Here is a 409,559-nt window from a genome sequence, read left to right as displayed (position 1 = left end):
GTCCAAAAGCGAGGAGTGAAATCTTGTTAAGTTGGTCACGCTACAAAACAAGCATTTGCCCTCGCTTTTTCCTATTCTACCCCCTCAATGTCCAGCACTGAGCAATTTTGGGCCAGCATGGCTTAGCAACCTGTAACCCCGTTGTGTCAACCAAAAAATTCTGCCCCGGAGAGGATAGCCGTACGCTAAAGCCTCCGGGGCAGAATCTCAATAATAAGCAGCGATAAACGACCTGCGGTTACAAATTAGGTTGATACTGGTTTACTGCGGACGAGCGTAGCTAATCTGGTATAGCGTTCCGTTCAGGTCGTCGGTAACGTAGAGGGAGCCGTCCGGGCCTTGGGCGAGGCCGCAGGGGCGGTGCTGAATGGGGCCGGTGGGTTTGGCCAGGTCGGTGCCGGCGAAGTTATCGGCAAAGATTTCCCAGGGGCCAGAAGGCTTACCGTTTTTGAAGGGCACAAATGCCACCATATAGCCTTTTTTTAACTCCGGCGATTGGCCGTGAAACGCAATGAATGCGCCGTTGCGGTATCGCTCCGGGAACATGGTACCCGTATAAAACAACAAGCCGTTTGGTCCCATATGGGCCGGGAAAGCGGCCACCGGGTCGATGGTTTTGGCTCCGCCGGTCTTTTTGCCGTCACCGCCGTATTCCGGCGCTAGTATCTTCTTTTTCTGGATGTGGTCGTAGTAGATGTACGGCCAGCCGGCATCATCGCCTTTACGCACTTCGTACATGGTTTCAGCAGGCAACTGACCGCTCTGCTGCGGGGTGTAGTATTGCGGGTAAAAGTCGTGGAACTGTCCGCGGCCGTGCTGCATCACGAACAGCGTATTCGTTTTGGGGTTCCAGTCCAGCCCGACTACGTTTTTCAGACCGGTTGCGTACTTGATCCCATCGCCGTAGGTTTGGTTCTGCCTGTCGGCCCGGAACTGCCAGATACCGGCGGCCGAATCGAGCAGAGGGCAGGGCATCATGCCTTTGCCGGTACCCGGTTCGCGGCAGGCATCATTGTAGGAGGCTACGTTTACGTAAATATGCTGCTGGTTATCCACCACAATCGACTTCGACTCATCGCGCCCTTTCGCCACCAGGCCGGTCACCAGCGTTTCGGGCTGGTCAGGCTGCAGGACTTCTTCTTTGTCATTGAGTTTGTAGCGGAAGACGCTGGTGTTGGACGAGGTATACAAATACCCGTTTTTGATGTAAATACCGGTACCGGGATAGTCACCGAAGCCGGTTTTTTCGTCTATTGAGCCATCCTTATTTGTGTCGCGCAGGCGATAGATGCCTTTGCCGTCTTTTAGTTTAGAAAGCTTGACGTAGATATCGCCGGTCTTGCTGACGACGATATGCCGGGCCGGGCCCAGGTCTTCGGCAACGATGGCAGCCGAAAAACCGGCCGGCACTTTAATGTCGACAGCGGGTTTGGCTGCGTTCGGGGTGGTGTCGCCGGACGCAAGGGCGGCTGTGTGAGTGAATCCGGTTAGCGCAGTCACCAGGAGCGTTACGCGAAAAACAATTTTGTGCATAGGGTTGAATTCGACAGATCTATTTCCGAACTTTCTGTTAAATACGTTCTGGAAATGAGCGGGTTAGTTTAAAGTTTACGGGGCCGGTGTTGAACGAAGGCCCTTCAGGTACCAAAGCAGGGAATTATTGTTTTCTAATCTGCCTGATTGGGCATAAACCGCTAACGTGTATGATTGTCGTCCGTGATATTTTTCAGATTGAGCCAGACCAGATGAAACTGGCGAAGGAACTAGCCAAACAAAGCCGCCAGATTGAAGACCGGCTGGGGCATCGGACCGCACGTATTCTGACCGATTGCGTCGGCGAATACTACACGCTCATTACGGAAAGTGAATTCGACAGCCTGGCGGAGTACGAAACTGCCATCAAGGCGGTGATTGCCGACCCCGAGTGGCAGCAGTTTTATCCTCAGTTCCGGCGACTGATGCGCAGCGGCCGGCGCGAAATTTTTACCATTTTGGAGTGACGCTTACGCTACTCATCAATGCGCTTCAGGTCTTTTTTATTCAACCAGCCTCGTGTGACTTGTCCCTGTTCATTGGTGTATACGACGTAGATAAAGCCGCGTCGCTCGTCCAGGGGTTTCAGCCGGGCATTGTTCCACTTATTGATGTGAATATTTTCCTGCCGGGCACTTTCGTCTGGCTGGGTGTGGAAATGGGCGTAATCGGACTGAACGGTGTATAATTTCCCCCCGCTGTCATCGTCCGACTCTTCGTCGGAGGCCTCTGCTGTTTGTTCCGGTGTACTGTTGGTTTGAGCGGGTGGGGTAGCTGGCGTATTCGTTTGGGTATCCGTCGCTTCGTCGTCCGTTTGTCCGGCCTGATTACCGGCGTTCTGCGCACTTTCATTTTCTACGGTGTAATCACTGGCCGTCAGATCCGGCGTATCCGTTGTGCTGGTGGTATTGCCCGACGAGAGCGCCGACCGGGTGCCCTTCGTGGGTTTACTGGCAAACAGCTGATAGCCGGCAAACGCGCCGAGACCAATCAGGATAACGAGCGCGGCAAAGAAAGCAGCTTTGGGTATACGAATCACCGACGCATCTTCGTCGGCTACCGGGGCGTAGGCAGCCGTACCGTTTCTCAACCCGTTCAACTCGGCATCTTTCCGGACAATGGCTTCCCGGAGCGTAGCAATCTCCCGATCCTGAAACGCAACGGACTCCTTGAATTGCAAAACCTGGCTTTGCAGGCGCTCATTTTCGGTTTGCAGAACGGTGGCGCTGGCGGCACCGGCTTCGTTGCGCCGTACCGCCAGGGTGCTGCCGGAGACGATAGCCTCGTGCAACTCCATGCCGTTCTGATACCGGTTTTCCGGCCTTTTCTCCAGGCATTTGCTAATAACGGTAAGCAGCCATTCCGGCACCTGCATTTGCCTGGTCTTTCGGTCTTCTGTCCAACTGGCCGGCAGGTTTTGCCGGCGCTGGGCCAGCACATCCGGTACGGGCGTTTCCATATGGGCGACCATCACGTTGTTGCGGGCTGTTTCGCCTTTGTCCGTTAACGGAAACGGTACACGCCCCGCCAGGATCTCGTACAGCACCACGCCGAAGCTGTAGACATCCGTCTGAAACAGCATTTGTCCCTCGTTCTGCTCCGGAGCCATAAACTCAATGGCACCCGCATGACGCAGACTGGTCCGGCGCTGCTCGTCCGACATAATCGCCAGTCCGAAATCCAGCAGCACGTAATTTCCGGTATGGATGTTGAACTTGACATTATTGCTTTTGATATCACCGTGCCGCACACCCACCTTATGACAGTGTGCCAGGGCATTGCCCAGCTGGTCGGCTACTTTCATTACCTCCCGGATGCTGAACACCGGTTCATGCGGTGGTTTCAGCAGTTCTTCGAGGTCGGGGCCTTCGATAAACTCCATCTCGATAAACGGAAACGACCCGCTTTCGGTCAGCCCCGAATTCAGGATCTTGACCACGTTCGGGTTTGGCTGCTCGTTTACCTTTTTCAGCTTGTCGACTTCGTTCTGGAAGTCGCGGAAGTTCTTATCGTCAGCGCTTTCGGTATGAATGGGCGTTGGCAGCAGTTTCACGGCGGTAATGATCTCTCCGATACGCCGGCCTTTATAGACCGACCCCTGTCCCCCGGTGCGCAACGCACCCATGTTCTCCAGCCCTTCCGTTATCGTGAATACTTTAGCCATATTTTTGTTTCAGGTTTCAGGTTCCAGGTTTCATGTTTCAGCCGGAATAACCAGCAGTTACTGCGTCAGCAACCTGAAACCTGAAACCTGGAACATGAAACTCTATTCTTTCGTGTAACTAAACTCCAAAACAGCCGATTCGCCTAAAATGATTTGGTCCCCTTCCTGAAGGCGGTGGCCGACCTGGGTAGAATGGAGTTTGACGGGTTGCTCGTCGATGGCCGCCCGCACTTTAATTTTATTGCGGGGCGGCACGCCACCCTCGTCGGCAAAGAACATGAACGAGGCCGATTCGGGGTCCCACTCGATATGGGCGTGCTGCCGGCTGATGAATTTGTTGCTCTCGTGGGGGCTGTCGGCCGGAAAGGCGATGGTGTTCACCCGGAAAAAGCCGTCGGCCTGCTGCACCCGTTTCTCCCGGCCGATGTTAACCTTGCCACCGGTGGAGGTAAGTACGTATTCTTCTTTCTCTGCCTCCCCGTTCAAAATGCGGATGTAGGCAGTTGCCAGCTTCTGCATCGACGCGATGCGGGTATTGATGTACAGCGACGCGTCGAGGCCGGGGATCTTCCGGCCCTCCGCCGGTAAACTATCCACAAACGTCGTCTCAAAGGTCCAGCCTTCAGGCAGGTTAATGGCGAAATCATCGGCGATTTTCTGCACCTCTGCCTTAAAGCGTCCTTCATCGGCCTGGTAGACCGCAGCTTCGTACAAATGCTGCTCGTCGGCGGGCGGGGCGATGTACAGCTGTAAGCCTTTGATGGCGTGGCCTTCTCCGCCTTCGGCTTTCTGTAACTGTTCCTTGATAAAGCGCAGCAACGTATCCCGAACGGCTTTTACATCCTTCGGGCGGCTTTCCGCTTTCTTATTGAATAGATTAAACATACCTACTTGTTCTCAAAGCTCTTAATATAACCCTTTTGCAGCAAAAGCGGCACGACATGTTGTCCGGCCAGCCTCACCGCATTGCTGGAACCTCTGGTAGACTCCAGCCGGATGCAGGTGACAATATGACCCGATCCATTGGCTTTGGGCGCGAAGAACACGTACCAGCCGTCGTTGATGCGGCTGGTTTTCCAGATCCGTTCGGGGGTACCCGTCTTACCAGCTACGGCGATTTTTAACTGATACACTTTACCGGCACTCTGTTTGCGCATATAGTCCGTCATTATTTCCGCGTACTGCGGGTCATTGGCAATGGGCACCGGTTTCTTCACGGGCTGAGTCGAATTGCTAACTTTCAAGACAAACCGGTTAGGAATCAGCATACCACCGTTGGCGATACCGGCCGCCAGCCGGGCCACTGCCGCCGGCGTAGCGATCAGCTCGCCCTGCCCCCAGGACATACCGGAGATGCCTTTGGCACGGGTCCGCCGGATGTTGTTGGGGTTGTAACGGGGTTTGGTATTAAACTCGGTCCGTCTCCACAGATCCCACCAGCGTTCTTCCTGCGCTTTATCGACGGGTTGCTTTTCGTAGAGGTAGCCGCCGACTCCGCGTAAAAACATACCGGTTTTCAGGTACAGTTTAGCCATTTCCTCCTCCAGCCTTTCTTCATTGGCAATCTTGATGAAGTAGACGTTATTCGACTTAACCAGCGCCCGTTCCAGACTGATCAGACCGGTTTCGTCCGGTTCAATTCCTTTGGTACGAATACGCTCATAGGGATGGACCACGTAGTTCTTTTTGGTAGCGGCCAAACCCAGCTTGTTAAGAGCAGCCAGCGAGGTTATTACTTTGGCGGTAGATCCGGGCTGTGAGGCATAGGTAAATCCGAGGTCCGAGGTGGTCATCCAGCCGGCCAGCCGGTTCTGTTCGGCGGCCGTCATGGTAAGCTGGTCCCAGTTGGTAATCGGCGGCAGCGGGTACATCGCCGATGCCAGCACATCGCCGTTGCTGGCGTCCATAATTACCACCGACGCCCGGCTCTTTTTCACCGTATCATCCGTCGCCAGTGATTTTTGCAGGCTGGTTTGCAACTGCGCATCCATCGTGAGCTTTACATCCCGGTTTCGCTTTTTAAAGGAGGTAACCTCCTTGCTGTTGATACCCGCCAGCAGCAGCGGAGCCAGGGCGCTGTAGTCGCGCTGGGTAACGGTCATCTCCCGCACGCCACGCGGCAGAAAACGGTCTTCGCGGTAGCGGGTGGCTACCACCGGAAAACTCTTCGTGGGGGTTTCGAAGCCCCGGAGTTCGGCGGCATGTTCGTACTCGGCAAAATAGCCATTGGGGCTGCCGTTGAACACACTTGTGTTGGCATCCCCAATCCAGAAGAACATATGCTCGGCAAACGGATAGTACCGGTCGAGCCGCTTGTGCAGCGCCGAATCCAGGTTGTAATTGGCGGCCCCGGCGGTTGCCAGGGTATTGCGCTGCAGGCGGATCAGCTCCGGCCGGCTAGTGGCCAGAATGCGCCCTTCGCGGTCCAAGAGCGAGCCGGCCTGGAGCCGGTTCATCAGAATGTTGATACGGGGATTATAGCTGAACATCCGGCTGCCGCTGCGGTCGGCCACCAGCGCGGGCTGGACCACCCACTTTTTGTTGTTGAACAGGTAGCGGGAAACGTTGACCGTCAGCAGCAGAATACCGGCCAGGGCAGCCGCCAGCGCCGGCACCAGGTTGCGATCCTGCCGACCCGCGATATACGTCATCTGCACAGCTGTTCCCCGCAGCGACGAAGCTGATAGCAGAAATCCGGCCGCCAGCATATTGGCAATCAGCGACGAACCGCCGTAGCTGATAAAGGGGAGCGACACCCCCGACAGCGGTAACGCTCCGGTAGAACCACCCGCTATGAGCAGAAACTGCACGAACGTACTGACGCCGATACCCGCGCAGACGTAGAACAGAAACGGCGCTCCGGTTTGCCGGCCAATCAGGATGGATCGGTGGAGGTAAATCAGAAACAGAATGAAAATGGACACGATGCCCGCCCAGCCAAACTCCTCGCCAATGGCCGGCAGGATCATATCGGTATGGGCTTCCGGAATGGTCTTGGCAAAGCCTTCGCCGACGCCCTGGCCGGTTATGCCGCCACTGGCCATGGCCCAGATGCCGTTGGCGACCTGGTCACCGCCGTAGACTTCATTGTTCCAGGCGTCCAGCCAGATGGCTTTGCGGTCGGTCAGGCGCTGCACCGGTCCCGGAATCAGCTCATCCAGGTACGGAATCTGGTCGAGCAGCAGGAAGCTGGCCATCACCACCAGCGCCATCATCGCCGATTCGCTGAACTGTTTCCGGATGACGCGCATAGCCACCAGCACCCCGGCAGCGGTAATACCCGTGGCCAGCCAGACGTTATCGACCAGCCACGAGACCAGCACATAGGCCACCACCGAGCCGGCCATGAACAGAAAATCGCCCCGCGAAAACGAAAACAGGATGATGAACGTAAAACAGACAACAATGGCCGGCCCAAGGTCACCCAGGATCAGAAACAGCAGGATGGCGGAGATGATAGCAACCAGGACCACCAGCAGGAACGAGCTGCGTTTCTGCCAGCTGCGGTATTCGCTGATGAACGTTTCGTTGGCGGCAAAGAAACCGGCCAGAAACAGCACAATAGCGAATTTCACAAACTCACTGGGCTGAAACCCGAACAGGTTCACCTTCACCCCACTGCCTTGTGGCCCGGTACCAAATACAATGGTCAGGGCCAGCAGGCCCAGGGCTAGCCCCGCCCATTGCCAGCCATGAGCGGCTTTGGCAATACCCCGCAAGACAAACATTCGGTACACGCCCGAATCGGCGTTGAACCGGCGCAGGTTGAAAAACTGAAGGACCAGAATCGTCAGAAAACCCAGACCAAAATACGTCAGCGTACTCTGAGCCAGAAATCGGTCGCGGAGCGGGTCCTGCAAACTAAGCAAAGCCAGAAACGATATACCCGTCAGGGTCATCACCACGGGCAGAATCAGCTGGTCGGCATCCGGAAAGCGGAAACTCAGCAGCAGGTGCAGCAGCAGGAAACAGCCGAAGAAACTGCCGACAATGATCCAGTACCACTGGTTGAACTCACCGGGTGTGCGGACAATCAGCGATTTTTCTTTCTTGAGAATGTTAAAATCCCGGGTTGTCAGAAGCCGGATGGTGTGCGGTGCCTGCCGGAACGTGAAGGATTGGTCCCGGTTTAGCTCCTGCACGCCCTGCGTAGTGCCAAATTGATAGTTGGGTTGCAGCGGCAATACCTCAAAGGCTTTATCGTCGGGCAGGCGCTGAAACGCGAAGTTGCCGGATGCATCCGTACGGGCGTAGGCCGTCAGGCCGGTAAGTTGGCGGTGCCCCAGCGAATCCAGCACGTACGTTTTGGTAAAGCCGGTACCGGGTTCGGTTTTCAGGCGGTCTACTTCCGTCACCTGGTTGCTGTAGGCGCTGTCCTGGGGCAGAATCATCTCCAGCCGCACCAGCACGCCCGGTACCGGCTGGTCGGTTTCGTTGATAAGGTTACCGGTGATGCTGTGTTCCCCCAGACCTACATCGGTGGCGGCTGGTAACTGGGGGGGGCGGCTGCGCTCCTGGACAAACCGGACGGAGTCTTTGCCTGTATAGCCCAGCAGGGCACGGGATGCGGCTACCCGCCGGCGGAAGTAAGTCCCACCTCGGACTGCGGCATCTTCGGCCAGAACGTAGTATTTGCGCTTGTTGACTTCGCCGATGTTGTCGATAGGCTCTTCGGCCGGGTTGAGCCGGTCAGCAATGACAGACTGGATCAGGTTAATGTCTCGCCGGTCTTCAAAATAGAAGCCGCGCTCCAGCAGGGTCCGGATGCGCTGACCAATCTTGTCGCTGTTGAGGTTGACCATGGTGCCGTCGGCCAGCCGCTTGTCTACGTCCTGAAAGCCGCGTTGCAATTCGGAGTACAGGTTCAGGAACAGCCAGCCCAACACGAGGGTGATGAGTACGATAAATGTTCGCTCGATGCGTCGACTTTGTTGCTGGGTCTTGCGGGCGGGAGCTTGAATCATAATTTTATGGCAGGGTTATTACACAGAGAGGCACAGAGGAGCGCAGAGATTTACTAAAAACTCCGTGTATCTCTGCGCTCCCGCCCGGCGGCCCGGTCTGCGTATCTCCGTGTAATAACCCATCTCTTTTTCACTTTTTCTTTACCACTTTACTACTCACTACCGGTACCGAATCGGTTCGGAACAAAGTAACCGGTAATGGCCCATTTACGTACTGATTGTCGGAAAATAAAAATTGCGTTTGCACCGGCACCTGACAATTGCGGAACCTGACATTCTTCAGGTGCAAGGCGCTGTTCGGGGCCGAGATGCCCACCTGAAAGCCCTCCAGCGTAAGGTTATCCAGCACAATATACCGGCACTGTGCCGACAACCGGATGGCTGGCTCACTGTACGTGCTGTCACCGGTCAGGAGGATGTTGCCGGGTGCCTTAATGTACAGAGAGTCACGATCGATGCGCAACATAGAAGTAAGCCTGATGGGCTGAGCATAGGTAGTATCGGCCAGGTATAACGTATCTCCGGTGAAGGTATTAATGGCCTGCTGAAGTTTGATCTGCTGAGGGTCAGGTGCCGGCTGGTCTGACTTTTTTTGGGTCTGTTCGTTCTGCACATTTTGCCAGAGCAGGTATAACGTAGTACCCAAAAAGGCCAGGCATAGCAGCGAGAGAATAGTAATAATCCCCCGGCTGCTTTTGGGTTTCGGCTGGGACCTGGGCTTGGATTTTGGGGTCGTCCCCGTCTCCTTAACCGGTGGGATTATGGGTGCTGCCGCTGCGGGCGGTTCTTCGTTTTTTTTTACAACTTCCGCCGGGCGGGTAGCCTCCTGCAGCAGGGGTGCTTTGTCGTTGCAGACCAGCACTACCGTAATGTTGTCCTTACCGCCTTTCGCGTTAGCAGCTGCTACTAACTTAGTGCATTTCTCCGCCAGTGAACGGTTGGCCCGCAGGATGGCAGTCATCTCACTTTTGTTGACCAGATCGCTCAGGCCATCGCTGCACAGCAGCAGCATATCGCCTGGCAGAAACGGCGACTGACCAGTTTCGATATACTCTTCCTGCGTGTTGATCTCCCCGCCGAAGCCGATGGCTTTGTTAATCTCGTTCCGCTTGGGGTGGTTCATAGCCGCTTCTTCCGTCAGCCGGCCGGTATCCTCCAGAAACCCGACGAACGAATGATCTTTGGTCACCTTGACTAATGTGTCATCCCGCAGCAGGTACAACCGCGTATCGCCGACATGAGCGTAGTGGAACAGGTTGTTTTCCACATCAACTACCGCCATGGTCAGCACACAGGCCATACTGTCGTACTCCCGGACCTGCAGCTTTTCGGCGTAGACTTTCTGATTCGCCGTGATGAACGCCCGGCGCATCTGAGCCACCCAGTCGCCCGGCACAGTAGTGAAATCGTCGAGGATCGACTGCCGCGTGATAGCGGCCGCCACCTCACCACCGGCATACCCGCCTACGCCATCGATGACGCAGGCCAGAATATACCGGCCATTCCCGATAGGCTGGGCAATGAAGGCATCCTCATTGTTGTCCCGGACGCGACCGGTATCCGTTAACCCAAAGAAGTTGTCAGCCATTCCGCTCATGCGTATTTCGTATTTCCACAAAATGCACCACTAACAGCAGGGCGCAGATACCGAGTAGGGCCAGGGACATAGGCGTTTGAGTTGTTTCAGGTTTTAAGTTCCAGGTTTCAGCGAGGCCACCCGGCGATTGCTTTGTCCAAACATGAAACTTGGAGCATTGAACATTAAACCGGCTTAAAGATGTTAATTCCGACGATGCCGTTCAGCATAATGCGGGAGTTGATGGGAAGCTCTACCCACGAGGGGGCGTTTACGTCGCTCCGGGTGACCTCCTTCTCATTGACCAGGGTTTTCTCACCGAACGACGCGAGGTAAAACGTATTGTCTGCTTTGCTGTACCGGATGCGCAGGTGCGGGGTATTGACCCAGTCGGAGGGGATGCGGAAAATGTCGGGGCTGTCGCGGGTTTCTTCCTGCCCCGACACCACAATGTCTTCGCTGTTCATCAGAAACTCTATTTTTTTGCCCGAATAGGCTTTATCGGGCAGGATCGTTTCCAGCCGGGCCAGGCCAGCCTGCACGCTGTTGCTGAGTTGCTTTTCGTCGTAGTGCAGTTCCTCGGCGTAGGGCACCTCATAGTAGCCCTCGCTGTAAAAGTTGAAGCCCTGCAGGATATTCTGGTTGATGTCGAGCGTTTCGGCAATACCCGTCTGGCGCGGAATAAACGTTACCCGCAGGTTCTCTTCTTTCGGGGTGCTGCCGGGGAGTAATCGTCCGATGAAACCGATGTCTCCGCGTGCATAATCGGGATGCGACACAAACCGAAATACCCACTTGCGGCTCGACGGTTCGACGGTCTTGCCCTGCGTCCGGTGCTGCCTTAGCAATTGATAAAACTGCTTGACGGATTCATGGACAATCAGACCGAATATGCCTTTTTTGGCATCCATAAAGTCCTGGTAGTCATCCGGGTTGAAGCAGATGATGTATTCGTGGTAGAAGACAACCCGGTTGGCAAACGACAACTGGCCGATGGACTCGTTGAACTTGTCGAGGATATAATGGTATACGTTATCGGGCGTAATGGTCGGCTGCTGCGTGGCCGACACGGTCCGGTTCAGAAACCAGTCGTGCAGGCCGATCCGCTGCCAGAATGTTGGTTTTCCTTTCATGCAAGGGTATTCTTGGGTATCGGGGTCGCTGTAAAACAACCGAAGAACGGCTGTCGATGTTTAACGCTCTGTCCCGGCCTGCCAATATACGAATACCCTTATAACCACCCGAATTTCTGCACCAGCCGGTCTTTCTGATTCTTAGCGACCGGGATAGAAACGTCGCCCGTCATCACCAGATACGAGCCGTCGCCTTTGTGGTACATCTTGATGTGGTCGAGGTTGATCAGGTATTGGCGGTGTACCCGAAGGAAATTCCGTTCTTCGAGCACTTCCTGCACCTCGCGCAGCGTTTTCGAGAGCAGGTAATTTTTGCCGTTACTCAGAAAGAGTTTGGTATAGTTGCTGTCTGCTTCGCAGTAAACGAGTTCCTTCAATTCGACAAAGACAACACCGGTCTGAAACGGCACAGCAATCTTGGACGGATACTGTCCTTCTTTGAGCTGGAACCGCAACAGGTCAAGCTGCCGCTGGTCAATGCGGTGGCGTTTCTCGGCTTTGCGGACGGCTTCTGTCAGATGGGATACACTGAGCGGTTTGAGCAGGTAATCCAGCGCACTAAATCGGAAAGCCCGCAGGGCAAACTCGTTATAGGCCGTTACAAAAATCAGGCTGAAGGGAATGTCGTCCAGCTGCTCCAGCAACTGGAAGCCATTCATCCGGGGCATTTCCACATCCAGAAACACCACATCCGGCTCCAGGTTCCGAATCGCCCGTAGCCCCTCTTCCGGACTGGTCAATTGCGCCAGTACCTGCACCTGCGGGCAATGTTCGTTAAGTTGCAGCGCCAGCAACTGCACACAGTCAGGTTCATCGTCGATGATTATAGCCTTAAGCATAATGATTGAATGAGTGAAGGTTGAATGATAGAATGGCTCAATCATACTTGATTCAATCACTCTACCATTCAATCATTCTATGTATTATACCGGTATCTCCAGTACCACCTCCGTTCCAGCGGCTTGGCCGTACGCGTCGACCAGGTCGTGTACCTGTACCTGGGTTTGGGTCTGGTAAAGCCGGTTTATCAGGGAGATGCGTTCGCCGGTCATTTTCATGCCGAACGACTTGTGACGGGTGGCCGACTTGCTTTTCAGTTCGGCCGCTTTGGCCCGGCCAATGCCGTCGTCGGTGATAGTGATGCGCAGGCAATCGGTTTCGACCGGCTCAACGTTGACCTGGACATGACCGCCTTCGGGCTTGTGCATCAGGCCGTGCCAGATGGCATTTTCGACATACGGTTGGAGTAGCAGGGGAGGTATCTCGATGAGGTCTGAATCGAGTTCAGGATCTGTTTCTATGGTAAACCGGAGTTTGTCTTTAAAACGCATGGCCTCCATCTCCAGGTAGAGCCGCAGGGCTTCCAGTTCGTTGCTCAGCGTTACCCGCTCCGAGCGGGAGTTCTCCAGCACCAGGCGGATAAGCTGGCTAAAGCGGTTGAGGTAATCCGAGGCTTTGGCCGCGTTGTTATTCGTGGTGTACAGCTGAATGGAGTTGAGGCAGTTGAAGATAAAATGCGGATTCATCTGCGCCCGCAGCGCCGTCATCTGAATTTCGGCGAGCTGCTGGTCAAAGTCCAGTTTCAGCTGGCGGATGTGCTGTTGTTCCAGCAGTTGGCTTTGCTCTTCTACTTCGCGTGTACGGGCGTCTAGTTCAGTCTCTAACTTTCTGGCGAAGCTTTCCTGCAATTGATTTTTCTCCTCTTCCACCAGTTTACTGCGGTAGGCCAGGGCCAGCGCAAAGCAGAACAGTTCGACGCACAGCCCCAGCATCATGTAAAAAGGAGGGTAGTTGAGAAATACATTAGCTTCAGGGGAGACGTTTTCCAGGAAATAAGTGCCATGAACGGGTGAAATGGCAATAAAATACAGACTAATCTGACCGGTGAGCAGGTAAGGTTTAAGTTTAGTGTCGCTACGCACGGTCGCCAAAATCAGAATCAATCCCATCAACAGGGCCGGTACTGTATCGATTAGCAAAAACAAGGCATTGCTGGTAATCCACGTCCCCGTAAAGGCTTGAATGAACTCGGCAACTTGTAGCAGCGTAAGCACGATCATCATAAACTGAATAGCTCGCCAGAGTTTGGGTTGCTGGCGGGGCACTGCCAGTAAATTGGTCAGAAACAAGGCATACATCAGCCCCAGCAGATGCGTAAAGGTAAGCGTGACCGGATGGCCAAGAAACGGTAGGGCGGCTGGGGTTAGCCCGAGCTGAAAGCGGGGGTTTGCCAGGACAATAAGAAAACAGCCGGCTACTCCCGTGTAAAGCGAATAATACAGAAAAGCCTTGTCGCGGGTAAGCCGATACTGGAATAAAGCGTATCCCCCCATGAGCAGGAGGCCGCCCAACATCATGGCCATAGCACCAAACAGCCAGCGGCTCAGGAGCAGTTCCTGTGCAATGCCTGCCAGTAAGGTTTGCTGGTTATGCAACTGGCCGGCAATGTTGTCAAGCATAATCTGGTAATCGGCTACACGTACAAAATAATGATGCGTAGTCCGGGGAGGTATCAGGATTGGTATCGCTGCTACACCGTTAATGGTTGGCGATGTAGGAACGCATAAACCCCGGCTGCCTAAAAATTGAAAAGAGCCATTAGTCTTCCTGTACAGTGAGTATACGGCATGTATTCCACCCATGTACTCCAGGCGCAGTGTGTCAGTGAAATGGGTATTCGCCACCCGGAACTGGAGCCAGATTACCTGACTGGTCCGGGGCATTTTCCGGGCGTTACCATTATGTATCTGAGGCATTTGGGCGGCTGGAACAAACCGCTCGCGTTCTATAACCGATATAGGCGTCAGGGTATCGCCGGTCGGGTCCTCGTAGAATAATGAATTTGGCTCAACGGAAATCCCCTGCTCCAGCGTTGGCTGGCCGTGAAAGGTAAGCGCGGGAAGGCTCTGGGCCATTACCGCCCCAGCAGGGAGGATCAACAAAAAGAGAAGGACTACACCGCGCATAAGGATCAGATGCAGAAGAGGGCCTGGTTACTCATGTCAATATCGTAAAAGCACTCCGTTTTTACAGGCATTTACTGCAAATTAAAACCAGTCCCCGGAAGCCGGTGCCTTCCGGGGACTGGTATAATCAGCGGCTTGCCCGGATTGGGTTATGAGGAGCAGCCTGAGCATTAATTGGAGTTAACTGAACAGAGGCAATCTTCCAGTCATTGTTTTTCTTGGTAAGAATGACATTGAGCATGTCATAATCGGTAGTTCCCTTAGAAACTTTCTGTCCTCCCGGCAGGGTATGGTCTTTATCCGTCCGGTACATTGCTTTGATCGTTGCCATAGCTACTGTTGGTGCCAGAAACCGGACATCTACCTGCTCGCTCTTTGCCGATCCGTACTTAAACATGGTTTCCCCGTAAGCTTTGTGCGCTCTCTGGATTTCACCCCTGTTTTTCCAGTACATACCGACCGGGTTAATCATTACGGCATCCGGAGCGTAGATATCGTACTTGCCGGTATAGGTGTAATCGTGCGCATTCCAGGCATCATCCATTTTCTGAATGACTGCCCGTACGGCTTTTTCGTCGGCAGCAGATTGAGCAAACGTAAGGCTGGTAATAAACAGCAGGGAGAAGAATACGCTAATCGTTTTCATGATTACAGGTTTTGAGATTGAATAAACAGTTTGGTTGTCTTTAAGACTACCCGAAAGTACTGTCCCGAAAACCCTCAAAAACCAGTTATCGTGTGAAGCACCGGTCTGGCTGTGTGAACAGCCGGATTAATGAGTAGCGGAAATGCGCTGACGCGCTATTACCTTTCACGCAGGTGCTGTAAGATTTGCCCCTATCGTAAGAGTATTTGCCAAACAGGACTGGCTTTATACGTGAGAACCCTAGACCTTATAATTGACCAGCCGATGCATCGGCTAAAAAGACCCCTTACTATACATGGAATTATTCAACATAAACCGTCGTCGTTTCCTGCAGGGCGCGACTGCTTCACTCGCCCTGTCGGCCTTTGGTGCCCAGGGTATGGATATCATTAATCAGGCGAAGACCTACCGGGTTGGGCTGATCGGTACCGGGTGGTACGGGAAAAGCGATTTGTTCCGGCTCATTCAGGTGGCCCCGGTTGAGGTAGTGGCCCTCTGCGATGTCGACAAGAACCTGCTCAACGGCGCGGCCAAGCTGGTGAGCCAGCGGCAGAAGTCAGGTAAGACGCCCAAACTGTACGGCGACTACCGGAAGATGCTGGCCGAAAATGAAATGGACATTGTGCTGATTGGTACACCCGACCACTGGCACGCGCTGAACATGATTGATGCGGTAAAAGCGGGTGCGCACGTGTATGTGCAGAAGCCGATCAGCGTGGATGTCCTGGAAGGTGAAGCCATGGTGGCCGCTGCCCGTAAATACAATAAAGTGGTGCAGGTAGGTACCCAGCGCAAAAGCACCCCGCACCTGATCGACGTCAAAAAAAATGTTGTCGATGCGGGTCTGCTTGGCAAAGTTTCACACGTAGAGATGTGCTGTTATCTGCATATGCGGGCCAATGGGAATCCGGCGGTGCAGCCGGTACCTGAGTTCCTGGATTATGAGATGTGGACGGGCCCGGCCCCGATGCGGCCTTACGACGGGCTGCCGCACATCCGCTGGTGGCGGACCTTCAACGAGTATGGCAACGGTATCATGGGCGATATGTGCGTCCACATGCTCGATACAGTCCGGTGGATGCTGGGCCTCGGCTGGCCCAAACGCATTACCTCAACGGGGGGAATCTACGTGCAGAAGGAAGGCAAATCCAATATTCCGGATACCCAGACAGCCGTGTTCGAATACGATGGGCTCAACGCCGTCTGGCAGCAGCGTTCGTGGGGAACCGCACCAAATCCGGATTATCCGTGGTCGTTTACGCTATACGGCGACAAAGGTACCCTGATCGCCAGTACCATGCGGGCCGATTTTATTCCGGTCGGTAAAGACGGCCCAACTAAAGGCGAGAAGATCCACAAAGACGTAGTGTACGAAAAAGAAAAGTATCCCGAAGATATTACCGAAGAACGCATTGAGTTGAATGCCGCGCCAGCCACCCGCCTGCACATGCTCAACTTCATAGCGGCCATTGAAAACGGCGGCCGCCCTGTAGCGGATATTCAGGAAGGGCACATTTCAACGGCTAGCTGCATTCTGGCCAACATCGCCATGCAGACCGGCCGCCCGGTCGTGTACGATCCGCAGAAACATATTGTTGTCGGCGATAAGGAAGCTACCGCCCTGCTGCAGCGGCCTTACCGAAAGCCCTGGAAGCATCCTTTCCCAAATAACGTGTAACGTACAAGAGCGGTTCGCCGTTGCGACGTTGCGACGGCGAACCGTCGGCTTTGGACCATATCAGGTCTAGCCCAGCAGGGATGCTGGGCTTTTTTGTTGTGGCAGGTACCCTTTATATTTGTGTCCACATTTTGCCCCACGTAATGTAGCTTGCATGTACACCTTATACGCTATTCCCAACTGCGACACCGTCAAAAAGGCCCGCACCTGGCTGGCCGACCATGGCGTTGCCTATCAGTTTCACGATTACAAAAAGCAGGGCATCGACGGGCAGATCATTCGGCACTGGCTCACCCAGAAATCCTGGGAGGAACTGGTGAACCGGTCCGGCATCACCTGGAAGAAGCTGCCCGACGCAGAAAAACCCACCGACACCGAAGGGGCTACGGCGCTCATGCTGGCGAAACCTTCCGTAATCCGCCGGCCGCTGATCGAAGCCAACGGACAGATTGTGGCATTGGGGTTTAAAGCGGAGGAGTATGAAAAAACCTTTGCGCCGTTGCGGTAAAAACACAGTTTATGTCGGGAAGTGATCTGGACCTCTGGCTGAGCATGGGCTATTTCCGCATGCACCAGGACATATTTACCTGCCGTTACCTGGTTGTCAACGACACCATCTGCCCCGTACACTGGCTGCGGATGCTGCTGCCGGTCGTTGCCTTTAAAAGTGAGCAGCGCCGGTTGCTGCGCATCAACGCCGGCTTCTCCGTCGCAGTAAACCCCTTTGTGCTGACCGACGAAGCCGAAACCCTGTTTGCCCGGTACCGAAGCGCGGTCGATTTCGACGCACCCACATCGGTAGAGTTCTGGCTGATGAACGGATCGCGCTACAATGCCTTTGATACCTACGCCGTTGAAGTACGCGACGGTGACCGGCTCATTGCCGTTGGGATCTTCGACGACGGAAACGAAAGCATTGCCGGTATCATGAATTTCTATGATCCGGCCTACCGCCGGTATGGCCTGGGAAAGTATCTGATGCTGCAAAAGATTGAGTACGCCCGGAATCGGCAGAAGCAGTACTATTATCCGGGGTATCTCGTCAGTAACTACCCCAAGTTCGATTACAAGCTGTTCCCCTGCGTGGCCGCTACCGAGGTGTTCGATGACATGACCGGCCTGTGGCTGCCGTTCTCCTGGGAAACCGTAAACGCCCTGGCCGCTGATATGCTGGATGAAGAGCCGTAAGCGGTCGGAACCGGATACCGGTTCCGACCGCTGGTACTTAGTTCACTTTAGTCGATACCACTTCAAAACCTGAAGCCGCTACGGCTTTCTGGATTTCGGGTAGCGATGTTTTCTTCGGGTCGTACTTAACCACGGCCGTGCCCTGCTCGTGCGATACCTTTACGTCGGAGACGCCCTTCACTTTCGAGACACCATCTTTTACCTTGTTCTCGCACACATTGCAGGTCATGCCTTTGATGCTGACATTGGCTACCTTTTCGCCTTTTGCCTGCTCCTGCTGCGTTGGCTGGTTATTCGCAGCCGTGTAAGCAAAGCCGGGAAGGGCCATTAAGGACAATGAAGCTGCGGTCATGGTGCCCAACACGGCGCGTTTGATTGGGTTAGCATGCATATTCATGATGGATTGGGGTTTAGCAGCCGGCACGTGCCGGCTGTTGTTACTATACACTAAGTTAGAAAAGCTTACTGAATAATGTTGATGTGGCAGTGACTGATTCTTGACTTTTAATGATAGTAGGATACAAATCAGGTAGTATATTAAATTGGTATCATCTGATCGAGGTAGGAGCCAATCAAGAGTAAATTGAAGATTTTTCAGAGTAACATATAGGGTGTTCAGAAATATTCATGTCTTACAAAGTGTAGAGTCACTTCCAAGCACTTCTTACCCTTTCATGTTCATCCTATGCTTTACTCTCTATTAACCCGCACGGCCTGGTTGCTGTTGTGGCTAGTGGTTGTCCAACTTCCGGCATTCGCTCAGCAACACAACTACGCCGAACTTCTTCAAAAATCCATTTACTTCTACGACGCTCAGCGCTCCGGTACCATGCCGGCCTACGGCTACGCGCCCGGCCAGAACCGCGTCCGCTGGATGGCCGACCAGCACACCTACGACGGCTATGACCTGGTCATCCCCTCCGGCGGATACATCAACGGCCACGGCCAGACCATTACCGATGCCAACAAGATAGGCGCTTTGCAGGGCGGCTTCCGCGATGCCGGTGACCACCCAAAATGGAGCCAGTCCATCACCTTCGCCGTCAACGGCCTGGCGTGGTCGGGCATCGAGTACCGGAACGCGATGCTGAGCTCCGGCCAGATGCCGTACCTGCTGGCCAACGTCAAATGGGGCACCGATTACCTGCTGCGCTGCTTTCTGGCTACCAATCCCGATGATCCGGCTACCTACAAGATTGTCCTGATGGTTAGCGATTACCGGGGGGAGCAGACCGTGGCCACCTCCTCGGAGTTGCAGGTTCACCGGAACCCGCAGCGGCCGCACTTCTACGCCGACAAGGATGCGCCGATGACCCCAACCGTGGCCAATGTAGCGTCGTCGCTGGCGCTGGCCTCGGTGCTGTTCCGGCAGAACGGCGATGCGGCCTACGCCGATAAGCTCGTTGCCGCAGCCCAGCGACTGCATAATTTTACTAAAACCTATTGGGGCTATAGCCACTACAAACGGGCCAACGGAACGGTAGTGCGTAAAACCAGTGCGCTGGCCGATAGTTACTTCGCCAGTGTCGCGCCCGGTTTTTCGGCTAATAACCTGCCCAAGACCATTACCTTGGCCAACGCCAAACAGGCGGCTGGGGCCGATTTTCTGGCCGACCCGACCTGGACCAGCAGCCGAATCTTTCAGCACAGCCCCCAATCGCCCAACGGCGACCCTGGCAATTACGATTACGAAAGCTCTCGCTCCATTGCCGGGCTCATCCGCAACTTCTCGGATAACCTGTGTTACACAGCCATCTGGCTTCACAAGGCCGAGGCCGAACGCAACGGGAACACGGCGCTGGCAACTGATTACCTGAACGAAGCGAAACAATACGGTGATGTAATGGCGACCGACCTCAGCTCCACCGGTTCCTACTGGCATCCGACCCGCACCGATGGTTCAGGCGCAACGGGAGGAGCTGCTCTGCCGTTTGGATTCCACCAGGTGTTTGACTACCGCATTCCGGTCGCCTTGTGGCTGACCCGATTGGTGCCCACGGAACCCAAATATCGCCAGTGGCTGGAGCAGAGCCTAGATAACCAGGTCAATGCTGAACGCACACCGGGCGGAATGTCCCTGCTGGCCGGCGATAAGAACTGGGGACCTATTGAACAGCTCAGCCCGGCCATGTTCATTCATTTTGCCTATGGCGATGAGGTAAAAGACCCGGTTAAAAAGAACCGGTATATCGGGTATGCGCTGAGCCAGGTGCAGTACTTTCTGGGGGCAAATCCCGAAAACCGCTGTTACGTCATCGGATACCGTCCGCCGGGGGTGATTTCTACCAACATCGGCCTGCACGCCAACGCCCTGAGCGGGGTGAATGGCTTTGACGATTATACGTCCGGACGCTTTGGTCACCCGACCGGGCAGCCAAACAATACCTGTAGCGGAGTGACCGACCCGCGCAACGGGGCCGGCGAAAACCGCAATATGCTGTACGGTGGCGTTATCGGCGGTCCATCGACCGGGCGGGGAGCCGACGCACCGGCCGACCGCTACGCCAATACAGATGGGTCGCCCATCACGACAGTATCGACCCGTGCCCCACGCTCCGAAGTGGCCACGTTCTACCAGCCGTACTGGACGGGTGCTATGGCCCGCATGAAGCAGGCGCTGGGCGGTTCGGGTGGTGAGGTACTCCCTGCCGACTTTGCCAAAGAAGCCTTGCCCGACGGCGAAGACATCCCACACCCGGTGCCCAGTAACTCCAAGTGGATGCGCGAAGAGTTTTTCAGCGAAGCCCGGGTCGATGCGGCTCCGACGGCTACGACTACCACCGTTCGGGTGCGGGTCAATAACCGCAGCCGCTGGCCGCAGCGGATTATTGCCGGCGCGTCGTTCCGGTATTATTTTACGCTGGAGCCGGGCGTTAATGTGACGAAAATCGACCTGCTGAACCCCTACAGCAACATAACAGGTACCTGCCCGGCCGATGCCGACGGAGCCACGCTGAACCCAAATACCGAGGGGATGATTACCAAAGATGCGCCTTCGCAGGGCGGGACCGGCAGCGACATTGTGGTAGTCTCGACTGACGGTGCCGGCAACCGGCTGTGTTACGTGGAGGTGTATTTCCGCAAACCCAGTCTGACTACCTACAACTACCTGTTCGACAACCCGCTGAATACGTCGGTTACCAACGAGCCATTTGCCTGGCGGGTAACCAAAAATCCGCTGGCGGCTGCGCAGGCTATGCTCAACGGCCCGCTGTACAATCCGACGCCGGGCACGACTATTCCGGCGGAGGGCCGCACCGATTTTGAGGTAATTGCCCCCTGGGGAGTGTACCGCTCCAAGAACATTGGCTTTGCGGGTACGTATACCATGCGGCAGGCAGTACTGCGGCTCACCTACTCGGGCACCAACAATACAGCCAACGACTTCTCGTATGCGAACCTGCCCGGTACCTCGGCTACCCCGTCCTGCGCCATGAACATCCCGATGTACAATGAGGGACAACTCTTGTCGGGCGATGAGCCTACCGCACCGGGTCAGATGCCGGGCGCTCCGCCGACCCTGGCAACTCCCGCACACGATTACAAAAAAGCCGTGCAGCGGGCGTTGTATTACTTCGAGACGCAGCGCTCCGGACAGGTAGCGGCCGGTATAACCCTGCCGAACGGCACCACGCTGCCGAACCGGGTCGGCTGGCGCGGTAATGCCCACCACGTGGCCAGCAGCCAGGGGGGAGACATTTTTCCGTCCATCAATTTGGTTGGGGGACTGTACAATGCCGGGGATGATTACCTGAAGTCGTCGCATACCATGGCCGCTGCCGCATCGGTGCTGGCCTGGAGCGCGGTGGAGTTCCCGCAGGCGTACAACCAGGGCCAGAAAACGCACCTGCTGGGTACGCTCAAATACATCAGCGACTACTTCCTGCAGAGTCTGACGTTTGGCGATGCCGCTGATGTAAATACGTATAAGATTTACCTGATGGTAACCGACCGCAAAGCCGCCACCACGCTGCCCAACAATTATCTGGCCCGCCATCAGAAGTGGGCGGCCGCCGAAGTGATGCACGAATTCCCCGGCAATGACCCGGAGAAGCCCGTCCGGCGGTATTTCTACGCCGATAAGGATGCCCCATCGGTCAGCACCGTGTCGGCGATGGCGGCAGCGCTGGCGGCCGGCTCAAAAGTGTTCCGGGACAACGGCGACGCAGCCTACGCCGACCAGTTGCTGACGGCCGCCCGCCGGATGTACAACTTCGTGTTCCATTTCACCCATGGCGGGGGCAAACTGCTGAATTACACGGGTCAGAACTTTTCGACCCGCACCATTGGTTCGCTGGCGGGTTATACCACGAATGGCTTTAACCTGAACGGGGTGATGAAAGATGAGTCCGGCACCCTGGTCCGGCATGACCCATACCTGTACCCGGCCAGCACGACTATTTTTACGCAAGTGGGTGCCCGGCCGGCGGGAATTACTGGTGCCAACGGTATTCTGGCTACTGGTAGTAGCCCCAGTGTCTCGCGTATGAACTTCAACGGTACGCAGCCCGTCGGAACTGGTGCCGACTACGACGCGCCCGTGCCGGATTACCACGAGATGCCGGATAATTACCTTACAGACGTTAGCCTGGTCAGCCGCAACCTGCACGATGATTTATGCTGGGCCGCCCTGTGGCTGCACCAGGCAGAGACCGACCCCACAGCCGCTGCCGGCCGGCTTAACGAAGCTATTACCTACTATGCCGTGTTTAGGAACGATATTGCGGCACGGGGTAACGATCAGGGCAACTCGTTTGGCTTTCACTGGTACCGGGTGCCATCGGCTATTCTGCTGCACAAGCTGAATGCCCCACTGCCGGCTAATATATCCGAAGCGTACCGTAGCCGGATTGAAATGTATACGGGTGCCGACGCGGTTAGTCCGGCTGCAAGTTCGCTGCTGGCCAACGCAGCCGCCAACGGTGGATTTATTAACACCACCAACAACCGGATGCAGCGTCCCGGTGGCTCGTCGGCCCCGAATATGTTTGCCAGCCTGAGCCTCTTTGCCTACGCCCACGCCATGAGCAGCGAAAACCCGGCCCCGACCGGTGCGCGGCAGGCGTTGCAGAGCAAGTTTATCGAAGTGGCCACGACCAACATGAATGCCATGCTGGGTACCAACGCCAACCGCCGGAGCTACATGATTGGCTACGACAGCGGTACCATTCCGGGGCTGGTCGGCGTAAGCGGTTTGCAAAACAATCACCACCGCACCGCCTTAGGGTACTTTGCCGGCATTGGTCACCGGACGACAGGCACCAACTCCCTGTACCGCACCACGGCCCGGCACACGCAGTACGGTGGTATCGTGAGCGGTCCGCAGGCCACTTACAACGGCAACTACTCGCGGGAAACGGTACTGTCGACGCCCTCGACCTCCTGGGCGTTCGAGAGCAACGAGACCTCGCCGGTGACCAACGCCTTTGCGCTGTTCGGCCTCGGCTACCTGACCCGCGACGGCTCCGGAACCGTGTCGGCCGACTTCCCAACTCCGGCGGAGAAGGACGATGAGGTGTTTGTAGAAGCGGGCATTGTCAGCCAGTCGGCGAGCAGCGTGCGCATCCGGGCTACGCTCAATAACCGCTCGCTGTGGCCGGCCCGTGCGTACGACAACCTGCGCTTCCGCTACTATTTTACGCTGGAAGACGGGGCTTCGGTGACCGGGCAGCAAATTATGGCGCACGATGCTACCAACGCACCCACCATTTCGGCCCCGGTACAGGTATCCGGCAATCAGTATTACGTGGAAGTGGCCTTTACCGATAAGATTTATCCGGGTGGAGAGGATCTGGTCAGCGGCCGCCCGACTACATTTACCCCGGCCGGTACCCTGCCCAACAACCCTATGCACTACCGACGGACGGTGGAGTTCCAACTGAATGTCAACAGCGCCTTTGCCAGCGCCGACGACTGGTCGTTTGCCGGTTTGCGGACGGTACCGTCGCTGATCAAGACTAAGCAGATTCCTGTATACGATGGCGGCACTAAGCTGTTCGGGAATGAGCCCGGCAGCTTCGACCTGGAGCTTTGGGCGGATACCGACAACAACGGTACCATTGGCGGAAGCGATGTGCGGCTGAACGGCGGCAATACCCTGGACTTCGGCACGACGGTACTGAACAGTCCGGTTACCCGCCAGCTTATTGCCCGCAATATGACGTTAACCGCCATTACGATTAATCCGGCCTGGTTACTCCCGTATGGCATTAGCCGGAACGGTACATCGGCGCTCACGGTCCCCGCCAGTAACGGCACGGTAACGTTGCAACTTCAGCTGGATGCCGACCGGCCGGGTGGGTTTGGCGGAAACGCCACCTTTACCAGCAATGCGGCCAATCCGCTGGAGAATCCCTTCCGGTTCTCGGTAACGGGTACCGTCAACTGCCCCACCGAGCTGAATGTCTCCCTTACGGCGGAACCCGCTCAGGTGTATTTTGGCCAATCGGCCACGCTGACGGCGGCTATGTCGGGTGGACAGGCTCCGTACACCTTCGAGTGGAACACGGGCGCGACCGGAGCAACACTGACGACGGCTGCGCTGACACAAACCCGTTCGTTTACCGTAACGGGGTATGATGCCGTCGGCTGTTCGTCGTCGGCTGAGGTCAATGTGACGGTGGTTCCGCCGGGCATTACCTTCGAGCCCATTGCGGACCGGACATACGGCGATGCTCCCGTCAGCCTGTCGGCCACGGCTACGTCGGGACTGCCGGTGAGTTTCTCGGTGGTATCCGGACCGGCTACGATAGCGGGTAATACGCTTACTATCACAGGAGCAGGCGAGGTAGTAGTAGAGGCTAATCAGGCTGGTGACAGCTATTACCCGCCCGCGACGCCGGCTACGCGGCAGTTTACGGTAGCGAAAGCCGGCCAGACGATTACGTTCACGCAACTGGCCGATGTGGTATACCAGAGCAGTCCATTGCTAACCTTCGCGCTGACCGCTACGGCGACATCGGGCCTGCCCATCAGTTACCAGGTGGTATCCGGGCCGGCCACGGTGTTGAGTGATTTGCTGACCATTACCGGTATTGGGCCTGTCACGCTGCAGGCCTCACAGGTGGGTAATCAGAACTACCTGGCAGCCGCTGATGTGACGCAAACGTTTGCGGTTACAACGGCTGAAAAGGACAAAGGGGTGAAGCCGGTTCTGGAGTGCGTGGTCAACAACGGCAATGGTCAGTGGACGGCCCGCTTCGGCTACAAAAACGACATGGATATGCCGGTGTATATTCCCGTTGGCACCACCAACTATATGACACCCGCAACCGCCATCGGGCAGCCGGTGAGTTTCCAGCCCGGCCGAATCCAGAACGTCTTTACCGTCAGCTTCCCGGCCAATGGTCAGGTGAGCTGGTCGCTGGCCGGCCCGGATGGTAAGCTGCGTACGGCGACGGCTACCAACAAGTCGGAAGGCTGCAGCAGTGGCACCCGGGTAGCGGCCGGCACGCAGCCGTCGGTAGAAGGCCGAACCCTTGGTATGCAGGTATCGCCCAACCCCACCAGCGACGTGCTGCACGTAACGGTAAGGGGCTTCGGCAATGCACAGTCGGTCACGCTGAAGCTCAATGACCCGACCGGACGGGTACAGGGCGAATGGCCGCTGACGCTCACCAACGGCCAAGGCAAAACCACGCTGGATATTCGCCATATGAGCGCCGGTCTGTATATCCTCTCCGCTGAAAGTGGCAACGAGCGGGTGACCGAGCGGGTGATTCGGATTGACAATTAAGGGTGGTTGGCGGAGTTAGGTAATATCCGGCTGTCTGGAGGAACCTCCCTGGACAGCCGGATATTTAACTTTTAAATTGAGAGGGTTCAATCATGAAAAGCTTTTATTTAACGCTATTCCTGTTTCTGCAGGCGTATAGGCTTTTGGGGCAGAAGGCGGATTGCCAGTTCGTTCATTTGTTTGCTCACGGGCCACAAAAAGCAGCTATTGACGAGTATGTAGATTACGCCAAACGGACAACAAATTTTCCGGTCTGGGGAGAGAACGGACCCATGGGTGTCTATCTGATAAGGCAATTCACTAATAAGGAGAAAAAACCTGGCTTATTGAAACATCCCTGGATGTGGGTATACGTCCGAAAAAGGTACCATGGATTGGTTCGAATTTAAAGTAACCATAACGGGAAATCCATATTGTCGGACCCTAATAACATTCAAAAAAGACGGTACTTATACGTTCAGACCAGATGCTTAGCTTGGCGTTAGCCATTGCGAAGAAGCGCAGCTCGTCTGGCGGCCCGGCGGGGCGGATTGGACCGTGAGACGGGCGAGGTCTGCCGGTCCGTCACTATGGCCTGTTATCCGTACTTTCTTTAGGAGACGCTGATTAATAGGGCTATTCAGGCAATGTGGTGGGGAATAGTACTCGCGTCACAGACCGCACCGGCGGACCGGCGATGCTCGCCCGTCTCTCGATTCAATCGCGGACGAACAGGGTCAGAAAATAGTTCGGCCAAAAATGGGTGTAGGTGTTTGCGCACGTTCGAAAGTTTGGTCAATATTGGGGTAAGATCCGTTCAACATACCCTGTTTATTCATGAAGTTCATAAAAGCGCTACCCGCCTTACTTCTGATAGCCGCTACGCTACCGGCCTTTCTGATCCTTAAGCGCCCGGAAAGTAAAACGCGGGTAACGGCGCCCGGCAAACCAAACGTGATTTTGTTTCTGGTGGATGATCTGGGGTGGACAGACCTGGGTGCCTACGGCAGTGATTTATATCAAACCCCCAATGTGGATGCGTTGGCCAAAGACGGCATTCGGTTTACGGATGCTTATTCGGCCTGTACCGTGTGTTCGCCTACGCGGGCCAGCCTGATGACGGGCAAATATCCGGCCCGGCTTCACTGTACCGACTGGATTGCCGGACACAAAAAGCCCTACGCCAAACTACAGGTTCCCGACTGGACGATGTACCTGGCCGACGGTGAATACACCCTGGCCGAAGCCCTGAAAGATAACGGTTATGCGACCGCCCATATCGGCAAATGGCATCTTGGGGAAGCGGAAAAGAACTGGCCCGAACGGCACGGGTTCGACCTCAACATAGCGGGCTGGGGAGCGGGTTCCCCCGTAGCGAGCGGGGGAACGGGATACTTCAGCCCATACGCTAATCCGCGGCTTACCGATGGACCTCCCGGTGAATACCTGACCGAACGCCTGGCCGACGAAGTGGCTCAGTTCATCAGGACGAACAAAGACAAACCGTTTTTTCTGAACTACTGGCTCTATCAGGTCCATACACCCCTGCAGGCACAAAAGGAGAAAGTCGAGAAATACAAGGCGTTGGTGAAAGCCGGCAACCATCATATCAACCCGACCTATGCTGCCATGGTTGAGCATATGGACGAAGCGTTGGGCAAGGTGGTTCGTACGTTGCGCGAAACCGGACAGTACGAGAATACAATTCTCATTTTTTACTCCGACAACGGCGGGTTGCGGGGTAATTACGAAAATGGGCGAAGAACTGTTACCGACAACTTTCCACTGAGGTCAGGGAAGGGCGACGTGTTTGAGGGTGGCGTTCGGGTGCCGCTCATTATCAGCTGGCCCGCCAAAATAAAGGCGGGGGGCGAGAGCAACGTACCGGCTATATCACCCGATATATACCCGACGATTCTGAGCCTGACAGGCGGAAATATCAAGTCGGCCCGACAACCGGAACTTGACGGAATTGACCTCAGCGGTCTGTTACTGTCGAACCGGACGCCTAACCGGAAGGCCATTTTCTGGCATTACCCGCACTACCATCTGGAAGGAGCCAAACCCTACAGTGCGGTGCGGGTGGGTGACTGGAAGCTGGTCGAGGTGTTTGAGCAGGACTCGCTTCAGCTCTTCAATCTGAAACAGGACATTGGCGAAAAGCGGAATCTGGCAGCCACAAATCCGGCCAAAACAAAGGAGTTGCACAACGCCCTGATCGCCTGGCGTAAACAGGTTAGCGCCCAGATGCCGGTCAGGAACCCAAATTATGATCCGGCCAGAGAAGAGACCTGGGGCGTTGCTAAAAAGGCCGTTGGCGTCGAGTCGGACAAAAACGAATGAGTCTGCCGCAGCCTCTATGCATCTTAGATAATCTACTAATTTCCGAACCAATTGCCTGTGTAGCCCCGTAAGCTGCACGATTTGCCCCCCTGTTCCAGGAATCAGTCAGGTACTTTTGGCATGTTATCTATGTCAAAAGCAATACCTAACTATTCCTGGAACTATGAGAAAGCTGTACCTGGGTCTGTTTGTTTTGTGGGCAGGCACCACCCCTTATTCCCTTTCTGCAACGGTAACACCTGCCTCTACTCCCTGTATGGACAATGGGAAGTATCTGTACTGGACCGGAGAGGTAAACAGCGATTTTTTTAATGAAAACAACTGGCGGGAGGCTACCCAGATGCCCTCGTCACCGACACCATCCGGTGCTGCAACAACCGGAAAGCCGGAACAGAAAGCCAAGCCGTATTGCCTGCCCGGCGCGAACAAACTGTCTTACCAGATTTGCCTCGGCCAGCCCAATCCAGCGCAGGATGTCCACCCCCAGTCCGGCACGCTTGATCCGGGTATGCCCATCCCATACAATCTGTACATTGAGGGGGCCACGGTCGAAATCAATGGCGATGTCTTGTTTGGATGCGCACAGATTGGCATTACCGCCGAGGGGAGTACCCTCCGTTTTCAAAACCACCTGACCAACGGAGTTCTTTCGCTCGACGACGAAACCGATGCCTACTTTTCGATAAACGATGGCCTGGGGGCCGAAGCAGTGGTTAATCTGCTCGACGCCAAATCATGGGTCCGCTTTCAGGCTACCACACCTGATCAGTTGGTAGTGCAGCGCTTGGGGGTCATCTGGGTTAACGACACCGCTAGTGTACACAAGCAGAACATTCGCATTAATCAGTACTACCAGCAGGGGGCCATCGTTCGCGCCATTTCTCCCGATTATCACCCCCTGGCGATATTCAGTGGTGCCAACCTGACGGGCCGAAGTGCCGGATTGACCGAGCGTACAATCTATGCGGGTACTACCATCCCCAATGCGCTGGATAACGCTACCCGGTCGTTTCGGCTGAAACGGGGCTATATGGTTACGCTGGCGGTCGAAGAAAACGGGACCAGCAAGAGTAAGGTATACATTGCCTCCGAGAAAGACCTTGTTGTAAACCTCCTGCCTGCTGCCCTACAGGGCAATGTAAGTTTTATCCGCGTGCTGCCCTGGAACTGGGTTACCAAAAAAGGTACCGGCGGCTATATCGAAGGGCTGGATGCGGGCTGGTTTTACAGTTGGTCGGCGACCAATACATCGAAAGAAAACAACGAGTACGCACCCATGACCTGGGGTGCTGGTGCTACCTCGGATGCCAGCCTGAACGATATTATTGCCAAATACCAGGTAAACCACCTGCTGGGTTTCAATGAGTCGGACAACTGCAGCGACCAGTCGGGGCAATTCAACAATCTGTGTGATCCGGCCGTGGCGGTGGCTTATTATGAAAATATCATGCGCACCGGCATGCGGTTGGGAACACCCGCACCCCGTGAGAATGGCCCTTCTACCTGGCTCAGAGAATTTAACAAGATTGCCAAAGCGAAAGACGTACGTTTCGACTTTGTTGCCGTGCACTGGTACGACTGGGGCAGCTCCCCGCAAAACTCGCCCTTTGCGAATCCTCAGGATGTGTTTAACCGCTTCAAGGCGTACCTCCAGCGCGTACACGACGAGTATCAGCTACCCATCTGGATTACTGAGTTCAATGCTAATCCTAATCGGGATAACTCCGTACAGGCGGCTTTTCTGGAGTTGGCGCTTCCCTACCTCGAACAACTCGATTATGTGGAGCGCTACGCCTATTTCCAGCCCAATCCGCAGTACGGGAGTACCAACGTAGCCCCTGCATACTACTTCGATGATAATGGAAACCTGACCAATATTGGCTCCATTTACCTCGGTCATGCCTCAACCCCTTCTATCCCCGAGCCTACCTACATTAACTCCAGTAACCTGACGGGTATGGATGCCCCCTGGGTAGAACAACCCGCCCGCTTACGCTCCTTTGAAGCGGAATGTGCGCAGTATCCGGGCAGTCAGTGGGACATAAAGTCCAATACCGAAGCGTCCAATCAACTGGTTATTCAGGGTAATTCCGGCAAGGCCGGCGTGTCGGCCATCGCAAAGCAGGTGCATTTTGAGTTTGATCTGGCTGGTCCGGAGTCGTACCGTCTGTGGATACGGGCCCGTGCAGCCGCCAACGGTAGCATAAAAGTTAAAATGGACGGTGGCGAGTTTGCCACCATTGGCGGCCTGTCGGGGGCCGGTTTCTTCTGGTACAAAATTCCCCGTTTCTACGACCTGAAAGCCGGCAAACACCGCCTGACACTGGAATTCCCGAACGCCAATCTGGAACTGGATCAGGTCGTGTTCACCACGAGCAGCGCAGCGGTCAAACTGACACCTCAGCCCGCTTTGTCGTGCATACCCGGTGAGCAGCCCTGGGGACCGGTCCAGACGAACGTCACTTATTTTAAAGAAGCCGAAGCCGGCAGTCCATTAGGCGCAAACTGGGCCATAAAATCAGCGCCAAAGGCTATAAACGGGCAGTTTATTCAGTCGGTCGATGGCCTATCGGCCCTCGCTGCGGCCCCTGATGCTGCCGGTCAGGCTGTTTACGAAATTACTGTAGCCGAAACCGATCATTACGACATCTGGGGGAAAATCCAGTCGAAGGGTGGTGCCGGCGACACCTACTGGATCAGGGTGGATAACGAGCCGTTCCGGCCCTGGGCCAACCTGGGTAATGATCTGTTTGACTGGTACTGGAAAAAATTCCATTACAGCCAGGGTGGCGAAGATCGCAGCTTTACCTATTTCCTCACGGCGGGTACGCACTACATTACGGTAGCGTATGCCAATCCCGGCGCCAAACTGGACCGACTGGCCGTGAGCAGCGTGGGGCGCAACCCCGCCGACGAAGATCCGAATGTGATCAAATCGGTGTTTGTCTCTGATTATGAAGCCGAAAACGCCGAGTTGCTGGGCACGGTTGCGGTGGTAGATTGTGATAAATCGTCGAACCAAAAGCAGGTTAACCTGGGTAGGGCGTTTGCCAATGGGGTGCGGTTCAATGAAGTGGTGACCGACGCCACCGGCACCTACGAGCTGTCGATTCATTACATGAGCAAAGTGAGCCGGAGTTTCCGGTTGCTGGTCAACGGCGTGAGTCAGGGGCAGAAGACCGTAAATCCTTCTGGTAACTGGTGTTTTGAAGGTGGGGCACCAGCCATTTATAAGGTGAATATTCAACTCAATGATGGAGTAAATACCATCGAGCTGCGCACGGTGGGCAGTGGAATACTACCCGAAGCGCCTTTTATGGATAAAATCAACCTGGCTAAAATTCCTTCGGGCGCACGGGCCATGGTGCCCGGTATGGCTGAGGGGAATAGCGAGGCCAATGCGCTGGAGGTGTATCCCAACCCGGCAGCGACCCATGAATCCATTATGATCAAAATCCCAGCATCGGACCGCATCATGCGGTTGAACATCCTGGATCTGACCGGTAAAATCCACTACTCTGAGACACAGGAGCCTACGGCGGGGAAAACGATCAGCCTTAGCCCGGCCTTACCCTCCGGACTCTATCTGATTCAACTCCAGAACGGCACCCGGCAACAGACCCGCAAGCTGCTGGTACGGTAGGAAATAAGTTAGCAGTAAAATTGAGGAGCAACAACCAAAGAAAACAGAACAAAGATTTGCGGGTTACCTTTTCAGTTAAGCACGCTTTCTCATCCATTCACGGGCAGCTTTATGGCTTCAGGTACGTATCAACCCATTGCCAACTACGGCATTATCGGCAACTTACACACGGTCGCTCTGGTATCCATGACCGGTTCCGTCGACTTTATGTGCTTTACCCGGTTCGACTCGCCGAGTCTTTTTGCGTCCCTGCTGGATGCCCAAAAAGGCGGTACGTTTGCCATTAGCCCCCAGTTGGACGATGTGGATACGAAACAGTTGTATCTACCGGATACGACCGTGCTGCTAACCCGGTTTCTGTCGGAGGACGGAGTCGCCGAACTGACCGATTTCATGCCCATCAAAACTGTGGAGCAGAATTGCGTGCTCGTGCGGGATGTAGTGGTTACGCGGGGTAGTGTTCCGTTTCGGATGCGCTGTCAGCCCCGGTTTGATTACGCCAGGGCTGACCATCGGGTAGAAGGCACCGAGTACGAGGTTACCTTCACCAGTCTGGCGAACCCGTTATCATCTTTCCGGCTGATCAGCAACGTGCCGCTGGTGATCGGCGGACAGGATGTGTATGCTGAGTTTACCTTGTCCGAAAAAGAACACGCGCAATTCATCATTGAATCCTCATCGGTAGACGAGAAGCGGCTGGCCGCGGATGCTCTGATCCATTACACAACAACGGGCTTTGATGATACGGTAAATTACTGGAAAGATTGGGTGGGTAAGTCGCAGTATAAGGGCCGGTGGCGCGAAATGGTGAATCGGTCGGCCATGACCCTTAAGCTCCTGACTTCTTACCAGTTCGGTTCTATGGTGGCTGCGCCAACGTTCGGGTTGCCGTCGGTGATTGGGGGCAGTCGGAACTGGGATTACCGCTACACCTGGATACGCGACGCGGCCTTTGTGATGTACGCCTTCATGCGGCTGGGCTATCAGGATGAAGCCTCCGCCTTCATGCACTGGATTGAGCGGGAACTCGATACGATTGAGCAGGCAGGGGAAACGTTACAGTTGATGTACACCCTGGACGGCCACCGCGAACTCCCCGAGCAGGAACTGGACTACCTGGAGGGCTATCGACAATCGGCACCCGTCCGCATTGGTAACGCGGCCTACGCGCAGTTCCAGCTAGATATCTACGGCGAGCTGATGGATTCTATTTACCTGCACGATAAGTACCACGGAGCCATCACGTATGCGTTCTGGCAGAAGATGGAGCCACAGATTGAATACGTATGCGCCAATTGGCAGCGGGCTGATCACGGCATCTGGGAGGTTCGGGGTGAAGAAAATGAATTTCTGCAGTCGCGTCTGATGTGCTGGGTAGCCCTGGACCGGGCCATCAAAGTGGTGGAGCACCGGTCCTTTCCGTCACCCGTTGAGCGCTGGCGTGAGGTACGGGACGAGATTTTCAGGGACATCTACAACAACTTCTGGAACGAAGAAAAGCAGGCGTTTGTGCAGGTTAAAGGCTCGAACACTCTGGATGCGGCCGTGCTGCTGATGCCGCTCATCCGGTTCATCCACCCCCATGAGCTGCGCTGGCTGTCCACGTTGGAAGCCATCGAGCGGGAGCTCGTTTCCGACTCCCTGGTGTACCGGTACCGGCTCGATGCGGGTGCCGAGGACGGCCTGGAGGGGGAGGAGGGGACCTTTACGATGTGCAGCTTCTGGTATGTTGAATGCCTGTCCCGCGCAGGCCAGCTTGAAAAAGCCCGGCTCCTGTTCGAGAAAATGCTCGGTTACGCCAATCACCTCGGTTTGTTTGCCGAACAACTGGGCCGTCGGGGTGAGCAGTTGGGTAATTTTCCGCAGGCCTTTACCCACTTGGGCCTGATCAGTGCCGCGTATGACCTGAACCGCCGGTTGGACAACTTTCAAACCTATTGACGTTAAATGAACAGGCCTGAACGGGGTAATAGTGGCAGGCTGGTCCAACCGATGCGTACCCGCCCCATCAACCCAGCCGCTGTCACGCGCTTAGCTTGACAGACGTCATGGTCAGCGAACCGGCTACCGTCTTGTCGTTAAAGAAGGAAGCCGTATCCTGGCTGCCCTGTACCCCCAGGGTATAGTAGTTGTACTTCATGGTAAGCTGAATCAGCAGAAACTGCATGGTTTCCAGCGTTCGGCTCACCGACAGATCACCGGCCACAATCGGATTAAAACCGGCCGTTTTCACTAGTTCCGATACGGTCTGCAGGGCCTCTTCATCATTACCCGCCACAAACGCATCCACCTGCTTGCCGTCAATCACCGGCGTGGCAAAATCAGCCGCAAACGTGGTGTTAAAGGCTTTGATAACTTTTGAGTGGGGCAGCCGCTTTTGCAGTTCTTCGGCGGCACTGGTGTCGGGTGCGGTGACTAAACCACTGTAGCTTTCGTTGACCGGATTAGCGATGCTGACGACAATCTTTTGGCTGGCTATCTCCTGAATGGTTTCGGCAATCTCTTGCTCAGCCTGGTAGGGCGTGGCTAGAATGATGATGTCGGCCTCCCAACTGGCATTGCGCGAACAGACAATGGCTTCGACATCGGCCGAGGGTGTATCTGTTTTGATGGTCTGTGCCAGTTCCTGCACGGTAGGAAAGTCGTTGGCACAAAGCAGCAGGCGATATGAGCCGTTGGCCAAACTTTTGGCGATGGCGGAGCCCATGTTGCCGGTGGCTCCTATAATGGCGATGGTCGATTTCATGTGCATTATCGTTTGATTTTGATAATGCAAAGTTACCCCTCGGCCAGCCCCTGCGCCTTGATAAATGATAGAAAATGCCCTTGACAAATGTCAAGAGAACTTGTGCTCCATTGGCCTGGAGACTTATTTTGAGCAGATTTGAGGGTAATCTTGAACGATCCAACGCTACCTGTCATTACCCCATATCCAGGCACCAATAACGCCAAAAGCCAGAGCAGGCTCTGGCTTTTGGCGTTATGCTGGATCGATTACTTGGTTGCTTCAGGGGCCGTTGCGGCTTCGATGGCTGCGGCTTCAATGGCCGCTGCATTTTTCTCCCCGTATTCGTCCCGTTGCCGCTCGAAGTGAGCAAAAATCTCTGTCACCGCGTCTACATTCTCGGCTATTTTGCTGTGCATATCACCCAGGTTGGTCTCCAGGTACTTATCGTTCAGCCCATTCATATTATCGACCTCGATCTGGCCTATTTTTGCCATCAGGGCCGTTTGACTATTCTGAAGGTCCTCCAGTTCACGAACAATCTTGTTCATTAACTCAAATTTCTTTGCCTTATCCATATCTGTTTTCTCATTGTTGAGTCCGAAGGAATAACACGCTGGCAGTCGAATGGTTTTTTGCCCATAAATAACCAACTTACCTGGCAACTCCGACCAGCACTATGAACGCAGAGAAAGTACGCCTGCAACAAATCAAAAAAGGCCTGCTCCATTGGCGCAAATTCGGACCGTACCTCACCGACCGGCAATGGGGAACGGTCCGGGAAGATTACAGTCCTGATGGAAATGCCTGGGAGTATCTATCGCACGACATGGCCCGCAGCAAAGCCTACCGATGGGGAGAAGAAGGCATTGCCGGCATCAGCGATGACAGACAGTTACTCTGTTTTGCCCTCGGGCTATGGAACGGCAACGATCCCATTCTCAAGGAGCGCTATTTTGGCTTGACCGGTCCGGAGGGCAATCACGGCGAGGACGTGAAGGAGTACTACTACTACCTGGACAGTACGCCTACGCACTCCTACATGAAAATGCTCTATAAATACCCGCAGGCGGCCTATCCGTATGGCTGGCTGGTGGAAGAGAACCGCCGTCGGGGGAAAGACCAACCCGAATTTGAGCTAATTGACACGGGTATTCTGGATGAAGATCGCTATTTTGATGTGTTCACCGAGTACGCCAAAGCGAGCGAAGAAGATATTTTAATCAGGATTACCGTGCATAACCGTGGGCCCGAGCCCGCTCTGCTGCACGTGTTGCCTCAGCTCTGGTTTCGCAATACCTGGTCATGGGGCTACGATGCCTACCGGCCGGAACTCTCCGCGGATGCTTCGGAGACCATTATAAACATCAATCATCGGGATCTGGGCAATTTTACGCTTTACGCCGACGGGCATCCTGATTTTCTCTTCTGCGAAAATGAGACGAATGCTGCCCGCTTATACGGAACTGGCGGTCCGCAGGCCTACTACAAAGATGGCATAAATGAGTATCTCGTAAACGGAAACAGGCAAGCCGTAAATCCCCTGCAGCAAGGTACCAAAGCCACCGTCCACTATAACTTTAGGGTAGCTGCCGGCGCATCCATTACCCTTCGACTCCGTTTAGGGAAAGGACAAATCGAGCAGCCGTTTGCCGATTTTGACAGCCTGCTGGCTAAGCGCAAAGCCGAAGCTGATACGTTTTACGCCGATTTGCAGGCAAGCCTGGCCGGGGAAGATGCCCGCCGGGTACAGCGACAAGCGTTGGCGGGTATGCTCTGGAGTAAACAATACTATTATTTTGATGTACGCCAGTGGCTGGACGGTGATCCGGGGCAACCACCTCCCCCCGAAAGCCGCAAAGCGGGCCGCAATAATGCCTGGTTCCACCTCAACAATTCCGAAGTTATTTCCATGCCCGACAAGTGGGAGTACCCTTGGTATGCGGCCTGGGATCTGGCGTTTCACTGCGTGCCGCTGGCTCTGGTGGACCCCGAATTTGCCAAATACCAATTGCTCCTGCTCACCCAGGAATGGTACATGCACCCCAACGGCCAACTCCCGGCCTACGAATGGCACTTTAGCGACGTAAACCCTCCGGTACACGCCTGGGCCACCTGGCGGGTGTACCGAATAGACCAGAAACAGCATGATGGTGTAGGCGACCGGGACTTCCTGGAAAGTGTGTTTCATAAACTGTTGCTTAATTTCAACTGGTGGGTAAATCGTAAAGACAAAGAGGGGCTAAACGTATTTCAGGGCGGTTTCCTGGGGCTGGATAACATCGGCGTATTTGACCGCAGCGCTCCTTTGCCGACCGGTGGTCACATTGAACAGGCCGATGGTACCAGCTGGATGGCCATGTACGCCCTGAACCTGATGCGAATGGCGCTGGAACTGGCCAAAGAAAACCACGTCTACCAGGGGCTTGCCACCAAGTTCTTTGAGCATTTCCTCTACATCGCCGGCGCTATGGCCAATGTAGGCAACCAGGGAATCAATCTTTGGGATGGGGAAGATGAGTTCTTCTACGATGTGCTCCGAACACCGGACAACGACCGGACTCAACTGAAAGTCCGGTCAATGGTAGGCTTAATTCCCCTGTTTGCCGTAGAGGTGCTGGACGATGAAGTATTCAAAGCGATGCCTCATTTTACGGCCCGCCTGCAATGGTTTCTGAACAACCGGCCTGATCTGGCTAGCCTGGTGTCGCGCTGGAAAGAATCCAGTACGGGAGAGCGACATTTGCTTTCGCTCCTGCGCGGACACCGCATGAAATCGCTGCTCAAACGGATGCTGGACGAAACCGAGTTTCTGTCCGACTACGGCATCCGCGCCTTGTCGAGGGTCCACAAAGACCAGCCGTACGTATTTCACGCCAATGGCAACAGTTTCCGGGTGACATACCAGCCGGGTGAGTCCGATTCCTATATGTTCGGCGGGAATTCCAACTGGCGGGGACCCATCTGGTTTCCGGTCAATTACCTGTTGGTCGAATCCCTGCAACGGTTCCACCAATACTACGGCGATGATTTCAAGGTAGAATGCCCAACCGGTTCGGGACAGTTTTTAACCCTTGGAGAAATAGCCCGGGAGATGGCCCGTCGCCTGTCGGGCATCTTCCTGCGGGATGCTGCGGGCAAAAGACCTGTGTTCGGCGAACAGGAGACGTTTCAGCATGATCCACATTTTCGGGATTATATTCCCTTCTACGAATATTTTCACGGGGATTCGGGACGTGGTGTGGGCGCATCCCACCAAACCGGCTGGACGGGTTTGATTGCTAATCTCTTACAAATCGCAGCTACACCCTAAGACACACCCGTCAGGAGTAAACGAAAAAAGCGCCCGTCAAAGCGTTTGTAGAAGGCCTGCCTCAGCCGCCACTTCGATATCGGCAATAATGACGTAAAGAGAGTGTTCAATACGCTATCTGATTCAACTCCAGCACGGTGTCCGGCAGCAGACACGTAAGCTGATGGTGCGGTGGGAAACCGGACGTATGTTAATCATCAACATCAATCACCCGGAATGCCTTGATGGTTAACTTAACCATCAAGGCATTCCGGGTGATTGATCTGAATCATTTTGGTTAACTAGACAGAGGCTTACTTCACCACCAGCAGTTTGATGGCCTTGCTGCCCTGCTGGGTGATTAGCCGGCCGATGTACACCCCCGCCGGGCTGGCGCCGGCCTCCCAACTCACCTGATTGACGGCACCGGCCTCGGCCCGGCCACTGGCCAACTGCTTCACCACAGAGCCCCGCAGGTCCTGCACCTCCAGGGTGTAGTCGCCCCCCTGGGGTAGCATAAACTCCAGCGTGGTGCGGGCCGCTACCGGGTTGGGGTAGTTGCGCAGCAGCATCCCCTCCGCACTCAGCACGGGCTCCAGCCCTAAACGGTTGTTCTTACCGCCGGTATGTATCACAATGGAGCCACCACCCAAGGCGGTAGTTGGATTGGCATCGTCGGCCGTGTTCAGGTTGTTGTCGTACACGGTAGCCCCACCGGCTTTATTCCAGATTTTGATGCGAAACTTGTCGATGCCGTCGCCGTTCTTCATGTCGCCGTCTATGGCCGTCAGCATAAAGCCATACGTACCGACACCATTTATGGTACCTTCTCCCTTGAACTGCGCTTTGGAACCGGAGACTACCAGCCACTCGTAGGCCGTGCTTTCAAATTTGAAGCTGGTGGCTTTGAACTCGAACTGCGTATCACCACTGGGCACGGTAGCTCCTTTCTTGTATTTGGAAACAAAGCCGAAGTTGGCCTTGCCCGTGGCACTGGGCTGGGCGATGTAGGCCCCCACCGGTGAGGTAATCCAGCCCCCGCCGGTCACGAAATCGCCGTTGGGGTCATAAACAACCAAATACTGGTAGGTCTGGGTAAGTACCTGCCCACAGCTACAGTTGACCGTTAGCGTGAGGGTATAAACGCCGGTGGTGGTGTAAGTATGGGCACCCCGAATGGTGCCGCCTGCCAGGGTAGCCGGGCTGGTGCTGCCGTCGTCCCACTGCCAGGTAGCGCTGGTGACGGTGCCGCCGGTGAAGGTGGCGCTGGCGGAAATGGGCGTGCCGACCGGAACCGGAGTGACCGGGGCGCTAATCAGGCTGAGCGCAGGCGGATTCAGGTTGTACTGCACCGTCACCGTAGCGGTGGTGCTGGCGGTGTTGCCGCTGGGGTCGCGGTATGTGATGGTGATGGAATTATCGCCCAGATTAGCCGTGGTAAAGCTGGTCTGACTCAGGGTAACGCTGACCGGGCCACCGCAGTTGTCGGCTTTACTGGCTACCACATCCGTTTCGGTGATGGTGGCCTGCCCTTGCGCGTCCAGGTAGACGGTGGCATTCTTCGCCGTCAGGCTGGGCGGAGTGTTGTCCACTTCCGTCGACAGGCTGGTGGTCACGGTTTGGGCGCAATTGGCAACGTTGTCATGGACTACGAACGAGAGCGGGTATGTGTTTCCCGGCAGCAGCGTATTTTGGCGCGTAAAGGTATTGGTGGCCTGGTTATAGCTACCGGCCGTCACCGCGGCATCGGTATACCAGGTGGCTGCCGCTGAGAAGTTGTTGCTGCCGCCAATGCGTAGCGCCGGCGTTGTCATCAGGCTGCAGCTACTCACGAGGGGTTCGACAATGAGGTCGTTGTTGGTGACGTTGGGAATGGGGTTACCCAGCGGGTAGCTGATAATACCGTTGTTGGTCAAGACATCGGTGTTGGTATGCGGCAGAGCCGTATTGACCGTAAAAAGACCCTCATTGACAAAGCTATAACTGTTTTTGAGGGGCGCAAACAGCGTCAGGGTGGCGCAGGCATTATTGTTAAAATCGGTATCGCTCCGGAGGGCCGCTTCGCCAACCGGATAAGCAGCTCCGATGGTGATGGTGCCCGCGTTGGTAAAGGACCCGAGCTGGTTGTGCATACCGTTGGTAGTTGTCTGGTCAATGTAGATGTGCCCCCCCGCGTTGTTGACAAAATCGGCTTCGTTCTCAAGACCAATGAGTCCCGCACTGGCTTCGGTCCCAATGGTAATGGTGGCCGAATTGGTAAACGTGCCATCATCATTGAACAGCCCCTTGCCGGTTGAGCGGTCAATCTGGATAGTACTGCCCGCATTGTTGCTAAATACGGCCTCATTTTCAAGGCCAAAAATCCCGGCCGGTGCCAGGTGCCCAATGGTAATCGTGCCCGCGTTGATGAACGTTCCTCCGGTTGTCCGGTTAAACAAACCAGAAAAAGTGCTTCGGTCTATCTGGATACTGCCGCCTGCCTTGTTGTTAAAACTGGCGTTGTTCCAAAGTCCATAGTTTCCCACATTGGCCGTAGGGCTATTGCCAATTACCAGTTGGCCGCTGTTCTGTACCGTACCCTCGTTATAAAAAGCGGTGTACAAGGTTCCGGTAAGTGCAGTGGCCGAGCCGTTGATGGTAAGTACCGCCGTGGTCGCAATGGTCAGGGAAGCCCCGCTCCGCACCTGTACCGACTTAGCCACGGCCGATGTACCAGCGCCAATAAGGGGCTGATTGGCCGGTCCCGACGGAATCACTACCTCATCGGTAGCTACCGGCACGGTGCATCCGCTCCAGTTGGCCGCCGTGTTCCAGTCGGTGCTGCTGCAACCGGTCCAGACGCTGGTGCCCGCGATGCTTGTCTGGGCGGTGCTGATGGTAATACTGGTTACGCTGGTGCAGCCCGTGGCCGTGGCCACTGTCACCGAATACGTACCGCTGGCGTTGACCACCGCTGTACCCGCGTTTATATCCTGGCTAACTACACCCGGCCCGGCAAAGGTATATTGGGTACCGCCTGTCGCCGTGAGCGTCAGGGTAGTTGGCGCACAAACAGGAAGTGTACCTGGATTGGCCGTGATGCCGGCCGTGGGCAGAGCGTTGACCACCACCGTCTGGCTAACGCTGGTCTGACAGCTCCCCTGGGTAACGGTCAGCGTAGCGGTATAGGTGCCGGGGGCGGTATAGGTGTGGCTTACATCGGCGGTACTGTAGTCTGCCGTCCCATCGTTATTTACATCCCAGGAATAGGAGGGCTGAGGGCCTGACTGGGGGGTAGTATTGGTAAACAGGGTAGGTGAGCCCAGGCAAACCGGGGCCGCTGTAAACGAAGGCAGCAGCGCGGAACAATCGGTGTTGAGCTTTACCACCCAGTAATCCCGATCACCCTTACTGTTTTCGGTTTTGTCGCCACTGGCATTAGCATCCGTATAGCCGCCCAGGATATAGCCCCCATCGGTGGTCTGCTGAAGGGAATAAAAAATATCTTCGCCAGCGCTTCCGATGGTTTTGTCCCAGACTTTAGTACCGTTGGCCGCCAGCTTTACCACCCAGTAATCACTACTGTTATTGCTGTTTTCGGTTTTGTCGCCCCCGGCACCAGAATGCGAATACCCGCCCAGGATATAGCCCCCGTCTGTAGTCTGCTGAAGGGAAGCTAAAATATCTTCGTTATCTCCCCCGATGGTTTTGTCCCAGACTTTGGTACCGCTGGCATCCAGCTTTACTACCCAGTAATCATACTCGCCTTTGCCGTTTTCGGTTTTGTCGCCACTGGCCTTAGAAGGCGAAGACCCACCTAGCAAATAGCCCCCATCGGTGGTCTGCTGAAGGGAAGTTAAATAATCATCGCCACCGCTCCCGAAGGTTTTATCCCAGACTTTGGCCCCGTTGGCATCCAGCTTCACCACCCAGTAGTCATTGAGTCCCCTGCTGTCATTGGTTTTGTCTCCACCAGCGTTAGAAATTGAAGACCCGCCCAGGATATAGCCCCCGTCGGTAGTCTGCTGAAGGGAACTGAATCTTTCACGCCCACTGCCTCCGATGGTTTTATCCCAGACTTTGGCCCCGTTGGCATCCAGCTTCACTACCCAGTAATCCTCCAACCCCCTGCTGTCATTGGTTTTGTGGTCACCGGCATTAGACCCTGAATGCCCACCCAGGATGTAACCCCCATCGGTAGTCTGCCGAACGGTATAAAGTAGATCGTCGCCACTGCCTCCGATGGTTTTATCCCAGACTTTGTTGCCGCTGGCATCCAGCTTTATCACCCAGTAGTCATTGAGTCCCCTGCTGTCATTGGTTTTGTCACCACCGGCATTAGAAGGTGAAGACCCGCCCAGGATATAGCCCCCGTCGGTAGTCTGCTGAAGGGACCTAAGCAGGTCATTGTCACTGCCTCCGAAGGTTTTATCCCAGAGTTTGTTACCGTTGGCATCCAGTTTTACTACCCAGTAATCACTACTCCCCTTGCGGTTATCACTTTTGTCGTCACCAGCATTAGAAGACGACCACCCTCCCACGATATAACCCCCGTCGGTAGTTTGCTGAAGGGAACTAAGCTGATCATAGTCACTGCCTCCGATGGTTTTGTTCCATTGTATAGTCGGCGCGGTTTGGGCCATCAGCGCCGTCGGCAGCAAACTACCCCACAGCAGGGCGACAAGGACGCTCAGCCAGCGCCGTGTGCGGCCAGATGCCTGGTCATGGCCTTGGGCTACCAGTACGGTAGACGTTTTCATAAATAGTCGTTGAAACATAATGATTGAGTTGTTTTTGACGGGGCTAAGTACACCCATTCGGCTTTTAGCTGCTAACGCTCTCGTCACATCCAGTATCGCTAGTGTAACATGGACCCAAAAAAGCCCCCGAAATCGGGGGCTTTTTTGGACAAAAACAGGGGACGCCCCCACATTACATAGCGGGGGCGTCGGGCTTGCGGTACTGGGAGGGGAGTTTGCCGTAGCGCTCCTGAAAAACTTTGGCAAAGTACGACAGGCTATCGAAGCCCACCGCGTAGGCAATCTGCGTGACACTCTGGTCGCCCTCCCGCAGCAGCTCGGCGGCACGCGCCAGCCGGATGTTGCGGATGAAGTCGGTGGCCGGGGTATTCGTCAGCGCTTTGAGTTTGCGGTGAAGCTGCATCCGGCTCAGGTTAGCGGCCTCGGCCAGGGCTTCTACCGAAAAGGCGGGTTCATCCAGATGGACCTCCACTAGGGCCGTCAGTCGGTCGATAAACTGCTGCTCGGCCGTCAGCGGAGCCGGTGGTATCACCGGTACGGCCGTTCGGGGTAGCCGGGTCGTGAACCACTCGTATAGGCGCTGCCTCTGTTGCAGCAGGTTGCGCACGCGGGCCTGTATTTCCCGGCGGTTAAAGGGCTTGGTCAGGTAATCATCGGCCCCCAGGTCAAAACCCTCAATGCGGTTTTCTTCATTAGCTCTGGCCGTCAGCATCACCACCGGAATATGGCTGGTGGCTTCCTGGGTTTTCAGCGACCGGCAAAAACCAAAGCCGTCGAGCCGGGGCATCATCAGGTCGCAAATCACCAGGTCGGGCAGCAGAGCACTGGCTTTTTCCAGACCATCCAGGCCATCTTCGGCTTCCATAATGCGGTATTCCGGCGCAAAGATGCTCCGCAGGTACGCCCGGATGTCGGCATTGTCGTCGATAATCAGCAGGAGCTTATCCTCAGTCCCATCGGGGGTTAAGGATGCCGCAGGCAAGGGTTGACCGGCAGGGGTTGCCTCCTCGTGTTCTATTCCATCCAGCAACGAAAAGGGCCGCCGGGCCGGCTCATCGTCCATTGGTGCCGGGGCCGCCGTTCGGTAGAGCGGGAGGCTGACGGTGAAGGTAGTACCGGCCCCTTCGGTACTGGCAACCTGAATAGTGCCGCCCAGCACACCGACCAGTTCATTTACCAGCGCCAGCCCAATGCCCGTGCCTTCGTAGGGGCGCTGCATATTGCCGCTTACCTGGTAAAAGCGGTCGAAGATATAAGGCAGTTTATCAGCCCGGATACCAATACCGGTATCCTGAACAATCACGGTCATGGCACCGGTTTCGGCCGGGGGCGCATACTGCACGCTGAGGTGGACCTCACCCCCGGCGGGCGTAAACTTGAAAGCGTTACCCAGCAGGTTGGTCACAATCTTCTCCAGCTTATCGCGGTCGAACGTGGCCCAGCGTTCCGGTTCCGGCTGGGTGAACACAAACGTAATCTGGCGGCTCTCGGCCAGCGACTGGAACGAACCGGCCAGCGCGCGAAAAAAAGCGGTGATATCGCCCTGGTCAAACGCTGGCTTCAACTGCCCGGCTTCCAGCTTGCTCAGGTCTAGCAACTGATTAATCAGGGCCAGCAACCGGCGGGCGTTCCGTTCCATCAGGGTTAGCAGGGGCTCAGCAGGGGCGCGTTGCCGGAGGTCGGCCAGCGGTCCCAGAATCAGCGTCAGGGGCGTTCGGAACTCATGCGAGATACTGGTAAAAAACTGGGTTTTCAGCGCGTCCAGTTCGGCCAGCCTACCCGCTTCTTTCTGCTCATACAGCACTTTCTGCTGCAGCATCAGCCGCTGCATCTGAAAGCGGTAGGCCTGCCACACAAGCAGGACCAGCACCCCCGCATAAAACAGGTACGCCCACCAAGTGAGGTAAAACGGGGGATGAATCCGGAACTGTACCGCCACAGGGTCGCTCCAGGTCTCCCCGTCGGCCGAGCCCATTACCTGGAGCGTATAGTTACCGGGTACTAACTGGGTATAGTTGGCAAAGCGGTTGGTGCCGGCCTCAATCCAGTCAGGGTCAATACCGGCCAGCCGGTAACGAAAGCGATTCTGGGCGGGATGGGTATAATCCATCACGGCAAACTCGAACGTGAGCAGATTCTGCTGGTGGTCTAGGCCCAGGGCACGGCTGTAGACAATATCTTCGGTCAGCAGTTTATCGGGTGCCCCGGGCACCACGGGTTTGTTATTTACTTTCAGGCTGACGATATGAACTAAAGGTTTAGCCGCGTCCGGCCCGGCAACGTCACGGGCCCGGAAGGCCGTCAGGCCGTTTACCCCTCCGAACAGCAGTTCCCCTGAAGCCGATCTGAAATACGAATTGGTATTGAACTCATCGTCCTGCAGGCCATCGGCTTTGGTGTAGTTCCGAAACGTGAACGTTCTGGGGTTAAACCGCGCCAGACCCCGGTTGGTACTCAGCCAGAGATTCCGGTATTCGTCGGCCAGGATGCCGTACACAACTTTGTTCGGTAATCCCTGGGCTTCGGTGAAGTGGTCAAACTGACCGCTGGGTTTATGGAGCCGCTCCAGCCCTCCGCCTTTGGTGCCTACCCAGAGATACGTATCAGGCTGATAAGGGTCGTTGATAACGCTCAGCACCCCATTATTGCTTAAGCTCCGTTGGTCCGTGACCGAGTTTTTGTATATTGTAAAGACCGGCCGGGTGCGGGTATTTTCGACTTTAATCAATCCTTTTTGCGTGCCCAGCCACAATATTCCCAGCCGGTCCGGATACAGGGTACTTGTTTCAATATTGGTTTCATTACCGGGGAGCAGTCCCTGGTAGCTAAATACCGTGAACGTTTCGGTTTGTGGATTGAACTGGAGCAGGTACCCGTTTGCCGCCCCAATCCACAGATTACCGTCCTGATCCTCTACCGTCGCATTGGTGTAGAAACCAAAACTGATTTTGGGCGGTAGCGGGTATTTTTTGAGCAACTGCCAGGTATCAGAAAACTTGAACAGGTGTTGTTCATGCGTTTTGAAGTGAACATTCGACACCCAGAAATTGCCCTGCCGGTCCTGCATCAGGTGGCGTTGCCGCCGGTCGGCCTCCGGCAGCTTTTCGCTCAGGAAAGGAACCATGCGGTTAGCGGCCCGTTCCAGCAGCGCATACGCAAACTGATAACGCACATAAGTACGTTTCTGCCGGTCTACGTACAGGGTAGTAAGCGACATACCCGGCAGATAGGCCCGAAACTGCTTTACATCCGGGTTGAACCGGAGCAGTCCGTAGCCGCTCGTACCCAGCCAGATGTTGCCCGAACGGTCCCTAAGCATACTGGTTATGGTATTGACGTTCGTGGGAATCGCTTCGTAGGCGTTTCGGGTGGTCAGGCTATCCTGCCGGTAAAGTTCGGCGGGCGACATCAGCCACAGATAATCCGGCGTTGCCACCGCCACGGTATGGGCGTCAAGGGATTTTAGCTGTACGCCAAAATTGTCTGGTCGCGGCAGTGCAATGCGTTTCTGTTTGCCTCCATACCAGCCTATAATGGCGTCGCTGACCGAAACAAACCGGTAGCCCTGCCTGGTGTCCTCATAGGTTGCGTAAAAATCGGATAGTCCGCTGGCGGCTTCGGTTACCACGCTGGCTTTGCCGGGTTGCCGCCAGTTTACAGAAAAGAGCCCGCCGGTAAATCCCACCAGCGCCGAGCCGTTGGGGTAAAAGTTCAGGTAATGGGTAGACCGATTCAGGTTATCATCCGTTTCCATCAGCGAAACCGACTGCAGCCGGACCTGGCTGGTGATATTGGCTTCGCTGGGGAAGCGCCCATGCAGGTAGCTGGGCAACGTAACCTTAAACAGTTTTCCGGCGCCGGTACCCACCCAGATATTGCCGTCCGGGTCTTCGTTCAGCACGGTAATTTCATAGCTACCCTTATCCGAAGTAGACTGGTCTCCGATGTCGATATGGTAAAAGCGCTGGGTCCGGTCGTCAAACAGGTTAAGTCCTTTATGAACGGTACCTACCCACAGGCGCTGCCGCCGGTCGATCAACAGGGCCGAACAGCCATTGTCGGACAGACTGAAGGGATTGTACGGGTCATTGGTGAATACCTTGACGTTGTAGCCGTCGTAGCGGTTCAGGCCGTCTTTGGTTGCGATCCAGATAAACCCGTTTTGGTCCTGCTTCAGGTCGTAAATCATGCCCTGCGACAGCCCATCGGATATGGTAATTGGCTGCCAGCCTTTGGGTTGAGCAAACAGGAGAGTGGGTAATAACAGCAGCAGGGAGAAAACGCGCATTAGGCCCTATTGTTGAACAGGTAAATTACGCAAAAACCGATGCAAACGTATAGCCGGCTACCGTCAATCTCATCAATTACTTTAATAAATGGGGTCTGGTCCTGTTTCCATGTAAACCGAACAGGTCAGTCAACATGAGTTGCCTGGGTAACCATGTGTTTCGTCCTGAAAAGAGTTGACTAAAAGCTGGTGAACCTTGTTATTGGTAAGCGCTACGCGCTGATAAGCCGGTTACCCAAGCTGTATTTCTGGGTTCAATTAGGAGACTTCACCTCCCCGGCCGGTAGGGTTACCATGGATAGCATGAGTTGGAGATATACTATTATGTGTCCCATCGAAGCGTTTTTGTGAGACAGCAGTCTGTAAAAGTAGCTTTTACGTTTCGTTAACATTCTTTTACAGGTCATTAACCGGCGACAGGATAGAAACTTTTAGCTTTGTTGATATCCTTAAACGAGTATTTATTTTAATTAAATCTCTAAAAAATATGAAAAAAAATATTTATGCGCTCGTCTTACCGCTGGTTGTGATAAGCGGACTAGTATTTGCAAATCGTGATATAAAAGATGAAGCTTCTAAAAAGTCAACCTCAAAGCCACTCTCTGCTGCTGAAGGGAAATCTGCATTGAAAAAATGGGAGGCTACCCCTGATGGTATAAAGTTCAAAAAATGGGAAGCGTCTCCCGAAGGTAAAAAAGTGTATGCCGGTGAAGCTAAAATAAGGAAGCATATAAGTGCTTTTACCAATATGGAGGCTGTTGTAACCTCTCTTTCCCTTCCGCCAGGCTCACGATTAGGTTTCGGAGTGATGGTCAGGATTAATGGTGACGATTATATTCTTAGTTTTGGGCCGGAAAAGTCTAATGAATTTCAGCAATTGCATAGCCTGAACGTTAACGACAAAATTATCATAAGAAGCCATACTGTATCGCACGCGCCCAAGTATTCATATCCAATAGTAACGGGCGACTATGTAGAACGGGATAGTAAACTGATTTATAAACGTGCCCCTCGCCAAGGCGGTTGCTAAAGAAATGTTGTTGCAAATCCATTTCATGAGTTTAATGTTTCGTATGGTGGCAAAATCCTCTAAAAGAACGAATAATGAAACCCGCACTCGTATATGCGTTGTTGTTGGTTGCTCTTTACACTTCCTGTAAAGGGCAAAATAAGGCTAACCTGCCAACAGACACGATCAAGTCCGAAACTAAAGAAGTCATTACTGCCTATGGACCTAACCTGATCACTCGTACGATCAGGCAAGATAGAAAGGGTAATATTTGGATAGCTGCCTTTGATGGTGTTTTTCGCTACAATGGCACATCGTTTACCAATGTCACCAATAAGGTCAGTGTGGCTCGTTTTTTTTCGGTGTTAGAAGATAGAAACGGCAACTTATGGTTTGGCTCGATTGGCTCAGGGGTTTATTATTACGATGGGAAATCCTTTCGAAACTTCACCACCAGGGACGGACTTATTAATAATGAGATTGTCTGTATTTATGAGGATAGACTTGGCACTGTCTGGTTCGGCGCTAATGGAGGTGTAAGCCATTACGATGGAAAATCCTTTCGAAATTACAGGCTGAATGGAGGTTCTATACTTGAAGATAGAACCGGAGTACCTTTTCCGGATTTTACCCGGCCCCCGCATGAAATCAATGCTATCATTGAAGACAAAACAGGCAGGTTTTGGTTTGGCACTAGGGACAATACCTTCGTGTATGACGGTAAAACATTTACCAATACAACGTATATGGGCCAGACTTTTACCAATGTTCGTTCGATCATCGAGGATAAAACGGGTACTATCTGGCTGGGTGGCACTAATGGCCTATGGCGCTATGATGGTCGCACCTTCACCAACATCACCCGGAATTTTGTTGGGTATATCTACGAAGATAAAAAAGGCAACATCTGGACTAGTTCAGAAACAGCCCAGGGGTGGGTCCTTTCCCGGTATGAGGCAGCAACTTTGTCCACTAAAACACCGACGGTAACTGAGCTAAATCCCCATGAAGGCCGGATGCTTTTTGGGATTTTAGAAGCGAATGATGGGAGTATATGGTTCGGGGCTGATGGGGTGTATCGGTATGATGGGAGTAAGGTTACAGATTTCAAAAAAAAGTAAAGAACGTATGTATAGCTGCATTAAAAACGTTCCTTTTCCGGTCTCTGGATTTTACCGCAGCCAGGTTGAAAAAGCCAGGGGAAGCGATGGCCATTTTACAAGCCTACAACGCCAAAACACCTAATGATCCGATGATTCTGTTTGAAATAGGTCGAATGCATGTGTTGAGTGGTAAATCCCAACTAGGCCTCAGCTACTTGCAAAAAGCCAAACAACATTTGAACCATATCGTAACGAAAGAAGGGTTTGTAGCGGAGTTGCAGGGTCCTGACTTTAATCAAGTGCGACATAGCCAGGCCTATAAAACCCTGCTTGACTAAACCAGGAAGAAATAACCGCTTACACTTTTTGATGCGCTCCTTTACCCAGGTATGCGCACCACAAATTCAGTAAACTCCCCTGGTTTAGACGCTACCCGGATTTCCCCTCCATGCCCCTTGGTGACAATTTCGTAGCTAAGACTCAACCCTAGGCCCGTTCCTTGACCAGCCGGTTTGGTTGTAAAGAAGGGTTGATAAATCTTGCCCACAATCTCGGATGGAATACCCGTGCCGTTATCTTTTACACGCAGTTCCACGTGGCCATTTTCCCGAAGCGTGCTCACTTCGACCTGGGGTTGATAAGGTTCCCCTTCTCCTGGCGCTAGATTCCTGGTTCTTTGCTGCACGGCGTAAAACGCATTGTTGTAGAGGTTCAGCAGCACCCGCCCTATCTCTTGAGGCACTACGTTTACCCGGCCCAAAGTTGGGTCAAGATTGAGCCGAAAGGCAATGGTTAAGCTCTGGTCTTTGGCGCGTAATCCCTGGTAAGCCAGCCGCAGGTATTCATCCGCCAGGGCATTGAGGTCTGTGGGTTGCTTTTCTCCGCCGGTAGTGCGGCTGTGTTGTAGCATCCCTTTAACGATATTGTCGGCCCGCTTACCGTGGTGGTTGACCTTTTGCAAACTCTCCTCCAGGTCACCCAGTAATTCTTTCCGCAGGGCGGGGTCCGGATTGGGTTTGGTTTCCTCTTCTTTTAATTCCCCTACTATTTCCTGGCTCACTTCGGTGAGGTTGTTGACGAAATTCAGCGGGTTCTGAATTTCGTGGGCTATGCCTGCCGTCAGTTCACCCAGCGAAGCCATTTTTTCTTTTTGAATGAGCTGAGTCTGGGTGGCCTTTAACTGCTCCAGGGAGGCCTGTAATTCGGCCGTTCGCTCAGTTACCCGGTTTTCCAATTCATCGTAGGAGACCTTCAGCGAAGCGGCCATTCGCTGAAGACTTCGGGCAAAATACCCCAGTTCGTCCTGACTCAGTACCAGCACTTGGGTGTCAAACTCGCCAGCTTCAATCCGGCGGACCGCCGACAGTAACCTACCCAATGGTCTGAGCAGACCAATCCAATAAAACAGGACGAACGCGACCAGAACAAAGATTGTTGCCCCCGGAATCAACCAGGCAAAAACACTAAGCTGGTCTTGAAGTGTTGCATTATTGACGCCCTCTTTGTTTTCGGGTGCCAAATCGCCATACAGCAGAAACGGGAGAATACCCAGCAGCGCCAGCGTGGTAGCCACGGGCAGGGAGACCAGCTTTACCTGAAAAGTAGTTACTTCTTCGGCATAGTTTAAATGCAGGATCAGGATTCCTAAAAGCAGCACCATCTGACCCAAGTGGTAGATAAGCGGAGAAACGGATATGATCGACCCTAAAACAAAGGAGAGCCAGCAGGCAAATAGCAAAGCCAGTATTTGCAGCGACCGGGCCGACCTCGCCTGATTAATCGGTGTATTTTCCCTAATACGCTCCTGCTCCCTGAACCTTTTAGCAGACCTTCTCAACAGCACCACGACAGTCCAGGCATGGATGCCAATAACCAGAATAAAAGGATAAAAGACAGCGCTGTTAAACGAAGGATTTGTGATATTCCGGCTCTGATAGATGATTAACCATCCCAGCCCTACCGTCTCCAGTATAATTATACTAATTGCTTCCCGATACATTGGTTTTCCCCGGTAGGCGTAAGCACACCAGGTCCAGAAAACGGTTAGTGCTGATAATAAAATCGTGTGGGCCACCCGGAAGTACATATAGACGGCAGGCTTACTGGAAGTGACGCCAATATCGACCAGATACACCAGCAGGTTGAGTCCCATGTACCCTACCATCAGCCAAGTGTCCCGCGTCTTGCCCTTCAGGCTTAAAAAATAACCCAGGATCAGGAGTGAAAGCGTAAACTCAGCCATGGTGGCAATCGAAGCCGCATAGAAGCGGTAGTTTTCCCGCTCCAGCAGCAGTTGCATTACTGACCGCTCCATAACCGTAGTTTTACAGACACAAGCAACGAAGCAGGACTAAGATCGAACCGCGAAAGTAGTCGACAGGCAATCTTCATAGGGGTTTAGGGCTGGTAATGTCTTTGTAATTTAGCCAAATACCCGGATTTGCACCGACTACTGCAAAAATTTTTGACGGAAGTGACCAACGGTTTCGCGCACGGTAAGGGGATTGGTACGTATGGGTAAACGCTCACCACGGCCCACACCGTTTAGTGTAACGATTACCCTAGGAACCTCACTAATGTCCACTTGAATCAGCTAATGGCGCAATCTGACATCTCACGAATCTATATCACGTTCTCAGTGATTATTGTGAGTTTGTCAGAGTGGCTTATCACTGATTTCGCACTAGCTTTAGACGGGGCAGGATTTGGGCGTTCCATTATTAATGTCCGCGCCCAGGGTCGGGTGAATGTAATAGTCGGTGGCAGGACGCTTCGCTTGCCGCTAATGAGAAGGGCCAGAAAATCAGGCAGGCGAGATACGGAGTCTTCTATTCCTAAAAATCCTCGACAATCTTAAAGCGCTCGGGATGAGACTGGTTGTATTCTTTTTCCTGCATCAGGCCCAGAAAAGCGGGGGGCGGCAGTTGCCGGTTCCAGTCGTTCGCGCTGGTTTTCAGCCTCTCCAGTGTTTTTAGGTCCTGTCTGGCCAGGTTAGTCGTCTCCCCAATAGCGTCTTTGAGCCTATACAGGAACTCTGCATCGGGCTGGGCAATCAGTTTTTCGTTTCGGGTACGTACCGCCAGACTTTTCTGATCAACATTGCGCCAGAACAGGTAGTCGTGGGGAATGCCTTTGTTTTGCCCGGTCAGAAAGGGAATCAGGTTCACCCCATCCAGCCTGTTTTTTGGCTTTACCTTGGCTACCGCTGCCGCCGTGGCGAAAATATCCAGCGAAATAACCGGGTTGCTGTAGCGACTGCCCGCCGGAATTTTACCGGGCCATTGCACCGCAAACGGTACCCGTATACCGCCTTCAAAGAAATCCCCTTTTTTACCCCGCAGCGGTGTATTGTCCGAGGCATTGTCGGGCGTGGGGCCGCCGTTGTCCGACAGAAAAAAGACAATGGTGTTTCTGTCCAGTTTCAACTCGTCCAGCAAGTCCAGGATGTTGCCGACCCCATCGTCCACGGCACTGACCATAGCCGCGTAAGTCCGCCGACGTGGGTCCGTAATGTCCGGAAACCGGCTCAGGTACTTCTCCGAAGCCTGTAGGGGGGCGTGGGGGGCATTGTAAGCCAGGTACAGGCAGAACGGTTTGTTTTGCTTTTCCCGGATAAACCGCAGGGCCTCCCGCGAGAGAGCATCCGTCAGGTACTCGTTCTCGTCCACCCGTTTGGTGTTGTGCATCAGTTTGGTCCGGTACGAGTCATACTCGGATTTTATTTCCGAAAGATCCTTCAGCTTCAAGTTCTCGGGAAAGTACTGGTGACCACCACCCAGAAAGCCGTAGAATTCATCGAAACCGCGCCGGTTGGGGTGCTGCGAGGGGTGAGCACCCAGGTGCCACTTACCCATTACGGCCGTCGAATAGTCTGCTTTTTTGAGCAGATCGGCCAGGGTTTGCTCGGAAGTAGGCAAGCCCTGGCCGGGGTCATTTGGGGCTACCAGCGGATTCCGCGAGAACCCAAAGCGATCCTGATAGCGTCCGGTGAGCAGCCCCGCCCGGCTGGGGCCGCATACGGCAAAGGATACGTAGCCCTCGGTGCATACCACACCGTTGCGGGCTATTCGGTCAATGTTGGGGGTACGGATGTCTGTGCTACCGTGAAACCCCACATCGGCATAACCCTGGTCGTCCGTCAAAATCACGATGATGTTGGGCGGTGGTACGAGGGGAGCCCGCGAATGGTGGGCGAAGTCATGATTCCAGCCAAAATACAGGCAACCGGCCAGCACAGCAGAGAGGATTTTTATCATCGGGATAATGAGTAATCCCCCTTTATGATTAGCTCCGCTGTTGACACAGACTAAGCGAACCATAAAGGGGAGCGTTTTAAAGATTCTTAAACGATTGGTCGACGCCGGCTACTTCCAGTCCGGGTGCTGCGCCAGACTTTTGTTGGCGTCGATTTCGGACTGCGGAATCGGAAATACCTCCGACATGCGTCCCCGGTAAACGGGTCTGTAGGCTGCCACCCGATCATCGGTGGCCCGCTTATAGGCGGCCTCCACTTCACCCCAGCGCTTTACGTCGAAGAAGCGCAAGCCTTCAAAAGCCAGTTCAACGCGACGTTCGTGCCGGACAATATCCCTGAGGGCCGCCTGCGAGAGGCCCGACCCTTCCACGTCTTCTACCTTTGGCATTTTCACCCGTGCCCGCACCTGGTTGACCAGGGAATAAACGTCGGGAAGCTGGTTGGTTTCTATCAGTGCTTCGGCCCGCATCAGCAGCACATCGGCGTAGCGAATTACGTAAAAGTCCTGTCCGCCCGGCGAGCCTACCCCGACACCACTGGTCGAGGGGCTATTGCGGATATATTTTTTCAGCCCGAACGTAGTGGCCGTATTGCCGGTAAAGGGTCGATTCAGGTCGGTCAGGAAGATGTCGTCCTTAAAGTAAACCGAAGCCGCCAGGCGCGGGTCCCGGTTCAGTTTTGGGGTAGCCGCTTTATACAGGGGGGACCTGGTGATGGGTAGCCCGTCGGTGGCGTAGTAATCATTGACCAGGTTACGTAAGGGCTGCACATTCACTTTCGGTATTCCCGTAAAGGTAGCCGAGAACGTCTCCCCGTTATCGGACTGATCCTGCAAAAAACGCACGGCGAATACAACCTCCTTAGACTTTTCCCCGGCTTCGGTAAACAGCTGCTCGTAGCTGCTGTTCAGGCTGTAGCCGAGGGTAAGTACCTGGCTCGTCAGGGCTACCACTTCCTGGTAGTTTTTCAGGTACAACTGAAAACGGGCCAGCAATGACAGGGCCGCTCCTTTGGTAGCGTAGCCATACTGGGCAGCCGGGTACGTAGTGGGCAGTGATTCGCCGGCAAATTTCAGGTCGGCGATGATTTGGTCCGACACCTCCTTGTTGGTATTCTTGGGTACGTAGGCTTCCTGCAACGACTGAACCTGTAAAATAAGGGGTACTTCCTCGAAATGAACCGCCAGATTCATGTAGAACAAAGCCCGCAGAAAACGCGCCTGTCCCAGTAACTGGGCTTTAACGTCAGCGCTGATAGCCTCTTTGGGAATACGCTCAATATTGGTGATGGCATTGTTGGCGCGGGCAATACCCCGGTAGTTGGCGGTCCAGAACTCATTGAAGAAGCTGGTCGACGGATCAACCCGGGCCTCCACGAAATTACCCGGCCCTTCAAACTTATAGTTGTTGAACGTATTATCCGCAAAGCTGTCGTGCTGCGGTATCCCCGCAGAACCGTTCAGGTTACCGCTGTACAGTACCCTGGATTGGAGTACATCATAGATCCCGTTGATGCCCAGTTGAGCATCTTTTTCGTTTTGCCAGAAGTTACCCTCGGCGAGTTGGGTCAGGGAGCCCCGGTCAAGAAAATCCTCTTTGCAACTGAACAACAGCAGCAGAGGTAGTAGGTATAAAATCTTTTTCATGGATTTAAAATTTGAGGTTTAAGCCAAGGCTGTAAATCTTGTACAGGGGCGTCAGGCGATCGGTATTGCCGCCGGTAGTCCGCTCGGGATCAAAGTTCTTGAGTTTGGTGATCGTGGCCAGGTTCTGTCCACTAACATAGACGCGCAACTTGCGGATGCCCGCCTTACCGCTCAGTTGACCGGGTAGCGTATAGCCCAATTCCAGGTTTTTCAGCCGCAGAAAGGAGGCATCCTGCACGTAGAAAGACGAAAAGACCGTATTATTGACACCACCCAGGCGGGGTAGTACCGTCGAAGGCTTCTCGGGCGTCCAGCGGTCGATCCAGTACGATAGCGCGTTGTTCCGGTCGTCAGCCATGGGGAGTTGTCCGTTACCGTTCAGCACCCGGTCCACCCGGTCGAGCCCCTGAAACAGGACCGTAAAATCAAGCCCCTGGTAGGTGAGATTGGCATTAAAATTATAGATCATTTTAGGGAACGGATTTCCGATCACCACCCGGTCGAAGGCGTCAATCTTGCCGTCTGGCGTACCGTTCGCGCCCGACACATCCGCATAGCGCAGGTCACCCGGAGCCGTAAGCGGGCTGCCGAATTGAACGGGTGCTCCGTCAACTTCTTCTTTGGTCTGGAAAACACCCAGCACCCGGTAGCCGTAATAGGCATTAAAAGGTTGCCCGATGCGGATAATGCTGTTGCCGCTGATGGTTTCTTCTCCGCCCGGCCCAAGGCTCGTGACCCGATTATCGGCCATCCGGGTGACGTTGGCACCCAGATTCAGTTTCAACCCACCGAAGTTATTGGCATAATTAGCGGTTAGTTCGAGGCCCCGATTGAGCATACCGGCTGCGTTTTGGGCGGCCAGACTGGTTACCCCCAGGGAGTTGGGGACCGGAAAATTGGTGTACAGAATATCCGTACTGTTCCGGCGGAAATAGTCGGCCGAGAAATACAGGCGGTTCTGAAAGAGTTCAAGGTCCAGGCCCAGGTTAAACTGCCGGATGGTTTCCCAGGTAATATTGGGGTTGGCCAGGCTCGTCAGGGCAACAGCGCCCACCACCGCGTCGCCGAGCACATAGTCTAGGCCCGTGTTGTAGGTTTGCTCATAGATGTAGTTGCCGATCCGGTCATTTCCGCTGACACCCCAGCTCGACCTGATTTTGAAGTTCGATACCCAGTCTATATGCTGCATAAACGGTTCGCGGGCGAGGTTCCAGCCGGCCGACACCGACGGGAACGTACCATAGCGCTTATTAGGGCCGAATTTGGACGAGCCGTCGCGACGCAGGTTCAACTCCAGCAGGTACTTTTCCCGGTAGTTGTAGTTGACCCGACCAAAAAACGACTGCCAGGACACTTCTGACGCGGCACCGCTCACGGACGGATTGGTAACCCCTCCGCCGTTGAACTCCTGAATATTGTTGGAGGGGAAGCCTTGTAATGAACCGGCAAACCCGTCGTCCTTGTCGTAGATTACCGAGTGACCCGCCATCAGTTGCAGGTTATGGGCCTGGTTCCAACTGGTCGAGTAACGCAGGATGTTTTCGTTCAGCAGGCGATACGTAAAGCCAAACGTATTGGTCAGGGAGTTGAGCAGGCTCTGGTTCACAACCTGACCGGCCCAGTCGCGGGTGGTGAGCGTCGGGTTAAAGTTGGAGATGTTCTGAACATTCATCACCAGACTCCCACTTGTTTCTAAAGTTAACCCCCGCAGAATAGTGGCCGAAAGCCCTACGCGCTCGCTGATATTGATATTGTCCTGTTTGTTATCGCCCTGCAAGCCAGTCATCAGGGCATTGGTGGCCGGGAAAGAGAAATTAACGTTCTGGTACGAGCCGTCGACGATGCCAAACGCACCGTTGGAATAATAGGCCGGAATGGTAGGCGACGAACGCTGAAACTGATTGATGATGCCCGTTTCGCCGGTGATGGCGTCGGCACCGCCCGCAGGCCCGCGGAATTTAGACCAGTAGGCGTTGGTCACGTTGGTAAGGGTGAGCCATTCATTAGCCTTTGCGGTGAGGTTTAGCCCTAGCGTGTACCGATCCGACTTGAATTTACCGCGCACTATGGCCTGCTGATTCAGGTAGCCCAGCGATACCCGGTACGTCAGGTTGTCGGACCCACCCGAAAACGACAGGTAATGGTTCTGGATGGGCGCGTCGCGCAGGGTTTCGCGGGCCCAGTTGGTATTGGCGAATTGGTCGGGTTTAGAACCGGTTCGGATGGCCTCCAGGTCGGCGGCCGTATACCGCAGCGGGGCGTTGGCACCGTTGGTATTGCGGTCACGTTCGTTACGCAGCAGGGCGTAGTTATTGGCATCGAGGTACTCCGGCACGACCGTTACCCGCTGGATACCGGTGTAGGCGTTGTAGTCGACAGTTAATTTGCCTTTCTTTCCCTTTTTGGTCGTCACTACAATGACGCCGTTTGCGCCCCGCGCCCCGTAGATAGCCGAAGCGGAGGCATCTTTCAGCACCGAAATGCTCTCGATGTCGGAAGGGGCCAGGTTGTTGAATTCAGTCAGGCCATTGTATTGTATGTTGTCGATAACGACCAACGGATTACTGTTGCCAAACGTACCGATACCCCGAATGTTGATGGAGGAACCGTCGGCACCGGGCAAGCCGCTGGATTGGGTAAGCTGCACCCCCGAGAAACGGCCGTACATCATCTGGGACGTATTGGTAACCGGAAGGTTGACCGCCCCATCGAAGCGAATCGTCTCTACGGCCCCGGTCAGGTTGATTTTCTTTTGTTCCCCGTACCCGACGACCACGACTTCACTAAGCAGGGCTACATCTTCCTGTAAGGTTACCTTTAGTTCTGTCTGATTGCCCAGAGGGACTTCGAGGGCGGTGTAGCCGATGTTGCTAAACAGAAGTACTGACTGGCGGGAAGGAACGGTAAGGGAAAATCCTCCGTCGGCACCGGTGACGGTTCCTAAGGTGGTACCCTTTACGGTGACCGACGCACCGGGAATAGATTGGCCATCGGCAGCGGATACCACCGAGCCGGTTATTCTCAGGTTAGACTGGGCGTAGGCTGCGGGGGGAGCCAGTAGGGCTATACCGGTCAGCAGAAGCAGGGCTCTTGCTGACCGTCTTCCCAGGTTCCACCCGCTTTGAAAGAAGGTACAATTAGATTTCATAGTGCATGGTTTGATTGTTTCCAGACCTGTCTTAGTGATAAATTTTAGTCAAATGTCACAAATCTGAATAAGTCGAGGGGGGGCATTCCATGCAATCAGAAGGTGAAATCATTCAACATCAAAAAAACCGCTCTAGTGAGCGGTTTTGAGCCTGATTTGAAGGAGACTTTCGGAAAGGGAATATCAGCTATTCACGCCTTCCAGAATTTTAGCCCGGTAGTCGGAGGGTAAACAGCCGAACTGCTGCTGAAACGACTTCCGGAAATGCTTGTAATCATTGAAGCCCACTTCGTAAGCGACCTGACTCAATTTTATATTGTCCTGCAAAATAATCTGGGCGGCATTTTTGAGTTTGACCGAACGAATAAACCCGGTCAGGGAAAGGCCCGTCAGCGATTTGATTTTACGGTACAGGGTCGATTGGCTCATAAACAGATGCTCCACCATGTCCTCTATCCCGAAATCTTCATTTTGCATGTTGTCGTTCACGAGCTTAATCGCTTTGTCGATAAATACGGCGTCCAGGTCAACCTCGTTCACCTGCTGCGTGTCCGGCTCAAACCGTACCTTGTTCAGGTAGTGCTCTTGTATTTTTTTACGGTTTTCCAGAATCGTATGAATTCTGGTTTTGACGATGATGGGGTTGAACGGCTTCGTGATGTAGTCGTCGGCCCCCGTCTGTAATCCGGTAACTTCGTAGACCACCGACGAGCGGGCCGTCAGCAGAATCACCGGAATATGGGAGGTGGCAATCTGCTGCTTGATTTCCTGACAAAACGAAATTCCGTCCATTAACGGCATCATCACATCACAGATAATCAGATCGGGCAGTTCGCGGTTGGTGATGGTGAGCGCTTCCAAGCCGTTTTCTGCTTCAAGAATAGTAAAGTCATCGTTCAACAGCGATTGAAGGTAGGCCCGGATGTCTTCGTTGTCGTCTACTACCAGTAAGGTGTTCTTTTTATGCTGCTTGCTGATGTCCAGTGAATTGCTTTCCTGCCAGAGCGAACCGGCGGTGTCGGCTTCGGCTAATTCGGGTAGTGGCTCACCGGCGGCTGCTACAGCGGTGTTTTCGGCATGTAACAGCACAGTAAAGCAGGTGCCTTTTTCCAGTTCGCTCCGGACGGTAATCGCTCCCTCGTGCAGATCGACAATGTTTTTAGAGAATGCCAGCCCCAGGCCGCTGCCCACCATTTTGGCCGTTTGGGCATTTTGTACCTGATAAAATCGGTTGAAAAGATTCCGCATACTCTCTTCCGAGAGCCCAATGCCGTTATCCTCGACATCAATTGCCAGAAAATCATCTTTCCGGTACACCCTGAATTGGATAGTGCCGTGGTCAGGGGTGTATTTGAAGGCATTAGACAGCAGATTGCACAGGACAATCTCCATCTGATCGCGGTCAAAGTCTATGGGGGCTTCTTCGAGTTCGGTTTGAAAGAGATAGCTGATGTTTTTATTCCGGGCGATGGGCTGAAAGCTGAGAAAAACTTCTTTGGAGAAAGCGACAAAATCACTGTGCACCCGCTTCAGCTTCAGCAGCCCGTGCTCCGACTTGCGGAAGTCGAGCAACTGATTGATGAGGTTGAGCATCCGCTTGGCGTTCGACTCAACCAGCACCATTTTTTCGCGCAGTTTGCCGTTGAGCGTCAGATCGTCGAGTATCTCGGCTACCGGACTCATGATCAGCGTCAGGGGGGTGCGGAACTCGTGCGAAATATTGGTAAAGAAATTAATCTTCGCTTCGTTCAGGGCGTGTTCTTTTTCCTTTTCGATCTGAACGATGCGCAGATCGGCTTTCAGTCGGGCCTGCCGCACCGATATGTGCCGGACCAGCAGCAGTACGCCCAGCAGCAGACAGAAATAAAACACGAAGGCATACCAGGTCAGCCAGGGCGGTACACCCACCACAATCTTCAGTTTTTTTACCGGACTCCAGTTCTGATTGTTGCGGCTGGCCTTCACCAACAGCTCGTAGGTGCCTGCTCCCAGGCCGGTGAAGTTGATTTCATTTTTTCCACCCATATTCACCCACTGATCCTGAAACCCGCGCAACTGATAGGCATAGGTGATATTATCGGCTCCAAAGAAATCGTTGGCGGCAAAACTCAGGGAAAGATGGTTCTGCCGGTGGTTCAGGGCAATCTCATCGGTGTACTGGATAGTACGGCTCAGAATCACTTCATCGTTTACTTCTTCACCGGCTTCAATGGCCTGGTTATTGACCATCAGCTTGGTCCAGACCACCTGCGGTACGGTGAAGGCCTGACTGATTTCGTCGGGTCGGAACCGGATGATTCCGTTCGCTCCCCCAAAATACAGGTCTCCGCCGGCCCCCTTAAACGAAGACCCTATATGAAAGGAGTTGATCATCACCCCGTCTTCGCGGTCGTAGTTGACAAAGCGCCGGCTTTTGGGGTCAAAACGGGTGATCGACGTGGTGGTACTCAGCCAGAACTGCCCGGTTTTATCCTCTTCGATGGAGCAGATGAAATCGTTAGTAAGGCCGTTCCGCGCCGTATAGAGGGTATTTAACGTCAGTTTTTTATCTGTCAGCGACAGGTCGGCGAACCCAAGTGGCGTAGCCAGATAAAGGGTATTGTCTTTGATATATAAGGCGTTGATGATTACGCTGGGCAATTTGCTGGATAGCAGTTGATGGTGCGGGATAAAAGCGCCAGTAGCCCTGTCGAGCCGGTTTAAACCGGAATAGGTAGCCAGCCAGATATTCCCATGATTGTCTTCTTTGATTTGGTTGATCCGGTTATTTTCGATGAAAAAACGTCCTTTCTGCTCTTCGGAGAAAACCTGACACTTCTCCAGTTTCGGATCGTCGGCGTAGCGGGTCATTTTCAGGCCCCTCTGCTGCGAACCGATCCAGAGAATCCCCTGACTATCTAGATGAACAGCCGTGATTTTATCATTTTTAAAGGTTTGCCAGGCATTGGCAAAATTTCCGTCCTTAACAAGGTATAGACCCTGGTTGGTGCCAATAAAGAGCGTGTTCTCCTTCTCATAGATCGTATTGATACGGGTATCGGCAATTTGATTGATTTTCTCCAGTTGACCACCGGCGGTCTTGCGGTACAAACCCTCGGTGAGGCTGCCGATCAGTAATTCGCCCCGGCGGGTTTGGGAAATAGCGATTGTATTATGATCGATGGGGGAAGCCTGCCGGGAGTCGGCCATGAAGTTGAAACCCTTATTGGGGTACAGAATCAATACGCCACCGTGGGCGGTACTTAGCCAGGCAATGCCGTTTTTATCGATGTCAATATCCAGAATCATGGAATAGTTGACGTTGTTGAAGAGGCTACCCTGCGGATTGGTGTTGATTTTCTGAAAGTGCGACACCGACGAATCGCTGATAAACAGACCGTCGCCCCAACTGCCCAGCCAAACCCGGTTTTTCTGATCGATAGCGATGCTTTTGACAAACGTTGCTTCCAGATCAAGGGGCTCCTCCTGTACCTGTTGGGTGTCGAATCGAAAGCTTTGCAGGTAGACTTTTCGTCCGGTGCTGCCCACCATCCATATCTTATTCCGGATTTTGTCCTGCACCAGATCATACATGGTTTGGTTGGTGGGGAAGTCGAACAAGCGGTTTTCCGACGGGTCGTACTTGTACAGAGTATTACCGCTGATATACCAGATATTATCGTGTTCGTCGCGGATGATTTTGTAAACCGGCTCAGTTGCCGGGTGATGGGTCAGGAGTTTCCGGGCGTTTACATCCAGCACGAATACGCCTTTGTTCCACGTCCCCACCCAGATATTCCCTTTTGCGTCCTGATGTAGGGAGATAATCCGCAGGTGCCGCTGATCGCGGGTTTTCAGGACATCGTTGTAATTCCTGATCTGATTGATCTTTACGTCGAGCACCGACAGCCCTCCGCTCTTGGTGCCAATCCAGATATTGTTATCCCTGTCTTTAAAGAGCGTTTCAATATTTTCGTTGACCAACTCCGTATATTCCTGGCCGGGCCGGTAGCTTTTGAATCCGTAGCCATCGTACCGCGACACGCCCCCCTCGGTGGCAAAGTATTTGAGATTGTTGTCGTCACTGATCGTCCGGGTTACAAAATTGCTGAGCAGTCCTTTGCGAACGTCCAGGTAATCGATGACAAACTCCTCAGACCTACGGGTGTCGTTATCCTGACTCCAGGCCGGTGGAGAGAAGCAGACGCTAAGGATAAATAGCAGACGGAAGAAGGGTACGTACCTCATTGAGATAAATTGACTAAAAAATAAGACAGAACAAAGCGTAATCGGCCATTTATTGCAAAGGGCTTCTTTTCGTCTTTTTCCGAATCTTCTCTATTTCCAACTGCATACTGGTAACCAGCGCCGGGTTGTCCCCGCTCAGATTATGCTTCTCACCTATGTCGGACGACAGATTAAAAAGTTGCGGGTTGTGCTGAAATCCCCCTTCTACGCCTTTGTTTTTCATAAAATCAGGCAGACGTTTCTCCTTAGGCAACGGCTCAATATACTTCCAGTCGCCTTTGCGAAGCGAGGTCGTATAGGATTCCTCCAGCAGCCAGGTACGTCCGGGTTGGGTATGATCCAGGAGGCTCGTTAGCAGATTCTGACTGTCGATAGCCTCTTTTTCGGCCAGGGGTTGGCCGACCAAGGCGGCAAAGGACGCATACAGATCGACCTGACTAATGAGGGCGCTACTGGTGCCGGCTTTAATTTTGCCGGGCCACCAGAGGATAGTAGGCACGCGTGTACCGGCTTCGTACGCACTGTATTTACCTCCCCGGAGCGGTCCGCCGGGTTTATGGGCGCCCAGCAGTTCCATTGCCTGATCGTCATACCCGTCACTGACCACGGGCCCGTTGTCACTCGTAAATAGGACAAGGGTATTATCGGCCAGGCCCAGCTTCTTCAATTCATTCATTACCTCACCCGCCATCCAGTCCATCTGGGCAATGGCGTCGCCCCGTGGCCCCATCGTGCTTTTGCCTTTAAATCGCGGATGCGGTAAACGCGGCACGTGAATGTCGTGGTACGAGAATAACAGAAAGAAAGGCTTATCTTTTTCGGCCCGGAGAAAATCTTTTGCCTTGCTGGTCAGCACATTGGGAAACTCCTCATCTACCCATAGAGCCTTTTCGCCACCTTTCATGTAGCCAATGCGGCTTATGCCGTTAATGATGGTATTACTGTGCTGTTTGTCGGCAGCTTGCCGGAGCAAATTGGGGTTGTCGAGGCCATTGGGGTAGCCGTCAAGTTTCAGCTCATAATTGACCACAATGGGGTCATTCTTATCGGCATTCACCACCCGGTGATTTTCGACGTACACCGTCGGAACCCGGTCGCCGGTAGCGGGCAGCAGAAAACTGTAGTCAAATCCGATTTCCAGGGGACCCGGCTTTATGTCGCTATTCCAGTCAATGGACCCATTCCCCAAACCCAGGTGCCATTTACCGATTACGCCCGTCCGATAGCCGGCTTTTTGCAGCATGCCGGGCAGGGTATGGCTACCGGGCTGGATCAACAGAGGGGCATCGCCCTGTAAAATAGCCGCGTTGTTGCGGAAGGCGTGCTGGCCGGTCAGCATGGAATACCGCGATGGCGTACAGGTAGCGGAGGTAGTGTGAGCGTCGGTAAAGACGATCCCTTCTTTGGCCAGCCGGTCTACCTCCGGAGTTTTTACCCCTACTGCCCCATTGTAGCCAACGTCGCCATAGCCCAAATCATCGACATAAAAAATAACAATGTTCGGGTTGCGCCCTGTTTTTCCCCCATCCGGTTGTCTGGTATTTCCGGTAGACATGAGGCAGGCATTAACGGATAGCAGGACAACAAGCCACACCAGCACCCGGCGAAGCGACAGTAACCTTAGCGAAGACAAACACATGGATCAATCGATTAAGATCAGACGAAATACGAAAGGCAAGGTATGCGTTACAAAGTATTTTACAGGGGTGTTTTCGGTCAATAGGGGGTATGGCACGTTCAATTCAGCGCTTAAAGTTCTATCACGTATAGTCTTTACGTTAAGCAGGTGCCCCTGTTTTGTCCCCGATACCATCAGGAACAAAACAGGGGCACCTCGCTATGTAACAGGGTTTATCTTAGCGCTCCCACGGGTCAAGGCCGAGTAGTTTCCGGCCTAAGTCGTTCAGTTGAGCGGTTGGGTATCGAGTCTGCTCCCAGTTGCGGGGGTCGCCGGGGAAGGCGTAGCCCTCCGGGGCTTTCCGCTCGCGCCAGGAGGTGATGCGCCACTCCCGCAGGGCCTCGTTGTCTTCCTGGGCCGGCATCATAGAAATGTACTGGGCAATACGAACTTTGTCTTTGCTGAGGTTCGGCCGGATGCCGTGGGGCTGGGTGCTGTTGAAGATCAGCAAATCACCGGCTTCCAGTTTAACCTTCACCAGTTCGAAGCCGGTGGTATCGGGCTTGAAGTGATCGCGGTCGGCGGGCTGGGTGAGTTTCCAGGTGTCGTAGGTGCGGTATAGTTCCGGAATGCACTGGAAGCCGCCCATGTTCTCGTCGGTCTGGTCGGCCAGCGCCAGCACGCCCTGTACGTTCTGCGGCCGGGTTTCGGGATCGTAATCCCAATGGATAAAGCCCTTGAACTCGTGGCCGGGGCGCATGGGGACGTTCAGGTTGCACCGGTCGATGGTCACCCACAGCTTCTCGGTTCCCCAGATGTCGACGAAGGCGTCGTACACGCGTTGCGTCTGCCGGTTATCCCACAGGTACTGGTGGTTGTAGACTTCGACCATGCCGCTGCCGGTCAGTTCTTTCATTTTCATCTCGGCACGGGGAGGAGCATACCAGGTTTCGGGGTTGTTAGGGTCTTTTTCTTCAAACTCCCACAGGAATTTAGCGAGTCGCTCAGCCTGCTCTTTAGGCACGGCGTTTTTGATGACCACGTAGCCATTGTGGATCCAGAACTGCCAGTCTTCTTCTGACAATACCCGCAGGGGTTTACCCGCTTCGGCGGACCGATTTGATCGGTCGTTTAGTTTGATATGGCTGGAGGTTGCGGTGGAAGGGTTGCCCGGAATGTCTTTGTGAACGTTATCTGGGGTCATGGTAATGGCTTTAGCAACAGGCGCTTGCGTTTCCATAGTGTTTTGAGCTTTTGTGATTCTGAATAAGACAAAGGTAGAGGCTGGCTGGCTGCCGTTCTCACCCTATAGTGGCCATTATTTGAACAATATTGATATTTTATACAGGAATACCGAGAGAAAAAGGCTAATTTAGGGTGAACTACCAAAGGATCTCAACTTCCGAAACCGATATCCCGATCTGTTATGAAAGTCCAGCTCGAAGAAATCCGCCCCGATGCCGACAGCTCCTTCCGCCTGCTGGTGACGCCGAAGCTGCACGATTTTTTCTTCTGGCATTTTCACCCGGAGTACGAACTGGTGTATATAGAAGCCGGTGAAGGCACGCGCCACGTAGGCGAGCATATGTCCCGGTTCCAGGAAAGTGATCTGGTGCTGATCGGCCCGTACATCCCGCATCTTAACTTCGATTACGGCATCAAAACCGACTACGAGCAGTTTGTCCTCCAGATGCGCGAAGATTTCCTGAGTGGAGCCTTCAACAATATTCCCGAGTTAGCCAGCATTCACAAGCTGTTCGAGAAGGCACGGCACGGGGTGTATTTCTCTGGTGATACCAGACAGGCAATTGGTCCGCGCCTTAAACGCCTGCACATGCTGCAGCCCTATGAGCAGTTTATCGAGATTCTGAACATCTTTCAGGAGCTGGCTACATCGCCCGGTCAGGGTCTGCTGCATTCCCGGCCGGTAGAACAGTTATATAGTCAGAAAGAGCAGCAGCGGCTTAAACGGGTGTATGCGTTTATCGAAGCGCATTACCAGGACGCTATCAGTGTCGACCAGATGGCTGAGCTGACGCACCTAACCAAGGCTGCTTTCTGCCGGTATTTTAAAAAGATGACCCTGATGACCTTTACGGAGTTCCTAAACCAGTACCGCATCAGCCAGGCCAAGCGGCTGCTGTTGCTTGATAAAACGGTGACGGAAGTCTGTTTTGACTGTGGTTTTGAAAGTTTGTCGTATTTTAACCGGACGTTCAAAAAGGTGGCGGGCGAGAACCCGCTGCATTTTAAGAAGCGGCACAGACTGGTGCTGGCCGACTTTACAAGCGATAAATCCTAACCCTTACTGATATGGCAAAACAGTATTCCCGGCGGGAGTTTATCCGCCGTAATTCCCTGACCGGCCTGGGTGTTTCCTTGACGCCTTCGCTGCTGGCTAATGGCCTGACTACCATCCCGGCAAAAGAGACTAATCCCGTACCGGCACCTGCTATATTTTCTGCCTCCGATACGCCCGCCATCCTGGGGGGTAAGCCGTTACGGACTAACGAGTGGCCCACCTGGCCGATGTGGAACCCCGAAACGGATGAGAAACGGGTGCTGGAAGTGCTGCGCAGCGGCATCTGGTCGCGGGCGGGGGTAACCACGGAGTTTGAGAAAAAATGGGCGGAGACCGTGGGTGCCAAACGTTGTCTGGCCGTGGTCAATGGCACCAACGCCCTGATTGCGGCCCTGGTGCAACTGGACATTGGCGGGGGCGATGAGGTGCTGGTGCCGCCGTACACGTTTATCGCTACCGTGGCCGCCGTGCTGGCTACCGGCGCTATGCCCGTGTTTGTGGACGTTGACCCGGAAACCTTTCAGATGGACCCGGCGAAAATTGAGGCTAAGATTACCCCGCGTACCCGCGCTATTATGCCCGTGCACATCCTGGGTCTGCCGGCCGATATGACGCGCATCATGCCCATTGCCAAAAAGCATAACCTGCTGGTGGTCGAGGATGCCTGTCAGGCCTGGCTGGCGGAGATTGACCACAAAAAAGTGGGTACCTTCGGCCATGCCGGCTGCTTCAGTTTCCAGAACTCCAAAAACATACCGATGGGGGAGGGCGGGGCCATCGTCAGCGACGATGATGCCTTTATGGACCGCTGCTACTCCTATCACAACTTCGGCAATCCGTACGGCAGTGTAGTAGGCGACGTAGGGGCCGGCACGCTTATGATGGGCACCAAGCTGCGGCTGGCCGAGTACCAGGCCGCCATTGGCCTGGCGCAACTGCCGCGTTTGCAGGAACAGACCGTCCTTCGAAATAAAAATGCCAAATTCCTGAAAGCGCAGATCAGCCAGATACCCGGCATTGTGCCGTATAAGCTTTACCCCAACGTAACCCAGGCGGCCTTTCACCTGTTTCCGTTCCGGTACCAGAAAGAGGCTTTCAAAGGATTGCCCCGCGCCGACTTTCTGAAAGCGCTCAACGCCGAGGGAATCCCCTGCGCCAGCGGCTACGCACCCCTGAATAAGATGCCCTACCTGGCTCATGCCTTTCAGACCAAAAACTTCCGGCGCATGTATGCTAAGGAGCAACTGGATATTAAGAAATACAATGCGCAGAACGAGTGTCCCCAGAATGACAAATTGTGTAATGAAGAGGCTGTCTGGTTTCAGCAGAACATGCTGCTGGGTAGTCAGTCAGATATGAGCGAGATCGCTGCTGCTATCAACAAAATTTACCAGAACGCGGACAAGATCAAAAGCCTGGCGACCAAATGAGAACGATTGACCGGCTATTGCTCCTGATTTTTCTAAGTCTTACCCTGGTAGCCGGCGGCTATCCGGTTCTGGCGGGTACTGCCACCGGCTGGAGAGCGGGGGTAGCCCGCGTGGTCATCACCCCGGAGCAGCCCATGTGGTTGGCCGGGTATGCCGCCCGCACGCACCCGTCGGAGGGGAAACTGCATGACTTGTGGGCGAAGGCGCTGGTGCTGGAAGACGCCGACGGTAAGAAAGCGGTGCTGATTACGACCGATCTGGTAGGGGTTCCGCTTACGGTGTCCAACTATATCCGGGATCGATTGCAGGCCAGGTATGGCCTGACGCGCGCGCAGATCCTGCTCAATAGTTCGCATACGCATTCCGGACCGGTGCTGCAAAATGCCCTGTCGGACATCTACCCGCTGGATCAGGAGCAGTTGATGCGGATTAAGGCTTATACCGAAAAATTTCAGCAGGAGGTAGTGGCGCTGGTCGGGCGGGCGTTGCAGCATTTGGAGCCGGTGGAATTGTATTCACAGAACGGCGTGACCCGCTTTCAGGTAAATCGACGCAACAATGCCGAAGGCACCCTCGCCCGGCTGATTGAACTGAAAGGGCCCAACGACTATGCCGTGCCGGTGCTTAAGGTGGTGAACGGGAAAGGGGAATTAAAAGCCATTGCCTTTGGGTATGCCTGCCACCCGACCGTGCTGGATCTGTACCAGTGGTCCGGCGATTATCCGGGATACGCCCAGTTAGAGTTAGAGAAAGCCCATCCGGGTGTAACAGCCTTATTTTTCCAGGGTGCCGGGGCCGACCAGAATCCGCTACCCCGCCGGACCATTCCGCTGGCGCACCAGTACGGGCGAGAACTGGCGGCTGCGGTCGAGCGGGTGCTGGCGGAAGAGATGCGCAAGCTTTCCCCCCGGCTTACTACGGCTTACCAGGAAGTGAATCTTCCTCTGACCGGTCCACCGACGCGGGAGGAACTCGTCAGGCTGACGCAGGAGGCTCCGTATGACTACATGAAGCGTTGGGCGGGCCGGATGCTGCAAAACCTGGACAAAGGCGAAAAAGCCCCGGCCTCTTATCCGTATCCTTTGCAGGTCTGGCAACTGGGTGAGCAGACCGTGATGAGCCTGGGTGGCGAACTGGTCGTGCATTACGCCAATGAGTTGAAGCGGCTGTTCGGACCAGAGTTATTCGTGCTGGGGTATTCCAACAACGTGATGGCCTATATTCCGTCGGCGACCATTCTGAAAGAGGGCGGTTACGAGGGTGCTACCTCGCAGATGGTGTATGGGCTACCCGGACCCTGGGGACCCGCTGTCGAAAGCCTGATTCTGGGCGAAATGGTCAAACTGGCGGGTCAGGTGGGCGTTTCTCAACTCAAAGCTGAAAAGTAACCCCCGAACTGCATGCCTGCCTTAACCGCTTACCCGTATTACTCCGGCTTTACCTTTGCCCACGATACCTATAATGCCATTACCTGCGCCAGCGATGGCAGAATCTACTACGTCTTGTCATCAGACAGATATGATGTCGCCGGGCAAATGCATGTCTATGATCCGGCAACCGACCAGACCCGATTTCTAGCTGACCTGAGTGCGATCTGCGGGGAGGCCGGGCAGAAAGTGATTGCGCAGGGGAAAAGCCATGTCCGCTTCTACGAGCGGGCCGGCCGGCTCTATTTCGCCACGCACGTAGGTTTTTACGAACTCATTAACGGCATGGAGCGGCTGCCGCAGCAACCACCCGATGGGTATGGCCGGTACCCCGGCGGCCACTTCCTGTCGTACGATCTGGCTACGGGGGCTTTTGCCGATCTGGCCGTAGCCCCCGACGGCGAAGGTATTTTGTCTATGACCATCGACCGGGAGCGTGGCTACTTGTATGGCATCACCTGGCCTATTGGAAACCTCCTCCGGTATAATATCGAAAGCAAGGCACTACAAAACCTTGGGCCAGTTTCCGCCAGTGGTGAGGCCGGTACGCCGGGTGCCGATTACCGTACCCTGTGCCGGTCGATGTTTGTGGACCCGGCCGATGGTGCTCTCTATTTATCTACATCCGAGGGCGATATTCTGACGTATCATCCAGCGTCTTCAGGGATTCAAAAACTGGACGATGTTGACCTGCGGCTCGATTACTTCGGCCGTTACGACCCGACCCATCCCGGCAGCATGGGGTACAACTGGCGGAAGATCGTCTGGTACGCGCCGGAAGAAGTGGCCTACGGGGTTCACGGCAATTCCGGTTACCTGTTCCGATTTGATCCTCGTCGGCCGGAGCTGGAACTCGTGGAGCGGATTACCTCGGAACCCTCCCGGCGCAGTGGTATGTTCGACCAGTTCAGCTACGGGTACCTGGGTTTTCAACTGGGGCCCGACGGAGAAACGATCTACTACTTGACCGGCGGACCAATCTACGTGGATGGCCGGCGGGTGAAAGGCGAAGAGCAGATTGCCCGTGGAGCCGCCAAAGGGCTGGAGAACCTGCACCTGGTTACGTATAACATTCCAAACCGGAAGTACACCGACCACGGGGCCATTTTCTACCCGGACGGCAACCGACCTACTTATGTTAATTCGCTGGCGCTCGGCCCCGATGGTACGGTGTATACCCTGGCGCGGTTCATGCACAACGGCCGGGAAATTCAGGACCTGGTGAGAATTCCGGTTGACTACGCTTTTTAACGCAGGTGCTTAAATCCATCTTTTCATGAATTATGAAACCAGCCGCCGGGATTTTCTCCGGGCTACCAGTCTGAGCCTGGCCGGCCTGAGCGGTCTGCAATCGTCCGGTGACCTCTTTGCCAATCCAGCCGGTGCCGGTAAACCTAAACAGGTAGAACTCGCCATTGCCACCATCACCATCGATGGCTTTGGCGATATGAATTTTGAGCCATTCTTTGCACTGGCCCCCAAACTCCCTTTCAAAAATGTAGAGTTCAACTGCTGGTACGCCCGCAATCTGACGCCCGCCGGTATCCGCAGCATCAAAGAGCGCTGCCGGCAGCATAAGCTGACCCCGGTTTGCATGCAGGGCAGTTCGTTTGGTGCGTCGGGTAACATCATCAAGGATGTGACGCACAAACTCTGGAATATGGAAGCCGCCCGGCAGTTAGGCTGCAAACGGGTGAAATTCACCGGGGCCGGACGCGGATCGGAGGGTGGGCTGGATGCCGTGATCAATGTGCTTAAAGAGTTGGCACCGGCCGCCGAAGAGATGGGTATGCTGATTCTGGTGGAGAACCACGCCAATAATAACCTGGAAACCATCGAAGATTACGACCGTATCTTCAGCGCTGTTTCCTCGCCCAACGTGGGTATGTGCATGGACAACGCGCACTTCGACGGAGCTAATGTAGACCTGATGCAGGTGGTCGACCGGTTCCATTCGCGCATCCTGCACATCGACCTGAAAGATACCGAACGCAAAGGCATTCACAAGGTGGTGCGGTACGGACAGGGCGTAACTGACAATGCCGGCGTGGTGGAGCGGATGCTGGGCCACGGCTACAAAGGGTATCTGCTCATTGAGATGGCTCCTCCGCAGCATAAGGAAACGCTGGAAGAAGACCTGAAGCGGGCCTATCAGTTGTTTCAGAAATACGAACGGTAGTACCTCATCCGTAGCTTACCATCACCAGGCATAGTATGGTCAGGTATTTAACAAATTCCTTCGGCGGGTTTGCCGGTACTGTACTGGTACTGGTTACGGTCACGCTATCGTTTCGCTTCACACTCGACCCGGCCGATATGCCGCGTGTACTGGACGAGCGGCTGGAACTGTCCCTGTTTGCCGAAAACCCCGGGATTGTCACCCCCATCGGCATTGCCATCGACAGCCTGAACCGAATCTTCGTACTGGAGTCGCATACCCACCTGCCACCCAAAGATTACAAAGGGCCGACTGGAGATATTATTAAAGTGTTTGTCGATTCGAATGCCGATGGCCGGCCTGACAAAACCACTGTTTTTGCCGACGGCTTGAAAGAAGGACTGAACCTGGCCTTTTCGCCGGAAGGGCATTTGTACGCCGTGACCTCCCGCGCCGTATGGGTGCTGTACGACCGCAACGGCGACCGTGTCTGCGAGGAGAAAAAAAAGGTGCTGGAATTGGTCGAACCGGCTTCGGTGTATGCCCATGCCGCTCTGCTGGGGATTACCTTCTCACCCGATGGCTGGATGTATGTTTCGCGGGGGAATACCGGCGGACAGGCCTGGAAACTGGTCGGCACCGATGGTTCATCGGTGAGCGGCTACGGCGATGGCGGCAACATCGTTCGGTCGCGGCCCGACGGGGCCCGGCTGGAGGAAGTCGCCACCGGCTTCTGGAACCCGATGGACCTGAAATTCGACGGCAAAGGCCACCTGCTGGCGGCCGACAACGATCCGGACAGCCGCGGCCCAAACCGGCTGGTGCATGTCGTACCGGGTGGAGACTATGGCTACAAATCCCTTTACGGCGGCAGCGGCATTCATCCGTACCTGGCCTGGAACGGCGAACGACCCGGCACATTACCCTACGGGGTCGGGCTCGGGGAAGCCCCATCCGGATTGCTGGCTGCCGGTCTGGCGGCTCTGCCACCCGACTATCGGGGGCAGATGCTGGCTACCATTTGGGAGGAAAGCCGTATCGTCCGGATCAATCTGACGGCCAAAGGCGCATCATTAACTGGCTATACTCAAGTCATTGTTGAGGGCGGGCAGACGTTCCGGCCGGTTGCCTTTGCCACAGATCGGAACGGGGCCATCTACTTTACGGACTGGGTACTGCGCAACTACCCTAACCACGGCAAAGGCCGGATATGGAGACTGACCACCCGCAAAGGCATTGCGGTAGAGAAACCGCAGCCCATGTATGCGCCCGTAGGGCCGGATGCCGCCGTTGAGGTCCTGAACAGGCTGTACAACCAAAGTTCACCTGCCGAGATTAGTCAGCTTCATACGGCCTTACAGGCGAAAGACCCGTTTCTGCGTCATGCGGCTACAGTAGCGCTGGCCCGTCCGGCTTTCCGGCAACAGGCTATTGACGCGACCAGAGATGCCAGTCCCCTGGTTCGGCTGGGGGCAATGGTAGCGTTGCAGCGCTCGGGCTACCAACCCGCGGAACCCCTTGTGCGCCGGTTGCTGACCGATCCCGATGCCCAGGTGCGGCAACGGGCGTTGCAGTGGGTCGGGGAAGCCGGCCTGCAAGAGGCCCGAGCGGATCTGGATAAAGCGCTTACCGCCGGACCGGCAAACCCGGCCTTATTTGAAACCTACCTGGAGACCGTTGCTCATCTTTCGTCGGCGTTTATTGATGCGTACCGGAACCGGTCTGAGGCTTATGCCAAGTCAATAAAACGCCCGCTGCCGCACCAGTTTGTCGAAAACTTTGTCGCCGATCCGTCGCGACCTGCCGTGTTGCGGGCAATGGCGATCCGGTACCTGCCCAGGCCAGCCGAACAGGTTTGGCTACTGACCCAGTTACTGACTAAAGAACAGCACCCACAGATCCGGCTGGAGGCAATCAGGGCCTTGGCTGGCGTACCCGATCAGGCTGCAGGGCGCTCGTTGCTGGCGACGGCCACCAACCCGAAGAACCCCGTTTCCCTCCGGGCAGAAGCATTACTAGCTTTAGCCCGTCAGCCGGCGGAGGTTTCAGCCAGCGTGCGGCCGCTACTCAATGATCCGAATCCGGAGATTCAGCTCGAAGCGGTGCGTTACCTGCGAACACGCCTGTCTGATTCCGAGGCTCAGAGGGTTCTCCGGCCACGGTATGCTTTGCAGAAAGGAGGAGGTGAGGAGCCGCTCCGCCAGCAACTGGCCCTTGCATTATCGCCGGCGGATGCCGGTCATAAACTGTCCCACCGTCCGGCCTCGCTGGCGGAGTGGCAGACTATACTGGCAACGGGGGGCGATGCCCAGCGGGGGCAGCGGGTATTTTATTCGGTACAGGCCGTGTGCTCGTCCTGCCATGCGGTGCAGGGCCGGGGTGGCGACCTGGGCCCGGACCTATCGAACGTAGGGCAGTCGAAATCCCGGACCCAACTGGTTCAGGCTATTCTGCGGCCGTCGAAGGAGATCAGCCCGGAGTGGCAAGGCTGGTATATTCGCCTGAAGAATGGCGTAGAACACCAGGGGCGGCAGATTGATGTGGGCGAAAAGCAAATAGAACTCTACACGCAGGCGGCCGGCTTTGTCACGTTCGCCAAAAACGACATCCAGGATTACGGCATGAGTAAGACCTCGCTCATGCCCGACGGCCTGGAACAGCAACTCACCATCAGCGATCTCCGCGACCTGCTGGCATTTTTACAGGCGAAAAAATAAAAGTCATATGAGTACGTAGAGTTTTTGTATATTTGTACGTACAAAATTGTTCATTATGGATACAAAGCTGACGTTGAAGCTGAATGATGAGGTTATCGAAAAGGCAAAGCGGTATGCCGCTTCCCGAAAGACAAGTCTGTCCCGCCTGGTTGAAAATTACCTGAAGTCGTTAACGGGCAGGGAGCTACCGGATGATATTGAGGAGATAGAAATTTCGGCTTTCGTGAAAAGTATGGCTACCGGTACATCCATTCCGGCGGATATTGATCTCCGGAAAGAATACGGAGCTTACCTGACGGAAAAATACTCGTGAACGATAAACTATTCCTGGACACCAACATCATTCTGGATCTGCTGGGGTGCCGGGTACCTTACTACCAGGCTATCGCTAAAATTGCCACACTGGCTGAGCGAGGAGATGTACAACTGACCGCTTCGGCGCTTTCGTTCGCTACGGTACACTATTTCCTGGCCACGTTTGACGGCAGTTCTGTTGCCAGGGAGAAACTCCGGAAATTCAAGATTATCTGCAGCGTTATTGCGGTGAATGATGCCATCGTGGAAAAAGGGTTAAGCTCTACCTTCACAGACTTTGAAGATTCACTACAGTACTACTGTGCTCTACAGGACAACGCCACCATTTTGCTCACCAGAAATGCCAAAGATTTCAAGGAATCAGTTCTGTCTGTTCTGACGGCCGAGGAATATCTGGTCAGTATCGGTAAGAAGTAACGGGCTCAGTTGCGCCGGGTCGTTCTCTGCATTACTTTAGGCGTTTGCATCTCCTAAACCTGATCCATTCATGCACCGAAGAACTTTTGTCGGAGTTGGCGCAGCCTCACTCGGTCTGCTGCCGCTGCTGCCAACATTTACCTTTGCCGATCCGCAGCCAGTTGCCAAAGAATCTAAACCTGCCTGGCTGCTGGAACTGATCAAACTCAACGACCAGCACCTGAGTCAGTCCCGAACCTATCGCATTACGGAACCCGGTAACCCGGCGTTTGGGGGATTCATTGACGGAGACGATATACCCAATCCGCATTCGACGACCGGATTTGTCCGACAGGCGGCCTGTTCAATAGCCTGCCCGGAATCCAGCTTCTACCGGTCCAAAGAACTGCTCGCCGAAGTGGGACCGGCGGTACAAGCCCTGCTGAAGATGCAACATGACGACGGGACCATCGACCTGCTATCGACCAACTTCCACTCAACTCCGGATACCGGCTTTCTGGTGAAACGACTGGTACCAGCCTATACCCTGCTGGAGCGCTCGGGCACACCCGGTCGGGAGCCGGTGCTGGCCGCGCTGAAAACGTTTCTGCTGCGGGGGGGCGAAGCCCTGTCGGCCGGCGGTATCCACACGCCCAATCACCGCTGGGTGGTGTGCGCAGCCCTGACCAAACTCCAGGAGCGCTGGCCCAACCCCCGGTACCTCAACCGGATTGAAGAGTGGCTGAGCGAACACATTGATATGGACGCCGACGGGCAATACAATGAGCGGAGTACGCTGATTTATTCTCCCCTGACGAACCGCCTGCTGATTACCATCGCCAAAGGGCTGAACAAACCGGAGCTGCTGGGCTATGTTCGCCGTAACCTGGCCATGACCCTCTATTACCTCCACCCGAACGGGGAGGTGGTGACCGAGGCCTCCGGTCGGCAGGACAAAGCCCTCGTCGGTACGCCAGAAGGGTATTATTACGCCTGCCGGTACATGGCTTTGTTGGACAAGGACGGGCAAATGGCGGCCATGTGCCGGCTGATTGAGCAGAACGGTTTGCCCAAACTGGTTGGTTTTCTGGATTACTTCCTGGAAGATCCTGCTTTCTGGAATGAGTTACCGGCAGCCAGCCCATTACCGACAAATTATGTCAAAGAGTTCAGCCGGTCAGGATTGGTACGGATTCGGCGCGGAAACTGGGACAGTACCATTCTGTCGGCCAATCCGGTCTGGCTGACGTTCTCCAGGGGCAAAGCCATGTTGCAGGGTATGCGGGTGGCCGCTTCGTTTTTCGGGAAAGGGCAGTTTCAAACCGAGAAGATTACCCGGGAGGGGAATAGCTGGGTGCTGACGCAGTCGCTGGACGGCCCTTATTTTCAACCCTTCTCCAAAGAGAACATAGCCGAAGATGGCGACTGGGAAAAGATGCCCCGCGATAAGCGCCGGCAGAGCGAAGTCCAGCGGCTCGACTCGAAGGTGACGCTTACCGAAACGGCCGATGGTATGGAGGTGCAGATTGCGCTGACCGGCACCGATGGCGTACCGGTCGCCCTGGAGCTGATCTTCCGGCCGGGCGGCTCGTTCACCGGCGTTTTGCCCCACCCGACGCGGGACAAAGCCTTTTTGCTTAAGGAATCGGCTGGTACCTACGCCTTTCAGGGCGATACCATTACGTTTGGGCCGGGTCTGGCACAGCACAAAAATGTACAACTGCGCGGAGCCTTACCGGCCATGGATGCGCCCACCGTTTACCTGACCGGGTTTACCCCCTTCCGGCACACCATCCGGTTGTCCTGAACGAGCAAAAAAGAACCTCGCCCGTTTCGCAGCTACAGGCGACGACGAGCGAGGTTCAGGGTTATATCGATCGGTTATCAGAAGTTGGCAGCGGTAGACCGGGGGTCTTTAACCCGGACCGGATGGTCCTCCAGTTGAGCGTAGCTCAGCTTCCAGGTGTTATCATCCGCTTTTTTCCAGATCAGGACAAAGTTACCTTCGCCCATACCGCGTGGCTGATCCTGCGTTTCCGGTAAAACGTCTACCGAAAAGGTACCAGCCTCGTAAGCGATCTTGCTGTCGGCGGCTGAGGTAACTACACTGGTCTTGAGGTTATTTATGGTCGGGAGCGTTTCTTCTACCCATTTGCGGGAAACCTCCGACTTACCGGTGTAGTGCGCTTCTCCCTGCAGGAAATGCACATCGTCGGCCAGAAAAGAATTTACCTTACTGGCATCTTTGCTATTCCAGGCGCTGATAAATTGCTGATTCAGCTCCTGAACATTGGCGGTATCGTTGCCCGGTTTGGCACAGGCGCTAAGCAGCCCGGCCACCGCTATTGCTTGAATGAATGCTTTCATAGGTGTAAAAGGTTGAATGGTTACCAGCTTTTCCGACGAACTTCCAGGGTGCTGTACGGTTTCGACGGGTCGCCGAGGTAGGGGTTCGGCAGGTAGCCCATACCGATGATGTAATCAGCCTGGCTTTCCGGTGCGTATACGCCTGTCCCTTGGCTGGCGGCAAATCCAGCTGCAGCGGCTCCGGCGGCCACGGCAATGCCACTGGCTCTACGCGTCGACGATGGTGCGGTACGGGTCGCGGTTGAAGCCCGGTTAGCCGTCCGGTATTCACGGTTCTGCGCTTTTTCCCAGTTGGCAGAGGCTACACGCTCCGCTTCACGGGCTTTGTTCTTCTTGTCAATTTTTTTACCGATGGCGTATCCGGCAGCCCCGCCGGCTATACCACCAACAACACCCCCCAAAGCCCTATTCTTCTTATACAAGACAGCACCCGCAGCGGCACCGGTACCGGCACCAATGGCTACGCCTTTCGCCTGCGGATTCCATTTCTTTTTCGGCTGCTTACCGACTGCATAGCCGGTAGCGCCACCCACCACCCCGCCGACGACCCCGCCGACAACCCGGTTCTTTTTGTTCAGGGCGGCTCCGGCCGCAGCGCCAATGCCTGTACCAATGATGGTACCTTTAGCCTGACGGCTCAGATTGTTCTCGGTCTGGGCCTTAACTGGGCTCCCGATCATCAGAGAGGCCAGCAAAACAGAAGTGAAAATATGCCCTATCGTTTTCATGGTATTTCACGTTTAATTAAAACTCTAAATCAACTTTCCTGCCAGAATCTGGAAAATGCCGCCTGAAAGCCGGTGACCGGATTCTTCTTTCGTTGTTTGTGGGTTAGATAGCAGACAATTCTATAGGTTTAATGGATTGTATAATTTTATGCGAATTTTTAAATAAGTGTGGCTTTTTTCTGTAATTCTGTGGAGTATACACCTCAGTGCAGGGCAGCGGCCAGGTCTTGATTAAGAAGCTCCCGGGATTTCTGTCCAGCGGCTCACTGACCGGAATAGGTATTCTGGGGAGGTAAGACACGGATGTCACGCTCTATTTCCCGGACCTCAACGTACACGGCATAGTCGGCGGGTCTGATCCGCAGCCCGTGGTGTTCGGCATATGCCCTGGTGAATTCGGCACCCAGGTAGAGCAGCACGGCCGAATAGTAGATCCACACCAGAATAATGACGATGGAGCCGGCCGCGCCAAAGGCGGAAGCCGTGCCGGTGGTCTCAATGTATAAGGCGATCAGGTAGCGGCCGCCCATGAACAACAGCGCCGTAAAAAAAGCCCCCCACTGTACATCCTTCCAGGCGATCTTAACGTCCGGCAGAAATTTGAAAATGATGCCGAACAAGAGCATGGTTACCCCGAAACTGATCACCAGGTTAAGAAGATTGACCACCCAGATGGTGACTTGTGGGAAATACTGGCTGAGCAGGCCGCTTAAGGCGGCAACGAGTCCGTTGATGATCAACGATACCAGCAGCAGAAAGCCCAGACTAATGATGAGCGAAAATGAGCGCAGCCGGTCTTTGAGCAATTTCAGCCATCCGCGCCGGGGTTTGGGCTTTACCCGCCAGATCAGGTTGATGGAATCCTGAATTTCGATAAAGACGGACGTAGCCCCCGCCAGCAGGGCAATACCGCCCGTAACGACTGCCGTGGTCGTTTGCCCCGACAGTTTAACGTTTTTAATCATCTCCTGGAGCTGCAGCGCGGCCTCGTCGCCCATAAACTCGTTGATCTGGTGAAATATCTTTCCCTCAATTGCCTGGTCACCGTAGAGCAGGCTAACCATGGAGATAACCAGCAGCAGCAACGGAGAGAGCGAAAAAACGGTGTAGTAAGCCAGCGCAGCGCTGAGTTTCATGACCCGGTCGTTGGAGAAACCGGAAAATGTGGCCTGTAAAATCGACCATAGCGTTTTAAACGCATCTGTCAGGGAGGGTTTGTTCATGGCCGTGCAGTGTTCTGGTAAGCGGATAAAGCAGGGCTGGTAAAGGTGACCCCGCCGGATTTATCGGACTTGCATTGATCCGGTTCTACAATAACAACTGATTTACGGCCTTTTGGGATTGAAGGTTCTATTGTGAGCCTATTGGTTATACCCATCAACAGTTCTCCTCTGCGTATTTCCGTCGGTAACCTTTTTTTATAAAAAAAGGCACAGATTGTGGCGAGTGTATTTTTTTGTAGGCTCTGGTTTTTATTTTTGTATAGCTAATCTATATAGTATTCATTTATATAGGATGACGTATTAATATAGAGGACGTTGATTACTGGAAACCGTAACTGAAAACTTGTACTTTACTGTATGTTTAAACTTCTTCAATCGCAGGAGGCTTATCTACTTCTCATGCTTATCTCAAAACCTGTCTGGTTCTATTTCTCCGGCAAGTACACCGCCACTTTTTTTACCGAATACACCCTGCTCCGCGTTTTTGGTGAGCGTATGGATTCCATCACGGCGCTGTTGTGGGCCATTATGTGGGCCTGCTTCTTTGTTGCCTGCTAATGGCGTGACGGTCTGGTACCACCTGGGTTTAGGCTATCATTTGCCTTCATTCCGTCAAATAGATAATGCGCCGAAAATGCAACGGGGTCACGGTGAATCGTTATTTTAGAGGCTGATTTAAGCGCTAAGTGGTACTATTCAGACGCTATTAATACTCTTTGCCTGACCCTATGGATCGTGTCTCGTCCCCGTCCGCTTCGCCGGAGGTTATGAACGTTCGCTTTTTTGAAGCTACTCCCGGCATCAGTGTCGTTTTACGGCCTGATGCACCGGTGTTTACGCTCGTAGCTGTAAGCAACGATTTTATCCGCGAATCGGGCATGAAGCGGGAAGACGTAATTGGGAAAGGGCATTTTGAGGTATTCCCCAAAAGTCCGGATGATCCTCATTTTACCGGCGAGCAGAATCTGAAGGCTTCCTTTGATTACATCATCCGGCACAGACAGTCTCACGATATACCCGCTCAGCGGTACGATGTACCAATGGGCGATGGAACCTTTAGTCAGCGGTACTGGAAAATTCGGAATGCCCCGGTCTTAAGTGAGGCAGGTGAGGTGCAGTATATTATCCATTCCGCCACAGACATTACCAGTCAGATCAAAGCGGAGCATAAGGCGGAAGCTGCCAGGGGGCTTGAGCAAACCTATAATTTTTTCATAAATGCCCCGGTCATCATCGGATTTGTCCGGGGAGATACCTATGTGGTGGAACTGGCCAATGAAAGCCTGTTGGAAGTGTGGGGCAGAACCAGCGACGTTATTGGTAAGCCGTTGCTGATAGCCATACCGGAACTGGAGGGCCAAGGCTTTATTGAACTGCTGGATCAGGTTCGCAAGACCGGCGAACCTTATTACGCCTACGAAGCACCGATTACCCTGTACCGCCGGGGAAAACCCGAGGTGTTTTACTTCGACTTTGTGTATCAACCTTATTACGAGAGCGAAACAGAAGAAGTGGCAAGTGGCGTCATTTCCGTAGGGCATGATGTGACCGAGCAGGTACTCGCCCGGAAAAAGATCCAGGAGAGTGAAGAGAAGTACCGCAGTCTGTTCGAGTCAATGGACCAGGGCTTTTGTGTGCTGGAAATGCTTTTTGACGATGAAAATAAGCCGCTGGACTATCGTTTTCTGGAAGTAAACCCCGTTTTTGAGAAGCAGACAGGCCTGCAGAACGCCGTCGGAAAAACCGCCCGTGAACTGGTGCCGGATCTGGAAGCCCACTGGTTCGAGCTGTACGGGAATGTGGCTTTGACCGGCAAGTCGGTCCGCTTTACGGAAGGATCCCAGGCTATGGGCCGGTGGTTCGATGTGGCTGCGTTCCGGATTGGCGACCACACAAGCCGGAAAGTAGCCCTGCTTTTCACGAATATTACAGAGCAAAAGCAGGTGGAAGAAGCCCTGAAGCAAAGCGAAGAGCAGTTCCGGACACTGGCCAATTCTATTTTTCAGCTGGCCTGGATGGCCGATCCCAGCGGCTGGATACACTGGTACAACGACCGCTGGTATAGTTATACCGGCACTACCCTGGACGAGATGAAAGGCTGGGGTTGGGAAAAGGTGCATCACCCGGACCATATCGAGCGGGTCGTAACGTTTGTGAAAGAAGCCTGGCGCAAAGGGGAACCCTGGGAGCTTACCTTTCCCTTGCGCGGCCATGATGGCACCTACCGCTGGTTTCTGACCCGGTCTTATCCGGTTAAGGATGAGCAGGGGAGGGTTACTCAATGGATTGGCACCAATACCGACATTGATGCGCAGAAACAGGCCGAAGGGCTGCTGGAGGAAAAAGTGAGGGAACGCACCCAGGCGCTGGAACAGAAGAACAGAGAACTGGAGCAGTTTGCCTACGTGTCGCACCATGACCTGAAGGAGCCGATCCGAAAAATCATGCTGTTTAGCGAAATGGTAAAGGCCGAAAGCTATGCTCAACTGTCGGAGGCTTCCCAGCACCGGCTGGACCGGGTAATCGACGCAGCCCAGCGGATGAGTACAGCCCTGAAAGACATCCTGGATTTTGCCAGCCTGACCAAAACGGAGCCCTTTTCCGCCGTGGATCTGACGGAGGTACTGGTATCCGTGAGAACCGATCTGGAGCTGGTGATCGCCGAAAAGCAGGCCCGGCTGGTGGTGACCGACCTGCCCGTGCTGAGAGCCGTGCCGGGACAAATGCACCAGTTGTTTTACAATCTGGTGAGCAATGCCCTGAAGTTCTCTAAACCCGACCTGCCCCCGACCATTACCGTTGAAAGCCGGCTCATTGATGCGTCGGAAGCTGGCCGGCCGCCGGGCCTGGAGACCGGCCGCACCTATTACCAGATCACCGTGCGGGACAACGGCATCGGCTTTACGCCCGATAATGCCGAAAAGATTTTTGTGATGTTTCAGCGCCTGCACAACCGGAAAGCCTACTCGGGCACCGGCATCGGACTGGCCCTGGCCAAAAAGGTAGTAACCAACCACGGCGGAACCATCTGGGCCGAAGGTCAGCTTGGCGAGGGAGCCACCTTCCAGATCCTGCTGCCGGCCAGTTGACCCCGGCACACATGGTGTTTTTCGCCAAATGCTTCAATCAGCGCACCATCAGGTGACCCGCGTCGGATTTAGTCGGCAGCTTTTTCGGGTTGGGCGAGATAAAGATCGTCAGCCACGTCCGGCGCGCCATACGGAAGAAGTATGGCGTCAGGAGTACCAGGGCGGGCAGCAACCCCATTAAATAGTAGTCCAGATACAGGTTGAACCCCTGAACGAGCACAAAAAAAGTCAGCAGGATAAACGCCGTGTAGAAGGCGTAACTGACAAACATTGATCCCCAGTAAAAGCCCGGCTCCGGCACGAAGTTCTCCTGGCAATGCGGACAGTGGTCGTGCATCTGGTCGAAGCGAAGAGAGAACGCACTGTTGGTGACGAAGAAATCGCCCTGATGACAACGGGGGCATTTATTGAATACGATGCTGTATAATCGGCTGTTGGTTACCATAGCTACGCAATTTTTATGATACAAATGTACCTGTTATTGGCATTGACTTCCAGAGACAGGCCAGGTATGGTACAAATCAACGATGGCCCCCTGACTGCTGCCGAAACTTAATGGGTGTAGTGCCGGTGTGCTTTCTAAAGAACCGGACAAAGTAGGAGGGGTCTTCAAAGCCTAAATGAAAGCCGATTTCCTTGATCGATTGGGTAGTATGGATCAGCAGCCGCTGCGCTTCAATGACCAGGCGCTCGTGCAGGAGCTGACTGGCCGTTTTATTCAGCACTTTTTTGCAGATATGATTAAGGTGGTTAGGCGTCAGGCCCATCTGAGCCGCATACGCATTTACTTCCCGGACGGTCAGAAACTGATCTTCCAGTAATTCTTCATACTGCCGGATGCGATCGTACGGGTAATGCTCTGTTCCCATCCGCTGTTGAGCGTATAACCGATCTGCCGACTCCAGCAGGATATGCACAAAAGACAGAAACACTTCGGCCCGATTTGCCTGAGGCTGCTGGTACTCATCGTAGGCATAGCTAAACAGATCACCGAATCGGTCCTGCTGCCCGGTTACCTGTAACAAGGGCTGGTGCTGGTGCGAGTGGAAAAACGGATACTGGTGCAGCCGGGCACCGTAGCGGCTCCGAAAGAAGTTAGCCTCGAAAAACAGGTTGAAGCCTTTGATATCCGGCGATAGTTCCCAGCTATGAACTTGGCCGGGGGTCAGAAAATACAACTGGTGCGGAGCTACCGGATAGGTTTTGAAGTCGATGGTGTGGATGCCGCTGCCCTGGCTGATCCACATTACCAGATAAAAGGTGTGTGAATGCGGTTTATCAATGCCCTTAAATTCCTGTACGAGTTTCTCCAGCGGAGTCATGTAAAAAAGCACATCCGGCTCATGACGCGGGAACGACTGCAGCTTGTAAACGGGTACTGATCTGGACATATACCCGCAGGGATTAGAACAACGAGTTGGTATTGGCTGATTTTTCCGGAATTACCTGCAACACATCCCAATGCTCAACTATTTTTCCGGTTTCATCAAACCGAAAGATATCAATACCGGCATAATCCTGATCAGCCGGCCAGTGCTGGTAGCAATGAAGCACCACGTAATTGTCTTCGGCAATAGCTCGTTTGAACTCCACCCGCTTGCCGGGATACTCTCGGGCCATTCGACGGAAATAGTCGATAAAGGCCTGTTTGCCATCGCCGACGTGCGGGTTATGCTGAATGTACTCATCGCCAACATATTGCGCAACGGCTTCTTCTGGCCGACACTGGTTAAACATCAGGTCGTAAAACGCCATGGCATTTTGTTTGTTCAGGCTGCTATTCATTGGAAAGTATTGACTTGGCAAAGTTAATATAGCTACAATCCTTCGTCAGATTGTAGCCGCAAGCTCTTCAATCTCTATCTCCTCGGTGAGGTTCAGTTTCCGGCGCAGGCGGCTGCGGTGCTGCCGGATGGCGTGGGTACTTACGCCCAGCATGGCGGCCATCTCTTTGTTGGAGTAGTTGAGTTTGCACAGTGCCATAAAGCGAACCTCAGCCGGACTCAGCCCCGGCAGCTTGTCGCGCAGCCGGACCAGGTAGCCCTGGTGTACCTTTTCAAACAACTGTCGGAACTCCTCCCAGCCTTCGTCGGTCAGCAGCACCGAGTTCTGTAATTGCTCCAGAAGTTGGTAGTGCGCGTCGGCCACCGGGTGGAGTTGTTGCTCCATCTGCCGGATCTGCTCCGAAAACTGGTCGATCAGCACGCTTTTTTCCTGAATATTGCGGGTAAACTGGTCGAGCTGCCCAATGGCGTTCTTCAGTTCGAATTCGGTGCGTTTATTTTCAGCCAGCAGTTGCTGCTGACGGTGACGGTATTGCAATAACCGACGGTTGTAAAGCAGCCAGGTGACAACCAGCGCCAGGGCAATCAGCAGGATAATGCTGTTTCGTAGCAGTACCTGCCGCTCCTTTTCTTTCTGCATGATTCGCTCCTGAAGCTGGTGGCGCTCACTCTCCACCGCCATTTCGGCCTTGTGTTTCAGCGTCACGTCGATGTCCCGTTTGTAGCCATCGCGGGCAAAGGCCGCCGAATCGGCGTAGCGGAACGCCAGTTCGGTTTGACCGGCCTTTCGGTAATAGTCCGCCAACACCTGGTACGTCACATGGCTGAATTTGACCATGTGCATTTTCAACGCTGCCTGGTGAGCCTGTCTCGCCAACTCACCCGCGCGGGTGAGTTGGTTTCGGTTCAGGTAAATAGTCGCCAGTTTACTGCCGAAAATAGCGGCATTATCCCAGACCTGCGTTTGGGTGGTGAGCCGGATTCCTTCTGACAGATAGGGCATGGCTGCATTTTCCTGCTGTTGCTCGGTCAGCAGCAGGCCGATGTTGCCATTCAGAATGCCCACCCAGGCCTCGTTGTTAAAATCACGGACGGGCAGGTGCTGTAGTCCCCATTCAAAATACCGGCGGGCGGCCGGGTAGTCTTTCAGTTTAACCGACGCCATACCCAGCATACAGGTGTTGTAAATATGGGTGTTGGCAATCCCGTCAGGTTTGGCATCCGTCAATACCTTACCAATACGGATGGCGTTCTCGTAGTCGAAGAATTCGTAATAGGCCCTGGCGATCAGGTAAATGGTATAGTCGCGCTCGGGGAAGTCGGCTTCGGTTAAGGTTTTGAGCAGGTCGAACGTACGCAGGTAGTGCTTAAAGGTCAGGTAGTAATTATGCGCAATATTGAACTGGTACAGGCCCATCTGTAAATTTATTCTGGCCATCAGCGATGCATTATTGATTCGCTCCGCTGTTTGCAATAAGGCCTGAGCCCGCGCTGGAAAGCGGTTGTTGTACCGCATATTGGCCCGGTCGGTACACAGGATAGCGGTTTGAAACGTCAGCTTGTCGTTCTCACTGCCGTTTTTCTCATAAAAGCCGGCTAACTCCTGCCTAAACCGGTTGGCAGCATTTGTGTCTTTTTTAGAAAGGTCATTGTACACCCTGATAACTGCTTTTAATTGCTGCGCGGACGATAGGGTAAGCAGCGAATCGGGGGAGGCAACCGAATAGGCAAACGAACTCAGCAGAAAAAAAACGGTCAGCTGCAAGTACTGACAGGCAGACATCCACTTCACGTTGTTTACCACAGGCCAAACCATAGGTAAATATACGTAGAATTCCGGTTGGGAAGCAAGTTAATTGGATAACTGGTTCCTTGGTTGATTGGGCTTTACCAGTCAACCAACGAACCAGTTATCCAATTAACCAACTCATCGTTGTTTCAGCACCCGCTGCCGGTGCAGCAGACCGTCTGCTGTTTCCACGTTCAGGATGTAAATGCCTTCGGGGAGATTACCCACTGAGGCTTTAAGCTGGCCTGTACCACCGACGGGCTCCATAGCCCATTGTCCCTGCGGCCGTCCCTGAATATCGTACAAGTGAATGGTGGCCGGGCTGCTGAGTCTGCTCACTTCAACGGTCAGAAATTCAACCACCGGATTAGGGTATACGCTGACCTGTACCTCTTCGGCTGAGACGATGCCTTTACGAGCGGCCGGGGTGCTGCCCAACGAACAACCGCCGTCGAACACAGTGCCGGCGCTGGCGGTCGTAGTCGTTCTGGTTTGCTTATCGGTGGCGGTTACCGTCAGGCGGAGCCGGTAATCCTGCAGGCCGTTAAGGTTACCCCCTTGTCCGGTAATGGTGAGTGTGTTGTTACTGGGAGTAAAACTGACTTTGCCGATGGTAACGCCTTTTGCTCCGATGGCTTTGTAATCGAGCGATTTGGGGGCGAGGTACTCCCATTTGTAGTTCAGGGTGCTGTTGGCTGGCACGTTGGAAATGGTCATGACTAATTGATAAGTATAGTCAACCTTCGAAGCCGGGGTGGTTTTGACGCACAGGTTGGTAATGCCGCTAACGCTCATACCTGCAGATGGAATGCCGGTGACGCTGGTTGTGGCCGTACCGGAACATCCGCCGGCGTCGGTGACGGTAACCGAGTAGGGGGTAGTGCCGCTCAGGGTCTCAACGGCGATGCGCTGTGTGGTCTGGCCAGTACTCCACTGGTAGGCGGTCCCCGCCGTTGCTGTCAGCGTGACGCTTTGGCCGATAGTCGATGTTGGTGAAGTAGGGCTGATGGTAACGGGCAGGGAGGTAAAGTTGCCCTGAAACTCAAAAGCACCCAGGTCAGCCGTGCCGTTATAGAATCGAAACTGCCCCCCAGCATCAACGGGTACGCCCTCTAATGAGGAGTAAGCTAGTTCCTCAACAGGTGTCAGTCCCGCATTAATTGCCGGGGAGCAGGCGGTGAGCGTCAGGTCCGCGTTCCAGAGTGGGTTTTGGTTTAGAACATTGTAAGGCGTGTAACCCGTTGCGCCGGGTTCAATCAGGCAGTTGGTGGCAGCTACCGCTGCGTTATACGATCTTTTGGCAATGGCCTTAGCCCCCTCGTTATTCCATAGAATACAGTTAATCAGCGTGAGAGTAGTTCCATAATGCCCTATGGCGGCTCCTTCAACGGTAGCCCGGTTGTTGGCAAACGTGCAGTTGATAAACCGGGGGTTCACCGATGCGCTGCTGGAAAGGGTGCTGTAAACAGCCCCGCCAATGCTGGAGGCCGAGTTGCCACTGAACACGCAGTTGATAATAATAGGTGCCATGCGAGTGCTACTTAACCCAAAAAGGGACATGGCCCCGCCCTGACCGGCTTCATTGCCGAAAAAGCGGCAGTTGCTGATGACAGGTGCCGTTTCGACATTGAACCCGCTTATCTGAACCGCGCCTATCTGTTGCGAACCCCGGGCGGCCGTGATGGTAAAACCGTCGAGCCGGGTTTTGTTATCCGTATTCAGGAACAGGACAAGACCCTGGCTGTTTTGCCCCTGAATTGCCTGGGGCGTTTCGGCAATGTTGTTATGGTCGTTATCAAGGTCATTGTTATCGATGTCTCCGCTGAGAATGCTGCTGCCCAGTATCCGGTTGCTGGTACCCGCGATGTAGCCGCCCAGCACGCTTACCCCGGTAGGAATATCAAACCGGGCATAGGAATCAGCTTGGTTAGTAGTTGGCTTGTACACACCCTGGGCCACGCGGATTTCGGTGCCGGAGCAGGCCCCTTGCAGGGCCGGTTGCAGGCTGGTATAGGCATCGGCCCAGGAGCTGCCGTTAGCGGCTCCGGTGGCGGCATGGTTTACAAAGATCAGCTTACTGGGCGTGTTGCTCTGGTATTCAATTGCACCTATATCAATCGTTCCAGCATTGTAGAACCGGTTATTGCCAAGTACATCCGTGGTGATCCCAGCCAGCTCAGGTACCGAATTTGTACCTGCATTGATGGCTGGTGAGCAGGCTGTCAGCGTTAGGTTCTGGTTCCATAAAGGATTACTGGTCAGCACATCGGTACCCATATAGTCCGTTTCCTGCGGCTCAATCAGGCTATTCGTGACTGTAATCAACGAGGTTGAGAAATAACCTGACCCCACAATGGTTTGTTGCCCACCGTTATTCCAAAGAATACAGTTGGTCAGCTGCACCTGATAGGCGGCTCTATCACTGTCCATTTTACTATTGATTGCATTCCCGCTTACAGAACTCAAATTATCTGTCAGGCTGCAGTTGACCATCTTGAAGCCATAGGTACCAGAGTCATCAGCGCTTGGTAGCACCACATTGTAAATAACCCCGCCGTAAAAACTTTGGTTGCCTCTAAACACACAGTTGATGAAGGCAGGCGTCTTGCTGTTAAATAAATTGAATTCATGCAGCAGGTAGAAGGCGGCTCCTGCATGGGCCCAGTTGCCTAAAAACTGACAATTAACAAGGACCGGTGCTCCATTCTGGCTGTAAATACCTCCTCCTTCATCATGGCTGCCCCCATTTGTGTCGGCTTTTCCGGCGGTTATGACAAAACCGTCGAGCCGAGTCTGGTCGTTTGTTGCGTTCATCACGACTACATGGTAGCTGTTGCCGCCTTCTATGTGATCAGCCCACTCAGCAATAGAGTTACCGTCGGCGTTATAATCATTCTCATCAATATCTCCACTGAGAATACTGGTGCCCGGCGTGCGGGTGTCTGTACCCGCTATGTAGCCACCCAGAATGTTTACACCCGAAGGAATCAGGAATGTAGCCGCCCGGTCATTGGGATTGGTAGTTGGTTTGTACACCCCCTGGGCGACCCGAATTTCGTCACCGGCCGTCACACCGGATGTAGCCGGGTTCAACGCTTCCTGAAGGGTTTGGTAGGCTGTAGCCCAGGAGGTGCCATTGCCACTGGTACTAAGGGCACCATCGACAAAGATCACTTTTGATTGCGCCAGGCTCGGGATAGTCATCAGCAGAAGAATGACCAGCCGGCAAAAGGTAGAGAGTAGTTTCATGGTTGATCGGTTAAATGGTTGATTGGTTGATAAGGCAGGTTTAGGGCATCACCTGGTGGTTGAGGGTTTCGATTTTCCACTCGAAGTACCACCAGACGCCCCAGGCCAGCAGCAGAAACAGCAGCACCATGCCCACCAGCAGCAGGGTAGGACGGGTGGGGCCGGGCGGTTGGTCAGGTATCAGATCAGCGGTAGAATCGTGCATGGAGTTGCCGGTATTTTTGTCCGGCTCAAATGTAGAGGTATTGGGAGGAGACGGTGAAATTTCGAGTGTGACAAAAATGTGACAATTCGTATAGCTTTGTAAATGAGAGATTTACAAGCTACGCTAAAGTTTTACTTTAACTGAAACAAAGAAAGCCTTGTTGGGGTGTAATGGGGAAGTCGGTGAACCAATTAACCAACGAGCCAGTCAGCCAATGAACCAGTCAAGCCTACAAGTGCCTGCGTTTTCCCTTATTCTGCTCATCGGCGTAAGTGGAGCGGGTAAGTCGACGTTTGCCCGTCGGCATTTTCTGCCGACGGAAGTCATCTCATCGGATCATTGCCGGGCGCTCATTACGGATAATGAAAACGATCAGAGCGCCACGGGTGATGCCTTCGAGCTGCTGCACTGGCTGGCGGCCAAACGGCTCCAGCGCCGGCGGCTTACAGTGATCGATGCCACCAACGTGCAGGCCGACGCCCGGCAGTCGCTGATCGACCTAGGCCAGCAATTTAACTGCCCGCTGGTGGCCATTGTGCTGGATATGCCTGAGCAGGTACTCAACGACCGGCGGAAAACACGCACCGACCGTTCCTTTGCCGACCCGGTGCTGCACCGCCAGCGGAGAGACCTGTGGCTGTGGACCCGTTACCTGGAATACGAAGGATTCAGTACCGTGTACCGGCTCAAATCAGCGGACGAAGTGGATCAGATTCAGGTAGTCCGTCAGTCCTGATGAAAAAAGGGGTACCACCTTAGTAAAATGGTACCAGCGTTTATAGGGCTAAATCTCTATTTTTTCGGCCAAAAATCCACTTTTCAGGCCTTTGCTTCTCTTCACTCACATATTCATAAAGTGGGACGACAAGCCTCTGTTGTTTATGGTACTTTTACGGCACCAATTTTTCTTATTTGTTGGTGAACCGCCAAATGCCACAATAATACCTATAACCTATGCACAACAGAGTATACGCGTTTTTTCTGCTTTTCTTTTTCTGGTCGCTTAGCCAGCTTACCTACGCGCAACAGGTCATGTTGCAGGGCTGGTACTGGGATTACCCCAAAACCGGTCAGGGCTACAACTGGTCGGACACCCTGCGCCTGAAAGCACCCTCTCTGGGTCAGGCCGGCTTTACGCACGTCTGGTATCCGCCCTTCGCCGGCAATGGCAACAAGAGTGGCGGCTATGATCCCAAAGATCTGTTTGTGGGTACAGAACAGACATCCCTGGGTACTCTGGGTGAGATCAAAACCATGGTGTCATCCTTAACGGCGGTGGGTATCACGCCGGTAGCTGATATGGTGTATAACCACCGCGATGCCGGCGCACCGGAAAGTAACCCTGCTGTAAAGGATTACATAACCAAGTTTGCGAGCGGAACAGGAAGTTATGGCTTCAAGCGACCATTTCCGTCAGATCGTTACCGAATGATTATTCCCATTGGGGGCAATAGGGCAGAGGGAACCGGCACATACTATATCAAAATGCGATCGCGGGGTAGTATTTTCAACGGGGCTAAATATGCTTTCCATGTCACAACCAACAAAATTGGGGGCTCTCGCTGGAGTCCTGTTATAACGCCTGATGTAGATCTAACAAATTTAGCTGATCAGGAGAAGTATGCCGGTATTCAACTCGGCCGTAATTACCTCAATAAAATTAATTCCAATGGAGATATTGATGAGTTTGCGGTAACAGTGACAGCCAGTGATTTTAATGCCTTAGGTGACTCGCTCATCATCCAGGCTATCAACTATGATAGTGAATACTCGGATCATCTTCCTATTGATATCTATTATGAAAAGGTGCCTGGAGCCGGTTCTTACAATATAGCTGATTACACCAACCCATTCTTAGATGGTTATAAACTGGTATTTCAGACCTACACCGACTTTACTAAAATGACCAGCAAACGGGGTGGGCTCAACTGGAATGCTTTTCGACCGCATTTTGATGGTAACAGCCCTGCCGGCTGGTCCCAGACAACCAGTTTGGGACCGGAGTGGAGTATGCAGAGTATGGACTACTTCTACGATTATGACCATAACGTTCCGGCTACGCGGGACACGTTGATTGCCTGGACCAAATGGGCGTACGATGAACTAGGGTCGAAGGGGTTGCGCATGGATGCCATCAAACATTTTGAGCCATCGTTTGTGTCCAAAATGCTGAACGAAATGGTAGCCAGTAACCGGACCCCTAATCTGGTGGTGGGCGAGTGGTATGGTGAAAACACGGATGAGTTAAAGGGATGGGTAGACGCGGTCAGTAGCGGACTGAACGAGCAAACCCGGCAGGCTGCGCCCGTAAAAGTATTTGACTTCTCGCTGCGTCGGGCGTTGAAGGAGGCCCTCGACAACGGAGCGAATGTCCGTCAGGTATATTTCAGCAGTTTGCGGGATGCCAAAAACATGAGCGGTTTCAACGTGGTAACGTTCCTGAACAACCACGACTTCCGGAGTGCCAACACCTCCCACGGTGATGCCCTGGTACACAACAACCCGATTTTGGGCTACGCTTATCTGCTCACCAACAACCAGTTGGGCGTACCAGCCGTATTTTATCCAGATTACTATGGCTATCCGGCCCGCAATTCTAAATTCGGTTCCGATACCTACGGATTTGATTACCATCCGGTTGGCCTCAAGCCCATGAAGGCGGAGATTGACCAGCTGATGAAGGTATTGAAGACGTACATCAACAACTCGCCGGGGGTACATTACCTGAATCATTACGGTGGAGTCAATAATTCACCACCAAGCCCGAACAACTATATAAAAGGGTCCCATAACCGTACGTTGATCTACCAGCTCGAAGCGCCCACCAGTACGGGTAAAGACGTTATTGTAGCCATTAACTTTGGGGAAGACACCCTGAAGGTCGATCACCTGATTGCTGTGCGGAACGGCATTACCCAGGGAACTCAGTTTGCCGATATCCTGGGCAAATCAAAATTCCCGTATGCCGTAGTCGACGGTCAGAACCGCATTTATGTCGAACTGCCGCCCAAGAGCTATTCGGTGTGGGTGCAGGACGTAGCTCCGCTCTCCGCAACCTTAGCAGTGGCTCCAGTCAGTGGTACTATTTGTCCAGGTCAGTCGGCTACACTGACGACCACTACTACGGGTGGTACGGCACCCTACACCTACGCTTTTTCGACGGGTGCTACCCCGACTCAGAGCAGTTCGGTAGCGACCGCCACAACCAGCGGACCTTACTCCGTTACCGTTACCGATGCGCTGGGGCTGACCGCCGTAGCCAGTGTGACCCTGACGGTTAAGGAGGCTACCACCATTACGCAGGAACCCGCTTCGGCCAGCGTAGTCTGCGCGGGTACACCCGTCAGCGTACCCGTAATGGCCACCGGGCCAGGTACGCTTGGCTATCAGTGGTACAGAACCGGCACCAACGCCCCAGTAGCCGGACAAAATACGTCGACATTGAGCATCGATGCGGCAAAAACGACGGATACCGACGGCTATTATTGTGTGGTCACGAGTTCCTGCACCAGTCTCACCTCGACGACGTTTAACCTGACAGTGAACAGCCTGCCGACAGTTGCGACAGCGGGGCCGCTGTCGCCCCAGTTGATTGGTACGCCGGTTTCCCTGACTGCTACGCTTTCGGGTGATCTGGCGGGAGCAACCTGGCAATGGCAGTGGGGAAATGGCGCAACTACGGGCGGTGTGCTCACGAACAATACGCTGGTAACCGAGTACACATATGCCGGACAAGGCGTGTTTTCGCCCACGCTGGTCATCACCAGTGCCTGTAGCCAAACCGTGGCCGCGACCCACCAGTATGTAGTTATCTATAACCCGGATGGCGGTTTTGTGACAGGTGGCGGCTGGATACAGTCATCGGCCGGCGCGTACAAAGAAGATCTGGCACTGGCCGGACGGGCAACGTTCGGGTTTGTGGCAAAATATAAGCGGGGTTCTACCGTGCCCGACGGCAATACCGAGTTCCAATTCAAGGCCGGTAACCTGAACTTCAAAAGTATAGCGTACGAGGATATGCGTCTTGTCATAGCCGGCTCCCGGGCCAACTACAAAGGGACCGGCACCATCAACGGCAAAGGTACTTACAGCTTCCTGGTGTCGGCTATCGACGGACAAGTGTCAGGAGGTGGTGGCACCGATAAGTTCCGGATAAAAATCTGGACCCTGAACTCCGATACCGGTCAGGAACAAATTGTGTACGATAATAACCTGAGCGAACTGAATCAAGCAGAGAATGCCGACCCGGAAACGGCAATTGGCGGAGGCTCCATCGTCATCCATTCAGAGAAGAGCAAACGCGAAGCCGCCGAGCCGGTGCTATCGGCCGATGCGCTGGTCCTGCGGAATTACCCCAACCCGGTCGAAGGCAGCACCACCATTGAGTTTATGCTGCCGCAGGGCGGAGACTATTCGCTGGACATCCAGGATCTGAAAGGCTCGGTGGTGCGGCATCTGCAGGCCGGCAAAGCGGAGGCTGGCCTGGTATATCAGGTAAGCTGGGAAGCCGGCAAAACGCCCGGTGGTTTGTACATCACGCGGCTTACGACCGGGCAGGGTGTGACGTTCCTGAAACTGCTGGTCAGGTAGCAGCCGTCAGCCTGATAAAGAACACCAAAGCGGGTCTCAACGTGAGACCCGCTTTGGTGTTTAGTGATAGAGATGACTGGCGGCCAGCAGGGGTAGTGTAACCCTGAAACAGTCTGGTTTTTCGTTGACCTGCATATCCCCCTGACCCAGCAACTGGTACTTGGACGTGATATTGGTTAAACCCACCCGGCTGGAGGAGACCTGCACCCGTTTACGCTGGAGATTATTCTGCACCACCAACCGGGCATCGGGTGTGGTTCGCAGTTCGATCACCAGCGGCTGCTCGGGCAGAATGATGTTGTGCTTCACGGCATTTTCCAGCAGGAGCTGCAGGGTGAGCGGAGGAATCAGGTGATCATAATAGAGTGGGTCGACGGCCTCAACGAGCTGAATCGCCTGCCCGTGCCGGATACCCAGCAGGTAAAAATACGAACGGGCAAAGTCTAGTTCGGTCTTTAGTGTAGTCAGGTGCTGCTCATTGGCGCGGAGCAGATACCGGTATACGCTGCTCATCTCGTCGAGGTAGGCCGTGGCCTGATTGGGGGATTCTTCAACCAGTTGCGACAGCGTGTTGAGGGAATTAAACAGAAAATGAGGGTTGATTTGCTGCTTCAGACTCTCGAACTGACTTTCCAGATTAGCTTTCCTGAACTGCTCGGTCTGGGTGAGGGTCCGCTGCCATTGCTCAAAGAGGTTCACTGACTCGTAAATAGCCGTAACCAGCAGCACCACAACTACCCCGAACAACAGGCCCCACCGCAAATCATCCGGCTGGGGCTGGTACCCGGCAAACGCCAGGTAACGATACAACAGGTAGATGATTCCGGTAATGCCACTGGTATGAACACTGATTACAACCACCGAGAGCACCACACGAAGTAAGGTGTGTTTGAAGCTTGGATACAGCCGGTGAAACCATTGGGCAATGTCATTGTTAACGAGCCAGTGGGCGTAGTAGAACAGAAACGCAAGCAGCGTGGCCGCAGAAAATACCTTTGCCGTTGCCCAGTAGGCGTTGCCGAGCAGCAGCCAGTTCAACACCAGTACATATACCGGCAGCACCGTCCACCGAATTAGAATATCCTGTTGGGTATAGGTCGGACGTTTCACGGCGTAGTCAGTTGAATTGTCTTTTCCTGGCTAACCCTCAACAGGGGCAGACGAACGCTGAACAGCTTTCCATCGTCTTCGATAACCGGGTCGGGCAGGTCCAGCAGGCGGTACCGGCTTACAATGGTCGCTAAGCCTGTCCGGTTGGCGATAACTTTGGTTGTTTTCCGGCAGATTGTATTGGTGACTTCCAGTTCTCCCTGGGGGGTACAGGCCACCCGGATGGTCAGCGGGCATTCCGGCAGCAGCATATTGTGCTTCAGGGCATTTTCGATCAGTAGTTGCAGTGACAGCGGGGGTAACTGGTTCTCCAATAAACTTTCCCGTACATCCTGAACAACGAAAACGCTATTGCCGTACCGGATTTTCAGCAAGTGGTAGTAGGAGTCCAGAAAGTTTAATTCCTGCCGAAGCGGAATCAGGTCACGCACACTCGTTTGCAGCAGGTAGCGGTATACCGTACTCATCTCATCGATAAACGCCGACGCCTGTCGGGGATTTTCGTCGATGAGCATGGAGAGCGACGTCAGCGAATTGAACAGGAAGTGAGGGTTCACCTGCGCTTTCAGGCTGTCATACTGGTGCTGTAAACTGATCTTTTTGGCTGTTTCTGCCTCAATCAGGGCTGTTTTTAATTTGGAGAGGTAATAAATGATTTCGTACAGAATACCGACGATCAGAATTACGACATAGCCGCCCAGCAACTGGTGCAGGTACACCTCCCACGTGATGGGAACGCCCGCAATGCCCAGCAGCCCAAACAACGAGACCACCGTAATCTGCGCTGCGGTGATAATGGCGAAATATCCAGCAAACGTCAGGAGGATTCGATGCCGGGTCTGTTCAATATTAGGGTACTTGGCCCGAACCCACCGGAGCCAGCGGGTAAAAGCCTCCCACAGCAGAAAGATGTAGAAAACCCCCCAGAAACTGGTGCGGAGGTACACCCACCAGTTGTACTGGTACTGTTCAAGGTACAATAGGTTGGTCAGCAACTCCACGGCGGGAATGCCAATCAACCGGAGCCATTTATCGTTTAATTTTTCCAAAGACTATCCGTGCGCACAAAATATCCCTCTAAAATAAGAAGGCAGGGCAGAGGAAGCAAGTTTGGGTTCGTGTGCGGTCACTGCGCTTACAGAAGCCTGCGCCCATGCTCGTCCCGCGTTACAAACGCGGGACGAACACGGAACCGGCTTACTCCCGCAAATTCTTCAGATAGGCAATGCTCTGCCGGACCTGCACGTCTTCCTTGTTGCTTTCGTCTTCAATGAAATAGTGCTTGATGCCGGCTTTCTTCGCTTCTTTCAGAATGGCGGGCATATCCAGTTGGCCATCGCCCAGCACCACGTCATTTTCGGGCGGAGTGCCGCCGGTCAGGTCGCCTTTTATCCCTTTTTTGAGATCTTTCAGGTGCATCAGCTTCCAGCGGTTGCCGTACTTCTTCAGGAGCTGAACGGGATCGGCCCCGCCATGCTGCGCCCATAGGATGTCCATTTCAAACGATACGTAGCGCGGGTCGGTGTTCTGCACCATATAATCGAACAGGGTACCGTTCTGGTAGGGCTGAAACTCAAAGCCGTGGTTGTGGTAGCAGAGCGTCAGCCCGTTATCGGCCAGCACCTTACCCACCCGGTTAAAGTCTTCAACGGCCTTTTTGGCATTTTCGAGCGTAAAATTGCCTTTCTGATGCGGGATCCAGGCGACCATTACGTACGAGGCTCCCAGGGCTTTGGCATTTTTGACGACAGCCTCGGGATCTTTTACAATTGACTCATAACCGGCCCCGGTGGCGACCAGTTTTATACCGCGCTGATCGAGCATCTTTTTGAATTCTTCGGGTGCAATACCGCGTGGAGCACCGCCTTCGTATTCGGTGAAGCCGAGCGCTTTGATGGTGTCCAGCGTGGCTTCTACATTTTTGGGAAACCAGTTCCGGTAGGTGTACGACTCGATGCCGAGCGGAAAAGTATACACCGGTTTGCCTTTCTTTTGCGCAAAACCGTCACTCAGGGTAAGCAGGGAAAGGGTGAGGGCACCCAATAGATAAGCACGTTTATTCATGATGTAACAGAGGTTAGGGATACGGATAATCGTTTACAGGTTCTTTTTCTTTAGCTCGCTTACGGCATAGTTTGCGGCTCTGGCCGTAAGCGCCATATACGTTAGTGATGGGTTCTGCGTAGCGGTTGAGGTCATGCAGGCTCCATCGGTGACAAACACGTTTTTACAGGCATGCAGTTGATTCCACTTGTTCAGCAGCGAGGTCTTTGGGTCTTTACCCATGCGTACCCCGCCCATTTCGTGGATGTCGGCACCGGGCTGTGAATGGGTATCAACGGCTTTGATGTTGGTAAAACCGGCCAGGGTAAACATCTCGGGGAGCTGCTCCATATAATCTTTTACCATTTTGTCGTCGTTCTCTGTCCAGTCGGCCGAGGTGACCAGCAGGGGTATGCCGTACTTATCTTTCTGGTTCGGGTCCAAGCGAACGTGGTTGTTTTCCAGCGGGATGGTCTCGCCCATCATCCAGCCGCTGATATGCCAGGGGCCGGGTTTGGGGTTCAGCAGATTCTCTTTTAGTTCGAGTCCCATACCCTGTCGGTTCTGCGTCAGTCCGCGACCGCCACCAACGCCCACCGCGTAGCCCCGCAGAAAGTCGGTCTCCTGTTTGTGCAGGTTACGGAACCGGGGAATGTAGCCGTTGCTGGGGTTTTTGCCGTCGGTCCTCTTATCAGTAAAACCGTCGTATTGCGCCGAGATCTTACCCCGGTAATTGTGCCACGCTATGTATTTGCCGAGCAGCCCGCTGTCATTGCCCAGCCCGTTCGGAAAACGGTCGGATTGGGAGTTCAGCAGAATGAGGTTGCTGTTCAGGGCCGAGCTGTTTACAAAGATGATCCGGGCGTAAAACTCCAGCATCTCCCTGGTGTTGGCATCCACCACCCGAACGCCGGTGGCCCGTCCTTTCTTTGCATCATAGATGACGGAATGGACCACTGAATGGGGCCGCAGTGTCATGTTTCCGGTTTTGGCCGCCCAGGGCAGGGTAGCCGCATTGCTGCTAAAGTACCCGCCCAGCGGACACCCGCGCACGCAGAGCGTCCGGTGCATGCACTGCGTGCGGCCCTGCTGCTGGTGAATGGGCTGAGGCTTTGTAATATGCGCACAACGCCCCTGGATGAGCTGGCGGTCTTTGTAGTTCTTCGCAATGACCCCCTGCAAATGCGACTCAACACAGCTTAGCTCAATAGGCGGCAGAAACTCGCCATCGGGCAGGTGGGGCAGGCCGTCTTTATTGCCGGAAATACCCGCAAATTTTTCGACATGACTGTACCACGGAGCCAGATCTTTGTAGCGGATAGGCCAGTCTACGGCAAAATCGTCGCGGGCCGGACCGTCGAAATCAAAGTCGCTCCAGCGCTGCGTCTGTCTGGCCCACAGCAGCGATTTACCGCCCACGTGGTAGCCCCGCGTCCACTGGAACGGCTTCTCCTGCACAAACGGCTGTTCGTCGGCCTTCATGGCCCAGTGCAGGGTTTCTTCCCGCAGAAAGGAGCGACCGTATTCAGGCCGTACCGCCAGCGGAACCTGTCCGCGGTGGGGAAAATCCCAGGGGTTCATGTTGGAGGTGGGGTAATCTACGCCATGCTTTACGTCGCGGCCCCGCTCCAGCACCAGCGTTTTCAGCCCTTTTTCGCTTAGTTCTTTGGCGGCCCAGCCACCGCTGATGCCCGAACCGATTACGATGGCGTCGTATGTCATTGCCTGAACGGCATCTATTGCGAAATTGGCCATGTTTACCGTTGGTTTTGGGCGATAGCGACGGGTACGCAGCCGTAATAGTGGCCCGGAGCCATCTCGTAATGGTAGTGTTTGGTCATGACGTACTCGGAGGTGGTATAGCCCTGGATGGTGAGGTTTTTGACGGCCGACAGAAAGTCCTTTTGGCCCGGCTCCCCCGCCGTTGCAATTGTTTTAAGCGCTTCCAGCCGTTGGGTAGCGTCGCAGGCCGTGAAGGGTTTACCGTAGCCGCTGTTGGTCATCGCCTGCACTGAGTTTAGGCCTGCTATAAAGCTTGTCTGGTCGTTTTTTTCAAAACAGTCTTCCAGCATGCGCTGGATAAAGGTATGCACCCCCAGCGATTTGGCTCCCGGTACCTCCGTACCGGGTACTTCCGATTCCGGTATCAGGGTCTCCACGATAGCCGCCAGTACTTCTGTCTGCCTGACGGTAAACAGGGTCTGAACCGGTTGGGCGGTAGCCTCGGTCCAGCCGTTGGTCCATGCCGGGAGGGTGACCAGACCGCCGACAGCGGCCGCCAGGCTTTTCAGGGCACTGCGTCTTTCCATAATAAGGTTAGGGTCTTTGGGTACAAAGGAAAAAACACCGAAGATTTACTTTATTTGTGGGGCGCAGGCAATACGGTCATTCGGTAACCACCGGGTCGCGAGACAGGTGATCAGCATCTGAGCGGCAGCGTGTTCCTGATCAAGCTTGGGCTGCTGTATGGATTTGTCCCTCCGCTCTTATTACCCGGCAACGTTTCCCACGGACTTGCACCGACATACCGCGGAGGTGGTATATAACTTCTTTGCCTTCGTTTCAGTAGTTGATACCTTCCTGGTTGTCAATTCCTGCGCACGCGGAAAAGCTACACCCGAAAGTGACCTGGACTTTGCCGTTCTGGCAAACCCCGATACCCCGCTAACAGAAATAAGTCGGCTTGAGCAAAAGTGGGCGGCTTTTTCGGGAGAGAACGCCGACATCGCCCGGTATAGAAACTCCCATCGCTTTGCCGCTGTTCATTTGGACATCATTGACGGAAGATATATACCTTCTGCATGGGATGATGGGGGCGGGCCGGATTTTTTTGAGGTTGAAATTGGCAACCGAATCGCCTACCCGGCACCACTTGGGGAAGCCGGTCTTTATTTTCAGCAGCTACGAACACAGTGGCTGCCTTACTACGACGAAGACCTGAGGCTAGCGCGATTGGCTATGGCCAGTGCCGCCTGCGAATACGACCTCGACCACATCCCTTTTTACGTTAAGCGAGGCTTACACTATCAGGCGTTCGATCGGTTGTATAAAGCCTTTCAGGAATTTTTGCAGGCCCTCTTCATCCGGCACAAAACCTACCCGATTGCCTATAACAAGTGGATAAAAGAACAGGTGGTATCCATGCTAAACCTGCCTGAACTGTATGTTCAACTGCCCCCGATTCTTTCTGTAACCGCTATGGAAAGCAATGAGCTGAACGAGAAAGCGAACGCGCTTCGGGCTTTGTTACACGCCTATTGCCAGTAAGGCTATTGAAGCTGCCGTTTAAAGAACCGCAACGCTTCCTGATGGACATCCACATCATTGGGGTAGTCGTGTTTGCCGCCGATGACTTTGAGCAGCACAACTTCAGGTTTGCCCTTTTGCTTATACGTATACCGTTCGATGGTTTTGCCGTCGTTGGGATCCACATCCGGCAGGCTCTCTTTTTGGGGTTGTCCCTGGTAACCGGCCAGACCGGCCCAGTACGCCAGCGTACGATCCGTGGAGCGTACCTCGCCCATGGTCACATTGCCGCCCAGATTAACGGCACCGCCGTTGTACGGATTAACGGAGTCGAGGGTACCGTTGATAATCATAACGGGCACGGGTTTTCCCGCTGGTGTACAGTCCAGATTGGTGATATCGGGCAGGTTGGCAATAATGGCGGTAATGGCCCGGAAGCGATCGGGCATGGTCAGGGCCAGTTTGTACGCCATATGCCCCCCGCCGGAGGTACCTACCGCAAAGACCTGCTTCGGATCAACCCGGTATTGTTTGGTGAAGTATTTAATCATACCGTCGAAAAAGGCCTGCTCGTTGACATTCTCTACATTGGCCAGGGCGGGAGAGGCCTTGCGGCACTCGTTCCAGTAGCGTTTATACCCATCCGGATAAACGACGATGGTATTCTCGGTTCGTGCCTGCTGGTCCATCCGGGTAGCCGCATTCATCATGCCCTTGCCGTTACCGCCGGAGCCGTGCATAACAAAGACCAGGCTGGGGCGCTTCAGGTTTTGGGCGGGCGTATTAAAGTGGAAGGTACGGTAGTTTCCTTCAATTTGTATGGAATCACTGATAAGCTGGGCTTGTAAAGAATTGGTAAAGGCTGCCAGTAGCAGCAACAGCCCGGTTCGTTTTGTGAAAAATAACATTGTTGGCTAAGGTTAGGCTGAGCAATTTCCGGCTGTTCTTCCAAAATGACAAATCAATCGGGCGGTACGCTGAAAAATAGCCGTAAAACGCCTACTTTTAGTCTGCACAGCCTTTTACCCCTTATTCCTAAACCCTACGGGAGTGTCACACTCACCCGCTTTATGGAACGCAGAGAATTTATTAAATCCACCAGCTTACTGGGCAGCACCCTCGCCCTGACAGGTTCGGCCAGTCTGGCCGGCGTCTCCCAATCATCCCCTTACCAGTCAACCAATGAACCAATATGGCTGGATGGCCCCATGCGGTGGGCGCAACTCGCCTTTGTGGAACGCGACCCCGGCCATTATGATCCGGATTTCTGGCTCAACTACTTCAAGAGAATTCATGCTCAGGGGGCACTGCTGAGTGCGGGCGGTATTGTGGCTTTTTACCCAACGCAGATACCGCTACACCACCGTAGCGACTTTATGGGTAATTCCGATACGCTGGGCTACCTGGTCGAAGGCTGCCGCAAACAGGGCATGACCATCATGCTCCGCACCGACCCCCATGCTGCCCGGCAGAACGTATACGACGCCCATCCCGATTGGATTGCCGTTACCGCCGACGGTCAGAAACGCCGGCACTGGGCCAATCCGGAGCTATGGGTCACCTGTGCGCTGGGCCCGTATAACTTCGAGTTTATGCCGCAGGTGAACCAGGAAATCATGCAGCGGTTTCAGCCGGAGGGGATTTTCTCCAACCGCTGGCACGGACACGGCATCTGCTATTGTGAGCATTGCCAGCGCAATTTCAAGGCGTATTCTGGTCTGGCGTTACCCCAGAAAGCCGACAAACTGGACCTGACGTACCGCAGATGGGCCGACTGGAACACCAAACGGCTACGCGAGGTGTGGGCCTTGTGGGATGCCGGTATCCGGAAAATTCGGCCCTCGTCGCGCTTTATTCCCAATGGTTTTCCCGATAAAATTGTCACGGGCCGGGAGGCCGACCTGTTCTTTGCCGATCAGCAGGCCCGGCGCGGACTCATTCCGCCCTGGTCCAATGGCAAAGGGGCCAAAGAACTCCGGTCGACGCTGGGACTGAAACCGCTGATCGGCATCTTCAGCGTGGGCGTAGAGGAGGAGTTCCGCTGGAAAGATTCGGTGCAGAGCGATGCCGAGATTCGAATCTGGGTGGCTGAGGGTACGGCCAACGGCATGCGGCCGTGCTTCGTTAAGTTCGGGGGCGACATTTACGACAAACGCTGGATGGAGTCCGTTGCGAATCTGTACGAGAAGTACTATAAAAACGAGAAATACCTGCGTAATACGGCCTCGCTGGCCCGCGTCGGGCTGGTATATTCGGAGCAGACCGACCGTAATTATGGGGGTAAACCCTGGCAGCAAAAAAGTGGGGATCACCTCGACGGTATGTACCATGCATTGGTCGAAAACCGCATTCCCTTCGATATGGTTAACGACCGCCTGCTGACCCCCGACGACCTGAAGCGGTTTAAACTGCTGATTCTCCCTAACATTGCCGCTCTGTCGGATACCCAATGCCAGCAGCTAAATGCTTTTGTCGCCAACGGCGGCAGTGTGGTAGCTACCTTTGAAACCTCATTGTACGACGAAGAAGGAAAACCCCGTTCCGACTTTGGCTTAGCCAACCTGTTAGGCATATCGTACAACCAGCAGGTCGAAGGCCCCATGCGGAATAGTTATTTACAGCTCCGCCATGCGGATAAAAGCAGCCAGACCCAGCAGATTCTGAAGGGACTCGAAGATACCCCCCGCATTATCAACGCCATTCATCGCGTTCAGGTAAGGCCCACGGCGTCTTTCCCCAGCCCCATTACACTGATTCCGACGTATCCCGACCTGCCGATGGAAGACGTTTATCCGCGGGTACCCCAGACCGATACGCGGGAGTTGTACCTGCGGCAGGTGGGCAGGGGGCGCGTTGCCTACATCCCCGGCGATCTGGACCGGTCGTTCTGGCAGTTATTGAGCAACGATCACGGCCGGCTGCTGGGTAATGTCGTCCGTTGGGCGCTGGATGAGGAGCCGGTGGTTACGGTAACGGGTCCGGGGGTAATCAACCTCAACGTCTGGCGGCAGGCCAATTCCATGACAGTTCATCTGGTCAACCTGACCAATCCCATGATGATGAAAGGGCCGTTTCGGGAGCTGATTCCGGTGGATGCGCAGGTGTCGGTGCAGGTACCCGCCGGTGCTAAAGTGACGGGGGTGAAGCTGCTCATGACTGGTCAGCAGCCAAAATTTGAGCTGAAAGGGGGTAGATTATCGGTAGTCGTCCCCCGGATTCTTGACCACGAGATTGTGGCGCTGGATCTGGCCTGATGGGTATGCCGCCGGATCGTGAGCTGTTTCATTTTTCCGAATAGTGCCAAGCCCAATTATTCTGACGCTTATCGATCCGTCCCAGGCCGGGAAAGTCAAAATGAAAGCCATTGACCAACATATTGTTTTTATAGGCTAAGTCAATCAGTTTGATACGGGATCGCTTTGCTTTATCGTGATCCATATCATAATTCGTTTGCCAGTCTAACCGCTCTATATGAAGAGGATGAAGAAAGGCATCCGACAGGTATAATAATTTTTCCTGACCCGAGTGAATGATCAACGCAATTTGGCCGGGCGTATGACCATCGACTTTTACGCAGGATGAGATTGACCAGTATACCAGGTGATAGTTCAATTTAGTCATTACACTACAGGCAGGTATATACTTTTGAGTAAGCGGTTATTCGGATGGGAAATCGCTTTAAAATCCATACTTACACTTCCTGATAAACAGCACAGCCCACGAACGACCTGATCGTTTTTTGCTGCTGTTTTTTTCAGATGCTTTGATGAGTTTGGGAAAGCCGCTTCCTTTACGGAGTAAACGCCACTATTTACATTGATGAAAAGACGCACATTCGTAAGAGCCTCTCTGCTTACCGGTTCAGGGGCCGGGCTGCTTCAGTCCTTTACCGCATCGGCCGGCAACGAGCCATCTCAGCAAAATCCAAAGCCTGAGTTTTATGAGCTTCGGACCTATACCTTAAAAAACGGCCGGCAACGGAGAGTCATCGAGAATTATTTTCAGCAGGCGGCTATTCCCGCCCTCAACCGGATGGGCAGCCGGGCCGTTGGGGTGTTTACCGAATACCTGCCCCAGGAATTTACCAAACTGTATGTACTGATACCCTTCCAGTCCGTAGACGACTACCTGAGTATGGGTGATAAACTGGCCGGCGATTCGGCTTACCAGCAGGCGGCTTCCGAATACCTCAACGCTCAGGCGACCACCCCGGCCTACGAACGCATCGAAAGTTCGCTGCTAAAGGCGTTTACGGGGCTGCCCAGACTGGAGATTCCCGAAAAGAAGCCCCGTATCTTTGAACTGCGTCGCTACGAAAGCCCAAGTGAAGCGACCGGCAAGAAGAAGATCGAAATGTTCAATGAAGCCGGCGAAATCGCCATTTTCAAGCGGGTGGGCCTGACACCGGTGTTTTTCGGCGAAACCATAATCGGCCCCCACCGCCCGAACCTGACTTATATGCTCACCTTCGACAACATGGAGGAGCACGATCAGAACTGGAAGGCGTTCGGGGGCGATCCGGAGTGGAAGAAGATCAGTGCCCTGCCCGAGTACGCCAACGACCGGATTCTGTCGAATATTCACCGGACCTTTTTGGTACCCACGGCGTTCTCGCAGGTCTGATGTATGAAATACCTCATCCTGATGCTGGCGCTGCTCCCGTGTCGCCTGCAGGCTCAATCGACGCTGGTGGGGCTGGGCGACTTTATCATCGGCGTTACCTCCCCTGATTCGCTGGGGAGGCTGCCGTTCACCGAGCAGGAACTGGTCGTGCTCAAGGGGACTGTCGCGTTCCCGTGCGAGCATATCCGCGTTTTCACCGCCGATTCGCTGGTGGTAGGGGGCCTGCCAATCACCAATCTGTCGCTGGTTTTTTACGAAGATCAGTTGTTCCGGATTACCTGTGATTACACCGACCGGCTGCAAAAAGCGTTTATCGCGGAGCACGGAAAAGGTACGCTACGGCCGGCCAGTATTCTGAGCTTGTGCACCGGGGAGGCAGGTAAACGGATGCGCATTGAGACTGAAAGCTGGCGGGATGGTGATATTGTGGCCCAGGCTACACACGCCAGCGGGCACAATGCCGACTGTGAAGAAGAGCAGTCGTTCAGCCTCACCATTGCCAGTGTACCGGTTATGGCGATCTCCTCGGAATGTAATCTGGAAGACCTCGATTTATACTTTGACCTAAGCTGGCATAACCCATAAGCCGTTCCTGTCGGTGTACGATTGTAAAGAGAACCCACGTTTCGCTATTACGATGGAAAACCTGTTCACTGTTCCTCAATTCCCCCGCTCGTCGGCTTACCATCCCGAATGGATTACGGCCAGTGTGAGCGGTGGGGCCAATCCGTTGTGGATGACCGAGTGGCTGACCCAGGCACTGGACCTGCGGCCGGGTATGCGGGTGCTCGACCTGGGCTGCGGGCGGGCCATGTCGTCTATTTTTCTCTACCGGGAATTTGGGGTGCAGGTCTGGGCTACCGATTTATGGTTCAACGTAACCGAGAACTTCCAGCGAATCCAGGATGCCGGCTGTGAGCAGTACGTTTTTCCGCTTCATGCCGAAGCCCGCTCGCTGCCGTTTGCAGCCGGGTTCTTCGATGCCATCGTAAGTATTGACTCCTTTCCGTATTACGGCACGGATGACCTGTACCTGAATTACCTGGCCCGACTGGTGAAACCCGGCGGGCAGATTGGTATTGCCGGGGCCGGTCTGATGCAGGAGTTTAACGGGGTAATTCCTGAGCATCTGCGTACCTGGTGGACACCAGACCTTTGGGGTTTACACTCTGCGGCCTGGTGGAGGCAGCACTGGGTCCGGACGGGGATCGTAGACGTTGAATTGGCCGACTCCATGGCCGATGGTTATCAGTTATGGCTGGCCTGGCACCGGGCCATTGCGCCCGATAACAATGTGGAGATTCAGGCTGTCGAAAAAGATCAGGGGCGTTATCTCGGCTATGTTCGCGTAGTAGCCCGCCGAACGGATGTTGAACTCGATGAACCACTTGTATCCCTGCCACCACAATACAGCAAAAAAACCTTGCTGCGGGATTGACAGTCGGAAAAATACCGTATGGCTAATGCTATGTTTGCATGAAACGTATTCACTTGTTTGAAATTGAGGATATGCCCTGGTTTCCTGATTCACTCAGGCAATGTATTACCCGGCTGATTGTAGTGATGCATCGACTACTAGGCTCACCTGGAGAATTAGCCACGTTGCTGAACAGAGCCCTCAAATATGCTTCGAAGCCTGTAATCATTGACTTATGCTCGGGTAGCGGAGGGCCTATGCCTGAGGTATTTGATACCTTAAAAGCAAAACACGGGATTGATGGACTAAAGCTGGTCCTGACTGATTTGTACCCGAATCGGGAAATGGCAAGCCGCATCAATCGCGAAAGTGATGGTAGCATAACCTATTTGACGGAGTCTGTTAATGCTGCAAACCTGGATTCTGGAAAACAAGGCGTCAGAACGATGGTTGGAAGTTTTCACCATATGAGACCGGAGGTTGCGCACAACATCCTGAAGAATGCCAAAGAAAGCAGACAGCCCATCTGCGTCTATGAGGTCAGCGACAATAGCATTCCGATCTGGCTGTGGTGGATTGCGTTACCCATGAATTTTCTGATGGTCTTTTTTATTACCCCGATGGTAAGGCCCCTCACCTGGCAGCAACTGGTATTTACGTATCTGATTCCGGTGATTCCGCTGTGTTTTGCGTGGGATGGTGCGGTCTCCAATGCCCGGACTTACACGCTAACGGATCTGGACGAGCTGCTCTTTGGCTTGAATACGGCCGAATACAGATGGGAAAAAGGACGCGTGGGCGGGAGGCTGAAAAAGCTTTATTTATTTGGCTTACCTATAGATAAAGCATACGGAAAGGAGTAAAACGCTATATGGAACCGAGACGCGAACCATTGCCTGAGAAAAAGCTACTGCTGCTTCTTTTCGTCTTTACCTTGTCCTGTACGCCACAAATGACACCGGTTAAAGCACCGGCCGTAGAGGCCGGGGTATCGCAGGAACTGGCAAAGTACCGAAAGCAAACGCTTAGTCGGCTGGGGTATACCCTGCAGTTTGCTATTCCGGCCCGGAAAGATCAACCGATTCCGGCTTCGGAAACCATCACGTTTCACTGGCAGCCCGGCAAAGCTCCCGTACAGCTCGACTTTAAAGAGCAGCGGGATCACCTGCAAAGCGTATCGGTTAACGGTCACCATGTACCGATTGCCTTCGAAAACGAGCATATCCTGATTGCGCCGAAATACCTGAAAGCAGGGCAGAATCAGGTCAGTATCCGCTTCACGGCGGGCGACCTCTCCCTTAACCGCAACGACGATTACCTGTACACCCTGCTGGTGCCCGACCGCGCCCGTACCCTGTTTCCCTGCTTCGACCAGCCCGATCTGAAGGCCTCCTTTACGGTAACGCTAGCCGTACCGAAGGACTGGCAGGCGATGAGCAACGGGCCGGTGCAGGACTCCAGCCGGCAGGGCGACCAGAAAACCATTCGTTTTGCCCCTTCGGATACCATCAGCACCTACCTGTTCTCGTTCGTAACCGGCCAGTTTGAGCCGGTTACCCGGACGATGAACGGTCGGGCGATGCACTTCTTTCACCGGGAAACTGATCCCGAGAAAATCCGGCTGAGTATAGAACCTATTTTCCAGATTCATGCCGATGCGCTTAAATTTCTGGAGGAGTACACCCAGATCAAGTACCCGTTCCGGAAGTTTGACTTTGCCGCCATTCCGGATTTTCAGTATGGTGGCATGGAGCATGTCGGTGCGATTCAGTATAAAGCGTCGAGCCTGTTTCTGGACAACGGCGCTACGCGGGACCAGAAGATCAGCCGGACTACGCTGCTGGCTCACGAAACCGCGCATATGTGGTTTGGCGACCTGGTGACCATGCGCTGGTTCGACGACGTGTGGACCAAAGAAGTCTTTGCCAACTTCATGGCCGACAAGATTTCGGAGGTGAGCCTGAAGGATGCTAATTACGATCTGGAGTTCCTGATTGCTCACTTTCCGGCCGCCTACGATGTCGACCGAACCGAAGGTGCCAACCCCATCGGGCAGCCGCTGGCGAACCTGCAGGAAGCCGGCACGCTGTACGGCGGTATCATCTACCACAAAGCACCCATTATGATGCGCCAGTTGGAGCGGCTGATGGGAAAGGAGGCACTCCGTAACGGCCTGCGCCAATACCTTCGGCAGTACGCCTACAGCAACGCGTCCTGGCCCGATCTGATTACTATTCTGGATACCTACACCCCAGCCGATCTGAAAGACTGGAATCATGTCTGGGTAAACGAAACCGGCCGGCCCCGCTTTGACTACCGGCTGGAACTGAGTAACAACAGGATCTCACAGTTCGTCATCTCCCAGAAAGGAGAAGACGGTACCGCCCGCGTCTGGCCCCAGTTGTTTGAGGTAGCGCTGGTCTACCCGGATCGGGTGGAGGAACTCACCGTGAACATGAACCAGGCGCAGGTAACGCTGAGCGATGCTGTCGGCAAGGAGAAACCGTTGTTTGTGCTGTTTAATTCCTCCGGACAGGGTTACGGACTTTTTCCGGTTGATCCGGCGATGGTACCAAAACTAGCGAGCCTGAAGAACCCGGTGATGCGGGCAGCTGCTTACATTTCGCTCTACGAGAACATGCTGGCCGGCCAGCAGCTTACACCAGATCAATTAATTGCTGTCTACCAGGGCCTGCTTCCAAATGAACCGGAAGAACTGAATCTGCGGCTGCTGACCAGCCAGCTTTCCAACCTGTTCTGGCGCTACACCCGCCCCGAAAACCGGGCCAGTCTGGCGTTGGAACTGGAGAACGTTTTTTGGCAGGCGCTGGAAAACGAACCGGCTCCCAACAAGAAAAAGTTGCTGTTTCAGGGCTATCAGAGCATTGCCCTTAGCCGGGATGCCCAGAACCGGCTTTACACCATCTGGCAGGATCAGAAAGCGCCGGAGGGCGTCCGGCTGACCGAAGATGATTACACCGCCCTTGCGCTTTCGCTGGCCGTACGTGATTACCCCGTAACGGGTCTTCTGCTGCAGCAAGCCGACCGGATCAAAAACCCGGATCGTAAAAAACGCCTGCTGTTCATGATTCCCGCCTTATCGCCCGATGTTCAGGTCCGCGATGCCTTCTTTACTTCCCTGAAAGACGAAAAGAACCGCGAGCGCGAGGCCTGGGTAACGGCGGCTCTGGGGTACCTGCACCATCCGTTGCGGGCTACCACCTCAGCCCGGTACCTGCCGGCAAGCCTGAGCCTGCTGGAAGAGATCCAGCGCACCGGCGACATCTTCTTTCCGGAGTCGTGGTTGCGGTCAACGCTGAGCGCTTATCAGTCGCCGGAGGTAGTCACGCTGGTGCGTACGTTTTTAAAAGAGCGACCGAATTACAATCCCCGCCTGAAAGCCAAACTACTGCAGGCCGCCGATAGCCCCTTCCGGGCAGCAAGGCTGGTATACAAAGCAGAGTAGCTGTTGGGCTGCCCGTCTCGCGTTACAAAAGCGGACGAGCAGCCCGCCGACGCGCAGACCTACTCACTTCGCAGACTAGTCGAGGGGTTGGCCAAGGCGGCTTTCAGTGATTCGCGGGAGACGGTCAGGAGCGTAATCAGAACCGTGGTGACTAGCGTAAGGGCAAATACCCACCAGCCGAATTCGATGCGATACACGTAGCTCTGCAGCCATCCGTTCATCAGAAACCAGCCCAGAGGAGCGGCTATTACAAACCCGATCACCATCAATCTGGCAAACTCCCGGCCAAACAGCCACAGCAACTGCCCGGCACTCGCGCCCAGCACCTTGCGCACGCCGATTTCTTTGGTCTTCGCTTCGGCCATAAACGCGACCAGTCCATACAGCCCCAGGCAGCCGATGAGGATGGCAACCAGCGAAAAGGTTTGAATCAGGCCCAGCAGAATTCGTTCGGTGAGGTAAAATCGGTTCAGAATATCGTCGACAAATTCTGCCTTGAAGACATGCTCGGGAAACTGCTCATTCCAGGCGGCTTCTACTGCTTTAACCGTAGCGGGCAAGTTGCGCGGACTTAGCTTCAGCGCGGCAATATGGTGTTCGCGGTAGTGGTTGACGATGGTCGTCGGCGGTACACCCATGCGGAGTTCATTCATCTGGAAATCGGCCACTACCCCGACAATCGTTTTATCGCTTTCCCAAACGGTAAGCCGCTTGCCCAATACCTCTTTGGGGCTACGCAGGCCTAATTGCTTCACCATGGTTTCATTGATTATCGCTTCGTTGTTGGTGGTGTCGTTGGTGCGGAAGTTGCGGCCGGCCAGCAGGGTAAGGTCAAACACCGGGAGGAAATTCATGTCGCCTACCCGGACGAGCGTCGGAAATTTCTCAGGCTCCGTATGCGTGTCGTACGTGAACGGCGTGGGTATGCGTCCGAACGAAGCTGGTGGGTCGGAACTCAGCGCGACCTGGTCAACGCCCGCTACCTGAGCCAGTCGGTTGCGGAGCGTTTCCTGTTTAACGGCACTGGTGGCAGGAACCGGTACCGTCAGAATGGCGTCTTTGCTGAAACCCAGATCGGCCTGCTGCATATGCCGCACCTGCGCCATCATGACAATGACGCCGATGATGAATAGCTGGGTAATGCAGAATTGCACCACAACCAGCCCCCGGCGTACCGAGACACCACCTACCTGCTGCGTGGTGAGCCGGCCGCGCAGCGCTGCCACGGGGTTAAATCCGGCCACGACCAGCGATGGATACAAGCCGGCCAGGACAATCACACCCGCAATCAGGCCGGTGAACCAGACCAGCGTTTTCGGCCGTAACAGGTCCAGGATAGAAAGATCAGCGTGGAGTATCGCCAGGGCCTGGTTTAGGGCCGGCAGACTGAGTTGGGTCAGCACCAGCGCCACCGCTACGGCCGCTACCGTGAGGATACCCGCTTCAACCATAAATTGCGCTATAAGTTGTAGTCGGCTGCTGCCCATTGCTTTCCGGACTCCCACTTCCTTTGAGCGTTTCAGGGCGTGGGCCGTAGCGAGGTTGATGAAGTTAATGCAGGCGGCAATCACCAGAAAAAGGCCCACGGCCATAAGAGCGTATAAAATTGGCCGGTGGGCGGGCCCCCCGTACTTGGGGTCGTGACTCAATTCGGTAAGCGGTAATACGTGGAAGTCGAAGGCTTTAGCCTCCTGCGGACTCATGTATTTCTGCCGAATCGCGGGCAGGGCATCCTGCAGCCGGCCAACCGGCGTACCCTCGCGCAGGGTGACGAAACACATGGCAGGAACATGCCCCCAGTCCTGCAGGGCTTGCGCCCCCCGCTCGCCCAGCAGCCCCGGTATGGTGCCGTAAGAGATGAGCATGTCGTAGCTGAGCTTCGTGTTGGCCGGTGGATTTTTGATGATACCGGCAACCGCAAGATCCGTCTGGTTATCAAAGCGGAGTACCCGGCCAATGGGGTTCTCGGTATCAAAATACTTTTGGGCGTACCGTTCCGACAACACCACCGTATTTGGGGCTGTCAGCGCTGTTTTACTATTCCCACTCACCCACTGCACATCAAAAACGGTAAAGAACTGCGGTTCGGTGAAACAGAGGTTCTGGCTTTCGTCAAATTTCCTGAGAAAACCACCGTTGCCATCCGGTACGCTGACAATGCGCCCATGTATATTCTCCAGCCGTACCGCGCTTTCCACAAACGGATACTCCCGGCGCAGCACCTCGCCTAAGGGTCGCGGTACCGCATCGGCCGGAACAATGTTTTCGTGCTTAATGTCCGTGACAAGCCAGTAGGTACGGTCCGCTTTCTGGTGGTAGCGGTCGAAGCTGAACAGGTAGCTGACCAGCAGGAAGATAACCAGACCGCAGGCCAGCCCAATGGATAGTCCGGCAATGCTGATGGCGTTGACGGTGCGGTGCCGCCATAGGTTGCGCTGGGCAATTTTAAGGTAATTCCGGAGCATATCAGGGGAGAGTGGTTTAGGATAGTTCTCGTGCTGGGGGCGGAGGTCAAATGGCGATGGGGTCCGGTGCAGACCGGTACTGTGCAGCGCATACCCAAAGACCTCCTGCAGGTAGCGCCAGCGGGCGCGACGTTCGCCGATATGCTCCACCTGATAGGCAAACTCCTCGTGGAGGTCGCCCAGCACATCTTCGACCCCCTGCGGGGGTAGCATCCATTCCAGAAACCGGTTGGCCCAGGCGGGCGGTTGGGGAGGGCGGGATGGCCTCATGCGTTAGTTACGTTATTGGGCGAATTCGGTACTTTGTCCCACAGGTTCGCCCGGATAGCCTGAATATCCTGTAAGGTTTGCCGGCCCGTGTCGGTGACGGCGAACAGCCGTTTGCGCCGGCCCCCACGCTCGCGGGTTGGTTCACCCATTTCGGAGCGGACCATGCCCTTCTCTTCCAGCCGCTGCAGGGCCGCGTGGATCTGATTCAGCCGAACGGAGCGGCCGGTTTGCTCCGCAATTTCGTGGGTAATGGCCACCGAATAAGCGTCGCCTTCCAGAATGGCCACAATCAGCAAAACTACCTCCTCAAACTCGCCCAGGTACGTCCGCTTCATACAGAATCTATTAGTTCTATTTTTGATGAACAAATGCTTTGCCACAATTTTTTACCGCCGATTCCAGCAAACCAAGGGCTTTTTAGGGGAAGTAGAGACGGGGCGGTGTCCGATTTCGGACATTCGGTCGTCCGGTAGGGGACAGGGGCCGGTGTTTATGCCTGGTTGTCGGGACGGATTTCCAGCCGGTACCCGACACCATGCACGGCCGCGATGCGAACCGCCGGGTCGGCCTGGAGGAGTTTGCGCAGGCGGGAGACAAAGACGTCGGCGCTGCGCCCTACAATAATACCTTCATCTTCCCAAACCGATTTGAGGATGTATTCCCGCTCCAGCACCTGGTTGGGGTGGCTGACAAACAGGTGCAGCAGCTTGGCTTCACGGTAGGTCAGCTCATGTTGAGTAGTGCCCGACATCAGCCGCTGGTTGGCCGGGTCGAAGCTGGAGTTGCCGAACCGCAGCGGCTGGGGGCTATCGGATGCCGCAACAACAGGAGCCGGGCCGGACGGCGCTGATGGCGCTACGTTCCGCCAAACGGTGTAGGCTACTCCGGCAAACAGCCCGGTGATGGCTAACACCCACCATAGCGACGTCTGTGGCGGCACGGCCTCCGGGGGCGTAAAGGTAACTTTCAGGGTATAACAGCCGGATTGCTGATCGCGGCCTCCGCAGGGAACGGGCTCCTGGCCGGTAAGATCCCGGATGGTATACCCCAACTGAAGCTCTCCTTTAGCGCAGTCCAGCACGGCTACGTCGTACGGGGTGCTGATGCCGTGCCGGTCAAGGGACGCCTGCAGCAGGGCAGGCAGCGGCTGGTAATCAAATGCACGCTCCAGCCGGATCATAAATGTGTGGTCATCGGCCTGCTGCACCGGCGGAATCCGGGAGGTAGTGTCCCCGGCTTTGACCAGCAGGTGATGGGCGGTCCGGCGCAGGGCCAGGTTCACTTTTTCGGCAAAGCGCGGGCTGTTGGCCGGCGGGGTAGTGGGAGTTAGCTGGATAAAAAGGACAAACAGCAGACTGATCAGCAGCACGCCAATGATCCCGATAACGGGGCGGGGGAATGACGTAGCTGCTTTTTGCATCGTATGGCCGGTTTTTGTGGCATCCTAAGCGGAGACTCGCTTAGGGTGGCGTAAGTTAACACCCATCTCCTTTTAGAACAAGCCAGTTTATGTGAACCCTGAGCACCCGTTTAGCCGCTTTGTCGGCGGGCCGCACCGGGTCTATGACCAGCTCATCACCGGGTACCGCCAGCGACAGCACCGGATAGAGATCAACTTCGTAGAGTGTCTGGTTGCTGTCAGACTGGCCGATCGGAACAACCCGGCCATTTCGCTGCAGATAAACCCGGAACGGCACGTCGACGGCCTCCGCAGCAACCGCGTTGCCGACGGCTAACCGCAGGATACCCCGGCTATACCGGGAAAATGTGGCAATCTCCAGGGGTTTTCCGTTCAGCAACAACGAGCTATAGACGATGCCGGGGGCCGGTTCGTCAGGGCGTATTGTTGCGGTAAAGGCACCGGCCAGGGACATAAACAGGGTGGCCACACCGGCCAGGATCAGTTGATTTTTCATGGGATGATTGGGGTTACATGCGCTTTCGTTACTGCACCAGAATTTCGTTATGGGGTAAGGCGTACCGGTTGTCCAGCGTCAGCAACACAATTGCGTCGCCTTTTCTGCATCGCGCCAGCACCCGCCGGATATCAACCTGCCGGAGGTTTTCCTTCGAGTACATGGTCAGGGTTTTGGTGTCTTTGTCGCGGATGGCAATCTGGAACGGAACCGGCTCCACCCGTTTGCTTTCGGTACGCGACAGATTCACCGTGTAGAGGGTCAGCTGCCCGGTGGCGGTGGCTGCCACCACGCATTTGCCTTTGGGGCTGTACTCGTCTACCACCATTTTGTCTCCCAAAAAAGCGGCAGTGCAGTTGGAGAACGAAGATTGGCCGGCGCAGAGGCTGGACAGCATACAGCCGCAGATGACGAGACTCCATCGAATTCTATTTTTCATAATTCTCCTTGTGTTTGATAGAACGAAACGAATGTAGGAGAAACGCGAACGGCCACGGGTAAAGGCTTGTAAAACATTGTAAAGGAACTGTAAAACCTTGTTTATCGGGGCCCAAGTCTCAATTCCCGTTTAATTATTGAATCAGGTATGCATGATCCTAGCAACAAACGGGCACAGGCGTTGAATTTTTCTTCTTTTTGGGACGAAAAAGGCAGAAATTAGTTGAATAGCCTGAACCCTTGCCCAGGAGTGGGCGAAGCTTACGGAGACCGCGATGAAAGAACCCAGACGATTGTTCGACTGCCTGCAATACCAGCAGGAACACCACCCGCTGACCGACGCCCTGGCGGCTAAAGAGAACGGCCAATGGAAGACCTACAGCACCCAGGAGGTTCGGAACCTCGTTAACCAGCTGAGCGCCGGTCTGCTCAACCTGGGGGTTTTGGCCAGTGATATGAGCGTGGAGAAACGCGACAAAGTAGCAGTGATCAGCAAAAACCGGCCGGAGTGGGTGATGCTTGACCTGGCCGTGCAGCAGATCGGGGCGGTGCTGACCCCGTTTTACCCGACCATAACCGCCGGCGAGATGCAGTTTGTGCTGCAGGATGCCGCCGTCAAATACGTCTTCGTCAACGATAAAGAACTGTACCAGAAGGTCGACAGCCTGCGGGCGTCGCTGCCCGCCCTGCAGGGTATTTACACGTTTGAGCAGGAGGATAACCTGCCGCACTGGACCTCCATGCTGGACGAGGTAACTCCTTCCCTGGCCGAGCATATCAAACGGGTCAGTGACACCATCCGCAGTGAAGACCTGGCGACCATTATTTATACTTCCGGTACTACCGGGGTGCCCAAGGGCGTGATGTTGTCGCACAAAAACATACTCAGCAACGTCTTCAGCAGCTTTCAGCTGTTCGATGAAATCGGCATTACCGGCCAGCGGGCGCTGAGTTTCCTGCCCCTGAACCATGCCTTTGAGCGGACTGCCACCTATTGTTACCTCTATATGGGCTGCTCCATCTACTACGCCGAGGGCATGGAAACCATCGGCGAAAACCTGCGGGAAGTAAACCCGACGGTGTTTACTACCGTACCCCGGCTGCTGGAGAAAGTTTACGAAGGCATTATGGCCAAAGGGGCCCAGCTGACCGGCATTAAACAGAAGCTGTTCCACTGGTCGGTCGATCTGGCAAAGCGGTACGAGATCAACGCGCCCTTGTCGCTGGGGTACCGGGCACAACTGGCGCTGGCCGACCGGCTCATCTTCAGCAAATGGCGTGAGGCACTGGGCGGTAACGTAAAAGCCATCATTACCGGTGCGGCCGCCTGTCAGGTGAAACTGCTCCGCATCTTTACGGCCGCCAAAATTGTGGTGATGGAAGGCTACGGCCTCACTGAGACGTCGCCGGTCATCAGTGGCAATCGGTTCAAAGAAGAAAACCGGATGTTTGGCACCGTAGGGCCGCTGCTGAAAGACGTACAGGTGAAGATTGCCGAAGACGGCGAAATCCTCGTGAAAGGGCCGAACGTGATGATGGGTTACTACAAACGCCCCGACCTGACGGCTGATGTCTTTGTGGGTGAGTGGTTCCGTACCGGCGACATCGGCGAGCTGGTCGACGGTAAATTCCTGAAGATCACCGACCGCAAAAAAGAGATATTCAAGACCAGTGGCGGCAAATACGTCGCCCCGCAGCCCATTGAGAACAAACTGGTGGAGAGCCCCTGGATTGAGCAGATCATGGTAGTGGGGGCCGACCAGAAATTCGTTTCGGCGCTCATTGTGCCGGCTTTCAACAAAATCAGGGAGTGGTTCAAGGAGACTGGCCGGACTTATCCGGGTAATGAGGTCGTCGTTAGCGATAAAAGCGTGGTGGGTCTGATTCGCGAAGCCATCAACCACTACAATCCTCAGCTCAATCAGGTAGAGCAGGTTAAAAAGTTTGAATTGTTACCTAGGGAGTGGACCGTAGATGGGGGCGAACTGACCCCTACGCTGAAGCTCAAACGAAAGGTTATTCTGGAGAAATATCAGGAAATAATCAACAAAATATATCCGCCGGCTTCTTTGGTTTGAGTCAAACAACTATTGGCTTGCATAACCCCGGGGCTGTTTCTTCATGTTCCGAAATATAGGATTACCGTTTACTAAATTATTGTTGTATCAAGAGGTTCTGATTTATTAATTAAGCAATAACACTTAATACATATAGCGGGCCCCGCGATCACTTCCATAACTGCCAGGCTGGTTTCCCGTCAAGGCGGTTATCAACCGGCATACCCCCTACCTCTATTCCAATCCGCAATACCACATCCGGCAGGTGCAGGAGCAGGTGGCCCAGAGCAGCTACAACTTTCCGGGACCGGATTACGATGCCGGTTTAAACCCAGCCGACCGCTATGATGAGGTTCACCTGACCGATACCGGAATGGCGAAAGCGGCCCAAATGTGGGCCGACGCCATAACCGAGTCATTTATCAAAGCTGCCAATCCCTATCAGCCGGGTTTTCCGGTTCCCAATCAGGCGCCGGTGGTAGCGCGCACCATCAGCGATCAGGCGGCTATAGCAGGTTATACTATTCCGTTTACTACGTTTTCGGACCCCAATCACGATGTTCTGTCCTTTCAGGTTACCGGTCTCCCGGCAGGCCTGTCGGTTAACGGGCTGACCATTTCCGGCACACCGACTACGGCGGGTACCGCTACAATAACGGTGAAGGCGACCGATCCGAATGGTTTATTCGTAGCGCCGGTAACAGGCACGTACAGCTTCCGCACCAACAACGATGATGGTACCCGCGTGTGGGTCACTAACCAGCTGCTGATCGATAACTGGGCCGATCAGGGGCCTACGCCAAAGGAGGGTAGCATCAGCCTGACGGCCGGCCAGAAGTACGACATCAAGGTGGAGTACTACGAAGCCTACGGTGGCGCTCAGGCGCTGCTGTACTGGGTGGTGCCCGGCAGCGGCTCGGCGGTGATCGTACCCAGAGAACGGCTCTACCCCGGCAGTGTACCACCGGCCAACCGCGCACCGGTGGTAGCCAGCCCCATCCCGAATCAGAACGCTACGGTGGGCACGGCTTTCAACTACAGCATCCCGGCCAGCACCTTCAGCGATCCGGACGCGATGCGCTGACTTACCAGATCAGCGGTTTACCGGATGGTCTCTCGGCGACGGGCCTTGTTATTGCCGGAACGCCCAGGAAGCCGGGAAATGCGAAAGTAACGGTGCGGGCCGTCGATCCGGGTGGACAGTTTGTCACAACCACGTTCGCCATTTCGGTTAATAACAGCCGGGGTCGGGTGGGTGTTGCGATGGAAACGTCTACTCCATGGCAGATCTATCCGAATCCGGCAGAGAATTACGTTAGCGTTACTCTCCCGTCAGATGTTGATGCTGCCACTATTTCCGTCACGTTTGTATCAGCTGGCGGCCGGCTGTATCGGGCTGAAAAAATGGAAGTCATCGCCGACGGTGTCAGGCTGCCGGTTTACACGCTGTCGTCCGGCCTTTACCTGTTGGTAATCAAACAGAACGACTGCGTACTGGCTTCGAAAAAATTCAGTAAGAACTAAAACGGTGCCGGGCCTCCCGGCACCTTCAGGGAAGGATTCATGCTGGTTTGATGTATGAAGCCGCATTTACGTGAAGTAGACTTTATGCGTTAATACGTTTCATTTTGCAAATCCAATTTCTTTGCCGTAGCTTTAAATGATAAATCCTTGATTAAATATGAAAAAACTAGTTTTAACCGTACTGTGCCTCCCTGCCCTCTGCCTGTCTGTTCTTGCGCAAAGCACCCCTTCGGCCGATGAGGTCATGGACAAATACCTGGTGGCCATTGGCGGCAAAGATTTGCTGGCTACTATCAATACCCTGACCGTTGATATGTCGACCGAAATGCAGGGGAACACCATGATTATGACCCGCAAACAGGTGGCTCCCAACAAGTTCTCGCAGGTGGGTTATGCCAATGGCATGGAACTCTTCAAGATGGTATCCGATGGCAGTAAAGTCGCCATGGTAAGCCCGCGCGGCAATCAGACCATGGAGGGCGCTCAGGCCCAGCAGGCTATTTTAATGAATATGCTCTTCCCGGAAATGCAGTTAGCCAAAATGGGGGTGAAGAGCACCGTAGCGGGTAGCGAGAAAGTTAATGGTAAAGACGCCTATAAAGTAACGCATACCACCGCCGACGGTGCCATAACCTGGTCAGATTTCTACGATGCAGCCTCCGGCCTGAAAGTACAGACGGTATCAATGATGCGTACCCCGCAGGGCGAACGCGAGCAAGCCATCCTGTATGCCGATTACAAAGATTTCAAAGGGTTGAAGTACCCCACCACCATTACCCAGGGTAGCGGGCAGTTTCAGCGGCAGTCAACAGTTGACAAGGTGAAGATCAACGATAAGGTAAAAGACTCTGATTTCGCCGTTGCCCAGTAGGTTGGTTGATTAGTTAACTGGTTAATTGGTTGATCGAACTATTTGACCATTGAACCCATTAACCAGTTAACCAATCAACTACTCAACCATGATTCGTTTAAGTGTGCTGGATCAGTCGCCGATCCGGAAGGGCAGCAACGCCCACGAAGCGCTGCAGGAAACCGTAGCGTTAGCCAAACTAACCGACCAACTGGGCTATACCCGTTTTTGGGTAGCCGAACACCACAATACCACCGCCCTGGCCGGCTCTACGCCGGAGATCCTGATGGCCCACTTGGGCGGGCAGACCATACACCTCCGCATTGGCTCCGGTGGGGTGATGCTGCCGCACTACAGCGCCCTGAAAGTGGCCGAAAACTTCCGGCTGCTGGAATCGCTCTTCCCCGGCCGGATCGACATGGGGGTGGGCCGGGCTCCCGGTGGCGACCGCAATACCGCCAGCGTGCTGAACCCCGGCAATACGTTCAGCGAGCAGGATTTTGCGCAGCAGCTTTTCGATTTACAGAATTACCTGAACGACCGCCCGGTGTACCAGAACGTGAGGGCCATGCCGATACCGCCTTCGGTGCCGGAGCAGTGGATTCTGAGTTCCAGCGGACAGAGCGCCTACTTTGCCGCGCACTTCGGCATGGGTTTTTCGTTTGCGCATTTTATCAATCCCAACGGCGGTCCGCAGGCGGTAGCCCTGTACCGGGAGCGGTTTCAGCCCTCCGAAAACCTCGACCAGCCGCAGGCTAATGTGGCCCTGTTTGTATTCTGCGCCCAAGACGAAGAAAAATTACGGCAGCAGCAGGCCATTGTCGATCACCGCTTTCTGCAACTGGAAACCAAAGGCCGGCTCGACCCCGTTGATTACGATGAGGTAAAGGATGTGGTGTACTCCCCGGCCGAGCAGCAGCGGATCGAATACAACCGGCAGCGCATGGTGCTGGGTACGCCCGGGCAGGTGAAGGCCAAACTGCTCCACTATGCCGACCAGTACCAGGTAGAAGAACTGATGCTGGCCAACATTGCCTCCGACTTTACCGACCGGCTGCGGTCGTACGAACTGCTGGCCGAAGCCTTTGCGTTGCCGAAGCCGCAACCCGTTCACGAGGAGGAAGGGGTACGGTGAAGGAGAGGAGGTGATTTTTTGCCTATATATGCTTAGATTGCCTTCTTCACATTAAACCTAACCTTATCTGATGAAACGCATTCTGTTTTGTCTTCTTTTTCTGACTTCCTGTTTACTAGATCAGGCCTTTGCGCAAGTTGGAAATACCGGCCGTACGCTCCGCATCATCGCTTTTGGTGCCCATCCCGACGACTGTGAACTAAAAGCCAGTGGCGTAGCGGCTCTGTGGGCTGCGCAGGGGCATAAAGTAAAGTTTGTCTCCCTGACCAACGGCGACATTGGGCATTTCAGTCAGGCGGGTGGGCCGCTGGCGCAGCGTCGCCGGGCCGAAGTGCAGGCCTGCGCCAAAGCCCTGGGCATTGAAACCGAAGTGCTCGATATCCACGACGGCGAACTGATGCCGACGCTGGAGAACCGGAAAGCCGTGGCCCGGCTGATTCGGGAGTGGCAGGCCGATATCGTACTCTGTCACCGCCCGAACGACTACCACCCCGACCACCGCTACACGGGTGTGCTGGTGGAAGATGCCGCTGTAGTGGTGGCTGCGCCGTTCTTTACGCCCGATACCCCGCCCACCAAAGGCAACCCGGTTTTCCTGTACTACTCCGATAATTTCCAGAAACCCAACGCCTTCGAACCGACCATTGTGGTGGGCATCGACGAAGCGGTGGAGAAGAAATGGGCGTGTCTGCGGGCCATTCCGTCGCAGTTTGCCGATAAGGATTCCTGGCAGGGCCGTTACCTGCCCAACGTGCCGGAGGGGGATGCCCAGCGGCAGACGTATATACTGGACGTGCTGAAGAAGCGCAACGAAGACGTAGCCAACAAATACCGGGACCGGCTGGTGCAGTTGTACGGGGCCGACAAAGGGCGTAAGTTTAAATACGCCGAAGCCTTTGAGCTTTGCCAGTACGGCAGTCAGCCCTCGCTGGAGGATCTGAAGAAACTGTTTCCGACGTTTTAAGCCTGACGTACCCGGATTGGAGGCCGTATCCGTAACGCCGGGCCGGACACCTATTTAATCCATATGCTGAGAAGTCGCTTTCTGCGGGTACAGCTTATCTGTCTTCTCTTACTGGCACGCGTCACTCCGCTGCCGGCGCAGCCGGACATCTTTACCACGGTACCGCTGCCGAATGGGATGGATCATAGCTGGATTACCGACCTGAAACAGGACCGCTATGGCTTTATGTGGGCGGCCACCTCCATGGGCCTGCTGCGGTACGACGGCTATACCTGGACGTCTTTCCTGCACAACCCCAACTCTGCTCAATCGCTGGTGAGCAATGCCCTGGAAGCGGTTTGCCCTACCCGCGACGGCCGGGTGTGGGTCGGCACCAAAGGATATGGCCTGGAGTGCCTAGACCCCGAAACCGGTCGCGTAGAACACCACAAACTGGCCGGACGGGCCGATTTCAATACAGCCGAAAACCTGATCACCACCCTGTACGAAGACCGGCAGGGGACGCTCTGGGTTGGTACGCGCAACGGACTCTACAGCCGCCGGGCCGGGCAGCGGGGTTTCACCCGCTATGCACCCGTGCCGAACGACCCCGGCAGTCTGAGCCACGGTCAGATCCGGGTAATCTACGAAGACCGGCAGGGAACCCTCTGGATTGGTACCGGTGAGCCCAACCTGACCAGTCCGCAGTCGGGAGGCTTGAACAAATTCGACCGCAAAACAGGCCGATTTACCCGCTACCGCCATGACCCGGCCGACCCGACCAGCCTGGCCGGCAACTGGGTACTGGCCCTGTACGAAGACAGCCGGGGTACCTTCTGGGTGGGTACCTGGGGCGACGGCCTGCATACCATGGACCGCCGGACCGGCAAATTCACCCGCTACCCGTACGATCCCGACCATCCCGACCAGCTCAGCCGGCCGTATTTGGAAAGCCATCGGAAGGACGTTGAATACCACATCCGCTTCATCCGGGAAGACGGGGCCGGTCAGGTCTGGATCGGCACCAACGGCGGTGGCATGAAATGCTACAACCCCGCTACCGGGAACGTAACCTATTTCCGGGCCCGAAACGACTCCACCGGTGGCCTGCCGGGCAATGCGTTCTGGTCGGCCTGCCGCTCCCGCGACGGGGTGCTCTGGCTGGGTGGCGTACATGGGCATTTGGTCCGGATTGCCCCGGTCAACCGGGCGATTTACCGCGTGGAGAGTCCTAACGGAACGGCGGTCAACGATTTTTACGAAGACCCTTCCGGCATGGTCTGGCTGGGCACCAACGGCGGTCTGATCGCCCGCGGTCCGCAGCGCGGAGCCCAACAGCCGTTTTACCAGCAGGCCGCCCGGCAGACCCGGCTCCTCAGCGATCATGTGTTTTCGTTTTTTGAAGACCGGCAGGGGGATCTCTGGATTAGCACCTGGACCAGCGGCCTTTACCGCTACCAGCGCTCAACCGGCCGGTTTACCAACTACCGCAATGACCCGGTCCGGCCGTCTAGTCTCGACAAGGGGTATGTCATCAACACCTACGAAGACCGGTCGGGTACCATCTGGGTCATGACCCCCGGCGGTCTCCACCGGATGGAGGGCCGGGCGGACCGCTTTACCCACTACCGCTATGATCCAAACGATTCCACCTCGATCGGGAACGGGGTCATTTGTGCGCTGGAAGACCGCACCGGAACGTTTTGGGTAGGCACCTGGTCGGGGGGCGGGGTTTGCCGGATGGACCGGCAAACGGGCCGGTTTACCCACTTCCTCAAAGGAAGCGACCTTGTCGGACAAATCCTGGAAGATGCCTCCGGAACGCTCTGGGTAACGGCCGGCACGGGAGGGTCCGGCGGCTTATACCGGTTCGACCGCCCACGCGACCAATTCCGGCCCTTTGTGAACCCGGCCACCGGCAAAACCATCGGCAATGTAAAAAGCCTGGTAACCGACCAGGCCGGAAATCTCTGGGTAGGCACCTTCGACGGGCTGGTCAGAATCAACCGGCAGCGGGATACGGTTACCCTCTTTGGTGAAGATTATGGCATCAAAGGCGGCCAGGAGTTTTATTACGGCTCCTGTTACCGCAGCCGCGACGGTACCCTGTTTTTCGGGGGCGAAGGCGGCTATTATTACTTTCGGCCCGAGCAACTGACCAAACCCCGCTCCGTACCGCCACAGGTACAGCTGACGGCCCTCCGGGTTGCCAACAAGCCGGTGTCTGTTGAATCGGCCGGACCGCTGACCAAACCGCTGGCCCAGGCCGAAGCGCTGCACCTCGATCACGACCAGAATGTGTTCTCGTTCGACTTCGTCGGTATCCATTACCGCCATCCCGAACGAAACCAATACACCTACACGCTTGAAAACTACGACGACTGGCGATCCGTTGGTTCGGAGCGTACGGCTACTTACTACAATGTGCCGCCGGGTGAGTACGTATTCCGGGTAAAAGCGGCTAACAGCGATGGCGTATGGGCCGAAAAAGCGATACCTGTCATCATCTCGCCCCCGTGGTGGCGCAGCGGGGTATTTCTGACGCTGGCTGTGATTAGCCTGGGCGGGCTGGTTTACGCCGGTTTTCGCTACCGGGTAGCGCAGATCCGCCGGGAGGAGGCCCGGAAAACAGCGCTTAACAAACACGTAGCTGAGCTGGAGATGCAGGCGTTGCGGGCGCAGATGAATCCACACTTTATCTTCAACAGCCTAAACTCGATCAACTACTACATCATCAAGAATGAACGGCAGACGGCCTCCGGCTACCTGTTGCGTTTCTCCCGGCTGATCCGGCTGATCCTTAAAAACTCAAACTCCCCGACGGTAACCGTCCAGAACGAACTGGACGCCCTGAAGCTCTACCTCGACCTGGAGCGACTCCGCTTCGACAAGAAGTTCGACTATACGATCCGCTGCGCCGACGAGGTAGATGTTCTGACGACGGAGATTCCCCCGCTGATGCTGCAACCGTACGTCGAAAATGCCATCTGGCACGGACTGATGCCCAAAGAAGGGCCCGGCCACATTCTGGTCGATATCCGGCGGGAGCAAAGTAAACTGGTATTTACGATTGAAGACAATGGAGTAGGGCGCAAAAAAGCCGCTCAGTTGAAAAGCCACTCGGCTACGAGTGAATCGATGGGCATGCAGATCACCTGGCATCGCATTGAACTGTTCAGTGAATTGGTAGGTCGTAAACCCCAGGTTTCTATTCAGGACCTGATGGACGCCGACGGCGAAGGCTGCGGTACTAAGGTGATTATTGAAATACCGGTGTGAATGCGTAGCCTGAGCCCAGGTATACCTACAAACGGGTTAATCAGAATTAAGCCGATGCCGCAGCCGAATAATAGACAGCTAACGCTTTATTTCACTGGAAATACGTATCTTGGGTAACGTGTTGTTCCAGACCCTGTTCCTTTTCTATGAAGTGGTTATGTACATGCCTTACCCTGGTGGCCATTACTTCCGCCCGAGTGTACGCCCAGCCGACGTTTCAATTTGAGCACATTTCTACTGAACAGGGGCTTTCTCAGCGTGCGGTGCTGAGCATATGTCAGGATCGGGAAGGGTTTATGTGGTTTGGTACGCTGGACGGACTTAACAAGTATGATGGCTATCAATTTACCGTATTTAAACCTGATCCGCTTAAGCCTACCCGTACACTCCGGCATAATATTGTAAGGGATATACATGAGGATCGCAAAGGTCGCCTGTGGGTAGCAACCTTTGGCGGGGGGCTACACCAGGTAAATAAGCGCACCGGTGAGGTGACTGCTTACCCGATTAAACCTACCTCAAAAACAGCCTGGAATGTGCTGAGTTCCATTTACGAGGACTCTCAGGGCATGTTATGGACGGCAGCCGAAGGCATCGCCCGGTTTAATCCGGATACAAGGCAGTATACACTATACCCCTCGTCTGATTTAATGAATATGGTACAGGGAGATCCCAACGGGCGAATCTGGGCGGTGGTTAGCTCCGGTAGTTGGGTGACCGGGAAAGTTAACCGGCTGGATCCGGCGACGGGACAATATCACTCCTTTGCGTTGCCTCCTAAAAGCCGGCTTGGTTTTATCGATACGCAGGGATTTCTCTGGATTGGTACGGATGGTGAGGGCCTGTTTAGAGCCGATACTAAAGATGACTCGCTACGGTTTACGTCGTATCAGTTGAAAGGTGTCACTGAGAAACCCGTTTTCCGTCGTATCTATGAAGATTCCGCCGGCTTTGTGTGTGTGATGACCAATGCTGGTCTGCTACGCATTAATTCTCGAAATTCTGAAGTTGTTAGCATCGATACCTCCTCCTGGATAGTCAACGGCCTGAGTAAGATGCCTATGAACGCAATGTTGTTTGATCGGGCAGGCCATGTTTGGATTGGCAACCACGATGGTATAGAAAAGGTAACAGCACATCCCAAAGCGTTTGAGACTTATCAGATCAAAGCCTCACCGGCTTCTGTTCGGTTACCAGACAATAGGGTGACCAGTTTACTGGCCGATCGTACCGGTGCCCTATGGCTGGCCAGTACGGGCGGTATGATGGTTGGCGCGGCCAAAGGTTTCTACCGCAGTGATGGAATTGGCAAGCCGCTGAAGAAGATTTGGATTCATCCGGCGGATACCAACAACCTCACGGCTAACCTGGTGAAAAGTCTCTATGAAGACCGGCACGGACGGATATGGGCCGGTACCGGCGAGGGACTCCGGTTATATAACCGGACCACCGGTCAGTTTACGCTATATCCCACTCAGCTACCGGTACTTTTCAACATGGCAGAGGATGCGAGTGGCAAATTATGGGTCAGTGTTGCCCGTCATGGAAACTTAGGAGGGGTGGCCTGCTTTAACTCGTCTGATCAGAAATTTACTTACTATATATATAAGCCGGGAGAAACTAAAGGGCTGAAAGATGGAAGTGTGTATCATCTTATGGTGAGCCGAACAAACGAAATCTGGTTCGCTACGTCAGGGGGTGGTGTGGCCCGGCTCAATCAGCGGACCGGGACCTTTACCTATTACGAAGCGAGCCCCACCTTTGAAGCCGGTCACCTTAATGACAAAGATACCAGGGCGCTCTACGAGGATGCCGACGGCCTGATCTGGGTAGGTACTAATCAGGGCGGCTTACATCGGCTGGATCCAAAAACAGGAACGTTCACCGTCTTTACCACCCTGGATGGTTTGCCCAGTAATCACATCGCCAGCATTCAGGGAGACACTCGGGGTAATCTGTGGATTGGGACGAACAATGGGCTGTGCCGCTTCAATCCCAAGACCCAAGCCTTCCACAATTTTGGGATACACGATGGATTGCCGGATAAGGAGTTTACCCATGCGGCTTCCCAGACGTTTAGGGGGAATCTGCTGTTTGGCACCCTGAACGGCTATGTTGTTTTTAATCCGGAAGCTATTCGGGAAAATACCATTGTCCCCCCGGTTTACATTACAGGATTAAAGGTGCTCGACAAGCCCAGAGCTATTCCATCAGATCATCTGGCACTCCCCTATACGGAGAATTACTTGTCCCTGGAATTTGTGGGCCTGAATTACAATGCACCAGAGAAGAACCAGTATGCTTACCAACTGGAGGGAGTCGATAAAGACTGGATCTACAGCGGTACCCGTCGGTTTACCAGCTACACTGAGCTCAGTCCGGGGGACTATGTATTTCGGGTAAAGGCTTCCAACAACGATGGGGTATGGAATGAAACAGGAACAACGCTGTATATCACTATCCATCCACCCTGGTGGCAGACCTGGTGGGCCTACAGCCTGTACGTCATTGGATTTGTTGCAGGGTTGTGGTCCTTCATTCGGTACCGCTCCCGTGCGTTGCGTCGGGAAAACCGGCTGCTGGAGCAGAAGGTAACGATACGCACCGAGCAGATTCAGCACCAGAAGGAGGAGATAGCCGCTCAGCGGGATAATCTGGAACAGACGCTCACCGAACTGAAAGCTACACAGCAGCAACTGATTCAGAAAGAGAAGATGGCATCCCTGGGTGAACTCACGGCGGGTATTGCGCACGAAATTCAGAACCCGCTCAATTTCGTCAACAACTTCGCCGAGGTGTCGGTTGCAATGACAGAAGAGTTAGAAGAGAGTGTACAGAACAGAGATCTGGCTGGTATTTCGGAGCTGTCGGCCGAGTTGCGGGAGAACATGAGCTACATTGTCGAGAATGGTAAACGGGCTGCTGCCATCGTGCGTTCCATGCTGGAGCACAGTCGCAGTAGTACCGGTGAGCGTAGACCCACTAATCTGAACGAATTAGCCAATGAGTATCTGAACCTGGCTTATCATGGCATGCAGGCGGCAGACCCTGACTTTCGGGTGCAGCTCTGTACCCGGTTTGATGAGGAGTTACAGCCAGTGACGGTTGCTCCGCAGGAAATTGGCCGGGTGCTGCTGAACCTGTATAACAATGCTTTCTACGCCGTGAAAGAGAAGCACAAACAAGCCGGAGCAGCAAGTTACCAGGCCCGGATTGAGGTTACCACTCATGTCGGAAACGGTAGGGTTGAACTGCGGGTGAAAGACAATGGTACGGGTATCTCACCAGAAATTGTCAGCCGCATCTATCAGCCATTCTTTACCACTAAGCCCACAGGCCAAGGTACGGGCTTAGGCTTGTCCTTAAGCTATGACATCGTAACCAAAGGACATGGCGGGGAGATAAGGGTGGCATCCCAACCGGGGGAGTTTACCGAATTTGTCGTTAGCGTACCGAAGGTTTGACAACGTTGAGTAAGTATAGTCGGTATTCGCTTCTAGTAGAAAAGCTATCTGCTCGTCCGCAACACCATTGTGTAAACCTAGTTTCAACCAAAAACAAAAAGCACTTAACATTGCTGCTAAGTGCTTGATTTTTAAGGCGGTCTGGACGGGACTCGAACCCGCGACCCCCTGCGTGACAGGCAGGTATTCTAACCAACTGAACTACCAGACCATTTATGTTGATTTCTTTGTGCGTTGCCGTCTTCCGAAATCGTGATGCAAAAGTAGACCGTTTTGTAACGTTACGCAAGTGTTGCCTGGAAAAAAGTTTGCCGGGGAACTGTCTTTGCGGGTTTCCGGGTTGAGTATCAACCTGCTTTGTCCAGAAAAATTTTTTACGGACCGTTGGCTCGTTAAACTGGGTACAACTTGCTGCTTTACCAGTTTGCAGGTTAATTTCCGGAATTATTACCTTTACACTCAACGATTATGAATCTATCAGACTCTTATATGGAACTCGTTAACCGGGGGTATAGCCGGGCCGGGAGCGAAGGCTGCCAGCCGTACCCGGCCTTATCCTATGAAATCTTTCTGCTGGATCAGGCCCGGCACAAAGCCCGGCAAAAAGAACTGGCTCAACTGGAAGCGTTTCAGATGACATTCGACTGGCAATTATCGCGCCGGCAGCGGCAAGGCTATCTAAAATCGCTTCGGCAGGGGGCCACGCTTGTGCTGACCGACCCGTCTAAGCATATCCTGTGGGCCAGCCAGAGCTTTTTGTCCATGACGGGCTATACGCCCACCGAAGTCCTGGGCCAGCGGCCGTGGATGTTGCAGGGGCGGGATACAGACCCGGTAACGGTAGACCGTATTCGGGAACACCTCAACCGCGCCGAATCGGTGAAAGCCGATCTGGTCAACTACCGTAAAAATGGGGATGCTTACCTGTGCCGGCTAACCATCGATCCGCTGCACAACAGCCTGGGCGATCTGACCCACTTCCTCGCGGTCGAATTTGCTATCGAAGGCTAAGGCTATAAACCGGCTTCGGTCTCCATATCCAGATCACCTTCCACATCTTCCGGATCGGTAGTATCGGGCCTATTGGAATACGGACCGGGACCCTCCGGACCGGGAGCGTTGTCGGGTGTCATCAGCTCGGCAGCGCCGGCCGGTTTTTCGGCTTCCGGGTCGGGGTTAAAGCCGGTAGCGGGGGGTGGAGTGTTTTCCATACTGAACAGCGTTGGTTTGTTTTCGTTCTAACCGTACCCTCTGATAATTGTTTTCCGCTTTCCTCTTGATAGCTTTCCAAACCCTTAGGCCCTAAATCCTGTTTCGAAAGAAAGGTTTATGTGAAATCAGGCCGGCAGCGGTATAATCTGCTCCCAAACAGACGTACCCGTGGCCGGCTGTCAGCTAAAGGTTTGGCTTCATGAAGAATTTTCTCCGCGCGTTGCGATGGGCCCTGTGGACCCTGTTGGCGTTGATTGTGGTGGGTCTCATCAGCATCTGGTTAATTGACTACCGGCAAAGTGATGACGAAATACTCAGCGAGTACCGCCACCAGCGGATCAAACCGACGGTTCACCGCTACCAGGTTGGGGACCGGACCATCCGGTTTATTGAAACCCCCGCCAGTGATTCGCTGCCCGTTGTGCTGTTTGTTCACGGTGCGCCCAGTTCCTTATCCTTCTTCGAAAAATTCTTTAAAGATTCGGTGCTGCTGAGTCAGGCGCAACTGGTGGCGGTAGATCGCCCAGGTTATGGCTACTCGGATTTCGGCCGGGTCGAAACGTCAATCGTCCGGCAGGCCGGGATGTTACAGCCGCTGATTAACCGCTACCGGAATGCGCCTTATCTGGTAGTTGTTGGGTCGTCGTACGGCGGATCGGTATCGGCGCGACTGGCGATGAACAACCCCGGCCTGGTCGATCATGTGCTGTTTGTGTCGTCGGCATTGGGGCCGGGTCTCGAACGGACCTACCCAATCAGCTATTTAATCGATAAGCGCCCGCTCCGCTGGCTGATGCCACCCCTGCTGATGCTGGCCAACGACGAAAAACTGGCGCACCGCCGGGCGCTCGAAGAAATTCTGCCCGACTGGCGGAAAATTACCGCCGGCATCACGATCCTGCACGGGCAGCAGGATGATCTCGTCTATCCGACCAATGTCTCCTTTGCCCGGCATCACCTGGTCAATGCCCGGGTGAAGCAGTTTATTCTACCCGAAAACCGGCACGACATCGTCTTCAATAAACGGGAGTACATGACGCAAATTCTGCTGGATATCCTTTCGTCGGGATACCTGAAAGACAAGATCAATAAAGATATGGTTCTGGCAAAGGACTAACGCTGGTTGTCGCTGGTACGGCTGCGAAACTGGGTGAACGAGGAGGTTGGCTCGGGCGTTGGTACGGCTGACGTGGAGGGGTTGTTCAGGCCGGGTTTGGTTTTCCGGGGCCCACCCCCGAACAGCCGGTTAAAGGTCCGGGTATAAAGCAGGCTGATTCCTCCGCTGGTCGTCAGTGAGGTATTACTAAGCGAATATTGACCCAGCACACTCTGCTGATTGCGGTTGTACATTTTGGCCCGCACCCGGCCGTCGGGCGTGATCCAGTATTCCAGCGTCCACTCACCCAGCAGACTGGCGGCATTGGTCTGGTTCTGACCGTAGGTGAAGCCACCGTCTCGGCTGACCCGGAATCGGTCGTTCAGGAACCGGTACGAGAACCGCAGCTGCAGGTTATTGAACAGGTTATCGTTCAGGTTGTTCAGCCCCAGACCACCCAGCGAAATCCCCACATCCAGCTTTTCGTCAAGCGACGAGGCCAATTGACTGAAACGATTCGACAACAGTTCGCTGACGCTGTTGGCCACTCCGGCGTTAACGTTATCCTGCTCGAACAGGCCGGAGCCGTCGGGCAGGAGCTGGTTAAAGATCAGGATGCTGCTGACCTGCCGGTTCAGTTCCTGCTCATTGCTAAGGAGACGGGCCTCAAACGCCGTTACCGCCTGCCGGAACTCCGCCGACGCCGGATATTCTTTCACATCCAGATCGAAGGTGATGCTTGGCGACAGCAGTTCGCCCGTGAGCGTAATCAGCAGGTCAACCGGGTAGCGACGGTTGCGGTCGGGGGTATTCTGGCTTGTCGACGGCGCCGAAATGCTCTGGACCAGCGGCAGCAGCGAGGTGTACTGGGTGTAGGCGGCCGTTACGTTGAGCAAGGCACCATACGGGTCGCCGGTCCAGGTAATACGGCTGTTGGGCCGGATCTGGAAGCGTTTATTAATGACGTTCTCAAAGGTAAAGGTGTAATCACCCTGCTGGATTTCGTAATTACCCGTCATCGAAAACTCTCCCTTGGTATCTACCTTCATGGCGATCCGGCCAGAGCCGTATGCTTTGATGATGTCACCTGTCTGGCGGTCCAGCTGGATTTCACAATACGCATCCGGGGTGATGTTGAAATTGAAATCCATCTTGATGCCTGACAGATCAACCGTCGGGATGTTCGAGAACACCGGCTTACCGTTTACCTTGGTCTGGTGGGTATCCACTTTGGCGACGCTGCTCCGGCTCACAAACCGAATAAAATCCTGGGCCGATACCGTTTCGGCTCCGTCGAGCGGGATGTAAATGCGGGTGCCCTTGTTGCTGGATACGTTGGCTTTAATGGTCAGGTTATCGGGCGTGCCGTAGAGTTCGGCCTTGCCGGTTACCACCGCCGAGCCGTAGAACAGTTCGTTGTCGCGGGCGGTGGTGTTCATGATCTTGAAGTTCTTCAGGTCGGCGTCGAAACCCAGCGTAAAGTATTTGAATCCGTCGTGGTAGACACCACCCCGCAGAATGGCCGTGTTGCCGTCTACGTCGCGCAGCAGCAGCCGCTTGGCCCGGATATCGGTTTCGGTGAAATAGATCTTGTCTTCAAAAAAGAAGTCGGCTTTCAGGTAGTCGAACGTCAGCCGGCCTTTCCGTACGTCGACCACCCCATCCAGCACCGGGTTATTCGGGGTGCCGGTAACATTGACCAGCCCCGTAGCCAGCCCGGTCAGGTTGGAAACCAGCCCCTGGGTGAACGGCTCCAGCATCCGCAGATCGGCGTTGTTGAAAAGCGCTTTCAGGTTGAAGGCGTTTTTGGTTTTCTGAGGGGCATAGGTGCCGCGCAGGGTTAAGACATCGTAATTGTCGCGGTTGATGCGGGCGTCTACGTTCAGCCGTTGCTCGCTGTTGTCCCAAACGCCTTCGCCCCGGACATTGCCCACCAGAAAATCGGCAAAGGCCAGTTCCTGAACGGTCAGCTTGCTCTCGATAATCGGTGTTTTGTACAGGTTACGGACGGCAATAACCCCGTTGGCGGTACCAGTGATCGGCGTATTTACAATCGGCGTCAGGCTTTCGAGCAGGAAGTTGCTGGCCTCCACGCGGAGCGCTTCGGTACTGTCTGACGAGATCTTGCCCGATGCGGTAATCAACTGGTTCTGGTTGTAGATAGACAGGTTGCGGACGGTATAGTCCTCGCCGACTTTCCGGATCAGACTCTCGGGGTTCAGGGTCCAGTTATTGTCGAGCACCCGGAACTCCGACCGCCGGAAGGTCAGGTCAATGGCGTCGCCCTTAAAGCGAACCTCACCGTTGACGTTGGCGCGGTTGGTGCTGTTGATCTGCTTGATGCTGCTGGTGAAGTCGATATGATCCTGCTCCCAGGAGGCTTCAATCTCCATAGTTTCGGTGGGCGCCAGGGTGCTTAACTTCTGCCGCTGAGAAGTAACAATAGCCGACGCCAGCACTTCTTCGCTGTTGGTAAATTTGGACGTGGTAATATCAACCTCGCTTGGCCCGAAGGTATACTCATTGTAGACGAGCGAATCCGACTTGACATTGGCGGTCAGGAACAGCGTATTGTCGACCGTAAAGCGGCCTTCCAGTGTGCTGTTGGGGGCTATATAGGCCGCAGGCTGCACAAAGTCCAGCACCGGCTTTATGTTCCGGAAGAAGAAGACATAGTCAATGTTGTAGTTAGCCGGTTGCATTTTGCTGGTTCGGGCCAGCTTCTGGCGGTAATAAGTGGCCCGACTGGCTACATCGCCGAAGAAATACAGTTCGTATTCGTATAGCAGCCGCTGCAGATCCTGAGCGGTTTGCGTCAGCTGAAAGTTACCCCGGAGGTGGGCGGTGATAAAATCGGAGGTAACATCAATGGACCGCCCGGCGTCGAGAATTGCCGAGGAGAGGTGCAGCGTATCAACGGCTAGGGTCCGGCCGTTAAGACTGACGAGGGCGTTTCGGAAGCGGGCTTCGCCGATAAGTTCTTCGATTGTATTGCCGTTCAGTTGAACGTCCAGATCCGTCCGTACTGTCAGGGAATCGTCAAGCAGTCGCAAGGCCCGAAAATCAGCGTGGGTAACCGTGCCCTGAACATCGAAGCGGTTGCGGGGATTGCGCAGGTCAAACTCACCATCCAGATGCGTGGTCAGGTTTTCGTCGCGTACACTGACTTCGCCGTTGAAAAAGGCCTTCTGGAGATTTCCCCGCACCACCAGATTGCGGTAGTCGTACCCGTTCAGGCCGAAGCGGCTGAACCGCCCGTCGAGGTCCACGCGGGCGTTGGCAAGCGAAAGGCCCTGACCGGTAATGCGCCCTTCGCCATCCAGCTTTTGCAGCACCTCAGGCTGATCGACCAGCGTACCAAGGGCCAGACTCTGCGCTTTCAGGTTTGCCGTATAGGTGGTGTTGGCGGAGTTGTCGGCCAGTTTAAGCTTGAGATCACCGGAAACGTTGCCCAGGGCAGTCTGGAAATTGCCGGCCGTGCGGAAATCGTCGAATGCGCCGGCAAACGTAGCTGCAAACTGCACCGTGCCGAGTTTCTGGATAGTATGGTTAAAGCCTTCGTCCGGATAATACTGCCGGATGTCGGCCATGGTAACGATCGAGGGCGTAAAGGCAAAATCAACGGTGGTACGGTCAATATTGGGTAGCCCTTTAAATGCAATGTCGCCGGCTAACCGGCTACGCGCATTGATGCCGAAGCGCAGATCGGTATCTGTGAGTTTAAAGTCGTGGACGATACCCCGGAAGTTAGCCGACAGCAGCCAGGTTTCGTTGAGGCCGCGCAGGTATTCGGAGAAGTACCCCAGGTCGGCGGACTGCACGCGGCTACTGCGCAGCCGGGCATCCATCATCACCCGGGCATTGAAGTTGCCAAACGCGGATGGTGAATCGTAGAGAAACGCCAGGTAGTTTCGTACGATGGAGTTGTTGATATGCGCGTACAGATTGCCCAGCTCCATTTTGGTGCGGCAATACAGAAAGCGCGTATCCAGGCGGTGGACGGTAAGACCCGAGCGCCGGTCTACAGCTTTCATGCCGGCCAGATCGAGCGCGATGGTATCACCCAGCACCAGGAAGTCGCGGACATTGCCGTTGATCTTCTCCAGCGTAAAATGGTTATAGTCAAAATCCTTCGGATTGTTGAAGGGCTTTTCGCGGGGATCATCCATCGTAAATACCCCATCGAGGACATTGACTTTGCCAATAGTGAAAGGAATATTCTGATCGGGTACACTCCTGGTGGTATCGGTCCGGAGCAGTTCGTCGATCCGGGCGATGAATTCGTCGATGTTGAGGTCGCCGGTTTTGGGGTTCTTTACCAGCCGGACATTAGGCTGGTAGAGGTAAACTTCGTTGAGGTGAATATTATGCGCCGAACTGTCGAGCAGGGTGCGCAGGTGGAAGGCGACTTCCAGACGGCCCACGTCGATCATCGGCTGGTGCCGGCGGTCCTTAATGCTGACACCCTGCAGCGTCAGGGAATTGAACCACTTGATGGAAACGCGCTGGATGGAGATGGGAAACTCCATTTTGGCCGAAACGCGCCGGGCCACTTCCTGCACAACCCGGGTCTGTATGGCCGGAATCTGCAAACTCACCATCACGGCTCCGAATACCAGCAATACCGCCAGAAGCGTATACAGCAGGGTCTTCAGAAAAATGGTGACAAATGAGCGCATCAGGTTCTGTTGAATCACTCCGGCAACCCGGAGTACGTAGTGAACAATGTATAATGATTAGACGCGGAAAGAGGCTTTTCGTTTAAGCTCCGGCCTTATTAATTGTACATTATTAATTATTCATCCTTTAAGTAACGTAAATTTGCCGGATTACCGATATTCTTTTAATGAACATTTTAGCGATTGAGTCATCCTGCGACGAAACATCGGCCGCCGTTTTATCGAACGGTACCATTTTGTCCAACGTTATTGCCGCTCAGTTGATTCACGAGCAGTACGGGGGCGTTGTTCCCGAACTGGCCTCCCGCGCCCACCAGCAGCATATTGTGCCGGTAGTTGAACGGGCGCTGACCGACGCAAAAGTATCGAAAAACAGCCTTAACGCCATAGCGTTTACCCGCGGTCCCGGATTACTAGGCTCGCTGCTCGTCGGGGCTTCCTTTGCCAAAGCCCTCGCGCTTGCCTTACAGATCCCCTTGATCGAGGTAAATCATATGCAGGCCCACGTACTGGCGCACTTCATTGAACCGCCCGTGCCGGCCTTTCCGTTCCTGTGCCTGACCGTCAGTGGCGGCCATACCCAGATCGTCCTCGTGCGCGATCACCTCGATATGGAAATCATCGGCCAGACCCACGACGATGCCGTCGGGGAGGCTTTCGACAAATCGGCCAAACTGCTCAACCTGCCGTATCCGGGCGGTCCGCTGATCGATAAGTACGCGCAGCAGGGTAATCCGCTGGCCTTCCGGTTTCCGCTGGCCGAAATGCCCGGTCTGGATTTTTCGTTCAGCGGCATCAAAACGGCTATTCTGTATTTTCTGCGGGATAATACCAAAGACAATCCAGCTTTTATAGAACAAAATCTGGCCGATATTTGTGCCAGTATTCAGTATACGCTGGTACAAATGCTCCTCGGCAAATTAAAACGGGCCGCCCGCGAAACGGGCATCCACGAAATTGCCATTGCCGGGGGCGTCTCCGCCAACAGCGGCCTGCGTTCGGCCCTGACGCAACTTGGCCGGGAGCAGGGCTGGACCGTCTACATCCCCCGCTTTGAATACTGCACCGACAATGCCGCCATGATTGCCATGGCGGCCCACTACAAATACCTCCGGAACGAGTTTACCTCCCAGGAAGTAAGCCCCATGCCGAGGCTTGAGTTTTAAAGTTCTACTATGCTCACCATTAACGAACTACGCATTTACCCGATTAAGTCGCTGGGCGGAATTTCGGTGACGGAAGCCGCCGTGGAAGGGAAAGGCTTCCGCTACGACCGTCGCTGGATGCTGGTGACGCCCGACGGGCAGTTTATTACCCAGCGTACCTACCACCAGATGGCGCTTATTGACGTGGCCCTGACCGGCCACTGCCTGCGGGTATGGCACCGCCACCGGCCCAACGATGTCCTGGAGATAGCTTTCGACGAATACACCGGCGAACACCTCCCCGTGACCGTCTGGGATAGCCACGGTATCGATTCGGTGGTAGTTAGCGAGGCTGCCGACCGCTGGTTTACGGCGGCTGTAGGCGTACCCTGCCGGCTGGTCTATATGCCCGAAGAGAGCCAGCGACAGGCGGATTTAACCTACGCCCGGAACGGTGAGATCGTCAGCTTTGCCGATGGGTTCCCGTACCTGCTCATCAGCCAGGCGTCGCTCGATGAACTGAACCGGCGGCTTGATGTGCCCGTGGTAATGCTGCGCTTCCGGCCAAATATTGTCGTTGCCGGTGGGGAGCCGCATCAGGAAGATGGCTGGGATCAGTTTCGGATTGGCGATCTGGACTTTTACGCGGCCAAACCCTGCGCCCGGTGTGTGCTGACTACCGTAGACCCGGCCACCGGCCAGAAGGGCAAAGAGCCGCTGCGAACACTGGGTACATACCGGCAAAAAAATAACAAGATCTATTTTGGTCAGAACGTGTTGAGCCAATCGGCGGGGGTGGTGCGGGTTGGCGACCAGCTGGAGATCATCAGTCACCGGACCCCGGTTTTATGAGATTTATTCGATACGCGTATTTTTTGAGTTTACCCGTGGTATTGGGCGCTGTTTTTTCCAATCGCATGGCCGTTCGTTTGTCGGACGCTGTGGTGCCGGTACATTGGGCCACTACCTGGGTGCTGGCGCTCGTGGTGTTTATCATCTACACCGTCGACCGGCTGCTGGACGTCCGCAAACCCGATATGCTGCCAACCGCCCGGCATACGTTTCACCGCAGGCACGCGCCGGTACTCTGGCGAGTAGTAGCCGGAGCGGCCGGGCTGGCCTTGCTGCTGGCCATTTGGCTGCCCGGCTCCGTCATCAAATTCGGCCTGGTGCTGGGGGTACTCTGTGCTGCTTACGTGGCGATGGTGTTCCGGCTGCCGGCCCGCCATCCGGCGCTGCTGGCTAAAGAACCGCTGGTAGCCCTGTTTTTCACGGCTGGGGTCTGGGGCAGCGTGTGGGTGCAGCGGCCGTCGGTGAGTGCGGTGGAGTGGGCGCAGGCGCTGATGTTTCTGGCCATTGCGTTCCAGAATCTGCTGCTGTTTTCGGTGCTGGAGTTGCAGGAGCAACTGACAGTGCCGCAGTTTTCCCTGGCAACCTACTGGGGGCCGCTGCTGTGCGACCAGCTTATGCGCTGGCTGACATTTCTGGTGGTAGGCTCCTCTTTTTTTGTTTGTTTTACCGTAACCGACCGGTTTGCCCAGCGCTCGGCGCTGATACAAGCTATCATGAGCCTGGTACTCTACGTCATCCAGCGACACCCGGCGTACTTCCTCAAAAACGAGCGGTACCGCTGGATCGGCGACGGCGTATTCTGGCTGCCTGCCCTGGTTTTATGAAGGAGCTGAAAAACAGTATTTTCCGTCTGCCCGGCACCCGCTCTTTCACTCTTTCGCCCTTTCACTCTTTATCTCCCCGTGCAGCGATAGAAAAGCCTGCCCAATGCCTTTAGAATATAGCTTTATACGTATGCGCCGATTATCCCTTCTCTCACTCTTTCTGTTTCTTCTGGTGCTGACCCCTGCCTGGGCGCAGCGCACGCTTACCAATCCCCTAAAAGCATCCGGGCCTGACCCCTGGGTAGTCTATAAAGACGGCTGGTACTACTACATGAACACCGTGGGTAACCGGCTCGATCTCTGGCGTACCCGCCACATGGCCGACCTGGGCACGGCCGACCGGAAAACCGTGTACACCCCACCCGCGTCGGGCCCGTACTCGAAGCAGCTATGGGCACCGGAGATCCATTTCCTGAACGGTAAATGGTATATCTACTTCGCAGCCGACGATGGCCGCAATGTCAATCACCGGATGTGGGTACTGGAAAATGCGTCGGCCGATCCGATGCAGGGCGAATGGGTCCTGAAGGGTAAACTTGCCGATCCCGGTGATCACTGGGCAATTGATCTGTCGGTTTTTGAGCATAAAGGCAAATTATTCGCGATCTGGTCGGGCTGGGAGGGAGCCATAAACGGACGGCAGGATATTTACATCGCCCGGCTGAAAAATCCCTGGACCATGAAAGGCGACCGCGTGCGGCTCAGCAAGCCTGACCTGCCCTGGGAAATGCATGGCGATGTGCCCGAAGAATGGCAGAAGAACGGTGAGGTACCCCAGGTGCTGGTGAACGAAGGCCCACAGTTTCTGCGGAAAGACAAAAACCTGTTTATCGTCTATTCTGCCAATGCCTGCTGGCGCGACTACTGCCTGGGACAGTTGCAGTACGACGGCAGCGGTAGCCTGCTGAAGGCCGTAAACTGGCGAAAAAGCCCGCAGCCGGTATTTGTACAGGCTCCGGAAAATGGCGTATTTGCCCCTGGACATAACTCGTTCTTCAAATCGCCCGATGGGCGGGAGGACTGGATTCTCTACCACGCCAACCCCAGCGAAACCGACGGCTGCGGCAACAAACGGGCTCCCCACGCCCAGCGCTTCAGCTGGAACCCCGACGGTACGCCAAATTTTGGAAAACCATTACCCAAAACGCCAATGCCGGCACCTTCGGGCGAATAATAAGCTAGAAGACAACTATCAAACTTATGATGATTTATATCCATTTTCCCCTGCCGGAGGCCGAACGCGATTTACTCACGCAAGCGCTGCAGACCGGCGTTTCGTCACCCGACAGTTCGTCGCCCGGCGTTTCGACTGATACCGATACCTGTGTGTGGGGACAGGATTTGCCCGCAGCGCAGCGCAAAGAAGCTTTTCTGCAAGCCGAAGTCGTATTTGGCAATCCACCAGCCGACTGGTGGGCCGAGAGCCGGAACCTTCGCTGGGTGCAGCTGTACTCGGCCGGCTTTGATCCGTATCTGGCGCTGGACTGGACCCGGCCTGAATTACAATCCGTCACGGTAACCAACCTGCGGGGCTTTTTCGGACAGCCCGTTGCCGAAACCGCGGTGGCCGGCGTGATGGCCCTGTACCGGAAAATTGATGAACTGGCCCGTTTGCAGGCCCAGAGCCGGTGGGTAGGTGGCGAATTGCGCCCGCAGATGAACCTGCTGTACCGGAAGCGGGTGCTGGTACTCGGTGCCGGGGCCATCGGCGAAACCATCATGAAGATCCTGCGCGGGTTCGATTGCCACGTTACCCTCGTCCGGCGCAGTCAGGCACCGACCGTCGAAGACCTCGACGAACTGCTGCCGGAAGCCGATATTATCATGGCCGCGCTGCCGGATACGGAGGAAACAAAAAATACACTGTCGGCCCAGCGGCTGGCACTGATGAAACCGTCGGCGGTGGTGGTTAATGTCGGTCGGGGCTCGGCCATTGATGAACCGGCGCTGACCGATGCGCTGCAGCATAACCGGCTGGCGGGGGCGGTATTGGACGTTACCTACCAGGAGCCCCTGCCGGGCGAGAGTCCGCTCTGGTCGATGACCAATGTCCTGCTGACCCAGCATACGGGTGGGGGGTATGCCGAAGAGAATGCGGATAAGGTACGCGTTTTTCTGCGTAATTTAGACCGGTACCGGGCGGGAGAGCCACTGGAGAATGTGGTAGATTTTAGCCGCGGTTACTAATGTTCAAACCGTAACTTTACTACGATGAAGCGACTTCTCCTGCTTGGTCTGTTGCTGATTACCTCCCTGGCGTGGGCGCAAAAAGATGCCCCCGGCCGCTGGAGTCGCAGCAAAGCCAATAGCTGGTATGGTGATCAGCCGTGGCTGTTTGGCCCCAACTACGTGCCAGCCAATGCCATTAACCAGCTTGAAATGTTTCAGCCCGAAACGTTCGATCCGGCTACGATCGATAAGGAACTGGGCTGGGCCGAGGCCATAGGGGTTAATACATTGCGGGTCTTTCTGCACGATCTGCTGTGGGAGCGCGACGAAAAATCGTTTAAAACGAACCTGGATACGTTTCTGTCTATCTGCGAGAAGCATAACATCCGGCCTATGCTGGTACTGTTTGACTCGTGCTGGGACCCGTTCCCCAAAATGGGGAAGCAGCTTGACCCGAAGCCGGGCGTGCATAACTCCGGCTGGCTGCAGAGTCCCGGGGCCGAGGCCCTGGCCGACGATGGAGAGCACCACCGGCTGGAGTCATACGTTAAAGGCGTGGTCGGGGCGTTCCGGAAAGATAAGCGCATTCTGGCGTGGGACGTTTGGAACGAACCCGATAATCCCAATACCAGCAGCTACGGCCAGCACGAGCCGGCCGGCAAGGCCGATCTGGTAGCCCGGCTGCTGCCGCAGGTATTTCAGTGGGCGCGGTTGGCCAGGCCCATACAGCCGCTGACGTCGGCCGTGTGGGTTGCCTGGGAGAACCGCGACTGGAGCAATCCGGCGGCCTGGAAACCAATTGAAACGATCCAGCTGGAAAACTCCGATTTTATCACGTTCCACCACTACGCGGATGTGGCGTCCTTTCAGAAGATGGCGACCGCGCTGCAACAGACAGGACGTCCGGTTGTCTGTACCGAGTTTCTGGCCCGCAGCGTGAAAAGCCAGTTTCAGACGCATTTGCCGGTGGCTAAAAAGCTGAATGTGGGTATGATGAACTGGGGTTTTGTAGCCGGTAAGACGCAGACGTTTCTGCCGTGGGATAGCTGGGAAAAGCCGTATGCCAGTGGTCGCCAGCCCTCGGTCTGGCACCATGAGATTCTGACGCCGGACGGCAAGCCGTACCTGGCCGATGAAGTGGAAGTTATCCGGAAAGTAACCGGCAAAAAGTAACGTTTCACACCGTTGCCGTTCGATAAATATTTTCTGATACGAAAGAAGCTTGGTTGATGTTCTATGGGACTACTGGTAATTTAGGTTCTTATCTCAGGACACCCTGACGTGTAGTAGCTCATGAATGTACCTGTACCTCTTCTTTCTAAAACCACCGTGTCTCCGTTATGGCAACTTGCTCTGGATCACTCCGCCAGTGGAATAATGGTCCTTCAGGCGCTCAGTTCAGCGAGTACCGACGCCATGGATTTCCGGCTGGCCCTGACCAACCGGCGCGCGAGTGAACTGACCGGCGTAAAGCTGAACCTGCTGCTTGGCCGGTCGGTCAGCACCCTGTTTCCCAATGATTGGTCGGCGCAGTTAGGGGAAGTGGCACTGCGGGTGTGGCAAACAGGAGAAGCGGAGCAGTTTGAGCAGTACTACACGATAGAACGGACGGGCAACACGGGTTGGCTCCTCATCACACTGACGCCCGCCGGCGATGGAGAACATGTTGTTGTTTCGATCAACGACATCACCGAGATGCGGAAGGCCAAACTGGCGCTGCAAAAGAAAGCGTACCTCTTCAACACCATGTCGCGCAATGTGCCCGATGTAGGGGCACTGGTGGTGGGCCCTGATCTGCGGGTGATCCTGGCCAATGGTGAACTGCCGGCTGATCTGTTTGCCACGCCCGAGCCGGAAGAGATTATTGGCTGGCGAATCGGGCAGGCTCTGAATCCCGTCCTTCAGGCGGAGATGACGCAATATTTTGAGGATGCCATGACCGGCCTGACCCGTACGCTGATTCAGCCCATCGGGGAGCGCGTGTATGAAGTATTTGTCGGTCCCGTTACGGATGAGCATGGCGAAACCCTGATGACCATGGCTATTTACCGGGACATAACCATGACCCGGCGGTATCACCGGCAGATGGAGCAGTACATCGTGGAACTGAAGCGCTCGAATGAAAGTCTGGAACAGTTTGCCTACGTAGCTTCCCACGACTTACAGGAGCCGCTTCGCAAAATTCAGTCTTTCGGCGATGTATTAGCCAATCAGTACGCATACAACCTGGGCGAGAACGGCGCTGATTTGGTCGGGCGGATGCAGTCGGCGGCATCCCGAATGTCAGGTTTGATCCGGGATTTGCTGACGTACTCCAAGCTGGCTACGGAGCACAACCCGCACCAGGGCGTTAATCTGAATATTGTCCTGGCCGAGGTGATCAACGATCTGGAGTTAACGCTTCGTGATAAACAGGCCTGCATCGACAGCGACGATTTGCCGGTTATCAAAGGCGATCCGTCTCAGTTGCGCCGGGTATTTCAGAATCTGCTTTCCAACGCGCTGAAGTTTGTCAGAAAGGGTGTTCAGCCCTACATCCACATTACGACCCAACGGGTAGACGGTACAGCCATACCAAATGTTGCGCTGTCTGACGAGCACCAGGCGTTTTATGAAATCTGCCTGACCGACAACGGTATTGGTTTTGATGAACGCTACCTCGACCGTATTTTCGTTATTTTCCAGCGGCTGCACGGCCGTAATCAATACGCCGGGACGGGTATTGGCTTAGCGATCTGCAAAAAGGTAATGGACAATCACCGGGGGTATATCCGGGCCAGCAGCCGGATGGGGGAGGGCGCTACGTTCCGGCTCTATCTGCCTGTGTAAGCCATCCGGTCAGGTATCAAAGTCTTCGCCTTTCTGGCTGACCTGCACTTTCACGGTATCGATTCGGGTACCGTCCATGGAGACTACTGTAAAGACAAACGGCGGCAGTTCGATTACCTCGTTTTCGTTGGGCAGGTCTTCATTAATCGCCAGAAGCAGACCGCCCAGGGTATCATAATCACCTTCCGGAATGCTCCAGTTGTATTTTTCGTTGAGGTATTCGATCTCATGACGGGCACTGAGCAGGTAGGTATTGTCGTCGATTTGCCGCTCGGTCCAGTCCTCATTGGTATCGTACTCATCCTGAATTTCCCCGAAGATCTGCTCAACAATATCCTCAACGCTGATGATGCCTGAGGTACCACCAAATTCATCAACGACCAGGGCCAGGCTCTTGCGTTCGCCGATAAACCGTAGCATCAGATCCTGGGCCGGCATCGTCTCCGGAACCGTCAGTATGGGTGTCAGGATGCTTTCAATGCTGGAGGGTCTCTGGAATAAAGCCACCGCGTGACAGTAGCCGATTATGTCATCGATGTTATCGCGGTAGACAATGATTTTAGAGTGCCCTGTCTCCTGAAATTCGTGACGGAGTTCGTCAATGCTGTCATCAACAGACACCGCGGCTATCTCCGTGCGGGGAATCATGCAGTCGCGCACCCGGACGTCCCGCAGCTCAATGGCATTGTTAAAAATACGGGTATCCACCTCAATCTCTTCCTCCGGGTCTACCTTCTGGTTGAGTTGCTGGAGGTAATTGTTTAGATCTGTCAACCCGAAAACCGGCCGTATTTCTGAATACTGGCGCCCCATAATGTAACGGATAAACAGCCGGGCTATGCCAACAAGAACCCGAACCAGCGGAGCAATGGCCTGGTAAATAATCCAGATGGGAACAGCCAGACGTTCCAGAAACGCATCGGGGTGAATTAACGCTAAGCTCTTGGGCAGGTAATCGGCAACAGGTAGAAACAGGAGCGTCAGAATAAACGTCTGGAGCAGAATCAGCGCGGCTGCATTGTCGTAATTATCCGGCAATATTGCCATCAGCAGCGGATTCAGGAACGTAACACCCAGCACCGCGTACAGCACCAGAAATAAGGTATTGCCGGTCAGGGTAGTTCCAATAAATAAAATCGGGTTCTTCAGAAACTTGCTGACCAGCTTTTCGCCCAGCGGTCCCTGCTTGCTGTGCAACTCAAAGTACAGCCGGTTCACTGAGACATACGCCATCTCTATCGCCGAAAAAAATCCGGCCATAACCAGAGCAAGCAGGGCACCGAAAAGCAGGCTGTAGGATTCCATTTTGGTTTGTGTGGAACTTTGCATCCCGACGCAGGAGGGATCTCAAACGTTGCTGAGCAAGCCAAATTAAAGACCCCTCCTGCGTCGGGATGACAAAAAACTACTTCTTTTTCTTCTTCTGGTTCTCGGCCATTTGCCGGATTGTGGGAGAAACCTCTTTATTCTCCTGCCGGCGCTTCTGGCGGATAAACTGAAAGCTGAACAGAAAAGCGAGGCAGACCAAGAGTAACCAATAGCTTTCTACAAAGCCCACCCGCATGTACTCCATAATCCAGAGAATCAGACTGCCAATGGCAGCTGCCAGCAGGAGCGTGTCAACTAACTTCATGGGATCAGACCATTTCCGCCTGACGGCCGGCTTTGGTTTTCATTTTGTGATATTCGCGGTACCGGCGAACCGTGGCCATGGTGAAGCCGATAACGAGAATGAGGGTACCAATCCACAACAGGTTAATCAGCGGCTTCTCCATCGCTTTCATCACTACATAGTCGCGCTGCGTCCGGTTGACGGCAAAGGTAAACTGGCCGGTTTGTGGGTTGATTTCGTTCAGCTGAATCCGGACGCCCAGTTCCTCGCTGGTGTCGGCTTTACGGCCAATCATCCGGTCTTTAATCACGAACACCGGTTCCAGCGTGTACTCCTGGTTCTTGTCCAGCACGCGGATCATCGCTTTTACGGCGGCATCATCTGCGCCCAGTTGCATACCTTCCACTTCATTGGTACGTGCTACATTGTCCAGAACTGCCACATAGTCATTCAGGAAGAACGTATCTTTCAGCGACACTTTATACTCTTCGGTCTTGCTCCACTGATTTTCCGACGAGGGATCTGGGATAGACGACACGAACGTGTACAAATCTTTACCGGGCTTCCGGCGAATGTCGGGCGATGAGAGCAGGCCCATCTGCTCGTTTACCTGTGCCCGGGGGTACAGGCTGAAAATCTTACCGTTGGCTTCGCGGTATTCTACTTCGTAGTAGATGTTCTCGGGGTACAGCGCCAGCGTATCGCCTTTTTTATGGTAAAGCTTACCGTTCTGCTCAATATCCCGCAGGGCAACACCGTGGAAGTCGCCTTCAATTACTTCGACCCAGTTACGGGGTACATACCCCGGCACATCGCGAATTTCGATGCGCTGACCACGATAAGTGAGCGTATACGGGCCCATTCGCTCCGCCTGATTGAGCCAGAGCAAGACGTTTTCCTTATTTTCTTTGTTGTCATTTTTGGTAAACTCTTCGCTCCGGGAGATCATCAGACCACTGTTGTTGATCGAGACAACCCGCGAGAAGCCCGAGGAAAACAGCACCCCAATGAGCATCAGCGCCATCCCCATATGGGTAACCGCACCGCCCGATAAGCGATAGTTGCCCCGGAAGATACCAAGCAATATCGTGCCGTTGGCCAGCAGGGCAAAAACGGCTGCTACCAGCAGCGCCATATACACCGGATTCCGGATTTCGCCGAAGGTTATGAGCGCGGCACTCACCAGCAGAGTCAGCAGGGCCGGAGCCATCAGGGCACGCCAGTTGCCCTTCTCTACTTTGCGCCACCACAGATACTGACCTATACCGGTTAATAACGCGATAACCACAAAGAACCAGACCTGGAATTTATTGTAGTGGGCGATCTGATCAGCGGGCAGCGCCAGGTTGGATACCACACCAAACAATTCGGCTACTTTGTTGTAAACCGGAATCGAGGTTGTGGCCAAGACCTGAAAACTAGCCAGACAGATCACCGTCGCTCCAATGAACAACCAGAACTCTTTACTGTAGACAGATGCCTCTTCTTCGTCGGATGGGATCAGTTTCCATTTACGAACCATCAGTACAACGGCCAGGCCAACAAACGCCAGCAGGTATACCAGCAACTGCCCCGACAAACCGAGGTCGGTGAACGAGTGCACCGAGGCATTACCCAGGATACCACTACGGGTCAGGAAGGTAGAATACAGAATCAGGAGAAACGAAGCGACCGACAGAATAATGGCCGATTTCAGGCCCGTCGAACTGCGTTTGGCAATGAGCATGGTGTGAATCGACGCGACTAGCACCAGCCACGGTACATACACTGAGTTCTCGACGGGGTCCCAGTTCCAGTAGCCGCCGAAGTTTAGCGTCTCATAAGCCCAGTAACCGCCCATCAGAATACCCACACCCAACACCATAGCCGCTAGCAGCGACCAAGGCAGCGCCGGCCGAATCCACTCCACCGGCTGGTTACGCCACAGACCCGCAATGCAGTAGACAAAGGGGACCATCGTCAGCGCAAAGCCGAGGAACAGGGTCGGCGGGTGAATCACCATCCAGTAGTTCTGCAACAGCGGATTCAGACCGTTCCCATCTTTGGGCACAAAGTTGGGGTCCGTCGCGAAGATGGGCGTATTGGGCATTGCTTCGCGCAGCAGCAGGAATGGCGAACTGCCGATCTTGAACGATTCACCAAAGACTACCCCCAGAATCATGGAGGCCAGAAACGCCTGCACCAGGGCAAAGACCGTCATCATCGGGGCCTCCCAGCGCTTGTCGGTGCGCGTCAGGATCACGCCCAGGATGGCGTTCCAGAACAGCCAAAGGAGAAAACTGCCCTCCTGACCCTCCCAGAAACACGAGATCATGTAGTGCGTGGGGAGCGCTAGGGAGGAGTGACTCCAGGCGTAATGGTATTCGAAATAGTGATTGTAGATAATCCAGAAGAGGCTGACCACGACCCCTGCCACGGCTGCACCGTGAACGTAGAAAGACACGCGGGCCAGTTTTCGCCACTGCGCCGTTTCAGCCAGATCCTTACTGCCTAAAGCCGTTTTCAGGTAGGCAACCGTAGCCACCAATGCCGTGACAAACGATAGTATCACAAACAAATGCCCCAGATTACCGACGGTTGTGTGTATCATTTTGTTGGGTTTGACGTCTGGTTTTTGTCATTCCGAGCGGGACGAGGAATGATAAAAACCAAACTATACTATAATTTAGCTGTTTTCGCTTCGTGTTCCGTAACCTCCAGCTTGTTATCCTGGTACTTTGATGGACACTTCAGCAGGATCTTGTTGGCTTGGAAGTGATCGCCCTGCATAGAGCCGATGACCACTACCTGTTCGGAGCGGTCGAAGTCCTGCGGTTTCGGACTGTTGTACACCACGCGCTGCACCCGGTTGGCATTGTCGACGAGGGTAAACTCGAAGTGGTTGGGGTCTACCTCGGGCTGGTAGTGCATACCTTCAATCTGGCCGCTGGACGTTTTCTTCAGCTTGCCTACCACGTGGATCATATCCTTTTCGCCGTTACGGGCCAGCTCTTCGGCCTGCGTAAAGTTTACGTACGAGCTGGCGTCGCCGGCCGTCGACACAATGATACCGATAGCCAGTGCAATGACAATAATGCCGATGATGTGCGAGATTTTCATATTAGTAGTACGAATAAGAAACGAGAGGAGGGTTTATGATCGGATGTCTGCCGTCTTTTTAAGTTTTACGTCTTTCTCCAGTTTGCCAATTTGGCGGTCGAGCCGGACCAGGTACGTGACGATGCCGGCGAAGACGACGGCAATTACCAGCACCACCACCCAGATTTTACCATCGGCCCGGAGCCGGTCGGCCATTTCAACCTGGTCGGAGGCCTGAGCAAACAGGGTCTGTGTCATAAGCAACAAGGCCGCCAAAGGGACTTTTTTCCAGAGCATTACGCGCATAAGTCAGTGAGTATTCTAAGTAGTAACATAAAAAGAGGAGGAATCATTCCTCCGTAATGGCCTGCAAACGACGCAGCCGTATCCGTAATTCTGTAATCCAGACGCCCATCAGTGTCCAGCCGATTACCGCCGGGTAAAAGACCATCCGCATCTGGCTGTTCATGTCGTACTGCCCGAATGCCGGGTTACCACCATTGCCGGGGTGAAGCGAGTCGGTCAGGCGAGGCAGCACAAAGATGAGCGGAATAAAGACAGCAAACGCAAAGATATTGTACACCGCCGAAATCCGGGCCCGGCGCTGCTCATCATCAAAGGAGCCGCGCAGAATCAGGTAAGCAAAGTAGAGCAGCATCCCCACGGCCACCGCGTTCAGCTTCGGATCGTTGGGCCAGGGTTCGCCCCAGGTATAGTTTGCCCAGATCGCACCCGTTGCGCAGCCCAGCAGACCGAATACAATCGCCGAGTTGGCAAATTCAACAGCAATAATGTCATCATCAGCACGGCCGTTCCGCAGGTAGCGCACCGAGTAGACCATCGACGTCAGCAGCAGGATCACCATCCCGAACCACAGCGGCACGTGAAAGTACACGTTCCGGATGCTCTCGTTCAGGATCGGTTGCCGGGGTACCGTGCCCAGCAGGCCCACCAGAATGACGTAGGTTAAGATGGCTACTCCCAGAATTTTCCACCAGTTCTGTTTCATATCGGTTGTGTCTCTTCAGTCAATAGAATTTAGTTAATTAACTCCGCCATAAAAACGGAAACAACATCCACGACAGTACCAGCACAATGGCGTCGATGGCCAGCACGGTCCCGATTTCGTCCAGGCTTACGCTGCGGTCCAGGCCGTCAATGGCGTTCTTAGACACCCGTAGCAGCATCAGCAGCAAGGGCAGAATGATGGGGAAACTCAGCACCGCCATCAGGGTTGCACTATTATCGGCCTTGGACGCGATACCCGCAATCAGCGTCAGCGAGGCTGCAAAGCCCACCGCACCCAGCACCAGACTGACCAGATACAGCGGTACATCGGCCACCGGATTGCCCAGGACAAAGGCATATACGCTGAACCCTAGTCCCGCCAGCGCCAGCATCAGCACGGTATTGTACAGGATCTTCGACAGAATGATCTGCTGCGGACTGGCCAGCGTGTAGTAATACAGCAGCCGGCCGGCCCGTTCCTGCACAAAGCTCTTGGCGATGGCGTTGATAGCCGTAAACAGGAGGATGATCCAGAAGAGCGTATTCCAGACAATAGGCGTCAGCTGGTTCCGCCGGGCGTTGAAGCTTAGGTAGCAGACGAATACCGCTCCGACAATGTACAGCAACATACCGTTCAACGCGTACCGCTGCCGCCACTCCAGGCGAAACTCCTTTTGCATCAAAGCACTGATCTGTTGCATCGACTCCGGCATAACCCTCCTAATTAGTATACAAAATTACGACAGAAAGCCGTTCCTTCGGAGGGCGTAGATGGGTAAATCTCCTGATTTTCGTCATGAGTCGGTAAACATCCGTTTTGAAGCGGCTTTTGTTTGCTTTTGCAAACTTTACGCAGTAATCTTGCGTTTGTTTATAATTAATCTAAATAATAGGATTGTCTGTCATGTCTCAGCCCATTGACGCCCAGCCGAACATAGCCCGGCCCACTATCGCTCAGCATAGTACCGCCCAGCGGAGCGTTGCCGATTTGCAGGTAGGGGAGAAGGCGGTCATCCGCTCGTTCAGCGATCAGTGGATGTCACTGAAACTGCTGGAGATGGGCTGCCTGCCGGGCGTCGAAGTATCGCTGCACTGCAAAGCGCCCCTGGGTGATCCTATTTGCCTCAATGTTGATGGCTATTGCCTGTCTATGCGGAAGGAAGAGGCTGCTACCATTTTGGTCGAATAGTTGAGGCTAGTCGCTCTTTATCTTATTCAACTCCTTGAAATCACATCCTGTAATAGCACTCATCGGTAATCCGAACGCCGGTAAATCGTCGTTGTTCAACCAGCTGACGGGCCTGCGGCAGAAAACCGGTAACTTTCCCGGCGTCACGGTCGACAAAAAATCCGGTGTCTCTTTCCTGCCCGGCCAGAATGGTCACGCTCCGGTTGACATTACCGTCGTAGACCTGCCGGGGGTATATTCCATTTACCCCAAGTCGCTCGACGAACAGATCGTTACCGATATTCTGGCCAACCCGCACCACCCAGACTACCCGGATGTGGCCGTGGTCGTAGCCGATGCCTCCAACCTGCGCCGGAACCTGCTGCTCTTTACCCAGATTGCTGATCTGAACCTGCCGGTGGTGCTGGCGCTGAACATGCTTGATGTTGCCAAACAACAGCAGCTGGAAGTGAATGCCGTAAAGCTGGCAATGACATTGGGTGTACCGGTGGTGCGTATCAACGCCCGGACCGGCGAGGGCGTCAGCAACCTGAAACAGGCCATTCTGGCGCAACTGAAGCAGCCCAGCCAGGTCCGGAAACTCTTTTTCGATCCGGCCGAAGCTGTCCCTGAACTAATTGAAGATACCAAAACCAATTACAAGCTCAGCAATAATTATCTCGCGTTGCAGTACGTCATGCAGCACGACGGCTTTTCGTTTCTCGACCCGCAACAGCGGGCCGGCCTCGATGGCCTTATCAACCAGTATCAGTTTAGTGAACCAGACTTTCAGGCGAAGGAAACCATTCAGCGCTACCAGCGCCTGGCCGGCGTTATTACCGAGGCCGTCACCGACCGGCGGCCAACGGACCAACCGACCTGGAGCCAGCGGGTCGACCGGATTTTGCTGCATCCAGTATGGGGGTATCTGATCTTTTTGTTGATTCTGCTGCTCATTTTCCAGGCTATTTTTGCCTGGGCCGAGCCGTTTATGAACGCGATCGATGAAGGCGTAGCCTGGCTCAACGGCACCCTAAAGGAGCGCTTACCGGATACTCCGCTGACCAGTCTGCTTACCGATGGCGTGTTAGCCGGCATCGGTGGAATTCTGGTATTCATCCCGCAAATTGCCTTTTTGTTCATGCTGGTATCGGTGCTGGAAGAATCGGGCTACATGTCGCGGGTAATGGTACTGATGGACCGGATCATGCGCAAATTTGGGCTGAACGGCCGCAGTGTGGTACCGCTGATTTCGGGGGTGGCCTGTGCCGTACCGGCTATTATGGCAACCCGCACCATCGGCACCCGGCGCGAACGACTGATTACCATTCTGGTAACACCTCTGATGAGCTGTTCGGCGCGTCTGCCGATCTATACCATCCTGATTGCGCTGGTGGTGCCTGAGCAGCCGGTGCTGGGCATCTTTAATCTGCAGGGTCTGGCGCTGATGGGCCTGTACCTGCTGGGCTTCGTGGCGGCTTTGGTGGCGGCTTATATCCTGAAGTTGCTGTTGAAGACCAAAGAACGCAGTCTGTTTGTCATGGAACTACCCACCTTTAAGCTGCCACGCTGGAACCACGTTGGTTTGACGGTCTGGGAAAGCGTACGCGCCTTTGTGTGGGAGGCCGGCCGGGTTATTTTGGCGATTTCGATTATCCTTTGGGTATTGGCCAGCTATGGCCCCGGCGATGCCATGGATCGGGCCGAGGCCCGCGTCCGGCAGGAAAAAGCAAATATGCCGGAGGCAGAGTTGGCGAATGAGGTGTCGGCTCAGCGGCTGGAGAACTCCTATGCCGGTCATTTTGGCCATTTTATCGAGCCCGCCATTAAACCGTTGGGTTACGACTGGAAAATAGGCATTGCCTTACTCAGTTCGTTTGCCGCCCGTGAGGTGTTTGTCGGTACCATGTCGACGATCTACAGCATCGGCGATGCGGGCGAAGACAGCCAGACTATCCGGGAGCGATTGCAGTCGGAACGTAATCCGGATACCGGCGGACCCATGTATACCCCGGCCCTGGCGTTTTCGCTGCTGGTGTTTTATGTTTTTGCCATGATGTGCATGAGTACCCTGGCGACGGTATACCGGGAGACCAGAAGCTGGAAATGGCCGGCGGTACAGTTAGCCTACATGAGCGGCCTGGCGTATCTGTCGGCTTTTCTGGTTTACCAGATCATGAAATAATCGACCTACCCCAACAAAAAAGGCGCTATCTTGAAAGATAGCGCCTTTTTTGTTGGGGTATACCCATTAGAAAATAAGGCCTTTTTCGATTAAGGGGTAGATAAAGTGATACAGAATGTAACCAAACAGAGCTAATGATAAGCCGCCTAAGGCAGTCGTCTGATCCATGTCAACGCTTGATTTTTTAGCGGACCGGCTCAGACGCCAGTCTTTCTGTGCAAAGTTTCTCATGAGGTACGTCGGTTTAAGTTGGTAAGGCTTTCTAATGCAAATTCCTTGCCCGAACCTGTGGAACAAATGCCCCTTATTTGTGGAGCGATTACCTCTATAACGAAAACTTCACCAGAACGTTTTATAGCTGAAATTAAAATTTACTCGAATATGCAAAATTTTTCATATGTAAAGTGTTGTAAATCTGTTGATTGTGGAATGTATTCCACAAAAAAGGACAAGATTTCTACACCTTATGAGTTATTAAACGGTTCTAAGACCACCTGAGCGTTTCGAGAATATCCGAGGCTGTCATGCCAATTTGCCCCCGCTGTTCTGCCGCTCTGTCGCCGGCCAGCCCATGCTGGTATACACCCAATACAGCGGCTTCAATAGCGTCATAACCCTGAGCCAGCAGCGCTGTTAAAACACCCGTCAGCACATCGCCGGTGCCACCGGTACTCAGGCCCGGATTACCCGATGAATTAAAGTGCACATCACCCTCTGGAGTGGCAATGGCGGTATGGGCCCCTTTCAGAACGACCACGATCCGGTACCGGCGGGCAAAGTCACCCAGGATTTCCAGCTTATCGTAGTCGTTTTCCCACTTCTGGGTCAGGCGCTCAAACTCTTTGGGGTGGGGAGTCAGGATACTATGTTCCGGTACCATCGACAGCAACTCCCGGTTTTCGGCGAGCAGGTTGAGGGCATCCGCATCGAGTACCAGTGGATTCCTGAATTCAGACAGAAGAGTCCGCAGCATATTGGCTGTTTCAGGCGCTTTGCCAATACCCGGTCCCACGCCGATGGCCGAGAACTCGGAATAGGGGAGACCCTCAATTTCACTTTGCCCCGACAGCACATACTGGTGCGTATCGGGGCGGCACATCGCTTCCGGAACGGCCGTTTGTAAGACGGTGTAGCCGCAACGGGGCGCCTGAACCGTGAGCAGACCCACGCCCGAGCGCAGACAGGCCTTGGCTGCCAGTACCCCCGCACCGATTTTGCCGTAGCTACCGACCAGCAGCAGCGCATGACCAAACGAGCCCTTGTGTGAGAATCGCTCCCGCTGGCGCAGCAGCAGCCGGGCTTCCTCAGGTGTTGTATAATAATAAGAGGTAATTGCCTGGTCAATAAACCGCTTGCTCAGCTTTATGTCGATGAGGTGCCACTGACCCACGTAGCGGCTGTTGCGGGGAAGCAGAAATCCAATCTTCGGCAACTGAAAGGCAACGGTATAGTCCGGCTCAATAATCACGTCTTCCAGACTGTTCGGCTTATCCGCGTACAGACCGCTGGCAATATCCACCGAAACGACTTTAGCCGGTGCCCGGTTGATGGTCTCAATCACGCTTTTGGCGATACCTTCGACCGGACGGTCAAGCCCGGAGCCGAAGATGGCGTCGATGACAATCTCATTGTGCCGGATGGCGGGTATATTGTTGGGCTGCTCAATATAGTTCAGCGTGGTCAGCAATTTGAGCCGCCGGTGGTTGTGCATAAAATCATCCGACTCACGCGGGGCGTAACGAACAATATTGACCTCAACGGTATAACCCTGCTGCATCAGAATGCGGGCAATCGCCAGTCCATCGCCCCCGTTGTTGCCTAATCCGCAAAAGATTTTAACGGGATATGAAGTGGTAAACCGGGCCGTAAACCAGTCGACGAAGGTCTGGGCGGCACGCTCCATGAGGTTTATCGGAGCAATGGGTTCGTGTTGAATGGTATATTGATCGAGTTGTCGAATTTGTTCGACGCTTAGAATCTTCATACGTTGATAAGAGCGAGCTGTAATTTTGCAAAACTATTTTCTGGTAACCAAATTATTCACTATATTTGCGGCTCATTTTGCAAATTCTTATCTGACGATACATAGGTCATGAGTGAGCTGATTAAACTGGTGGAAGCCGACAACGCACAGCGTCGGACTGACATCCCGGATTTCCGCGCCGGCGACACGGTCAACGTGCACGTAAAAATCCGTGAAGGAAATAAAGAGCGTGTTCAAGTCTATCAGGGGACGGTGATTCAGCGCCGGAACCCGAACACCAACGGTGAAACGTTCACCGTTCGTAAGGTATCTAACGGCATCGGCGTAGAGCGTATCTTCCCGATCCTGTCGCCGAATCTCGACAAAGTCGAAGTGGTTCGCCTGGGTAAAGTTCGCCGGGCGCGTCTGTTCTATCTGCGCGGCCGTCAGGGTAAAGCTGCCCGCGTAAAAGAGCGGAAGCCTAAAGCAACGGTAGCGGCATAAGCCTTTCCGGCACCAACATTTTCGAGGAAGCTGTCTGGAAGGGCAGCTTTTTTTGTGCTTATGACGATCGACTTCTCTAAATACCAGGGTACCGGCAATGACTTTGTCATGATTGATGACCGGGCCGGGACCTTTCCGGTGCAGGATCAGGCGCTGGTGGCGCACCTGTGCCACCGTCGCTTCGGCATTGGTGCCGACGGGTTGATTCTCCTCCGCAACGATCCGGACTACGATTTCCGGATGATCTACTTCAATGCCGACGGAGCCGAAGGCAGCATGTGCGGCAATGGCGGACGCTGTATTGTCCGCTTCGCCCATGATCTGGGCGTATTTGATGACAAGACGCGGTTCATTGCCGTAGACGGAGAACACGAGGCCGATGTTAGTAAAGAGGTCGTGTCGCTGAAGATGAATGAGGTCACCGGCATGGATGTGCACCCGGATTACGCATTCCTGAACACTGGCTCACCCCACGTTGTCAAATTCACCGAAGATCTGGAGACAATGGATGTAGTGGCCGAAGGTCGACCCATTCGGTACAGTGAGCCGTTTGCGCCGGGCGGAACCAATGTTAATTATGCGCAGGTAATTGACGAGCAAAGCCTGTTTGTCCGCACTTACGAGCGGGGCGTCGAAGACGAGACCTACTCCTGCGGTACCGGCGTAACGGCTGCTGCGCTGTCCGCCCACCGGCAGTATGGTATGAGCAGCCCGATTGCGATCCGTACCCTGGGCGGTATGCTGCGGGTGGCCTTTACCGCCCAGGACGATGGGAGTTTTACCGATATATACCTGATTGGTCCGGCTCAGCGGGTCTTTGGTGGGCAGGTTGAGAAATAGCTGGTTCGCCTTCCCATTAAGTAACAAGGTGTTGTCCTGATAAACTTTATGGGATTACTGGGGTTTTGATGAGAAATGTGTTTTACGTTAAACTCAGAACGCAGTGAACCATGAAAAAACTTAGTTTGTATTTACTACTGGTGTTTGCCGCCTGGAACTTTCAGGCTTGTGATACGAAGAAAAGCGAGGATAGCACCGAACAGGCCGAAGAAGCTAATGAGCAGAAAGCGGATGCGCTCGAAGATGCGAATCGGGATCAGGCTGCTGATGCCTTGGAAGATGACTCCGAGTTTGCCGTTAAGGCCGCCAGTGGTGGCATGATGGAAGTTGAGCTGGGTACCCTGGCGCAACAAAAAGCGCAGAATGCACGGGTAAAGGAGTTTGCCCGCATGATGGTGGACGACCATACGAAAGCCAACAATGAGTTGAAAGCGCTGGCTGCTCAGAAAAATATGACGCTGCCAACCACCATGGGCAATGACCACCAAAAGCATGTTGATGACTTGCGGAGTAAATCGGGTGCCGATTTCGACCGGGCTTACATGGACCTGATGGTGGAAGATCACGATGAGGATATCGAGCTGTTTGAAAAGATGTCAAACAACGCCAAAGATGCTGATGTGAAGGCCTTTGCCGCTAAGACACTGCCGACACTGCGCAAGCACCACGAATCTGCCAAGTCCATTAAAGATGGCATGAAGAATTCATAAATCTGGAAACAGAGGAATAAAAAAAGGAAACTGTTTGGTACAGTTTCCTTTTTTTATTCCTCTGTTTCCAGTATTCCCCCCTTCAGGTGATAAATGGTTTTATCCTGCAACTCCGGCTGGCGGAGCATATCCTTTGCGGCTACCCGGCTCCGAACCCCGTTGGTACAAATACAGATCAGGGTATTATAAGACGCCAGCTCTGCGTTTCGCGACCGGATGTCGGGCAGGGGGATGTTAAGCCCTCCGATATTGAACTCGTCAAACTCCCATTCATCGCGCACGTCAACAACGGCCGTATCCGGCATTTGCCGCAGACGTTCCAGCTCGGCCGTATCTATGTCGGTGTACGTTTTTGTCGTCATACAGGTAAAAACTCAGCTTTCGGGTGTCTAGTTTCAACGTGGTAAAGACCGGCCCGACTGGACAGGTGAAACGTTGACGTATTCTTTCCTGCCAATCTGTCAGCCTTGGCTGGTCTGGAACAAAGTTTGACCGCTGCCAGACCAGTATATATAAACTGCAAATTCACTCAATCACTGACATTTTCTTATGGAAGCTGTACAGAACGAGAAAGGCCAGATATCCATCCACACGGAGAATATTTTTCCGATTATCAAGAAATTCCTTTACTCCGACCACGAAATTTTCCTGCGCGAGCTGGTCTCAAACGCCGTCGATGCCTCCCAGAAGCTGAAGAAGCTGGCGTCCTTTGGCGACTTTAACGGCGAACTGGGCGACCTGAAGGTATCGGTATCGGTCGATAAAGAGGCTAAGACCATTACCGTTAGCGACCGGGGTATTGGTATGACCGCCGACGAGATCAAGAAGTACATCAACCAGATTGCTTTCTCGGGCGCAGCCGAGTTCCTGGACAAATACAAAGACAAAGCTGCCGACGATAAGGCTATCATCGGTCACTTCGGTCTGGGCTTCTACTCGGCTTTTATGGTGGCCGATCAGGTAGAGATTGTTACCCGGTCGTACCGGGAGGAGGGCACTGCGGCCGCCCGCTGGGTGTGCGACGGCTCCACCGAGTTTGAAATCACCCCGGCCGAGCGCAGTGAACGCGGTACCGACGTGATCCTGCACCTGGCCGCCGACTCAGAGGAGTTTTTGGAAACCGAGCGTCTCCGGGGTATTCTGGAGAAGTACGGCCGGTTCCTGCCCGTGGAGATTGAGTTTGACGGCAAGGTCATCAACAACACGACGCCGATCTGGACCAAGTCACCGTCGGAACTGACCGAAGAGGATTACAAGAAGTTCTACCAGGAGCTGTATCCCTTCTCCGAAGAACCGCTGTTCTGGATTCATCTGAACGTGGATTACCCCTTCAACCTGACGGGCGTTTTATACTTCCCGAAACTGAAGAACGACTTCCAGATCCGCCGGGAAAAGATCCAACTCTACAGCCGTCAGGTATTTATTACCGATGAGGTAAAAGACGTAGTGCCCGACTTCCTGATGCTGCTGCACGGGGTAATTGACTCGCCGGATATCCCGCTGAACGTGTCGCGGAGCTTCCTGCAGGCCGATGCCAACGTGAAGAAGATCAACGGCTACATTACCCGGAAGGTGGCCGACAAATTGAATGATCTATTTAAAGCCGACCGGAAAGCTTTTGAGGAGAAGTTTGAGGATATCGGGCTGTTCATCAAATACGGCATCCTGAGCGACGATAAATTCTGGGAGAAGGCAAAGGAGTTCTGCCTGCTGAAGAGCGTTGAGGAAGTGGACGGAGCTAACCGTTTTCATACTTTCAACGAATATCGCGAACACGTACAAGCCAACCAGACCGATAAGAACGAAAACGTAGTGGTGCTGTACGCGACCGACCGGAAGCAGCAGGATGCCTATGTGGAGTCGGCGCGCCGGCGCGGTTATGATGTGGTGCTGCTGGACAACGTCATTGACCCGCACTTCATTAATACGCTCGAATCAAAGCTCGAAAAAATCACCTTCAAACGGGTAGATGCCGATACCCTCGACAAACTGATCGACAAAGGGCTGAACAACGAAAGCGTATTGTCGGAGGCAGATCAGACCAAACTAAAGGAGGTGTTTGAGAAGGTGCTGGACAACAAGTCACTGACGGTAAGTATCGAGTCGATGCCGACCGATGAACTGCCGGTAACGATTACCCTACCGGAATTCCTGCGCCGGATGAAAGATATGTCGGCCTTGTCGGGCGAGCGGTCGTTCTACGGCAATATGCCAAACATGTACAATGTTGTGGTTAACGCCAACCACCCGCTTTCAGCGAAGGTATTGTCAGCCGAAGAAGGCGAGGCTCAGCAAAAACTGGCCAAGCAACTCTACGATCTGGCGCTGCTGTCGCAGAATATGCTGACCGGTGCCGACCTGACCGCGTTTGTGCGCCGGACGGTAGAGACGCTGGCGTAAGCGAACAGAAACGTTAATACATACCCCTCAAACTCATGTTGCCAATGGGTTTGAGGGGTATTTTTATTTCGTGGGGTGGCTATTGGGTGACTTTTGCCTTACTTTAAACGCCAATGCTGCGGAGCCTATCAGGCCAGGTGCCTGCCTGACGTTCTTGCCAAACCAACGGACAACATGGATGACCAACTGAAATTGCTGCTGGAGAAAGACCGGATTATTGACACCATCAACCTGCTGTTCATCGCCACCGATAGCCGCGACTGGGATGCGTTAAAACGATGCTTTACCGATCACGTACTCTTTGACATGAGTTCAATGACCGGTTCAGGACCGGCTTTAATGACGGCGCAGGAGATTGCCACCGGGTGGGAGCGGGGTCTGGCCCCGCTGAAAGCGGTGCATCATCAGGCCGGCAATTACCGGGTCCGGATTGACGGCGATCAGGCAGAAGCCTTCTGCTACGCCACGGCTACCCACTTTCTGCCAAACTCAACCGGTCGTAACATTCGCACCTATGCCGGTAGTTACGATTTCAGGTTAATCAGGGAAGAAAAAGGGTGGCGCATCAATCAGTTTACGTTCAACCTGACGTACCTCGACGGCAACGCCGACCTGGAAAAATCGGTGCAATCCGGCACTTAAACACTAACCGAACGGAAGGATTTCGCTCTTTCAGGCTACGCGCCCCGGACTACGCGCCCCGCTCTTTCGCTCTTTGCCCCATGTATAAGCTGGTTATATTCGACTTTGACGGAACTCTCGCGAACTCCTTGCCGGCTTTCGGGCAGGTGCTCAACGAGTTGGCTGAGCTGCATCACTTTCGCCGGGTTGACGAGAGCCTGGTGGATCGACTGCGGAGCATGGGAGCCCGGCAGATTATGCAGGAGCTTCGCATACCCTACTGGAAAATACCCTTTATTGGCCGTGATGCCAAGCGGCTAATGGCCCGGCATGTTAATGAGATTTTTTTGTTTGAGGGCATAGACAGGGTATTGCAACAGTTGTCGCAGGCAGGTGTTACCCTGGCTTTGGTTACCTCCAACTCGCACGAAAATGTAGTGCAGATAATGGGAGAGAAAAACGTGGGTTTACTGAAATACATCGAGTGCGGCTCGTCACTGTTCGGTAAGCGTTCCAAAATTCGGAAAGTGCTTAAAAAGAGCGGGTTTGCTGCCAGCGAAACGCTCTGCATCGGTGACGAAATTCGTGATATTGAAGCTGCCCATGAAGAAGGGACAGCCTTTGGTGCTGTTGGTTGGGGGTACACAACCATTGACGCGTTGCGGGCGTATCAGCCGAAAGTAGTGTTTACACATCCGGTTGATATTGTAGCCTTGCTGACAAACGATTAGTGGCTATATGGCCAGGACGTGTACGACTGATTGGCTGATCGGGGTGGAGAAGGGGCAGTATCAACGCTGCTACGCCCTGCCGTTGCTGCTCCGTGGTATCTGGTCAATGGGGTTGCCGGGCTGGGCCTTGGGGCGGGAAAACCAGAACCGCCGGCGGGTTAGCAGCCGGACGGCGATGTAGATCAGAAGACAGCCAATGACCACAAAAGCTATCAGCGGCAGCAATAAGGTGAAAATAGAAAAGCCAAAGGAGGCTACATTTTCGGTTGTGGCCACGACCGGATTTCCCAGACCGCCTGTGGTGGCTGTTGAGCCCAGCCGCAGCAGACTGGTGCCGGCTTGAACCAGGCCGGCGGCTCCTCCGCCCAGCATCAGCCCCAGGCCCCAATCGAGGATAGGACTGTCGATATGAAAGAACGAGGTACTGAGCAGGGTACCGGCAACTACGGCCGCTGGGGCGGCAAGGGTGTCCAGCAGGTTGTCGAGCCAGGGAATGTAGTATGCCCCTAACTCAAAAGCCGTGGCTACCGTGAGGCCCAGAATACCCGGCCAGGTACTGACCCACTCCATACCATTCAGCGGACTAATCACCCCAACTTTGGTAGCGAGCCCCGCCAGCAGCAGTGGCACAAACACCCGAAAACCGCAACAGGCTGCTAATCCGATGCCCATACAGGCGCTAAGTATCCAATCCCAACTCATTTTAGTCTCGAAGTTAGTGGTTTGAAGTCTGAAGTTGTCTAGAACTGACGAAGAACCCTACCCTCAAACTACAAACTTCAAACCCAAAACTGTAACTTTCGGTTAGAAATTTCTGTTACAAAACCAAACCTTCCATTTCTCACTCTCATTACCTCCGTGAACGAAGAAAAGAAAAGCGGCCAGATTTTCGACTGGGTTATCCTGAAGCGGCTGTATAGTTTTGTCCGACCTTACCAGGGACGTTTTTACCTGGTTGTCTTTCTGATTTTGCTGGCAGCTCTGCTGGCTCCGCTGAATCCGCTGCTGATCCGCTACACCATCGACAACCAGATTGCTAACGGCGACTACCCGGGATTGACCATGATGCTGCTGGTGATGATTGTAGTGCTGGTGGTGCAGGCTTTTCTGCAATTTTCCAATACCTACCTGTCGGGTTGGCTTGGACAGCACGTAATCCGCGACATCCGGGTTCAACTCTACAACAAAATTCTGCATCTGCGGCTGAAGTTTTTTGATAACACCCCCATCGGCCGGCTGGTGACCCGCACCATTTCGGATATAGAGACGCTCTCCAACGTATTTACCGAAGGCATGGCCGCTATTGCGGGCGATATTCTGCAACTCATCCTGATTGTGGCGGTTATGTTCTGGACCGACTGGCGCATGGCTGCCATCAGTCTGTCCATGATCCCGCTGATGCTGCTGAGTACGTATGTTTTCAAGGAGAAAATCAAAGACTCGTTCAACGAAGTGCGGGTGGCCGTCTCAAACCTGAACTCCTTTGTGCAGGAGCGGATTACGGGGATGAGTATCGTGCAGATATTTGGCAGTGAGAAGATAGAAAGCGAAAAATTCAGGGAGATCAATGACCAGCACCGTAAAGCCAATATCCGGTCTATCTGGTACTATTCTGTTTACTTCCCGGTAGCCGATGTGATTGCCGCAGCCGGTACGGGCCTGGTGGTCTGGTACGGTGCCCGCGAGATTCTGCAGCAGCAGGTGACCTTCGGGACGGTTACAGCCTTCATTATGTTTATAAACCTGTTTTTCCGGCCGATTCGGATGCTCGCCGACCGCTTCAACACCCTTCAGATGGGGATTGTAAGCACCGACCGCATCCTGAAACTGCTGGACAGCGACGAGTATACCGCTAACAATGGCAATCATAACCCGGACACACTGCGGGGGGAGGTTGAGTTTAAGGACGTCTGGTTTGCCTACAACAACGAAGATTACGTACTGAAAGACATTTCCTTTACCGTAAAGGAGGGTGAGACCGTCGCGTTTGTTGGAGCCACCGGAGCCGGTAAATCCTCTATTATCAATCTGCTGAGTCGCTTTTATGACATTAATAAAGGTCATATCTGCGTTGATGGGGTAGATCTGCACGAGTACGAACTGGGCGCGTTGCGCCGACACATCAGCGTAGTGCTGCAGGATGTTTTTCTCTTCTCCGATACCATCGAAAACAACATTACCCTGGGAGACCACACGATCAGCCGCGAGAAACTGGTTGAAGCCGCTAAACTGGTGGGGGTACACGACTTCATTGAGCGGCTGCCGGGCGATTACTCGTACAATGTCATGGAGCGCGGGGCTACCCTGTCGGTCGGGCAGCGGCAACTGATCTCGTTTGTGCGGGCCATGGTGCACGATCCCAAGATTATTGTGCTGGATGAAGCTACCTCCTCGGTAGATACCGAAACAGAGGAAATGATTCAGGAAGCCATCGGTAAACTGATGAAAGGACGGACGGCCATTGTGATTGCCCACCGGCTTTCCACAATTCAGAAAGCCAACAAGATCATTGTGGTCGATAAAGGCCGTATTGTGGAGCAGGGCACGCATGAAGAACTGCTCCAGCAGGAAGGCGCTTACGCCAATTTGTACCGGATGCAGTACAAAGAGATGGTTTAACAAAGAAGGGCCAGCATTTCTGCTGGCCCTTCTTTGTTAAACTTATCACTCCACCAGTGCCGAATCCCGCAAATTTTCTTCTTCCTCTTCGGGGCCGGCCCCGGTAACGCCCTCCGTTATCACTTTCCGTTCGGGAGCGGTTGGTTCATTGCCGGTCGGGCCGGGACCCGATCCGTCCAACGCATATGCAATGGCGTTCGATAAATCATTCTCCGGCGTAATGGCACCCGGCAGGGCTTCACTCGTTGTCTGGCTATCCGTATTCGGAAACGTCTGATTTGATCCATACACCGGCTGGTCGGCCGGGGCAGGATACTGGTTCTCAGATTCAGAGCCACCAGCCTGCTGATCAATCACCTCCTCATCCGCACGGGGGTCGAAATCCATACCCGATGGAACCGACCCCATATCCTCAGGCCTTGGGGCATTATGTCTCATATACGTTGCTGTTTGGTTATTTCAGTAACTAAACAGCAGGCTGAGGTGTTTCAGGCATAACCGGAGAAAATGCTGCCAGACCCGGTCTCCGGCATTTATTGTCCCTCATTACCCGTTGTATCCGGCACTGGCTCCGGTGCCGTCGGCACGGTTGGCTCAAAGGTTGGTTCATCAAACTCGTCCTCTACTTCCAGGGTATCCTCTTCGACAGGCTCCTCTTCGTAGCCACCCCCGCAGTCGAGGTATTCTTTAATAATTGGAATAGCAGGCTTCGGAAACGGCCCCTGTAACTCCTTGAATTTAGCGTCGGCGTACACCTTCTCCAGAAAACGCCCAACCAGCGGCATGGCAGTTTTGGCTCCTTCGCCCAGGTCTGTCGACCGGAAGTGTATACTGCGGTCGTCACCACCTACCCAGGCGCCTATAACCAGCTTGTTGGAGACACCAATAAACCAGCCGTCGGAGTTATTGGACGTAGTACCGGTTTTACCGCCCATTTGATGTCCGTTCCTGAAAATATTAAACGACCACAGGTTCTGCGACGTTCCACCGGATTCTTCCAGACCACCCCGTAGCATATGCACCATCAGGAAGGCCGTTTCAGGGTTGATCACCTGCTTGCTTTCCGACTGAAATACTTCAATTTCGTTGCCGTTGCGGTCTTCGATCCGCTGAATGATGAGCGGTTCGGTGTATTTTCCTTCGTTGACAAAGGTGCAGTAGGCGGCTACCATCTCGTAGAGCGATACATCCGACGAGCCGAGCCCAATAGACGGTACCGCGGCCAGCCGGCTCTTGATGCCCAGCCGGTGGGCATAGTCCGCCACCTTTGACGGCCCGACCCTGTCGGTCAGGCGCGCCGTAATCGAGTTGATCGACCGCGCCAGCGCCCGGCGGAGCGTCAGATTGGCATAACTGTAATAGCCGGTAGAGTTTTTGGGCTCCCAGTATTTTTTCTCCCCTTTTTCCTCTACTTCTACCCGAAAAGGCTCATCCCGTATCCGGTCGCAGGGGCTCAGGTTCAGGGTAGTGTCGTCGATGGCCGCCGTGTACACAAACGGTTTGAAGGTAGACCCCGGCTGGCGTTTAGCCTGTTTGACGTGGTCGTATTTAAAATACGTATGATCAATGCCACCAACCCAGGCGCGTATGTATCCCGTGCGCGGGTCCATAGCCACCATGCCCGCCTGCAGAAAACGTTTGTAATAGGCAATGGAGTCATAGGGGGTCATTTCAACTTCCCGCTCACCGTTATTCCAGTCAAAGACTTTAATCTTGTTCTTTTTGACTTTCATGTAGTACTGAACCGAATCGGGTTGGTCGGGAAAACGGCGGATGAGCCCCCGGTAGCGCTCGGTGCGTTTGGCTACGGTATCGATAAAGCCCGGAATCTCTTTCCCTTTCTCGTCGGTCCAGGGGTTGCGGCCGCTCCAGTGGTTGTTAAACGTTTGCTGGAGCTGCTTCATTTTCTCATTTACGGCATCATCGGCGTACTTCTGCATACGCGAGTCGATGGTCGTGTAGATTTTCAGACCACTGGTGTACAGGTCGTACCCTTTGCGTTCACCCCATTCCTGCATAAAGTCGGCCACGGCGTTCTTGAGGTAGCTGGCGGGACCAGACGAAGGGTTCTCGGGTGTGTAGTTCGTTACCAGCGGCAACCGGCTGATCGAATCTGCCTGGGATTTGGTCAGGTACCCATATTTCGCCATCTGACTCAGCACCACATTCCGGCGCTCTGTGGAGCGTTTCGGATGCCGGAGCGGGTTGTATGTCGTTGTCGCTTTCTGCAAACCTACCAGCACCGCCCCTTCCTGCACGTTCAGGCTGTCGGGGGTCTTGTTGAAGTACGTACGGGCGGCCGTTTTCAGGCCGAACGAGTTGCTGCCGAAATCAACCGTGTTGAAATAATAGGTCAAAATCTCTTCTTTGGTAAAATTGCTTTCCAGCTTTTTGGCCATCAGCCATTCTTTCGATTTCACAACAACCGTCCGGACAAAGGGGATCCGTCCCAGCAGCCCTTTTGAAGTCCGCCGGGTTTTAAACAGGTTTTTGGCCAATTGCTGCGTAATGGTGCTTCCTCCTCCGCGGTCCCCGCCGGTAATGACCGAAACGGCAACAGCACCCAACGCGCGGGTATCGATGCCAGAGTGATTGTAAAAGCGGATATCTTCGGTAGCAATCAGGGCATCCTTTACGTGTTTGGGAATATCTTTAAACGCAATAGGCGTACGGTTCTCGGTAAAGAACTTGCCGATTTCCACCCCATCCAGCGAATAAATTTCGGATGCCTGATTTAGCTTCGGGTTGCGAAGATCTTCTACACTGGGTATTTCGCCGGTCAGCCACAGAAAGTTGGTTTCCAGCATAAAGACATAGATAGCCAGGAGCAGCAGGCCGTTCAAAAAGACCTTGGCCGCCCCCCGCAGAAATGGATAAAATCGCGAATCAGGGTCGATGTATTGATGAACAAAGGAACGGAAGTTTTCTCTGGACCGGCGGTATGAGGAGATCCAGCCATCCACACGTTCTTCTCCGGCAATGGCCGCAAATAATCGATAGAGCAGATTACGGATTCCCTGGTTAATGCGACGGAAGAAGGCGCGTAGACGCTCCCAAAAATCACTCATATTAGGACTATTTGTGCTTACTTTATCGTGATAACAGGCCCGGTGAAGGCTTGTAAATATAACGCAAAATCTCTCGATAAAATGCCGGAAAGCCGGACTGCATAGCAGCCCGGCCCGGTATTAATTTGATTATCAGGATGGTTTCTTACTTCTTTTCGAACGAAAGGGCTACGCCGTTCATGCAGTAACGCAAGCCGGTCGGTTTAGGGCCATCGTCGAAGACATGGCCCAGGTGCGCGTCACAGACCGAGCAGAGGATCTCGACCCGATCCATACCGTAGCTGCGGTCATGCTCTTCATGCACGGCATTTTTGGCGATTGGCTCGTAAAAACTGGGCCAGCCGGTGCCGGATTCGAACTTGGCGGCCGAGCTGAACAGCGGGTTACGGCAGCCTGCACAGGCGTAAACTCCCTTTTCTTTGTTGCGGTTGAGCGGACTGGTACCGGCCCGCTCAGTGCCTTTCTCCCGCATAACGGCGTATTGGTCGGCCGTCAGGATCTTCTTCCATTCTGCGTTGGTTTTTACCACCCGGCGCCCCCCCGGCGAATCAGTTGCCTTTGGTTCCCGGCTGGCGGTGACCTGGCTGTTCTGCTGGGTTTGGCCTACACAGGCCAGGAGTCCGCCGGTAAGCAGAAAAACAGGAATAAGCAGCGCTATTATAGGTTTCATAAGTAACATGGTTGTATAGTATATACGCTGAATGCTCCCCGAAGGATTCCGGTACGGCGTTAAAAAACGTTAAAATGGTGTCAGGAGGTTACCGGCGTCATCATGACCAGCGACGATAGGGTAGGGGCCGGGCTACCGCCCCGTTTTTCGATGGTGACGGCGAACGCATCTGCCTGAGCAATTACCCGACCCATCTTCTGGGGAGCGTCTGTTACGTCGAATACGCCGGCATCGACTGGCTGCCCGTTGACCAGCGACCAGAGCTGATACTGCTGATTGGCCGGGAGGGGCGGCATATTCATAATCTCCACCATCACCTGCCGGCTGTGCGGATGCCAGTATACCATCATTTCTCCCGTGGGGGCTTTGTCGTTACCTTTCAGGCGAATGATCCGTACTTCAGGCTGTCGCAGCATAGCCAGCAGGTCTTCGCTCCGTTGCCGGATATCGCGCTGACGCTGGATTTCTGTCTGCAGCGTTTCGTTGCTATCCCGAAGAGTGGCCGATATCCGCTGCGCCTGACGGAGCTGACTCAGCAGAAAAAACGAAAAGATCAGCACCAGCAGGCCCAGCGATGCTGCTGCGATCCACGTAATTTTATAGGTAGGGCCCGAGTCAGCAGGTAAGGCCACCACGGGAGTTTCGGTTTCGACCGGCGGAGCTTCGGTACCAAAATCGAGCTTCGCCATGATCTGTTCTTTCAGGCCGATGGGAGGCAGCGCACTGTACGAAAGTGCATAGTCCTCCAGGGCGGCCGATAACCGGTCGAGCTCCTGCCGGATTTCGGGGTAGATAGAGGATAAGCACTCTACTTCCCGACGCTCTTCGTCGCTTACCGCGCCCAGCACATACGATTCAAGTATACCTGATGTCAGGTATTCCGGGATATTCATAGTTTAAAAAGCTGCTTCAGTTCCTGCAAAGCAGACCGAATACGTGTCTTTACGGTTCCTAATGGGATATTTAGTTGGTTGGCTACCTCTTCGTGGGTGTAGCCCTCAAAATAGACCATATCAATTAACTGCTTTCGCTCCGGCCTTAGTTTATTCACTTCCTCCCGAATGCCGATCCAGTCCGGATCAGGCTGGGTGGTATTGTGCTGCCGGTCTACTATATATACGTTTTCGGCATCAGGTTGGATTGATATCGAATTCGTCGCATTAGCACCTGACCGGCCAGACCGCAGGGCGTCAATGGCTGAATTGCGGGCTATATTGAGCAGCCAGGTAAACAACCGGCCTTTTTGTGGGTCGTAACCCTCCAGGTTTTTCCAGATTTTAATAAAAATATCCTGTAGTAAATCTTTGGCCTGCTCTTCATCCCGCACAATTTTCAACACCACACCATAAAGGGCACCTGAATACTGATCATACAGCCAGTGAAATGCCTGCTGATCGCGCCGGGCCAGTTTTTCTATCAGGACATCTTCCGGTACGAAAGACTGCGCTTTTTTCACATCGGGTTTTTTGTGTCAGCCAAATATATCGAAAAAGCAATGTAATGCACAACAGATATCCGATAACGCCAAAAAGCCACCCCGGACAGATTATCCGTCCGGGGTGGCTTTTGATATACTATTAAGCTTTATATACTCATCACGGGCTTAGCGGAAGCGGGCCGTAATGCCCTTGGGCAGCAGGACTTTATCGACGCCGTGAACAATCCCGTTCGACTGCACGTTGTCCGGCGTTTCTACGTAGGCTACTCCTCCCTGATCGTCGGTAACCTTTAGTCGTCCGTTGGTCCCCATCTCTACGGTCAGCGTACCGCCGGCCAGCGTTTGCAGGCGGGTCTTGCCGTTACCTTCGTTCATGCGACGGGCAATTTCCTTCGAATCCAGTACACCCTCAACTACATGATAGGCCATTAGCTGCTTCAGCGTTTCGCGGTTCTGCCCGTTCAGCAGGTTGCTGCGGGTTCGGCTGGGCAGTTTGTTGAAAGCACTGTTCGACGGGGCAAAGACCGTAAACTGGCCTGCACCCTTCAGCGACTCTGTCATCTCGGTGGTTTGCAGGGCATTCACCAATACCGTGTACTCCGGCGAAGCAGAGGTAAAATCCGCGATAGACATCGATCGCATGTCGGGAATATTACTGGCCACTCCGGCTGTAGTACGGGAGGTGTTCGCACCGGGAGTTGTACCGGTGTAGCCGCTGGTTGACGTGCCCTGCGCATTGATCCCCGTATTACCATTCTGGTTGCCGGCATTGGAACTGGTATTACCCATACCGGCTGCGGTGCCGGTCGTGGTAGTCCGGTTCATACTCGTTGTGTCGGTGTACCCGGCGGTGGCGGTTCCCATGGTGTTGATACCGGTGTTACCGTTCTGATTGCCGGCGTTTGAACTGCCGGTACTCATGGCGTCCGTCGATTTCATGGGAGTACCCGTGCCACTGGGCGTAGTGCTGGCGTTGCCCTCTATCGGATAGGTTGTGGTGTTGGCGTCATTTTGTCCTGTCCGGGTATTTTGGCTGGAGGTGCTGCGATTCGTACGCTCCATGCGATTGGTATCGCGGTTCCGGCGTAGTTGCCGGCGTTCCTTTCGGGTCATATTGGGCTTGTCGCCCCGGTTTGTGGTTGAGTTCGGATTATTCAGCGAGTCCGGGCGCAGGGCTGGTGCGCCTTGCGGATAGGTTTGCGTCGAGCCGTTGCCACCGTGGTCGGCGGGGGTGGCCGGGTTTTGGGCCTGAGCGGCCAGGCCCAACAGCACCGCTCCCAGTGCGGTCAGGCTTCTATTCAGTTTCAGTTTCATAACGTCGTTGAGTAGCAGGTCAAAACAAGAAAAATTAATGCGTGCCTGCTCTTTGTGTTCAACTGGTTTTCAGCCGAAAAGTTTGAGGAAAAGCCGGTTTTGGTAACACATGAAAGGGGTGGCGTTTCATCGCAGATCGGTCGCCCGGATGTCGCGGGTCCAGCGCTGGGTTCCGTTGGCATCGAAGATTTTAATGCTCAGTACCCGGTCTTTCAACGGCCCGGTTACGTCCAGGATGGCGAAGTTATGGTCCGTAACCAGCGTGCCGTTTACCACCGTCGGCTGGCGCAGGTCTTCGTCGCCGGGCCTGGCGGTGCCGGAGGTCAGGGGTGAAACCGTGAGGTCGTAAAGCGGGTAGGTACCGGAGCGGTCGAGCTGGTGCAGAATTGTGTGGTGGCGGTCACCGGTCAGGAACAGAACACCCGGAATTCTGGCCTGTGTAATGGCCTGAATAAGCTGTTCACGCTCTTTGGCGTAGTTGGCAAAGTTTTCTGCGACCCTGGCGGGGTTGATCACCTGCCCCCCAATGACCACAAACTTGAAGGTGGCCTGGCTGAATTTCAGGGCGTCCAGCAGCCACTGAAACTGCCGATTACCCAGTACCGTGCGGGCGGTGTCGGCCGGAGCGTTGTTGGGGGAGCGGAACGTCCGGTCATCGAGCAGAAAAAACTGGCAATCGTTTCAGTGGAAGGTGCCGGTACAGCCTTCGTCGAAAATATAATTTGGGTTGGCCCAGAACCGCTTGAAAGCCTCCAGCGTAACCGGTTTTAGCCAGAATCCCCGGTCGGCGTCGTTGGGTCCAAAATCGTGGTCGTCCCAGATGGCGTAATGGTGGGCCGATGCCAGCAGGGGTTGCAGTTCTTTGAGCGAGCGGGTGTGCGTGTAGCGGTGCAACACGCCGGTGCGCGTGTTCCAGTCGACCTCCCGCAGGTACGTGTTGTCGCCACCCCACAGCATAAAATCGGGTTTCTGGTTGGTGAGACTGGTCAGCAGGCCGTAGTTGGAGCCATAGGGTGTGCCCGGCCGGTCAACCTCCGGCTCGTTGACATACATACAGGTGCCGAACCCGAAGCGGAACGGGGGCGGATCGGTGCGCCATTGCCAGAGCGTTTGAGACTGAAAGCGGGTCGGGTACGAAAGGGCTACTTTTTTACCGTTAACCAGTACTTCGTATTCGTAGCGTTTACCCGGTTGCACCCGGTCGGCGAGCAGGTGAGCGGTATGGGCGGCACGGGTTTCGGTGACTACTTCGGCCGTCGACCATTTTGTCGCCGGTTTGCCCTGCTCCCAGTAGCGAATCTGTACGCGGGCCGGTTGCCGGGTCTGCGCCCAGAGCATCACCTCCTTCATTTCGGAGTAGCCCACCATCGGGCCAGATTGGAGTTGAGCCAGCGTGTGGGAGACATAGATCAGGCAAAGAAAAAATAGTGGAATGCGAATGACGTTCATGTGTAAAATTGGGGTGAAGCAACGAGGCAGAATTCGTATATTTGCGGTTCGTTTTAAGAAATATGCAGGTAACTAATCAGGTATATCAGATTCAGGGGGTTGACGTGCTCGATATAGCCGGGCAGTTCGGTTTGCCGCTCTACGTGTACGACGCGGACAAAATTATTGAAAAAGTAAACGAACTCCGGTCTTCCTTCACCGGGGTTAACCTAAAAATAAAATACGCGGCCAAAGCGCTGACCAATATTTCCATTCTCCGGCTGATGCGCCAGCAGGGTACCGAACTGGACGTGGTGTCGGTTAACGAAGCCCGGATGGGCCTGCTGGCGGGCTTTGAGCCGCAGCAGATCCTGTTTACACCTAGTGGGGTAGCGTTCGCCGAAATCGAAGAAGCGATTGAACTGGGCCTTCAATTGAACGTCGACAGCCTGCCGCTGCTGGAGTTTATCGGCCGGCAGTACGGCCGTGCGGTTCCGGTTAGCATCCGGATTAATCCGCATATTGCCGAAGGCGGTAATATCAAGATTCAAACCGGCCATGCCGACTCTAAATTCGGTATTTCCATTTTGCAGCGCCCGGAGATCAAAGCCGTTACCGAGACATACGGGATTCCCGTGGTAGGGCTGCACATTCATACCGGTTCCGATTTCAAGAACGCTGATGCCTTCCTGCGCGGGGCCGAGGTGCTGTTCGAACTGGCGGCTGATTACCCCGACCTGCGGTTTATGGACTTTGGTAGCGGTTTTAAAGTGGCCTACAAAGAAGGCGACCACGTGACCGATCTGGCCGATCTGGGCAGCAAGGTGTCCCGTGCATTCCAGGCATTCTGTGAGCGCTACGGTCGTGAGCTGGAACTGTGGTTTGAACCCGGTAAACTGCTGGTCAGTGAGTGCGGCTCGCTGCTGGTACAGACTAATGTGGTGAAGGAGAATCCCAGCCGGACGTTTGTGCATATCAATTCCGGCCTGAACCACCTGATCCGGCCGATGATGTATGACGCCTGGCATGATATAGTCAACGTATCAAATCCAACCGGCGACGAAAAAAACTATACCGTTGTCGGTTATATTTGCGAAACGGATACGTTTGCAACCGACCGGAACCTGCCGGAGGTGCGGCCCGGCGATATACTGGCCTTTAAAAACGCCGGTGCCTACGGGTACATGATGGCGTCGAATTACAACTCGCGGCCCCGCCCGGCCGAGGTGCTGGTGTATGAAGGTCAGCCTTACCTGATCCGTCGGCGTGAGACCTTCGACGATCTCATTCGCAACCAGGTCGATGTTCCCGTACTAAATGCTGTCACTGTCTAATTTATATTGTTCCAGGTTTCAGGTTCCATCGGGGCCGCCCGGCGGTTGCACGTTGTGGTTTGGAACGTGAACGCTGAAATCTGGAACGTGAAACCTGAAACATAGAAAATGGGAAGAGCTTTTGAATATCGCAAAGCCCGAAAATTTAAGCGGTGGGGTCAAATGTCGAAGACCTTCACCAAGATTGGCAAAGAAATAGCCATGGCCGTGAAGAGCGGTGGCCCCGATCCGCACGCCAATGGCCGCCTGCGTGCGGTTATCCAGAATGCCAAAGCCGCCAACATGCCCAAAGATAATGTGGAGCGGGCAATCAAGAAGGCATCATCCAAAGACCAGGAGGACTACAAAGAGATCACCTACGAAGGCTACGGTCCTCACGGCATCGCTATTGTTATCGAGACGGCGACTGACAACCACAACCGAACGGTGGCCAACATTCGCAGTTACTTCAATAAACTGGGCGGCAGCCTCGGCACGCAGGGGATGCTCGACTTTATGTTCGACCGCAAATGCGTCTTCCGCATCCCTGCCGAAGGTGTTGACATTGAAGAACTGGAGTTCGAACTGATCGACGTTGGGGGTGACGAAGTAGACCTGGATGAAGAAGCCAGTGAACTGGTGATCTACGGGGAGTTTACCGCCTTCGGAGCTATCCAGAAGTTCCTCGAAGAAAAAGGCTACGACATCAGGCAGGCCGAATTTGAGCGTATCCCCAACGATACTAAAGAACTCAGCGAAGAGGAAGCCGCCGAAGTTGATAAACTCATCGAGCGCATCGAAGAGGACGACGACGTACAAAGCGTCTACCACAACATGCGTTGATACTTTGCCTTCCGTACAAAAGGCGAACAGCCCGGTCAAATGCCGGGCTGTTCGCCTTTTGTACGGAAGGGGTCTGCCCTTCAGCATTTATTTTTACCGCATACTCACGCCATCCCGCAGCAGCTGTATCCAGCCCTTCTGCACCACCGGAGGGGCCGTGCGGTTCACACTGGCAAAACGCACCGTTACCTGGTAGTAGTATAAGCCTGAGGCCAGCTCCTGCCCTCCGCTGCTTCGCCCATTCCAGTTCAGGGTAGGGTCACTGGTCTGGAAGACCTTCGCTCCCCAGCGGTTGTAGACCACAAACTCCACCGTCTCCACAAACCGAGGACACGCCATAGGCTGGAACACATCGTTGCGCCCGTCGCCGTTGGGCGTAAACACGTTCGGCAGCCTGTAAGCCGGACAGTTATCGTTGCACACCCGGTTGCTGGGCGCACTCTCCAGGCCCCGACGGTTCACCGCCGTCACGTAGTAGCAGCCCGCCACCGAGGTCAGGTTATTGTGCTCAAAGGTGGTAGTCGGTGCCGGTACGCTGGTGAGCTTCTCCGACTGCTCATCCTGCTCATAGCGGCTGTAGTAGATGTTGTAGCTGGTGACGGTCTGGTCGCAGAGCTGGTTACCGGCATTCCGCTCTGGATATATCCAGCTCAGGTTGTTGCTGAAGGTAGTCTGGTTACAGAAGCTCTCATCTGTCAGGGCAGCACAGTCCAGAGGCTGCAGGCTGAGCTGGGGCGGGCAGGGACGGGTAGTGTCAATGGGACTGGCGCAGATGATCTGCGAGAAGTTGTACAAGAGCCCCACCGGAATGCGGGTATCGGTATAGCGGCCTACGGTCTCCACCCGGTAGCAGTAGCTGCTGTCGGCCGACAGGGGCAGACTGGTGTTGCCGTCGGCCAGGAAGGTGTCGGTGCCGGTGTCGGTATAGGTAAAGGTGGCTGGTCCCTGCACGGCTACTTCGGCCACCAGATTAAACGGTCCGTTAGGGCCGGTGCGGCTGCGGTAGAGCCGGTGGCGCTGGTTCTCGTTGCTCCAGGGGGTCTGGGCCTGCCAGCTAAGCTGGATCTGGCGGAAGGCAGGGGTGGTGCTCAGCCGCACGCTGCTGGCGGGCTCGGTGGCATCCAGGCGCGTGAGCTGGCCGTTGGAGCTGGTGAAGTAGAACTCCAGCTGGTAGGTGTAGGCGTTCTGGGTGGTATTTAGACCCCGGTCCACAAAGACGGTATCGGCTACACCAGGGGTGAGATTGGTGCTGATGGTAGCCACCTGCGTAAAGCTGGTAGTGCCCGAACCGGTAGAGCGCAGCAGGCGGTACTGGTAAGGCGAGCCCAGGTCACCGGGGTTGAGCCCGAGGGGGCGGGTCCAGCGCACGGTAATTACCCCACGGGTCTCGCTGGTGGAATCGACGGTGACGTTGGTGAGTACCGGAGCCAGCAGGGGCAGGTCAAAGCAGACGGGCTGGGAAGCAATGCTGACGCCCCCCTGGGGCAGTGGGTACTGCGCCACAATGACATAGCTGTACTGGATGCCGCGTTTGAGTTCACGGGTGTCGGTGAAGGAGGTAGCGGTAATGGGTACGCGCCCCACCTCGGTGTAGCCCGAGCCGGCCGGCAGTCCTGTCTGGCAGGGATCAAGGGTTAGTGGGGTGCAGCCCTCCTTGCGGTAAATAATCATCTGGGAGCCGGCCGGGGCACAGGTGTAGGCATTCCAGTTGAGCAGCACGGCGCGCTCACCGGTGGTGCCAGCGGTGGCTCGGGCGGTGAGATTCTGGGGGCGGGGGCCAATGATAGTGATCCGGAAGGACTGCAGCGTCGCCAGCTGGGTAGCGTTACGGCCGGGGAAGTCGATAGCGCGGAAGATGATGTCGTAGGGCTCCTGGCGAATGTGATTGCAGTTAGTCTGCCAGCGGAAGGTGCCGGTGGCCGGTGAGTTCTGGGGTTGGTTGGGGGTGGAGAAGGTAGCCGCCTGGGGCGCTACCAGCGCATCGGGGTAAGGCTGTCCGTCGGGACCCCGGTTGAAAGGACCTCCGAAAGCGGAGAGTTCGAGCCGATGGCCATCGGGATCGGTAGCGGTGACGGTCTGGTTGATGACTGTGCCGGCTTCCACGCAGAGGTCAGCGGGTGCCTGCAATTGCGGTCTTCGGTTGGGACTATCGGTCACAATAATCTGCATATCGCGGATAATCTCGCCGATGAGGACCCCGTTTCGCCACTCTTCAATGATGAAGGCGACGTTATACTGGCCGGCGGCACCGGGCGCATCCCAGCAGAGATCGCCGGTAATAGGATTGATGGTGAAGGTAGCCGGTGCGTTCTGCGTTTCGTTCTGGGCACTGGGGTTGATGCCCAACGCCGGGTCCCGATAGCCGTTGACCACGACACCCCGGCAGGGGTTACTGGGTACGCCCTGCTGGGGAATAGTCAGGCGGTAAGCCAGGCTGTCACCGTCCGCATCAAAGGCGGCCGGGTTGTGGCAGAAGCGCTGTCCCACGCGGGCTGAATCCAGGGGCGGGTTCAGCAACACAGGCGTACTATTGAGTCCCAGGGCGGCATTTACCGAAATGGTGGTTGAAATATAAAAGGAGGTGTTAACCGGGTCCATCATGTTGATGGTGCCGTTGTTCCGGTTTGTAATGGCTACAGAAATGCCAAATGTACCCGGTCCCGGATACGTATGGGTAGTCCGGTAGATGTTGATAGTGGTGTTAGGATTACCACGTAAGGGAATGGGGGCCAGTCGTCTGACTTCCTGGGTGGTACCGTCGCCAAAACAGAATGTTACTGTTTCCTGCTGGCGGGCGGCATCCGCTCCACGGGCAATGTCAAAGTATACAGTGAGGGTAACTTCATACGTGAGTGAGTTGCCAGGTAAACGCCGGGTGGTAATTTCGCCGGCCCGTACGTGGGTAGCATACGAGACAGCCGGCCACAACGACCCGATTAGCAGGACGGTAACCAGCCAGGCAGTATAGGTAAATTTCATGCGATAGTGTATTTTTTTTATCAACGGATAAGCCCGTAAAAAGTATATATTTTCTTACTGTTTATCCGAAAAAGGCGGGGTCAATACAACACCCAGGTGTCTTTGCCGCCCCCGCCCTGCGAGGAGTTTACCACCAGTGAGCCCTTGCGGAGGGCTACCCTGGTTAGTCCCCCCGGTATGACGTTGATGCCGTCGCCGTACAGGATATACGGGCGCAGATCAACGTGGCGTCCTTCGGCATGGTCGTCGACGATACACGGTACCCGCGACAGGGAGATCGTCGGCTGGGCAATGTAGTTCCGCGGGTTCGCCTTGATCTTCTCCCGGAACAGGTCGTGGTCGGCCTTCGTGGCCTTCGGACCAATCAGCATACCGTAACCGCCGGCTTCGTTGGCCTCTTTTACTACCAGTTGTTCAATGTTCTCCAGTACGTACCGGCAGTCCTCTTCTTCCCGGCAGATATAGGTTTTTACGTTCGGGATAATGGGATCTTCGTTCAGGTAGTATTTGATGATGCGTGGTACGTAGGCATAAATTACCTTGTCGTCGGCTACGCCGGTACCGGGTGCGTTGGCGAGCGCTACCCGGCCTTTCTTGTACACATCCATAAGGCCCGGCACCCCAATGAGCGAGTCGGGGTTGAATACCTTCGGATCGATAAAGGTATCGTCGATCCGGCGGTAGATCACATCCACAATTTCAAAGCCCTTCGTGGTGCGCATCTTCACGTACCCGCCCGATACGACCAGGTCCCTGGAATCGACCAGTTCGACGCCCATCTGCTGGGCCAGGTATGAATGCTCAAAATAAGCGGAATTATAAATGCCCGGCGTCAGCACCACCACGTTCGGATCGGGGCGGTCGGCGATGTGCTGCAGCATTTGCAGCAGGCGGGTAGGGTAATCGGATACCGGCCGGACCCCCGTGTGGGCCAGAACTTCCGGGAACGTCTGCTTGGTCAGTTCCCGGTTTTCGAGCATGTAGGAGACGCCCGACGGGCAGCGGAGGTTATCCTCCAGCACCATATACTGGGCGTCTTCGCCCCGGATCAGGTCGGTGCCGGTAATGTGGCACCAGATGCCTTTGGGGGGCTTTAGTCCCAGACAGGCCGGTAAATAACATTTGCTGGACTCGATCAGGTCGCGGGGGACAATTCCGTCGTTAAGGATATGCTGGTCATTATATACATCGTCGATAAACAGGTTGAGGGCTTTGATCCGTTGAATGAGTCCCTGCTCCAGTCGGTTCCATTCCTGGGCTTCAATAATGCGGGGAATAATATCAATGGGCATAATGCGCTCCGTGCCTTCGCCCTCCGCGTACACGTTGAAGGTAATTCCCATCGACATCAGCGCCCGCTCGGCGGCATGTTGCCGGCTGATCAGTTCGTTACGCGTAAGCTGCTCGACCCGTTGGAAAAAAGGAAGATAACCTGGCCTTACCTGATTGTCGGACAGAAACATTTCATCATAAAAGCCTTCTGTCTGATAATCGCCAAAGGAGAAGTTGCTCGATGGTTGCGTCTGAGATTGAGCGGTAGAACCGCTGGTTTGCAGTTGAAATGCCATACGCATTACGGTTAATTTGGAACAATATATGGTATTTGTACCTGGTGGGCAAATTTTATCAAACGACTAGTGCTTAATGCGGTATCTGGTTACCTTTACCTACCCTTACCTGACTATGCAGAAATTTACCTTTTTCGGCGTATGGTTATTGGCCCTGTTGGGCATCCGTCCGGCAAACGCTCAGCACTGGCTGGGGATAGCATCGAGCAATTATGCCGGTACCAATGCGCTCTACCAGCAGCCGGCGCAGGCCGCCGATTCCCGCTACCGGCTCTTCATCAATCTGGCGGGTTTCGACACCTACGTCCACACCAACTATATGCGGTACGCAGCCCCGTATTCGCTGGTGAGCCTGCTGACCAATACCGTACCCGCCCGGTACCGGAACGCCCGCGGCCAACTTGTTTTTCCGTATAACTACCTGCCTGAGACCCTGAATGGCCGTGATAAACGCTTGTTTATGGGCGGTGAGGTACGGGGACCGGGACTGTTGATCAACATGAAAGGCGGACGCATGGGCCTGGGGCTGACCTCCCGGGTTCGGGTTGGGATGAGTGCCCGAAAGATTGATGAACCGACGGCCCGCTTTATGCGCAATGGCGTGCCGCTGGAGGCAAACCTGCCGGGTACAATCTACGAAAATCAGTCGGGGGACGTAAACGCCAATGCGTACGGTGAGCTGGCCGCGACCTTTGGGTATGTGTTGCAGGAGGATGAGGAGCAGTTCTGGAAAGTGGGTATCACCGCCAAGCGGGTCGTGGGTATGTATAACACCCACCTGATTATCGATGATGCCTCTCACCAGCTCGTGCGGGATCGCCGGGTGTTCAACATGCTGGCGCTGAACATCCGCAGCGCCGAGGCTACCTATGGCTACACCACCGAGGGCGCATTTACCGGGGCCCGCCCTACGCCGGGATGGCTGCTCGGCCGGCAGTCGGCGGGCGGAGGCTGGGGCCTTGATCTGGGTGTGGTGTACGAGTACCGCCCCGAGGCCCGGCGCTACCGCTACACCGACCGGGGCGAACGGCGCTACGACGGCACGAAGAACAAATACCAGTACCGCGTGTCGGTGGCGCTGACCGACATCGGGGCCATCCGGTACCGGAATCCGGCCTACGTAACGCAACACGACGTGAACATAACCAACAAACGCCTGACCCGCACCATGTTTCTGGGTGTATCCGGGATGGATGATTACCTGGCTACCATCGACCGGACGCTGGAGCTACCCGCCGACAAACGCCAGACGTCGTTTTGGTCGGCCCTGCCCGCAGCGCTGAATGTAAACGTAGATTATAAAGTGCAGGAAAATGTCTACGTCAGCGCTACCTGGTACCAGGGGGTGATGCCGGTAAAATCCGTCGGTTTTTATACACCGGCGGTGCTGGCCGTAACCCCCCGCTACGAAACCCGCTGGGCCGAGGTAGCCCTGCCGGTTTCGCTACAGGGTAATTACACGAACCTTACCTTTGGCCTGGCGGCCCGGCTCGGCCCTGTTTATATGGGAACCGATCACCTGCCGGGCGTGCTCGGAATTGGCCGGCCCCGTGGAGCCAATTTTTACGCCGGTGCGTTTATTCCGCTCTTCCGCCCCGGCCCCAAAAACCCGAACCAGTGTTACGAACCGGGGGAGCGGAAGTGGAAGTTGTTTAGGAGGTAGTTTAGAGTTTCAGGTTTCACGTTTCAAGTTGCTGCCGCTAACTGGTGCGTTGTTGAAACGTGGAACTTGAAACCTGAAACTCTAAACATTACAACCGAATTCCAAACCGCTCTCCCAGGTCTTCCAGACTTTTAACCACAGGTTCCAGCACCGGAATACCCTCTGAGAGACGCCGGGCTTCCATCTCGCGCTCGGGGTCGCCAGGAATGAGCACCTGGTGGCCGTCCACGGCGCGGGCGTTGCGGAACCGCTGAATCCAGGTGTCCATATGCCATTTGAAGTCCTCGGCAGGCCGGAACGCATCAATCCGCATGGCACCGAAGAAATGGCCGGTACCTATACCCACACCTTCCTGGGCACTCATAAAACCGGCGGTGGCAAAGGGCGGTACCCACGGACCGTAGTTGGCACCCGATAACACACCCGAGAAAATATCGACAATAGCTCCCAGTCCATACCCTTTGTGGCTACCGTGTTCGCGGTCGGAGCCGAGCGGCAGCAACGCACCACCGTTGCGGACGGCGTTGGAGTCGCTCGTGGGCTGGCCATCGGCATCCTGCGCCCAGCCGAGCGGGACTGCCTGGCCTTTGCGTTGCAGGATTTCCAGCTTTCCATAGGCCACGGCGGTTGAGGCAAAGTCGGCCAGGAACGGCGGCTCCGACAGGGCCGGTACCGCTACCGCAATGGGATTAGTGCCCAGCAGCTTGTCGAGCGAGAACGTGGGTGCTACCAGCGGAGCGGCATGGGTCATGGCCTGGCCAATCATGTCGTGCTCCACCGCCAGCATGGCGTGGTATCCCGCAATACCGAAGTGATTGGAGTTGCGCACGGCTACCCAGCCGGTACCGGCCTGCCGGGCTTTTTCAATGGCTACCTGCATGGCCCAGGGACCTACTACCAGGCCCAGCCCCCGGTCCCCGTCAACCACAGCGGTGGAGGGGCTCTCGTGAACGATCTGAATGTTGGGCTGAGGATTTAGCCGGCCGAGGTCGTAGAGCCGGACGTAACCTGGCAACCGGGCAACACCGTGGGAGTCGACGCCCCGAAGGTCGGCGCTGACGAGCACATCGGCGGCTAAGGTAGCATCGGCCTCGGAGCAGCCGATGGCCAGAAATATCTGTTGGGTAAAGTGTCGGAGTTGGTCTGCAGCAATCATACCCGCAAAAATAGGAGGGGGCGGCAAACAAGTGGGGAGAAAGGTAAAAAAGGAGATGAAAAATGGTGACGAGGTGCTAAAGCCACCTGCCCAGCCTGCGCAACGAATCAACATTATGGACGGGAGCAAAGACATCGACAAAGGGCAGGGCCGTCTGCATACCTGCTACAGCCGGGCGGTAAGCCGTGTAGCCGGCCAGGGGATTCAGCCAGATTACCTTCTTTGACCTGGCGTGGATAACTTCCATACTCTGCCGGAGCAGGGTAATATCGCCGGTGTCCCAGCCGTCGCTCAGGATAATAACGATGGTCCGTTTGTCGAGCAGTCTGGCAGCGTATTCGGTCACAAACTGGTGCAGGCTTTCGCCGATACGGGTGCCGCCACTCCAGCTCCGGTTCTGGGCACTGATGGCCTTCAGGGAGCTGGTGAAATCATTTTGCTTCAACAGGCTGGTAATTGGTTGCAGCGAGGTGCTGAAGGCAAAAGTCTCAATCCGGCGAAAGACCTGCTGAAACGAGTACATAAATTGGAGCAGAAACGCCGAGTATAGGTCCATCGACTGGCTTACATCGCACAGTACCACCAGCTTGGTGCGGTTACGCTTGGGCTTTCGGAACATGATGTGCATCAGTTCTCCGCCATGCCGCATATTTTTCCGGAGCGTCTGCCGCAGGTCGGGCAGGTTTACTTTCGCCGATTTTTCGTAGCGCCGGTTACTTTGGGCCGCCAGTCGTCGCGATAGCGCTTTAATGCTTTTCATGATCTCATCCAGTTCGTCGGCCGGAACGGAAGAGAAATCCTGCTGCGCCAGATTCTGGTGGGTGCTGTAGGAAGCGGTCTGCTCAATCTCTTCGTTCTTATTGCCCGCCAGCCACGATTTTAAGGCTTTAAACGAGTCCTGGTTGACGCCGGGTTTCAGCGCCGGTTTCGTCTGCTGTTTTTCTTTGGCATCAATCGCTTTCTCCAGTTCCTTCCAATAGTCGAAAAACAGCGCATCGAACTGGTCAAGCTGGCTGCGGCTGCGGCACAGCACGGCCCTGAGCGCCAGGCGGAACACCTCATTGCTGCGGTAATCGATAAATTGCAGGGCGTTCAGCGCGGTGGTTTCGTCGTCTACGCTCAACGCAAATCCTTTGTGCCGCAGAAAGCGGCAGAACTGCACAATATTCCGGGAAAGGGACGTCTGGCGGCTAATCAAAGACTATCGAGTTTGGAGTGGATGCCGGTCTTTTCCATCAATTCGGTGAGGCTCAGCTGCACCTGCCGGGTATCGTGCCAGTCTTTCAGCACCACGCCCAGGGTTTGCTCCACAATGTTCTTATCAAGGTGGTCGATGTGCAGGGCCGACAGGGCCAGTGCCCAGTCCAGCGTCTCGGCAATACCAGGCGTTTTCTCCAGCTTCAGGGTGCGGAGCTGCTGCATAAACCGGCAGATCTGCTCGCCGAGCCGGGCGTCAATGCCGGGCACTTTGTTCCGCACGATCAAGTATTCTTTTTCAAAGTCGGGGTAGCCGATGTAGAGGTACAGGCAGCGCCGGCGGAGGGCTTCCGACAGCTCGCGGATGCGGTTGCTGGTCAGGATGACCTGCGGAATGTGGGTGGCTTTGATGGTACCGGTTTCGGGAATGGTGATCTGCCAGTCGCTGAGGACTTCCAGCAAAAAGCTTTCAAACTCTTCGTCGGAGCGGTCTACCTCGTCGATCAGCAGGACCGGCTTCCGGTGGTGGGTAATGGCTTGGAGTAGCGGCCGCTTCATCAGGAAGCTGTCGCTGAAGATGGTCTGCTCTTTTTCGTCCACCGACTGCGGCTGGTTCTCCACCATTTTCAGGTGCAGCAACTGCCGCTGGTAGTTCCACTCGTACAGGGCGTGGGTAGCGTCCAGACCCTCGTAGCATTGCAGGCGGATCAGGTCCGTCTGGAGAGCACGGGCCATCACTTTAGCAATTTCGGTTTTGCCCACGCCCGCCGGGCCTTCAATCAGCAGGGGCTTGTTGAGTTTAAGCGACAGGAACACAGACATAGACACTGACGCGTCGGTAATGTAGCCCTGCTCCTGCAACAGGTTGCTGATGTCTGCTAGGGTAGGTTGTTGATGGTTATTCAATGTGGTTGTTTGCTTAAAAAATTATTACACAGAGAGTCACAGAGGTGACACGGAGATACACAGAGTTTATTTTAATTCTCTGCGAATCTCTGTGTCTCCTCTGTGTGTCTCTGTGTAATAGCTAAAAGGTTAATAACTAAAAAACTAAACCACAGCTTCCAGCGCCCGCTTCAGATACACTTTCGCCAGGTGCTGCCGGTATTCGGCAGACGCATAATAATCGCCCATAAAGGAGACATCCTGACCCTGAAGGGCGGCATTCACGGCCGCTTCAATGGCTGCCCCATCCAGCGCTTTACCCGCCAGGGCCTGTTCGGCGGCCGTATCCCGGAAGGCGTACTCCGCAGCACCCGTGAAGGCAATGTTGGTCTTGCCGTCGGGGAAGCGCATAATCGCACAGCCCACAATGGCGAACCTTGACGCCGGGTGCTCGTACTTCATATACACGGTACGGGTACCCTCGGCCGGCACCGGAATGCGGATCGCGGTGATGAGTTCATTCTCTTCGAGCGCCGTGGAAAACAGCCCCGTGAAAAAGTCCGTTGCGTTGATGCTCCGGCTTCCATTGCGGCTGACCACATCAATGACGGCATCGGCGGCCAGCACGAGCGCCGGCCAGTCGGCGGCCGGGTCGGCATGGGCCAGGCTGCCGCCGATGGTGCCCCGGTTGCGGACCTGCACATCGCCGATTACGCTGGCCGCTTTGTGAAAAAAGGAGAGATTCTCCTGAATTAGCGCGTTGTCGTGGATCTCGGCATGGGTGGTGCCCGCCCGGATCACAATATAGCCGTTTTCCTCCTGAATCCCTTTCAGGGAAGAGATGCTCGAAATATCGATCAGAAATTCGGGCTGGCTCAGCCGCAGTTTCATGGACGGTATCAGGCTGTAGCCCCCCGCCAGAAGTTTGCCTTCACGGCTCGCCAAAGCCTCCAGGGCTTCTTCTACCGTACTGGCTTTTTTATAGTCAAAATCAACGGTAACCATAGTTGTGTGCTTGAAGGTTTACGGGTGTCTTACCGATTTGTCAATAACTGCTACTGCTGGTCTGCATGGCACGCCATACGCGCTCTGAGGTCATCGGCATCCGGACATCCTTCACTTTATGACCACCGCTCCAAAGCGCATCAATGACCGCGTTGACCACCGCCGGCGTCGACCCAATCGTACCAGCCTCACCGGCGCCCTTCACGCCCAGCGGGTTGTGCGGGCAGGGCGTTACCTGGTGGGCGGTTTCAAACATCGGCAGATCATCGGCGCGGGGCATGCAATAATCCATGTAGGAAGCATTGATCAACTGCCCGTCCTCGTCGTACTCGGCTCCTTCAAACATGGCCTGACCAACACCCTGGGCAATACCCCCGTGAATTTGCCCTTCCACAATCATCGGGTTGATGATATTACCCACGTCATCAACGGCAATGAACCGCTTCAGCGTCACCGCCCCGGTATCTTTATCCACCTCGACCACAGCAATATGGCAGCCGAACGGATAGGTAAAGTTGGTGGGATCGTAGAAACTGCTGAAGTCGAGACCGGGTTCCAGATCGGCCGGGTAAACGTGCGGTACATAGGCCGTCAGGGCAATGTCCCCGAAGCTCAGGGCTTTGTCGGTGCCCTTCACCGTAAATTTGCCGTGGTCAAACTCGATATCGTCGGCGCTGGCTTCCAGCTTGTGAGCGGCTATTTTCTTGCCCTTCTCCACGATCTTATCAATGCTCCGCATAATGGCTGAACCCCCGACCGCGAGGCTGCGTGAACCGTAAGTACCCATACCAAAGGCTACGGTGTCGCTGTCGCCGTGGATGATATCGACATCATCCATCGGGATGCCCAGTTTGTCGGCCACTACCTGCGCAAAGGTGGTTTCGTGGCCCTGCCCGTGCGAGTGCGAGCCGGTAAACACGCTAACCTTACCCGTTGGCTGTACTCTTACCTGGCCCACTTCAAACAAACCGGCGCGGGCACCCAGTGACCCCACAACCGCTGATGGCGCAATACCGCAGGCTTCGATGTAGGTGCTGAACCCGACGCCAAGCAGTTTGCCGTTATGGGCCGCTTCCTTCTGCTGTCTCCGGAAATCTTCGTAGCCCAGCATCTCCAGGCCCTTTTCCAGTACGCCATGATAGTTGCCGCTGTCGTACTGTAGCGCTACCTGGGTTTGATAACCCGGCTCGTTTACCCCATCGAACGGCGGAATGAAGTTTTTGAACCGAAGTTCGGCCGGGTCCACACCCATTTCCAGGGCGGCCAGGTCAAATATACGCTCCAGCAGGTAGGTCGCTTCGGGCCGTCCGGCTCCGCGATACGCATCGACGGGTGTTGTATTGGTGAATACCCCGGTCACATCTACGTTGATCTTAGGCGTTGTGTATAAGCCCTGCAGCAGCGTACCGTGCAGGTAGGTAGGCACACACGGTCCGAACGTAGATAGGTAAGCACCCAGATTGGCATAAGTCTTTACCCGCAGGGCCAGCACTTTACCGTCCTGGTCGAAGCCCATTTCTGCTTTGGAAATGTGATCCCGGCCGTGAGCATCGGTTAAAAAGCTTTCGGTCCGTTCCGAAGTCCATTTGATTGGCCGCTTTACCTGTTTGGAAAGGTACGTGAGCAGCGCTTCTTCCGTATAATGGAAAATTTTGCTGCCAAATCCTCCGCCTACATCTGGTCCCACTACCCGGACTTTATGTTCCGGAATGCCCAGCACAAAGGCACACATCAACAAGCGAATAACGTGCGGGTTCTGGGTGCTGGTGTAAAGTGTGTACTTTTCGCTGGTTTCATCATAAGAAGCGTTGTAGCAACGCGGCTCAATGGCGTTGGGCACCATGCGCTGGTTGATAAACTCCAGGGTCGTAACGTGGGCGGCAGCAGCCATCGCCTGGTCTACCTCTTCTTTCGGGTTACCCAACTCCCAGTCGAAACAGGTATTATTTGGGGCATCATCGTGTACCTGAGGAGCGTTGGGCTTTACGGCCTCGGCTGCGTTGACGATTGGTGGCAATTCTTCGTAATCGACCATCACCGCGAGGGCGGCCTCTTTAGCCTGGTTACGGGACTCGGCAATGACCACTGCCACCGCATCACCCACATGGCGGGCTTTGTCGGCCACCAGCAGGGGGTGCTTGGGCTCCTTCATGGTATCGCCATTCTTGAAGTTTACCTGCCAGCCGCAGGGTACCCCGTTGAGTGCCGCTACGTCGGCACCGGTATAGATAGCGATGACGCCGGGCATATTCCGGGCTTCACTGGTATCCACGTTCAGGATGCGGGCGTGGGCGTAGGGACTGCGTACAAAGTGGGCGTACGTTTGTCCGTGCAGAATAATGTCGTCGGTATATTTACCCTTGCCGGTAATAAACCGTTTGTCCTCGACCCGCTTGATGGACTTTCCGATCAGCCGGCCGTCTCCGTTGCTTCCGTTCGGCGCGCTCATACGGGTACCTCCTGTGTTTGGGTTGTGGATTGTTTCTTCTTATCGGCCGCGTACTGCACCGATTTGATGATGTTGTGATAGCCCGTGCAGCGGCACAGGTGTCCTTTCAGCGCGTGGCGGATTTCTTCTTCGGACGGATTCTCGTTATGATCCAGGAAATCGGCCATGGTCATGATGATGCCGGGCGTGCAGAAGCCGCATTGCAGCCCATGCTTTTCGTTGAAACCTTCCTGGAGCGGGTGAAGCTCTTCGCCGGCCAGGCCTTCAACCGTCGTGATTTCGCAGCCATCGGCCTGTACGGCAAATACGGTGCAGCTTTTGGTCGGCTGATTGTTGAGGTGGATGGTGCAGGCTCCGCAGATGCTGGTGTCGCAGCCAACGTGGGTGCCCGTCAGGCGGACCACATCACGCAGGTAATGCACCAGCAGCATCCGGGGTTCAACGTCGTGGGTGTAGTCCACACCGTTGACCTTTACGTGGATTTGCATAGTCGTGAAATTGGGGGTTTGTAAGTTGATTAAGAGCTATGAACAGAATGCTGTCGACACAAAGCCAGATCAGGAGCCGCTGTTGTCGAGTTCCCGTTCCAGGTTGGTAAAAAACTGTTTGGTGAGGGTGTTGGCTACCCCGCCAATGACCCGCTGGCCCATGCCGGCCAGGATGCCGGTCAGTTTGGCGTCGCCGTCGAAGGTCACCTCGGTCTGATTATCATCAACGGGGGTGAGGTCTACTTTAACGGCCGCGTTGGTATTCCCGATCTTGCTGTTCTGCTGTACTTTCAGCGTGAAGTTTTTGTGCTCCGTAATATCTTCCAACTGAAGATTACCCGAGAAAGAGCCATTCACCGGGCCGAGTTTGATCTGGAGCTTGGAGACAAAGGCGTTGTCGCCGACCCGCTCCAGGGAGGTAATGCCGGGAATCACTTTGGCCAATGTGTCGGTATCCATCAGCATATCCCAGACTTTGGTAGGAGGGGCATTCAAGACCTGTTTACCTGTAAGCTGCATAAATCAGTTAGTTATGGGCTTTGGATAATGCATACGGCAAGAAGCTGTTACCAGATTGCTTGCACAGGCTTGAAAGGTAGGAAAAAATCTAACTTTACAGTTGAATTATTATATCATAAAGATGAATTTTTAAATAATCCGGCCGTCAATTTATCTACCGTACCGGATTATCTGTTTACACGCTCGCTTATCGGGCGGTCCAGCCGCCGTCGACGGTCAGCATGGAGCCGACCAGGTAGCTGGCCGCATCGCTCGCCAGGAAGATGGCGGCTCCCTGTATTTCCCGCATATGCCCCCACCGGCCCAGCGCCGTAGCACCCACCACAAATTTTTTACCCTCTTCGGTGTCGGCAATGGGGAGGTTCATTTCGGTCAGGAACGGGCCGGGGCAAATGGCGTTGACGTTGATGTTGAACGGCGCAAGTTCCAGGGCCAGAGCGCGGGTCATCTGCACGACAGCGCCTTTGCTGGCGGTATAGGGCGTGCGGTTGGCCAGACCAACGAGCCCCAGGGTGCTGGCCAGGTTAATGATCCGGCCGCTGTTCTGCTGTTTCATAATTGGCGTTACGGCCCGGCAGCAGAGCCAGGTGCCGGTCACGTTTACGTCCATCACCTTGCCAAAATCCGCCGGCGTCAGTTCATCAATGGGGCCCCGGATGTTGATGCCTGCGCTGTTGATCAGAATATCGATTCGGCCGAAGGCATCCATAGCGGCCTGCGCCATAGCCTCGGTATGCGGCTGACTGGTAATATCGGCGGGGAACGAAAGGGCTTGTGTTCCGTAGTCCTCATTCAGCTGTCGGGCGGCCTGGGCACCCTCATCGGCGTTGCGGTTGACGAGCATCACATTAGCCCCGGCCGAAGCCAGGCCGGCGGCCATCGCCAGGCCGAGGCCTTTGGATCCGCCGGTAATAATGGCGACCCGGCCGGTGAGATCGAATTGTTTTACGCCGGGAAGAAGTTCTGTGGACATAGTTGGAAGGGTGGAGTTCGGTTATTTAAGCGCTAATTGATTCTTACTGTACGCCAGACAGGCCAGAATGTTCTGCTCTTCAGCCGCAAGCCGCCCCTCAGGGCTTAGCTGAGAGACTCTGGGGAGTGGCGTAGGAAATTTATGCTGCCGGACCAGACGGAGGGTTTTGGCTAATTCGGTACCGGGCAGGTTTTCAAAAGTAGCCCAGTATTCCGGTTTCAGGCAGGGTATCTCCAGCGGGTCGCGGGTGATCATTTCCAGGTTAAAGGTAACGGCCGGATTGTGCTGCTTACACAACGCTACGATCTTGGGCAGGTCGAGCATACCCTGTCCCAGGGGCACTTCAGACAGCAGGAACCCGTCGGGGTATTCTTCCAGGCCCATATCTTTCACGTGTGTACTGAATACATAAGGTACCAGCGTCTGCACCACGTCCATCGGATCTTCGAGCAGCGAAATGCTGTTGCCAAAATCCAGGGTAACGCCAATCCACTCGCTGTTGAGTTGTTTCAGCATGGCAGCCAGTTCGGGAGCCCGCCAGTCTTTATGGTTCTCAACCGCCAGCCTGACCTTGTGCTTCTTCAGAACCGGTTCCGCCAGTTGTAAGGAGGCCAGTGCGTTTTTCTTCAGCGTCTGAAAGGCTTCGGCAGAGTGGTAGGATTCATAGCGCCGGCCACTCGAACAAACCGTGCGCAGAATGGTAGCTCCGGCTTCTTTGGCATTTAAGACATCCTGCTCAAAGCGCGATACATCACCGGCATTTTTGGGTACACCAATGGAGCCTTCGAGGTAAAGCCCCAGTTTCTCCCGACGTTCCCGGACTTTCCTGGCGAAGTCGGCTGTCCAGTTGCCGACGACTACCTGCGCTCCACCGGCTCCAATCTGGTGGCAGTGCTCGATCAGGTCAATGGCGTTGGTGAAGGCGGGATAGTTGCTGCTGGGCGTTTTTGAGTTCCAGCGGCTGCCGTAGGAGTGAACCACAATCCCCATCGGTTTATCTTTGAGGAACTCGGGCATCGTCGGAAACGACAGCGCCATTGCGCCAAGTGACGCTTTTTGCAGGAAGCTTCGCCGGTCTAAGCGTGAGCCGGCAAGGCTTTTGTCGGGTTGATTCATGTTTTATCGGGTTAGGATGATAATGAAAAAAGCCTTCCTGAGAAGGCGCACCGGTCATTTTCCGGCACTGACTTTAGCCTCCGAAACGTATTTGTTCAGTTCCTCGGCCTTCCAGGGCATGACCCGGCCCTGTGAGCTATTTCGGGTAGCGCTGACCGTTCGCCGGCTGACCGGTCCGGCATTGTTGCCCCATTCGTTGCGGATGTACGTCAGGATGGTTGTAATGGCGGCATCGTCCATAGTCATGTGGGCCGGCATCACGGGTAGTATTTCGGGCGTATTGTACAGCTTACCGGCTACTTCAACGGGCCCCTCCATGCCGTGCAGTACAATTAGCGCGAGCCGCTTTTCGTCGCCCAAAACCCAGTCGGAGCCGATGAGCGGGGGCGCAAACCGGTTCAGGCCGGCTCCGTCGGTACCGTGGCAGCCGGCGCAGGTGGTGAGGTAATGCTTCCGGCCCAGGGCAAACTGCTTTTGTTCGTCTTCGTTCAGCAGGCTTTTCTTAGGCGCATTGCTTACCTCGGTGTTGTGTCCCGGCCATTCAAACAAAGAAGTCAGTGCGGCCAGCCGGCCCGGTTCGATCCTGCCGTTTGCCCGGCTCAGGATACCCGGTGCAGCAGCCAGCCGGATGGGCTTCTGCTTACCGCTGCTGCCCTGAATGGCCATGCCAGTCAGCAGCGTTTTTTCCTGCCAGCCAAGGGTTTCCTTATCTGAATCAATAAGGTTCAATAGCGCTGTCAACTCATTCGGGTCACGCTTCCGGACGATAGCCGTGGTCAGCATCTCTAGGAAAATCTCTTTACCCGGTTCATGTTTCTGCCATTGCGGAGATTTCCACAACCGCTGCAAAAAGGCAAATTCCTGGTTCTGCAGGCTGCTTAGCACCGCGTCGCGCAGTAACGGTAACTCGCCATACCGGTTGGCGATACCATCGAGCAAGGGATGCGATACCGCCGGGTCCAGCACATGGGCCGATAGTGCCATCTGGAGAATCTGCTCAGCGGGCGCTTTCTCCCAGGCTGTCAGCAGCGCTTCACCAAATCTGGCGTTAACCTGCTTATCTGCTTTCGCCATCGGCTCCAGCAGCCGTACTGCCGTTGCCCTGACGAGCGGGTCGCGGTCCTGAATCAGCGCCAGCAGGACATCGGGGCTGAGCAGCCCCAACCCATCCAGCGTCCAGAGACTATGGAATCGGCCTAACGCTTGCTGCCCATTGAGAGCCACAGTCGTCAGCGACTGCCGGATGCTTTTATCCTGCCGGTCGATGAGCAGGTGCTGGGCCATATCGCGGTACCAGCCGTCCGGGTGCGCGAGGTAGCCGACCAGCTCTTCGGAAGATGCGGTAGACAGCTTTTTCGGTTTTGATGGTTTCCATTTTTCCGGCACGATCCGCCAGATGCGACCGCGATGGACCGGCAGCACCAGTTTGCGCACCAGTGTCTGCTCCTTCAGGTAAGGGGTTATGTAGGCCCCGTGCTGCACCAGTCCGCGGTACATATCGGCCAGGTAGAGCGCTCCGTCTGGTCCGGTGGTCATGTGTACCGGCCGGAACCGTTCGTCGGTCGACGCCAGAAACTCCTTACCAGGATGCGGGTCATAGGCCGTTAGTAGCAGCCCGTCTTCCTTCACGACATTGCGTTTGACCAGGTTACCCGACGGCTCACAAACAAACGCATTGCCGTAGTAGTCCCCGGGCAGTGCTTTGCCCCGGTAAACCAGCGGGGAGCAGGCGGCCGTAAACTCCAGTAGCCGCCCCTGCTCGTCGAGCGTACCGGGTATGTACCCGCGATTCACCGCCGGGTTGGGCCGGATGGGGTAAATGCGCCGGTCGACGGTGAGGCCGTGGTCGATACCGGTAGTGGGCGTATGGTTTTTGTTACGCGAGAGGTAATTGGGCGGCACCAGATCGGCGTGGAGCTGCGACCAGTTGTAGTTGTAAAACAGCCGGCCCTTATCGTCGTAGCTGATACCCCACTGTCCGCGGAACTCGGTGCTGTCGCGCTGCCATTTCCCGTCCGCCAGCCGATACCGGAACCGGGACTTAACGTTGTAGTACCAGTTATCGACCCCGCGCCAGAGTCCGTTACCGGAGTGTTCGGGCAGGCCACTGCCGGCGTAATCCTTATCGATCAAAACTTTTGTGTCGGCTTTCAGATCACCGTTGAGGTCCTGCGTGAGCCAGAGCGCTTCATTTTCGGCTACCAGTACGCCACCGGGTACAAACGACATGGCGCGGGGCAGGATCAGGCTGTCGAGGTAGATGGTGCTCGCGTCCATTTTACCGTCGCCGTTACGGTCTTCCAGCACGGATATGCGGCCGATCCGGTCCTTTTCGTTGGCGCCGTCGATGGTGTTCATGAATCCCCGCATTTCCACCACCCAGAGCCGGCCATCGGCGTCGAAGGTAATTACCACCGGGTCCTGCACCATGGGTTCTGCCGCCACTAACTGTATCTTCAGGCCTGGTTCCAGTTGGAAGGTAGTTAATTCTTCGGCCGGGGTTTTGGCGGGAGAAGGGCCTTCGTCTCTTTTTGCCGTGTTGTTCTGATTGACAACACAGCTTAACAGGCTCCCAAGGCTAATACTGATCAGGCAAAAATATAAAGCAGGCTTACGCATGAAACACCGTTCTTTGCTACGATAAAGCGCCTGATAGCCTGCAAATACTGCTAAATGATCTCTAAAATTTACAATCGCCAATGAACCGAATTAATTCAGTTGGTTACCTGCTTTTGCGCTTTATCGTCTAAAGGCAACGTATAGTCAATCACAATCGCCGGTTATATGAAAAAACTTGTATTCCTTGTATCCCTTGTTTTTCCGACCTTTTTTACTGTGGCACAGGATACGCTCACCGTGACCAAAAATTTTGCGGACACCATCAACGTAAAAATAGATACCACCTACTGGCAGCGGTCGTTCAGCGGTGGCGTCAATGTCAACCAGGCTTCGTTTAGCAACTGGGCAGGTGGCGGAGTTAATTCACTGGCCCTGGGCTCGGTGATAGTTGCCCGGGCCCTGTACGAAAAAGGAACAATATCGTGGGACAACAGCGCCGATCTGCAACTGGGCTACGTCAGCCAGCGGGGTATTACCCGCAAAGCGGCCGATCTGCTCTTTCTGAATTCTGTACTGGGGCGTAAGCTTACGCCCCAGTGGGAGGCATTTGTGTCGGCGACATTGAGTTCGTTCTTCGCGCCCGGCTATCGTTACGAAAATCTGGCTGCCGACCGGAATCGCTTACTTGTTTCATCGTTTTTCTCGCCGGCGCAGCTGACGTTGGCCTGGGGGTTGGCCTACCGGCCTGCTGATTGGTTTTCGGTGCGTATCAGCCCCTTTGCGCCCCGGTTTACGTTTGTGACCGATGATGCGGTTCGCGTCCGGAAACTGGCCAATGGTACCTATGTGCCCGATCCCACCCAGGAAGCGTATGGGGTTAAAGCCGGCCGGCACGTCCGAACGGAGTGGCTGGCCCTGCAACTTCAGGCCATGCTGAACCGGAACCTGAGCGATAATTTTAACGTGAGTGCCCGCTACCTGCTGTACGCCAATTATCAGACGATGAACGCGATTGATCATCGCCTGGATTTAATGCTGACCGCCAAAATAAGCCGGTACCTCAGCACCACCTTTAGCCTGATCGGCTTGTACGATGAAGACTTCTCATCCGGCCTCCAGCTTCAGCAGACCTTAGCGATTGGGTTGCTGTACAACGTAACTACATTCCGGAAGAAGTAGCGCAGGCTCCCTACGGATGTAGTTGAGCATAGGCAGGAAAGAGGGCGTCCGGCGACGGTCTCTTTGGTAAGATGGCATTGCCGGTTACCAAACCGAGTTTGAGTAAGCGCGGCAATTAATCCTCTTATATGGATTATACGCACTGTTTTACGACAACATCATGTCAGACCGGTTTACAGATCAGGTAGCCATTGTTACGGGTGGAGCCGATGGCATTGGTAAAGCCATTGCCCGCCGATTGGCCTCCGAAGGCGCTACGCTTGCTTTATTTGACATCAATGAGCGTTCCCTCCAGCAGACGGTAGCTGAGTTTAATGAGCAAGGCTACCCCGCAACGGGTTATGCGGTAGACATTTCGCAGGAGCAGCCAGTGGCAGAAGCTATACGTGCCGTGGACGGAACTTTCGGCCGGCTCGATATTATGGTAAACTCGGCCGGCATTGTAGGGCCTACCAGTACCAAAATCACTGACTATGCCGTAGCGGATTTTGACAGGATCTACGGGATCAATCTGCGCGGAGCGTTTCTGATGACCAAATACGCTGTTAAAGCCATGGAGAAACGCAACTATGGGCGCATACTCCACCTGGCTTCCATTGCCGGCAAGGAAGGAAACCCGTTTATGGCCGGCTACTCGTCCACCAAAGCCGGCGTAATTGGCCTTGTTAAGGGAATTGGTAAAGAATACGCCGAAACGGGCATTACTGTCAACGGCATTGCGCCGGCGGTCATCCGGACGGCTATGAACGAAAATACGGCTCCGGAGCAACTGGCGTATATGACTGCCAAAATACCCATGAAGCGACTCGGAACCGTAGAGGAAGTAGCCGCTCTCGCTGCCTGGATCGTGTCGGCAGAGGCCAGTTTTAATACCGGGGTTATCTTTGACCTCTCGGGCGGGCGAGCTACCTACTAAGAATTATTGCTGTTACCATAGTAGACGAAAACCATTTATGCAGATCATAATAACCGGAGGGGGAGGATTCCTCGGGCAGCGGCTGGCCAGCACCCTGCTGAGCAGCTCCGTAGCGTTTGACGACTTACTGCTGGTCGATCTGGTCGAGCCGGCTAAGCCCGGCCCAGATGCGCGGGTGCGTTGCCAGCAGACCGATTTGACCGAGACCGGAGCGGCTACCGCCCTGGTAACTCCCCAGACCGGGTTGATTTTTCACCTGGCTGCAATCGTGAGCAGTCATGCCGAAGCCGATTTTGATCTGGGCTGGCGGGTGAACCTGGATGTTACCCGCCAATTGCTGGAGGCTTGCCGCCATACCCGCCCGGACATTCGATTTGTATTCTCCAGCTCCGTGGCCGTTTACGGCGGTGCGCTGCCGGCTCTGGTAACCGACACCACGGTCGTAACACCCCAATCGTCGTACGGTGCGCAGAAGGCAATGGGAGAACTATTGGTCAATGATTACGCCCGCAAAGGCTTTGTTGATGGCCGGGTAGTCCGGCTGCCTACCATTTGTGTGCGGCCAGGTCGTCCCAATCAGGCTGCTTCTTCGTTTGTCAGCAGCCTTATTCGGGAACCCCTGGCTGGTGAACCGGCCGTTTGTCCCGTATCGCCCGATCTGCCACTCTGGCTCTCAAGTCCGGATACGGTGGTGCAGAACCTGATCCATGCCGCTACGCTGCCAGCCGCCAGCCTGGGCAACTGGCGAACCGTAAACCTGCCGGGTATTCAGGTAACGGTACAACAGATGCTGGACGCGCTCGGGCGGGCGACCAATGCCGAAACCCTTGCCCGTGTCCGCTTTGAACCCAATGAAGCCATCAGCCGGATTGTCAGCAGCTGGCCGGGGGCCATCGACAACAGCCGGGCGTTAAGCCTGGGGTTTCAGGTGGACCATCACTTCGACGATTTCATCCGGCAACACCGGCGTGCCACGGGGTCAACACCCGCCTGACCCATGCCAGGCAGGAGCAGGAGGGGGCAGACGAACGGACCGGGGCTTTTGTTTGTTTATCCAATAAAAACAGGCTTATGCGAACGAAGGCTTTTATATGGATGGTGGTTGTGGCGAGTTTTCTGGCTGTCGGGCCGGTTTCTAAAGCCGGCAAGTTCGATGGCTGCGAGGCCAGCTTAAACCTGTTGTTGTATACGACGCAACAGTCAGCATCACTAAGCACAACCGACAAAACTACGTTGAGCCGGGCGTTACGAGGGGCCCTGGACGCGTATGGCCAGGGAAACACGTCGGATGCAGTACAGAAATTGAACGATTACCAGGGCTGGCTGAATCAGTTCTACTATACGCCCACGCCCAGAATCAACGCCATGGATTATTTGCGGCTGAACGCCACGCTGGGTACCACCCGGAACTGTCTGCAGCCGCAAACACCGCAGCAGCCTTCACAACAAGTGCCGCAGGATACCGTAAAACAGTAGATCATACTGACCGAAAACCAATAATACAGATGAGGCACTTTGAACAGAATTCAAAGTGCCTCATCTGTATTACTCCTTTTTGACTATCTTTTAAGAAGCTTGCTTGTACTTAGTATCCGGCCGTCGGAGCTGACGGTCAGGATATAGAGCCCAGGGACCAGATGATGAACCGGGAGCCGGATAGTTCCCATCTCTGCTTCGATCCGTTCAGCCGGAATCCGGCGACCGCTTGGGGTTATAAACTCCACAGAAAGGCGGGATAGGTCTGCCCCCGCCGGAACCGCTATGGTAACGACGTCTGTGGCTGGGTTTGGATACACGCTCCAGCTAATGGATTCCGCCGAGGAGACCCCGGCGCGGGTACTCGGGGTGGAGGGGTACAACCGCTCCCGGGGCACAATGACCGCTGAACTGCTGCCGGGAATAACCCAGAACAACTGCGCCTGAGCACCCCCGTAAGCTTCAAAGTACTCGACCCTGATATTGTACTTCTGGCCTGCCGTCAGGCTGATGGAGCCTTCTCTGGGAGTAGGTCCCTGCTGGGCCCAGTTATCGATAATGAGTTGATTGTTGACCCACACCCGAGTACCATCATCATTGTTGGTACGGAAGCTGTAGGTGCCTGTTACGGGCGCTTCGACCTGGCCGGTCCATCTTACGGAGAACTCATCGGCATTGACCACGCCAGGCTGGGGCGAGTCGTTCCCCCAGGGGAAGTTGATGGTAGCATCGACCCGGCTCAGCACCGCAGCACCTGACAGGTTCATGTTGTTAAAGTAGTTACCCTGCAAACCGGTACCGTTACCTCCACCGGCTACTGGTGGCTGATTGTTGCCGCCATCCGTAGCATTGGGGTAGAGCCGCTCTTTGGGCACAATGACGGCTGAGCCACCACTGGGTATGACCCAGAACAACTGCGCCTGGGCCCCTCCATAAGCTTCGAAGTATTCCACCTTGATGTCATATTTCTGGCCTGCCGTGAGGTTGATGCTACCCTCACGTGGGGTGGGTCCCTGTTGGGCCCAGTTGTCGATCAGCAGCTGGTTGTTGACCCACACCCGAGTGCCATCATCATTGTTGGTACGGAAGCTGTAGGTGCCTGTTACGGGCGCTTCGACCTGGCCGGTCCATCTTACGGAGAACTCATCGGCATTGACCACGCCAGGCTGGGGCGAATCCATGCCCCAGGGGAAGTTGATGGTGGCATCGACCCGGCTCAGTACCGCAGCACCTGACAGATCCATGTTGTTGAAGTAGTTACCCTGCAGGCCCGTGCCACTGCCACCACCGGCTACCGGAGCCGAGCTGACGGCCAGACTGAAGGTGGTGGTGGCAGCCTGCCCGGCTGGATCACTGGCCCGTACAGTCACCGTCGCAGTACCCTCTGCCGTAGGGGTGCCGGAAATACTTAACCCATTGGCCGAAAGGCCAGCCGGTAGTCCGGTGATCTGGTAAGAGAGCGCATCCCCATTAGGATCGCTGAAGGTGTTAGCCGGTATGCTGTAGCTGAAGGCGGTACCTACCGTGGCCTGCTGGTTGGGAATGCTGCTAGCCACCACCGGTGGTTGATTACCTCCTCCCGTTGAAGCACTGGGGTAAAGCCGCTCCCTTGGCACAATCACGGCTGAGCCGCTGCCGGGCATCACCCAGTAGAGCAGCGCCTGAGCCCCGCCATAGGCTTCGAAGTACTCCACCTTGATGTCGTACTTCTGGCCGGCTGTCAGGCTGATAGAGCCTTCTTTGGGGGTTGGGCCCTGTTGGGCCCAGTTATCGATCAGCAGCTGGTTGTTGACCCATACGCGGGTACCGTCATCATTGTTGGTACGGAAGCTGTAGGTGCCTGTTACGGGCGCTTCGACCTGGCCGGTCCATCTTACGGAGAACTCATCGGCATTGACCACGCCAGGCTGGGGCGAGTCGTTCCCCCAGGGGAAGTTGATAGTGGCATCGACCCGGCTCAGCACGGCAGTACCTGACAAATTCATGTTGTTGAAGTAGTTGCCCTGCAGGCCTGTGCCATTGCCGCCACCGGCCACCGGAGCGGCACTGACGGCCAGACTGAAGGTGGTGGTGGCAACCTGTCCGGCCGGATCACTGGCCCGTACAGTCACCGTTGCGGTACCCTCTGCCGTAGGGGTGCCGGAAATACTTAGCCCATTGGCCGAGAGACCAGCCGGTAGGCCGGTGATCTGGTAAGAGAGCGCATCTCCGTTTGGATCGCTGAAGGTATTAGCCGGTATGCTGTAGCTGAAGGCGGTGCCGACAGTGGCCTGCTGGTTGGGAATGCTGCTAGCCACCACCGGTGGTTGATTACCTCCTCCCGTTGAAGCACTGGGATACAGCCGCTCTCTGGGAACAATGGCCGCTGAACCGCTGCCGGGCACCACCCAGTACAAAAGCGCCTGTGCGCCACCATAAGCTTCAAAATACTCCACCTTGATGTCATATTTCTGGCCGGCTGTCAGATTGATACTACCCTCACGTGGGGTAGGCCCCTGGGGAGTCCAGTTGTCAATAATGAGCTGATTGTTGACCCACACGCGGGTACCATCGTCGTTGTTGGTACGGAAGCTATAGGTGCCGGTGGCAGGCGCTTCGACCTGCCCGGTCCAGCGGACCGAGAACTCATCGGCGTTGACCACACCGGGCTGGGGTGAATCGGTCCCCCAGAGGAAGTTGATGGTGGCGTCCACCCGGTTCAGCACCGTTGTGCCCGACAGGCTGGTGTTGTTGAAGTAGTTACCCTGCAAGCCTGTGCCAGTACCGCCACCAGCCACCGGGGCGGCACTGACGGCCAGACTGAAGGTGGTAGTGGCAGCCTGCCCGGCCGGATCGCTGGCCCGCACCGTGACCGTCGCGGTACCCTCCGCCGTAGGGGTGCCGGAGATATTCAGCCCGTTGGCCGATAAGCCAGCGGGTAGCCCCGTGATCTGATAGGTAAGCGCATCTCCGTTAGGATCACTGAAGGTGTTAGCCGGTATGCTGTAGCTGAAGGCGGTGCCTACCGAGGCCTGCTGGTTGGGAATGCCGTTGGCTACCGTTGGTGGCTGATTGCCTCCTTCGGTTGAAGCACTGGGGTAGAGCCGCTCTCTGGGTACAACGATGGCTGAACCGCTGCCGGGCACCACCCAGTAAAGCAGGGCCTGTGCCCCGCCATAAGCTTCGAAGTACTCAACTTTGATGTCATACTTCTGGCCGGCGGTCAGGTTGATGGAGCCTTCTCTGGGGGTAGGCCCCTGGGGAGTCCAGTTGTCGATCAGCAGCTGGTTGTTGACCCACACCCGAGTGCCATCATCGTTGTTAGTGCGGAAGCTGTAGGTGCCTGTTACGGGCGCTTCGACCTGACCGGTCCAGCGGACCGAGAACTCATCGGCATTGACCACGCCAGGCTGGGGCGAATCCATGCCCCAGATAAAGTTGATGGTGGCATCGATCCGGCTCAGCACCGCAGCGTCCGACAGGCTGGTGTTGTTGAAGTAGTTGCCCTGCAAACCCGTACCACTGCCACCGGCTACCGGTGGTTGATTGTCATCCACCGAAAAGGACGGTTGGTAGGGCGTAGCCGTTGCCCAAAAAGCGTCTGTCATGACATTAGCCCACAACTGGGCGGCCTTCTCCTGCCCGCTGCTATTGAGGTGAATTTCATCATACCGGTCAGAAGGTGTCAGGCCTGTGTCGTAATCTGGTCCCGGAAAATTATTGGCGGACTGAGCTACCTGCTCCTGCACCTGACGGATGTGGTGCTGCGGATTGGAGTACAGGAAAGGTGTGTGGCGGTTGATCACGGCTTTAAGCGGGAAGCCCAGATCCTGCCGGGCTTTCTCCAGAAAGCCATTGTACCAATTGACTAGTTCCTGCACATTTGTAAACGGATAGTCGTTCTGCCCGTGGTCCACCAGCACAGCTCTTACCCCGGTCTGGGGAATGTATTTGGTCAGCGTGTTTTTCAGGTTGGCGTAGGGCATGCCGATTGAGGCATCAACAAAATAATGCTCAAAGTAGATGCCCTGCGAGGATTTCCACCACATCTCCAGGGTTGTTCCCTGGTAAGCGGTTTGGAAAATCAGGATCGGAACGTTAAACCGCTGCGCCAGTACTTCGCCGAAGCGGGACCAGAAAAAAGGCTGTACGCCAAAAGGAGCAGGCCTGATGTTGCCGTATTGTCCGAAGGTATTGGGCAATTGGGCTGGGTCTGGTATTGGCTGATACGGCGGATTGTCGGAGGGCAGCGGCACGGCATTGACCCGGTCATCGTTGGAATACGGAATCGAATAGGTGTTGTCGGCCTGTGCCACGGAGTGACCCGCCACGATGAAAACTTCGCCAACGCCCACCCGCTCCACGCGGAAGGTACCGTTGCTGGTCTCCAGCAGGAGATCGTACCAGCCACCGGGTACATTGGTGAGCGCACCCGAGAATCGGCCATTACTCACCGTCAGGGAGGTACTGCTAACCTGATTGCCTCCCTGGCGGGAAACCAGTCGGGCGTTGATAACAGTGATGGATGGGTCGGCCTGACCGCTGACGGGAACCGTTGCGGTGTTGCTCGTATTTCGCTGGTAGACGATGCGGCTCACGGGACGCGAAACCGTAACCTGAGCCATTGCTGATGCAGCAAAAAGTAGCCCAAGTATTAAAAAATGTATATACTTAGTCATGAATAGATGAAAAGAAAAGCGTAAAATTTTAGAAATTTGTCAAATAGGGCGCAAAAAGAAACGATTCTTACATAGGATGCAAGACATCCTTTTACCGTTGGATAAGTGATTACGTTTTGTCGTATTATTTATCGCAGAAATCTAGTTTTTGGACAGCTAAAGCCCTTGTTTAACACGCACCATGAACCAGTACATACACGATCTGGCCGAAAAGCTCTGGCATTATCACCATCTGAATCATACCCTCGAAAAGGCCGACGCCATTCTGGTCCTCTGCAGCTACGACACGCGGGTGGCCGAACGTGGGGCCCGGTTGTTTCTGGAAGGCTGGGCCCCGTTGCTGATTTTTTCGGGGGGTCTGGGGGTGATTACCCGTTCTATGTGGACCGAACCCGAAGCCGACCAGTTTGCCCGCATTGCCATGGAATTGGGCGTGCCGGCCGAACATATTCTGATCGAAAACCAATCGACCAATACGGGGGAGAACGTTCAGTTTACCCGGCAGCTTCTGGCAGAGCGGAACCTGAGCCCGGAGACCTTCATTGTGGTGCAAAAGCCGTATATGGAGCGACGGAGCTATGTCACCTTCCGAAAAGTATGGCCTGAGAAGCACGTGATTGTTACGTCTCCCCAGGCCACGTTTGATGAGTATCTCAGTGAATATTCCAACCCGGATCTGCCGCCTGATGCCGTTATCAGCATCATGGTTGGCGATTTACAGCGCATCCGGCTGTATCCGACCAAAGGGTTTCAGATACCTCAGGAGATTCCCGATGATGTCTGGGCCGCTTACGAGACACTGGTAGAGGCCGGTTACGATAAGCATTTGGTCAGAGACTGACGCATCCGGCAGCGGGCGATTCGTCTAATCCGCCGGAATGGATAAAAAACTCGTCTGGTCAACAGGCACAGCGGGGCTGTTTTTTGTTATTTATCAGGACAATCAAACTGCTACTGCTATGACTCAGGACTTTCTGATGATTCCCGGCCTCCAGCCCGAAGAGATGATGATGCTTCAGGGTGCCACGAAAGACATGACCGAAAACCAGCAGCGGCAACTGGTCATGCTGTATCAGAGTAAGCGCCGGGACCCTACACTGACCCTGATTCTGGCTTTACTGGGTTTTGTAGGGGTGGCCGGTGTTCACCGCTTTGTGCTCGGTCATATCTGGATGGGACTCCTCTACTTCTTCACCGGTGGCCTTTTGCTGATCGGGACCATTGTAGACCTGATCAACCACAAACGAATCACCAACAAGTATAACCGGGAAAAACTCTTTGAATGTGTGCATATGGTAAGGATGGCACGGTAAGTAGACCAACGGTAGTTGAATAAACAGGGCGGCCGGTCTTCACCGCCTTTAAACCGCTGGTCATTATTCGTTTCTATGTTTGGCATTACTTCACCTTTTTTGCAGGGTTGTCAGCCTGGAGTGCTGGCAGAGGCTTTACTGGCAATATGAGGAAGCAATGACCATGAACATCATTTTTATAGTGATGGAGGCAGCTGTCATCCTGCTGATCCTGTACGAAGACAATCAAATCTCGAAGCTTGCCCAGCTCCGGCAGCAGCGTACGGCGCAGTTGGAACACCTGCGCCACCGGTACGCGGAGGCTCTGGTCAGTGGCAATAGGGGCGCTGCACTACGAGCCGGCCAGGCCTACTACCGTTTTTTGCGGAACGGTCAACTAACTACCTCCGACGAACAAGCTATTACCGATGATCTTATGCTAATTAATCCTTAACTCCTACCTGTCCTGTCGCCCAACGCCGTAACCGTTGTTCAGTAGAAAACCGAAGGAACCTCTTTAAAGATACACGGATTATTATGATCTACACGTATTTAGGTGATCGAATGACTGATCCGGATCTGAAGGGCGCAACCTGTTCAGCCGTTCGCCGGGCTGATGGCAAGACTATTCGCGGCAAAAACGGCTCAATGCTGGTTCAGTTTGAGAATGGGCGTACTGCTGTGGTTATTGGCCGACTGTTACGGAAACAAAGCAGCCCGACACCAGAAGCACAAGGCTGAATACAATGGTCATACAAATTCGTACCACCTTACGGTACCTCTTTCTGAAATGTGGGCTACTAATAACAGCTTTTCCTGACCTTGCCGCTTTGGAAAAGGATAACCCATTCCTGGCAGTGTGGAGGGAGTTAAAGCAGCGTGGGTATCTGGTCAGTTCCTCCACGTTCACTCGATAGTCAAACCAGTTGCCTTCACCGACAATGTCTGTGTTAGGCATCCAGACGGCAATAACCCGCGTCTGAGCGCTTACCCGGCTTACTGCTTTTTCCAGCGAGTGGCCAGGGCTTTCGCAAAAAAACCGGCCACACAGCAGCCGGTTTTTCGTAATCCATCTTTTTCCTTTACTCTAATGGGTCAAAGAGTGCCTGTCTGCCACAAACGTTGCATGAGCTGCCTTCTGGCCAGGGTACAAAAAAGCCAGCTACAGGGTGCAGCCGGCCTTAATGCCTTAGTTTATGTTTATTGCCTATCTAACCCCGATTGGCCAATAAATGTTGCCGGCCTGCCCTACGCAATCGCATCGTTGCCAAACACCGCCATTAGCCTCAGCTTGACATCGGCGTAAGATTCCTGCCTCAGGATCGGGCCGGGAATGCCGGCCACGTGGATAGCCGCCTGCCCGTCAACGTCTTCCACGGGGAGGATGTGATCCGCCTGGATCAACAGTTCGGCGGGGGGCCCTCGCGGTGGAGTTTGAGGAAATGTTTCATGGACTGGCTTACATCTCCAGGGTTTTGGCCAGTGCTTTACCGTTATCGTTTAAGGAATATATCCAGGTATCTGTGCCTCGGGCTAGTTCACGCTCTTCGTCAACGTATTGGCGGAAGGGATATTACTGGCATATTTCTTTGCACGCCTGTTTAGGCATGTCCGTTTTTTCGGCCAACGACTCAAGATACAACCGGGGCGAATCAGTGAGGGCTTTAAGGATTTTCTGGTGAAATGGCTGTAAGTTCATTGGTGTTTATGTGATTGGTTACTTGGCCAAGATAAGTCGAATGCATGCGGGATTGGTAGGGAGATTGAAAGCTTTTTTAATATGCGTGAGATTGTCCTACTTAATACAAAGCCCCAGCATCGCCGGGGCCTGTCTTATAATTCAAACAAAAGCAATTTACAAATTCAGTACAGCATCCGCAGCCAGCCGGGCGTTGGCATAGGTTTCGGTGGTGCCATGACCATCGTAAGAATAGAAATTTACCTCCATGGTCGAGCCCAGGCGCTGGCGCACAGCAATAACCAGATCCGGTTTGCTGGAATGAGAAAGCCGGACAATCAAGACTTCATTCAGTTCCACGGCTGTCGCCCGGTACCCGCTTTGCGTAAGACCCCTTTCCTCTATGAGAGCCTGATTCAGTAGTTTGTATGCCTCGATCATGGCCCTGCGGGTTTAGTGTCCAAGTCTGTCAGGTTAATGTCTTCAAGTAGTTCCATGCTCATGCCGCTTTTGCCGATTAACTTCTGAGCCATGACGAAAGTGACAAAAATGACGGTCAGAAAAAAGAAATTATTTCAGCAATCAATACCTTAACAAGTGGTAGCATCCGAAAAAGTGTAAACCAAAACAAAAAAGCACTTAACATTCCTGCTAAGTGCTTGATTTTTAAGAGCCCCCAGTCGGGATCGAACCAACGACCTACTGATTACAAGTCAGTTGCTCTACCAGCTGAGCTATGGAGGCTTATATTACTCCGGGCTGACCTACTGGTTATAAATCAGTTGCTCTATCGTGCGACGAACCGCAGCTGAGCTATGGAGGCTTATTCGTTTCCGAATTGTGGTGCAAATATAGACGGCTGGCCTGTATTGCGCAAGTATTCGGATAAATAAAATGGCCACTGGCGGCTAAAAATCACATTTTTGACGTCAGTGGCCACTAAAAGTATTGTTACTGAGCCTGTTGAATTACCTTGAGCTGGTGACGTAATTCGTCGACCTGCTTCTGGGCGGCATCGATCTTCCGATCGATGTCGGCGCGGAGTTTGTCGGCTCCTTTTGAGCGGGCAAAAAACTCGATGTTGTTGCGGTACGTGGCAATGTCGTTCTCCAGCGCCGTAATACGCCGGCGAATGTCACCCTCCCGCTTGTACAGCTCGCGGCCGCCACCTCCGCCCTCGCGGGCCAGTTCGGCTTCGTTTTCGAGCATCACGCGCTCCTTCTCCTTCGACGACAGCTTACCGGTCGAGCCCACCAGCGCGTTGATAGCGTTGATGTACCGCTTCTGGATCGTCTGCATATCTTTCTTCGGCACAAAGCCGATGCTGGCCCATTCGCGCTTGAACTCGTTCAGGTTCGACAGATCAGCACCTTCCTTCGCGGCTGCTTCAATGCGCTCGCAGAGGGCTACCTTCTTCGCCAGGTTTTCTTCAAACTCTTTCTCTACCGCCTGGTTCTTCGACCGCTTCCGATTAAAGAAGGCATCGCAGGCCGTTTTGAATCGCTCGAAAATACTGTTCTTTTGTTTCTCGGGTACCTGACCGATGGTTTTCCACTGACGCTGCAATTCAATGACCTTCTGGGTAGCTTCCGGCGATTCGTCGCCCGACTCCAGAATGCCCTCTACCTGCTCGCAGAGCGACACCTTCTGCTGGAGGTTCTGTTCCCGCTTGGATTCAAGCTGCTTGAAGAACTCTCCTTTGTTGTGGAAAAACGACTTCAGAGCCGCCCAGAACTTCTTGCTCAGCTCTTTGCCTTCTTCGCGGGGCATCGGGCCACGCAAGTTGTTCCAGCGCTCCTGAATGGACATGACCTCTTTGGTCTTGTCGTTCCAGTCGTTGATGCTGTTGGAGGTAAATGAGGTAAACGGCACCAGGTCTTCGTACAGCTTCGATTTCTCTTCGTACAACTGTGCCGATTCTTTCCGCTGCTCCTCTGACTGCTCCCGACGCTTGTCATACAGCGTGTCGAGGGCCAGCTTCATGCGCTGCCAGAGCGCTTCCTGATCGGCCTTCGGGGCCGGACCAATGTGCTTGTACTCTTCAAACAGGGCGTTGGCTTCGTCGATGGTCTGGCGGGTAACCGGCTTCTCCGAGGAGTCTTTGGCCATGGCCTCTACCTTCTCAATGACTTCGGTCTTCAGCGTCAGGTTTTTTTTCCGGTCAAGCTCCTTCAGTTCGAAGTAGATGTTGCGGTTGCTGTAATACCGGTCTACCAGCGCGTGGTAGGTAGCCCATAACGTAGCGTTGTGCGGGGAGTTGATATTGCCCGCCGATTTCCATTCTTCCTGGATCTGCTTGAACTCGTTCCAGCTCGATTTGGGATCACCGGCATTGTTTTCGTCGGCCTCCACCAGTTCGCGCAGGCGACGCAGTAACTCGGTCTTAGTGGCGAAGTTGGCGTCCTTAGCTTTGTCGAGCTGCTGGAAGTAGTTATTTTTCTGCGCTTTAATCTGCTTATACAGACTATCGAAGCGCTGGATGGTTTCATCGTATTTGAATTCGAATCCTTCTTCGGAGCCGTTCTCGTCTACATACTTCTGCTGCGCCGATTCCCGATCCGCCTGCTTGATCTGGTCAAACAGCGGCCGGACTTCTTTCAGCACCTCATCGGCTTTCTTGTAGTCGGATGGGGTTACCGATTCGCCTTTCAATGAGTCCAGCCGCTTTTCCAGCAGCGCCACAAAGTCTTCTTTCGAATAGTGGCTGTAATCTTCCGAAGGCGCAGCGGTGGTCTCTTCGGCAGTCTCCATGTCTGCCTGCGAATAATCGGCGGTAATTTCTTCGGCCACGGCCGGATCGAGAGCCTCCGTCCCTGGCTCTGCCGGTTCGTCCGTCGAGCCGGATGGTGCTTCGGCGGCTGCCGCTGGAACAGGAGTTTCACTATCGGCCGACGGAGCATCAGATTCGGATTCGGCTGTCGGCTCATCACCCACCTGCGCGGGTGCGGCAGCTTCCGGCGCTGTCTCTTCCTGGGCGGCACTCTCCGGTGCGGTGGCTTCCGGCGCTGTTTCTTCCTGAGCAGTAACGTCCTGTTCCTGGAGAGCACTTTCCAGTGTGGCACTATCCAGTGGGGCACTATCCTCGGAGGTACTGGTCACATCAGCCGCTTCGGGCACAGCTGCTTCCTCCGTTATTGGGGTAGTTTCGTCGGCTGTAACGGAGCTGTCTGTCTCCGCGTTGGGAGCAGTTGCCGGCGTTACATCCTCCGGTAAATTTGTATCGGTTTCGGGTTGGGTTGGTTGCATAGTGGTTTCCTCCGTTGCTTCCACGTCTGTCGAACCGGTGGGGTTTTCCCCAGCCTCGGCAGATGCGTTAGCAGCGTCCTCTGTTGCATTCGGATCCAGCATATCGGTTGGCGGTGGCGTCAAATCCTTTTGCTGGTTAATTTCCTGTTCTTCGTTTGCCATGTGGTAGCGTACCAATTACTTTTGCAAAAGTAAAAAAAAAGCCGGTTCTCTGGTAGGTTTATGCCTGAATGGCACTTAAATAGAATAATATGTCGACCGTACTTGCTGATTTACGGAGGGAATATACATTAAACGGATTCGATGTAGCAGATGTTTTACCCGATCCGGTGCCGCAATTTACCCGCTGGTTTGAGGCTGCGTTGCAGGCGGGCGTACCCGAGCCGAACGCCATGCACCTGAGTACGGTATCGGCCGATGGGCGTCCGGCGGGTCGTATTGTGCTGCTGAAAGAGCTCAGCGAAGGCGGCTTTGTCTTCTATACCAATTACACCAGCCGCAAGGGAAGTGAGCTGACCGGCCAACCGGTTGCGGCCCTGACGTTCTTCTGGCCGGAGCTGGAGCGGCAGGTGCGCATTGAGGGCCATGTTGGGAAGGTGAGCGACGAAGAATCCGATGCCTATTTCCGGGTGCGGCCACGGGGTAGCCAGATCGGTGCTTGGGTGTCGCACCAGAGCGAAGTGATCGCCGGCCGGCAGGTGCTGGAAGATAACTGGCGCGAATTGGAAGGACGATTTGCCGGGCAGGATGTGCCCCGTCCCCCTCACTGGGGCGGTTTCCGGCTCATGCCCGATACCGTTGAGTTCTGGCAGGGCCGTCCCAGCCGCCTGCATGACCGCATCCGCTACCGTCTCGACGGCGAAGCCAGGTGGGTGATTGAGCGGTTGGCACCCTAAGGGAGTGGGCAGTAAGCAGTTTGCAGTAGGCAGATATGCCGGGTCTCATTTTCTGCCTACTGCTCACTGCAAACTGCCTGATGAAAACCCCACGCTAATAAAGCTCAAACAAATTCTTCACCCCCAGCATCCGGTGGCTCACGTAGCCTTCGCCGAACTTGGCACCGATCTGATGCCCGAACTCGCGGGCGCGGGCTTCCAGGAAATCCCAGAAATCCCGGCTGGAAATATAGCTTTCCGGCTCATCGCTGTTGGGGTCGTAAAACTGGCTCCTGAACGCCCGAATGGATTCCAGTTTGCCTTCCCAATAGTCGGAAATATCCACCACAAAAGTGGGCTTCAGGGATCGGTCCTGGATGAAATGGTAGACGAATTTCGGTCGCCAGGCTTCCTGCGGCTGCCCATCGCGCCCGGTCGTTTCTATACGTCGTAATCCAGCGTAAAAACAGGCTTCGTAGACCAGTTCGGCGGCCCGGCCGTGGTCGGGATGACGGTCGTCGACGGTGTTGGTCAGCACAATATCGGGTCGGTAATGGCGGATGATCGGGATGAGGGCCATCTGGTGTTCTTCATCGTTGCGGAAAAAGCCGTCGCAAAATCCCATGTTTTCGCGGGCGGCCAGCTTCAGAATTTTACTGGCCTCGGCGGCTTCCTGCAATCGAATCTCGGGCGTACCCCTGGTACCGAGTTCGCCCTGGGTCAGGTCAACGGCCGCTACCGTTTTCCCCTGCGCAATGAGTGATAAGATTGTTCCGCCACAACTCATTTCCGTATCGTCGGGGTGGGCAGCAATCGCCAGTACGTCTACCTTCATTAAATCGGTCTGTTTTTTGTCTTTTACGGCTGTAAAGTTTCCTATTAAACCCGAAACAAGTATATAGCAGCCCCAAAAACTGCGTAATAAATTTTTACCGCTATGCTATTCACCGTTGACGAAAAATCGAGCGTGCCCAAATACCGGCAGATTGTGGAGGCAGTGGTGAAAGGTATTGAACAGGGTACCCTGAAGCGAAATGAGCAATTACCCTCGATTAACGAGTTCAGCGAAGAATATTACCTGGCCAGAGATACCGTTGAGAAGGCGTATAATGTGCTGAAGAAGGAGGGTATTATCCAGGCGGTTCGGGGTAAGGGCTTTTTTGTCCGGCTCGACAGTCCGGGCCAGATACGGGTGCTGTTGCTGATCAACAAACTGAGTGCGTATAAGAAAATGGTGTATTACGCGCTGCTGAATACCCTTGGCTCGAACGCCATCATTGATCTGCGGCTGCATCACCACAGTGCTCAGCGGTTCAAGACCTTGCTCGAAGAGAACCTGGGGCAGTACAGCTACTACGTGGTCATGCCGCATTTCTACGAGGATACCGAGCAGGTGAACGTGCTCCGGCTGCTGGAGCAGATTCCGGCCAATCAACTGGTGCTGCTGGATAAAGATCTGCCTGATCTGAAGACTTCTCATTCGGCTGTCTATCAGGAGTTTGACCGAGATGCGTACAAGGCGCTGGAGTCGGGCCGTGATCTGCTGGAGAAGTACCGGAACATGACACTGGTGTTTCCCAGAGATGTGTATTACCCCAAGGAAATCATTCGGGGGTTTCGCAACTTCTGCGTCCACAACAAAATGGAATTCCGGCAACTGGATACCTTAACCGGGACCCTGCTGGAAGCCGAAACTGTATACGCAGTCCTCGAAGATTCGGACCTGGCCGAACTGGTCCGCCAGGCCAAGCAGCGTAAGCTGCAACTGGGCCGGGATGTTGGTGTCTTAGCGTTCAACGATACCCCCTTAAAGGAAGTGCTGGCCGATGGCATTACCGTTATCTCCACCGATCACGAGCAGATGGGGATTACGGCCGCTCAACTGATGCAGCAGCACCGGCAGGAGAAGATTAAGAACCCCTTTCAATTGATCCGGCGGAATTCGCTGTAAAGAGTGAAAGAGTGAATGAGTGAATGAGCGTTACCCTGGCGAAGCCAATCACTCTATCACTCTTTCGCTCTCTCACTCTTTAAATATCCCTTCAACTCCGAAATAGTCCGGATGCCTAACACACCAGCCTGCTGATCCCGCATCACCAGCGCGTAGGTGTTGTTGAAGCCAAGGGGTGGTAGCCAGTTGAGGGCGTAGCGCTTACGAAATTCCCTGGCTACGTACTGGTACACGGCCTCTGGGTTGCCTTTCAGCGAATCAAGCGTAGCCTGATTAGGCTGTAGAATGACCAGCAGCCCGGTGCCAATATACTCCGGGTAGAGGTCGATGGCACCGGCGCGGAGGGCGTCGAAGCAGAGTTTGGTACCGCCCAAACCGGTTTTGGTGATGACCTGTAAACGCGTATGCCCCTCTACCAGATGGCGAATGATCTCGGCCAGGATGTACTGCTCCGAAAAGATCTTTGATCCGACCACAAGCTGGCCGGTGCGGGAGCCGGGTGCCTTTTCGCTCCATAATCTGGTTTGCTTCAGAAAATCGATGGCTACCTGCTCTGGCAATTGGTGGAGGTAGTCTACGCGGTAGTTTAGCCCGGTCATTACGGAGTCGGTCAGCTTTCCCGCGAGCAGGTCAAGCACCGACTGAAGCTCGGGATGGTTCTGTAGGGTGACCTGCCGCACGAGCGGAGCGGCATAGTAGGGCGGGAACGAGTTTTTGTCGTCGGTCAATACGCGCAGGTTATACGCTTTGAGCCGGCCGTCGGTGGAGTAGCCGCTGATGATGTCGACCTGCTTCCGGTGAATGGCCTCGTACATCAGGTTCTGGTCCAGCAGCCGCGTCGAAACGTTGAGACCATAGGTTTTAACAAGCCCCGGATACCCGTCGGCCCGTCCGATAAACTCATGCGCAAACCCCGCCAGCAGCTTTGTCTGACTGGCTTTTGGAATGAGGTAAAATGCCGAGAGCACCGGCAAAAGCAAGCCAAAAAGCAGCGCAGCCCGACGGAAACGAGCCAGCCGTAGCCGTTGCAGCCGCGCCAGTCCCGCATCCACCAGTACCGCCAGCAGCGCAGCCGGTATGGCCCCGGCCAGAATCATGTTGACGTTGTTGAGCGCAATGCCGCCGAAAATAAACTCTCCCAGGCCCCCGGCCGCAATGTAGGCCGCCAGCGTGGCGACACCCACGTTGATAACGGCCGCCGTGCGGACCCCCGCGAAAATGACCGGCAGGGCCAGCGGTAATTCTACCCTGGTCAGTACCTGCCAGTCGGTCATGCCCATACCCAGTGCCGCTTCTTTCAAGGTAGAACTGACCTCGCGTATACCGACGTAGGTATTGCGGATAATGGGCAGCAGCGCGTAAAGGAACAGGGCGACAATGGCGGGCCAGACGCCGATGCCCAGTACCGGAATCAGAAAGCCCAGCAGCGCAATGCTTGGCACCGTCTGGAGAACGCCGGCAATGCCCAGCACCAGCGTAGCGGCCCGGTTATAGCGGGTGATAAGAATACCCAGCGGAAGGCCGACAAGCAGGGCAATCAGCAGCGACAGGCCCGTCAGGCCCAGGTGGATCAGCGTCTGCTCGGCCAGCTTGCCCGCTTGTTCGGAGATGAAGGTCAGAAAGTCGTTCACGGTGGGAGGGATGAGAACAGGTCAGGAGGGAGGGGATTGCCGCCATTGCCCAAAGGCACTCAGCAGGTTCTGGCTGGTTAGCGGCCCAACGACATCGGCCAGTTGAACCGCAGCGGTCTGGCCTTCAGCCATCGCTTTAAGCGCATCCGATACGCTGGTGTCCGGCGGTAATAGTAGGGTATCGGACGGCATCGGCTGGTAAGTAGCGAGCAGGGGCAGCAGGTCCTGTAGCGTAACGGTCTGGAGTTGCAGCGTCAGGCGCTGGTCATCGAAGAAACGCCGGACAAAGTCATTGGCCGGACGGAGCAGCAGCTCTTTGGGCGTGCCGATTTGCTGGATACGGCCCTTATCCATCAGACAGACGCGGTCGCCGAGTTCAAACGCTTCCTGCACGTCGTGGGTAACCATCACAATGGTTTTTTGCCGGAGGGCGTCCAGGTGCCGGAACTCCCGCCGGATGCTGGCGCGGGTAACGGGGTCGAGCGCGCCCAGTGGTTCGTCCATCAGTACCACGGGTGGGTCGGCCGCCAGCGCCCTGGCCAGCCCGACCCGCTGCCGCTGACCACCGCTCAACTGGTCGGGGTACTGGTGCAGGCTGGCCTCCGGCAGGTGCAGCATGGCAAGCAACTCCGCTGTCCGCTGCCGAATGCGCTGGTCGGCCCAGCCGAGCAGTTGGGGGACTACGGCTATATTCTGGGCGATGGTGTAATGCGGGAACAGCCCGGTTTCTTGGATGACGTAGCCGATGGTACGCCGGAGGTCATGAACGTTCTGCCGGCGGATGTCGGTGCCGTTCAGGTCAACCCGGCCGGCGGTAGGCTCAATGAGCCGGTTAATCATCTTGAGGGTGGTTGTTTTGCCGCAGCCGCTGGTGCCCAGTAGAACCAGCGTTTCGCCCTCGCGGACCGAAAATGATACCTCATCGACGGCAGTATGGTTAGGATACCGCTTGGTCAGGTGCTGGACCGTGAGCATGGGCTACTCCTCGACGCGAACACCTTTCCAGAACGCCACCCGGTCTTTGACTTCCCTGGCCGCTTCTTTAGGCTCGGGATAGTACCAGGCCGCGTCGGGGTTGGTTTGGCCGTTCACCGCCAGCGTGTAGTACGACGCCACTCCTTTCCAGGGGCAGGTGGTATGCGTCTGACTGGCTTGAAAATACTCCGACTTAATGGCGTTTTTGGGGAAGTAGTGGTTGCGTTCGACCACGACGGTATCATCGCTCTCGGCGATAACCGTTCCGTTCCAGATGGCTTTCATAACAGGTTGTCAGTATTGTGTATTACCGGAACGGAAGGTAGCAAAAAAGGTTTCAATTCTGCTTACTGCGCCCGCGCCGACATGGCCGGTACCTGCTCGTTCAGCCGGGCTACGCGAATGCCCGAGAAGGATTTATTTGCCTGGACATAATCGGCCAGTGGTTGCTTCGTAATCATCACTTCGCCGTATTCGGAGGAGGCATGCAGGAGGTAGGGGCGACCGTTCTGCCACACCACAAAGCCAACGTGTTTCATGTCCAGACCTGTCCGGGCCGCGGTCAGCATCACAATATCGCCATCCTTCAGCCGGCTCTCAATGGCGCGAATCTGCTTCTTGGGGATAAACCAGAATGACTGCTGGCTAATGGCTGCTTCGCATTGGGCGATTTGCCGGTACACGGTCGAGTCGCTCAGTTTGGGATACTTCCAGGTGCAGGCGGTCATGTACGACACTGGTTTTGATACCTGGATGCCGCCAATTTCGCCGGTAATGTCGTGGATCAGGCCCTGCCGTTCGTTGTCCATCAGCCACTCCGAAAAGTAGTGTAGCCGGCTGGCATAGCCGTTAATAACGCCGTTGCGATACCGGATTCGGGTCAGGTTTTTCTGAAAAAGCTCGTCGTACTGGTTAAGGTTCTGCTTGTCGCTCAGTTCGTGCCAGCCAAGTGCCAGCGCAAGCGTCGTTTCAAGGAAGGTGGTGCAGTCAAACTCCCGGAAGTTAACGACCAGTTTCTCCTCTGGACTGCGGTCCAGGGTATGGGCTACGTAGGGCCGTCCGATCAATGTTTTGCCAATGGTAACGGCGGTTTCTGCCGGCGTTTTTCCGACAGTGACCGTTACCTGACGAATATCAGAAACGATGGGCTCCTGGCTAAAAGCAGTAAAATACAGGTGGAAAAGGAGGAAAAGCGTACCAAACGTTTTGGCCATTTTTCTTAGTCAGGTTAAGCATAGAAGCCCACGAAAATACAAAAGCGGACTGAAAAATTCGCCCGCTTCTGCGCATATGGTCGTATTTTAACCTGTTCTTAAGCAAAACTGTTCAGAAAGCTATTCTGGTTTCAAACGGACGCCTTAACCCGCACATCGTCGCGGTCGGTAACCCGCAGCGAGAGCAAACCGGCCAGGATCATGGAGATTCCGCCCAGCAATAGCGCGTAAATCGGCTGTCCGTTGAAAAAGGCGGTAACCAGAAAACCCAGCAGGGCCGCGGCTACGATCTGCGGGATAACAATGAAGAAGTTGAATACCCCCATAAAGTACCCCATTTTGTTGGCCGGCAGGGCTCCCGCCAGCATGGCGTACGGCATTGACAAAATACTGGCCCAGGCTATCCCCACACCTACCATCGACAGCAGCAGGTAATTAGGATTGCTGATAACAAAGAACGAGAGCAGCCCCAGGCCTCCACAGAACAGACAGATCATATGGGTAAACTTCCGGCTCGTGCGCCGGGCCATCACCGGAATGGCAAAAGCCACAAGCGCCGAAATAGCGCTGTAGGCGGCAAAGCAAACGCCTACCCAGTCGGCACCGTCGTTGTAGACTTTGGACGTAGTATCGGTAGTGCCGTAGATGTAACTGGTGACGGCCGCTGTGGTGTAAATCCACATGGCAAACAGGGCGAACCAGGAGAAAAACTGTACCACCGCCAGTTGCTTCATGGTCGCGGGCATATTGCCCAGATCGTTGATGATGGTAACGAAGCTGTTCTGGTGATTCCCGCTTCGCTGAAGCATACCGGCAATGGCAAACAGCAATCCGATAATGAGCATTCCGGAAGAAAAGATGTATAACTCCTTATTCAGCGTTTGGGTAGAGAGCCAGTAGGTTAACGCAAGACCGAGTACCACCGCAATGAGTCCGTAGCGAATCTGCCGGCCACCGGTAGCAACATACATGGCCGGATCGCCGTACGCGGCTACATCGGAGTGGTCTTCAGCATGCTCCCCGAAGGCTTGCAGCTCCTCCGGCGAATATTCGTGGGAGCGGAACACGGTCCAGAGTACTGCCAGCAGGAATACCACTCCACCAATGTAGAACGACCACTTCACCGAGTTGGGAATAATGCCGGCCGGGGCTTCATTGGAGACACCAAACCAGTTCGTCATCATGTAGGGGAGTGCCGAAGCCACCACAGCACCGGTACCAATAAAGAAGCTCTGCATGGCAAAACCAGCCGTACGCTGCTCCGACGGCAGATTATCGCCCACAAACGCCCGGAACGGCTCCATCGAAATGTTGATGGATGCATCCATAATCCAGAGCGTCAGGGCGGCTATCCACAGCACCGGCGAGTTGGGCATGAAAAACAGCGCGGCCGTTGACAAAATTGCCCCGGCCAGAAAATAGGGCCGCCTACGACCTAATCGTGTCCAGGTACGGTCGCTGAAATAACCGATGATGGGCTGCACAATCAGACCCGTGAGCGGAGCGGCTACCCAGAGGATGGGGATATCGTCAATGTTGGCACCGAGCGTTTCAAAGATCCGGCTGACGTTGGCGTTCTGAAGGGCAAAGCCGAACTGAATACCCAGAAAGCCAAAACTCATGTTCCAGATCTGCCAGAAGCTGAGCAGCGGCTTCCGGCGCGTCCCGGCGGGGGTTGAGGTTGAAGTAGGAGATGCCATATAGGTTTAGTTAATAGTTATTTTATCTCCAGCACCAGCACACCCAGCGGGGGCAACTCTACCGGAATGGGGCTATCGGCCTTCGCCTGTAACCTGGTTTTGGTCCGAAATATATCGTTGAACTGATATGTTTTGGAACCGTCCATTTTCATCGCCTGCCAGGCTTCGGCCGGAATTCGGATGCTGGTCTTTGCGGCTATATCCCGATCGAAGTTGCAGATGATGAGCAGCTTCTGGTTGCCTGAATGCCGCAGGTAGCTGTACAGTCGGCCTGCATTGTAGCCGGCGCTCTGGTTATTGTTGTTGGCGTATTGCAGGTCGTAAAAGCCGCCGGTCCGGATGGCGTCGCTGGTGTTGACCAGTTGCAGCAGTTGCTGGTAAAAGGCCCGCAGTTCTTTCTGGTCTTTGGTTAGCTTACCCCCGTCGAACTTACCGCCGTTGACCCAGGCCTGAAACTCCGGAATGCCCCAATAGTCAAAAATGGTCGTGCGGCCGTCGTCGCCCTGAAACCCTTCTGCCTTGGTAGGGGTCACGCCCACTTCCTGCCCAAAGTAGATCATAACCGGGCCGGTATGCATGGTGGCCGAGAGCGTCATGGCCGGTACTGCCACCCACGGGCTGCCGGCAAATTCTTTGGCTGTAATCCGCTGCTCGTCGTGGTTTTCCAGAAAGCGGAGCATATGCTGCGCGAAGTCGCCCGATTCATTTTGCCAGACCTTCGTTATTTCTTCGGCATTGCCCTTGCCTTCCATCAGCCGCCGGACGGAGTCATAGAGGCCAACTTTGTCATAGAGGTAATCGAATTTACCGTTGAAGATATAGTTGCGGTACTGCTGTGGGTTGTAGATTTCGGCGATGAAAACAATGCCCGGTTTGGCGGCCTTCACCTGCGGAATGGCCCAGCCCCAGAACTCGACCGGCACCATTTCGGCCATGTCGCAGCGGAAGCCGTCGACGCCCTTTTTCGCCCAGAATACCAGAATGTCCCGCATCTTAGTCCAGGTATCCGGTACCGGTCTGAAATGCAGTTGCCGGTTGTTCTGGTAGTCGACGCCGTAGTTCAGCTTGATGGTCTCGTACCAGTCGTTGATATTGGGCTGGGCCGAAAAAACATCGTTGCCGGTGGCTTTGGCGGGCTTTTCGACGTAAGGCTTCTCCGGGGTATCGGGCAGATTGACCCCCTCCGGCACCTGAAACGATTTATCGGGAATGTAGTAGAAGTTGTTGCTTGGGCTGAATGCCTTCGTTTTATTGTCTTTTGCGCCCAGGTCCACCACGCCTTTGGGTTTGGCGTCGGAGTAGTACTGGCGGGCCACGTGGTTGGGTACAAAGTCAATGAGCACCTTCAGCCCGTTGTCGTGCGACCGCTTCAGCAGGGCCTGGAATTCCTTCATGCGGTTTTTTACGTCGACCGCCAGATCCGGATTGACATCGTAGTAATCCTTGATGGCGTAGGGTGAACCGGCCCGGCCTTTGACCACCGCCGGGTGGTCTTTTCGAATACCGTAGGCGGAGTAGTCGGTCATCAGCGCGTGTTCGATCACGCCCGTGTACCACACATGCGAGGCCCCGAAGGTCTTCAGTTCCCTGAGGGCTTTATCCGTAATATCGTTGAATTTCCCTACCCCGTTTTCGTCGCGGGTGCCCCAGGGTTTGTTGGTTGTTTTCTGGTTGCCGAACAGGCGGGTGAAAATCTGGTAAACGACAATCTTGTCGGAAGGAGCGGCAAGCGTTGGATTCATAAGCGTTCGGGGCCTGGGCCCGGCATAGGCCGATAGGCCGGCCAGCAACAGGCTCGTGATACATAAACAGCGGAAAAGTGAGAACGCTCCGGGAGGCATACAGATCATAGGTTTTGGTACGAATTTACTTATTCAGCGAAAAAATAGAACTTGGTACGATAAAAAGCCAAACCTCTTCGTACTAAATAAGTTACAAACGAACCATGAAAGTCCTCTGGAGTGCGTCAAAACTACAATCCGTTTAGTTTATTTTGACAACTTTGCCTCAGTAAATCCTATGATGACCTATAATCTATGAAAAAACACCTTTTTCCTCCTTTTATCTTTCTGGCAGTGTTTCTGCCGCAACTTGTATTTGCCCAGGCACCGGCCATTCAGCGGGTGGAACCGACCAACTGGTGGGTCGGCATGAAAAATCCGAACCTGCAACTGCTGGTATACGGTAAAAACATCGGTTCCTCTACCGTCAGCCTCACCTATCCGGGTGTGCGGCTTAAAAAAGTGAATAAGGTTGAGAACCCCAACTACCTGTTTGTTGACCTGGACATTACCCCGGCGGCTAAGCCCGGCACGATGGTGTTAACGTTTGCCAACGGCAACAACCGGACGCCTTACCGTTACGAACTGCGCCGGAAATCGCACCAGCCGCTGGGTGTAACCCCCGCCGATCTGATCTACCTGATCATGCCTGACCGGTTTGCCAACGGCAGTGAAGCCAACGACAAATTTGCCGACATGCTCGACCCGAATGCCGATGCGAACAATCCGTATCTCCGGCATGGCGGGGACATTCAGGGCATTATCAATCACCTCGATTACCTGCAGGATCTGGGTGTAACGGCCCTTTGGATGACCCCGGTGATTCAGAATGATGAGTTACTCAAAAAAGAAGGCCCCGACCGGATGCAGGCGGGCTACCACGGCTACCATTTTACGGATCACTACAAAATTGATCGCCGGTTTGGCGGCAACGAAGCCTATTCGCAGCTTAGCAAGGCCCTGCACCAGCGGGGGATGAAACTGGTGCAGGATGCCGTGTACAACCACGTCAGCGACGACCACTGGTTTTACAAAGACCAGCCCACCAAAGACTGGTTCAATACTTGGTCGAGCTATACCAATACCTCCCACAAAGAGCAGTCGCTCTATGACCCGCACGCGGCCCCAGCCGATCTGAAGGTAATGCTCGATGGCTGGTTTACCCCGTTTCTGCCCGACCTGAACCAGCGGAATCCGTATCTGGCCAACTACCTGATTCAGCACGCCATCTGGTCGACGGAGCTGTTTAACCTGGATGCCTGGCGGATTGATACCTATAAATACAACGACATGGCGTTTATGAATCGCTGCAACCAGACGCTGCTGACCGAATACCCGAAACTTCTTCTGTTCGGGGAGTCGCTGGTCAGTACGCCGGCTGGACTATCGTACTTTGTCAAAAATAATCTCAACTATCCGTTCAAAAGCAATCTGCCGAGCACGCTGGATTTTCCGCTGTTCAACGCCATCAACGGCGGTCTGCAACAGAACTTCGGCTGGGATACGGGGGTCAGCCGGGTGCATCAGACGCTGGCGCAGGACGCCGTGTATGCCGACCCGATGAAACTGGTAACCTATCTGGATAACCACGACGAAAACCGCTACCTGTCGGTTATCGGCGATGATCTGGACAAGTATAAAATGGGCGTGACGTGGCTGCTGACCACGCGGGGTATTCCTTCTCTGTACTACGGCACCGAAATCCTGATGAAGAATTTCAAGGACCCTACCGATGCTGAAGTGCGCCGTAATTTTCCGGGGGGCTTCCCGGGTGACCGGGAGAACAAGTTTACGGCCGCCGGTCGCTCCAGGCGGGAAAATGAAGCCTTTGATTTTGTGCGGAAGCTGGCCAACTACCGCCGGGCGACCCCCGCGCTGCACTCGGGAAAGCTGATGCAGTATATTCCGCAGGATGGGCTCTATACCTATTTCCGGTACGACAACAACAAGACCGTGATGGTGGCGACCAATACAACCGATAAGGAAATCGGACTCGATACCGGCCGCTTTACTGACAGCATGAAAGGGTTCACCAAAGGCCGCAACGTGCTGACCGATGAAACGGTAAGTGACCTGAAGCTCATAAAGCTTCCTGCCAAAACCGCTGTGGTGCTGGAGTTGATGAAATAGAATATGAGAAGTATGAAAGCACTGCTGCTTCAACTGCTTTTCTGCCTGCCTGTACTGGCCCAGACCGGACCAAAAGTATTGATTGTTACGGCCCACCCCGACGACGAAACCGTGTTTCCGGTTACGGTCTTCAAGATTACCCGCGAGCTGAAAGGCTCGGCAGATCTGGCGCTGGTGACCGATGCGTCCGGTGGTTTCAACGGCATGTTAGCTTCCAAATACTATGGCATGAACATGCTGGATTCGGTGATTGGCCGGAAGCATCTGCCCCTCATTCGGAAGAAGGAGATGATGCGGGCGGGCGAGGTGATGGGCATTGGCAACTTCTTTTTTCTCGACCAGCGCGACGACTTCTACAACCGGGACCCGAAGCCTTACCTGAGCGGGCAGCGCTGGGATGCGGCCCTGGTGGCCAGACGGCTGGACGAGATTCTATCCAGAGGTAATTATGACTATGTCTTCTGTATGGTCCCGCACGATGGTCAGCATGCTCATCATAAAGCGGCTTCCATTTTGGCCCTGCGGGCGGTGCAGCAGATGACCGGCCGCAAACCAATAGTGCTGGGCGGGCAGGCCATGAACAAGGGATATACCTTCCGGTTTGCGGAGCTAGAAGGGTTTCCGGAAACGCGGATTCTGGCATCGGCTCCCGTTTTTGAATATGACCGCTCCCGCACCTTCGGCGAAGACAACAAGCATAGCTACATGATTGTGGCCGACTGGGTCAAAGCTGAACACAAATCGCAGAGTGGCGACATGAACTCGTCTATGCACCGGGGCGATTTAGAAACATTTTGGTATTTCGCGCTCAACGGTGAGGCTGGTATTACCCAGGTGCGGCAGCTATTTGACGCGCTGAAGACGAGTGGCTTTTGATTGCCGCAAAACAATTAAAGTTAAACCAGGGATGAAATACAACCCTTTACAAGATTAATGGCTCCTGAGCAGTAGAATCAGTTTATATTGGAGCTAAAACTATCCACACATGAAACATAGAAACGTTTGGTTATCATTTCTGATAATCTGTCTGATGCAGGTGTCCTGCGAAAAACCAGCCTGCGACTGTCTCTTTGAGCAGAACATTGTGTTCACTATCCTAAATGCGAAAGGTGAGGATATCACCGATCAGTTTGATGCTAAAAATGTTAAGCTAACGTATCTCAACTCGCCCGGAGATCCCGTACGGATGGAAAAAAGCTGCGCGGATAAAAGCTTTATGTTCGTCCTTTTTTACAAATCCGGACTTTATCGGTTAGATCTGGGTAACGGCATCAGTAAGGAGATCAATGTTACGTACAACCTTGCTACCAAAGGCTGTTGCAAAGGCTACGGGGGTATTGAACGTGTGCAGGTAGATGGTAAGGCCATTGAGGGACGTTACGAAATTTGCTCTAATACCAAATCATACCCGATTACAATCTGAATTAAACGCATAATGGTAATAAAAGCATTTCTGTTTGACCTCGATGGTGTCATTGTCGACACCGCTATTTTTCATTACCAGGCCTGGCGCCGGATGGCCAACGAACTGGGCTTCGATATTTCGGAAGAATTTAACGAACAGCTAAAAGGCGTAAGCCGGGTTGAGTCGCTGGAGATCATTCTGCAACATGGTGGCCTCACGCTCCCGGAGGAGCGCAAAGCTGAACTGGCGGCTCAGAAAAATCAGTGGTACCTGGATCTGGTCAGCCGCATGACGCCCAACGACATTCTGCCTGGTGTACCGGCTTTTTTCAGCCAGGTCCGGGACGCCGGCATCAAAACGGCACTGGGCTCCGTCAGCAAGAACGCCCGGCTAATTCTGGACCGCATCGGCATGAGCGATGCCTTTGGTACGGTAATTGACGGTAATAAAATTACGAGGGGCAAACCAGACCCGGAGGTGTTTCTGAAAGGAGCCGACGAACTGGGGGTTTCGCCGGCCGACTGTGTCGTTTTTGAAGATGCTGTTGCCGGTATCGACGCAGCCAAACGGGCGGATATGATCGCCGTGGGTATTGGTTCCCCGGATGTGTTAACGCAGGCGGACATAGTGGTGCCCTCACTGGAGCACCTGACTGTTCCGCAACTGCTCAAAAGCCTCGACCGAACGGCCGGGCTGGATGTGTACTGAATTGTTTAAGCCGGGCGTCTGGCTTGGGCATCAAACAATAAAAAAATGCAAAAGCTGGAAACCGCATATCAATTGCAGGATCGTCTGCGTGCCGTACTGATTACGGTAGAGACGGAATTCCGGCCGCTTAGTCCTGATCAGTTGAGCTGGAGACCGGCACCTGATCGCTGGAGCATTGGTCAATGCCTTCAGCATCTAAACCTGGCTGAGCGTTTCTATATCCGGAACCTGCAGAAAAAAATAGATGACCTCGGGCTGATTCAGGCTATGCCAACTGATCAGCTTATTGAATCGGACTGGGTGGGGCGGGCGTTGCGCTATTCGGTTGATCCGAATACCAACCTGAAACTCCCGGCTCCAAGTCTTATCCGGCCCCGGGCCGACCTGGATGAGCCAAGCGTACTGAGCCAGTTTGTTGAACTGCAACAATTGCTGCACGACTTGCTGGATAAGGCCATTTACCTCGACTGGAATAAGACCCGGATGATGTCTTTGTTTGGCAACTGGATAAAAATCCGGCTCGGCGATGCATTGATTATGTTAGTTTTACACACCGAACGCCACATCCGGCAGGCTCTTCGCGTAAAAGAAGAAATGAGTACCTTTGTCAAAACAGCCTAATCTGTTAACGTGTATCAATGAGCATGCGAGAACCGTGGGGTTCTCGTTATGTGTATATAATAACCTGTGATGAAATGAAGCAATACCTGAAGCATGACCCGTGGTGTATTGTCGAAGAAGGCTTTCACCGCGAGTACAATGAAATTACCGAAAGTGTAATGAGCCTCGGCAACGGGCGAATGGGCCAGCGGGGCAATTTTGAAGAAAAATTTACGGGCAAGTCCCTACAGGGTAACTACGTGGCCGGGGTGTATTATCCCGACAAAACGCGCGTCGGCTGGTGGAAAAACGGCTACCCTGAATACTTCGCCAAAGTCCTGAATGCTGCCAACTGGATTGGTATCGACATCGACATTGAGTACGAATCCCTCGACCTCAACACCTGCGAGGTACGCAGCTTCCGCCGGATGCTGAATATGAAAGAAGGATACCTGGAGCGGTCATTTGTGGCCGTGCTGAAGAGCGGTAAAGAGCTCCAGGTCAATGCCAGGCGCTTTTGCAGCATCGTTGATGATGAAGCCGGCGCGATCCGCTACAGCATCACCCCCCTGAACTTCGACGCCAAGATTACCATCACGCCGTACATTGACGGCGACATCCGTAACCGCGACGCCAACTACGACGAAAAATTCTGGGATGAGGTCCGGAAAGAAACCGGTTACGGCGAAGCTTTCATTGAAATGCGTACCCGCAAAACTGGCTTCCACGTGTGTACGGGCATGGCCGTCGAGATTGAGCAGGACGGCAAGCGGGTCGATTTCCAGTCGCAGCCCATCAAGTACGAAAAGTACGTAGCCAACCGCATGACCCTCGACTGCCAGCGGGGGCAGGAAACGGTTATCTTCAAGTATGCCGTCAATCTGTCGTCGCTCAACTACGACCCTGACCACTTGATGCGGGAGACCCGTCAGTATCTGAAGCAGGTGGTGCGTAAAGGCTTTGAAAAGATGGAATTTGAGCAGAAGCAGGCCTGGGCGGATAAATGGAAGATGAACGACATCACCATCGAAGGCGACATTGCCGCGCAGCAGGGCATCCGGTTCAATATCTTCCAAATGAACCAAACCTACACTGGCGAAGACGAGCGGCTGAACATCGGCCCCAAAGGCTTCACCGGCGAGAAATACGGCGGCAGTACCTACTGGGATACCGAAGCCTATTGTTTTCCGTTCTACCTCGCTACCGCCGACCAGAAAGTGGCCCGTAACCTGCTGGTGTACCGGTACCGGCATCTGGGCAAGGCCATTGAGAACGCGCAGAAACTGGGCTTCCGGGCCGGAGCCGCGCTGTACCCGATGGTCACCATGAACGGGGAAGAAAGTCACAACGAGTGGGAGATTACCTTCGAGGAGATCCACCGCAACGGAGCCATCGCCCACGCCATTTATGATTATGTGCGCTACACCGGCGACGAGCAGTACCTGGTCGATTATGGGCTGGAGGTACTGATTGCCATTAGCCGGTTCTGGAGCCAGCGGGTCAACTGGTCAGAAGCGAAGCAGCAGTACGTGATGCTGGGCGTTACCGGCCCGAACGAGTACGAAAACAACGTCAATAACAACTGGTACACCAACTACATTGCCGTTTGGACGCTGCGCTATACGCTGGAAGCCATTGAGATTGCGAAGCGCCTAGACGCCGAAAAGTTCAACGCCCTCTGTGATAGGATTCACTTCCGTGAGGATAAAGAAGTGGCGACGGCCCGGCAGATCATCGATAATATGCACTTCCCGTACGATGAAAACCGGCAGGTATTCCTGCAGCAGGAGGGTTTTCTGGATAAGGAACTGATGCCGGTGAGCGAAATACCCAAAGGCCAGCGCCCGCTGAACCAGAACTGGTCGTGGGACCGCATTCTGCGTTCGTGCATTATCAAGCAGGCCGATGTGTTGCAGGGCCTGTACTTCTTTGAAGACGAATTTGATGAGGAGACTATCCGGCGCAACTTCGAGTTCTACGAGCCGATGACCGTGCATGAATCATCGCTGTCGCCCTGCGTTCACGCCGTACTGGCGGCCAGACTGGGCCTGAAGGAGAAAGCGTACGAGATGTATCTCCGTACCGCCCGGCTTGACCTCGATGACTACAACAACGATACTGAAGACGGCTGCCACATTACCTCCATGGCCGGTACCTGGATGGCGGTTGTGCAGGGCTTTGGCGGCCTGCGCGTGGAAAACGATCAGTTGCGGCTGAATCCGTACTGTCCTGACAACTGGGATTCACTGGCCTTCAAGATTCGGTTCCGGGGAGCGTTACTCCAGATCAGCGTAACGCAATCGGGCGTATCCGTGCAGAACTTCTCCAGCCATCCCGTTACGATTACGTTGTATGATGAGCCGCTGACCATTGAAGCTGAAAGCCGTAAGAAAGCAGACCGGAAAGTATTGGCGTAACTTCAAAACAATATGTTGAACAGAGCCCGGCTGACTGGCCGGGCTCTGTTGTTTGATCTGGTTTTACGCAGTGCTTTCCGATAAATAAATTACCCCAAAAGTGGTATTGCTAAAGGAACTGAACGTCAGCACATTTGCCTGAATGTAAACCTCTATTCCTATGCAAACTCAAACGACCGAATCAATCAAAGACCAGATCCGCCGGGGCAATGATGCTTTTGAAGCCGCTTTTGCCCGGCAGGACAGCAAGGAACTGTCAAAATTGTATACGAACGATGCTGCCTTGCTGCCGCCTGGTGCCACCGAACAAAAAGGGCCACAAACGATTGGGCAGTTTTGGCAGGGAGCCATGGATATAGGCGTGGCTAAAGCCAAACTCACGACCGTGGAAGCCGAAGACTATGGCGATACCGCCGTTGAGATTGGTCATTACGAGCTAAGCAGCGCTACCGGTGACCAACTCGACCACGGCAAATATGTGGTAGTCTGGAAGCGCCAGGGTGACCGCTGGCTCCTCCACCGCGACATCTGGAACACCAGCCAGTCGCCGGGGTAAGTTCACGAAATAGTTTTTGCCAGACCGGGTATCGAGTTCGTAGAGAAAACCTACTGATCGATACCCTTGCTTTTTTGTTCTCTATTCATCCTGATCGTAAACTGCCAGGCAAAATGACATATACGCAATCTGCATCACCAGACGCCGGATTCGACCGGGTAGCCGGGGTATACGATACCCTGGCCCGGCTGGTATTTGGTGACAGATTGCATATGGCGCAAACCGTTTTCCTGCATCGCCTTCCGGTTCAGGCTACAGTGCTGATAATCGGTGGGGGTTCGGGCAGGTTACTCAGGGAGGTCCTGCACCGGTGCCAGCCTCAACAAGTCATCTATATCGACGCTTCAGCACGAATGCTGACCAAAGCCAGAGCGTTCGTTCGAGAAGATGCACGGGTAACATTTCGGTTGGGTAATGAAACGGCCATCCAGATGGAGCAGCCGGTTGATGTGGTCATCACTCCGTTCGTTCTCGACCTGTTTACGGAGGAACGACTGGCAGATGTGATTATCCCCCGGCTCTATCAGGCGCTGAAGCCGGGTGGACTCTGGCTGGTGAGTGATTTTGTCCAGACCCGTAACTGGTGGCAGCAATGGCTGCTCAATGCAATGTATCGGTTTTTTAGGCTGACAGCTGGCATTGAAGCCCGGCAATGGCCCGACTGGCCCCGTTTATTACAGCAGGCCGGTTTACGGCCAGGCGAACAGCAGACAATGGTGGGTGGACAGGTGACTACAGGTTGGTGGATAAACGGATAATCCGTATTATTCGGGCATAAATCCAAAACTCAGTCATGTTAACCGACTCACGTATTCAGGAGCATAACGAAAAACTAGCCGATGACCACGCCTTCCGCTGGGGGTATATGCAGGAGTGGCTGCATCGGAAAGGAATAGATGCCGAACATATTCTTCAGCAGTTGCAGGCTTATCAGGTAGCCATCCCGAGTTGGGCGCTGGGCACCGGTGGTACCCGCTTTGGGCGGTATCCGGGTGGAGGAGAACCCCGGTCGCTGGAAGAGAAGATTGAAGACGTAGGCTTGTTGCACGCCCTTAACCGCGCTTCCGGTTCTATCTCGCTGCATATTCCCTGGGATATCCCGCAGGATGTACAGGCGATCCAAAACCTGCTGGATGAACATCACCTGACCATTGACTCCGTCAATTCCAATACTTTTCAGGATCAGAAAGACGCCAACCATTCCTATAAATTTGGTTCACTTTGCCACACCCAGTCCGAGGTTCGGCAGCAGGCTATTGACCATAATATGGAGGTAGTCGAATATGGGAAGCAACTGGGCTGCCATACGCTGACGGTCTGGCTGGCCGATGGCTCCAACTTTCCCGGTCAGCACCACTTCCGGCGGGCCTACCAGCGTACCGCTGATTCGCTGAAGGCCATCTACAACGCCATGCCCGAAGACTGGACGATGCTGGTAGAGTACAAACCCTACGAGCCGCATTTCTATTCCATGATTATTCCCGATTGGGGCACTTCCCTGCGCCTGGCTGAATATTGCGGTCCGAATGCACAGGTGCTGGTTGATCTGGGGCATCATCTGCCGAATACGAACATCGAGCAGATTGTAGCCCGGCTGCTACATTTTGGTCGGCTGGGTGGGTTCCACTTCAACGGGTCTATGTACGGTGACGATGATCTGACGACGGGCAGCATCAAGCCGTTTCAGCTGTTCCTGATCTTCTGCGAACTGGTGCAGGCGGCTCAGGATTCGGCGGTGCAAAACCCAGCGGTTGCTTACATGATTGATGCCAGCCACAACACCAAAGACCCGCTGGAAGATTTGCTGCAATCGGTGCAGACCATCATGACGGCTTACGCCAAAGCCCTGCTGGTTAATACCAAAGGTTTGTTTGCCGCTCAGGAGGCTAACGACGTTGTGCGAGCCGAAGAGATGCTGAAAGATCCTTTTCTGGCCGATGTCCGGCCTTTGGTGGCCGAAGCCATCCGGCGTAATGGCGGAGCCCTGAACCCGCTTGGTCTTTACCGCCAGCTCGACATTCGTCGTCAACTCATTGATAAACGCGGCAAACTTGCCGTCGCAACCGGTCTTTAATAATAGGTTCCAGGTTTCATGTTTCAGGTTTAAACGGGACCGCCCGGCGGTTTAGCGTAAGCAACATGGAACCTGAAACTTGAAACCTGAAACAGTCTTTAAAGACTATGAACGTTACTGCTATTTTCGACATTGGCCGGACCAACAAGAAGCTGCTGCTGTTTGACGAACAGTACCGGGCCGTGGAAGAGATCAGCGAAACCCTGCCCGAAATCACCGATGAGGATGGGGTTCCCTGCGATGATCTGGCGCTACTGACCCGCTGGGTACAGGACCAGTGGGACGCGTTGTCCCGGCGGACTGACATTCAGATACAGGGGGTCAACGTAGCGGCTTACGGGGCTAGTCTGGTGCATCTGGATGCGCAGGGGAATCCGGTAGCTCCGCTCTATTCCTACCTGAAACCGTTTCCGCCCGCGTTGGCTGAACAGTTTTACGGGACTTACGGGGATGTGATGACCGTGGCCCGCCAGACGAACTCGCCCCCCCTGGGCATGCTCAATTCCGGCCTTCAAATTTATTGGTTGAAGTACACCCGGCCAGCCGTGTACCAGCGGGTTCGGTGGTCGCTGCACCTGCCGCAGTACATTGCTTACCTGCTCTGTGGAGAGATCACCAGTGACTTTACCTCTATTGGCTGTCATACCGCTCTGTGGGACTTCGAGCAGAACCGGTACCACGACTGGGTTATTGCCGAAGGCATCGATCAAAAGCTGGCACCCATTGTCGGGCAGCCCGTTGCCGGATATGCCGTAACCGCCGGTGGGGAGAAGGTACCGGTTGGCGGAGGGTTGCACGATAGCTCGTCGGTGATTATGGCATACCTGGCGCGGTGTCAGGGGCCGTTTATGGTACTCTCCACGGGAACATGGTGCATTACGCTTAATCCGTTTCAGACAGAGCCGCTAACGGAAGAACAGCTTCAGCGCGATTGCCTGTCCTTCCTGACGGTTGGCGGCATTACCATCCGATCGGCCCGGCTGCTGATGGGTAAGGAGCATGATCACCAGGTAGCGCGCATTGCCGAACACTTTCAGGTAAAACCCGACTTTTCGCGGCAGGTGAACTACCGGCCAGACCTGCTGCCGCCGGGCAAGAGTTCGTTTATGCCGGCTTGCATGACTGGTACGGGGCCATTTCCTGATCAGTCGGCTGGTAGTTGGGATTTGGCCGGCTACGCTTCTGCCGAGGAGGCCTACCATCACCTGCTGGCCGGTTTGGTCGATATGCTGACTGTATCGATCCAACTGATCGATAACGATGTGCCGGTCTTATATGTGGATGGTGGTTTTGCCCGGAATGCTATTTTTATGCAACTGCTGGCCGAGCGTTTTCGGCAGAAGCAGGTTTACCGGTCGCAGTTACCACAGGCTACGGCCATTGGTGCGGCCTTGTACATCCGGCAGGACGATGAACCCGTCAGCGGCTGGACATTTGAGCCTGTTGAGCGCCGGCAGCCATCTGTTATACCAGGCGACTAAACAATTGATGAAGTGCTGGCTGGTTGCTGATGTCATACCACTCGTCTCCGCCCAGGTTCAGGAACTGCCCGTTGCTGTCAGGCCGTTCGTAGAGCGCTTCTTCCGGTTCATACTCAACTTCGTAAATTGTTTCCATAAGGGATGGTAACTCGCTCCAGGGAATGGACCTGGAGCGGGTACGCCGATTCTGCGAGGACTCTGCTTTTATCGTGCGCTCAGCAAAGGAGGCCGTCAGCCGTAGTTCGGTCTCTTCATTTTTGTGCCGGTTGAGGTAGGTAAGTTCAAAAGCCCGCTCTTTACCACCGGCTTCGTAAATGGCCTGGATCAGTTCCTGGATCAGATAGGTCCAGGTATCGCGGTCGGTTGGGGTACCTTTACGGGTCTGCCCGTCGGCGGTTTCAATACTCACCTCGAAGAAATCTTCGTTGTCCGGAAGCGTATCCTCATCAAAGGCGTTCAGCATTGTCGGGCCAATCAGGTCTTCTATCGTTTTCAGCCATTCCTTCGATAATCGTCCGGACCAGCTAAAGTCATCGTTCAACGTAAAACCCTCGCCGGTGATGTCTTCTTCATCCAGGTCCTCGCGGTCAGGATAAGTGATGGAAAAATCGGTATGCAGAAACTTTTTAAAAGCCGGTCGGGCGCTCAGGGTATAGAAGTGGGCAAACGGAGCCGGCGTAATCAGGGCCGTCTGGTAGCGAATTTGCAGGTTTTTTAGTACAGACATTACGATTGGATGGACAGTTGACGAATGGTATTGAGCCGGTCAATCTTGCCGGTCGGCGTTTCTCTAAACGCCGGAACGGTAATAAATTGTTTCGGCACCGAATAAGGACTAAGCTGCCGGGCCAGGTTTTCTTTTAAGGCTTTTTGCTGCTCAGGGGTAAGTTCTTCTTTTTCGATGAAGGCGGTCAACCGCTGTCCCAGTCGTTCATCCGGCAATCCGGCTACAAACAACCGGGGCCTGAGTTCCCATTGGTTTAGTAATTCCTGCAACGCTCGCTCCACCGGCTCCGGCTGGATTTTAACACCACCGGTATTAATGATGTTATCGGCTCTCCCCAGCAGCCGGAATCGACGGCGGTCCAGCATCTCCACCACATCGTTGGTTTGTATACGCTGGTTGTTGCTGGCGGCCGCCGTAATATGTAAACAGTCCCGTTCGTCGGTTCCGATCAGTACCCCACTGAGGGCAGTAAAGTAGTCGGCTGACTCCGGGCCGTTCAGCCGCCGGAGAGCGATGTGCGATACGGTTTCGGTCATACCGTAGGTAGCATAAATGGGCGCTTCAATCTGCTGTAGCGCCTGCTCCAGCGCAGGACTGGTAGCAGCTCCGCCCACCAGTATAGCTTTCATCCGGTTCAGAATGGGCAGCTTACCCGGCGCTTGCTCCAGAATGGTTTGCAGTTGCAGAGGCACCAGCGCGGTGAACGCAAACCGGGCTTGCGCCGGATCAAAATCAGCTAACGGATTAGCTGAAGGCTCCACGATTGTCATCGGCAGGTCCAACTCCAGGCAGCGCACCAGCATCATCACCCCGGCAATATAACGTATATTGAGACACACCAAAGCCGCGTCGCCCGGCAGTAAACCAAGCGCCTGCCCCGTCAGCCGGGCGCTGGCGACCATCTGCGGCCGCGTCAACTGAACAGGCTTCGGCGTACCGGTTGAGCCGGAGGTCTGTAGCGTAAACAACGCCTGTCCACTCTGCCAGGCCCGGCAGAAGGCCAGTGCTTCGGCCTCGTTGCTGGTTAATTGGTTCATTGGTTGACTAGTTAATTGGTTAACTGGTTCATTGGTTAATCAGTTCAGATAGAGAATAGCTCGTCTGTTTAAACCTCCAATTAACCATTCAACCAATGAACCAAGTAACTAGTCAACCCATTACCTTTGCCGGGCAGACTGGTTAAACAAAGCGGTTTGACTGTCTGTTATCCGAACGTATGGAAGAAGCTGAATTTCATAATCCGATTGCCGCCGACAAAGTGACGGATGCCCCGGGTTTACTAGCCTATGCCCACTCGGTGGGCGGGGCCGTAATCAAACCGGAAGATAAGGGTAAAATCAAAGGCCGGGCGGTGATGGCCATGCGGGAGCAGACAGATCTGCAACTGGCTCAGCTTTACCGCCAGATGCAGTTGCTGGCCGAGCAGGCGACCGCCATCCGCAACCGCGTGGAAGTGTCGGAGCGTATCTACGGTGCTCAGATGAATTTTGAACCCATCGTCGGTCATACGTACTACCTCTACCAGCGCAAGAACGGTACCGATCTGCTCTCTATGATCGCACCGAACGAATGGGGCCGCGTCTTCCCTTTCGAGCGCTGCCTTGCCACCGTCCGGATGATGGCCGACCATACCTGGGATGTTACTTACCACGATATTGATTTTGACGAACAATAAAATTGAGTGATTGAATGACAGAATGATTGAATAAACGGCTGCGCATCCATGTGCCCTATTCAATCATTCTGTCATTCAATCATTCTATAACTTAGCTATGCAAACCAAATACCCCTGGGAGACCATCAAAGAATACCGCGAGATTCTGTTTCAGTACTACGACGGTATCGCTAAAATCAGTATTAACCGCCCCGAAAAGCATAATGCCTTTACACCGCTGACGGTGAAGGAGATGAGCGAGGCTATGGAACTGGCGCGTCAGGACCAGCGTGTTGGCGTCGTTATCCTCACCGGCGAAGGTGGCCGGGCGTTCTGCAGTGGGGGAGATCAGTCGGTGCGGGGCCATGGCGGCTACGTCGGTGAAGACCAGGTACCCCGTTTGAACGTGCTCGACCTGCAAATGCAGATTCGTCGGATTCCCAAACCGGTAGTAGCCATGGTGGCCGGCTGGGCCATTGGTGGGGGCCATGTCCTGCACGTGGTCTGTGACCTGACCATTGCCGCCGATAACGCCCGTTTCGGCCAGACCGGACCGAAAGTAGGCAGCTTCGACGGTGGTTTCGGGGCTTCGTACCTGGCGCGAATCGTGGGGCAGAAGAAAGCCCGCGAAATCTGGTTTCTCTGCGACCAGTACGATGCCAAAGAAGCGCTGGATATGGGGCTGGTCAACAAGGTAGTGCCCCTGGACCAGTTAGAGGAGACAACTATTGAATGGTGCCGGAAGATGCTGGAGAAAAGCCCCATCGCCCTCCGGATGCTCAAAGCCGCTTTCAACGCCGAACTCGACGGGCAGGCCGGTATCCAGCAACTCGCCGGTGACGCCACACTGCTGTATTACCTGTCAGAAGAAGCGAAGGAAGGGAAGAATGCATTCCTGGAAAAGCGCAAGCCGGATTTTCAGCAGTTTCCGAAGTTTCCGTAAGCAGAATCAGGATAAACAGAAAGAGGCCAGTGATCACTGGCCTCTTTCTGTTTATCCTGATTCTGGCTAATTTACCCTGAGCTTCTGCCCTGGCCGAATCTTGGAGCGGGTACTAATGTGATTTCGGCTGGCCAGTGATTTTACGGATATACCGTATCGACTGGCGATGCTTGACAAAGTTTCGCCGGAACGAACCTTGTGTAAAACTGTTCTTTTGAAACGGGGCTTGATACTGGCTACGTCCGACGGGCGACCATTACGCAGGTAGTCCCATACCTGAGCGGTCAGCAGAAAGTGGTCAGAATTAATGGTGTTCGCCGGAAAGGTATAAATGTTGAGCGGGCTGAACGGATTGCCTTCGTACCGAACTTCATAATGCAGGTGAGGACCCGTGCTGCGGCCGGTACTGCCGCCCAAACCGAGTTGGTCGCCGGCTTTCACTAACTGACCCGTTTCTACCAATTGCTTTGATAAGTGGGCGTACAACGTCTCCAGTCCATTGTAATGCCGGACCAGCACGTAGCGACCGTAGCCACCACCGTCGAAGCCCACCACCCGAACCAGTCCATCAAAGGCTGCATAAACAGGATCGCCGGTATCCAGGTCCAGGTCTGCACCGGTATGCCAGCGGCCCCAGCGAAAGCCGAAGCTGGAGGTAAGTTCACCCCGGTTGAGCGGGGCCGACCAGAACCGGTTGGCCGTCGGATCGTAAAGTTTTATGTCGATAACTTCGTTAAACTCGAGTGGATTAATGTTGTAGGGGTCAATGTGCCGGGAATCCCAGATCGCGTAGTAGTCGGCGATCTTCACCCATTCATTGCCGACCAGTACCGAGTCGATGACTTCGACAACACTGGTTTCACCCTGGTCGATCATGCTGGTGTCTTCGCTGACGACCGGGTTCAGCTCTTTTTTGGGCTCAAACTGGTTGTTGAAACGCAGATTGGTGGTTTCCGTCTCAAAGACATCCTCCTTCTGCGTAGCCGGACCGGAGGTGGCTGGCTTCGACGAATTTTTTGGGGTAATGCGCAGGTCTTTTTTAAATTTCCCACGCTCCTGAGCCTGTACAGTTACGGTAAAGCACAGACAGCAAATGGCCATTAGCCATTTTACAGCCGATTTTCTCATCTGACACTAAAAGCCGACGTTCAGCAAACAAGGAGCACCAGGCAGTTGGCTGAGACTATACGTCTGCCAGCTGCTTGCCGCTGGTTGCTCACTGAACCCGGGGTGGTTTGGTTAGTGAACGTACTGTTCCTGCAAGTGCCCAACTTCGAGCACAGCCAGATAACGTTCAGCGTCGAGTGCCGCCATACAGCCGGTGCCGGCTGCCGTAATGGCCTGACGATAGACATTATCCTGGGCGTCTCCGCAGGCAAAGACGCCGGGTATGTTGGTGCGGGTACTTCCTTTTTCGGTAAGGATATAGCCACTCTCGTCCATGTCGAGGTAGCCTTTAAATATATCGGTATTCGGCTTGTGACCAATGGCCACAAAAAAGCCGGTAACGTCCAGTATCTGTTCGGTACCGGTTTCCGTATTGCGAACCCGTACGCCGGTTACATCTTCTTCGCCCAATACCTCAACGGTTTCGGTATGCCAGAGAATTTCAACGTTGGGTAAGGTCTTTACGCGCTGCTGCATAATTTTAGAGGCCCGCATTTCGCCCCGCCGAACCAGCATATACACTTTACGGCAGAGGTTAGCCAGGTAACTTGCTTCTTCAGCGGCTGTATCACCAGCACCCACAATGGCCACATCCTGACCCCGGAAGAAGAAGCCGTCGCAAACGGCACAGGCCGATACGCCCCGGCCGTTGAGCCGCATTTCCGACGGCAGGCCGAGCCATTTGGCCGCAGCACCCGTTGAAATAATCACAGTGTCGGCGGTAATTTCGTGCTGCTCGTCAACAATGGCTTTGTGGGGACTATCAAGGCTGGAATTATTCGATAGCATAACGCCAGTTACTACACCGTAACGCACGTCAGTACCAAACCGGCGGGCCTGTGCTTCCAGATCCTGCATCATCTGCGGACCCTGCACCCCATCCGGATAACCGGGAAAATTATCAACTTCAGTTGTAATGGTCAACTGACCACCGGGTTGAGCACCCTGGTAAAGGACGGGCTTCAGGCCAGCCCGTGACGCATATATAGCTGCCGTGTAGCCGGCAGGACCAGAGCCGATAATCAGGCACTTAACGTGTTCGGATGTCATCGTTGTTCGGTGAGGTTGTCGACTGAAAAACTCCCACTTGGTTAAAGCAGTAACTGCTGATCCAAGTGAAAAGTTGGCCGTTTTGGCCTACATCAGGACAACAATTGCAAAGTTGAAAAAAATTCCCCAACGAACCAAGCCGTATTACCCCATTCAGCATAGAGATTTTGAGGAATTATGCCCGGTGTACTAAAGCACCCGCCATTCGATCCGGCGGTTCATCCGGCGGTTTTCGTCACTGCTGTTCGGTGCCAGCGGGCGCGTTTCGCCGTACCCGGTAGCCTGAATCCGCGTTGGTTCAATGCCGGCTTTGGTAAGGAAATTTACCACAGACTGAGCCCTTTTTTTAGAAAGTTCGAGGTTGGTGGCTGCGCTGCCCTCATCGTCGGTATGACCGGCAATTTCCACCTTTACAGCGGGATTTGATTTCAGGAAATCCGCCAGTCGGTCGAGCTCCGTTTTCGATTTGCTTTCCAGCTCGAAACGGCCCGATTCGAAGAAGATATTGTTGAGCGTTTCTTTGGCTGTTGAGCCCTTGCCGGACGCAATCGGCTCCAGCGGAACGCTCAGCGACATACCTTCACCCCTGGTCTTCTGGGTGTAATCAAACGACAGACTCTTGAACAGATATCCCGGAACGGTCACGTACAGGGCATATTCGCCCCCGCTTGGCAGCACGGCGGTGTATTGGCCGGTCTGTTCGTCGGACGTTACGCGCGTCACTACCTGATTGTTACTAAGGTCAATCAGCTCGACGGTCGCGACCAGGGGTTTTTTCGTGTGGGCATCGGCGATGACGCCCTTGAGGTAACTGACCGGTTTCACCCGATCCCGCAGCGATTCGGGCATATCAAAAACATACAGACGGGACTTCTGGGAGACACCTTCTTTCTGCTCTTCAAAGGAATAATACGCCCGTGTACCGTTAGCCGCTACAAAAAGCGCTGCCTGGTCATCGGCATTGTTAATGGGATAGCCCAGATTGGCCGGAGCCGACCAGCCTTTGGTGAGACTATCGGCCACAAACAAATCGTACCCACCGAGGCCAATATGTCCATCCGAGGCAAAAAACAGGGTACGGCCATTGGCGTGAATAAAAGGGGATGCTTCATTAAAAGGCGTATTGACCGGCACCCCCAGGTTGACTGGCTCCACCCACTCTCCGCTGGCGTTTAAATCGCTCCGCCAGATGTCGCGCCGACCCTGACCACCCGGCCGGTCGGAGACAAAATAGAGCCGTCGCCCGTCGGCCGACAGGGAGGGTTGCGACTCCCAGTAGCGGGTATTGATGGCGGGTCCCAGGTTCTGCGGGGCCGACCAGGTATCGCCGGTTTTCCGGCTGATGTATAGATCACAGCTCCCAAAACCCCGGCGCCCCTGGCAGGCCGTAAAGACCAGCGTCCGGCCATCAGCCGACAAACTGGGAGTACCTTCGTTCTCGGGCGTGTTAATGTTGTCGGACAACGAAATGGGGGGACTCCAGACTTCACCCTTCATGCTGGAGATCATCAGGTCCTCGTCGCCTTCCGGTTTCAAAACCGTGTAGACCAGTGTCTGTTCGTCGGCGGTCAGCACCGGAAAATACTGCGAAGGTGTCGTTTTCAGGGATTCCGACAGGGGTATGGGCGTTACGGGCTGGGGGTGTTGAATGGCTTCCTGTCCGAAGCGGGCACTCTCCAGCTGGCGCTGAATACGCTGGCCCTGCGCCGATTGTGGGGCGAAGAACGCAGCAAATCGTTCGAGGTACGGAATGGCTTCGGCGTAGCGGGCCTGACGGAGCAGGATCATACTGGCCGACTGGTAGGCGGATGCCGTGGCGGGTTTGTCCGGCTGTAGCCGGATAGCCTCCCGGTAGGCAGCTAAGGCCATCTCCTGCCGACGGGTAAACTCGTAAAGCTGTCCCAGTTTCAGGTGGGCGTCCGTAAACGTAGGGTCGGCCTTGATGGCCTCCTGCATGAATGGAATGGCTTCATTAGCCTTCCGTTCACCAAACAGCTTTATCGCCTGATTATATAACTCCTGCGCCTTTTTGGGTTGGGCGAAAGCGGGAGAAAGCGAGCAAAGAAAGAACCCCAGAAAGCAGACCAGAGCCAGTCGGCCCAGGTGCCAGCTTCTTTTCTTCTGCGCTACGGAATATTCATGTATTTGTGCGTCTGCAGCGAAATCTGCCATTGCGGATTACTTTTTACATACTCAACGATGAGCGGCAGCATTTCGTTTGAGCGGCTCCATTCCGGTTGCAGAAAAAGCCGGCAGTCGGGGCGCAGATGCGGGACAAAGGACTCGGCGAAGGCAAAATCACTCTTGTTGTAGATAATGGCCTTCAGTTCGTCGGCTTTGCCGAAAATGTCGGGGTGCGGTTGCTTGAATTTTTTGGGTGAAAAACAGATCCAGTCCCACGTCCCCGAAACCGGGTACACACCAGACGTTTCGATATTAGTGTGGAAGCCGGCTGCTTGCAGGGCAGCTGTCAGCCCGGTCAGGTCGTGCATAAGGGGCTCCCCACCGGTAATGACGGCCATACGGCCAGGGTACTGCAGCGCTCCCCCCACAATGGAATCGATAGCATATTTTGGGTGGCTATCGGCATCCCAGGATTCTTTGACGTCGCACCAGTGGCAGCCCACATCGCAGCCACCCAGGCGGATAAAATAGGCTGCTTTGCCGGTATGGGTACCTTCTCCCTGCAGGGTGTAAAAGGCTTCCATGACAGGGAGAGTTGTCAGGCGCTCAGTATGTTGTTGCTGTTCGGTAATCATCAGACAAAAATACGGAGATTTGGCCAAATGCTGTTTTCGGGCACACCTCTTTTTGCGACTAACCCTTAAAACCATACCCGCTCAAAACATCTGGTGCACCGTTGCCTAAAACGGTTTTGGTTTTACTACTTTTTTGTTTATAAATTCACTGATAAACAAACGCTTACTGTCACATGAGACCCGATATCGTTCATTCTCATCGGCATCGTGATCAGCTCTGTCAGCGGGGGCTGTATTTACTTTCGCTTACCGTCTGGCTGTTGTCCGGCTGCATGACTACCCGCATTGTCTCCACCGCCGATTGTGATACGCCCGTCAATGATCCCACTACCCAACGGGTCGTAACCTCGTACTTCTGGGGCCTGAAGCAACCGGTAAACCTGACGCCCGGCTGCGACCCGCGATCCAATCACCTGAACAGCGTTACGGTCAAATCCAACCTGGGCTACTTTCTGCTGTCGGCCGTAACGCTGGGCATGGTCAATAAACAACGGGTGGAGTGGTGCTGCACGCCTTTCACCCCCCGGCCAGATACGCTGGCTACCCGTTAACGCATTATCCGGTCTCTTACCTCTTTCCTCTCCCTGACTATGGCACTCCCCAACGGACTCGAACAAAAGCCTATGCCGAACTGGACGAACGGCCACGAAAACTTTACCCAGCCTTTGAAGCCGAATGCCTCATTTAAGCTTCGGATTCCCAACCTGTCAAGTCCGCAGGCCCAGTACCGGCAGACAACCGCCAATTTCCAATGGTTGATTCAGCACGCTATTGACAATAACCTGCGGATGCGAGCTTTGGGCAAGGGCTGGTCGTTCTCCGACGTGGCAGCTACCGATGGGGGGCTGGTGGACACCTTGGCACTGAGGCAGTCGTTTGCGCTGCGGGACTCGTTTGTTGATCCGGCATACCGGGCGGCCGGGAAGTCGACCGGCAATCTGTACTTTACCGAGTGCGGCATGAGCATCATCAAGCTGGAGCAGATCCTGGAGCCGGCCGGTAAATCCATCCGAGCGTCGGGGGCCAGCAACGCGCAGACCATCGCGGGGGCGCTGTCGACGGGTACCCACGGTGGCGCTTTCCGGTTTGGAGCGGTGCATGATTCCGTGGTGGGGCTGCATCTCGTTACGGCCCCCGACCGCCATGTATGGCTGGAGCGGGCCTCAAATCCGGTAGCTGCGCCCGAGTTCACCGACTGGCTGGGCGTGACGGAGGTGTACCGGGACGATGATTTGTTTAACTCGGCCGTGGTAAGTTTCGGCAGTTTCGGATTCATTCACGGCGTACTGCTCGAAATTGAGAACCTGTTTCTCCTGGAGGATTACAGCACGCAAAAAGTGCCTTATACCTCTGCCTTGAAGAAAGCCATGACGGACCAGGACCTGACGGGACTGCTGCCGTGGCTGCCGCTGCCAGTCAACGATCCCACCAAAGAGCCTTACCACCTGGGGGTCGTCGTGAATCCCCACCAGTTTGACCCGACCGGTGCTGATCTTAACCGGGGTGCTTACGTGCAGGTCCGGTACAAAACGCCGTACCGCCCCAATTACCCCCGGCCGCAGCCTAAACCCAGCGGCTTTACGTACGGCGACGATACCCTGGGTCTGATTCAGACGGTGCTCGACAAAATGGGCCGGTTGGCGCTGAAGCATATTCCCAAACTGGTCAATCAGCTTTACCCGCTGGCCTTTGAAGACACCAACGGCACCGCCGGAACCATCAGTGAGGTGTTTGGCAGCACCAATATTCGGGGCAAGGCCGTCAGTGCCGCTATTGGCGTAGACAGCCACGATACGCCCCGGGTGCTGGAGGAGATTGTAAAGCTGAACCAGCAGGTTGCTTTTCCGGGATTGCTCGGTATGCGATTCGTAAAGGGCACACCGGCTACGCTGGGGTTCACCCGCTTTCCCGTAACCTGTGTCATGGAACTGGACGGTGTGCAGGCCAAAGTAACCAATGAGTTTCTGCAGCGGCTCTGGAACCGGCTCGAAGCGCTCCGGATTCCGTACACGCTGCACTGGGGTAAGACCAACTTCAACCTGAGCGAATCGCTGGTGCTGCAAATGTACGGGCAGGCTAACGTTGAAACCTGGCTGCGCAGTCGGCAGAAACTGCTGGATGCCCCGGCGCGGGCGGTATTTACCAACGCTTTCATGGAGCGGTGCGGCCTCGGAAAAGAGCTGATGCCTGCCCAACCGGTACCTCCCGTTATTGTTTAAGAGGGGCGGGAACGTAAGGCCGTCATTTAAAAATATACCCATAAAATTTTGCCTTATTTAGGGTTTTGCTGCACTTTTGTCGGTAGACCTTTTCCCAAATGTTACCCCAGTCGCTTAGTGATCATACCTTGTTAAGCCTGCTCCGCGAAGGCGATGAGCAGGCGTTCAGGGCATTATACGACCGCTACTGGTATAAAATGTACGTAATCGCCCACCGCAAACTCCGGCGAAAGGAGGTGGCCGAAGAACTGGCGCAGGAACTCTTTGTCATGCTCTGGCAAAAGCGCGACTCGCTGCGGGTGATCAACCTGCCGGCTTTTCTGGGCGTGTCGCTCCGTAACCTGATGATCGATTACATCCGGCGGCATATGCAGGAAGAGCATTACCTCGACCAGCTCCGGCAATTCTTTCCGGATGAGGGGTTTGCTACCATCGAAGCCGTGCAGTTGAACGAGCTGACCGAGGCCCTCCAGCAGGCGCTGGCCCAGCTGCCCGACAAAACCCGCGAAGTCTTTATTCTGAATCGTTTCGAGCACCTGACCATCCGGGAAATTGCTCAGCGGCTGAATCTTTCCGAAAAAGCGATCGAATACCACCTCTCCCGGTCAACGGGGTTCCTGCGCCGGAACCTGCGCGACTTTGCCGCAGCCTGGGTCTTGTTTTACCTGCTCTAAACATATTTCTGAAAATTTTCACGTTGGCCTTAGGGAATTTTCCCGGTTATCCGTCTATGCCTTTTGTACGGATAACGTAACCCGATGGACAGCCGGAAATACGAGGAGCTTTTAGCCCGATACCTACGCGGAGAATGCACCGACGACGAGCGGGCCTTGCTCGACCAGTGGTTCGATTCGCTGGATGCCGATGTGCCTCTGCCCGCCAGCGAGGAGGAGAAAGAACGGCTATTGTCCAGCAACTGGGAGGCCCTCGCGGCCCGGACGACCCGGCCGGCTCCGGTTCATCATAGTCGCCGGAACTGGCTCCGACCCGTAGCTGCGGCTGCGCTGGTGGTGCTGGCCCTCAGCCTGAGCTGGTATTTTCTGCTGACACCCGCCCGGCCGTCGCTGTCTCATACGAAAAGCAGTCCGGCGGATCACCCGGCCGTTATCGAGCGGGTGAATACCGCAGCGGGGCCGCTACGGCTGGTGTTGCGTGATTCGAGTGTAGTAACCCTGCAGCCTGGAGGGGTACTTCGGTACGTGGCTGAATTTGCCCTCGACAAACGGGAGGTAACGCTGGTCGGTGAGGCCTTCTTTGAGGTTCAGAAAGATCCGAAACGCCCTTTTCTGGTGTATGCCAATGATCTGGTCACCAAAGTGCTGGGTACCAGTTTTTATGTACAGGCTTCACCGGCAGAAAAGAATGTTACCGTAACGGTCCGGACCGGTAAAGTATCTGTTTACTCGCCAAAGCTGGCTACGACGACCAAAACAGACTCCGACCCCGAAACAATCGGCGTGGTGCTTACCCCTAACCAGCAGGTTACCTACCTGGGCGAAGAACTACGGTTTGTAAAAACGCTCGTGCAGAAGCCGGCCCTTCTGGTTCCGTCCGGCGAACAATCTGTCTTTACGTTTCAGAATGCGCCCGTAGCCCGGATTTTTGCCGCTCTCGAAAAAATGTATGGCGTTGATATCGTCTACGATGAAGAGCTGATGAGCAACTGCTTCATTACCACGTCGCTCGAAAGTGAGGACCTGTACGATACGCTAACTATACTTTGCAGGCTTTTGGGGGCCGGTTACAAGGTAATTGACGCGCAGGTTGTCATTACCGGCACCGGCTGCCCGTAACGAATTTGTATCATCTTTTAACCCTGACCTTATGAAGAAATGCCGACCAGTCTCTACCCGGAACCGCCAATGATGACACTCCATTGCCGGCGTTAACCCTGGCAGCCGCCAGATGCGAAAAAGCTATACGTATTTTGCCTTAACCCTTTAAAACAAAACCAGTGAAATGTATGAACCTTACCCGATCCTGTAGCGCAGCCGTGCTGGTAATCATGCGTGTATCTCTAATTCAATTCCTTTGTGCGGTCCTGTTTACCGGTGTAACCTACGCCCGGACCGCCATTGCCCAGGCCATTCTGGAGCAGCCCGTCAGCCTGTCCGTTGAGGACAAGGAGATCAGCGCTGTACTAACGAAAATTGAAAAAGTGGCCAACGTGACCTTCTCCTATATACCCCGGCAGATTCAGGCCGACCGGCGGGTATCAATAACCGTCAGCAACCAGCCCTTATCGGCGGTGCTGGATCAGATCTTCCGGAATTCGCAGGTAGCGTATGAAGTAGTCGGGAAGAAGCAGATCCTGCTCAGCAAACAGCGGATGGCCCAGCCTTCCTTACCAGTGATGGCTCCCAAAACGACCCAGACCGAGACGATGGTCCCGGCCGATCAGAACGTCAGCGGTACGGTAACCGACGAAACCGGCGGAGGGCTCCCCGGCGTGAGTGTGGCTGTGAAAGGAACCATGCGGGGAACCGTTACCGATGCCAATGGTAGCTTTTCTATTTCTGTGCCGGACCGGAATGCCGTGCTGGTGTTCAGCTTTGTTGGTTACGAGCCGCAGGAGATAACCGTGGGTGACCGGTCGACCCTTAACGTCCGGATGAATACCGATGTGAAGTCCCTGAACGAAGTCGTCGTGGTTGGGTATGGTACCCAGAAAAAAGCAGACCTGACGGGCTCGGTAGCGTCTGTCGATGTGGAGCAGATGCTGACCAAACCCGCAGCCGATGTGAGCAATATGCTCCAGGGCCGGGTGGCGGGCGTGGTAGCTTCCGGTTCCAACCAGCCGGGTGGTGAAGGCTATATCCGAATCCGGGGCCTTAATTCCTTCGGCAGCAACAATCCCCTGATCATTATCGACGGCGTGCAGACGACCAGTACCAACTCACTGAACCCGAACGATATTGAGAGCATGAATATCCTGAAAGATGCGTCGTCGGCGGCTATTTACGGGGCGCGGGGTGCGGGTGGCGTTATCATCATTACCACCAAAAAAGGCAAAGCCAACAAAACCCGGATTGCCTACGATGGCTTCTATGGGGAATCAAAAGTGGGCCGGGTACCCGAGATGCTGAATACCGGCGAACTGGGTGAACTGCTCTGGAAGCAACAGCTTGGCGCCGGTATCACACCGAACCACTCGCAGTACGGAAAGGGGGCCAGCCCGGTTATTCCGGATTATGTGCTGGCCGGGTCAAGCGGTGGACTAATGGAAGGAAATGCCGCGGTCGATCCCAGCCGCTACAACTACGACCAAAGCGGGTTTTACCAGATCGTCAGGGCCAACAAGGAAGGTACCGACTGGTTCCGGGAGATGACGCAGGCGGCTCCGGTGCAAAGCCACAACATCAGTGCCTCCGGTGGCACCGACCGCTCTGTGTACAGCCTGAGCCTGGGCTACTACAACGAGGCCGGTCTGCAAAAATACACCTTCTACGACCGGTACAGTGCGCGGGTGAACTCGGAGTTTAAACTGACCAACCGCATCCGGTTCGGCGAAACGCTCTTTGGCTCATTCCGTAAGCGGAGGGGCTCCGGCGATAATGACGAGGGATCTCCCTGGTCGCAGGCATACCGGATGCCGTCCATTATTCCGGTGTACGACATCATGGGTAATTTTGCTGGTTCCAAAGCACCCGGTACCGGTAACGGGCAAAACCCGGTGGCGGTCTTATACCGGAACCGCAATAACGGGGAAACGGATGTTCGCCTGCTGGGAAGTGTCTATGCGGAAGTGGATATTCTGAAAGACCTGCGTTTCCGCAGCAATTTCGGTATTGACTATAACAACAACTACAGTATGGCGTTCCGGCACGTAAACCCCGAGCATTCGGAAGGGAACTTTCAAACCAACTACCAGGTGCGCAGTGGATACCAGTACCGCTGGACGTTTACCAATACCCTGAACTACGATAAAAGCTTTGGTGTCCACAACGTAAAACTGCTGGCCGGAACCGAGTCTGTCGAATTTAAGCGGGAACAGCTGGGTGGTGACCGCTCGGGCTACTATCCATTTACCGATGAGTCCTTCTGGGTGCTGGACCGGGGTAATCCAATCGGGCAGAATAACTTTTCGCAAATTGGCACCGAAGCGCTTTACTCCCTGTTCGGGCGGGTCGATTATTCGTATAATGGCAAGTACCTGCTGAATGCGACGCTCCGGCGCGATGGGTCCAGCAAGTTTGCCCGTGACGTGCGGTACGGTAACTTCCCGTCGCTGAGTGTGGGCTGGCGCATCTCGCAGGAGCCTTTCATGCAGGATGTCAAGTTTATTTCCGATCTGAAACTCCGGGCTGGCTACGGCGTTGTGGGTAACGACCAGATTGACGGAAACAACCAGTACAGCTTCTACCGCTCCGACCCGAGTCGCTCGTTCTACGACATTACCGGGGCCAATACGTCAACCGCCCCCGGCTACGACCTTGACCGCAAAGGTAACCCGGCGTCTAAATGGGAAGAAACCTCAACGCTTAACGGTGGACTCGACCTGTCGTTGTTGAACGGCGCGCTCGAAATGAACCTGGATGTGTACTCCAAGAAAACATCGGACCTGCTGGTGCAGCTGCCCCGGCCCGGTGCAGAAGGTGACTTCAGTGCACCGTTTGTCAATATCGGTAATACCCAGAACAAAGGTGTTGATCTGATGCTGACGTATAGAGGGAGAGCGTTAAGCAATGATCTCCAGTATTCGGTGTCGACCAACTTCTCCGCGTACCGCAATAAAGTGGTGAGTCAGGGTGTCGATTTTTTTACGAATAGCGTCCGGTACGGACAGGTATCCCGCACGCTGTCGGGTGAAGCCATCGGCCAGTTTTACGGGTACGTCATCGACGGCTTCTTTAACAGTACGGCCGAGGTGATGGCGGCTCCGACGCAGCCGGGTATCAACAAAACGACCGAGGCCAACGCGCAGCGGTCGGTGGGCCGCTGGCGGTACAAGGACCTGAACGGTGATGGCGTGATCAACGCCAATGACCGGACATTCATCGGCAGCCCGCATCCCAAGTTCCAGATGGGTTATACGCTGGATGCCGCTTACCGGAACTTCGACATCAACATGTTTTTCTTCTGGAACTACGGCAACCAGATCTACAACAACACCAAATGGTGGACGGATATGAACGGCTCGTTTGCGGGTAACCGGTCCAAAAAGATGCTGTACGATAGCTGGACACCCGAGAACATGAACGCCAGCCTGCCCAAACTGGATGCCAACGACAACGTGACCAGTACCGTGCCCAATTCGTACTATGTTGAGTCCGGATCGTATTTCCGGGCCAAGACGGTTCAGCTCGGTTACACCATTCCGGCTACGATGCTGAGCCGGCTGGGCGTGAGCCGGTGCCGGTTGTATGTCCAGGGGCAGAACCTGTTCACCATTACCAAATACACCGGTCCGGACCCGGATCTGCTGGACGTGGGCCGGGGTGACATTGGCCTGGGGGTGGATCATGGCCGGGTACCGAACCCCCGTCAGATTCTGGGTGGAATCAATCTTGTCTTTTAATCCGAAGCCTTAAACCACTATGAAAAATATCAGTAAATACAGTCTGCTCCTGACGCTGGGCCTCGTAGGGCTGTTCAGCAATGCCTGCAAGGAAGAGTTTCTGGACCGGCCGCCTATTGGGGTGTTCAGCGAGGAGGCCCTGCGGACGAAAGCCGGCGTTCAGGGTATGTTGATTGCGGCCTACACCGGCCTCAACGGGGCTATGTACGGAAGCGGTTCCAGTGCCGGAGCCGATGTCAGTACGTTCTCCAACTGGGTGTTTGGCAGCCTGACGTCCGATGATGCCCAGAAAGGGGCCGATGTGGGCGGTAGCCGAAGCAATATTGAACGGTATGAAATTGCAGCCGACAATACCAAACTCGACGACCGCTGGCGGTTTGTGTACGACGGTATCGCCCGCTGCAACGACGTTCTCCGGGTAGCGCCGACGGTGAAGGATTTTACGGAAACCGAGTTGAAAAACATCCTGGGCCAGGCGCGTACCTTACGGGCCATCTATTATTTCCACGGGACAATCGTCTTTGGTCGGATGCCATGGGTCGATGAGAAGACCACCGATTACCTGCAACCGAATGAGCGGGTCTTGTGGAAGGAAATGGAGGAAGATGCCAAATTCGGCTATGACAACCTGCCGGAAACGTTTCCGGAACTGGGCCGGGTAAACAAGTGGGTGGCCGGAGTCATGCTGGCGAAGCTGTATGTCTTCCAGAAAAAATGGGCGGATGCAAAATCCCTGCTGGATGTCATCATCGCCAGCGGAAAGACGACGCGCGGAGTCAAATACGCGCTGCTCCCCAAATACCACGACAATTTCCGGATTGCTACTCAGGGCACCAGTGCCGACTCGGAGAGTGTGCTGGATGCGCAGTATTCGGTCAACGACAACGGCCGGGGTTACAACGGTGGTTTGGGTGATAACCTGAACTTTCCGCATGGGGGACTTCCGACCCAGCCGGGCGGGTGTTGCGGCTACCACCAGCCTTCGCAGGACCTGGTCAACGCCTACCAGACGGATGCCAACGGATTGCCCCTGCTGGATAACCACAACAAAACCGAAGTAAAAAGTGATGAGGGTGTCGAAAGCAATCAGCCGTTCACCCCGCACCAGGGTCCTCTGGACCCCCGACTGGACTGGACGATAGGCCGGCGGGGTATTCCGTTTCTGGACTGGGGACCGCATCCGGGTAAAGCCTGGATTCGTGACCAGAACTATGCCGGGCCGTTCTCTCCGAAGAAAAACGTCTACTACAAAGCTGATGAGGGGGTGCTGACGGAAGGAACCAGCCGGCAGATCTCCGCCAATAACGTGCGGATCATCCGGTTCGCGGAAGTAATTCTGATGGCGGCCGAGACGGAAGCCGAGTTGGGTAATCTGGAGAAAGCCCGCGAATACGTCAATCAGATTCGGCGTCGGGCGGCTAACCCGGATGGGTTCGTGAAAATGCCGGACGGTAAGCCCGCTGCCAATTATGTGATTCAGGAGTATAAGGAACCGTGGACCGATAAGACCATGGCGCTGAAAGCCATTCGGTTTGAGCGTCGCTTGGAGTTAGGTATGGAGGGGCAGCGGTTTTTCGATCTGGTTCGCTGGGGTATTGCCAAGGAGGTACTGAACAACTACCTGGCCTACGAAGTCACCAAGCGGGCCAACCTGAAAGGTGCCGTGTTCAGAGACCACAATGTCCTGTTCCCCGTGCCGCAGCGGCAGATCGATGCCACCAAACGGCCCGATGGTACGCCCACGCTGACGCAGAACCCGGGGTATTAAGTCTGGAGGATTTGCGTGTAAAGCCTATCGCAGCGAATACAGGTTTCTGGCCTGCCGCTGCGATAGGCTTTTTGTTTGTATGGCTCCGCTGAATGGGGCCGGTAAGTTAGTCTGCTTTCGGCCGGATGGCGAGTTCCACACATACCACCGTAACTGGGTTTTTACCGGCATTTTCCACCAGGACTTCATTCCAGCCATCCCGCACCAGCGAAACGGGGAAGCGAAAATTATGACCCACGTGTTGACTGGTGAAATGGGTAAGGGGGCCGCAGGGAAACAGCAGGCTTTCCACGCACTCGCGTTTGGTTTCTGGCCAGGAGCCATTGAAGGAGACGGGCAGAAACGTTACATCATCATCGGCCTTTACGATGATCTGAATCACCAGTTCCATCCCGGCCTGGTCAGGCCGGGCCTGGCTAGGCTCCGCACACATCGCCAGTTTGAAGGCATGATGCGAGTTGTTAGGTAATATGGCCGGCAATTGGGCGGGCAGTTCATACGGCAGGTAGTTATTGAGTTGTCCGCCGATAGCGAATGAATAATGTTTTGGGTACCCCCGTAACGAATTTAGCTGATGAATGTCCTTTATCACGGAATAATCAGCTTTCTGACCGGGCACCCGGGGCTGATCCGTACAGAAAAAATTGAACCACTCGATTCCATCAGCGCCCATGGCCAGTTTGCCCGCTGCGTTGGCCCGCATGATCTCCGGGCTGGCGGACAGGTAGCGCATGGCCTGGGTATAGGAGCTCTCCTGATTGCTCGTCGCCAGGGTGTTGACTCCGTCCTCAATCACTCCGTAGATCGCCACCCGATCACCAACCTGTTTTCTCAGTGTATCGTAGGGCATATCCCAGGTAGTACACCAGAAACCTGACGGGGAGATAAAATCAAGTGTTCCTTCCTGACAAAGCGTCACCACATCCAGTCCGATGACTTTTAAGATGTCCAGTCGGCCGGGAATACGCATCCCCAACGGAAAAGGTCGTCCCGCTTTCCTGGCCTGTTTTTCGGTGAGCGCACGAATCTGGCGAAACCAGTCTGTCATCATCGCTACTGTCTGGGGCGACGCTGTGGGCTCGCAACAGAGCGGGAGCCGCCACCAGTCCAGTTCGAGGCCTTCAAAATCGTAGTCTTCTACCACTTCCCGAATCTGGGCGAACATAAAATTCCGCACTTCCTGTTTCTCATAATTGAGGCCCTGCCGCGTGGGCGAATTATGGTAGCCATACCAGTTGTTTTTCAGCCGCATCTCCTTCCGGGTAAGCATGGGGGCGTTGAAGAAACTCCCCTCGAAATTTCGCGCGCCATGCATATCGTTCATGCGAATACTGACCCAGGGAGAAAGCTGACGCCGTCGGCAGGCCCTGGTCGTTTCAGCCAGCCAGTCCACCCCGGCATCCAGCAAGTCCTGATACAGGTTCATAAACGGAACGTACCCGTCCAGAAACGTTTCCACGGCCTCAGGGTCCTTAAGACCCAGCGCGATGGCATGCCCCCGAAAAAAATCACGATCCCCCCGCTTGTAGCCGTCCAGAATGCTTGGTATCGTTTTACTGGGATACCAGGCCCTGGAGGCATTCGCGTTGATAATGAACGTATCGATGCCGTTGTCGGCCAGCACATCGACATACCGATGGATGCTCCTGGCAGAAAAGGGACCACCTTCCAGCGTGGGCTTTTCATTCAATTTACCCGTTCGGGGGTTTATCACCCTTTTTACGGTAAAATCCTCAGGTTGCCAATATTCGGGATTGTAGAAATAAACGCAGGTATCGCCATTGAACAGATTGCGGTGCTTCCTGGCAACCGGGTTGGGGACAAGCGAGGGTAGCTCACCGGTAATGGCACCCGCCGAACCTGCTGAGGCTGCTTGCCGCCAGGTCGGTAGAATCGGTGCACTGGTGAGCCCTAATAACGCATTACGTAAAAAATTCCGGCGAGTTTTCATCTGTTTTACTTACCTGCCAAATTAGCAACAGAGCCTGACTTATCCGGCCTGACCCCGTTCCAAGATATATATTTTCAGAATACTGATGTAGCCATCGTATCGTATTCATTTTTCTTTTCGCTTCTCCTGCCCTGAATACGAAGGGTCAACGATAGGCGTCTACTGAGTATTGCTCTGCCCGGGTAATGGGCTATAGTCTTCTTTGTAACAATAGTTTTGGCGCTGCTGCCTATCTTTGTGAGCCAAGATAACCCTCCATGCATCGCTTTTTACTCTGGTTCTCGTTCGTTTGTTCTCCTTATTGGCTGTCCGCCCAAACACCACGTCCTGCGCTGGAAGAAGATACCATCCGGCTCAATGAAGTGGTCGTTACCGGTTTTGCCTCCAACCGGCGACTGCTCGAAACGGCAGCGTCGGTGAATCTGCTCACCCGCCGGGACCTGCAGCAGCGCTTTGGGACGCCTACGCTGGTGCCGGCCCTGAATACGCTGCCGGGCGTGCGCATCGACGAGCGGTCGCCGGGAAGTTACCGGTTGTCTATTCGGGGAAGCCTGATCCGGTCGCCGTTTGGGGTGCGGAACGTAAAGGTGTATTATAACGAACTGCCGCTGACCGATGCGGCCGGCAATACCCCACTCAATGCCCTGGATGTCCGTTCGATTGGTCGGGTCGAGGTGATCAAAGGGCCGGCCGGAAGTCTTTACGGGGCTGGTACGGGCGGGACCATTCTGTTCAGTGGGCTGGCGGTACCGGCCGGGCAGTCGTCGGCCGAGGTATCGGCCCTGACGGGCTCCTACGGTCTGTTTGGCAACAGCGTAACGGTGCAGACCGGAAAAGATAACTCGGCTATCTCACTCAGTTACAATCACGTCAATGCCGACGGCTATCGGCAGCATAGCCAGATGGCCCGCGACAACCTGAATCTGGTCGGGTCCTTTACGGTCAGTCCCCGGCGGACCGTTTCGGTGGTGGGTTTTTACTCAGACCTGAATTACCAGACACCCGGCGGCCTGAATGCCGCGCAATACCGGGCTAATCCCCGGCAGTCGCGCCCGGCCACGCCGACCATCCCCGGCAGCGCCGAACAGCGGGCGGGGATCTACCAGAAAATCGGCTATCTGGGCTTTTCGCACGAGTACCGCTGGAGTGAGCGTGTGCAGAATACCACCGTGGTCTACGGCTCGCTTACCGACTTTGCCAATCCGTTTATCACCAATTACGAAAAACGGCCCGACCAGGGACTGGGCGGCCGGACCGTCACGCAGGTGCGGCTGCTGGAACAAGCGTTGCCGACAACCCTGACATTTGGTGCCGAGTGGCAGCGTAACTTTACCATCAGTCGCAACTACGGCAACCGAAGGGGGCAACCGGATACGCTCCAGAACGAAGATGAACTGCGGGCGTGGCAGTCTATTCTGTTCCTGCAGACAGAAACGGCGTTACCGGCCGCCTTCCGGCTGACGCTCGGCCTGAGTCGCAACGATGTGCGCTATGGCTTTACGCGCTTTTCGGTACGGCCCATTATACCGCAGGAGCGGACGTTTGCGCCGGTATGGCTGCCCCGAGTGGCGTTGCTGCGTACACTCGGTCCTAATGTATCGGTATTTGCCAGTGTGAGTACGGGTTATTCGGCACCGTCGGGGCAGGAGGTCCGGCCATCAGAAGCCACCTTTAATACTACCCTGGAGGCTGAGCGCGGCATTAATTACGAAGCCGGCTTACGCGGGCAGATCCTGAGCAGTCGGTTGCAGTTTGATGTAGCGCTCTATCAGTTTGAGTTGCGGCAAACAATCGTCCGCCGGTCTACGGTAGCCGGAGCGGAGTTTTTCGTCAACGCCGGCCGTACAGACCAGAAAGGACTCGAAGCCATGCTCTCTTATGATCTGATCGCTCCCCAAGGGGCTGGTCAGCCGGCCGGATTCTGGCGGCTGGCTCGGGTGTGGCATAGCCTGACCCTAGCCGACTACCGCTTTCGCGAGTCGCAGCGGGGAGGAGCCGATGTGTCGGGTAACCGCATCCCCGGTGTCCCCTCTACCGTGGCTGTAGCCGGCCTGGATGTCGAATCGCGGCTGGGTTTCTACGGCCACCTGACTTATCAGTTCCTCAACCAGTTCCCGCTCAACGATGCCAACACGGTCCAGTCTGATCCCGCCCGCATCCTGACCGCCACGGCGGGCTTCCGGCGGAATTTGGGCCAGCGCTGGACGGTAGATGCCTATGTAAGCGGAGACAACATGCTCGATCAGCAGTACAGCCTTGGTTACGATCTTAATGCCGTTGGCAACCGTTTCTTCAACGCATCGGCCAGAAGGAATTACGTGACCGGATTGAGAGTAGGGGTAAAGTGGTAAGAAGCCTGCCTTTTTGAGTGAAGTGTATTCGGATCAGCATATGCTTTCCGCTTTAATTCAACCCCCTATACTCATTGGGCGAAACGCCCACCTTTTGTTTGAAGAATCGGGTGAAATGCTGCGGGTACTTAAACCCCAATTCGTAGGAAATCTCGCTGAGCGATTTACTGGTGTCGAAAATACGTTCTTTGGCCAGGTCAATCAGGTGCATCTGAATATACTCCAGGGCGGATTTTCCCGTTTCTTTTTTCACCAGATCGCCGAAGTAGTTGGCCGATAAATGCAACTGGTCGGCAAAGTAGGCTACCGTTGGCACACCACTGGTTTTTAGCTGGTCTCCCACCAAATATTCGTTTAGTAGCTGCTCGAACTGCTCAATAACACCTTGGTTGACATGTTCACGGGTGATAAACTGACGGTCGTAGAACCGTAGACAATACTTTAGGAGCAACTCAAGGTTAGCCACAATCAGCTTTTTGCTGTGCCGGTCTATATTTTGCCCTATCTCGGTGGTAATATTTCCAAAGCAAGTATTCACAATTTCTCTTTCCCGGTCCGACAGGTGCAAAGCTTCATTGGATTGGTAGCTGAAAAATGAATAGTCGTGAATCTGCTTACCCAGGCTCGTGCCCTTAATGAGGTCGGGGTGAAATATGAGGGCCTTGCCGTAAGGTTGATGCAGTTCCCCTTCAGGTTCGTTCGTAATGACCTGCCCCGGTGCAAAAAAAACGACAGTACCCTTGGCATAATCATAGTACTTGTTACCGTACCGCAAATCACCACAGTGGGTTTCTTTGATGATAATGGCGTAAAAACCCAGCATGAACTTCGTTCTTTTTAACGGGGCGGATTTATTCAAATCAACCAGATTAATCAGCGGGTGGAGCGTCTTGTTATTGAACGTCTCACTGTATTTTTTAATGGTATCGTATATAATCATGGCCTACTTTTTAATCAAAACTACATACGAGAAGACTCCGTTACACCGCCATCGGTAAAAGTGGTAGGTATAACCGTAAAATGTATACAGGCAAGTATATAGGTTGCCGGTAATTTTGCAGTGTGTCCTTTTTTCGACAACATAACTAACTGTAAATGAAGACCGCTGTTCCATTCTTTTTTTCGCTAATGCTGCTATTCATCGGTAACATGGCCTGCAAAACGGATGAGGGCCTGGAGCCCGTGCAAGCCGGAGCGGCAACCAATAACAATGCAAATGCAAGTGACACCGTGAGCACTCGAATAAGAATCAAAATAGGTACCCGTGCGTTCACGGCGACACTCCTTAATAACGCTACCGCAGCCGCATTTAAAGCCAGGTTGCCCCTGACCATCGCCATGAAGGAATTGAACGGCAATGAGAAGTTTGCGGACCTGCCTAACGAGTTGCCCAGGAACGCTTCAAACCCCGGCACCATTCAGGCAGGCGATTTGATGCTGTACGGTTCCAATACGCTGGTGCTGTTCTACGAGACGTTTCGGACCTCCTATAGCTATACGAAGCTTGGCCGGATTGATAACCCCTCAGGCCTTGCTGCCGCCGTGGGCTCCGGAAGCGTTACGGTAACCTTTGAATTGGAGTAAACAAGGATATGGGCAAAAGCGCTCAACAATGGAGCCCGTTACCGGTTCATTACTAATGCCACTACGCTTTCGTAGTGAATAAAATCCTCTGAAAACGGTGTGGGAATTCATGCCAATTGAATTCCCGTACCCTCAGCGGTAAACAACCTGAAAACAACGATTATGGAAGCAGTAAGAACAGCAGCAGAAGGCACAACAGCCAGCAATACCAAAGAAGTGAAAGCGTTCGGCACAGAGGCAGCAGACGCACCTTTAAACCAAATGCATATCAACCGCCGGACACCCACACCACATGATGTGGAAATCGACATTCTGTTCTGCGGGGTTTGTCACTCCGACCTGCATACCGCACGAAGCGAATGGGGTCCTTCTTTATACCCGTGCGTTCCCGGTCACGAGATTGTGGGGAAAGTCGTCCGTGTAGGCGGTCATGTCAGCAAATTCAAGGTAGGCGACATGGTGGGCGTAGGCTGCATGGTCGACTCCTGCCGGGAGTGCCAGTATTGTCAGGAAGGACTGGAGCAGTATTGTGAACCCGGCATGACCGGCACGTATAATTCACCGGACAAGCACCTGCCGGGCAATCCAACCTTCGGGGGGTATTCAGAAAGCATCGTGGTGGATGAACACTTTGTGTTACGCATCCCCGATAACCTGGACCCGGCAGCAGCCGCCCCCCTGCTTTGCGCCGGTATCACTACGTATTCACCCCTGCGTCACTGGAACGTTGGTCCGGGTCAAAAAGTGGGTATCGTCGGTATTGGTGGTTTGGGGCATATGGGCATCAAAATCGCGAAAGCCATGGGTGCTCAGGTAGTAGCGTTTACCACCTCGGAATCTAAGTTTGACGAAGCCAAACGCTTAGGTGCTGATGAAGTGGTCTTATCGAAAGACGCTGAACAAATGGCTGCGTACCGAGGTACACTACACTTTGTGCTGGATTGTGTTTCGGCCGAGCATGACATCAACGCGTACCTGGCCCTGCTCCGGGTCGATGGATCGCTGGCCCTCGTAGGCGCCCCGGAACATCCGCTGCCCGTGGCTGCGTTCAGCCTTATTCCGGGCCGTAAGAGCTTTGCCGGTTCCATGATCGGCGGCATTGCCGAAACCCAGGAGATGCTGGATTTCTGCGCCGGGCATAACATCCCAGCCGATATCGAGATGATCGACATCCAGCAAATCAATGAAGCCTATGAGCGACTGCTGAAAGGCGATGTGAAGTATCGCTTCGTCATCGATATGGCTTCGCTGAAGCAATAAATAAGGTCAACCCTGTAAAACGTTGCCATATAGGTCAACATGATTGTTTCGGAACCAAACTGAATTAGCATGGAAATCACCAGAGCAGGTTCGCAACCTTCTGCCAAAGGCTCCGAAGACTGGTTCACGGGAGCCGTACGAATTGACCCCTTATTTGGGGCGAATGAGGCAAGACGTGGGGCAGCCGCCAGCGTCACGTTTGAGCCGGGAGCCAGAACCGCCTGGCACACGCATCCGCTGGGGCAAACCCTACTTGTTACGGCTGGCTGCGGTTGGGTGCAACGCGAAGGTGGGCCGAAGGAGAAAATTCATCCCGGTGATGTCGTTTGGTTTGCCCCTAACGAAAAGCACTGGCACGGCGCAACCGCAACCACCGGGATGACACACATTGCCATCCACGAAAACCTGGACGGTAAAATAGTGGACTGGCTAGAGAAAGTAAGTGAGGCTGACTATTTAGCGTACGAGCAGCGTAGAGGATTACAGAAGCTGAAATGACGACGAATCAACAAACCAAAGCAGGCATTTTTGAGCGGATGCGCGCTGGGGAGCCCCTGCGCAGGGATGATCCTGAATACGCCCGGTTTGCCGAAGTGGTTAACCAGACCATCCGGTTATGCGTCCAGATGAATGCCACCGCCACCGACGTAGACCAGGTACGCGCTAGGCTAAGCGAGATTACTGGGACGGAGGTGGACGCGTCAACGACAGTATTCCCGCCTTTCTATACCAATTTTGGCCGGTTTATTCGTCTGGGTAAAAACGTCTTTATCAACCACAACTGTTCCTTTCTGGACATTGGCGGCATCACCATTGAGGACGATGTGCAGATTGGCCCCTGCGTTAACCTGACATCCGAAAATCACCCGCTCGATCCCGGCGACCGCAAGACCGTTTTGCCTAAACACATTGTCATTAAACAGAATGCCTGGATTGGGGCAGGAGTCACCATTTTGCCGGGTGTTACGGTTGGAGAAAACGCTATTGTAGCAGCTGGTGCCGTAGTAAGCCGGGACGTACCGCCGAATACAGTGGTGGCCGGGGTTCCGGCAAAGATTGTTAAAAGTCTCTAAACAAATTGAACCATGAAAGTAAATAAAAGAAAAATGGCCAGCCTAATCGCTCTTGCGTTGGTGATGGTAGCGCTGGGCGCCAACGCTCAATCAAGATCTAATACCGCTACCAATCAAACCAACAGCATCTTTCCAAAGGGGACATTAGGCCCCGCGGAAAACTTTACCGGTAAGGCCTGGAATATCGGGTTAGTGGCATACGATACCACGTATAATACGGTTGTCGGCAATGTTTATTTCGAACCCGGTGCCCGAAGTAACTGGCATATCCATCCTGCCGGTCAAGTGCTCATTATTACCGATGGGGTAGGCTATCATCAGATAAAAGGGCAGCCCCGGCAAACCATCCGGAAGGGTGATGTGGTGAAGTGCCCGCCTAACGTAGAACACTGGCATGGGGCCAGTCCAGACACTGGTATGCAACAGCTATACATCCTTCCGAAAACAGAAAAGGGCATTGTGACCTGGTTAGGGCCGGTAACCGACCAGGAATACCGTCGTGAAAACTAATGGAGTGGCCAACTCCGTAAAATGCCGTTTGATTTAGGTAATTTAAGGGCGTAGTATGTATGGTGCGTCGGGGCAATTTGCCCGGACGCTATCAAACAAGTACCGATTTGAACCTTCAGCCCCTAATCGACCATTTTGAGAGCTATATGCCGTTCGAGGAGAGCGAGAAGCAGCTTCTTGCACCACGAATAACCCAACGCTCCATTCGGCGCCGGCAAACGCTCTTGCAGGAGGGCTTTCCCTGCAAACAGTATTCGTTTACCGTCGAAGGCTGCTTTCGCCTGTTTGCGGTGGACCAGAAAGGGACCGAACATAACCTGCAATTTGCGGCCGATAACGACCGTCCGGAAGCCCGGTGGATTGCCGACATTGGCAGCTTCCATTCCGGCCGCCCCAGCCGGTTATTTATCGAAGCGATTGAGCCGTCTGTGGTTCTGCAAATCGAAAAACAGGATTTGTATTTCCTTTACCTCAACATTCCCAAGCTCGACCGGATTTTCAAAGTCATTATGGAGAACAACTATGTTGAACTCCAGAACCGGGTGTTACAAACCATCAGCTCCACGGCTCAGGAACGCTACCTGACCTTTCTGGAACAATACCCTGGCTTAGCGGTACGCCTTCCCAATACCCAAATCGCTTCCTATTTAGGCATTACACCCGAATTTCTGAGCAAAATCCGGAAAGATCTCGCTTCCTCGTAGCCTTACCCTTAATCTGGTTTAAGCCTATTTCTTAAGATAGTTTATAGGTACCCACCAGTATTTCGCCGGACCTTTGTAGGGTCATTTAATACCTGAACGACTATGAAAAAGGCAAGTTATTGGCTCGTGTTGTTAACTTTTTGGGCTGGGGCTTCGTTCGGTCAAAAACTTACACTGGGCAAGCAGACGTTTGAATTAAAGAACGTTACGGGTTTGGTTATTGATTTTCAGGGCACCAAAGTCCTGAAAATCGAACGGGATTTGAAAGCTTTGCCATTCGATGTCAACCGCCTGGAAGCTACAGTCGACGAACCGACCTATGCCAAACTCACCGACCTTGATTTTGAGAACGGCACCATCGAGGTAAAGATGTACAGTCAGATTCAGAACCCATCGCCGTTTGCCAACGCGCAGGGATTTATTGGGGTAGCCTTCCGGATTAACGACAGCGACACGGCTTTTGAGTCGATTTACCTCCGGCCCCGCGTCGGACGGTCCGGCAATCAACTGTTCCGAAACCACACAGTGCAGTATTTTGCCTATCCAAACGCCAAGTTTGAAACGTTGCGAAAGAACTACCCCCCTGGTATGTACGAAGGCTCTGCCCCCGTCAATATTAACGAATGGATTACGATGCGGATTGAAGTCAATGGAGAAACCGCCGAGATGTTCATCAATGGGGCCAGATACTCAAGTTTCATTGTGGACAAAATGCTGGGTTCGACCCGAAAAGGAAGCATCGGCTTGTTTGTGGATATTGGCACAATTGGCTACTTCAAAGACTTGAAAGTGACGAAGAAGTCCTTAAAAGCAAAGCAGGTTGTAGCGGGTAAAAAGGAAGACGAGGTTTAAGTAAATTCCAGCGTCAATGAAAGCAGCGGTACTTTATGAACCTGGGAGTGCAGAAAACCTCGTCCTAGAAGACAGACCAATCCTCACACCGGCGGATGGATGGGTGTTGGTGCGGGTTCGCGCCTTTGGCCTGAATAGGTCCGAACTAATGACCCGCAAGGGCTTGTCGCCCAATGTCCGGTTCCCGCGTGTGCTGGGCATCGAGTGCGTGGGCGAGGTAGAATATGACCCCTCCGGTGAATACGCCAACGGTCAAAAGGTATTGGCGCTGATGGGCGGGATGGGCCGGAACTTCGATGGTAGCTACGCCGAGTATACCCTACTTCCTAAAAGGATGCTCCGTTCGTTCAGTAGCAAATTGCCCTGGGAGGTACTAGGAGCCATTCCCGAAATGTTTCAAACCGTGTATGGTTCGTTACATCCGGCCCTTGGTATTCAACCCGACGAAACGTTATTGATTCGCGGGGGTACCTCATCGGTGGGGATGCTGGCTACGCAACTGGCCAGTCAGGTCGGGCTGACGGTCATTGCAACTACCCGCAATCCGCAGAAAGTGCAGGCATTACAGAAACAGGGAGCCAGGCACGTCCTAATTGACAACGGGGCCTTGAATGAGCAGGTCCGGGCTATTTTTCCCGCCGGAGTGGACAAGGTACTGGAACTGGTCGGTACGTCAACGCTCAAAGACTCGCTAGCGTGCCTGAAACCCAGCGGCACCGGCTGCATGACGGGCATGTTGTCAGAAACCTGGTCGATTGCCGATTTTGCGCCGATGGAGTTTATTCCAGCTACGGTTCGGCTCACGGTTTATGACAGTGGCCAACTCACCAGCCCGACCGGGTTTTTTGAGGAGTTTATCCAGCGTGTAGAGGCTGGTCGGGTGAAGCTGGCCTTAAGCCAGGTGTTTACGTTAGACCAGATTGTGGTGGCTCACCAGTTTATGGAAAGCAACGCTGGAGCCGGTAAAATCGTGGTTGTTACGTAAGGTGAACTGTATAAGTTTAGGGAAATCTGATTGCTTCTTACCCAAAGACCGGCTAATTTCCACGCTATGTACGAGCAACTATTCACGTCTATTGCCGGAAAAGTAGGGGTAAGCCCGGAAGCGTTACAGCTATGCACGCGCTATTTTATGCCCAAAAAGCTCAGAAAACGGCAGTATCTGCTGCAGGAGGGTGATGTGTGCAACCGGCTGGCTTTTGTGGAGAAAGGTGCTCTGTACGCCTACTCACTGGATAGTAAGGGTTCCAGCCGGGTCATTCAGTTTGCGTTTGAAGGCTGGTGGATCGCCGATCTCTACAGCTTCTTTACCCAGGAACCCTCGTCCCTGCACATCGAAGCCCTGGAAGACAGCGAAGTCCTGCTGCTGGAGCGGGAGCAGCACCAGCGGCTGCTGGAGGAAGTACCGGCCTACGAAACCTACACTCGCATTCTCTACCAGAACGCCTACGTGGCCCTGCAACGGCGGGTGGAAGGGACACTGGGCCTAACGGCCGAAGAAAAATACGCCCGTCTGCTGGAACAGCATCCCGCTACCCTGCAACGGGTGCCCCTCCATCTGGTTGCTTCGTATTTGGGTGTTACGCCCGAAACCCTCAGCCGGATTCGCCGGCAACTGACGCCCTGAATGGCTTGCTATTTGTCAAGGGGCTTTTCTGTCATTTATCAAGGCGCAGGGGCTTGCCGCTGATGTACCCGTTAGGGTTGCAGAGTAGGCAGGACAACGTAGCCTTGATACTGGTTGCTCAGATTCCGATCCCTGCTGGTAAAACTCCCCCAAACGTGTAGATTGAGCGGCTTATTCACCAATTGCATACCTCATTTTACCTGTTCCTACTGCCTACTGGTTCTATAATCTCCCGATGGAACGCCACATTAACAGTTCTTCGCTGAAGCGGTTGGTGATGACCTCGCATTGTTCACTGATGCGCATGGTGGGCCGGGTTTTGAGGTTGTAGGCTGGCCAGGCGGGGGCATTCCTGGCGGCTGGTTTGCCGGTCTTCGCAAATGTTGTCCAGAGTTCGGCGAAGTTATGCGAGGCCGCAAACCGTTCGGGCCGATTGCCGCCAAAGAAGCTCTCTTTCGGCGCGGAGCCGTCGCGGGGCGGAATCTCATTGTTGAACTTGAACGAAATATCCATGGCGTGCGGAGTACCCATAGGGTAATCTGTGCCGGGAATCTTTTTTTCGGACTTGTAGCCGAAATTATAGAGATAAACCGGTGCCCCGTTCTGCTTTACCTTCTTTTCGGCAATGTCGACCGAACCCAGTCCCATCATGGTGATGGATGAAACGGCGACAAAAATTTCGGGGGCGGACGCGTTCGGGTTTGCGTTGCGGTAGGCCGCGATGATTTTGGGGGTGTCTTCCCCATATTGCGGGTCGAGTCTTTTCTGGAGGCCCTCAAAATCCAGTTTGGCAAATTCGGTGTCTTTGCGTTCCCAGGCGAAGAACGTGTATTCGTCTTCATTCCAGCCGACCAGCAGCGGTTTATTGCGCGATAGGGCCGGGGCCGCCGGATCAAACGGATGGTGAGGCAGCACAACCCCATCCACCACCGGGGCAAAACCGCCGGCTCTGCGGTCCATGAGTGGCTTTTTGTTGTTTTTCGCCACGAAGGGAGCGACCGACGGTAATTTGGCCTGGATAGTTAGCAGATCCGCAGCCGGTACCTCCAGCAGTTTTCGCCAGTCTTTGGGAGCAATGTTTAACTTGTTCAGCAGCATGGCCGTCGTTTCGGCGGCTACTTCTTTCGGTGTCATCCGGACGCCCGGCCCGCTTTCGATGGAGGCTTTGTTAAAATAAGGGGCCGCCGAAGGCATCGTGTACAGGCAGGAGGTCTTGGCACCCCCGCCCGACTCCCCGAAAATCATGACGTTGGCCGGGTCTCCGCCAAACCGGGCAATGTTGTCGTGTACCCATTTCAGGCCATCCACAATATCCAGCATCCCCATGTTGCCGGAACCGGCATAGTCTGAGCCGGCGAGTTCATCCAGATACAGGAAGCCTAGTAACCCTAACCGGTGGTTGGTCTGCACGACCACCACATCAAAATTGCGGGCTAAGTTGGACCCGTCCTGACTGGCGGATGCTCCTGACCCAATCACAAAGCCGCCCCCGTGGCTGTAGAACATGACCGGACGCTGCCGGTTGTCATTAGCCGGGGTCCAGACGTTCAGAAACAGGCAGTCTTCGGCGGGAGCCGGCTCATTGCGACGCGGAGCCTGAATCGCCGGCGGTCCCACCTGCAGGGTATCCCTTACCCCCGTCCAGGGTTCCAGGGGGGCAGGACGGCGAAATCGACGGTCGCCGGAGATTCTGCCGCCGTACGGAATACCTTTGAAGATATTCACCCCGTCCTGACGCGTCCCCCGGATACGGCCGTGGATAATCTCCGTTTCGGTAAACTCCGGCGGCCGGCCAGCCGACGAAAAACCAAACTGAGGTACGGAAAGCGCTGCAGTGGTCAGCGAAACTTGGGCTAAAAAAGCTCTTCGGTTTAGGGGAGTCATTGGCTAAAAGGGTGTAGGAACCAGGAAACGGTGCTCCTGCTGATGAAAAAAGTCTATCATTAATTTCCGTTCGATTTTTTAAAGATCAGGGGTACGGTTGCCCAATCGATCCCTTCCATGTCTACTAACTTTAATGACTTTACCATCTTGGCCGTAGTGGTTTTGTACTTTTGGAAGTGTGGTGTTTTTACGTGTTGCTCGTAAGCGGCTTTGCTAACGTATATCTCCAAAATCCTTACCTGTGTTTTATTCTCTTTTTGATACATCGGAAAGATGGCCATTACACCGGGCTCCAGTTTTACAGAGGCAGCCGCTTCTTCTGCCAGAATGGCTTTGTAGGCTTCCAGGTAATCCGGCTCTATGTCAATTTCCGCAATACGCACCATTGGGCGGGGTTGGACTAATTCGTTTTGCTGCGCCGAAGCGGTATGGTAACTCACTATTATAAAAACCAGGTTTAATAAAGAAATGAGCGATTTGCGTACTGCCATTTGCTTATTCAGGCTATGTTGGGGTAAATTCATGAGCTGCTATATGTTTGAAGTTATTTAATCAGCTTGATCTTTTCTAACCACTTCTTTATTTCTCTGCCCTGGCCTGCTTTTCTTTTTCGCCCTGCATCACAAAATAAATACCGTCTCGCTCCACTCCGCCTTTGATTGAAAAGCCTTCCAGTACTTTGCTGTTGGGGCAAAGCGCTTTTACGCTTTCAAAACTGCTTCCGATGCCGTAGCTCGCATTGGTATTAAAAGGTACAATGGTTTTCCGCTCAAATTATATTGCTTTAAAAAGCTTTTCATGGGTGGAGGCAGTTGCATGCTCCAGGTAGGGAATCCCACAAATATCACATCGTAGTTTTCAATGCTGTCAATCCTGGTTTTTAGCGGTGGCAGGACACCCGTTTCGTTTTCCCGCGCTACCTGGTCAACGGTGGCGCGGTAATTTTCCGGGTAGGGTGTTACCAGTTCAAGCGCTACCAGTTTACCCCCGACATGGGTAAGAATGATCTCCGCAATCGCCTTCGTATTGTTGGTGCGCGACAAATACACAATCAGAATTTTGCCGGGGTCTGCCGTAGAAGTCTCTATATCTCTTGTATCCTCTCTCTGGGATGAGGAGCAGGCTGAAACCAGAAGCAAAAAGGCCAAGAGGATGTGCATCATGATACCGGTTTGTGCTACTAATGCCTGATCGTATGGGTGTCCCGTACACTGCTAAAGGTCAGGGCTAACAATTTCCAGTCGTTCCCTTGTTTTTTATAGGTTTCGGTTACGGTAAATTCAGTCACTGCGTCAGCGCCCCGAACCACAGCTGTCAGCGTAATGCGGTTCCAAAGTACAGCAACGTCGTCAACGATTTCTACCGCTACATCGTGGACATCCGCTTTTTTGTACCAGATGCTTCCGGTTTTAATGATTTCAAGCTCCTCGGCCTTCTTCCAGGTACCACTCATATGGACAAATTTTGATTTATCGTGAAAGAGAGGAGCCAGCTTGTCCACATTCTTATCGGCCATCCACTGCCACTTTTGCCTGGATAGGTTCATGATTTCCTGCTCGGCTTGCGTGGGGTTGGCCTTAGCCGTACCTGCTTTGGGATCCTGAGCGAAGGCTGTATGCATACCTATCAGCAGGAAACACAGGATGAAAATAGATGCTTTCATAGAGCAGTTAATGTTAGGGGTTAAACGATTGGGAAAAGGTACGTTGATTCACACCTACAGCTATTGGCGTTAGTTCCTCGGCTGGTTAGTTGTCGGGTTATTTACTTTGACGGGCCTGGCCAGCCTTGAGAAAGAGAGTGAGCCCATCTTCCATTTGCCGTTTTGGTTGACATATACTTCCGTCACCATAAAGGGATTAACCACTTCATTGCCGCCCACTACGGCCACCAGGTCGATGTCATTTAACAGAATGGCGGTGTTACCAATCATATTCACCGTAACGGAATAAACCTCCGCTTTTTTGTAGTGTATCATTCCGGATTTGATGACCTCTAACTCCCGGCCCTTGCCCCAACTTCCTCCCATGTGAACAAACATGGATTTCTCATCGAATAAAGCGTCCAGCTTATCCACATTTTTGTCGGCCATCCACTGCCATTTTTCTTTGGAGAGATTGGTGACCTCCTGTTCCGCGTTGGTGGGGCTGTTCGTAGTAGCGCCTGCTTTTGGGGCCTGGGCAAAGGTTCCTTCTGTACCCATCAACAGCAAACACAAGCCCAATAGAGATACGTTTAACATTACTTTCATTTTTATTCTGAGTTAACGTTTGAGGTATTTGATTTTCCTTGCAGGGTGATGGCTAACGGTCAATTAATCGTTGATTCTGTTCAGAATACCGCCCACCCTGCACGTCAATCGTTGACAGGGCCTCGGTAATCTTGTTGAGGTCATCCGGGTTCAGTGTAATGGCCGCAGAACCGATGTTTTCTTCCAGCCGGTGCAATTTTGTAGTACCCGGAATGGGAATAATCCAGGGCTTTTGCGCCAGGAGCCAGGCCAGGGCTATTTGCGCAGCCGTGGCTGGCATTCCGGAGGCATTCCTCCCGTTTGCCATCCGGCCCAGCAGATCAACTAATGCCTGGTTGGCTTTCCGGTTCTCTTCCGAGAAGCGGGGAACCGTGTTTCGAAAATCACTCTTGTCAAAAGTGGTCGTCTCGTCAATTTTGCCGGTCAGGAACCCTTTGCCCAGCGGACTAAACGGCACAAAGCCAATGCCCAATTCCTCCAGGGTGGGCAGTATCTCTTCTTCAGGTTCGCGCCACCACAGCGAGTATTCACTTTGCAGGGCCGTAACCGGCAGCACCGCATGGGCCCGGCGAATGGTTTTTACGCCCGCTTCTGATAAACCAAAGTGTTTCACCTTACCTTCCTGAATTAACTCTTTCACGGCTCCCGCCACCTCTTCAATGGGTACATTCGGGTCGACGCGGTGTTGATAGAACAGGTCAATCACATCCGTTCTCAGCCGCTTGAGGGATGCTTCGGCAACGGCGCGGATGGTCGCAGGGCGACTGTCTACACCGGTTGTCACGCCGTTTTCGAGTTTGAAGCCAAACTTGGTGGCAATGACGACCTGATTACGGAACGGCTCTATGGCTTCGCCCAGTAGTTCTTCGTTGGTAAAGGGGCCGTAAACTTCGGCAGTATCAAAGAAGGTGACACCCTGTTCAAAGGCGGCCCGAATCAGTCTGATAGCATCTGCCTTGTCGGTGGCAGGGCCATACCCAATGCTCAGGCCCATACAACCCAGTCCCAGGGCTGATACCTCCAGGCCGCTTTTACCCAATGTTCTCTTTTCCATGATAAAATCTTAGGTTTTACTAGTCGTCTACGTTAAGAACACAAAGGTCCTGGTATGTTTTGATGTAGAGGGTATACAGATTACGGACATCTCTACCAATATTACAGGTTAGTGGATGATCACCCAGATTTAACTCTCCCCAATCAGTAATGGTGGTAGAACAATCCGTAATTCGTATACCACACGGACAACTAATTGGGTAGACCTTTGCATAGGAAAACAAATGCAGTCACCTTATCCATTGCCTTCAAGCTCATGCGTATCTCTTTCGTTAGTATGCTGGTTGGCTGGTTTTTAGGGTTTAACCAGCTTTACGCCCAAAAAAACCAGATGAATCAACCAACAACCCTGTCGCCCAGGCAGCAGGGTATTGTCGTCATTTCAGCCCTCACCGCCAAAGGAGACCTGCAAAAACTACAGCCGGCGCTGAACGCGGGACTGGAGGCTGATCTGACCGTCAACGAAATTAAGGAAGTGCTGGTCCACCTGTATGCGTACGCCGGCTTTCCCAGAAGTATCCGTGGGTTGCAGACGTTGATGACGGTGCTGGACGAGCGGAAGAAGAGGGGCATTACCGACAAAATGGGCCCGGAAGCCTCGCCGATCACCAGCAGCCAACCCAAGTACGAGCGCGGCAAAAAAGTCCTCGAACAACTGACCGGACAGCCGGAAACCGGCCCTAAGCGAGGCTATTCGGCGTTCAGTCCGGAGATTGACGTTTTCTTAAAAGAACACCTCTTTGCTGATATTTTCGAGCGTGACGTGCTCAGCTACGCCGACCGGGAACTGACCACCATTTCGGTGCTGACCAGCCTCGGGGGTGTCGAGCCGATGTTGCAAAGTCACCTGGGCATCGGTTTCCACGTGGGGCTGACCGAACCGCAACTCAGGCAGGCACTATCGCTGATTGAGACGGCCGTCGGCAAAGCAGAAGCTGACGCCGGGCGGGCAATTTTGGCGCAGGTTACCGCATCCAGGCGCTAAGTCGAAAAAGCATAAACAAGCAGTGTAACTAGCTGAACGATAGCTCCATGAAAAATAAAGCAATAGCGTGGGCATCTTCTGCCTTACTGGTCATGTTGATCTGTGTGGCCACTATCGCCCAAACTCCAGCTAAACCCATGGCAGAACCGGACCTTATTTTTCCGAAAGGACAGCGGGCACCGGCCACTAACTTTACCGGGACTGTCTGGGTGCAGCAATTGATTGAGCCCGACAGCGCCTTCAACATTCCGGTGGGTTATGTAACCTTCGAGCCGGGTGCCCGCTCGCACTGGCATAGCCATGCCGGTGGACAGGTATTGCTGGCGATGGGTGGCATTGGTTACTATCAGGAAAAGGGAAAGCCCATCCAGATCCTGCGGAAAGGCGATGCGGTGAAATGTCCCCCAAACGTACCGCATTGGCACGGCGCTTCCCCAACCGTCGAATTTAGGCAGGTAGCTATTATACCCAACACTGCAACAGGACGCGTGACCTGGTTGCAGCCGGTAACCGATACAGAATATAATACCTTATGATTTCAACACGTTTTACGGGGCTAATGCCTGCGCGAGAATAGCCGCAAACGTATCTTTCTGGGTTTTGTAATCCTTCTCGGTTACGCCTTCTACAAATTGCAGACGGGTAAACACGTGCCGGTCTGAGTCGATCAGCTGAACGTCAGGCGGACCACCGGTACTTAGTTTAACGCCTTTGTAAATCAGCACGGCACTGATGGGATCAGCCGCTGGGTCCTGTTTGGCCTTGTACACTGTCAGGCGGCTACCGGCGGGTAACGAAATGCCTTTTTCCAGGTCACGGCGCACCAGCGTCAGCAGTTTTTGTAACTGCTGAAGGGTTTCCTGGGGGCGAAAGTGATAGTATACCTTGTCTTCCTGAGCGGATTGCTTGGTATCAATATAACCCAGCATGGGCCCTAGCAGCGGCACTAAGGATAAGGTTTTGTCGGAAGGAATAACAATGGGGTCTACCAGAATAAAATTGCGGGGAGGAAGATGGCGTGTAAAATAGCCGGATGATACCAACTCCAGTAGTAAAGGACCGCTGGTGGAAGAGCCCAGTAAGCTGATATTTTTATAGCCGGCTTTTTCCAGCCGTTCGTATTCGGCGGTGATGGCTTCCTGCCAGTCGCGCCAGGTGGACTTCTTAAACTCTTCGTACGTGCGGCCGTGCCCGCCCAGGAGTACCTGGGAGAGATAGACGTCGGTTCGGTTACCCAGCCAGGTGCGAAACTCATCCCACTCGAACGTGGTAGCCGTATAACCGTGACAGGCAATAATAACGGGCGTATTAGCCTGAGCGGGAGTTGGCGTGGGTATGGCCCGCGAAACGAGGTATTTTTCCGGCTGATAGAGGGAGGGATCAAACAAGGTACCACCGTCGAGCATGTCCTCGGTAATGGCCGGTTCTTTGGAACAGGCCACGGTAAGGCACAGGATTAAGCATATAGCTGTAAAGACTTTCATCGTGTTATTTCTTTAAGATATTCCACAGGAGACTGGTTTGAACAAAGACCGGATAGAGGGTTCCGGGCCCCGACATACCATTTCCCGCCGTTAGGTTATAGCCCAGACTACCCGTTAACTTCAGGGGTGAACGAGGACTGTAGCATAAACCAAATTCAGGCGATGCCAGCAGGCCGCTGTGTGGCAGGCTATTAAAAAGATCGCTGCCCAGGTCGGCGCTGAAATACCCAACATTGAACCGGACCAGGGGCCGGATATGCCGCTGTGGCCTGAACATATAGGTACCGGATACCAGATAGTTGTCCTGCTTAATGGCATTGGAGCGAAACGCCGAACCCAAGCGGGACGTAACATAACTGACGCCAACGTAAAGCCGCTGCCCCGCTAATCTGGGATTAGTATATTGCAGAGTCAGGCCGTTCTCGTAGTAAAGACCAATTGACTTTTGCAGCCGGATACCAGCATCAAGTACGGCACCTTGGGCGGATTTTTCCTGAGCCCATGCGGTGCTGGTGAACAGACCGACGAGCACGGCCATGAATAAGCCGGTTCGTTGGTGGAGGGACTGGAGAATATAGGGCAAAGGGCCGGATAAAGAATTGGAGCGGAGGTGATGTATAAACAGGTGATCTATAAACATTCGTATGGTATCAGGATGAACAGGTATAATTCATTCATTGGCAGGCTGCTTTTTGGCGGCTCTAATGTAACACTTTCCCATGTTAGCACAATAGCCCGCTCATACCGCAAGGTTTTTAGTAAGCGGTCAACGGGAAGACATATTGCGTGTGGGTGCCTAATTAGGTTTGGTGAGACGCATACGATGATGCCGGACAATGCCGGCATGGTATACAGATTACGGATTGTCCTACCACTTTTACTGATTCGGGTTGGGTTGACCCTTGGGAAAGGAATGAAGTCGTAATTTTGAGATAGTTAAAACAGGAGTGATATGGATAGCCTGCGTCGGTTTGAGACCATAAGTGATTACAACGCATTTAACAATGCGGAGACCCGGCACCCGCTGGTGAGTGTCATTGATCTGTCGAAGGCAAACCCAAGGCAGGCTTCCAGCATGTACTTTGGTTTTTATACCGTCTTTCTAAAAGAGGTGAAATGCGGGGATTTGCGATATGGCCGCCATACTTACGACTACCAGGAAGGAACGCTGGTGTTCATTGGCCCCGGACAGGTAGTTACCGTTGACAGCCCTGGCGAAACGTATCAGCCCAAAGGCTACGCTTTGGTCTTTCATCCGGATCTGATCCATGGTACGGGCCTGGGCCGGCATATTCAGGATTACTCCTTCTTCGGCTACCAATCCAATGAAGCCCTTCACTTATCCGAACGGGAAAGAAAAATGGTCATGGATTGTTTTACGAAGATTGACTACGAACTGGAGCATGCCGTCGACAAGCATAGCAAACGATTAATCGTCTCCAACATCGAACTGCTGCTGAACTATTGCGTCCGCTTCTACGACCGCCAGTTTATTACCCGCGATACTGCCCACAAAGGCATTATCGAACGGTTTGAGGCCTTACTGAACGACTATTTTCAATCGGAGAAACCCCAAACGAATGGGTTGCCTTCGGTGGCCTGGTGTGCCGATCAGTTGAATTTATCGGCCAACTATTTCGGCGATCTGGTGAAAAAAGAAACCGGCCGGTCTGCCCAGGAGTACATCCAGTCCCGGCTGATTGAGGTAGCCAAAGAAAAGATCTTTGACCCCGGCAAAACGATCAACGAGGTTGCCTTTGAACTGGGCTTTAAATACCCGCAGCACTTTAGCCGCCTGTTTAAAGAACGGGTAGGCCAATCGCCTAATGAATACAGGACCCTCCATTACCATGACAATTAATGAAGCTTGTCTGTTCAGGGGCTTAAAGCGAATGAAAATTTTAAAACGATCGTTGTAACATACTGACCCTTCTAAAACCACTGTCTGATGGCAAAATACAATCTAAAGATTAACGGGAAAGTCCGGCCGGTAGAGGTGGACCCCGCCACACCTATGCTTTGGGTGCTGCGCGACCACCTGGATCTGGTGGGTACCAAATATGGCTGCGGCATGGCCCAGTGTGGAGCCTGTACCGTCCACCTGAATGGCAACGCTGTTCGCTCCTGCCAGTTACCTGTTTCGGCAGCCGCCGGTCAGGAAATCACCACCATTGAAGGCTTATCGGCAACGGGCGACCATCCCGTGCAGAAAGCCTGGCTCGAACACGATGTCGCCCAGTGCGGCTATTGCCAGGCCGGACAAATCATGAGTGCCGTGTCGTTGCTCAAGTCCAATCCGAACCCCAGCGACGAGGATATTCAGGCTTTCATGAGCGGCAATATCTGCCGGTGTGGTACCTACACGCGGGTTAGAGCAGCCATCAAAGCGGCAGCTCAGAAATAGCCCGTTCCATGCTCACTCACCTGCCCTTCCAATCATCAATAGACCCTGAACATGGCAAACGCTAAAAATACATATAACCGCCGTTCCTTCTTAAAGGCTTCTCTGCTGTCGGGCGGGGGCCTGATGCTCAGCGTTAGCTGGCTATCCAGCGCGAAGGCCGCCGATAAACTGGAAGCCTTGAACCTGCCTCCGCAATGGACCGAACTCAACGGCTACATTCAGATTACGCCCGATAACGTTATCAAACTCATCTGTCCGAACCCGGAGTTTGGTCAGAACGTAATGACCTCGCTACCCATGATGGTGGCCGAAGAACTGGATGCCGACTGGAGAAACGTGGTCGTTGAAATGGGCCCCCACGATAACACCAAATTAGGTCCGCAGTTTACGGGTGGGAGTAACTCCATTCGCATGTACTGGAAACCACTGCGGGAAGCCGGGGCAGCCGCCCGTCAGATGCTGCGCCAGGCAGCCGCCCAAAGCTGGAATGTACCAGTCGATGAGGTGACCACCAAAGCAGGTGTGTTGCAACATTCAAGCGGAAAATCGGCAAAATACGGTGAAATGGCCAGTAAAGCGGCTACCCTGCCTGTGCCGAAAGGCATGAAACTGAAAGCCCCGAAGGATTTTACGATTGTCCGCAACTCCAAAAAGAATGTCGAGGGGTTGAAGGTCGTAACCGGCAAGCCGTTGTTTGGACTGGATTATCGGGCCGACGGTATGTTGATTGCCATGATTCAGCATCCACCCGCCTTCGGCATGAAGCTGAAATCGTTCGATGCATCGCAAACCCTCAAAATGCCGGGCATCAAAGAGGTTTTCAGCCTGAAACTGTACGAAGACGGTTTCGAGCAGGCCGGTTTTGATACCCGTACGTTCAACGATCTGCTGGTCGTAGTAGGCAAAACGACCTGGGAGGTCATGAATGCCCGCAAAAAGCTGATTGCTCAGTGGGAGCCTGCCGGTGATACCAAAGATATTATGGCCGGTCGGGACGGTAAACGGGAGGTTGTGGTGCCGGGAGCGCTTGAAAGTACCAGCGCCCAACTCGAAAAAATGCAGGAGTGGGCCAAGAAGCCGGCGCAGCAATTACGGAAAGACGGCGACCCCGAAACGGCGTTCAAAAACGCAGCTCAGGTTATCGAGCGCACCTACACGGCCCCGTTTCTGGCCCATAACTGCATGGAGCCGATGAACTTCTTCGCCCATGTTACAGCGGAGAAAGCGCTGTTGGTCGGTCCGGTGCAGGCACCGGGCTGGGTAGAACCGACACTGTCCAGAATCTTAAACCTGCCGGCCGACAAGATAGACATTCAGATGACCCGCATGGGTGGCGGCTTTGGTCGCCGGGCGTACGGCCAATACCTCTACGAAGCGGCTCTGATTTCCCAGAAAGCCAAAGCGCCCATCAAGCTCATCTACACCCGCGAAGATGACATGACGTACGGCATCTATCGTCCCATGTACACGGCCACGTACCGGGCGGCTTTGGATGCTAATAAGAACCTGATTGCCTTCCACGTGAAAGGGGGCGGTATACCCGAGCATCCGATTCATGCCAACCGGTTCCCGGCCGGCGCCGTGGATAACTACCTGGCCGAAGGCTGGCAGATTCCGTCCAATATTACCATTGGTGCATTCCGGGCTCCGCGCTCCAACTTCAACGCAGCCGCCGAACAATCGTTTCTGGATGAAGTGGCCGAAGCGATGGGTAAAGACCCCATTGAACTGCGGCTGGACCTGCTGAAACGGGCCAAGGAAAATCCGGTGGGCAAAAACAACGAGTATGATCCCGACCGGTACGCGAGTGTCCTTACGCTGGTACGCGACAAGTCGAACTGGAACAAGCCTGGCGTGGCGACGCCCGGAAGTGAGAAATACAGCCGGGGGGTGGCCGCTTATTTCTGCCATAACTCCTATGCCGCCCACGTGGTGGATATGGTCACCCGCAACGGGCAGCCGTATGTGGAGCGGGTATTCAGTGCCATCGATTGCGGTATCGTGGTGAATCCCGATGCGGCAAAGAATATGGTCGAGGGCGCGGTGGTCGATGGTATCGGTAACGCGTTCTACGGGGCCCTGACGCACAAAAACGGGGCTGCCGAGCAAACCAACTTCCACAATTACCGCATGATCCGGAATAACGAAGCGCCCCAGAAAATTGAGGTTTACTTTGTAGAAAACGACATTGATCCAACCGGTCTGGGCGAACCGCCTTTTCCGCCGGTGTTTGGCGCGGTAGCCAATGCGCTCTATAAGTCAACCGGCAAACGCTTTTACAAGCAGCCGTTTGCGGACCAGTTGATTAAATCGTAAGGCAACGTTTAGGGTACCCTCAAGTGTTGGGTGTTCTCCGTATGTTAGTAACAGGCACGGCGGCTACTTGGTAGCCGCCGTGTTTTTTAGTGGAGATAACTATAGTGCGGCAGGAGCTATCAGTAAGGAGTTTGACCTGTCCAGACGTATCTGTTGTGTTGCGCAGGTTGTTAAATCAGGCGTTAAGCATCTGCGCTTCAAGGACCTGGTGTGGCTTTATGGGCTCGGGCGCTCCTTCAAAGTGTTTGTACTTGCCCAGCAGCCGTCCAAGCTGATACGTCAGGGGCATAATTACTTTACGCACAAAGCGGGGAATCTCCAGCATATCGTACTCACTGGCATACCGGGTGAGCAGGTAGGCCGCATCAAAGATCTCCGGCTGGGGCTTGCCCGACTTTTTCTGGGCCTCAAAGATGCTCGTCAGGAAAAAGACAATGGTGTTGGTCGGCTTAATCCAGGAACTGCAGTGGAGGGTTTCTGTGCCGGCATTCCAGAACCGGTGCGGTACGCCCCGTTTAAAGACGATGCTCTCGCCCGGTCCGGCAAACCGCTCGGGCTGTCCTAGAGTCTGGTAGCCAATCCGGCCGTTAAGTACGGTAAAGCCTTCGTCCTGAAGCCAATGCACGTGCATCGGTGGGCCGATGGTTGGTGCTACAAAATTTTCGCCAACAAGGCGGTCGCCGTCGGGTTCTTCAATAAGGCGTAGAAAGGTAAGCGTTTCCCCGTTGCCGTTTTCGATTGTGTGTGGAAGTGGATAGTTCATGTTGTTTATTGTTCTAAGTTTAAGACAAAACTAGCTGCATTTGGACAATGTCCAAACCAAAAGATGGGTACAAAGGAAAAAATCGTGGTTAAAGCGTTAGAAATGTTCAATGAACGGGGCATTGAGTATGTTGGACTGCGGGAACTGGCTGCCGTGTTGGGTATGCGGGTCAGTAACATCACCTACTATTTTCCCACCAAAGATGACCTGGTGTACGCGATAGCGCAGGAGCTCAGCCGCAGTAATGCCGCCGTCATAGTCGAGCGGGACAGGCTGACAATGAGGTCTTTTCTGGAGATGATGCACCAGGTGTTTCAGAATCATGTGACCTTTCGGTGTCTGCTGCTGAGTGTGGTTCACCTGATGGCGCAGAACAAATACATGGCAGCCGCCTATCAGCAAACGCAGAACGTTCGGAACGCCACCATGCGGGCCAATCTGGAGATACTCAGAGCGTCGGGCTATTTAACGATTCAGGAGGAAGGCGAACTCAGCTTTCTGGTATCCGCCCTTTCGCTGATCAGCCGGTTCTGGATATCGGAAGCTGCCGTATCATTTCGTGAGATGAGCACTGAAGAGCAGATAGATCACTACTTAACGCTGGTTACTAACCTGCTGCGGCCCTACTGCTCCTCAAAAGCCAAAAAAGAGATGCAGGAATTCCTTTCCGATTTGCAGTCGAAGGTTCTCTCACATCAGGAGGGTGCAGGTAAGCAGGGCTAGCTCAATCGGCTGCTGCGCAGACAGCAAACATGAGTCATCCCGAATTTTATGAGGCCCTAAACGGCCATTTCGATGCTGATGTTACCGAGCCTGAGAACAGCTCCGGAGGGGCAAAACATCGGTAGCTAACCATAGCCTAAAGCTAAAGCCCCAGCGGGGCGTAACCGGGTGTGTTACGCCCCGCTGGGGCTTTGATGTTGTCAGACGCATGTCATGTCCGTTCTACCGATATGGCACCCCTCCGGGGCTGTTTACCCAAAAATTCGGGATGACTCATGGTTGCATTGGTTCGTATGCTCTACGCGTTTTTCCATTTGATACCACAGCCGATGGCGCGGGCGGAAGGCGTGGTGACAGGCTTACCCGCCAGGAGTTCGTTCACGGCACTCTCCACGTATTTCTTCTCCGCTGCGGCTGCATCGTACTGATTGTTATCAATGGCCCCAATGTAGGCTACCCGGAACTGACTGCCTTCGCGCTTAACCACAAACACATGCGGAGTGTTGCTGGCCCCAAAGGCCTGCGTTACGCTTTGGCTTTCGTCGTACAGGTACGGAAACGAATACTTCCGGCTCTGGGAACGCTGCTTCATGGCCTCGAACGAATCGCCCGGTGAGCGTTGCACGTCATTGGGCTGAATAGCAACCACGGGATAGCCCTTGGCGGCAAACTGCTCATCCAGTTTCATGATCCGGCTTTCGTAGGCCTTGGCCACCGGGCAGGTATTGCAGGTAAACACAATGATGTATCCCTTCGCCTGCTGGTTATCGCTGAGCGAAACGGTTGTGCCGTCCACATTCTTCAGTTTAAAATCCTGCACCACATCGCCTACCTTGTACCCACCCGCGACCGCATAATCGCGGTCGGCCATCCTGGTATTCATGAGGGCTACCGAGAGCAGAACGGCAGACGCCAATAGGCTGCCCAACGCCAATAGTTTAAACTTTTTCATAAGCGATTACAGTTTGTATTGGTTGATTATGGATTGAAGTTCTCCGTCTTTCAGGGCCTTCCCGATAAACCGCCGGACTTTACGTTTGCGGTTCAGCACCAGGGTCATCGGCAACGCCCCCGACCATTCCGGTACCAACCTGTCCACCCAGGTGTTCAGGTCTGGTTCGTTCAGCAGCACAACCGGGGTCTGCAGTTTCCGGGCCCGAACAAACGGTACCACTTTTGATGTCAGGGTGGCTTTGTTGTCCATGCTTACCAGCAGCACCCGTACCGGTTTGGTGGCGTAGGTTTTATGCAGGGTTTCAAACTGCGGTAACTCCTGCACGCAGGGACCACACCAGGTCGCCCAGAAATTTACCACGTACAGCGTGTCGTTCGACCGGTTGATCTGCCGGCTTAGCTGCTCAAAACTGATGACGGGCACCGACTGCGCCTGCACGGGCAATGCACCGGCTAAACTAACTAAGAGTAAGCTTTGAAAGACCGTTTTGAATCGCATGGTGATGGTGTGTGGATAGTAAGGAATGACAGTGAGGTTGAGGCTGTTCAGGATATAAATTTCTGAACAGCCTCAGCCTATGTAACGGCTACGCCAGTGATTTACGTGCCTCGCGGTCCGGATCATTTACCAGTAACGGCGCATCGTCCAGGATCATGGTTTCTCCGTTTTGCTTGGTATACGGTTTCCAGGCAGGTAAACCGCCCCCGTTGGGGTTGCCGGTCCGGGCGAAATTAATAAACGACTTCGCCATCTTTTCCGACAGCGCCCGTGGCCGTTTGCCCCCGCCGGTATGGGTCAGCATCAGGTCGGTATTGTAGAACCAGAAGCAGATATCATCGCAGTGGAAGGCCCGCATCCGGCCGTCGAACAGGGGCGGCTGCCAGCCGAACCAGGCTACGTACACGGGAGCTTTCTGCTGCGAGGCTTTCGCGTCGGCGGCTGCCACGGCGTTCTTCCGGTTAGACATGACCAACGCCCAGATCTCGATCGGACGCGCTTTCGGGAAGTTCCTGGCGTACGCATCCACAATGTCGCCGGATTTTTCGCCGAAGCGGGGTTTGATCCGTTCTTTTACTTCGGCCAGCGAAATAGTCTCCAGCGCAGCATCGGTCCGGCTGGGGCTCTACTCATGGAATGTCGAACAGATCATCATCGGTATGTCGGCCGAGAAATGACTGGGATTACTGAAAAAGGCACCATCGTTCAGCGTTACGCCGTCGGCCACGGGTGAGTAGCCGCCACGCACGAGGTTGAGCCGTTTGGCTTCGTCGGCCATTTTCTCCACGGCCCGGTTGGCAATGTCGATATACTGCCGCCAGGGTATCTGCTGAAGCCTGTCGATGTCACCCGGCTTCAGGCCGGCCTCCTCCATCACCTTCAATCCTAATTTTTCGGAATACTCCTTGTTTACCCCGGCCAGTGAACTACCACTCAGCGCGACAGCTTTATGAAAGAGTCCTTTCGCGGAGGGCATATTCATCAGCGTGGTCACTTTAGCTCCGCCACCCGACTGGCCAATGATGGTCACGTTGTTCGGGTCTCCGCCGAAGCTGGCAATGTTGTTTTTGACCCATTCCAGGGCGGCCACCATATCCAGGTTACCCACGTTGCCCGACGCGGCATGTCCGCCGGCGGCTTTCAGGTTGGTATAGCCCAGCGCGCCGAGCCGGTGGTTAAGCGAACAGAACACAACATTGCCCAGACGGGCCAGGTTTTCGCCATGGTAGCCGTCCTGTTCAATACCATTGCCGTTAACGAAACCACCGCCGTGCAGCCAGACCACCACCGGACGTTTCTGGTTATCCAGGGCCGGGGTCCAGACGTTCAGCTTCAGACAGTCTTCCGATACATCGTCGTAGTTCCAGTGGTCGACAAACGAAGCGTACGGATTGGCGTACCGCTTTTCCATGATCTGCGGAGCTGAGTTACCCCACCAGAGGGCCGGACGCACATCGGTCCAGGGCGTGGGTTTCTGCGGGGGCATAAAGCGGTTCTTGCCGGAGGTATCGGCCCCGTAGGGAATACCCAGAAACTGATGGACACCCCGCAGGATAAACCCTCTGACCTTGCCGTATTCGGTATTGGCAATGGCAATGTTGTCGCCGACAAACAAAATCTGGTCGTCGGCCGATGGTTTGGCCGCCTTCGGCGGTTGCGCACCCGTGGCAATTGCTTGCTGAGAAATACCCAGACTGGCTGCGCCCACACCCAGTGATTGCAGAAAATTACGTCGCGATGGTTTCATGCATTGATTTTGTTAAAGGTAGAGAAACATACAGACCGTGCTCCCGGTACACGGTACATCTTTGGTAGAAAGCTGTTTCCCCCAGCAAACTAATTTCTTTGATGGGAAAACCTTATCCAAAACAATCTGGTCGAATGGCGAAAAACGAGGGGCAGGTGCCGGGTTTTGCCGGGTAAATGGTATCAACATCGTCGGGCGGGCCTTATTTGTCACTGAGCGATGGTTGCAATTGGCCGATGAGCGCCTGCCGATGCGCTCCGACATGTTAGTTGAGCGCGGCCAACGCTGCTTTTCCGTCGGCGCTGATGGCGACGATGTAGATGTGCTCATCCGGCGTTTTATGAATCCGGACAAACCCCATCTTTCGTAAGGCGTCACATCGTAACCGGCACAGCGGCAGGTGGATGCCAGTCTTTCGCACGATTTCATCTAATGAAAGAAACTCCTGCTCGCTGAAGCAATTTAGAATTAAAAAGTCAGTGCGTGACATAGTGCCTAAATGAGCGTTAAGAACCTTATTTGAGGGGGTGCCTTTATACCCGGTACCGTTTCAGGTTCAGCAGCAGAGCCGGTAACAGAATCAGGTTGGTCAGGCAGGCCATCAGGATGGTGCTTGCGACCAGCACACCCAAGGCGGCCGTACCGCCAAACGACGACAGCGCGAACACACTGAAACCACCCGCCAGAATCAGCGCGGTATAGATCAGACTGGGTCCGGTTTCGTAGATAGCCTTTGTCACAGCCTCCTGGGGTTCCAGACCAGCCTGGAGCCACCGCCGGTAACTGGTCAGGTAGTACACTGTGCCGTCGGAGGCTAAGCCAAAGGCGATACTGAAAATGAGGATGGTCGACGGTTTGAAAGCAATATCGGTATAGCCCATCAGGCCCGCCGTAACCACCAGCGGAATCAGGCAGGGCAGTTTGGACAGCAAAATGATGGGGATCGACCGGAACAGGATCATCCCCACCAGGGCGATCAGCAAAATGGCGATCAGCAGACTTTCGTACAGATTGCCCATCAGGTAATCGTTGCTCTTCAGAAATACCAGGCTGTGGCCCGTCAGGCTAACGCGCATATCGGTTCCGCTGAAGAGTGAGTCCAGCCGGGGCTGTACATGGGCTAACACCTGCCGGAGCCGGATGGAGCCCACATCGGCCATTTGATAACTCACCCTGGCGATCTGCCGGCTACTGTCCACCAACGACTGGGCCAGCGTTGACTGTCTGGTGTTCAACGGCGTAGTGCCGACCATCTTCTGCAATTCCAGCGCAGGTGGTAAAACATAGTACCGGGAATCGCCCCCGCGGTAGGTCTGGTAGGCAAACCGTACCGCATCGACCAGCGACCGGGGTTTCGAAAACTCCGGATAATCGTCCATGATCCGCTCCAGGGCCCTGATTTTGTAAAGGGACTGCGCGGTTCCGGCAAAGACGCCGTTGGGTTGCCCGGTGTCAATCGTCAATTCCAGTGGCAAGGCGCCCTTAAACTGCTGCTCAAAAAAGCGCAGGTCGGTATACACCGGGTCGTTTTTGGGCAGGTCATCCACAATGTAGCCTTCCACCCGGATTCGCAGCATACCCAGCGCACTCACCAGGGTAATGAGGGCGATGGAGCCGTAAATGAGTCCCCGCCGGCTGCTCACCCAGCCGGCAATTCGGGTTAGCAGTTGCTGCCAGGGCCCTTCCTGCACCGTTGCCAGCGAATGGGTCGCTGGCAACGGCAGATAACTCAGCAGAACAGGAACCATAACCAGGCAAATGGCATAAACAGCCATAACGCAGATAGCAGCTACTACGCCAAATTCCATCAGCAGCCGGCTGTTGGTGAAGTAAAACACCCCGAACCCGATAGCGGTGGTTACATTGGCCAGCAGCGATGACAGACCAATCTGCCGGACCATTACCTCCAGCGCCCGGCGCTGCTGCCCGTGCGAAGCCAGTTCTTCGTGGTACTTGTTAACCAGAAATACGCAGTTGGGGACTCCCACCACCAGCAGCAGGGGGGGCAGCAGACCGGTCAGCAGCGTTATCTCATAGCCGAGCAGGGCCAGTGTCCCCACGCTTACGCATACGCCCATGCCAACTACGGTCATCGACAGGGCCACCACCCGCATCGAGCGGAACAAGAGTCCCACTATCAGGCCGGTTACGGCGGCTGCCAGCCCAAGGAACCGCTTCATTTCGCCGGAAACTTTCTTCATCACCTCCGTGCGGATGGACGGCAGGCCTGAATAGTGGAGCGGTATACCCGTTGCCTGCGAAAAGGCTTGACCGTGCTGCCGGATGGTTTCTACCATGGCAATACGCTGCCGGGAATTGAGGCTCTTCTCGTCGAAGGAGATAGCCATCAGGGTCGCTTTCGTCTTGGGGTTATACAGTAGTCCCTGGTAAAAAGGCAGGGCCAGTGTCCGGTCACGAAGACTGTCGACTTCCGCCTGTGACCGGGGCCGGTGGTTCAGCAGGGGACATACCTGCCAGCCGGTATCGAGTCGCTCCAGGGTATAGATCCGCGTGCTGGACAGCACATCTTTCACCCCCGGCAATTGCCGGACCTGTTCGGTCATGTCGTACCAGTGCTGGTAAACGGGCAGATCGTACCAGCGGTTATCCTGCCAGCCGATGACCATCAGGGTGCCATCGGCCCCGAAGCGCTGCTTAAACTGTTCATACTGCTGCTGCGTGGTATCGGACATGGGTAAAACGCGGGCAATCTGGTAGGATAACTGAAGCCGGGTAGCCCCCATGTAGGCCATTACGGCGGTAAGCGTAAGAAGGATTGCCAGCAGTAAACGCCGGTAAGAAAGCAGGAATTGGGTAAGGGCAGACCACATACCGATCGGAAATAAAACGTAGGTGAGGACCGACACCACAGGTATCGGAAGCCAGTAAACAACAGCAGGTACCCGGCCGGAACTCAACCGAGGAAAATACAGAAGAAGCGAGCAGGACGTGAAGGAATCGCGTCAGGGCGCGTTGATGGCAATCTGATGCTCAAAGAGCAACCGCAGAAACGCCAGTGAACCGCAGGAACCTGGACGGAGAAAAACCGGCTGGCGCAAAAAAACCTGACAGATAGCAACCAGTAAAACGGGCAGATAAGCCGTAGAAGGAGTCAGGTTGGCACCGGCCTGAATACCCAGCAGCGCAGACGGCTGCTGAAGATGCGTCTGCGTCGCAGACCGGGTGTGGTGCAGGGACCTGGCCGACAGGTAGGATTGCCGCGACCGCTCCAAGTAACGTTGGGCCTGTGCAGCCTCCATTGGCCAAAGCACCAGCAGGAAAGCTACTAGCAGACCCCATGACCAGTTTACAGAGCGTTGTATGTGCAGCAGGCTACGGTTCATACGAATAAGCAAACTTCGGACATTTTCCGTAGAAGCGCAATGTTACCCCACCGGTTTGCCGATGAGACTACGCTCCGGTCAGGCATTCGGGCCTGACAGAGTAGTCATTTGGCAACAGGAACCGCTACGTCGCAAAAAATGCAAACAAATTCTCAATACAGACAAGGATATACGCTGTAAAGTGCAATATTTTTGTAAAATAGCTCAATGTGCCCAGTTGCGTTTTGCAGAATTTAGTAACGATTGAGGCAAGCAAAGGATGGCCTCACGCAGGCTTCGGCTTAACCTCGATGAAAAAGCTCCCTATGTGTATGAAACGATTAATACTTACCTGCCTGGCTGGTCTGCTGATTATTGGACACGTATTGGCTGGTGTTGCCCTGGAAAACCTGAAGGTAGACTACCAGAAAACGCCACTCGGTATGGATATTCCTACCCCGCATTTCTCCTGGCAGATGAAGGCGCTGGACAATCAGCGCGGATACGCCCAGCAGGCCTACCGGCTCGTGGTGACCGATCCAAAGAACCAGGTGGTCTGGGATACCCAAAAAATCAATTCCGGCGTTGCGCACGGTATCCAATATGCGGGCAGTGTCCTGCAGCCGACCACCCGCTATACGTGGAAACTGACGGTTTGGGATAATCAGGGGAAAGTAAACACCGCTTCCTCGTGGTTTGAAACCGGGTTGATGAATTCTTCTGTTTCGGCCTGGTCCGGCGCTACCTGGATTGGCGGCAGTGACGAGGATCTGGTACTGTATGCCCACTACCTTTCGGTATTTAAATTCCAGTACGGCATTCAGCTCGACAAAGGGACCAACAGCACCAAAGCGTCCTTTGTCTTCGGGGCTAATGACCGGCGGCTGATGAACAAAAACCTGAACCTGATGGGCCGGGAGAACGGCCCAAATCAGGGGTACATCGCGCTGGAGCTAGACATTGCCAACGTGAGCGAAGCACCCGAAGGCCTCGCCAAACTGACCATCTATCGGGTCGGCTACACCAAAGACGACAAGGCGGATGTTCCCTTAAAAAGCTTCGACATTCCCCAGACTCTGATCAACAGCGCGAATAAATACCAGAAGCATAATCTGTTTGTTGAGTGCAACTTCGGCCTTTTTGAGTTTTTTGTCGACGGCAACCAGGATAGCAACCGGCTGAAGGATAAAAATGCCCCGTCGGCCCAATCTCGGTTCGCTCCCCGTGGCTTTAATCTCAATCCGGTCGGCAGCGGCAATAACTACATCAGCTTTCCGATGCTGGCCGATATTGGCTTCAGCGTACCGCAAAACCAGGTAGCTTATTTCTCGGATGTCGTCGTCAAAAACTACCGGTTCCCGTCCAATCCGTTATTCACCGAAAATCTGGCCAGACCTGGTTATCAGAGTATCTTCAAGTCTCCTCATCTTACCGTTTCCAACGGACAGTACGTTGTGACAGGGGGAGCGCTGATTACCGCCGACCCGAGCCGGAATGCCGCCCCTATGCTCCGGTCGGTTTTTACGACGCAGGCTAAGCCCATCGCCAAAGCGCGGCTGTACGTTACTGCTCGCGGTATTTACGAAATGTACCTCAACGGCAGCCGTGTCAGCAATGACTACTTTAACCCCGGTCTGACCCAGTACAACAAAAACCATATGTACCAGACCTACGACGTAACGGGTGCCGTTAAACAAGGACAGCGCAACGCGATTGGGGCCTGGCTGAGTGAGGGCTGGTGGAGTGGTAATATTACGTATAGCGGAGAGAGTTGGAACTACTTCGGCGACCGGCAGTCGCTCCTGAGCAAGCTCGTTATTACCTACGCTGATGGAACGGAGCAGACGGTGGTCTCCAACCCTGCGGAGTGGAAGGTGTTCACCGATGGACCCATCCGCTACGGCTCGTTTTTCCAGGGCGAAGTGTATGACGCCACCAAAGAAGATAAGGTGAACGGCTGGTCGCTGGCCAGCTACAACGATAGCGGCTGGAAACCGGCGGTGGCCGTGCCGCTGGAGGGTACCGCCTACCTGGGCACGTTCACTGACCCTATGAGCCGCACCAGCACCTTTGACTATAAAGACTTTAAACTCGTTGGGCAGATGGGGGATAATCCCACCATTGTGAAGACCCTGACCGCCCGGGAGGTAGAAACCATACGTCCCGGTGTATTCGTGTACGATATGGGCCAGAATATGGTGGGCGTTCCGCAGATTCAGATCAAAAACGGCAAAAAAGGTCAGCTCATAACGATGCGCTATGCTGAGGTCAAATACCCGAACCTGCCCGACTACAAAGGCAATGAGGGTATGGTGATGATGGAAAACATCCGGGCCGCCCTCACGCAGGATCTGTATAGGCTGAAAGGGGGAGACGAGGTAATTCAGCCCCGCTTTACCTTTCACGGCTACCGGTATCTCGAAGTAACAGGCCTGGACCAGGCAATTCCGGCCGGCGATGTCAAAGGATTGGTGATCAGTTCTATATCGGATCTGGCGTCGGGCTACGAGACCTCAAATGAACTGGTTAATAAGCTGTGGCAGAATATTACCTGGTCGCTGCGGAGCAATTTCCTGTCGATCCCGACCGATACCCCCGCCCGCAACGAACGCATGGGCTGGAGTGGCGACATCTCGGTATTCTCGAAAAGTGCTACTTACCTCACCGATGCCGATCTGTTTTTACGGAGGCACCTCCTGGCCATGCGGGATGTACAGGCTGAGACCGGCCGGTTTACCGACGTAGCACCTATGGGGGGCGGCTTCGGCGGTACGCTGTGGGGCAGCGCCGGCATTGTGGTGGCCTGGGAAACCTACCGGCAATACGGCGATGTGCAGGTCCTAAGGGAACACTACGACGCCATGAAGCGGTACATCCAGTTTCTGGAGAGCAAAGTTGAGAAAGAGACCGGCATTCTGAACGAAGGGCCCCTGGGTGACTGGTTGAGCCCGGAAAACAACAAAAACGACAACACCCTTTTCTGGATGGCTTACTATTATTACGACTTAGGGATCATGAGCAAGGTTGCTGCCCTGCTGGGTAAAACTGATGATGCCAGCCAGTTCAGCAAGCGCCAGCAGGAAATCAAAACCGCCTTCAATACCATCTATGTGGACAAAAGCACATACCGGACGGTGAAGTCCGGCGTAAAAACAGGCTTTATGGGACCACCGAATGCGCAGCAGGGAGAGCAGAAATCCGATAAGGGGCAGCTGATTGACACGCAGGCTTCGTACGCGATTCCGCTGGCTTTGGGAGTCTTCAATGAAGACAACAAACCCTTTGCTGTGAAATACCTGAACGAAGCGATTCAGCGGAAGAACAAAGACGATGGCGGTGTGGAACGGCCTGAATATTCGCTGATGACAGGTTTCATCGGTACGGCGTCCATCAGCGATGCCCTTTCCGAGAATGGTAACCATGCCCTGGCATACCGGCTGTTGCAGCAGAAGGAGTATCCGTCCTGGTTGTATTCGGTCGTCAACGGCGCCACTTCCATCTGGGAGCGGCTCAATTCGTATACCGTCGAGAATGGTTTTGGCGGTAACAATAGCATGAACTCCTTCAACCACTATTCGTTCGGGGCTGTCGCTGCGTGGATGTATACTTACTCGCTGGGGATTCAGCGGCATCCGCAGGTAGCCGGGTTCAAAGAATTTGTTTTGAAACCCACCCCGGACCCCGACGGGAAAATTACCTTTGCCAAAGGACACTACGATTCGGTTTACGGCCGTATCAACAGCGAGTGGCGGAAAACGGGCAATACCTGGACCTACAAAACCACCGTTCCCGCCAACACCACCGCTACGCTCTACCTGCCGGCCAACAGCCTCGCTCAGGTGAAGGAAAGCGGCAAATCCATCGCGCAATGGAAAGGCGCAAAGCAGGAGAATGGCCAGGTAGTGCTGCCGCTCGGCTCGGGTACTTACGTGTTTGACATCAGAAATTAATAGCCTTGTTCCATCAATGATACACCCACGGGTAACTTCAAAACTTACAGGTCTGCTCCTTGCCTTATCTCTGCTTGGACAGGCGCAGCCTAACCCATCGCTCAGAGCGGGCTTTCAGCGCCCACCCAATGCGGCCAAACCACGCGTGTGGTGGCACTGGATGAACGGCAACATCACCAAAAACGGTATTCAGAAGGACCTCGAATGGATGAACCGCGTCGGCATCGGGGGTTTTCAGAACTTCGACGCCAGCCTGTTTACGCCCTTGGTCGTGCCGAAAAAGCTGGTGTTTATGACACCCGAGTGGAAAGACGCCTTTAAATTTACCACCGACCTGGCCCAGAAACTACAACTCGAAATGGCCATCGCCGGCTCCCCCGGCTGGAGCGTAACGGGTGGCCCCTGGGTGCAACCGCAGGACGGCATGAAAAAATACGTCTGGACCGAAACCCGCGTTACGGGTGGACAGGCTTTTACCGGTAAACTGCCGCAACCACCGGCTACGACGGGCGATTTCCAGCATGTCTCCCTACCAAAATCATCGATGCTGGGTGGGGCAACGGGGGAGTTGCCAACCTACTACCAGGATGCGCTGGTCATCGCTTATCGCCTGCCTGCCCAAGATAAATTCTTCACCGAATTTAAGCCTAAAGTCACGGCCAGTGGCGGTACGTTTAGCCTCGCTGAGTTAACTGACGGTGACCTGACCAACGCCAAATACCTGCCGCCCCAGCCGGTAGGTGAAGACATGTGGATTCAGTACGCGTTCGATACGCCACAGACCTTCAAAGCCTTTTCGATTGTGGGTGCGAACCATACCCCGTTGGAACAATTCAACGGTGGTCCGGAGAACCGGGCGCTTAAGGTCAGCGACGATGGTGTTACCTTCCGGGAAGTAGTTACCATTCCGGGTAGTATCGTGGCCCAGAATACGATGAGCATTCCGCCAACGACCGCCAAATTTTTCCGATTTACGTTCAAAACCTTACCGGGTCAAGCCAATATGTTTGCCGCTATGGCGGGGGGGAGGCCCGAACCGCCCAAACCGGAGGGCGTTAACGTGGCTGAACTGGTCCTGCACAATACCGACCGCATCAACCTCTTTGAGGACAAGGCCGGTTTTAATCCCTGGAAAGAGACAGGCGAATTACCGGTCGTAGCCAATGCCGATGTAATCCCTACCGAGGATGTGATTGATTTAACAGCAAAGATGAGTGCGGATGGTAGTCTGTCGTGGACTCCACCGGCCGGTAACTGGATTGTTGTGCGGATGGGCTATTCGCTGACGGGCCGCCAGAACCACCCGGCCTCTCCCGAAGCCACCGGCCTGGAGGTCGATAAACTCGACAAAGATGCCGTAAAGCGCTACATCAATACATACCTCGACATGTACAAAGATGCCACCGGCGGACAGATGGGAGCCAAAGGATTGCAGTACATGGTACTGGACAGCTACGAAGCCGGCCACATGACCTGGACCAAAGCCCTGCCTGAGGAGTTTGCCAAACGCCGTGGGTACGATCTGAAGCCATGGATTCCCGTACTGACTGGACGGGTGGTACGCAGTACCGAAGCCAGCGAGAAGTTTCTGTGGGATTTTCGCAAAACCATCGGTGAACTCATCGCCGAAAACCACTACGATGTTATTGGCGACGCCCTGCACCAGCGCGGCATGAAGCGTTATACCGAATCGCACGAAAATAAGCGCATTTACCTGGCCGACGGCATGGATGTAAAACGCCACGCCGATATTCCGATGTCGGCCATGTGGACGCCGGGCAGTCTGGCCGGTGGCGGTGACGAGGAAGTCAGAAGCAAAGCCGACATCCGGGAGTCGGCGTCGGTGGCGCATATATACGGGCAGAACCTGGTTGCGGCTGAGTCGATGACCGCCATCGGCAATGCCTTTAGCTGGCATCCCGAAAAGCTGAAGCGCACCGCCGATATGGAAATGGCGTCGGGTTTGAACCGTTTTGTGATTCACACCTCCGTACACCAGCCGCTGGATGATAAAAAGCCGGGCTTTTCGCTAGGCCCTTTCGGGCAATATTTCACCCGCCAGGAAACCTGGGCCGAACAGGCCAAACCCTGGATGGATTACCTGGGCCGCAGTTCCCACCTGTTACAGCAGGGCCGGTTCGTGGCCGATGTGCTGTATTACTACGGCGAGAATACCAATATTACCAGTGCCTTTGCTACCAGACTCCCAAGTATTCCGGGCTACGAGTACGATTTTGTCAACGCATCGGCGCTGCTGAATGTGGTGCAGGTAAAGAATGGTAAACTGGTAACGCCGAGCGGCATGTCGTACAGCGTGCTGGTGCTGGATGAAACGGCGAAGCTGATGACCTTGCCCGTGCTGAAGAAAATCCGGGATCTGGTTAAAGCTGGTGCCAGAGTAACCGGTACCAGGCCGGAGAAGTCACCGAGTCTGAGCGATAACCCGGCCGAGTTTACCGCGCTCGTGACCGAAATCTGGAGCAATCCGAACGTATCGGCTAACAAGTCGCCCGTTGAGGTGCTGAAGTCGGTCAACGTGCCGGAAGACGTGATTATCCGCAACAATAAGGCCGAGGTGCTGTATGTGCATCGCCAGACCGGCAACGAAGATATCTACTGGCTCAACAGCCGGAGCGAAAACCCTAATGATGCGGAAGTCAGCTTCCGGATGATGGGCAAAGTACCCGAACTGTGGAATCCCCAGACCGGTGCTGTTGAGAAGGTATCGTACCAGATTAAAGACGGCCGTACCACAGTGCCGCTCCATTTCGAATCCTGGGATGCGTATTTCATCGTCTTCCGCGACCAGGCAACCACAACCTCCTACACCAAGCCGGCAGTAGCGGTAACTCCTGTGGTAACCATTTCGTCGCCGTGGACGGTAAATTTTGGCCAGAAGGATGATGCTGCCCGCAGCGTAACCTTCAATAAACTGACGTCGTGGTCAGACCATACCGATGCCGACATTAAGTATTTCTCCGGCACGGCTGCGTACAACACGACGTTTACCCTCCCCACGGTGGTAAAAGGTGGTCGCTATGAACTGGATTTGGGCGACGTGAAAAATCTGGCCGAAGTACTGGTGAACGGTAAGAATGTGGGAATCGCCTGGAAAAAGCCGTTCCGGCTCGACATTACGGATGCCGTGAAAGCTGGTGCCAACTCGCTGGAGGTACGCGTAACCAACCTCTGGGTAAACCGGCTGATTGGCGATGCCCAACCCGATGTCAAACAAAAAACGACGTTCACCACCATGCCGTTCTACCAGGCCAATGCCCCCCTGTTGCCGTCGGGTCTGCTAAGCGAGGTAAGTATACTGCTGAAAAAGTAGTAGACATCTGTGTTTCGGGCGTTTCCCGGCTGGATGCGTGTTACCCGCAGGCGTTTATTGTCGAGCGGGTCGGCTTGCTGATTCGACCAGTTTTCGAACAGCGGCCGGTGAACCGGCATTAAACTTGAGTCCTGTTTTAAACGGATGATCCATGGTTGGTGTCTATAAGGGGTAGATAAACAAACCGTCATGAAACGCATCCTCTTTTTAACCCTCATCAGCCTGGGTAGTTGGCCGGCACTGGCTCAATCCGACCATGAGCAGCGCGTACAGGCTTCGCTGCAGCAGGCCACCGTTTTTCTGAACCGCGCTCAACTTACGGCTCAGGCACGGGCCACCCTGGAGGCCGGTACCACCCGTCTGATTATCGACAATGCGGCTGCCCAGACCGATCCGCAGAGCATTCAGGTCAGTGGCAAGGGCGATGCCGTGATTCAGGGCGTTCAGTTCCGGACCAACTTTCTGACGAAGGTATCTAAACCGGCTGCCTTACAGCGGCTGGAGGATTCACTGCGTACCGCCCGGCAGACGTTTGAAACTCTTACCCTGGAACTGGAGGTGCTGGAGAACGAAAAACGGCTGGTACTCGCCAACCAGAAGGTAGGCGGAGACAAGGGCGCTACCGTAAAGGAGGTGGTTGATATGGCCGATTTTTACCGGAAACGGCTGACCGAGATCGGCCAGAAAATGCTGGTGGTGCAGCGCCAGCTCCGGGAGCAGAAACAGCGCGTAGACCGGCTGGAAGGGCAAGTGAACGAGCAGAATGCCCGGCGTAACCGGCCGGTGGGGGAGATTGAAGTAACCCTGACGGCCCGCACCCGCACGGTCGTTGACCTAAACCTGAGCTATGTCGTCGCCGGAGCCGGGTGGTCGCCCGTCTACGACATCCGGGTAAAAAACACCAAAAGTCCGGCTTCCATTGCTTACCGAGCCTATGTTTATCAGAATACCGGCTTCGACTGGGAGAATGTGCGGCTGTCACTCTCCACTGCCAATCCGGCGCTATCCGGCACCCAACCGGATTTGGGTACGCAGTACGTGAGTTTTTACGAGCCCCGGCCCGTGCCCATGCAGCGCGCCTATTCAAAGGCCATGGCCGGTGGAGCCACCGATGCCAGTGAGACTGCGGTAGTGGCCCAAGCGGCTGCGGCTCCTACGGTCGATCTGGCCAATACGGCTCAGTTCACCCAGGTAGAGGACCAACCGCTCAATGTTAGTTTTAATATCTCCATTCCCTACTCCATTCTGACCAACAGCCGCCCGCAACTGGTGGATATTCAGACGAGTGAAATACCAGCCAGGTACCGCTACTCCGCCAGTCCGAAAGTCGATACCGACGCGTTTCTGGTGGCGGTGCTGTCGGGCTGGGAAAAACTGAATTTATTAAACGGTGTGGCGCGGGTATATTTTGAAGGAACCTACGTGGGCGAATCTCAGTTAAACCTTCGTCAGGCTAATGCGGCTACCAGTCAGGGCGATTCGCTGGTGCTGTCGCTGGGACGCGACAAGCGGATTCTGGTGCAGCGGGAAAAGATGACCGATTTCAGCAGCCGTAAGACCCTGGGTAGCAACGTCCGTGATACTTACGGCTACCGCATTACGGTACGCAACACCAAAAATGAACCGGTGCAGTTGACTCTGTACGACCAGATTCCGGTCTCGACCGACAGCCGCATTGAGGTATCGCTGGAGGATGCCGGTGGGGCGGTTCATCATGCGGAAACGGGGCGGCTGACGTGGAATCTGATGCTGCAACCCAACGAAAGCCGGACGCTGACGTTCCGCTACGAGGTGAAATACCCCAAAGGCAGAACGCTGACCAATGCCGAATAACCACCGTACCGAACTATACTCGTGCTCACTACCTTCGTTAACCGCGCCATCACCTATTTTGGGCGGGGTCTGCTTTTTGTGGCTCCAATCGGGCTGACCATCTACGTCTTCTACGGCATTTTCGAGTGGGCCGACAGCCTGAATCCGTCGGACATACCGGGCATTGGCCTGCTCATAATGCTGGGTATTATATTCGGCGTCGGGGTGCTGGTATCTACCATCATCCCGAACTCCTTTCTGACTCTGTTCGAAGGGTCCATCAAACACCTGCCGCTGGTTCGGCTGATTTATTTTTCGCTGAAAGACCTGATCTCGTCCTTTGTGGGCGACAAGAAGAAGTTTAATCAGCCCGTGCTGGTGCTGGTCAATCCGCAGGCGGAGCTGAGCAAACTCGGGTTTATTACCCAGACTGACCTGAGTCACCTGCACATTAAGGATGCGGTGGCAGTGTACATGCCGCATTCCTACGCTTTCTCGGGCGAGCTGTTTATAGTGCCGGTCGCCAATGTGAAGTTGCTGAATGCCTCCAGCACCGATGTCATGAAAATGATCGTTTCGGGTGGCGTTTCAACAAAAAGTTAACGAAAATGGTATTGTATTCAAGAGGAAGCTGTTGATTAACCGACGCGTTGGCGAGGTCACGGCATTCCTGGGCCCATAAACCATTCGTGACTATGAAACCATGGCTTTTCTTCCTGCTGTTTACCAGTCTGACCTGGTCTGTACAGGCCCAGACTATATCACCCGACCCGACCGGCTCACGGTCGCTGAGCCAGAATCCTAAGTATGCGGTTTTGATGCGGCCGGGCCGCTATCTGGCGCTCGATGCCAACAACATGGTCCGCTTTCGCCGGTACCGGTTTTTTGAGGGAGACGAAATTCGCTTCAAGTCCCGGGTTGATGGCACCAAGTACGAGGCTCCCCTGTACGTTGTAACAGACTCCACATTCAGTATTATCATACCGAACGAGATTATGAACCGGCAGGAGCCGCTCTCGTTCCGGCTCGGCGACGTACAGAAGGTGTATATCGACCGCCAGATTCCCTGGGTCACCGCGGGCTCGTTTATTCTCCCGTTGGCGGGGGTAGTCTTCGCCATTGCCGATTACGTCAATCCTAAATCGCTCGACGGGCGTTCGGGCCGGTTTATTTTCGACAGCCGGTCACTGGTTCCCGCCGGAGCCCTGATCGGAGCCGGAGCCATTTGCTACAAACTGAGCTTCCCCCGCTACCGTATCAACAAAAACAACCGCCTTCGCGTGCTACGTACACTTTAGCGTTAAAAGTTAAGAATTAAGAGTTGGGCTGGCGCACGCTTTTATAATTCTCAACTCTTAATTCTTAACTCTTAACTCCAACGTGTAGCTTTGCGGGATGAATGCAGTCTACCTCACCCCGCCAATTGGTCCCGTACGGGCCACTATTCCGTTAGCTTCCTCCAAAAGCGAAAGCAACCGGGCGCTGATTATTGATGCGCTGACGGATTTTCGCTGTGATCTTCATAATCTCTCGACCGCCCGCGACACGCAGACGATGATCCGCCTGCTGCGGTCGGAAGACGCCGTGGCTGATGTAATTGATGCCGGCACGACCATGCGGTTTCTGACGGCTTACTTCGCCGTAACCGGGAAGCACAAGACGCTGACCGGTACGCCCCGCATGTGTGAGCGGCCCATTGGTATTCTGGTTGACGCCCTGCACCTGCTGGGAGCCGATATTGAGTACCTGCAACATGAAGGATATCCGCCCCTCGTCACCAAAGGGTTCGGGTATAGCGGTACCAACCGGGTGTCTATCCAGGGGGGGGTGAGTAGCCAGTATATCTCGGCACTGCTGATGATTGCGCCTATGCTCCCCAACGGCATTGTACTGGAACTGACCGGCGACATTGGTTCGCGGCCGTACATTGAAATGACTCTTCAGCAGATGGCCTATTTTGGGGTGGAAGCCGAAACTGACTGGACCAATAAAACCATTACGGTGCCCGCTAAAGCCTATGAGCCGAAATCGTACCGTATCGAGTCCGACTGGTCGGGGGCCAGCTACTGGTACAGTGTGGTTGCGCTGGCCGATGAAGCTGAGGTAGAACTGCTGGGGCTGAAAGAAAAATCACTACAGGGCGATAGCGCTATTGCCCACATCATGCGGCCGCTGGGCGTCGAAAGCACCTTCACCGACACGGGGGTACGCCTGACCAAAATACCGGCTAAGGAATCGCTGGCGGTCGATTTTACCGATTGTCCGGACCTGGCGCAGACGGTAGCCGTTTGCTGCGCCGTGAAAGGTACTGCGCTGACGCTGACGGGGATCGAAAGCCTGAAGATCAAAGAAACTAACCGCGTGGCAGCCCTTCAGGCGGAGCTCCAGAAGATCGGTGCCGTACTGGTCGAAGCCGAAGCCAATCACCGTTACGAGGTCCGCCCGATGGATATTCCGGCTTCGGCGACGGGAAACGCCCGCATCCACACCTACGACGACCACCGCATGGCGATGGCGTTTGCCCCGGTGGCTATGCAACGGGGCCTGTTCATCGAAGAACCTAATGTCGTTGCCAAGTCCTACCCATCGTTCTGGGATGATTTTGCAAGGGTAGCGGGCGTTCGTTTGACAACGGATAGTTAAGATTGTTTCAGGTTCAAGGTTTCAGGTTTCAAGGTAGTGGCACAGCGGCCTGCTGGCTGGCTTTACTAAGAACATGAAACCTTGAACCTGAAACTATTTCGTAAACCGTCACTTCATTTTCACTTTCCGTCACCGGCTACCCGGCGATTTCGGCTGACCTTTGTTGTGTTCAACCCGCAAAACAACATCGGTCATGAAAACCATCCTGCAACTCGAAGAACTCGCCCAATTCCTTGTCTCCATTGTTCTGTTCAGTCAACTGCCATTTGCCTGGTGGTGGTTTCCTGCGCTGATCCTGCTGCCGGACATCGGTATGCTGGGGTATCTGGTTAATCCGCGTCTGGGCGCTTATCTATACAACCTCTTTCATCATAAGGGGATTGCCCTGCTGGTGGGCGTTATGGGTCTGCTGATGCAGCAGCCGGGGGTGATGCTGGCGGGTGTGATCTTGCTTGGCCACGCAGCTATGGACCGGACGATGGGCTATGGACTGAAATACACCACCAGCTTCAAACAGACCCACCTCGGCACATTGAATTAAGTCAGGCTAACCTTCACCGTAAACCAATTACCATGACTACGCAACCAAACATTCTTGTCCTGGGCGCTACCGGCAGCATCGGATACGCCGTTACCACCAATCTCCTGGCTCGTCAGTTGCCCGTCACCATACTGGTTCGCAATCGGTTGAAGGCAGAGGCACTTTTCCCCAATGCGCCCACGCTTACCATTGTTGAGGGCGATGTGCAGGATGCTAACACGCTGAGGCAGATAGCCGCCGGCAAGCAGTTTATTTTTCACGGCATCAATTACCCCTACGACCAGTGGTTTGCGCATATGGAACCCGCTACCCGCAACGTCATCGACGCTGCCCGACAGAACCGGGCCACTATCGTTTTTCCCGGTAACGTCTACAATTACGGTAATGCCAACGAGCCGATCCGCGAAGACAGCCGGCCCGTGCCGAACAGCCGGAAAGGCGCCTTGCGGGTGGCACTGGAGGATCTGCTGGCCAGGGCCGCTCAGGATGGTGCCTGTCGGGTGCTGACGGTCCGGCTGCCTGACTTCTGGGGGCCAAACGTGCTGAACGAAGGTGTAAAGCCCGTGTTTGAAGGGGCCTTGCAGGGAAAGGCGTTACCGTGGCTGCTCAACGCTGACATCCCGCATCAGTTTGTGTACACCCCCGACGCGGCCGAGATCATTGTGCGGCTGATGCTGCGTGGTAACCAGCAGCCTTATGAACGCTGGAACTACGGTGGCGAAGTAGTTCCCTCAGTGCGTTGGCTCTTTGGCCAGATTGCCGCGCTGACAGGCCAGCAGCTGAAGATTAAGGTATATCCAAAATGGCTGTTTTTCGTGCTGGGGCTCTTTGTGCCGATGATGCGCGAACTCAAGGAAATGTTTTACCTCTACGAGAACAGCGTGATCCTGGATGATAACAAGATTCGTCAGCTCTTTCCTGACTTCAGCGAGACGCCCCTTGACCAGGCGCTGACGGATACCTTAACCTGGTTCGCCAGACACCAGCTAAAGCAGGAATTTACCCCCGTCATCAGGCCGACTGAAGGAACGTCTGCTGCCGATAGGCACCGGGTGTCGAGCCCATCCATTTCTTGAACGACCGGAAGAAGACGCTCGGTTCGGAGTAGCCCAGCAGGTACGCAATGTCGGTGGTGCTGAGGTACGGTTCGCGCAAGTGCTTGACGGCAAGGTCACGACGTACCTCATCCAGTAGCTGCTGGTAAGTAACGCCTTCGTCTTTCAGGTGGAGTTGCAGCGTACGTACGCCCATGGCCAGGCGGTCGGCTACAATGGCCAGCGTTGGTTCTTCGCCTTTCAGTAAAGAGACAATTTCCTGCTTGACACGGGCTGCGAGCGTGGGGGTACGGAGTTTTTCCAGCAGTTCGTCGGCGTGCCGTTCGAAGAGCGGGAAGAGATTCGGATTGGCATTCAGTACGGGTGTGTTGAGCCAGTGGGCATCCAGCACCAGAACGGTTTCGGGCGCATCGAAAGAGAGCCTGGCCGGCGCTAATACCCGCTCATGTTCGCTTGTATCCAGCGGCCGGGGGTAAGCAAAGCGGATCTCTTTGGCTGTAACGGCTTGCCCCGTCAAGGCCCGCATCGCCGACAGGTAAATAGAAACCTCCGAATTCAGCGCGTGTTCGGGAAAAATAATGTCGTCGCTGATGATGCGCAACGTCAGGTGGTAATCATCGCCAACCCGCTGACCGGTCGTTACAATACCTTCGCAGACAATATCCTGATATTGGCACAACTTCTCAAACGCTTTCTCCAGGGTAGGGCAGTGCATCATCACATACGCCAGTATACCGACCGATACCGGATTGATGATGGTGCCCATGTGCAGCGACAGATACGGGTCACCGGTAGCGGCAATGGCTTCTTTCCAGAGCGCCTGAATCTGCCGGATCGGAATTCGTCCGTCGGGGTGCTTCAGCTGCGCCGGATCGACCCCCACGGCCTGAATCAGGGCTTCGGGATTGGCCCCGCGCTGCTGAGCCGTGTAGAGAAGCAGGTTAAACGAGCCTGCCGAGAGTGTGTCATTCGTTGCCATGCCTGATTCGTTAATGCAGTTCACGAAAATACGCAGCTGAACGCAATAACCGGCTGCCGTACCAACTGAAAAGCTCTCCATCCACCAGCATCACCCGTGCCGACGGACACCACTGCTGTAACTCAGCTATATGTTTTTTCCGGAACGGATACGGCTCCGACGACAGCAAGATTAGTTCCGGCTGGCTGGCTTGTAGGTCCTGTTCCGTGATTTCGGGGTAGCGGCTCCGGTGGGCAAACACATTTTGAAAGCCAGCTGCCAGGAGCATGGAGTGGATAAAGGTATCGGCGGCCGCCCCCATCCAGGGGTTGCGCCAGATGAAGTAGGCCGTGCGGAGCCGGGGCGCAAGGGGCAGTATCCCGGTGAATCTATGTTCTATTTCATCGGCTATCGTTTGGGCTTCCTGTTCTTTAGCCACCAGTTCACCAACTGTCCGGATCATGATTAAGGCATCGGTGAGGGTGACTACGTCGGTGATATGAACAGGGTAGTGGCGCTGTAGCTCTTCAATCTGGTCACGGGTATTTTCTTCCCTGTTGGCGATAATGAGGTCGGGCTGAAGGGCGTGGATACGATCCAGGTGCAGGGTTTTGGTGCCACCCACAATGGTTTTCAGGCTGACTTTAGCTTTTGGATGGATGCAGAACTTAGTCAGACCGACAATCTCCTCGTCCAGACCTAAATCAAAAAGCAGTTCTGTTTGGGAAGGAACCAGGGAGACAATGCGTTGTGGCGGCATAAATTAGGTATTATCTGGAATTAACATTATTTTACCTCTAACTGAGCAAATCCTGTTCCCGCTTTATGAAATTACTACCGCTGTCGTTTATATTACTTTTCCTGCCCCACCCAGGTCTATGGGCGCAGGACGCCAGGATAATCCGTGTAAAAGCCGGAGCCGACGCCAGAAAGGTTATTCCGGTTCCGGAACGCTACCGCTATGCCAACTTCCAGCCCGGTACGGTTGCCTTTTACAACGGTTCCACCGCGAAGGCAACGTTAAACTATAGCGTTCTGCTGGGCGAAATGCATTTTATTGACCCGACAGGAGATACCTTATCGCTGGCTAATGAGCAAACCATCAAACGAATTGACGTCGGTAGCGATGTATTCTATTATGATCCAAAGAGTGGCTTTCTGGAGGTAGTGGCCGATTATAGCCCGATGAAGCTGGCGATAAAACGGGAGATGAAAATTGTGGCCGGTGAACGCGAAGGAGGCTATAACCAATCGTCGGGCGCTTCGGCGATCCGAACGTACAAGTCACTGGCAACGGCCAACGGACAGGTGCAGCGGCTGGAAGTTAAAGGGGATATGCTACTGACCAAAGACGAAGCTTATTTTCTGATCGACGGTAATAATCAGGCGTTTAGGGCAGATAAGTCGGGTATCCAGAAAGCTTTTCCGAAGCACAGGAAAGAAATAGACGCATACCTGAAAGCGCATGATCTGAATCTTCGGCAGGAGCAGGACCTGAAGCAACTGCTGCAATTCTGCCGGGAACTGGCCTGAACAAAGAAGGGTCGGTGTGAACCGACCCTTCCGGAAAATTACAGAATATACGTCATCTGCGACAGCTCGTTGAGGTTGTTGAACCGTAACGTTCGGTGCTGCCGACCAGAACGGGATTTAGCGGTAACGGGCGCACTGGTAGCGACCTTGCTTTTGCCCCGGCAAAAGAATAATTTTTTGAGTGCTGCTTTCATAGTGTGGAGTGGTTGGCTTCTGTGAGTTCTAACCCAATATTGGGGCATAAGTTCCGCTGCTGAACCATTTTTGTTCATAAACGGACTTAAATTGTGTAAGCGGTCTGATTCTACCGGCTGATGCCTGGATTTTCTGGTGCAAATTGGCCCGGTGACCCCGGCCGGCTGTTGGATTACTGACAACGACCGCTTACCTTTTCAGCAAAATCAGACTCTTATGAAAATCCTTATTCCTTTACTACCCCTTTCGGTACTGGCATTCGGTGCGGTGGCCCAGTCCGCCGTTCCGTCGCCCGAAGCCCAGATCAAAGCGGCCGTGCTGGCTGCCCCCGCCGACAAACGCGATGGCGCTATGGTGTACGGCTACAATGCCGGCAAAGAATTTGTGGTCTTGCGAAAAGGCACCAACGAGATGGTTTGCCTCACCGACGACCCGGACAAGAAAGGCCTGAGCGTATCGTGCTACCACCGCGATCTGGATCCGTTTATGAAGCGAGGACGTGACCTCCAGAAACAGGGCAAAACGGCGCAGGAGATTATGGATATGCGTGAGAAAGAAGTAAAGGCCGGTACGCTGAAAATGCCTAAGCAGCCCTCAACCCTGTTCGCCTATTCGGCCAAAGACGGTGATTTCGATACGGCCACCGGCGAGGTGAAAGACGGCTATCTCCGCTACGTGGTGTATATTCCGTACGCTACCGCCGAAAGTACGGGTCTGCCCCTGAAGCCTGAATCGCCGGGTATGCCCTGGATTATGGACCCCGGTACGCACCGCGCCCACATCATGATTAATCCGCCCCCGCCCACCAAAAATTAAGCCCGAAAGAAAAGCCCCGGCAGTTGCTGCCGGGGCTTTTTAATTGTATTCAGAAGGTCGTTTTATCTTACGCAGCAGTCTTGCTAAGGACAGGCTCTGGCTGGCGAATCATATAGTCGCCGTCTTCGCACATAAACCATACCTTCGTCTGGATCAGGTAGGTTTCTACATCAATCTGCTTCAAACTACCTGAGCGGTCCAGCTCCGCGTAGTAGTCAAATTTGAAAGGAGTAGCATCCAGGCCAAAATACTTCTCCAGGTCGGCTATCGTCTCAATAAGCAACGAACTTTGCCGGGCTTTAAAAAATCTGATCTTCATGTTACGATAGGTAAAAGTATTAGCGCAAATATAGTAGTATGCAAACATACTTTTCACTTTTGTAACAAAAAATATAACTATTTTCGCAAAATGCTGATTGACTGATGTTTATACATGTATTGTCAGGCGATGAGTTTGTATCCCACGCCCCGAACGTTCAGAATCTGCACATTGGGGTCATCTCTGAGGTAGCGACGCAGCCGCGTAATGAATACATCCAGGCTGCGGCCGTTGAAAAAACTATCGTCACCCCATAGATCCAATAGGACTAAACTACGTTCCAGCACTTGGTTGCGGTGTTCATACAGCCGTTTCAGCAATTCGGCTTCACGGTGGGAGAGCAGCTCTTCGTGGCCGTTCAGGGCAAGTTTCTGCTTCGTATAATCAAAGTGGTACTTGCCAATGGTGAGTTTTTCCGGGTCTGCTGATCGGAGAGGATGGTTGCGGTTCAGCAGGGCTTTGATGCGGACGATAAGTTCGTCCATGCTGAAGGGCTTTTTCAGGTAATCGTTGCCGCCCAGTTCAAAGCCCTTTACGACATCAGCCGGCTGGGAGCGGGCCGTCAGGAAGATGATGGGCACATACGGATCGTCCTCGCGGATGCGCTCGGCCAGCGAAAAGCCGTCCAGTTTTGGCATCATCACGTCGGCGACCACGACATCCGGCTTATTTGCCCGGAACAGGGCCAGCCCTTCTTCGCCGTCAACGGCATAAGTTACCGTAAAGCCGCGCACCTCCAGACTGTCCCGGACAATCATGCCCAGGGCTACTTCATCCTCAATTAGTAATATAGTTGCCATTGCGTTATATAGAGGAAGAGTGAAGCGGATTAAGATTAACCCGAAATTTCTTAATACCGACTACGCCATCACCACCCAGTTCGGGAATCAACAGAATGAATTCACTGCCCATTCCCGGCTCGCTGACCACCTCAACCTGACCGCCATGTTTCTCCACGACCTGCCGGACATAAGAGAGCCCCAGGCCAAAGCCTTTTACCGGATGGAGATTGCCGGTAGGAACGCGGAAGAACCGATCGAAGATGGCCTCCTGGTACGCCCTGGGAATCCCGATGCCGTTGTCTTTGATCAACAGCCGCCAGATCTTATCCTGCTTTCCGCTGCTGATCCGAATCGTTACCGACTCTCCGGAATACTTGATGGCGTTGTCGATCAGGTTATTGATGGCGTTAGTGAGGTGGAAGCGGTCGAGTCGGACGGGTTCTTCATCCGGCTGCATATCAACCTCAAACTGAATGGCCTTAGTGGCTTTTAGCTGATAGTTACTGATAATTGGATTGATGAGCTCCGACGGTTTTATCCATTCCGGATTCAGCACCATGTCTTTTTTCTCCTCTACCGCCATGTTCAGGACTTTTTCGACGAGGTCCGACAGGCGTTGCAGTTCGTTGCGCGAAATGGTGAGGTATTTCTCAGTACGCTGCGGATCGTTGAGGGCCCCAAAATGCTGCATGGCTTCTACGGCCGCCGACACGGTGGCAATGGGTGTTTTCAGCTCATGCGTCATGTTGTTGATGAAGTCGTTCTTGATTTCCGACAGCTTTTTCTGCCTGATAATGGTCGACAACATGAACAGGAAACAGCCGGTGGTCAGCACCAGCAGCAGCACCGAGCTACCCAGCAGCCAGCCCATCTTTCGCAGGATATACGAGGTTGGCGTTTTGAACCACGCCTGCAAAAACTGGCCCTGCACCGGGTTCACCGGCACCGGGGGCGTATTGATCGCGAATCCTTCCCGTGCCTGACCGGTGAACCGAACGCGCTGAGCTGGTCCCGGCTGAGCCGCAATATGAAGGGTGTCCAGCAAAAAATCGGCGTCTACCTCCCGAAGCCGTAACTCCGCCCGGTACGTAGAATCCATTTTGGCCATATTAAACGGCCGGTTCTCCGCCCAGTTGTAGATCAGCATTTTCGATATTTTGCGGGCCAGCGTATCGGCCGGGAGCGTTTCTTCCGCTTTTTCGCCGGGTTTTCGTCGGAAGGAGTACACCATAACATTGGACCGGTCTTCTTCCAGGCGCATCCGCACGGTGTCGCGGCTTTCAGAAACCAGGATGCGGTCGGGATCGCCGGTTTCCGACTCGAAACGCCGGTATATGACACGCTGCGGGGCTTTTCCATTGGGAGCTTTGGTCCGGAAAAGCTGTTGGGCATCGGCCAGCTGGCGTTTCTGCAAGGCATCGAAGAGAGCGTCGCGAACCGTCCGGCTGAACTGCTGGATGTTAAGCTGGTACGTTGTGTAGAGCCAGTATCCCTGAAACAGATTGATACCCAGAATACAGAGGGTCATCAGCAGGAATATGGAGCGAATGCGCTTTTTCATTGGTCACGCCCTTCAGTAGCGGGCCTTTTTACAAAACTAACGACAGCGCTCTGGCTTTGTATCCGGCGTTAACACTGTTTAACACAAAATAACAGTGCTTTACACCGGGCTTGCCGTACTTTGGACCAACAAAATTAATCACGTTTTACGCTCATGAAACTACTCACAATGCTTGCGGCCGGCATCGCTACCCTGTCGGCTGGTCTGGTCAAGGCGCAACCGGCTTCCGGGAATATCACCTACGAAGCCATGCAAAAGATTGATATGTCACAGATGCGGATTGTCATTAACGGGCAGGAGGTAAAACCCGGCAGCCCCGACGCCCCGGCCGACATTCCGGACGTCCGCTCGTTTTCGATGAAACTGACATTTGCGGGTAATTACGGAAAAGAGGAACGCGAAGGCGCTAATATGGTAGTGCGCCGGTTTGTTGGGGGCGATGGTCCTGGCGCAGGAGCAGCCCCACAGGTAACCAACCTGGGCCGCCCGTTCGACGAGACAGTGTACGTCGATATGGCCGATAAGAAATACGTTACCGTGCTGGCGGTGAAGAAAGACAACGATACCAAAACGTATCGTGCTGAAAAAACCTACGTGAAAACACCGGGCTGGCAGGATTCCGACCAGACGAAGAAAATAGCCGGGTTTACCTGCCGGAAAGCGACAGTGCCGTTCCGCAATGAGACCTACACCGTCTGGTACACCACCGACCTGCCCTTTACGTATTCGCCCATCAATGGCCTGGCCCCGGAGAAGGGGGTGGTGCTGCAGATTGAAAGCAACCGCGAGTCGTTTAGAGCCACCAAAGTTGATCAAAAATCGGTCAGCGCGAAGGATGTGCAGCCGAACGAACAGGCACTGACCGTAACGCAGGAACAACTGGATGACCTCCGTCATAAAGCCCTGGCCGATTTCCGCCAGCGCATGATGGCCGACGAACCCCGTTAATTTTCTTTCCCTTCTATCCACACCACACGATTAAAAACACCCATGCGTATCCTGCTCTTTACCACTTGTGTCCTGCTGCTGACCCTTACCGGAGCCCTTGCCCAGCGATCCGGCAAGGGCTCCATCCGGGGAACGGTAGTCGACTCAACCACCGGCAAAGTGCTCCGCGAGGCTACCGTGTCGCTGCTGACCGCCCGCGACTCGTCCTACGTAACCTTTTTGATTACCGACGGCGATGGGGCCTTTACCCTGAAGAACATTCAGGAAGGCGAGTACCGGCTGCTGATTACCTACGTGGGCTATCAAAACGTTTCAAAACCCGTTACTGTAAAACCCGCTCAGCTTACTGTCGATATGGGGACGATACCAATGGTAGCCGGGGCCGTCACGCTCAGCGAGGTGACGGTGAAGCAGGAGCGGGCACCGATTGCGGTAAAGCAGGATACGCTGGAATTTAATGCTGGCTCGTTTAAGACGCAGCCGAATGCGCAGGTAGAAGAACTGCTCAAAAAATTACCGGGCGTGGAGGTAAGCCGCGACGGCACCATCAAGGCGCAGGGGCAGCAGGTGAACCGGGTGCTGGTCGACGGCAAACCGTTCTTCGGCGACGATCCTAAAATGGCCACTCGCAACCTGCCCGCCGACATCATCGACAAGGTGCAGCTCTACGATCAGCAATCGGACCAGGCCGCGTTTTCGGGTATCGACGACGGTAATCGGGAGAAAACCATTAACCTCACGACCAAACGCGACAAACGCAAAGGCTATTTCGGCCAGAACAGCGTAGGCGTTGGTACCGATGGGCGCTATCTGGGCCGGCTGAACGTGAACCGGTTTAATAACGGCCGGCAGGTTTCGCTCATCGGCTTGGGCAACAACCTGAACCAGCAGGGCTTTACCATGCAGGATATGTTCAACTTCGGCGGGGGCGGTATGGGTGGTCAGGGCGGTGGCATCGGTGGACCGGGTAACGGCAATGGTCCGGGAGGCCCCGGTGGGGGTGGTATGGTGATGGTGGGGCCGGGTGGCAGAGCTGGTGGTAACGGTGGTTTTGGTAATAATACGCCGAACAATATTGTGGAGTCGCTGGGCGGTGGACTCAACTATCGCGATGCCTGGGGCAAACGCACCGAGGTCGCCATGAGTTATTTTGCCAACCAGGCCATAACCACCACCGAGCAGCAAAGCCGGCGCGAGAACATTCTGCCGGACGCTTCGTTCGTCAACGATCAGCGTAACTACGCCCGCAACCGTAACCGGAATCACCGGTTCAATATGCGGCTGGATTACAAACTCGACTCGCTGACGACCCTGCGCTTTGTGCCGAATGTGTCGTGGCAGACATCCACCTATAATAGCCTGAGCAGCCAGCGGGCCATGACGATGGCTGGCCAGCCGCTCAACAGCAACGAGACCGATTACCGCTCCAACGGCGATGGCATGAGCGGCTTCAGCAACCTGCTGCTCATGCGGAAGTTTCGCCGGGAGGGTCGTACCTTTTCCGTCAACCTGAATACATTGCTCAGCGACCAGTCAGTTTTGGGGCTGAACCAGGCTACCAACCGATTCTTTGGGCCTGATTCGGTAAACGCCCGCATCAACCGCCTGAATCAGCAAAGCCGCCAGCAAACCGACCTGGTGAACAACACGCTGACGTTGTCATATACGGAGCCGCTGTCGCTCAGCCGCAAGCTGGAGTTTCGCTATACCTATGCATCCAACAGCAACCAGGCCGACCGGTCGGTGAGTGATTACAACGAGGTTACCCGCCAGTACGACCGGTTCAATCCGCTGCTGAGCAACCAGTTTGCCAGCGCCTTTGCCGCGCACCGGGGTGGTGTTATCTTCCAGAACCGCCGACTACGCTACTCGTACGGTATCGGCGTCGAAATGCAGCAGGCCGACCTGCGGGTCGACAACCGGAGCATCGACAGTCTGCTGAACCGGCAGTTTGTCAATGTACTGCCCAACGCCATGTTCACGTATAACTTCGGGCGTAACCGAAACCTGCGTATCAACTATCGCAGCCGGATCAACGCGCCATCGGTGAGTCAGTTACAGCCGGTGCCCGACAACACCAACCCGCTGAGTATCCGGCTTGGGAACCCCAACCTGAAACCGGAGTATATCAATACCGTAATGATGGTGTACAACAGCTTCAGCACCAGCGGTTCCCGCAGTCTGTTTGCCGCCCTGAACCTCAACCAGATCGACAACCGGATTGTCAATGCGACCACCTTTAACAACGTGGGAGCGCAGACCACTCGCCCGGTCAATGCCGATGGCTACTATACTCTAAACGGATTTATGGCCCTGGGCCGGCGGTTGAATGACTTGAAGTTGAATATCAACTGGAACACTAATGTGGGCCTGAACCGGGGTGTTAGTTTTATTAACACTCAGCCGAATTACTCCCGGAACTGGAGCCTGGGGCAGGGTCTGAGCGCCAACTCCAGCTTCAACGGCAAGTTTGAATTTAACGTGACCGGTAACGTCAATTACCAGACCGCCCGTTATTCGCTGCAAAGCAACCAGAATACCGAGTTCTTTACCAAAACCCTGGAGGCCGATATTTACTACCAGTTGCCGTTCCGCTTCGTGCTGACCACCGACATCACTTACCTGAACAATAGCGGCCGTTCGGCGGGCTTCAACCAGAACTTCGCGTTATGGAATGTGGCGCTGGCCCGGCAGTTCTTCAAAGGCAAACAGGGCGAACTCCGGCTCCAGGCGTATGACCTGCTGAACCAGAACCGGAGCATTGTCCGGAACGTAACCGAAACGTATATCGAAGACGTGCAGAGCCGGGTACTGAAGCGGTATTTTCTGCTGAGCTTTACCTACAACCTACGGAAGTTTGGGGTATAGGGTAGTAATAGCCGAAAGCCCGCTGGACGTTGTGAAACGTCCAGCGGGCTTTCGGCTTATCCTGCGGTTGTTATTTGATATACCGGAAATCTTCGTTGCCTTTCAGCGCCAGAAGCGTTTCGTACATAAGCTGGATGACGCCCGTTACATCGTCTATGTGGACGGTTTCAACGGTGGTGTGCATGTACTTCAGCGGCAGCGAGATCAGCGCGGAGGCTACGCCTTCGGATGCGTAGGCAAAAGAGTCGGTGTCGGTGCCGGTCGAGCGGCTGACGGCCTGCCGCTGGAAGGCGATCTCGCGCTGCTCGGCTACGTTGATGATAAAGTCCAGCACGTTGTTCTGCACCGCCGGGCCGTAGCACAGCACCGGACCCGCTCCGGCTTTCAGGTCGCCCTGCTCTTTTTTGTCGTACTTGGGCGATTGCGTATCGTGTGTAACGTCGGTGATGATGGCCAGGTCCGGGCGCAGCCGGCGGGCAATCATTTCGGCTCCGCGCAGCCCAATCTCTTCCTGCACCGAGTTTACAACATACAGCGTAAAGGGCAGCGTGATGTTGTTTTCTTTCAGCATCCGGGCGACTTCAGCAATCATGAAGCCACCCATCCGGTTATCCAGCGCCCGCCCGACGTAGTAGCGGCTGTTCATCTCAAACAACCCATCGGCGAAGGTGCAAACCGTGCCGACGTGAATGCCCATGTCCAGTACCTCCTGCTTGGTAGCGGCTCCCACGTCGATGAACAGATCAGTTACCTTGGGGGCGGTATCTTTGGTCAGGTCGCGGACGTGGATGGCCGGCCAGCCGAACACGCCCACTACCGGTCCTTTCTTCGTGTGCAGGTTTACCCGCATGGACGGTGCAATCAGGGAGTCGGAACCGCCGTTGCGCCGGACAAAGATGTAGCCGTCGTCGGAGATGTAATTGACGAACCACGAGATTTCGTCCGAGTGGGCTTCAATGACTACCTTGTAGTCCTTGCCGGGGTTGATGACGCCGACCGCGGTCCCATAGGTATCCACAATATGCTCGTCGATGTAGGGTTTCAGGTAGTTCAGCCAGATTTGCTGGCCCGACGACTCAAAGCCGGTGGGGGAGGCATTGTTAAGGTATTCGTACAGAAATGCTTTGCTGTGATCGTTCATGAACGTTAATGACAGGAAATTGTGGGTTAATGAAAGGCTTTGTTAGTCGGCAGTGGTCAGTTTGCAGTCGGCAACTGGCCTCCTGCTTTTCTCTGACGAATGCCTACTGAGTACTGCCTACTTATTTTGGTGGTATGAAATTATGGATTGTTTGATTTGCGCCAATTCCTCCCCTGAAAATTCCTGCCTGTAGAGTTCTTCGCATACGGCGGCAACTACCTGGCCCGTCGACCACTCCGGATGGTCGGCTCTGATCCGACCCTCCACCAGCTTCCGGCCATCATCGATCATCTGGAGGCAGACTTGTATGCGTTGCCCCGGCGTCATGCGCTGGAACAGCTCCAACTGCAGTTGCCGGACAGGGGCAGGGGTATCCTTCATAGCAGGTTATAGGTTTTCAGGTTAAGGCGGTGGCTCCAGAAGCGAATATATTCCCAATCAACAGGATTATCACGCAACAGGTTTTCGATATCTGTCTTCTGCAAACCGATTTCGCCGTCCTGAATCCAGATCAGTTTGGAGAGAACAAGATCCTCTGCCGATACTACCCAGGCGTCGAAGCCAAACACCGGCCGTCGCTGCCGCCGGTCGAACTCCGCCAGCCTGAATTCTGTGGGTTTTCGGATAATAAAATCAAGTTTAACGCCACTGGACAGGTCAATAACATGAAACAGCCCGTGCCGTTTGACCTCTTCTTCGACAGTGGGCCGATGAAAATAGAAGTTTCTGGAAAAAATAGCGGCAAAGGCATCCAGATAGTCGGGGGGCAGAACAATGATAATGTCAATATCCCGTGTAAAGCGGGGAATGGTATACATACTCATGGCTACACTCCCTGAGAGCATATAGGGAATATGCTTTTTCTCTAAACTCTGACAAACAAACTGGAGTAGTTCTTCCAACGGGAATGGGGTAAAATCAGGAGCCGCCGGAATACCTCCCGACGGCTCGTCAAAACAACAAAAAATTGGCAGATTACACAAGCGTTCGATCAGAACGAAACGCGGTAGCTCAGTACCGGAATCAGCGGAGTGGCGTAGCTGGTGCGGACCTGGCCAGAGCGCGGGTCGAAGTACTGGCCGAAGACATTCTGGCGGTTGGTAACGTTCTGAATATCCAGGGACAGCGTGCGGGTGTAGTTCAGCCGGTTTTTCTTCCAGCTCAGCCGGATATCGGTGCGGAAGTAATCGGGTAACTGCTGCGAATAGGCGGCATTATCGATGAACACCGCTTCGCCTTTCTGCTGTGAGGCCACCAGGTCGATAGGTGTGTAGCGGTAGCCGCCGTAGTAGCTAACTTTTACATTTAGGCCGATAACGCTCTTCCGGAACAGGCCGGTTTCGCCGGTGACGATCTCCTTGCCGGCCAGAAAACTACTGGCGTAGTTACCGTTGAACCGGGTGTCGCGCCATATGTTGTCTGAGCCTTTGTATTTCGATTCATACAGGGAAGATGACCACAGGAAATAAAAGTTGTTGTGCAGAAACTGCTCTACCGTCAGCTCCAGACCATAGTTTTGACCCACGCCTTTGTTTATCAGCCGGTCTGTCGTCAGCCCGTCGAAGCTGTTGACCAGCGCAAAAGCATCTTTCTTGGTACCGCTGATAGGTATGTTAAACAGCGACTGGTAGTAGGTTTCCGCTTTTACGCGCAGGTGGTCGTTGATAGACCAGTCATAGCCCAGCACCAGGTGGTGCGACCGGGTGAAACCCATATTTCGGTTGGGCTGGATGGCTTCACTACCGCTACCCGTCGTGACAAAATAAGAACCAATGTTTTGCATCTGGCTGTGCAGACCATAGCCGAAGCTAATGGCTTTATTTGGTGCGAAGGCCCACTTCAGCGAGCCCCGGGGTTCCAGCGCATCACTGTTGTTAAGCATCAGGCGCAGGTAATGCAGACCGGCGTTGAATGTCAGTTGCTCCGTCATGCGGTAGTTCCACTGGGCGTAGGTCTGCAGCGTCTGGGTAGCGTTGCGGGCCTGAATCTGCGTCTTCATCTGTTCGGTTTCCGTATCCCAGCGTTTCCGCGACAAGTCGTAAATCAGTTCCGCACCGATGATACCGGCCCGCACCGTATGCCGGGCGTTGAACTTGTAGGTGAGGGTAGATGATGCAATTCGCTTCTGAATGGTGTAGCCTTCACGCCAGCGGGCTGAGGCTGTATAGTCTTCGGTCAGCCACTCGTTCCGGTAGTCATTCTGAAAGCCTGAGGCCAGCAGTACCGTTTTCAGAAATGCCTTCCGGCCTAGGTTGATGGAGTGGGTTATGCCGGCCGCTCCGGTATTGGCCTGAAAGTTTTCGTTGTAGCGGTCATACTCCGACTGCCATTTGGTGGAGTCCTTAGGTGCGTTGATATAGCTGTTGCTCAGTCCCCCAAATCCGAACACGGTGAAGTTACCAAGCTTATTGGTGGGCAGGTACAGGTTGAAAGATAAATCCTGAAAAATGTTGACCGCCGGACCAATGGATACGCCCAGTTTCGACAGGATACCCAGGGTAGAGTAGCGGTAGTTGAACAGATAAGACCCCCGGTAATTTTTTGAAAAAGGCCCTTCGCTGGCAACGTCAATACCCAGCAGGCCAACCTGGACGGTATGCTCCCGTTTGGCATTGTTGCCCTTGCGCAGCCGCAGGTCAAATACCCCGGAGAGCGCATTGCCGTATTCGGCCGGAAACGCGCCCGTCATGAAATCGGAGTTGGTGAGCAATTGGGCACTCAGAATGGAAATACCGCCCCCGGCTGCCCCCAGACTGGAAAAATGGTTGGGGTTAGGAATCTCAACACCTTCCATCCGCCACAGCAGTCCGTTTGGTGAGTTGCCGCGGATGGTAATTTGATTACCGCCATCGTCGGCACCCACTACGCCGGCATAGGCAGTTGCCATCCGGGCGGGGTCGTTAATGGCAGCGGCAAACTTCTGGGTTTCTTCGACCGAAAAGGTGCGGGCGCTAACAGCCGCCATCTCATTCAGTGGCTTATCTTTTTCAATCTGCGGCCGGACCACGACCTCATCTACCTGCTGAACCGACTCTTCCAGATCCACCGTAACGACCAGTTCTTTGCCGGCGTCGACCACGATATTGGAGATAATTCGGTCTTTGTAGCCAACGTACGAGATCTTGAGACTTTGCCGGCCGACGGGCACCTGGCTAAGCCGAAAAGTGCCGTCGGGACCGGTCGTTGTACCTCGTAGTGGTGTGGAGTTAAGCAGGACAATGGTGGCACCCGGAATGGGTGTCTGAAGGCTCTGGTCAACCACCGTTCCCCGGATGGTCTGGGTGATGGATTGAGCGTTCAGGCTAAGCGTTAACAGGCTGAAGAACAGTGCAGGTATGTAATTTTTGAACGACATGATGGTGTGTGATAAGATACACCGCTATGACAGTTCAACAGTCGTTTACCCCTACTTGATAGAACGTTTTAATGGAACGCGGATGACGCAGATTGGGCGGATTCAAAAGGATTTATATTTTATCCGCGTAAATCAGCCCAATCCGCGTTCTATTCACCGACTACAGAAGCGAATGCCCGCGTGGAAACCGACCCAGGCCGAACTGGCAAAACCATCGGTATTGTACCGGTAGCTGACCAGGGGAATATTGGCTCTTGTCGCTGGGGTACGAGCCTCGTTGCCGCTCATAAACCAGTTCACTGAAGGCCCAATGGCCAATGCCAGATGAGGAGTCAGCTTCTTCTCGATGCCCATGTTTATCCGCAACAACGAACTGCCTTCGTCGAAGTAAGACCAGTTATCGGGCAGGAGGTAGTTGCCGACGGCATCAACGTTCATCATCCAGCCGCGTCGGAGGTTAACAGCCGTCCCCAGACCATACCCAAAACTCCAGGCCGGGCGGTCGATACGGTTTACCCCGACCCGGTTGAGGGGACTTCCCATAGTAAAAATGTTGTAGAACGCCCGGTGGCCGGTTTTGAAGGTGATGTTGGCCAGATTGACTTCGTCGGTGGTAAACTCCAGCCGCCGGTAGCCGTTCTGTTGCACCCAGCTGAAGAGACCGATAGGCATTTTTTCGGAATAGCCGGCAAAATTAAACAGACCAATCTGATGGCCACGGGTAATGCGTTTGGCGCTGTTGATAAACCCGCTGATCTGCCAGCCGTCCAGTTGCCGGGCCGCTACGTTGAGCGCACCGGAAACCTGCAGGCCCGTGGCATCCCGGCTGACGACATTGCCAACCCCAGCCACCTGAACACCCCTGAACTGTTGACCTGCAATGTTCAGGTAACCGGCAGCTTGTAAACCGGTCATGTCGCCGAGGGTCATGTTGAGCAGGCCAGCGGCCTGCAGGCTGCGGTCCATACTGCCCAGGGTAATATTGGTTAATCCGGCCAACTGTAAGCCATCCATATTGCCACGGACAAAGTTGGTGTTTCCGGCCAGCTGGATGCCTTTTACATCACCCAGGACGACGTTGGCGGCTCCGGCCAGTTGAAGGCCGGTTACTTCGTCGCCCACCACGTTGCCAAACCCGCTGATCTGTATCCCACTGACATTTCCCCGCACGCCGTTGAGCACACCGCCCAGTTCCAGCCCCGTTACGCCCAGGGAGTAGCCGGCCAGAATGTTAAACGAAAGTCGGTTGATCACCCTGGCGCTGAGTTTGCCGTTGGTGCCGATAAACGGCAGCAGCGATACCTGTACATCGCGGTGGAGCGTATCGCCGGCCAGGTTGGCGTCGTGGATCTCCTGTTTAGTGGTCAGCACCCATTCTTTGAATTCCTCTTTCTGGCGCTCCCAATTGATGCGGGTTGATGGTTTAGTCGTATCTGCCGATGCTACCAAAACAGGTTGTACGGGCTGAACGGTGATGGCGGGTTGGATGCGGCTGGTATCCGTTGATTTCCGGATGGGCAGCGGCCGTAACTCAGACCCCACCGGAGCCGGAGCCAGCCGGATGTTCAGCGAGTGCGACTGCCGGGACGAAATGGTCACCGTCTCTCCAAAGTAATTCTGCTTCCGAACCTCCAGGCGCAGAGCGGGGAGTGCGGTCGGTAATTTGATGCGGTAGTAGCCGTATGGGTTGCTGATGGCCGAGGCCAGTGTGGTTTTCTCGTAAATACTGGCCTGGGTTAATTTCTGACCCGTTTCGCTGTCGATGATGTAGCCATCGAGGTAAAAGTTCTTCGGAATGTCGGCTTCATCAGGCAGCTCGGCACGCAGCAGAATGACGTGGTTGCCCCGCGATTTGTAGGTGACCGTGCCCCGGAACAACTGGTTCAGGGCTTCGCGCACGGGTGCATTGGATACCCGCAGGGTGACGGTGCTGTTCTCATTGACGACCGTTGGACTGTACGAAAAGTTAAAGCGCCCTTCACGGCTGATGGCATTCAGGATATTGCCCAGGCGTTCACTGCGAATATCGACGGAAATTATGCGTTCGAGCGGAGGAACTGGTTGCGCTAACGCTGAAAGGAAGCTCAGCCAACTGATGAATAACAGAAAATAACGGTGTGGATACATGGTGGTAAGTATGACTTTGCGGATAGGACAATCCAGCAGGCGGCTCCCCCTACAGACCAGGAAAAATTATTGGGCGCAACCTTTACCTTCAAATATGGCGCGGCTCCCTTCCCGGCGGACCCGCAGGCCCAGCGTTTCGGCCGTTACGTTCAATACGTGGTCTAAGCTTTCATCGTCGAAGGTCACCGTCAGGAGGCAGTTTTGCAACCCTGGGTTTGCCAGCTGCACATCGGCCTGGTACACGTCATTCAGCGTCTGGACAACGTCGCTGAGCCGGTCATTCTTGAACTCCAGCCGGCCGGTCTTGTAGCTAAACAGGTTGACGTCGAGCTTCGGCAGTTTACGAATGGTGTCTTCGGCGGCATCAAACGCGGCCGTTTCGTTTTTGACGAGCGTTACGGCTTTCTTTTTCGCCGTAAACTCTACCTTGCCGGTACGCACCGCCACTTTCACGTTCTCGTCGTAAGCCCGTACGCTGAACGATGTACCCAGCACCTGTACAGTGGTGCCCTGGGCCTTGATCCGGAAGGGTCTGGCTGGGTCTGGTGTTACCTCAAAGAAGGCTTCACCGGAGAGGGTCACCTCCCGGCTGTCGCTGGCAAATGCCTGCGGGAAGCTCAGCCGGCTACCCCGGTTCAGCGTGACTTTGGTGCCATCGGGCAGCGTACGTTCCTGCTTCTGATTGGTTGTCTTAACCGACTGGATAGCGACTACCTCCGCTTCCGGCTTGTTCAGGTATTTTTGAAAAGCAAGCCACCCCAGCGTGCATACCAGCGCAATCATAGCGGCCGCCCGCCAATACGTTCGCCAGGGGGTTGCGCCCCGGCCCGACAACGGACGGACTATGGTTTCGTCGGTGGGCGGGGTTTCCACCGAGGGGAATGGTGGGGGAGGGGTTGCCGGGGCCGGTACGGTTGGTGCCTGCGCTGTGGAAGCCGGGGTGCTGGTAGCCGTCATCCGGCTTTTCATCTTCAGCCAGGCCGCATCCGTGTCAACCGGAGCTTCGCGGTTAACCTGGCCGGCCGTCTCCCAAATACGCTCAAACTTGTCAAATTCCTGCTGATAAACTTCGTCTTCACCCAGCCATTGACGTACCCGTTCCGACTCAGCCGCGTTGGCCTCTCCCGCCAGGTATTTACCCAGCAGGTCGTCGTTCATTGGCTGTTCGGGTTTGTCCATTGCCTGAATCGCAGGGGCGACCCCGCGTAGTTAAACGATTTACAGGATTAGAAATCTACCATCAAGATTTATCTACCTATTGTTTTCAATTATTCCAGCCACCGGATGCCGAGCCAGAGAAAGATGGCCAGGTACTCGGCTAGTTCGGTGCGCAGAATGCGGAGTGCTTTTCCGATCTGATTTTCCACCGTTTTGATGGATATACCCAACTGGTCGGCAATATCCTGGTACTTCAGTTCATCGAACCGGCTCATGGTAAACACCAGCCGGCACTGTTCCGGCAAGCGTTGGATAGCAGCCTGCAGGCGCTCCGACAATTCGCCGGCCAGCAACGATTGCATCGGTGCTTCAAAAGCCTGGCCCATTTCGGCACTGACGTGCTGCTGATGTTCCGCCTGCACGGCCAGGTGCTTGATCCGGTTCAGGCAGCGATTATGCACCGCCCGATACAGATACGACTTGAGCGACGAGGTAATTTCCAGGCCGTCGCGCTTTTCCCAGATGGTCAGAAAAACGGACTGCACTACCTCTTCGGTATCGTCCCAATCCTTCAGAAAATTATAGCCATACTGGCACAACGGTTTATAATGCTGCCGGAAGACAGTCTCATAAACCCGCTCGTTACCCTGTTGAATGGCGGTAAGTATTTCCTGGTCAGATAGTTGCACCGAAACGTATGAAAGTGTACGGTGCAAATCTACCATACTTTTTCTCAGGAAGCCACTAATCCACCCGTAAGACACCTGAAAGGCGGCCTCCCCCTATTGAGCGGCAAAAATATTTTGTGAACGGTTGTATTCCGGTCAGCACCGATACGTGGAACCACCCTGCTGGCTGCTGAGACATTACAGGTGCAGAAAAACAACTTATCGCTCAGGAAGCTAAGGTAAACAGGCAACGGGCACTACTGTCACAGGGTAGACGACAGCCAGCCTACAAGCAAGGCCAAAGCCATAATGATTAGCAAACCCACCAGAAACGTTTTCAGTATTCCGGTGGGCTTATTGGGTTGATTTGGATTCATATAGGCTATAACGGAATATTCCCGTGCTTTTTCTTCGGCAGCGTGGCGACTTTGTTCTCCAGCATCTGGAACGCCCGGATAAGCTTGTGGCGGGTCTGGTCCGGATGGATCACCTCGTCGATGTAGCCCCGGTGGGCGGCCCGGTAGGGGTTGGCAAACTTCTCAGTGTACTCCTGTACTTTCTCCTGGAGCTTGGCCTGCGGGTCGTCCGCTTCGGCGATCTCGCGCTTGAAGATGATCTCGGCGGCTCCGCTGGCACCCATTACGGCAATTTCGGCGGTGGGCCAGGCGTAGTTCAGATCGGCACCGATGTGCTTGGAATTCATTACGTCATAAGCCCCGCCGTAGGCTTTGCGGGTAATCACCGTTACGCGGGGCACGGTCGCTTCGCAGAAAGCGTAAAGCAATTTGGCCCCGTTGGTAATGATGGCGTTCCACTCCTGGTCGGTGCCGGGCAGAAAACCGGGGACGTCTTCCAGCACCAGCAATGGAATATTGAAACAGTCGCAGAAGCGCACAAACCGGGCGGCTTTGGTGCTGGCGTTGATGTCGAGTACCCCCGCCAGTATAGCCGGTTGGTTACCCACGACGCCGATGCTCCGGCCTGCCAGCCGGGCGAAGCCCACGACTATATTCTCGGCGAAGTTCTTATGCACTTCAAAGAAACTGCCGCCATCGACTACCTCCTCAATGATCTCCCGCATGTCGTACGGCTGGTTGGGGTTGTCGGGAATCAGCGTGTTCAGGCTGGGCCGGGTTTCGTCGGCAGGTTCATAGGGGAGCCGCAGCGGTTCCTCTTCGCAGTTTTGTGGGATGTAGCTGAGCAGGCGCTTGATGTACTGGATACACTCCAATTCATTGGCGCAGGCAAAGTGCGTCACGCCCGACTTGGTGCTGTGCGTAGAGGCCCCACCCAGTTCTTCGGAGGTTACTTCCTCATGCGTTACCGTTTTCACCACGTTCGGGCCGGTCACGAACATATAGGAGGTATTCTCCACCATCATCACAAAATCCGTAATGGCCGGCGAATACACAGCTCCCCCCGCGCAGGGACCCATCACGGCCGAGATCTGCGGGATAACGCCTGAGGCCAGGGTATTGCGGTAAAATATATCGGCATAGCCGGCCAGCGACAAAACGCCCTCCTGAATCCGGGCCCCGCCCGAGTCGTTCAGGCCGATCACGGGTGCGCCGTTCTGCATAGCCAGGTCCATGATCTTGCAGATCTTTTCGGCGTGGGTCTCCGACAGGGCTCCGCCAAAAACGGTGAAATCCTGCGCAAAGACGTACACCAGCCGCCCGTCGATAGTCCCGTAGCCAGTTACCACGCCATCGCCGAGGTAATATTCCTTGTCCAGCCCAAAATCTTTGGTGCGGTGCATCACAAACTTGCCGATTTCTTCAAACGAGCCTTCGTCCATCAGCAGGGCGACACGTTCGCGGGCGGTGAGTTTTCCTTTTTTATGTTGAGCGTCTATGCGCTTCTGGCCCCCGCCAAGGAGAGCTTCCGCGTTTTTACGGTCGAGAACTTCGGTTTTTGACGGTTTCGTAATGGATTCCATGCAGTGGTTTATAGAATGTCGTGCGATGACGGCAAAGTTATATTTTCTTTACAAATACCATCCTTCTGACAAGATAAACCCTCTGTACGGGTAAGAACTGGCCATTGTCCATTGCAGGACAACGCCTGTCCATTTGCGGACATTATCCGCTGCTATCTGTCTCGAAAATAGCTCGTTGTGCGTTGGTTTACTGGTTTGAAAATACTGGCAGCATATTTGTACGATAAAATATAAACTAATGATAAGCCGGTATGCGTCGCACGTATTTAGGTGAGTTTGAAGAGGTAGTGTTGCTTATGGTGGCTATTCTGGACGGCGAAGCCTATGGTGTTACTGTCAGCCAGGCTCTGGAGGAACATACAGGTCGGCTTGTCACCTTCGGCACCGTCCATAATACGCTCATCCGTTTGGAAGAAAAGGGCTTTGTCAGTTCTGAACTAGGCGGAGCCACCACCGAGCGGGGCGGACGACGCAAGCGGCTGTTTCGGATAACCGCGCTGGGCAGCCGGGCGTTGAAGGAAATTCAACAACTTCGGCAGGAGCTTTGGCAACTAATTCCACCCCAGGCGCTTCGACTCAGTGGCCTATGAAACCGACTGATTCGAAGCTCCGGCCCGTTGAACCACCGCGCTGGACTCACTGGCTGCTCACCACGCTGCACCCCTCGGAAACGCTGGAAGAAGTGGAGGGCGACCTAGTAGAGTTGTATACCTACTGGTACCACCGAGCCGGCCGCATACAGGCCACCCTGCGGTATGTGCTCAATGTGGTATCTGTACTGCCGCCCTTTGTGCGCCGACGCCAGCCTAAACAGAAAGACTACCTGAAACCAGAATACGGAACCATTTCAAGCCTGCACCCCGATATGATACGCAATTACCTCAAAATTGCTTTCCGGAATCTCCTGAAGCACAAAGGCTACTCCTTTATCAACATCTTAGGCCTGGCAATTGGTATGGCCGTCGCAACTCTTATCGGCCTTTGGTTGTACGATGAATTGTCGTTTGACAAGTACCACCCCAACTACGACCGCATTGCCCAGGTGATGCAGCATAATCTGTATAATGGCGAGAAAAAAACGCAGGTAGCCAACCCGGCCGCCATGGGTCCGGAAATCCGGGAAAAATACGGTAGTGATTTCGACTATGTGATTCAATCCTCTTGGACGGGAGGGCATGTGCTGGCGGTCGGTGAAAAGCGATTTACAAAAATTGGTAACTTCTTCGATCCCGAGGTTGCCGATATGCTTAGCCTGAATATGCTGAAAGGCACCCGTGCCGGTTTGAAAGATCCTTATTCTATTTTCCTGTCTGAATCTGTGGCTAAGGCGTTCTTCGGCGATGGCAACCCCCTGGGTAAAATCATGCGGGTAGACAACCAGTTCGATGTAAAGGTAACGGGCGTTTACGAGGACTTACCATACAACACTTCTTTTCGGGAGATTGCTATCATGATGCCCTGGTCGCTTTACCTCATTCAAAATACGTGGATCAAAGAAATGGATGATCCATGGGATAGTAATTTCTCCCAGACGTTTGCCCAGATCGCCGAAAACGCCGACATGGACAAGGTTTCGGCTAAAATCAAAGATGTCAAATTCAACCGGATCAGCAAAGAAGACAGACGGTACAAGCCGGAGGTATTTCTGCACCCGATGAGCAAATGGCACCTATATTCTGATTTCAAAAATGGCATCAATATCGGCGGGCGCATTGAGTTTGTGTGGCTTTTTGGTCTGATTGGAATTTTTGTGCTGCTGCTGGCCTGCATTAATTTTATGAACCTGGCCACCGCCCGGTCAGAGAAGCGGGCTAAAGAGGTGGGCATTCGGAAGGCCGTTGGTTCGGTACGGAGCCAGTTGATCAATCAATTCTTTCTGGAATCCATTCTGGTGGTTTTTCTGGCCTTTATCGTGTCGCTGGTATTGGTTTTGCTCGTTTTGCCCTACTTCAACGAGGTAGCTGATAAAAAGACAGCGCTCCCGTGGGCCAATCCCGTTTTCTGGGGGCTCTGTATAGCGTTCTGCCTACTGACCGGACTGATAGCGGGCAGTTATCCGGCTTTGTACCTGTCGTCGTTCCAACCGGTTAAAGTGCTGAAAGGTGTCAGCTTTCGGGTGGGTCGTTTTGCGGCCGTTCCGCGCAAAGTGCTGGTGGTGCTGCAATTCACCGTTTCCATCACCCTGATCATCGGTACCATCGTGGTCTTTAAGCAGATTGAGCACGCCAAAAATCGACCGCTGGGCTACAATCGTGCCGGTTTGATTCGGATTGGCCTGGAGAAGGAAGTGAGCGACCATTACGAGGCTGTTCGGAATGAACTGAAAAGCATTGGGGCCATTGAGGAGATGACCCAGGCCCGCAGCCCACTTACCAGTACCTGGAACACCAACGGCGGCTTTGACTGGGAAGGGAAAGACCCCAACCTGGCCGTCGACTTTCCGAATAATGCGGTTTCCTACGAATACGGTAAGGTTGTCGGCTGGACCATAAAAGAAGGCCGTGACTTTTCGAAAGCGTTTGCGACCGATTCTGTCGCTTTCATCATCAACGAATCGGCGGCTAAGTTCCTTGGTTTCAAAGAGCCGGTAGGCACGATTTTACGGTGGAACGACAAACCTTTCCAAATCATCGGGGTCGTCAAAGACCTGCTGGCTGAATCGCCCTATGAACCTGTGCGGCCGTCGCTGTTCCACATTGCCAGACGGTCCGAAAGTCTCCTCATTGTTCGGTTAAACCGGAATCTGGCCGCAACCAGTGCCTTGGCTAAAGTGGAAGGCGTTTTGAAAAAGTTTACACCGAATGTACCCTTTGAGTACAACTTTGTGGATGAAGAATACGCCCGGAAGTTTGGCAACGAAGAGCGCATTGGCAAGCTGGCAACCTGGTTTGCTGTACTGGCCATTTTCATCTCCTGCCTGGGGCTGTTTGGATTAGCTTCCTTTATAGCCGAACAGCGCACCAAAGAAATCGGCATCCGAAAAGTACTGGGCGCATCCGTGACCAATCTGTGGGGATTGCTTTCCAAAGATTTTGTCCAACTGGTGATCATTGCCTGCCTGCTGGCCAGCCCGATTGCCTGGTATTTCCTGAACAACTGGATTCAGAAATACGAATACCGTACCGATATTCCCTGGTGGGTGTTTATAGCGTCCGGTGCCGGGGCGTTGCTGATTACCTTGCTGACCGTGAGTTATCAGGCACTTAAGGCAGCTTTAATCAATCCTGTGAAAAGTCTACGCAGCGAATAAGCCATGAACTCCCAGATTCGGCCCCCTGGTTGGGCCAGGTGGCTCCTTGCCAAACTGCATCCCGAAGAAACCTTGGAGGAGGTGGAGGGCGATTTAGACGAACTATATACGTACTGGTACCGCCGGGCAGGGCGCACGCAGGCTACCTTCCGTTACGTGCTCAATGTAGCATCCGTGCTGCCGCCTTTTGTGCAAAGGCGGCAGCGTCAGCAGGAACACAGTCATCAATCCTTACCCTTCTTTGATATGTTACGCAATTATTTTACCGTTGCTTTCCGGACACTCTCCCGGAACAAATTGTACACAGCCCTCAATGTGGCTGGCCTGACGTTTGGAATCTCCTGTTTCCTACTGATCGGCCTTTACCTGTTTGATGAACTAACGTTTGACCAGCAACACAGTAATTTCAGCCGTATTTACCGGATTATTGAACACAAAAAAACAAAAACCGAAGAACTTACCATTGCGGCCGTCAGTCACAATCTGGCCGAAGAATCGAAGCGAAAGATTGCCGAAGTCGAGAACACGACACGCATCGTACGAACCGGTCGGGCTAATATTTTCACCCCCGAGAACCCCGTCAAGTTTCAGGAGACCGTGACGTTAGCCAATCAGAGCTTCATGGAGCTGTTCGACTTTGACGTGATTGATGGTGAGCAGAGGACCGCGCTGAAGGAGCCAAACTCCATCATCATCGTTGAAGAATTGGCCCAACGGCTCTTTCACTCCACCAACGTTGCCGGTAAAACCGTGCAATTTGATTTTATGGAATCGCCCCTGAAAATAACGGCAGTCCTGAAAAATCATCCGCGCAACTCCAGCTTCGATTTCAGTTCGGTGATTTCCCTGAACAGTCAACCCGTAAATGAGCAGACGGCCAGCGACTGGTCATCGCACGACTATATGGTGTTTGCCCTCTTAAAAGACCATGCAAAGCCTGAGGTTGTTGCCGAAAAGATGACTTCGCTGGTTAAGGCCAATTTCAGGCCGGGAGCGGGCACTTCGATGGCGTATAGCCTTCAGCCGTTAGCCGATATGCATCTCTACTCCGAACAGATTGTTGATGGCGCCAGAAATTCAAACGTAACTGAGATGGCGCAGGGCATGCTGCTTTACATTAAGATTTTTGCCATTGTAGCGATTTTTGTGTTGCTGATTGCCTGTATCAACTACATGAATCTGACCACGGCACGGGCATCCAACCGGGCAAAAGAAATCGGCGTACGAAAAGCCAACGGGGCTATACGCAGTCAGATAATAAAACAATTTCTGGTAGAATCCTTCCTGCTTACGCTGATCTCCTTTGTTTTGTCGGTATTCTTCGTCAATCTGTTGCTGCCGGGTTTCAATGAATTTACCGGTAAACAGCTCTCTCTGGGTTTCCGGACTGACCATCGAATCTGGCTGTATACGCTGCTGGCGCTGGTTATTACTGGCTTGCTATCGGGCAGTTACCCAGCATTTTTGCTGTCGAAGTTTAAGCCAGTGTTGCTGTTAAAAAGCTTAAAGCTCCAGAGCAAAGGCAATTTGTCGCTACGGAAAGGGCTGGTTATTTTCCAGTTTATGATTTCTGTGGTAATTATCATCGCCACGCTGATTGTATTCCTGCAAATGCGCTACACCCGTGATAAGAATTTAGGGTTTGCCAAAGACTTGTTGGTCGTGATCGATATCAATAGCCGCAAAGCGCGAACGGAGTCGGCTGCCATCAAAGATGAACTGGTAAAACTGTCTGATGTCAAAAATGTATCGGTCACCTCTCGCGTTCCCGGTGAATGGAAAGTAATCCCAACCATTAAAATTAAGCCTCAGGGGAACACGGATGACCATAAAGTCGCCTATTTGATTGGAGCCGATGAGGATTTTATCAAAACCTTCGAAGTTCAGATTCTACAGGGCAGAAACTTCAGTAGTCCAACGGATTCTTCGTCTATTCTGCTCAACGAAACCGCTGCCAGGGCACTTAACATCAGCGAAGCGTCTGGTCAGCTGGTGGAGATTCCTGCCCGGTCTTTTGGCGGTGATTACACGCCACTGAACGACTCGAACCAGCCCTTTCAGGCCAGGGTGATCGGGATTGTAAAGGATTTCCATTTCCAGTCGTTGCGGGACAAAATCGCTCCCATGGTGCTGGCCTACCGAAACAACCCGGTGTTCCCCATTGATTACTACACGGCCAGAATTGAGGGCGGTAATACACAGGCTACGCTGAAAAGAATGGAAGCGGCTATGGCAAAAATAGACCCTACTCACTTTTTTGAGTACCATTTCCTTGATGAGCAACTGGCCCGTTTTTACGTAGAGGACCAGCGTCGTCAAACCCTGTTGATTTGGGTAGCGCTGGCCACCGTTTTCATTGCCTGTTTAGGCCTTTTTGGGTTGGCCACTTACGCTGCCGAGCAACGCATCAAAGAAGTTAGCGTCCGAAAAGTTCTGGGGGCCAGTGTTTTGAATCTGGCATTATTGCTCTCAACCGATTTTCTGAAGTTGGTGCTTATAGCGAATGCGGTAGCCTTTCCGGTGGCCTGGTGGGCTACGAATCGGTGGTTGGACGAATTTGCTTACCGGATCGAGATCGAATGGTGGGTCTTCGTCGTTGCCGGTATTTTAGCCATTGGCATAGCCTTGCTGACGGTTAGCTATCAGGCCATTAAAGCGGCTTCGGTTAATCCCGTGAAGAGTTTACGCAGTGAGTAACCTTTGTCGATGAAAAAGGCCGCACACCGTAAAAAGATTATGGTGTGCGGCCTTTAGTATTGCTGCGGTACGAACAAAAACTGCAAGATTAATGAAAACCGCAAACGCAACTATCAAACAGGTCTGGCCTTACCAGAAGGACAAAATGAACTTACCTGTGGCAGACGTGGAAGCCGCCTTGTCCTTCTATGAGACAACGATGGGCTTCCGGGTAGTTTCCCGCCATGATTTACCGTATCAGTCGGCGATACTCGACCGCGACGGTATCCAGATAGGCCTGGCCGAAAACGGGGGCGACCCAACCCAGGATGGTTGCTTTTTTGAGGTCGATAATGTCGAAACGGCTTTTGCTGAGCTGAAAGCCAGTGGGCTGACCAAAGAGCTGTCGAACTTCGATTTGCAAAAATACGGCGAGGTCAATTGGAAAGTCTTTTTCGTCGTGGCCCCCGACGGACTTTGCTACTGCTACGGCCAGCGGCAAAGCTGAGCCGGATAGCAGCATCTGGTAGCGGATAGCTGGTCGCGTGTACGGCGTTGGTTTTTATTGGTTTGTCGGGTAATTCGGAATGTTCCGGCCGAGGTAGATATGCCGTTCGGCTTTGTACATATTGCCGACATCCCTGAGCGTGAGTATGCCGCTGCCACCCCGGTTCTCCAGCCGTTGTTTTTGGGCGGCTGTGAGCAGCGGATCATCGGCGAACAGATACTCATCGATATAGTATTCATTCAAACCCGGTTCTTTCACGGTAATATGGATATGGGCCGGATCGCTGTGGCCGGGGTAGGCGACAGGCCGGAGTGTTACAAATTTGTATTCGCCTTTTTCGTTGGTTCGCATCCAGCCGCGGAGGGAGCCATGTCGTTTTTCCCAGCCTTTGGCATCGGCTTTGGCGGTGTAATGACCCGTCTGGTCGGTATGGTAGATATAAAGAATTACTCCCGGAGCGGGTGTTTTTCCGTCGGCCTTGTACACAATGCCGTTGATGCCGATGGGCTTCTTTCCTTCCCAGGCTGCATCGGGTAGTTTTGCAAACATATCCAGTTTATCGGCTGGAACCGGGCTCTCATAAATCGCTGCGCATCCTTCGCAGGGACCGCCTACCCGTTTGTCCTGACCAAAGGCAGGTAGAGTACTAATCAGCGTGGTGATGAATAGAATGAAGTGTTGTCGTTTCATGGTTTAATGAGGTCTGAATAGTTTAACCAAAGCAATCACAGGTACCTCTTCTGTCCAAAAATAGTAGACCAACGGGCTGAAAAGTAGACGAGTAGCACGGGCATATTTCTTTCCTCTACTTTTTTGGACGTTGGTCGATATTATTTCGTCTGTACCTTTCTTTTGCGTTCATTTACATAAGCTTACAGCAGGCTAGAGGGTATGGATTTTCTGGACAAACGCATAGCAATACCGCTTTCCAATCGCACTACCACCGTTAAATACGCGCTGGTGCATACGGCCTATTGGGTATTCATTACCGGCTTTTTCCTGTACGAAAGACGCTATCTGATTTACAAGGCCGGGCTGCCGTATTTTGCGGCCTGCGTGATTATTCGGGTGTCGTTATTAATTGCCATTGCGTACATCAATATTCATTATCTGTTACCCCGCTACCTGCTGCCGGGGCGTTACGGCCGATACTTCTCGCTGGTGCTTTTGTCCATTCTGGGATACCTGCTAATTCAGGTTTTGTATGACTATTTCGTTTATGGATTCGTAATTGCTCCCACCCGCAGCCGGAACTGGGTCGAATCGATGTCGTACAACTTCTTCAGCACCCTATGGTATTTGGGTCTAATGGTGCCGCTGAAATTAAGCATCGACTGGTACGAACAGCAGCGCACCCTGCAAAAAATAGCGGTAGAGAAACTACAGGCCGAAGTGAATTTCCTGCGCTCGCAGGTGAACCCGCATTTCTTATTCAACATCCTCAATAACCTGTATGCCTTAACGCTGAAGAAATCCGATCTGGCGCCGGATATGGTGCTGAAGCTATCGGAAATGATGGAGTATATGCTGTACGACAGTGATGATGCCCGGGTACCCCTCGAAAAGGAAATCGGCTATCTGCAGAACTACATCGAACTGGAAAAAATACGCTGCGGAGATCATTCCGACATTGACCTGCGAATCAACGGCCATCCGAACGGACAGGAGATAGCTCCGCTACTGCTACTGCCGCTGGTCGAGAATGCCTTTAAGCATGGGGTGGGCCGGCAGGCAGACAAAGCCTGGCTGCACGGCACGCTGAACCTGAACCCGACCGCCGTGGAAATGACGGTAGAGAACAACAAACCGAAGGCCTGCCCGAAGAGCCATAAAGAAGGTATCGGCCTGACGAATCTGCGAAAACGGCTGGAACTGCTTTATCCGGGGCGCTATTCGCTGCAGACCGAAGACCGGCAGGAAACCTACCGGGCGGCTCTCTACATTTCACTGGTCGAGAACGGACAAACATGAGCCATAATGCACCCATTTAATTAACCAACCCTATTATCTATGCCTTTCCGGAACAGTTTCCTCCCCGCAGCCTTTCTGGTGCTGGTACCGCTCTTGACCACTTATCACTGGTTCAGCGAACGTGCTCTTTCACTACAGTATGAGGTATTGAGTAGCGCGAAGGACTACGAGTGGCAACAGATTCTGCCAGCGGGCAATGGATCGCATCAGTACGAATGGAAGTCCGGCTCGTTCCCGATGGGAATAATACCAATCCTGGCCTTCGACGGAAAACTTTGGATGACCGGGCAGAAAGCTTCATGGTCTTCATCGGATGGCATAACCTGGGTACATCATCCCAAAAAAGACTGGGGTGAACGAATCAACCTGACAAGTGTATTCTTCAATAATACGCTCTGGATGTACGGAGGGATGCAGTATCAGGACCGGCAACTGCTCAATGAAGTCTGGTATTCTACAGATGGCGTACAATGGCAACAGGCCGAAAACGCGGCCTGGGCACCGAGAAAAGGACAGTCTATGGTTGCTTTTCGTGGTAAGCTCTGGCTCTTCGGCGGGGTGAGTAAGGTGTCCAAAGATTTCGTTTCACTGGAAATGAAGAATGATGTATGGTCGTCTGCCGATGGGTTTCACTGGACGAACGAAGTAGAACAGGCTCCCTGGGCCCCCAGGGATTCGCCGGCCGTACTGGTGCTGCGCGATACGCTTTATCTGCTCAGCGGGCAGGGACTGGCCGATGTCTGGCGTTCGCCGGACGGAAAAAGCTGGACGCAGCTGACTTCCGAAGCCCCCTGGGAAAAGCGGTTCGACAATGGCGCGCTGGTGTTTGACGACAAACTGTGGGTATTTGGCGGGCGCGACACCACGGCCGATCATCACCGGGCCGCGCAGAACGACGTATGGTATTCCGCAAACGGGGGCAACTGGACCCGGCAGGCCGAACACGCTCCTTGGACCGTGCGCAGTGGTGGACACAGTGTGGTATTCAAAAACCAGCTCTGGTTGTTCAGCGGCAAGCACACGGGGGCCAATCCGGTTTGGAAAGGCGATATCTGGGCGTTGAAAAAGAGTGAAAGTAGATAGTCTTTAATGTCTAAACAACCCTCTCTACCTGTATGAAACTGATTAAAATAGGTTTGTTCCTCGCCTTGGCGGGGTGTTTGATCCAGGCCGGTCCGGCTTCGCCGGAACCCGTTGTTTTTGTGGCCAGCAGCCCCTGCGATATGATCCCGAGGGCGATGTTATCTATTCCGGCCGATGCTCCCTGCGAGTTTATCAAGTGGCGTTTAGCCCTTCAGCGTGATCCACGGCCGCAACAGCAGCAATCGCCCACCATGTATACACTCGATTATACCTATGGTATGACCAAACCGATTACGATGGATTTTCTGAACGGAGGAACCAGTCTGGAGAAAACCGGAAAATGGGCTGTTCGCAAAGAGCCAGGTAATCGAGAGATATACGTGCTAAATCCGGATACACCGGAGACCACTATTTCCTTTATCAGACTGGATGACAATCTGCTACACCTGCTGGATCGGGAGGGCAAACTGATGATTGGTCACGGCGGCTGGAGTTATACCTTAAACCGGAAGTAAGGTTTAAACATCATGCAAATGAGACATATCCTTAATTTGTTGATTGGGTTATTCGTTGGCTTGACGTCAGTGTGGGCTCAGGAAGCCAGACTGACGAACATTCCATCGAAATCGATGTCCCGAACTCCCGAAGCCAGCGGTCCGTCGGTGGCAGGTGTGTTTCAGGGGCGGTTTCCCTGTTCCGAAATCGCCAAAGACTGGAAGGTTACCGTGGGGCCGGAGTGTATCAAAGTGAAATGGGGACTAACCCTCTACCAGGACCCCAACACCCATGAACCCACGACCTACCACCTGCGCGGTACCCTGAACCGCTCGGCCGCCCGCGAAGGGAAATGGGCCATTGTGCGCGGTACAAAAACCGATCCGAATGCCATCGTGTACCAATTGGACTCCGACAAACCAGACGTATCGGTTTACCTGCTGAAGGGAGATGATAACGTGTTGTTTATTCTGGATCAGCAGCGCAACTTCAGGGTGGGCGACGAGAATCTGAGTTATACCCTGAACCGGGTTGTCAACTGAATAGGGGAGGGAATTCAATGCTGCTGAACTGTGTGGTGGTTGACGATGAGTCGCTGGCTCGTGAAGTGCTGGAAAGTTACCTCCGCCGGCTGGATTTTGTCAAATCGATACGGCTCTTTGGCAACGCCCGTGAAGCGCTGGCTTACCTGGAAAGCCATACCGCCGATGTGCTGTTTCTGGACATTGAAATGCCCGGTATGAACGGCATTGACTTTCTGAAATCGCTCACGCATCCCCCCATCACCGTATTTACGACCGCCTACCGCAACTATGCCTTCGAAGGGTTTGAATTGGGTGTTATCGACTTTTTGCTGAAACCCATAGCATACCCCCGCTTTTTGCAGGCCACTGAGAAGATCCGTGACTTCCTGGCCCTGAAAGAACAGAATGCCCGCCTTGACGATAGCCTGGTCGCGAGTAGCACGGCAGAAACTCTTCCCGACTCAATCTTTGTCAAAAGTGGTGTTCAGCGGATCAAACTCTGCTTTGAGGATGTCACCCATATCCAGGGGTTGAAAGATTACGCTATTATCTATACAAACACCAGCAAAATCGTCATCAAAGGTTCCATCAAAGCCATGCTCGATATTTTTCCGCCGGGCCGGTTTCTGCGGGTACATAAATCGTTCATCGTAGCCGTATCGCACATTACCCGTATTGAGCGCAACCGGTTATTGCTGGGCAGTAATCAGATTCCCATCGGCCGCAATTATAAAGACGAGGTAGAAAAGGTTTTGCTCGATCACAGGCGGTAAAGAGTTTCCATTTATTTCAGGTGAGATCCTCCTCTCTGTAAAGGGTTTATTAAGTTTTGCCCAACGAGGTATTCTGATCAATCAGCTTTTTTTACCTTTGGAGCACTACACACCGAAACGCTTCAACAACGAATGGAGGTAACGACTGAATCACCTGTGCCAGAGGATGACGCAAGCCTGTGGCGGCAGCTTCAGGCAGGTCATTATCAGGCGCTGGGCTTGCTCTATCAACGATATGGAAAAGCCATGCTGACCTATGGTTGCCGCCTGACTCCGGACGAGGATCTGGTTAAAGATTGTATTCAGGACTTTTTTGTAGAACTGTGGAATCGGCGAACCTTTCTGGCTACAGAAGTCGGCAGTGTAAAGCTGTATCTGCTCGGTGGGTTAAAACACAAAATACTGAAGGGTACCAAACGGCAGGAAAGGCTGGAACCCTGGGATACAGACAACGAGTCGGAAACCCCGGTACTCTCGTATGAGAGCCTGTTGGTAGAATTCGAAAATGAGACCCAGCAACTGAATCGCCTGCGTCAGGCCATTGCCCGGCTGGCTCCCCGCCAGCAGGAAGTTATTCACCTCCGCTTTTTTCAGAACCTGAGCCATGCCGAAACGGCCGAGCTGATGAATATGCAGGCTCAGTCGGTTCGTAACCTCCTGCACGTAGCACTGAGTCGTCTGCGGGAGCATCTGGAGTATTATATTCAGGTGTTACTGATTTCGATTGCCGCTTTTTCTTAAAAAAATTTCTCACCCATACAGTACAAATGATATTTCCTGGGCACTTACCAGTATAAGCCGGTCAACAGTGCTCAGCAATGAACTACCAGCAGTACACGATTAATGATTATTTGCAGGACGATGATTTTCTCCAGTGGGTTTTTGCTCCCAGCGTGGAGACAGACCGGCATTGGCAGCAGGTACTGCAAACCTACCCGGAGCAACGGGAAAACCTCCACCAGGCCCGGCAACTGATTCTTCAACTGGCGAAAGCTGAAAAAAGACCGGATACGTCGCAAACCGTAAGCGAGATCTGGGATACTATTGCGGAGCGCACCCGTCCCCAGCGTCAGCGGCCTTTCTTTACCTACTGGTGGCGCGTAGCCGCTGCCTCCGTAGCAATCCTGTTGCTGGCCTATTGGGGATGGCAACAGTGGTCTACTGGCAGCGGAGATGAGATGGCGTTTACCAATCCAACCGCCAGCCCGGTGTGGGTGGCACTACCGGATAGTAGCCGGGTCTCGCTGCAGCCCGGCAGTAAGGTGACCTATACCGATAACAAGGAGAACCAGCAGCGGGAGGTCCGGCTCACCGGACAGGCATTTTTCCAGGTAACCCGAAATCCTCAGCGACCCTTCCTGGTATTTGCCGACCAGACAATTACGCGCGTGCTGGGGACCAGTTTCTGGGTAAAAGCTACGCCCGCCAGGAAAAAGGTGGAGGTAGATGTAATAAGTGGGAAAGTGTCTGTTCGTGAAGACGCTTCGTCCGGTAAGACGCAGCCGGAGCAGGTTGTTCTGCTGCCCAATCAGCGGGTGGTTTATTCAACGGAAACCGGGCAGCTTACGCCCGGTCTGGTGGAGCATCCGGTGGCACTTGAGTCCAGTATTCCCAGCGATCAGCTCCTGTTTGAAGACACTTCGCTAAAGACCATTACGGCCCGGCTGAGCAGCCTGTACGGTATCCCTATCTCCTTGCTCAATAAGCATCTTCAGGCTTGTGTGTTTACCGGGGATGTCAACAATATGTCGCTGTACGAAACCCTGGACCTTGTCTGCCGCTCCGTAAAAGCCAAGTATGAAGTCAGGGGAATGCAGATTGTCATCACGGGTGCGGGTTGTCCCTAGGCAATTCGTCTGATTTATCGAAGTGCTCCGAGTGCCTTATATATAGTTCATCTTAACCTTCACGAACAGCCTATGCAGACAAGCACCTTTAGCTAACCTCCTCCCACACAAAAGGCCGGTCGTGTGTCACCACAACCGGCCCTGCGAAAGCCTTTGTTCCGATGTGCCATCTGGCAGGATAGGCCATCGGAGGCTTATGGTCAACTAGTCAAAAAACAGTACAAATGTATGAAACGAATTGAAGAAGACCGGGTTACCCGGCCACCATTCCGTAATCTTTCTTTTTCGCTGCTGGTTCTGCTGACGCTGATCATGCAGTTCTCATCGGCCTACGCCGATGACAAACAGGAGGTCCTGAACCGGCGTATAACCTTAAGAGTTGACAACAAAGACCTGAAATCCGTGCTGGCGCAGATTGAATCGCTGGCCAATGTGAAGTTTGCCTACAGCCGGCAGTCGGTCAACGTAAACCGCCCGGTTTCTCTGAACGCTACTCAGCAGCCGCTGGCCGATGTGCTCGACCGGCTGCTGAAACCGCTGTCCATTACCTACGAACTGGTATCGGGCCGTATTCTCCTGAGTGCGAAAGAGTCCGGCAGTTCGTTGTACCGGCAAACCAGCGCTACGGTATTGTACGACATTCCGGTTTCGGGGATCGTCCGGGATGCCCGGACCAACGAGCCGGTACCGGGCGTCAATGTGACGCTGAAAGGTACCATGCGGGGTACTACCACCGACGCCAATGGTCGGTACCAGATCTCCGTTTCCGGTAACGGTGACGTGCTGATCTTCTCTTTCATCGGCTACGGCACCAAAGAAGAAGTGGTAGGGTCGCGCACGGAGATTAATGTTACACTTACCGACGACCAGAAGCAACTGGATGAAGTGGTGGTAACGGCGCTGGGGGTAAAACGGGAAGAGCGTTCGCTGGGCTATGCTGTTCAGAAGGTGAACGGATCGGCGCTGCAAACGGTAAAGGGAGTCAATGTGGCCACCTCGCTCACCGGCCGGGTGTCGGGTTTGTGGGTTCGTAACAGTACCGAGTTCAACGAAGGTCCGACCCTGTCGCTGCGGGGAGAAACGCCCCTGCTGGTGATCGACGGGGTGCCGTACGGCAATATGAGCCTGAGCAATATTCCCCAGGATGATATTGAGAGCATCGACGTGCTGAAAGGGCCAACCGCAGCCGCACTGTACGGTTCACGCGGGGGTAGCGGAGCGGTAATCATTACGACCAAGCGCGGAGCTACGGCCAAAGAGCTGACCGTCAGTGTGAATTCCAACAACATGGTCAATGCCGGGTTTTTGATGCTGCCTGAAGTGCAGCATAGCTACAGCGCCGGTCTGGGTGGCACTTACGATCCTACCGACTACGTATGGGGTGCCAAACTGGACATCGGCCAGAAAGCCATGCAGTGGAACCCCGAAACTAGGCAGATGGAGAATATGGAACTGACCTCGCGGGGGAAGAATAACTTCCGCGATTTTCTGGTGCCGGGACTGATTTCCAACAACAACGTCAGCGTGAGCCAGCGGGGCGAAAACGGCAGCTTTCGGGCGTCGCTGACGCATATCTACCACAAAGGGCAGTATCCGAATTTAAAAGCCAATGCCATCAATTTCTCCCTGAGTGGTGAGATGAAGGTAGGCGACAAGTTCTCGCTGACCAGTCAGGTTGGCTATAATCGCAAAACGTCACCGCAGATTTTCGGGGCCGGCTACAACAACCAGGGCTATATCTACAACATCCTGATCTGGATGGGTACCGAATACGACCTGAGCAAATACCGTGATTACTGGCTGATTCCCAATGAGCAGCAGAACTGGCATTATAAGGCCTGGTACGATAACCCCTATCTGATGGCGTACGAGAAGCTGAACGGCATTGAGCAGAACAAAATGAACGCCAACCTGACGGCTACCTACGCGGTCTTCCCCGGTGCGAAGCTGATTGTCAGACCTGGTTTCGACTGGTACCAGAACGACGAAACCAAGCGCAACCCGATCAATATTCTCTCGACGCGGGGCTGGGATGCGGCCGGTTTGTACTCCCTCGACAAGCGCACCGGCTTCAGCTTCAATGGCGATGCCTTGCTGACGTACAACAAGATTTTTGGTGCCTTTGGTATCGATGCGCTGGCGGGAGGGACCATCTACCGCTGGACGGATAGCGATCTGTACAGTGCCACGCGGGGCGGTATTGTGATTCCCGGATTCTATTCGCTGGAAAACTCGGTGGAACGGCCGAATGTGGGTACCTGGACGTATCGCAAGCAGGTGAACAGCCTGTTCGGGAAAGCGACGTTTTCGTTCCAAAACCGGATTTTCGTGGATGTGACCGGCCGGAATGACTGGAGTTCGAGTATGCCCAAAAATTCCCGCTCGTACTTCTATCCCTCGGTGGGCGGTAGTGTGGTGCTCAGCGAGTTCATCAACACCCTGCCGGGCTGGCTGGATTTCTGGAAGCTGCGGGGTTCCTGGACCATGGCGAAGACGGACCTCGGCGCCTACGCCACCAACCAGACCTACGCCACCACTACGGGCGACTGGGACAACCTGAACTCGGCGGCTTACCCGACCACCATCCGGGGCGGTACCGTGAAACCGGAGACCAATCGTACCTGGGAGATCGGAACGTCGGTGTACTTCCTGAACAAGCGGTTTAAGTTCGATGCCGCGTACTTCAATAAGTACAACTACAACATTCAGCGCAGCGCCAGCATCTCATCGGCTTCGGGCTTTACGTCAACCCTGATCAACATCAACGAGACCTATGTGCGTCGGGGCGTAGAATTGAGTCTGGATGCTACTGTTTTGAAACGCGGATCGTTCCAGTGGGATGCGGCCGCCAACTGGTCGTATAATCACCGGTACTTTAAAACGCTCGATCCTACGTATTCTGCTGATAACCGGTGGACAAAGGAGGGTGGCCGTACCGATACCTATTCGGGCCGCGTGTGGCTGCGTGATCCGGCCGGTAACCTGATTCACCGGGCCAATGGTATGCCGCTGGCCAGTGACTACAGCTACCTGTACGGATACACCGATCCCCGCTTTGTCTGGGGCTTGGCCAACAGCGTTCGCTGGAACAACTTCCGCTTCGGGGTGAACTTCGACGGACGCGTGGGTGGGTTGCTTAACAACTTCAGCGCTTACAAAATGTGGGATACCGGCTCGCATCCGGATTCCGACAATCAGTGGCGGTACGACGAAGTGGTGAATAAAAATAAGTCGTTTGTGGGCCAAGGCGTAGTAGTATCTTCCGGTGAGGTGAAGTACGACAACTACGGCAACATCACCAGCGATACCCGCCAGTTTGCCAAAAACGAAACCAAAGTTTCCTACCAGGATTACGCCCGCACCTACGGCGACGGCACGCGGGGTGCCACCAACGCTACCTTCCTGAAACTGCGGGAAGTATCCATTGGCTATACCATTCCCGGCGGTGTTGCCCGGCGCATTGGTGCCCGGTCGGCCATGGTATCGCTGACGGGCCAGAACGTCTGGATGTGGGCGAGAGCCTTCCGGTATGCCGATCCGGATAAGGCCGACGATTCACAGCTGACGTCACCCTCGGTGAGGTATGTGGGAGCCAACGTTCAACTGACATTTTAGGAGAAAAAACGCCTTTCCGATGAGAACAGTAACTAAAAAATACCTGACGCTCGGCCTGACGCTGCTTGCTCTGGCCGGTTGTTCAAAGTTCGACGAAATCAACTCAAACCCCAATGCGGCCGTCAACGCCACAGCCCCCATGCTCGCTACCCGGCTGATTCTGAATATTACCGACAGCGAGATTGGCATCCAGAAAGGATTTCTGATGCCTCACTTTCTGGGTAAATCGGTTATCTATACCGAGTTTCCCGAAGACCTCCAGTACAACTATCTAGGCCGGGCTAGTTTCGATGGGCTGCCCATCCTAACCAATGTCGAGAAAATGATTGGTTATGCTCCGGCCGGTCCGCTGAAAAACTCCTACACGGCCCTGGGTAAGTTTGTCAGGGCGTGGAAGTTTTATAACCTGACCATGCAACTGGGCGACATTCCATACAGCGAGGCCCTGAAAGGGGAAACAAACGTGGTGGCCCCGAAGTACGATTCCCAGAAACAGGTATTTGCCGGCATCCTGAATGAGCTCGACGAGGCAGATAAGCTGTTTGCCCAGGGTAATAAATTTGACGGTGATCCCATCTATGGGGGCGATGTGAATAAATGGCGGAAGCTGGTCAACTCCTTTGAGCTTCAGGTGCTGATAAACCTCTACAAAAAGACGGCCGACGCTGATCTGAAAGTAGTAGACCGCTTTAAAGAGATCGTCAGCAGCCGGCCCATCTTCCAGAGTAATACCGATAATTTTCAACTGGTTTACTCGGACAAAGCCGGCCAGCGGTATCCCTTTTATAAACTGGGTAACCCCAATGTGATCTATCCAATGGTGTCGGAGGTGTTGATCGGTAAGCTGAAAGAACTGGAGGACTACCGGCTGTTTTACTACGCCAATCCGTCGCCCGTTCAGGTAGCAGCCGGTAAGGCCGTCAACGATTATGCTGCTTATAAGGGTACCGATCCGTCGATGATTTATTCCGAGATTACTAAAATCTTCACGGCCAAAGACTATTCGCCCCTGAACAGCCGGTATACCGAACTGCCCGGTGGGGAGCCGGTATTCCTGCTGAGCAATGCCCAGGTGAAATTTACCCTGGCGGAAGCTGCCCTGCGCGGCTGGATTACCGGTACGCCGGCAGCTATCTACTACGCAGATGGCATCAGAGCCGCCATGCAGTTCGTGGCCGCCAACACGCCGGATAATCCGCTGTACCACCACAATATGAAAATAACCCCTGAGTACATCGATGCGTACGTTGCCTCAGACAAAGTGAAACTGAAGGGCAGCACGGAACAGCAGTTGGCGCAGATCATCAGCCAGAATTTCCTGCACACCTTTATCCAGGCACCCTACAACGCGTATTACGAAAACCGGCGGACGGGCTACCCGGCGTTCCCGATCAATCCGGCGTCGAACAGCAATGTGCCGGCCGATAAAATGCCGGTGCGCTGGTTGTATCCGCAAAAAGAGCTAGATTACAATACCCAAAACGTCAAGCAGGCGATCAGCAGCCAGTTCGGCGGCAATGATGATGTCAATCAGCCCATGTGGATTCTGAAATAACACTAGTGCGGGCGGAAAGCGGCAGGCTTTGTACAGCTGCTTTCCGCTGCTTCTTTTTGTTTCTTTTTACTGGTTTAGCGGATGGATTCAAGACGAGAATTTTTAAAGAAAGCGGCCCTTTTGTCGACTGGACTGTCAGGTATATTGCCGGAATCAGTTCAAAAAGCCTTTGCCATTGATCCGCAGCCCGGCACTACCTACCTGGATGCTGAACATGTGGTGATTCTGATGCAGGAGAACCGCTCTTTTGATCATGCGTACGGGACTCTTCAGGGCGTGCGGGGCTTCAACGATCCCCGGGCCATCGACCTGCCCAACAAAAACAAAGTCTGGCTGCAAACTAACGCGGCCGGACAAACCTACACCCCTTTCCGACTCAATATCAAAGACACCAAAGCCACGTGGATGAGTGCTTTGCCGCACTCCTGGGAAAATCAGGTAGACGCCCGGAACGGCGGAAAATATGATAAATGGCTGGATTCAAAACGGTCCGGCAACAAAGAGTACGCCCATATGCCCCTGACGCTTGGCTATTACGACCGGGAGGATCTGCCGTTTTATTACGCCCTGGCCGATGCGTTTACCATCTGCGACCAGAACTTCTGCTCCTCGCTCACCGGTACCACGCCCAACCGCCTGTACCTCTGGACCGGCACCGTCCGCGACCCGCGTGACCCGAAGGCGATGGCCAACGTTCGTAATGAAAACGTATCCTACGATTCGGAAGTGAACTGGACTACCTTTCCCGAACGGCTGGAAGATCAGGGTATCAGCTGGAAAATCTACCAGAACGAAATCAGCCTGCCGACAGGTCTGGAAGGGGAGGAAGATGCCTGGCTCAGCAACTTCACCGATAATCCCATTGAGTGGTTTTCGCAGTACCAGGTTCGGTTCCATCCGGCCTATTATCCCTTTATCCAGCAACAGAAGCAGGTTCTGCCCGACAAGATAAAAGCCTTGGAAGCGAAGCTGCAAAGTCTGTCGGAAAGTGACAAGGACTATCCGAAGACGAAACGCGACCTCGAGAATCAGCGGAGGTTCCTGAAGCACGTAGAGCATGATCTGGTCGCCTACGCCCCCGACAAGTACAAAGCCGTATCGCAGCGCGGCAAACACCTCCACGAAAAAGCCTTTACCACCAATACCGGCGACCCGGATTACCGCAAACTCGAAACGCTGACCTACCAGGATGGCGACACGAAACGGCAGATGACCGTGCCCAAAGGGGATGTATTGCACCAGTTCCGGGCCGATGTGCAGAACCGTAAACTGCCGACTGTATCCTGGATTGTCGCTCCCGAAAACTTCTCCGACCATCCCGGCGCTCCCTGGTACGGGGCCTGGTACATTTCGGAGGTAATGGACATTCTGACGAAAGACCCGGAGGTCTGGAAAAAGACCATTTTCATTCTGTGTTACGACGAAAACGACGGCTATTTCGACCATGTGCCGCCCTTCGTGCCGGCGCACCCCGACCGGCCGGAAACCGGACTGTCCAGTAAAAGCATTGATACCCGGCCGGAGTTTGTTGGGCCGGAGCAGGAGGAAGCCCGTATTAAGAGCGGACGGCAGGGGCGGACCGGACCCATTGGGCTGGGCTTTCGGGTGCCGCTGGTCATTGCCTCGCCGTGGAGCCGGGGTGGGTATGTGTGTTCGGAAGTGTACGATCATACCTCGGTGCTTCAGTTTCTGGAACGCTTCCTGAGCCACAAAAAAGGAACACCTATTCAGGAGACCAACATCAGCAGCTGGCGCCGGACAGTATGCGGTGACCTGACATCGGTCTTCCGGCCTTATCAAGGGGAAAAGATCAACCTGCCGGCTTCGGTAGCGAAAGCCCCCTTTATCGAAAGCATTCACAAAGCCCAGTTCAAACAAGTACCCAACAGCTACAAAGCCTTATCCAAAGAGGAAATCACGCAGTTCAACGCCAACTCGCCCTATATGCCACGCCAGGAGAAGGGTGTACGACCCTCCTGCGTCCTGGCGTATGAACTTTACGCCAACGGCCGGATGCATAACGGCAAGTTTGAGCTAACGCTGGCGGCTGGCAATAAGGTGTTTGGTGCTAAAGCGTTGGGTGCTCCCTTTTCCGTCTACGAAATCCTGGAGAACGATGTCAACGTCCGTTCCTATACCGTGGCTGCGGGCGATACGCTGACCGACACCTGGATGGGTGCGCATCCGCTGCGCGTGTATGGTCCCAACGGTTTTTACCGGGAGTTTGCGGCAGTGAATCAGCAACCGGCCATTAATGTAGCCTGTGTTTATCCGAAGAATACCCGAAATCAGTTCACCGGCGATGTGTCCATTCAACTGACTAATTCCGATTCCGGTCGGTCGTACCAGGTACAGATCATCGACAATGCTTATCAGGCGAAGCCGCAAACCGTTACGCTGGCAAAATCTGGCAGTAAAGGAGCAAGTTTGGTGATTGATCTCGATCTGAAGAACAGCTACAACTGGTACGACGTCAGCGTAAAAGTCGTAGGGTTCGATACCTATGAGCAGCGGTTTGCCGGACGGGTTGAAACGGGAAAAGCCGGATTTAGTGATCCGCTGATGGGACAGGTCAATAAAGTTGTAAATTTAGGGAAGCTTACTAAATAGCTGCCTGTCAGGTCCAGGTCTGCCATTAACCTTCTCGGCCGGCACAAACAGGTGCCTGCTAAACCCTTACCGATTTTCGAAGCGTATGAAGTTGATTAATGCCTTTTTGCTGCTGGCTACGCTGTGTTTTGCTTTTACCTCGCAGCGGATAAAACAGCACAATTCATTACTCATATCTGGTATGGAGGCACCGGACAGCAGCCGGTTTACGGCTATGCCACTGGTGCAGGGTATGGATGAACCCATGGGGATGGGGCTGCTGCCCAACAACAACGTCCTGATCATCGAGCGCAAAGGCGCGGTCAAGCTGTACGATGCCGGCCAGAAGCAGCTAAAGACCATCGCTCACATCAACGTGTTCAGCGGTATTGAGGATGGATTGCTGGGCGTGGCCATTGACCCGAACTACGAAAAGAATAACTGGATATACCTGTACTACGGCGTAGGCGGAGAGAAGTGGATAAGCCACCTGGCGCGGTTCGAATTGAAGGGTGATCAACTGGTGCAGGCGTCTAAGAAAGTACTTTTAGAGGTTCCCTCCCAGCGTAAATACTGCTGTCATTCGGCGGGCTACCTGACGTTCATGGACGGGCTGCTGTATCTCTCTACGGGCGACAATACCAACGCGGAAGAGATCGAAGGCCATAACCCCACCGACGAACGGCCGGGCCGGGAGCTGTCCGACGACCAGGCCTCTACCGCCAACAGCAACGATCTGCGGGGTAAAATCCTGCGCATCAAACCCCCAACGGATGTTGCTGAGCCGGATGGTAGTTATTCAATCCCCGACGGTAATCTGTTTCCGAAGGATGGCTCTAAAGGACGGCCGGAGATTTACGTAATGGGTTGTCGGAACCCCTTCCGCATATCCGTTGACCCCAAAACCAAATACGTGTACTGGGGTGATGTCGGACCCGACTCGGAGGTAGCCGCCGAAGAAGGAAAGTTGAGCTATGATGAAATCAACCAGGCCAAAAAGCCCGGTTTTTTCGGGTACCCTTATTTTCTGGGTAACAACGAAGCCTTCCCCAAATACGATTTTGCCACCAAGCAGGAGGGACCTAAACAGGACCCGATGCATCCAATCAATAATTCACCCCACAATACCGGCATCAAAGAACTCCCCCCGGCCCAACCCGCGCTGATCTGGTACGGCAAGGGTCCTTCCAAACGCTTCCCGCTGGTGGGTAAGGGCGCGGCCAGCGCGATGGCGGGGCCGGTGTACTACCGCGATCTGTTTCCCAATGCTAAATACCGTCTGCCGGCCTATTACAATGGTAAGTTATTGATCTACGACTGGGTTCGGCGGTGGGTCATGGCCGTCACGCTCGACAAAGACGGCAACTACGTAAGCATGGAGCCGTTTTTGAGTCACCTGAAGCTGGTAGCACCCATCGATATCCAGTTCAGCAAAGACGGTGCATTGTACATTCTGAACTACGGTACCAACTGGTTTGCCAGCAACACTGACGCCAGCCTGATGCGGGTAGAATACGCCGAAGGCAACCGTAACCCCGTGGCCGATATACGCATAGACAAACGCTACGGTGCTGCACCCATGAAAGTGAACCTGTCGGCGGCCGGTTCAAAAGACTATGATCCGGGCGATCAGCTTACCTATACCTGGAAGATTGGTTCCAAAACCATACAAGGTAAAGACGTATCTACCACGTTTGACAAGCCGGGTAAATACTCTATTGCGCTGACAGTATCGGATCAGCATGGCGGTCAGGGTCTGGCAACAACGGCCATAAACGTAGGCAATACACCCCCACAGGTACAAATCAGCTCCAGCGCCAATCAGACATTTTATTGGGATAATTCGGCGCTGGACTACCGGATCAGCATCAAAGATCCCGAAGACAAAACGATTGAGCCGTCCAAAACTACGGTAGTTTTCAACTACCTGGCCTACGGCAAGGATCTGGCCAGTGTACTGTCCAGTGGCAATACAGCTACGGCCCACCTACAGGGCGAAAAGCTGATGGCCGCTTCGGACTGTAAAACCTGCCATGCTACGGATAAAACGTCTATCGGTCCTAGCCTCAAGGCCATTTCGACCCGGTACAAAGGCAAGGCTGAAGCGGTAGATCAGTTGGCGGAAAAAGTCATTAAAGGCGGCAGCGGCAATTGGGGCAAGTATGCCATGTCGGCGCATCCGCATGTATCGAAGCAGGATGCCGAAGAAATGGTGCGCTACATTCTGGCGGTCAGCGAACAACCCGCCCGGTTACCGCTGCAGGGACAACTCGCGTTGAAGGACCATCAGGGAAAGGGTACCGAAGGGGCCTACGTACTGCTGGCCGGCTATACCGATAAAGGCGCCAACGGTATCGAACCGCTGACCACCCGAAAGCACCTGGTCCTGCGCCATCCTCAGATTCAGATGGAGGAGAATGACCAGGGCAACGTGGGAGTGGTTATTGCTACCGAGAATACGGGCTTTATTTCGTACATCACCAACATCCGGCACAACAGCTATGTCATGTTCCGGCAACTGGATCTGGCCCAGGTCGATCAGATCAAATACCGCTTGCAGGCGCACGGAGCGGGCGGCCGCATCGAGCTGCATCTGGATAGCTTAGGCGGGCCGGTGGTGAGTACGCTTACCGTGCCGGCCGGCAACGTGCAGGATCTGAAAACCGGCTGGCAGGATGTTGCCGCGCCGGTTCAGCCGACCAAAGGACTGCACAACCTGTACTTTGTGTTCACCAATCCGGACGCCCAGCGCAAATCACTGTTTCACATCGACTGGGTGTATTTTAATCAGGCGATAACCAATAAAAAACCATAATCATACGTGAAGGTATTACACGTTCCCGCTCTTTAACTGCTGGGCAAAAGCGGCTCCGGCTTCGGTGACGCCAATGAGTTCCGTATCTACCCCAATATCCTTTTTGGTATCAAAAAACAGGACCTTGGCGGTCGGTAGACTCATACTCTGAATCACGGAGAAGCCTTTACTGGTCAGTTCGGCGGCTGCTTTGTCCAGATCGGCCTCGGGTACCGCATACGCAATGTGCTGAATTCCTCCTTCAGGGTGTTTTTCCAGAAAGTCCTGGAAGGTGCTCTGTCCCGACACCGGCTGAATCAGTTCCAGCATGGTGTCACCGGAATACGCCAGGGAGAGGTGAAACACAAAATCACCGGGCTGGCCGTAATACATTCCGTTAAGGTCCTCAGCCCGCTGATTTTCGAGCCTGACAAAGGCCGACAAGCCGAGCGTGTTCCGAAAAAAGGTTTCGGCTGCCTGAATGTCCCTGACTACCCAGGCAACCTGGGCAAATTGATTACCTAAAGATGGGTTTACTGGAGTTGCTTCCATAGTGAATTGGTTATAGGTAGATTTTATCCTCTACTCAACAATTGCTCATAAAAAAGCATTTCCATAAACTCATGGTATCCTCAAAGTTATAGGGCCGGCGAGTCATACGTGGGTGTATTTTACATTTCCACTATATAGCTAAAAACAGCACACAGCGTACTAATTCCATCTTTGCCCCTAGCGCCGGATAAACTGAATGGCGCAGCCGCCCCCTTTAGCCAGCCGCAGCGTTAGTTTGGTTTTCGCGGTGACGGATCTCTTTTCAATCACATAGGCTTCCGGGTTAGTGTCCCAGTCGGCGTTGGGACCGTCGCGGTAAATGGTGGCCTCGTAGGTTTTACCGGGTTCCAGAAAGTCCAGCGGCAGGGGCAGATCCCGGCTATTTTCGTCGGTGATGGCCCCAACGTACCAGTTGGCCGTGCCTTTACCCTTGCGGGCGGTGAGGATGTAATCGCCCGGCTCGGCGGCAATAACTTTGGTATCGTCCCAGTCGACGGGTACGTCGCGGATAAACTGAAACGCATCCAGGTGCCGCTCGTAGTTTTCGGGGAGGTCGGCGGCCATTTGCAGCGGACTATACAAGGTCACGTACAAGGCCAACTGCTTGGCCAGGGTGGTGCGTACCCGCGTGGTGCGGGTACTGTCGAACTGATTGAGCCGGAAGCGGAACAGGCCGGGCGTAAAGTCCATGGGGCCGCCCAGCATCCGCGTAAAGGGCAGCAGCGTGGTATGTTCGGGCGTGATACCCAGCGTGGGGGCGTTGTTGAATTCGCTGCCACGAGCGGCTTCGCTGGCCATCCAGTTCGGGTAGGTGCGGTGCAACCCCGTCGGGTGCGCCGATTCGTGGGAGTCGATCATGATCCGGTATTGCGCGGCTTTTTCGGCGACCCGCTGGTAGTGATTCACCATCCACTGGCTATCGTGGTGTTCTCCCCTGGGAATAATACGGCCCACGTAGCCTGTCTTCACCGTGTTCATGCCCTGCTTCTGCATATACTGAAAGGCGGCATCCATCCGGCGTTCGTAGTTGGTAACCGAGCCGGACGTTTCGTGGTGCATGATGAGCCGCACGCCTTTCTGCTGGGCGTAGGCGGTCAGTGAGTGGAGATCATAATCGGGGTAGGGGGTTACAAAATCAAAGACATCTTCTTTCCAGTTACCAAACCAGTCTTCCCAGCCCACGTTCCAGCCTTCCACCAGTACCCCATCGAAGCCATATTTGGCGGCAAAGTCGATGTACTTCTTTACGTTCTGCGTATTGGCACCGTGTTTACCCCCGGCCCGCTCCCAGGTAGCCTTGCCAACGTGCATCTCCCACCACATACCCACAAATTTCTGGGGCTTGATCCACGAGGGGTCGGCGATGGTGGAAGGGGCGTTCAGGTTCAGAATCAGTTTGGACGCTGGCAAGTCAGTAGCTTTGTCGCTCACCAGAATGGTGCGCCATGGGGTATGCGCTGGCGTCTGCAAATATGCTTTGTTCCCTACGGCATCGGGTGTCAGCTGTGAGGTCAGCGTCAATTTGGCCTTGTCCAGTTGCAGGTGCATCACGGGGTAATTGAGCAGAGCGGCTTCGTAGAGGCTGATGTACAGACCATCGGCGGTTTTCAGCAGCAGGGGCGTCTGCACGGCGTTCGGCCCAATCAGCGATTGCAGGGCGATGTCTTTTTCCTTAGCGGCTGCGGCTATGGCATTTACCTCGGTCAACCGGGTGGTGTTGTAGAGGTATTCGTTGGAGTCATAATCGCCCGGTTGCCAGAAGGTGGTGTGGTCGGCGGCAAAAGCAAACTGTGTCCGTTCATCGGCGACGATAAAATGGGTGAGGGCGGTCTGCTCCGGAAACTCATAACGGAAGCCAACCCCATCGTTGAACACCCGGAACCGCACCAGCATAGCAATGCCCGAACCGGCTTTATCCAGGAGCCGGACGCCCAGTTCCTGATAGTTATTGCGAATCTGACTAACCTCACCCCAGACCGGCTTCCAGGTCTCATCGGTGCGCGACGAATCTGCCCCAGCAATGGTAAACCGGTTCAGGGTTACCTGCGGTCGCTGCAGCATAAAGCCCAGGCTGGAGGGCTGAATAACGGGCTTACCCTTATAGCGAATCTGGTAGGTAACTTCGCCTGTAGGCGTGTTTTGCACCGTCACCTGAATCGCCCGATCCGGGGAGCTGACCCGAAACGATGACTGGGCCAGGGATTGGGTTGACAAAAAGACAAATAGCAGAAGAGGGAGTAGCGATTTATGCATTCGTGCAGCTTTCGTTTAGGTACCACCAAACTACAACATTTGCATAATACTCACCAGTTTAGCTGGTAAATCTGTACCGGGTTAACCCGTTGCAGGCCGGTATGGCAGCAGCCAGAAAAGCCAAAGCCTCCTGCCGGGTGACAGGAGGCTTTGGCATGGGTGTTAGGCTGCTTTAGAGAATATACTGGCTCAGGTCGTGGTCTTTCACCAGCTCGTTCAGTTTTTCCCGCACCATTTCTTTGGTTACTACCACGTGAGCGTTGGCTCCGATCACATCGGGGATGTCGAACATGAAGTCGTTGAGCAACTGGCTCATGACGGTTTGCAACCGCCGGGCGCCAATGTTCTCGATCTCGGCGTTGACCTGGAAGGCAATCATGGCAATTTCCCGCAGGGCATCATCCTGGAAAGTCAGGTCTACCCCCTCGGCCTGCATCATGGCCTCATACTGTTTGGTCAGCGCGTTTTTCGGCGCTTTCAGGATCTGGAAGAAATCATCCTCCGACAAGCTCTGCAATTCCACCCGGATCGGAAAACGGCCCTGTAACTCCGGAATGAGATCCGACGGCTTGGAGACATGGAAGGCTCCGGCGGCAATAAACAGAATGTGATCGGTATTGATGACCCCATATTTGGTATTTACGGCACTGCCTTCCACGATTGGCAGCAGGTCGCGCTGCACGCCCTCGCGGCTGACATCGGGTCCGCCCGAGCCACCGCCCCGGTTTGAGGCTACCTTGTCAATTTCGTCGATGAAGATAATGCCGGAGTTTTCGGCCCGGCGGATAGCCTCTTCCTTCACCTCATCCATGTCAATGAGTTTGGCGGCTTCTTCTTCCAGCAGGATTTTTTTGGCTTCGGCAATGCTTACTTTCCGTTTCCGGCCCCGGCGCGGCATCATGCCCCCGATCATCTCCTGAATGTTCATCATCGACAGATCGTCTACCGTTCCGCCGATCATACCGATGTTGGGAACCTGCGATTGCTGCACCTCAATTTCAATTTTGCGGTCGTCCATCTCGCCGGCCCGAATCTTCTCGCGGAACCGTTCGCGGGTGCGTTCGTTGAGTTCGGCATCGCTGTCGGGGATGCGGTCGGCGTTGCGGTCTTCCAGCACGAAACCGGTCGACTGGGCGGCTTTAACCGGCGGAATCAGAATATCCAGAATGGTGTCTTCGACCATCTGCTGAGCGCGGGTCTGTACCTGCTCTTTTTTAGCCGCCTTCACCATACTGACGGATTGTTCCACCAGGTCGCGCACCATGCTTTCGACATCGCGACCGACGTAGCCGACTTCGGTAAACTTGGAGGCTTCTACTTTGGTAAACGGCGCGTCGGCCAGTTTAGCCAGCCGGCGGGCAATTTCGGTTTTACCAACCCCCGTTGCGCCTATCAGCAGAATGTTATTGGGGGTAATCTCACGCTGCATATCGTCCGGCGCATTCATCCGGCGCCAGCGGTTCCGGAGGGCAATGGCCACGTTCCGCTTCGCGTCGTGCTGACCGATGATGTATTGATCTAATTCGGCAACAATCTGCCGGGGTGTGAGGTCTTTCAGGGATTGAGCCATCTGTGGTGGAAATGATGAATGTTGAATGATAACAGAGAAATGGAGCTTACGCACCAACATGCCATCTTACAGGCTGTATAATTCACCAGGTATCATTCTTTTAAATCTTTCCCAAAGAAACACACGAAAAGGCATTCGAGTTGGGTAAGTGGCGTTTTTTTCAACAAAGCCTGCCTGGTCGTTACAGAATGTAGCCAATCTTCAGGCCGGCGGTCAGGCTGGGGAGAACCAGCGAACCCGGATAAAAAGGGTCATACAGGAAATAGTTGCGCATTCTGAAAACCTGATCTTCCGCTGGAATTGGGGATCGGCTGATGGCTTTAAACCGTATCCCAACGCCCAGGTACATGTCCAGAACAAGCCGGTTGTTCTCGGTGCCGGCCACAAACTGACGGCCCACTTTGAAGTGACTGCCCCATACATACTTCATGACTGCCGTTTCGAGTTGCTCGAAATACGCACATTGGCCGCCCACGCACTCCCGGCCAGCCGAAAAGCGTTCGAAGGCATTGGCCTGTTTGTAGAATAACTCCACCGCCAGGTAGTTACCCAAGGGAGCTGGTGACCGGACGTTGACGTTGAAGTTCCGGTTGGTGCGGTACCGGTTGGTGTAGAAACGCCACTCGGCCCGGCCCCGCCAGTATTCCGGCAGAAGGTATTGGCTCGATTCACTATTTCGGTAGAGGTTCATCACCCCGGAACCGTAGCCAAACTCCCCCTGTACCGATTGCCGGTGGCTGAGAATACGTTCCAGCCCAAACTGCACTGTATTGTCGGGATCGAACAAATGCTGCGGAGAAAATTTAATTACCCAGCGGGGGGGATTATCCATAATGGGCCGCAGTGTGGTATCGAGCCGCATCCGCTGGGCCTGAACGCCAATGGAAATAAAGAAAAACAGGACTAAAAAAGGTTTATTCATGTGGGGGAATTATTCAACCGGCAAATGGCTAAGCAGCTTCAGTTTAGTCGGGTCACTGTAACTGTATTGGTAGATTCCGTCTTTGCCGGTTACAATCAGCACCTTATTGATGGGAATAACATCAAACGAACGAATATCCCTGAACGTCTCCACCAGCTTCAGGTCTGTAGGATTGGTGGCATCAAAGACTTTCAGGCCGAAATCGCCCTCCGTTACAAAGAGCAGGTTACCGTCGATACCCAGGCCGTGCGGATTGCTCATCGGATAGCTCTTAACCAAACGGGGTGCGGCCATATTGGAAATATCCAGTATATCAAGCAGGTTAGCGCCGTTCCGGCAGGCGGTGCCGCTTCGCAGGGTTACGTAGGCATAGCTGCCCTGCGCCACTACCGGATCGCAGCTCAGGATGTGGCTGTACCGGGAGGTCATCTGCGGTTTGGCCGGATCATTCAGGTTATACACCAGCATACCCGTCTGGGTACCAATCATCAGGTGGTTTCTGAACGGAAATATCGTTTCGACACCGGCGTCGAGGGCCACTTTATTGACATTGACCGGTGTGTTGATCTGTGCGATGTCATACACCACCAGGTTGGCGTGGTTGACCACGTACAGGTAGTTGCCGATAATGGTAAACCGGGCCATGGATCCGCCGGTACCCGTGCCGGGTCCTACGCTGTCTTTGGCTGCATCTGTACTACAGCCCGCCAGCAGGGCGACGATTGTCAGAAGAAAAAGTAGTTGCTTTTTCATAGGAGAGATGAGGTTACCGGTAGCATTTCGGATTGGTTAACTGCGCCTGTTCCCAGCGGATAACGACGCCTTTGCTCGGGTCGGCGCATTCGAAGCGGACACCCCGCTCAGCCGGATAGGCTATATACGGAAACATATTCTCCAGGCGCTTCGTCACCTGAATCTGTTGCAGGTTGGAAATGTCCAGCGCCACCAGATCGGTGATGTTATTGGCGTACAGAATACTACCTTTCACGGCCATATCGGTATTACCGGGAATAGCAATAAACGCCAGCTTAACCGGTTTCTCCGGGTTAACGTTGTTGACCACGTGCAGGCCTTTGTTTTGTTCATTAATAAACAGGAAGGCGTCTTTTACGTAAATCTTACCAGGCTGTTTCAGCGGCTGCGGGGGCAGGATCTCCACCTTGCGGACTGTTTCCATCGGTGCATAGACCGGCCGCAGACCCTGCACCGGACCGCTGGGCTCAGTATTCTGCGGGTAGCAGCCGGTGAGTGCCACAAGCCCCAGCAGCGAGCCAATCTGAGTCAGAGAAGGTAACTGTAGTGTATGTTTCATAACTTGGTTGGTTATGGGAAAATCATAGAGTGTAACCTGATTTAATACCATTGGCAAAACCTGGGTAAAGGGTTTCACCGTTTTCCGGGTACCGACGTACTTGCAACAATGTTACAAAAAAGAAAGTAGGAGTTAAAGGCTTAACCGTCTAAAAAGTGACCGCTGGCTAAATAGTAGCGGTTGGGAGTCTGAAACAATAGCAAGACCCGTATGGCAGGGGAATGGTTGGAACGCATCAACGGCACTTTAAACGACAAACAGCCTCGCCATATGACGGGGCTGTTTGCTTGTAAAAGATAGCCTGCTCCATCGGACAGGTCGGCAAAAGAAGTCTACGCATACGTAACAACCACTTCTGCCTTTACTTTAAACCGAACATCTACATCTTTTTTATGGCCGTTGACATCGATCTCAACCATCTGACGCACCGCTTTGTCCGTTGGCGGGTTGGGGGTGCTGACGGTGATTGAGCCGGTGGCCCATTCGGCAAGGCCGGTCGATGCGGTGCCGAGGGGTTTGGTAGGTGGAGCCGTTCCTCCGGATTGGAGGGTAGAGAAGAACAGATCCGGATCGTCATCATTATCAATGCCCGATACGCTGATCTTTACCTGGTCGACATTATCAACGCGGCCCAGCCAATCTATTTTCTCCCGTTCACCTGACCCAATTTCCCGGAAAATGTGCCTGGGTGTATAGGTCTTTTTGCCCACCATGGGGATGTCTATCGTTTGTTTGTTGCCATCCACCCGTTGGTCGTTCAGAAAGAAATAGAACTTGAATTCGCCATCGCTCAGATCGTCGCTATCGTCGATCATATAAATCTCCTGAAAATGCACAAACACTGCTTTCCGTCGTTTAGCCATACAGGTAAAAGGGTTGCTGGTCAGTTAAGTAGCGTAAGTTGCAAAAAAATGCTTACTCCACAACAATCTCATCCAGCGCAATGCCCGTCGGCCGGTTGGGCCGTGGATGATCAGCCGAGGTTTGCCCGGCGTTTTTGGCTTTCAGCCGGACGTAGCGGGCGCGGGCCGTGCGGAAATCGGCGGTGACGGGCATAATGCTCCATTCCCCTTCCAGCGGGTAGCTGACGGGTTGATTAATGGCATCTTTAAAGGTAGTACCGTCCAGCGACAGTGAAATTTCGACCGACGCGGGCGGGAAAAGGGCACCCGAAATTCGCTTCAGGAAATGCGTACTAACTTTGGTAACAGACCGCACGTCGCCGAGGTCGATGGTAACGTCCAGATCCTTGCCCCACACGGTTACCCATTCCTGCTGGTTGCGCGCTGAGGGCGCTACCTGGCCGTCGGTCAGCTTTTTGCCGGTGGGATCAATACTTTGGCCCAGCGACGGACCGTTGGCTTCGGTCGCCCCGGCTACATCGTTGTAGGTGTAGGGCTTGCCTTTGCCACGATGGATGTAAAACGTCTCTGCTAATTTGCCGCCGGAGGTGGTAATCGCTTTAATCGTCGTTGTTTTGTTCAGCGTAATGGGTGCGGTGTATTCCGTAGCGTTTTTGCCCGGTTCGCGGCCGTTGGTGGTGTAGTAGATTTTGCTGTCTGAGTCAAGCTTATCGAGCCGCACCTGCAACTGTCCTTCGTTGGTAAATTGGGTAGTCGCCCGTACGTCGAGCAGCGTTTTGGCGTAGTTCACCTTCAGGTAATCCAGGCGCTTCTGGTGCGCTTTCAGCCGCATGGCAAAATCCTCGAAGTTGCGCGGTCCTTTCGGCATCCAGCCGATTTCGGCCACGGCAGCCGCACGGGGATAGGTCATGTACTCTACCTGCTCAGGAGTCGGGATGTATTCGGTCCAGACGTTGGCCTGTACACCCTGTATGTACTTCTGTTCGTCGGGTGTCAATTCGGCCGGAGTAGGGTCGTAATCGTACACTTTTTCGATGGGCAGGTAACCACCTATCGCCAGTGGCTCGTTGGCGGGGTTGGCCTGGTAAAAGTCGAGATAAACGTAGGTGGAGGGTGTCATGATGACGTTGTGCTTCTGCTTAGCCGCTTCAATGCCGCCTTTGGTCCCCCGCCAGCTCATCACCGTGGCGTTGGGGGCCAGACCACCCTCCAGAATTTCGTCCCAGCCGATGATAGCGCGGCCTTTCGAGTTGACAAACTTCTCTATACGCCGGATGAAATAGCTCTGCAGTTCGTGTTCGTCTTTAAGCTTTAGCTTCTTAATCAAATCCTGGCAGAAGGCGCTTTGCTGCCACGCATCTTTGGGGCACTCATCCCCGCCGATGTGAATGTATTTGCTCGGGAACAAGGCCATCACCTCCGTGAGCACATCCTGCAAAAAGGTAAAGGTCTTTTCGTTAGGACAGTATACGTCTTTCTTCACCCCCCAGCGCGTAGCTACTTCATATTTCTTGCCGGGGTCGCACGACAGCTCCGGATAAGCCGCTAACGCTGCGGTGGAGTGGCCGGGCATTTCAATCTCCGGAATGATGGTGATGTGCCGGGCAGCCGCGTAGCGCACCACGTCTTTAATCTGCTCCTGCGTATAATAGCCGCCATGCTCTTTACCATCGAAGCGGGCGGGGTAATGCTGTCCGTCGTGGCCGATGATGGTTTCCTTCCGTTTCGATGAAATCTGGGTGAGCTTTGGGTATTTCTTGATTTCGATGCGCCAGCCCTGGTCTTCGGTCAGGTGCCAGTGGAAGGTATTAAACTTGTGTATCGCCATCAGGTCGATGAAGCGCTTCACGGCCGGCACGGGCATAAAGTACCGCCCCACATCCAGCATCAGCCCCCGGTAGCCGTAGCGCGGCCGGTCCAAGATTTGGCAGGCGGGTATCGTCCACGCCACATTGTCCACCTTAGCGGGGCTGAACACCTGTACCGGCAGCAGTTGCAGCAGCGACTGCACGGCGTAAAAATACCCTTTCGGCGTTTCGGCCTCTACCGTCACCCGGTCCGGCGATACGTTCAGTACATACCCTTCCGGTCCGCAACGGCCGGCGGTATGTTTGGTAAAGACGATATGCTTGCCCTTCGCCAGCGCCGGAGTTGACGGAGCCACCGCTACCGGCAAGCCACTAGCTGTACGGAGCTGACTCACCAGCGTCTGCGCAGCCGCCTGCTGCCCGGCATCTTTCGGGGTAACTACGATTCGGGTAGCGCCCGTGACGGTGAAACTCCCATCTTTCCCGGCAAACTGCGCGGGGAAGGGGAGGAGGTTATAGGTATTCTCGGTTTGAGCAAAGAGGGGAAGAGAGACAGAAAGGTAAAGTACCAGGGCAATAACGTGCTTCATGAATGACGTACGGGTGAGTTCAGTAGGCAAAGGTAGCTAGAAATGGAGTGGCGTAAGTAAAGTGGTTATGTTCTTGCACAATCAATTTTATCGATAAATTATTTTGTAACGTGACACGTTTCATGTTACGTTTGCTGTTATGATAGTAAGTTTCCGACATAAGGGTTTAGAACTGTATGCTCGTAAAGGAGACAGTTCCAAACTACAGCCGCACCTCGTGCAGAAAATCAGGTTGATTCTAACACGGCTTGACGCGGCAAACGGACCGGAAATTATGAACCAACCAGGGTATGACTTTCATCGATTAACTGGTGATCTGAAGGATTTTTATGCTGTGAAAGTGAATAAAAACTTCCGGATTATCTTTCGTTTTGAGGGCGAAAATGCCCTGGACGTTGACTTTTTAGACTACCATTAAGACTAGAGGAGAGAGAAAACTATGGCACTATTTGATCCTGCCCATCCCGGTGAGCTTATTCGGGAAACTTTAAATGGACTTCATGAGGAGACTGGTCAGAAACTGACCATTAAAGAAGTAGCTGAAGGGTTAGGAACTACCCGAAAAACGCTTTCGGCTATTATTAACGGTAAACAAAGCGTAACGCCCGAAATGGCGATTCGTCTGGCAACTGCTTTTGCCAACACAACACCCGAGTTTTGGCTGACAGTGCAGGAGAACTACGACCTGGCTAAGGCGCGTCGTAGAGTTGATGTCAGTAATGTCCGCGTCTTTTGGAAACCAGCGAATTACTCTCCACGCTCTGCGTAGAGCATTGCCGTTAGACCGTGTCCAACATTACAGACATTCAGACTATCATGACATCAAAACAGAATTCGTCGCGCCGACAGTTTATAAAAAATTCGATGGGGGCGCTGGCTGCCTTTACCATTGTGCCCCGGCACGTATTGGGCAAAGGCTTCCTGCCGCCCAGTGATATGCTAACCAAAGCCATTGTGGGGGTGGGCGGCATGGGCCGGGGGCATATTCCGTACGCGGGTACCCGGGTGGGGGCTGTCTGCGACGTTGATACGCGGCATATACAATTGGCCCTGAACACCCTCAAAGGGGGAGAAGGGGTGAAAACCTTCCGCGATTACCGGGAGGTGCTTGCCCTGCCCGAAATCGACATTGTTCATGTTGCGACTCCGCCCCACTGGCATGGCCTTATTGCCGCCGATGCCGCCCGCGCCGGGAAAGATATCTGGTGCGAAAAACCCATGACCCGGACCATCGGCGAGGGTAAGCGGCTGGTCGAAGCCGTACAGCAGCATGGTCGTATTTTCCGGCTGAACACCTGGTTTCGGTTCTCCGACAACTTTTACGGCATGAATACCCCCGTAAAGCCCATTAAAAAGCTGGTGGAGAGCGGTATGCTGGGATGGCCGCTGAAAGTGACCGTGAGCCGGCATACGGGTTTCGACTGGAAGTTTTACTGGGTAGGCAAAACCGACCTGGAGCCCCAGCCCGTACCGGCCGAGCTGGATTACGACCGCTGGCTGGGTCCGGCCCCCTACAAGCCCTACCATCCGCACCGGGTACACAACACGTTCCGAGGCTATTGGGACTACGACGGGGGCGGACTGGGCGATATGGGACAGCATTACCTCGACCCCATCCAGTATTTTCTGGGGAAAGATGATACCAGCCCCGTTACGGTCGAGATAGACGCGCCCCAGCAGCATACCGATGCCGTGGGTACCTGGCGCAAGATTACCTATACCTACGCCGACGGCTGCCAGATTATACTGGACGGAGCCGGTACGGAGACCAAAGCGGCTTATATCGAAGGTCCCAATGGCAAACTGTTCAGCGGGTTCCGGTGTACCATTCCGGATATTGAGCGAAAGCTGGCGGCCCTGCCCGACCCCGAACCGCAAGTGACTGATTTTGTGGAAGCCGTAAAGAACCGGCAGAAATTTGCCCTCAACGAAGCCAACGGGCACCGCTCCTGCACCCTCGTAAACATAGGTAAAATTGCCCTGGAACTGGGCCGGAACCTGACGTTCGATCCCGTCAAACAGGAGTTTGTGAACGACGAAGCCGCCAACCGCCTGCTCGACCCGCCCATGCGCGAGCCGTGGTCGTTCTAAGTGTAGACGTTGTCCTCTTTCCCTTCCCGTAATTCCTAACAACCCCATGCGACCTTATTTCCTCTTAACCCTTTTTCTCCTCACCAGCCTCCGCATCAGTCAGGCCCAGACCCCAGCCGGCCAGCCTGCTAACGTGAAGATTACGGAGCTGCTGGCTAAAATGCCGGCCAATAATGCCGCCGAACTCCAGGCCGGTGCCGCTGCGGTGGCGGACCTGGGCAAGGAGGGTATTGTGGCGCTGGTGAAAAAACTCGACGAAACCGGGGCCGTCAGCCCGGCACAGTATGCACTGTCGGCGTTTTCGTACGCGGCCGCGTCGCCCGGCAAGGAAAACCTGCGGGCGCTGGCCAGCCGGGCCTATGCCGCTGCCCTGCCCCGGCTGAGCAGTCCCGAGGCCAAACTATTTATCATTTCACAACTGGAGCGGGTCGGGAAAGACGATGCCGTGACGGCCCTGATTCCGTTTCTGGCCGATGCCCGGCTGGCCGATCCGGCTGCGCGGGCACTGGCTACCATTGGTACCCCGGCCGCCGGTAACGCTCTGCTCACTGCTCTGAACGGGGCACCCGAACAGACCCGATTGTTCATCATGGGAGCGTTGGGAAAAGCCCGGTTCAGACCGGCGGCTCCGGCGATTGCTGCCTTGTCCAATAGCAGCGATGCCAAACAGGCGAAGGTAGCGTTACAGGCGCTGGCTCAGATCGGCGAGCCTGCGTCGTATGCCGTACTGGCTAAAGCCGCCGACAAGGCAGGGTATCAAAGCGATGCCAGTCAGGCGACGGAGGCTTACCTGAGCTACCTGCATCAACTGCTGAGCGATGGCCGCAAAAAAGAAGTCAACAAAGCGGCAAAGACCATAGAGAAAATAACGCAGTCGGGCAGTGCCGTGGCCACCCGCATTGCCGCCCTGAAACTGCTGACCGATCTCAAAGGGGCGCAAAGCCTTTCAACCCTGACGGCGGCCATGAAAGACGCTGACCCGGCCTTCCGGGCGGCTGCCTTACAATTCGGTAAGCCTTATTTGAACGAAGCTACCGTTGCGCAGTGGCTGAAAACCTTCGGCCGGTCGGACGCACCCGCCCAGGCCGATCTGCTGCGGATGTTTGGCAATAACGGTATCAAAGCGGCTCTGCCGCTCGCCCTGCAGGCGGTGCAAAGCGAGCAGCCGGCGGTAAAAATAGCGGCTATTGCGACCGCGGCTAAGCTCGGGCAGACCGACGCCCTGCCGGCTTTGCTCCCCTTGCTGAAAACCTCGGATGCCGGGACCCTGGCCGCTGTGAAATCGGCCCTGCTGGCGATGAAGGGCACGGACGTGCTGCCGGCGGTGGGTCAGGCACTGGCCGATGCCTCTCCGGCTGGTAAAGTGGCTATTCTGGAGATACTCGGTAGTCGGGCCGATACGGGCCGGTTTGCGGAGGTGCTGCAACTGACGAAAAGCACCGACGAATCGGTGAGTGAGGCCGCCCGGCTAACCCTGAAACAAACGGCTACCGGTAGCCAGGTCGATCCGCTGCTGACGGCCCTGCTGGCCTCGACGAGCGAAAAAGACAGCCGTGGCCTGCAAGATGCGCTGGTAGCGGCTATCCAGACCAATACCGATGCCTCTGCCCAACAGGCTACGGCCCGAACGCTGCTCAACCGGGTGCCGGGCAACAAAAAGGCCCTCCTGTACCCCGTACTGGCTGGCATTGGCGGTCGCGACAACCTGAGCGAGGTAGCCAAAGCCTACGGTACAGCGAGTTCGGCGGTTATCAACGCACTGGCCGGATGGAAAGGTGGTCTGGCGGCTCATACGGTACAGTCGCTATTGCCCACAGCCGGTAAGGCAGGAACTGCCGCCGAGGGGGTGAATGCCCTGCTCCGGCAACTCAGCCTGGGCTCGTATACCGCCGACGAAAAGCTGTTGATGCTCCGCGAGGCCATGGCGTACGCGACTACGCCGGAGCAGAAAAAGGCCCTGCTGAAACAGGTGCAGGCCAGTAAGACCTTCCCGGCCCTCATGTACGCAGCCCGGTACCTCGACCAGCCCGACCTACAGGCCGACGCTGCAGCTGCGGTAGCCCAGATTGCCTTGGGTACTCCCTCCCTTCAGGGGGATGGGGTGCGCGAAATCCTGCAAAAAGCCATACCCCTGCTGAGCGGTCCCGAGGCCGGCAAACAGTCCGACGCGCTCCGCAAGCTCCTGGCGGGTATGCCCGCGGGCAAAGGCTTTGTGCCCCTGTTCAACGGCAAAGACCTGACCGGCTGGAAAGGGCTGGTGGGTGACCCCATCAAGCGAGCGAAAATGGACAAGAAAACGCTGACGGTTGCCCAGGCCAAAGCCGATGCGGCCATGCGTACCGGCTGGCAGGTGAAAGATGGTCTGCTGGTGTTTACGGGCCATGGCGATAACCTGTGCACCGATAAAAAATACGGCGATTTCGAACTGTACGTCGACTGGCAGATCACGCCAAAAGGCGATGCCGGTATTTACCTCCGGGGTACTCCCCAGGTGCAGATCTGGGATACCTCGCGCACCGACGTAGGGGCGCAGGTTGGCTCGGGTGGGCTATACAACAACCAGATCCACGCCAGCAAACCACTGCTGGTGGCCGATAATCCCGTGGGCACCTGGAATACCTTCCGCATCCGGATGGTGGGCGATCAGGTGACAGTGTACCTAAACGGCAAACTCGTGGTCAACAACGTGCCGCTCGAAAACTACTGGGATAAAACCCTGCCTATTTTTCCCGAAGAGCAGATTGAACTACAGGCACATGGTACGTATGTAGCCTACCGGGACATCTACATCCGCGAGATCCCGCGTCCGCAGCCGTTTACCCTATCCGACGACGAGAAGAAGGAAGGCTTTAAAATGCTATTCGACGGCACCAACCTGCACGAGTGGACCGGCAACAAAACCGACTACGTCATTGAAGACGGTGCCCTGGCCGTAAACCCGAAGAATGGCGGCAGCGGCAATCTGTACACCCGCCTGCAGTACAGCGACTTTATCTACCGCTTTGAGTTCAAGCTCACGCCGGGGGCCAACAACGGTATCGGCATCCGCGCGCCCATGAAGGGCGATGCTGCCTATAACGGCATGGAAATTCAGGTGCTGGACAACGATGCCGAGATCTACAAAAAACTACAGGTGTACCAGTACCACGGCTCGGTGTACGGGGTCATTCCGGCCAAGCGGGGCTACCTGAAACCCACCGGGGAGTGGAACGTGGAGGAGATTAAGGCCGTAGGTAACCGCATCACGGTCACGCTCAACGGTACGGTCATCCTCGACGGCGACATAGCCGAAGCCTCCAAAAACGGCACGCTGGACCACCGCGAGCATCCGGGCCTGCTGAACAAATCGGGCCACATCGGCTTTCTGGGCCACGGCGATGTGCTGTATTTCCGCAATATTCGGGTGAAAGATTTAAGCAAATAAGTAGGTTTTGGGATTTTGGATTGCTCCGCTCCTCTCCTCAATCTTTCCGGGCGATTCTCCAGGTTCTCGCGTAGCTCAGTTCTACCTTGGCTATACTGAGCGAGGGAAAGCCAACAGGGGCCGCTACAGCAGACCTTTCGGCCCGAACATTGCATGTGCGTGTCGACCTGTTTTGAATCAAGGGTTTGATAGGTATCTTTATTTACGTTGATATGGAAGGTTGGATTTACCTTGGTTTTTCAATTGGTAGATGTATTTTAGGCACTTAAACCGTGTAAAGAGTTACGCGTATTTTGTATTGTTGAAACAAGAGGACAATACAAAATGATCAATACGCAAATCGTATTGTTAGTTGACTTTTATTATAAGCTTTTAGTATTCAGGAGTTTGAAGGTGTAAAAGTTGATGGATAAGATGTTTCAACGAAAAATTGAATATTTGGCTTAATGCATTAAACCTGCGTCTATTTACGAATTATGTGTAATTTTTTAAAGAAACTTCAATGCAGAAAAAGTCTCTCATAATTGGAATTAATAATTACAAGCACTTTTCTGTTTTAGAAAACTGCATAAATGATGCAGAAGATATGCATGCATTTCTGCAAGCGGTTGAATTTGAAAGTACTTTACTAGTTGACCCAACTCAAGCAGAAATAATAGAAGCTATTAAACAGTTTAAAGAATCTATTTCAGATGATACAGTCTCAATAATTTTCTTTTCAGGACATGGATTACAGGATGAAAAATTTAATTTTCTAGTAGCATCTGACTCTGAAGTAAGATTTATAGAAGATATTAAATATAACTGTATCTTAGCTGATGATTTGTTAATAAAAGCCTCTAAGAAGAACCTTCATTTAGTAATACTTGATGCTTGTAGAAATAATCCTTTTTATAGTGGAAATAAAAGTTCTTCAATGGGTTTGTTAAAGATGAACGCACCGGCAGGAACATTGATTGCATTTTCTACAAGCCCTAATTCAACTTCAATTGAGCGAACAGGAGAAAGAAATGGTGTTTATACAAAGTACTTATTAAAAAATATGCAAACTGCAAATTTGCCAGCAGAGTTGGTATTTAAGAATACAAGAAATGATGTTATGCAGGACACATCTGATAGGCAAATTCCTTGGGAAGAATCTTCGTTGTTTGGTGACCATTTTTCTTTTATAGAAGCGCACGAACAGACTATTGAAAATTTAACTATTGACCATTTATTAAAGAATGAATCGATTCCACTTCCAGAGCTTATGCCTTTCCTTAAAGTTTCAATTTTCGAAACGGAAAAACTTGAAAGACTTATTCTAATATTAACTTTGGTAAAAATTAGCTTCTCTAATGAGCAGGAAGGGATTTCTTCTAGAACTGTTGACGAGGATTATTTAAACGATATATTATTTGACATGTTCTATCCAAAATTTGAGGAAAGGCTACTTAAAGATGATACTGCAACTGACATTTTTAGTAATGATATTTTGAGCCGGCTAACAATTGTAAAGGACGTAAATTTCGGGTATAACTCGTTGGAAGGTCCCGATGAAACGTTTTCGCAAATTGTAATGAACTATGTAAAGCTTGATGATGAAGATGGAGTTGTGTGTTTTTATTTATTTACTAAGGATAATGAGCATTATTTAAAGCCAGTAGTTTTCACAATAGACAAGAGTAAAATTAAGTTTAGGAATTATACAATCATTACTGGTGATAAAGTGAATGCAATAACGGATGTTTATTTCAAGATGCGACTTCCGTTTGAGAAAGAAGTTCCTAGAATTAATAACTTTTTAACAACTACAACTATAATTGAAAAATGGACAGAAGTAGAATTTCAAAAATTTTTCAAGTCGAAGGAATAAAATAATATATAACGTTGCGTTTGCAATATGGTGGAGTGCCGAATGTATTCTTAGACTTTTGCAAATTAGCTTTAATTTCGGCAGACGAATAACACTGAGCAACAGAACAAGCAATGGAAGAATGGAATAATTTTTAAATTAGCCAGTAAAAGTAGGTATGACTATTAATGATTCTTTTGAAGAAATTATGCAATACGCTCATTTTTGGAACTGGGTTCCTGATTGGCAAGTAGTAAAAGAAATTTATAATGCGCACCCTGAGTCGTACTCAGTATTTACACCTTTTGCATATTCTTATTTAGAAGAATTAATTAGGTCAATGACGAGCGAGTATGGTGTTGAGATTTTAGATAAAGATGGTCTCCCTTCAGTCAGAAAGGTAGGAACTAGGCTGATAAATTTGGCGATAGAAGAAAATAAAAATAAGAGTACAGAGCTTATTGCTCTTTTAGAAGAGTTAAAAGTATATTTTTCTACTTCTAAAAGAACCAACTTCGGTGATAATAGAAATAGTGTTGCTCATGGTTATATGCATCCCAGATTTTGGAGTAAAGATTCATTCGAGAAGCTTATTTTGGATATTGCAAGACTCTCTAAATTTTCTGGTTTTTAATTTAATCTTTCGAGACGCTTTAGAGTCTGGTTATCATTCTCCCAGTCCGCCTGGTCGTAGTGCAGAGGAATCTCGCGCTTACCAAGTTCGCGCTGGAAAGCGATATGACCAATCCCGGTGAGTTCTCCCCCTGGCCAACCGTTATTTTGCCGGACTCATAGAGATGTACCGCTAGTTCAAGCAGCAGTTGCTCAGCAGTCAGCCCTGTCTGCCGAATAATATCATCACTTATCTCAATGGTCATGGTGTTGTACTGTTGTGGTAAGCAAATTATACAAAAGGGGTTACTCTTCAAAGCTCAATAGCATTGTAATGAGACATGGCTGGAAAGAGAAGTTTTTTGTAAAAACTTTACCTTTACAATACATGCAGTATCTATCTAAAATATCGATTGTACTTTTTCTCCTGTTGGCTTGCCCAGGCTCTGGTTTCTCGCAAAAAAAAGCCAAACAACCCAATGTGATTCTCATCCTCACTGACGACCAGGGTTGGGGAGACCTGCGGTCTAACGGAAATTCCATAGTCCATACACCTGTGCTGGATAAGCTTGCTAAAGACGGAGCCCGTTTCGACCGGTTTTATGTAAGCCCGCTTTGTGCGCCTACTCGTGCTGCCCTGCTTACGGGGCGGTATCATTTGCGCACCGGGACGTATTGGGTTACCAACGGCACCGAAACCATGCGTGCCGAAGAAGTAACGATTGCTGAAGCGCTGAAAAATGCAGGCTATGCCACCGGAATTTATGGCAAATGGCATAATGGTGCCCATTACCCTAACCATCCGAACGGACAAGGATTTGATACCTTTTTTGGCTTTTGTGCCGGCCACCTCACCAACTACTTCGATGCTACCCTTGAGTATAACCGGCAACCTGTAAAAACAAAGGGATTTATTACTGATGTACTTACCGACTCCGCCCTTGCTTTCATTGATAAACATAAAAACAAACCATTCTTCTGCTATATCCCTTACAATGCACCCCATAGTCCGTTTCAGGTTCCCAACAAATACTTTAATCAATACAAGCAGTTGGGGCAAAATGATGAATTGGCCAGTGTATACGGCATGGTGGAAAATATAGATGACAATATAGGCCGGGTCCTGAACCAGCTTACCCGGCTTGGCCTCGATACCAATACAATCGTCATTTTTATGACCGATAATGGTCCGCAATCCTACCGATATAATGGGGGAATGAAAGGCAAAAAAGGCAGTGTCGATGAAGGTGGGGTGAGAGTGCCCTTATTTATCAAATACCCCAGCAACATAAAAGCAGGTACAAAAGTAAAAGCCTTAACTGCTCATATCGATATACTCCCTACGATTATGGAGCTTTGTGGGATAAAGACCGGCCACGCGCTTCCGTTGGATGGTATGAGTATGCTGCCATTGCTGAATGGGCAAACCGCTCGGTTTGATAGCCGAAGCTTGTTTACGCATGTTACCTTCTCTGATAAAATCGAAAAGTATTCCGGTGCTGTACGAAAAGCCAATTATGTGTTGGTATTGCAAAAAGATGAGCAACGTTTGTACGACCTGCAGGCAGACCCAGGCCAGAAGTCTGACATAAAATCAGCCAAACCCCAGATAGCCAAAGAACTTTCTTCACAATATGATAGCTGGTATGCTGCCGTAACAAGCAATGGAATTAAAAGGAGTGCCATTCCGGTGGTGGCTAAAGGCTCTCCTGTTGAACTTCCGGCTCATGAAGCGTTTCTCTCAGGTGCTTTACAATTCAAAGAAGAAAAAGGCTATGCCCATGACTGGCTCATCAACTGGAACAAAACAGCCGATACCGCCAGCTGGTGGGAACTGGATGTAAAAGATGAGGGAAACTATCAGATAGAAGTATTGTATACTTGTAACAAAGCAGCTATAGGGGCTGCCCTGGTTGTGGAGGCCAATGGCGGCAAAGCCACTCAGACGATAAGCCGTGATTTTGTCGGAAAAACCTTACCCAGTCCCGACCGAGTAAAGCGGATAGAAGCTTTTGAAAAAGAATGGGCACGTATTTCTTTGGGCAAGATTAAGCTGAGCAAAGGTACTGTTGCGCTTACTTTAAAAACCCCTGACTTGCCGGCTGGTGCAGCATTGGAAGTAAAAGCGCTGGTTTTAAGTCACATGAAGCACCCCTGACAAGACACACTGGCAGGTAACATGGTGTTTCGTGCCATAGCGGGTCGATGAAACGCAGCTTCAACATTGAACAGCCTGTCAATGATTCATACTTGCCGTTCGGGTTGTGTCATTTTTCATGTCTTCGGCCATTTTACGATGCTCATCGACAACGGGAATCATTCTGGCCAGCCAGTCTTTGTATTCTTTGTTTTTGGCTATATCGTGGGCTTCCTGGAATTTCTCCGTTGCTAACTGGTGATCGGCAATCATGGTATCGATATACTTTGCGTCAAACGCTGCACCTTCGAGCGCAGCCAACTCCCGGACCATCTGCTGATTGCGTTCATTCATCGTCTCCGGCACCTCTACGTTAAGTCGTTTGATCAATGCCCGGAACTCTTCATTCACCTTCGTATGCTGGTCAACCATTTGGTCGCCGTAGCGTTTTACATCGGCACGTACGCCTTTCTGTTGCGCCAGCTTGCCCATCTCTACCTCCATAATACCGGCACTACCGGCTATGTTGAGAAACATTCTGTCCTGATCAGAAATATCATCTTTTTTACAAGACACAACCAGCACGCTTAAACAAACTAGATACACATAAATGGCAGACGTTTTCATAGCAGTGAAGGATTAGGTTAGACGTTGGCTTAAAAGTTAGGTATATTCAGAATAGGATTGGCAGCCCTGATTGGCAAGTCAAACCCTTTTTAGTATTCGGTCAATTGGAGCACTGTAAAGAATCCACTAGGGCATCAAAACAGCTGTTCAGGCATCTGTTAGCGATCCATTCAGGCAGAAAAAGCCCATTTCCACAAGGCAGTAATAGCACTGGGTACGCTTCAGATGGAGATCAAGAGGAAAACCGCGCCAAAGCCACCCATGACATAGATCATCAGATTGTCGCCGGCAATCTGGATATCGTCCGGGTGGTCACGATCATAGTACAGGGTCACCTGCTGGCCTACGTAATACTCGGGCGGATTGGTGGCTACCGAGTGATAATAAACTTTCGGCTGGTTGTTAGCATCGGTGTACTGGATGGCAGGCGCTCGGGTGTACGATCGTCGCTTGGTCTGAATCAGATCAATGACGGTGCCCGTAGTAACCACGCCGTTTTTGGTCAGGCTTTGGCGGCTCTGGTATAGATAGAGGGATATACCGGCAAACGTAAGGCCTACCGAAAAGAAAAGGAGAATCAGTATATCAGAAAAAGATGCCCGCATGGTCGTAATATGCTTTACGATGTAAGCCCGCAGCCGCTATTTTCCCGGCTGCATTTTTTTCTCCGCCACCACACTCTTCCGGATCAACTTCTTTGCGTACTCCAGCACGGTATCCCGGCCGGCCTGGGTGTCGGCGGGTTGCTGGTGTATTTCAATGTCGGGGAAAACGCCGTGGAGTTTGAGCTCTCCGCAGGGATGAACAAACGTTTTACACGAGCAGTAGGCATCCAACTGGGTGTTGGGCAGCTTAAAGTCGATTACATCTCCATAGGCAACGGTTACGCCACCGGTCTCCTGCCCGATGATCGTACCCACCTTATAGCATTTAAACGCCGTAACAAAGGCATTGGCGCTGGAGAAGGTATAGTTGCTGGTGAGCAGATACACGGTACCCCGGAAGAACAGATCCGGTTTGGCTAAGGAGGCCGGCTTCTCCGGTTTTAATTCATTGGAGACAATCCGGCCTGCCGATAGCGTGTCCGACAAACCCATCTGTTTGTACCAGTCCTTTTGCTTGATGGTATTGGAAATCTTTAGATCAACGTGGGTAAATTGCGTAATGGGTTTATCGGTAAGGTAGCTATACAGGGCATCGCCCAGGGCCGAATTGCCCCCACCGTTCTGCCGCATATCAATGATGAGGTTTTTGATGTTCTGCTGCCGGATGGCGGTAAACATCGAGTCCAGGAATGATTGAAAAACAGGCAGGTTGTCCATGGAATTGAAGCTGAACAACGCCGTCTGCTGCTCAGGCCAGAGAGAGAACAAGAAATTACCAAGGGACGCCTGTTTCTGCGCTGCCTGCGTGGCTTTTACTTCGTACTCGCTGGCCGTTAAACCGGTTTGTACTACCTGGGCCGTTTTGCCAGTGCTGGTTTTAATGGATAACTGGTAAGGGCTCTGAAACCCATAAACGAACCAGGCTAACCGCAGGAAGTTGTTGCCGGCCCGTATCTGGCGAAACGAGTCCAACTCGCCACTGCTGTAGGTAACCAGGGTTTTGATGATTTGCTCCGCCGGTACGCCATTGATGCTTAGCAGTTCGGTGCCGGCTGGTGTGGCCGGATTGCCGGTGTAATCCGTTTTGACAAATAGCTGCTTATCCTGAACGGTAACCTCATAGGGAAACACAAGACCGCCGTTCCGCACAAACGAGACCAGTTCCTGCCGTGGGAAGTTCATGCTGGTGTGCCCGTCTCGGAAACTGGCGGCTAAGGGGATAATAAGCCGGGCGAACTCTAGCCGGGTCATGGGCTGGTTGAGCTGCCGGCGGATGGCTTCTGCCTGCTGACTGATCACCTCCCGGCTGGCGTAGGTGTAGAGGCTGGGGTGGATCTCCTCATATTGCCTTAGCAAGTAATCCAGATCAGCCTTTAACTCAGTGGGGGTATATTGGCGGTTTATATCGACTGGAGCGGGTGTCGGTTGCTGGGCTAAACTACCCGTCCAGAGGAGGGAGAAGAGGAAGAGGATAAATAGGTTTTTCATGGGTGTGGATGATCCGTAATTGACACCTAAAAGTAGTGATTTAGCGCACGGTCGCCTAAAACGAGTTAGTAATCGGACTACCAGCCCCGATGGGCCAGCATACTCCTCAGGGTAAAAGCGTTGCGTACGGCGTTGCCGCCCCCGTCGTTGTTAAAATAAACGTACACGTCTTTGCCCATACGTTCCCATTCCTGGATGCGGTCGGCCCACCAGTGCAGGTCGGTATCGGAGTAGGAGCCGCCGTAGAGGTAGTGGGTATCGGGGCCGTGCAGCCGGACATACACAAATGGGGCCGTGGTGCGGAGAATGCAGGGGAGATAGGCCCCGCTCATGATGCAGTAAGCGGCCTGGTGTCGCTCCAGCAGCGAGAAGATGGCTTCCTGATGCCAGATCGGATGCCGGAACTCCACGGCGACCTGCATCCAGTGGGGCACCTGTTGCAGAAAATACGCCAGCCGGTCGTAGTCGTAGGCCAGGTTGGGCGAGAGCTGCACCAGCAGAATGGCGCGTTTGTCGCCCAGCGTATGCCAGCAGGCTTTAATGCGCTCCATCCAGACCTCGGGTGCGTAGAGTTTTTTGGCGTGGGTGAGGCCGCGGGGTGCTTTTACGGTGAGCCGGAAGCCGTCGGGCAGCCGGCGTCGCCAACTGGCAAAGGTGGCCTGTTTGGGCCAGCGATAGAAGCTGCTGTTCAACTCGACCGTCTGAAAGTGCTGCATATAATAGCCGAGCCGATCCCATACGGGCGTGTCGGGCGGGTATAAGACGCCTTGCCAGTGATCGTAACTCCAGCCCGATGTACCGATGTGAATCCTCATGTTTGTCTGGTCGTGCGCTGCTCGTTGCTTGCTGTTGCTCGCCCGCGATTATATCGCGTGGCGGGCGAGGTTCGCGTTACAAACGCGATAGTCAATTTTTGTGCTTTCATCGCGTTACAAACCGCACCGGCGGACCGGCGAACCTCGCCCGTCTCTCGACACAGTCGAGGACGAGCAATGGCAATGGATACAATCGCGGGCGAACGGTGCTTCGCCAGTTAGAATTTCTATTTTTGTTAAAAAATGCCTGGTCTATTTGCTGTCGCCATGAATCTATTCAGTTTAGGGCTATTCCTCGCTTTGAGTTGGTTGCTGCTATCCTGCGGCCAGACCGATTCCCAAACAAAACATGCCGGGACGCCGACGATCGATACGCTGATTATCGACGAAGACCAATTGCGTAAGGGTTCCCGCTTCGACCCCGTGCTTCTGCCCGTCAGCCGACAGGATGTCGGCCAGATGACAAACGCTAAAGGGATGTTCTACACGGCCGACACCTTAGCGGCTACCGATGCGTTTTACCTGGTGCTGGTCGGTCGCCTGTACGCTCATGAATCGATCGGCTGGCTGGTGCCCATTAGCCGGGATAGTGAAGAACCGCTGCCGGAGCAGATGGTTTACTATGATAATGACGAAGGCATGAGCCAAACGGTGACCACCTGGCTGAACCGGCAGCAAAAGGCCATTGTCCGGACTACATCCATTGATGAGGAGGGGAACAATGTCTATTCTCAGGCGATATATACCGTCTTACCCACGGGCACCCTGACAATGTCCTCCGATCAAATATAGCTCCTTCCCGACTGTGTCGGGCGACGGGCGAGGTTCGCGTCTGTGACGCGATGGTCAATTTTTGTGCTTTCATCGCGTTACAAACCGCACCGGCGGACCGGCGAATCTCGCCCGCCACGCGATATAATCGCGGGCGAGCGGCTATTTCCGAAAAAAGATAAGCACGACGATTGTGCCTACGATCAGCACAAAGAACAGGAAGCTCATGCCGGCAATATAGACGGTACCGACGCCGGGTCCCTGTTCACTATGGGCGCTCAGGGCTTTCTCCAGGGAGTAATGAGCGCCCAGTATCGACGCTATCCAGACCCGCAGCAGCAGCCAGTTCGTTTCCACACCCGGTATCAGCCACAGCCCAAACAGCAGCAATGCAGCCAGAGGCACATACCAGGCCAGATTCTCCATAAAGGCTTCGACCGCTTTCGACGGTGGCACATTGGCCTGGGCCAGCAGCGTCGCTCCGCCCAGCATAAGCAGCCAGAAAAGCTCTGGCCCAATCAGAAACGATAGATTTCGCGGCATAGCTGACAGGGTGCGCCGGTTCAGATGTAAAGAAACGGTGAAAATTAACGGCTAAAGCAAAAATACCATTGAAATCGCGATTCTGATGCCGAATTTTGCAGCCACTACCGGGCCTACACTGACTGGCTCATCGACATTATACTCCCTGATCATGAGAAAGCTTCTACTGCCGTTGTCTGTTGGGTGCCTGCTGCTGGCCGGCTGCCGTACGCCCAAAACCAGTTCGTTCGCTACCCAGAGCCAGCAACCTGTTTCAACCATTGCCTTCGGCTCGTGCGACGATCACAAACTACCACAGGTGCTGTGGGATGATATTGTGGCTCAGAAACCGGACGTCTGGATCTGGCTCGGCGATAATGTCTACGGCGATACCGAAAACATGGATACGCTCCGGGCTAAATATAACAGTCAGAAAGCCAATCCGAACTACCAGCAGCTGCGTCAGAACGCCAGGATTATAGGGGTCTGGGACGATCACGATTATGGCGTCAACGATGGCGGTAAGGAATACCCGCGCCGGAAAGAAAGTCAGCAGATCCTGTTCGACTTCCTCGATGTGCCCGCCGGCAGTCCGTTGCGGAAGCAGGAGGGCGCTTACTCGGCCCACGTCTTTGGCCCGAAAGGACAGCGGGTAAAGGTGATTCTGCTCGACGGCCGTTACTTCCGCGATCCGTTGAAGAAGGGGGCAAACGGCAAGGACAATGTCCCTAATCCGTCGGGCGACATTCTGGGTGAAACGCAGTGGCAGTGGCTGGAGAAAGAGCTGACCAACTCCGACGCCGATGTTCACCTGATCGGCTCCGGCATTCAGATTCTGGCCAACGACCATATCTACGAAAAATGGGGCAACTTCCCCACAGCCCGCCAGCGTTTTCTGGATCTGCTCGGCCGTACCAAACCGAAAGGGGCTATCCTGATGAGTGGCGACCGGCATATCGCCGAAGTTTCTAAAATCAGCGTGCCTGGTCTGGGCTACGATCTGTACGACATCACCAGCAGCGGCATCAGCCACACCACCACCCGACGGGTTGAAGAACTGAACCGTCTGCGGGTAGGCCATGTGGTATTCGACCTCAATTATACCCTGATCAGTATCGACTGGAACCGCAAACCCCTAACGGCAACGGTCCGCATCAACGGCAATAACGGTCAGACGTATCTGACGCAGGAAATTTCGTTTAACTGAGTACTTCTAACTTTTTCCTGCAACGATCCGTTATAGATTCTCAGTAGCGTTATAAGTTGATTGTCAATCCGTTTACCGGGTCAGGCGATCAGCCCCTGTACCTGCTGAACCACCATGTCACGACCTGATCGGTAACCATGCAATCTGTTGTCTGGAAAGGCTGCGGCCTTTTTCTGTTTTTGCTCGTTGGGCAGACGTCCCTGGCGCAGTCGCCCAATTCCCGTTCCTTCTGGCAACGATTTAATCCTGACTCGCTGACCAGCCGAAACCTGCGCTTTGTGCCTTTGCCGGTGCTGCAGTCGAGCCCCGAAACCGGCCTGAAAGGGGGCCTGGCCCTTGATTATTTCTTTAATACGGCTGGTAGTGAGCGGCTGGTGCAACGCCGGATGGCCCGGGGTATGTCCGACTCCCTGTTGGCCACCACGCGGGATTCGTATGCCTATATGCAGGCCCTCTACAGTGTGCGCCGGCAGCTGACGCTGGAGGGTGTCTGGCAGATTTATAGCCCCGGCGAAACCTACATCCAGCGGGGTAGGGGTGGTTACCAGGATTATTCAGAATATTACTGGGGTATCGGTAATCAGACCGTTTCGGAACGGAGCTACAACGATATATTGTACGAACGCTGGTATCTGCAGCACCGGATGTGGCGCCGGGTAGCCGGCCGTTTTTTTGCCGGCCTGGGTTACCAGTACAGCGAAACCCAGCGGCTGCGTACCGCCGAGCCACCCGCTTTATCGGAAGATATACCCGGCAGCCGGCGAAGCATCGTCTCCGGCCTGGGACCGACGCTCCTGGCCGATTACCGCAACAATCCATTCAGCCCAACGCAGGGATGGTATGCCGAGTGGGCTTTGCAGACTCACTTCTGTGACCTGGGTAGTCAGTACCAGTACACGGAACAGACGGTTGACCTGCGCCGGTATGTGCCTCTGCCCCGGAATCAGTTGGTGGCGTTTCAGGTGATCGGGCATTTTACGGCGGGTACGGTCCCGCTGCGGGAACTGCCCCGGCTGGGTGGACCCAATATGATGCGCGGGTTTGTGCTGGGGCGGTACCGTGACCGGCAATTATGGTCGGCGCAGACTGAGTACCGGCGGACGCTGAACCGATTTCTGGTAGGGGCGGTGTTTGTCGCGGCCGGGGGCGTCGCCGATCAGATGCGTAACTTTACGCTGGAGACCACCCGGTATTCGGGCGGAGCCGGCCTGCGGGTGCTGATGAACCGCAAAAAGAACCTCTACGCCCGCTTCGACCTGGCGGTAAACTCCAACCAGACCGCCAATTTCTACTTCCGCATGATGGATGCGTTCTAAGGCAGGGCCGGCGCTACCCCCGCACCCCGCTCGTCCGCATTTGTAATGCGAGACGGACGAGGTGCGCGTCTGCGACGCGCGTTAAAAGAATGGATCAAAAGACTTAATTCTACTCACGATACAATCGCGATTCTCGTCCGTCTCGCGTTGCAAACGCGGACGAGCGTCAACCCGGCTGCTCTACCAGCGGCAGGGTTACGACAAACTGGCCGTTGTCTTCCTGTACCTGCGGAGCCGGCTGGCCCAGCACCCGGTATTTGGTCAGGATGTTACTCAGCCCGACGCCGTTGGAGACGACGCGGCCGTTTTTACGCTGGAGGGTATTTCTGACGATCAGCCGGTTGGCGGCATCCGTGGTGATTTCGACCGTCAGGGGCTTTTCGGCGAGGATCATGTTGTGCTTCACGGCATTCTCCACCAGCAGTTGGAGCGTTAGCGGAGGCAGCTGATATTTTTCGAATTGCTTATCCACCTGCACCACCAGGTTCAACCCGGCACCGTGGCGGGTTTGCAGCAGGTGGTAGTACGACTGGATAAACTCTAACTCCGTAGCCAGTGGTGTCAGGTTCTGCTCGTTGGAGCGAAGCAGGTAGCGGTATACCGTGCTGAGTTCTTCGGCGAAACGTTCGGCCTGGGCGGGGTTTTCGCCGATGAGGGAAATCAGCGAGTTGAGGCTGTTGAACAGAAAATGCGGATTCACCTGCTGCTTCAGGGCTTCCAATTGGCTGTGCAGATTGGCTTTTTCGAGAGCTTCCTTCTCCCGTTCGGCCTGCTGTAAACGCCGGTTCGCTTCCCGTGACTCTTTGGCAAAAAATAAGGATTCGTAGATGGCCAGAAACAGCAGAAAGGTGGTAGTTGCCTGAAAGAAATCCGCTCCGTAAAACGAGAGGGTAAACTTCTGCTTGTTAATGTAAAGGGTAGCCGGGGAAGCATTTATAAATTCGTACACCGTCTTCCCCTTCAGCAAATAACCGGTCAGGTTAGCCACCCAAAGCATGAGGGTGGTGACGGCTACCCCAACGCCAAAAGTAACTGTCAGCCGCAACAGCGGCTGGAGACGCTTTATGTACTTCTGGCGAAACCGGAAAATGATAAAGCGGTTGACATGCCAGATGATGGTGATGGCGGTGACCGTAACCAGTAAGCGCAGCACAAAAAGCCCGGTGAGCGATTGCCGGAGAAACTGGTTGATAAAGACGTTGACAAGCACGATCGATCCGATGCCGATGATGCGAAGCCATTTATCGTTTAGGTTAACCAAAGGGGTATGCATGTCCGGACGGTACGCAGACTACATCTCCAAAGTTAATCAATTACCCTAAATCGACCAATTCACCGGGTAGACCGGCTCAACTCCCTTTGCCCATTTCGGTCAGCATTCGGTACGACAGAAAACTGAGCAGTACCAGCACGAGTCCCAGCGCCAGCCAGAGTAACCACGGCCGGCTGAAAAAGGACGGATTGTCAACTCGTCCTGCCGCCTGCGTACTGACGTCAGCCAACTTAACAACCGGCAGATTGCCCGGAATGCTATCTTTGAAGTACGCCAGATCATAGACCGGGGCCGCGAGTGTCGGGTTGCCAAAGCGTAGTTGATACGAGGTACCTGCTACTAGCCGGGCAATCAGGTAAACGTCGGCCTGATACGCCTTTACGGCGCTGATAAGCAACGGTGAACTATCCTGATTATCGATCACCACATAGAGGTCTTTTGCCCGTACACCAGACAAATGCACCGTCTGGTCACCCGTTGAGCTAAGTTCAAAAGTCCGGACTGTTTCAAAAACCGGCTCCGGTCGCCTGTGTACTCTTCGCTGGGGACGGAGAACCGCCACGGCTGCACTGCGCCGGTATGGCCCCGGCGACTGCACCACCAATGTCAGCTTATCCACCCGAACCGTGTCAGGCAGGCTCAGTCGGACATAGCTGCGTTTCTGACGGCTGCTGTCGCGTTGGAAAACAGCTCCTCCGGACAACGCCGAATACGTACCGGTTTCCTGCCGGCTGGTAAACAGGCCTGCATTCAGGATGTTCAACGGGGCGGTTAGCGAGTCGTTAATCGCCAGCCGGTAGTATTCGTAATCACTCAACGGAAAATCAAGGGTCTTCACTGCTGAGGTAGTGCTGTCACTCCGGGCCGGTGTCAGCCGGTAATCGTCCTCAATGGCGTACCAGACGCGGGTATCGTTGCTGCCGCTGAGTTGGGCCTGTTTAGTGACATTCGAGTTTTTGATGGTCAGCCCCAACGCACTGATCGGGTTCCTGGCTGCGTTGCGCACCACAAGGGTGGTTGTGCCGCCGGGTATGGCGATCCTGCTGATGACCGGCAGGGGTTTAAGCTGCGTCTGCTGCCTGGGCAACTGGTGGGTAAGCAGATAAGGCACTTCCCGCTTTTTCGCATCATACAGCCGGATGTTGGTAAGGGTATGGTTGAGCGCACCCACTACGGCGGGTGGGAGCAGGATCCGGTAGTAGCCCGACTGCGTCACCGGCTGGACGCGGGCTTCCATCCGGAACGACTGCCCCCAACTTACTGACCAGCCGGCCAGCAAAAAAATCAACGTCACCCAAACGTATTTTTGCATGGTTTACTCAGATTGGACCAGCGGTGGATTGGCATCGTCGGCCATGATGAGCTTCCGGATTTTCTGGTACATAAACGAAATCGTCAGCAGCAGTACGCCCAGCGACAGGAACGCGGCAATACGGCCGCCTTCTGAAATACCCTGTAAGTCGTATAGGAACAGCTTCAGCAAGGTCAGCGCAAACAGACTGAGCGACATGATCCGGAGCGGGCGGATCTTACGGTTTAGCCCCACCCACATGAACAGAAACGCGCAGATGCCCCAGAGGATGGGTAGTCCTACCTTGTTGGTCTGGGTCAGCAGGTTATCAAAGCGGTTGATGACCACCAGTTGCTGGGCTGGGCTTGACGCTGCCGCAGCTTTGTCGGCATCCGAAAGATTGAAGACGATAACGTGCGTAAACAGCTCCGAACTGGCTAAGTACAGTACTACAAAGCCCGCAAACCAGGGCCATAGTTGCAGCACCCGCGGAGGCAGCGGTTCCAGTCGGGAACGGTTCCTGACCAACCAGGCAACAATACCCATCGTAAGGACTACACTTCCGTAATGCACTGGAAAGCCCAGGAAGCTGGTTTCCGTGTACAGGAAGTAATTGTTCAGCAAGACCATCACCGCTGGATTGAACGCCACCAGGTAGGCCACAATACCCAGCAGGCCCAGCCCGGCTGCCCGCATCAGGTTGTTCCGTTGTCCGTTTCGTTGAGCCAGCACCAGCAGGCCCATAATAAAGAGCAGATTATAACTGCCCATTACAATGGTACGGTTCGGTCCGAAGCCGACGGCGGTAATCAGTTGATAGTTCAGCTCCAGCGAGCCGGCGAGGTACATGGCACCACCGGTGAGGTAGCTGATGATCCGCCGGTAGGTCCCGACCGCCAGTTGGCCCGTCCAGAACGAAAATGGCGCATCCTGGGTGTTCAGCAGCCAGCGCGTAGCCACCAGACCAATAAGCGAAATGACGCTGGTCACAAAGGCTTTGTTGAGCAGGATCGGCAGCGGAGGGTTGGTAGCCGTACCGTACAGCGCCGACCAGTCCATGCTCAGGCTGATGAGCATAAGACCCAGCACAATCACTGATGCAGAGGCTACGAGCCGTAAGCCGGATTTCTGCGCAAACCATAACAGCAGCACCGCTTCCAGCGCCCAGAACATGGTAATGAAGTTACCTTCCAGTTGCACCGGAATTGCCAGGCTGACGAACGTAATGACCAGCCCGATCAGCAGGTAGATCAGGTTGCGGTCGACGCCCCCCCGACGGTACAGACTATACGCCAGTACCAGGTTGACCACACCCAGCGCAACGGTAAACAGCCCCTGGTACAATCCCTTGCCGATGTTCGCCAGAATGAGCATACCGGCGGTGTAGTACGAGAACGTATTGCTCAGTAGCAGAATGATCTCCAGCACCGAAAATGTCGCTTTGTACCGGAGGTTGTAGCTGATGTTCATCGCCATAAAAATGCCGTAGTAGGCCGTGCCGTATATAAAAGCTCCCAGGTAAGGCGCGTTGGTCTCGCCAACCACGGCCGTGCCGAGCCAGCTACCGTACAGCAGCAGCGTAAAGGCGTAGGCGACAATGTGTACCAGATTCCATTTGCGGATATACGACAGCACCAGCATACCCACGTCCAGGATCAGAATATACGTCAGCAGGATCCGGTAGTCGCCGGCGCCGGTGCTGACCATAAAGGGCGTGGCAAAGCCGCCTACCAGCGACACCACGGCCAGTTCGACGCGGTTGTACGCCACCGACAGCAGGATAGAGAACGCCGTAATGACCACCATCAGCCCGAAGGCGACGGTCTGGCTGAAGAGCGCATACTCGTGGAAGGCAATGGCGATGGTGAAATACAGCACCGCCAGACCGCCCCCCACCAGCACCGAACTGAATGCCGGAACCGTCTGCCGGAGCCGGTGCGCCAGCCCGATCAGGGCACCCCCCGCCAGGATACCGATAAATACCCGGCCTACCTCGTTGATCCACTGCTGGTCGATGGCGAACTTGACAAAATAGCCGATCCCCAGCACCAGAATGGCAATACCGATCTTGTTCATCAGGTTCTCGCCGATAAACTTCTCCAGATCCGGATTTGCCTGCAAAAAGCGCTGGATGAACGTGGGTTGCGGAACCGGATTTGCCTGCATAACCGGTTCCGCCGGTATGTCGACCAGCTCAGGCAATATCGCCGGTGGTTCGGCCGCTTCCATCACCGCTTCAACCGGAGGAGTGGACGGCTCCGGTTCGGGGACCGGAACGGGTGGTATTTCGGGCTCAAGCGCTACCGGTAGGGTTTGTTCGGCAGCTGGCGGAGGAGCAGCCATCGGGCCTGTCTGGGTCCGGAAAGCCGTAAAGTCGGTTCGGAGCCGGGCAAGATCATCGGTTTGTTGCTGAAGTAATTGTCTGATACCAGCGAACCGGTTGTTGATAACCAGCACCAGGATGAGCAGAATAACCAGTAAGAATGCTTCCATGACGCGAGGGAGATTTAGGAAAACAGCACCAGCAAATTTGCTTAATTATCAGTCATATACCTTTTAATTTTGAGTAAAGGGAGAGGACTTTAGGTTGAATGGTATTAAATACCGATTAGCTTGCACCCAATTCCCAACAATCCACCCCAATTCATAACTCTTAATTCATAATTCATCACTACTCCCCATGCCGCTCTTTCGTGCCGCCATCATCGGCGGTGGTAGTATCGCCGACAAAAACCATATTCCGGCGCTGCAACAACTACCCGATCTGGTAGACATCGTTGCCGTTTGCAGCCGGGATCTCACTAAGGCCCGTGCGCTGGCCGACAAACACAACATCCCGCATGCCTTTGCCGATGCCGCTGCCATGTACCGCCAGTGCTCGCCCAATGTGGTGGTGATCTGCACGCCCAACAGCCTGCATCATCCGTACACCATGCAGGCGCTGGCGCAGGGCTGCCATGTGCTGTGCGAAAAACCACCCGCCCTGACGGCCACCGAAGCCCGCGACATGGCCAGTCTGGCCCGGCAGAACGGACTGACGCTGGCGTATAACCTGCAACTGCGGCAGACGCGGGAGTGGGAACTGCTGATGCGCTGCAAAGACGAGGGGCGGCTGGGCGAGATCTACCACATCAAAGCCCACTTTCTGCGCCGGCGGGGCATACCCGGCTGGGGGTACTTCACCAACAAAGCCATGCAGGGTGGGGGCGCCCTGATGGACCTGGGCGTTCACGTACTCGACCTGGCCCTCTGTGCCCTGGACTACGCGGCTCCGGCGCAGGTGCTGGGGAATACCTATGATTTTATCGGAAAAGCCGGTGGCCGAGGATTAATGGGCGCGTGGGACCCTAAGGCGTTTGAGGTAGAAGATGCCTGTACGGCGTATCTATCCTTTTCCAACAAGGCATCCATCATGCTGTCGACCTCGTTTGCGCTGAACACCCAGGCCGATAAGGACCGGAATCTGGAAATCTACGGCAGCCGGGGTGGGGTAAAGCTGTTCCCGTTTACGCTGCACACCGAAGTGGCCGGCGAACTCGCCGATATTCACTTCCCCTACCTGGAGCAGGATGATATTCAACTGAAGAATACGATCGCATTTCTGGACGCCTGCCAGGGTAAACCGTCCAACGTGTGCACCGCCGAACAGGGAGCGGTTTTAATGGATGTTATTGAACGGACTTATCAATCGGCGTAGGTTTCTTTGTTGTTCGTAAATGGCTGGCAGTAAACCGTTTACTCATCGATCTGACCTTTTATTTACTGACTTATCTGTTGAATGGGGAATATACGTAGCTTTCGTCAACAAACACAAATACTATGTCTCTTTCAACACCACACCAATCACGCGTTCGGCGCCTGGGCACCCTCGCCGTAGGGGCCGCGCTGCTGTTCATTCAGTATGGGCCGGTAGTTGCCCAGACGAACCACGGTGGACACGCCAACGTGTCTGTAGCTGCCCCTGTATCGAACAACGACAAGACAATTCTGGGGGAGGTAGTCCCCTTTGGCAACGGTACGGCCCGGTCGTGGGTCAGACTAAGCCAGCAGGGTAACCCGACGGCGGTGGGCGTTACCTTAACCGAAGCGGCCATGCAGGGCCTGCCGGCCGACATCACTCCCGGCATGGTCTGGATGGCTGAGTATATCATGACGCTGCCCGACGAAGCCAGGATGCTGCCGTTCAACCACATCGCCGTCAACTGGAACCCCAGAGGCCATATGCCGTCGGGTGTTTACAACGTACCGCATTTTGATTTTCATTTTTACATGATCAGCCGCGACGAGCGCAACAAAATTACCGCCCGCGGGGATGATCTGCTCAAGTGCCGGCAGTCGCCGGGAGCCGGTGCCGTGCCGGAGGGCTACATCTTTGCCCCCGAATCGGAGGAGCCGGGTATGGGCGGGCACTGGGCCGATCCCGGTTCGCACGAATTCCACGGGAAGGACTTTACCAGCACGTTCATTTTCGGCTCGTATAACGGTAAGGTAATCTTCTGGGAGCCGATGATCACCAAAGCCTATCTGGAGACGAAGCCGAACGTTACGATGCCGCTTAAACTACCGGCGCAATACGCAAAGGATGGCTACTACCCGACCAGTTACAGCATCCGGTATGATGCCAAACGCAGGGAGTACACCATCGCGCTGGAGGAAATGAAGCTGCGCCAGGTGCTGGCGTCGAAGTAATTACGCTGATTAGCGTATTGGAGAACCCCGCCCGTCGCTCTGCACAGCAGAGGATGGGCGGGGTTTGCGTGTAGGAACAGCGTTACCACTCTGACAAAAAATACAGTAATCGCTATATAACTTGTTTTCGGAAATCTATTTCGGTACGACTAATGCCTGTAATGTATTCGAATGTTGAATAATCGTATTAGCTATCCAAAAAACAGATAAAAGTCATGGGAGTCAGAAAAAATGTAAAATTCCTCTCAGCCCCGGAACGAGAGAATTTTGTAAAATCCTGTGTATTGATGAAATCGGATATTGTTAATCCGGCCGCTCCGGCTTCGGCACAGTACAGCAAATGGGATGAATACGTTGCCATTCACTTAATGATTCAGGCGGGCGTGGCACCAGGTGGTACTGCTGTCAATTTTGGACATGGCGGAAACGGCTCCTTTAGTTTTTTAAGCTGGCATCGCTACTTTCTGTATGACTTCGAGAAGGCCCTCCAGGGGTATGTGCCTAGTGTCATGCTCCCTTACTGGGACTGGTCTGATCCGGGTTCGGTCATGACCGACACTTTTCTGGGACCAAACGGGAATGCGGCCAACAATAATGTAGTGGAACGGGGCTATTTTGCGGTTGATAAACCTGGTGCAGGCAGCAACCCTACTCCCTTACCGGCCTGGTGGCCGGCTTCGCTGAATGGTTGGCGGCTGCCAGCTATGTTTCCCTCTAATTTTCAGGGAGGTCTCCGGAGACAAACGGGTGGCCTGGCCTCCCTGCCAACCGTTAACGATCTGCGCATTACCTTAGCGAAAACAACGTATTCGGAATTTCAGAATGTTCTGGAGGCCGGCGATGTGTTTAATTCGAATCCGGCCCTGCGCACAAGTACGCAAATGCATAATGGTTTGCACGGCTGGATCGGTGGTGGAGGGTCGCTCTCTACCCGAGGCCATATGACCAGCGCGGCTGTATCACCGTTTGATCCGTTTTTTTACCTGCACCATTGCAATATCGACCGGCTGTGGGCCATGTGGCAGACGGATGGGCATCAGACCGAGTATCCTACGTCGGGCGGTAATACGCAACATCACCGCAATGACATTATGTATCCGTGGACAGGAAGAGCCGCCGGTTATGGTACCTCTGCGGGTATTGCCTCCTCCATTCCCATGCCCGATTACAGTGCCTTAGGGCCTAAACGAAATGTAGATACCCTGGATTTCAGGAATGCCTTTGGCTACACGTATGATACCCTTCCGGTGATTGGCATTGGACTGGACCGGACAGGTAGTATGAATGGCCTGACGCCTGATCCGATGGTGACGGGTTTACCGGATGTGACAAAATGGGAAGCTGCCAAACGGGGCGTTTCTGCGTTTCTTCAGGACTGTGAAACCGTTCAGAACAGCGGAGCTATCTACGTAATGGCCGGTATTAAGACATTCAGAAGCCTGAGCACGAATGAGTTTACCCCCGTATTTGGCGCCCCGACCTACGGCCTGATCAAGTCAGGTACATCGTTCAGCCGGGCCACGTTCGATGCCAATGTTGCCGCCGTTACACCGGGTGGCGGTACCCCGCTGGCCGATGCGCTTACCCATGTTCAGAATACCCTGGTAGAGCCTCCGTTTGGGGGCGTACCGGCCGATGAACAACGGTACCTGGCTATGCTGACAGATGGCGTACTGACCACCGGTTCTCCCATGAGTTCAATTCCGGATGGCAGCCTGAACCGGACGGCCATTTTTGCCATGGGTTTTGGCACAGGGCTCGACGTCGATTATGCAACCCTGGCGTCGATGGTGGCCAAAGGCAGAACCCTGGCAACACCACAGGTATTTCACGGCGAAAACGCCGGCACCATTGACAAGTTTTTCTCGAATGCGCTGGCGGCTGCCATCGGGTTTACCAACATTTTTGATCCGGTACTTGAGCTTTTTGAAGGAGAACATACCCATTTGTCCTTCACCGCTACCTCGGCCGATGATGCCTTTTACCTCACCGCCCAGGGTATGGATTTTATCGACAAAAACTGGTCATTTACATTACATGGCCCGAATGGACAGGTTTTGTACGGTAATCAGGATAGCCACTCCGAACACGCTGCCTGTAACCATTGTTGTCAAACCCCCGACATCACCGCCCGACGGGCTAATGGCCGTTTATCCATGATTATTCAGCGGGGAAATGTATCCAAAGCGTGTTGGGTCGGGCATTGGGAACTGATGATTTCCTACAAAGCCAGACAACTGGATAAAATGATGATGCCCGAGCTGGGCGAATTACTGTTTCCGGTTTCGGCGGGACCGATAAAAGGAGAGCGCTATGTCAGACTGTTATCCCGGCCGGCGGCCAGAAAAGCTACCCGAAATATCCTGAGCAAAAGTCTTCACGGTTTAGACGCAAGAGCCGTTAGTACAAACAGCAATAATAGGGAGGCCTGCCATATCGTGGTCAATATTTATGCCCGGACCAACCTTAAACTAAATCTGGAACTGGGTAGCCAGCTCATCAGGCGGGGCGATGAGTTGAAGCTTACGGTTGTAAACGACATTACCCTTGGCAGCATTCGGACTCAGAGCAGTTTTGCCCGGTTGATTTCTCCGGCGTTCGATCTAAACGAAGTCCTGCCGGAAGAGCAAGTGATGGAACTGGTTAAGGCAAACGAAAAGTCAAACCGGTTCTCGGCTAAATTTGACATTCCGTTGTTACTGGCCCGGTACGAAAAAGAAAAAAAAGGGATCGACTTTATTCAGGACGAAGAGGTTAAGGTAGTCACTCACAATCAGTCTCCGCTGCATATCCACCATGCCGGCACACGGGTAAAGGGCATATACCATGTAGGCATTGTGGTTGATGGGTTGTATTTCCCGGAAAAACAGGAGGAAAAGACACATGACGATCATCACGCTCCTGCGGACACCCCGGCCGATGAGGCAGGCAATTTTGAAGCATTCTCCAGATTACTGACCATCAGTTTCTCGGTTGCGTAACGGTCCAACAGAAACCATAAGCCGTTGGGGAATATGCGTTTCCCCGTTACTCAATAGGTAACGGGGAAACGCACAGTTACCGCGTTTTACCTTTATCCAGATCGGCGAGCCACTGCTGGGCCACGGTTCGGGCGGCCATAACCGGTTCCTTGCCGAGCCGGTAGAGAAATTTCCAGTCACCGTCCTTGCCCTCCAGGGCCGGATCGGCAAAGGCCATTTTGTTGCCCCGGCGAATCAGTTTGGCATCGAAGTCAATGGTATTGATCAGGGCAATAAAATGGCTGAGCCGGTTGCGGGTCACCTGCTTCAGGTCTTTGCGCTTTTGGTATTCCGCCTGACGTTCCTTCCGCTCCTGGGCGCTGAATTGCGCCTGCTGTTCGTCCTGCATCTTCCGGCCATCCGTTAGCATGACCTGTACCGCCGGGTCGACGTTCATCGCCAGGTAGTGCAGGTATTGTTGTTTGAACTTGTCGGGGGTGGCCTTCGCCAGGGCGCTGATCCGCGTCAGTTCTTTACCATCCAGCGGCTTTGTCGTCGGGGTAGCGGCTGTTTTGCCGGTCTTCGACGCATTGGCTTCTTTAATCTGCTCCTGAACCATCAGGGTCAACAGGCTGGCGGGCATATCGCCGTATAGTTCCTGAATCACCTGCTCGCGCGGATCGCCCGAGGTGGGTTGTGGTTTCTTCTCCTCGGGCTGCTCTTCGGGCTGCTCGTCTTTGGGTTCGGTGAGGTACTCTTCCCTTAACCAGGACTGATACGTTTGGCTGAACGCACTGGATTCAACATAAGCCCGGACTACTTTGCCCAGCGCCTGAACGGCAACGGCCCGGGAGCTTTCCGGAATTTTGCGGGCCATGGTGCGTATCTCCCCGGCCGGATAAAATGACCAGCCTTCGTCGTATTTAAAATTGGTGAGAACTTCCTCCTTAATGAGGTCTTCGGTCAAGCCCAGGTCTTTAATGATGTCGGCTGGGCGGGCCGCTACGACATACAGGAGGCCGGCGGTGCAGCCGGCCAAAATCGTCTTCTTGGCAGATACCATCGTTGCTGTTTTTGGTGTGGTTAGTAATGGTTTTACGTATTTTGGGAGAGACAATGATCCAAGCCGCAATATGTCTGGAAGCCGTGCGAAAACTACAGAAAAGCAGGTGATCGGCAAACCGATTTAGTAATCGGCATTTGTTAGACCTACGGCCCCGCATCGATAGTTGTCTGGCTCTCGTATTCGTCTTTATTATACCATGCAGGAACTGGAGATTTATGAGGTTTTTCCGACCATGCAGCCGCATGACAGCCTGTATGCCGGTTCGTTCGACAGCAACGATTACCCCTATAAACCGGCTCCACCGGTACGCTGCAACTATTATTCGGCCTTTTTCATCCAGCGCGGTCAGGGGTTTCTGGTGGTCGACAATTACGAATACGAAGTAAAGCCCAATCGGATTTTCCTGTTCAACGACCGGCAGGTAATTGGCTGGAGCTATTATGAAGATACGGTCGGGCTGGTGGTAGCGTTTACCGCCCCCGTGGCGCTGGAGCTCAGCATCTGGTTCGACAAACCGTACATCGACATTACCGACTCCGAAGCGGCTCTGTTTACGCCCATCTTTCTGCATTGTATCAGCGAGTTCCGTAAAAGCGATCCCGTGTCGAGTACCATTCTCCGGGCCGCTATCCGGTATCTGGCTGCGCTCTGTAGCCGGAATGCCGGCGCGCCCGACATACACGATAAAACCATAACGGCGTTCCGTAACAGGGTGTGTACCCATTTCGCGTCCATCAGCACCGTCGACCAGCTTGCCGCTGCCCTGCATACCTCCCCCAAAGACCTGACCGAGAAAACCCAGGGGGCGATTGGCATGACCGCCAAGCAATACCTGCTGGAGCTGAAGCTGACGGAAGCCAAACGGCTGCTGGTATTCACGCCCTTAACCGCGGCCGAAATCTGTTACGAAACCGGGTTTGAGGACCCGTCGTACTTCTCCCGCTTCTTCCGGAAAAAAACCGGCCTTACCCCGACGGCTTATCGACAAAAGTACCAGCGATAGCCCCGAAAGTCCTACCCGTGTGGTCGGGTGGCTGTCTACCTTTGTTACATCATTTATCCACACTATCAACTTCTTTATGCGACTACACAACAAAATTGCGCTGGTCACCGGCGCGGCACGCGGTATCGGCAGAGCCATTGCCGAACTGTTTCATCAGCAGGGAGCCATCGTGGTGGCTACCGATATCCGGGACGAAGAAGGAATCAGGCTGGCTGAAACTCTCGGGTCCCGGTGTGCGTACCTGCACCTGAATGTGAAAAACGAAGACGAATGGGTCAGCGTAACCGACTACATCCGACTGCAATACGGGCGGCTGGATGTTCTGGTGAACAATGCAGGCATCACCGGTTTTCTGGAAACCAGCGGCCCGTTTGATGCAGAACACGCAGACCTCGCCAGTTGGGAAGAGGTTCACCGCGTAAATGCCGGTGGGGTTATGCTGGGCTGCAAATACGCTATCCGACTGATGAAAAAGACCGGAGGAAGCATCGTCAACATCTCATCCAGAAGCGGCATCGTTGGTATACCGGCGGCCGTGGCGTACGCAGCCAGCAAGGCGGCTGTGCGCAACCATACCAAAAGTGTGGCCCTGTACTGTGCCGAACAGGGGTATCGTATCCGGTGCAACAGCATCCACCCCGCGGCCATCATGACGCCCATGTGGGATGCCATGCTGGGTACCGGCGCAGCACGCCAGGTAATCATCAATGATATCGAAGCCGGTATTCCGCTGGGCCATTTTGGCGAACCAACGGACGTAGCCTGGGCCGCCGTTTACCTGGCCAGCGACGAGAGCAAATACGTCACCGGCATTGAACTGACTATCGATGGCGGTATCCTGGCCGGCAGCGAGGCTCGTCCGCGTTACTGAGAGTTACAACGGTAGTAGTGGAGACGACAGGGATCGAACCTGTTTCTTTGGATTTTCAGTCCAACGCATAGACCAACTCTGCTACATCTCCTGGAGTCTGGTGTCGGAATCGAACCGACTATACTGGTTTTGCAGACCAGCGCCCATCCATTGAGCATACCAGACGTGTAAAAAAGAAAAGGCCACTTGCTACATCCGTAACAAGTGGCCTTTTTCAGTTTCTTTGTTTTATATCCTAACAGACAAACAAAGCCCACTTGTTACCCGGTGAGTAACAGAAGAATGAGCTAAAACAAAATTTGCCTGTTGACCTATTCATGCTGCAAACATAAGAACTGTTGCTGATCGGACAAAGGCTTTAAAGAAAATAGAGTCAGGCGATTTATTTACCGGCTCTTTTCAACTCGGTGGTAACGGTGTGCTTCACCAATTCACCATCCGCGTCTTCAAACTCGGTCTCGGTCACCCACTGCATGGTATTGCTGTTGATGGCCACTTTGTACTCCGTTCTCTCACCGTAGCCGTCCGTTATCGTCAGCTTATCACCAACGACCGTATAGCGGTTGTTGACGTCAAAGCCGATCGCATCGTTCATATCCTCACCGGCGAGATCACCCTTGCACGAAGCGGGGTTATCGGTGGTCATGGTGCCGTTGCTGGTGAAGGTGATCGTCATATCCGTAAAGCAGGTGGTTTTGTACGTGCTGCTCAGCATCGGCAGCAGATCGGATACTTTGCCCAGCGGACCAGCGTCCAGCGCCGGGTTAAGCTTCATGGCGGTTAGTTTCCAGCCGCCCTCAATGGGTGCAGGAACTATCGTATTATCCGTTTCTTTACAGCCAATGGTAACAGCGATCATCAGCAGGGCAGCCAGGCAGGCCCGAAGTGTGGAAATTGTCAAATGGTTCATGGTGTGTAGTTGTTTTGGTTGTGTGTGAACAGAAGACGGAAAGTTGGTTGGCGCTTACCGGCTTCGGCAATGCAAAGTTGGGGGACGAAAATGGGCCGCACAATCCCATAAAAGGGTGAAAATAGGCAGCGGTAAAAGCAGGAGAAATGGGTTAAACCAGTCCTTCGCGCATGGCTTTGATGATGGCTTCGGCCTTGGAGTTGACGTGTAGTTTGTCGTACACGTGCCGTACGTGGGTGCGTACGGTTTCGACGCTGATAAACAGTTCGTCGGCGATCATTTTATAGCTGTGGCCTTTGGTCAGGCCGCGCAGGATATCGACCTCACGCTCAGAGAGATTGTAATCGGACCGGGCCACTTTGGGCTGCTGAAAGTATTGCAACACCTTGCGGGCCACGCTGGCGGTCATGGGCGAACCCCCGTTGTGGAGGTCGAAAATCGCTTCGACAATACCAGACGGGGAGGTGTGCTTCAGCAGATATCCGTTTGCCCCGTTCCGGATGGCCTGAAAGATCTTATCCTCGTTTTCAAAAACGGTCAGCATGAGCACCTGAACGGCCGGATGCGTTGCTTTGATGAGGGCAACGGCTTCTGTACCAGGCATTCCCGGCATATCAATGTCCATGAGCACCACCTGCGGTTGTAGCGTCAGGAGGTGGTCGGTCAGGTGGTCGCAGTTGGGAAACGCGCCCAGCAGTTGCAGGCCGGGCGTGGCCTGGAGCAGAAACGACATGCCCTCGCGGAGGGCTTTGTTGTCTTCGTAATAAACGATGCGAATGGGTATGGTATTCATAACCCGAAGGTACGGCGATGACCGATTACAAGAATCACCCGTTTATGTGATTTTAAATGTCAGTTCAACGATGGTGCCTTTGGCCGGGGCCGACACAACCTGTAACCTGCCGCCCATATCCTGCGCCCGCCGTTGCAGATTTTGCAGGCCGTTACCCGGTTGCACCGTGGCCGGGTCAAAGCCGATGCCGTTGTCCCGGATCACCATCGAGAGGTTCGGGCCGGTCAGGCTGATCAGTAAGTCGATCTGGGTGCAGGCGGCATACTTAATGGCGTTGTTCACCACCTCCTTAAAGATCAGGAATAAGGTCCGGCGCTGGTCGGGGTTCAGCCGCGTGCCGTCGAACCGGGCTGAGATATGCGTTTTTAGTTTTATCTGCCGGGCTTCGAGCGGCTTTACGGCAAACTCCATCATCCGCGTGACCACATCTTCCAGCGTATCGTTATCGGATTTGATCGACCAGATGATGTCCTGCATCGACTCCGACAGATGGGTAGCGTTTTCGCTAATCTTTTGCAGCATGGCACCAGCCACCGGCTCGCTCTCGGTAAGCTGCCGTTGCAGCACGTCGCTGATGATGCGGATACTGCTGAGGGTAGAGCCCATATCGTCGTGCAGGTCGGTGGCAATGCGGTCGCGGATGCGCCGGATCTTGTCCTGCTGTTGCTGCCGGTACCGGACTCCCCCGTAAACAGCCCCACCCAGCACCAGGAGCAGCAATCCCCGGAACCACCACCGTTGTTCGACCGGCGGAATTACGTCAATACCCAGTTCAAGCGGCTTTGGGTTCCAGACACCGTCGTTGTTTGACGCCATCAGCTGAAGCGTGTACGTGCCGGGACTCAGGTTGGTGTAGGAGACGCGGGGCTGGTCGGTGGTTTGCCAGTCTTTATCAAAACCCACCAGCCGGTATTTGTATTGGTTCCGGTACGGCTGGCTGAAATTCAGGGCCGCAAACTGCACGGCAACCGCGTTTTCATCGGGTTGTATCACCAGGTTACCCGTTGCCGGAATGGTCCTTCGGTCATTAGCAATGTGAATATCCGTAATGGCAAGCCCCGGTATCTGCTGGTTCGTGGTTAGTCGGGCAGGGTCAACATAGTTGAACCCCAACCGGGTGCCCAGAAAGATCTCACCGGCCCTGTTTTGCGTAAACGCCGGGCCGAACGAGTTGCTGAGCAGTCCGTCGCTTTTGTCAAAATGGCGGATGGTTCCGGTGTTCCCGTCGATGCGGTGCAGGTAGTTGTCGGTCGCTACCCAGATATGACCAGCCCGGTCGACGGTCAGGCCGGTTGGGCGTCCCTGCAACTCGTGATTGACCCGGTACTGCCGGATACGTTGGCCGTCGGCGTTCATCACCATCAGCGCGTCTTCACCCGCCACCCAGATACGCTGACGGCGGTCCACACAAACCGCGTTCAGCACCACTTCCTGATTTTTGTGGGCACCCAGGGCTTGTTTGGTTACCGTACCCCGTACCGGATCAACACAATACAACCCGGCGGTACCTACCGCCCAGATCCGGTGCTGCGCATCCTGGGTAATGCCGTTAATAACCACCCGTTTCAACCCGTCGGTGGGCAACGGCCATTGCTTAAACTGCCCCGTGGCCGGGTCAAACTCCCAAAGCCCTGCATAGTTCATGCCGAGCCACAGGTGCCTCCGCTCATCGGTATACGTGTACAGGATTTTGTGGTTGACATTGGGCAGTGCCGGAAATGGGCGGTAGTGCCGCCAGCTGTTTTTCCGGGGATCAAAGCGGGTCAGGCTACCTTTCAGTCCCAGCCACAGGACACCCTGATCGTCCTGGGTGATGGTAAACACCTCGCTGGTCGGGAGCGGACTGTTTCGGTCGGTGAATCGTGTCAGGGAATCCGTCTCGCGGTTCCACCGGTAGAGGCCATTGCCCCACACGCCAATCCAGTAGGAGTTGGGCGCAAACCGGTCTTCGGTTACGGCCACCACATCGTTGAACTGCGTGTGATCGGCCGGGAGGGGCAGAATCTTCCGTTTAAATCGGACCGAATTCGGGTCGTACTTTTCGATGCCGTTTTCGGTGGCAATCCAGGTGATCTTGGTCTGCGGGTCAGAGAAGATCGCCGTGACTTTGGCTTCGTTGTGGCTGAACGGTTCCGCCGGATTATACGTGAAGGAGACAACCTGTTTGCGCTCGGGCCAGTATTGAGCCAGGCTGGACATGCCTCCGCCGATCCACAGAAACGATTCGCCCGCCGAGCGATCTTCCGTAATAGATTGTCCCAGGTCAATGCGTTTGTCTACCACCACAAACGCATCGGCAGCGGCATCGTATCGGAAGAGGCCGGCGTTCCAGGAGGGAGCCCAGAGTTGTCCTTTGCTATCTGCATAAACGGCGCTGCTCATCAGAACCGGGTCTTTGGGGGAGGACTCCGACCGGCCGATATAATGCCGGTACCGGCCGGTTTGCTCGTCAAACCGGAAAACGGCTCCGCCGAAGAAAAGCCACAACCGATTCTGGTGGTCAACAGTCGGCAGCACACCGGCCCTCGTGGGGTTATTGAGCATCCGAAACACCCGAACCTGGCGGGTGCGCAGGTGTAATTTGTAAATGTAATGTGCGGTAGTCACCCAGGCATAACCCGTCCGGTCCAACGCAATACCGTATATACGGGGATCGTTTGCTTCTTTTTGCGGCTGAGCGGTTAACGCGAAGACGCTGAATTGCAGCCGTTCCGGATCGAATAAGCACAGCCCTTTGTCGGTACCGGCCCAAATGGTACCCGAACTATCCTGCGCCAGCGCCGTGATGATAGAACTGGGCAGCGTACCGTCTACCTTCCCTGTCTGAAACGGCCGGAACCGGAGTCCATCGAAACGGTTCAAGCCGTTCTCGGTGCCGAACCACAGAAAACCCTGCCGGTCCTTCAGGATGCAGTTCACCCAATCGTGCGATAAGCCCTGGTCGGTGGTGTAGTGTTCAAATGCAAGATCGTCGAACTGCGCCAGGGCACCGACCGAATAGAAAGCAAGGAGAATGGAAAAAAGAGGTCTTAAGGGCAACATATCCGACATCCGCGCTACGCAAGTTAGTAACAAATGCCGTAGTTTTACCAATTGATTGCCCCAATCCTGAACTATGACTTTCCTCGAAAAGGCCGCTCAACATATCTATGAACAACACGGTCCCCGCCAGGACGATGTCTGGGTGATTCTGCCCACGCGCCGGGCCGTCAGTGTTTTAAAGCAACACCTCGCCGAACAAACCGACCTGCCTTTTCTGGCTCCGCATACGCTGGCCGTCGATGACTTTATCACCCAGGCTGCCGGAATACAACTCATCGACCCCGTTAGCCTGTTGTTTGAGTTGTACACTGTTTTTCAGGAGATCGACGACAAACTCGAATTTGAGCAGTTTATCGGCTGGGCCTCGGTGCTGCTGGCCGACTTTGACCGCATGGATCAGTACCTGGTTAAGCCCAGCGCCCTGTTCAGCTACCTGACGGCGGCTAAGGCCATGGAGCGATGGAACCTGGAGTTGCCGGCCGGTGCCCAACCCCTGACCGAAACACCCGGTACCCAGCGGTATTTCAAGCTGTTCGAAAACCTGCAAACTGCGTATTATGCCCTGCGCAGACGGCTCACCGCCCAGGGCCTGGCCTACCGGGGGATGGCTTACCGCAAACTGGCCGAAGGAGTCGATACGCTGGTGCGGGATAATCCACTTTACGAGAAGATTTATTTTGTCGGCTTCAACGCGCTGAGCCAGTCCGAAGAGCGCATCATTAAGGTGCTGACCGAAGCCAAAAAGGCCGAAGTACTCTGGGATGCCGACGACTATTACCTCCGCGACAAAGGCCAGGAAGCCGGCTATTTCCTGCGCCGTTACAAGGATGCCGGCTGGGCCGGTGCCTGGACCTGGACCGGCAACGACCTCACCGAAACGCCCAAACACATTCGTCTGATCGGTGTACCCAACGCCAGCATGCAGGCGAAGGTGGCCGGGCAGGTGTATGCGGATTGGGGGCAGAGTGCAGGGTGCGAGGAGCAGGCCGCTCCCCGCACCGCTATCGTACTGGCTGATGAGACGCTGCTGGTACCGGTGCTGTACTCGCTGGATACGTCGGTGAAAGATCTGAACGTAACCATGGGTCTATCGCTGCGAAACTCGCTGCTGTTTACGCTGATCGATGCGTGGTTTGAGTTGCAGCGGACGGTGGCCGAGTTCCGGACCCGCGACGGACGGGATATTAAGGTGCTGCGCTTTCACCACCGTCACATCGTCAAGCTGCTGAATCATCCGTTTATCCGGCAGTACGAACGAATACACCAGTTGCTGTCGCCCGATCGCGAAAACGAACTGCCCAAGCCGCTGCTGAGCTGGGTCAACGAAGAGATCATCAAGCGCCAGTGGGTATACCTCAACGAAAAAGAGATGCTGGAGCTGGGGCAGGGTGACCCGCTGTTCAGGGTGCTCTTTACCCGCTGGCCAACCGACAGACCACAGGTCGCCATCCGGGCCATGTACGAGTTGATCGACCTGCTGCGTGACGTATATAGAGACAGTCAGGATGCGATTGAAATCGAGTACCTGTACCTGTTTTATACGCTGCTGCAGCAACTGGAAACCACGCTGGAGCGGCAGGCCGCGCAGGAAGGCGGCACGCCCGTAACGGTGCGGAGTTTCCGGCAGTTTCTGAATGAGCTGATCCGGCAGACCACTATTCCCTTTACCAGTGAGGGCAATAGCAACCTGCAGGTGATGGGTATGCTCGAAACCCGCGCCCTGGATTTTGAACGGGTCATTGTGCTGTCGGTCAACGAAGGCGTGTTTCCTCAACCCCGGCGACTGAACTCGCTGATTCCCTTCGACATCAGCACCGAACTGAAACTGCCGACCTACCGCGAGCAGGAATCCGTAATGGCCTACCACTTCTACCGGTTGCTCCAGCGGGCCAAAGAGGTGGTGCTGCTATACACTACCTCGACCGATGCCTACGGCAACAGCAAAGGGGAACCCAGCCGGTTTGTGCGGCAACTCGAATACGAACTGATCCCGGCGGCTCAGGGGCGCATCACCCTCACCAAACCGGTAGTGCGCTTCGGCAAGTCAGAATCCTCGCTGAAGGTGGCCGACCTGAAGGTACCGAAGACAGATAGTATCCGGGCTCAACTGAAGACGATGCTGTCCAGCGAAGAGAAAGGCTTATTTCCAACGGCGCTGAATCAGTACATCAGTTGCTCCATGCGGTTCTACTTTAGCCGGCTGGTCGAGATCAGCGAGGAAGAAGACGTGGAAGAGCGCATGGGCACCGCCGAGTTCGGTACCTGGCTGCACGAAACCCTGGAAACGCTCGACCAGGAATACCGGATGAAAGACCTGCCCATCGACGAATCGGTAATTTTGAAAGTGCTCGACGACCAATTTTCAAAGGTCATGAAGGGCCGCCTGGCCGATTCGGGCATGAACCTGCTGCTGTACCAGACGGCCCGGCGGCTGATGCTGGACTTTCAGCGCAAGCAGAGCGAACTCACGGGGCTGAAGGTACTGGCAACCGAAGCGATGTACCAGACGTACCTGGATGTTCCCATCGACGGTGACGTAATCCGGGTAAAGATCGCCGGGAAGATCGATCGGATTGAAGAGTACCAGAATCAGATCCGGATTGCCGACTATAAGACCGGCAAAGTAGAGTTACCTGCCCGGACCACCGGAGTGGAGTTGAAGGAACGCCTGCTGGTAGAGACCGATTCTAACTGGGAGAAGATGCGGCAGCTCTGGCTCTACAAGTATCTGCTGCTGAAGAACGGCGATAAACAAAAAACACTGGCCGGCAAACCGGTCGAAGCCGGCTTCTACTCGTTTCGGAAGATCAAATCGGACCTGATTACCAATCCGGTACAATTTGCCGACGAGGAGACCCCGGCGCAGTACATTGCCGAATCGGAAGAGATGCTGCGGAAGCTAATTACCGAAATGCTGGACGGCGCAAAAGCCTTTGAAAAGACCAAGAATCTGAAAACCTGCGAGTATTGCGATTACAAAACCATTTGTGGCCGGTAAATCCTGTAGGGATGCACTGAACAAATGCTGAAAATACTTTGTTGCAGTAATTGTACAAAATCAGTAGTTATTGCCTATACCTGTTCTTATCAGGATAGTTCAATATTGCTTCATTTAGATTTCCCTATACCTGTGAAAAGATGGATCGCGATCGGTTTGGTGGTGCTGGTAATCGGCAGCCTTATCGTGTACAACAAAGTGCTTAAACCCGGACAAAAGGAACCTTCGGCCCAGGGTGGCCGCGGAGGGGGAGGGGGTCCCGGCGGTGGCCGGGGCGGCTTAGGCGGTGGCAGTGGAGGCCCTGTGAATATCAATGCCTTTATTGTTGTACCCCGGACAATCTCGGAAGAAGTAGTAGCCAGCGGAAGCCTGTTGGCAGCCGAGCAGGTTGATATCTTCCCGGAAGTATCCGGACGCATTACCCAACTCAACATTCAGGAAGGGAAAGCAGTATCCAAAGGTGCTTTGCTGGTTAAACTCTACGATGCCGACCTGCGCGCCCAGTTGCAAAAACTACAGGTACAGGAAGAAAACGCCCGGCGCACTGAAGACCGTAACCGTCAGTTATTGCAGCGGGGTGGTATCAGCCAGCAGGAGTACGATATTGTGACGACAAACCTGAAGAGTGCCCTTGCCGATATTGAACTGGTGAGGGCACAATTACGGCGTACCGAAATCCGCGCTCCTTTCTCGGGTTATATTGGACTGCGGAATGTCAGCCCCGGCGCCTACGTAACGCCAAATACGCTGATTGCCCGTCTGCAGCAGACCAGCTCACTGAAACTCGACTTCTCAATTCCGGAAAAATACGGCCCTGTTGTTAAGATGGGCAGTTCGGTTACCTTTACCGTAGATGGCTCCCAGAATACCTTCCGGGGGCAGGTATACGCCGTGGAACCGGGCGTCGAAGAAGAAACCCGCAACCTGCGCATCCGGGCGCGGGTTAGCAACAACTCTACGGCCCTGCGGCCGGGAACTTTTGCTAAAGTCAACCTCGTGATCGCAACAGACCGCACACTGGTGGTACCCACGCAGGCGGTGATTCCGCAGGCCCGTGGTAAGCAGGTGGTGGTGATTCGCGACGGCAAGGCCGATTACCGGGATGTGGTAACGGGTATCCGTACCACCAACACCATCCAGATCTTATCGGGGCTTCAGCAGGGCGATACCGTGGCCATAACGGGTCTGAACTTCCTGCGGCCGGAGGCACCGGTTAAGGTGGCTAAGATTGATAAACTGCCCGAGGCAACGCAAGGGGCCGCTGGCACCGGCGTACCGCAGGGGGAGGGAGAAAGTTTGAAAACCAGCACAGCCGCTACAACGGCCCTTAACAATCGATAATTCAATGAGTCTACCATCGCTTAGTTTACGCAGGCCGGTGATGGCCATGGTTATGTCGATTGTCATCGTGCTGTTCGGTGTCATCGGCTATACCTTCCTGGGTGTCCGCGAATACCCGGCTATCGACCCGCCGATTATCTCAGTGCGTACATCGTATGCCGGTGCCAATCCGGATATTATTGAATCACAGATAACCGAACCGCTCGAAAAGTCGCTGAACAGCATCGAGGGTATCCGGAACATTTCATCCACCAGTTCGCTGGGGTCGAGCAACATTACCGTTGAATTTGAACTGGGGGCCGACCTTGAACGGGCTGCCAACGACGTACGGGACAAGGTGTCGCAGGCCCAGCGGCAGCTGCCGCAGGATATTGATGCGCCCCCGGTGGTTTCCAAAGCAGATGCCAACTCGGAGCCGATCATCTTTATGCCGGTGCAGAGTACCACCCGTAACCCGATGCAGTTGTCGGATTACGCCGAAAACGTGCTTCAGGAGCGGTTACAGACCATTCCCGGCGTTAGCCAGGTCAACATCTTTGGTTTGAAGCGCTACGCCATGCGTCTGTGGATCGATCCGCTGAAATTATCCGCGTACAAGCTGACCACCCAGGATGTGCAAAACGCCCTGAACCGTCAGAACGTAGAACTGCCCGGCGGTAAGATCTACGGCAACAATACGGAGCTTACGGTGAAAGCCATTGGCCGGCTCAAGACCGAAGAGGACTTTAATAACCTGATCATCCAGCAGACCAACAGCCAGATCATCCGTTTTCGGGATGTTGGGTATGCCGTACTGGGGCCGGAAAACGAAGAAACGTCGGCCCGGCAGAACAACGCCCAGGGAGTTATTATGGTGCTGGTGCCGCAGCCCGGTGCCAACTACGTCGACATTGCCGATGAGTTCTACAAGCGACTTGACGATATTAAGCGCGAGTTGCCGCCCGATATAGTCATGGAAGTCGGCACCGACCGCAGTAAGTTTATCCGGATGTCGATTGAAGAAGTGGTCGAGACCCTGATCATTGCCTTTGTGCTGGTGGTTTTGGTCATCTACCTGTTCTTCCGCGACTGGCTCATTTCAGTTCGTCCGCTGATCGATATTCCCGTGTCGCTGATCGGCGCGTTCTTCATTATGTACGTCGCCGATTTCAGTATCAACGTGCTTACCCTGCTAGGTATCGTGCTGGCAACGGGTCTGGTAGTGGACGACGGGATTGTGGTGACGGAGAACATTTATAAGAAGATTGAGGACGGCATGGACCCGCGCAAAGCGGCCAAGGAAGGATCCGAAGAGATTTTCTTCGCCGTAATTGCTACCTCCGTGACGCTCGCCATCGTATTCCTGCCGATTATCTTCCTCGAAGGCTTTGTCGGTCGCCTGTTCCGGGAGTTTGGTATTGTGGTCGCGGGTGCCGTGTTGATTTCGGCCTTTGTCTCCCTGACCCTGACGCCGGTGCTGAGTGTAAAATTGACCCGCAAGCGCAAAGATAAGGATGGTGTTCATTATCATCAGCATTCGTGGTTCTACGAGAAAACCGAACCGTTTTTTCAGTGGCTCGATAATTCATACCGGTCGTCGCTAAGCGGTTTTATGAAACAGCGCCGGTGGGCGTTCGGCATTATAGCGGCCTGTCTGGCGCTGATCTACTTCATCGGTACCAACCTGAAGTCGGAGCTGGCTCCGCTGGAGGACCGGGGGCGTATCCGGATTCCGATCACGGCACCAGAAGGTACCAGCTTTGAGGCCATGAGCCGCATTTCGAGCCAGGTAACCCAGTTTATCCTGGATTCCATTCCTGAAGCGACGCTGACGTTCAACGTGATCGGTGGCGGTGGCGGTTCGGGTGCGGTCAACAGCGGTTTCGCGTTTATAAACTTGAAAGACGCCAAAGACCGAACGCGCTCGCAGCAGGAAATTGTCGATTACCTGAACAAAAACCTGAAGAAGTTCAGCGACGCCCGGATGATCCCGGTGCAGGAGCAGACTATTCAGGTTGGACGGGGTGGCGGTTTGCCCGTACAGTTCGTGATTCAGAACCTGAACTTTCAGAAGCTGGAGGAGCGCCTGCCCAAGTTCATGGAAGAAGCGCAGAAAGATCCTACGTTCCAGGGTGTAGATACGGATTTGAAATTCAATAAACCGGAACTGAACATTACCATCGACCGCGAAAAGGCTACTAACCTGGGCGTGTCGGTGCAGGATGTGGCGCAAACGCTGCAAATGGCGCTTAGTAACCGCCGGCTGGCTTACTTCCTGATGAACGGAAAGCAATACCAGGTCATTGGTCAGGTAGACCGGGAAAGTCGCGACGAACCCCTCGACCTTCAGTCCTTCTACGTCCGCAGCAATGACGGTAGGCTGGTGCAGCTCGACAACCTGGTGCAGTTGCAGGAAGTATCCGGACCACCCCAGGTGTACCACTTCAACCGGTTTAAATCAGCTACAGTATCGGCGGGTCTGGCACCGGGAAAAACCATAGGCGATGGGGTAGAAGCCATGCGGGCCATTGCCGCCCGAACGCTGGACGATACCTTCCAGACCGCGCTGTCGGGCCCTTCGCGTGACTACGCCGAGAGTTCGTCCAATACGCTATTTGCCTTTGTGCTGGCCCTAGTGTTGATCTACCTGATTCTGGCGGCCCAATTTGAAAGCTTTACCGATCCGCTCATCATCATGCTGACGGTGCCCCTGGCTATTGCCGGTGCGGTGTTCTCCCTGTGGCTGTTCAACCAGACGCTGAATATTTTCTCGCAGATTGGTATCATCATGCTCATCGGTCTGGTAACCAAAAACGGTATCCTGATCGTGGAGTTTGCCAACGAAAAGCGGAAAGAAGGCCTGAACAAGATTGAAGCGGTGGTGGAGGCATCGGCCCTGCGCCTTCGCCCGATCCTGATGACGAGTCTCGTAACGGCCTTCGGTGCGTTGCCGATTGCTCTGGGTTTGGGAGCGGCCGCCAAGAGCCGCATTCCGCTGGGTATCGTTATCGTGGGCGGTATCATGTTCTCGCTGATCCTGACGCTCTACGTGATTCCGGCCATGTACTCGTTTATGTCGCGTTACCGCAAGCCTGATACGATATATGAAGAGGAAGTTCAACCGGCTACCGTTCCGGCCAACGGGCAAACACCCCGTACCGAAGAGCGACCGGTGGAGGAGCCAAACGTGTAAAGTTGACCATGTTATTGATTAAGTAGTTAGCTGGTGCAACAGGAGAAGCCGCCGGTTCAGACGCAATGCTGAACCGGCGGCTTTTTTGTTTCCGTTGAATCAGTTTGAGGCCGGACTCGCTAAATAGTACGAAAAAAATTTCGGGAAGAAACTAAGGTTCTAGTCAGGGAAAACGAACCGTTAACGGCAACATCGTCCTTTCAAAAAAGTGTCAATCTCCGACAAAGGCCTTTACTTATCCGGAAAATGACTTTTAAATCAAACTTCCGCCATTTTCTCCGCCGGAGCCAGCTCACAACAATTTGGGGTGTAATTAATTATTACACAATACAATACAAGTTTGCATCAACAAATCAGCGAAGCTATGTGGCACCAATTAGCGAAGAATCCGGAAGTCATGAAGGATGTGTTTAGGGATGAAACTCCGTCGCTGGAGGGGGTAACCCTGCACAAAGTGGCTTACGTATTCAATGAGTATACCGATGTATTGCTGACGGTAAACCTGCCGAACTACCCCCAAAATCCGCCCGGCAAATGGGCCGACCGGGAGTATAACACGGTGCAGGTGACCCTGCGGCTGGTGGGTGTGCTGAGCACCGGCCTGACTGCGTTCGGCCCGTCGGAACGAATCAACATCAAAATAGACGATAAGCAGAACTACCTGATGCTGCAGGCAACCAGCGATATCGTCAACTTCAGCGTGAAATTCAAGTGGCTGTATATTTCGGCGGTGACCGGGATGCAGCAGGCCACCACGGCCGCCTGAGCGTACGGATAGACCAAAACCCACCATACCATGCAGCGGGCGTGGCTGGTGGGTTTTATTTTGTCTGGTGTTACCCGTCGATGGATAAGCTTTCCCCGAACGTATTAACATTTATGGCGGCCAGCTAGTTTACGACTACACTTGCTCTCATGTTATGAACTACCAACCATGTCACTGCACCGCCTGCTTAGTAAGCTGTTTTTCCTCACTGTTATCCTGCTGACGGCTCTGCCGCCCGTGCAGGCCCAGCGCCACCGGCCACGACTGCCCCGCACCGTTATGGACCGGCCCGATATGCCTTTTGTGTATTTTCCGTATCCGCTGGGCAAAGGACGATGGATGGGGTCACTGGGGGTAGCCTTTACCGTACCGCCCCGTGCCGTCACCGAAGAATTCCAGTACTCGTTCCCCCGTGCCGATCTTAACGTGCTCCGGGGCCTTTCCAGGCATATTTATCTCGCCAGCCGGCTCACGGCTCAGGGTCTGCAGAACCACCTGACCATTGGCCCTCGCTATGCACGGCCCGTGAGTGAGCGAATCAGCCTGTCGATCGGCGACGATTTTGGGGTCTGGGGCGGCCTGCTCAAGTCGAGCCAGTTTAACAGCCAGAGCTTCGGGTTTTTGAATTATCCCAATGTATCGCTGGGGTATCAGGTCGACCCAGAGCTGCTGCTCACGATGAAAGCGGAGGTTATGCTGAACCTCTACAACTGGTCGAAAGTAGGCCAGGTTACCACCAGAACCGACCAGATGCAGGTCGAAGGCGTGGGCCTGACCATGGCCATGGAGCAACCCTTTTATGGTCGCAAACACCTGCTGCTGGGGTTCCGGGCGCTCTATACCAATTTCAACTGGCAGTTCTGGTCGCTGTTTGTCACGTTTGACCGGCGGTTATTTTACCCGGAACTATTTATAGGGTTTTATTTATGAGAGCGGGCCGATACTTATTCCTGTTGGTCTGGCTGCTGGGCTGTCAGTCAGAATACGAGAAGATGGTCCCCGTGCCGGCGCTGATGAGTCCGGAATTCACCAGTCCGGAGGCCCGCCCGCTGCCGGCCTCCCTGCTCAGCGCCGTTGAGGGAGTCTATGCGGTAGGCGATGGCACCGACCTGTTTGGCGGGCAGGTGGCGCTGAAATGGACATACCAAGCGCAGGGACGGGATACCACGCATTATTTGTCGGTATTTACCGGACAGGAGGCCATTTTTCTGGTGCTGGAAGGTCGCCGGGCAGGAAACGCCCTGCTCTTTGAAGGCTACTGGCGAAAGCTGCTGAACACCGATACCGGCACGGCCCGTTTTACCGTTCCGGCCGATCGGGGTGGTAGCCGGCTCCTGGCCGGGTTACCCATAACTGCGCAGGCACCCATTATCCTTCAGGGGACGTACGGGTACGGAGCGGATCAGCCGGGTTTTGGCGTTACGCTTACCTACCAGCGCCCAGTAAGCACCAAACCTTTTCAGATCTTGGCGCACCGGGGGGGCGGCCGCACCTCCGATCTGCTGCCGGCCTCCGAAAATTCGGTGGAGATGATCCGGCTGGCGTCAAGGCTGGGCGCCACCGGCGTTGAAATTGATGTCCGGCTGACCAAAGATGGCGTACCGGTGCTGTACCACGATGCGCAGCTGAACCTGCGGCTGCTGAAGAAAAGTGGCCTGGTGGGCAGCGTCAGCGATTATACCTACCCACAACTGGCCACTATGGTTCAGCTTATGCACGGCGAACGAATTCCGACACTGACCGATGCGCTGGAAACGGTGTTGAACCAAACGCCCCTGCAACTGGTCTGGCTGGATACCAAGTTTGAAGGATCCATGGAGAAAGTACGGGATATTCAGCAAACGTACCGGCAGAAAGCAGCCGCAATGGGGCGTACGCTGGATATTCTAATCGGCCTGCCGGATGAGCAGTCGGTACGTATGTATGAGCAGTTGGCCGATCCGGCGGCCCCCGCCCTCTGTGAACTGGACATCGAAACGGTTCGGCGGATAAATGCCAGGGTGTGGGCTCCCCGCTGGACGCTGGGACGCCAGAATGAGGCCGTACAGGCAGCGCAGGCCGAAGGTCGCCGGGTGTTTACCTGGACGCTGGACGATCCCGTCTATATTGAACAATACATGACTCAGGGCCGCTTCGACGGAATTCTGTCCAACTACCCGTCGGTACTGGCCTACTATCACTATACTGGCCAATAATTACATGAACCAGCTGAATCGATTTGCCTGTTGGGGCGTAAGTGCGCTGCTGACGCTCGGCAGTGGACTGACGCACGCGCAGGTCCTGCCGAAACTGGATACCGTTCGCTCGGACAGCCCGCAGACGGAGCGCTTTGCACTGGTAGTCTATACCGGATCGGGCGTATCGTTTTATTCGGCGCCGATTCAGGTGGCCGATGGACTTCAGCAGGTACGTACCCGCCGGATGGGGGTGCCGGCTACGGTCCGGCTCATGTGGCATCCCGACCATCGGCTGCGGGTTGGGATAGAAAGCGGCTGGACCCCAATGTATGCCTACAGCGCTCAGGCCGATGACCGGCGCAGCCGGGTCTTTGTATCGGCCATACCCCTGCTGGTAGTATACTCCATGCCGGTTACGCGCCGGTTTGCCCTGTTTGGCGGAACCGGCGCGTATCTGATCAACTCGACCCTGCGGTATAATGGGGTGGTCCGGGCCAACGCTCTCAGTCTGGGCTGGATGGTGGCCGGTCACTTTACGCAGCCCATAACCCGCAACCTGGGCGTGGCCGTTGAGGTGAAGTGGCATGACGCGACCCAGACCAATGATGCCAATTTTGCGCTGGAACTACAGCTGGTCTGGCGGGCCTACCGGTGGCGGTAATTCGCTCAAAAGTGGACAGACTGGTAAGCAAAAGCATCATAAAATCAGTTATACCACGAAAACAGGCTATGCAGACAGACAGTACGGGGGCGGAGATGGCGTTTATTGCGGATACCCAGGCGCCTATGTGGATTGAAGCGGTTTTTTTACGCAAAAATAATAATGCCAAAGCGACAGCGGCCATTTTTACGGACGTGGTTTCCCGAAAACCCAAAACCTTATATTGGCTTGGCGATATTGTAGCCCTTGGTTATAAGGCAGGCACCTGGCTGATGATCGATCAGTTCCTGACGGAGTGCCGCAAAGGAGGCATTGATGTGCATGCCATTTTGGGGAATCACGATGTTATGGGTCGCCCAAAACGCGGTATGTTAAACTTCCAGCGCCGTTTTCCCGAGCATGTACCGACCGGATACTACCACGTAACCGACTCCGTAGCCGTGATCATGCTGAATTCCAATTTCAATGTGATGTCGCCTACGGCGCAGGCTGAGCAGCAGGTCTGGTATGGCACCGCGCTGACGACGCTGGAGAACGACACGGCTATTAAATCAATTATCGTAACCTGCCACCATGCGCCGTATACGAATAGCCGTATAGTCAGTTCTTCAAAGAATGTGCAGCAGCGGTTTGTGCCGCTGTACCTGAAGTCGAAGAAGGCGAAGTTGTTTATTACCGGCCACGCTCATGCGTTTGAGCGCTTTAGGGTAGAGAACAAAGACTTTCTGGTGATTGGGGGAGGGGGGGGGCTTACCCAGCCGCTGAATACCTCATCCTCCCGTATGGCCGACGAAGCTACCGAGTACAAACCCCATTTTCACTACCTCACCGTCCGGCGCGATGATGAGCAGTTACTCATCACCTCCCACCGGCTCAAAGCAGATCTTTCGGGCTTTGAAGACGGTTATACCTTTGCGATAACGTAACCGCCCGTGGCTTGCTGGCGCAGCTATAATGGTTAACGATAGCAGCACGTCAGTTCGTCGCTTTTCCTAATAGTGCTTCTGGTTCGTCGGTGGTGATGAAATCAACTTGTTGGGCCAGAAACCAGTCCATGGCGGCTGGGTCATTTACCGTCCAGACATTTGTGGAGAGCTGCTTCTGCCGGGCTTCAGCCAGCCAGTTTTCGTTCTTTTTCAGGACGGTATGGTTGTAATCCAGTCCGTCCAGTCCGTCCTGGGCGAGTAGCTCGGGCGCTTTGTCGCCGTTCAGGTAAGCAACCTTGGCGTAAGGGTCCAGCGATTTTACTTTTTTGCAGACATCGTAGTCAAAGGCAATGTACTCGACCCAAGCCTGCGCTTTCTGCTGCCGGACCAGCTCCACCACTTTTTGCGCCAGGGCCAGTGAGCGTTCCTTGCTGATGATCGAGGTCTTTATTTCCAGAATCAGCCGGGTCCGGTTCTGCTTCATCCCCTCCTGCAGGTAGGCTATAACGGTGGGCATCGGCTCGCCGTTACTTAGTTTGATTTGGGTCAGGGCGCTCGCGGCCGTTTTCTCAATGAATGTTCCCTGATAAGCTGGGTCATGATTGACAAACAGCACCGAGTCAGCCGACATATGCACGTCGAATTCGCTTCCCATGCAGCCAAGTTTGATAGCGTGCTGGAGCGATCCAATCGAGTTCTGCGCAGCGCCGGTATGTTTCCAGGCTCCCCGGTGGGCAATTACTTTGTTGTGGATAAACTGATCCTTCACTACCCGGAAGGTTTGACTTTTTTTGCCGGCGGGTGTGCGCCACTCCAGGCCCACATCATACCAGGTGTCGGCCCCGGCGGGGGCCTTCCGGAATTGCAGCTGGTTCTGGTCGTTCAGGGAGAAGAATTTGGCTGACGGTCCTGTCAGTTTTACTTTACTAAGCTGAGTGCCAGGGCCGGCCGGCACTACGTTACCTATGGTCCGACTTTGATCAGAGAAGGTATAGTTGGTCAGTAAAAGAGCCTCCTGAGCGTACGCATTTCCGGTGGCTAAGCCCGTAACAAGCATAGCTTTAATGATAAGTCCTGTTTTCATGGATAGTAAGCAATTCGGCGGCAAGTTATTCAATCGCACTGGTTTTTAACAAGCGCTGCGGCTGTAGGTTCAGTATTTTTTCTGCTGCACATACAGACCTTCCTGGGGCCGGGCCTGTGCGTCATCGTATAGCTTTTCCAGCTTTTTGGCTTCTTCCTCCGGGAGACCGAAGCGCATGTAATGCCCCATTTCGTAGTTGTTGGCCGGATCATACGGATCGGCCATGAAGATATACGACAGAGTCCCGTCCGCGTTTGGCTTCGACGGGTACTGCACCCGCACTTGCCGGCACGCGTCCGCTTCCTGTTTAGGCATCTTGCCGGCCTGCAGCGCCTGATCGCACACCTGCCAGAACCGCTCGATGTACTGCTCAAACTGCTGCTTTCTGTCTGGTTTTACGTAGTTGATCCAGATCGCCATCGGCTGGTTCTGCCCCGCCCTTGGCATAGAAGCCGCTCCTGCCGTTGAAACATTCCCCGCTGATGCGGATGTAACCAGCTGATTCAGTGCCGGCAGTTGCTGGTCAGGCAGTAACAGGGCCAGCGACATATTTTTCAGTTTCCAGCCGTTAGTGTTTTCATAAACAGCTACCTCCCGCACAGGAGCTTTGGCAAAGGGCCATTGTGTCTGCTTGGTCACCACCGCAACACGGCCGCCTGCCAGAGGCATAACCTCTCGCGACAACGTTTTTACGTCCAGGTTCAGCCGGTTACTTTTAAAATCCTCTTCTACCCGTTTCCGGAAAACATCCATCGGCCACCGGTCAGCTGGATCGGTGCCGTAGATGACCGCGTCAGTAGCCATATTCTTAAAGAAGGCATTGAGGTCTCTGGCCCGTAGGGCGTCGTAAATCTGCTGATCGACGGCTTCAACGTCGGCTGCCTTGAAGGATTGGGCCTGGATGCTATGCGAGAGCAGCAGCACGCAGCATGCGATAAACGTCTTTTTCATTGGTAAATAGTTTAGTAAAGGATTCTCTGGATTATTTGATGATATCAAAAGTTGTATATGCTTCCGTTATATCCCACTGTAATTTCAGAATGCCACCTTTCTTTGTTTCCTGAATGTCGATTGTAAACTGCTCTTTGGGTGTAGTCAGTGTTCTTATATGAAGAGGAATTTGGGCTACTTCTTTGCTTCTATTCGGATCGGTAGGCCATGTAGTCGTATCGGTATTAAAAATAAGCAGCCAACTGTCCCGACGGGGAATGGTATACAGGCTATACTTGCCTTTCGGAATAATGGTCTTGCCGATGCGTATGCCGTTCTGAAGCGTAAGAACCGTTGCCGCATTGGCTCCTGTTCGCCAAACCGAATCATAGGGTATTACGCTACCGAAGATTTTCCGTCCGCGCTTAAACGGCCGGCCGTAATCGATCTCAATCCGGCTGTTTTGGATCGTAGCCCGTATGGTATCCCTGGGCGACGGGAATCCTATACCGGGCGATTTGGCCATCCGTTTCGCCAACTGGTCGACATCAATAGGTTGGTGTTTGGTGACGATAAAGTTGTACGGCGTACCGGTGCCGTCGGTGCTGAGTATGCGGCCGCTGGCATCAACGCGGATAGGTCGGTAATCGATGAAGGGGCCACCAAACACCATGGTATCCCGGCTGGTGTATCGAACGCTGATATCGCTAACGGTACCACTATTGGTCGTGTGTAGGGAACCCAACGCCTGTTTGCCCGATTTGGCCAGTCGCATACAGGTCCATTCCATCAGCGAGAACAAAGGATTGCTACCGCCGTAGAAGTCCATGCCCTTAGCCGCCTGTTTCCGTATTACTTCGGTTGGGCTACCCATCATAGAGATGTAGAACGTACAGGTATCACCGGTACAACTCATGGTCCGGCTGTACGGAAACCGCCAGCCCTCTTTCGATTGAAGCGGTACCGAACTGTTCAGCGGGTCCATAGCGGTCATGCTGTACTCCCGAATGGTACCGTCCGGATGGAAATGAATGCTGAATACTCCTATGTGCGTGTCGAACAGCCGGAACAGAACCTTTCCGTACAGGTGATTATTCACCATATTGTACGTTTCCACAAAAGCGGTATCCGGACCAAAAGTCCCGACAAACGAAGCCGTGTACGGTTTACCCTGTCCCAGGCAGACGCCATAAGCAAATAAAGAAGCCGCTATAAATAAAGCAAAGCATCTGACTCTTGCTTCATATTACCAGGGATCAAAATCGGCTTTGTTGGTGACGTGAAACACGCGGCTGTAGGTGCCCCGGATGTACCGGACTTGGTACCGGTGACCAGCCAAATGGGTACAATGCGTTTGGAATAAGTTGAAAATAGTGACCGGTACCCGGCCGACGAAGATCACCTCCTTGGTCAGCATCTCCGGCGTTAAAGTCTTCACTACCTCTCTTGACCGGGTATGTGCAGCTTCAAATCGAGCCTTCAGTACATCCAGTGTCGGCTCCTGAACAGACAAAGGATTTTTATCCGTTAAGTAGCGGCCTTTGTTTTCAATAGCATCAGGCATCCATTCTTCAAACCAGCACAGATGACCGACTACCCAGCGGATTGGATTCGACTCAGGGTTAGGTTTCCAGTCTGCTTCTTTCTCGGTGATTCCTTTCAGATTTCCCCAGAGCGATTTATACTGATAGTCTGCCATATCCGACAGTAAGCTGACTTCCTGCATGGCGCACTGGTTCTCTTGCGATGTTGACGGCAGTGTAGCGGCCAGCAGGGACGTAACGGCGCAGGCTGTGGTGCCCTTCTTCAGGAACGAACGCCTTGAGTGTTGGCTCATCATAAAAGAGTTTAGGACTATTTCTTTGCCGCCGGCGAACTGACCAGTTGATCTGCTTGATTACAACAGCCGCGCTGCCGTTGGCTACCAGGGTAATCGTCCGCGAGACAGTAATTTAGTACGTAAACATCCGGTCGTGGTCGACAGAGAGCTGCACCAGCACCTTCGGCATGGCAAACTCGGCCGGTTTGCCTTTTATGTCGTCGTCGGTCATACCCCTGGCTTTGGCCGACATGCCGGAGAGGTAAAACCGGCCGCCACTTTTGACAATGGCTTCGTAGTGTTCCTTTAGTTTTCCGGTGCCTACGCCCTCCACGGTATCCATCTCTTTATCGCGCAGCAGCAGCACAGCGTTACCCGCCAGAAACAGGGAAACCGTATGGCCTTCTTCCAGGGCGGCTTTGGCGACCAGAAACGCCAGGGCGGCCCGCGTGGGGTCTTCCGGGCCGTGGGTGACGTGTACAAGAATTTTCATGGTGGGAGCTTTGGGTTTAGCAGTACGGCTCTCCGGCTGCGCGGAAGCCGCCAGGCCGGTTTGAGCCTGTCCACCCAGGGCAGACAGGATCAGGCCTAAAACAAGACAAATTGTTTTCATGAAGTTGGCTGTGTTGAGCAGAACGCCTATTCGTCTCTGATGAGCGTTTTGGCCTGTTCGGCCATCTCGGGCGTTATCTGCACCTGGTGGACTTCCTGAGCGTGCTGGGCGGCCTGTTGCAGCACTTCATTTTCACTGTCGGCTTTGACGATGCCGGGGCAGTCGAACCCCAGGTCTTTGCAGTGGAGTACTTTCATGGTTATGGTGATTAACGGTCTTCTGGAATTTTTCAATCAAAGTTGGTTTTTTTAGGCCGGTTTAACAATACCCTAAAAGGGGTATTTTCCGCTAAAATCAGAAGATATACTTTTGGGGATGAGGATGGTACCTGGAAGCATCCTGTTTTCGATCCTATGTATGCCACAGATTTTTCTGCCATTCCGCCGTTATCGATACCGGGCCGTTTTGCTCGGGCTGCTTCTGCTCGGACTGCCCCTGACTGCGCAACTGGTTGGTCAGGATTATAAGCTGGATCATGGGTTATATGAACAGGGCCTCGTCGATTTGTGGGAAGTCTGGTGGTTCCGGCTGCTGCCCCTGATGGTGCTGCTGATAGCCGTGGCTTTGTTTAATTATTATACCCAGCGCCGACACTGCCGCCAGATGCAACAGGTCTTGCGGGTACAGGAAGAAGAGCGCCGGCGGCTGGCCGTTGACCTGCACGACGATGTAGGAGCAACCCTGTCGGTCATCAAAAGTGAATTGGAGGCCATACCGGCTCTCCGGCAGGATGTTAGCGGCCCCATTCGCCTGATCGACAAAGCCATTCAGGATCTTCGGGGGATCGCCCACCACCTGATGCCGCCCGAATTCATGACGCTGGGCCTGACCGAAGCCATTCGCGAGACTGTCAAACGCGCCGAAGCCCGTTCGGGCCTGGCGTGCATCTTTATTACCTACGGCGAGCAGCAGCGCCTGCATCACGAAACGGAACTCGTCGTTTACCGCATTGCCCTGGAGCTGATCAGCAATGCCATTCGGCACGCCAACGCCCGGCAGGTGACCGTACAATTAATTTTTTATCCTAACTATGTCACTTTATTGGTTGAAGATGACAGCAGGGGCTACCCCGATCCCGTGCAGCATGAACTGGCGGGAACGGGACTGCGGAACATCCGCTCGCGGGTAGCCTTCCTGAACGCAAAATTACTGATCGACTCGGGGGAGAGTGGTACCACCATTACCTTGGAGATACCAATTAAGAAAAAACTGTATGGCTTGGGAAGGAAACGCTATCAACATAGTCATCGCAGACGACCATCAGCTTTTTAACGATGGCCTCAAGAAGTTACTCACCTACGAAGGCAGTCCTTATCAGGTCGTCGACCAGGTGTATACTGGTCCTGAGGTAGTACCGGCTATTCACAAACATCGGCCTGAGATCGTGCTGTTGGACATCAACCTGCCCGGTCGTAACGGCATCGATATTGCCCGGCAACTGGCCAAAGAGTATCCGGCGGTCCGGATCATAATTATTTCCATGTATAGCTATGAGAAGTTTGCCAATGAACTGAAGCAGATCGGCGTACCGGGGTATTTGCTGAAGAGTGCCTCAAATAAGCAGTTAAGCCTCTGTCTGCAGCGGGTAATGGAAGGCAAAACGTATTTCGATGCAGATTTGGACGGTCACGTAGAACTGTTGTACAAAGACGATGACTTTATTAAGCGATACAACCTTTCCCGTCGTGAGATTGAAATCATTAAGTTGATCAAGCTGGGCCTCCCGGCCTCGGTAATAGCGGAGAAGCTTTTTCTGTCGGAAGAAACGGTGAAGACCCACCGCAAAAATATCTACTACAAGCTCAACATCAACAGCGTGGCCCAACTCATCCAGTTTGCCAATGACCTGGGGCTGTAACTTATAAACTATATTCCAGAATCATACGAAAAATACCCCTTTTGGGGTATTGATTGCAACGCTGCGATTCCTCAGCTTTACGGACAGAACCGCGTATAGAATCACGTCCGGCAACTATCATTAGAAAGGGCGTAAATCGGAAAATTATCATGAAAAGTATTTAAAAATTGAAAGTATGAAAAAGATTCTAAGCACATTATGTCTAACTACAATGGTATCCTTCGCGCTTCTGTCTTGTCAAAAAGATGGTGACGCGGGTTCCTTAATGGGTGTCACTCCTAAAGACCAGTCTAACGCCAGGGGCGGCCCTCCGGCAAAAGTCCAACTTTGTCATACAGAACCAGACGGAACAACTTATACAATAGAAGTACCTGAACCGGCAGTAGCGGGGCATCTGAAACATGGGGATGTGATGGGGCCATGTCCTACAACGCCTGTTACGCCTAATTAATAGCCTAAAATATAATAGCTATACCGGTTTTATAGATAATTTCAGGAAAGTACAGGGAAGATTGCTCCGGCTATTTCTCTGTACTTTTTTATTACTGCCCTGCCTGAGAATATAAGCTTAGTTTGTCTTATGCATACCTCTTTATCTTCGATAAAAAATAGCATAAAACCTCAACAGGTTCTGGTGGTCTGTATGCTATTGTTAACCCTGACCCCAGGTGTATTTGACCTGCAGGGATATGCTAAGTTCCGTGTACCCAAGTACTTGTTTTTCTCGTTTTTTGTGATTGTTCTTAGTGCACTACCCGTTGTTTTCAGGCAAGACATAAGAAGAGTTAACTATAACTTTTTATCCCTGGCGTTTCTGTTGTTCACAGGCTCTCTTTTGATCAGTTACTTTTTCGCCTATGATCAGCCTATGAGCCTCTACTCAACGTTTGACCGGATGGAGGGTTTTTGGTACTATTTTGCCTTATGCCTTTTATTTATTTGCTGTTCAACGGTCACGGTCAGTAAAGAAAATTGGTGCCTCATCTTTTATGCCTGGGTCGCTGTGGCTATTGCTGTTACCCTGGGAGGCTTACTGTTTGAAAAAGAGTTTGGACCCCAGCGCCTGTCATCTTCCCTGGGTAATCCTTCCTATCTCTCCCATTATTTACTGAGTAGTATAGCGTTGCTTTTTTTAGTTGCTGATACGCCTGCTCTTTTCCAGAAAAACGCCTTCATTTTTAGTGCAGGCGTGCTCATCCTCCTTGTTGGAGTATTTTTCACCTTTACCAGAACAACTTATATTGGCCTTTTGGCTGGAGTCTTTGTTTACCTGTTCCTGCAAAGGCATGAGCTGGGTTATTGGGTTACAAGTAAGCCAAAAACACTGGTGGTCTTTTTGGCTGGACTGCTCGTCACAGGATGTACCCTGACTATCTTTTATTATAACCGGCTTTTATATTCCCTGACCAATGCGCATACGTTAACCGACAGGCTCAGATTATGGAAAATAGCCGTGGCTGGTATTAAAGAAAGGCCGGTGTTTGGGTGGGGCGCTGATAATTTCGTATATGTTTATGATAAATACCAGGTGGGTGCCCATAGTGTTGCTCCGCTCCTGTATGATCGCAGTCATAATGTATTTCTGGATTGGTTTGTCCACGGCGGTATACTAAGTGGCTGCTGTTATATATTTCTTTGGGGCACGCTGTTGTGGTATATCTGGAAAACAACCCTGAGCCAACACCAAAAGGCCATACTGACAGCCTGGTGGATTGGTTCTATTATTTATCTGTTTTTAAATATTGATAACCTGCCCAACTGGATACTATTTATTTTTATCGCACTCTATGTGCTGAATAACCTACCCTCAACCCACGTATACCGGATTGCTGATAAGCGTTTACTGAATCTGTTAGGTGCCGCCTGTGTAATTTCTGGCTTTTGTTTGTTTACGCAGAGTGTCAATGACACCTTTCAGGCATACCTGCTTACCCGGAAATTTGCTGCTACTACAAACCCTGAGACAAAGCTCGACATTATAAAGACGCTTATCGAAAAAAACGCTTCGGCAAACTACACCATGGTATCACCAATTTATGACTATGCGTTTACTATTCGGAATAGTGATATGGCGCTGAATCTAAAGAATGACTATAACCGCTATGCATTTTATTTTATTGAGAACGAGATCCGGAAAAGGCCAGCCTCTGTATACCTGCTTACTAAATTAGCCGGACTAAATACCGGTTCAAAAAATTATGCCGGAGCAATTCGAAATTTTCAATCAATTATTGCGATTAATCCGGCCAATCCGGGTCCGTATGTTCAACTGGGTAAATTATATTTCTATTTTAAACGCTATCGGGAGGCCTACGCATATTTTGACAGAGCTGAGCGAAAGGTACCCTTTGCCGAAACGACATTAATGAAAATCAGGGTACGATCGTTGCTGGACTCTGCGTATAATTTTGAGCCGGATCTCCTTCAACTATCCGGTGATGATCGTATAAAGAATGTATTTCTGATTGGTACTATTTTTCGTGAGGCAAACAGATTACCCGATTACGTCCGGTGGATTTGGAAAGGTGGTTATTATGCAAAAAACGGGGCTTCGGCAACAGTGTTGTACGAATTTGCTACCAGTGCATACGCCATAGGTGACATGAGTACCCTTCGGCAAGTGCTTACGATGTATGCCTATAGTTACGGGTGTTCTCCTCAGTTTGCCAGTGATGTACTGGTTCTGGCGACCAACGGTGTCGACCCTTCTCCTAAATTGCTGGAGTATCAGCGCTACTGTAAATAGTTTCTTTGCTTAACTGTTGCACCAGAGTTCAGAATACATTTACCCGGCGAAACAGACCTGCCCTCAATAAACAAAGAGAACGGCTCCTAAATAAGGAGCCGTTCTGCTTTACCCTAACCTATTGCAAAAATTGACTTACAGAAAATAATTTATGCATCGTATAAAGATTTCAGTTGGGTATTTTACAAAGCAGTGATCTTCTCACTTCTCCGTCTGCAGGTACTGCACCGCCCGTTCCAGCACTTCATCGCGGCCCTGCTGAATACCTTTGATGGTTGGGCGTACCTCGATGTCCGGCTTCAAACCTATTCGCTGCATGGGCTTGCCATCGCCGTAAGCCGACTGGTGACCGGTGTAGGCCATGAAGATGCCGCCCGGAATGGGGTAGCCATAGGCTGTTCCGTTGGCGCCCGCCGTCTGGCTCCCGATAAACCGGGTTCCGTTGGCGGCCCTTAGGAACAGGCCGGTATGTTCGGCCTGGCTGATGGCCGACTCGTCAATGAGCATGACCGTTTTGCCGCGATATATCCAGCCAGCAGGAGCGGGGATCATTTGCTGATCCTCTTCCCAAACTTTCTGGCCGCCATAATAATCAACAATATTGGCTAAATTCGGCTGGAGATTAATGGGAAACGTAAACAGGGCGCCGGTCACGTTCTTTTTGTCGGTCAACCGGCTGGATATGGCCCATAAAGTGACGTTAGGGTAGCCTCGCATATCAAAAATGATTGCTTTCGTGTTTTTAAACAGGGTAAACATCGAATCCACTTCCGTTTGCTTTAACCGGTTGAGATCCGCGTAACCAATATCGTTTGTTATAAATCGGAGCATGGGCTGGTTCAGTCGATCGTTCAACTGAGGGCCCCACTCTTCCCGCTCCAGGGCTTTAGCGTGCTTCAGCGCAACCGTTCTAACGGTACCCTCCGCATCTTTAATAGTAAGCTGTGTGGTTTCGCCTTCGTCCCCGCGTAGCAGGGCTTCCGACAGAAAATAAGTTTGTGAGACTTCATTGGAAGCCGCCCGGTATTTTCGGACCTCATCAATCAGCGCCTGCGGCTTTTTGCCGTTGATGGCCAAGATCACATCGCCCCGTTTCAAACCAACCCGGCGAGCCACCGAATCATTGGCGATCACATTGACGATAAACTGGCCCTCTACCATTTTGCCGAAAATACCCGACGAGTGAGTTCCGCCATTGGTAATCTTGGGGTACAGTGGACTTCCGATCATGCCGTGACCATCGTTAATATGGGCGTTGAACTCCGCAACGGCTCTCAGGTAATCGAGCGAATCCCTGGCCAGCACAAACTTAGGCAGCATCTCCCGGTACACCTGATCCCAATTGTTATCCATTAAATGCTTGTAGGCAAAAAACAGGTCAATGGATGTATAGATCTCGGCTGCGGCCAGTACTCGATACCCCAATGAGGGATAGGCTCCCAACTTGTTATAGGACTCCCTATACACATCAAAATTTGACACGGGCAGCATTATCGGAACCACCGGCGGGGCCTTATACGTAAAGCCGTTGCGGATTAACTGCTGCGCTTTGGTCGGCAAGGTGGCCGCGTCGGCCGGTTTGTAGGTCAGTGTAGGCGTTATGCCAGTCGAACCATTCTGGCTGACCAGTTCACTTCTCCGCAGGCGTATCAACACACTGTCGGCACCGTAATACCGGTACTCACTGCCGGTTATGTCCCCGGCGCCCTCTTCCTGGATAATGGCGGCTTTGCCCTGCGTCTGTAAGCCAACAACCAGCGGAGGGAGCTGAGCCAACGAATTCACGATGAACACCATCGGAACGTCCTTTTTGCCCTGGCCCCGGATAGGCAGGGCTCTCTCCAGTTGAAAATACCGGTTGAACCTGGTTTTGTGAATCAATATGCGGTGAGAAGGTGCATAGAAATTTCCTGTATATAGCTGGCTGATACCGCCGTTTCCCAGAACGGTTTCGATGTCCGACACCGAAGCGCTCTCCCGGCCGCTAACCGGCCTTAGGTCAAAGACGACCCCTTTGAGCTGTTCAGGATTACTTAATGCTTTCGCTAGCTGAGGAGCGGCTCCCTGGTCACCCGTGACCCAATTGGTTCTGAGGGCTTCGTAGTGGGTGAGGTCCACGTACAGGGTACTGTCTACTATTCTGTAGGTTATCGGGCTGGGTTTAGGAGTACCGGCGGGTGATGCGGTAAGTACGGTGGTTAGGGGATCATCCAGTACCGAAAGCAGCTTGATCAGCACAGCCGCATACTCAGACCGGTTTCGGGTAGCCAGCACAGCGGGCACCGCAGCGGCAAAGGCTGAATCCCAGCGCAGGGCTTTGGTTTGCAGGTTGGGGTGAAAGTATTTGACGTAGCCGTACAGCTTCCCGGCATCGGCCAGCCGGTTATATTGTTCGTTGGTGTAAGCCGGCTGGGCAAAGGCCGACGAGCCTTGTATCAGGAGAAGCCCGATAAGGGGTAAACATCGGTAAAGCCAATGCATATCGATCCAGTTTCCCTAAAACTAGCATGCGTAAATTCTTCCGGCAATACCCTAAAAGGGGTAATTTACAATTCGGTCAGCAGAATTCTTGTGTCAGCCCGGCTACTGGCAAAAAATAGCCCAGCTCTTTTTTTAAGAGCTGGGCACCAAAAACAATCGCTTTGCCTGTTTGCTACTTTGCCGTGGCATTGGCCGTTGGCGCGGCCGTTACCTTCATGACGCCATTCATGATGCGCCAGTGGCCGGGGAACGTACACACATAGGGGTACTCGCCCGGTTGCGCAGGGGCCGTGAATTTCAGTCGGTACGTCTGGTCCGGATTCACCAGCGGAGTCGCGGCAATAACCTGCGGAATTGACGGTACGTAGTTTTTCTCGGCACCGTCTTTCGCCGTAATCATCTTGTCGGCGGCTGCCCCGATGATCTCCATCGTTTTCGGCTTGCCGATAACAATATTGTGCTGCATTGCGTCGGGGTTTTCGAAGATGATCTCCACCGTTTTGCCGGCCGTTACCGTAAATTCCTTTTTGTCGAACTGCATGGCTTCGCGCACGGCCTTGATGCGGACAATCTCAGCATTCGGGTCTACCGCTTCGGCAGCCTGCACACCCCACGCCTGCATCACGCGGTTCAGGCGCTCGCGGGTGTCATCGGCTACGGTATTGCTCAGACTGGCCAGGAACGCTTTGTCGGCATCCTGAACCGTGGCCCGCCGGCGCGGAGCCCAGCCATCAACGACGCCCTTAAGAAGCGCCTGGCTATAGGCCTTGTCCAACTTTTGGGCGAGCTTCAGCATGGCTACCGCGGAGTCGACCGGCATAGTTGAGACATAGCTGCGGATGGCGCGCTCCATGGCGTAAGCGGTCAGGTTTTGCGGAGCCTGGTACGTTACCTTCACCATCCGGCTGTTGTTGCCCTCGTTGGTCTCGGCGATGACGTTGTCGCGGTCGATTACTGTAACCACGTTATATGTACCCGGCTGATCGGAGTTGAAGCTGATGTTACCGATCCACGGACCGTTATTGCCCTGCTCAATCGTCACTTTCTCACCAGGGGCAATGCCTTTGTTGAACACCTGACTGGTCAGGTTAATGGTGCGTCCTTCTCCCTGAATCCGGATGTTCAACGGCACAATCGTCCCGGCCGGAATGGCTACCCCGCCCTGGTTCTGTACTTCGTAGATGAACCGCACCGTTTCGCGCAGCGATGGGTTGGCTGGCTCCATCCGTACGTTGGTGATGACCAAATCCGCTTTATCACCCTTCGGCGTAATGGCGGCCGATGTAGAGACCGTTGCTGCGTTGTTAGCGTTCGCCTGCATCGCTGAATGATCGTGATTCGTCATGCCACCACTCGTCGATGCGCTGGCGGAAGATCCCGCCTTTTTCAGCGTTTGCGCCAGGTACTCCCGGCGTAGTTTGCCGCCATGGCTGTTGAGGACCACCGCAAAGGCTTCGGGCATCCAGCGGTCCGTTACTTCTTTGGCATTTTCAAAACGGGCCAGAATGGCTTTTTCGGAGGCTGCTGTCAGCGGCATTTCGGACAGAGCGAGCAGCGAGTTCAGCACCACCACCGGCTCCTGGTCGTTCAGCGCGTTGGCCTGAAGAATAGAGGCCACAGCGGCTTCGTTGCGGGGTAGCACCTGCACGGCCGTTTTGCGAACACCCGGACACGGATGCTTCAGCGCCGAAACGGCTGCCTGCAGCGCTAGTCCGCCATCTTTCAGGGCGCCCAGCCCATCCAGCGTCCATAGCGCATGAATAGCCGCCGGGTTAATGCCGATCTCGTCCAGCGACTGATCGTTCACCAGCGCAATTAGCTGCGGCACCACGTCTTTCTGACCACGCTCCACCAGCAACCGCTGTGCCGACTGACGCCAGAACATGTTGTTATTCTTCAACGCAGTCACCAATTCCTGCGGACGGTCTTTGCTCAACGCCAGGGGCGTATAAGCCGGAGCGTTCTTGTACGCCACCCGGTAGATACGGCCGTGGGTATAGTCGCGCAGGTCGGTTTGGTACGCGTTACCCGGACCATTCTGAGCACCCTTAGGCGTGGGGTTGTGCTGGATAATAAAGCTGTACCAGTCGGCAATCCAGACGGCTCCGTCCGGACCAACTTCGGCAAATACCGGCGATACCCACTCATCCGCCCCGGCCAGCAGGTTAAAGCCGCCTTTGTCTTCGTAGTTGGTACCCTGTTTTTCCATTTCGTTCTCGTGAACAATGTGACCGGTCGGTTCGCAAACGAAAGCAACCCGGTTCCAGTAACGTTTGGGGAACGCACGGGCGGTATAGAAGTTGTGGCCCGCTGCCGCCGTGAAACCACCGAATACGTCCACCTGACGAACTTTATTCGTGATCGGCTTCATGTCTTTGTGCGTATCCGTGCTGCGGCTACCGTTGTCGAAACCGGGGTTAGAGATAAAGTACCGGTGCGGGATGGTCATGTACCAGCCGTGTGAGTTGTTGGCTGTTGAGCCGAATACATCACCCATCTCGTTGAAAGCAAAACCCCAGGTGTTGTTGGAGGTACTGGTCACGTATTCCAGTTGCGAGCCGTCCGGTTTGAAGCGGAAAAAGCCCTGGCCGAATCGTACGGAATCGGCACCCACCTTACCCCGGAAACCCGAGTAGCCTACCGATCCCCAGATCCAGTTGTCGAAACCATAGTGCAGGTTCGACGGACCAGCGTGCGTGTCGTATGTGCCAAAACCCGTGAACAGAATCTTCCGCTCGTCGGCTTTGTCGTCGTTGTTGGTATCCCGCAGGTACAGCATGTGGGGAGCCTGTGAGACGATCAGACCACCATTGTAGGCTACCATACCGGTCGGGATACTTAGTCCCTCGGCGTAGCGGGTAAACTTATCGGCTTTGCCATCCTTGTTGGTGTCTTCGCACAGCAGGATGTAATCGCTACCACCGGTTTCTTTCCGCTCGTTCGGGTAGTCTTTGGTGATCAGCACGTATAACCGGCCACGCTCATCCCACGTCATAGCAATGGGGTGCATCACGTTGGGTTCGGAGGCATACAGGTCCAGCGTAAAATCCACGGGCACCTGAATATGCTTCATCGACTCTTCCGGCGAGAGTGCCAGCTGCTGCAGTTGCGGACCGGGACGTTTTTCGTAGTTCGGCAGATTTGCCTCTTTGTACGCAAACGGCTGCGGCTTCAGGTCGTCGTGCAGTTTATTTACTTTTTCACCGACAGCCCAGAGTATTCCCCGCTCCAGCAACTCCTGAAAGCCCGGCTTTTCCCAGGTGCGCTCGTCGTGACCATAAGCAGTATAGAACACCCGGCCTTTGCCGTAGCTGCGGGTCCAGGTATACGGTTCCGTTTTAGCGTCGGGCCGGTTGGCCGCTGCCATGTCTTTTGCCTGGTCGGCTTTGATTTCGCGGACGGCCAGTACGTTGTTGTCGGCCTGAAGTTTGCTGTGCAGGTATGTTTCGTCGTATGATTTAAACGGTTGCAGACCCATCACGGCCGGGTGATTCGGCTGCGTAAACGTGGTCTGAATGGAATCCATCCGGTGCCGCCAGAACTGCCCACCGACCATCTTCACGTACTCGGCCGAGTTGCGGAAGCAGTACGACGCGCAGTGTACCGGAATCAAGCCTTTGCCAGACGATACGAAGTCCAGCAGCGCCCGCTCCGGAGCCGGTGGGATGCTGTCCCAGTTGGCGAAAATCATCAGCCCGTCGTACTTGCTCAGGTTCTCGGTGTTGAGGTCGTTCAGGTTTTCGGTATACGTAAAATTGATACCCTTATTCCCCAGACCCGCCATCAACGTCGGTATGAAATCAATCGGGCGGTGATGGCCCCGATCACCTAAGAACAGGATCTCAACCCGACGGGGTTGGTCTGCCTTTGAGGCTTTTCCGCTGACACTTGCCTGTTGAGAACCACCAGTCCGGGCGCATTGCGTCAGCAGAGCGGTCAGGCTCAATAAACAGAGTAGGGTTTTCCAGTTATTCATAAATCGCTGCGGTTTCGAAAATAGATTTAAAATCAGGCACGTTCATCAGCTTACCACCCTGCATCGCCGACTCGTGCGCCAGGATACCCACGCTGGTCCAGTTCGCCGACTGCCATACGTTGGGGAAGGGATCGCGGTCTTCAACGATAGCCATAATAAACTCGTGCGCCAGGTGCGGGTGTGAGCCACCGTGGCCGCTGCCCTGCACAAACGACAGGTGCGAATTCTCGGCCAGGTCGTAAACACCCTGCGTGGTAAAGGACTGAATTTCCTTTGGCAGGTAATGCGCGTAGTCGGGTACCTTCACGCGTTCTGGAATCAGGTGTTCCTCTTTTTTGGCGGTATGGATGACCGGATCTTCGCCTTCAATGAGCGGCCACTCAAACGACTGCTTCGAGCCGTACACTTCAAAGCTCTCGCGGTACTGCCGCGCCGTATCAAACAGCGAGCGGTACACATACGCCGACAGGTCACTTTCCTTAAATTTGATATGCGCCGACTCCACCGCAAACGGCGAGTTGTAGTGCTGAATCAGCTCTTCCCGGATCGTACCTGAACCGAAACAAGATACATATTCGGCTTCCAGTTTCAGCAGACCCGCAACCGGTCCAACGCAGTGCGTGGCGTAGTGCATCGGTGGCAGACCGGGCCAGTAATCCGGCCAGCCGTCCATGTCCTGCTGGTGGCTGGCTTTCAGGAACTGCACCTTGCCTAGTTCGCCTTTTTCGTACAATTCCTTGACGAACAGAAACTCGCGGGCATACACCACGGTCTCCATCATCATGTATTTTTTGCCGGTCTCGCGGCAGGCTTTTACTATCTCTTTACATTCCTCCACCGTAGTCGCCATGGGCACCGTACAGGCTACGTGCTTACCGGCCCGGATGGCTTTTAGACTCTGCTCGGCATGGTTGTGGATGGGTGAGTTGATATGCACGGCATCCACGTTCGGGTCAGCCAACAACTCGTCGTAGTTGGAGTAGCGTGTATCCACCTTAAAAGCATCCCCGATGGCGTTCAGCTTTTCAGGGTTGCGCTGGCAGATGGCGTACATATTCACGTTCGGGTGACGCTGGTAGATGGGGATAAATTCGGCACCGAAGCCGAGACCGACGATCGCAATGTTGACAGGTTTCATAATGGGTTGGTGGCTAAAATTATCGTATAGGTTAAAGGGAGTCCGTAGTCAGTATAAAGCCTTATACCACTTTGCCGTTGCCGGAAAGGCCATCCAGCCCAACGGCATCTTCCAATGCGGGCGTCTCAATTAGTTTGGTCCGCATCATCGCCAGGCCATCCACGGCCAGCTGTTCCGGCGAATGGAACATCTTCCGGACGATGTGAGCGGCTGATGCCAGATCCGCAGGGGTCAGCCCAAAGGCTTCAATGCTAATCGTACCGGTATAGCCAATCTCGTTCAGCACGTTGAAGATGGCGTCGAAATCAACCTGGCCCTGTCCGGGCGTCGACCGGTCGTTTTCCGAAATCTGCACATGCGTCAAGTAAGGCGCACAGGTACGTAAGGCTTCCGGGGAGTTTTTCTCCTCAATATGGGCGTGAAAGGTATCGTACATCAACCGGCAACTGGGGTGGTTGACGGCCTCCACGTATCGAATCAGTTCGTCGGCAGCCGTAATCAGGTAGCTTTCGAAGCGGTTCAGGTACTCCAGGCTCAGGACGACACCCTGGGTTTTAGCGTAATCAGCTACTTCCCGCATCCCGTCCACCGACCAGTTCCATTCCTGCCGCGTCGCCGGCTGACCGGTAAACGTTTTAAAGCCGGAATGATATGGACCCGTCAGCAACCGGGCTCCCAAAGCGCGGGCGCAGTCGATTACCCCTTTCAGCCGCTCGACGGCTGCGAGCCGCACGGCCGGGTCCGGACTGATGAGGCTAAACTCCGGTCCGCAGATGGAGCAGGCCACCCGTTCCAGCCCCAGGGCGTCGAGTTGTTCGCCAATACGTGTCCATTTCGATACATCGGTATCGGCGATGGGTACTTCCACAAAATCATAACCTGTCTGTTTCACAAAGGCCAGCGTTTCGCTGAGGTCCTCGTTCATTGTGGTCGTCCACAGAAACAGGTTAATGCCAAGTTTATTCATATTTTATCTCCAAGAAGTTGTACAAAGCTATGTATTCCCACAACGTACTGCTTAGCCTATGATGGCGAATGTTGATACTATTTTGACATGTTTTATCGAAATAGTACTGGTTTTGGTTGAAAGTACAGTAAGGTAGAGACTGAATGGCAATGTTTATGGTGATTGAGCTATCTGGTTTCCACCAAGAAGATGTGGGATTCTTACATTTATAAATACCACATATGGCGCGTTTAATCGGCCGTGATGTGATTTATCTCTATAATAACTTTAATCGCCATTTTAGTTAATTATTACAGTGCTATGTAGTTTAAAAGAATGTGGCTACGTATGAAGGCATAATAGTCAACTTAATAATGTTCAATTATCAGATGTCTGTGTTTCATCGGTAAAATCACAAGAAAATTTTCGGCACAAGGAAAATAAATCAACATATTCTCTCGTTATATTTATATCTGAGCAAGGTGAACTGGGCAACCCAATAGGCTGCCTTTACTATATCTAAAAAAACTGCTACACCAATTCTGCTGACTCTTTGAGGCTTACACCAGCAGACAGAAAGTCTCCCAGCTATTTTAAAGTAAGCACTTGACAAAGGCTAGAAAAGCCTCTACCTTTGCAGTCCCAAATGAGGGAGACGCTTCCGAGAGGCACTGACAACAGGACTTTAGGAGCACCCATCAGGCGGGGCAATCTTCTGCCGAAAATACAAAAAATAATTTCAGCAAAAGACTTGACACGGGACAGAAAAAGTGCTACCTTTGCAGTCCCAATTCAA

Annotated in this window: 312 protein-coding genes, 4 tRNA genes and 2 pseudogenes; 160 read left to right on the top strand and 158 right to left on the bottom strand. The window is 54.1% G+C overall.

What is annotated here, in order from left to right:
- Positions 1 to 261: 261 nt before the first annotated feature.
- Positions 262 to 1,533, bottom strand: coding sequence for a PQQ-dependent sugar dehydrogenase (locus ABD949_RS11615; protein WP_345243599.1), 1,272 nt, complete (start codon positions 1,531 to 1,533; stop codon positions 262 to 264).
- 170 nt (positions 1,534 to 1,703) lie between these two features.
- Here ABD949_RS11615 and ABD949_RS11610 point away from each other — a divergent pair, with 170 nt between their 5' ends.
- Complete coding sequence (locus tag ABD949_RS11610) at positions 1,704 to 2,000, top strand: NIPSNAP family protein (protein ID WP_345243598.1); 297 nt, start codon at positions 1,704 to 1,706, stop codon at positions 1,998 to 2,000.
- 8 nt (positions 2,001 to 2,008) lie between these two features.
- Here the strand turns inward: ABD949_RS11610 and ABD949_RS11605 are convergent, their stop codons facing one another.
- The 8 genes from ABD949_RS11605 to ABD949_RS11570 form a co-directional block, all read right to left on the bottom strand.
- Positions 2,009 to 3,697, bottom strand: coding sequence for a serine/threonine protein kinase (locus tag ABD949_RS11605; protein WP_345243596.1), 1,689 nt, complete (start codon positions 3,695 to 3,697; stop codon positions 2,009 to 2,011).
- 102 nt (positions 3,698 to 3,799) lie between these two features.
- The gene (locus ABD949_RS11600; RefSeq protein WP_345243594.1) at positions 3,800 to 4,582 is read right to left on the bottom strand and encodes an FHA domain-containing protein; all 783 of its coding nucleotides are present in this window, start codon (positions 4,580 to 4,582) and stop codon (positions 3,800 to 3,802) included.
- Positions 4,583 to 4,584: 2 nt separating this feature from the next.
- Positions 4,585 to 8,661 carry an FtsW/RodA/SpoVE family cell cycle protein gene (locus ABD949_RS11595; RefSeq protein ID WP_345243592.1) on the bottom strand — a complete coding sequence of 1,359 codons (4,077 nt, stop codon included), beginning with the start codon at positions 8,659 to 8,661 and terminating at the stop codon, positions 4,585 to 4,587.
- Positions 8,662 to 8,791: 130 nt separating this feature from the next.
- Complete coding sequence (locus ABD949_RS11590; protein ID WP_345243590.1) at positions 8,792 to 10,249, bottom strand: protein phosphatase 2C domain-containing protein; 1,458 nt, start codon at positions 10,247 to 10,249, stop codon at positions 8,792 to 8,794.
- 173 nt (positions 10,250 to 10,422) lie between these two features.
- Complete coding sequence (locus ABD949_RS11585; protein WP_345243588.1) at positions 10,423 to 11,370, bottom strand: hypothetical protein; 948 nt, start codon at positions 11,368 to 11,370, stop codon at positions 10,423 to 10,425.
- Positions 11,371 to 11,468: 98 nt separating this feature from the next.
- Positions 11,469 to 12,209 carry a LytR/AlgR family response regulator transcription factor gene (locus ABD949_RS11580; RefSeq protein WP_345243586.1) on the bottom strand — a complete coding sequence of 247 codons (741 nt, stop codon included), beginning with the start codon at positions 12,207 to 12,209 and terminating at the stop codon, positions 11,469 to 11,471.
- 84 nt (positions 12,210 to 12,293) lie between these two features.
- Complete coding sequence (locus ABD949_RS11575) at positions 12,294 to 14,336, bottom strand: sensor histidine kinase (RefSeq protein ID WP_345243585.1); 2,043 nt, start codon at positions 14,334 to 14,336, stop codon at positions 12,294 to 12,296.
- Positions 14,337 to 14,463: 127 nt separating this feature from the next.
- A complete protein-coding gene (locus tag ABD949_RS11570; RefSeq protein ID WP_345243584.1) occupies positions 14,464 to 14,982 on the bottom strand; it encodes an SgcJ/EcaC family oxidoreductase in 519 nt (172 codons plus the stop codon).
- 295 nt (positions 14,983 to 15,277) lie between these two features.
- On the opposite strand from ABD949_RS11570, the gene ABD949_RS11565 reads away from it, so the two are divergent.
- The 3 genes from ABD949_RS11565 to ABD949_RS11555 all read left to right on the top strand — a co-directional run bounded on the left by ABD949_RS11565 (position 15,278) and on the right by ABD949_RS11555 (position 17,848).
- A complete protein-coding gene (locus ABD949_RS11565; protein ID WP_345243582.1) occupies positions 15,278 to 16,660 on the top strand; it encodes a Gfo/Idh/MocA family protein in 1,383 nt (460 codons plus the stop codon).
- A 154-nt stretch (positions 16,661 to 16,814) separates the two neighbouring features.
- Complete coding sequence (locus ABD949_RS11560; protein WP_345243579.1) at positions 16,815 to 17,168, top strand: ArsC family reductase; 354 nt, start codon at positions 16,815 to 16,817, stop codon at positions 17,166 to 17,168.
- Between the two features lie 11 nt (positions 17,169 to 17,179).
- Complete coding sequence (locus tag ABD949_RS11555) at positions 17,180 to 17,848, top strand: GNAT family N-acetyltransferase (protein WP_345243577.1); 669 nt, start codon at positions 17,180 to 17,182, stop codon at positions 17,846 to 17,848.
- A 37-nt stretch (positions 17,849 to 17,885) separates the two neighbouring features.
- On the opposite strand, the gene ABD949_RS11550 is transcribed toward ABD949_RS11555, so the two are convergent.
- Positions 17,886 to 18,245: a heavy-metal-associated domain-containing protein gene (locus tag ABD949_RS11550; protein WP_345243575.1), complete on the bottom strand. Its 360-nt coding sequence runs from the start codon at positions 18,243 to 18,245 to the stop codon at positions 17,886 to 17,888.
- A 288-nt stretch (positions 18,246 to 18,533) separates the two neighbouring features.
- Between ABD949_RS11550 and ABD949_RS11545 the strand changes: the two genes are divergently transcribed.
- The 4 genes from ABD949_RS11545 (at position 18,534) to ABD949_RS11530 (ending at position 33,489) form a co-directional block, all read left to right on the top strand.
- Positions 18,534 to 25,583, top strand: a complete 7,050-nt coding sequence (locus ABD949_RS11545) for a glycoside hydrolase family 9 protein (RefSeq protein WP_345243573.1) — start codon at positions 18,534 to 18,536, stop codon at positions 25,581 to 25,583.
- An 816-nt stretch (positions 25,584 to 26,399) separates the two neighbouring features.
- Positions 26,400 to 27,905, top strand: coding sequence for a sulfatase (locus tag ABD949_RS11540; protein ID WP_345243571.1), 1,506 nt, complete (start codon positions 26,400 to 26,402; stop codon positions 27,903 to 27,905).
- Between the two features lie 163 nt (positions 27,906 to 28,068).
- Positions 28,069 to 31,548 carry a glycosyl hydrolase gene (locus tag ABD949_RS11535; protein ID WP_345243569.1) on the top strand — a complete coding sequence of 1,160 codons (3,480 nt, stop codon included), beginning with the start codon at positions 28,069 to 28,071 and terminating at the stop codon, positions 31,546 to 31,548.
- A 111-nt stretch (positions 31,549 to 31,659) separates the two neighbouring features.
- Entirely contained in the window at positions 31,660 to 33,489 is a 1,830-nt protein-coding gene (locus ABD949_RS11530; RefSeq protein WP_345243568.1) for a glycoside hydrolase family 15 protein, read from the top strand.
- 82 nt (positions 33,490 to 33,571) lie between these two features.
- On the opposite strand, the gene ABD949_RS11525 is transcribed toward ABD949_RS11530, so the two are convergent.
- On the bottom strand, positions 33,572 to 34,294 hold the full coding sequence (locus ABD949_RS11525; RefSeq protein ID WP_345243566.1) for an NADPH-dependent F420 reductase: 723 nt from the start codon (positions 34,292 to 34,294) through the stop codon (positions 33,572 to 33,574).
- A gap of 248 nt (positions 34,295 to 34,542) precedes the next feature.
- The gene (locus tag ABD949_RS11520; protein ID WP_345243564.1) at positions 34,543 to 34,851 is read right to left on the bottom strand and encodes a hypothetical protein; all 309 of its coding nucleotides are present in this window, start codon (positions 34,849 to 34,851) and stop codon (positions 34,543 to 34,545) included.
- Positions 34,852 to 34,952: 101 nt separating this feature from the next.
- Between ABD949_RS11520 and ABD949_RS11515 the strand changes: the two genes are divergently transcribed.
- A complete protein-coding gene (locus ABD949_RS11515) occupies positions 34,953 to 37,586 on the top strand; it encodes an MGH1-like glycoside hydrolase domain-containing protein (protein ID WP_345243562.1) in 2,634 nt (877 codons plus the stop codon).
- A 293-nt stretch (positions 37,587 to 37,879) separates the two neighbouring features.
- Here ABD949_RS11515 and ABD949_RS11510 read toward each other — a convergent pair whose 3' ends face one another.
- Positions 37,880 to 42,304 carry a PKD domain-containing protein gene (locus tag ABD949_RS11510; RefSeq protein ID WP_345243561.1) on the bottom strand — a complete coding sequence of 1,475 codons (4,425 nt, stop codon included), beginning with the start codon at positions 42,302 to 42,304 and terminating at the stop codon, positions 37,880 to 37,882.
- Between the two features lie 172 nt (positions 42,305 to 42,476).
- A complete protein-coding gene (locus tag ABD949_RS11505) occupies positions 42,477 to 46,592 on the bottom strand; it encodes a hybrid sensor histidine kinase/response regulator transcription factor (protein WP_345243559.1) in 4,116 nt (1,371 codons plus the stop codon).
- 487 nt (positions 46,593 to 47,079) lie between these two features.
- On the opposite strand from ABD949_RS11505, the gene ABD949_RS11500 reads away from it, so the two are divergent.
- From ABD949_RS11500 to ABD949_RS11490, 3 genes are all read left to right on the top strand, one after another.
- Complete coding sequence (locus ABD949_RS11500) at positions 47,080 to 47,622, top strand: hypothetical protein (RefSeq protein ID WP_345243557.1); 543 nt, start codon at positions 47,080 to 47,082, stop codon at positions 47,620 to 47,622.
- Positions 47,623 to 47,696: 74 nt separating this feature from the next.
- Positions 47,697 to 48,722, top strand: coding sequence for a ligand-binding sensor domain-containing protein (locus ABD949_RS11495; RefSeq protein ID WP_345243556.1), 1,026 nt, complete (start codon positions 47,697 to 47,699; stop codon positions 48,720 to 48,722).
- A gap of 86 nt (positions 48,723 to 48,808) precedes the next feature.
- Positions 48,809 to 49,042, top strand: coding sequence for a hypothetical protein (locus ABD949_RS11490; protein WP_345243555.1), 234 nt, complete (start codon positions 48,809 to 48,811; stop codon positions 49,040 to 49,042).
- A gap of 41 nt (positions 49,043 to 49,083) precedes the next feature.
- Here ABD949_RS11490 and ABD949_RS11485 read toward each other — a convergent pair whose 3' ends face one another.
- The 7 genes from ABD949_RS11485 to ABD949_RS11455 all read right to left on the bottom strand — a co-directional run bounded on the left by ABD949_RS11485 (position 49,084) and on the right by ABD949_RS11455 (position 64,837).
- Entirely contained in the window at positions 49,084 to 51,018 is a 1,935-nt protein-coding gene (locus ABD949_RS11485; protein WP_345243554.1) for a sensor histidine kinase, read from the bottom strand.
- Positions 51,019 to 51,538: 520 nt separating this feature from the next.
- Positions 51,539 to 53,023 carry a sulfatase-like hydrolase/transferase gene (locus ABD949_RS11480; RefSeq protein WP_345243552.1) on the bottom strand — a complete coding sequence of 495 codons (1,485 nt, stop codon included), beginning with the start codon at positions 53,021 to 53,023 and terminating at the stop codon, positions 51,539 to 51,541.
- A 45-nt stretch (positions 53,024 to 53,068) separates the two neighbouring features.
- A complete protein-coding gene (locus ABD949_RS11475; RefSeq protein WP_345243550.1) occupies positions 53,069 to 54,604 on the bottom strand; it encodes a RagB/SusD family nutrient uptake outer membrane protein in 1,536 nt (511 codons plus the stop codon).
- Between the two features lie 4 nt (positions 54,605 to 54,608).
- Complete coding sequence (locus ABD949_RS11470) at positions 54,609 to 57,752, bottom strand: SusC/RagA family TonB-linked outer membrane protein (RefSeq protein WP_345243548.1); 3,144 nt, start codon at positions 57,750 to 57,752, stop codon at positions 54,609 to 54,611.
- Positions 57,753 to 57,935: 183 nt separating this feature from the next.
- Positions 57,936 to 61,979 (bottom strand): two-component regulator propeller domain-containing protein, encoded by a 4,044-nt coding sequence (locus ABD949_RS11465; protein ID WP_345243547.1) that lies wholly within the window; start codon positions 61,977 to 61,979, stop codon positions 57,936 to 57,938.
- A gap of 49 nt (positions 61,980 to 62,028) precedes the next feature.
- Positions 62,029 to 63,618, bottom strand: a complete 1,590-nt coding sequence (locus ABD949_RS11460; protein WP_345243545.1) for a sulfatase family protein — start codon at positions 63,616 to 63,618, stop codon at positions 62,029 to 62,031.
- A 217-nt stretch (positions 63,619 to 63,835) separates the two neighbouring features.
- Complete coding sequence (locus tag ABD949_RS11455; RefSeq protein ID WP_345243544.1) at positions 63,836 to 64,837, bottom strand: phytanoyl-CoA dioxygenase family protein; 1,002 nt, start codon at positions 64,835 to 64,837, stop codon at positions 63,836 to 63,838.
- Between the two features lie 186 nt (positions 64,838 to 65,023).
- Here ABD949_RS11455 and ABD949_RS11450 point away from each other — a divergent pair, with 186 nt between their 5' ends.
- The 9 genes from ABD949_RS11450 (at position 65,024) to ABD949_RS11410 (ending at position 76,149) form a co-directional block, all read left to right on the top strand.
- Positions 65,024 to 65,899 carry a helix-turn-helix domain-containing protein gene (locus ABD949_RS11450; protein WP_345243543.1) on the top strand — a complete coding sequence of 292 codons (876 nt, stop codon included), beginning with the start codon at positions 65,024 to 65,026 and terminating at the stop codon, positions 65,897 to 65,899.
- Positions 65,900 to 65,910: 11 nt separating this feature from the next.
- Positions 65,911 to 67,329 (top strand): DegT/DnrJ/EryC1/StrS family aminotransferase, encoded by a 1,419-nt coding sequence (locus ABD949_RS11445; protein ID WP_345243541.1) that lies wholly within the window; start codon positions 65,911 to 65,913, stop codon positions 67,327 to 67,329.
- Positions 67,326 to 68,717: a neutral/alkaline non-lysosomal ceramidase N-terminal domain-containing protein gene (locus ABD949_RS11440; protein ID WP_345243539.1), complete on the top strand. Its 1,392-nt coding sequence runs from the start codon at positions 67,326 to 67,328 to the stop codon at positions 68,715 to 68,717. The genes ABD949_RS11445 and ABD949_RS11440 overlap by 4 nt, the downstream gene beginning before the upstream one ends.
- A 12-nt stretch (positions 68,718 to 68,729) precedes the next feature.
- Positions 68,730 to 70,007, top strand: a complete 1,278-nt coding sequence (locus ABD949_RS11435) for a hypothetical protein (protein ID WP_345243537.1) — start codon at positions 68,730 to 68,732, stop codon at positions 70,005 to 70,007.
- 25 nt (positions 70,008 to 70,032) lie between these two features.
- On the top strand, positions 70,033 to 70,935 hold the full coding sequence (locus ABD949_RS11430; protein ID WP_345243535.1) for a sugar phosphate isomerase/epimerase family protein: 903 nt from the start codon (positions 70,033 to 70,035) through the stop codon (positions 70,933 to 70,935).
- Between the two features lie 35 nt (positions 70,936 to 70,970).
- A complete protein-coding gene (locus tag ABD949_RS11425; protein WP_345243534.1) occupies positions 70,971 to 73,631 on the top strand; it encodes a PVC-type heme-binding CxxCH protein in 2,661 nt (886 codons plus the stop codon).
- A gap of 55 nt (positions 73,632 to 73,686) precedes the next feature.
- On the top strand, positions 73,687 to 73,944 hold the full coding sequence (locus ABD949_RS11420; RefSeq protein WP_345243533.1) for a DUF6364 family protein: 258 nt from the start codon (positions 73,687 to 73,689) through the stop codon (positions 73,942 to 73,944).
- On the top strand, positions 73,941 to 74,363 hold the full coding sequence (locus ABD949_RS11415; RefSeq protein ID WP_345243532.1) for a type II toxin-antitoxin system VapC family toxin: 423 nt from the start codon (positions 73,941 to 73,943) through the stop codon (positions 74,361 to 74,363). Before ABD949_RS11420 ends, ABD949_RS11415 begins: the two co-directional genes overlap by 4 nt.
- Before the next feature lie 70 nt (positions 74,364 to 74,433).
- Complete coding sequence (locus tag ABD949_RS11410; protein WP_345243531.1) at positions 74,434 to 76,149, top strand: hypothetical protein; 1,716 nt, start codon at positions 74,434 to 74,436, stop codon at positions 76,147 to 76,149.
- Positions 76,150 to 76,226: 77 nt separating this feature from the next.
- On the opposite strand, the gene ABD949_RS11405 is transcribed toward ABD949_RS11410, so the two are convergent.
- The 3 genes from ABD949_RS11405 to ABD949_RS11395 all read right to left on the bottom strand — a co-directional run bounded on the left by ABD949_RS11405 (position 76,227) and on the right by ABD949_RS11395 (position 78,660).
- Complete coding sequence (locus ABD949_RS11405; protein ID WP_345243529.1) at positions 76,227 to 76,709, bottom strand: YybH family protein; 483 nt, start codon at positions 76,707 to 76,709, stop codon at positions 76,227 to 76,229.
- A 20-nt stretch (positions 76,710 to 76,729) separates the two neighbouring features.
- Entirely contained in the window at positions 76,730 to 77,437 is a 708-nt protein-coding gene (locus ABD949_RS11400) for a YMGG-like glycine zipper-containing protein (protein ID WP_345243527.1), read from the bottom strand.
- A 263-nt stretch (positions 77,438 to 77,700) separates the two neighbouring features.
- Positions 77,701 to 78,660 carry a YihY/virulence factor BrkB family protein gene (locus ABD949_RS11395; RefSeq protein WP_345243525.1) on the bottom strand — a complete coding sequence of 320 codons (960 nt, stop codon included), beginning with the start codon at positions 78,658 to 78,660 and terminating at the stop codon, positions 77,701 to 77,703.
- Positions 78,661 to 79,017: 357 nt separating this feature from the next.
- Here ABD949_RS11395 and ABD949_RS11390 point away from each other — a divergent pair, with 357 nt between their 5' ends.
- On the top strand, positions 79,018 to 79,218 hold the full coding sequence (locus ABD949_RS11390; RefSeq protein ID WP_345243523.1) for a hypothetical protein: 201 nt from the start codon (positions 79,018 to 79,020) through the stop codon (positions 79,216 to 79,218).
- Between the two features lie 170 nt (positions 79,219 to 79,388).
- Positions 79,389 to 81,749: a PAS domain S-box protein gene (locus ABD949_RS11385; protein ID WP_345243521.1), complete on the top strand. Its 2,361-nt coding sequence runs from the start codon at positions 79,389 to 79,391 to the stop codon at positions 81,747 to 81,749.
- Positions 81,750 to 81,786: 37 nt separating this feature from the next.
- On the opposite strand, the gene ABD949_RS11380 is transcribed toward ABD949_RS11385, so the two are convergent.
- The 6 genes from ABD949_RS11380 to ABD949_RS11355 form a co-directional block, all read right to left on the bottom strand.
- Positions 81,787 to 82,194 carry a DUF983 domain-containing protein gene (locus tag ABD949_RS11380; protein WP_345243520.1) on the bottom strand — a complete coding sequence of 136 codons (408 nt, stop codon included), beginning with the start codon at positions 82,192 to 82,194 and terminating at the stop codon, positions 81,787 to 81,789.
- 76 nt (positions 82,195 to 82,270) lie between these two features.
- Positions 82,271 to 83,140 (bottom strand): helix-turn-helix domain-containing protein, encoded by an 870-nt coding sequence (locus ABD949_RS11375; RefSeq protein ID WP_345243519.1) that lies wholly within the window; start codon positions 83,138 to 83,140, stop codon positions 82,271 to 82,273.
- Positions 83,141 to 83,153: 13 nt separating this feature from the next.
- Positions 83,154 to 83,534, bottom strand: a complete 381-nt coding sequence (locus ABD949_RS11370) for a nuclear transport factor 2 family protein (protein ID WP_345243518.1) — start codon at positions 83,532 to 83,534, stop codon at positions 83,154 to 83,156.
- 45 nt (positions 83,535 to 83,579) lie between these two features.
- Positions 83,580 to 85,349 (bottom strand): tetratricopeptide repeat protein, encoded by a 1,770-nt coding sequence (locus tag ABD949_RS11365; protein WP_345243517.1) that lies wholly within the window; start codon positions 85,347 to 85,349, stop codon positions 83,580 to 83,582.
- 111 nt (positions 85,350 to 85,460) lie between these two features.
- Positions 85,461 to 88,571: a choice-of-anchor Q domain-containing protein gene (locus tag ABD949_RS11360; protein ID WP_345243516.1), complete on the bottom strand. Its 3,111-nt coding sequence runs from the start codon at positions 88,569 to 88,571 to the stop codon at positions 85,461 to 85,463.
- Between the two features lie 40 nt (positions 88,572 to 88,611).
- A complete protein-coding gene (locus tag ABD949_RS11355) occupies positions 88,612 to 88,776 on the bottom strand; it encodes a hypothetical protein (protein WP_345243514.1) in 165 nt (54 codons plus the stop codon).
- A gap of 214 nt (positions 88,777 to 88,990) precedes the next feature.
- Here ABD949_RS11355 and ABD949_RS11350 point away from each other — a divergent pair, with 214 nt between their 5' ends.
- The gene (locus ABD949_RS11350; protein WP_345243512.1) at positions 88,991 to 89,512 is read left to right on the top strand and encodes an AAA family ATPase; all 522 of its coding nucleotides are present in this window, start codon (positions 88,991 to 88,993) and stop codon (positions 89,510 to 89,512) included.
- A 218-nt stretch (positions 89,513 to 89,730) separates the two neighbouring features.
- Positions 89,731 to 93,366: an alpha-amylase family glycosyl hydrolase gene (locus ABD949_RS11345; RefSeq protein WP_345243510.1), complete on the top strand. Its 3,636-nt coding sequence runs from the start codon at positions 89,731 to 89,733 to the stop codon at positions 93,364 to 93,366.
- Between the two features lie 60 nt (positions 93,367 to 93,426).
- On the opposite strand, the gene ABD949_RS11340 is transcribed toward ABD949_RS11345, so the two are convergent.
- From ABD949_RS11340 to ABD949_RS11320, 5 genes are all read right to left on the bottom strand, one after another.
- Positions 93,427 to 94,476, bottom strand: coding sequence for a sensor histidine kinase (locus ABD949_RS11340; RefSeq protein WP_345243508.1), 1,050 nt, complete (start codon positions 94,474 to 94,476; stop codon positions 93,427 to 93,429).
- Positions 94,473 to 95,525, bottom strand: a complete 1,053-nt coding sequence (locus ABD949_RS11335) for a sensor histidine kinase (protein WP_345243506.1) — start codon at positions 95,523 to 95,525, stop codon at positions 94,473 to 94,475. Before ABD949_RS11335 ends, ABD949_RS11340 begins: the two co-directional genes overlap by 4 nt.
- 148 nt (positions 95,526 to 95,673) lie before the next feature.
- Complete coding sequence (locus ABD949_RS11330; protein WP_345243505.1) at positions 95,674 to 96,540, bottom strand: sugar phosphate isomerase/epimerase family protein; 867 nt, start codon at positions 96,538 to 96,540, stop codon at positions 95,674 to 95,676.
- A gap of 33 nt (positions 96,541 to 96,573) precedes the next feature.
- Entirely contained in the window at positions 96,574 to 98,274 is a 1,701-nt protein-coding gene (locus tag ABD949_RS11325) for a GMC oxidoreductase (protein ID WP_345243503.1), read from the bottom strand.
- Positions 98,275 to 98,276: 2 nt separating this feature from the next.
- Complete coding sequence (locus tag ABD949_RS11320) at positions 98,277 to 98,828, bottom strand: gluconate 2-dehydrogenase subunit 3 family protein (RefSeq protein WP_345243502.1); 552 nt, start codon at positions 98,826 to 98,828, stop codon at positions 98,277 to 98,279.
- 205 nt (positions 98,829 to 99,033) lie between these two features.
- On the opposite strand from ABD949_RS11320, the gene ABD949_RS11315 reads away from it, so the two are divergent.
- Entirely contained in the window at positions 99,034 to 99,786 is a 753-nt protein-coding gene (locus ABD949_RS11315) for a nucleotidyltransferase domain-containing protein (RefSeq protein WP_345243501.1), read from the top strand.
- A gap of 2 nt (positions 99,787 to 99,788) precedes the next feature.
- On the opposite strand, the gene ABD949_RS11310 is transcribed toward ABD949_RS11315, so the two are convergent.
- The gene (locus ABD949_RS11310) at positions 99,789 to 100,673 is read right to left on the bottom strand and encodes a CE1 family esterase (RefSeq protein WP_345243500.1); all 885 of its coding nucleotides are present in this window, start codon (positions 100,671 to 100,673) and stop codon (positions 99,789 to 99,791) included.
- 45 nt (positions 100,674 to 100,718) lie between these two features.
- On the opposite strand from ABD949_RS11310, the gene ABD949_RS11305 reads away from it, so the two are divergent.
- Entirely contained in the window at positions 100,719 to 103,019 is a 2,301-nt protein-coding gene (locus ABD949_RS11305; RefSeq protein ID WP_345243498.1) for an alpha-amylase family protein, read from the top strand.
- 28 nt (positions 103,020 to 103,047) lie between these two features.
- On the opposite strand, the gene ABD949_RS11300 is transcribed toward ABD949_RS11305, so the two are convergent.
- A complete protein-coding gene (locus ABD949_RS11300; RefSeq protein ID WP_345243497.1) occupies positions 103,048 to 103,386 on the bottom strand; it encodes an MBL fold metallo-hydrolase in 339 nt (112 codons plus the stop codon).
- A 198-nt stretch (positions 103,387 to 103,584) separates the two neighbouring features.
- On the opposite strand from ABD949_RS11300, the gene ABD949_RS11295 reads away from it, so the two are divergent.
- The 5 genes from ABD949_RS11295 (at position 103,585) to ABD949_RS11275 (ending at position 109,271) form a co-directional block, all read left to right on the top strand.
- Positions 103,585 to 104,388 (top strand): NIPSNAP family protein, encoded by an 804-nt coding sequence (locus ABD949_RS11295; RefSeq protein ID WP_345243495.1) that lies wholly within the window; start codon positions 103,585 to 103,587, stop codon positions 104,386 to 104,388.
- Positions 104,389 to 104,391: 3 nt separating this feature from the next.
- On the top strand, positions 104,392 to 104,973 hold the full coding sequence (locus ABD949_RS11290; protein ID WP_345243493.1) for a hypothetical protein: 582 nt from the start codon (positions 104,392 to 104,394) through the stop codon (positions 104,971 to 104,973).
- A gap of 52 nt (positions 104,974 to 105,025) precedes the next feature.
- Positions 105,026 to 105,826 carry an SAM-dependent methyltransferase gene (locus ABD949_RS11285; protein ID WP_345243491.1) on the top strand — a complete coding sequence of 267 codons (801 nt, stop codon included), beginning with the start codon at positions 105,026 to 105,028 and terminating at the stop codon, positions 105,824 to 105,826.
- A gap of 38 nt (positions 105,827 to 105,864) precedes the next feature.
- A complete protein-coding gene (locus tag ABD949_RS11280; RefSeq protein ID WP_345243490.1) occupies positions 105,865 to 106,668 on the top strand; it encodes a hypothetical protein in 804 nt (267 codons plus the stop codon).
- Positions 106,669 to 106,757: 89 nt separating this feature from the next.
- Entirely contained in the window at positions 106,758 to 109,271 is a 2,514-nt protein-coding gene (locus ABD949_RS11275) for a M1 family aminopeptidase (protein WP_345243606.1), read from the top strand.
- A 59-nt stretch (positions 109,272 to 109,330) separates the two neighbouring features.
- Here ABD949_RS11275 and ABD949_RS11270 read toward each other — a convergent pair whose 3' ends face one another.
- The 5 genes from ABD949_RS11270 to ABD949_RS11250 all read right to left on the bottom strand — a co-directional run bounded on the left by ABD949_RS11270 (position 109,331) and on the right by ABD949_RS11250 (position 114,361).
- Positions 109,331 to 112,006 (bottom strand): ABC transporter permease, encoded by a 2,676-nt coding sequence (locus tag ABD949_RS11270; protein WP_345243489.1) that lies wholly within the window; start codon positions 112,004 to 112,006, stop codon positions 109,331 to 109,333.
- Positions 112,003 to 112,341, bottom strand: coding sequence for a PadR family transcriptional regulator (locus tag ABD949_RS11265; protein WP_345243488.1), 339 nt, complete (start codon positions 112,339 to 112,341; stop codon positions 112,003 to 112,005). The genes ABD949_RS11270 and ABD949_RS11265 overlap by 4 nt, the downstream gene beginning before the upstream one ends.
- Before the next feature lie 155 nt (positions 112,342 to 112,496).
- A complete protein-coding gene (locus ABD949_RS11260) occupies positions 112,497 to 113,426 on the bottom strand; it encodes a winged helix-turn-helix domain-containing protein (RefSeq protein ID WP_345243486.1) in 930 nt (309 codons plus the stop codon).
- Positions 113,427 to 113,481: 55 nt separating this feature from the next.
- Entirely contained in the window at positions 113,482 to 113,922 is a 441-nt protein-coding gene (locus ABD949_RS11255) for a hypothetical protein (RefSeq protein WP_345243484.1), read from the bottom strand.
- A 28-nt stretch (positions 113,923 to 113,950) separates the two neighbouring features.
- Positions 113,951 to 114,361, bottom strand: coding sequence for a hypothetical protein (locus ABD949_RS11250; RefSeq protein WP_345243483.1), 411 nt, complete (start codon positions 114,359 to 114,361; stop codon positions 113,951 to 113,953).
- 274 nt (positions 114,362 to 114,635) lie between these two features.
- On the opposite strand from ABD949_RS11250, the gene ABD949_RS11245 reads away from it, so the two are divergent.
- From ABD949_RS11245 to ABD949_RS11210, 9 genes and pseudogenes are all read left to right on the top strand, one after another.
- Positions 114,636 to 116,438 carry an AMP-dependent synthetase/ligase gene (locus ABD949_RS11245; RefSeq protein ID WP_345243481.1) on the top strand — a complete coding sequence of 601 codons (1,803 nt, stop codon included), beginning with the start codon at positions 114,636 to 114,638 and terminating at the stop codon, positions 116,436 to 116,438.
- A gap of 352 nt (positions 116,439 to 116,790) precedes the next feature.
- A complete protein-coding gene (locus tag ABD949_RS11240) occupies positions 116,791 to 117,501 on the top strand; it encodes a PA14 domain-containing protein (protein ID WP_425576744.1) in 711 nt (236 codons plus the stop codon).
- A pseudogene (locus tag ABD949_RS30790) lies at positions 117,492 to 117,593 on the top strand (hypothetical protein); the annotation flags it as partial. The gene ABD949_RS11240 and the pseudogene ABD949_RS30790, both read left to right, overlap by 10 nt.
- Positions 117,594 to 117,941 (top strand): T9SS type A sorting domain-containing protein, encoded by a 348-nt coding sequence (locus ABD949_RS11235; RefSeq protein WP_345243478.1) that lies wholly within the window; start codon positions 117,594 to 117,596, stop codon positions 117,939 to 117,941.
- Between the two features lie 157 nt (positions 117,942 to 118,098).
- Positions 118,099 to 118,812, top strand: a complete 714-nt coding sequence (locus tag ABD949_RS11230) for a hypothetical protein (protein WP_345243476.1) — start codon at positions 118,099 to 118,101, stop codon at positions 118,810 to 118,812.
- 88 nt (positions 118,813 to 118,900) lie between these two features.
- Positions 118,901 to 119,926, top strand: a complete 1,026-nt coding sequence (locus tag ABD949_RS11225; protein ID WP_345243475.1) for an LLM class flavin-dependent oxidoreductase — start codon at positions 118,901 to 118,903, stop codon at positions 119,924 to 119,926.
- Between the two features lie 70 nt (positions 119,927 to 119,996).
- On the top strand, positions 119,997 to 120,890 hold the full coding sequence (locus ABD949_RS11220) for a PIG-L deacetylase family protein (RefSeq protein WP_345243473.1): 894 nt from the start codon (positions 119,997 to 119,999) through the stop codon (positions 120,888 to 120,890).
- A 63-nt stretch (positions 120,891 to 120,953) separates the two neighbouring features.
- Positions 120,954 to 124,148 carry a two-component regulator propeller domain-containing protein gene (locus tag ABD949_RS11215; protein ID WP_345243471.1) on the top strand — a complete coding sequence of 1,065 codons (3,195 nt, stop codon included), beginning with the start codon at positions 120,954 to 120,956 and terminating at the stop codon, positions 124,146 to 124,148.
- 146 nt (positions 124,149 to 124,294) lie between these two features.
- Entirely contained in the window at positions 124,295 to 127,612 is a 3,318-nt protein-coding gene (locus tag ABD949_RS11210) for a two-component regulator propeller domain-containing protein (RefSeq protein ID WP_345243469.1), read from the top strand.
- 137 nt (positions 127,613 to 127,749) lie between these two features.
- On the opposite strand, the gene ABD949_RS11205 is transcribed toward ABD949_RS11210, so the two are convergent.
- Positions 127,750 to 127,823 (bottom strand) — tRNA-Asp (locus ABD949_RS11205).
- Between the two features lie 257 nt (positions 127,824 to 128,080).
- Here ABD949_RS11205 and ABD949_RS11200 point away from each other — a divergent pair.
- Positions 128,081 to 128,623 carry a PAS domain-containing protein gene (locus ABD949_RS11200; RefSeq protein ID WP_345243467.1) on the top strand — a complete coding sequence of 181 codons (543 nt, stop codon included), beginning with the start codon at positions 128,081 to 128,083 and terminating at the stop codon, positions 128,621 to 128,623.
- A gap of 2 nt (positions 128,624 to 128,625) precedes the next feature.
- On the opposite strand, the gene ABD949_RS11195 is transcribed toward ABD949_RS11200, so the two are convergent.
- Positions 128,626 to 128,823, bottom strand: a complete 198-nt coding sequence (locus ABD949_RS11195) for a hypothetical protein (RefSeq protein ID WP_345243465.1) — start codon at positions 128,821 to 128,823, stop codon at positions 128,626 to 128,628.
- 200 nt (positions 128,824 to 129,023) lie between these two features.
- Here ABD949_RS11195 and ABD949_RS11190 point away from each other — a divergent pair, with 200 nt between their 5' ends.
- A complete protein-coding gene (locus tag ABD949_RS11190; RefSeq protein WP_345243463.1) occupies positions 129,024 to 129,941 on the top strand; it encodes an alpha/beta fold hydrolase in 918 nt (305 codons plus the stop codon).
- On the opposite strand, the gene ABD949_RS11185 is transcribed toward ABD949_RS11190, so the two are convergent.
- Positions 129,938 to 134,599, bottom strand: a complete 4,662-nt coding sequence (locus ABD949_RS11185) for a translocation/assembly module TamB domain-containing protein (RefSeq protein ID WP_345243461.1) — start codon at positions 134,597 to 134,599, stop codon at positions 129,938 to 129,940. The genes ABD949_RS11190 and ABD949_RS11185 overlap by 4 nt on opposite strands.
- Before the next feature lie 167 nt (positions 134,600 to 134,766).
- Between ABD949_RS11185 and tsaD the strand changes: the two genes are divergently transcribed.
- The 7 genes from tsaD to ABD949_RS11150 all read left to right on the top strand — a co-directional run bounded on the left by tsaD (position 134,767) and on the right by ABD949_RS11150 (position 142,418).
- On the top strand, positions 134,767 to 135,765 hold the full coding sequence (gene tsaD / locus ABD949_RS11180) for a tRNA (adenosine(37)-N6)-threonylcarbamoyltransferase complex transferase subunit TsaD (protein WP_345243459.1): 999 nt from the start codon (positions 134,767 to 134,769) through the stop codon (positions 135,763 to 135,765).
- A 9-nt stretch (positions 135,766 to 135,774) separates the two neighbouring features.
- A complete protein-coding gene (locus tag ABD949_RS11175) occupies positions 135,775 to 136,596 on the top strand; it encodes an MOSC domain-containing protein (RefSeq protein WP_345243457.1) in 822 nt (273 codons plus the stop codon).
- The gene (locus ABD949_RS11170) at positions 136,593 to 137,420 is read left to right on the top strand and encodes a hypothetical protein (protein ID WP_345243455.1); all 828 of its coding nucleotides are present in this window, start codon (positions 136,593 to 136,595) and stop codon (positions 137,418 to 137,420) included. The genes ABD949_RS11175 and ABD949_RS11170 overlap by 4 nt, the downstream gene beginning before the upstream one ends.
- Before the next feature lie 130 nt (positions 137,421 to 137,550).
- Positions 137,551 to 138,594 (top strand): glycoside hydrolase family 43 protein, encoded by a 1,044-nt coding sequence (locus tag ABD949_RS11165; RefSeq protein WP_345243454.1) that lies wholly within the window; start codon positions 137,551 to 137,553, stop codon positions 138,592 to 138,594.
- 26 nt (positions 138,595 to 138,620) lie between these two features.
- Positions 138,621 to 139,607: a D-2-hydroxyacid dehydrogenase gene (locus tag ABD949_RS11160; RefSeq protein ID WP_345243452.1), complete on the top strand. Its 987-nt coding sequence runs from the start codon at positions 138,621 to 138,623 to the stop codon at positions 139,605 to 139,607.
- A 24-nt stretch (positions 139,608 to 139,631) separates the two neighbouring features.
- Positions 139,632 to 140,762: a glycoside hydrolase 5 family protein gene (locus ABD949_RS11155; RefSeq protein WP_345243450.1), complete on the top strand. Its 1,131-nt coding sequence runs from the start codon at positions 139,632 to 139,634 to the stop codon at positions 140,760 to 140,762.
- 120 nt (positions 140,763 to 140,882) lie between these two features.
- A complete protein-coding gene (locus ABD949_RS11150; protein WP_345243448.1) occupies positions 140,883 to 142,418 on the top strand; it encodes a sensor histidine kinase in 1,536 nt (511 codons plus the stop codon).
- A 9-nt stretch (positions 142,419 to 142,427) separates the two neighbouring features.
- Here the strand turns inward: ABD949_RS11150 and ABD949_RS11145 are convergent, their stop codons facing one another.
- The 7 genes from ABD949_RS11145 to ABD949_RS11115 form a co-directional block, all read right to left on the bottom strand.
- Positions 142,428 to 143,723, bottom strand: coding sequence for a hemolysin family protein (locus ABD949_RS11145; RefSeq protein WP_345243446.1), 1,296 nt, complete (start codon positions 143,721 to 143,723; stop codon positions 142,428 to 142,430).
- Positions 143,724 to 143,823: 100 nt separating this feature from the next.
- Positions 143,824 to 144,051, bottom strand: a complete 228-nt coding sequence (locus ABD949_RS11140) for a hypothetical protein (protein WP_345243444.1) — start codon at positions 144,049 to 144,051, stop codon at positions 143,824 to 143,826.
- A gap of 4 nt (positions 144,052 to 144,055) precedes the next feature.
- A complete protein-coding gene (gene ccsA, locus ABD949_RS11135; protein ID WP_345243442.1) occupies positions 144,056 to 146,620 on the bottom strand; it encodes a cytochrome c biogenesis protein CcsA in 2,565 nt (854 codons plus the stop codon).
- A 68-nt stretch (positions 146,621 to 146,688) separates the two neighbouring features.
- Positions 146,689 to 147,129, bottom strand: coding sequence for a cytochrome c maturation protein CcmE domain-containing protein (locus ABD949_RS11130; RefSeq protein WP_345243440.1), 441 nt, complete (start codon positions 147,127 to 147,129; stop codon positions 146,689 to 146,691).
- A gap of 33 nt (positions 147,130 to 147,162) precedes the next feature.
- Positions 147,163 to 147,414, bottom strand: a complete 252-nt coding sequence (locus ABD949_RS11125) for a CcmD family protein (RefSeq protein WP_345243438.1) — start codon at positions 147,412 to 147,414, stop codon at positions 147,163 to 147,165.
- A gap of 43 nt (positions 147,415 to 147,457) precedes the next feature.
- Positions 147,458 to 148,117, bottom strand: coding sequence for a cytochrome c biogenesis protein CcsA (gene ccsA / locus ABD949_RS11120; RefSeq protein WP_345243436.1), 660 nt, complete (start codon positions 148,115 to 148,117; stop codon positions 147,458 to 147,460).
- Positions 148,118 to 148,154: 37 nt separating this feature from the next.
- Positions 148,155 to 148,829 carry a heme exporter protein CcmB gene (locus tag ABD949_RS11115; protein WP_345243434.1) on the bottom strand — a complete coding sequence of 225 codons (675 nt, stop codon included), beginning with the start codon at positions 148,827 to 148,829 and terminating at the stop codon, positions 148,155 to 148,157.
- Between the two features lie 191 nt (positions 148,830 to 149,020).
- Between ABD949_RS11115 and ABD949_RS11110 the strand changes: the two genes are divergently transcribed.
- The gene (locus ABD949_RS11110; protein WP_425576743.1) at positions 149,021 to 149,305 is read left to right on the top strand and encodes a FeoA family protein; all 285 of its coding nucleotides are present in this window, start codon (positions 149,021 to 149,023) and stop codon (positions 149,303 to 149,305) included.
- Between the two features lie 34 nt (positions 149,306 to 149,339).
- Entirely contained in the window at positions 149,340 to 151,469 is a 2,130-nt protein-coding gene (feoB, locus tag ABD949_RS11105) for a ferrous iron transport protein B (protein WP_345243432.1), read from the top strand.
- A gap of 66 nt (positions 151,470 to 151,535) precedes the next feature.
- Here the strand turns inward: feoB and ABD949_RS11100 are convergent, their stop codons facing one another.
- Together ABD949_RS11100 and ABD949_RS11095 are read right to left on the bottom strand one after the other, a co-directional pair.
- Positions 151,536 to 151,700: a hypothetical protein gene (locus ABD949_RS11100; RefSeq protein WP_345243430.1), complete on the bottom strand. Its 165-nt coding sequence runs from the start codon at positions 151,698 to 151,700 to the stop codon at positions 151,536 to 151,538.
- Between the two features lie 253 nt (positions 151,701 to 151,953).
- Positions 151,954 to 153,453: an NAD(P)H-hydrate dehydratase gene (locus tag ABD949_RS11095; RefSeq protein WP_345243429.1), complete on the bottom strand. Its 1,500-nt coding sequence runs from the start codon at positions 153,451 to 153,453 to the stop codon at positions 151,954 to 151,956.
- Between the two features lie 108 nt (positions 153,454 to 153,561).
- Between ABD949_RS11095 and rplS the strand changes: the two genes are divergently transcribed.
- From rplS to ABD949_RS11080, 3 genes are all read left to right on the top strand, one after another.
- The gene (gene rplS / locus ABD949_RS11090; RefSeq protein WP_345243427.1) at positions 153,562 to 153,936 is read left to right on the top strand and encodes a 50S ribosomal protein L19; all 375 of its coding nucleotides are present in this window, start codon (positions 153,562 to 153,564) and stop codon (positions 153,934 to 153,936) included.
- A gap of 60 nt (positions 153,937 to 153,996) precedes the next feature.
- A complete protein-coding gene (gene dapF, locus ABD949_RS11085; protein ID WP_425576742.1) occupies positions 153,997 to 154,776 on the top strand; it encodes a diaminopimelate epimerase in 780 nt (259 codons plus the stop codon).
- 110 nt (positions 154,777 to 154,886) lie between these two features.
- On the top strand, positions 154,887 to 155,486 hold the full coding sequence (locus ABD949_RS11080; RefSeq protein ID WP_345243425.1) for a DUF4142 domain-containing protein: 600 nt from the start codon (positions 154,887 to 154,889) through the stop codon (positions 155,484 to 155,486).
- 53 nt (positions 155,487 to 155,539) lie between these two features.
- On the opposite strand, the gene ABD949_RS11075 is transcribed toward ABD949_RS11080, so the two are convergent.
- On the bottom strand, positions 155,540 to 155,848 hold the full coding sequence (locus ABD949_RS11075; protein WP_345243423.1) for a rhodanese-like domain-containing protein: 309 nt from the start codon (positions 155,846 to 155,848) through the stop codon (positions 155,540 to 155,542).
- 187 nt (positions 155,849 to 156,035) lie between these two features.
- Here ABD949_RS11075 and htpG point away from each other — a divergent pair, with 187 nt between their 5' ends.
- The 3 genes from htpG (at position 156,036) to ABD949_RS11060 (ending at position 159,238) form a co-directional block, all read left to right on the top strand.
- Positions 156,036 to 157,886: a molecular chaperone HtpG gene (gene htpG / locus ABD949_RS11070; RefSeq protein WP_345243421.1), complete on the top strand. Its 1,851-nt coding sequence runs from the start codon at positions 156,036 to 156,038 to the stop codon at positions 157,884 to 157,886.
- Between the two features lie 174 nt (positions 157,887 to 158,060).
- Positions 158,061 to 158,528 carry a nuclear transport factor 2 family protein gene (locus tag ABD949_RS11065; protein ID WP_345243419.1) on the top strand — a complete coding sequence of 156 codons (468 nt, stop codon included), beginning with the start codon at positions 158,061 to 158,063 and terminating at the stop codon, positions 158,526 to 158,528.
- 80 nt (positions 158,529 to 158,608) lie between these two features.
- Positions 158,609 to 159,238: an HAD hydrolase-like protein gene (locus tag ABD949_RS11060; RefSeq protein ID WP_345243417.1), complete on the top strand. Its 630-nt coding sequence runs from the start codon at positions 158,609 to 158,611 to the stop codon at positions 159,236 to 159,238.
- 69 nt (positions 159,239 to 159,307) lie between these two features.
- Here ABD949_RS11060 and ABD949_RS11055 read toward each other — a convergent pair whose 3' ends face one another.
- Positions 159,308 to 159,940, bottom strand: coding sequence for a DUF4126 domain-containing protein (locus ABD949_RS11055; protein ID WP_345243415.1), 633 nt, complete (start codon positions 159,938 to 159,940; stop codon positions 159,308 to 159,310).
- A 156-nt stretch (positions 159,941 to 160,096) separates the two neighbouring features.
- On the opposite strand from ABD949_RS11055, the gene ABD949_RS11050 reads away from it, so the two are divergent.
- Positions 160,097 to 161,857, top strand: coding sequence for an ABC transporter ATP-binding protein (locus ABD949_RS11050; RefSeq protein ID WP_345243414.1), 1,761 nt, complete (start codon positions 160,097 to 160,099; stop codon positions 161,855 to 161,857).
- A 45-nt stretch (positions 161,858 to 161,902) separates the two neighbouring features.
- Here the strand turns inward: ABD949_RS11050 and ABD949_RS11045 are convergent, their stop codons facing one another.
- The 8 genes from ABD949_RS11045 to ABD949_RS11010 all read right to left on the bottom strand — a co-directional run bounded on the left by ABD949_RS11045 (position 161,903) and on the right by ABD949_RS11010 (position 169,796).
- Positions 161,903 to 162,295, bottom strand: a complete 393-nt coding sequence (locus ABD949_RS11045; RefSeq protein WP_345243413.1) for a hypothetical protein — start codon at positions 162,293 to 162,295, stop codon at positions 161,903 to 161,905.
- Positions 162,296 to 162,390: 95 nt separating this feature from the next.
- Positions 162,391 to 164,925 carry a penicillin-binding protein 1A gene (locus tag ABD949_RS11040; protein WP_345243412.1) on the bottom strand — a complete coding sequence of 845 codons (2,535 nt, stop codon included), beginning with the start codon at positions 164,923 to 164,925 and terminating at the stop codon, positions 162,391 to 162,393.
- 145 nt (positions 164,926 to 165,070) lie between these two features.
- Complete coding sequence (gene msrB / locus ABD949_RS11035) at positions 165,071 to 165,595, bottom strand: peptide-methionine (R)-S-oxide reductase MsrB (protein WP_345243410.1); 525 nt, start codon at positions 165,593 to 165,595, stop codon at positions 165,071 to 165,073.
- An 80-nt stretch (positions 165,596 to 165,675) separates the two neighbouring features.
- Positions 165,676 to 166,488, bottom strand: a complete 813-nt coding sequence (locus ABD949_RS11030; protein WP_345243408.1) for an anti-sigma factor — start codon at positions 166,486 to 166,488, stop codon at positions 165,676 to 165,678.
- Positions 166,485 to 167,051: an RNA polymerase sigma factor gene (locus ABD949_RS11025; protein ID WP_345243406.1), complete on the bottom strand. Its 567-nt coding sequence runs from the start codon at positions 167,049 to 167,051 to the stop codon at positions 166,485 to 166,487. The genes ABD949_RS11030 and ABD949_RS11025 overlap by 4 nt, the downstream gene beginning before the upstream one ends.
- A 147-nt stretch (positions 167,052 to 167,198) precedes the next feature.
- Positions 167,199 to 168,347 carry a fasciclin domain-containing protein gene (locus tag ABD949_RS11020; RefSeq protein ID WP_345243405.1) on the bottom strand — a complete coding sequence of 383 codons (1,149 nt, stop codon included), beginning with the start codon at positions 168,345 to 168,347 and terminating at the stop codon, positions 167,199 to 167,201.
- Between the two features lie 126 nt (positions 168,348 to 168,473).
- Complete coding sequence (locus tag ABD949_RS11015) at positions 168,474 to 169,010, bottom strand: alkaline phosphatase D family protein (protein WP_345243600.1); 537 nt, start codon at positions 169,008 to 169,010, stop codon at positions 168,474 to 168,476.
- Positions 169,011 to 169,028: 18 nt separating this feature from the next.
- Positions 169,029 to 169,796: a DUF7800 domain-containing protein gene (locus tag ABD949_RS11010; protein ID WP_345243403.1), complete on the bottom strand. Its 768-nt coding sequence runs from the start codon at positions 169,794 to 169,796 to the stop codon at positions 169,029 to 169,031.
- A gap of 62 nt (positions 169,797 to 169,858) precedes the next feature.
- On the opposite strand from ABD949_RS11010, the gene lysA reads away from it, so the two are divergent.
- Positions 169,859 to 171,109, top strand: a complete 1,251-nt coding sequence (lysA, locus tag ABD949_RS11005) for a diaminopimelate decarboxylase (protein WP_345243401.1) — start codon at positions 169,859 to 169,861, stop codon at positions 171,107 to 171,109.
- Positions 171,110 to 171,217: 108 nt separating this feature from the next.
- On the top strand, positions 171,218 to 171,931 hold the full coding sequence (locus tag ABD949_RS11000; protein WP_345243399.1) for a YebC/PmpR family DNA-binding transcriptional regulator: 714 nt from the start codon (positions 171,218 to 171,220) through the stop codon (positions 171,929 to 171,931).
- Between the two features lie 93 nt (positions 171,932 to 172,024).
- On the opposite strand, the gene ABD949_RS10995 is transcribed toward ABD949_RS11000, so the two are convergent.
- Positions 172,025 to 174,910: a T9SS type B sorting domain-containing protein gene (locus ABD949_RS10995; RefSeq protein WP_345243397.1), complete on the bottom strand. Its 2,886-nt coding sequence runs from the start codon at positions 174,908 to 174,910 to the stop codon at positions 172,025 to 172,027.
- An 80-nt stretch (positions 174,911 to 174,990) separates the two neighbouring features.
- Entirely contained in the window at positions 174,991 to 176,478 is a 1,488-nt protein-coding gene (locus ABD949_RS10990; protein WP_345243395.1) for a circularly permuted type 2 ATP-grasp protein, read from the bottom strand.
- 115 nt (positions 176,479 to 176,593) lie between these two features.
- On the opposite strand from ABD949_RS10990, the gene ABD949_RS10985 reads away from it, so the two are divergent.
- Entirely contained in the window at positions 176,594 to 178,141 is a 1,548-nt protein-coding gene (locus tag ABD949_RS10985; protein WP_345243393.1) for a DUF5723 family protein, read from the top strand.
- Between the two features lie 88 nt (positions 178,142 to 178,229).
- Here ABD949_RS10985 and ABD949_RS10980 read toward each other — a convergent pair whose 3' ends face one another.
- The 10 genes from ABD949_RS10980 to ABD949_RS10935 all read right to left on the bottom strand — a co-directional run bounded on the left by ABD949_RS10980 (position 178,230) and on the right by ABD949_RS10935 (position 190,548).
- A complete protein-coding gene (locus ABD949_RS10980; RefSeq protein ID WP_345243391.1) occupies positions 178,230 to 179,297 on the bottom strand; it encodes an Ldh family oxidoreductase in 1,068 nt (355 codons plus the stop codon).
- Positions 179,298 to 179,373: 76 nt separating this feature from the next.
- Positions 179,374 to 180,495, bottom strand: a complete 1,122-nt coding sequence (locus ABD949_RS10975; RefSeq protein WP_345243389.1) for a vWA domain-containing protein — start codon at positions 180,493 to 180,495, stop codon at positions 179,374 to 179,376.
- Positions 180,492 to 181,400, bottom strand: coding sequence for an AAA family ATPase (locus ABD949_RS10970; RefSeq protein WP_345243387.1), 909 nt, complete (start codon positions 181,398 to 181,400; stop codon positions 180,492 to 180,494). The genes ABD949_RS10975 and ABD949_RS10970 overlap by 4 nt, the downstream gene beginning before the upstream one ends.
- 144 nt (positions 181,401 to 181,544) lie before the next feature.
- A complete protein-coding gene (locus tag ABD949_RS10965) occupies positions 181,545 to 182,384 on the bottom strand; it encodes an FAD binding domain-containing protein (RefSeq protein ID WP_345243385.1) in 840 nt (279 codons plus the stop codon).
- A gap of 40 nt (positions 182,385 to 182,424) precedes the next feature.
- Complete coding sequence (locus ABD949_RS10960; protein WP_345243384.1) at positions 182,425 to 184,833, bottom strand: xanthine dehydrogenase family protein molybdopterin-binding subunit; 2,409 nt, start codon at positions 184,831 to 184,833, stop codon at positions 182,425 to 182,427.
- Positions 184,830 to 185,321: a (2Fe-2S)-binding protein gene (locus ABD949_RS10955; RefSeq protein WP_345243382.1), complete on the bottom strand. Its 492-nt coding sequence runs from the start codon at positions 185,319 to 185,321 to the stop codon at positions 184,830 to 184,832. Before ABD949_RS10955 ends, ABD949_RS10960 begins: the two co-directional genes overlap by 4 nt.
- Positions 185,322 to 185,390: 69 nt before the next feature.
- Positions 185,391 to 185,840: an SRPBCC family protein gene (locus tag ABD949_RS10950; RefSeq protein ID WP_345243380.1), complete on the bottom strand. Its 450-nt coding sequence runs from the start codon at positions 185,838 to 185,840 to the stop codon at positions 185,391 to 185,393.
- A 187-nt stretch (positions 185,841 to 186,027) separates the two neighbouring features.
- Positions 186,028 to 186,813, bottom strand: a complete 786-nt coding sequence (locus tag ABD949_RS10945) for an SDR family NAD(P)-dependent oxidoreductase (protein WP_345243379.1) — start codon at positions 186,811 to 186,813, stop codon at positions 186,028 to 186,030.
- A gap of 21 nt (positions 186,814 to 186,834) precedes the next feature.
- Complete coding sequence (locus tag ABD949_RS10940; protein ID WP_345243378.1) at positions 186,835 to 187,929, bottom strand: sugar phosphate isomerase/epimerase family protein; 1,095 nt, start codon at positions 187,927 to 187,929, stop codon at positions 186,835 to 186,837.
- 54 nt (positions 187,930 to 187,983) lie between these two features.
- The gene (locus tag ABD949_RS10935) at positions 187,984 to 190,548 is read right to left on the bottom strand and encodes a DUF7133 domain-containing protein (RefSeq protein ID WP_345243376.1); all 2,565 of its coding nucleotides are present in this window, start codon (positions 190,546 to 190,548) and stop codon (positions 187,984 to 187,986) included.
- A 165-nt stretch (positions 190,549 to 190,713) separates the two neighbouring features.
- On the opposite strand from ABD949_RS10935, the gene ABD949_RS10930 reads away from it, so the two are divergent.
- The 4 genes from ABD949_RS10930 (at position 190,714) to ABD949_RS10915 (ending at position 194,059) form a co-directional block, all read left to right on the top strand.
- Positions 190,714 to 191,667, top strand: a complete 954-nt coding sequence (locus ABD949_RS10930) for a DUF3078 domain-containing protein (RefSeq protein WP_345243374.1) — start codon at positions 190,714 to 190,716, stop codon at positions 191,665 to 191,667.
- A gap of 160 nt (positions 191,668 to 191,827) precedes the next feature.
- Positions 191,828 to 192,583 carry an SDR family NAD(P)-dependent oxidoreductase gene (locus ABD949_RS10925; protein ID WP_345243372.1) on the top strand — a complete coding sequence of 252 codons (756 nt, stop codon included), beginning with the start codon at positions 191,828 to 191,830 and terminating at the stop codon, positions 192,581 to 192,583.
- A gap of 37 nt (positions 192,584 to 192,620) precedes the next feature.
- Positions 192,621 to 193,577, top strand: a complete 957-nt coding sequence (denD, locus tag ABD949_RS10920; RefSeq protein ID WP_345243370.1) for a D-erythronate dehydrogenase — start codon at positions 192,621 to 192,623, stop codon at positions 193,575 to 193,577.
- A gap of 77 nt (positions 193,578 to 193,654) precedes the next feature.
- Positions 193,655 to 194,059 (top strand): hypothetical protein, encoded by a 405-nt coding sequence (locus ABD949_RS10915; RefSeq protein WP_345243368.1) that lies wholly within the window; start codon positions 193,655 to 193,657, stop codon positions 194,057 to 194,059.
- An 83-nt stretch (positions 194,060 to 194,142) separates the two neighbouring features.
- On the opposite strand, the gene ABD949_RS10910 is transcribed toward ABD949_RS10915, so the two are convergent.
- A complete protein-coding gene (locus ABD949_RS10910; RefSeq protein ID WP_345243366.1) occupies positions 194,143 to 198,663 on the bottom strand; it encodes a PA14 domain-containing protein in 4,521 nt (1,506 codons plus the stop codon).
- A 235-nt stretch (positions 198,664 to 198,898) separates the two neighbouring features.
- Here ABD949_RS10910 and ABD949_RS10905 point away from each other — a divergent pair, with 235 nt between their 5' ends.
- The 4 genes from ABD949_RS10905 (at position 198,899) to ABD949_RS10890 (ending at position 200,750) form a co-directional block, all read left to right on the top strand.
- Positions 198,899 to 199,558 (top strand): YdcF family protein, encoded by a 660-nt coding sequence (locus ABD949_RS10905; RefSeq protein WP_345243365.1) that lies wholly within the window; start codon positions 198,899 to 198,901, stop codon positions 199,556 to 199,558.
- 118 nt (positions 199,559 to 199,676) lie between these two features.
- Complete coding sequence (locus ABD949_RS10900; protein WP_345243364.1) at positions 199,677 to 200,030, top strand: TM2 domain-containing protein; 354 nt, start codon at positions 199,677 to 199,679, stop codon at positions 200,028 to 200,030.
- Positions 200,031 to 200,193: 163 nt separating this feature from the next.
- The gene (locus ABD949_RS10895; protein WP_345243362.1) at positions 200,194 to 200,463 is read left to right on the top strand and encodes a hypothetical protein; all 270 of its coding nucleotides are present in this window, start codon (positions 200,194 to 200,196) and stop codon (positions 200,461 to 200,463) included.
- Between the two features lie 83 nt (positions 200,464 to 200,546).
- On the top strand, positions 200,547 to 200,750 hold the full coding sequence (locus ABD949_RS10890) for a hypothetical protein (RefSeq protein WP_345243360.1): 204 nt from the start codon (positions 200,547 to 200,549) through the stop codon (positions 200,748 to 200,750).
- A 507-nt stretch (positions 200,751 to 201,257) separates the two neighbouring features.
- On the opposite strand, the gene ABD949_RS10885 is transcribed toward ABD949_RS10890, so the two are convergent.
- The 4 genes from ABD949_RS10885 to ABD949_RS10870 form a co-directional block, all read right to left on the bottom strand.
- Positions 201,258 to 201,386, bottom strand: coding sequence for a hypothetical protein (locus ABD949_RS10885; RefSeq protein ID WP_345243358.1), 129 nt, complete (start codon positions 201,384 to 201,386; stop codon positions 201,258 to 201,260).
- Positions 201,387 to 201,864: 478 nt separating this feature from the next.
- Positions 201,865 to 202,128: a hypothetical protein gene (locus ABD949_RS10880; protein ID WP_345243357.1), complete on the bottom strand. Its 264-nt coding sequence runs from the start codon at positions 202,126 to 202,128 to the stop codon at positions 201,865 to 201,867.
- Positions 202,129 to 202,358: 230 nt separating this feature from the next.
- Positions 202,359 to 202,431: transfer RNA gene (locus ABD949_RS10875), tRNA-Thr, on the bottom strand.
- A 207-nt stretch (positions 202,432 to 202,638) separates the two neighbouring features.
- The gene (locus ABD949_RS10870; protein ID WP_345243356.1) at positions 202,639 to 205,095 is read right to left on the bottom strand and encodes a DUF349 domain-containing protein; all 2,457 of its coding nucleotides are present in this window, start codon (positions 205,093 to 205,095) and stop codon (positions 202,639 to 202,641) included.
- A gap of 89 nt (positions 205,096 to 205,184) precedes the next feature.
- Here ABD949_RS10870 and pdxH point away from each other — a divergent pair, with 89 nt between their 5' ends.
- Positions 205,185 to 205,829 (top strand): pyridoxamine 5'-phosphate oxidase, encoded by a 645-nt coding sequence (gene pdxH / locus ABD949_RS10865; RefSeq protein ID WP_345243355.1) that lies wholly within the window; start codon positions 205,185 to 205,187, stop codon positions 205,827 to 205,829.
- Between the two features lie 94 nt (positions 205,830 to 205,923).
- On the opposite strand, the gene bshB1 is transcribed toward pdxH, so the two are convergent.
- Positions 205,924 to 206,643, bottom strand: a complete 720-nt coding sequence (bshB1, locus tag ABD949_RS10860; protein WP_345243353.1) for a bacillithiol biosynthesis deacetylase BshB1 — start codon at positions 206,641 to 206,643, stop codon at positions 205,924 to 205,926.
- Between the two features lie 102 nt (positions 206,644 to 206,745).
- Here bshB1 and ABD949_RS10855 point away from each other — a divergent pair, with 102 nt between their 5' ends.
- A complete protein-coding gene (locus ABD949_RS10855; protein WP_345243351.1) occupies positions 206,746 to 207,759 on the top strand; it encodes a GntR family transcriptional regulator in 1,014 nt (337 codons plus the stop codon).
- A 56-nt stretch (positions 207,760 to 207,815) separates the two neighbouring features.
- On the opposite strand, the gene ABD949_RS10850 is transcribed toward ABD949_RS10855, so the two are convergent.
- From ABD949_RS10850 to ABD949_RS10825, 6 genes are all read right to left on the bottom strand, one after another.
- On the bottom strand, positions 207,816 to 209,390 hold the full coding sequence (locus tag ABD949_RS10850; protein WP_345243349.1) for an ABC transporter permease/substrate-binding protein: 1,575 nt from the start codon (positions 209,388 to 209,390) through the stop codon (positions 207,816 to 207,818).
- A 21-nt stretch (positions 209,391 to 209,411) separates the two neighbouring features.
- Positions 209,412 to 210,365 (bottom strand): ABC transporter ATP-binding protein, encoded by a 954-nt coding sequence (locus ABD949_RS10845; protein ID WP_345243347.1) that lies wholly within the window; start codon positions 210,363 to 210,365, stop codon positions 209,412 to 209,414.
- A 3-nt stretch (positions 210,366 to 210,368) separates the two neighbouring features.
- Positions 210,369 to 210,650, bottom strand: coding sequence for a DUF427 domain-containing protein (locus ABD949_RS10840; RefSeq protein WP_345243345.1), 282 nt, complete (start codon positions 210,648 to 210,650; stop codon positions 210,369 to 210,371).
- A gap of 62 nt (positions 210,651 to 210,712) precedes the next feature.
- On the bottom strand, positions 210,713 to 211,579 hold the full coding sequence (locus ABD949_RS10835) for an N-acetylmuramoyl-L-alanine amidase-like domain-containing protein (protein ID WP_345243343.1): 867 nt from the start codon (positions 211,577 to 211,579) through the stop codon (positions 210,713 to 210,715).
- A 131-nt stretch (positions 211,580 to 211,710) separates the two neighbouring features.
- Positions 211,711 to 213,279: an MFS transporter gene (locus ABD949_RS10830; RefSeq protein ID WP_345243341.1), complete on the bottom strand. Its 1,569-nt coding sequence runs from the start codon at positions 213,277 to 213,279 to the stop codon at positions 211,711 to 211,713.
- Between the two features lie 17 nt (positions 213,280 to 213,296).
- Entirely contained in the window at positions 213,297 to 215,021 is a 1,725-nt protein-coding gene (locus tag ABD949_RS10825; protein ID WP_345243339.1) for an alpha-amylase family protein, read from the bottom strand.
- A gap of 294 nt (positions 215,022 to 215,315) precedes the next feature.
- Here ABD949_RS10825 and ABD949_RS10820 point away from each other — a divergent pair, with 294 nt between their 5' ends.
- The 10 genes from ABD949_RS10820 (at position 215,316) to ABD949_RS10775 (ending at position 226,431) form a co-directional block, all read left to right on the top strand.
- Positions 215,316 to 217,190, top strand: a complete 1,875-nt coding sequence (locus ABD949_RS10820; protein WP_345243336.1) for a glycoside hydrolase family 13 protein — start codon at positions 215,316 to 215,318, stop codon at positions 217,188 to 217,190.
- A 12-nt stretch (positions 217,191 to 217,202) separates the two neighbouring features.
- Entirely contained in the window at positions 217,203 to 218,066 is an 864-nt protein-coding gene (locus ABD949_RS10815) for a PIG-L family deacetylase (RefSeq protein WP_345243334.1), read from the top strand.
- Between the two features lie 109 nt (positions 218,067 to 218,175).
- Complete coding sequence (locus ABD949_RS10810; protein WP_345243332.1) at positions 218,176 to 218,613, top strand: hypothetical protein; 438 nt, start codon at positions 218,176 to 218,178, stop codon at positions 218,611 to 218,613.
- Positions 218,614 to 218,625: 12 nt separating this feature from the next.
- Positions 218,626 to 219,303, top strand: coding sequence for a beta-phosphoglucomutase (gene pgmB, locus ABD949_RS10805; RefSeq protein WP_345243330.1), 678 nt, complete (start codon positions 218,626 to 218,628; stop codon positions 219,301 to 219,303).
- Between the two features lie 45 nt (positions 219,304 to 219,348).
- Positions 219,349 to 219,924: a DinB family protein gene (locus ABD949_RS10800; protein ID WP_345243329.1), complete on the top strand. Its 576-nt coding sequence runs from the start codon at positions 219,349 to 219,351 to the stop codon at positions 219,922 to 219,924.
- A 74-nt stretch (positions 219,925 to 219,998) separates the two neighbouring features.
- Entirely contained in the window at positions 219,999 to 222,320 is a 2,322-nt protein-coding gene (locus ABD949_RS10795) for a glycoside hydrolase family 65 protein (protein ID WP_345243328.1), read from the top strand.
- Positions 222,321 to 222,480: 160 nt separating this feature from the next.
- The gene (locus ABD949_RS10790) at positions 222,481 to 222,876 is read left to right on the top strand and encodes a YybH family protein (protein ID WP_345243327.1); all 396 of its coding nucleotides are present in this window, start codon (positions 222,481 to 222,483) and stop codon (positions 222,874 to 222,876) included.
- Between the two features lie 113 nt (positions 222,877 to 222,989).
- Positions 222,990 to 223,634 (top strand): class I SAM-dependent methyltransferase, encoded by a 645-nt coding sequence (locus ABD949_RS10785; RefSeq protein ID WP_345243326.1) that lies wholly within the window; start codon positions 222,990 to 222,992, stop codon positions 223,632 to 223,634.
- 35 nt (positions 223,635 to 223,669) lie between these two features.
- Positions 223,670 to 224,950: a sugar isomerase gene (locus tag ABD949_RS10780; RefSeq protein ID WP_345243325.1), complete on the top strand. Its 1,281-nt coding sequence runs from the start codon at positions 223,670 to 223,672 to the stop codon at positions 224,948 to 224,950.
- A 107-nt stretch (positions 224,951 to 225,057) separates the two neighbouring features.
- Positions 225,058 to 226,431: an FGGY-family carbohydrate kinase gene (locus ABD949_RS10775; RefSeq protein WP_345243324.1), complete on the top strand. Its 1,374-nt coding sequence runs from the start codon at positions 225,058 to 225,060 to the stop codon at positions 226,429 to 226,431.
- Here the strand turns inward: ABD949_RS10775 and ABD949_RS10770 are convergent.
- Both ABD949_RS10770 and ABD949_RS10765 read right to left on the bottom strand, forming a co-directional pair.
- A complete protein-coding gene (locus tag ABD949_RS10770; protein ID WP_345243323.1) occupies positions 226,415 to 227,158 on the bottom strand; it encodes a hypothetical protein in 744 nt (247 codons plus the stop codon). The genes ABD949_RS10775 and ABD949_RS10770 overlap by 17 nt on opposite strands.
- On the bottom strand, positions 227,158 to 228,195 hold the full coding sequence (locus ABD949_RS10765; RefSeq protein WP_345243322.1) for an AMP-binding protein: 1,038 nt from the start codon (positions 228,193 to 228,195) through the stop codon (positions 227,158 to 227,160). The genes ABD949_RS10770 and ABD949_RS10765 overlap by 1 nt, the downstream gene beginning before the upstream one ends.
- A 179-nt stretch (positions 228,196 to 228,374) precedes the next feature.
- On the opposite strand from ABD949_RS10765, the gene ABD949_RS10760 reads away from it, so the two are divergent.
- Positions 228,375 to 228,833 carry a DUF2452 domain-containing protein gene (locus ABD949_RS10760; protein ID WP_345243321.1) on the top strand — a complete coding sequence of 153 codons (459 nt, stop codon included), beginning with the start codon at positions 228,375 to 228,377 and terminating at the stop codon, positions 228,831 to 228,833.
- Between the two features lie 97 nt (positions 228,834 to 228,930).
- Entirely contained in the window at positions 228,931 to 229,755 is an 825-nt protein-coding gene (menB, locus tag ABD949_RS10755; protein WP_345243320.1) for a 1,4-dihydroxy-2-naphthoyl-CoA synthase, read from the top strand.
- Positions 229,756 to 229,821: 66 nt separating this feature from the next.
- Here the strand turns inward: menB and ABD949_RS10750 are convergent, their stop codons facing one another.
- From ABD949_RS10750 to ABD949_RS10735, 4 genes are all read right to left on the bottom strand, one after another.
- A complete protein-coding gene (locus ABD949_RS10750; protein ID WP_425576741.1) occupies positions 229,822 to 230,856 on the bottom strand; it encodes a peptidoglycan DD-metalloendopeptidase family protein in 1,035 nt (344 codons plus the stop codon).
- 138 nt (positions 230,857 to 230,994) lie between these two features.
- A complete protein-coding gene (trxB, locus tag ABD949_RS10745) occupies positions 230,995 to 231,972 on the bottom strand; it encodes a thioredoxin-disulfide reductase (protein WP_345243318.1) in 978 nt (325 codons plus the stop codon).
- A gap of 189 nt (positions 231,973 to 232,161) precedes the next feature.
- Positions 232,162 to 234,144: an OmpA family protein gene (locus ABD949_RS10740; RefSeq protein WP_345243317.1), complete on the bottom strand. Its 1,983-nt coding sequence runs from the start codon at positions 234,142 to 234,144 to the stop codon at positions 232,162 to 232,164.
- Positions 234,099 to 234,680, bottom strand: coding sequence for a 7-carboxy-7-deazaguanine synthase QueE (locus ABD949_RS10735; RefSeq protein WP_345243316.1), 582 nt, complete (start codon positions 234,678 to 234,680; stop codon positions 234,099 to 234,101). Before ABD949_RS10735 ends, ABD949_RS10740 begins: the two co-directional genes overlap by 46 nt.
- A 224-nt stretch (positions 234,681 to 234,904) precedes the next feature.
- Here ABD949_RS10735 and ABD949_RS10730 point away from each other — a divergent pair, with 224 nt between their 5' ends.
- From ABD949_RS10730 to ABD949_RS10705, 6 genes are all read left to right on the top strand, one after another.
- Positions 234,905 to 235,282, top strand: coding sequence for a hypothetical protein (locus ABD949_RS10730; protein ID WP_345243315.1), 378 nt, complete (start codon positions 234,905 to 234,907; stop codon positions 235,280 to 235,282).
- A 39-nt stretch (positions 235,283 to 235,321) separates the two neighbouring features.
- Positions 235,322 to 236,950, top strand: a complete 1,629-nt coding sequence (locus ABD949_RS10725; RefSeq protein WP_345243314.1) for an FAD-binding protein — start codon at positions 235,322 to 235,324, stop codon at positions 236,948 to 236,950.
- Positions 236,951 to 237,048: 98 nt separating this feature from the next.
- Complete coding sequence (locus tag ABD949_RS10720) at positions 237,049 to 237,624, top strand: RNA polymerase sigma factor (protein ID WP_345243313.1); 576 nt, start codon at positions 237,049 to 237,051, stop codon at positions 237,622 to 237,624.
- A gap of 84 nt (positions 237,625 to 237,708) precedes the next feature.
- Entirely contained in the window at positions 237,709 to 238,743 is a 1,035-nt protein-coding gene (locus ABD949_RS10715; RefSeq protein WP_345243312.1) for a FecR family protein, read from the top strand.
- 170 nt (positions 238,744 to 238,913) lie between these two features.
- Positions 238,914 to 242,468, top strand: a complete 3,555-nt coding sequence (locus ABD949_RS10710) for a TonB-dependent receptor (protein ID WP_345243311.1) — start codon at positions 238,914 to 238,916, stop codon at positions 242,466 to 242,468.
- Positions 242,469 to 242,487: 19 nt separating this feature from the next.
- Positions 242,488 to 244,236: a RagB/SusD family nutrient uptake outer membrane protein gene (locus ABD949_RS10705; protein WP_345243310.1), complete on the top strand. Its 1,749-nt coding sequence runs from the start codon at positions 242,488 to 242,490 to the stop codon at positions 244,234 to 244,236.
- A gap of 106 nt (positions 244,237 to 244,342) precedes the next feature.
- Here ABD949_RS10705 and ABD949_RS10700 read toward each other — a convergent pair whose 3' ends face one another.
- Entirely contained in the window at positions 244,343 to 246,187 is a 1,845-nt protein-coding gene (locus tag ABD949_RS10700; RefSeq protein WP_345243308.1) for a hypothetical protein, read from the bottom strand.
- 257 nt (positions 246,188 to 246,444) lie between these two features.
- Here ABD949_RS10700 and ABD949_RS10695 point away from each other — a divergent pair, with 257 nt between their 5' ends.
- Positions 246,445 to 248,538, top strand: coding sequence for a TonB-dependent receptor (locus ABD949_RS10695; RefSeq protein ID WP_345243306.1), 2,094 nt, complete (start codon positions 246,445 to 246,447; stop codon positions 248,536 to 248,538).
- 52 nt (positions 248,539 to 248,590) lie between these two features.
- Here ABD949_RS10695 and ABD949_RS10690 read toward each other — a convergent pair whose 3' ends face one another.
- On the bottom strand, positions 248,591 to 249,478 hold the full coding sequence (locus tag ABD949_RS10690) for a helix-turn-helix domain-containing protein (protein WP_345243304.1): 888 nt from the start codon (positions 249,476 to 249,478) through the stop codon (positions 248,591 to 248,593).
- Positions 249,479 to 249,633: 155 nt separating this feature from the next.
- Between ABD949_RS10690 and ABD949_RS10685 the strand changes: the two genes are divergently transcribed.
- The 9 genes from ABD949_RS10685 (at position 249,634) to ABD949_RS10645 (ending at position 256,148) form a co-directional block, all read left to right on the top strand.
- Positions 249,634 to 250,122 (top strand): cyclophilin-like fold protein, encoded by a 489-nt coding sequence (locus ABD949_RS10685; protein ID WP_345243302.1) that lies wholly within the window; start codon positions 249,634 to 249,636, stop codon positions 250,120 to 250,122.
- Positions 250,123 to 250,284: 162 nt separating this feature from the next.
- Positions 250,285 to 251,382: an NAD(P)-dependent alcohol dehydrogenase gene (locus tag ABD949_RS10680; protein WP_345243300.1), complete on the top strand. Its 1,098-nt coding sequence runs from the start codon at positions 250,285 to 250,287 to the stop codon at positions 251,380 to 251,382.
- 69 nt (positions 251,383 to 251,451) lie between these two features.
- Positions 251,452 to 251,880 (top strand): (R)-mandelonitrile lyase, encoded by a 429-nt coding sequence (locus tag ABD949_RS10675; RefSeq protein WP_345243298.1) that lies wholly within the window; start codon positions 251,452 to 251,454, stop codon positions 251,878 to 251,880.
- Positions 251,877 to 252,455: a sugar O-acetyltransferase gene (locus tag ABD949_RS10670; protein WP_345243296.1), complete on the top strand. Its 579-nt coding sequence runs from the start codon at positions 251,877 to 251,879 to the stop codon at positions 252,453 to 252,455. The genes ABD949_RS10675 and ABD949_RS10670 overlap by 4 nt, the downstream gene beginning before the upstream one ends.
- Positions 252,456 to 252,467: 12 nt before the next feature.
- Positions 252,468 to 252,965 carry a cupin domain-containing protein gene (locus tag ABD949_RS10665; protein WP_345243294.1) on the top strand — a complete coding sequence of 166 codons (498 nt, stop codon included), beginning with the start codon at positions 252,468 to 252,470 and terminating at the stop codon, positions 252,963 to 252,965.
- A gap of 107 nt (positions 252,966 to 253,072) precedes the next feature.
- On the top strand, positions 253,073 to 253,669 hold the full coding sequence (locus ABD949_RS10660) for a Crp/Fnr family transcriptional regulator (RefSeq protein WP_345243292.1): 597 nt from the start codon (positions 253,073 to 253,075) through the stop codon (positions 253,667 to 253,669).
- Positions 253,670 to 253,771: 102 nt separating this feature from the next.
- Positions 253,772 to 254,521 carry a LamG domain-containing protein gene (locus ABD949_RS10655; protein WP_345243290.1) on the top strand — a complete coding sequence of 250 codons (750 nt, stop codon included), beginning with the start codon at positions 253,772 to 253,774 and terminating at the stop codon, positions 254,519 to 254,521.
- Between the two features lie 16 nt (positions 254,522 to 254,537).
- Complete coding sequence (locus ABD949_RS10650) at positions 254,538 to 255,506, top strand: zinc-binding alcohol dehydrogenase family protein (RefSeq protein ID WP_345243288.1); 969 nt, start codon at positions 254,538 to 254,540, stop codon at positions 255,504 to 255,506.
- 66 nt (positions 255,507 to 255,572) lie between these two features.
- A complete protein-coding gene (locus ABD949_RS10645; protein ID WP_345243286.1) occupies positions 255,573 to 256,148 on the top strand; it encodes a Crp/Fnr family transcriptional regulator in 576 nt (191 codons plus the stop codon).
- A gap of 222 nt (positions 256,149 to 256,370) precedes the next feature.
- Here the strand turns inward: ABD949_RS10645 and ABD949_RS10640 are convergent, their stop codons facing one another.
- The 6 genes from ABD949_RS10640 to ABD949_RS10615 form a co-directional block, all read right to left on the bottom strand.
- Positions 256,371 to 258,032: a carboxylesterase/lipase family protein gene (locus ABD949_RS10640; protein ID WP_345243284.1), complete on the bottom strand. Its 1,662-nt coding sequence runs from the start codon at positions 258,030 to 258,032 to the stop codon at positions 256,371 to 256,373.
- Between the two features lie 59 nt (positions 258,033 to 258,091).
- Positions 258,092 to 258,472: a putative quinol monooxygenase gene (locus ABD949_RS10635; protein WP_345243282.1), complete on the bottom strand. Its 381-nt coding sequence runs from the start codon at positions 258,470 to 258,472 to the stop codon at positions 258,092 to 258,094.
- Between the two features lie 261 nt (positions 258,473 to 258,733).
- Positions 258,734 to 259,195 (bottom strand): flavodoxin family protein, encoded by a 462-nt coding sequence (locus tag ABD949_RS10630; protein WP_345243279.1) that lies wholly within the window; start codon positions 259,193 to 259,195, stop codon positions 258,734 to 258,736.
- A 17-nt stretch (positions 259,196 to 259,212) separates the two neighbouring features.
- On the bottom strand, positions 259,213 to 259,695 hold the full coding sequence (locus tag ABD949_RS10625; protein ID WP_345243277.1) for a nuclear transport factor 2 family protein: 483 nt from the start codon (positions 259,693 to 259,695) through the stop codon (positions 259,213 to 259,215).
- Between the two features lie 69 nt (positions 259,696 to 259,764).
- Positions 259,765 to 260,283: a nuclear transport factor 2 family protein gene (locus ABD949_RS10620; RefSeq protein WP_345243275.1), complete on the bottom strand. Its 519-nt coding sequence runs from the start codon at positions 260,281 to 260,283 to the stop codon at positions 259,765 to 259,767.
- Between the two features lie 52 nt (positions 260,284 to 260,335).
- A complete protein-coding gene (locus ABD949_RS10615) occupies positions 260,336 to 261,337 on the bottom strand; it encodes an aldo/keto reductase (RefSeq protein ID WP_345243273.1) in 1,002 nt (333 codons plus the stop codon).
- Positions 261,338 to 261,592: 255 nt separating this feature from the next.
- Here ABD949_RS10615 and ABD949_RS10610 point away from each other — a divergent pair, with 255 nt between their 5' ends.
- Complete coding sequence (locus ABD949_RS10610; protein WP_345243271.1) at positions 261,593 to 262,321, top strand: carboxymuconolactone decarboxylase family protein; 729 nt, start codon at positions 261,593 to 261,595, stop codon at positions 262,319 to 262,321.
- Positions 262,322 to 262,368: 47 nt separating this feature from the next.
- Entirely contained in the window at positions 262,369 to 262,857 is a 489-nt protein-coding gene (locus ABD949_RS10605) for a cupin domain-containing protein (protein ID WP_345243270.1), read from the top strand.
- A gap of 12 nt (positions 262,858 to 262,869) precedes the next feature.
- Here the strand turns inward: ABD949_RS10605 and ABD949_RS10600 are convergent, their stop codons facing one another.
- Positions 262,870 to 263,805 carry an alpha/beta hydrolase gene (locus ABD949_RS10600; protein WP_345243268.1) on the bottom strand — a complete coding sequence of 312 codons (936 nt, stop codon included), beginning with the start codon at positions 263,803 to 263,805 and terminating at the stop codon, positions 262,870 to 262,872.
- A 4-nt stretch (positions 263,806 to 263,809) separates the two neighbouring features.
- Entirely contained in the window at positions 263,810 to 264,343 is a 534-nt protein-coding gene (locus ABD949_RS10595) for a hypothetical protein (RefSeq protein ID WP_345243266.1), read from the bottom strand.
- 414 nt (positions 264,344 to 264,757) lie between these two features.
- Here ABD949_RS10595 and ABD949_RS10590 point away from each other — a divergent pair, with 414 nt between their 5' ends.
- The 3 genes from ABD949_RS10590 (at position 264,758) to ABD949_RS10580 (ending at position 268,525) form a co-directional block, all read left to right on the top strand.
- Positions 264,758 to 265,666: a helix-turn-helix domain-containing protein gene (locus ABD949_RS10590; protein ID WP_345243264.1), complete on the top strand. Its 909-nt coding sequence runs from the start codon at positions 264,758 to 264,760 to the stop codon at positions 265,664 to 265,666.
- Between the two features lie 87 nt (positions 265,667 to 265,753).
- Positions 265,754 to 266,209: a (2Fe-2S)-binding protein gene (locus tag ABD949_RS10585; RefSeq protein ID WP_345243262.1), complete on the top strand. Its 456-nt coding sequence runs from the start codon at positions 265,754 to 265,756 to the stop codon at positions 266,207 to 266,209.
- Between the two features lie 51 nt (positions 266,210 to 266,260).
- On the top strand, positions 266,261 to 268,525 hold the full coding sequence (locus ABD949_RS10580) for a xanthine dehydrogenase family protein molybdopterin-binding subunit (protein WP_345243260.1): 2,265 nt from the start codon (positions 266,261 to 266,263) through the stop codon (positions 268,523 to 268,525).
- A gap of 175 nt (positions 268,526 to 268,700) precedes the next feature.
- Here the strand turns inward: ABD949_RS10580 and ABD949_RS10575 are convergent, their stop codons facing one another.
- A complete protein-coding gene (locus ABD949_RS10575) occupies positions 268,701 to 269,288 on the bottom strand; it encodes a cupin domain-containing protein (RefSeq protein ID WP_345243259.1) in 588 nt (195 codons plus the stop codon).
- 63 nt (positions 269,289 to 269,351) lie between these two features.
- On the opposite strand from ABD949_RS10575, the gene ABD949_RS10570 reads away from it, so the two are divergent.
- On the top strand, positions 269,352 to 270,011 hold the full coding sequence (locus tag ABD949_RS10570) for a TetR/AcrR family transcriptional regulator (protein WP_345243257.1): 660 nt from the start codon (positions 269,352 to 269,354) through the stop codon (positions 270,009 to 270,011).
- A gap of 298 nt (positions 270,012 to 270,309) precedes the next feature.
- On the opposite strand, the gene ABD949_RS10565 is transcribed toward ABD949_RS10570, so the two are convergent.
- The 3 genes and pseudogenes from ABD949_RS10565 to ABD949_RS10555 all read right to left on the bottom strand — a co-directional run bounded on the left by ABD949_RS10565 (position 270,310) and on the right by ABD949_RS10555 (position 273,211).
- A complete protein-coding gene (locus tag ABD949_RS10565) occupies positions 270,310 to 270,963 on the bottom strand; it encodes a thioredoxin family protein (RefSeq protein WP_345243255.1) in 654 nt (217 codons plus the stop codon).
- Positions 270,964 to 270,969: 6 nt separating this feature from the next.
- Entirely contained in the window at positions 270,970 to 271,464 is a 495-nt protein-coding gene (locus ABD949_RS10560) for a TlpA disulfide reductase family protein (protein WP_345243253.1), read from the bottom strand.
- An 88-nt stretch (positions 271,465 to 271,552) separates the two neighbouring features.
- Positions 271,553 to 273,211 (bottom strand): annotated as a pseudogene (locus tag ABD949_RS10555) (carboxylesterase/lipase family protein).
- A gap of 37 nt (positions 273,212 to 273,248) precedes the next feature.
- Between ABD949_RS10555 and ABD949_RS10550 the strand changes: the two are divergent.
- The gene (locus ABD949_RS10550) at positions 273,249 to 273,581 is read left to right on the top strand and encodes a hypothetical protein (RefSeq protein ID WP_345243251.1); all 333 of its coding nucleotides are present in this window, start codon (positions 273,249 to 273,251) and stop codon (positions 273,579 to 273,581) included.
- Here ABD949_RS10550 and ABD949_RS30785 read toward each other — a convergent pair.
- The 3 genes from ABD949_RS30785 to ABD949_RS10540 all read right to left on the bottom strand — a co-directional run bounded on the left by ABD949_RS30785 (position 273,477) and on the right by ABD949_RS10540 (position 276,555).
- Entirely contained in the window at positions 273,477 to 273,701 is a 225-nt protein-coding gene (locus tag ABD949_RS30785) for a winged helix-turn-helix domain-containing protein (RefSeq protein ID WP_425576740.1), read from the bottom strand. The two genes, ABD949_RS10550 and ABD949_RS30785, sit on opposite strands and share 105 nt — an antisense overlap.
- A 43-nt stretch (positions 273,702 to 273,744) precedes the next feature.
- Positions 273,745 to 276,042, bottom strand: coding sequence for an efflux RND transporter permease subunit (locus tag ABD949_RS10545; protein ID WP_345243249.1), 2,298 nt, complete (start codon positions 276,040 to 276,042; stop codon positions 273,745 to 273,747).
- A 132-nt stretch (positions 276,043 to 276,174) separates the two neighbouring features.
- Positions 276,175 to 276,555: a hypothetical protein gene (locus ABD949_RS10540; RefSeq protein ID WP_345243247.1), complete on the bottom strand. Its 381-nt coding sequence runs from the start codon at positions 276,553 to 276,555 to the stop codon at positions 276,175 to 276,177.
- A 311-nt stretch (positions 276,556 to 276,866) separates the two neighbouring features.
- Here ABD949_RS10540 and ABD949_RS10535 point away from each other — a divergent pair, with 311 nt between their 5' ends.
- From ABD949_RS10535 to ABD949_RS10500, 8 genes are all read left to right on the top strand, one after another.
- Entirely contained in the window at positions 276,867 to 280,484 is a 3,618-nt protein-coding gene (locus tag ABD949_RS10535; RefSeq protein WP_345243245.1) for a family 78 glycoside hydrolase catalytic domain, read from the top strand.
- A 16-nt stretch (positions 280,485 to 280,500) separates the two neighbouring features.
- A complete protein-coding gene (locus ABD949_RS10530; RefSeq protein ID WP_345243243.1) occupies positions 280,501 to 283,815 on the top strand; it encodes a glycosyl hydrolase in 3,315 nt (1,104 codons plus the stop codon).
- A 189-nt stretch (positions 283,816 to 284,004) separates the two neighbouring features.
- The gene (locus tag ABD949_RS10525; RefSeq protein ID WP_345243241.1) at positions 284,005 to 285,648 is read left to right on the top strand and encodes a mucoidy inhibitor MuiA family protein; all 1,644 of its coding nucleotides are present in this window, start codon (positions 284,005 to 284,007) and stop codon (positions 285,646 to 285,648) included.
- Positions 285,649 to 285,669: 21 nt separating this feature from the next.
- The gene (locus ABD949_RS10520; RefSeq protein ID WP_345243239.1) at positions 285,670 to 286,230 is read left to right on the top strand and encodes a DUF502 domain-containing protein; all 561 of its coding nucleotides are present in this window, start codon (positions 285,670 to 285,672) and stop codon (positions 286,228 to 286,230) included.
- Between the two features lie 92 nt (positions 286,231 to 286,322).
- On the top strand, positions 286,323 to 286,925 hold the full coding sequence (locus ABD949_RS10515) for a hypothetical protein (RefSeq protein WP_345243237.1): 603 nt from the start codon (positions 286,323 to 286,325) through the stop codon (positions 286,923 to 286,925).
- A 97-nt stretch (positions 286,926 to 287,022) separates the two neighbouring features.
- A complete protein-coding gene (locus tag ABD949_RS10510; protein ID WP_345243235.1) occupies positions 287,023 to 288,270 on the top strand; it encodes a 3-phosphoshikimate 1-carboxyvinyltransferase in 1,248 nt (415 codons plus the stop codon).
- Between the two features lie 193 nt (positions 288,271 to 288,463).
- A complete protein-coding gene (locus ABD949_RS10505) occupies positions 288,464 to 288,811 on the top strand; it encodes a DUF4260 domain-containing protein (protein WP_345243233.1) in 348 nt (115 codons plus the stop codon).
- A 32-nt stretch (positions 288,812 to 288,843) separates the two neighbouring features.
- Positions 288,844 to 289,887 carry an NAD-dependent epimerase/dehydratase family protein gene (locus ABD949_RS10500; protein WP_345243231.1) on the top strand — a complete coding sequence of 348 codons (1,044 nt, stop codon included), beginning with the start codon at positions 288,844 to 288,846 and terminating at the stop codon, positions 289,885 to 289,887.
- Here the strand turns inward: ABD949_RS10500 and ABD949_RS10495 are convergent.
- Positions 289,823 to 290,845: an AraC family transcriptional regulator gene (locus tag ABD949_RS10495; RefSeq protein WP_345243229.1), complete on the bottom strand. Its 1,023-nt coding sequence runs from the start codon at positions 290,843 to 290,845 to the stop codon at positions 289,823 to 289,825. The genes ABD949_RS10500 and ABD949_RS10495 overlap by 65 nt on opposite strands.
- Before the next feature lie 10 nt (positions 290,846 to 290,855).
- A complete protein-coding gene (locus tag ABD949_RS10490; protein WP_345243227.1) occupies positions 290,856 to 291,584 on the bottom strand; it encodes a helical backbone metal receptor in 729 nt (242 codons plus the stop codon).
- Positions 291,585 to 291,649: 65 nt separating this feature from the next.
- Here ABD949_RS10490 and ABD949_RS10485 point away from each other — a divergent pair, with 65 nt between their 5' ends.
- Complete coding sequence (locus ABD949_RS10485; protein ID WP_345243225.1) at positions 291,650 to 292,357, top strand: hypothetical protein; 708 nt, start codon at positions 291,650 to 291,652, stop codon at positions 292,355 to 292,357.
- 38 nt (positions 292,358 to 292,395) lie between these two features.
- On the opposite strand, the gene ABD949_RS10480 is transcribed toward ABD949_RS10485, so the two are convergent.
- The gene (locus tag ABD949_RS10480) at positions 292,396 to 292,551 is read right to left on the bottom strand and encodes a hypothetical protein (protein ID WP_345243223.1); all 156 of its coding nucleotides are present in this window, start codon (positions 292,549 to 292,551) and stop codon (positions 292,396 to 292,398) included.
- Positions 292,552 to 292,768: 217 nt separating this feature from the next.
- On the opposite strand from ABD949_RS10480, the gene ABD949_RS10475 reads away from it, so the two are divergent.
- Positions 292,769 to 293,368 carry a hypothetical protein gene (locus tag ABD949_RS10475; RefSeq protein ID WP_345243221.1) on the top strand — a complete coding sequence of 200 codons (600 nt, stop codon included), beginning with the start codon at positions 292,769 to 292,771 and terminating at the stop codon, positions 293,366 to 293,368.
- A 67-nt stretch (positions 293,369 to 293,435) separates the two neighbouring features.
- Here ABD949_RS10475 and ABD949_RS10470 read toward each other — a convergent pair whose 3' ends face one another.
- The 3 genes from ABD949_RS10470 to ABD949_RS10460 all read right to left on the bottom strand — a co-directional run bounded on the left by ABD949_RS10470 (position 293,436) and on the right by ABD949_RS10460 (position 296,030).
- Positions 293,436 to 293,687, bottom strand: a complete 252-nt coding sequence (locus ABD949_RS10470; protein WP_345243219.1) for a hypothetical protein — start codon at positions 293,685 to 293,687, stop codon at positions 293,436 to 293,438.
- A 122-nt stretch (positions 293,688 to 293,809) separates the two neighbouring features.
- A complete protein-coding gene (locus ABD949_RS10465) occupies positions 293,810 to 294,487 on the bottom strand; it encodes a response regulator transcription factor (protein WP_345243217.1) in 678 nt (225 codons plus the stop codon).
- Between the two features lie 4 nt (positions 294,488 to 294,491).
- Positions 294,492 to 296,030, bottom strand: a complete 1,539-nt coding sequence (locus ABD949_RS10460; protein WP_345243215.1) for a sensor histidine kinase — start codon at positions 296,028 to 296,030, stop codon at positions 294,492 to 294,494.
- Between the two features lie 153 nt (positions 296,031 to 296,183).
- Here ABD949_RS10460 and ABD949_RS10455 point away from each other — a divergent pair, with 153 nt between their 5' ends.
- Positions 296,184 to 296,978 (top strand): GLPGLI family protein, encoded by a 795-nt coding sequence (locus ABD949_RS10455; protein WP_345243213.1) that lies wholly within the window; start codon positions 296,184 to 296,186, stop codon positions 296,976 to 296,978.
- 42 nt (positions 296,979 to 297,020) lie between these two features.
- Positions 297,021 to 299,846 (top strand): outer membrane beta-barrel protein, encoded by a 2,826-nt coding sequence (locus tag ABD949_RS10450; protein WP_345243211.1) that lies wholly within the window; start codon positions 297,021 to 297,023, stop codon positions 299,844 to 299,846.
- Between the two features lie 70 nt (positions 299,847 to 299,916).
- Here the strand turns inward: ABD949_RS10450 and ABD949_RS10445 are convergent, their stop codons facing one another.
- The 8 genes from ABD949_RS10445 to ABD949_RS10410 all read right to left on the bottom strand — a co-directional run bounded on the left by ABD949_RS10445 (position 299,917) and on the right by ABD949_RS10410 (position 310,234).
- Positions 299,917 to 300,987: a M20/M25/M40 family metallo-hydrolase gene (locus ABD949_RS10445; protein ID WP_345243210.1), complete on the bottom strand. Its 1,071-nt coding sequence runs from the start codon at positions 300,985 to 300,987 to the stop codon at positions 299,917 to 299,919.
- 117 nt (positions 300,988 to 301,104) lie between these two features.
- Positions 301,105 to 301,368, bottom strand: a complete 264-nt coding sequence (locus tag ABD949_RS10440) for a hypothetical protein (RefSeq protein ID WP_345243208.1) — start codon at positions 301,366 to 301,368, stop codon at positions 301,105 to 301,107.
- Positions 301,365 to 301,889, bottom strand: coding sequence for a nucleotidyl transferase AbiEii/AbiGii toxin family protein (locus tag ABD949_RS10435; protein WP_345243206.1), 525 nt, complete (start codon positions 301,887 to 301,889; stop codon positions 301,365 to 301,367). Before ABD949_RS10435 ends, ABD949_RS10440 begins: the two co-directional genes overlap by 4 nt.
- Before the next feature lie 89 nt (positions 301,890 to 301,978).
- Positions 301,979 to 304,342 carry a TonB-dependent receptor gene (locus ABD949_RS10430; RefSeq protein WP_345243204.1) on the bottom strand — a complete coding sequence of 788 codons (2,364 nt, stop codon included), beginning with the start codon at positions 304,340 to 304,342 and terminating at the stop codon, positions 301,979 to 301,981.
- Positions 304,343 to 304,495: 153 nt separating this feature from the next.
- Positions 304,496 to 306,469 (bottom strand): STN and carboxypeptidase regulatory-like domain-containing protein, encoded by a 1,974-nt coding sequence (locus tag ABD949_RS10425; protein WP_345243202.1) that lies wholly within the window; start codon positions 306,467 to 306,469, stop codon positions 304,496 to 304,498.
- Positions 306,470 to 306,535: 66 nt separating this feature from the next.
- Positions 306,536 to 307,627: a FecR family protein gene (locus ABD949_RS10420; RefSeq protein WP_345243200.1), complete on the bottom strand. Its 1,092-nt coding sequence runs from the start codon at positions 307,625 to 307,627 to the stop codon at positions 306,536 to 306,538.
- A 110-nt stretch (positions 307,628 to 307,737) separates the two neighbouring features.
- The gene (locus ABD949_RS10415) at positions 307,738 to 308,352 is read right to left on the bottom strand and encodes an RNA polymerase sigma-70 factor (protein ID WP_345243198.1); all 615 of its coding nucleotides are present in this window, start codon (positions 308,350 to 308,352) and stop codon (positions 307,738 to 307,740) included.
- A gap of 325 nt (positions 308,353 to 308,677) precedes the next feature.
- The gene (locus ABD949_RS10410) at positions 308,678 to 310,234 is read right to left on the bottom strand and encodes an acyl-CoA carboxylase subunit beta (protein ID WP_345243196.1); all 1,557 of its coding nucleotides are present in this window, start codon (positions 310,232 to 310,234) and stop codon (positions 308,678 to 308,680) included.
- A gap of 251 nt (positions 310,235 to 310,485) precedes the next feature.
- On the opposite strand from ABD949_RS10410, the gene ABD949_RS10405 reads away from it, so the two are divergent.
- The 4 genes from ABD949_RS10405 to ABD949_RS10390 all read left to right on the top strand — a co-directional run bounded on the left by ABD949_RS10405 (position 310,486) and on the right by ABD949_RS10390 (position 316,668).
- Positions 310,486 to 310,824 carry a PadR family transcriptional regulator gene (locus ABD949_RS10405; RefSeq protein WP_345243194.1) on the top strand — a complete coding sequence of 113 codons (339 nt, stop codon included), beginning with the start codon at positions 310,486 to 310,488 and terminating at the stop codon, positions 310,822 to 310,824.
- Entirely contained in the window at positions 310,821 to 313,484 is a 2,664-nt protein-coding gene (locus ABD949_RS10400) for an ABC transporter permease (RefSeq protein WP_345243192.1), read from the top strand. The genes ABD949_RS10405 and ABD949_RS10400 overlap by 4 nt, the downstream gene beginning before the upstream one ends.
- 3 nt (positions 313,485 to 313,487) lie before the next feature.
- Positions 313,488 to 316,181, top strand: a complete 2,694-nt coding sequence (locus ABD949_RS10395) for an ABC transporter permease (RefSeq protein WP_345243190.1) — start codon at positions 313,488 to 313,490, stop codon at positions 316,179 to 316,181.
- Between the two features lie 91 nt (positions 316,182 to 316,272).
- Positions 316,273 to 316,668, top strand: coding sequence for a VOC family protein (locus ABD949_RS10390; protein ID WP_345243188.1), 396 nt, complete (start codon positions 316,273 to 316,275; stop codon positions 316,666 to 316,668).
- A gap of 54 nt (positions 316,669 to 316,722) precedes the next feature.
- Here the strand turns inward: ABD949_RS10390 and ABD949_RS10385 are convergent, their stop codons facing one another.
- Complete coding sequence (locus tag ABD949_RS10385; protein WP_345243186.1) at positions 316,723 to 317,358, bottom strand: dioxygenase family protein; 636 nt, start codon at positions 317,356 to 317,358, stop codon at positions 316,723 to 316,725.
- Between the two features lie 201 nt (positions 317,359 to 317,559).
- On the opposite strand from ABD949_RS10385, the gene ABD949_RS10380 reads away from it, so the two are divergent.
- The 11 genes from ABD949_RS10380 (at position 317,560) to ABD949_RS10330 (ending at position 333,935) form a co-directional block, all read left to right on the top strand.
- Positions 317,560 to 318,639, top strand: coding sequence for a sensor histidine kinase (locus tag ABD949_RS10380; protein WP_345243184.1), 1,080 nt, complete (start codon positions 317,560 to 317,562; stop codon positions 318,637 to 318,639).
- A gap of 39 nt (positions 318,640 to 318,678) precedes the next feature.
- A complete protein-coding gene (locus tag ABD949_RS10375; RefSeq protein ID WP_345243182.1) occupies positions 318,679 to 319,722 on the top strand; it encodes a Kelch repeat-containing protein in 1,044 nt (347 codons plus the stop codon).
- A 32-nt stretch (positions 319,723 to 319,754) separates the two neighbouring features.
- Positions 319,755 to 320,237 (top strand): hypothetical protein, encoded by a 483-nt coding sequence (locus ABD949_RS10370; RefSeq protein WP_345243180.1) that lies wholly within the window; start codon positions 319,755 to 319,757, stop codon positions 320,235 to 320,237.
- An 18-nt stretch (positions 320,238 to 320,255) separates the two neighbouring features.
- Positions 320,256 to 320,759 carry a hypothetical protein gene (locus tag ABD949_RS10365; protein ID WP_345243178.1) on the top strand — a complete coding sequence of 168 codons (504 nt, stop codon included), beginning with the start codon at positions 320,256 to 320,258 and terminating at the stop codon, positions 320,757 to 320,759.
- A gap of 17 nt (positions 320,760 to 320,776) precedes the next feature.
- Positions 320,777 to 321,514 (top strand): LytR/AlgR family response regulator transcription factor, encoded by a 738-nt coding sequence (locus tag ABD949_RS10360; protein WP_345243177.1) that lies wholly within the window; start codon positions 320,777 to 320,779, stop codon positions 321,512 to 321,514.
- Positions 321,515 to 321,646: 132 nt separating this feature from the next.
- On the top strand, positions 321,647 to 322,255 hold the full coding sequence (locus ABD949_RS10355; RefSeq protein WP_345243175.1) for an RNA polymerase sigma factor: 609 nt from the start codon (positions 321,647 to 321,649) through the stop codon (positions 322,253 to 322,255).
- Positions 322,256 to 322,332: 77 nt separating this feature from the next.
- Entirely contained in the window at positions 322,333 to 323,361 is a 1,029-nt protein-coding gene (locus ABD949_RS10350; RefSeq protein ID WP_345243173.1) for a FecR family protein, read from the top strand.
- A 228-nt stretch (positions 323,362 to 323,589) separates the two neighbouring features.
- Positions 323,590 to 326,976 (top strand): SusC/RagA family TonB-linked outer membrane protein, encoded by a 3,387-nt coding sequence (locus tag ABD949_RS10345; protein ID WP_345243171.1) that lies wholly within the window; start codon positions 323,590 to 323,592, stop codon positions 326,974 to 326,976.
- Positions 326,977 to 326,995: 19 nt separating this feature from the next.
- Positions 326,996 to 328,531: a SusD/RagB family nutrient-binding outer membrane lipoprotein gene (locus tag ABD949_RS10340; protein ID WP_345243169.1), complete on the top strand. Its 1,536-nt coding sequence runs from the start codon at positions 326,996 to 326,998 to the stop codon at positions 328,529 to 328,531.
- 81 nt (positions 328,532 to 328,612) lie between these two features.
- Positions 328,613 to 331,141 (top strand): phosphocholine-specific phospholipase C, encoded by a 2,529-nt coding sequence (locus ABD949_RS10335; protein ID WP_345243167.1) that lies wholly within the window; start codon positions 328,613 to 328,615, stop codon positions 331,139 to 331,141.
- An 85-nt stretch (positions 331,142 to 331,226) separates the two neighbouring features.
- Positions 331,227 to 333,935 carry a PQQ-dependent sugar dehydrogenase gene (locus ABD949_RS10330; RefSeq protein ID WP_345243164.1) on the top strand — a complete coding sequence of 903 codons (2,709 nt, stop codon included), beginning with the start codon at positions 331,227 to 331,229 and terminating at the stop codon, positions 333,933 to 333,935.
- 15 nt (positions 333,936 to 333,950) lie between these two features.
- Here ABD949_RS10330 and ABD949_RS10325 read toward each other — a convergent pair whose 3' ends face one another.
- The 8 genes from ABD949_RS10325 to ABD949_RS10290 form a co-directional block, all read right to left on the bottom strand.
- Positions 333,951 to 334,466, bottom strand: coding sequence for a VOC family protein (locus tag ABD949_RS10325; RefSeq protein ID WP_345243162.1), 516 nt, complete (start codon positions 334,464 to 334,466; stop codon positions 333,951 to 333,953).
- A 177-nt stretch (positions 334,467 to 334,643) separates the two neighbouring features.
- The gene (locus tag ABD949_RS10320; RefSeq protein ID WP_345243159.1) at positions 334,644 to 336,719 is read right to left on the bottom strand and encodes a glycoside hydrolase family 97 protein; all 2,076 of its coding nucleotides are present in this window, start codon (positions 336,717 to 336,719) and stop codon (positions 334,644 to 334,646) included.
- 172 nt (positions 336,720 to 336,891) lie between these two features.
- The gene (gene hslU / locus ABD949_RS10315; protein WP_345243157.1) at positions 336,892 to 338,289 is read right to left on the bottom strand and encodes an ATP-dependent protease ATPase subunit HslU; all 1,398 of its coding nucleotides are present in this window, start codon (positions 338,287 to 338,289) and stop codon (positions 336,892 to 336,894) included.
- 181 nt (positions 338,290 to 338,470) lie between these two features.
- Positions 338,471 to 339,211 carry a hypothetical protein gene (locus ABD949_RS10310; RefSeq protein WP_345243156.1) on the bottom strand — a complete coding sequence of 247 codons (741 nt, stop codon included), beginning with the start codon at positions 339,209 to 339,211 and terminating at the stop codon, positions 338,471 to 338,473.
- 9 nt (positions 339,212 to 339,220) lie between these two features.
- Positions 339,221 to 339,964 carry an LVIVD repeat-containing protein gene (locus ABD949_RS10305; RefSeq protein WP_345243154.1) on the bottom strand — a complete coding sequence of 248 codons (744 nt, stop codon included), beginning with the start codon at positions 339,962 to 339,964 and terminating at the stop codon, positions 339,221 to 339,223.
- A gap of 13 nt (positions 339,965 to 339,977) precedes the next feature.
- Positions 339,978 to 340,523, bottom strand: a complete 546-nt coding sequence (locus ABD949_RS10300) for an LVIVD repeat-containing protein (RefSeq protein ID WP_345243153.1) — start codon at positions 340,521 to 340,523, stop codon at positions 339,978 to 339,980.
- A gap of 332 nt (positions 340,524 to 340,855) precedes the next feature.
- On the bottom strand, positions 340,856 to 341,386 hold the full coding sequence (locus tag ABD949_RS10295) for a hypothetical protein (RefSeq protein WP_345243151.1): 531 nt from the start codon (positions 341,384 to 341,386) through the stop codon (positions 340,856 to 340,858).
- A 52-nt stretch (positions 341,387 to 341,438) separates the two neighbouring features.
- The gene (locus tag ABD949_RS10290) at positions 341,439 to 343,784 is read right to left on the bottom strand and encodes a glycoside hydrolase family 20 protein (protein WP_345243149.1); all 2,346 of its coding nucleotides are present in this window, start codon (positions 343,782 to 343,784) and stop codon (positions 341,439 to 341,441) included.
- 139 nt (positions 343,785 to 343,923) lie between these two features.
- On the opposite strand from ABD949_RS10290, the gene ABD949_RS10285 reads away from it, so the two are divergent.
- The 7 genes from ABD949_RS10285 to ABD949_RS10255 all read left to right on the top strand — a co-directional run bounded on the left by ABD949_RS10285 (position 343,924) and on the right by ABD949_RS10255 (position 353,903).
- Positions 343,924 to 344,202 (top strand): type II toxin-antitoxin system RelE/ParE family toxin, encoded by a 279-nt coding sequence (locus ABD949_RS10285; protein ID WP_345243148.1) that lies wholly within the window; start codon positions 343,924 to 343,926, stop codon positions 344,200 to 344,202.
- Positions 344,203 to 344,223: 21 nt separating this feature from the next.
- A complete protein-coding gene (locus tag ABD949_RS10280; protein ID WP_345243146.1) occupies positions 344,224 to 344,553 on the top strand; it encodes a HigA family addiction module antitoxin in 330 nt (109 codons plus the stop codon).
- A 47-nt stretch (positions 344,554 to 344,600) separates the two neighbouring features.
- On the top strand, positions 344,601 to 345,875 hold the full coding sequence (locus ABD949_RS10275) for a Gfo/Idh/MocA family oxidoreductase (RefSeq protein ID WP_345243144.1): 1,275 nt from the start codon (positions 344,601 to 344,603) through the stop codon (positions 345,873 to 345,875).
- A 46-nt stretch (positions 345,876 to 345,921) separates the two neighbouring features.
- The gene (locus ABD949_RS10270; protein ID WP_345243142.1) at positions 345,922 to 349,299 is read left to right on the top strand and encodes a DUF1080 domain-containing protein; all 3,378 of its coding nucleotides are present in this window, start codon (positions 345,922 to 345,924) and stop codon (positions 349,297 to 349,299) included.
- 502 nt (positions 349,300 to 349,801) lie between these two features.
- Entirely contained in the window at positions 349,802 to 351,154 is a 1,353-nt protein-coding gene (locus ABD949_RS10265) for a caspase family protein (protein ID WP_345243138.1), read from the top strand.
- A 157-nt stretch (positions 351,155 to 351,311) separates the two neighbouring features.
- A complete protein-coding gene (locus ABD949_RS10260) occupies positions 351,312 to 351,767 on the top strand; it encodes a hypothetical protein (protein ID WP_345243136.1) in 456 nt (151 codons plus the stop codon).
- 366 nt (positions 351,768 to 352,133) lie between these two features.
- Complete coding sequence (locus tag ABD949_RS10255; RefSeq protein WP_345243134.1) at positions 352,134 to 353,903, top strand: arylsulfatase; 1,770 nt, start codon at positions 352,134 to 352,136, stop codon at positions 353,901 to 353,903.
- Positions 353,904 to 353,981: 78 nt separating this feature from the next.
- Here ABD949_RS10255 and ABD949_RS10250 read toward each other — a convergent pair whose 3' ends face one another.
- From ABD949_RS10250 to ABD949_RS10235, 4 genes are all read right to left on the bottom strand, one after another.
- On the bottom strand, positions 353,982 to 354,419 hold the full coding sequence (locus ABD949_RS10250; protein WP_345243132.1) for a DUF4142 domain-containing protein: 438 nt from the start codon (positions 354,417 to 354,419) through the stop codon (positions 353,982 to 353,984).
- 311 nt (positions 354,420 to 354,730) lie between these two features.
- Complete coding sequence (locus tag ABD949_RS10245; RefSeq protein ID WP_345243130.1) at positions 354,731 to 355,114, bottom strand: DUF3592 domain-containing protein; 384 nt, start codon at positions 355,112 to 355,114, stop codon at positions 354,731 to 354,733.
- A gap of 36 nt (positions 355,115 to 355,150) precedes the next feature.
- On the bottom strand, positions 355,151 to 356,602 hold the full coding sequence (locus ABD949_RS10240) for a S41 family peptidase (RefSeq protein WP_345243129.1): 1,452 nt from the start codon (positions 356,600 to 356,602) through the stop codon (positions 355,151 to 355,153).
- Positions 356,603 to 356,679: 77 nt separating this feature from the next.
- A complete protein-coding gene (locus tag ABD949_RS10235) occupies positions 356,680 to 357,417 on the bottom strand; it encodes a DUF72 domain-containing protein (RefSeq protein ID WP_345243128.1) in 738 nt (245 codons plus the stop codon).
- A gap of 243 nt (positions 357,418 to 357,660) precedes the next feature.
- On the opposite strand from ABD949_RS10235, the gene ABD949_RS10230 reads away from it, so the two are divergent.
- Positions 357,661 to 358,209 carry a hypothetical protein gene (locus ABD949_RS10230; protein ID WP_345243126.1) on the top strand — a complete coding sequence of 183 codons (549 nt, stop codon included), beginning with the start codon at positions 357,661 to 357,663 and terminating at the stop codon, positions 358,207 to 358,209.
- Between the two features lie 141 nt (positions 358,210 to 358,350).
- Here the strand turns inward: ABD949_RS10230 and ABD949_RS10225 are convergent, their stop codons facing one another.
- Positions 358,351 to 358,731 (bottom strand): hypothetical protein, encoded by a 381-nt coding sequence (locus tag ABD949_RS10225; RefSeq protein ID WP_345243125.1) that lies wholly within the window; start codon positions 358,729 to 358,731, stop codon positions 358,351 to 358,353.
- 151 nt (positions 358,732 to 358,882) lie between these two features.
- Between ABD949_RS10225 and ABD949_RS10220 the strand changes: the two genes are divergently transcribed.
- Positions 358,883 to 359,917: an alkaline phosphatase D family protein gene (locus ABD949_RS10220; protein ID WP_345243124.1), complete on the top strand. Its 1,035-nt coding sequence runs from the start codon at positions 358,883 to 358,885 to the stop codon at positions 359,915 to 359,917.
- 137 nt (positions 359,918 to 360,054) lie between these two features.
- On the top strand, positions 360,055 to 361,233 hold the full coding sequence (locus ABD949_RS10215; protein ID WP_345243122.1) for a BamA/TamA family outer membrane protein: 1,179 nt from the start codon (positions 360,055 to 360,057) through the stop codon (positions 361,231 to 361,233).
- Between the two features lie 166 nt (positions 361,234 to 361,399).
- Here ABD949_RS10215 and ABD949_RS10210 read toward each other — a convergent pair whose 3' ends face one another.
- The 3 genes from ABD949_RS10210 to ABD949_RS10200 form a co-directional block, all read right to left on the bottom strand.
- The gene (locus tag ABD949_RS10210; protein ID WP_345243120.1) at positions 361,400 to 362,506 is read right to left on the bottom strand and encodes a sensor histidine kinase; all 1,107 of its coding nucleotides are present in this window, start codon (positions 362,504 to 362,506) and stop codon (positions 361,400 to 361,402) included.
- 76 nt (positions 362,507 to 362,582) lie between these two features.
- Positions 362,583 to 363,818: a hypothetical protein gene (locus ABD949_RS10205; protein WP_345243119.1), complete on the bottom strand. Its 1,236-nt coding sequence runs from the start codon at positions 363,816 to 363,818 to the stop codon at positions 362,583 to 362,585.
- A 3-nt stretch (positions 363,819 to 363,821) separates the two neighbouring features.
- A complete protein-coding gene (locus tag ABD949_RS10200) occupies positions 363,822 to 366,290 on the bottom strand; it encodes a DUF2339 domain-containing protein (RefSeq protein WP_345243117.1) in 2,469 nt (822 codons plus the stop codon).
- Between the two features lie 187 nt (positions 366,291 to 366,477).
- On the opposite strand from ABD949_RS10200, the gene ABD949_RS10195 reads away from it, so the two are divergent.
- The 3 genes from ABD949_RS10195 (at position 366,478) to ABD949_RS10185 (ending at position 371,467) form a co-directional block, all read left to right on the top strand.
- Complete coding sequence (locus ABD949_RS10195) at positions 366,478 to 367,494, top strand: Gfo/Idh/MocA family protein (protein ID WP_345243115.1); 1,017 nt, start codon at positions 366,478 to 366,480, stop codon at positions 367,492 to 367,494.
- A 122-nt stretch (positions 367,495 to 367,616) separates the two neighbouring features.
- Positions 367,617 to 368,486, top strand: coding sequence for a DUF5602 domain-containing protein (locus ABD949_RS10190; protein ID WP_345243113.1), 870 nt, complete (start codon positions 367,617 to 367,619; stop codon positions 368,484 to 368,486).
- Positions 368,487 to 368,773: 287 nt separating this feature from the next.
- Positions 368,774 to 371,467: a tyrosinase family protein gene (locus tag ABD949_RS10185; protein WP_345243111.1), complete on the top strand. Its 2,694-nt coding sequence runs from the start codon at positions 368,774 to 368,776 to the stop codon at positions 371,465 to 371,467.
- Positions 371,468 to 371,543: 76 nt separating this feature from the next.
- On the opposite strand, the gene ABD949_RS10180 is transcribed toward ABD949_RS10185, so the two are convergent.
- Positions 371,544 to 372,509 (bottom strand): hypothetical protein, encoded by a 966-nt coding sequence (locus ABD949_RS10180; protein WP_345243109.1) that lies wholly within the window; start codon positions 372,507 to 372,509, stop codon positions 371,544 to 371,546.
- Between the two features lie 199 nt (positions 372,510 to 372,708).
- Here ABD949_RS10180 and ABD949_RS10175 point away from each other — a divergent pair, with 199 nt between their 5' ends.
- On the top strand, positions 372,709 to 373,515 hold the full coding sequence (locus ABD949_RS10175) for a helix-turn-helix domain-containing protein (protein WP_345243107.1): 807 nt from the start codon (positions 372,709 to 372,711) through the stop codon (positions 373,513 to 373,515).
- The gene (locus tag ABD949_RS10170) at positions 373,430 to 374,386 is read left to right on the top strand and encodes an SDR family oxidoreductase (RefSeq protein ID WP_345243105.1); all 957 of its coding nucleotides are present in this window, start codon (positions 373,430 to 373,432) and stop codon (positions 374,384 to 374,386) included. Before ABD949_RS10175 ends, ABD949_RS10170 begins: the two co-directional genes overlap by 86 nt.
- Positions 374,387 to 374,404: 18 nt before the next feature.
- Here the strand turns inward: ABD949_RS10170 and ABD949_RS10165 are convergent.
- The 5 genes from ABD949_RS10165 to ABD949_RS10145 all read right to left on the bottom strand — a co-directional run bounded on the left by ABD949_RS10165 (position 374,405) and on the right by ABD949_RS10145 (position 379,131).
- Positions 374,405 to 374,477, bottom strand: a tRNA-Phe gene (locus ABD949_RS10165).
- Positions 374,478 to 374,551, bottom strand: a tRNA-Cys gene (locus ABD949_RS10160). It abuts the tRNA gene before it with no gap.
- Positions 374,552 to 374,768: 217 nt separating this feature from the next.
- The gene (locus tag ABD949_RS10155) at positions 374,769 to 375,296 is read right to left on the bottom strand and encodes a lipocalin-like domain-containing protein (protein WP_345243103.1); all 528 of its coding nucleotides are present in this window, start codon (positions 375,294 to 375,296) and stop codon (positions 374,769 to 374,771) included.
- 151 nt (positions 375,297 to 375,447) lie between these two features.
- On the bottom strand, positions 375,448 to 376,089 hold the full coding sequence (locus ABD949_RS10150; protein WP_345243102.1) for a response regulator: 642 nt from the start codon (positions 376,087 to 376,089) through the stop codon (positions 375,448 to 375,450).
- A 42-nt stretch (positions 376,090 to 376,131) separates the two neighbouring features.
- Positions 376,132 to 379,131, bottom strand: a complete 3,000-nt coding sequence (locus ABD949_RS10145; protein WP_345243101.1) for a two-component regulator propeller domain-containing protein — start codon at positions 379,129 to 379,131, stop codon at positions 376,132 to 376,134.
- 73 nt (positions 379,132 to 379,204) lie between these two features.
- On the opposite strand from ABD949_RS10145, the gene ABD949_RS10140 reads away from it, so the two are divergent.
- The 8 genes from ABD949_RS10140 (at position 379,205) to ABD949_RS10105 (ending at position 391,172) form a co-directional block, all read left to right on the top strand.
- Positions 379,205 to 382,129, top strand: coding sequence for a PD-(D/E)XK nuclease family protein (locus ABD949_RS10140; RefSeq protein WP_345243099.1), 2,925 nt, complete (start codon positions 379,205 to 379,207; stop codon positions 382,127 to 382,129).
- Between the two features lie 132 nt (positions 382,130 to 382,261).
- On the top strand, positions 382,262 to 383,470 hold the full coding sequence (locus ABD949_RS10135; protein ID WP_345243097.1) for an efflux RND transporter periplasmic adaptor subunit: 1,209 nt from the start codon (positions 382,262 to 382,264) through the stop codon (positions 383,468 to 383,470).
- A 4-nt stretch (positions 383,471 to 383,474) separates the two neighbouring features.
- On the top strand, positions 383,475 to 386,642 hold the full coding sequence (locus ABD949_RS10130) for an efflux RND transporter permease subunit (protein ID WP_345243096.1): 3,168 nt from the start codon (positions 383,475 to 383,477) through the stop codon (positions 386,640 to 386,642).
- Between the two features lie 364 nt (positions 386,643 to 387,006).
- Complete coding sequence (locus ABD949_RS10125) at positions 387,007 to 387,408, top strand: Imm50 family immunity protein (RefSeq protein ID WP_345243095.1); 402 nt, start codon at positions 387,007 to 387,009, stop codon at positions 387,406 to 387,408.
- Positions 387,409 to 387,576: 168 nt separating this feature from the next.
- Positions 387,577 to 388,338, top strand: coding sequence for a hypothetical protein (locus tag ABD949_RS10120; RefSeq protein ID WP_345243094.1), 762 nt, complete (start codon positions 387,577 to 387,579; stop codon positions 388,336 to 388,338).
- Positions 388,335 to 389,603 (top strand): glycerophosphodiester phosphodiesterase, encoded by a 1,269-nt coding sequence (locus ABD949_RS10115; protein WP_345243092.1) that lies wholly within the window; start codon positions 388,335 to 388,337, stop codon positions 389,601 to 389,603. Before ABD949_RS10120 ends, ABD949_RS10115 begins: the two co-directional genes overlap by 4 nt.
- A gap of 4 nt (positions 389,604 to 389,607) precedes the next feature.
- Positions 389,608 to 390,246, top strand: a complete 639-nt coding sequence (locus tag ABD949_RS10110; RefSeq protein ID WP_345243090.1) for a hypothetical protein — start codon at positions 389,608 to 389,610, stop codon at positions 390,244 to 390,246.
- Between the two features lie 68 nt (positions 390,247 to 390,314).
- Positions 390,315 to 391,172: a metallophosphoesterase family protein gene (locus ABD949_RS10105; protein WP_345243088.1), complete on the top strand. Its 858-nt coding sequence runs from the start codon at positions 390,315 to 390,317 to the stop codon at positions 391,170 to 391,172.
- 49 nt (positions 391,173 to 391,221) lie between these two features.
- Here the strand turns inward: ABD949_RS10105 and ABD949_RS10100 are convergent, their stop codons facing one another.
- The 6 genes from ABD949_RS10100 to ABD949_RS10075 all read right to left on the bottom strand — a co-directional run bounded on the left by ABD949_RS10100 (position 391,222) and on the right by ABD949_RS10075 (position 395,815).
- Positions 391,222 to 392,256, bottom strand: a complete 1,035-nt coding sequence (locus ABD949_RS10100; RefSeq protein ID WP_345243087.1) for a glycerophosphodiester phosphodiesterase — start codon at positions 392,254 to 392,256, stop codon at positions 391,222 to 391,224.
- 69 nt (positions 392,257 to 392,325) lie between these two features.
- On the bottom strand, positions 392,326 to 393,207 hold the full coding sequence (locus ABD949_RS10095) for a nuclear transport factor 2 family protein (RefSeq protein WP_345243085.1): 882 nt from the start codon (positions 393,205 to 393,207) through the stop codon (positions 392,326 to 392,328).
- Positions 393,208 to 393,238: 31 nt separating this feature from the next.
- Positions 393,239 to 394,303, bottom strand: coding sequence for a DUF2911 domain-containing protein (locus ABD949_RS10090; protein WP_345243083.1), 1,065 nt, complete (start codon positions 394,301 to 394,303; stop codon positions 393,239 to 393,241).
- A gap of 129 nt (positions 394,304 to 394,432) precedes the next feature.
- A complete protein-coding gene (locus ABD949_RS10085) occupies positions 394,433 to 395,026 on the bottom strand; it encodes a DinB family protein (RefSeq protein WP_345243081.1) in 594 nt (197 codons plus the stop codon).
- A gap of 112 nt (positions 395,027 to 395,138) precedes the next feature.
- A complete protein-coding gene (locus ABD949_RS10080; protein WP_345243079.1) occupies positions 395,139 to 395,618 on the bottom strand; it encodes a DsrE family protein in 480 nt (159 codons plus the stop codon).
- Positions 395,619 to 395,644: 26 nt separating this feature from the next.
- Positions 395,645 to 395,815, bottom strand: coding sequence for a DUF1059 domain-containing protein (locus tag ABD949_RS10075; RefSeq protein ID WP_345243077.1), 171 nt, complete (start codon positions 395,813 to 395,815; stop codon positions 395,645 to 395,647).
- Positions 395,816 to 395,975: 160 nt separating this feature from the next.
- Here ABD949_RS10075 and ABD949_RS10070 point away from each other — a divergent pair, with 160 nt between their 5' ends.
- The 3 genes from ABD949_RS10070 (at position 395,976) to ABD949_RS10060 (ending at position 400,222) form a co-directional block, all read left to right on the top strand.
- Complete coding sequence (locus ABD949_RS10070) at positions 395,976 to 396,890, top strand: sensor histidine kinase (RefSeq protein WP_345243075.1); 915 nt, start codon at positions 395,976 to 395,978, stop codon at positions 396,888 to 396,890.
- Complete coding sequence (locus ABD949_RS10065; RefSeq protein ID WP_345243074.1) at positions 396,832 to 397,476, top strand: response regulator; 645 nt, start codon at positions 396,832 to 396,834, stop codon at positions 397,474 to 397,476. The genes ABD949_RS10070 and ABD949_RS10065 overlap by 59 nt, the downstream gene beginning before the upstream one ends.
- Before the next feature lie 580 nt (positions 397,477 to 398,056).
- Positions 398,057 to 400,222 carry an O-antigen ligase family protein gene (locus ABD949_RS10060; protein WP_345243072.1) on the top strand — a complete coding sequence of 722 codons (2,166 nt, stop codon included), beginning with the start codon at positions 398,057 to 398,059 and terminating at the stop codon, positions 400,220 to 400,222.
- A 201-nt stretch (positions 400,223 to 400,423) separates the two neighbouring features.
- Here ABD949_RS10060 and ABD949_RS10055 read toward each other — a convergent pair whose 3' ends face one another.
- The 4 genes from ABD949_RS10055 to ABD949_RS10040 form a co-directional block, all read right to left on the bottom strand.
- Entirely contained in the window at positions 400,424 to 402,703 is a 2,280-nt protein-coding gene (locus ABD949_RS10055) for a S41 family peptidase (protein WP_345243070.1), read from the bottom strand.
- Between the two features lie 172 nt (positions 402,704 to 402,875).
- Positions 402,876 to 406,679 carry a PVC-type heme-binding CxxCH protein gene (locus ABD949_RS10050; RefSeq protein ID WP_345243068.1) on the bottom strand — a complete coding sequence of 1,268 codons (3,804 nt, stop codon included), beginning with the start codon at positions 406,677 to 406,679 and terminating at the stop codon, positions 402,876 to 402,878.
- Positions 406,672 to 407,817: a Gfo/Idh/MocA family protein gene (locus tag ABD949_RS10045; RefSeq protein ID WP_345243067.1), complete on the bottom strand. Its 1,146-nt coding sequence runs from the start codon at positions 407,815 to 407,817 to the stop codon at positions 406,672 to 406,674. The genes ABD949_RS10050 and ABD949_RS10045 overlap by 8 nt, the downstream gene beginning before the upstream one ends.
- A gap of 61 nt (positions 407,818 to 407,878) precedes the next feature.
- On the bottom strand, positions 407,879 to 408,784 hold the full coding sequence (locus ABD949_RS10040) for a sugar phosphate isomerase/epimerase family protein (protein WP_345243065.1): 906 nt from the start codon (positions 408,782 to 408,784) through the stop codon (positions 407,879 to 407,881).
- Positions 408,785 to 409,559: the final 775 nt, after the last annotated feature.

It is taken from the genome of Nibrella saemangeumensis (genome assembly GCF_039541915.1).
GTDB classification, from domain to species: Bacteria; Bacteroidota; Bacteroidia; order Cytophagales; family Spirosomataceae; genus Nibrella; species Nibrella saemangeumensis.
Note: the sequence above shows the minus strand (reverse complement) of the source record. Positions and strands in the feature narration are given on the sequence as shown.

Coding starts and splice junctions, on each gene's coding strand:
- ABD949_RS11200 (WP_345243467.1), top strand. CDS start 128,081: ATGAATCTATCAGACTCTTATATGGAACTCGTTAACCGGGGGTATAGC.
- ABD949_RS10265 (WP_345243138.1), top strand. CDS start 349,802: ATGCAGAAAAAGTCTCTCATAATTGGAATTAATAATTACAAGCACTTT.
- ABD949_RS10175 (WP_345243107.1), top strand. CDS start 372,709: ATGCAGGAACTGGAGATTTATGAGGTTTTTCCGACCATGCAGCCGCAT.
- ABD949_RS10080 (WP_345243079.1), bottom strand. CDS start 395,618: ATGAAAACAATTTGTCTTGTTTTAGGCCTGATCCTGTCTGCCCTGGGT.
- ABD949_RS10190 (WP_345243113.1), top strand. CDS start 367,617: ATGTCTCTTTCAACACCACACCAATCACGCGTTCGGCGCCTGGGCACC.
- ABD949_RS10780 (WP_345243325.1), top strand. CDS start 223,670: ATGTTAACCGACTCACGTATTCAGGAGCATAACGAAAAACTAGCCGAT.
- ABD949_RS10405 (WP_345243194.1), top strand. CDS start 310,486: ATGCGTCGCACGTATTTAGGTGAGTTTGAAGAGGTAGTGTTGCTTATG.
- ABD949_RS10180 (WP_345243109.1), bottom strand. CDS start 372,509: ATGGTATCTGCCAAGAAGACGATTTTGGCCGGCTGCACCGCCGGCCTC.
- ABD949_RS10915 (WP_345243368.1), top strand. CDS start 193,655: ATGCGAACGAAGGCTTTTATATGGATGGTGGTTGTGGCGAGTTTTCTG.
- ABD949_RS10485 (WP_345243225.1), top strand. CDS start 291,650: ATGAAATTACTACCGCTGTCGTTTATATTACTTTTCCTGCCCCACCCA.
- ABD949_RS10790 (WP_345243327.1), top strand. CDS start 222,481: ATGCAAACTCAAACGACCGAATCAATCAAAGACCAGATCCGCCGGGGC.
- ABD949_RS10705 (WP_345243310.1), top strand. CDS start 242,488: ATGAAAAATATCAGTAAATACAGTCTGCTCCTGACGCTGGGCCTCGTA.
- ABD949_RS10475 (WP_345243221.1), top strand. CDS start 292,769: ATGAAAATCCTTATTCCTTTACTACCCCTTTCGGTACTGGCATTCGGT.
- ABD949_RS11570 (WP_345243584.1), bottom strand. CDS start 14,982: ATGAAAACGATTAGCGTATTCTTCTCCCTGCTGTTTATTACCAGCCTT.
- ABD949_RS11310 (WP_345243500.1), bottom strand. CDS start 100,673: ATGTTATTTTTCACAAAACGAACCGGGCTGTTGCTGCTACTGGCAGCC.
- ABD949_RS11080 (WP_345243425.1), top strand. CDS start 154,887: ATGAAAAAACTTAGTTTGTATTTACTACTGGTGTTTGCCGCCTGGAAC.
- ABD949_RS10360 (WP_345243177.1), top strand. CDS start 320,777: ATGCTGCTGAACTGTGTGGTGGTTGACGATGAGTCGCTGGCTCGTGAA.
- ABD949_RS10910 (WP_345243366.1), bottom strand. CDS start 198,663: ATGGCTCAGGTTACGGTTTCGCGTCCCGTGAGCCGCATCGTCTACCAG.
- ABD949_RS10835 (WP_345243343.1), bottom strand. CDS start 211,579: ATGGCCAAAACGTTTGGTACGCTTTTCCTCCTTTTCCACCTGTATTTT.
- ccsA (WP_345243442.1), bottom strand. CDS start 146,620: ATGATACACACAACCGTCGGTAATCTGGGGCATTTGTTTGTGATACTA.
- ABD949_RS10830 (WP_345243341.1), bottom strand. CDS start 213,279: ATGGCATCTCCTACTTCAACCTCAACCCCCGCCGGGACGCGCCGGAAG.
- ABD949_RS10515 (WP_345243237.1), top strand. CDS start 286,323: ATGAAACCATGGCTTTTCTTCCTGCTGTTTACCAGTCTGACCTGGTCT.
- ABD949_RS10195 (WP_345243115.1), top strand. CDS start 366,478: ATGCCGCTCTTTCGTGCCGCCATCATCGGCGGTGGTAGTATCGCCGAC.
- ABD949_RS10670 (WP_345243296.1), top strand. CDS start 251,877: ATGACGACGAATCAACAAACCAAAGCAGGCATTTTTGAGCGGATGCGC.
- ABD949_RS11110 (WP_425576743.1), top strand. CDS start 149,021: ATGTCTCAGCCCATTGACGCCCAGCCGAACATAGCCCGGCCCACTATC.
- ABD949_RS11395 (WP_345243525.1), bottom strand. CDS start 78,660: ATGAACAAACCCTCCCTGACAGATGCGTTTAAAACGCTATGGTCGATT.
- ABD949_RS11495 (WP_345243556.1), top strand. CDS start 47,697: ATGAAACCCGCACTCGTATATGCGTTGTTGTTGGTTGCTCTTTACACT.
- ABD949_RS10480 (WP_345243223.1), bottom strand. CDS start 292,551: ATGAAAGCAGCACTCAAAAAATTATTCTTTTGCCGGGGCAAAAGCAAG.
- ABD949_RS10085 (WP_345243081.1), bottom strand. CDS start 395,026: ATGATGAGCCAACACTCAAGGCGTTCGTTCCTGAAGAAGGGCACCACA.
- ABD949_RS10350 (WP_345243173.1), top strand. CDS start 322,333: ATGAACTACCAGCAGTACACGATTAATGATTATTTGCAGGACGATGAT.
- ABD949_RS10665 (WP_345243294.1), top strand. CDS start 252,468: ATGAAAGTAAATAAAAGAAAAATGGCCAGCCTAATCGCTCTTGCGTTG.
- ABD949_RS10140 (WP_345243099.1), top strand. CDS start 379,205: ATGACTTTCCTCGAAAAGGCCGCTCAACATATCTATGAACAACACGGT.
- ABD949_RS11370 (WP_345243518.1), bottom strand. CDS start 83,534: ATGAATAGCAGCCTGAACAAACAAAATGCCATGGCGTTTTACGACCTG.
- ABD949_RS11475 (WP_345243550.1), bottom strand. CDS start 54,604: ATGAAAAAGATTTTATACCTACTACCTCTGCTGCTGTTGTTCAGTTGC.
- ABD949_RS11450 (WP_345243543.1), top strand. CDS start 65,024: ATGAAAGTCCAGCTCGAAGAAATCCGCCCCGATGCCGACAGCTCCTTC.
- ABD949_RS11610 (WP_345243598.1), top strand. CDS start 1,704: ATGATTGTCGTCCGTGATATTTTTCAGATTGAGCCAGACCAGATGAAA.
- ABD949_RS11390 (WP_345243523.1), top strand. CDS start 79,018: ATGTTTAAACTTCTTCAATCGCAGGAGGCTTATCTACTTCTCATGCTT.
- pdxH (WP_345243355.1), top strand. CDS start 205,185: ATGTCGACCGTACTTGCTGATTTACGGAGGGAATATACATTAAACGGA.
- tsaD (WP_345243459.1), top strand. CDS start 134,767: ATGAACATTTTAGCGATTGAGTCATCCTGCGACGAAACATCGGCCGCC.
- ABD949_RS11345 (WP_345243510.1), top strand. CDS start 89,731: ATGCACAACAGAGTATACGCGTTTTTTCTGCTTTTCTTTTTCTGGTCG.
- ABD949_RS10440 (WP_345243208.1), bottom strand. CDS start 301,368: ATGAAGGATACCCCTGCCCCTGTCCGGCAACTGCAGTTGGAGCTGTTC.
- ABD949_RS10375 (WP_345243182.1), top strand. CDS start 318,679: ATGCCTTTCCGGAACAGTTTCCTCCCCGCAGCCTTTCTGGTGCTGGTA.
- ABD949_RS10095 (WP_345243085.1), bottom strand. CDS start 393,207: ATGAAAAAGACGTTTATCGCATGCTGCGTGCTGCTGCTCTCGCATAGC.
- ABD949_RS10870 (WP_345243356.1), bottom strand. CDS start 205,095: ATGGCAAACGAAGAACAGGAAATTAACCAGCAAAAGGATTTGACGCCA.
- ABD949_RS10775 (WP_345243324.1), top strand. CDS start 225,058: ATGAACGTTACTGCTATTTTCGACATTGGCCGGACCAACAAGAAGCTG.
- ABD949_RS10500 (WP_345243231.1), top strand. CDS start 288,844: ATGACTACGCAACCAAACATTCTTGTCCTGGGCGCTACCGGCAGCATC.
- ABD949_RS10980 (WP_345243391.1), bottom strand. CDS start 179,297: ATGATTGCTGCAGACCAACTCCGACACTTTACCCAACAGATATTTCTG.
- ABD949_RS11555 (WP_345243577.1), top strand. CDS start 17,180: ATGTCGGGAAGTGATCTGGACCTCTGGCTGAGCATGGGCTATTTCCGC.
- ABD949_RS11210 (WP_345243469.1), top strand. CDS start 124,295: ATGAAGTGGTTATGTACATGCCTTACCCTGGTGGCCATTACTTCCGCC.
- ABD949_RS11270 (WP_345243489.1), bottom strand. CDS start 112,006: ATGAGGCCATCCCGCCCTCCCCAACCGCCCGCCTGGGCCAACCGGTTT.
- ABD949_RS10040 (WP_345243065.1), bottom strand. CDS start 408,784: ATGAATAAACTTGGCATTAACCTGTTTCTGTGGACGACCACAATGAAC.
- ABD949_RS10855 (WP_345243351.1), top strand. CDS start 206,746: ATGCTATTCACCGTTGACGAAAAATCGAGCGTGCCCAAATACCGGCAG.
- ABD949_RS10725 (WP_345243314.1), top strand. CDS start 235,322: ATGGCACTCCCCAACGGACTCGAACAAAAGCCTATGCCGAACTGGACG.
- ABD949_RS10750 (WP_425576741.1), bottom strand. CDS start 230,856: ATGGCCATTTGCTGTCTGTGCTTTACCGTAACTGTACAGGCTCAGGAG.
- ABD949_RS11275 (WP_345243606.1), top strand. CDS start 106,758: ATGACACCGGTTAAAGCACCGGCCGTAGAGGCCGGGGTATCGCAGGAA.
- ABD949_RS11405 (WP_345243529.1), bottom strand. CDS start 76,709: ATGAAAGCATTCATTCAAGCAATAGCGGTGGCCGGGCTGCTTAGCGCC.
- ABD949_RS11040 (WP_345243412.1), bottom strand. CDS start 164,925: ATGAGTGATTTTTGGGAGCGTCTACGCGCCTTCTTCCGTCGCATTAAC.
- ABD949_RS10575 (WP_345243259.1), bottom strand. CDS start 269,288: ATGAACTATCCACTTCCACACACAATCGAAAACGGCAACGGGGAAACG.
- dapF (WP_425576742.1), top strand. CDS start 153,997: ATGACGATCGACTTCTCTAAATACCAGGGTACCGGCAATGACTTTGTC.
- ABD949_RS11055 (WP_345243415.1), bottom strand. CDS start 159,940: ATGAGTTGGGATTGGATACTTAGCGCCTGTATGGGCATCGGATTAGCA.
- ABD949_RS10250 (WP_345243132.1), bottom strand. CDS start 354,419: ATGTTTCTCAACATAGCCGGTAGTGCCGGTATTATGGAGGTAGAGATG.
- ABD949_RS11295 (WP_345243495.1), top strand. CDS start 103,585: ATGAAAAGACGCACATTCGTAAGAGCCTCTCTGCTTACCGGTTCAGGG.
- ABD949_RS11220 (WP_345243473.1), top strand. CDS start 119,997: ATGAAACGCATTCTGTTTTGTCTTCTTTTTCTGACTTCCTGTTTACTA.
- ABD949_RS11320 (WP_345243502.1), bottom strand. CDS start 98,828: ATGGAAAGACGCAGTGCCCTGAAAAGCCTGGCGGCCGCTGTCGGCGGT.
- ABD949_RS10735 (WP_345243316.1), bottom strand. CDS start 234,680: ATGGAAGCCTTTTACACCCTGCAGGGAGAAGGTACCCATACCGGCAAA.
- ABD949_RS11100 (WP_345243430.1), bottom strand. CDS start 151,700: ATGAGAAACTTTGCACAGAAAGACTGGCGTCTGAGCCGGTCCGCTAAA.
- ABD949_RS11290 (WP_345243493.1), top strand. CDS start 104,392: ATGAAATACCTCATCCTGATGCTGGCGCTGCTCCCGTGTCGCCTGCAG.
- ABD949_RS11540 (WP_345243571.1), top strand. CDS start 26,400: ATGAAGTTCATAAAAGCGCTACCCGCCTTACTTCTGATAGCCGCTACG.
- ABD949_RS11140 (WP_345243444.1), bottom strand. CDS start 144,051: ATGAAGTTAGTTGACACGCTCCTGCTGGCAGCTGCCATTGGCAGTCTG.
- ABD949_RS10380 (WP_345243184.1), top strand. CDS start 317,560: ATGGATTTTCTGGACAAACGCATAGCAATACCGCTTTCCAATCGCACT.
- ABD949_RS10890 (WP_345243360.1), top strand. CDS start 200,547: ATGATCTACACGTATTTAGGTGATCGAATGACTGATCCGGATCTGAAG.
- ABD949_RS10585 (WP_345243262.1), top strand. CDS start 265,754: ATGGCAAAATACAATCTAAAGATTAACGGGAAAGTCCGGCCGGTAGAG.
- ABD949_RS10930 (WP_345243374.1), top strand. CDS start 190,714: ATGAAAAAACTTGTATTCCTTGTATCCCTTGTTTTTCCGACCTTTTTT.
- ABD949_RS11330 (WP_345243505.1), bottom strand. CDS start 96,540: ATGAATAAACGTGCTTATCTATTGGGTGCCCTCACCCTTTCCCTGCTT.
- ABD949_RS10695 (WP_345243306.1), top strand. CDS start 246,445: ATGCATCGCTTTTTACTCTGGTTCTCGTTCGTTTGTTCTCCTTATTGG.
- ABD949_RS10675 (WP_345243298.1), top strand. CDS start 251,452: ATGGAAATCACCAGAGCAGGTTCGCAACCTTCTGCCAAAGGCTCCGAA.
- ABD949_RS11065 (WP_345243419.1), top strand. CDS start 158,061: ATGGATGACCAACTGAAATTGCTGCTGGAGAAAGACCGGATTATTGAC.
- ABD949_RS10810 (WP_345243332.1), top strand. CDS start 218,176: ATGAAACATAGAAACGTTTGGTTATCATTTCTGATAATCTGTCTGATG.
- ABD949_RS10965 (WP_345243385.1), bottom strand. CDS start 182,384: ATGGTTACCGTTGATTTTGACTATAAAAAAGCCAGTACGGTAGAAGAA.
- ABD949_RS10200 (WP_345243117.1), bottom strand. CDS start 366,290: ATGGAAGCATTCTTACTGGTTATTCTGCTCATCCTGGTGCTGGTTATC.
- ABD949_RS10770 (WP_345243323.1), bottom strand. CDS start 227,158: ATGTCTGTACTAAAAAACCTGCAAATTCGCTACCAGACGGCCCTGATT.
- ABD949_RS10510 (WP_345243235.1), top strand. CDS start 287,023: ATGAATGCAGTCTACCTCACCCCGCCAATTGGTCCCGTACGGGCCACT.
- ABD949_RS11500 (WP_345243557.1), top strand. CDS start 47,080: ATGAAAAAAAATATTTATGCGCTCGTCTTACCGCTGGTTGTGATAAGC.
- ABD949_RS10905 (WP_345243365.1), top strand. CDS start 198,899: ATGAACCAGTACATACACGATCTGGCCGAAAAGCTCTGGCATTATCAC.
- ABD949_RS10955 (WP_345243382.1), bottom strand. CDS start 185,321: ATGCAAATCCACGTAAAGGTCAACGGTGTGGACTACACCCACGACGTT.
- ABD949_RS11465 (WP_345243547.1), bottom strand. CDS start 61,979: ATGAGGTACGTACCCTTCTTCCGTCTGCTATTTATCCTTAGCGTCTGC.
- ABD949_RS10545 (WP_345243249.1), bottom strand. CDS start 276,042: ATGTGGTCTGCCCTTACCCAATTCCTGCTTTCTTACCGGCGTTTACTG.
- ABD949_RS10185 (WP_345243111.1), top strand. CDS start 368,774: ATGAAATCGGATATTGTTAATCCGGCCGCTCCGGCTTCGGCACAGTAC.
- ABD949_RS10455 (WP_345243213.1), top strand. CDS start 296,184: ATGAAACTACTCACAATGCTTGCGGCCGGCATCGCTACCCTGTCGGCT.
- ABD949_RS11380 (WP_345243520.1), bottom strand. CDS start 82,194: ATGGTAACCAACAGCCGATTATACAGCATCGTATTCAATAAATGCCCC.
- ABD949_RS11580 (WP_345243586.1), bottom strand. CDS start 12,209: ATGCTTAAGGCTATAATCATCGACGATGAACCTGACTGTGTGCAGTTG.
- ABD949_RS10565 (WP_345243255.1), bottom strand. CDS start 270,963: ATGAAAAAGTTTAAACTATTGGCGTTGGGCAGCCTATTGGCGTCTGCC.
- ABD949_RS10840 (WP_345243345.1), bottom strand. CDS start 210,650: ATGAAAGCCATCTGGAACGGAACGGTTATCGCCGAGAGCGATGATACC.
- ABD949_RS10605 (WP_345243270.1), top strand. CDS start 262,369: ATGAAAAATAAAGCAATAGCGTGGGCATCTTCTGCCTTACTGGTCATG.
- ABD949_RS10240 (WP_345243129.1), bottom strand. CDS start 356,602: ATGAAAAACCTATTTATCCTCTTCCTCTTCTCCCTCCTCTGGACGGGT.
- ABD949_RS10495 (WP_345243229.1), bottom strand. CDS start 290,845: ATGGCAACGAATGACACACTCTCGGCAGGCTCGTTTAACCTGCTTCTC.
- ABD949_RS10445 (WP_345243210.1), bottom strand. CDS start 300,987: ATGAACGATCACAGCAAAGCATTTCTGTACGAATACCTTAACAATGCC.
- ABD949_RS10535 (WP_345243245.1), top strand. CDS start 276,867: ATGAAACGATTAATACTTACCTGCCTGGCTGGTCTGCTGATTATTGGA.
- ABD949_RS10700 (WP_345243308.1), bottom strand. CDS start 246,187: ATGAAAACTCGCCGGAATTTTTTACGTAATGCGTTATTAGGGCTCACC.
- rplS (WP_345243427.1), top strand. CDS start 153,562: ATGAGTGAGCTGATTAAACTGGTGGAAGCCGACAACGCACAGCGTCGG.
- ABD949_RS11185 (WP_345243461.1), bottom strand. CDS start 134,599: ATGCGCTCATTTGTCACCATTTTTCTGAAGACCCTGCTGTATACGCTT.
- ABD949_RS10345 (WP_345243171.1), top strand. CDS start 323,590: ATGAAACGAATTGAAGAAGACCGGGTTACCCGGCCACCATTCCGTAAT.
- ABD949_RS11195 (WP_345243465.1), bottom strand. CDS start 128,823: ATGGAAAACACTCCACCCCCCGCTACCGGCTTTAACCCCGACCCGGAA.
- ABD949_RS11440 (WP_345243539.1), top strand. CDS start 67,326: ATGAGAACGATTGACCGGCTATTGCTCCTGATTTTTCTAAGTCTTACC.
- ABD949_RS11435 (WP_345243537.1), top strand. CDS start 68,730: ATGCCTGCCTTAACCGCTTACCCGTATTACTCCGGCTTTACCTTTGCC.
- ABD949_RS10595 (WP_345243266.1), bottom strand. CDS start 264,343: ATGGCCGTGCTCGTCGGTCTGTTCACCAGCACCGCATGGGCTCAGGAA.
- hslU (WP_345243157.1), bottom strand. CDS start 338,289: ATGGCTCAATCCCTGAAAGACCTCACACCCCGGCAGATTGTTGCCGAA.
- ABD949_RS10465 (WP_345243217.1), bottom strand. CDS start 294,487: ATGGCAACTATATTACTAATTGAGGATGAAGTAGCCCTGGGCATGATT.
- ABD949_RS10570 (WP_345243257.1), top strand. CDS start 269,352: ATGGGTACAAAGGAAAAAATCGTGGTTAAAGCGTTAGAAATGTTCAAT.
- ABD949_RS11420 (WP_345243533.1), top strand. CDS start 73,687: ATGGATACAAAGCTGACGTTGAAGCTGAATGATGAGGTTATCGAAAAG.
- ABD949_RS10235 (WP_345243128.1), bottom strand. CDS start 357,417: ATGAGGATTCACATCGGTACATCGGGCTGGAGTTACGATCACTGGCAA.
- ABD949_RS10490 (WP_345243227.1), bottom strand. CDS start 291,584: ATGCCGCCACAACGCATTGTCTCCCTGGTTCCTTCCCAAACAGAACTG.
- ABD949_RS10105 (WP_345243088.1), top strand. CDS start 390,315: ATGCAGACAGACAGTACGGGGGCGGAGATGGCGTTTATTGCGGATACC.
- ABD949_RS11150 (WP_345243448.1), top strand. CDS start 140,883: ATGAATGTACCTGTACCTCTTCTTTCTAAAACCACCGTGTCTCCGTTA.
- ABD949_RS10800 (WP_345243329.1), top strand. CDS start 219,349: ATGCAAAAGCTGGAAACCGCATATCAATTGCAGGATCGTCTGCGTGCC.
- ABD949_RS10075 (WP_345243077.1), bottom strand. CDS start 395,815: ATGAAAGTACTCCACTGCAAAGACCTGGGGTTCGACTGCCCCGGCATC.
- ABD949_RS10050 (WP_345243068.1), bottom strand. CDS start 406,679: ATGAATAACTGGAAAACCCTACTCTGTTTATTGAGCCTGACCGCTCTG.
- ABD949_RS10300 (WP_345243153.1), bottom strand. CDS start 340,523: ATGAAACATACACTACAGTTACCTTCTCTGACTCAGATTGGCTCGCTG.
- ABD949_RS10895 (WP_345243362.1), top strand. CDS start 200,194: ATGAACATCATTTTTATAGTGATGGAGGCAGCTGTCATCCTGCTGATC.
- ABD949_RS10815 (WP_345243334.1), top strand. CDS start 217,203: ATGAAAGCACTGCTGCTTCAACTGCTTTTCTGCCTGCCTGTACTGGCC.
- ABD949_RS10690 (WP_345243304.1), bottom strand. CDS start 249,478: ATGATTATATACGATACCATTAAAAAATACAGTGAGACGTTCAATAAC.
- ABD949_RS11225 (WP_345243475.1), top strand. CDS start 118,901: ATGATTCGTTTAAGTGTGCTGGATCAGTCGCCGATCCGGAAGGGCAGC.
- ABD949_RS10125 (WP_345243095.1), top strand. CDS start 387,007: ATGTGGCACCAATTAGCGAAGAATCCGGAAGTCATGAAGGATGTGTTT.
- ABD949_RS10590 (WP_345243264.1), top strand. CDS start 264,758: ATGGATAGCCTGCGTCGGTTTGAGACCATAAGTGATTACAACGCATTT.
- ABD949_RS11470 (WP_345243548.1), bottom strand. CDS start 57,752: ATGAAATCTAATTGTACCTTCTTTCAAAGCGGGTGGAACCTGGGAAGA.
- ABD949_RS10560 (WP_345243253.1), bottom strand. CDS start 271,464: ATGCGATTCAAAACGGTCTTTCAAAGCTTACTCTTAGTTAGTTTAGCC.
- ABD949_RS10655 (WP_345243290.1), top strand. CDS start 253,772: ATGAAAAAGGCAAGTTATTGGCTCGTGTTGTTAACTTTTTGGGCTGGG.
- ABD949_RS10245 (WP_345243130.1), bottom strand. CDS start 355,114: ATGCGGGCATCTTTTTCTGATATACTGATTCTCCTTTTCTTTTCGGTA.
- ABD949_RS10825 (WP_345243339.1), bottom strand. CDS start 215,021: ATGAATCCAACGCTTGCCGCTCCTTCCGACAAGATTGTCGTTTACCAG.
- ABD949_RS10395 (WP_345243190.1), top strand. CDS start 313,488: ATGAACTCCCAGATTCGGCCCCCTGGTTGGGCCAGGTGGCTCCTTGCC.
- ABD949_RS10205 (WP_345243119.1), bottom strand. CDS start 363,818: ATGCAAAAATACGTTTGGGTGACGTTGATTTTTTTGCTGGCCGGCTGG.
- ABD949_RS10450 (WP_345243211.1), top strand. CDS start 297,021: ATGCGTATCCTGCTCTTTACCACTTGTGTCCTGCTGCTGACCCTTACC.
- ABD949_RS11190 (WP_345243463.1), top strand. CDS start 129,024: ATGAAGAATTTTCTCCGCGCGTTGCGATGGGCCCTGTGGACCCTGTTG.
- ABD949_RS11575 (WP_345243585.1), bottom strand. CDS start 14,336: ATGCGCGGTGTAGTCCTTCTCTTTTTGTTGATCCTCCCTGCTGGGGCG.
- ABD949_RS11165 (WP_345243454.1), top strand. CDS start 137,551: ATGCGCCGATTATCCCTTCTCTCACTCTTTCTGTTTCTTCTGGTGCTG.
- ABD949_RS10065 (WP_345243074.1), top strand. CDS start 396,832: ATGGCTTGGGAAGGAAACGCTATCAACATAGTCATCGCAGACGACCAT.
- ABD949_RS11010 (WP_345243403.1), bottom strand. CDS start 169,796: ATGAACGTCATTCGCATTCCACTATTTTTTCTTTGCCTGATCTATGTC.
- ABD949_RS10430 (WP_345243204.1), bottom strand. CDS start 304,342: ATGTCGTTCAAAAATTACATACCTGCACTGTTCTTCAGCCTGTTAACG.
- ABD949_RS10425 (WP_345243202.1), bottom strand. CDS start 306,469: ATGTATCCACACCGTTATTTTCTGTTATTCATCAGTTGGCTGAGCTTC.
- ABD949_RS10400 (WP_345243192.1), top strand. CDS start 310,821: ATGAAACCGACTGATTCGAAGCTCCGGCCCGTTGAACCACCGCGCTGG.
- ABD949_RS10715 (WP_345243312.1), top strand. CDS start 237,709: ATGGACAGCCGGAAATACGAGGAGCTTTTAGCCCGATACCTACGCGGA.
- ABD949_RS10615 (WP_345243273.1), bottom strand. CDS start 261,337: ATGGAAAAGAGAACATTGGGTAAAAGCGGCCTGGAGGTATCAGCCCTG.
- ABD949_RS11020 (WP_345243405.1), bottom strand. CDS start 168,347: ATGAAACTGAAACTGAATAGAAGCCTGACCGCACTGGGAGCGGTGCTG.
- ABD949_RS10505 (WP_345243233.1), top strand. CDS start 288,464: ATGAAAACCATCCTGCAACTCGAAGAACTCGCCCAATTCCTTGTCTCC.
- ABD949_RS10765 (WP_345243322.1), bottom strand. CDS start 228,195: ATGAACCAATTAACCAGCAACGAGGCCGAAGCACTGGCCTTCTGCCGG.
- denD (WP_345243370.1), top strand. CDS start 192,621: ATGCAGATCATAATAACCGGAGGGGGAGGATTCCTCGGGCAGCGGCTG.
- ABD949_RS10385 (WP_345243186.1), bottom strand. CDS start 317,358: ATGAAACGACAACACTTCATTCTATTCATCACCACGCTGATTAGTACT.
- ABD949_RS10220 (WP_345243124.1), top strand. CDS start 358,883: ATGAGAAAGCTTCTACTGCCGTTGTCTGTTGGGTGCCTGCTGCTGGCC.
- ABD949_RS10640 (WP_345243284.1), bottom strand. CDS start 258,032: ATGACTCCCCTAAACCGAAGAGCTTTTTTAGCCCAAGTTTCGCTGACC.
- ABD949_RS10540 (WP_345243247.1), bottom strand. CDS start 276,555: ATGAACCGTAGCCTGCTGCACATACAACGCTCTGTAAACTGGTCATGG.
- ABD949_RS10650 (WP_345243288.1), top strand. CDS start 254,538: ATGAAAGCAGCGGTACTTTATGAACCTGGGAGTGCAGAAAACCTCGTC.
- ABD949_RS11045 (WP_345243413.1), bottom strand. CDS start 162,295: ATGAGACATAATGCCCCAAGGCCTGAGGATATGGGGTCGGTTCCATCG.
- ABD949_RS10410 (WP_345243196.1), bottom strand. CDS start 310,234: ATGGAATCCATTACGAAACCGTCAAAAACCGAAGTTCTCGACCGTAAA.
- ABD949_RS10145 (WP_345243101.1), bottom strand. CDS start 379,131: ATGTTGCCCTTAAGACCTCTTTTTTCCATTCTCCTTGCTTTCTATTCG.
- ABD949_RS10935 (WP_345243376.1), bottom strand. CDS start 190,548: ATGCGTAAGCCTGCTTTATATTTTTGCCTGATCAGTATTAGCCTTGGG.
- ABD949_RS10990 (WP_345243395.1), bottom strand. CDS start 176,478: ATGGCATTTCAACTGCAAACCAGCGGTTCTACCGCTCAATCTCAGACG.
- msrB (WP_345243410.1), bottom strand. CDS start 165,595: ATGAAACCTATAATAGCGCTGCTTATTCCTGTTTTTCTGCTTACCGGC.
- ABD949_RS11605 (WP_345243596.1), bottom strand. CDS start 3,697: ATGGCTAAAGTATTCACGATAACGGAAGGGCTGGAGAACATGGGTGCG.
- ABD949_RS11325 (WP_345243503.1), bottom strand. CDS start 98,274: ATGGCCAATTTCGCAATAGATGCCGTTCAGGCAATGACATACGACGCC.
- ABD949_RS11445 (WP_345243541.1), top strand. CDS start 65,911: ATGGCAAAACAGTATTCCCGGCGGGAGTTTATCCGCCGTAATTCCCTG.
- ABD949_RS10210 (WP_345243120.1), bottom strand. CDS start 362,506: ATGCATACCCCTTTGGTTAACCTAAACGATAAATGGCTTCGCATCATC.
- ABD949_RS10150 (WP_345243102.1), bottom strand. CDS start 376,089: ATGAATACCATACCCATTCGCATCGTTTATTACGAAGACAACAAAGCC.
- ABD949_RS10900 (WP_345243364.1), top strand. CDS start 199,677: ATGACTCAGGACTTTCTGATGATTCCCGGCCTCCAGCCCGAAGAGATG.
- ABD949_RS10295 (WP_345243151.1), bottom strand. CDS start 341,386: ATGGCTAAACGACGGAAAGCAGTGTTTGTGCATTTTCAGGAGATTTAT.
- ABD949_RS10645 (WP_345243286.1), top strand. CDS start 255,573: ATGTACGAGCAACTATTCACGTCTATTGCCGGAAAAGTAGGGGTAAGC.
- ABD949_RS10795 (WP_345243328.1), top strand. CDS start 219,999: ATGAAGCAATACCTGAAGCATGACCCGTGGTGTATTGTCGAAGAAGGC.
- ABD949_RS11075 (WP_345243423.1), bottom strand. CDS start 155,848: ATGACGACAAAAACGTACACCGACATAGATACGGCCGAGCTGGAACGT.
- ABD949_RS10365 (WP_345243178.1), top strand. CDS start 320,256: ATGAGACATATCCTTAATTTGTTGATTGGGTTATTCGTTGGCTTGACG.
- ABD949_RS10740 (WP_345243317.1), bottom strand. CDS start 234,144: ATGGCAGATTTCGCTGCAGACGCACAAATACATGAATATTCCGTAGCG.
- ABD949_RS11125 (WP_345243438.1), bottom strand. CDS start 147,414: ATGCGCGTAATGCTCTGGAAAAAAGTCCCTTTGGCGGCCTTGTTGCTT.
- ABD949_RS11460 (WP_345243545.1), bottom strand. CDS start 63,618: ATGTGTTTGTCTTCGCTAAGGTTACTGTCGCTTCGCCGGGTGCTGGTG.
- ABD949_RS10620 (WP_345243275.1), bottom strand. CDS start 260,283: ATGAAAGTAATGTTAAACGTATCTCTATTGGGCTTGTGTTTGCTGTTG.
- ABD949_RS11615 (WP_345243599.1), bottom strand. CDS start 1,533: ATGCACAAAATTGTTTTTCGCGTAACGCTCCTGGTGACTGCGCTAACC.
- ABD949_RS10720 (WP_345243313.1), top strand. CDS start 237,049: ATGTTACCCCAGTCGCTTAGTGATCATACCTTGTTAAGCCTGCTCCGC.
- ABD949_RS11060 (WP_345243417.1), top strand. CDS start 158,609: ATGTATAAGCTGGTTATATTCGACTTTGACGGAACTCTCGCGAACTCC.
- ABD949_RS10940 (WP_345243378.1), bottom strand. CDS start 187,929: ATGAATCAACCCGACAAAAGCCTTGCCGGCTCACGCTTAGACCGGCGA.
- ABD949_RS11095 (WP_345243429.1), bottom strand. CDS start 153,453: ATGAAGATTCTAAGCGTCGAACAAATTCGACAACTCGATCAATATACC.
- ABD949_RS11565 (WP_345243582.1), top strand. CDS start 15,278: ATGGAATTATTCAACATAAACCGTCGTCGTTTCCTGCAGGGCGCGACT.
- ABD949_RS11590 (WP_345243590.1), bottom strand. CDS start 10,249: ATGGCTGACAACTTCTTTGGGTTAACGGATACCGGTCGCGTCCGGGAC.
- ABD949_RS10625 (WP_345243277.1), bottom strand. CDS start 259,695: ATGAAAGCATCTATTTTCATCCTGTGTTTCCTGCTGATAGGTATGCAT.
- ABD949_RS10110 (WP_345243090.1), top strand. CDS start 389,608: ATGAACCAGCTGAATCGATTTGCCTGTTGGGGCGTAAGTGCGCTGCTG.
- ABD949_RS10340 (WP_345243169.1), top strand. CDS start 326,996: ATGAGAACAGTAACTAAAAAATACCTGACGCTCGGCCTGACGCTGCTT.
- ABD949_RS11510 (WP_345243561.1), bottom strand. CDS start 42,304: ATGAAAACGTCTACCGTACTGGTAGCCCAAGGCCATGACCAGGCATCT.
- ABD949_RS10335 (WP_345243167.1), top strand. CDS start 328,613: ATGGATTCAAGACGAGAATTTTTAAAGAAAGCGGCCCTTTTGTCGACT.
- ABD949_RS11355 (WP_345243514.1), bottom strand. CDS start 88,776: ATGCACGATTCTACCGCTGATCTGATACCTGACCAACCGCCCGGCCCC.
- htpG (WP_345243421.1), top strand. CDS start 156,036: ATGGAAGCTGTACAGAACGAGAAAGGCCAGATATCCATCCACACGGAG.
- ABD949_RS11385 (WP_345243521.1), top strand. CDS start 79,389: ATGGATCGTGTCTCGTCCCCGTCCGCTTCGCCGGAGGTTATGAACGTT.
- ABD949_RS11490 (WP_345243555.1), top strand. CDS start 48,809: ATGGCCATTTTACAAGCCTACAACGCCAAAACACCTAATGATCCGATG.
- ABD949_RS10330 (WP_345243164.1), top strand. CDS start 331,227: ATGAAGTTGATTAATGCCTTTTTGCTGCTGGCTACGCTGTGTTTTGCT.
- ABD949_RS11030 (WP_345243408.1), bottom strand. CDS start 166,488: ATGAATATCCCGGAATACCTGACATCAGGTATACTTGAATCGTATGTG.
- menB (WP_345243320.1), top strand. CDS start 228,931: ATGCAAACCAAATACCCCTGGGAGACCATCAAAGAATACCGCGAGATT.
- ABD949_RS11300 (WP_345243497.1), bottom strand. CDS start 103,386: ATGACTAAATTGAACTATCACCTGGTATACTGGTCAATCTCATCCTGC.
- ABD949_RS11455 (WP_345243544.1), bottom strand. CDS start 64,837: ATGGAAACGCAAGCGCCTGTTGCTAAAGCCATTACCATGACCCCAGAT.
- ABD949_RS11585 (WP_345243588.1), bottom strand. CDS start 11,370: ATGAAAGGAAAACCAACATTCTGGCAGCGGATCGGCCTGCACGACTGG.
- ABD949_RS10305 (WP_345243154.1), bottom strand. CDS start 339,964: ATGAAAAAGCAACTACTTTTTCTTCTGACAATCGTCGCCCTGCTGGCG.
- ABD949_RS10820 (WP_345243336.1), top strand. CDS start 215,316: ATGAAAAAACACCTTTTTCCTCCTTTTATCTTTCTGGCAGTGTTTCTG.
- ABD949_RS11215 (WP_345243471.1), top strand. CDS start 120,954: ATGCTGAGAAGTCGCTTTCTGCGGGTACAGCTTATCTGTCTTCTCTTA.
- ABD949_RS11430 (WP_345243535.1), top strand. CDS start 70,033: ATGAATTATGAAACCAGCCGCCGGGATTTTCTCCGGGCTACCAGTCTG.
- ABD949_RS10760 (WP_345243321.1), top strand. CDS start 228,375: ATGGAAGAAGCTGAATTTCATAATCCGATTGCCGCCGACAAAGTGACG.
- ABD949_RS11425 (WP_345243534.1), top strand. CDS start 70,971: ATGGTCAGGTATTTAACAAATTCCTTCGGCGGGTTTGCCGGTACTGTA.
- ABD949_RS11265 (WP_345243488.1), bottom strand. CDS start 112,341: ATGAAGCGGACGTACCTGGGCGAGTTTGAGGAGGTAGTTTTGCTGATT.
- ABD949_RS10260 (WP_345243136.1), top strand. CDS start 351,312: ATGACTATTAATGATTCTTTTGAAGAAATTATGCAATACGCTCATTTT.
- ABD949_RS10460 (WP_345243215.1), bottom strand. CDS start 296,030: ATGAAAAAGCGCATTCGCTCCATATTCCTGCTGATGACCCTCTGTATT.
- ABD949_RS10055 (WP_345243070.1), bottom strand. CDS start 402,703: ATGCATTGGCTTTACCGATGTTTACCCCTTATCGGGCTTCTCCTGATA.
- ABD949_RS10995 (WP_345243397.1), bottom strand. CDS start 174,910: ATGAAATTTACCTATACTGCCTGGCTGGTTACCGTCCTGCTAATCGGG.
- ABD949_RS11250 (WP_345243483.1), bottom strand. CDS start 114,361: ATGAAAAATAGAATTCGATGGAGTCTCGTCATCTGCGGCTGTATGCTG.
- ABD949_RS11230 (WP_345243476.1), top strand. CDS start 118,099: ATGAAAAAACTAGTTTTAACCGTACTGTGCCTCCCTGCCCTCTGCCTG.
- ABD949_RS11400 (WP_345243527.1), bottom strand. CDS start 77,437: ATGAAAACGATAGGGCATATTTTCACTTCTGTTTTGCTGGCCTCTCTG.
- ABD949_RS11515 (WP_345243562.1), top strand. CDS start 34,953: ATGAACGCAGAGAAAGTACGCCTGCAACAAATCAAAAAAGGCCTGCTC.
- ABD949_RS10225 (WP_345243125.1), bottom strand. CDS start 358,731: ATGCCGCGAAATCTATCGTTTCTGATTGGGCCAGAGCTTTTCTGGCTG.
- ABD949_RS10310 (WP_345243156.1), bottom strand. CDS start 339,211: ATGAATAAACCTTTTTTAGTCCTGTTTTTCTTTATTTCCATTGGCGTT.
- ABD949_RS11600 (WP_345243594.1), bottom strand. CDS start 4,582: ATGTTTAATCTATTCAATAAGAAAGCGGAAAGCCGCCCGAAGGATGTA.
- ABD949_RS10470 (WP_345243219.1), bottom strand. CDS start 293,687: ATGAAGATCAGATTTTTTAAAGCCCGGCAAAGTTCGTTGCTTATTGAG.
- ABD949_RS11375 (WP_345243519.1), bottom strand. CDS start 83,140: ATGTCCAGATCAGTACCCGTTTACAAGCTGCAGTCGTTCCCGCGTCAT.
- ABD949_RS10290 (WP_345243149.1), bottom strand. CDS start 343,784: ATGAAGCACGTTATTGCCCTGGTACTTTACCTTTCTGTCTCTCTTCCC.
- ABD949_RS11155 (WP_345243450.1), top strand. CDS start 139,632: ATGAAGCGACTTCTCCTGCTTGGTCTGTTGCTGATTACCTCCCTGGCG.
- ABD949_RS11260 (WP_345243486.1), bottom strand. CDS start 113,426: ATGCAAAAAGCAGCTACGTCATTCCCCCGCCCCGTTATCGGGATCATT.
- ABD949_RS11530 (WP_345243568.1), top strand. CDS start 31,660: ATGGCTTCAGGTACGTATCAACCCATTGCCAACTACGGCATTATCGGC.
- trxB (WP_345243318.1), bottom strand. CDS start 231,972: ATGACATCCGAACACGTTAAGTGCCTGATTATCGGCTCTGGTCCTGCC.
- ABD949_RS10120 (WP_345243094.1), top strand. CDS start 387,577: ATGTCACTGCACCGCCTGCTTAGTAAGCTGTTTTTCCTCACTGTTATC.
- ABD949_RS30785 (WP_425576740.1), bottom strand. CDS start 273,701: ATGTCACGCACTGACTTTTTAATTCTAAATTGCTTCAGCGAGCAGGAG.
- ABD949_RS10155 (WP_345243103.1), bottom strand. CDS start 375,296: ATGAACCATTTGACAATTTCCACACTTCGGGCCTGCCTGGCTGCCCTG.
- ccsA (WP_345243436.1), bottom strand. CDS start 148,117: ATGAAACAGAACTGGTGGAAAATTCTGGGAGTAGCCATCTTAACCTAC.
- ABD949_RS10420 (WP_345243200.1), bottom strand. CDS start 307,627: ATGAACGACGACCTGCTGGGTAAATACCTGGCGGGAGAGGCCAACGCG.
- ABD949_RS10115 (WP_345243092.1), top strand. CDS start 388,335: ATGAGAGCGGGCCGATACTTATTCCTGTTGGTCTGGCTGCTGGGCTGT.
- ABD949_RS10045 (WP_345243067.1), bottom strand. CDS start 407,817: ATGAAACCTGTCAACATTGCGATCGTCGGTCTCGGCTTCGGTGCCGAA.
- ABD949_RS11360 (WP_345243516.1), bottom strand. CDS start 88,571: ATGAAACTACTCTCTACCTTTTGCCGGCTGGTCATTCTTCTGCTGATG.
- ABD949_RS11545 (WP_345243573.1), top strand. CDS start 18,534: ATGCTTTACTCTCTATTAACCCGCACGGCCTGGTTGCTGTTGTGGCTA.
- ABD949_RS11365 (WP_345243517.1), bottom strand. CDS start 85,349: ATGGTTTGGCCTGTGGTAAACAACGTGAAGTGGATGTCTGCCTGTCAG.
- ABD949_RS10275 (WP_345243144.1), top strand. CDS start 344,601: ATGACATCAAAACAGAATTCGTCGCGCCGACAGTTTATAAAAAATTCG.
- ABD949_RS10785 (WP_345243326.1), top strand. CDS start 222,990: ATGACATATACGCAATCTGCATCACCAGACGCCGGATTCGACCGGGTA.
- ABD949_RS10945 (WP_345243379.1), bottom strand. CDS start 186,813: ATGTCCACAGAACTTCTTCCCGGCGTAAAACAATTCGATCTCACCGGC.
- ABD949_RS11410 (WP_345243531.1), top strand. CDS start 74,434: ATGCACCGAAGAACTTTTGTCGGAGTTGGCGCAGCCTCACTCGGTCTG.
- ABD949_RS10710 (WP_345243311.1), top strand. CDS start 238,914: ATGAACCTTACCCGATCCTGTAGCGCAGCCGTGCTGGTAATCATGCGT.
- ABD949_RS11240 (WP_425576744.1), top strand. CDS start 116,791: ATGGCGAAAGCGGCCCAAATGTGGGCCGACGCCATAACCGAGTCATTT.
- ABD949_RS10600 (WP_345243268.1), bottom strand. CDS start 263,805: ATGAAAGTCTTTACAGCTATATGCTTAATCCTGTGCCTTACCGTGGCC.
- ABD949_RS10325 (WP_345243162.1), bottom strand. CDS start 334,466: ATGGAAGCAACTCCAGTAAACCCATCTTTAGGTAATCAATTTGCCCAG.
- ABD949_RS11305 (WP_345243498.1), top strand. CDS start 100,719: ATGACAAATCAATCGGGCGGTACGCTGAAAAATAGCCGTAAAACGCCT.
- ABD949_RS11160 (WP_345243452.1), top strand. CDS start 138,621: ATGATGATTTATATCCATTTTCCCCTGCCGGAGGCCGAACGCGATTTA.
- ABD949_RS10285 (WP_345243148.1), top strand. CDS start 343,924: ATGATAGTAAGTTTCCGACATAAGGGTTTAGAACTGTATGCTCGTAAA.
- ABD949_RS11505 (WP_345243559.1), bottom strand. CDS start 46,592: ATGCGCGTTTTCTCCCTGCTGCTGTTATTACCCACTCTCCTGTTTGCT.
- ABD949_RS11000 (WP_345243399.1), top strand. CDS start 171,218: ATGGGAAGAGCTTTTGAATATCGCAAAGCCCGAAAATTTAAGCGGTGG.
- ABD949_RS10060 (WP_345243072.1), top strand. CDS start 398,057: ATGCATACCTCTTTATCTTCGATAAAAAATAGCATAAAACCTCAACAG.
- ABD949_RS10985 (WP_345243393.1), top strand. CDS start 176,594: ATGCAGAAATTTACCTTTTTCGGCGTATGGTTATTGGCCCTGTTGGGC.
- ABD949_RS10320 (WP_345243159.1), bottom strand. CDS start 336,719: ATGCATAAATCGCTACTCCCTCTTCTGCTATTTGTCTTTTTGTCAACC.
- ABD949_RS11550 (WP_345243575.1), bottom strand. CDS start 18,245: ATGAATATGCATGCTAACCCAATCAAACGCGCCGTGTTGGGCACCATG.
- ABD949_RS11350 (WP_345243512.1), top strand. CDS start 88,991: ATGAACCAGTCAAGCCTACAAGTGCCTGCGTTTTCCCTTATTCTGCTC.
- ABD949_RS11145 (WP_345243446.1), bottom strand. CDS start 143,723: ATGGAATCCTACAGCCTGCTTTTCGGTGCCCTGCTTGCTCTGGTTATG.
- ABD949_RS11485 (WP_345243554.1), bottom strand. CDS start 51,018: ATGGAGCGGTCAGTAATGCAACTGCTGCTGGAGCGGGAAAACTACCGC.
- ABD949_RS10415 (WP_345243198.1), bottom strand. CDS start 308,352: ATGGTAGATTTGCACCGTACACTTTCATACGTTTCGGTGCAACTATCT.
- ABD949_RS11170 (WP_345243455.1), top strand. CDS start 136,593: ATGAGATTTATTCGATACGCGTATTTTTTGAGTTTACCCGTGGTATTG.
- lysA (WP_345243401.1), top strand. CDS start 169,859: ATGCAGGTAACTAATCAGGTATATCAGATTCAGGGGGTTGACGTGCTC.
- ABD949_RS10215 (WP_345243122.1), top strand. CDS start 360,055: ATGCAATCTGTTGTCTGGAAAGGCTGCGGCCTTTTTCTGTTTTTGCTC.
- ABD949_RS10525 (WP_345243241.1), top strand. CDS start 284,005: ATGAAACGCATCCTCTTTTTAACCCTCATCAGCCTGGGTAGTTGGCCG.
- bshB1 (WP_345243353.1), bottom strand. CDS start 206,643: ATGAAGGTAGACGTACTGGCGATTGCTGCCCACCCCGACGATACGGAA.
- ABD949_RS10530 (WP_345243243.1), top strand. CDS start 280,501: ATGATACACCCACGGGTAACTTCAAAACTTACAGGTCTGCTCCTTGCC.
- ABD949_RS11520 (WP_345243564.1), bottom strand. CDS start 34,851: ATGGATAAGGCAAAGAAATTTGAGTTAATGAACAAGATTGTTCGTGAA.
- ABD949_RS10355 (WP_345243175.1), top strand. CDS start 321,647: ATGGAGGTAACGACTGAATCACCTGTGCCAGAGGATGACGCAAGCCTG.
- ABD949_RS10390 (WP_345243188.1), top strand. CDS start 316,273: ATGAAAACCGCAAACGCAACTATCAAACAGGTCTGGCCTTACCAGAAG.
- ABD949_RS11130 (WP_345243440.1), bottom strand. CDS start 147,129: ATGAAAATCTCGCACATCATCGGCATTATTGTCATTGCACTGGCTATC.
- ABD949_RS10630 (WP_345243279.1), bottom strand. CDS start 259,195: ATGATGCACATCCTCTTGGCCTTTTTGCTTCTGGTTTCAGCCTGCTCC.
- ABD949_RS10925 (WP_345243372.1), top strand. CDS start 191,828: ATGTCAGACCGGTTTACAGATCAGGTAGCCATTGTTACGGGTGGAGCC.
- ABD949_RS10370 (WP_345243180.1), top strand. CDS start 319,755: ATGAAACTGATTAAAATAGGTTTGTTCCTCGCCTTGGCGGGGTGTTTG.
- ABD949_RS10680 (WP_345243300.1), top strand. CDS start 250,285: ATGGAAGCAGTAAGAACAGCAGCAGAAGGCACAACAGCCAGCAATACC.
- ABD949_RS10100 (WP_345243087.1), bottom strand. CDS start 392,256: ATGAAAACAGGACTTATCATTAAAGCTATGCTTGTTACGGGCTTAGCC.
- ABD949_RS10255 (WP_345243134.1), top strand. CDS start 352,134: ATGCAGTATCTATCTAAAATATCGATTGTACTTTTTCTCCTGTTGGCT.
- ABD949_RS11245 (WP_345243481.1), top strand. CDS start 114,636: ATGAAAGAACCCAGACGATTGTTCGACTGCCTGCAATACCAGCAGGAA.
- ABD949_RS11535 (WP_345243569.1), top strand. CDS start 28,069: ATGAGAAAGCTGTACCTGGGTCTGTTTGTTTTGTGGGCAGGCACCACC.
- ABD949_RS10280 (WP_345243146.1), top strand. CDS start 344,224: ATGGCACTATTTGATCCTGCCCATCCCGGTGAGCTTATTCGGGAAACT.
- ABD949_RS11280 (WP_345243490.1), top strand. CDS start 105,865: ATGAAACGTATTCACTTGTTTGAAATTGAGGATATGCCCTGGTTTCCT.
- ABD949_RS11480 (WP_345243552.1), bottom strand. CDS start 53,023: ATGGTTCGCTTAGTCTGTGTCAACAGCGGAGCTAATCATAAAGGGGGA.
- ABD949_RS10610 (WP_345243271.1), top strand. CDS start 261,593: ATGCGTATCTCTTTCGTTAGTATGCTGGTTGGCTGGTTTTTAGGGTTT.
- ABD949_RS11525 (WP_345243566.1), bottom strand. CDS start 34,294: ATGAAATCGACCATCGCCATTATAGGAGCCACCGGCAACATGGGCTCC.
- ABD949_RS10950 (WP_345243380.1), bottom strand. CDS start 185,840: ATGCAGCTTACAGGTAAACAGGTCTTGAATGCCCCTCCTACCAAAGTC.
- ABD949_RS11560 (WP_345243579.1), top strand. CDS start 16,815: ATGTACACCTTATACGCTATTCCCAACTGCGACACCGTCAAAAAGGCC.
- ABD949_RS11285 (WP_345243491.1), top strand. CDS start 105,026: ATGGAAAACCTGTTCACTGTTCCTCAATTCCCCCGCTCGTCGGCTTAC.
- ABD949_RS11595 (WP_345243592.1), bottom strand. CDS start 8,661: ATGATTCAAGCTCCCGCCCGCAAGACCCAGCAACAAAGTCGACGCATC.
- ABD949_RS10845 (WP_345243347.1), bottom strand. CDS start 210,365: ATGCTCACGGTCCAGCACCTGACCAAGCGGTATCCTAACCATACTGCC.
- pgmB (WP_345243330.1), top strand. CDS start 218,626: ATGGTAATAAAAGCATTTCTGTTTGACCTCGATGGTGTCATTGTCGAC.
- ABD949_RS10130 (WP_345243096.1), top strand. CDS start 383,475: ATGAGTCTACCATCGCTTAGTTTACGCAGGCCGGTGATGGCCATGGTT.
- ABD949_RS10880 (WP_345243357.1), bottom strand. CDS start 202,128: ATGATCGAGGCATACAAACTACTGAATCAGGCTCTCATAGAGGAAAGG.
- ABD949_RS10270 (WP_345243142.1), top strand. CDS start 345,922: ATGCGACCTTATTTCCTCTTAACCCTTTTTCTCCTCACCAGCCTCCGC.
- ABD949_RS10685 (WP_345243302.1), top strand. CDS start 249,634: ATGAAGACCGCTGTTCCATTCTTTTTTTCGCTAATGCTGCTATTCATC.
- ABD949_RS10070 (WP_345243075.1), top strand. CDS start 395,976: ATGCCACAGATTTTTCTGCCATTCCGCCGTTATCGATACCGGGCCGTT.
- ABD949_RS10960 (WP_345243384.1), bottom strand. CDS start 184,833: ATGAGCGCGCCGAACGGAAGCAACGGAGACGGCCGGCTGATCGGAAAG.
- ABD949_RS10230 (WP_345243126.1), top strand. CDS start 357,661: ATGCCTGGTCTATTTGCTGTCGCCATGAATCTATTCAGTTTAGGGCTA.
- ABD949_RS11175 (WP_345243457.1), top strand. CDS start 135,775: ATGCTCACCATTAACGAACTACGCATTTACCCGATTAAGTCGCTGGGC.
- ABD949_RS10730 (WP_345243315.1), top strand. CDS start 234,905: ATGAGACCCGATATCGTTCATTCTCATCGGCATCGTGATCAGCTCTGT.
- ABD949_RS11115 (WP_345243434.1), bottom strand. CDS start 148,829: ATGCCGGAGTCGATGCAACAGATCAGTGCTTTGATGCAAAAGGAGTTT.
- ABD949_RS10580 (WP_345243260.1), top strand. CDS start 266,261: ATGGCAAACGCTAAAAATACATATAACCGCCGTTCCTTCTTAAAGGCT.
- ABD949_RS11255 (WP_345243484.1), bottom strand. CDS start 113,922: ATGAAAAATCAACTGATCCTGGCCGGTGTGGCCACCCTGTTTATGTCC.